Source organism: Hymenobacter sp. 5317J-9, from assembly GCF_022921075.1.
Lineage (GTDB): Bacteria > Bacteroidota > Bacteroidia > Cytophagales > Hymenobacteraceae > Hymenobacter.
In genome coordinates, this window is the sequence record NZ_CP095050.1 from 2,515,291 (window position 1) to 2,973,736 (window position 458,446).

Genomic DNA, 458,446 nt, shown 5'->3' on the forward strand with positions numbered 1-458,446 from the left:
GGCCGATTTGTAGCATCCGTATAGTTGCTGAAGGTCGGTTTTGCGTATCGGCAGCAGCGAGACGGACATCTTCGCCGCTTTCTTTTCATCAACAACGGAGAACGAAATGGCCCAACTGGGTTTGGCTTTGTCGGGAGGCGGGGCGCGTGGCATTGCGCATCTGGGCGTGCTGGCGGCGCTGGAAGAGCTGCAACTGCCGGTGGCGCAGCTGGCCGGCGTGAGCTCCGGGGCCATTGCCAGCGTGTTTTACGCCGCCGGTTTTCCGCCGCGGGAAATATTGCGGCTGCTACAGGAAACCAACGTGGTGCGGCTGACGCGGCCGGCCTTCAGCCGGTTTGGCCTGTTGAACCTCGATGCCGTGTCGCAGCTGCTGGCCCGGCACCTAGGCACCACGGCCAACTTCGAGGATTTGCGCCTGCCCATCACCCTGGTGGCCACCGATTTGATGGCGGGCGAGTCGGTGTATTTCAACTCGGGGCCCTTGCTGCCGCCGCTGCTGGCGTCGTCGGCCGTGCCGATAGTGTACCGGCCGGTGGAGTACCAGGGCCGGCAGCTGGTGGACGGCGGCCTGCTCAATAACCTGCCCGTGGAGCCGCTGCTGGGCCGGCCGGAGTTGCGCGTGGTGGGCGTCAACTGCAATCCCATCAACTCCGAAGCCCGCATTCCCAACTTTCGCCGGCTCATCGAGCGGACGCTGCACTTGGCCATCAACGCCAACACCACCAGCCGCAAAACCCAGTGTGAACTGCTGCTGGAGCCGCCCGAGCTGCGCCACTACCGCCCCCTGGGCTACAAGCGCGGCACCGAGCTGTTCGACATCGGCTACCGCTACACGCTGGCGCAGGCCGATGCGCTGGCGGAGTTGCTGCAGCAACCCTAGCCGCGGGCGTGGCGCAGCATTGTGGCCGGCTGCCCATCTTTGTACTTCAAAGCTTGGCGGCTCAGGCTATTTTTTGGGCCTGCTGCCATTTTTCACTTCTAAGTTGCCCCGCATGACCCCCCGCGAAAAATCCCCCTTCTGGTACACCATGGCCACGCTCGTTTTCAACGTGGCGGGCTGGCACTTGGGTGAGATTCACAACCCGGAAATCAAGAAGAGCATGATGATTGCGGCGCCCCACACCAGCAACTGGGACATCATTCTGGCCCGGGCAGCCTTCTACCTAATGGGCGTGCCCGTGCGCTTCACCGTGAAAAAGGAGTGGACCGACAACTGGGCCCTTGGCTGGCTGGTGAAGGCCATTGGCGGGCTGGCCGTGGACCGCAGCAAAAACAACAGCCTGGTCGACGGCATGGTGAAGCTGTTTGATGAGCGCGACGAGCTGGTTATCCTCATCACCCCGGAAGGCACGCGCGCCTACCAGCCGCGCTGGCGCAAGGGCTACTACTTCGCCGCCCTGGGCGCCCACGTGCCCATCCGACTGGGTTATTTGGACTACAAGAAAAAGGAAGCCGGCATTGGCGAGGCCGTGTGGCCCACCGGCGACTACGAAGCCGATGAAGCCAAAATCAAAGCTTTCTACCGCACCATCACCGGCCGCTTTCCGGAGAAGGGCGTGCGCTAACCGAATGGTGAACCGGGCGGTAGCCCGTACCTTTTGGCCATGGAAAAGCTGGCAACGCTGCTTTGGATACTCTTCGCCCTCGGCGCCTTCGTGTTTCGGCTGATTAAAAAAGCCCAGGAAACCACCGCCCGCGAGAAGCAGGAGCGCCCGCGCCGGCCGCAAAACGACGCGCCGGCCCTGCCCACCGCTACCTTCCAGGAAATGCTGCGGCAGATGCAGGCGCGCAACGCCGCCGAGCCCGACTCGCCCCGCCCGGTGGCAGTGCCTCCCGTACCTCAGCCGGCGGCGCCGCGCACCTTGGCCGGCCGGCCCATGCCACAGGAAGTGGCTCGTCCGGCGCGCTCGCAGGAGCGCACCACGGTGCCGCAACGCTCCTTGGAGGCGCCCGCCACGGCCCGGCCGCACAACGCGCCGGCGCCATCCCCGCAGCGCTCAACCGGCCTGTCGAAGGCTGACCGGCAACGGCCTCAACAATTCAAATCGGAACCTGCGGCTGGGTCCACAACCGATACGGTGCGCGAAATGCTGCGCCGGACCGAAGGCGTGCGCGCAGCCTTCGTGCTCAGCGAGATTTTTGCCCGCAAATACGAGTAGAGACGCGTACTCGCCTCTCGTCGTTTCCGGCCGAACACGTGCCTCTAGTCCTGGGTCAGGGCGTAGGAAACGAGGTTGGCGCCCATGCGCAGGGCGGCTTCGTGCGTGGCGGGGGAATCTTCGGGGTAGGTGCCCACGTCTTCCCAGCCGTTGCCCAGGTCGCACTCGTAGCTGTAGAAGCACACCAGGCGGCCTTTGTAGAGCAGGCCAAAACCCTGGGCGCGCTTGCCGTCGTGCTCGTGCACCTTGGGCAGGCCCTTCGGGAACTGGTATTTTTGATGGTAGACCGGGTGGGAGTAGGGCAGCTCCACAAACTCCAGTCCGGGAAACACCTTCTTCATCTCGGGCCGGATGAACTTGTCGAGGCCGTAGTTGTCGTCGATGTGCAGGAAGCCGCCGCCGGTGAGGTAACGGCGCAGGTTGCGGGCCTCAGCGGCCGTGAAGCTCACGTTGCCGTGGCCGGTCATGTGCACAAAGGGGTAGGTGAGGAGCTCGGGCGCGTCGAGCTCCACGGTGGCTTCGTCGGGCGCGATGTTGGTTTTCAGCGTCTGGTTACAGAAGCTGATGAGGTTGGGCAGCGAGGTTTTGTTGGCGTACCAGTCGCCCCCGCCGCCGTAGTGCAGCTTGGCAATGCGGAAGCTGTAAGACGAAGGGCCGGCTGCGGTGAGCGTGAGCAGTAGCGCAGCGGTGAGCAGATGTTTCAGCATGGAAGTCGAATGCAGACCAAATCGGTCTGTCCTATAAAGTAATGGCCGAATGGAAAGTTCAGGTCTTGCCGGAAGGGAAGGACCGCTGCGCGCTGGCGCTGGTTGCTGGGCGGCAAGCCGGGCCGAATCGTGAAGCGGCTGGTAATTTTAGCGCCCGTCCCCCATATGTCAGGCAAATGTCGCGTGAGAAACTGATTACGTTCCTGCAAACCCGTGGCATCATCAACGCCGCACAGGCCGTGGAGATTGCCGGGGAGTTCCGTTCCCAAACCATAGCCCGGCACGAGTTCTTGCTGCGTGAAGGCCAGGTTTCGGATGCCTATTTTTTTCTGGAACACGGCTTGTTCCGGGCCTTTGCCAACGACCCAGCCGGCAACGAAGTCACAACGGCCTTTTACCCCAGCGGGCACACCGTGCTCGAAGTTTCGTCGTTTTTTACCCGCTCGCCTTCGCAGGAAAACATTCAGGCCCTGACCGACTGCGCGGGCTGGGTCATAAATTTTGCGCAGCTCAACGCCTTGTTTCACGCCCGCCCCGAGTTTCGGGAATTTGGCCGCGCAGTGCTGGTGCAGGGCTTTGCGGCCTTGAAAAGCCGGATGCTGTCTATGATAACTACCTCGGCGGCTGAGCGCTACGAGCAGATGTTGAAACACTCGCCTGAAGTGCTGCAGTACGCCCCCGTGAAGCACATTGCTTCCTACCTGGGCGTGACCGATACTTCGCTGAGTCGGATTCGGGCCGGCGTGAAAGGGCCCGCGCAGCACTGATTTCCTGCCAATTGGCAAGTGGGCCCGGTGGCCTGCCGGGGTTCCTTTGTGAGGTAATCACCAAGCCCCACTTTGCCATGGAACACGTACCTATTACGCTCGGTATCGCATTTGCAGTCATCGCCTTACTAGCAGTGGCCATTTTCTATCGGGCCGCGCGCCATTCCCGGGCCACGCTGGCCGTGCTGGTGGCTTGGCTGGGGCTGCAAGCCTTGGTGGCGCTGAGCGGGTTCTTCGCCGTGACCAACACGGTGCCGCCGCGCGCGCTGGGCCTGGTGGCGCCACCCGTGCTGCTCATCTTGCTGCTGCTGGGCACGCCGCGCGGCCGGCACTACCTCGACCGCCTCGACCTTCGGGCGCTAACCCTGCTGCATTTGGTCAGAATACCCGTCGAACTGGTTTTATATGGGCTGTTTGTGCACAAGGCGGTGCCAGAACTCATGACCTTCTCGGGCCGAAACTGGGACATTCTTTCGGGCCTGAGCGCGCCGGCAATCTATTATTTGGTGTTTCAGAAGAAAATACTGGGCCTCAACTGGCTATTGGCTTGGAATTTCGTTTGCCTGGGCCTATTGTTCAACATTGTGGGCACTGCGCTCTTGTCGACGCCGAGCATTTTCCAGCAATTTGCCTTCGAGCAGCCAAACGTGGCCATTCTGCATTTCCCCTTCAACTGGCTGCCTTCCGTGGTGGTGCCCACGGTGCTGCTGGCGCACTTGGCGGCCATTCGGCAATTGCTGGCCATAGGAGGCCGCATTTCGCCTGCGCCTGAACGCCACCGCAGCAACTTTTAAGGCTCAAAGCAGTAAGCGCAAGCCAAGCCCCCAACTCATCTTCCCATGCATAAATCCCCGACCAGCATCTTAAAATCCGCGGCCGTGGTGCTAGCCCTGCTGGCCGCCGGCCCGGCTGTTGCGCAAACCAAAGTGGCCACCTATGCCGCCGGCAAGCCGGGCACCGACCAGTACGAAGAGCTGAGCTTCTGGGTAAAAGATGGCCAGCGGGGCGCCATTTACTACGTTCGGGGCAAAGAGCGCAGCGAACTGCCGGCCAACTACCTGCCACGAACCGGCATGGCCAATGGCTCCAGCTTTGCCATTCGGATGGCCGACGACCGCCTGCTCAACATCATTCCCAGCGGCAACGCGCTGAAGGTGGCCAGCTCGGCCAACGACGCGCCCATAACCTTCGTGTGGAAATACGAAGGGCCCGTGAATGGCGTCGGCACGTTTTGCCGCGAGTGCGCCGCCAGCCCCAAAGAAGCCATGCAGCTGCTGCGCACGTATTACCTGAAATAGGAATGTGGGCTCAACAGTGGAGCACGTCTGGGGCGCCACGTAGCGCCGGCAAGTCGCCCGCACCCCTCAACCATGACCAACGAAGAAACCGCCGTCAAGGCCACGTATTTCAGCATTGCCGGCAACACCGGGCTGGCCTTGCTCAAAGGCCTGGCTGGCTATTTTGGCAACTCCTATGCCCTGGTGGCCGATGCCATTGAGTCGACGGCCGACATCTTTTCGTCGATGCTGGTGCTGCTGGGCATCAAGTACGCCAACCGGCCCGCCGACGACAACCACCCCTACGGCCACGGCCGCATCGAGCCGCTGGTGACGTTTCTGGTGGTGGGCTTCCTGATGACTTCGGCCACGATTATTGCCTACGAAAGCATCCAGAATATCGGTACGCCGCACGCCCTGCCCAAGGCCTGGACGCTGCTGGTGCTCGGCGGCATCATTCTCTGGAAGGAATGGTCGTTTCGGACGGTGATGAAAAAGGCGGAAGCCACCAACAGCTCCTCGTTGAAAGCCGATGCCTGGCACCACCGCAGCGACGCCCTCACGTCGGTAGCGGCGTTCCTGGGCATTTCGTTTGCGCTGCTCATGGGCCCCGGCTACGAGGCCGCCGACGACTGGGCCGCCCTGCTGGCCGCCGGCCTCATTTTCTATAACAGCTACCACATTTTCCGCCCCGCCCTGGGCGAAATTCTCGATGAGCACGTGCACGACGACCTGGTGGCCGACATCCGCCGTGTAGCCCTGACCGTAGACGGCGTGCTGGGCACCGAAAAATGCTTCGTGCGCAAAGCCGGCATGCAATACCACATCGACCTGCACGCGCTGGTGAATGGCGGCATCAGCGTGCGCGAAGGCCACGAGGTGGCGCACCGGCTGAAAGACACGCTCCGCCGGGAGTTGCCGCAACTGGGCCACGTGCTCATCCACGTCGAGCCCCAGGAATAACGGATGGAAACCAGGAGCGAAGTCTCGCCTCGGTTGGGGCTCGTCATTCCTGAGATGCAGACCATAAGGCACGGGCCAGGACCAATAAAGCGCCACCGCCGCTGTGCTCAGGCGGTTCTGCTTACTATTGCAAAAGCACTCATTGCTACTGCCTTAGCCGGTTGTTACGAAGCCCAACCCCATGGAATTTAACAGCAAAAGCCTGGAGCGCACTTCGCGCCTGGTGTACTACGCCATTTCCCTTATTCTGTGCGCTTTTCTGATTCTGCTGTCCAATCAGCTCATCGGCGACCTGGATACGGCCACTGCCCGGCCCGAGCTCGACAGCTTTCTCAACGCCGCCGCCGTGGCAGGCCTGCACCGCCGCCAGGCCATCCTGCAAGCCGAGGTGGAAAGCCTGCGCGACCGAAACGCGTTGGTGGAGCGCACCATGCTCACCGCTCAGCAGAACTACGCCAACGAAAAGCAGTCGTTTGAGAACTGGGTGAAAACCCGGAAAACCCTGGGCTCGCCCGACAAAGACGCCGAAGTGGTGAGCCGGGCCACCCGGCTCGACGAGTTTTACAAAGTGGAGCAGGCGTGGCGGGCGCAGCTGGCAGCCCGGCAAGCCGCCATTGATGCCCGACTGCGCCAGCAGGAAAGGCTGGAGCTGCAGCTGAACCGTGAAAACGGCCGGGCCAGCGAGCAGTACGAGGCCGCCCGCAAGGGCTACGACCTGAAAGTATTTCTGATTCGGCTGCTGTTTGTGGGGCCGGTGCTGGGCGTGGGCATTTTCTTTTTTATCCGCTACCGGCGGCACAAGTTCTGGCCCCTGTTCATGGGGTTCACGCTGTTCTCGCTTTATGCTTTCTTCTTCGGCCTGGTGCCCTACCTGCCCAGCTACGGCGGCTACGTGCGCTCGGCGGTGGGCGTGGCGCTGTCGGTGGGGCTGGGCTACTACGCCATCAAAACCTTCCGGGCCTACCTGGAGCGCCGGCAAAAAGAATTGCAGGCCTCGAGCCAGGAGCGGGCCAAGCACGTGCAGCTGGAAGTGGCCGAGAAAGCCTTGGACAACCACTATTGCCCTTCCTGCGGCAAAGATTTCATCATCAAGAAATGGGAAACGCCGTCAAAAGCCATCGGCAACGATGCCCTGCCGCTGGTGACGGACTTTTGCCGCCACTGCGGCCTGAACCTGTTTGTTGATTGCTACAACTGCGGCCACAAAAACTTCGCCCACCTCCCATTTTGCGCGGCGTGTGGCGTCAAATCGGCGGCGAAGTCTGCGCCACAGGCCGGGCAGCCGGCTGTTAGCTAGGCGCGCACCACCTGCGCCGTGAACACGGCCGCCAGAGCCGCCGTTTCCGTGCGCAGCCGCGAGGCGCCCAGCGTGACCGACCGGATGCCCTTTGCCAGCGCCAGCGCAATTTCCTGCGGCGTGAAGTCGCCTTCCGGCCCAATAAGCACACAGCAGCCCGGGCCCGCACCGGCCACCTGCGCCAGCGCCGTGCGCTCGCCTTCTTCCAGGTGCGCAATAAAAGTGGTTTCGGGCACCACTGTCGCCACAAAAGCAGCGAAGTCGGTCAGCTCGTCCAGCTGTGGCAGCCAGGCCTGACCGCTCTGCTTGAGGGCGCTGACGGCAATTTTCTCCAGCCGCTCCAGCTTCAGCTCGCGGCGCTCGGAGCGAGCGCAGCGCAAGAAGCTGATGCGCTCGACGCCCACTTCCACGGCTTTTTCCACAAACCACTCCATTCGGTCGAGGTTTTTGGTGGGGGCCACGGCCACGTGGGTGAAATAGGGGCGGGGCGGCACGGCCTCGTGCGCGGTGATGCGCAGCTGGCAGCGCTTGGGGTTGGCCTCGGCAATTTCGGCCCGGTAGTGGCCGCCGCGGCCATCGAGCAGTTCCACGGCGTCGCCCGCACCCAGGCGCAGCACCCGCACGGCGTGTTTGCTTTCCTCCTCAGAAAGCTGGTAGGTGGCGGCAGTGGGCAGGAGGTCGGGGGCGAAGCAGGTCAGCATGGAGCAAAGTTCGGGGGCGGGAGGGTACTTTGCCGGCACTATCCATTTTTAAAGGTGATGACAACGCACGAATTCTGGCAGACAACACCGTTCAGCTACCTCATCACCTACTCATTAAACCGGGGAGCAAAATGGGAGGCTTTGTGTATGGCCGCCAAACACCAGTTTGCGGCCTTGCGCAAAGAATTGCTGACGGCTGACGCCGCACAGCTGCCAGCCATGCGGGATAACCTCAGCAGCTTAGAGCGTAACCGGGATTTGGATTTATTACCACTAACTGAATCCAGCGGCGCCTACCACATAACCGCTTCGCCAATAGCCAGAATAGCAGCTGAATCGCCTGCGGCGGCCCAGCTGGCGGCTATTCTAGCTATTCCCGTTCAACAACAGCTCCATTGGATGTGCGCGCCGGTATACCGGGACGCCCTAGCGTTCTATGACAGCCAAGACAATTTGTGCGCCGTGCTAAACATCTGTTTTGGGTGCGATAGAATGATTACCCACGAGCTGCAGGAAATATCGGCCGACACAGCAGCGTATAAGGCATTGAAACAGTATTTAATTGAATTGGGCCACGTAATTGAAGAGAAATAGCTAAACAGCAAAAGCCCCGTCGGCTGCAACCGACGGGGCTTTTTGGTGAGTGAACTACTGCGGAAACTTACGCTTCGACTGCCACGCGGGGCGCGCCGGCCATGATTTCCTCGTTGGCAAACTCGGCGTACTTCTTGAAGTTGGCCACAAACTTATCGGCCAGGTCCGAAGCCGTTTTATCGTAGGCTTCTTTGTCGGCCCAGGTGTTGCGCGGGTCCAGGATTTCGGAGGGCACGCCGGGCACGGCGCCGGGCACCATCATGCCAAAGACGGGGTGCTTCGTGAATTTCACGTCGTCGAGCTGGCCATTCAGCGCGGCCGTAATCATGGCGCGGGTGTAGGGCAGCTTCATGCGGTGGCCGGTGCCGTAGCTGCCGCCCGTCCAGCCGGTGTTGATGAGCCACACGTTGATGTCGGGGTTTTCGTCCATCTTCTGGCCCAGCATCTCAGCATATTTGGTGGGGTGCAGCGGCAGGAATACCGCACCGAAGCAGGCCGAGAACGTGGTCTGCGGCTCGGTCACGCCCATTTCGGTGCCGGCCACCTTGGCCGTGTAGCCCGACATGAACAGGTACATGGCGTGCGACTTATCGAGCTTGCTGATGGGCGGAATCACGCCAAACGCATCGGCCGTGAGGAAGAAGATGTTCTTCGGCGCGTCGGCCACGCCGGGCTCGATGGCGTTCGGGATGAAGTTGATGGGGTAGGCGGTGCGCGTGTTCTCCGTCACCGATTTGTTGGCGTAATCCACGGTATGGGTGCCGGGGATGAAGCGCGTGTTCTCCACGATGGAGCCGAAGCGGATGGCGTCGTAAATCTCGGGCTCCTTCTCCTTGCTCAGGTCAATGACCTTGGCGTAGCAGCCGCCCTCGAAGTTGAAAATGCCTTCGTCGGGCGTCCAGCCGTGCTCGTCATCGCCGATGAGGCCGCGGTTGGGGTCGGCCGAGAGGGTGGTTTTGCCGGTGCCCGAGAGGCCGAAGAAGATGGCTGTGTCGCCGTCCTTGCCCACGTTGGCCGAGCAGTGCATGCTGAGCGTGTTGTGCTCGTGGGGCAGCAGGTAGTTCAGCACGCCGAAAATGCCTTTTTTCATCTCGCCGGCGTAGCCCGTGCCGCCAATCAGAATCATCTTCTTGGTGAAGTTGATGATGGCGAAGTTGGGCTGGCGGGTGCCGTCCACGGCCGGGTCGGCCTCGAAGCCGGGGGCGCAGATGATGCTGAAATCGGGCGTCCAGGAGGTATCCGCGCCTTCTTCGGGGCGCAGGAACATGTTGTAGCAAAACAGGTTGTGCCAAGCCTGCTCGTTCACCACGCGCAGCTTGAGCTGGTAGTCGGGGTTGGCGCCGGCGTAGGCTTCGCGCACGTACAGCTCCTTGTCGGCCAGGTAGGCCACCATTTTCTGGTGCAGTTGGTCGAATTTCTCGGGGGCGAAGGGGATGTTGATGTCGCCCCACCACACGCTCTCGGCGGTGTTTTCGTCCTTCACCACAAACCGGTCTTTGGGCGAGCGGCCGGTGAACTTGCCGGTGTCGGCCATCAGGGCGCCGGTGTCGGTGAGGTGGCCCTCGCCGTTGCGCAGGGCGTGCTCCACGAGCGCAGCGGGCGTTAAATTGAGGTGAACGGTGGCGGTTTCGGTGAAGCCCAGGGGCTGCAAACGATTGTGGGCCGTGGCGGCAAGGGTGGGAGCTTGTTGCATGGCTATAAAGGGGTTAGGGGGAGGTTCTTGCGAAAGAGGATACAAAGGTAGAATTGCCAAGCCGCAGCGGACTGAAACAATTCATTTCTTTAACGGGACAAATTAAACCATGTCGCCGCTGCGCGTTACATTTGATAACCACATACGGCAAAATGAAGCCGTAGGAGGTGTAAAAATCGAACGCCCTGCTCGCGCAAGGTTTTCTTTGTCCCTGTTTTTTGTCGCGCCATGGCTACGGATATTGCCCGCTACAACGGAATCTACGGCGACCACAAAGCCCAGATTTCGCACGACTATCTGCAGAGCCAGCTCATCGTGCCCCGCCAGCGCGTCACCGACTGGGGGCTCAAGCCGCACCTGCACGAAAATCTCTTCCAATTATTCTTTCTGGAGGCCGGACGGGCTTCTTTTGGCGCTCCCGAGCCAGTGGAGCTGCGCACGCCGTGCCTGGTCATCATCCCGGCCAACACGGTGCACGGCTTCACGTTCAGCCCGCAGGTGAAAGGCCGCACCCTCACCTTATCGGAGGCCTTGCTAGACACCATCCTACAAGCCACGCCGGGCGTGCTGGTCGAGCTGAACTCGGTGCACATCCTGTCCGATTTCAACTCCGAAGTCCGCTTTGGCGACTTGCAAGACCTGGAACAGCAAATTCACGAAGAAATCAACTCCGACCTGCCCGGCAAGCAGCTGGCCCTGAACGGCTACTTCAAGCTGCTTTTTGTGAAGATTTACCGCCTGCTGCAACACAACCGCCGCCAGCAGGAGAGCCCCAATCGCGCCCTGCACTACTTCCGCGAGTTTCAAAAAGCCGTGGAGCGCACCGCGCCCTTCGAGAAAAAAATATCGGAGTTTGCCCGTGAGCTGAAGATTACGCAAGTGCACCTGAACCGCATCTGCCAGGCCGTGAAAGGCAAAACGGCCCAGCAGATAGTGCAGGCGCACACCATTCGGCGGGCGCACAACTACCTGCTCTACACGTCGCTTTCGGTGGCCGAAATTGCCTACGAGCTGCAGTTTGTCGACCCGGGGTATTTCACCCGTTTTTTCCGCAAGCAAACCGGGCTGGCGCCGGCCGCCTACCGGGCCAAAGCCTACCGGAGCGATGCCGCCAAGCCCGGCAAGGCCGAGCTGAGCGAAGGGTAGCCGGGCAATCAAGCCGCCGCCTTGCCAGGCCGGGCCAGCCCCATTAATGCCGAAACTTTCCTAGATTTACCGTGCCCGCATTGCACTACTGTTGCAATGATTGAGGTTCTGGCCTTTTCGCATCTCATTTCTCACCCCTCGTTTCCCCCTATGCAAACCATCCCCGCTCAAACCGAGCAGCCGCTCGCCGCGGAATCCACGAGCCACCCCAAGGGCCTGTACCTGCTGTTCGCCACCGAAATGTGGGAGCGGTTCAGCTACTACGGTATGCGCGCCGTGCTCGTGCTGTTCCTCACCAAGGCCATGATGATGGACAAGGCCTTCGCCTCCAAGTTCTACGGCGGCTACACCAGTTTGGTGTACCTCACGCCGCTCATCGGTGGCTTCATTTCGGACCGGTATTGGGGCAACCGGCGCTCCATCCTCACGGGCGGTTTGCTGATGGCACTGGGCCAGTTCACGCTGTTTTTCTCGGCTTCCAACTACGGCGCGGCTGAAAGCCATGCTCTCAGCCACTGGCTCCTGTACCTGGGCTTGGGCGTAATGATTGTGGGCAACGGCTTCTTCAAACCCAACATCTCGAGCATGGTGGGCTCGCTCTACGCGCCAGCCGACAAGCGCAAGGATGCGGCCTACACCATCTTCTACATGGGCATCAACCTGGGCTCGTTCATTGGCAACACCATTACCAGCCTCATCGGTGACACCGGCAACCCCGCCGATTTCCGCTGGGCTTTCCTGGCCTGCGGCATTGCCATGTTGCTGGGTACGGTCATTTTTAACTGGGGCAAGGAAAAATACCTGCACACGCCCGACGGCACCCAAGTAGGCCAGACACCCGCCATTTCGGGCGGCGTCATGGGCATTTATGCCTTGCTGCCGGTGCTGCTCGCCATTATCCTCGGCATCCTGTGGCTCGATTCGGCCAAATTCCCCACCATCGCTCCGCTGCTCGGCGTTGCCGTGCTGGGCATTGCTTTCATGATTTTCAGCGATAAATCCCTGAGTGGCGCCGATGTAAAAGGCATCATGGTGATTTTCATCGTGTCGTTCTTCGTGGTGTTCTTCTGGGCGGCGTTCGAGCAGGCGCCAGCCTCGCTCACGTTCTTCGCCGATGAGCAGATGAACCGCACCATCTTTGGCTACACGCTGCCGGCCAGTATTTTCCAGAACCTCAACGCCATCTTCGTGGTGGTGGGTGCGCCCATCATGGCCGCCGTCTGGACGGCCCTGGGCCGCCGCGGTGCCGAGCCGCCGTCCCCGCTCAAAATGGCCATCGGTCTGGCTTTGCTGGCCGCTGGCTACTTGGTGATGTGCTTCGGCGTGCACAACCTGCAGCCCGGCGTGAAGGTGAGCATGTTCTTCCTGGTGGCGCTCTACTTCCTGCACTCCGTGGGTGAGCTGTGCCTGTCGCCCATCGGACTGTCGCTGGTGAACAAGCTGGCCCCCGTGAAATTCGCTTCGCTGCTGATGGCCGTGTGGTTCCTCGCCAACGCCGCCGCCAACTACCTGGCCGGCTACATGAGCAGCCTGTACCCCGACCCGAAATCGAACGCTACGCCGGAAATTCTCGGCTACCACATCACCAACCTCTACGACTTCTTCATGGTGTTCGTGGTATCGGCCGCGGTGGCCGCTGGCATTTTGTTCCTCATCAGCGGCAAGCTGGCCAAGATGATGGACGCCCGCAACTACCCCGCGCCCGCTGCACAGGCGTAAGGCGATTCATTTTCCGCTGCTTACAGAAGCCCTCGGCGCTCCGGCGTTGGGGGCTTCTTTGTGTCCGGGAATTCTCCGGATTTCTGTTTTTTCGAAGGCCCGCCCCTGAGCCGTCCGCGGGAGGGATATAGGGAGAGTGGTATGCTGATTTATCTTGCGTAGCCTTTTAACCTACCCTTTTTCTATGAAACAATTACTATTTTTTTGCGGCCTGTGGCTGGGCACAATATCGGGACAGGCGCAAGTGCCCCACCTCTGGAACCCGGCGGCAGCCGACCCCCAATTTGAGGCCCGCAAGCTCAGGCTGAGTGCCTCGGCTACGGCCCGGGCGGCAGTGGCCGGGAGCGCCCATAAAGGAACCGCATCTACCGTGGCCCGTCCCGCTTGCTTTGAGCCCTTCGACACCACGGCCGCCGGGGGCTGGACCAGCCTGGGCCGCAACGACGACGATTCTTTCGGCCCGGTTAGCCTGGGGTGGAATTTCTCCCTGTTTGGCAATCGGTACAGCGAGGTGTACATCAACAACAACGGCAACATCACCTTCGACGCGCCATACGGTTCCTTCAATGCCCAGGGCTTTCCTTTGGCCAGGCCCATGATTGCGCCGTTTTGGGCGGACGTGGATACCCAAAACCCCGCCAGCGGTACCGTGTGGTACAAGGTGTTTCCGGACCGGCTGGTGGTGGTATGGAGCAAGGTGGGCTATTTCAATCGCAAAGCCGATAAGAAAAACACTTTCCAACTGGTCATTAAGGCCAACACGGCGCCCGGCTTTTCCGGCAACGACGTGCTCTTCGCCTACGACGACATGCAGTGGACCACCAGCGATGCCTCAAGCGGCACGGGCGGCTTCGGTGGGATTCCGGCCTCGGTGGGCGTCAACAAAGGCAATAGCGTCGACTACATCCAGACCGGAAGATTTAACCTCAGCGGCAGCCTGGCACCGAACACGTCTTTCCCGGGCAATCCCGGCGGCGTGGACTGGCTCGACGGGCTCTGCCTGGGCTACCGCGTGCGCGACGCCGGCAACGTACCGCCCGCCGTGGCCGGGTTGCCGGCTGGCAACCTGCTCACCGTGAACCAGGGGCAGACCGTGGTGCTACCGCTCCAGTTCTCGGGCCCGGAAACCGACGAGACGGTTTCCGTGTCGTCCAATTTCAACGGCGGGACGTTTTGCAACGCTTCGGTGAGCACAGCGGGCAACGGCGGCACCAACCCCACGCTGACGTTCTCAGTAACCGGCGCGCCTTGCAACGTGGGCACGCGCACCATCAATTTCACGGCCACCGACAACGGCCTGCCCGCGCCTGCGCAATCAGTTTTTGCCCTCACCGTGGTGGTGAACCCGGCCAACGGGCAATGGACCGGCGCCGCAAACACCGCTTACACCAACCCGGCGAACTGGAACAATAACACCGTGCCCGCCGCCACCGACAACGTGACCATCCCGGCCGGCGTGCCCAACATGCCCGTGCTGAGTACCAGCGCCGCCGTGGGCAGCCTGACCGTGGCCACCGGGGCCTCGCTCACGGTGGCCAGCGGCGGCGCCCTCAGCCTGAGCGGTGCCCTCACCAACAACGGCACCATCGGCGGGGCGGGCACATTGCTCACCACCGGCAGCGCCGCGCAAAGCTTTGGGGGCTCCAACGGCCTGCGCATTGCCAACCTCACGGTGGGCAGCGCGGGCGTGCAGCTTACCCGCCCGTTGGCCGTGACGCGCCTGCTGACGCTGAACGGCAACCTGGCCTCCAACGGCAACCTGACCCTGGCGGCCGACGCCAGCGGCACGGCCATGGCGGTGAACAACGACGCGGCCGCCGTGCTGGGCACCGCCACCGTGCAGTGCTACCTCGACCCCGCACTAAACCCGGGCCTGGGCTACCGCCACCTGGCCGCCCCCGTGGCCAACACCACGCTGGCCGACCTGACCACTGCCGGCTTCTCGCCGCTGGTGAATGCTGCCTATAACGGCGCCGCCAACCCTGGCCAGGTGACGCCTTTCCCCAATATTTTCTTCTACAACCAAGCTTTGGTAGCCGCTACCGGCAACGGTGCCACGGCCGATTTCGACAAGGGCTGGGTGTCGCCGGCCGCCACTACTGAGGCCATGACGCCCGGCCGGGGCTACACCGTGAACCTGGCCGCTGGCCAAACCATTGATTTTGTGGGCACCCTGGGCAACGGGGCCGTTGCCATCGGTGCCCTCGGCCGCGGCGTGTCGGCCCAGGCCGGCTGGCACTTGCTCGGCAACCCGTACCCGGCGCCCATCAACTGGACGCAGGCCTTTGCTGGGGCCTCGGGGCTCGATAATGCCGTGCACGTGTACAAATCGAGCGGGCAATACGCCGGTACCTACGCCAGCTACGTCAACGGCGTGGGCACCAACGGCGGCACTAACGTTATCGGCTTGGGGCAGGGCTTTTTTGTGCGCGCCAGCACGCCCGGTGCCACCGCCAGCCTCAACTTGAGCAATGCCGCCCGCCTCAGCACCTACACCTCGGCCGCCCCGCAGCGCGGCACCGCCGAAACCCGCCTGCTGCTCCAGCTAAGCCTGAGCGGCGCCGGGGCCACCGACCAGGCCGCCGTGTATTTTGAAACCGGCGCTACTGCGGGTTTCGATGCTGCTTTCGATGCCCCCAAGCTCACGGCCGGCCACCGCGTGCAGCTGGCCCTCGACGACGTGACCGGCCCCCTAGCCATCAGCGGCCGGCCGCTGCTCGGCAACGCGCCGCTGACGGTGCCACTGGCCGTGCGCGTGGCCCAGGCCGGCACCTATACGCTACGCGCCGACGAGCTGCTGAACCTGCCCGTCGGCGCCACCGTGCAGCTGCGCGACGCCCTGACTGGCACCGTCACGCCGCTCACGCCCCAAGTCACTTACACCTTCACCGCCGATGCCTCGCTGGCCGGGCCGCGTTTCTCGCTCATCTTCCAGGCCACCCGTGCCCTGGCCACTGCTCCGGGCCAACTCAGCGCCCAGGTGGTGGTGTTTCCCAACCCGGCCCATCAGCAACTGTGGCTGGCCGTGCCCGGCAGCTCGCAGGCCGTCAGTGTAAGATTGGTCAATGCGCTGGGCCAGCTGGTGCTGCGCCAGGAGCTGCCCGTTGCGCATGGTGCCGGTGCGCAAGCCCTGGCCGTGGGCCATGCGGCGCCCGGCGTGTACACCCTCCACGTGGCCCTGCCCGAAGGCGTGGTAACGAAGCGCGTCGTTATTGAGTAGCACGAGTTAGCGTAGCTGATGGCCCAACTCGCGCCGTGTCGCTCCGTACTTCAAACCAACAAGAAAGCCCCGCCGGCAATGCCAGCGGGGCTTTTCTATTCCTAACAGCGAGAGGCTGCCAGCGGCTTGACTTACATCATGCCGCCCATCCCACCCATGCCGCCCATGCCGCCGTCGCCGTGGCTATGGCCGCTTTCTTTGGGCTCGGGCTCGTCCGAAATCACGGCTTCGGTCGTCAGCAGAAGGCCGGCGATGGAAGCAGCGTTTTCGAGGGCCAGACGGGTCACCTTGGTGGGGTCGATGATGCCGGCGGCCACCAGGTTCTCGTACCGGTCTTCGCGGGCGTTGTAGCCAAAGTCGCCTTTGCCTTCCACCACTTTCTGTACTACTACCGAGCCTTCGCCACCGGCGTTGGCCACGATGGTGCGCAGGGGAGCTTCCAGGGCCGTGCGGATGATGTTCACCCCCGTGCGCTCGTCGGCGTTGATGGTCTCAACACCAGCCAGCGACTCCAAGGCGCGCACCAGGGCCACGCCGCCGCCGGGCACCACGCCTTCCTCAACGGCGGCGCGGGTGGCGTGCAGGGCGTCGTCCACCCGGTCTTTCTTCTCTTTCATTTCCACCTCGGTGCTGGCACCAATGTAGAGAATGGCCACACCGCCGCTCAGCTTGGCCAAGCGCTCCTGCAGCTTCTCCTTGTCGTAGTCCGACGTGGTGGTTTCCATCTGGGCCTTAATCTGGGCCACGCGGCCGCTGATGGCGTCTTTCGAGCCCTTGCCGTTCACGATGGTGGTGTTGTCCTTGTCGATGATGATTTTCTCGGCCGTGCCGAGGTACTCCAACGTCGCGTTTTCGAGCTTGTAGCCCTGCTCTTCGCTGATAACGGTACCGCCCGTGAGGGTGGCAATGTCTTCCAGCATGGCCTTGCGGCGGTCGCCGAAGCCGGGAGCCTTCACGGCGGCAATTTTCAGCGAGCCGCGCAGCTTGTTCACCACGAGGGTGGCGAGGGCTTCACCGTCCACGTCTTCCGAGATGATGACGAGGGGCTTGCCGGTTTGCAGCACTTGCTCCAACACGGGCAGCAGCTCCTTCATGGTGCTCACCTTCTTGTCGTAGATAAGGACGTAAGGATTGTCGAACTCAACCTCCATTTTCTCGGGGTTGGTCACGAAGTAGGGGGAGAGGTAGCCGCGGTCGAACTGCATGCCTTCCACCGTTTTTACTTCGGTTTCGGTGCCGCGCGCTTCTTCCACGGTGATGACGCCTTCCTTGCCCACTTTCTCCATGGCATCGGCAATCATCTTCCCGATTTCGGCGTCGTTGTTGGCCGAAATGGTGCCCACCTGGGCAATTTCCGCCGAGTTTTCAATCTTCTTCGACTGCGCCTTCAGGTTGGCCACTACGGCCAGCACGGCCTTGTCGATGCCGCGCTTCAGGTCCATGGGGTTGGCACCGGCGGCCACGTTCTTCGAGCCGGCGGTGTAGATGGCCTGGGCCAGCACGGTGGCCGTCGTGGTACCGTCGCCGGCCTGGTCGGCCGTTTTCGAAGCCACTTCTTTCACGAGCTGGGCGCCCATGTTCTCGATGGGGTCGCGCAGCTCAATTTCCTTGGCCACGGTCACGCCATCCTTGGTGATGGACGGGGCGCCGAATTTTTTGTCGATGATGACGTTGCGGCCTTTCGGGCCGAGGGTCACTTTCACGGCGTTGGCGAGTTTGTTCACGCCGGCTTGCAGGCGGGCGCGGCCCTCCACGTCAAATTGGATGTTCTTAGCCATTTCTGGGAACTGAAGTAAGTAAGGTTAATAGGTGTTTTGGAGTTTTCGCGGGCTCAGCCTGACGGCTTAGAGCACGGCGAAAATGTCCGACTCGCGCATGATGAGCAGGTCTTCGCCGTCGACGGTGATTTCGGTGCCGGCGTACTTGCCGTACAGCACCTGGTCGCCCACCTTCACCTGGGGCTTGATGAGCGAGCCGCTGTCAGCGGTTTTGCCTTCGCCTACGGCCACCACTTCACCGCGCTGGGGCTTCTCCTTGGCCGTATCGGGGATGATGATGCCAGATTTGGTTTTTTCCTCGGCGGCGGCGGCGCGAACAATGACGCGGTCGGCCAGCGGTTTCATGCTAAGTGCCATTCTGTGTGTGTTTGGGTTATGTAAGGTGGAAAATCAGAGTCTACGCCCCCTCGTCATTTCCCGTGCCAGCCCCGGAAACCTGACAAAATGGGCAGTTTTTGGGAACCCGCGTGGCAGTGCCCCGGGCAAACAGACATTGCACGAGGCAAACTTGACAAGCCTGCGCCAGCCCAATCCGGCTACAAATGACAAAGCCGGCGCCTCCCAAGGGAAGCACCGGCTTTTGCATCGGAGGCGCGAAAAGCGCGCGGAATTAGTTGGTGGTGGCCGGAGCGGAAGCCGGCGCAGCAGGCTGAACCGGAGCCGTTGCGGGGGCCGTGGTGGTACCGGCCGGAGCACCAGCGGGAGCCGGGGCGGCAGGGGCAGGAGCCGAAGGCGCGGGCAGCTTGGTTTCGAGGGCACGCTGTTGGTTCACGCTACGGGCGGGACCGGCACCGGTCGACGTGAGCATGTGCGAGCCGAGCGACAGCACCACCAGGCCAATGGCAAAGCCCCAGGTCAGTTTCTCCAGCAGGTCGCCGGTGCGCTTCACGCCCATCATGCTGGCGGCGCCGCCAGCGCTAAACTGGCTTGAAATTCCGCCGCCTTTGGGGTTTTGGGCCAATACCACCAGGGCCAGCAGGAAGCAAACGAGGAGAATGAGAACGATGAGTGCGATGTACATGTAGAGAAATAAAACAAAGAGGCGATTTACGCCGAAGGTTGCAAAGATTGGATTTGGGCCGCAAAGTACGCCATTTTTTCCGGCTGTTTCACCATCAGCTTCTCATAAATCTCAATGGCTCGGGCAGTTTTGCCCTGGCGCACAAAGATGCGGGCGAGGCTTTCGGACACCAGGTCGGGCTCGGCGCGGGTGCTGCGCACGCTCAGGTCGGCCTGCGTGGTGGGCGAGGGCGGCAGCATGGCCGGCCGTGTAAGGCGCGGCTGGCGCTTCAGGAAGTTGTTGATAAGGTCGAGCGACGAGGGCAGCGCCGGGGTCGGCGGACGGTGCGTTGCCCAATAGTCGAGTAGCAGCGGGTCGGGTTCGAAGAAGGCCCCGACGGGCGGTAGCGGCGTTGCCGGGGGCTGGCCGTCGGCCCCGGCGGGCGATGTGTTTTCGTTGGCTTCAGCCTTATCGGTCAGCAGGTTGAGCAGCTGCAGGGAAAAGCCCAGGCGACTGCTTTCGCCGTAGCCGTAGCCAACGGCCTCGTCGCCGGTGAAGGCGGCAGGGGTGAGTTCCGGGGCCTCTGGGGTAGACCTACTGCCCACCGACAGGAAGTCAGCGGGGACAGCCGGGCCACCGAGGCTCAGGGTGACGGCAGCGGCGGCCCATTCGTCTACCAGGCCCGGCAGCTCATAGGCCGGCGGGGGCGGGGGTGGCTCGGCCAGCCCGAATTCAAAGCGGGCCTCGCCTACTTCGACCGGGGGCCGAATGGCGGGAGCCTGCGCGGGCAGGTCGGGCTCTTCGGCTAGCTCGATGGGGGTTTCCATCTCCGGCGTTGGCGAGGCAGCCGGAATATCTACGCCTTCCTGGTCAACCAGTACCGGCGTCAGGTCGGCCTCAACAGCCGCAGAAGGCGTGGGGCTGGCCTCTGGCTCAGCATCCGGTTCAGGCTCGGCCAGTGCCTCCACCGGCGTCGGTGCGGGTTCCTCGCCTGCCGGAATGTCGGCAATTTGTTCAGGAACTGTCTCAGGTACCGGCTCCAGCACCGGTTCCGGTTCGCTCACCGCCGGCGCAGTTTCCGGGACCGTGATGGCAGCATCCGTGGGCTTAGCTTCGGCAGTGGATGCTTCTTCAGCAACTGGGGTGGCCGTTGGAATGGGGGTAGCTGGCGGCTCAACAACAGTTATTTCGGCAGCGGGCAGTGGCGGCGTGGCGGGAACTACGACGGGCTCGGCCGGCACTTGGGCAACGGGCGGCTCGGCGGTGACTGGCTCGGCGGTGGGCAGCGGTGCGCTGCTGGTCACCGTCTCTTCGGCGGGCGCCGCTATTTCCGGCACTGCTTCGGGCACGGGGGCCGGCTCCACTTCCTCAATCAGGCGGCGCAGCAGGGCCCGGTCGGCGGCATAGGTGGCGGCGCGGCGCAGGCGCTGGCCAGCCAGCATGGTGCCTTGGTCGTGCGCGGCTTTGGCAAGTAGCAAGTGGGCCGTCTGGCAGTACGGAAACGCCTGGGCCAGTTGCTCCAGCTCGCGCACTTCCGCCTGGCCAAGGGCCGTGGGGCGGGCAAGAACTTGCAAAAGCGTGGCGCGGGTCACGGGGCTAAACGGGCGTTATTGAGCAGAAGCGAACAGACGGATTCTTAATAAATTCGCTTTTTCGGCGGAAGAATGGGGCCGCAACATTACGTCAATTTACGCAAATGCCCACGTCCTTTCGCCACACCAAAACAGGGGCGAAATGCCTCGTATTCGGCAATTGCCTCAATCGCTGAGGCTTACCAAAGAGTGCCTGGCAGCTGCCTACCAGTTGGCCACCGATTTATTGAAAATATCGGTGATGATTTTGTCCGTCGTGCGGCGCACGGCGGTGGGGTCGTTGTTGATGGTGGCGATGTTGCGGTCGGCCGAGAAGTCGTCGAAGTTCTGAAACACCTGCTCAAAGCTCTGCTTGTCGTCTTTGGAGTTGGTGAAGCGAATCTTGACCTGAATGGTGAGGCGGTTGGAGCCGGCCTGGCTCACGCCGCCCACCTGCTGAATGGCCGCCGGCGCAAAATCGTAGGCCACGATGTTGCCGTCGAATTGCAGGTCGCCGTCGCGCGGCACCAGCTTGAGGTTGGTGTTGCGCTGGAAGTAGTCTTTCAAATCCTCGGTGAAGCGCTGCGTGAGGAACGCCGGGCCCATCGGGGCGTTGTTCTGAATGGTGGAGATGGAGATGGTGCGCACCGCCGGGTCAATGTTGGTACCATTGAACGAGTAGATGCCGCAGCCGCTAAGGCTCAATAAAGCGCTAAGGATAAATAGCTTAATGCTTGTTGCCTTATACTTGCTCCAGGTCATATTGCTTCAGTTTGCGGTAGAGCGTGCGTTCCGAGATGCCCAGGTCGTGGGCGGCATACTTGCGCTTGTTGTTGTGCTTTTTCAACGCCTTGAGAATCATCTCGCGTTCCTTCACGTCGAGGGAAAGGGTTTCCTCCTCGGTTTCGTGCGGGATGTCCTCCACGGGGGCCTCGTCGTCGTAGCCGGTGCTGGGCTCGGCGTTGTAGGCGTTGGGCGCAGGCGGCAGGAGGTATTCGGCCCCGGCACCGCCCTCAAACGCGCTGGCGCCACTGGTATTGCTAAAGAGGTGACTGTTCTGGCGCAGCAGTTCCTGGGCCTCGTGGGGGCGCTGGCCGGTGGCCAGCTCCAGCACCATCTTTTTGAGGTCCGTCATGTCGCGGCGCATGTCGAACAGGATTTTGTAGAGCAGGTCGCGCTCCGAGTAGCCGGCCGCCGCGCCTTCGGATGCGCCGGGGCCCAGCAGCATGGGCAGGCGGCTGGTTTGGTCCTGCGGCAGGTAGGGAGCCAGGCGGCGGGCATCGAGCTCGCGCTCGGTTTCCAGCACCGAAATCTGCTCGGCGATATTTTTGAGCTGGCGGATGTTGCCGGGGAAGCGGAAGCGCGTCAGCGCCTGCACGGCATCGGGCAGGAGGGTGATGGGCCGCGTGCGGTAACGCTCGGCCGAATCGGAAGCAAACTTGCGGAAAAGCAGGTAGATATCCTCGCCCCGCTCACGCAGCGGTGGAACCGTGATGGGCACCGTATTGAGGCGGTAGTACAAGTCTTCGCGGAAGGTGCCGGCCTGCACGCGGTCCAGCAAATTCACGTTGGTGGCGGCCACCACGCGCACATCGGTCTTCTGCACCTTGCTAGAACCGACGCGGATGAACTCGCCGTTCTCGAGCACGCGCAGCAGGCGGGCCTGGGTGCCGAGCGGCATCTCACCGATTTCGTCTAGGAAAATGGTGCCGCCGTTGGTGACCTCGAAGTAGCCTTTGCGCGCCTCATTGGCGCCGGTGAAGGAGCCTTTCTCGTGGCCAAACAGCTCCGAGTCGATGGTGCCTTCCGGAATGGCGCCGCAGTTGATGGCAATGAACTGCCCGTGCTTGCGCGGCGACAAGGCGTGAATAATTTTGGAAAAAGACTCCTTGCCCGACCCGCTTTCGCCGGTGATGAGCACCGTCATGTCGGTGGGCGCCACTTGGGCGGCCACCTGAATGGCGTAGTTCAGCGCCGGCGCGTTGCCGATGATGCCGAACCGGAGCTTGATGGATTGGATTTCTTGGGTGGTCAAGACGAATAGCGTTTAGGAAAGGCGGGAATACTATTGCACTCGCGGCAGGAAGCTACACCGCCTCGCCCAGGAGTGCGGCGCCAGTCGTGCTAGTCGCCAGTACGTTCACGTAGTCGCCTTTCTTGAAGTTTTGCTTTGGGAAAATGACAACCTGATTCTGGCTGTTGCGGCCGCTTAGGTGCTCGGCTGAGCGTTTGGACGGACCTTCCACCAGCACCTGGTGCACCCGGCCCACCATGCGGGCGTAGCGGGCACGGGCGTGGATTTGCTGGCGGTCGATGACTTCCTGCAGGCGGCGCTTCTTCACGTCCAACGGAATGTCGTCTTCGAGCTTGCGGGCGGCCAGCGTGCCGGGGCGCTCCGAGTAGAAGAAGTTGTAGCCCATGTCGTACTGCGCGAAGTCGATGAGGCTAAGCGTGTCTTGGTGCTCTTCCTCGGTTTCGGAGCAGAAGCCCGAAATCATATCGGTCGAGATGGCGCAGTCCTCGCCCAGAATGCGGCGGATGGCCTGCACCCGCTCCTCGTACCAGGGCCGGTCGTAGGTGCGGTTCATCAGGGCGAGCACGCGGGTGTTGCCGCTTTGGGCGGGCAAGTGGATGTACTTGCAGATGTTGTCGTGCTTCGCCATGGTGTGCAGCACCTCGTCGGTGATGTCCTTGGGGTGCGAGGTGGAGAAGCGCACGCGCAGCTCGGGGCTAATAAGGGCCACGCGCTCCAGCAACTGGGCGAAATTGACGAACTCAGTGCCGTCGGCGCTGGCCCACTTGTAGGAATCCACGTTCTGGCCCAGCAGCGTCACTTCCTTGTAGCCGGCGGCCACCAGGGCCTGGGCTTCCTGCACAATGCTGTGGGCGTCGCGGCTGCGCTCGCGGCCGCGGGTGAAGGGCACCACGCAGAACGAGCACATGTTGTCGCAGCCGCGCATGATGCTGATGAAGGCCGTGATGCCGTTCGAGTTCAAGCGCACGGGCGTGATGTCGGCGTAGGTTTCCTCGCGGCTCAGCAGCACGTTCACGCCTTTCTGGCCGCCGTCTACCTGGCTGATGAGGCCGGGCAGGTCGCGGTAGGCGTCGGGACCCACCACGAGGTCCACGATTTTCTCTTCTTCCAGAAACTTGCTTTTCAGGCGCTCGGCCATGCAGCCAAGCACACCCACGAGCATGCCGGGCTTGCGCTTCTTGTGCGAGTTAATCTGCTTGAGGCGCATGCGCACGGTCTGCTCGGCCTTCTCGCGGATGGAGCAGGTGTTGAGCAGCACCAGGTCGGCGTTGGCGAGGTCGTCGGTGGTGTCAAAGCCTTCGTCGAAGAGGATGCTCGACACGATTTCGGAGTCCGAAAAGTTCATCTGGCAGCCGTAGCTTTCGATGTAAAGCTTGCGCTGCCGGCCCGTGCGCGTGGCGGCCGTGATGCGCACCTCGCCGCTGGGCGTAGCCTCGGCGGCAGGGGCCGCAGTATCTAAAAAATCAAGAGTTAAGAGGGGCTGGGGCATAATTATAGCGCGTTTCGGCGGGGCACAAAGATACGCCTTTGCTGCGTAAAATGACAGAATGGCAGGGATTGATTGGGTTGATTGGAACAATAAAACGGTCACGCCGAGCGCAGCCGAGGCATCTCGCTAGCTTCGTTCAACAATGATGACTGCTTCGGCACCGGTCGTTCCTCCGTTGCGCTCGGCATGACGGCGTTGACAGGCATTTTTCTGCCTGCACCTTACTCTCCAATAGCTGCGCCCAGCACTTCCAGCAGGGCTTTTGCCTTCAACAGGCACTCATCGTATTCCCGTTCCGGGTCCGAGTCGTAGGTGATGGCCGAGCCGACCTCGAAGCTGAGGTAGCCGCTGTCCTGCCGGTATTGCAGCGAGCGGATGACGACGTTGAAATCGAAGTCGCCGTTGGGCCACACGTAGCCCATGCTGCCGCTGTAGAGTCCACGGCGCACATTTTCATAGTGCTCAATGAGTTGCATGGCCCGGATTTTCGGGGCGCCCGTCATCGAACCCATCGGGAAGGCGGCGCGCAACACGTCAACCAGCGTGGTGCCGGGCCGCGCGGTGGCTTCTACGGTCGAAATCATTTGCCAGAGGTGGCGGAAGGGGTAGAGGCCGAAGAGCTCGGGCACGTGCACGGTGCCGGTCTGAGCCACGCGGGCGAGGTCGTTGCGCACCAAATCCACTATCATCAGGTTTTCGGCGCGCTCCTTTTCGTCGTTCAATAAAGCGTTGCGCTGCTGCTCGTCTTCGGCCGGAGTGGCGCCGCGGCGGATGGTGCCTTTGATGGGCTGCGACAGCAGGCGTGCGCCTCGCCGGGCCACAAACCGCTCGGGCGAAGCACAAAGCAAAAACCGGTCGTGCCAGCGCACAAAACCCGCAAACGGCGCGGGCGAAACTTCCATCAGCCGCCAAAACGCATCCACGGGATTCAGGCGCACGTTCTCGGCGTAGAATTCCTGGCACAGGTTCAACTCGTATACCTCGCCGTTGAGAATGTCCGTCCGGATGGCCGTCACGGCCTGCAGGTAGTTGGCTTTGGGCAGGCGGGCCCGCATCACGGGCACCTGCGGCGCCGAAGTGGACGGTAAAGACTGGGCCAGAATCTGGTCAAGCACCCCCTCGGCGTTGCCGTGCACTTCCACCGCATCGGCTTGCCAGCACAGCCAGGTTTCGGGTGTGAAGAAATGCAGTTGCGGCCAGCCCATGCCGTCGGCGTTGCCGCTAGTCAGGGCCTCAATGTCGTTTTTGACGTCGTAGGTAACAAATCCGCACCGAAAGGCCGACGAATCATCGGCTTCCAGCGCCGCCAGGGAATCTGATGAGCGTGCCGCGGGGCTGGCTACGGCCAGAATGCGCTCAAACGGCCCTTCTGGATAAGAGGCGTCGTTGGGTTCAAAATAGGCGCAGTGCGGAAACTGCGCGGCCCAATGCAACGCCCGCTGCCGAAAATCGGTTGGCAGGTCGGCGATGGAGAGACGCAGAAGGGGAACCGCAGAAACAGACACGGGATTCGTTCAAATGATGAGCACGCCAGCAACGGCGGGGCATTATAACCGCTGGGCCGGCCAAGTGGCTGCGCTTATTGCAGTTCGCGCAGGGCCAGTGTGGCTTTGGCGTCGGTGCTGTTTTTGTACTCGTGCCAGGGGTAGCGTAGGGCTTTCTCGAAATAAAAGCGCGCCTGGGCCTTTTTACCCGCATCCTTAGCCATGTAACCCTGCTGCAGCGCGGCCTGGGGCGCAAAATAATACGGCGCCTTTGGGCCAGCCACCGTTTGGGTGCGCTCGAAGTAGTACCAGGCCGAATCGAGCCGCCCCAAGCCCTGAAAGGCGCGGGCTCGGCGGTAGGGCTCCTCGATGCGGTCGCGCCAGATGGTGTTCGGCGTCGCGCGAAAGGTGCGCAGCGTGGCCAAGGCCTGCTGGTTGTATCCGCCGTCGGTTTGCAGGCGGGCCTTGGTCAGGATGGGGTTCAGCGCCTGCGCTTCGTGATAGTAGTGCTGGGCGTAGTTGTCTTCCTCCACGTCGGTGGGTCCGGGCTCGTTGATTTGGGCGCGGTAGCGGGCCACCGCAGCCGGCGGCGCCCCGCCCAGCCACGCCGCCAGATAGAGCTTAAACGCGGCATCCTTGCGGTAGTGCACGCCCCGGTATTCCCGCAAAAACGCCAGGTTTTCGCGTTCTGAGGCGTTATAGTCGCCTTGGTACAGCAGCAGGTCGGCGGCCATGTGGCGCAGGTAGGGTATGGGTTGGTAGCCAGGGCCGGTGGGCCGGGCCCGGTAGGCCGCCAGGGCTGCTTCGCCGTGGTGCTGGCGCTTGTTGATGCTGATGAGTAGGTAAGAAAACAGCAGGTTGTCGGGCTGCTGGGCGTGCAGGCGCTCGGCCAGCCGCAAGGCTTCGTCGGGCTTTTTAAAGTAGCCTTCCCGGATAAGGCTCAGGTATATCTGACTTTCCGTTTGGAAATCGTTGGGCTGGGTGGCGGCCAGGGCCAGGTTACGAAGGCCTTCGTTCGAGTCGGCCGTCAGGCCCAGCAAGCTCAGCAGCCAATGGTAGCCCTCGGGCAGCGAGCCCACGGCAAACTGCGAAATGCCCAGCGTCTTGCGCGCCGGCAGAAAGGTCGGGTAGCGCTTCGCCACGTCCTGCATCTGGCGGTAGCCGCTGCGCAGGTGGTAGCCGCCCATCACCACGTGCTTGAACAGCAGCTGGCTCAGCCCCAGATGCAGCGTGATTTCGGCGCGGGCGTAGTCGCGCAGGGCGCTGGCTGGCTGTTTATCGAGCACCTCCAAACGGGCTTCCTGCGCCTTTTCCGATGCATCGAAGCGGCTGGGGTCTTGGCTTAGAATAAGCTCGGCAAAGTCGATGCAGTTGGCCACCAGCAGGGGCGAGGGCGACCTGGGCGCACTCGCCAGCTCGGGGCGCAGCATTTCGCGCGCGGGCCCCAGGCGCAGTTTCAGCACTTCGGTATAGGCCCGGCGGCTGGCCGGCGTGAGTTCTCCGGTAGCTGTCACGGCGGCGCTGGGCTGCTCGGGCAGCTGGCCGGGCTGGCGTGGCGCTACGAAACCAGACAGCAGCAGCCACCCGGCCGCCCAGCCCAGCGGCCGCACAAGTGCCCGGCACCCGGGTGGCGCAATGCGTAGGAAAAAGCCGGCCAACGATGCCATGGGATGGTTAACAAAAAAAGGAACGACACGCGGCCGTTCCTTTTTACGATTTCAATCAGCGAATCAGATTGATGAGATGCTTAAGCCGGAGCTTAGACAGCGCGGGCTTCCACGTCGGCCAAGATGCGGCCGCAGTGCTCGCACACAATGATTTTCTTGTGCGAGATGATGTCGGCCTGGCGCTGGGGCGGCACCGTGTTGAAGCAGCCACCGCAGGCGTCGCGGCGCACCAGCACCACGGCCAGGCCGTTGCGCACGTTGCCGCGGATGCGGGTGTAGGCCGTCAGCAGGCGGTCTTCTACCGGCTTGGTGGCCTCTTCGCGCTGGGCCATGATGGTGCGCTCTTCCTCTTCGTTCTCGCCCACGATGGTGTCGAGCTCCGATTTCTTGTTGTCGAGGTCCTTGCGGCGCTCGTCCAGCTTCGACTTGGTGCCGCTGATTTCGGCATTTTTCACGTCAATCTGGTACTGCGCCTCTTTGATTTTCTTGTCGGCAATCTGGATTTCCAGGCGCTGCAGCTCAATTTCCTTGGCAATGGCTTCGAACTCGCGGTTGTTGCGCACGTTCTGCTGCTGCTCGTCGTACTTCTTAATGAGGCTTTCGGCGTCTTTGCTGGCTTGTTTGCGGCTCTTGATGAAGTCGTTCAGACCCTGAATTTCTTCGTCGAATTTCTTCACGCGCACTTCGTAGCCCGCAATTTCGTCTTCCAAATCCCGCACTTCTTCGGGCAAATCGCCCCGCACGCGCCGGATTTCGTCGAGCTGCGAGTCGAGGTGCTGCAGGGTGAGCAGGGCTTCGAGCTTGGCGGCTACGGGAACGTCGGCGGGAGCCACGGCGGCACTTTTAGCAGTCATATTGAACGGGGTTCGTAGGGGTTTCAGCGATTAAGACCGCAAAAGTACGTCCAAATCCGGCCGTTAGCAAATCCCGAAACACCTCGCCGGTGAACTGTTCGCTCTCGAAATGGCCCACGTCGCAGAGCATGAGCCGGCCCTCTGCCCCGAAAAACTCGTGGTATTTCACGTCGCCGGTCACGTAGGCATCGGCCCCCGCCGCCCGCGCCGCGCCGATGAGAAACGCGCCCGCCCCGCCGCAAATGGCCACAGTTTTGATGGGCTGCTCAAACGCCGTGTGGCGCACCACCGGCACCAGCAGCTGCCGCTTCAGCAGCTGCCGGAATGCGGCCGGGGCCAGCGGTTCGGCCAGCTCGCCCACCAGGCCGGCACCCACGTCCTGGTGCACGTTTTCCAGCTTAATGAGCTCGTAGGCCACCTCCTCGTAGGGGTGCGCGGCCCGCAAAGCGCGCAGCACCGCCGCCTGCCGGTGCAGCGGCAGCAGCACTTCCAGCCGGCGTTCTGCCACGGTTTCGGGCTGGTTTTCAGCTCCGATGGCCGGCCGGGTGCCTTCACCGGGCGTGAACGTGCCGGTGCCCTCCGTCTGGAAGCTGCAGGCTGCATAATTGCCGACCTGGCCCGCGCCGGCGGCGTACAGCGCGGCCAGCACGCGGCCGGCCACGTCGGCCTGCTGGTCTTCGGGCCGGTTGGGTACGTAGGTGATGAGACGGGCCAGGATGCCGCTCTGCGGGGCCAAAACGCGGGTTTTTAGTAGGCCCAGCTTTTCGGCCAGCTTGTCGTTGACGCCGCCGCGCACGTTGTCGAGGTTGGTGTGGGCGGCGTAGATGGCCACGTCGTTTTTGAGCGCGGCAATGATGGTTTGCTCCACCTCATTGGCCCCGGTGAGGCGCTTGAGGGGCCGGAAAATGACCGGATGGTGGGCCACCACCACGTTGCAGCCCCGCCGCACGGCCTCGGCCACCACGGCGGGCGTGCAGTCGAGGGTGATGAGCACGCCGGTGATTGCGGCCTGCGGGTTGCCGCATTGCAGGCCGGCGTTGTCGTAGCTTTCCTGGTAGGCGAGGGGCGCGGCGGCTTCGAGCAGGCGGGCGAGGTCTTGAACGGTGGGCATTATTTGAAAAAAGAGAGGGGGAATGACGAGGAGCTGGGCGAGAGCAGTTGAGGCGTGCCCTTATTCTTCGTTAATCAAATTGCCCAGCGTGACCACGTACTTCGCCACGTTGGCGGCTTCGTCGCGGCTGCGGTACTGCATGAGGTAGCGCGGGTGGTCGAGCACGATGACTTCTTTGAACAGGGCCAGCTCCGCGTTCAGGCGCTTAAAAAAGTCGCCGTTGCGCTTGCCCAGGCTCACGGCCACGTCGCGGCGCAGGCCCAGGTCCTCTACTTGCTGGCGCAGGGAAAGCCGGATGTCCGGCCACAGGGCTTTCACGAGGGCAGGAGAGTCGTAGTAATTATAGTTGAGCCCGTTTTTCAGCAGCACAAGCGGGTAGAGCGAGCTCACGTAGAAATGCTGGTAGAACTCTGCCGGCCCGCCCATGGCCGAAATGACTTTATAGACAAATTGGGTGGAGGTTTCGGGACGGCCGCGCGGCAGGTCGTTGGCAATGCCGCAGTGCCCGGCGAGGGCCGCTGGGTCGGTGAAGGCCACGCCGGTGCGGCCCATGCCCAGCCGGCCGGGATTGATGCCAAGCAGGGCTACGCGGGGCTGGTTGTCGGCGTAAAATTTCTGGGCAAACCGGCTGAGCAGCTCTTGCACCGGCGCTTCCCGAAACGGACTCTGGGCTTCGACGCCCGCGGGCAGGGCCTGGGGCAGCGGAAACGTGGTAAGAAAGTGCAGCAAACGGTCGGCCAGCGTGGTCATGGCCCAAAAGTACGCGCCGGGTGCCGGCCAAACCCGCCGTACTTTTGAGGGCATATGGCCCGTTTGCTGGTGTTGTTGCTGCCGTTTTCCTGGCTTTATGCCGGCGTCATGGCCGTGCGCAACTGGCTGTACGACGTCGGCTGGAAGAAATCATCGGCTTTTGCGGTGCCGCTGCTGGGCGTGGGCAACCTGCGGGTGGGCGGCACGGGCAAAACGCCCCACGTCATCTGGCTGGTAGAGGAGCTGCTGCGCCAGGGCCACCGCCCGGCCATTCTCAGCCGGGGCTACGGCCGCCAAACCACCGGCCCGCGCCTGGCCGGGGCCGCCGATTCTGCCCTTACCGTTGGCGACGAGCCCTGGCAGTACTACGGGCAGTTTGCGGCGCAGGCAGTGCCCGTGGCGGTAGCCGAAAAGCGCCGCCTGGGAGTGGAGCTGTTGCTGGAAGCGCACCCCGAAACCACGGTCATCGTGCTCGACGATGCCTACCAGCACCGCGCCGTGCGCCCGGCCCTAAACGTGCTGCTCACCGAGCACGCCCGGCCCTTTTATGAGGACTACGTGCTGCCGGCGGGCCGCCTGCGCGAAAGCCGCAGCGGAGCCCGGCGCGCCGATGTGGTCATCGTCACGAAGTGCCCGGCAGACCTGAATGAGGCGGCTCAGGAGGAAATCGCACGGCGCATTGGTCGGTATGGCCGCCCGGACGTGCCCGTGCTGTTTTCAATTTACGCATATGGCCCGCCCCAACCCTTGGCTGAGGCGGGCGCTGCCGGGAAGGGCGCACCGTCTGCCCCCGCCGCCGGGCCGGCGCTGCTGCTCACGGGCATCGCGCAGCCGCAGCCGTTGCGGGAGTGGCTTGAAGGACAAGGCTATACCATTGCGCATCATGCCAATCTGCCGGACCATCACGCTTTCCAGCCAGCCGACCTCGATGCATTGCAAGCGCATTGGCAGCCGGGCTGGCCTATTTTTACCACCGAAAAGGACGCGACGCGCCTGCAGCGCCCCGAATTGTGGGCCGGCCGGCCGCCGCTGGCTGCTCACACCTATACCATTCCGGTGCAGGTGGCGTTTTTGGGCACTGGCGCCGATGAGTTGCGGACGTTGTTGCCCAGCCGAAGTGCTTAGCCCTCCTGAATTGATTTTAACCCTGCCGGGCTCCGGCGCATTTAATACCTGTTTGAAGGCCCCGCAACGAGGATTTTTGAAGAAGTGGCCCCGGCCTGTGGGCGCACTGCTGGTGCTGCTGGCGTGGCTGGCGGCGCCCGCCGCCCGCGCCCAAGTGCTCGACGATTCGACCAAGGTGGTGTATGGCCCCAAAACCACCCGTGTCATCTATGAGGCTGAAGTGCTGCGCGATTCCACCTCTGGCACGCTGCTCGATACCACGCTCACGCACTTTCCGCAAGACCGGTTTTGGACCCACGACACCACCTTTCAGCAAGACCTGGGCGCCGTGGGTACGGCCACGCGGCCGCTGCTTTATCAGCCCAACGTGCAGCTGGGCGCCCGGCTGGGCCGCAACGTGTTCGACAAATACGCCCGCGACGCCAGCAAGGTGCCGTATTACGACTCCCGCTCGCCGTATTCGTTTTTTCGCTACATCCAGTCGGGCGCCGGCGAGCAGGTGTTTGAGTTCAGCTACAGCCGCAGCCTGAAGAAAAACTTCAGCGTGGGCATTGATTACGAACGCATAGCCTCCAACAAGATTCTCGCCACCACCAGCCCGCGAGCTGGTTTGGTGGAGCATTCCAACCTGCTGTTTTTTGGCCGCTACCAAACCGAGGACGAGCGGTACCACCTGCTGTTCAACTTCAGCAACGCCCGCCACCGCGCCGCCGAGCCGGGCGGCATCTGGCCGGTGCAAACCCGCGTGCGGCGGGAAGACGGGGGCATCAACGACAGCATTCCCGGCCCGGGCAGCGAAGAAACGCCCTCCGACCTGTTCAAGTACGACCAGCAGCGCGTGTACCTCACCCAGGCGGCCAACAACGAGGACCGCGACGAATTCTACTTCACCCACACCTACCGGCTGCTGGGCCGCGGCCTCACCGTGTACCACACCTTCGACGCGAAGCGGCAGTACAACAGCTATTCCGATTTGGCCCTTCAGCGGCTCAACTCCGCCGAGAACTTTTACCCCCGCGTGCTGTACTACCCGCGGGTGCTGCGCAACACCGCGGCCATTCTCGACCGCGTGGAGTTTGCGCAGGTAGAAAACACGGCCGGGGTGCTGGGCCGCACCAAAGCGGTGGAGTACCGCCTCTACGGCCGCTACCGCACCGCCAGCCTGGTGTCGCAGGCGCTGGTCAACAATCAGGCCTTCGGCGGGGCAATCAACACCGGGCTGCGCCTGGAGCAGGCTGCGCCGCGCCGCACATTCAACGAGGTGTTTTTTGGGGGCACGGCGGCGTTCAACTACCGCACTATCTACGCCGTGGAGGCGGCGGGCGAGCTGCACCCCGTGTCCTTCGGACCCAACCAGAACGGGCCCGAATACTGGGCCCGGGCCTCGGTGCGCACCGGGCCGCTGTCGGCCGAAGCCTTGAGCACGTCGTACGCCCCTACGCTCACGCAGCAGGAGCTGGTGGGCAACAACTACGAGTGGCACCACCTGCCCGGCTCTGCCACCGAGTTCAGCAACACCAACACCACCCAGCTCACCGGCCGCCTGCGGTTTAAGCTGCCCGACCTTGGCCTGCTCAACAAGCAGCATTTTGAAGCCAGCGCCAGCCTGGTCAACATCGGCAATCTGGTGTATTACGACACCACCGCCATGCCCACCCAGGAAACCACGGCCCGCAACCTGCAGGTGCTGGCGGCCCGGCACCAGGTGCACCTGGGCCGCGTGGGTTTCGACAACCAGGCCACCTACACCCGCGGCGGCGACGTGAACGGCCTGCGCATTCCGGCCTTGGTAACCAACTCGCGGGTGTACTACGAAAGTTACATTTTCCGCCGGGCGCTGTTCAGCCAGATTGGGGCCGAAGTGTACTACCAGTCCCGCTACCGGGCCTTCGACTACAGCCCCAGCACGCAGCAGTTCTATCAGCAAAACACCTTCACCATTCGCAATTATGCCGTGGCCAACGTGTTTCTCACGGCCGACATCAGGGCGGTGTCGGTGTTTCTGAAAATGGCCTACGTGAACCAGGGCCTGCTGGGCGACGGCTATTTCACCACCCCGTACTACACCGGGTACCCGCGCCGCTTCCAGTTCGGCGTGAAATGGAATTTCTTTAACTAGAAACCAGGAAATGAAAGAGAAAACCATCCTGAAATTGAAGCTGAACACCGACCCGCGCTGGGTTGATATTGCCGAGAAAAACATCGAGGACATCCTGGTCGACCACGCCTGGTGCGAGCAAAAAGCCGCCAGCACCGGCATCAGCATGATTATCCACTACCCCGAGAAAACCCGGCTGGTGGACGAACTGACCGACTTGGTGGCCGAGGAATGGAGTCACTTCGAGCGCGTGCTGCTGGAGCTGCGCAAGCGCGGCTTCGCCCTGGGCCGCCCCCGCAAAGACGAATATGTAATGCAACTGCTGGCCCACGTGCGCAAAGGCGGCGCCCGCGAACGCCAGCTCATGGACCAGCTCCTGGTGTCGGCCCTCATCGAAGCGCGCAGCTGCGAGCGGTTCAAGCTGCTCTGGCAAAATATTGCCGACCAGGAACTAAGCAAGTTCTACTACGAACTGATGGTGTCCGAAGCCGCGCACTTTGTGAGCTACGTGGACTTGGCCAAGGAATACTGCGACCCCAAAGTGGTGGACGAGCGGCTGCAGGAACTGTTAAAAATCGAAGGCGATATCATCACCAACCTGCCCGTCCGCGACGACCGGATGCACTAAGCGCAAGGTTTCGCGAAGTGAAAAGAGGTTTCGCAAGGTTGACGTGCTGCCAACCTTGCGAAACCTCTTTTCACTTCGCGAAACCTTGCGCTATACTGCTGGCAGCACCGTCCCGCGCACCTCGCCAAACCCAATGCGCACGCCGTCCTTTTCGGCAAAGCCGCGCATAGTCACCGTGTCGCCATCGAGCAGGAATTTGCGCTCCGAGCCATCGGCCAGGGGCACGGGGCGGGTGCCGCGCCAGGCCAGTTCCAGCATTGAGCCCAGCGAGTCGGGCGTGGGGCCGGAGATGGTGCCGGAGGCGTAGAGGTCGCCGGTTTCGAGGTTACAGCCGTTGGAAGCGTGGTGGGTAAGCTGCTGGGCCATGCTCCAGTACATGAGGCCAAAATTGGTGCGGCTGATAGTGGTTTCGGGGCCGCTGGCGGGCGTGAGGGCCACTTCGAGGTGCACGTCGAAGTTGTGCGCGCCGCTTTGCTGCAGGTAGGGCAGGGGCGTGGGCTCCTGCACCGGGCCTGGCGTGCGGAAGGGCTCCAGCGCATCCAGCGTCACCACCCAGGGCGCCACGCTGCTGCCAAAGTTCTTGCCCAGGAAGGGCCCAAGCGGCACGTATTCCCAGCTTTGCAGGTCGCGGGCGCTCCAGTCATTAAAGAGGCACAGGCCAAAGATGTGCTCCTCGGCTTCGGCCAGGGGCACGGTGCTGCCCAGTTCGGTGCCGGTGCCTACCACGAAAGCCATTTCGAGCTCAAAATCAAGCTGGCGGCTGGGGCCGAAAGTGGGAGTGGCTTCGTCGGGGGCTTTGCGCTGGCCGTTGGGCCGGCGTATGTCGGTGGCAGACACCACGATGCTGCTGGTGCGGCCGTGGTAGCCAATGGGGATGTGGCGCCAGTTGGGCAGCAGGGCGTTGGCCGGGTCGCGGAACATCGTGCCCACGTTCGTGGCGTGCTCGATGCTGCTGTAGAAGTCGGTGTAGTTGTTGGGCTTCACGGGGCGCAGCATGCGCACGTCGGACTGGCGCAGCAGGCAGGCGCGCACGGCTTCCTCGTGGTCGCGCAGGCGGGGCTCGTCGTGGCGCAGCAGCTCGCTCACGCGCTGGCGCACGGCCCGCCACGCCGGCCGGCCCAGCCGCAGGAAAGCATTGAGGGAGCGGCGGCGGAATACTTTGGGTTGCGCGTCGCCCAGCTCGGTGAGGTCCTCGAAGAAGCCGTACTGGCTGGCGGCGTACAAATCGAGCACGTAGCGGCCAATGGCCACGGCCAGGCGCGTGCCCCGCTCCTCAGTTTCGAACACGCCAAAAGGCAGATTTTGAATGGGAAAATCGGAGCCGGGGGCGATGTCAATCCAGGAGCGAAGGGTGGGCGAGTTGGGCGAGGTGGCCATGAAAGAGACGGGCGGGTGAGTTGGGATTGGGAAAAGAGGGAATTAGACCAAACAGAACGTCATGCTGAGCGCAGCCGAAGCATCTCTGCCGCAATAGTAAATCACTCAGTTGAGTTACTACCACACGCGAGATGCTTCGGCTGCGCTCAGCATGACGTTCTGCTTAGTTAGTCAAACAGCTACCGCGCTTCCACCGCAGTGATTTCGGGCACGGCCTTTTTCACCGTGTCTTCCAGACCGGCGCGGGTCATGGGCGACATGGGGCAGGCGCCGCAGGCGCCCTGCCATTCCAGCTGGAGCACGCCTTCGGGCGTGATGTTGGCCACGCGCACGTTGCCGCCGTCGGTGGCCAGGTAGGGGCGCAGGGTGTCCAGAGCGGCCTCAATGCGGGGCATCAGCGGGTGGTCGAAGGTAGGGGCGGTGGTGGTTTCCACAGGCATTAGGAGTTCATCTGCACGACGGCCGTTTTGGGCGCCACGTTGTTGCGGATACTGACTTGCCGGGCCACGGCTTCGGCCAGCTCAGCAAAGCGCTGGCCCACTTCCGATTTGGGGTCGAGCACGGCGGGCTGGCCCTGGTCGCCGTTTTCGCGGATGGTTTGCACCAGCGGCAGCTGGCCCAGCAGCGGGATGTCGTGCTGCGCGGCCAAGCGCTGGCCGCCGCCTTCCCCAAAAATGAAGTACTTGTTCTCGGGCAGCTCGGCCGGCGTAAACCAGGCCATGTTTTCCACCACGCCCAGCACCGGCACGTTGATTTGGGGCTGGCGGAACATCTGCAGGCCTTTTTGGGCATCGGCCAGGGCCACTTTCTGCGGCGTGGTCACGATGACGGCGCCCGTCACGGGCACGGTTTGCACCAGCGTGAGGTGAATGTCGGAGGTGCCGGGCGGCAGGTCGAGCAGCAGGTAGTCGAGCTCGCCCCAATCCACTTCGGTGATGAACTGCTTGAGCGCCGACGAGGCCATCGGCCCGCGCCACACAATGGCGCTTTCGGCCGGCGCCAGAAAACCGATGCTCATCAGCTTCACGCCGTACTTGATGATGGGCTGGATGAGGTTTTTGCCATTGGGGCCCTGAAACACGTGCGGGGCCTCGTTCTCCACCCCAAACATGACCGGCATGCTGGGGCCCGAAATGTCCGCGTCGACCAAGCCCACTTTGGCGCCGGTGGCGGCCAGGGCCACGGCTAGGTTGGCCGTCACGGTGCTTTTGCCCACGCCGCCCTTGCCGGAGGCGATGGCAATGATATTTTTCACGCCGGGCAGCAGGTCGCCGCGGTTGTGGCGGCCGGTGGTCACGCGCGAGGTCATCGTAATCACCACGTTGGCGTCTTTGGCCACCATGGTGTGAATGGCGCGCTCGCAGGCGTCGTGAATGAGCTGCTTGAGGGGGCAGGCGGGCGTGGTGAGCACCACGGTGAAGGCGACGGTAAGGCCGTCAATCTCAATGTTCTCAATCATGTTGAGCGTCACGAGGTCCTGGCCCAGGTCGGGCTCTTCCACGTAGCTCAGGGCTTTGAGAACGGCTTCTTTGGTAATCATCATGAGGGTGGGCTAGGCGCCGGAAGGGCGGGCCGCAAAGATAACCCCGGAAGCGTCGGAGCGGTTCGGAAGATGCAAAAATGCAGGTCTAACTATCAAAAAATCTGCCTTTTCGGGTTGCGATTATTCGACATTTTTCCCACATATTTACAGGCATGCCTCTGGCAGTGATATTAAAATTTAACAATGTTTAGCTTGTTTATATGCAAAACCTCGACTCTGCGAACCGTTCACTCCTTGCCGATGCCCGGGCTTTTCCCGACGGGCAGCCCGAGGCCGAGGAGGTAGTTGTTTTCGAGCTGCTGGTGCCCGGCGCCGCCAAAGTGCCGCCCCAGCGCCAGTACCTGGAAGTGGCTTCGCTGGTGGTACTGCCCTCATCGGTAAGCAGCACCGTGCCCAGCACCATCGTCACCGATTTGCGCGTGAGCGACACCGCCCGCCGCCTCACTTGGAAAGTGACGGCCACGCTGGCGGCCCCGCCCGCCCGGGCCCGGCGCCACTAGCGGCTGAATACGCTTACTGCAAAAATTCCAGCTGGCGCGAGGCCAGCAAGCCTTCGGGCACGCTGAGCGCGCCGGTGTGCGGGTCGATGAGGCCGTTGCGCTCGTCTTCGATGTTGGTGGCCTGGGTGTACACGTCGCCCGCAATGGGGCGGGTGCGCAGCTCCTGCTTAAAGGCTTTGATGCTGTTGGTGCGGGATTCGGCGTCGGCCGGGCCGCCGTAGTCGGAAAAACCAAAACCGCCCCATTCGCTCACAATCAGCGGCACCTGCCGGCGGTAGAAGAACGGGTCGCCCACCACCAGCGGGAAAGCCGCCGTGCCGTCCATCTGGCCGCCCACCAGGCGGTCAAGTAGTTCTCGCCAGCGGGCCAGGTCGGGGGTGTAGAGGTGGGCGGTGAGGAGGTCGGACTTGAGGCGGCCGGTGTAGGAAATGTGGTGCCAGCCGTCGTTATCCACCACCAGAAACTGCGGGTAGGCAATCTGCATGAAGTGGTAGGTGTCGACGATGTACTCGCGCGTTTCGGGGTTGGTGGCGATGTCCTGAGCACCCCAGTCCTCGTTGTAAAGGCTCCAGATGATGATGCTGGGGTGGGTCTCGCTCAGTGTGACGAGGCGCAGCAGCTCGGCGCGGTGGTTTTGGCGGCTGCGCGGGGTGGAACTATGGGGGCTGGGCACTTCCACCCACAGCAGCAGGCCCAACTCATCGGCCAGGTTGTAGATGCGCGGGTCGATGCCGGCGATGTGCACACGGACCAGGTTGCAGCCCAGGGCCTTCATGGCGTGCATGTGGCGCTGCATTTCTTCCAACGTGGCCTGGCCGGGCTGGTAGAGAATGCCGTCGAGGTAAGTCGGCTGGTTGTTGAGGTAGACGTAGCGGCCGCGCGCCTCGATTTTGCGTAGCCCAAACAGCGTTTCAATCTGGGCGGCGTAGCCATCTGCGTCGATGAGCTGGGCCACCAGGCGGTAGCGGTTGGGCGCTTCGGGGCTCCAGAGCTCGGCGCCGGGCAGCTCCAGCACCATCCGCTGCTGCCACTGCCCGGATTCTAGATGCAGCGGAAAATCGGAAGCGGCCAGCGGCGCCGTGCGGTCAGTCGTGAGCGGGTCGAACACCTGCAGGCGGATGGTGTAGTCGCCCGCGTCGTGGATGCGCAGCGTCAGGTTGAAGCGCACCAGCTGGTCTTCCACCACGCTCACCACGCCCACGCGCGAGCGCAGGCGGTTGCGCTCCACGGTTTCGAGCCACACGCTGCGCACGGCGCCGGTGTACGTCTGGTACCAGATGCCGCCGCGCTTGTACACGTGCGATTCCTGCTTGCCGCGGGGCGTCTCGGCGTCCATCGTGTCCACGATGCGCACGGTAAGGCGGTTCACGAGGTGCAGGTTTTCCTCGCTCAGCTCGTAGCTGAAGGACGTGTATTCGCCGTAGTGCACGTCTTCGCCCTCAATGGTTTTCAGCAACTGGCCGTTGAGCCACACCCGGGTTTCGTAGCCGCAGGCCCCAAACGTGAGCTGAATGAGGGAGCGGGCTTGCGGCTCGGCCACTTCGGGCAGGTTGAACTCCCGCTCGTACCACACCACAATCTTGTCGTGCCAGGCGGCGCCGTCCTGTTGGCCTCGTACTTCGGCTAGGTGTGCTTCTACCGAGCCGGGCCACTGGGCCAGGTGCTCGTAGTTGTGGCCCAGGGCCCAGTCGTCGCGCAGGCCCACGTCTTCCACGTCGTGGGCAAATTTCCATTGGCCATCAAGCAGCACGTGGCTGCTCATGCGCAGCACGGCGCGGGGCAGGGGGTTGGCGAGTTCTTCAGCGGGCTCCTCTTCCGGGCGGCTGGCCGAGAGGGAATAGTTGGATGGGTTCAGGTCCTCCATGCGGGCAAGAGTAGGCGGCGCAGCATGTGTAAGCTGAGCCTGACATTCCCTTGCTAACGGACATAGCCGCCAGAATGATGCAAAAAGGCCGTCATGCTGAGCAGATGCCCTACAGCTGCACGCCCATGGCCAGCCCGGCCCCGCCGCCGGGGGCGTAGGTGGGCACTAGCAGCATTTTGTGGGCCAGCCGCTGTGGCAGCAGTTTGGTGAGCGCCGGGTAGGCGTGCCACACCGTTTCGGCCGAGAGAAAGCCGATGGCAGCACCGGCCAGCACGTCGGTGGCCCAGTGCTTGTTGCCGAGCACGCGCATGGTGCCCGTGGCGGTGGCCACGGCGTAGCCGGTCACGCTCACCCAAGGATATTGGCGGCCGTATTGCTCGTGCAGCAGGGTGGCCGTGAGAAAAGCCTGCGAGGTGTGCGACGACGGAAACGAGCTCAGGTCCTGCGCGTTGTAGGGGCGGGGTTCGGCGGTGATGCGCTTGAGCTGGTTGACCACGCCCTGGTCCAGCTCGTGCGCCACCAGGTAAATGAGGGTGAAGCCCAGCGGCGTGCGCTCGCCTTTGTGGCCGGTGGCCATCATGCCATACGCCAGGGCCAGGGGCACGTGGCGCGTGTAGTCGTCAAGGCCGTGCGCATCGAAGCCGCCGAAAACCTCCTGCGTTTCTTCCTGCAGGTCCTGCTTGGCCTTGCACAGGGTTTGGTTGAAGGTGGGTTTGTGGGCCAGCACGCCCACGCTGATGGCCACCGACGGCACGGCCACGCGCAACAGGGCTGCGCGCAGGTGCCCGGCGGGCCGGGCCGTTACCGAGTCGGGCAATGGGCGGGTGGGAGCCTGGGCGGCGGCCTGGATGCACGGCCACCCGGCCAGCAGCAAAAGCAAGCGCAACCGAATTAACATAAAAGCAGGACCTGGATGTGGATTTTAAATTTACACACGGCCGCGCCCGAAACGAAACAAAAACCGGTGAGTGGAAGGCTTTTCCCCCTGAGCAGCCGGTCTGACGCGGCTACCCGCCGGACACAAAAAAGCCTCTGCCTGATGGGGCAGAGGCTTTGGACTGCATTCGAGCGCGGCTTAGGTTTTTTGCTTCTTCTTTTTTGCCGCCGGAAACAGAATGTTGTTCAGGATGAGGCGGTAGCCGGGGGAATTGGGGTGCAGGGCCAGGTCGGTGGGTTCCTCGCCCACTAGGTGCTGGTAGTCTTCGGGGTCGTGGCCGCCGTAGAATGTCCAGGTGCCTTTACCCAGGGAGCCGTGCACGTAGCGCGCTTCGCCGGTTTGCTTGGTGTCGCCCATTATCACCACGTCGGGTTTCACGAGGCTTTTGCGGAAGGCCGTGGTCTGGCCCATGAAGCCGTGAATGGTTTTTTCGTGGTTCTGGCACAGCATGGTGGGCACGGGGTCGTACTTGGCCGAAAAGGTGAATAGCTGAAAGTAGTCGTTTTGCTCGCCCAAGCCCCGCTCGCCGGGCTGCATGTCGATGTTGGAGTACTCGTACTCAAACGGGTTGGTTTTGAGCTGGAAGTTCTGAAAGGCCAGGCAGCGGTTGAAGTTGAGCTTGGATTGGGCATTGGGGTCGGCCGGGTCGCCGTCGTACATGCTTTCCACCATGTCGATGCCCAGGCCGGCCAGGGCGATGTCGTAGCTGTCGGTGGCCGAGCACATGGCAAACAAAAAGCCACCGCCCGCAATGAATTCCTGCATTTTGGTGGCCACGGCGCCCTTCATCACGCTCACTTTGGCAAACCCATTGCGCTTGGCGGCGGCTTCGGCGTCGCGCACCTGCTGCTGGTACCAGGGGTAGTTGCGGTAGGTGGCGTAGAACTTGCCGTACTCGCCCGTGAAGTCTTCGTGGTGCAAGTGCAGCCAGTCGTATTTGGGCAGCTCGCCCTTCAGCACTTCGTCGTCGTAAATCTGGGTGTAAGGAATTTCGGCGTAGGTGAGCACCATAGTCACGGCGTCGTCCCAGGGCTGCTTGCCCTTGGGCGTGTACACCGCAATTTTGGGCACCTTCTCCAGCTTCATCACGTCCATGTTGGCGTTGGGGTCGGCTATTTCCTGCAGGATGCTGGTATATTGCGCTTCGCTGATGACCTGAAACGTGACGCCGCGCACGGCCAACTCGTTCTCGGCCGCCGAACTGGTTTCGAAGGCAAACGCGCCGCCGCGGTAGTTGAGCAGCCAGTCGACGGGCACTTCGCGCTGCAGCAGCCAGAATGCCACCCCGTAGGCCTTCAGGGCCTCTTTTTGGGTGTTATCCATGGGGATGAACACGTGGTTGGCGCGCGCGGCCAGGGGGACCGCCACGCCGGCCGCCGCCATCAGCCAAAACAGGAGAAAACGCTTGAACAGCATAAGATTTTAGCAAAAGAAACGCATGTCCGCAACGAGGTTGCGGCACCTGTGGTTCAAGTTAGGCGCCGGCCGCCGAACTTTGGCTGCGCGGGGCGCGGTCCGAAGCGTTTCTTTCCGCTTCATTTCATCCCCAGGCCCCCGCGTTGTACTTGCCATGAGCCCTTTCGAAAACGTTCGCGAAGCTTTCCGCTCCATCCGCGCCAATCTGCTGCGCACCGTCCTCACGGCCCTCATTCTCAGCATCGGGCTGTTTGCGCTGGTGGGCATTCTCACCAGCATCGACGCCATGAAAAACTCGCTGTCCGAAACCTTCGCCAGCCTGGGCGCCAACTCCTTTGAGCTGCACGCCAAGGGCTACACCAACCGCTCCCGGCGCGGCGGCGTGCAGGGCAAGCAGTACCCGCCCATCGACTTTTTGCAAGCCAAGCTCTACAAAAAAGCCATGGGCGACGAGGCCCAGGTGGGCGTGTCGGCTTTCATCTCCGGGGCTGCTGAAATGAAGGCCAACGGCATCAAAACCAACCCCAACATGCAGTTGATTGCGGGCGATGAAAACTACCTGAAAATTCAGGGCTACAACCTCACCGAAGGCCGGACTTTTTCGCAAACCGAACTCAACAGCGGCGCCAACGTGCTGATTGTGGGCGACGAAATCAAGCAGAAGCTGTTTCCCAAGCAAAGCCCCATCGGCCAGTACGTGTCGGCGCTGGGCCGGCGCTTTCTGATAGTGGGCCTGCTCGAAAAAAGCGGCGGCAGCATGGGCGGGGGCGGCGCCGACCGCCTGGCCCTGCTGCCCCTCGAAACCGGCAACCAGATGCCCCGCCAGCGCGCCCTCACCTATGATATCAAAACCGCCACCGATAAGCCGGGCACGCTGTCTTTCCTCATGGGGCAGGCCACCGGCAAGATGCGCGCCGTGCGCCACGACAAGCTGGGCCAGGAAGACAGCTTCACGGTGGAAAGCAGCGAGTCGCTGGCTTCCACGCTCGAGTCGGTGTCGGGCAAGGTGAAGGCCGGCGGCAGCGTCATGGCCTTTATCACGCTGCTCGGCGCCAGCATTGCCCTCATGAACATCATGCTGGTGTCGGTGACGGAGCGCACGCGCGAAATCGGCATCCGCAAGGCGCTGGGCGCTACCGCCGTGCAGATTCGCCAGCAGTTCCTCATCGAAGCCATTGTGATTTGCTTGCTGGGCGGCACGCTAGGCATCATTCTGGGGGTGCTGGGCGGCAACGGCGTGGCCAAGCTGGTGGGGGCCGGCTCGTTCTTCGTGCCCTGGTTCTGGATGTTCCTAGGCTTTGTCATCTGCGTGGGGGTGGGGCTTGCCTCGGGGTATTACCCCGCCAGCAAAGCCGCTGCGCTCGACCCGATAGATTCGCTGCGCTACGAGTAGGGCCGGGGCACGATGAAGAAATGGCTGTTTGGCGCGTGGCTCTGGGCCGTGGCCACACCCGGCTGGGCGCAGGCCGTGGCGAGCGCCACAAAAGCGCGCCTGGTTACGGTGACGGAAGGCCGACCGGCCAACCGATTTAAGCTGCCGCAGGTGCAACTGGCCGATGCCGCGGTGGCTGAACGCATCAACCGCCGCCTGGTGGCGCTGGTGCTGAGCGGCGATACCAACCCGAAGCTGAGCGTGCGCCAGCAGCTGCGCCAGGCCGAGCGCGCCTGTTGCTACGACGGCGAAAACGGACTTGGCTGGAACACGGCCGGGCAAGGCCTCACGGGCTGCGACTACACGGTTTTGCTCAACCAACAGGGGGTACTGTCCATCGAATATTCGCAGGAATTCACGGGCGCCTACTCGTGGGAGCAGGCCCTGCATGCCACCTTCGACCTGCGCACGGGCCGCCAGCTGGCCCTGGCCGACCTGGTGGCCGACCCGCCCGCGCAGTTGACGCGCCGCATGCACGGGGCCATCAGCCGCCGCTTGGGCGAGACCATGGCCGAGCTGCGCGATGTAGGCGACTCAACCGATTTCGAAATCGTAGCCGAAAACTTCCATTGGGATGAGACGGCGAAGCGCGTGCGGTTTCAGTCCGACCCCGGACCCGCCGAAGAAGCCCGGGCCTCTGAGCCCGATTTGGAAAGCTTTGCCCTCACGCCGACCGAATTGCGGCTGTATTACGAGCGCATGCTGCCGCACGTCCTCTTAAACTTAGAGCCCGACAATACCTACCGCTTTCCGTATGCCTGGGTTCAGCCGCGGGGCCTGCTGCTGCCAGTGGCCGCCAAAGCCCAGCCGACGAAAGCAAAATGAGCGGAAGGGAATGTTATACATTTGCGCAAACCTCATTTGTGCAACATGGTGGCCATTCCCGCTTCCGAAACCATTGACCGGCGCTTTGCTGAACTCATTCAGCAGTTTGGGCTGACCAAAAATAGCTTTGCCATCTCGCTGGGCAAAACCGCCAGCGTGGTGCAGCATCTCATCGATGGCCGCAACAAGCCCGGCTACGACCTGCTGTGCAAGGTGTTTGAAGTCTACCCAAATGTCTCAAGAGACTGGCTGCTACTGGGCCGCGGCCCCATGCTGGTGGGCGGCGAGCCCATTGCCAAGCCAGCCCCTCGGGTGGTGCCCCCCGCGACCGAAGCGCCGTTAGAGCCCATTGACCTGTCCGAGATTGAAGCGCCGGCCAGTCGCCGCGCCGGGCCCGGCGTGGCCGGCAGCCGCCTGCAGCCCGCCGAAATTGCCGCCACCCTAGCACTGGCATCGGCGGCCCAGCAGCCCGCCCGCGCCGCCGCGCCGGTTCTCAACGGGGAAGCCCAAACCAACCAGCCCACGCCGGCCGCGCCCGTAGCGCCGCCAGTTGCACCAGCCCCGCAGGTAGCGCCCACCGCGGAAGCAAGCTTTCAGCCAGCACAGCCCGTCACTGATTCCGTTGCACAGCCCAGTGTGGCGCCGCCGGCTAGCGCGGCCCCGGTACCAGTGGTCGCACCCGCCGTGAATCCGGAGGCCTACGTTGCAGCCGCGCTGCACGCTCAGCATCTGCAACACCAATTGGCTTTGGCCGAGATGCGCAACCAACACCTGCAGGAGCAGCAGCAGATGCTGCGCGAGATGCTGGCCATGGCCCGGCAGGCTATGGTCTGAACCACGGATTCATCGGATTCCACGGATTTTGTAGACGGTGGAAAACCTACTTAATCGGAGCTATTGAAAAGAAAGAAGGCCGCTCACTGAGCGGCCTTCTTTGTTGGAATTGGAACTGAATAATCGTCCGCAAAATCTGTGGCATCCGAAAAATCCGGATGAATCCGTGGTTCAGACGAGAATACCCACTTCTTCGGCTTCCATCAGCCCCAGGGCATTCATTTCGGTCAGGCGCAGCTTCTTCATCTCACCCACCAGCAGCGGGTCGTACTTGGCTGCTACGCGGATGTAGTTGGGCGTGAAGCCTTCCATGCGGCCGTCGGTCACGTCGTCTTCAAACAGCACGTCGGTTTCGAGGCCCAGGTGCTGCTCGTAGAAGAAGCGCTTTTTCTTTTCCGACAGGCTGCGCAACTGGGTGGTGCGCTCGTGGCGCACCCGGTCCTGCACGCGGCCGGGCAGGGAAGGCGCCAGCGTATCGGGCCGCTCCGAATAGGGGAACACGTGCAGGTAGCTAATGGGCAGCTCGTTTAGGAAATTATAAGTATCCAGAAAGTCGGCGTCGGTTTCACCCGGGAAGCCCACAATTACGTCGACGCCGATACAGGCGTGCGGCATCAGCTCCTTGATGCGGGCCACGCGGCCGGCGTAGAGGGCGCGGCGGTAGCGGCGGCGCATCAGGCCCAGAATCTTGTCTGAGCCGCTTTGCAGCGGAATGTGAAAGTGCGGCATGAACCGCTCCGAGGCCGCCACCGTCGTCAGAATGTCGTCGGTGAGCAGATTGGGCTCGCAGCTGCTGATGCGGAAGCGGCGGATGCCCGACACGCCATCAAGCGCCTGCACCAGCTGGGTAAAGTCTTCGCGGCGCTCGCGCTCGGGACCTTGCAGGCCGAAGTCGCCGAGGTTGACGCCGGTGAGCACGATTTCCTTCACGCCGGTTTCGGCCAGCTTCTCCACGCGCTCCACCACGCTGGCCACGCTGCCCGAGCGGCTGCCGCCCCGCGCCAGCGGAATGGTGCAAAACGAGCAAGAGTAGTCGCAGCCGTCCTGCACCTTGAGGAAGGTCCGGGTGCGGTCGCCAAACGAGTGCGCGGCCACAAACTCGGTGGCCTCCGAGATAGGAGAGGCGTGTACCGCGCCCGGCTGGCCAGCGGCGGGCTTCTGGAAATCGGCCAGAATGTCGACCAGCTGAAACTTTTCGGCCGCGCCCAGCACGGCGCTCACGCCGGGAATAGTTGCAATCTCCTGGGGCTTGAGCTGGGCGTAGCAGCCCACGATGGCCACGAAGGCCTCCGGATTGTGCTTGAGGGCCTGCTGCACCACCTTCCGGCACTTGCGGTCGGCGTGGTCCGTGACGGAGCAGGTGTTGATAACGTATAGGTCGGCCCCGGCTTCGAAAGCAATTTTCTGAAATCCCTTCTCTTCAAACTGCCGGCCGATGGCCGACGTTTCGGAGAAGTTCAGCTTGCAGCCGAGGGTATAAAAGGCAACGGATTGGGGGGTAGGCATAGCAGCGCAAAGGTACGGCCGGGGCTCAGAACGTGCCGCCGGCCGGACTTAGCGGCGCGCAAAGTCTTCGAGCGACACTTGCTCCATGGCCTGGCCCAGCTGCACCTGCGCATCCGTCACGTTCACGTCGCGCTCCCAGGTGTGTCGGCTCACGTTGTCGAACGTGACCGCTCCGACTGGCGAAACCGCACCAAAGCCGTTGTTGAACGTGTAGAAGGCAAACGGGGTGGGGTGGCTCGCCAGCAGGTTGCGGCTCCATACATAGGGAGCGGCCGGCAGCCCCAGCTGCTGCAGCAGCGTGGCCGCCACGTCGGTCTGCGAGCCGATGGTGGTGATGACTTGCCCGCGGCTTTCGGGCCGTAGGGCGCCCCCTGCCAGCAGCAGCGGAATGTGAAACTTATAGGGGCTCTGGTTGGGGGAGTGGCCAGGCAGCGGGTGGCCGTGGTCGGCTACGAGCACCAGCAGGGTGTGGGCATACCAGGGCTGCTGCCGGGCCGCGCGCAGAAATTGTCCAAGGGTGTAATCGGTGTAGTACACCGAGTTGCGAAACAGGTCCGTTTCGGACGTGCCCGGAAACTTCGTTTTCATGGGCACGTCGAAGGGCTCGTGGCTGCTCAGCGTGAAGGCCGTGACGAAAAACGGCTGCGGCTGCGTCCGCAAGTCCTGCAACATGCGGTCGAACAGCACGCCGTCGTGGGCGCCCCACTTCGAGTTCTGCTGCGAGGCGGCAAAGTCGGCCCGCTCGGTGAGGTGTTCGTAGCCGGCCGTCTGTAGGTAGCTTTTCATGTTGGCAAACGCCAGCTCGCCGCCGTAATAATAGCCGGAGTGGTAGCCAGCCGCCATCAGCGTGCGGCAGAGGTGGGGGAGGTTTTCGGTTTTGCGCGGAAACTTGATGATGCTGGTGGTGGGCTGGTTGGGGTAGCCCGAGAGCAGCGACACCAAGCCCTTCTGGCTGCGGTCGCCGGCCGCGTAGATATTATTAAACAACACGCCCGTGCGGGCCAAGCTGTCGAGGGTGGGCGTCACGCCCTTTTCGCCGCCCACGCTGCCCACCAGCTTGCCGGTAAAGCTTTCGAGGATGATGAACAACACATTGGGCCGCGGCTCCTGCAGGATGGACGCCGTCGAATCGGCGGGCACTGGCCGGCCCACTGCGGCGGGGTACAGCCCCGCCACCAGCCGCCGCGCCGTGCTATCGGGCATAAACGGGGCCAGTGGTTTTTCTTCGGCGCGCAGCACCAGCGCGCTCATCAGGTTCCAAGGTGCATTCAGGGCGGCGTGGTTGGCAAAGGGAATGCGCGAGAAATACACGTCGCTTTGGTTGACGGGAATCTGCTGGGTGCCGCCGCGCAGGGGCACCACTAGCAGCGCGGCGTAGAGCAGGCTGGCCAGCACAGCCCGGCCGCGCCCGAACCACGCGGGCAGCGGCGCCACCGGCCCCACTACTTTTTTATATAGCCACCGGCCGCCCACAAGCAGCGCCGCCAGCAGCGCCAGCAGCAGCAGCACCGGCGCGCTGCCCGCCGAGGCCGCCATTTCGCCGGGCGAGTTCAGGTATTGCAGGGGGGTGTCGTCGAGGCGGAACCCCCAGGCGCGGTACAGCTCCAGGTCGGCCACCATCAAAAAAGCGAGCAAGGCACCAATCACCGCTGAGTAGATACCTACCATGCGCCCGATGGGCAGGCGCGGCAGCAGACTGGCCCCCACAAACAGCAAAAACGGCAGCATCGAAACATATGCCGCCGCCGAGGCATCGAGCCGCAGGCCGTAGCCAAACGTGGCTAGCAGCGTGCTCATGGGCAGCTGAGCCGTCAGCGCATGCTCATATCCCAGAAAAAAAGCCCGGCCTACCCCAAAAAACAGCAGCCAGAATAGAAAGTAGCGTGGCTGAAACGAAAAGCGGTTTTTCACTGCGCAAAGATAGACTTCCCCCCGAAGCAGTCTGACATCCTCTGTAGTCTGGTGAATTTGCCGGGAAATGGCAGTTTTCCGGATTGAGGTGGCAAAATGAAGGTGCTTTTCAGCAGAAAGTCATGATTTTTGCTAATCAGCCTTTAAAATTTAGGGCTGATTAGCTGCAAAACTATTTCCTGTTTTATCTTTGCCCTGCGTAACACTTCATCACACCTGTTATTTCCGTCGGTACTTTTGCATATGGCCACCCTTCGCTTCAAAGCCCTCGAACTCGTTAACCAGCGCCGCCCCATCACGGTGGTGCCCGCCGCCGCCCGTCGTTCCGACAGCTACGGCCAGAACGTGTTCAACCTGGAGGCCATGCGCGCTACCATGCCGGGCGACTACTTCAAGAAGCTGCAGGCCGCCATCAAGCAGGGCGCTACCGTGGAGCGCAACGTAGCTGATGCTGTGGCTTCGGCCATGAAAACATGGGCCATGGCCAAGGGCGCCACGCACTACACCCACTGGTTTCAGCCCCTAACCGGCGCCACCGCCGAAAAGCACGACTCCTTCTTCGACCTGAATTCTGACGGTCGTCCGATTGAAAACTTCAAGGGCTCGGCCCTTGTGCAGCAGGAGCCCGATGCTTCGTCGTTCCCCAACGGCGGCATCCGCAACACCTTCGAGGCCCGCGGCTACACCGCCTGGGACCCCACCTCGCCCGCTTTTATCATCGAGACGGTAGGCGCCAAGACGCTGTGTATCCCCACCATTTTTGTGGCTTACACCGGCGAAGCGCTTGACTTCAAAGCCCCGCTGTTGAAGTCGCTGGCCGTGCTGGAGAAGGCCGCCGTAGAAGTTTGCCAGTACTTCGACAAAGACGTAAGCCGCGTAAACACTACGTTGGGCATCGAGCAGGAGTACTTCTTGGTCGACAAGGCCCTGTACGATGCCCGCCCCGACCTCGTGATGACCGGCCGCACCTTGTTCGGCCACACCCCGGCCAAAGGCCAACAGCTCGACGACCATTACTTCGGCTCGATTCCGGCCCGCGTGCACGGTTTCATGCTGGAGTTTGAAGAGGAAGCCAACCTGCTCGGCATTCCGCTGCGCACCCGTCACAACGAGGTGGCGCCCAACCAGTTTGAATGCGCCCCTACCTTTGAGGACGCCAACCTGGCCGTGGACCACAACCAGCTGCTGATGGACGTGATGGACCGCGTGGCCGAGCGCCACAACTTCAAAGTGCTGCTGCACGAGAAGCCTTTTGCCGGCGTGAACGGCAGCGGCAAGCACAACAACTGGGCAATGAGCACCGACACCGGCGTGAACCTGCTCGCCCCCGGCCGTCGCCCGAAGGAGAACCTGCAATTCCTGGCCTTCTTCATCACCACCATCAAGGCCGTGCACCGCCACGCCGACTTGCTGCGCGCCAGCATTGCCTCGGCCAGCAACGACCACCGCCTGGGTGCCAACGAGGCCCCGCCGGCCATCATGTCGGTATTTGTGGGCTCGATGCTGGACTCGGTGCTCGATGAGCTGGAGCGCACGGCCAAGCTGCCGCTCGACAAAGGCGACAACATTTACCTCAAGCTGGGCATCGATAAGATTCCGGCCATTTTGCTCGACAACACCGACCGCAACCGCACTTCGCCCTTTGCCTTCACCGGCAACAAATTCGAGTTGCGCGCCGTGGGCTCGTCGGCCAACTGCTCCTCGGCCATGACGGTGCTCAACACCATCGTTGCCGACCAGCTCATCGACTTCAAAGAGTCGGTGGACGCGCTGATTGACCAGGGCAAGAAAAAAGAAGTAGCCATCGTGGAGGTGCTGCGCGAGTACGTCATCTCGTCCAAAAACATTCGTTTTGAGGGCAATGGCTATTCCGACGAGTGGAAGGAGGAGGCTGCGCGCCGCGGCTTGAACAACATTGCCACGACGCCGCAGGCCCTCGACGCCTTCATTCGTGAAGACGCTGAGGAACTTTTTGCCCGCCATGGTATATTTTCGCAAGTTGAATTGCATGCCCGCCACGAGATTTTGCTCGAGGAGTACATGAAGAAAATTCAGATTGAAAGCCGCGTGTTGGGCGATTTGGCCATTAACCATATCATCCCGACCGCGTTACAGTACCAAACCAAACTCATCAACAACGTGCGCGGCCTGCGCGAACTCGGCCTCGACGATGAGCACAGCCAGGTGACCGTGGAGATGATTAAAGCCATCTCGCGCCACGTAGCCACTATTAAAACCACGGCCGACGCCATGACGGAGGCCCGTAAACAAGCCAATAAAATAGGAGACGCCCGCGAGTTAGCCGTGGCGTACTGCGAAGAAGTAAAACCGAAATTCGACCCCATTCGCCGCGCCGTAGACAAGCTCGAGCAGATGGTGGCCGACGAGGACTGGCCCCTGGTGAAGTATCGCGAACTGTTGTTCAGCCGGTAAGTCAGCTCGGGACGGAATCGGGTCCGGTGTTGGGTGGGAATTCTCGCCGCGCCCCGATTGGGAAAGAGGTACCTCCGTGGGGTGCCTTTTTTTGGAAACCCGCCGCAAACGATTGCGGGAATATCAGGACTATTTCCCAGCCTTGATTATGGCTTTTCGGGCGGTGGTGGTTGTTTTCGGCTCGCCGGTCGGGGCCGCCAGCAGGAGGGGAAGCCGGGGCGTTAGCTCGTCCGTTTCATCATCCAGCACCTCGGCGCTGCTGCCGGGGTCGGGCACCAGCATTTTCCAGGTGGCGCGGCGCAGTTCATCAAGCTTGTCCAGCGACTCGCTCACGGTGGCGTTGGCCATCAGCTTGTCGAACAGGCCGCTGCTGTGGCCCACGGCAATCAGCTTTTCAATCACGAAGGGCAGCACCCAGCCCACCACATTGGAGGCCAGGGCGCCGCGAAGGCCTAGGCGCACGAGCAGGCGCACGGTCATTTGCTCCACCAGCAGCACGCGGGCGGCGGGCAGGGCCTTGTCGGCCAGGAAGTCGGCCACCAGTTTGAGGTTGCCTTTTTCGACTTCGGCGCGCAGCACGTCCTGCACGCTGTCGAGGGCGCGGGCGGCCAGTTGGCGAAACAGGCGGCCGGTTTGCCAGGCGGCCAGGCCGGTGAAACGAGCAGCGCCCAGCAGGGCCGGCAAAAAACGGGGTTTCAACATAGTTGGGTGCGAAACGGACTCGGTTCGGAATAGTTGCTCGGGTTAGGAACGCTGGCCCGCAAATTGTGGTTAAGCCGCGCAGTAAGCAAAACGATTCGTGTAGTTGAACAACCAAGGGTTTTGGACCAGTTGGTAAAACCTCAACACTAGTTGCTTGTTAGATGAAGGCTTTGGGCCGCGTTTTTTCTTTTGTATGTCTGATTTGCTGCTGGATATAAACTTACAACAACTGCCCGACGACTATTTTGGGGGCGAATGGCAAGTGGCGAACCGGGTGCTAAACCACAACGACCCGCGCAGCCCCTTGGCGCAGGCCGTGCGCTTGGTGCTGGCCCCCGGGCAATTGGAAGCCCAACCCGTGCCACCCGGTGAGGCCCAGACGGGCCATTGGGCCGTCATGCGCGATGAAATTCTGAACCGGCCCTACCTGAGCTTCGAACTGCCCGAAGAGGCCACCCGCGCGTTGGTGACGCGCCTGCGCCGCTCGGCCGACGGCCTGCGCAGCCAGTTGAACCTGTACTTCGCGTCGGGCATGGAAATGCAACTCGACCGCGCCTGATTTCTCTTCTTTTCGAACCCAATACTTTTCGTTCGTGAGTACTTCGCCTGCTACCGATTCCACTTCTGCTTCCGCTGCCCAAGGGCTGGTGGGGCCCGAACAGTTCACGTTTCTGGCCGACATGATTCCGCAGCTGGTTTGGATTACCGACAACACCGGCTTTCATACCTATTTCAACCAGCGCTGGATTGATTTTACGGGCTACGACCTGGCCGACAGCGTGGGGCCCGACATGTGGAACAACCTGCTGCATCCCGACGACCGCGCCCGTGCCCGCGACGTGTGGGGCCACTCGCTGGCCACCGGCGACCCCTACAGCATCGAATACCGTTTTAAGGCCAAGGACGGCACTTACCGCTGGTTTCTGGGGCAGGCCCTGCCCCGCCGCGACGCCGACGGCAGCGTCATTGCCTGGTTCGGCACCTGCACCGACATTCAGGAGCAGCGCCAGATGCGCGAGCAGCTCGAGGCCGCTTATTCCGACCTCGAAGCCAAGGTAATATTCCGCACCCTGGACCTGGAGCGCGAAGTGCAGGCCCTGAAGCAGCAAGGCAAAAGCTGAGCGAAGCAGGCAGCACCTTTGTACATACCTTCAAAACGGCTCTTCGGAGCCGTTTTGCGTTATTAGCTGGGCCGCGAGCTTGCGGCCCTCTTTTCAAGCTAGTCCCGATGAATGCAATTGTGATTAAACAGCCCGGAGGTCCCGAAGTGCTGGCCTTGCAGCCCCAGCCCGCGCCGCAGCCCGCCGCGCACGAAGTGCTGGTGCGGGTGCACGCCGCCGGCGTAAACCGGCCCGATGTGCTCATGCGCCAGGGCAAGTACGCCGGCAGCGGCGACGTGAGCGGCCTAATCCCCGGCCTGGAGATTGCCGGCATCGTCGAAGCCTGCGGGACTGAGGTGAGCCGGTGGCAGCCCGGCGATGCGGTGTGTGCGTTGCTGCCCGCCGGGGGCTACGCCGAGCTTGCCGCCGTAGACGCCCGCCACTGCCTGCCCGTGCCCGCCGGCCTGAGCATGGCCGAAGCCGCCGCCCTGCCCGAAACCGTGTTCACGGTGTGGCACAACGTGTTTCAGCGGGGCCAGCTGCAGCCCGGCGAAACGCTGCTGGTGCACGGCGGCAGCAGCGGCATTGGCACCACGGCCATTCAGCTGGCCCGGGCACTGGGCAGCCACGTGGCCGTCACGGCCGGCGACGAAGCCAAGTGCAGCGCCTGCCGCGAGCTGGGTGCCGACTGGGCTATTAACTATAAAGCCGATGATTTTGAGCAGGTGCTCAACGACGAGGGCGTGGACGTGATTCTCGACATGATAGGCGGCGACTATATCGCCAAAAACCTGCGTCTGCTGAAGGACGACGGCCGCCTGGTGTTCATCAACGCCATGCAGGGCGGCAGGGGCGAGTTCAGCGCGCTGGAGGTGATGCGCCGCCGGCTGACCATCACGGGCAGCACCCTGCGGCCTCGTTCGGCCGATTTCAAAGCCGCGCTGGCCGCCGCCGTGGAGCAGCACGTGTGGCCCCTGATTGCGGCCGGTAAGTTCCGCCCCCTCATTCACCAACTGTTTCCGCTGGCCAAAGCGGCCGAAGCCCACAAGCTGATGGAAAGCAGCGCCCACATCGGCAAGATTGTGCTGGAAGTCGGCCATTGAGCGAAAAAGCCCGTTTCGCAGTATGCGAAACGGGCTTTTGCTTTTTAGAGAAAGCGCGATGCAGCTTTAAGCCCGGCGCCACTTGATGGTGCAGCCAATGGCTTTGGTGGAATTGGTGGTGGCGGGCTTGCCGGCCAGGATTTCGGCCATGGCGTTTTCCACGTATTTCGTTTTCACCAGCTTGGGGTCTTCGGAGTTGTCGTCGATGGCGCCGATGTAGGACACTACAAACTCATTGCCCTTGCGGGTGAGCACGTAGAGGTGCGGCGTGCGCGTGGCACCATAGGTCTTGGCCACCTGCTGCGACTCATCGACGAGGTAAGGAAAGGCGTATTTCTTTTTCTGCATGTCGGCGTAGGAGTCGCCGGGGGCCACGGCCGGGTCGTTGGGGTTGATGGCCACCACCGGGTAGCCTTTGGGTGCGTATGTGGTATTCAGGTCGATGATGCGGCTTTCGTAGGCTTTGGCGAAAGGGCAGGTGTTGCAGGTAAACACCACGATGTAGCCTTTGGCGGCCTTGTTGTCGGCTAGGGACACCATTTTGCCGTCGATGTTTTTCAGCCTGAAGTCGGCGGCTTTGTCGCCTACCTGGTAGCCGTCGGCCACGGGGCGGCTCACAAAGCTGCTTGCCAGCAGGGCGAAGCAGAGGGTGAGAAAAGGCAGGAGCTTTTTCATGGTCATTTTGCGGTTAAAAAGTGAGGAAATGAGAATGGCTATTTCTGGACTTTCTGCACGGCGGCGGTGAGCTCGGCCTGCGAAAGCTCGCGCTCAAATGTAAGCCGCTGCTTGCTTTTGTTGTTGAAAATGAGCGTGAAGGGCAGTGCGCCCGACCATTTGGCGTCCACCTTATCGATGAACGTATTGGGGTCCGACTCATTCAGTAGCACCACTTCCGACTTGAGCCTGCGTTGCTGCACAAACGGCTTCACTTTCTTGTCGAGCTGCGAGGCGTAGTCCATGCTTACCAGCAACACCTTCACTTTTTTGCCGGCGTTGGCGGCGCGAAGCAGCTCAAAATTGGGCAACTCCTTCACGCAGGGCGCGCACCAGGTGGCCCAGAAATTGACCACGTAAGTCGTGTCGGTGGGCCGGGCCAGCCGCTTTTGCAGCTCCGGAAACTTGATGACGGCCACTTGCTGGGCAAAGCCGGGCGCCGCGACGAAAAGAGCAGCCGCGAGAAACAGGGTTTTCAAAATCGGATGGCGTGTAATGATTTCAACGGTTGTTTGATAGACAGTAAACCCCGGGACGAAGTTGCGGCTGCCCCAGCCGCCCGGCCGGCTTTACCTTTGTGCTACGGCGCAACTTTCGCCTTCTGACCGTAGTTTTTGCTTCATGAATAAAACGTATTGCCCCAGCCTGACCGAGTACAAGCGCCGCGTGTCCCGCGTAGTCAACATCGGCGGCCTGCCCATGGGCGGCGACTTTCCCATTCGGGTGCAAAGCATGACCACCGTCGACACCATGGACACGATGGGTTCGGTGGAGCAGACGCTGCGCATGGTGGCCGCCGGCTGCGAGTACGTGCGCATCACGGCGCCCAGCATGAAGGAGGCCCAAAACCTGCTGGAAATCAAAAAGGAGTTGCGCAAGCGCGGCTGCAACGTGCCGCTCATCGCCGACATTCACTTCACGCCCAACGCGGCCGAGCTGGCCGCCCGCATCGTGGAGAAAGTGCGCGTGAACCCCGGCAATTACGCCGACAAAAAGAAATTTGAGGAAATTGAATACACCGACGCCACCTACGCGGCCGAAGTGGAGCGCATCCGCGAGCGGTTCCGGCCGCTGGTGAAAATCTGCAAGGAGCACGGCACGGCCATGCGCATTGGCACCAACCACGGCTCGCTGAGTGACCGGATTCTGAGCCGCTACGGCGACACGCCGCTCGGCATGGTGGAGTCGGCGCTGGAGTTCCTGCGCCTGTGTGAGGAAGAAAACTACTACGACGTGGTGCTGAGCATGAAGGCCAGCAACACGCAGGTGATGGTGCAGGCCTACCGCCTGCTGGTGCAAAAGCTGGACGAGGAAGGCCTGCAGCCCTACCCGCTGCACCTGGGCGTGACCGAGGCCGGCGAGGCCGAAGACGGCCGCATCAAGAGCGCCGTGGGCATCGGCACGCTGCTCGAAGACGGGCTGGGCGATACAGTGCGCGTGTCGCTGACCGAAGCGCCCGAGGCCGAAGCCCCGGTGGCCCGCATGCTCATTGACCGCTACACGGGGCGTGCCGCCACGGCCCGGCCCATCGCGCCGCTGGGAGGGGAGGTGCCGATAAACCCGTTCCAGTATTTCCGCCGGCACACGCACGAAGTGGCCAATTTCGGGGGGCAGAACGTGCCGCGCGTCATCACGAGCATAGCCCGGCTGCCCCACGTGGAATACGCGGACTTGCGCGCCGTGGGGCATCTGTACTCGCCGTTTCTGGACAAGTTTCAGATGGCCGACCACGGGGCCGACTACGTGTTCAGCGGCGAGCGGCCGGTGCCGTTTATGCTGCCCAACGGCCTGAAGGAAATCGTGACCTACTCGGCCTGGCGCGACGCCGGCAGCCGTCCGCATCACTTTCCGGTGCTAACCGCCGCCGGCTACATGGAAGAGGTGCCGCGCCACCCGCAGCTCAACTTTTTGCTCCTCAGCCTGGATGCGCTGGATGCGGCCCTTCTGCGACAGCTCCGGCAGGATACAACCGTGGTGCTAGTGTTGCACACCACCAACACGCACGCCATGCCAGAGCTGCGCCGGGCATTTTTTGAACTGATGAAGCACGACATCACCTGCCCGGTGGTCATTGCCCGCTCCTTTGCCGACCAGCCCCTGGAGCAAACCCAGCTCGATGCGGCCACCGATGTGGGCGGCCTGCTCATTGACGGCCTCGGCGACGGCGTGGTGCTGGGCGTGGAGCTGCTCAGCAACCGCTCGCACGAGGAATGGCTCGACACGGTGAGCGGCCTCAACCAGCTTTCGTTCGGCATCCTGCAGGCGGCCCGCACGCGCATGAGCAAAACCGAGTACATCAGCTGCCCCAGCTGCGGCCGCACCCTGTTCGACCTGCAGGAAACCACGGCTATGATTCGCAAGCGCACCGACCACCTCAAGGGCATCAAAATCGGCATCATGGGCTGCATCGTGAACGGCCCCGGCGAAATGGCCGACGCCGACTACGGCTACGTGGGCGTGGGCAAGGGCAAAATTTCCCTTTACCGCGGGCAGGAGGTCATCAAGAAATCGGTGCCCGAAGAAGCGGCCGTGGATGAGCTCATCGAGCTTATGCGCGAGGACGGTCGCTGGATTGAGAAGGAAGTGGTAGAGGAGCCGGTGGGGGCGTGAAAAGCGAAATTGTGTGAGCAATTAATCTGAAGAGCAGAACATATGTGCTATTGTGTGTACGTAGGAGCCAATTCAGAATTGCCATTGATTGACTGGAACGCAGCAAGCCCGTACTTCTACACCACTGAAGTTCCTGAAGATGAGAAAGCCGTCGAAAAGCATTTCTCAAAATCACATATCCGCTACATGGGTTCGTGGCAAGCATGTTCTTGCGGGTTTAATGCTGGCACGACAGACGACTTTTTTGAGAGTGCTAATTCTGCCCGAGCCCTGGTGGATTACATTCGGACCGCATTGAAATGTGAAACAAGTGTGGAATTCTATACTTGTTGGGCAGGAAACCAGTCAAGCAGGCCTGAACTCAAAGTGGGAGAAAGTATTGACAATATCAACGTTGAGCGGGATGGTTTTTCACTTGAAGAAAACGTCTTTGTCACTTTCATTCACTCAGCTGACAGGTAGCTATTTACACTTTTCCTTGCGCCGCGTGTCGATGATGTGCGCAATTTTCCAGCCGTCGGTCAGCTTCACCAGCTGGAACGAGTCGTAGCCGCAGTGGCTGAATTTGCTGCCGAGGTAAAATTCATACGGCGCCCACACGCTGGCCAGGTTGGCATCAATCAATACCCGCTCGAACTGCACCCGCTCGTCCCAAATGGCGGGGTGGGGCGTGCCCACCGCTTTCAGAAAGCCGTTGATATTTTCGGTTTCCAGCGTGGGCGGCTGGCCGGGCTTGCCGCCGATGCCGTGGAAGACGGCGCCGGGCGCCAGCGTACGGCGCACCATGGTGCTGTCGCCGCGCCGCATGCCGTCGAAAAAGGCGGTGACGGTTTGCTGCACGGCCGCGGTTTCGGACGGCGCTTTTTGGGCCTGGGCGACGAAGGCCGGCGCGGAAAATAGGGCGGCGAGCAGGAGGGAAGTAGCGCGTTTAGACATAGGGGCAAGCGGGTGTCACAGCATAGGCGGCGGGCCAACGCATAGGTTGCATTGGTGGCCGAGGCCGCTAATATTCACCTGTTTTACCTGATGAATCCGCGCTTTCGGCAAATCATTCTGGCCCTGGGGGTGTTATCTTTCCGAACCCAAACCCGCCCCGCCATGAACGGTAAAAACCTTTTCAACTTCGGTCCCGCGCTCGGTTATTTCTTCCGTGGCAACGACCCCAACCGCAAAACCAACTTCAACCTGAAGACCATGCACTTCATTAATAAGCTCAGCTTGGCGATGTTTCTGGTGTGTTTGGTGGTGATGTTGTTTCGCTACGTGCTCTAATTTCCGGCCCGCCCGATGAACATTGAAGACTTCCGCGATTACTGCCTGCTGAAAGCGGGCGTGACCGAGGAAACCCCTTTCGGCCCCGAAACCCTGGTGTTTAAAGTTGGCGGCAAAGTGTTTGCCCTCACCGACATTGACACCTTCGGCAGCATTAACCTGAAATGCGACCCCGAGCGGGCCGCAGAGCTGCGCGAGGCCCACGACTACGTGCTGCCCGGCTACCACATGAACAAGAAGCACTGGAACACGGTGCTCATCGGCACCGGCGCTCCGGAAAGCCAGCTGCGCGAGCTGATTGACCACTCGTATGACTTGGTGCGGGCTTCGCTGCCCAAAGCCGTGAAGGCAACCATAGAAATGTAAAAACGCGACACATTCTGTCCTTACCCCAAGAAAAAAGCCTCGCCGGATATCCGGCGAGGCTTTTTTCTTGGGGCTGAAGGCTTATTGGCCCACCAGAAACACGGCGTTGCCAAACATCAGCTTCCCGCCCTGCCAGAAGGCGCGGAACAGCGGGTTGTCGCCGAGGTATACCACGGAGCCGCGGCCCAGGTCCTGGGTGCCCACCACGAAGGTGTCGGTGAGCTCCTTGCGGGCTTTGGTGCCGGCGAAACCGGCCGAATAGCTGTCTTTCTTGATGACGCCCACGTTCCAGCCGCCTTTGTCGAGGAAGCGGTAGCCCAGGGGGGTGCGGATGAGGGCGAAGTAGTTGCTGCCGTAGCCAAAGGCTAGCGGGTGGGTGTTGTCGAGCTGCACGCGGTACACGCTGCCCTGCACGGCGTCTTCGGCCTCTTCGCGCTCCGAGTCGCCGTAGCGGCGCAGCAGGCGGTAGGGGTTTTGCTGGTTGGCTTTGCGCACGGCCACCGAGTCGACGGCTTTCGTTTTCAGCAGGAAATCCTTTTTGTTGGCCAAGAACCGGGCGGCGCCTTCCAGGGCAATGAGGCGGCCACCTTCGCGCACCCAGGCCTTGAGGCCGTCGAGGGCGCGGTCAGAATAAATGTCGCCGTAGTTGCCGTTGGGCAGAATCAGTACGTCGTATTTCTGCAGCGACACGCGGCTGAGGTAGTCGGCGCCCAGCACCGTGAGCGGGTAGCCGAGCTGCTGCTCAAAGAAGTGCCACACCTCGCCAAACGCGGTGGGGTCGACGCCGGGGCCGGCCACCACGGCCACGTTGGGCTGCTTCACGAAGTGCACCGTGCTGGAGCCCAGGTCGCGGCCGGTGGTGGAGAACCCCGATTTCACGGCCGTAACCACGGTTCCGGCCGAGTCGGCCTGGGCGCGCACCAGCTGGTCGAAACGGGCGCCGAGGCTTTCATTGCTGGTGCGGGTGACGATGAGCGTGCCGGGCGCGTACTGCTGGCCTTCCGACTCAAACGCCTTTTCGGCGTAGCGCACCTTCACTTTCTGCTGCAGCAGGCGGCTCAGGAAGCGAATGTCCTGCAGGCTGTTCCAGCGGGCCAGGTAGGCGTAGGGCTTGTCGGCGGTGGCGGCGCTGCCTTTTACCATGGCCTGAGCCGGCGCACTGCCCGAGGCATCGAGGCGTCCGGGCAGGGCGTAGGCCTTCAGGTTGAAGGCGTAGGGCAGGGCCCAGGAGGTGATGTCGTAGGTGAGGGAGTCTTCGAGCTGCGACTTGGGCTCGAACAGCACCTTTACCAGCGTGGACTTGGGCTGGTACATGCTGATGACCACGTCGCGGGGCTCAATTTGCACGTTGTCGGTTTTGCCGGTGGTGTAGTTGTAGCCCTTGGTTTTGCTGCGCTTGCTGGCAAAGCCGTACTGAATCTGGTTGCGGTCGAGGTACTGAGTGAAGGCGCGCAGTTGGCCGGGGTCGTTGCCGGCCGGCAGCACGTAGGTTTTGTACTGGCCCTGGGGCTTGCTCTTGGCCGTGGCGAAATAGCTCTGGAATTCGCGCAGCAGGTCGTCGTGGCGCTCGGCCGTGGCCTGAATGGTGGCGCGGCTGGCGGCGTGGTGGTGCGCGATGCGCTGGGCCAGGGTCAGGGTGTCGCCGTCGAGGCGGGCGTAGGCCAGACCGCCGGCCCCGCCGCCGCCCTGCTCATACGTCATGCCGATGGCGCCGTTGAAGCTGGGCCAGGTGTCGCCGTAGGTGGGGGCGTACAGGTCGTATACCTCGCGGGTGAAATAGAGCCAGTTGTTCTTGTCGAAGGCCACCTTGTTGTAGTCGCCGAGGATGCCCTGAAACTGGCGCTGCCAAGGCGTGATGTCGGCGTGGTAAGGCTTGGCGGCGGGCGAGAAGTAGTAGGTATTGTTGGGGCCCATCTCGTGGAAATCGGCGTGCACCGCCGGCAGCCACTGGTTGTAGAGGGCGATGCGCTGCCTGGTTTCCTGCTGGGTTTGCCAGGCCCAGTCGCGGTTCAGGTCGAAGTAGTAATGGTTGTAGCGGCCGCCGGGCCAGGGCTCGTGGTGTTCCCAGGCGTCGGGGTTGGCATTGGCCGACTGGTTGCGGACGCGGTTGTACCAGTTCACGTACCGGTCGTGGCCGTCGGGGTTGATGCACGGGTCGATGAGGACGACGGTGTTCTTCAGCCAGTCCTGCACCTGCTGGTCCTGCGGGTTGGCCAGGTCGTAGAGCACCTGCATCACGGCTTCGGAGCTCACCGCTTCGTTGCCATGCACGTTGTAGCTCAGCCAGCAAACGCCGGGCATTTGGCGCTGGGCGCTGCCACCTTCCAGCCCGGCCAGGCGCAGGTTGTTGTGGCGCACGTCTTCCAGCCGGCCAAAGTTGTCGGCGCTGGCCACCTGCACCACTTCCAGCGGGCGGTTTTCGTAGGTTTTGCCGTAGGTCACCAGCTTCATGCGGCCGGGCGAGTGCGCCACCACGTGGGCCACGTAGCGCAGCATCTCGGCGTGCGGCGTGAACTGTGCGCCAAGCTTGTAGCCGAGGAATTGGTCGGGTGTGAGCAGCGGACCAGCCGCGTCGGTGGTTTGGGCGTGGGCGGTGAAGCCGAACGTAATGGCACCAAACAATGCCAGTAACTGCCAGCAGCGTTGGGCGCGAGAAAGACGTAGGTTTAGTGGGTAAGAATTCTGTCGAGACATTGGGAATCGGGAGGGTGTTTTGTGTGCACAAGGTAGGACACAATTACCCGCCTTGTCCTTATGCAAAATCATCAAAAAAGGCCCGCTGCAATCGCAACGGGCCTTTTTGTTTAATTAGCTTAGAACGTCATGCAGAGCGCAGCGAAGCATCTCGCTAGCTGCTACTAATCCTTCACGATTGAATTACTGCCGCACGCGAGATGCTTCGCTGCGCTCTGCATGACGTTCTACTTACACCACCACGTTCACCATGCGGCCGGGCACCACAATCACCTTTTTAGCGGCTTTGCCTTCGCCGTGCTTGGACAGGAAATCGGAGGCCAGCACGGCGGTTTCAATCTCGGCGGCGGTGGCGGCGGCGGCGAACTGCATCTGCTCGCGCACTTTGCCGTTGATGGCCAGCGGGTAGGTCACGGTGTCTTCCACCAATAATTCTTCGCGGAACTCGGGGTAGCTGGCCGTGGAGATGCTTCCGGCCTCGTGGCCCAGCTCCTGCCACAGTTCCTCGGCGAGGTGCGGGGCGTAGGGCGACACCAGCAGCACCAGCGGCTCCAGGATGGCGCGCTTGTGGCACTTGAGGGCCGTGAGTTCGTTCACGGTAATCATGAACAGGCTGACGGAGGTGTTGAAGCTGAACTTCTCGATGTCTTCCTGCGCCTTCTGGATGGCGCGGTGCAGCACCTTGAGCTCGGCGGGCGTGGCGGGCTCGTCGGTGACGGCGAGGGGGCCGTCTTCGGGGTGGAAGAGGCGCCAGAACTTCTTGAGGAAGCTGCCCACGCCGCTAATGCCGTTGGTGTTCCAGGGCTTGTACTGCTCCAGCGGGCCGAGGAACATTTCGTAGAGGCGCAATGCGTCCGCGCCGTATTTGTCGATTAGAATGTTGGGGTTAACAACATTGTATTTCGACTTCGACATTTTCTCGACTTCTACTTTTGTTTGTAGAAACTGTTTGCCTGTCTCATCACGCTCCCAAGCAACTTGAGTATCTAAATTGAATTGCTCAAAACGTGCATCAGAGCGCTGTAATTCTTCGAATTTGTCTCTATAAAGACGGTCGTTAATATCAACTAATTCAACGTTGATATTCAATTCCCTAAAGTTTGCAGTAAGTGTCCGATACTCACCATTAACGTGAACATCGTCATGTGCTTCGATTGGTCGGGCTACGTGTTTAATTGGCTGACTTGATAAACCCTTGCCCGTTTCGGCGGCCATTCTTTGCTCATTGGAGATGACCATGTCAATCAGCAATTCACTAGAAATTGATTTCGGGTCTTCGCTGTACTGATTTGCGGAATCAACAGGTACCGTAATTGCTACGATTAGTTTATTCGACCGGCCCAGAATCATCCCTTGGTTAATCAGTTTCTGGAACGGCTCGTTGCTGCTGACGAGGCCCAGGTCCTTCAGGAACAGGTACCAGAAGCGGGCGTAGAGCAGGTGGCCGGTGGCGTGCTCGGCCCCGCCCATGTAGAGGTCCACGCTGCCCCAGTAGTGCTCGGCCTCCTCCGATACGAAGCGGGCTTCGTTGGTGGGGTCCATGTAGCGCAGGTAGTACCACGACGAGCCCGCCCAGCCGGGCATGGTGCTCAGCTCGTAGGGGTATTTGCCTTTGTATAGCCAATCCTGGGCGCGGCCGAGGGGCGGCTCGCCGGTTTCGGTGGGCTTGTATTCGTCGATTTCGGGCAGGACGAGGGGCAGGTCGCTTTCGGCGATGCCGTAGGCGGTGCCGTCCTTGTAGTAAATCGGAATGGGCTCGCCCCAGTAGCGCTGGCGGCCGAAAATGGCGTCGCGCTGGCGGAAATTCACCTTGCCTTTGCCCAGGCCCTTATCTTCGAGGAAGGCGATGAGCTTCTGCGTGGCCTCTTTGTAGGTGAGGCCGTTGATGATGCCGGAGTTGATGTAGCGGCCTTCCTTGGTGGGGTCGGCCTGCTGGTCGAGGCCCTGCTGGGCATCGGAAATGGCGGGGATGGGCAGGTTGAAGTGCTTGGCGAACAAGTAGTCGCGCTGGTCGCCGCTGGGCACGGCCATCACGGCGCCGGTGCCGTAGCCGGCCAGTACGTAGTCGGCCAGCCAGATGGGCACGGGCTCGTTGTTCACCGGGTTCAGGGCGTAGGCGCCGGTGAACACGCCGGACACGGCCTTCACGTCGGTCATGCGGTCGCGCTCCGAGCGGCGCTTGGTGGCGGCGATGTACTCGTCCACGGCGGCGCGCTGTTCGGGCGTGGTGAGTTCGTCCACCAGCTCATGCTCGGGAGCCAGCACCAGGAATGTGGCCCCGTAAATGGTGTCGACGCGGGTGGTGTAGACCTTGATTTGGGCGGTTTCGGAGCCCTGCACCGGGAAGGTGACTTCGGCCCCGATGCTCTTGCCAATCCAGTTGCGCTGCATCTCCTTTACGGCGTCGGGCCAGTCGAGCTGGTCGAGGCCCTGCAGGAGGCGGTCGGCGTAGGCGGTGATGCGCAGGTTCCACTGGGGCATGAGGCGGCGCTCGACGGGGAAGCCGCCGCGCTCGCTCAGGCCGTCTTTCACTTCATCGTTCGAGAGCACCGTGCCCAGGCCGGGGCACCAGTTCACGTAGGTGTCCTGCTGGTAGGCGAGGCGGTAGGGGAGCACGGCGGCCAGCTTCTGCTTTTCAGAGAACAAAGCCCACTGCCCGGCCGAGAAGCTGAGGCGGTCGCCATCGTCGCCGGCGGCGCGGATGCCCTCGCTGCCACTGGCGGCAAAGCGGGCGGTGAGATCGGTGAGGGGCTCGGCGCGGTCGGTGTCGAGGTTATACCAGGAATTGAACAGCTTGAGGAAAATCCACTGCGTCCACTTGTAGTAGCTGGGGTCGGAGGTGCGCACTTCGCGGCTCCAGTCGTAGCTGAAACCGAGGCTGCTGAGCTGCTGCACGTAGGTTTCGATGTTCTTCTCGGTGGTGAGCGCCGGGTGCTGGCCGGTCTGGATGGCGTACTGCTCGGCGGGCAGGCCGAAGGAGTCGAACCCCATGGGGTGCAGCACGTTGAAGCCGCGCAGGCGCTTGTAGCGCGTCACGATATCGGAGGCAATGTAGCCCAGCGGGTGCCCCACGTGCAGGCCCGCCCCGGAGGGGTAGGGGAACATGTCGAGCACGTAGTACTTGGGCTTGTCGGAGTGGTTCTCGGTGCGGAAAGTGCTGTGCGCTTTCCAGTGGGCCTGCCACTTCTTTTCAATTTCTTCGGGACGGTATGCGGGCATCTTGCGCGGAGTTTATTCCGGGCAAAGGTAGGACGTAGGAGAAAGTAGGGCGAAATTTGTTGTGACGTCTGCAGACGTAGCGCCTCACCCCCGGCCCCTCTCCCAAAGGAGAGGGGAGCCAGCCGACCTCGACAGGAGCAGAACCGGTGCCCCCTCTCCTTTGGGAGAGGGGGGCAGGGGGTGAGGCGCCCCGATTGCACGACGTCCTCATTTGCCCCCGAATAGCCACCCATGGCCCGCATCCCCAAAGAATTAGTTGACCACATCATCCAGACCGCCGACATCGTGGAAGTCGTCGGCGACTTCGTGCAGCTCAAGCGCAAGGGCCAGAACCTGTGGGCCCCGTGCCCCTTCCACAACGAAAAGTCCCCGTCCTTCTCCGTAAACCCGGCCAAAAGCCTCTACAAGTGTTTCGGCTGCGGCAAGGCCGGCGGCGTGGTGCAGTTTGTGATGGACGTGGAGGGCACCAGCTACGTGGAGGCCCTCAAGTACCTGGCCCGCAAGTACGCCATCGAGATTCAGGAGGAGGAAAAAACGCCTCAGCAGCAGCTGGAGCAGAACGAGCGGGACTCGCAGTTCATCGTCTCCGACTTCGCCAAAAACCACTACCACCGCCTGCTGCTCAACTCGGAGGAAGGCATGAGCATCGGCTACGGCTACCTCAAGGAGCGCGGCCTCAATCTGAGCACCATCCAGACCTTCGAGCTCGGCTACTCCCTCGATGCTTGGGACGACCTCATGAAGGCGGCTGAGGCGGCTGGGTATGACAAGAAATATCTCGAAAAAACCGGCCTCACTGTCATTCGCACCGACGACCAGGGCAAGGACACCGGCCGGCGCTACGACCGGTTTCGGGGCCGGGTGATGTTCCCGATTCACAACATCAGCGGCCGGGTGGTGGGCTTCGGGGCGCGCACGCTGAAGCGCGACGACAAGATGGCGAAATACCTCAACTCGCCCGAGTCGGAGATTTACCATAAGTCGGACGTGCTGTATGGCCTATTCCAGGCCCGGCAGGCCATTCGCACGCAGGAAGTTTGCTATCTGGTGGAAGGCTACCTCGACGTGCTTTCGCTCTATCAGGGCGGCATCAAAAACGTGGTGGCCTCGTCGGGTACCTCACTCACGGAGGGTCAGATTCGCCTGATTAAGCGGTATTCTGATAACGTGACGGTGCTGTATGACGGCGACGCGGCCGGTATCAAGGCCTCGCTGCGCGGCACGGATTTGCTGCTAGAAGGCGGCCTGAACGTGCGCGTGGTGCTGTTTCCCGACGGCGACGACCCCGACAGCTACATCCGCAAAGTGGGCGACCAGCGCTTCACCGAATACATTGAAACCAAGAGCCAGGACTTCATCAGCTTTAAAACCACGCTGGTGGCCCGCGAGGCCAGCAACGACCCGGTGAAGAAGGCCGAGGCCATCCGCGACGTACTGCACAGCATCGCCAAGGTGCCCGATGCCATCAAGCGTCAGGTGTTTTTGCAGCAGACCTCGGCTACGTTTGGTATTGATGAGCAGGTGCTCATCACCGAGTACAACAAGCTCGTCAAAACTGCTTCACAGAAAGCTCCGGGCGGCAACAGTGGCAGCGGTAACGCTGGCAACTACGGTCAGGGCGCGGGCAGCGCCAACACCGGCTTCCCACCCAGCGCCAACCCGCGCTCGACCCCGGCACCGCGCCCGATGACGGACGAGGAAGAGGCCGAAATGCTGATGTACGGCGGCCACGAAGCCACCGTGGAAATCCTGGGTGCGGGCGCCAGCTTCCAGCCCTCGTCGGCCAAAGCCGAGGCCGACGAGGACACGCCCGACATGCTGCAGGTGTGCGAGCGCGAGGTGCTGCGCCTGCTGGTGCTGTATGCCGGCCGCGAGGTGGAAGAGGAAATCAGCGTGGCAGCCTACCTCATGGGCCAGCTCGGCGAAAACCCGCTGCAGAAGCCGCTCTACGCCGAAATGTGGGAAATCTGCCGGCAGGAATTGCTGGCCGGCCGCTTCCCCGATGCCCGCCTGCTGGCTCAGAACGAGCGCGAAGACATCCGCCAGCTCATCACCGACCTCGCCACCGAGCGCTACGAAATCAGCCCCAACTGGCGCACCAAAGAAATCTACGTCTTCAACGAGGTCGACCTGCCCAAGCTGGCCTGCGACAACGCCGTGCTGCGCCTCAACAAGGTGCACGTGCAGCGCGAGCTCGACCAATGCCTCGAAAAGCTGCGCCACCCGCTGGATGACGTGGAGATGTTCGAAATTCTTGGCGACATCAAGCGCCTCAAGGAGCTCGACAACGAGCTGGCCGGCCTGCTGGGCACCGTGGTGGGCCGCACGGCGTAGTGGTTTGATGGAATTAAAACAGAACGTCATGCTGAGCGCAGTCGAAGCATCTCTACCGCAATACTAAATAATTAGTGGCGCAGTAGAGATGCTTCGACTGCGCTCAGCATGACGTTCTTTGCGCCCCCTCCAAACTGCCCATGCTTCAGCGTCTCAACATCAACCGGCTGCTCCTCGCCATTGTCCTCACCGGGCTGAGCCTGATTTTTGGCATGACGGGCTTCATGGTCATCGAGCACTACCACCCGGTTGATGCGTTTTACATGACCGTGACGACCATTGCCACGGTGGGCTTTGGCGAGATTCATCCGTTTTCGCACGCGGGGCGGCTATTTGTTTCTTTCTACATTCTTTACAACCTCGTCGTGGTGGCCTACCTCGTGTCGGTCATGTCCTCGTTTATCTTTGACGGCGAGCTGCGCAAGATTTACAACATGATTCGAACCGACCAAGAAATCAAGCGCTTTAGCGGGCACGTCATCGTGTGCGGGTTTGGGCGCAACGGGCGCCGGGCCTACCAGGAGCTGCGCGCCAACGGCGCCCGCGTGGTGGTCATCGAATCGAACCAGGAGCTGATGAAAAGCATCACCAGCGGCAGCACCGGCGAAGACTACGACGGCGACGGCCTGCCCGGCGGCGGCATTTTCACCGTGTTTGGCGATGCCACCACCGACCTCGTGCTGAAACAGGCCGGCGTGGAGCGCGCCTCGGCCCTCATCACCTCGCTGCCCAAGGACGCCGACAACGTGTTTGTGGCCCTCTCGGCCCGGGCCCTCAACCCGCGCCTGAAAATCATCGCCCGGGCTTCGCTCAAAACCTCGGAAAGCAAGCTGCTCTCGGCCGGAGCCGACTCGGTGGTGATGCCCGACGAAATCGGCGGCTCGCACATGGCCAAACTGGTGGTGCGCCCCGAGGTCATTCGCTTTCTCGACCTCATTTCCGGTCTCAGCGCCGACAAATTGCGGCTGGAGGAAATGAGCTTTGAGCAGCTGCGGCGCGATTTGCGGGGTCGCAGCATTCGCGAACTCGACGTGCGCTCCATCACCGGCGCCACCATCATTGGCATGCGCACGGCCGCCGGCTCCCTCATGGTGAGCCCGCCCGTGGACTACGTGCCCGCGCCCGGCGACGTGCTGCTGGTGCTGGGCAGCGAAGAGCAAATAGAAACCTTTGAGGTGCGCTTCCGCCAGCTGTAGAACCTTGCGGAGTTATTCCGGCGGAAGCGCGGCCTCATTCTACCTTTGCCGCCTCTATGCACATTCTGCAACTTTGTCCGCGCGTGCCATTTCCGCCTCATGACGGCGGCGCCATTGCCATGTACGACGTGGCGGCGGGCCTCGTGCGAGCCGGGCACCGCGTCACGCTGCTGGCCATCAACACGCCCAAGCACCGCCAGCCGGCCGACGCCCTGGCCCACCTGGGGCCCCATTTGCGGCTGGTACTGGTGGATGTAAATACTGATATTTCGGCATTTGGCGCGCTGAAGAACCTCCTGTTAAGCCGAAAGCCCTATAATGTGGCCCGTTTCATTGAGCGCGAGGTCTGTGACGTACTAGGCCGTTTACTAGCGAGTGAGGAATTTGACATTATCCAGTGCGAAGGGACATTTGTGGCATGGTACAATGAATGGCTTGATTACGAAGAATTGCGCCCTGAACGCACCAAAACGGTGTTGCGCGCCCACAATGTGGAGTATACCATCTGGCATATGCTGGCAAAGCGGGAGGCGAATCCACTGAAGCAATTTATGCTTCGCGTTATGGCCAACCGCCTGGAAAAATTTGAGCGAGAGTATCTGACTTATTTCGACGCCGTAGCCGCCATTACCGAAGACGACGCGCAACGTCTGAGGGCCTTGGGTTGTCCAGAGCCTGTCGTCTTCATCCCAGCCGGGGCCGACCTAGAGCGTCTGCAACCCGACCCCGGCCTTCGGGCCAAGCCGCGCACCTTGTTTATGATTGGCTCCCTCGACTGGCTGCCTAATCAGGAAGGGGTGGAGTGGCTGCTGCGCGAGGTGTGGCCCACGTTTCACGCCGAATTTCCGGACGTGGAGCTGCACCTTGCCGGGCGCAACGCCCCCGCGCACTTGCTCAACCGGAAAGCCGAAAATGTCATCATGCACGGCTTTGTGGAATCAGCCCCCGCCTTTATGCAGCAGTACGAGCTGATGTTGGTGCCCTTGCTGAGCGGTGGCGGCATGCGCGTGAAAATTGTGGAGGGCATGGCCCTGGGCAAAGCCATTTTGAGCACCTCGCTGGGCGCCGAGGGCATTGTGGCCCACAACGACGAGAACCTGCTGGTGCGCGATGGCGCGGCCGCCTGGCTCGACGCCCTGCGCGCCTGGTACCGCGGCGAAATCGACGTGCGCAGCATTGGGGCCGCGGCCGCCCGCACCGCCTCCGACGTCTACGACAACGGCCGCGTGGTGCAGCGCTTTATTGGTTTGTACGAGCGCCTGCTCCAACCCGCGCCGGCCGGCACGCCCGCCCATTCGCCGCCCGCATGAAGCTGCTTGTACTCCTCTCACGCTTCCCGTACCCCCTCGACAAGGGCGACAAGCTGCGCGCCTACCACCAATTGCGCTACCTGGCCGAGCGCCACGAAATCTGCCTGTTTGCGCTCAGCGATGAAGAGGTGACCGCCGAAGCTGACGCGGCTGTGCGGCCCCTGTGCCGGGGCGGCGTCACGGTGCACCGGCTGTATAAGCCGGGCATCGCGGCCAATATGGCGCGGGCCCTAGCCACGGGCCGGCCGCTGCAGGTCGGCTATTTCTACGATGCCCAGGCCCAACGCAAGGTTGATGAGCTGCTGCGCACCTTCCGGCCCGACCACGTGTACTGCCAGCTTATCCGCATGGCTGAGTATCTGCGTCCGCACGCCGGCCAGCTGCCGATGACGCTCGATTATATGGACGTTTTTTCGGCCGGCATGGCGCGCCGGGCCACGCAGGCGCCGCTGTGGCAGCGCCCCGTGTTCGCCCTGGAGGCCCGGCGGCTGACGGCCTACGAAGCCGAGGCTTTTGGCTGGTTCCGGCACCACACCATCATCAGCGACCAGGACCGGCAGCTTATTCAGCACCCGCGCCGCAACGAAATTGAGGTGGTACTCAACGGCATCGATGCCGATAATTTCCGGCCCATGCCGGAGGTAGCCAAGGAATACGATGTGCTGTTTTGCGGCAACATGAGCTACCACCCCAACGTGGACGCCGCCGCGTTTCTGGCCGAAGAAATTATGCCGTTGGTGCGTGCGCATCACCCTGGGGCCCGCCTGCTGGTGGCCGGCACCACGCCCGCCCCGCGGGTGCTGGCGCTGGCCTCGGCGCAGGTGGTGGTGAGCGGCTGGGTGCCCGACATCCGGGCGGCGTATGCCTCGGCGCGGGTGTTTGTGGCGCCCATGCGCGTGGGCACGGGCCTGCAAAACAAGCTGCTCGAAGCCATGGCCATGAAGCTGCCCTGCGTGACCACGCCCCTGGCCAACAACGCCCTGGGCGGCACCGACGGGCAGGAACTGCGCGTAGCCGAGGCGCCCACGGCCATTGCGGCGGCCATCACGGAGCTGCTGACCGAACCCGAAGCGGCCGCCGCGCTGGCCGGGCGCGGGCAGGCTTTTGTGAAGGCGCGCTACACCTGGGCCGGGGCCACGGCCCGGCTCGAAGTGCTGTTCGGCTAGGGCGCCGCGGTGTGGGCTAACTTTGCGGGCGCCGCCGCTGTTATGGCCCGAAATACCCCATCCCATGCTTGATACCATCGAATCCGCCATCGAAGACATTCGCGCTGGCAAAGTTGTCATCGTAGTCGACGACGAAGACCGTGAAAACGAAGGCGACTTCATTTGCGCCGCGCAATGCGCCACGCCCGAAATTATCAATTTCATGGCCACGCACGGCCGCGGCCTGGTGTGCGCCTCGCTGCCCGAGCAGCGCTGCGAAGAGCTGGGCCTCGACCTGATGGTGGGCCACAACACGGCCCTGCACGCCACGCCCTTCACCGTATCGGTGGACCTGCTGAAGAACGGCGTGACCACTGGCATCTCGGCTTCCGACCGCAGCAAGACCATTCTGGCCCTCATCGACCCCGCCACCAAGCCCGAGGAACTCGGCAAGCCCGGCCACATTTTCCCCCTTAAAGCCCGCAAGGAAGGCGTGCTGCGCCGCGCCGGCCACACCGAGGCGGCCGTGGATTTGGCCCGGCTGGCGGGCTTCGAGCCGGCCGGTGTGCTGGTTGAAATTTTGAAGGAAGACGGCGAGATGGCCCGCCTGCCCGACCTGGAAATCGTGGCTAAAAAGTGGGACCTGAAACTGGTGTCGGTGCAGGACCTCATCAAGTACCGCCTGGCCCACGAAAGCCTTATCACCCGCGAAATCTCGGTGAAGATGCCCACCGAAAACGGCGATTTCGACCTCTACGCCTTCACCCAAAACTCCAACGGTGCCAAGCACCTGGCTCTGGTAAAGGGCGACATCAGCGGCCCCGAGCCGGTGCTGGTGCGCGTGCACAGCTCCTGCGTCACCGGCGACATCTTCGGCTCGTGCCGCTGCGACTGCGGCCCGCAGTTGCACCAGGCCATGCGCCAGATTGAGCGCGAAGGCCGCGGCGTCATCGTGTATATGAACCAGGAAGGACGCGGCATTGGCCTGCTCAACAAGCTGAAGGCTTACAAGCTGCAGGAGCAAGGCCGCGACACCGTGCAGGCCAACGAGGAACTGGGCTTCAAGGGCGACGAGCGCGACTACGGCGTGGGCGCCAGCATCCTGCGCGACCTCGGCATCCGGCAGATGCGCCTGCTCACCAACAACCCCCGCAAGCGCACCGGCCTCATCGGCTACGGCCTCGAAATCGTGGAAACCCTGCCCATCGAAATCCACGCCAACCCGCACAACGAGGCGTATTTGACGACGAAGCGCGACAAAATGGGCCACGAAATCATGCGGGCCACGCCGGCCGAAAAGCCCGCCGCCTAAACAGCCGCAGCAAAGGCTGCTTCCGCTTAGTGAAAAGCCCCATTGTTCCGTCACAAGCGGGGCAATGGGGCTTTTCACTAATGGCGCTGCTCCCGTTCTGGGTGTCATTTCTCCACTGAAAAGCGGCCGGAATGCCGCTGCGCCGCGTATTGAAACTCCCAGCATTGCCTACTCCGCATTCCGACATGAGCAAACCGCGAAACCAGCCCGCTGCCCCCGAGGTTTAGGAAACGAACATCATTACGCGCCTGCGGGCCGGCGAGCCGCTGCGCAAAGACGACCCCGAGTACCCGCAGTTTGGCGCGGTGGTGGCGCGCACCATTCGGCTATGCACGCAGATGAACGCAGTTTCCGAAGACCTGGACGAGGTGCGTCGCCGTCTGGGCGAGATTATTGGAGCGGAAGTGGACGCGTCGACCACAATTTTCCCGCCCTTTCACACCAACTTCGGTCTTTTCATCCGGCTGGGCAAGAATGTGTTTATCAATCACGCCTGCTCCTTTCTGGACATCGGCGGCATCACCATCGAAGACGACGTGATGATTGGGCCGCGGGTCAACCTCACCTCAGAGAACCATCCTCTCGACCCTGCTGACCGAACCACGTTGCGGCTCCTGCCCATCGTCATCAGGCGTAATGCCTGGATAGGCGCTGGCGCAACCATTCTGCCGGGGGTGACGGTGGGCGAAAACGCGGTAGTGGCGGCCGGCGCGGTGGTCAACCGCGACGTGCCGGCTAACACCGTAGTCGGCGGCGTACCGGCTAAGGTTGTAAAAACGCTGTAAGTATTGAGTAGTGCTTGAGCCTGCTGCTGCATTCATTGAGGGGACGTTCAAGAGCTACCCCCTGCTGGCCGTAACTTGGCGCGGCGGGCGCCTATTGCCCGGCGGTTCGGGCCCGGTTGTACTCGGCAACGATGGCGGGCGTGTCGGCATGCAGGTAATGGGGTTCCTGGCGCGCCACTTTGCCGGCCAGCTCGGGGTTGTCGGCTAAGTAGGCGCTCATGAGTTCGGCAAAGTGCGCACGCGGAATTTCGGTGCAGATGCCGTCGCGGCGCACATACCAATGGTCTTTGTCCGACAGCTTGAAGTTGAGCAGCGGCACTGCCGTGTAGCCCACCATCGGCAGTGGGAGGGGCAGCGGCAGGGTCCGGGGCTCAACATACACCGCCAGCGAAATGGGGCCCTCCACCAGATGCAGCGCCAGCACGTCCGGGGCTTTACCCTTGAGCCGCATGGGTTCATACAGCCGGCCGTAGACATCTATCCGCTGGATTTCGTCCATTTTAATAGTGTGCGGGTGACGCAGCTGGGCATCGATGCTGAGCGGCGGCATGAAATAGCGGAGCTTGCCGCCGCCGTAGCCGATGCGATTGCACGGCATGTAGCCCTGGATGGTGGTGCCGTCGACGCGGGTGAGCGTGCCCATGCGGTAGCGCACGAGGCCGCTATCGTCGGGGTGGCTGGTCGTATCAGTGTCAGAAGGCGGCGGGAGCAGCTGCGCCCGCCCCGGCAGGGACGCGGCCAGCAGCAAAGCGGGCAACAGAAGCTTCATGCCCCAAGATAAGACGGACCAAAGCCATACTTATGCCGTTTTCTCGCAAAACGACTTTTAAATCATTAAAACCGACCAGGCCCAGCGGGCAGCGCGTCGCAGACGCGCTGCCCGCTGGGCCTGGTCGGCACGCGCCAAAAACGCGCCAGCGTATCGTTAAGTCATCTGGCCTTGCTGATTACACCCCGGCCAGCTGCTGCCGCAGCATGGTGAGCAGCGACTGCGCGGCGTACTCCACGTTCAGGGCGCGGCCGCGGTCCAGCACGTATTCGCGGCTGATGGTTTGGGTGGCGTCGGCGTAGGCCAGGCACACGGTCCCAACTTTCTTGGTTTCGGTGGCTCCCGTGGGGCCGGCAATGCCGCTGGTGGCCACGGCCACGTCCACGCCCAGGCGGCGACGCGCGCCCTCGGCCATTTCGCGCACGGTGGCCTCGCTCACGGCACCGTATTGGGCCAGGGTTTCGGCCTTCACGCCCAACTCCTGCTGCTTGATGTCGTTGTGATAAGCCACGATGCTGCCGCGGAAGTAGCCCGAGCTGCCCGGCACGCTGGTGAGGCGCTGGGCCACCAGGCCGCCGGTGCAGCTTTCGGCCGTGCCCACGGTGAGGCCCCTGGCCAGCAGCAATTGGCCGATGGCGGCTTCGATAGTGGTTTCCTCTTCGGCGAAAATGTACTCGCCGATGCGCTCACGCAGGGCGGGCAGCAGCGCCAGCATGCGGCCGCGCAGGTCGGGCTGGCCGTCGGCGGTGCCGGTGAGGCGCAGGCGCACGGCCCCGAAGCTGGGCAGGTAGGCCAGCTTGATGTTGGCGGGCAGGGCGTCTTCCCAGTCTTCAATTTTCTTGGCCAGGAAGCTTTCGCCCAGGCCGGCTGTCATCACCACCACGTGCTCGATGGGGGCGAGGTGAAACTGGCTTTGCAGGCGCGGCAGCACGTGGTCGGTCATCAGGCGCTTCATTTCGAAGGGCACGCCGGGCATGCTCACAAACACGGTGCCCTGGTCGTTGAACCACATGCCGGGGGCCGTGCCCACGGCGTTGTGCAGCACTTCGCAGTTGGCCGGCACCAGGGCCTGCTGGCGGTTCACGTCGAGCATAGGCCGCTGAAAACGCTGGAAAATCTCCTCCACGTGGCGCAGCGTGGGTTCGTGCATCACCAGTTCGGAGCCGAAGTAACGGGCCAGTACGTGCTTGGTGAGGTCGTCTTTGGTGGGGCCGAGGCCGCCGGTGATGAGCACCACCTGCGCCCGCTGCCGGGCCTGGTCGAGGGCGGCCACAATCTCCTCGGCGCGGTCCGATACCGACGAAATCTGCCGCACGCGCAGGCCGATTTTGCCCAGCTCCTGGCCCATGAAGGCCGAATTGGTGTCAATTACCTGCCCGTAGAGCAGCTCATCGCCAATGGTCATGATTTCGACGTTGGGCGGCGCGGCAGGGCTGGCGGAAGCAGCCAGGGAGGAGGGAAGCTGGTCGGGGGAGGGCATGGGTTTGGCGAAGAAAATAGGTTTGGCCGCAAAATTGTCTTCAATTTGCAAGCGCGTCGGTCCAAGGACAGCCATAGGGGCTTTCCGGTTTTCCCGCCGCGCTGATATTTCATGTTCACTCGCATTGCCAGTGCCTTGCTGGTTGCCGGCCTGCTGGCTTCTGCCGCCCCCGCTGCCCACGCCCAAACCACCGCCGCCAAGAAAGCGGCCGCCGCCAAAGCTGCTGCCGCCAAAACCGCCGCTGCCAAGAAAGCTGCGGCAGACAAAGCCGCCGCAGCCGCCAAAGCCGCTGCCGCCGCCAAAGCCGCCGCTGCGGCCGCCGCCACGCCGCCCCCCGCACCGCTCACGGAGGCCCAGGCCAGCGCCGGCGTCAAAGAAGCCCTCAACAAAGGCATCGTGAAGGCGGTGCAGTTTGCGTCCGAGCCCGACGGCTTTAACCTCAACGACGACATCCACATTCCCACGCCGCCCGACCTGGAAATGGTGAAGTCGACGGTGGGCCGCCTGCCGGGCATGAACACGGTGTTTACCCAGCTCGAAACCCAGCTCAACCGCGCCGCCGAAGCCGCCGCACCCAAAGCCAAAGACATTTTCCTCAACGCGCTGACCAACATCAGCATCACCGACGCGCTGACGCTGGTGACGAGCGGCTCGACCGACGCGGCCACCCAGTTCCTGCGCAAGTCCACGCAGGCGCAGCTCATCTCCGCGTTTCACCCCGACATCGAAGCCGCCATCGACCAGGTGGGCGCCGGCCGGGCCTACGCCACCATCACCGACAAATACAACAAGATTCCGCTGATGACGCCCGTCACCTTGAGCCTGGCCGACTACACCACCCAGAAGGCGGTCGATGGCCTCTTCATCCTGCTGGCCCAGGAAGAAGCCAAAATTCGCAAAAACCCCGCTGCCCGCACCTCCGATATCCTCAAGCAGGTATTCGGCCGCAAGTAAAAGTGGGACGCAAGACACTAGCCATAAGAAAGGCCCCGTGTGGAATTTCCATACGGGGCCTTTCTTATAGCTAGTGTCTTGCGACTTGTTGCCTTAATAGTCGTCGCTGTCGAAGCTGCTGCCGCGGCGGCTGCCGCGCCCGCTGCTGTAGCCTTCGTCTTCGTCGTCATCGTCGTCGGCGAAGTCATCATCGTCGTCATCGTCGAGGCTGGTGAAGCCGCCGCGGTCCGAATTTTCGGCCCGTTCTGCCTCCACAAATTCCTCTTCGGTCATGTTGGCCAGGTCCAGGGCCTCATCGTGCGACGAGCCCGTGTCCGTCCACATCAGGTAGTCAGCGTATTTGGCCGAGAGGCGGTCTTCGGAACTGCCGAGGGCAGCAGCGCCGCCTTTCTTGGCGTACGTGTCGAGGGAATCGTCGTCGTCGAGCAAGTCGTCGTCCAGGTCGTCGTCATCTATCATGGCCGGGGCGGTAAGTTGGTGAGGTGAAAAATTGCCTGAGGTGGCCGCGAAGATACGGAGCAGGCCCATTTTCAGTTGGCCCTCAGCGCTACTTTGTTGGGCAAAATAGTCGCCTCACTGTAGCCACAGCCTGTTTTGCAACCACTTATTTTCCCATACTGCTCGTCGGCAAAAGACCCGGGCAGCTCAGGTTCCACAGTTGAAATATTTGTCGTAGGCCGACTCCGGAATCAGGTTCAGCCGGCTCAGCACCTTAATGGGAAAGCGCAGGAGCTTCAGCAAGCGGTAGCTATTGGGGTAGTCGTGAAAGGTTTTGGGCGGCAGGGCCAGAATCTCCTCAAATTGGGCGCGGCTCAGGCCCAGGCGCTTGATGCAGAGCGCAATCACGTTTTCGTCTTCGATGGAGTTTACCCGCGTAATGCGGTCCAGGGCCACCTCGCGGCTCATTTGGCCCGAGCGCACCAGGGCCGAATAGTTGAACAGGCGCCGGTCGATGTTGAACTTGACGCGGTTGAGGTAATAAATCAAGCTCTGGTAGAGGTCGTCGGCGTAGTGCGCGCCGGGGCTTTTCCAGCCCAGCTCGCTTTTCAGCAGCTCGTCAACCTCCGTCCGCACATAGTCGAGGTGGTAGAGCAGGGTCACGGTTTTGATGCGCCGCACAAAAGCGTAGTAAAACATCTCCTTCAGACCCAGGTTAAAGCCCGGGTCGGCGGGCCGCCACGGGCGTAGCGGCACCGTGCCAAACTGCTTGTGCACGGCCCGCAGGTACTTGCCATCGAGGAAGTTCCAGCTCAGCGGGGCAATGCCTTCGGTGCGAAACGACTGCCCGATGACGAGGTGCTGCACGTTTTCCTTGGCCGCCACGCCATAGAGGGCAGTGGCAATGCCCAGGTCGGTACCCTCTTCCATGTCGGGCACGGAGGCCTTCAAAAAGGCAATTTTGAGGTCCTTCGACTCGCGCCAGTCGGAGGTGATGGTGCGCAGCTCCACGCCCAGGCGCTGGCAGGCGCGCACCATGTTTTCGCCGGCTATGGGGTTGCCGAAGCCGTCGTTGAAGTGCACCGCCAGCGGGCGCAGCCGCAGTTGCGTGACGCAATACCACAGGGTATAGGAGCTGTCGCGGCCCCCGCTCACGCCCAGCACGCAGTCGTAGCGGCGGCCGCGGCCGGCCCGACGCATCTCGTCGGCCAGGCGCCGCACGGTGCGCAGGCCCGCTTCGCCGTTCGGAAAGGCCTGCTCCATGCGGTCGTGCACGTCGCAGAAAGAGCAGGTACCGGTCTCGTTAAAGGTAATGCCGGGCACGGTGGTGTCCATCAGGCACCGGGTGCAGCGCCGGTGCTCATCGGCGGGGAGGGCCGAGACATAGTGTTCGGCGGGGTGTACCTGTGTAAGCAAAGGAAGAAGAGTAAAGGTGGGGGCTGCGTAAGGAAACGGGTGGGTGGCAGCTTGAAAAGCGGAGAACGAGTGAATTAGTCAAGTAGAAATAGGATAAGAGCGAGGTAATGGAGCCTAGTACGCAGAACGCTCACGGCAGTTCATCAAAGCGGTAGCCCTTGCGCTGCAACATCAGGCCAATGTCGGTGCCGCGCTCGGGGCGGTGGGGACGGGCCAGGTCGGCCACCACCAGCTGGCCGGCAAACTCGTTGAAGGCGCCCTGGGCCTGCACGCCGCGAGCGTCGACCGCCAGCGAGCAGCCCACGCTTTTTTTGCCCTCGTAGGGCCCGCCCACGATGTAGCCCACCGAGGTAGTGCTTACCACCACCACGTTGTAGAGCTTGGCGAGGATGGAAAAGGGCTTCACCCATTTTTCCTGGTATGGGTCGTGCTCTTCGGTGATGGAGTAATCCACCGTCCACGAGGCCGGCGCAATGATGAACTCGGCACCCATCCGGGCCAGCGTGTGGCCGATGGGCAGGCCGTCGAGGTAGTTGTCGGCGCACACGTTTACGCCAATTTTTCCCAGCGGCGTGTCCACCACGTTCAGCGTCTGGCCCACGGCGTAGAACGGCTGCTCCACGGCCAGTAGGTTAATCTTGTGGTACTTGACGATGATTTCGCCTTTGGGGTCTATCAGAATGGCGGCGTTGTAGTTGCGGCCGTCAGCACCGCGTTCCGTTAGGCCGGCGCACACGTAGAGGCCGTGCTCGGCCGCGGCGCGGCACAGCACGTCGCTGAACGGGCCCGGTATGGGCTGGGCTTCGTACAAGGCGCTGGGGTGCGTCCAGGCAAAATCCAAGGTTTCGGGCAGCAGCACCAGGTCGCACTGTTGGGCAGCGGCCTGGGCAATCTGCTCCACGGCCCGGGCCAGGTTACGGGCCGGTTCGCCGCCTTCCACCAGCAACTGGCCCATGCCCACCCGCACCGTGCCCAGCGCCGGGGCCGGCGGCTCGGGCGCCGGCGGCGCTATTGGTACCGATTTGCGAAAGGAGAAAAGCGCTGCCATAAGCGAGGCGGAAACAGCATTATTGATGGAAACTTAAGTAAGGTACAAAGTCATCATTAAACTTTGTTGCTCAATTTAAGTCGCCAAGCAAAGATAGAAAAGCGCAACCGGGCAGAAATTAAAGCAGTGTTAAAACCGAATATTTGATAGTCGTCTGACGTTCAGCGCGCCTTATGACTAACAGTCAGGGTGTACGACGGTCAAGTGGCGCCAGCAGGCTACCGGCGATATGCGCTCAAATGAAGTGACCTTGGGCACTGCGCATGGCGAGGCGCTCGGTGCATTGGTGGCCGGGCCGCGCGCTGCCCCCGGTTTCATTGCCTATTTTTGCTTTTCTGCTTACCGCTCAATTTCTATGTCCCTCGCCACCACCTACTCGCCCACCGACGTTGAAGCCAAATGGTACCAGCGTTGGCAGGAGCAAGGCTTTTTCAAGGCTTCGCCGAACCCCAAAAAGGTCCCTTACACCGTCGTCATTCCACCGCCAAACGTGACAGGCGTGCTCCACATGGGGCACATGCTCAACAACACGATTCAGGACGTGCTGGTGCGCCGCGCCCGCATGCAGGGCAAGGAAGCCTGCTGGGTGCCCGGCACCGACCACGCCAGCATTGCCACCGAGGCCAAAGTGGTGGCCCAGCTCAAAGAGCAGGGCATTAATAAAACTGACCTCACCCGCGAGCAATTCCTGGCCCACGCCTTCGAGTGGAAGGACAAGTACGGCGGCATCATTCTGGAGCAGCTCAAGCAGCTTGGTGCTTCGTGTGACTGGGACCGCACCCGTTTCACGATGGAGCCGGATTTGACCGAGGCCGTGCTGCGCGTATTCGTCGACCTGTATAACAAAGGCCTGATTTACCGCGGCGTGCGTATGGTGAACTGGGACCCCGAAGGCCGCACCGCCATCTCCGACGAGGAGGTGATTGCCAAGGACGTGCAGGCCAAGATGTATTACCTGAAATACGCCGTGGTAGGGCAGGAGGGCCATTTCCTGACCGTGGCTACCTCGCGCCCCGAAACCATCATGGCCGACGTGGCCGTGGCCGTGAACCCCAACGACCCGCGCTACGCTCACCTGGCCGGCGCGCAGGTGCGCATCCCGCTGCTGGGCCGCGAAATCCCGGTGATTTTCGACGAGTACGTATCGACCGATTTCGGTACCGGCGCACTGAAAGTTACGCCCGCCCACGACCTGAACGACTACGAGCTGGGCGTTAAGCACAATCTGCCCGTTATCGACATTCTGGCCGATAATGGCACGCTCAACGAGAAGGCCGTGCTCTACGTGGGGCAGGACCGGTTTGCCGTGCGCAAGCAGATTGCCAAGGACTTGCAGGAAGCCGGCTTGCTCGAAAAAATCGAGGAGTACGCCAGCATCGTGCAAACGTCGGAGCGCACCAAGGCCGTGATTGAGCCCAAGCTCTCGCTGCAGTGGTTCATGAAGATGGAGCAAATGGCCAAGCCCGCGCTCGATGTGGTGGAAAACGACACCGTGAAGCTGCACCCGCCCAAGTTCAAGAACATGTACCGGGCCTGGATGGAGAACGTGCGCGATTGGTGCATCTCGCGTCAGCTCTGGTGGGGCCAGCAGATTCCGGCCTACTACCTGCCCGATGGCACCTTCGTGGTCGCCCTCACCGCCGAGGATGCCCTGCTGAAAGCCCGCGAGCAGAGCGGCAACGCCGCCCTGCAGCTGAGCGACCTGCGTCAGGATGAGGATGTGCTCGACACTTGGTTCTCATCGTGGCTGTGGCCGATTTCGGTGTTCGACGGCTTCAAAGACCCCGACAATGCCGACATCAACTATTTCTACCCGACCAATGACCTGGTGACGGGGCCGGACATCCTGTTCTTCTGGGTGGCCCGCATGATTATGGCCGGCTTGGAATACCGCCAGGAAGTGCCGTTCAAGAACGTGTACCTCACCGGCATCGTGCGCGATTCGCAGGGGCGCAAGATGAGCAAGCAGCTCGGCAATTCACCCGACCCGCTCGACCTCATTGCCCAGTACGGCGCCGACGGCGTACGCACCGGCATGCTATTCTCGGCCCCGGCCGGCAACGACCTGCTCTACGACGTGAAGCTGGTGGAACAGGGCCGTAACTTCTCCAACAAGCTCTGGAATGCCTTTCGCCTCGTGAAAGGCTGGGAAGCCGATGCATCGCTGCCCTTTGTGAACGAGAAGGCCGTGACCTGGTTCAACGCCAAGCTGCAAGCCGCCATTGTCGAGATGGACGACCATTTCGAGAAGTTCCGGATGTCGGATGCGCTGATGACCATCTACAAGCTGGTGTGGGATGATTTCTGCGCCCAGTACCTCGAAATGGTGAAGCCGGCCTACCAGCACCCGATTGATGCCGAAACCCTGCGCCACACCACGGCCTACCTCGAAACGCTGCTCAAGCTGCTGCACCCCTTCATGCCCTTCATCACCGAAGAGCTGTGGCAAGAACTGGCCGAGCGCGGCCCCCGCGACTACGTGACCGTGGCCCCCTGGCCCCGCGCTACCGCCCCGGCCAACAGCGCCGAAACCCTGGCCAACATGGACAAGGCCCTGGCCATCGTGGCCGGCATCCGCAGCGTTCGCAACCAAAAAAACCTCGGCCCCAACAAGCCCCTCACGCTAGTGGCTAAAACCGACGAGCCCCAGCTCGTGACCGACTACGAAGGCATCATCCGCAAGCTGGGCAGCATTTCGGAGGTCAGCTTTGCCGATGCCGGCCCCGCCGCCTCGGTGAGCTTCGTGCTGGGCGGCAGCGAGTTCTTCATCCCGCTCGAAGGCCACATTGATATGGCCGCCGAGCGCGCCCGTCTCGAAAAAGAGCTGGAATACGCCCAAGGCTTCCGCGATTCGGTGCTGAAGAAGCTCGGTAACGAGAAATTCGCTCAGAACGCCAAGCCCGAAGTGCTCGAAAAGGAGCGCCAGAAACTGGCCGATGCCGAAGCCAAAATTGCCGCCTTGGAGCAAGCGCTGAAAGGATTGTAACAGAAGTTTAGATGATTAAAAAGCCGCTTCCGAATGCCGGGAGCGGCTTTTTGATTTTTGATTAACAGGCGCTCAAATCAATTTCGCGACACTTGTCGTTATATTTACGACAAGTGTCGCGAAAAGCGGCTGAGCTTCTCACGGTTTTAACCGCAGTATCATGACCCCATATGCTTTTGTTGATGTGTTAGGCGGTCCCTCCGTAGTGGGCGAGCCCATTGCCAGCGACTTGCAACTGGTAGATGTGATTCAGCGCGGGCTACAGCGCAAGGCGCTCGACCACTTGGCGCGGCGCTCGCACCTGCCGCTGCCGGTGCTGGCCGCGGCCGTCGATTTGTCGGTGCGCACGCTGCAGCGCTACACGCCCGCCCAGCGCCTCCGGGCCGATGCCACCGACCGGCTGGTGCAACTGGCCACGCTCTACGCCGAGGGTTTCGACCTGTTTGGCGAAGACAAATTCCGGCATTGGATGGAATCATCTATTCCGGCCTTGGGTGGCCGCAAGCCCGTAGAGCTCATCAACACCACCGTGGGGATTCGGATGCTGCGCGACATCATTGGGCGCATCGAGCACGGCGTTTTTGGGTAGGGGATGGAAGTATTCCGACTGGCCCGCTACGCTCGCCGCCACGACCTGAGCGGTTACGGCGCCTACCTCTACGGCGGTCGCTGGAACCTGCCCGGCCTCGCCCTGCTCTATACTGCCGAGCAGCGCGCCATGGCCCTACTCGAAACCCTCGTGCACCTGCCCGTAGAAGACCTGCCCGACGACATGTACTTGATGACGCTGGAAGTGCCCGACGACACCAGCCGCGAAACCCTCACACCCGCCGACCTGCCATCCGAATGGCAGCGCCTGTCCATGCCGCAGCCCACGGCCACCATCGGGCACGAGTGGCTGCAATCGGGTCGCAGCCTGGCGCTGCAGGTGCCTTCGGTAGTGGTGCCCCAGGAACGGAACCTGCTGCTAAACCCCGCTCACCCCGAATTTATCCGGGTGCGGCTGCTGGATGCGCAGCCGTTTCATTTCGATGAACGACTGAAAAAATAGCCTATTGCGGAATACCGCCGGGCTGCTTTTTCTGCAACGGTGCCAGTTGGTTTTGCAGCTGGAAGGTCACTTTCTGGCAATCAGCAAAGCGCTGCTCTGATGCCTGCAGGGCTTTTTGGGTAGCGTCGAGCTGTTGGTAGAGGTAGCCAATGAGGCCCAAAGCCAGTACTAAGGCGCCGAGGTAAATGATGTTTTTCATAAGTCATTAAAAAAACTGTCATCCTGAGCACAGCGAAGGACCTTACCGCGCTGGAACATCCTGGCGTGATAAGGTCCTTCGCTGTGCTCAGGATGACGAATTAGGTTGCTTAAATCGCAGTGCTCGGGTCAAACTGCTCCAGGTAGTCCGCCACCCGGCGCACGAACATGCCACCGAGCGAGCCGTCAACCACGCGGTGGTCGTAGCTGTGGCTCAGGAACATGAAGTGGCGAATGCCGATGAGGTCGCCCTGCGGCGTTTCAATCACGGCCGGCTTCTTCTTAATGGCGCCCACGGCCATGATGGCCACCTGTGGCTGCATGATGATGGGCGTGCCCATCACGTTGCCGAACGAGCCCACGTTGCTCAGCGTGTAGGTACCGCCTTCGAGGTCGGCGGGCGTGAGCTTGTTGATGCGGGCGCGATTGGCCAGGTCGTTCACCTTCTTGGTCAGGCCGTTCAGGTTGAGCTGGTCGGCGTTGTGAATCACCGGCACAATCAGGTTGCCGGAGGGCAGGGCCACGGCCACGCCAATGTTGATGTCACGCTTCTTCACGATGTAATCGCCATCCACCGACACGTTGATGTTCGGGAAATCCTGAATGGCGCGGGCCACGGCCTGAATGAAGATGGGCGTGAAGGTGAGGTTTTCGCCCTCGCGCTTCTTGTAGGCGTCCTTGTGCTTGTTGCGCCAGTTCACGATGTCCGTCACGTCGGCCTCCACGAAGCTGGTGACGTGCGGCGAAATGCGCTTCGAGTCCACCATGCGCTGCGCAATCATCTTGCGCATGCGGTCCATCTCAATCAGTTCCTGGCCGCCGCTCACGCTCGGGGCGGGCTTGGAAGCCGTGGCCGAAGCCGGAGCAGCAGGCGCGGCTTGTGGCTGCGGAGCCGAAGCAGCGGCCGGCGCAGGGGCTGCCGGAGCTGCGGCTGGGGCAGCAACAGCGCCCGTCAGCGAGGGTTTACCGGCGGCTACATAGTCGAGAATATCTTTCTTGGTCACGCGGCCTTCCTTGCCGGTGCCGGGCAGGTATTCGAGGTCGGTCATGCTCACGCCTTCTTCGCGGGCAATGCTCAGCACCAGCGGCGAAAGGAAGCGGCCGGGCTGGTGCTCGGCGCCGGCAACAGGGGCCGCGGCCGGGGCGGTAGCTTCGGGCACGTAGGGTACGGCGCTGCCGTTGCTCGATGGGGCAGGGGCCGCCTGCGGAGCGGCGGGAGTGGCAGCCGGAGCCGTTGCACCGGCACCCGCGGCATCGGTTTCTACAATGGCAATGGGCGCGCCCACGGCCACTACCTGGCCTTCCTGCACCAGAATTTCCTGTAGCACCCCGGCGTGGATGGCCGGCACTTCGGTGTCCACTTTGTCGGTGGCCACTTCCAGCACCGATTCGTCTTGCTCAATCGTGTCGCCGACTTGTTTCAGCCATTTCAGGACGGTGCCTTCCATGATGGATTCGCCCATCTTGGGCATCGTCATTTCCACTCGTGCCATAGGTAAGGAGGAGTATTTTGGTAATAGTGTGGGGTGGGAGTTTGGAGCCGCAAAGGTAGCCAGAAAGCTGAACGCCCCCGACGCGCGCGGCAACGGGGGCGTTTGGAAAAGCACGGAGCACAGCAGACGCCAGACAACCAGCCTGTATCATCACCTTTTGCGTTGAATGTCGTTCGCTTTCATCTTAAAATGACGCCGTTTCAATCGGCGCCGGATATCGCGCGGCAGCCCCCAACCCTCGGCGTAAAGCTTGAGCACTTCCGCTTCGCGGGCCGGGCTGAAGCGCCCCATCTGCAGCAAGCCCACCGCCATGGGCACACCGCCCATCACGGCGGCCGATGCCACGTCGCTGCCATTGGGTTGCGGCGGGGTATATAGCGGGCTGCCCATCGCGGTTCCTGCAGTAGCAGTGAGGCCAGTAGCCGTCCACGCCTCGCCGCTGCCCCGTTTCTCCCGAAACAGCTTGTGCACCGCAAAAACAGTGTCGCGGCCTTGGGCGAAGCCGGGTAGGGCCAAGCCCACCAGCAGGCACAGCAGGAGTAGAATGGCTTTCATGGGGCGCACAAAAAGGGTAAGCAAGATTCTGTTAAGAGCTTCGGCTACGCCTGGTGGTTGCAAATGCATCTGCGCAATCCCACCACTATTTATTCGCTGACCGAGATGTTGGGAATGCCCTGCTCGGCGAGGTCCCCGTCCGTTTCGGCCGGCGCAACCCGATACTGCGAGAAGCAGATGCTGCGGTTAGAAGCGTAGCGGTTAGTAGGGTCGCTGATAATGACCACGTGCGAAAACGTACCGAATTCCTTGCCTTCGTAGAGCAAGGTTTGCTTAATGCCGAGTTCGGGTTTGTTCACCACATCCACGTAAATGCGCCGGCCTACGCCCTTCGGCCCGGGCTTGGCATACAGCACCGTGGTTTCGATGCTGCCGGTGCAAGTGTCGGAGCAGGCAGTGAGGGCTGCCGAGGTGCCGAGCAAAAGCGCAGCGCCAAGGAGAAATGAGTTAACACGAGCCATAAATGAATGTCGTATTGGTTGTTTTCAGCTTGTTGAATCATGTGCGACGTTTGCGTCGGACAACTGCAAAAATGAAACGCCCAGCCTTCACAGGCCGGGCGTTTCAGCAAGTAAATGCCTTTGCTTAGATGACCGAGAAGTCAAACGTCTCCAGAAATTTCGTCGTGAAATTACCGGCTTTGAAATCCTGGTCGTCCATCAGCGCCAGGTGGAAGGGAATGGTCGTTTTCACGCCTTCCACCACGAACTCGCTCAGGGCGCGCTTCATTTTCACGATGCACTCCTCGCGGGTCTGGGCCACGGTGATGAGCTTGGCAATCATCGAGTCGTAGTTCGGCGGGATGGTGTATCCCGCGTACACGTGCGTATCCACGCGCACACCGTGTCCGCCGGGGATGTGCAGCGTGGTAATCTTGCCCGGGGTGGGGCGGAAGTTGTGACGCGGGTCCTCGGCGTTGATGCGGCACTCCATGGCGTGCAGCTGCGGGAAGTAGTTCTTACCCGAAATCGGAATGCCGGCCGCCACCTTAATCTGCTCCTTGATGAGGTCGTAGGCCACTACTTCCTCCGTCACGGGGTGCTCCACCTGAATGCGGGTGTTCATCTCCATGAAGTAGAAGTCGCGGTTTTTGTCCACCAGAAACTCGATGGTGCCCACGCCCTCGTAGCCAATGCTGCTGGCACCTTTAATGGCCGCTGCACCCATTTTCTCGCGCAGGGTGTCCGTCATAAACGGCGACGGCGATTCTTCCACCAGCTTCTGGTGGCGGCGCTGGATGCTGCAGTCGCGCTCCGACAAGTGGCACACGTGGCCGAACTGGTCGCCCACAATCTGGATTTCGATGTGGCGGGGTTCCTCCACAAACTTCTCCAGGTACATGCCGTCGTTGCCGAAGGCTGCCTTCGATTCGGTCCGCGCGTCGTCCCAGGCTTTCTGGAATTCTTCGTCGCTGTTGATGATGCGCATGCCACGGCCCCCGCCGCCGGCCGTGGCCTTCAGAATAACCGGATACTTGATTTTGGCGGCAATTTTCTTGCCTTGCTCTACCGAGTCCAGCAGGCCGTCGGAGCCGGGCACGCAGGGCACGCCGGCTTTTTTCATGGTATCCTTGGCCGTGGCCTTGTCGCCCATCTGGTTAATCATCTCGGGCGAGGCGCCGATGAACTTGATGCCGTTTTCGGCGCAGATGCGCGAAAATTCTGCGTTTTCGCTCAGGAAGCCGTAGCCGGGGTGAATGGCGTCGGCGTTAGTTATTTCGCAGGCCGCAATCAGGTTGGGCATGCTCAGGTAGCTGTCCTTCGACGCCGGAGGCCCGATGCACACCGCCTCATCGGCAAACTTCACGTGCAGGCTTTCCTTGTCGGCAGTCGAGTACACGGCCACCGTTTTGATGCCCATTTCCTTGCAGGTGCGGATGATGCGCAGGGCAATTTCGCCCCGGTTGGCGATGAGTATTTTCTTGAACATGTGGGTGGGATGTCAGGTGTAAAAACTGTCATCCTGAGCGGAGCGAAGGACCTTATCAAGTGAGAACGTTTTCCGCTCGTCGGTGATAAGGTCCTTCGCTCCGCTCAGGATGACAAATTGGGGCAACTATTCAATCAAAAACAGCGGCTGGTCGTATTCCACCGGCGAGGCGTTTTCCACCAGTGCCTTCACGATGCGGCCGCTTTCCTCGGCTTCAATCTCGTTGAACAGCTTCATGGCCTCGATGATGCAGATAACCTGGCCTTTCTCCACCATGTCGCCCACTTGCACAAACGCCGGCGCATCGGGGCCGCTGCTGCGGTAGAAGGTGCCAATCATGGGCGCCTTGAGGGGCTTGAAGTTGCCGCCGGCGGCTTCGGTGGGGGCGGCAGCAGCCGGAGCGGCGGCCGGGACAGCCGCGGCCGGTGCCGGAGCAGCCGCCGGAGCCGGGGCCGGCGCGTGCACAGCGGCCGGCGCGGCGCTCATCACGTGCTTGGTGTTGGGCTCACGCTGCACCGAAATCTTGAATTCTTCGGTCTCAATGTTCACCTTGTTCAGGCCCGACTTGGCGATAAAATCAAGTAGCTCTTGCAGTTCTTTGGCTTTCATGGAGGCGTCCTTTTTGGGCGAGTTTGACATTTTTAGCTGTTAGCTTATATGTTAGAGCGTCGGCCAATGGCCCGGGCCGCATGCTGGGCCCGGCCACTAGCCGACGGCTTAGAAAAAAGTCTACTTCACGCGCTCAACGTAGCTGTAGTCGCTGGTTTTGATGCGGATTTTGGTGTCCACGTCAATGAACAGCGGCACTTGGATGCGGGCGCCGGTTTCCACCGTGGCGGGCTTCAGGGTGTTGGTGGCGGTGTCGCCGCGCAGGCCGGGCTCGGTGTAAGTAACCACCAGGTCCACGGTGGTGGGCAGCTCGGCGGTGAGGGGCATCTCGGTTTCGGCGTGCATGAGGATGGTCACGTCCTGGCCTTCCTTCATCAGGTCGGCAAAGGGCACCATTTCCTCGGGCAGCACCACCTGCTCGAAGTCCTCCTTGTTCATGAAGGTGTAGCCGTAGTCGTCCTTGTACAGGAACTGGTGGGGGCGCTGCTCCACGCGAGCCGTTTCCACCTTCACACCGGCGTTGAAGGTGTTGTCGATGGTGCGGCCGGTTTTGATGTTGCGCATCTTGGTGCGCACGAAGGCGGGGCCTTTGCCGGGCTTCACGTGCTGAAACTCGGTGATGACGTGCAGCTCGTTGTTGTAGTTGAGTACGAGCCCGTTGCGAAAGTCGGCGGTTGATGCCATGGGGTTAAACTTTTAAGCAAATGGCCCGAAGCCACTGGCTTGTTGGTGGGGAATTCTATTTAGCCGAAGCCGAAGAAAGCTGTCAGCGTCCTAATTGATTTAAAAAGGGAAAGCCGTTAGCAGCTACAAAGCTAACGGCTTTCAACTACTTACCAGCGGCGACTTTGTCGCCGTCGTAGGCCCATTTGAGGTAAATGGAGCCCCAGGTGAAACCGCCCCCGAAGGCGGCCAGCACTAGGTTGTCGCCGCGGCGCAGCTGGCTTTCGTAGTCGGCCAGGCACAGCGGAATGGTGCCGTTGGTGGTGTTGCCGTAGCGGTCAATGTTCAGCATCACCTTTTCAGGCCCCACGCCCATGCGATTGGCGGTGGCATCGATGATGCGCTTGTTGGCCTGGTGCGGCACCAGCCAAGCCACGTCGTCTTTGCCGAGGTGGTTACGTTCCATCACCTGGGCGGCCACGTCGGCCATGCTCTTCACGGCAAATTTGAACACCGTGGCGCCTTCCTGATAGATGTAGTGCTCCTTGGCGTCCACGGTGGCGTGGGACGGGGGGCGGCGGCTGCCGCCGGCTTTCTGGTGCAGGTAAGCTTCGCCGCTGCCATCGGTGCGCAGCACCTGGTCGAGGATGCCAAAGCCATCGGTGCTGGGTTCAAGCAGCACGGCGGCGGCGCCGTCGCCGAAGAGGATGCAGTTGGCGCGGTCGGTGTAGTCCACGATGGACGACATCTTGTCGGCGCCCACCACAATCACTTTCTTGTGCGTACCGGCCTGAATGTACTGGGCACCGGTGGCCAGCGCAAACAGGAACGTGGAGCACGCCGCATTCATGTCGAAGCTAAACGCCTTGGTGATGCCCACGCCATTGGAAATGATGTTGGCCGTGGCCGGAAACAGCATGTCGGGCGTGGTGGTGGCGCAAATGAGCAGCTCCACCTCCTCGGGTTTCGTGCCGGTCTTCGCCAGCAGCTGCTGCACCGCTTTAATACCCATCACCGAAGCGCCTTGGTTTTCGCCCTTTAAAATGCGGCGCTCCCGAATGCCGGTGCGCGACATTATCCACTCGTCGGTGGTGTCAACCATCTTTTCAAGCTCGGCATTGGTGAGCACATAATCGGGCACATAGGCACCCACGCCGGTGATGGCAGCAGTTATCTTCATACGGGCAAAAGTAGGCGGGGCAAGCGAGAATTAGGTATGAGGGCCGAAAATGGTCCCGGCCTTCGCGGCAGGCGCAGGCGCAAAGCCGGCCGGCAGGTAAAAAAAATCCGGCCGGAGCCGGAGGTTTTTTAACCACCGCAAAGCACGGTTCAGGTTTTAAAAGTAGCCTTTATTTGGTCAACAATGCCCGAGTCGGCCATGTTGAAGCCCTGCACCAGCATGTTGCAGATGGCCAGCGGCGTGCTGCGGCCGTGCCCGATGATGGCGTTGTCGTTGATGCCCAGGATGGGCGAGCCGCCCACGGCCTCGTAGTTGAACTTGTCGAAAAACGGGTCGTGAATGTGTTTCTCTTCCATCATTTCGTAGATGGATTCGGCCATTTTTAGCAGGATGTTGCCCGTGAAGCCGTCGCACACAATCACGTCAGCCTTGTCGTTGAACATGTCGCGGCCTTCCAGGTTGCCCACAAACTGAATGTGCGGGTTCACTTTCAGGAGTTGATGCGCGGCTTGGGTGATGGGCGTGCCTTTGCCCTCTTCTTCGCCCAAGTTCACCAAACCTACTTTGGGGCTGGCAATGCCCAGCACGTACTGCGCGTACAGCGAACCCAGCTCGCCGAACTGCTCCAGCATTTCAGGCTTGCATTCGGCGTTGGCGCCCACGTCGAGCAGGATACCGAAGTTCTGCTTCAGCTTGGGAACGAAGTTGGCAATGGCCGGGCGAATAACGCCGGGCACGGCCTTCACCGTGAGCATGGCGCCCACCAGCATGGCACCGGTGTTGCCGGCCGAGCAAAACGCGTCGACCTCGCCGGCCAGCAGCATTTTGTAGCCCACGGCAATGCTGGAGTCCTGTTTTTGCTGGAAGGCCCGGGCGGGGTGTTCGCCCATGTCGATGATTTGCGATGCGGTCACAAACTCCAGGGCGGCACCGGCCGCGCCGGCGGCGTCGAGCAGGGGCCGCACGGCATCTTCCTGACCAATGAGGACGATGGTGGCCCGGCCGGCCAGCTGCTCGGCCGCCTGCAGGGCACCCGCCACGGCGGCTTGGGGGGCAAAGTCGCCGCCCATTGCGTCGAGGGCTATTTTCATGTACGAGGTGTTTGGATGGTCAGCGGAAAGAGTAGTTACCAAAAGTCCGGCCCCGCTGGCTTATAAAAAGAGCGAAGCCGGACCGTGGGGCCGCGAAGTAACAACCAAACGCGCTATTCGTCGTCGCCGGTGGCGTCGGCAGCCGGGGCTGCGGTCGTTTTCGTGTAGTTTTTGATGGCCAGCTGGCCGTTGTGGTACAGGTCGCCGTCGACCACGTAGGCCTTGTGGCGCAGGTGCAGCTCGCCCGTGTTGGGGCACAAGGTCACGGCCTTAGGGGTCAGCTTGTAGTGCGTGCGACGCTTGTCGCGAACGGCGGAAGAGGTGCGGCGCTTAGGATGAGCCATTGTAGGGGAAAATTTAGAGGATTAAGTTTTTGAGTTGAGAGTTGGGGAGCGACTCGGGGCGCTGACGGATTCAGTTCAGGTTTTTGAGCGCGGCCCAGCGCGGGTCGGCCGGCTCGTCATCATCGGGGCCCTCGTTTTCGTCGCGAGTCGTGAAGATGAGCTTGGTTTCGGCGTCGGGGTTTTCGTCCTCCTCGTTCTGGAAGCGCGGGTGCAGCTTCTTCATGGGCAGAGCCAGGCCGATGTAGTCGTAGAGGTGCTGAGCCAAGGGCAGGCTCTGGGTTTCGGGCGTGATTTGCAGCACGTTGTCGTCCAGCTCCTTATTCTCGTCGCCGAAGCGCACCAGCAACTGCTCCTGAATGTCGAGCGGCTGGTCAAACTCGTCGAGGCTGCGGTCACAAACGAGGCGTACCGTGCCGGTGATGTGGAAGTTGAGCGTGATGAGGCGCTCGGTTTTGATGAGCTCCACGTCGGCGTGCAACTGGCCTTGCTCTACCAGCGGCTCCTCAAACAAGGCAAAAAAGTCGGGACCCAGCTCGAACTCAAAGTGGTGCGTTTTCAGCGCCAGCTTGGCAAGATTGATGTCGTATTTGCTTTCTTTTTTCACGGTCGGCTGGATAGCAGGGGGCAAAAGTAGTGAAAATCCGCCTTTTTGCCAAAAAAAGCGGCCAACTTTCTCTACAACAACCCGTCCCTACGCTAGCGCGCGGAGCGGGGTTGGGCCGCTTCCCACCGCTGTTTCCAGATGTCGCAGGCCAGGTACACCGCCGCCCGAAACGACGACTCATCGGCCTGGTACTTGCCGGCCAGGCCATAGGCGGTGCCGTGGTCGGGGGAGGTGCGCACCACCGGCAGGCCCGCCGTGAAGTTCACGCCGCGCTCAAAAGCCATGAGCTTGAAGGGAATAAGGCCCTGGTCGTGGTACAGTGCCAGGGTGGCATCGAACTGCCGGAACTGCTGGGTGCCGAAATAGCCATCGGCCGGGAAGGGACCCACCACAAGGTGGCCGTCCTGGACAAACTGCTGGATAACGGGTGCCACCAAGTCGCCCTCTTCGCTGCCCAGCAGGCCGTTTTCGCCGGCGTGGGGGTTGAGGCCAAGCACGGCAATGCGGGGTTTCAGAATGCCAAAGTCCTGCTTGAGCGACTTGAGCAGCAGGTTGATTTTGGTGCGCAGCAGCTCGGCGGTGAGCTTGGCGGGCACGTCCTTCAGCGGCACGTGGCCGGTGACGGTGGCAATGCGCAGGCCGGCGTCCTCGTCCACCAGAAACATCAGGCTCTCGGGCGCCCCGAAAAAGCTGGTGAGAAACTCGGTGTGGCCGGGGTAGCGGAAATTGTCGGCCTGGGTGTTGTCTTTGCTGATGGGCGCCGTGACGAGGGCATCGAGCTTGCCGGCCTTCAGGTCGCGGCTGGCGGCCAGCAGGCTTTCGCGAGCGGCCGCGCCGGTGGCGGCTGAGGGCTGGCCGGGCGCGAGCACGAAATCTTCCTCCCAGCAGGTCACGGCGTTGAGGCGGCCGCGGGCAATGTCGGCCGCGTCGCGCAGCTGGCGCATGGTGAGGTGTTCCGCGTCGGCCGGGGTGGGGAAGTCGTCGAAGAGCGCCGTGGCGGTGCCGTAGATGACGGGCGTGCAGATTTTCAGCAGGCGCTCATCGAGCAGTGTTTTATAGATGACTTCGGGGCCGATGCCGGCGAGGTCGCCCACGGAGAAGCCTATTCTTGGTGCTTGGTGCTTGGTGCTTGGTGCTTGGTTCATCGGGCTTTGTGGCGTCAGGCAAGTTGCTGGCGGTAATGATTGATGAAGCCGTGAAGCAGCTTCTTGCAACTTGTCACCAGTAGGAATAAGGTGTCGGCGGTTTCAGTGGTTAAATAGCGGAGGTCAAGAGCAACATAAATCTGGGTTTCCAACTCGTAAAGCGAGCCCCTCGCTATGAACAGAAAATTGATTGTGTCGCGGGGAGTTTGCCGCCCACACCCTTCTGCAATATTGGAGGGAATAGAGACTGCTGCTCGGCGAAGTTGATTGGTCAGACCAAACAACTCGTCTTTTGGGGAAAACCTGGCTGGCGCTATACACTTCTGAGACAAGCTTGCGCGCAAGCTGCCACACCTCAAGGTGAGTGTAGGATTTATTCTCCTTATCCATGAATCAGAATTGCCAAGCACCATGCACTATGCACCAAGCACTCCTTGGAAAAACTCATACAGCAGGCGCACGCCCACGCCGGTGCCGCCTTTGCCGCGGTAGCTTTCGGCAGCGGTGAGGTAGGCGGGGCCGGCGATGTCTAGGTGAATCCAGGGGTAGCCTTCGATGAAGCGTTCCAGGAATTTGGCGGCTGAAATATGGCCGGCTTCGCCCTTGCCCAAGTTGCTGAGGTCGGCAATGTCGGACTTGATGTGGTCGGCGTACTCGTCCCATAGCGGAAACTCCACCAGACGCTCGTGCACGGCGTAGCCGGCTTCGGTGAGCTTGCTCATGGTGGCCGGCTCGGCGGTGCCCATCGAGGCGGAGGCTTCGGTGGCCAGGGCGCGCACGGCGGCGCCGGTGAGGGTAGCTAGGTCGATGACCAGTTCGGGGTCGTACTTCTTGGCGAAGCTGAGGGCGTCGGCCAGGAGCAGGCGGCCTTCGGCGTCGGTGTTTTTCACTTCCACCGTGAGGCCGCTGTGCATGGTGATGACGTCGCCGGGCGCGTAGGCCAGGCCGCCGGGGCGGTTGTCGGTGGCGGGCACCAGGCCGATGACGTGCAGCGGCACGTTGTTTTTGGCCAGGGCGAAGAGCGTGCCGGCCACGGCCGCGCCGCCGGCCATGTCGCACTTCATCATGTCCATGCTGTTGGGCGTGGGCTTGAGGCTGAGGCCGCCGGTGTCGAACACCACGCCTTTGCCCACCAGCACGTAAGGCTTCGCGTTTTTGGCGCCTTCGGGCTTCCATTCGAGGATGCTGAAGGTGGGCGGTTCGGGCGAGCCCAGGTTGACGGCGAGCAGGCCGCCCATGCGCAGGGCTTCGATTTTGGGCAGGTCGAGAATGTCGGTCGTGTATCCGGCCTGGTCGCCGGCTTCGGCAATGCGCTCGGCCAGCTGCACGGCGTTGAGCTTGTTGAGGGGCGCGTTGACGAGGTCGCGGGCCAGCATCACGCCCTGCAGCAGGCCGTCGAGTTCAGTGAGTTCGGCTTCGGTAGCGGCTTCGCCAACCAGGGCAACTTTGGTCAGGGAAGGAGCTTGGCGCGATTTCTCGTCGGTTTTGTAGCCTTCAAAATGGTAAGCCGTCAGGGCCAGGCCCTCGGCCAGCAGCAGGCCGGCTTTGGGGTTGCCGCTCAGGTTGTGCACAAGCACCTCGGTCACTTTTTCGGCCTTGAGCTGGGCGTGCAGGGCGTGGCCGCTACGGCGCAGGGCCTCGGCTACCTGGCCGGGTGTGGGCTTGTCGGCCAGCACCACAAAATAGTGGTGATGGCTGAAGTGGTTGAGGTGGATGAGCTTCTGGTCGTTGGCCAGGGCAGCGGCCACGTACTCTTGTGCTTCGGCGGAGAGGTCGCCGGCCGCGCCGGTGGGCAGGGCCGTGGTGCCGGCGGGCAGAATGAATACCTGGGTGGCGCGCTCCGGAGCGGATGTGGCGTGAGTGAGAACGAGGGACATGAACGGGCGAAGCTGATGGAATGCGGCCGCTAAGGTAGCCGCAGACGCCGCAACGGAATCAGTGAGGGTTCGGACGGTAAGAATTGAGCGTGCGGCGGACACTCAATTCTTCGCTGGCTGAAACGCCTGCTTTTTATGCTTTGCAGGCTGTGATTCTCTCAAAAGAACACCTTGCGCAGGGCCCACAGGCTCCAGAAAATGACCATCAGGCCCACGCCCACAAACATCCAGCGGGTGGGAATGCGGCCTGCCAGCCGGGCCGCCAGGGGGGCTGCCGCCACGCCGCCCACAATGAGCCCGGCCACAATTTGCCAGTGCGACAGGCCGCGCATGGCGAAAAACGTGAGTGCGCTGGCAAACGTGACAAAAAACTCGGTGATGCTCACCGTGCCGATGACGTAGCGCGGCGTGCGCCCGTTGGTGATGAGCGTGCTGGTAACCAGCGGCCCCCAGCCGCCCCCGCCAAACGAGTCGAGGAAGCCGCCCGCGCCGGCCAGCCAGCCGGCGTGCTTCACCTTGCGGCGCCGGTCGGCCCGGCCAAAGGCGCGGGTGAGGATGCGGACGCCCAGCACCAGCAGGTACACGGCCAGCAGCGGCTTCACCCAGGCTGCGTATGCTTCGCCGAAGCGCGAAAGCAGGTAGGCCCCGCTCACGGCCCCGGCAATGCCGGGCAACAGCAATACCCGAAACAGCTTTTTGTTGACGTTGCCGAAGCGGTAGTGGTGGTAACCCGAGGCGCCGCTGGCAAACATCTCGGCGGTGTGAATGCTGGCGCTGACCGAAGCCGGATTCAGCCCCAGCGACATTAAACTGATGGCCGACACCACGCCGTAGCCCATGCCCAGCACGCCGTCGATAAGCTGCGCCACAAAACCCACGGCCACAAACGTGTAAAACGTGCCCGATGACGTGAGCCACTCCGCTGCCTGCGACCAGGTGACGTAGTACGACAGAATATTGAGCAGAATGAACCCGGCAAACGCCACCAGCGAGCCCGTGGCCATGCGCCGCCAGTAGGCCGTGGCCGGGGCCTCATGGGCCGGGCCGAGGGCCCGCTTCGGCGCCGCCCGCAGGTTGGCGGCGGTAACGGAGGGGGCTTGGGCTTCGTCCGCCTGCGTCGGGGTGGGCAGGTAAGAGCTGCTTTTGGCCGGGGCACCGGCCTGGTGGGTGAGCAGGCCCAGCCTTTGGGCGGCAGCGCTGATGCGGCGGTCGAGTGCGGGGTCGTCGGTGGCTGCAAAAACAAGGGCGTGGCCCGGCAGGTCCGCTTCCTGGAAGGGGCGCTCCAGCAGATGCACCCCGGCGTGGTGGCTGGCCAGCTCGCGCAGCGCCGGCAGCAGGGGCGAAGCCACCACCGTGACGCCTGCGGCTGGACTGCTGCGCACGATGGCGTTGAGCACTTCAAGCGCGGCCGGCCCGCCGCCAGCCAGCAACACCCGAACGTGGTTCAAGTGCAGCAAAACCGACATCGGCGGGTGCGGCGGGGCCTCGGGGCCAGCGGCCCCAGCGGCTTGCGGCGCTGGAAGAGGATGGTCCATAAGGAAGCGATACAGCACGAGGTCGAGTGTAAATATCAACTGGAAAAGTTGTGCTGGCGAGTTGGGCCTGCTCGCCGGGCGGCGCTGCTGCTACCTTTGCGCGGCTGCCGCGCCCCAAGCCGCGGGGCGTCGCTTCGTGGTAAGACCCAAAAAACACCTTGGTCAGCACTTTCTGGCCGACCCCAACATTGCCCGCAACATTGTGGCCGCCCTGCAGCTGCCCGACGACGTGCGCGAGGTGCTGGAAATAGGCCCCGGCATGGGCGTGCTCACCCAGTACCTGCTCCAGAACCCGGGCTACCAGACAAGCGTGGTCGAGATTGATACCGAGTCGGTGGCCTACCTGAAGGAGCACTATCCGGCGCTGGGCAACCGCATTTTTGCCACCGATTTTCTGAAGCAGAACCTGAGCGAGCTGTTTCCGGGCCAGCCGCTGGCCATTATCGGCAACTTTCCTTACAACATCAGCAGCCAGATTTTCTTTGCCGTGCTCAACAACCGCCAGCAGGTGCGCGAGGTGGTGGGCATGATTCAAAAGGAAGTGGCCGAGCGCCTGGCCGAGCCGCCCGGCTCGAAAACTTACGGCATTCTGAGCGTGCTGTTGCAGGCTTTCTATAAGATTGAGTACCTGTTCACGGTGCCGCCGCATGTGTTCAACCCGCCGCCCAAGGTGGAGTCGGCCGTGGTGCGCCTCACGCGCAACGACGTTGAGCAACTGGACTGCGACGAGAAGTTGTTTTTTCGGGTGGTAAAGCAGGCCTTTCAGACCCGCCGCAAGACCTTGCGCAATGCCCTGAAACCGTTCGGCATGCCCGCCGAGGCAACGACGGATGCCATCTTCGAGCGTAGGGCCGAAACGCTGAGCGTGGCTGATTTTGTGAAGCTGACGCGGCATGTGGGCCAGCACATGGCCGGCGGCACGGCGTTGCCCGATTTGAGTCCGAGCGACATCACAGCGTAGTTTTCCTACTCATTTAATTAGCTCACACCTTAGTTTCTCTTCCGATGAAAAAAGTTTTTGTTGCCGTTAGTCTGCTGTTGTGTTCATTTACGATGGTGACTGATGGGCCGTGGTTCAGCGGTAAAATTGTGTATCACAATTCCTTCAGCACGCTGGCGGGGCAGGATATCACAGAGAAGCTGGCGCCCATGTTGGGCAGTGAAAACCTATATTATGTGAGCGGAGGCGACTACAAGGCGTACACCGAAAAGAAGCAACTGCTTGAGTTGTACACCGCCCGCGACAACAAGTTTCAATTTTTCATGAACGGTCAGGCCGTGCCCGGCATGGATGCAGCGGTCGGCACGCCGGGCGCGGTGGTGAAGGCCCTGCCCGGCAAATCCACCGTGGCTGGCTACGAATGCCAGAGCCTGCAGATTGATACCGACGGCAACTCCACGGTGTATTACTTCTCGCCCAAGGTGCGCGTGAACCCCGAGCTCTACAGCAAGCATCAGATGGGGGACTATTACACGTACCTGAAGGCCAGCCACGGCGCCTTGCCCTTGAAGTTTGTGGTAACCAATACAAAGCAAGGCTACAAAATGGTGAGCGAGGCCACTTCGGTTGAAGCCATGGCGCTGGCACCAAACGAGTTCGTGGTTGAGGCTCCGGCCCGCTAGTGCTGCCCGCTATGAGCGTTTGCCTCGTCGTCGATGAAATGCACCCCTCGCTGGCGGCCCTGCTGGAAAGCATTGGCGTGGCGATGGACTACCAGCCCCACCTCACCGCCGCCGAAGTGCCCGCCGCGCTGGCCGCCCAGCCCTATGAGGGCCTCGTGGTGCGTAGCAAGCTGCGCGTAACCGCCAGCCTGCTGGCTCACGGCCCGCACCTACGCTACGTGGCCCGCGCTGGCGCCGGCACCGACAACATCGACGAGGCCGCCATGGCCGCTGCCGGCGTCACGCTGCTCAACGCCCCCGAAGGCAACCGCGACGCCGTGGGCGAGTACGCCGTGGGCCTGTTGCTGGCGCTGCTACGCAACATTGCCCGCGCCGACCACGAAGTGCGCCAGGGCCAATGGCGCCGCGAAGCCAACCGCGGCGAGGAAATTGGTGGCAAAACCATCGGGCTGCTGGGCTACGGGCACATGGGGCGGGCGTTTGCGCGGCGTCTCAGCGGCTTTAGCTGCACGGTGCTGGCCCACGACCACAACCCCGCCGTGCAGGCCGACGCCTACGCCACGCTCGTGAGCCTGCCCGAGCTGCAGGCCCGCGCCGATGTGCTGAGCCTGCACATTCCGTATTCGGCGGCCAACCATCATTTTGTGAACGAGGCGTTGCTGAAAGGGTTCGCGAAGCCCATTTGGGTGATGAACACGGCCCGGGGCGAAGTGCTCGACCACGCCGCACTGGTGGCCGCGCTACAAGCCGGCGCCGTGCGCGGCGCGGCCCTCGACGTGCTCGACAACGAAAAGCTCAACACGCTCACCGCGGCTCAGCAGGCCACCTTCGACTTTCTCACATCGGCACCCAACGTGGTGCTTTCTCCGCATGTCGGCGGCTGGACTTTTGAGAGTTATGCCCGCATCAACGAGGTGCTGGTGGAGAAAATTCGGGCATTCCGAGCGCAGGCGTAGGAGCCAACGGTGGGGAGCTAATTGGTTTTGCGTATCTTTGCTGTGAACCTAAGAAGGGAGAACGGTTGGCAGTGCCAGCCGTTCTCCTTGCTTTTTAGCCAAACCGTCAAGCATCTACTCCTATGGCCAGCACCATCAATTATTACACCCCGGAAGGCCTGCAAAAACTGAAGGACGAGCTCCAGGACCTCAAAATCCGGGGCCGCGCCAAAGCCGCCGAGGACCTGCGCGAAGCCCGCGACAAGGGCGACCTGAGCGAGAACGCCGAATACGACGCCGCCAAGGACGCCCAGGGCTTGCTGGAGCTCAAAATTGCCAAGCTCGAAGAGGTAATTGGCAACGCCCGCGTCATCGATGAAACCAATATGGACTTCAGCAAGGTGCTCATCATGAGCAAGGTGAAGCTGAAGAACCTGAAAAACAACATGGTGTTGAACTACACCCTGGTGGCCGAAGAGGAAGCCAACTTGGCCGCCGGCAAAATCTCGGTGAAGTCGCCCATCGGCAAGGGCCTGCTGGGCAAATCGGCCGGCGACATGGCCGAAATTGTGGTGCCCGCGGGCAAGCTGCAGTTTCAGATTCTGGAAATCAGCCGGTAATTTTTGGCGCTTGGTAGATGGTGCTTAGCGCCTGACAACCTGCATTAGGGCAACTCTGCAGCAGAGTTGCCCTTTTTTTATGCATTCGCTTCGTTCCCGAAGTCGTTATTTGCGTCACCAGCGGTATCAGTGCAGCCCATCACCCAGCACCATCAACCAAGCACCAACTGTCATGCCTTCCATTTTCTCGCGCATCGTTTCCGGCGAATTGCCGGCGTATAAAGTGGCCGAAGACGGCCGCCACCTGGCGTTTCTCGACATCACGCCGCTGGTGGAGGGCCACGTGCTGGTCATTCCCAAAAAGGAAATTGACTACATCTTCGACCTGCCCGCCGACGAGTTGGCCGCCCTGCACGTGTTTGCGCAGCGCGTGGCCAAGGGCCTGGGCGCCGCCGTGCCCTGCAAGCGCGTGGGCGTGGCCGTGATTGGGCTGGAAGTGCCGCACGCGCACATCCATCTGGTGCCGCTGAATAAAGTGGGCGACATTAATTTCACCAGCCCCAAAATCAAGGTAGCCGAGGCCCGTATGCAGGAACTGGCCAGCGCCATTGCCGCCAAAGTGGAGGGCGGCAGCGGCCTGAGCGAGGCAAAAGCCGGCGCGGCCCCCGCCGCGGCCGCTGTGCCGCCGGAGCTGCAAAAGCAGGTGGCTGGTCTGCATTTCATGAGCGAGGCGGATGCCCCGCTGGAGGCCGTGGCCTACGCCGCGCCCGGCGGCGAGCTGAGCAACGCGGCGCTGCTCAAGCTGCTGGGCGAGCCCGCCGATGCCAACGTGGAAACCGTGGAGCTCACCCAATTCCTGCGCAACCACACCGCCGACGACGGTGTGCTGGGCGACGTGGCGCTGGCCAACCGCTACAAGGCCCTGCAAATGTTCCTGAAGCAGGAGCTGGACGGCGCTCAGGTTTTCCGCGTGGGCAGCGGGCCGCAGGTGCACGCCTACGCCCTGGGCCGCACGATGGATGGCACGCTGGCCGGCTTCAAAACGGTGTTGACGGAGACCTGAGCAGGGCTTTTCTTGGCATTTTGACGAATAGGGGGCAGGATATGTCTTTTTAGATAGTTGATTTATGACGTCACGCAGTGTTTTGCTGGTAACGGGTGTAGTGATGCTGAGTAGCGGGTGTGTCCCGCAGGCATTTGAGCTATCAGATTACCGAAGTCATTTGACGGCGGAAGAAAAAGCCATGCTGGCTGCCGGTAAAGCCGTGGAGAAGACACACGTGTCTTACTGGCGATTTCATCCGCAGCAGGTGTATTGGCAAGGGCCCATGCGCGTGGAGCCGGCGCCCAAAGGCAAGTACACGTTTCGGAACCACGGCCACTGGGTGCAATACGACGAGCATGGCGGGATAGTGGCCGAGTCGGATTATCGCCTCTCGACTCAGGGTAACGCCGGACACTCCCGCCTCTACTACCCTGCAGGCGTCTTGTCGGCCGATGTAGATACTTGGCCCACGGTGCTCAACGGTGATTCGGTGCTGGTGACGCGGATAGTGAACTTCCGACACGCGCAGGAAAACGACACGCTGTTCGTTGAGCGCTGGTACCGCAAGGACGGACGTTTTCTCAAGCCGTCGGTGCGGACGTTTGATTTGGCGGGCCGTCGGCCGGTGCCCAAGAATTGGAAAGGTCAGCCCTGACCAGCCTGCGGGCAAAACCGGACTTCCGCAAGCAGCGGGCATGCAACGACGGCCCCAATTCTGGGTCTGTGCGCCTAAGCAGTTGCCAATGGCTGCACCTAGACTATGAACCGGTTTTTACTCGTCGTTTTCTGCATTCTTCACGCTCCCGCAGTTTGGGCCCTGAAGCCCAGTCGGGTCTGGTTAGCCACGCCCGACTCGCTGGGCATGCGCTACCAACCCGTAGCCCTGACCACGCCCGACCACGTGCAGCTGACTGGCTGGCTGATAGAACCCGCCGTGGGCGTGACGGACCGCCACACCACCATGGTGGTGGCCTACGGTGATTTTGGCAACATGTCGAACGAGCTGTACCAGGCCCAGGCGTTGGCGGCGGACGGCTACCGGGTGTACCTGTTCGACTACCGGGGCTTTGGCCACAGCGCCGATTTTGCCATCGACACAGAGCGACTTTACTACCCGGAATTTGCGGTGGATTTGGGCACGGCCCTGGCCGATGCGCGCCGGCGGTATCCGCGCAACCGCACCGGCATCATGGCGTTTTCGATGGGCTCCATCATGGCCAGTGAGGTGGCGGCCACGGCCCCGCACTGCGATTTTCTGGTGACTGAAGGCTACGTGGCCAGCCCGCAGCGGCTGGTGGCTTACCAATTGCAAAGCCGCCGGAAAGAGGTGAGCCTGCCCGCCGAAGCCGCGGCTTATTCGCAGTACGCGCCCCGCATTCGGTGCCCGTGGCTGCTGATTGGCGGCACCGCCGACAAGCACACGCCTCTGGCCGACTCGGTGGCGGTGGTGCGCGAGGCCCCGCGGCGGAAGCGGCGCCAGGTACTGGCTTTCGAGGGCGAGCACCTGCAAGGCATGGTGGTGCTGAGCGACGCCCGTTTTGGCGGCAAGTACGTGAGCGAAGTAAGCCGCTTCCTGGCGGCTGGCAAACGGCGCTAAGCAGGCGTTTGGCCCGCCCACGTCCGACGGGGCATACCTGCGGCTTGTTGGTGCAACGTTTGGCAGGGGAGGGCGGTCAGGCAGCAAACGGAGCCATTCTCCGTTTCCTCACCCATGAAAAAACTGCTTTACCGGCTGCTCATCGGCTTCGGCCTGACTTCCTGCAACCACCAACCCGCTCCACCATTGGCTACCGACCAGGTGAACGTACTGGTGGGCAACGCGGGCTACGTGGCCGCCACCGGCCACGCGCCCACCACCGCCAGCAACGAAGACCAGCGGGTGCAGGCCCACTTGGCCTACGCCGAGCACCTGCTGCGCCAACAGCCCGCCCGCGGCCTCAGCCCCGCGCTGGCCCGGCGCCGTGCCCATCTGCTCGACCTGCTGCACCGCTACTGGGTAGCGGGCGTGTTTCCGCGCAACTACGACCATCCCGAAGGCCGGCGCCCGTGTTTCATCGACCGCAACGGCCGCCTGTGTGCCGTGGGCTACCTAGTAGCCGAAACCGCCGGCCGCCCCGCTGCGGAGCGCATCAACGAAGCGCACAAGTACGACCTGATTGCCGACATGCGCACGCCCACGCTGTCTGATTGGGTGCGCACCTCGGGCCTGACTCGCGCCGAGTGTGCCCTCATTCAGCCCACCTATGGCACCCCGCCGCCTACTGAGGGAGAAGTGAAGGCATATACCGTGGGGTCGGCCGTGTGGGGCGGCGTGAACGTGATGCTGAGCGCCGCTAATGCCAGCCAGTTCAACCGCTCAGATGTAGGCAAGGGTGCGGCCTACGCCGGCGTGCTGAGCGGCACCGGCCAGCTGCTAATCGGCGCCCTGCGGCTGCCCAACGACGTGCGAGGCATCAACTGGATAGGCGGTACCACTTACGGTACCGAGCGCACCATCTCCTATCTCAACATCGGCATGGGCACCGCCACCCTCGCCCTGAGCGCCTGGAACCTCATCAGCCACCGTAACGCCGCTACTGCGAAGACGGCCGTGGGGGTTGTGACTTTTCCCGGCCCGGTTGGCGGTAGCGGTTTGTCGCTGACGCGGCGGTTCTGAGCTATTCGGCCCGGCCGCTGTCCACGAGCTGTTGCAGGCGGGCCTGCACCGGACGGGGCAGGGCGCTGAGCAAATCCAGGCCGGTAGCGGCCTCAATCTTATCGACCGACGTCAGGTATTGCCGCCAGTCGGGATTCACGCCGTTGTCGTTGGGGGTGTCGATGGCCAGCACGCGCACGGCCGGGTCGGTGGCGAGGCGCTGGAGGTCGTTGGTGCCGTCAGGCAAAATCACCATGACCTTCCAGATGCGGGCCGGCACCGTGACGCGGCCCTGGTCGATGGTCTGGAAGAAGCCGTTGGCGCCGGTGCCGCCGCGTCCATAGCTGCCCATGATGACGTAGATTTCCTGGCCCCGCTGCACTTGCGAGCGGCCGTATTCTTCGAGGTGGGCCCAGGTTTGCTGGTTGTTGTGCGGGGCCTGGGGCACCATGTTGGTCATCAGGAAAGTGGCGGCGTTGGCGTCGAGGTCGGCGGTGCGGTCGGCGCTGGGGCAGTTGTGGCCTTTGTCGAAGCCGGAGCGGGCGTAGCTGGCGGGCGTTACCTGGTAGAACTGCCGGGGCAGGGCTGCGTCTGGGCGGAAATTGTTCTGGCGCGGCGCCTCGCCGATGTCGGACCGGTCGATGTGCCAGCTTACCCAGGTTGGGATGCCGCGGGTGGCGTTGTAGCCGATGGTGAACTCGGGGTGCACCAGCAGGTAGTTGGTGGCGTTGGCGGGGTCAGAAGTGGCGCCGCTGGGGTTTCCGAGGGCCAGGTTGCTGTCGTTGGGGTCCTGGGCCACGCCCTGGCCGGTGCCCACCGTGGGCTGCTGGGCGGGGCGGGGCTGCGGGGCTTGCGGCTGGTTGCGGTTTTCGAAATAGCCGCCTGTGACGCCGGTGCCCACCGCCGCGGCGGGGCCAGCAGCGGTTTCGAGCACGATGTCGTCGATGTCGAGCCGGTTTTTGGGCCCGCTGGTTTTGCGAATTTCCAGGCGCAGGGGCTCGTTGGCCACGCCGGCAAACACGTGCGTTTTGAGCTGGGGGCCGCTGGTGAGCACGGGCTGGCCGGTACGGGCGTAGGTGCGGCCGCCGTCGCGGCTCAGCCACAGCTCCCAGGTGCTGGGTCCGTCGCTGCCGTAGGCCGCTGCCTTGATGCTGATGCGACGCACGCCAGCCACGGCATTGAAGCGCATGGAAATGCGGCCCAGATTGCGCAGGCGCGCAGCGCGCTCCCCGGATTTGTGGTCCTGGGGGCTGCTGCCAATGAGGGCATCATCAAAGTGCCAAGGGCCAGTTGCCAGGGGCTCGTCGGCTTCGTCGTAGCTGCCTTTGCTGCCGGTTTCAAACGTTTCGGGAAAAGGGCTGGTGGCGGGCGCCTGGGCCGTTTGAGTTTGGGGCGAACGGGAACCGGAGGCCGTTTCGGCGGGCTGCTGCGAGCAGGCCAGCAAGGCGAAAAGGGCGGATAGCGACAGGTAAGCGGAGGCGTGCATGAGGCGAAGATATGGGCGTCGTCGCCAATACCGTCACGAGGCGGCAGGGATGCAAAACACCGCATCCCGATGTTGGCCGAACCTATTTGAGGCGCGCTTGCACACCAGCAAACGGGGTGGTTACGGCCGGTCAACGCCCGCACAATCCAGGTTGCGTCTTGGCTCTGACCAACATTACGAGCTGCACGACAGCGTAGCGCACCCTGGCATATCCCACGCCCAGTCCGGCCGTTTAGCAGCAAACTCCTCGAATTCGGGCTGCTCAGCGTACGGGGTTTTCAGGGATTCCATCAAACGGTTCAGGTAGGTTAGGTCGCCTTTCTCGGCGGCCTGAATGGCGTTTTGTGCCAAATAATTGCGCAGTACGTACTTCGGATTAGCTGCCAGCATACCGGTTTTGATGTGCTCTGGTGCGGCCGTTTCCTGGCGCAGGCGAGCCAGGTAGCGCGGCAGCCAGGCCAGCAGGGGCGTGTAGGCAGGGCTGGGCAGCGGGGTGTAAGCAGCGGCCGCTAGTAACTCGGTGAAACGGGCTTCTTCGACGCCGGGCTCCGCAACCAGCAGGGACGGTGCTACGTGCGACAGCTGCCGGAAGAAAATGGTCATGTCGGCGCCGGCTGCTTCCAGCGCTTTCAGCAGGTCATTAATTAGTTTTCCGTCTTCTTCCGGCGCAAGGTGGCTGAGGCCGAGTTTGTCCAGCATGAGCCGGTAGCGGGTGCCGGCCAGGGTTTCGGTGTAGCGGCCGAAGCCGGCGCGCAGGTCGTTGGGCTCGGCCACCAGCAAGGAGAGGGCTTCGGCCAGCCGCGCCAGGTTCCAGAGGGCCACCTGCGGCTGCTGGCCAAAGGCGTAGCGCCGGTAGCCGAAATCGGTGGTGTTGGGCGTCCAGCCGGGGTCGTAGGGTTCCAGCCAGCCGTAGGGGCCATAGTCGATGGTAAGGCCGAGGATGGACATGTTGTCGGTGTTCATCACGCCGTGCACGAAGCCTACGCTCATCCAGTGGGCCACCATCACGGCCGTGCGCCGGCATACTTCCTCGAACCAAGTCACGTACACGGCCGGACCGGGCTCGCCCAATTCAGGGTAATGGTGGCGGATAACGTAGTCGGCCAGGGCGCGCAGATTTTCCATCTCGCCGCTGGCGGCAAATATCTGAAAGTTGCCAAAGCGCACGAACGTGGGCGCCACCCGCGCCACAATGGCGCCGGGCTCGGGCCGCTGGTTGCCGTTGTAAAACATGTCGCGCACCACCTCGTCGCCCGTCCCCACCAGGCTCAGGGCGCGGGTGGTGGGCACGCCCAGGTAGTGCATGGCCTCGCTGCACAAAAACTCGCGCAGCGACGAGCGCAGCACGGCCCGGCCATCGGCCCGGCGCGAGTAGGGCGTGGGGCCGGCGCCCTTCAGCTGCAGCTCCCAGCGGCTGCCGTCGGTGGCCGTGAGCTCGCCCAGCGACATGGCGCGGCCGTCGCCGAGCTGCCCGGCCCAGTTGCCGAACTGGTGGCCGGCGTAGCGCGCCGCAAACGGTTTCATGGTTTCCGTAACGAGGTTGCCGGCCAGGGCGTCCACGGCCGGGCCGCGCTCGGGCGGGCGCACCAGCCCGAGAAAGTGGCCCAGGTCGTCGGACCAGGCCAGCAGGTGCGGGGCGGCCACGGGAGTGGGCGTCACCCGCGAATACGCATAGCCGGGCACCTGGCGCGAGCCCGGGTCAGGGTTGGTTTCGCCGCGCAGCTCCTCCACAAAAGAGTTGGCAAATGTGGCCTGGTCGAGGGGCTGGGAGGGCATGGGTTTCGTCGTTTAAATAAAATTACCGGGCGGGCGTCGGCACCGCCACGCCGTTGGCCTGCAGCACCTGCCCGAAGAACTGCACCTGGTAGGGCAGGGCTGTTTGCCAGTACTCCCAAGTGTGGGCGCCGGGGCGCTCGGTGTAGTCGTGCGGGGTGTGGTTGTACACCAGTCGGCGGTGCATCTCGCGGTTGATTTCGATGAGGCCGTCGTCCACGCCGCAGTCGAGGATGAGGGCCAGGCCGTTTTTGTGCATCTGGTCGGCCATGTTTATCACCGAATTGGTGCTGAAAAACGCGGGGTTTTGCTCCTCAGAACCGATGATGGGCACCAGGTTTTTGTTACGCCAGGCTATTTCGTCGGGCGTGGCCTTGCGGTTGGCGCTGCTCAGCTCCAGAGCGCCGCTCATGCTGCCGGCCGCGGCGTACAGGTCGGGGTGGCGGGCCGAGAGGTACATCGCGCCAAAGCCTCCCATGGAGAGGCCCGTGATGACGCGGCCGCGCCAGTCGCGAACGGTGCGGTAAGCCTGGTCGATGGCCGGAATGATTTCCTTGGTGAGGTAGGTTTCGAACTGGCTGTCGGCCTTCACCGGGCTGTCGAGGTAGAAGCTGAACGTTTCGCCCTCGGGGTTCACGATAATCAGGTTGTACTGGTCGGCCAGGCGGTGCAGCAGCTGCTTGTCGGGCGTCTTGCGCAGCCAGTTGTCGAAATGGCCCCAGGCGCCGTGCAGCAGGTATAGCACCGGGTAGCTGGCCTTCTTGTTTTTGGCGTAGCTAGCGGGCAGCACCACGGCCGCGCGGTAGGTTTTATGCATGGCCGCGCTGGGGATGCTCAGCGTGTCGACTTGGGCAGCGCGGGCATAGCTGGCGGTGAGCAGGAGGCAGGTGAGGAGTAAGAGGGAGCGCATGGGTGGGATGGGAAGTCAGAAATCAAAGAAAAGTTGAACGTCATGCTGAGCGAAGTCGAAGCATCTCTACCGCGCAACGCAATTATTTACTGCTGCGGTAGAGATGCTTCGACTTCGCTCAGCATGACGTACTGCTTTAAACAAGGAGACGCTACTGCTTGAACACCGGCCGAATGAGGTTCTCAAACGTGAAAATCTCGTCCCACTTTTCCTGAGTCAGCAGGCCGCGCTCGGTCACGGCGATGTCGTGCACCGACTTGCCGGTTTTGAGGGCTTCCTTGGCAATTTCGGCCGAAGCCTCGTAGCCGATGACGGGATTTAGTTGAGTCACAATGCCAATGCTGTTGCGCACGAGGCTTTCGGCGTGGGCCTTGTTGGCCGTGATGCCCACCACGCACTTGTCGCGCAGAGTGCGGCAGGCGTTAGTCATGTAGCTGATGCTGGTGAACAGGGCAAAGGAAATCACCGGCTCCATCACGTTGAGCTGCAGCTGGCCGGCTTCGGCGGCCATGGTCACCGTGAGGTCGGCCCCGATGACGTAGAACGCCGTCTGGTTCACCACTTCCGGAATCACGGGGTTCACCTTGCCCGGCATGATGCTGGAGCCCGGCTGCAGGGGCGGCAGGTTGATTTCGTTGATGCCCGTGCGCGGGCCCGAGGACAGCAGGCGCAGGTCGTTGCATATTTTGGAGAGCTTCACGGCCGTGCGCTTCAGCACGCCCGACAGCTGCACGTAGGCGCCCGTGTCGTAGGTGGCCTCAAACAGGTCGCCGGCCAGGCTCAGGTTGAGGCCCGTGATGGCGCGCAGGTGCTCGGTCACGCGCTCGGGGTAGCCGGTGGGCGCGTTGATGCGCGAGCCGATGGCGGTGGCGCCCATGTTGATTTCATCAATCAGCCGGCGCGAGTCGTCGATGCGCAACAGCTCTTCGCGCAGGTTGGTGGCGAAGGCCCGGAATTCGTCGCCCATGCTCATGGGCACGGCGTCCTGGAGCTGGGTGCGGCCCATTTTCAGAATGTCGCGGAATTCCTCGGCCTTCTGGGCGAAGGCATCGGCCAGGGCCGCCAGGGTTTCGCGGTAGCCCACCAGCTTGTTGTTGAGGGCGATGCGGAAGGCGGTGGGGTAGGCGTCGTTGGTGCTTTGCGAGCAGTTGACGTGGTTGTTCGGGTGGCAGTACTGGTACTCGCCCTTCTGGTGGCCCATCAGTTCGAGGGCCACGTTGGCAATGACTTCGTTGGCGTTCATGTTCACCGACGTGCCCGCGCCGCCCTGAATCATGTCGGTCAGAAACTGGTTGTCGAACTCGCCGGCGGCCACCCGGTCGCAGGCCGCGGCAATGGCTTCAGCAATGGGAGCGGGCAGCACGCCGAGGTCGCGGTTGGCCAGGGCGGCGCCTTTTTTTACATAAGCCAGCGCCTGCACAAACAGCGGCTCGGCGTTGATGGGAATGCCGGTGATGGCAAAATTCTCCAGCGCGCGCAGCGTTTGAATGCCGTAGTAAGCAGTGTCGGGCAGGGCGCGTTCGCCGAGGAAATCGTGTTCGATGCGGGAGGTAGTCATGCGGGAATTTTCGGTGAGGAAAGAGAAGCTTGTACGGATTGGCCGAACGGCGGGGCAAACCTACGGCGGCGGTTGGCAACGTATCGGCTTTGCAGTGTTCCTTTGGGCTGACACTTGCCATTACATTGCGGCTGAAACGGGTAGAGACGCAACATTTTGCGTCTCGTCGTGGAACGACCGGAACTGCGCCGCTCGCCTTAATAATCAAACAACATCAGCAACGACGAGACGCAAAATATTGCGTCTCTACCTTGTTCTAAACCTCGCCCATGAAACTCCGCTTCTTGCCCTTGCTGGCCTTGGCCGTTGCCAGCTGTTCCCAGTCCGATAAAACCACCGCCACGGCCGGCGCCGATGCCCGCTTCGACGCCTTTAAAAACCAATTCATTGAAGCGCTGTGGCGGCAAAACCCTGAATACGCGTCGTATCAGGGCTACCACAAGTACGACTCGCTGCTCGTCATTCCCAATGAAGCCCAGCGGCAGAGCGACGCCGCTTTTACCCAGAAATACCTCGCTGCGCTGGGCGGCTTCGGGCTCGACAGCCTCTCGCCCAATAACCAGATTGACCTGCGCCTGCTGCGCAACGAGCTGCGCGCCCTGCGATGGTACGCCGACACGCTGAAAAGCTGGCAGTGGAACCCCGCCAGCTACAACCTGGGCGCCTCGGTGGGCGACCTGCTCAACGGCCGCCACTACAAGCTGGACCGCCGCCTGCGCAACATCTCCGACAAAATCAGCCACGCCGCCGAGTACTACGCCGCGGCCCGGGCCAACATCAGCAACCCCACCAAGGAGCACACCGGGCTGGCCCTCAAGCAAAACGCCGGCGGCCTCGCGGTGTTCGGCAAAGCCCTGGCCGATTCGGTGGCGGAATCGGGCCTGAGTGCCGCCGAGAAAAAGACGATGCTGGACCGCGTGACCGCCGCCCGCACGGCCGTGCAGGGGTATATGAAATTTCTGGAAGGCGACGTGCTGCCGGCCGGCAAATTCCGCCCGTTCCGCATTGGCAAGGAGCTGTTTGAGCAGAAGTTTGCCTACGACATTCAGTCGCGCTATTCGGCCGCCGAGCTGTACCAGGAAGCCCAAAAGCACAAAGCCGCGCTGCTGCACGACATGGGCCGCCGCGCCGCGCGCCTTTTTCCCAAGTATTTCCCCGGCCAGAAAGCGCCCGCCGACACCCTGGCCCTGATTACCACCGTCATCAACCAGCTCACGCTGAAGCACGCTCCGCGCGAAGGTTTTGTGGACGCTGTGAAGCGCCAGATTCCCACGCTGGTGGCTTTCGTGAACGAGCACAAGCTGCTCACCCAGGACCCCAGCAAGCCGCTGGTGGTGCGCGAAACGCCGCTCTACATGCGCGGTAGCGGCGCGGGCGCCAGCGTGTCGGCCCCGGGCCCCTACGACAAAGGCGCTGATACCTACTACAACGTGGAGCCGATTCCGGCCGACTGGACGCCTGCTCAGGCCGAAAGCTACCTGCGCGAATACAACGACTACACCCTGCAGATTCTCAACATCCACGAAGCCATTCCGGGCCACTACACGCAACTCGTGTACGCCAACCGCTCACCTTCGCTCGTGAAAAGCATCTTCGGCAACGGCGCCATGGTGGAGGGCTGGGCCGTGTATGCCGAGCGCATGATGCTGGAAAGCGGCTACGGCAACAACTCCGACGAAATGTGGCTGCTGTGGGATAAATGGAACATGCGCTCCACGCTGAACGCCATCATCGACCACGCCATTCAGGTGGATAATATGAGCGAGAACGACGTGGTGAAGCTGCTGCGCCGCGAGGGCTTTCAGGAAGAAGCCGAGGCCCGTGGCAAATGGCTGCGCGCCACCCTCAGCCAGGTGCAGCTCAGCAGCTACTTCACGGGCTATACCGAGATTTATGCCCTGCGCGAAGAGCTGAAGCATAAGGAAGGCAAAAGCTTCGACCTGAAGCCCTTCAACGAAAACTTCCTGAGCTACGGCAGCGCTCCGGTTAAGTACATTCGGGAGCTGATGCTGCGGCCGGCCGGACCAAAGCAATAGTCCGAATACAGTGGAATTTTTCCGGCACAAGGCTTGTATAGGGCGCTAACCGCGTTTTTTAGCGAGTATTTGCTTTTCGTCATGTTTGAATTCCTACAAAAAACCGTCGTCGATACCGACGACGAAGGCCTGCGCCGCATCACCCACGAGCGGATGAAAGTGTTTGCCAAATTCACCGCCGAAGACTGCCTCACCTGCAAGCTGCTGGGCCCCGGCTTTGCCAAATTTGCCGACGATGAGGAGTACCAGGGCATCACGTTCGTGCGCCTGGCCTCCGACGAAAACCCCGTGGCCAAGCAGCTCATGAACCAGCGCGCCGCGCCCTTCTTCGTGAGCTACTGCCAGGGCCGCATTCTGGAATGCGACACCCGCGAAACCGACGCCGACGTGCGCGCCCAGCTCGACCGCTTGCGCGCCTTTATGCCGCATACGGCTTAGCCAGCGGTTTCGGTCATTTTCTATGCCCAAAGGCGGCCCACCATCTAGGCGGGCTACCTTTGGGCATGTTTTTTCTGCTCTCCAAACTCCTCGACGTTGTTTTATTGCCGGCCGTGTGGCTCCTGTTGCTGCTGCTGGCCGCCCTGGTGGCGCGGCAGCCCCGCCGCCAGCGGCAATGGCTGGTGGCTGCCACCGTGCTGGCCCTGCTTTGCACCAACAACGCCCTGGTAAACGAGGCCCTGCTGGCTTGGGAAAAGCCGCCCGTGCCGCTGGCCGCCCTGCCCGCCCACGCCGATGCCGCCGTGCTGCTCACCGGCATCACCTCCGTCGACAAATCGCCCCACGACCGGGTGTACCTCAACGCCGGCGCCGACCGCCTCACCAACGCCCTGTGGCTGTACCGGGCCGGGCGCGTGCGCCGCATCATCGTGTCGGGCGGCTCGGGCGCGCTGCAGCAGAAGGCCCATACCGAAGCCGCCGACCTCACGTCGTTGCTGCGCCTGGCCGGCGTGCCCAACGCCGACATCATTCAGGAAGACAGCAGCCGCAACACCCGCGAAAACGCCCTGTTCACCAAGCGCCTGCTGGCCCGCTACCCGGGCACCGACACGCTGATTCTGGTCACCTCGGCGTTTCATCAGCGGCGCGCGCTGGGCTGCTTCCGCAAAGTGGGCCTGCAGCCCATCAGCTTCCCAGCCGGGTTCCGCAGCTCCGACCGCAAAGGCACACCCGACTACTGGCTGGTGCCCAACGCCGGCGCGCTGGAGAATTTGAGCGTGCTGATTCACGAAATCAGCGGCTGGCTGACGTACAAAGCGCTGGGGTATATTTAGAGTCGGTTAGTTGAACTACCGTGGCTGTTGCAGAACTCGGTTCGTAGAGGGAAGATGCAAGGCAAGAAGCTGTTTCTCGACAAAGAGGTAGTTCGCTTACGGCTTAGCGAGCGGGTGCCACGTCATAACCTGTACCGCCGGTTGGCCGAGTTGGTGGAGTGGTCGTTTCTCTACGACGCGACCCGGGACCTGTACAGCCACACGGGCCAGCCTTCGTTGGACCCGGTCGTGTTTTTCAAGCTCGTGCTGGTGGGCCGGCTGGAAAACCTCGTGAGTGACCGCCGTTTAGTCGAGCACTGCGCTTTGCGGCTGGACATCCTCTTGTTTCTGGGCTACGAGGTGGACGAGGAGCTGCCCTGGCACTCGACCGTGAGCCGCACCCGTCAGCTGTTTCCGGCGTCGGTCTTCGAGCGCTTGTTCGACCACGTCTTTGCCCAGTGCGTGGCCCGCGGGCTGGTCGCCGGGGACACCCAAGCCGTCGATTCGGCGCCCGTCAAAGCCAACGCCTCGCTCGATAGCTTGTGCGAAAAGCAGGCCGCCGCGCGCACGGCGCCGGCCCACCACTTGCGCCGCGAAGCCGCCCGGCAAGCCAAGCGCCGGTCCGAGCCCGGGCCCTTGGGCGCGCAACACGAGAAGGCCCGCCTGCTCAGCAACAAAACCCACTACAGCCCCACCGACCCCGACGCGCGCATTTCCATCAAGCCCGGCAAGGCCCGGGCCCTGAATTACCTCTGCAGCCTGGCCGTGGACACGGCCCGCGGCGTCATCAGCCACGTGCAGGCCGATTACGCCGACAGCCGCGACAGCCTGCACCTGCCCCGGCTGCTCACCGGCCTGCAGCGGCGCTTGCGGGCGAACGAACTGCGGCTACGCGACTTGCTGGCCGACGCCGGCTACGCCAACGGCGCCAACTACGCCTTGCTCGAAGCCCAACAGGTCACGGCCTGATTCCCGTGTTTGGCCAGTACAAGCCCGACATCGCGGGCTTCGCCTACGACCGGGGCCGCGATGCCTACACCTGCGCGGCGGGCAAAGCGCTGCCGTTTCACCGGCTCGACGTGACGACCGACGGCAGCTGGGTCAAGCTCTACTGGGCGGCGTACAGCGACTGCCAACACTGCCCGCTCAAGCCCACGTGCGTGCCCGGGGCCAAGCGCAAACAGCTCACCAAAACCATTTACGACGCGGCCTATCGTCGGGCGTGGCAGCGCCAGCAAAGCCGCCGCGGGCACCGCCACCGGCGCCTCCGACAAAGCACCGTCGAACCCGTGTTCGGCCACTTGCTGCACCACTACGGCCTGCGCCGGATGAACGTCCGGGGCCAAGCCGGGGCCCACAAAACCATGCTGCTCACGGCCGCGGCCTACAATCTGAAAAAGCTGCTCAAGTACCGCCCGCAACGGCAGCTGAGCCTGGCCGTGGCCCTGCCACCGCCCCTGTTAGCTGCGAACGCACGCGTTTGGCGGCCCAACAGGCACCCCGAAGCACCCACGCGGGCTCTCGCGAAACGGCGACTCAGCAATAGAACTGACTGGACCGAGTTCTGCAACAGCCACGACCGTTTCTGTGAACTGCTCGTCCACCAGCGCGTCGCCCACCACGCCGCGACCAGGATCAAAACCAAGACCAATGCCCGAGCCGCCCCCGGTGTTGCAACAGCGGGAACACGGTCAAGGGCCACGCCCGGCCCGGCGGCCGTGGTTGGGCACGAGGCAACGCAGCGGAGGGCTCGGTGCACGGGGGGCCACTTGGGTCGTTTACACACTAGACGGCCGCGGCGGTCGTTGTGCTGCTTTTCTCACCTTATGGTCGCTCAAGCGCGCCCTGGAAGCCACGCAACTGTTGCCCCTCCGCCTTCTTCGGTGCCACCAACCGCCGAACCGTCCGCCCCGGTGTCACCGTCGAAGGAAGGGGGGAATAGCCCCAGCATCCGGTTTAACCAGTCCATTGCCTCACAACGCCCGAACATGAAAAAGCCCTTTCTTTCCTTGCTTGCCCTGGCCGCCTTGGCCAGCTGCTCGAAGCAAAACGACCCGCCGGCGCCGCCGACGCTGTCCCGCACCGAACTGCTGACGGCCAGCCCGTGGAAATTGACGGCTCAGCGCGAAGTCCTGACGCCGCCATCCGGCGGGGCCGCGGTCGTCACGGACTATCCGGTGGTTGCCGGCGCCCTCGTCGTGGCGTACAAGACCGATGGCACCGTGAGCGCAAATCGTCCCCTGCAACAAGGGAACCCCGTCGCGGGAGGAATTTATGCCTTGACTGACTCCACGCTCTGGACGAATGTCGGGGCCGGCAGTGGCATCGTTCGGGAGCTTACCGCGCACCGGTTGGTCTTGGTCGACAAGTGGCAAGGCCCGACGGGGCCTTCGCAACGCGCCGATGTGTACCTGCATTGATGCCCATGGGCACGCAAACAACCCAATGGCGGGCGCTGAATGCCAAATTGCACGTTCCTGCCCCTGCCCCGGTGGCCCCAGCCGCAAGCCACTCCGCAAGCCCCGAGCGAAGAAAGGAGCAAACAAACGCCCCGACCAACCGGCCGGGGCGTTTGTTATGCGGTCAAAAGGGTGCACGCAATAGCTTGCTTTTGCTGTTCGGACCGTTTCGCTGAACGCTGAAACACCTCCTTTTTCAACGTTTAGCAAAGTGTGCTTAGCGCCCAGAGCGTTTTCAGTCAGTCGGCAGCTGCCCCTTCGCTAAGGGCCGCAACTGATAGCCGACCTGCCGCTCGTAATTTGTATACTGAAGCAGCAGCCGAAAAATTTCCGTTGGGGTGGGGGGCACGTACTTTTTAAAGCTGGGGATTGGGTTGGTGTCTTCGGGGAAGCGGCACTCGGCAAATGGGTTGGCGCGGGCCACTTCGGCCTCGTGCTGCCGGAAGTAGTCGGCAAACGACACATAGAAATCGGCTGGCAGGGCCCCAATTATTTCGCGGTCGGGCGTAAACAAATAATAGCTTCCCGCCCGAAAAGGGATAGAGTCGTACGCCAAGTTCTGAAATTTGGCCGCCTGGAAACACACCTGCATCGTGTCGCTCCCCCGGATGCAGGAGAGGCTTATCAGGCGCAAGGGCACAATAAAACTTTGATTGCCTTTGATGAGGTAGACGTTGCCAAAGCGCAGGGGTTGGGCAAGTGTGGGGTCGCCCGGCGTCCGGTCGGCACTGAAGGGCTCGGCATGCACCGGCTGGCCCTTGTCAAAAAAACGCAGGGCCGCAAAGTAGTAGTTATTGCTGCGGAAGGCCACGGCTAAGGTGCGGTCTGGGCAGTCCGCGCAAGTAGTCACGGGTGCCCTGGCCATGACAACGGGGGCCAGCGTTGGGGCCGCGGGTCGGCCTGGGTGGGCGGCCGTACAGGCAGTCCCGCTCCAGGCAATCGCTACTAACACACGATACTTCATGACAAAAGATAGGCTCGTAATTCTGAACAGAGCGTGTTTAAGCCACGACCGTTTAACTGAACGACTTAAATCATCAGGTTGGGGATTAAAAAGGTGTTTTCTTGGCCGTGGTGCCGGAAAGGACCCAGCGATAGCGCGACATTTTGCCCTCAGTGTACTCCCAGACTTCGGTTAATTGCAATTGGCCGGTGCGGTTCGGTGAAAACGTCTTGACCACTGAATCGGGGAATAACCACTTGTCGATTCGCCGGGGGCCATAGGACCGTTCCTTGAACCGCAAATAAGGCCCCTCGATGGCGTACTCACCCGTTGTATGTAAGACCTTTTTTCGGGTAATGCGTTGCCGCGTGCTACTGCACTGCGCTTTCTGAGAATTGGCGCGCGTGACCATGAAATAGGTGCCGTAAGCATCGTCATCATGCTCGTACTGTGTTTTGAGGGCAATGTCGTAATAATACTGGCCCACCAAAAGGTGGCGGGCCGGCCGTGTGTGCCACGTCAGTTCCCCACCAGCGAGGGCAGCGACAAAAGCAAATGCGAAAAGCCATTTCATTGCCTTAAAGAAACGCTCTTCTCAGCAAACCTTACTATACCAAGCCGGCTAGGAAGTGTTAACAGTCGCGTAGCCACAGGACGGTTGCAGCGAGGTGAATAAAGGCCAAAAAATGCGCATCGAGTTTGTCATACCGGGTGGCCACGCGGCGAAACTGCTTGAGGCGGCTGAAAAGGCGCTCAATGGGGTGACGTTGGGCGTAACGCGCCGCGTCGTAGCCCCGCGGGTAGCGGCGCTTGCACCGGGGCGGAATCACGGCACAGGTGCCGCGGGCAGCCAGGGTGGCCACGAGCGGGTCGGAATCGTAGCCCCGGTCGGCCACGAGGTAGGCCGGGGCCAGCCCGTCGAGCAGCGGCAGCGCTTGCGGGGCGTCGTGGCGCTGGCCGGCTGTCAGGCTGCCGCGCACGAACCGGCCCCCAGCGTCGGCCACCGCGTGCAGCTTGGTGGTCAATCCGCCGCGGCTACGCCCCAGGGCTTGCGGCCCGTTTTTTTGCGTGCCCCGCTCGCGTGTTGGTGCACCCGCACGGTGGTCGAGTCGACCAGCAGCGTGTGCAGCGCGTCGTCCTCTTGCACGGCGGCCAGCACCCGGGCCCACACGCCCGAGGCGGTCCAGCGCTGGAAGCGCGTGTATGTTGTGTGCCAGTTGCCCCACGCGGCCGGCAAGGCACGCCAGCGGCAGCCGTTGCGCAACAACCACAGCACCGCTTCTACAAAACGGCGGTTGTCCTGGCCCCGGCCACCTTTCGTGCCTTCCCGACCCGGCAGCAGCGGCGCGATGCGGGCCCACTGCGCGTCTGTGAGCAAATAATCCATACCCCAAATTAATACCTACTGTTAACACTTCCTAGTTCCAGTGCCAGCAGCAGAAAGCATATTGTTGCGTGTGTCGAGTTTATAAAACCCGTCTGCGAATCAACGTTTACGAAAAGAACGGAGTAGATGAGTTTCGTAAACTCCCGAAAAAAGCGAGAATCACTCATAACGAGGTACTGCGGTAGGCAACCATTCAAGTAATAATTGCCCCTGCCTGCAGCTGCCTATTCAACTTTACGGCCCTCATCACTGGCCTCTTTGCCAATCCAAATAGATTTCTGGTTGACAAACTCTCGGATGCCCAGATACGACAGCTCCCGCCCGTAGCCAGACTTCTTTACCCCGCCAAACGGCAGCTCCGGCATCGATTTCACCAAGCCGTTCACGAACACGGCGCCACTTTCTATCTGGCGGGCCAGGTCCTCGCCCTTTTTGGCATCCCGCGTCCACACCGCCGCGCCCAGGCCGAAGCGCGAGTCGTTGGCCAGGCGCACGGCATCGGCGGCGTTTTTGGCTTCGAGAACGAGTGCTACGGGGCCGAAAAACTCTTCGGTGTAGGCGCGTTGGCCGGGTTTGATGTTTGACAGAATCATGGGGCGGAAGAGGGCGGTGCCGGGCTTGGCCTGGCCGCCGTGCAGCTCCACTTTGGCGCCCTGGGCCACCGAGTCGTTCACCTGTTCGGTGAGCTCGTCGGCGAGGTCGGCGCGGGCCATAGGGCCGTACTGGGTGGCCGGGTCGAGCGGGTCGCCGGGGCGGAAGGCCAGCAGGTGAGTTTTCAGCTGGTTGATGAAGTCCTTGAGCACGGGCTTCTCCACGATGAAGCGCTTGGCCGCGATGCAGCTCTGGCCGCTGTTTATCATGCGGCTCTGGGCGGCGGTTTTAGCGGCCAGGGCCACGTCGGCATCGGCCAGCACAATGAAGGGGTCGGAGCCGCCCAGCTCCAGCACCATTTTCTTAATGTGCTGCCCGGCAATAGCACCCACCGAAGCGCCCGCGCCCTCGCTGCCGGTGAGCGTGGCGGCGCGCACCCGGTCGTCGGCCAGCAGCTTCTCCACCAAATCTGACCCAATCAGCAAGGTGCGGAAGCAGGCCGGCGGCAGGCCCGCGTCGTGAAAAATCTGCTCCAAAGCCAGGGCGCATTGCGGCACGTTTGAGGCGTGCTTGAGCAGGCCCACGTTGCCGGCCATCAGGGCCGGGGCGGCGAAGCGCACCACCTGCCACAGTGGGAAATTCCAGGGCATGATGGCCAGCACCACGCCCAGCGGCTGGTAGCTGATGAAGCTGCGGCCGGCGTCGGTGTCGATGAGCTCATCGGCCAGGAAGCCCTCGGCGCGCTCGGCGTAGAAGTCGCAGCAGGTGGCGCACTTCTGGGCTTCGGCGCGGCCGTCGGTCACGGGCTTGCCCATTTCGAGGGCCATGAGGCGGGCCAACTCGTCCTGGCGCTCGCGCAGCAGTGCGGCGGCGCGGCGCAGCACGCCGGCCCGGTGCGCCCAGGTGGTGGCTTGCCAGGCGGACGCCGCGCGGTGGGCCTGGCCCAGAATGCGCTCGGTTTTGGCCCAGCTGAAGGCCGGGAAGCGGCGCAGGCGGCGCCCGGTGTAGGGGTTGAGGGATTCGATGGGCATGGCGAGAACTGAAGAAGGGGCGGGGGAGAATGAAGTGGCCGGCCCGCGGCGCAAATATTCGTTCAACTTACATGGGCCTAGTTCGGTTGCGTATACCGTCGGGGCCGTCTAGCGCTATTTGCGGCGCCTGCGCGTATTTTCGTGCAGTTCCGGTGGTGCCGGCTGCGGCTTCATTTTCTCACTTTCAGTCACTCTTGTGTCGGATACTCCTTTAATTTCCCTGCCACCCGCCGCCGAGGCGGAGCTCGTCCGGCGCCTGCAGGCGCGCGACGAATCGGCCATGACGTTGTTCTACGACCGATATTCGGCCGCGCTCTACGGCGTCATCTTCCGCATCGTGAAGGCCGAAGACGAGGCCGAGGACGTGCTGCAGGAAGCGCTGGTCAAAATCTGGCACGCCTTTGCCAGCTACGACCCCAGCAAGGGCCGCCTCTTCACGTGGGTGCTCAACATTTGCCGAAATCTGAGCATCGACAAAATCCGCTCCCGACAGCACCGCGTAGGTAGCAAAACTCAGGGGCTGGACGACAGCCTGACCGCGCAGCGCCAGGCCGCGCCAACGGCCTTCCGCCCCGAGCACATTGGTTTGCAGGAAATCACCCAAAAACTGGTTCCCGAACAACGCCAGATTATTGACCTGCTCTACTTCGAGGGCTTCACCCAGAGTGAAGTGGCGGAGGAACTCAACATCCCGCTGGGGACGGTGAAAACCCGCGCCCGCACTGCCATCAAAGTCCTCAGCAAACTTATTCGCTAAACCAATCGTGGAAAACATCCAAGACTATATAGAATCGGGCATTCTGGAGCAGTACGCTCTCGGAGAGCTTTCGCCGGCCGAGCAGGCCGCCGTGGAAGGCATGGCTGCCCGGCACCCGGAGGTGAGCGAGGAGTTGCAGCAGGTTCAGCTTGCCTTCGGCGTGTACGCCGAAGCTCACTCCCTCGCCCCGCCGGCCGGCATGCGCGAACGCGTGCTGAGCAACGTAATGGCCCAGATTGCCGCGCCCGCCGCTGCTGCCCCCAACGTCTCGCTGCGCGCCGACCTCGACGCCGTGGCCCAAACCGCTACGAATCCGATTGCTCCCGTGGCCGGCGACGCCGTGGTGCGGCCTTTCACGCCGGCCGCCGATGCCCCGGAGCCTTCCCGCTCCATTTGGGCCATGGCTGCTTCGGTGGCCCTGCTGCTGAGTTTGGGCGCCAACTTCCTGCTGTATTCGCGCTGGAAAGACGCCAGCTCCGACCTCGTGGCCCTGCAAAACGAGCAGGCTCGCTTTGCCACCACCACTAACGTGCTGAACCGGCAAATGGGCGACCTGCGCCAGGAAAACCAGGTGCTGCGCAACGACGAATTCCGCGCCGTGGCCCTGGCCGGCACCAAAACTGCTCCCACGGCCCACGCCCGGGTGCTGTTCAACCCCGCCACGCACAAGGTATACGTCGACGTGAAAAGCCTGCCCGCGCTGCCGGCCGGCAAGCAGTACCAACTGTGGGCCCTCGACAAGGGCAAGCCAATTGACGCCGGGGTGCTGACGCTCGCCACCGCCACCGGCGAAGGCCTGCAGGCCATGAAGGACATTGCCAGCGCCCAAACCTTTGCCATGACCGTGGAGCCCGCCGGCGGCAGCGTGAACCCCACCCTGAGCACGATGACCGTGGTTGGCAACATCTAGCGGCCGCAACTCTCAACATTCGGAAGGCAGCTAACTTGCACCCGCTAACCGCATCCTAAACGTTACCGCCCGTTAGCCAGCCCGGCCGACGGGCGGTAATTGTTTATTTGTCTCACAGGTAATATCGAGCACATGCACGGCACCATTCTTACCCTGCTCAAGCGCTACGTGCAAACGCAATACGACCACAGCACCTGGGTGAAGCTGATGGAGCTTTCGGGGCTGGAGCACGTCGAGTTCGACCACAAAACCGCGTATCCCGATGAGCACCTGTACGCCCTGGTGGGCCACGCCGCCGAGATGACGGGGCTGTCGGCCGGTGAACTGCACGAGAAGTTCGGTGAGTACCTCGTGCCGGACCTCATGTACATGTACCAGAAGCTGCTGAAGCCCGAGTGGAAAACCCTGGACATGCTGGAGCACACCGAGCACACCATGCACCGGCAGGTGCGCCAGGAGCACGCCGAAAACGCCCCGCCCGTGCTCGACGTCACCCGCATCGGCCCCGACGAGTTGTACATCGACTACGTGTCGCCGCGCCGCATGGGCGGCTTGGCCGTGGGCATTGTGCGCGGGCTGGCCGCCTACTACGACGAAGCCGACCGCATCGACGTGATGCCCACTACCACCGAGGACGGGCAGCGGGTGCGCATTCACGTGCGCCGCACCTAACGCACGCCACACCTTTTATTTTTCCCAACCCCGCCAACACATGAGCAGCTACTACAACCCCGCCGACCTCGCCAAATTTGGAAAAATCAGCGACTGGCAGCCCGAGATGGGCCGCAAATTTTTCGACTACTACGGCGAAGTCTTTAAAGAAGGCGCCCTGACCGAGCGCGAAAAGTCGCTGATTGCGCTGGCCGTGGCGCACGTGGTGCAGTGCCCGTACTGCATCGATGCCTACACCTCCGACGCGCTGCAGAAAGGCGTGGACGAGACGGAAATGATGGAGGCCGTGCACGTGGGGGCCGCCATCAAGGGCGGGGCCACGCTGGTGCACGCCACCATGATGATGAACAAAGCCAAGGAGCTTTCCATGTAAACGGGCAGTGCAGTGCTGCTGTTGTTGAACCTATGTCGTTTGCCTTCGTCGCGTCTTCCTGCCTGCTTTTGGGCGTTTTCGGCCTGAGCAGCTGCGGCTCCGATGCGGCCGGGGAGGCGCGGCCCTCGGCGGCCTACCGCCGCATGCTGCAGCTGCTCTATAAGCACACCGTGCCCACGGTGGCGCCGGCCGCGCTGGCCCGCGCCCTGGCAGGGCCCGAGGCCCCGCTGCTGCTCGATGTGCGCACGCCCGCCGAGTACGGCGTGAGCCACCTGAGCGGCGCCCAACTGGTGCCCTACGACTCGGTGGCCACGCTGGATTTTGCGGGCGTGGACCGCCGCCGCCCGGTGGTGGTGTATTGCTCGGTGGGCGCCCGCAGCGAGCGCCTGGGCGAGCGGCTGCGCAGCCTGGGTTTCGAGCACGTGAGCAACCTCTACGGCGGCCTGTTTGAGTGGGTGAACGAGGGCTATCCGGTGGTGAACGCCCAGGGACCTACGCCCAATGTGCATCCGTATTCGGGGCTATGGGGTGCTTGGCTCCGGCGCGGCCGCAAAACGTATCAGTAGTCTAATTCGCTAATATTGGGGTGGCGTAAGGCCGTAGTCTCCCGTTGTCGCGTATGCATTCGCCGGCCCCTGGGCATCGCCTTTCCGAAGGTGCCAGCAGGCAACTGCATTTGCTGTTTCCATTTTACTGTTCTCCATGCCACGCTCGCCTTTCCGGACGGCTTTGTTTTCATTACTGTTCAGCACTAGCCTGGCCGGCTGCCGTGAGCCCTCCAACGAGCAGGCGACAGGCCGCGCGCCGGTTTCGGCGCAGGCCCTGCAGGCGGTGTTGCCGCACTTCGACCAGAACTGGGCCATGCGCAAGCTGTGGGAAGACGGCCTGGCCGAAGTGGCCACCTACGACGCCGAGCGCGTGGTGTACAAAAAGCCGCGCCGCTTCGAGTACACCATGATTACGGTGAAGGAGGAATTCAACCAGCAGTTCAACGTCAAAACCGACGACTACCAGCGCCAGGACTTGTTCCCGGTGATGAAAATCAACCAGTTTTGCGCCATTCCGGCCGACCAGTACCCGTACCACTACCTGACGTCGCTGTTTTTCCGGCGCGACCAGCCCGTGGCGCTCTACAAAATGACCACCTCCTCGCAGGAGTGGTGCGGCAACACGTTCAAGTCCATCATCGACGACGGCGTGAACTTTGAAATGTGGTACCACTCGTACTGGGACGGCGAAGGCAGCAACAACCGCGACCTGCGCCGCGACGTGTTTCTGGAAGACGCCTTGCCCTACACGCTGCGGAGCCTGAAATTTGACTCGCTGCCCGCGTTCAACCTGGTGGTGATGGACCTGCAGCAAACCAACCGCGCCAAGCCGCCGGTGTACTACCAGGCCCGCCTCAGCACAGCCGACGTGCCCGCCGATAAGCAGAACCCGGCCGCCTGGCGGGTAAACATCCAGCTGGCGCCTGACAAGGAAAACACCTACCTCTTCGCCAAGGAGTACCCCAACGTGCTGCTGCGCCAAACCACCTGGGACGGCCGCACGTTGCAGCTCAAGTCGCTGCGCCGCTTTGCCTACTGGCCCAAATAGTCTCAAGTACGGGCAATGGCCAGTCCGTTGCTACGCGGGCTCTTTAGCAAGCGGGAGTAGCTACTCTGAGGGTTCCGTTGTGTGCCGCCGGGTCAGCTCCCAGGCCAGCATGGCGTACATGCCGGCGTATTCCAGCGCCACCAGCCACAGGTTTTCGGTGTAGGCGGACGTGCGATAGGCCGCATACGAAAGCACCGCCAGCCCGCCCCACACCAGCGCGAAGCGAAACTGCGTGAACACGCTAACGCCCACCAGCAGCGTGAGGTACCAGGGATGCACGGTGGTGGCCAGGGCGTAGTAAGCCGTGAGCATTAGCAGCAATGCAGAGGGCAGCGCGGCCAGCGTGGGCCGCCGCTCGCGCCAGGCCAGGGCCAGTCCCAGCAGGCCGCTGGTGAAAGCCAGCGCCGGCCCGATGACGGCAATCTGATTATAAGTCGTGAGCCAGTAGCCCACGGGCCGCAGCAGGTAATACACGCTGGCGTTGAACTCGAAGCTGCGGAAGTAGAGCTTGAGGCTGCGGGCAATGTTCTCAAACAAATCAACCGACAGAAACGGGCCGAACAGCACCGCCAGCGTGCCCAGCGCAATGGCCGCGTAGGCGGCAAAGCGCCGGACGCCCAGGCGCCGCACCAGCAACGGCAGCACCAGCAGCGGCAGAAGCTTGGTGGCCACGCCCAGCCCCAGCGCCCCGGCCGAGGCCGCCCACTTTTGCCGGCTCAGCAGCCACAGCGCCAGCAGGATGAAGCCAAAAACCACCCCTTCGAAGTGCAGGTTGCCGGTGAGCTCCACGATGACGAGCGGGTGCAGCAGGTAGTGCAGGGCGCGCCGCGGTGGCCAGCCCAGCAGCGGCAGCAAGGCCAGCAGCAGCCAGGCCGTGCCCACCTCCGCCAGCAGCACGACCACGCGCAGGCAGGCCGCAAACCCGGCTTCGGAAGTGGGAAACAGCCGCGCCGCTGCGCCAAAGGCAAACTGGCACACCGGCGGGTACACCGAGTAGTAGTGCGGCGAATTAAGCTGCCGGTACAGCTGCTGCAGCTCGGGCAGCAAGGCAGCCCGGCGGGCGGCATCGGGCACGGCGCGGCGGGCACCGTCGGCAATCAGCTCATCGGGCCGAAAGCGGAAGGGGTTCACGCCCTGGCTCACCAGCAGGCCGTCCCAGCGGAAGCGGTACACGTCGTCGGACAGGGCCGGCTGAGCCGGCAGCCACAGCAGCCGAAACGCCAGCGCCGCCGCCAGGCCCCAGCGCACCGGCAGCCGGCTGCGCAACAGCCAGGCATAGGCGCCCAGCGCCACCGCAAACAGCCCCAGCAATTGCCCGAACTGCTGGCGGGGCGTGGCGTAGGCCAGGGCCGCGTAGGCGCCGCCCGAAAGCAGCAGCGCCGCGCACTGCGAAAGCGAAGGAAACTTAGCGGGCATGGCGCACCGAATAGTAGAAAATGGCCGCGAAGCCCAAGGTCAGCAGGCTGTGAAAGGGCAACAGGCCGAAGTCATCGAAGTAAATGCCCGCCCCGAGGCCGAAGGCAAAATACGCGGCCAGCAGGCCTTCGAGGGCCACCAGCGGGCCCATGCCGCCCGTGCGATAACGCCGGCGCCGGGCCACCGGCGCCGTGCCAGCCTTGGGGGTGCGCACAAACGGCGTGCGCCGGCCCAGCCAGCCCAGTATCACGGCGCGGGCATTGTGCAGCGCCAGGCCCATCGAGACCGACAAAAACAGCAGAAAGAAGCCCGGGTAGCGCCACAGCGGCTTATCAGGGTGCGCCAGGCGCCAGGCCGAATAATAGTAGTAGATAAGCGGCGTGAAGCCCACCAGAAACACCGACGCCAGCTGAAACACCACCTTGTACTCGCGGAACTGGGCCCGCACAAACACCAGTGGCACGCTGAGCAGCGCCATGACCATGATGACGACGTACACCGAGCTGTTGAGCAGGTGAAACGAGGCCTGCAGCTTCACGCCCAGCGGCTGCGCCGAGCGCCACACGGGCCCCAGGTGCTTGTGGGCGGTCTCGGCCGCGCCCTTGGTCCAGCGGAACTGCTGCGACTTGAGGGCGTCCATCACGGCGGGCAGCTCGGCGGGGGCCACTATCTCGGGGCGGTACACGAAGCGCCAGCCGCGCAGCTGGGCGCGGTAGCTGAGGTCCAGGTCTTCGGTGAGGGTGTCGGTGTGCCAGCCGCCGGCGTCGTCGATACAACTGCGCCGCCACACGCCGCCGGTGCCGTTGAAGTTTATAAAGAAGCCCGCAAACGTGCGTCCCACTTGCTCAATCAGAAAGTGCGCATCGAGCCCGAAAGCCTGCAGGCGGGTGAGCAGCGACTCGTTTTCGTTGAGGTGGCCCCAGCGCGTTTGCACCACGCCGATGCGCTCATCCTGCAGGAAATAGGGAATTGTACGCCGCAGAAAATCAGCCTCGGGCACAAAGTCAGCGTCGAAAATGGCCACATACTCGCCGTCGGTCTCCAGCAGCCCATCGCGCAGGGCGCCGGCCTTGAAGCCTTCGCGGTTGATGCGGTGCACGTGGCTGATGCGCAGGCCGCGGGCGGCGTGGTGGGCCACACGCGCAGCTGCCAGGCCCACGGTGGCGTCGGTGGAGTCATCTAGCACCTGAATGTGCAGCAGCTCCGGCGGGTAGTCGAGGGCAGCGGTGGCGTCGATGACGCGCTCCACCACGTTTTGCTCGTTGTAGAGCGGCAGCTGCACCGTCATGCGGGCCACGCGGCCGGCACCGGCGGAGCAGGGGCGGGCCGCGTGGCATAGGCGCGCCGGGCCAGGCGCGTGAGCTGCCATTGCCCCACGCTAAATCCCAAAATAAACAGCAGGCACAGCCCGTAGAGCACCACCAGCAAAAGAGGCAGAACGGGCATCAACGGGAAAGCAACAAAGAGTGGAGTAGTCTAAAAACGTTTGTCATCCTGAGCTTGCGAAGGACCTTATCACGCCTGCGCCATTAATGAGGTTAGTGTTCAGTCGTGATAAGGTCCTTCGCAAGCTCAGGATGACAGACGTTTGCGTAATGCATTACCAATACCGGAAAATGGTCCATAGAATTTTGTAGCCGGCACCCAGCGTGCCGCGCACCGTGCCCGACACCTTGCTGGTGCCAATGCGCTTGCGGTAGCGCACGGGCACTTCCACCACCCGCAGGCCCTGGCGGAAGGCCTTCACCTGCATCTCCACCGTCCAGCCGTAGGTTTTGTCTTCCATGCCGATGGCGAGCAGGGCGGGGGCCAGCACGGCCCGGAAGGGCCCCAGGTCGGTGACGTTGCCGCGGTAGCGCAGGTTGAGCAACCGGGCCGCCAGCCAGTTGCCAAAGCGCTGCTGGGGCAGCAGGGCGCCTTTTTCGCGCTCGCCCAGGGCCCGGGAGCCTATCACGAGGTCGGCCTCGCCGCGCAGCAGCGGCGCCAGCAGGTCAGGCATTTGGTCGGGGAAATCGGAGTGGTCACCGTCGAGAAATACGACGATGTCGGGCTGCTCGGATTGGGGCTTGCCGAAGACGTAGGCCATGCCCGCCAGGCAGGCGTTGCCGTAGCCGGGGCGGGGCTCGCGCAGCACGGTGGCGCCGGCGGCCCGGGCCGCGGCGCTGGTGTCGTCGGTCGAGTTGTTGTCGACCACCACCACTTCCTGCACCAGGCCGACCGGTATTTCGGCCAGCACCAGGCCTATGGCGTTGGCTTCGTTGTGGGCCGGGATGATGACGCTGATGCGAGGTTGGGGCATGAAAGGGAGGCGCAGAAATCAGCCGCCGCCAAACAAAACAGGGCTTTTGGTGCTCTATGCACCACAAAGATGCCCCCGCGGCCGTAAAGCCGCACCGTGCCGCCACCGTGCGGCCCTTTCCCTTAGCTCCCAACCGTATGCTCCAGGTAGGACAACTTGCCCCCGATTTCACGCTCACCACCACTACCGGCGCCACCTTTCGCCTGTCCGAAAAGCGCGGCCGCCACGTGGTGCTGTACTTCTACCCCAAAGACGATACCCCCGGCTGCACCGCCGAAGCCTGCTCGTTTCGCGACCAGTACGAAGATTTCAAAGACCTCGGCGCCGAAGTGGTGGGCGTGAGCTCCGACAGCGAGGCCTCGCACCAGAAATTCACCCAGAAGCACCGCCTGCCCTTCGAACTCCTGGCCGATGCCGACGGCAAGGTGCGCAAGCTCTACGAGGTGCCCCGCGCCCTGCTGGGCCTGCTGCCCGGCCGCGTCACGTTTGTAATTGACAAGCAAGGCGTTATCCAATACATCTTCAATTCCCTCAGCGGCGCCACCGACCACGTAAGCAACGCCAGGAAAGTGCTGGAAGGACTGCCTGAGTAGGCCGCGCTTCCAACATTTTATTTGGGCTAGGCCGGGTTTTTCAAGTACCGACGAGGGTTTTGGCGTAGACGCAACTTCACCTCCTGAATTTGTGATGCCTCGTTTCCTCCTCTTTCTACTGCTGCCCCTGTTGCTGAGCGGCGCGCCGGCTTGGTCCCAAACGGCCCCGCTCAATGCCACGCTGGACGGGTATGAGTATCCGTTTGCAGTTAAAATACTGCCCTTGAAAATTGAAGGCCAGGCCCTGCGCATGGCCTACATGGACGTGCCCGCCACGGCCCGGGCCAACGGCCGCACCGTGGTGCTGCTGCACGGCAAAAATTTCTTCGGGGCCTACTGGCGCGAAACCATTCGGACATTGGCGGCGGCCGGCTTTCGCGTGGTGGTGCCCGACCAGATTGGCTTCGGCAAATCCGACAAGGCCGACATTCATTATTCCTTTCACCAACTGGCCCGCAACACGAAGCACTTGCTCGATACGCTGGGGGTGAAAAAGGCAATCGTGGTGGGCCACAGCATGGGCGGCATGCTGGCCACGCGCTTTGCCCTGCTCTATCCGGAAGCCACCGAAAAGCTGGTACTCGAAAACCCCATCGGGCTAGAGGACTACCGCGTGGGCGTGCCCTTTCAGACCGTGGACCAGGCCGAAGCCACCGAGCGGAAAAGCACCGAAGCCAGCATTCGCAAATACCACGCGACGTATTACCCCAACGGCTACCCGGCCGCCCACGACCAATGGCTGCTGCCGCTGGCGGCACAAACCACAAGCCCCGATTTTCCGAAAGTGGCGCGGGCCAACGGCCTCACTTTTGAGATGATATACCAGCAGCCGGTGAGCTACGAATTCAACCGCATTGCCGTGCCCACGCTGCTCATCATCGGCCAGGCCGACCGCACCGTGGTGGGCAAGGGCCTGATAAAAGACCCCAAAACGCTGGCTCAAATGGGCCAGTATCCGAACCTGGGTCGCCGCACCGCCGCCCAAATAAAAGGCGCGAAGCTGGTGGAGCTGCCCAACGTGGGCCACATCCCGCACCTGGAAGTATCAGCGCAGTTTCACAAAGCCTTGCTGACTTTTCTACAATAGAAGATGCTGAGCCTTAGCGGCGCGCGCCAAGGACTGGGCTGATAGGCCGATAATCTCAGGGCGACGGCTTGGGCAATAGTTGCCTGTAATTGGGGGGCGGTTAGTAGCAGTGGATATGGTCTCAGTAGTCAGTAAATGAGCGGGTATGCTTGGCTTATGCATCAGCTTGTTTGTATTTTTGCGCCGTGAAACGCGGGTTGCTAAAAGCCAATTGCTACCGCCACTACTCCGTACTCTGCCGCTATGCCCGAATTATTTATAGAGATGTTTAGGCGCGCGCAGCAGGAAAAACGCCTGCTCGGCGTGCGCACCACCCAATCGGATGGCCGCTTTTCGGTGGGCTACGTCATCAACTTCAGCGACGAGCTGATGATGATGCGCGTCATCAACCGCGACGGCATGCAAACCGGCATCCAGTCCTTCAACATCGAGGAAATCTTCCAGTTGGATTTTGATGACCGGTACATTCGCAACATCGAAATCAAGGAAGACAACCGCGACAAAGTATACGCCGGCATCAAGTCGCCGGCGTTCATAGAGCAAGAGTATCTCACCATTCCGCTGCTGTTGTCGCGTGCCCAGGAAGCCGGGCAGCTTGTGTACCTCACCTCGCAGGTGGGGGCCGATTTGTACGGCTACATCCGGCAGTACACCGAGCAGGAGCTGCTGCTCGAATGCTACACCGAATACGGCGAGCCCGACGGCCTGACCGTGCTGCGCGTCGAAAACATCCGCAGCTTCGTGTGGAGCGACGAAGACACCCGCATGATTGAGCTGCACCTCAAGCGCCGGCAGCAGCAGGGCTAAAATGGCCCAGCGCAGCTGCTAGGAAAGGATGCGCAGCGAGTCGGCATGAATCAGCGGCGAAGCCTGGTAGCGGCCCTCACGCGGGCCGTTTTCCAGATTGAGCACGCCGCGGGGGCAAGCCGTGCTGCACAGGCCGCAGCCCACGCACGCGGCCCGAATGATGGGCTCGCCGCGCTGGGCGTATTGCTTCACGTCGATGCCCATCTCGCACACGTTGGAGCAGTTGCCGCACGAGATGCACTGCCCGCCGTTGGTGCTGATGCGGAAACGGGAAAAATGCTTTTGCAGCAGGCCCAGGTAGGCCGCCATGGGGCAGCCGAAGCGGCACCACACCCGCGAGCCCATGATGGGGTAGAAGCCCACCCCAATCACGCCCGAAAACACCGAGCCGATGGCGAAGCCATACCATTTGGCCGCCACCCTGCCGGCCTCGCCCAGCAGGGTGCTGCCCGTGGCAAAATGCACCCACAGCAAGGCCGTGATGGCTACGATAAGGCCCAGAATGGGGTAGATGAGCCGGACTTCCCAGCGCCAAGCGGCGCGGCTTTTGTCGGAAAGTTGGCGGTAGGGGTCGCCGGCGGTTTCGGCCAGGCCGCCGCAGCCGCACACCCACGAGCAGTACCAGCGCTTGCCGAAGAAATAGGTGAGCACCGGCGTGGCCAGCAGCGACATCACCGCGCCCCAAAACACCATGAACACGCCCAGCCCCCCGTTTTGCAGCAGCGACGTGACAGTGCCCGGAAACAGGTAGTCGTACTTCAGCGGCCAGAAATACGAGAAGTAAAATTCGGGCTGCTGGAAAAAGAGCAGCACGCCCGGGATGAGGAAGGAAAAGCCCAGCTGAAAAAACATCACCGAGGCCGTGCGGATGAGCTGGTAGCGCGAGTGCCGGTATTTCCACAGGGCCCGGCCGCCCATGAGCAGCACGGCCAGCGTGTAGAAGGTGCCGTAGAGAAACCACTGGTCGGCAGGCCGGGCGCGCAGCCACTGGCTGAAGCCATCGAGGGCGTGCACGAGGTTGTTGAGGGGGCCGAAGTGACCGTGGCCGTCATCGCCGCTGTACCAGTACAGCACCACGTAGAAGCCCGTGAGCACCAACCCCGTCACCCAGGCCACGGCGCCGCGCCCGGTGCTGGCGCGCAGCCAGAGGTTGTCGTGCTGCACCCCGGCGGGCCGGCCGCCAAATTTCAGCCAGCTCCAGGCCAGCGTGCCGCTGCTCACCAGCGCCACCGCCAGGTAAAACCACAGCCGTTGCCGGCTGGGGTTGGCGTCGGCCAGGGCCAAGAGCAGGGCGAGCAGGCCACCTGCCACCACGGCCAGCGTGAGCTTTTCGGCTGGGGGAGCAGTGGGCAGAGGGGGCGCGATGGTCATGTTGGGGTATAAGGTTTATTAAATGGCTGTCATGCTGAGCAGAGCGAAGGACCTTCTCAGGTTCGGGTGGACTGCATTGCTGCTCATCGTTCTGGCGTGAGAAGGTCCTTCGCTCTGCTCAGGATGACAGTTATGTTGGTCGTGGCACCAGCTAGTGGCACCTTCAAGCTCCCTTCTCAATGATGGTGATGGTGATGCGGCTCATCGGGCTTGCCGAAGACGTTTTTCAGCGTGCCGAGAATGTACAAAGCCGTCCAACACACGTACAGCCAATTGAAGCCCTCGGGGGTGTGGCCCACGAAGAAGTGCAGAATCAGGTGCGCGCCGGCGCTCATCAGCAGGCCGGTGAGGGCGATGAACTGGAAGCTGTTGAGGGCCGAAGGCCGGTAAAGTTTGGAGAAGTCCACGGAAAAGCGGGGGATTAAATGTGCGAGGGCAACAGGCGTCCTAACAGACCTTTGCGCTGCTTCAGGGCCACGGGCAGCTGCGGAAATTGGCGGTTGAAGGCCGCAAGCATGGCCGGCTCGTGCTGCGGGAAAAACTCGGGGTCAAAATTAGCCGCTCCCAGGTGAGCCAGCACAGTCGTCACGGGCGCCTGCGCCAGTATCCACTGCTCGCACACGGCCTGGCGCAGGCGCAAGCCCAAGGCGTTAAACCCCAGCACGGTGTGCGGCGCAGCAACCCCGAAGTACACCCGCACCGCCGCCCGGCCCGACGGGTGTTCCCAATAGAAGCTCGCCACGCCCGGCACTGGCCCGGCGGGCGCCGCGCCGTAGGTCTGGTATTCGAGGTTGAAGAACTTGGCCGAGTTGAACCAGACGCCGCGGCGGTAGGCGGTGGGCTGCCCGCAGAGGGAGTGCGCCACGGTTTCGCCCTGCATGCGGCCCGTGTACCAGAGCTGCTCGATGGGCACCTGGCCGGCGCTGGGCCGGCGGTGCTGGGCGCAGTCGCCAGCCGCCCACACGTTGGGCACGCTGGTGCGCAGGTACTCGTCGACGAGGATGCCGCGGTCGGTTTCCACAGCCGGGTCGGTGCGGGCGAGGGTTAGGTTGGGGGTAACGCCCACGGCCAGGCCCACCCACTGACAGGGTATCTCTTCGCCGGCGCTGGTGCGTACGGCGCACACGCGCCCCTCGGTGTCGCCCAGAATTTCGGCCAGCTCGGTGCGGTAGCGTACTGGCACGTGGTTTTCCTCAAACTGCCGGTCTACCAGGTTGGCTTCCTCCGGCGGTAGCACCGAGGCCCAGTAGTGCGCGTCGCGCACCAATACCACGGGTTCGATGCCGCGGGAGTGCAGCATTTCGGCTAGTTCCACGCCGATGAGGCCGCCGCCCACCACCACGCCCCGGCTGATGCCGTGAGTGTCTCGGGCCATGGCGTCGAGGTCGGGGAGGCCGTAGAGGCCTTGCACGCCGGCCAGGTGCTGGCCGGGCCAGTCGGGGCGGCGGCTTTCGGAGCCGGTGGCCAGCAGCAGCTGGTCGTAGGCGAGGGTGGTGCCGTTGTCGAGGGTGAGGCGGTTGTCGCGGGTGCTGAGGGCGGTGGCGGTAGCGTGCACCAGGGTGAGGCGGTTTTCCTGCCAGAACCAGTCTTCGTAGGGCTTGATGTCCTGCGGGCGCAGGTGGCCCATGTACACGTACATCAGGGCAGTGCGCGAATAGTGGTGGGCGCTTTCGCCCGACACCAGCGTGATGTGCGCCTCGGGCTGCAGCCGCCGCACGGCCAGCGCGCACGACACGCCGGTGATGCCATTGCCAACAATTACCAAGTGCATGCGATGGGTGTGAGAGAGGTCAAAGGCCAAATGTAGAGCTTCTGCTGCACCCACAGCGTGGGGCTCGGCCGCGCCGGCACGGCAGTAGCGCCCCGGGGCTGGCCATCTACGCAAGGCCGCGGGCCCGTGGTTTGGCCGGGGGCGTAACGGAAAGCACCGGGCTGCGTAAGCCATTCAGCACCCAACACCTCCACCTCACTTCCCAGCCCATGATTCCCGATAATATTTCCGGCGACGGCACCGACCCCAACGAAGGCGAAAACGCCGACATCACCGAAAACAAAAACTTTGTGAAAAACGAAGAGCTGGAGCGCCAGAAGGAGTACCGGCAGGACCAGAGCAACAATAAGTCCAGCAACGACCCTTCGGCCGCCCGCAACACCGGCGCCAACGCCTACACGCAGCGTAGCAACCAGAAAGACCAGCTCGAAAACCTGCACATCGGCGGCTCCGAAACCAGCCCCCAGGGCGGCAACGACCACACCCATGCCGGCGAGCAGGCCCAGGGCCCGGGCTTCGAGGCCGAAGGCAGCTACGAGCTCGACCACAACATCCGCACCCGCGACCAGCCGTTTGGGGCGGACGCCCCCACGGGCAAGCCCACGCCGGCCGGCAACAACGAAAGCATCAGCGACGAATAACGCCGCCCGCTGCCCGCGCCAAAACGAGCCGCTTCGTGCCACCTGCCTGGGTGGGGCGGAGCGGCTTTTTGCATGCCGGCTTCGGCGGTGAATGAAAGGAGAAAAGAAAAAAGCGCGCCGATACCTTGATAACGCGGCAAAAGCTTAACTTGCCGGACATATCCGATACCAGAGTATTAGGATAATACCCATTCTCTTTCTTTTTCTTTTCCCACCTTACGCAAACCATTCGCTGCGATGAACCCGGACAATGTACCCAATGCCGAAAACGAACCTTACGACCCCAACTTTGAGGCTCAGGACGAAGAGCTGGCTTCGGGCGGCAACAACAAGCTGCTCTACATTCTGGGGGCAGTAATTCTGGCCCTTGTGGTGGGCTACATTGCCCTGCCCAAGGGCGGTGGTAGCGGCCTGGCCAGCGTGACGCCCACGTTCATGCTTGACGACGCCGCCGTGACGGCCACCGCACCCACCGCCGCCGACAGCATTGCCGCCGGCCTCAAAGCGGACCCCGCCGCCACAACCGAGGAAGAGAAAACCACCACCGAAAAGCCTGTTGCCAAAGCCACCACGGCCCCCAAAACCGTGGCGGTAGCCACTGCGGTACCTGCCGCCGCGCCCGCCGCAGCGGCTCCGGCCCCGGTAGAGGCGGCCCCGGCCCCGGCGCCCGCCGCCGAGCCGGCCGCGCCCGCGGCCCCCACCACCGTCACGGTGTCGGGCAAGATTGAGAACGAAATCGGCAAGCCCCTGGTGGGCGCCACCGTGCTGCTGCGCGGCAGCAGCAAAGGCACCAGCACCGACGCCAACGGCAACTACACGCTGGAAGTACCCGCCGGCACCGATAACACGCTGATATTCGGCTACGGCGGCTACGATGACGAGGAAGTTCGCAGCCGCGGCAACCAGCCCGTGAACGTAACGCTGACCCCACGCGCTAAATCGCGCCGCCGGTAATCGGCACCCGTCGCGCAACGCAAAAGGCCCGGACTTTTCAAGGAAAGTCCGGGCCTTTTGCTATAAACAGGAGTCAAGGACTATGCTCCGGTGTTTCCAAAGCGGCGGCCAAACAGAAAGTACACCGGCAGGCCGATGGCCATCAGGCCCAGGCCGCGGCGCGAGAACTCGGCCGTGTCGGGGGCGATGAGCAGGATGATGCAGAACGTGGTGGCCAGCAAAATGTAGAGGCCCGGCACCAGCGGGTAGCCCCAGGCGCGGTAGGGGCGGGGCGCCTCGGGGCGGGTGCGGCGCAGCACGAAAATGCCGATGATGGTGACAACGTAAAACAGAATCACCGAGAACATGACGTAGTTGAGCAGGTCGCCGTAACGGCCGCTCAGGCACAGCACGCAGGCCCAGAAGCACTGCGCCCACAACGCACGGCCCGGCACGCCGGCTCCGTTCAGCCGGGCCAGGCTATGGAAGAAAAGTCCGTCTTTCGCCATGGCAAAGTAGGCCCGGGCCCCGCTCAAGATGATGCCGTTGTTGGCGCCAAACGTGCTGAGCATGATGAGCACGGCCATCACATAGGCGCCGGCGCGGCCCAGCACCGACTCGGCTACGGCCGTGGCCACCCGGTCGTCGGTGGCGTACTGAATGCCGCGGCCGGCCAGCGTGGCGGCCTCGGGCGAGCCGTGCAGCGGCAGCACCAGCAAATACACCACGTTGATGAGGATGTAGAGCGCCGTGACGATGGCCGTGCCGATGGCCATGCTGCGCACCAGCGTGCGCTCGGGGTTCTGAATTTCTTCGCCGGCAAAGCCGATGTTGTTCCAGGAATCCGAAGAGAACAGCGAGCCCGTCATGGCCATGCCGATGGCAATGACCAGGGCGCCGCCGCTAATGGGCAGGGTGGGCGCACTCACGCCAGGGGCCGCTGAGCGGCTGGCCGACCACAAATCGGCGAAGTTGGCCGCGATGGCCTCGTGGTTGATGCCCAAGGCCACACCAAAGATGATGAGCAGGGCCAGCGCAATGAGTTTCGTGCTGCCCAGCACGTTCTGAATAAGCTTGCCCGTGCGCACGCCTTGTGCGTTCAGCGCCGTGATGCCCACGATGAGCACAATGGCCAGCAGCTGTACGGTAGAAAACGTAAAATGCCAGGAGCCGATGTTCGTTTCAAACAGTATGTTATTCACGCTGAACCACGGCCGCAGCACGCCGGTGAATTTGGCAAACGCCACGGCCACGGCCGCAATTACGCCGGTCTGAATGACGAGGAACAACGTCCAGCCATACAGGAAGGCCGTGAGGCGCCCGAAGGCTTCGCGCAGGTACACGTACTGCCCGCCCACTTTGGGGAACATGCTGGCCAGCTCGCCGTAGCTGATGGCGCCGGCCATGGTGATGAAGCCCGTGAGCAGCCACACCACCAGCAGCCAGCCCGCGCTGCCCACCTGCCGCGAAATGTCGGCCGAAACAATGAAGATGCCCGAGCCTATCATGCTGCCCGTCACGAGCATAATGGCGTCGAAAAGATTGATGGCGCGCTTAAAATGCGGCTGGTCGGGTTGAGGTTCGGTCATAAGAACAGTTTAAGGCGCCAAGGTAGCTAGTGCGGCGCAATCGCCTTGGAGAGCCCGCTGAGGCAGTGCCAGAATGTTTCTCTCATGCTATTGCACTAGTAAGGTTTATGCATACATTTGGTCAGCAAGTTTTTCTACCCAAAACAAACAGCTAATGAAAATTTTTACCCCCCCCCCGTCACTTACCAAAAAACTGCTTCTGCTAGTGTGCTGTACGATGGCCCGTTTCGCGGCGGGCCAAGCCCTGCAGCCCGACAATTTTTGCGGAACGGAGACGGCATACAACGAGGAAGAACTGCGCCAGTTGCCGTGGGCCGATAACAACCAGTACTTGGTGGATTACCTGCGGGAGCACGCCATCGACGTGCCGGCCGATTACATCGACCAAATCAAAGCGGCTTCGGACGACCCCAGCCAAGGCTACGCCCCCCGCACCCTGACGCAGGATGAGGTGTACCGAAAAGATGCCGAAGGGCGTATGTCGTCGCCCGGCATGCTGTACGTGCCCATCAAAGCGTGGATACATCAACGCTCGGATGGAAGCGGCGGACGTAGCCTCGACCAGGTACGGGATGACATCGCACAGTTGAATGCAGAATTTGCCCGCTCCAATGTGCCCATAACCTTCTATTTGAAGTGCGGCGCGGGCTACATTCCTGATTCTTATTTATATGACAGGCCCGATGCCGGAGCGCTGGATTATATGTGGCGCACTTGGTTCGACGCTTCTGCCGTGAACGTGCATTTTGTGAATGAACCGGGCACTTCTTCCTCTATCAATGGGGGAACTTGGGCAGGCATTGCCCGACTGCCCAAACCCATATTTCCGCGCTTTCTGCTCACGCTGAGCAACTTCGCATCCGCCCGCACGTTCGCGCACGAAATGGGCCATGTACTCGGGTTGCCGCACACGCACAACGCCCGCGACCAGAACAACAGCGTCCTGTACAATGGTCAATCGGGAGATTGTTATCAGGAGTCATCCAGCCGCACGCGTACCCAGGGAATTGCCTGTGTTTCAACCTGGGGTGAAAAAAAAGCTGAAGTAAACGGTGATGCTTTAATGGATACGCCTGGTGACCCAGTGCTTTCCGATAGCAGGGGTTCTTATTATGGATTCAATACGGCCACCGGCCGCTATGAATACACCGGAGGATTAAATGACCGATTCAATGGAGAACAACAAGCGGTGAAACACATTGAACTGCGCTAGCTCATGAAAACGCTCACTCATTTATCCGTCTTGTGTGCATGCCTTTTGCTCGCCATTGGCTGTGCCAAAACAACTGCCGGGCCCGACGCGGGCGGTATACCGCTGGTTCCCACAGTATGCTATGACTTAATTGACGACGCCAGCGGCCAAGCTTGGTTTGCCCGGTCCGGCGCCACGAGTCCCGATTCCGTCCAGTTTCAAGTTACTGGGCAAGACGGCATCGTCCGTATTTCTCCTGCAAAAATACTGCGAGTGAGGGGCAAGGTGTGGCTTCAAGATGACCCTAGCTTCATGGGCCAGGCGCAGCCAGTCAACAGCCCAGCTTATATCAATAATGTCTTGGTGCATCTCAACCGTCGCGACACCGATACTCTGCGCCTTGAAAGATATCCCAAAGGATATCGTAATGACTTGGAGCTGGAAGAACTGCGCTGCTACTACAACGGCCGGCTGAGTGCCAGCTTCGACTTTCGGGCCAACCCCAATCTGCGTGACAGCCTCTTCGAGCGCAGCCGCTTTGGTCTCGTGGTGCCCTTGCGTAAAGTAACCGCACGCTAAGCCATGGCAAAGATAATTCCGGGTTGCAACCGCGTTGCCGTGGCTTCGTGGTTGCTGCTATTGATGGTGACTGTGTCTGCGGCGCAGGCGCAAAATGCGGGGTGGCAGTGGGGGCGACGCTTGGGCGGGACCACCGGCAATTCGCCCAGTGGGCTATACGACATTTCGGCCCGACCGTCGGCCGACACCCAGGGCAATACCTATGTCACCGGGGGCTACGACAGCCCGGCCACTTTCAGCGGCGGCCCGGCTACGCTGCCCCACAGCGGCGAACTCGACGTGGTGATTGCCAAGTACGATTCGCTGGGGCGCTTGCGCTGGGCGCGCGGCGGCGGCGGTCGCAACTACGATGTGGGCACCGCCGTGGCCACCGACTTGCTCCAAAACGTGTTTGTGGTGGGCGTCACCGACACCGGCTTCACGTTTCCGGGCTCGGGGAAAAGCGTGGCCGGTGATGGCGGCTTTGTGGCCAAGCTCGACTCAGCCGGCACGGTGCTGTGGGCCAAGCGCATCGGCTCGCGAAACGCGGGCCTGCAGCCCAGCAGCGTGGCCACCGATGGGTTTGGCAACGCGGTGGTGCTGGCTTCGCGCGTCGACTCGCTCACCATCGGCGGCGTGCACCTGCCCCGCCCGCTCAACGGCCTCTTCGACTACGTGCTGGTGAGCTACGACCTGGGCGGTAACGTCAATTGGGTGCGGCTGATTTCTCCGCTAACCCCAGTGTCGACGAACGGCAACGTGGCGTTCGACCGCGCGGCCGTGGCCGCCGACGTGAGCGGCACCGTTTACGTGGCCGGCACGGCCGGCACGGGCACCGTGCAGGCCAGCAGCGGCGTGCAGGGCACCATCGCCGCCACATATGGGTTGTTTTTGGTCAAATACGCGCAAAACGGCACGCCGCAATGGCTGCGCGCCGCGCCGCTGGCCACGGCCGGCGGGGTGGCCGTCAACGCCTTGGGCCGTTACGTGTACGTATGCGGCGACCTCGAAACGGGCGCCCAATTCGGGAGCAGCCAGCTGACGGCTGCCAACGGCCAGGACGCTTTCGTGGCCCGGTATTCGGCTGCCGGCGCGTTTCAGTGGGTGCGCACCGGGGGCGGCACCAACGTGCCCAACGAAGGCCGGGGCGTGGCCGTTAACGCAGGGGACGAAGCCTTTTTGGCGGCCGCGGTCGGCGGGCCGGCCCGCTTTGGCAGCGCGAGCTTCACGTGGCCCTACGGCGCTTACCGCACGGTCGTGGTCAAGTACGATTCGACGGGAAGCGTGCTGTGGGCCACGGCCACAACCATCGATTCCGCGAAGCCCGTCGGCATCACCCTGAGCGGCAGCCAGGCCCCGGTGGCTTCGTTCGACACGTACCGCACGGTGGGGCTGGGCGCCGTGCCGTCCATTGTCACCGTCGGCTTATTTGACATCGGGCTGGCGCGCGCCGATTTCTGGGGCCGCGTACTGACGGCGGTGCCGGGTGCCGGGCCAAGCGCAAGCGCCTGGGGGCTATACCCCAATCCCGCCACCACGCAGGTAACGCTTGATTTTCCGCCCGGTGCGGGGCAAGCCGAGGTGCAGGTGTGCGACCTGCAGGGCCGCACTGTGTGGCGGAGGCCCGTGAATGCGCAACGCCCCATCCTTTCGGTGGCCGCGCTGCCGCCCGGCCTGTACATGGTCCTGATTCGCACCGGCGACGGCCGGCCGGTCGTTACCAAACGCCTTGTGGTTGAATAATGTTAAGTGCGGCAAGAGCGATGGCCTGGCCGGGCTTGCCGCGCTAAAACTCGCTGCGGTCGTACCAGCTGCGCATGCGCCAGGGGTCGTTGCGGTTCTTGCGCACCAGGATGAGGCGGGCCGTGCCCGAGCCCGAAAACCGCTCGTTGTCGCGCTGCTCGATGGTGAGCAGGAAGGACCGTTCCACGTTCACGAGGGTGTCGGAGGCCAGCGTGTCGGACGTGGGCAGATACTGCGTCCACTGCAAATTGGTGGAGCGGGCGGCTTTGAAGAGGCGGTAGGTGGTGTTGGCGTCCACGTCGCGGGTCCAGCTTCGGTCCACGTTGGCGGCAAAGTCGTGGTACGTGAATTTGAATTTTGGCGAGAGCAGCTGCCCATAGAGCGTGGAATCGCGCAATTGGTAGGCGGCCCGAAAGCGGTCGAAAAAGCCCCGCACCGTGACCGGGTTGCCCAGCAGCGCATTCTGGTCGGTGGGCACCTCATCCAGCGCCGGCGCAAACGGGTTGCACGCCGGCACGGTCAGCATCAGGACAATGCCCGCCTGCAGCAAAACCGGAAATGACGGGCGCAACGGCTTCATAGGCCGAAATATACGGGTTGCTGCATAAATAATCCCTGCTGGTTCGCAACGTCAGTGCGAACTGAAATATTTCTTCAAATCCGTCCAGCACAGGCCGGGCATGGTGCGCTGGTCGCGCCAGGCCACAATGCGCCACTCGTTGTTGCGGCGGCGCAGGATGAGGCGGATGTTGCCTTGCAGCAGGCCCGCGTGAAAGGCCGTGTCCTGCTGCGTGACGCGCAACTGATATAAGGCCGATATTTCCACCGAGTCGGCGGTGTAGAGCTGGTCGCGGCGGTCGGTGAGCGTCAGCGTGTTCTTAACGCCGGTGGCCGTGCGGCGGCGCAGGCTGCTGAAGTAGGTGGTTTCGTCGGGCACGCTCCAGTTGGCAAACAGGGCCGGCGAGGAGCCGGCACTGGTGGGGTCGGGCACGAAGCGGTAGGTGGGGCCGCTGAAGGTGCGCTCGTAATTGGCCACGTTCACGTTTTGCACGGCCGTAGTGAAGTTGGCCAGCAGAATGTCAATCTGGGTGGGTTGAATCCACTCGCTGCCGGTGGCCGCGGGCTCGGGCTCGCGCAGCTGAAAGCAGGCCGGCAGCGCCAGCAGCCCCAGCAGGCCGGCCCAGCGGCCGGGCGCCAACAACGACGAAAACAACTGACGGAACGGCATGAGGATGAACGGCGCTTGGTACCGAACGGAAAGATACGTCCCGATTTACGGCGCAGCCGCGGCGGCGGGCGTACTTTCGTCGCCCGTCATCCGCTACTTCCCGCATGTCCCGAAAGCTTCTGGCGCTGTATACGGCCCTCTTGCTGCTGCTGGCGCTGGCCACGTACGTCTACTACCGGCGCACCCTGGCGGCCGTGCCCGTCGACCCCTACGCCCTGGTGCCCGACGATGCCGTGCTCGTGCTCAGCACCCACGACCATCCCACGCTTGTGCGCCACCTGCAGGAAACCGAGCTGTGGGACAACCTCACGGCCGTGCGCTACTTCCAGCACGCCGCCGGCCACCTGGCCCTGGCTGACAGCCTGAGCAGCGGCAGCGCCCGGCGCCGCAACAGCCTGCTCACGCTGCTGGGCCGCAAGCTGGTCATCACCTCGCTGCACGTCACGGGCCCCGACGAGTTCGACGTGCTGTATCAGATACCGCTGGTGCGGGTGAGCGAGTACCGGCAGGTGCGCAGCCTGCTCGAAACCCTGGGTCGCGACAGTCGCTACCGCCTCAGCACCCGCGAGTACGAAGGCCAGGAGCTGACCATTCTCACGGAGCAGCGCAGCGAGTTCAGCCTCACCGTGCTCAACTATCGCAACCACCTCCTCATCAGCGCCAACGGCGGATTGGTGGAGGCCGTGGTGCGCCGCCTGGCCCACCCCGACGCGCCCACCGTGCTTGCCACGTTCAGCTCCACCGATTTGCTGAAGCTGCGCGGCGTGGACGCCACCGTGCTGGTGAACTACCGCCGGCTGCCGCAGTTCCTTGATGTGCTGTTTCGGCGCGATGCGCACGGGCAGTTCGACTTGCTGGCCGGGCTGGTGTCGCAGGGGTTCATGGGCGTGAAGCTGGCGGGCAGCCGGGCACTGCTGCAAGGGTTTTCCAACCCCGAAACCACCCACGGCAGCCTGCAGCAGCGGCTGCGGGGGCAGGCTGCCCAGCCGCTGGGCCTCACCGACATCCTGAGCACGCGCACGGCGCTGGTGCTGCACCTGGCCGCGCAGCCGGCCCGCACCTGGCCCCGAACCGCGCCGCCGGTCGACTCGCTGGGAATCAGTGCGGGCCTCGACAGCCTGCGGGCAACCCTGGGGGGCGAAATGGCGGTGGCCTACCTGGCGGCCGCCGCGCCGGGCCGCCGGCCGGGCCGGCTGGCCATGGTGCGCTGCTCGGTGCCGGCCCGCACCAGCACGTGGCTGGCCCGCCTGCGTCGGCTCAATGGCAATTCGCCGGCCTTCACGCGGGTGGGGCCCTACCAGGTGCATCCGGTGGGCTTTTCGGAAGCCGACGTGCTGGGTCCGCTGCTCGACCCGGCCCGGCCCAACGCCGTGGAGGTGGTGTCCGGCGCCGGGGTGATGATGGGCAATTACCTGGTGCTTTCCGATGAGCTGACCCTGAATGCTTACCTGGTCGATGTGGTGGCCGGGCGCACCTGGGCGCAGTCGCCGGCGCAGGTATCTTTCTTGCAGGAAACCCAGCCGCGCGCCCGCCTGAGTATTTTCGTGGACACCCGCAACAGCTGGAACGCGCTGCTGGGCGTGCTCACGGAGGAGCGCCGCGCCGGCCTGCTCCGCAACGAAGCCCTATTCAAGCGCTTCCCCCAAATGGCGTTCCAACTGGTGCCGGCCGACAACGAAGCGGCCCCCGATGCGCAATACTTCACCCAACTGCTGCTGCACCACCCCAACCTGGGGCCCGCCACCGCCCAGGCCGGGGGCGCCGCGGCCAACGGGCGCGTGCTGGCGTTTAAGCGCGGGCTAGTGGGCACGCCGGTGGCCCTGCCCGCGCTGGGCACGCGCATTCCGGCCGTGGTGGTGCAGGACTCGGCCCAGGCGCTGCACTTTGTGAGCGCCGATAACACGGTGGTGTGGTCCGACACGCTGGCCGGGCCGGCCGTGGGTATGGCCCTGCTGCCGGCCGCGGGCGGAGTGGCCGGCGGCCTGCTGCTGGGCGCCGGCCACCGCCTGCACCTGCTCGGCAACGACGGCCGTGACGTGCTGCCCTTCCCCCTGAACCTGCCCGACACCTTGCACCTCGCCGACCTGACTATGGGCCCGGGCGGCCCCGGCGAGCCGGCCCGCCTGCTGGCCCGCACGGCCGGCAACGAGCTGCGCCTGCTCGACGCCCGGGGCCGCGAGTTCCGCGGCTGGCAGCCCAAGCGGCTCGACTTTCCGCTGGCGGGGCGCCCGGCGCTGTTGAGCGCGGGCGGCCGCACCGTGGTGGTGGCCCCCCTGCAAAATGGCTACGTGTACGCCTACGACGGGCAGGGCAACCTCTTTCCTGGTTTCCCGCTGAGCCTGGGGGCCCGGCTGGCCGGCAACCTACTGGTGCAGCCCGGCACCACGCTGGCCCGCACCCGCCTCACCACCGTCAACCAGCACGGCGAGCTCATCACCTTCAACCTCAGCGGCGACGTGCTGAGCCGGCAGCGCGTGGCCACCTGGAGTCGCACCGCCCGCTTCCGCCTCGTACCCGACCTCACGGGCCGCACCTTCGTGCTGACGCGCGAAGACGGTAACCAAATCGACGTGTACCTGCCCGCCCAATCGACCCCCTTGCTCACGCAGCGCTTCGTGACCTCGGGCGAGCGGCTGGTGCAGTTTTTTGATTTCGGCAAAAACCACCGGCTGGTGGCCATCACCGAGCCCGGTCCGGCCCACGTGTTTCTCTACGATGCGCGGGGCCAGCTGCTGGGCGGCGAGCCGCTGCCCAGCACCGGCACCGGCGTGGCCCTGAGCTACGACGCCACTACCGACACCTACCAGCTGGCCCGCCTGGTGGGCCGCGAGCTGCGCCGCACCGAGTTGAAGGTGGGGCCGTGAGCAGCGGTGGGTTGACGAGTTGGCGGAGTGAATAGATTTAATTAAAAGAACGTCATGCTGAGCGCAGCCGAAGCATCTCGCGTGTGGTAGTAATTCAATCGACTGGATTTACCATTGCACGCGAGATGCTTCGGCTGCGCTCAGCATGACGTTCTTTTGCTCCCCAGCCCCCAACTTCCCATGCCTTCAACTCCCCGCACCGGCCTCGTGGTCGGCAAGTTCTGGCCGCCGCACCGGGGCCACCAGCTGCTGCTGGAAACGGCCGCGGCCCAGGTGGCTGGGCTGGTGGTATTGGTGTACGCCAACCCCGACTCGGCCGAGCACCCGGCGGCTTTGCGCGCCGGGTGGCTGCGGGCCCTGTACCGGGGCGATGAGCTGGCCGACGGGCCGCGCATTGGCTCCACGCCGCTGAGCGTTTTCGCCCTTTCGGCCAACGCCGATGGCGTGCCACCCGATGCCGCCGACGATGACACCCACCGCGAGTTTGTGCGGCTGTGGCTGGCTCGGCAGGGAATAACGGTAGACGTGGTGTTCACCAGCGAGGCCTACGGGCCGGGGTTTGCCCGGCACCTGGGAGTGCCGCACGTGGAAGTAGATGCGGCGAGAAGCCAGGTGCCGGTGTCGGGCACGCTGGTGCGCGCAAACGCTGCCGCAGCAACTCCTTACCTGCACCCGCTGGTGGCGGCGCAGCTGGGCGTGGTGCCGCCGGCTCCGGTGCCACGAGTAGTATTTCTGGGCGCCGAGAGCAGCGGCAAGAGCACGCTTTGCGAAGCACTGGCCGCGGCCTGCGGCACCGAGTGGGTGCCTGAATACGGCCGCACCCTGCACGAGCAGAAAAACGGCAACCTCGACTTCGACGACCTGCTCTACATCGCCCGGCGCCATGCCGAGCTGGAAGACGAAGCCGCCGGGCGGGCGCGAGGCGTGCTGTTCTGCGACACCAACGCGGCCACCACGGCGCTGTATTCCTACTATTATTTTCATCGTTGCGACCCCGCCCTGCAGGCCATGGCCGCCGTGTGCCGGCAGCGCTACGCGCACACCTTCGTGTGTGCGCCCACCGTGCCCTTCGAGCAGGACGGCTGGCGCGGCCCCGAGGCCCTGCGCAGCTTTCAGCACGGCGCTATTCTGATGCAGCTCGATTTCTATGGCATTCCCTACACGCTGGTTGAAGGCACCGTGGCGCAGCGCGTGGCGCAGGTGGTGGCGCAGTTAAAAATCAACTAAAAAATCATCGGTTGGTCAGCCAGCCTTTGCGGTAGAAATACACCAGTTGCACCACAATCACGCTGGCCATGATGCCGAGCACCGTGGGGTAGCCCCAGGGGCTGTAGAGTTCGGGCATGTTGCGCACCAATAGGTGGCCCTGCTCGTCGTGGCGCTGAAAATTCATGCCGTAGAGCCCCACCACGAAACTCAGCGGAATGAAAATGGTGCTGATGATGGTGAGCACCTTCATCACTTCGTTCATGCGGTTGCCCTGCTCCGACTGGTAGAGGTCGGTGAGGGAGGAGATGTTGTCGCGGTAGCTCTCGGCCAGGTCCAGGGTCTGAATGGCGTGGTCGTAGGCGTCGCGGTAGAAAATCTTAAGGTTTTCGGGCATTATCTCTTCCGGCAGGCGCAGGATTTCCGCAATCTTGTCGCGCTCCGGATATACCAGCCGGCGAAAGCGTACTACGTCCTTCTTGATGCGCAGAATGCGGTTGAGCAGGCGCTTGGGGCGCTTTTCGGAGAAAATGGCTTCTTCCAACCGCTCGATGTAGTCGCCGATGGCCGCCATGGTGGGGTAGTAGTGGTCGAGCACCACGTCGGTGAGGGCGTAGGCCAGGTAGAGGCTGGGCTGGCGGCGCAAGGTGCTGAAATTGCTGCGGATGCGCACCCGCAGCGCATCGAGGCAGTCGTCGTAGTCGTCCTGAAACGACAGCACGTAGTTGGGGCCGGTGAAGAGCGACAGCTGGTCGTCGTCGACTTCGAGATTAATGGTGAAATCGGTCATGCGCGAGACCATAAACAAGCGGTGCTCGTCGAATACCTCCACCTTGGCCCGCTGGTAGTCGTTGAGCACGTCCTCCATCTGCAGCGGGTGCAGGCCGAAGTCCTGCATCATGCGCTCCAGCAGGGGCAGGTCGTTGTAGCCGCGCACGTCTACCCAATGCTTGAGGTGGGGGTGGGTGCGCAAATAGGCCAGCAGGTCGTCGTAGCGGCCGGTGTATTCCTCTTCGCGGCAGTTTGTGTCGTCGTACGACATCAAAAAGATGCGGGGCGGCAGGGCGCCTTCGTGCACCGTGAGCGTGCCGGGGCGCTGGCCCACGTGCTGTTCGCGGGCCTGCCGGGTGGCTTCGCGGTCAGAAATGATGCCATCGGAGGGCGTGGACGGCGCGGCCGGAGCCTTGGACGGAGAGCTAAGTGGAGACATGCGGCAAAGAAATACAAATCGACGGAGCAGCTTGCGCCCCTACGCAAGGCACGCCGGCCGGGATGCCCCGGCCGGCCCGAACGCGCCCGGGAAGGCCCCGCAGCGGTGGCATGAGCCGTTCTGTGCCGTACTTTGTCGGCAGAGCCTCGAAACACACGGTTGAAAAGTACGGATTCATTGGTGGGAGAAAGCACCGCCGCGCGCGCCACGGCGGGCCTCTCGGTGTGGCTGGCGGCCGGCGGCCCCGCGCCGCCGCGGCTGCCGCTGGCGTTTGAGTCGTTTCTGTACCTCCGGCCCGAGCACCAGGCCCTGCAAGCCAGCGCCGCGCCCGTGCTCAGCTTGTATGTGGAAGACGCCGCGGCCGGCGTCAGTGTGGCCCAGCTGCACGTCAGCTTTGAAGCAGAAACCGGCACGGCGCGCAGCCCGGCGCAGGCCCCGTTTGGAGCCGTGCAGCTGGCGCCCGGCGTGGGCACGGCGGCCGTGCACCTGCTGCTGGATGCCGCCGAAGCCCACCTGACCGGCCTCGGCCTGCGCCGGCTGGCGCTGCGGGGCTATCCCTTCGCCTACGACCCCGCCGGCGCCGCCACGCTCGCCGAAGCCCTGCGGCAGCGCGGCTACCGCGTGGCCCTGGCCGAACAGAATTACCACCTCGACCCCGCCCGCGACTACGAAGCCCACCTGCACGCGTCGGAGCGCCGCCGCCTGCACAAGTGCCGCCGCCACGGCCTGCACGTGGAGCAGGAGCCGCCGTTTCTGCTGCCGGCGGCCTACGAGTTTATCCGGGCGTGCCGGCAGGAGCGGGGCCAGCACCTGTCGCTGTCGCTGGAGCGGGTGCAGGCACTATTCAAGCACTTTCCGCGCGAGCATTTCCTGTTCTCGGTGCGCCAGCCCGATGGGGAGTGGGCGGCGCTCACCGTAGCCATTCGGGTGAGCGAAACGGCCCTGTATAATTTCTACCCTGCCAGCCCCTTGCGCTGCAATGCCTTCAGCCCGGTGGTGCTGCTCAACGAAGGCCTGCACGCCTTTGCCCGCGCCAGCGCCCTCACCGTGCTCGACCTCGGCACTTCCACCCTCGACACCGGGCCCAACGCCTCGCTGCTGCGCTTCAAGCGCCACCTGGGCGGCGTGGCCGGCCTGCGCCTGAGCTGGGAAAAGGAATTGGGATGAGGAGGGGAGTAGGGACGTAAGGGAGAGGGGAGCACATTCCCCGCATCGCCAAGGAGGGGAGTGTGCCGTACTTTGTGCCGATGCCCACCCTCGTTTCCTCGGCTAAGCCGCTGCTTCGGCAGTTCATTCGGGGCTCGCTCGGCACGGGCGTGGCCGTGGCGGCCCGCGCGGCCGGCGCCCTCGTGCTCAACAAACTGTTCGCCACCTTCGCGCCCGCCGGGGGGCTCACGCTGCTGGCGCAGTTCCAGAACCTGATGGCCCTGCTCACGTCCCTGCCCAACGACGGCGTGCACGTGGGCCTGGTGAAATACCTGGCCCCGCTGCGGCCCGGCAGCCCGCGCCACCGCGCCTGGCTGGGTGCCGCGGTGGCCCTGAATGCCCTGGCGCTGCTGGGCGGCGCGGCGGTGCTGGCTGCCACGAGCCGGGCGGGCTGGAACTGGCAAACCGGGGTGGTGTTGGTGCTTGGCATCGCGCTGCTCACCGGGCAGGGCCTGCTGGGGGCCGCGCTGCTGGCGGCGGGCCGCCTACGGTCCTACATCGGGCTGGCCGTGACGTTGGCGGCACTGGGCACGGCGGCCGCTGCCGGCATGCTGCTGGCGCAGGCCCCGCTGCCGCGGGTGCTGCTGAGCTACCTGCTGGCCCAAGGCCTCACGCTGCTGCCGGCACTGTGGCTGGCGCGCCGGGCCGGCGTGCTGCCAAAGTGGCGCCCGGCCGCCCCCGTGAGCCGCACGGCCCTGCGCGGCCTGGGTCAATTTCTGCTGATGGCCGTGAGCTCCCTGCTCTTCGGCCGGGCCGTCGACTACGTGCTGCGCGACCACCTGCTGGCCACCTACGGCCCCGCCCGCACCGACTTGTGGCAGGCCGTGGCCAAGCTCTCCGACAACTATACCATGGTGTTTGGGGCCGTGATGAGCAGCGTGTTCTACCCGCGCTTAGCGGCCCTGGCGGCCCAGCCACGGCAGGCGCGGCGCTACCTGCTGAGCGTGCTGGTCCTGCTGGTCCCGCTGCTGGCCGCCGGCCTGGGGCTGCTGTTTGCCTGCCGCAGCTGGCTGCTGCCGCTGCTGTTTGCCCCGCGCCTGCTGGCCGCCCAGGAGCTGCTGGCGCCGCAGCTGCTCGGCGACTGGGCCAAGTTTCTGAGCTGGGTGTTCATCTACCAGCTCATGGCCCGGGCGCGCACGGGGCCCTACATCGCGGTGCAGGCCGCGTCGGCGGTGGTGTTTGCCGGGATGCTGGCCCTGTTGCTGCCACGGCTGGGGCTGGCGGGCGCGGTGTGGGCCCACGCGGCGCGCTACGGGCTGGTGCTGGCGGCGTGCGTAGCGGTGTATCTGCGGGGCCGGCGGGCCCGACAGTGATAAGAAAGAAGCCCAACAAAAACTCCCGGCACTGCGCAGTGTCGGGGATTTTTGCAATGATACGTGCCGCGCCCTTGCCCTTAGGCCGGCCGCGCCGGTGCTTTCTTACTGCACCACCAGACGCTTGACCAATGTTACCTCCCGGGCCAGCAGGCGCAGGCTGTACACGCCCGGGGCCAGGCCGCTCAGGCCCAGCGGCACGCCGAGCCAACGCCGCCGACGCCCACTGCTCGTACCGCACCAGCTGGCCCTGGGCGTTGCGCAGCTCGCCGCTATGGGAGGCTGGGGGCGCAGGCCCGGCAGCTGCACCGTGGCCGTGCCGCCCGCCCCGGCCGTGGTGGGAAACACGCTGAAGCTGGCTTGCAGCGCGCGCTGGGCGGCGGTGGCCAGGGCGAAAGGAAAAGCCACGGCCGTGGCCATGCAGCCCAGGTTGTTGGTGACGGTGAGGCGCACGGCCGTGCCGGCGCCGGCGGCGTAGCGGTGGGGCGGGGGCGGGGGCCCGTCGAAGGTGCTGCCGTCGCCGAAATCCCAGCGCCAGCGCACGAGCTGGGCGTAGCGCGGCCCGGCGCCGGTGAGGGCGAAGAAGCGCAGGCTGTCGCCGCCGGCGGTGGGGGCAAAGCCCAGCGCGGCCTGCGGCGGCGTCTGGCACAGGTTCGGCACGTAGGGGCGCTCGGCCAGCTGCAGGCGCATCAGGGCCAGCGTGTGGCCAAAGTCGATGCTTCCGCTAACGGTAAGCTCGCCTCGTGTGCTCAAGTCCCAATCGCCGTAGGGCTCGTCGGTGGTGGGGGGGGAGGTGAATCGCTGCCAGTTTGCGGCAGCCCCGCCCGCCCCGTTGGGCTGGTAAGCGGCCATGTACAAGTCAGTAAATACATCCAGCCGGTTAGGGGCCAGTCGTGAGCCCTGCACCAAGGCGCCCCCGCCGGCCAGAGCCAGGCAGCGGTAAAACACAAAGTTGGGCACTGCGGAACCGACCGGGGTGCGCTGCTGCCACTGCACGCGGTTCAAGCTGTCGAGTTGCAGCAGCCAGCCCTGCTGCTGTTGGCCGTTGGCCAGCCCGATGACGCCGCACGGCAGCAGGCCACCGTTGGCGCTCGGCCGCACGTCGGTGAACTGGTCGTAGTCGTTCGGCAGGCCGAAGTAGCGTGAGCCTAGCGTGTCGCCGCTGGCCGTGAGCCGCGACTGGTAGCCGGCCAGCGCACAGGAACCGTCGGGCAGGGGCACGAAACTGTTAAAGACAGAATAAGCCCGCCCGAGGGTGCGGTGCCAAACCACTGACCCGGTGGAATCGAGGCGCGACACGATGGCCAACGGCGTACTGCTAGACCCGGGGAAAACCGTTACATGAGAACGCAGGGCCCCGCCATCGGGCAGAGCAAGCAGCTTGTGGTAACCCTAGTACTGGTATGGGTAAGTACGCAACCAAACGCGGGTGGGCTGGGCTGAGGCTGAGTAGAATCCTGTGAGCGAAGCCAGGAAAGAAATAGCAAATAGTAGTCGTGTTTTCATTTGTTGAGAATTGCGCTGGCAAGTGCCTGACCGGCGACGAATAAGCTGTAGAGCAAGCGAGTCGCAAAAACCGTGCTTAGGACTTGGTTACCCCAAAAACAACTGCTATGGAAACGCCAGGAGCCGCGTTTCCAGTGTGTGTGACTTGCGGAAACGGGCGCTGCTATTTTGCTTCCTTGTCCAACCAGGCAGCGTTTCGAACGCATTTCATGGCTTCATTTGCGGCCTCCATGTCCGAACCTCACCTTACGTCTTTTGCCGCGCTGCCCCTCGTCACCGTCGTGGCGCTGTGCCACAATCACGCCCCCTTCCTGCGCGAAGCCCTGGATTCCATTCTCGCCCAAACCTACCCGAACCTGGAAGTGTGGCTCGTGGACGACGCCAGCACCGACGGCAGCTCCGCCATCTTGCGCGAATATGCCGCCCGGCAACCCGGCTGGCACCTGCTGCTGCTGCCCGAAAACGTGGGCAACTGCCGCGCCTTCAACCAGGCTTTCCGCCCAAGCCAAGGCGAGTTTGTGATAGACTTTGCCACCGACGACGTGCTGCTGCCCGAACGCATTGCGCAGCAGGTGCAGGTGTTTCTGGCCGCCGACCCCAGCGTGGGCATGGTCTATTCCAACGCTGAATTGATTGACGAGCAAAGCCAGCCGCTGGGCCTGCACCACCGGCCCGACGGCGCCGGCGGGCTGCGGCCCCGCCCCGCCAGCGGCTGGGTGCTGGCCGACGTGCTGGCCCGCTACTTCATCAGCACGCCCACCATGCTCATGCGGCGCGCCTGCCTGGAGGCGCTGGGCGGCTACGACGAAACCCTGGCCTACGAGGACTTCGATTTCTGGGTGCGGGCCAGCCGCGACTGGCAGTTTGTGTACCTCGACGCCGTGACCACCCGCAAGCGCAAGCACCCGCGCAGCATGAGCGCCAAAGCCTACCAGGCCCACGACCCCTACCTGGCGTCCACCATTCGGGTGTGCGAGAAGGCGCTGGTCCTGGTGCGTACGCCCGCGGAGCGCGCCGCGCTGGCCACGCGCCTGCGCTGGGAACTGCGCCAGGCCGCCCGCCGGCGTCGCCACACCGAAGTGGGCGCGCTGTATGCGCTGCTGCGGCAGGTGGCGCGCCCCGGCCTGCCGGAATGGGGGCTGGCCCGGTGGAGCCGGCTTTTTGCGCCAAAAGCAAGCTAAGTTTGTTCGCCGCCAGCCCACACCCCATGTCCCTGCCCAACGACTTTGCTGCTTCCGATGCCGTACCCCCGCGACTACACCTCGACGGCCAGGTGCTTTTGCCCGGGGTAGAAGGAACTGCGGCCGCGGCCGGCGACAACACCGTGCTGCTGGCCACCGACGTCGACCTGAGCGCGCAGGCGGCGTGGGCCGCCGCGGGCTTTGTGGTAGTGCCCGGCCTGGCACCGGCTCAGCAAGCCCAATTGCAGGCTGGCCTGGCCGAGCTCTTGCGCGAGGCCCTGCGCCACGCGGGCTGCGACGTGGCGTCGGACTTCGACATCAGCCAGTACCACCGCGCCATCGGCGATGACCCTGCCCGCCACCTGGCCGTCATTGCCCAAACCAAGGCCTACGAGATGGCTCAGCTGCCCGTGGCGCCCGCGCTGCTCGAAGCGCTGGTGAGCCAGGCGTGCGGCCAGCCCGTGCGGGCTCACAACCCCAATGTGCAGGAGGCGGTGTTTCACCTGCGCATTGTGCGGCCGCACCACGCCGACCAGAACCCGCTGCACCGCGACGCCTGGCTGCCGCGCTATCGCCACGCGCTCAACATTTATCTGCCGGTGGCGGGCAGCACGGCGCAGTCGGCGCTGGCGCTGGTGCCGGGCAGCCACCACTGGCCCGAGAGCGCCGTCGAACGCACGGCCGGGGGCGCCATCTACTACGGCGTGCCCTACACGGTGCCCGGCGTGCTGCGCCCGGCCCGGCCATTAGAGCTGATTCGGCCCAACCCCGGCCCCGACGAGGTGCTGGTGTTTTCGCCCTACCTGCTGCACGGCGGTGCCGCCAACCTCAACCCCGACGCCACCCGCGTGTCGCTCGAAATGCGGTTCTGGCGCGCCTGATGGTGGCCCGCTTTGTTTCTTAGCGGCCTCGTTTGCCTTTGCCGCCGTGCCAAATTCCTCCCGCTTTGCCATTTTCCTGCGCGTGCTGTTGCTGCCCGTGGGGCTGATTGCGGCCACCGTAGCCGGCCTGGGCAGTTACTTCGAGGCCAACGACGACCTGGCGCTGGCCTGGCTTTTCTCCGGCGTCACCGCAACCGGGCCGGTGGCCTCGGTGCCGCTGTATTTTCATGGCTATGGGCACGCGCTGGCGGCGGCCTACGCGGCGCTGCCCGCGGTGCCGTGGTTTGGGCTGCTGCTGGGGCTGGGGCTGAGCGCGGCCACCGTGCTGGTGTTTGCCGTGCTTGACAAGCTGCTGCGAAGGTGGTGGCCGGGGCCGGTGGTGGTGATGCTGCTGGTCGTGTTTTTCGGACTGGCCTGGCTGGAGCACTGGCTGTGGTTCAGCTACGTGCGGGTGGGGCTGCTGCTGGCGGGCGCGGGCGTGCTGTATGCGGCCCAGCGGCCGGGGCGGCGGGGGCCCCTGCTGCTGGGGCTTGCGGCGCTGCTGGCCGCGTGGCTGATGCGGCCCAGCCTGGGCGTGATGGGCCTGGCCGCCGCCGCGCCGGGCGCCCTGTGGCTGGCCGGCAGCTGGCGCCGGGCGCTGCCCACGCTGGCGGGCGGGGCACTGCTGCTGGCCATGGCCACTGCCCTGGCCGCTTTCCTGCAAACGCCCGAGCAGGCCCACACCCAGGCCCGCGACCGGTATTTTGCCCAGATTCTGGATTTCGACCAGCTCAGGCCTCAGCCCCGTACACCCGCCGACAGCCTGGGCACGGAAGCCGTCAACCTCTGGATGATGGGCGACTCGACCCTGGTGAACGAAGCGCTGTGCCGGCGAGCTTACGTTTTCAATGCCCGCGATTTCTACGGGCGCGAGGTGCCGGCCAAGCTGCGTCTGCGGGCCGCGCTGCTGCTGCGCGACTATTTTCCGCTGCTGCTGGGGCTGGCGGCTACCGCTTTGGCCACGGCCCGGCGCCGGCCCAGGGGCGAGGTTCTGTTCTGGCTGGTGCAGGCCGCTTTTGGGGGCGGCCTCATTTTTCTGGCGGGCGTGCTCAAACTGCCCCCGCGGCTGGAGCTGCCCCTGCTGATTTTCTGGCTGCTGGCCAACGCGGCGTTTGTGCTGAGGCCCCCGGAAAGCGACCGTGATATTGCAGCCGCAGGCCGTAGTGCGCTGCCGATTTTTTCGGCAAAGTGGAAGCGAGCCGGGGCCGTGCTGGTGCTGGCCGTGCTGCTGCTCTACGGCGCCAAAACCTGGCACCGCCACCAGGTGCTAAGCGCCGAGCGCCGCCGCCACGAAATTGCCCTGAGCGAGCTACGCCACCAGGGCGCAGGCGCGGTGCGCATCCTGGCGGGCACCAATGATTTTTTGAAAAGCCTCTCGCCGTTTCGCCCGTATTCGGTGGGGCCGGGCCCCGTGCTGCAGCTCAGCGGCTGGCCTTCGCACGATGCCTCGCAGGCCCGCCTGCGCCGGGCCCTCAGCGGCACCGCCGACCAAACCGAGTGCCTGCGCCGCCTGGCCCGGCTGCCCGGCTATAGCGCCCCGCCACGCGTCCTTTGGGTGCTCACGCCCGAAACTGCGCGCTGGCTCAGCCGCCGCTTGGCCCTCCGGGGCGAGCGAATGCTGCTGTACCCCGAAGGCCCGCCCTTGGCTCACGACACGGCCATATCGGCGCGCGTCTATCACCTCCAGCAGTGGCCGGAACATTGATTTTGGCCGTAAAAACGCCTTTTTGTGGCGGTTTTACGGAGCCAATGCCATAATCTTATACCCGGGCCCCTACGCTTGGGGCAGACCTTTGTTGCGCGAAAAGCGTTTCTTTCACCACCCCCTCACGCTTTTCGCCTTTTCTTATGCAAACCTCCATTTCGATTACCCGCGGCGAAGTCCTTCAGCAGATGGAAGGCTACCTCAAGGAAAACATGAGCACCTTCCTCAAAAGCGTGGAAGACAGCTGGCAGCCCGCCGACTACCTGCCCGATTCGCGCCGCGACACGTTTTTTGACGAAGTAAAAGAGCTGCGCGAAAAAGCCGGCGGCCTGAGCTACGACCTGCTGGCCGTGCTCATCGGCGACACCATCACCGAAGAAGCCCTGCCCAACTACGAGGCCTGGTTCCACGAACTCGACAACATCAACCGCGACCGCAACAACGGCTGGGCTGAGTGGATTCGGGGCTGGACGGCCGAGGAAAACCGCCACGGCGACCTCCTGAACCGCTACCTCTACCTCTCGGGCCGCGTGAACATGCGCGAGTTTGAGGTGAGCACCCAGTACCTCATCAACGACGCCTTCGACCTGGGCACGGCCAACGACCCGTACCGCGCCTTCGTGTACACGAGCTACCAGGAGCAGGCCACCAACATTTCGCACCGCCGCGTGGGCCAGCTGGCTCGCAAAGCCGGCGACGACCAGCTGTCCAAAATCTGCGGCATGATTGCCGGCGACGAAACCCGCCACGCCCGCGTGTACAAGGCCTTCGTGAGCAAGATTTTTGAGCTGGACCCCTCCGAAATGATGCTGGCTTTCGAGGACATGATGCGTAAGAAGATTGTGATGCCGGCCCACTACATGCGCGAAATGGGCGTGGAAATGGGCAAAACCTTCGGCCACTTCACTGACGCCGCCCAGCGCCTGGGCGTGTACACGAGCAACGACTATACCGACATCCTGGACTCGCTCATCACGGACTGGAAAATTGAGCACATCGGCGGCCTGACCGGCGAAGCCGAAAAAGCCCGCGACTACATCATGGCCCTTCCCAACCGCCTGCGCCGCGTGGCCGACCGCATGCCCGTGCCCAAGCTGGAGTACAAGTTCAAGTGGATTGACTAAGCGCTAATCCCAGCCAGCGTAAGCCAAAAGCCTGCCCTTGACTCCAAAGGCAGGCTTTTTGGCTTATGCTGCTTCGTGGATTCTGATGGTCTGCGCTGCCTCCCAACCTAGCAGGGCGGCTTTGCGCGTGGCGCCCCAGCGGTACTGGCCAAATTCTCCTGTGCCGCGGATGACGCGGTGGCAGGGGATGAGGTAGCCCACCGGATTGGCCCCGATGGCGGTGCCGGCCGCGCGCACGGCCGCGCCATTTTCGGCTGCCGCGGCCAGCTGCGAGTAGGTGCGCAACTGGCCTTCGGGAATGCGCAGCAGCGACTCCCAGATTTTGAGCTGAAACGCGGTTCCTTTCAGGTGCAGGTGTAGCCGGTCGGTGGGGGAGAAAGTGCGGGCAAAAAACCGCGCCACCTGGGCGTGGACAGCGGTTTCGGCTGGCGTGAGCAAGGCGTTGGGCCATTCCTGCCGGAGCTCAGCCAGTGCCGCTTGCTCGTCATCGACAAACACCAGCTTGCAGATGCCTTTGGCCGTGGATGCCACCAGGTAAGTCCCGAACGGACTCTCGCCGAAGCTGTACTGAATGGCCAGCGCGGCGCCGCCGTGGCGGTACTCACCGGGCGTCATGGCTTCCAGCGTCACGAACAGGTCGTGCAGGCGGCCGGTGCCGGAGAGGCCGGTTTCGTAAGCCGCTTCAGCTACTGAGGCCTGCTGGCGCAGCAGCTGCTTGGCGTGGTCGAGGCTGAGGTATTGCAGGAATTTCTTGGGCGACACGCCGGCCCATTCCTGAAACTTGCGCTGGAAGTGAAACGGGCTCCAGCGGGCGCGCTCGGCGGCTTCTTCCAGGCTGGGCTGGGTCTGAAAATTTGCTTGGAGGAAGGACAGCGCGGCGGCGATGCGTTGGTAGTCAGTCATGATGTTCGGGGCACTGATTGACTACAAAACTCGCGTTTAAACGGAAAGGAGTACACCCGGTTCTTGCGCTTTTTGAGAAACGCATAGAACGGTCATGCTGAGCGCCGCCGAAGCAGCTCTACCTCACGTATGATTTAGTTGCGCGGTAGAGATGCTTCGGCGGCGCTCAGCATAACCGTTTGACGGGTGTAAGCGTTACTTCTCCACGCGCACGCCTTTCCAGAACGCCACGCGGCCTTTGATTTCCTTGGCGGCGTCTTTGGGCTCGGGGTAGTACCAGGCGGCGTCTTTGTTTTTCTCGCCGTTCACGTTCAGCGAATAGTAGCTGGCGCGGCCTTTCCAGGGGCAGGTGGTTTGGGCAATGCTGTCCTCAAAAAACTCTTTTTTGATGGCGTCGGCGGGGAAATAGTGGTTGTTTTCAACCACAACGGTGTCGTCGCTTTCGGCGATAACCGTGTTGTTCCAAATGGCTTTCATGAATGGGCTGTGGCGCGAAGCTCCAGCTTCGCGTATCATTGAACGGAGAGGCGTAGGCAAATTGCGCGGCCGAAACGCGAAGCTGGAGCTTCGCGCTACCGCTGATTGAACATTGCCCGCGCTGCCGTTGTTTTCCAAGCCTATCCTGAAAGAAGAATTTATATGGCCGTTGGCTTCCGCTTCCGCGATTTTGTGCCCGAAGACCAGCCCGAAAAGGGCTTTGAGTCGTTGTTTAAGCTGTTTATGCAGCTCGTGACCATCACCTCCGGCGACGTGGGCGAGGCCCTGTCCTGGCTCAACGAGCTGGACAAGCAGTACGGCCTCACCGACGACAACTACGGCGTGGGCAACTTCATTGATGACCTGAAGAAAAAGGGTTACATCGATGAGAACGAGCAGGAAAAGGGCGAATTCAAGATTACGCCCAAAACCGAGCAGGGCATCCGCAAATCAGCTTTGGAGGAGATTTTCGGCAAGCTGAAAAAAAGTAGCACCGGCAACCACCGCACCCCCCACACCGGGCAGGGCGACGAGCAAAGCACCGACCTGCGCGAGTTCCGCTTCGGCGACTCGCTGGAGCAGATTCAGATGTCGGAGTCCATCCGCAACGCCCAGCTCAACCACGGCATGGAAGGCGACAACTTCATGCTGACCGAGGGCGACCTGGAGGTGCGCGAAAACGAGCACAAGTCCCAAACCAGCACGGTGCTGATGATTGACATCTCGCATTCGATGATACTCTACGGCGAGGACCGCATCACGCCGGCCAAAAAGGTGGCCATGGCCCTGGCCGAACTGGTGAAGCAAAAGTACCCCAAAGATTTCCTCGACGTCATCGTGTTCGGCAACGACGCTTGGAAGATTGAGGTGAAAGACCTACCGTATCTGCAAGTTGGCCCCTACCACACCAACACCGTGGCCGGCCTGGAGTTGGCCATGGACCTGCTGCGCAAGCGCAAAACGCCCAACAAGCAGATTTTCATGATTACCGACGGCAAGCCCACCTGCCTGAAAGAAGGCAACGGCTACTATAAAAACGCTTTCGGCCTCGACCGCAAAGTGGTGAACAAGACGCTGAACCTGGCCGCCGCCGCCCGTCGCGTCAAGATTCCCATCACCACCTTCATGATTACCTCCGACCCGTACCTGCAGAAGTTCGTGAAGGAATTTACGGAGGTGAACCAGGGCAAGGCGTATTATTCGGGCCTGAAAGGACTGGGGCACCTGGTGTTCGAAGACTACAGGAAAAACCGCCGCAAGACGCTGTAACCATCTGTCATGCTGACGAAGGAAGCATCTTATCACGGCCGCCTTTTTCAGCTCACTTAATGCAAACGGCGCGGACGTGATAAGGTCCTTCGCGCTGCCCAAGATGCCACTTCAACCAATTTCATGGCTAACAATCAGCTTCCAACTAACCATTTCGCACACATTACCACTCTCGGCCAACTGAAAAAGTCGGCCTACAAATCCCGCTCGGTGAAAGCCGAGCTGCGGGAAAACCTCATCCGCAAGCTGCGCGTGAAGGAGGACGTTTTCCCCGGCATCTTCGGCTACGACGAAACCGTGATTCCGGAGCTGCAGCGCGCCATTCTGGCCGGGCACCACATCAACCTGCTGGGCCTGCGCGGCCAGGCCAAAACCCGCATTGCGCGCCTGCTCATCAACCTGCTCGACGACTACATGCCCGTGGTGGCCGGCTCCGAGCTGAACGACGACCCGCTGCAGCCGCTGTCGGTATTCGCCAAAAACCTCATTGCCGAAAAAGGCGACGACACCCCCGTGGCCTGGGTGCACCGCGACGAGCGCTACACTGAGAAGCTGGCCACGCCCGACGTGAGCGTGGCCGACCTCATCGGCGACGCCGACCCCATCAAAGCCGCCACGCTGAAGCTGCCGTACTCCGACGAGCGAGTGATTCACTTCGGCCTGATTCCGCGGGCCCACCGCGGCATTTTCGTCATTAACGAATTGCCCGATCTGCAGGCGCGCATCCAGGTGTCGCTGTTCAATATTTTGCAGGAAGGCGACATCCAGATTCGCGGTTTCAAGGTGCGGCTGCCGCTCGATATCCAGTTCGTGTTCACGGCCAACCCGGAGGACTATACCAACCGGGGCTCAATCGTGACGCCGCTTAAGGACCGGATTGACGCCCAGATTATCACGCACTACCCGAAATCCATCGAAATCGGCAAGCGCATCACCAAGCAGGAAGCCCGCATCAAAGACGAGCAGAAGGGCATGGTGACGAGCAACGAAGTCATTCACGACTTGGTGGAGCAGGTGGCCGTCGAGGCCCGCGGCTCTGAGTTCGTGGACGCCAAGTCGGGCGTATCGGCCCGCCTCACCATCTCGGCCTACGAGCAGGTGATTGCGGGCGCCGAGCGTCGGGCGCTGGTGAACGGCGAAAGCAACACCTACGTGCGCCTGGGCGACTTCATTTCGGCCGTGCCCGCCGTGACGGGCAAGGTGGAGCTGGTGTATGAGGGCGAGCAGGAGGGCGCGGGCATCGTGGCCGAGAAGCTGATGGGCAAGGCCATCCGCACGCTGTTCCTGAACTACTTCCCCGACCCCGACAAGAGCAAAAAGCTCAAGAACCGCCCCTCGCCCTACAAAACGGTGCAGGAGTGGTTCGGCAACGGCCACACCCTGGACCTGCTGCACGACGCCAGCACCGAGGACTACCGTAAGGCGCTCGACCAGGTGCCCGGCCTGCGCGACATCGTGACCGAACTGCACCCCAACGAGACGCCCGAGCACACCTACTTCCTGATGGAGTTCCTGCTGCACGGTCTCAGCGAGCACAGTCTGATTTCGCGCAACCGCCTCACCTCGGGCGCGCAGTTCAAGGACCTGCTGTCGTCGATGTTCACCATGCCCAGCTTCGGGGATGATGACGACGAGGACGAAGAAGAGGAGAAGCCGCGCCGCCGGCGCTAGCCGCGGTGGCGGGGTGCTGTCCGGCAATTCCGCTCCCCAAAAGCTGGCCCGCACCAGCAGCCAAAGGCCCGCGCTCCCATAGGGGCGCGGGCCTTTTTGCGTGTCGATGTTGGGACTTTACTTGCCTGCCGTTTCTTCCTTGGTCACTCGTTCGTGGTAGGCTGCGAACAGAAACTCCAGTCGCTCTTGCTCGGTGGCAAAGGGCTCGGGGCGGAAGCACCGCTCCACGGCCGCATCGAGGTGGGCCACGGCGGCCGCCAGCTCCGGCGTAAGGTCGTCGTGCCAATACCCATGCACGGGGATTTGGGCGGCGTGCGACTTGGGCGCCGCGTGCACGGCGGCCACGGCGGCTTCTACGGCGGCTACCTGCCCAGGGGTGGGGGCCAAGGGAAAGGGGAAATGATAGTAGGTAAGGGCGCCGTCGTTGCGGTAGCCATACTTCCAGGTGTCGCACAGCTGGCGCACCCAGGCGCCAAACATGGCCGAGATAATCAGCCCGAACAGGTAAGGGGTGGCCGGAGCAATGTATTCGACGCCGCTCGCAGCCATCATACCTGGAGCCAGTAAGGCTGCCGCCAAATGCTCTACCTCGGGGCGAATGCCCGGGGCCAGGGCAATGAAACCGGTGGCCACCGGCGCTTCGTCTTCCGACCAGTCGTAAGTCGATGCATCGGCCGTTCCGAAGGCCAAGGAGCTGTCCTGCCGGTACGCATGCACGGCATCGCGCATCTTGCGCAGCCGCGGCAGCTCCGGCCAAGCGTGGGCGGGCACTTCGGCCAGCCGCACGCACCACAGCCGCCTGGGGTCGCGGTAAAAGATGGACGACAGGAACGGGTGGACGTAAGACGCCGCGGCCGGCTCCCGGGCCAGTAGCGCGTGCCGTTGGTCTTCCGACAGCATGGTGTGCCCTCCATCGAATGGCGAGCTGCCTTCGGCAAGCCGCGGCACCGGGGCCAGGGGCCCGGTTCGGGGGGCAAACCAGGCATCGGGAGCAGCCAGCAGGTAGTGATTGATGTGGGGCACCAGTTGCAGGCGGGGTTCGCTCAGCGGGGTGTCGTAGGCAAACAGCTGCCGGGGCTGGCCCGTGGCCTTGCCCAGGCCCACCACCACGTTGCTGCCAGTGGCATGCCCACCGGGCAGCGCTTTCCAGGCAAACGGCCGGTGGGCAAACAAGAGGCTGAGGTCATAGTCCTGCAGCAACTCTTGCCATTCCGCGGCGCGGTTGGGGCCCTGCATGTCGTTTTTAAAAAGTATGAAAGCAGCGCGCACATGCAGCGCGTGCTGCATATACTTGGCTATCTGCTGCAAATTGCTGCCGCCCACATAGCGCGGCTCCGCCGAAGTGAGGCGGTCGGGGTGCCAGTATTTCGGGCTGACATCGCCGCTGTTCAGAAAATTGCTCAGGATAAAATCGACACCCGGAAACGTTGTTTCCCACCCCGCCGTGAGCTCAAAGCGGCACAGGATATGCGCAGCCTCCGCCACCGGCCGGCGCACAGACGGCTGCCCCAGGGCGGCCGCAAACTGCTGGTTCAGCTGGTGGTCTGCCAGCCAGAGGGCCAGCGCAGCCACCCGGGCCGGGAAGGTTTCGAGCGCCAGGCCGGCGCACTGGCTCAGCTTCACCCGCGGCACTGCTTCCGGGCGCGGCTTCCCTTCGGGTGCTTTGCCGCCGCGTGCCTGTACCACGGCCAGCTCCAGCAGGCGCAGCTCACGGTAAGCCACCACCAGCACGTTGCCGCCGCTGCAGGCGGGGTCGAACAGCTTGATGGTGCTGAGGCGCTGATGCAGGGCCTCCAGGCGGGCCGCGTCGTGGCCGGCCTGGGCCAGTTGCTGGTGCAGCTCGTCCAGAAACAACGGCCCGATGATTTTGAAAATGTGTACGTCGGGCGTGTAGCGCGCATCAAGCCATTGCCGCTTGTTGGGGTCATCCACGGCCAGAAACAGGGAGCCAAAAACGGTGGGGGAAATGCGCTCCCAGGCGCAGCGCGTGCAGGCCAGCAGCTGCTCGCGCAGCTCGGTCGTGAAGGCCGGCAGCGGCAGCGCTTCGCCAAACAGCGCTTCGCCCAGGTAGGGCAGCGTGGCCAGCCAGGGCGGTAGCTGGGCCGGGCGCTGAGCCACCGGATGGCTCAGCACCTGGAATAGCTCTTGCAGCCGCGCGGCGGTGTCGGCGCCGTCGGGGCGGGTGTGCGCTTCCAGCAGGTGCCGAAACTGATTTTTCTCGAAAATGCCGTTGTCTTCGGCAAAACAGCAGAAGGCCACGCGCACCAGCAGCTCTTCGAAGGCCCGGTCCTGGGCGGGTACTTCGCCGAAGCCCGTGGCGCGCAAGCCATCGTGCAGCTGCCCGAGCCGCTCAGCGGCTTCAAAGCTGGCAGGGTCGTCGGGCAGGTAGGGTGGAGTCGGGAACGGGAGGGGCATGGCGATGAAGGTAGGCAAAACGGGTTGAGGTTGCGCAAGTCTCTGGGCTGCCTTGTGCATCGGCTGTGCGCTGCTCGGTTGTTTCCGGCTGCTGCTTCCCCGACCATTGTGGCCGCAGTTGCGTACCAAGCCCAAAACCCACGCCCATGCTTCCCCGCACCCAAGCCCGTCCGCCTGCCACCTTCGACGCCGATGAGCGCCTGCGCTGGGTCGAGCGCATTGCCCGGCTCATGGACAGCCAGTTTGCGCTGCCCGGCACCCGCTTCCGCTTTGGCCTCGACCCGCTGCTGGGCCTGTTGCCCATAGTCGGCGACTTATCGACCACCGTGGTATCGGTGGCTTTGCTCCTGACCATGTTTCGGCACGGGGCCAGTGGGGCGCTGGTGGTGCGCATGGCCCTTAATATCCTCATCGATACGGTAGTGGGCGGCATTCCCATCCTCGGCAACCTGTTCGACTTTGCCTACAAAAGCAACGAGCGCAACGTGGCCCTGCTGCGCGCCCACTACGCCGAAGGCCGCCACACCGGCAGCGGCAAGGGTCTGGTGCTGCTCCTGCTGCTTTTCCTGGCTGCGGTAGTGGCGCTGGTGGGGTGGGGTAGCTACGAGCTGCTGCGCTGGGGCTGGCATTTCTTCAATCAATAGCCCCCTGCGACGTGGGATTCCCGATAAAAGTAAAAAGGCTGACCTTCTGGGTCAGCCTTTTGGGGTTGTAGAAAGAGCGGAAGCTTCTTGCCGCTACTGCCAGGTGTCGTTGCGCACCTGGCTGGTGCCGGTGGGCGTGAACACACGGTTCGAGCCGCCTTCGTAGAGCACGTTGCCGGCGGCGTCCTTGCGGATGTACTTGAATTGCACCGAGGTACCGCTGGTCAGGTTGATGGTGCCTTTCCACACGGGGTAAGCCGCACCGCTGAGCTTGATGGCGTTGGCCGTGTTCCAGGCGCCCAGTTGGGCGGTGCTGCCCAGCACGTACACGTCCTGGCCGGTCACGGTGTTGCTATACGTCACGTTAAACTGCACGGCCGTGGTGCCGGTGGCGGGCGGCGTGGTGGTGCCGCCGGGTACCCACACGGCATAGGAGCGGGCCCCCACCGGGAACACGGCGTAGCCGCTGGCGTTGGTGGTGATGCTGCCGGCGTTGTTGCCGGTGGCGTCGGTGAGCGTGGCGTTGGCGAAGGGCGTGGTGATGCCCTTGCTGGCGGCCGTGCTACCATCGTTCAGCAGCAGCAGCAGCCCTTTGTGGCTGGCGTCGCCGGCCCGCGAGTAGGCGTACACGTTGGTGTCGTTCACGCTGGTGTATTCGTTGGCCGCCCCGTAGGCATTGGCTTTGCGAATGGCGATGAGCTTCTTAATCTGCGCGCCCAGGCCGTACTCGTAAAAGTCGCGGTAGAATACGCAGGGGTAGCCCTTTTCGCGGGTCAGGATGTAGGCGTAGGCCAGCATCTTCAGGTTCACCACCGGTGAGTACAGGGCGCCGCCCTGCTGGTCGGTGTCGTGGTTGTCCACGAAGGAAACCGACAGCGGCCCGTTGGCCTCCGTGAAGCCGGCAAATTGTAGCCCGCGCATGTCCCAGGCACCGTTGCCGTTGCTCATGTCCTGAAACGTGTAGTGCAGCGGCACGTCGAACAGGCTGGTGCGGCCTCCGGTGGCGGCAGCGTAGTTGTTCAGGTCGGTCAGGTTGCGGAACCAGGCCTCGCTCACGGCGAAGCGGCCGCTGGTGCCCTTCACCGCATCCAGCCACTGGTTCACAAAGGGCGTGTACATGTGCTTGGTGGCGTCCAGCCGGTAGCCGTCCAGCCCGAGCTTGGTCGTAATCCAGTTGCCCCAGCCAATGGTTTCGTTCACGTTGGCCGCGTTGTTGTTGTACTGAATTTCGGAGCCCAGCAGGTTGTCGTAGGCATCACCGTTGGCGTAGGGCTGAAAGTCGTAGGCTTTCCACTGGTACCAGCCGTTGTTGGGCGCCTGCTGCGTGGCGGTGAAGTTCTGCCAGTGCCACTGGTAGCTGCTGTAGGTGTTGCCCCGGCCGGGGTAGGTGAAGCTCGTGTACACGTTGTACTGGCCGTTGGCCAGCTCCTGCGCATCGGCCGAGGTGAAGTGGTTCATCACCATGTCCTCGTATACCTGCACGCCCTGCCCGTGCAACGCCCCGATGGCGCTTTGCAGTTGGGCCAAGGTGCCGTAGCGCGTGGCCACGGTGCCTTTCTGGTTGAATTCGCCCAGGTCGTACCGGTCATACACGCCGTAGCCCACGTCCAGCGCGCCCGAGCCCTTATAAGCCGGCGGCAGCCACACGGCCGTGATGCCGGCCTGGCTCAGCTCGGTGGCTTTGCTGCCCAGGTTCTGCCACCAGGTGCCGGCAGGGGTCGTGGTGGGGACGTCCCAGTAGAAGCCCTGCATCATCACCCCGTTGGCCACGGTGGCGTTGGCGGTGGTAGGGGCCACGGCGACGGGTAGGCCGGCGTTGGGCTGGGTGGCCTCTTTGGCGCAGCCGGCAAGCAGCAGACTGGCGGCGAAGGAGATGCGGGTGACCCCGCGCAAGAAGTTTGTCATAAAGTGGTGGGAATGGTGAATGTTGGCCTCCAAGGTAGAGCGCCCTTCCCAAGCCACTGACGTGCAGAATTCTGGCTTTTTCAATATTGACAAAAGCCAGTGCAAACGATTGCATGATTACTATTTTGCGCCTCGCCGTATTGTTGCCAATTATGATTTTAGCAAAATCAAATGCAAAATATTTTCAGTATGCCAAGCATTCGCAACTAATGCTGTGTATAGTTGTAGTTTTATTGCCAGAACAAATTGTACGGAGAGCCCGGCGGCAATGAGCGGCAGCGGGTTAGCGCGCGGCGTCTACCCGGCCCGGTCCCAGCCAGCGCGCCACGGGGTAGCGGTTGTGGCCGGGCTCGTGGTAAGCCGAGTTCAGGTACACCCATTCCAGCTGGGCGGGGCCGTTGGCGGCAAAGGCGGGGTTGTCCTTCTTGAGTTTCTCCAGGCGCTCGCGCAAGGGCGCATCGCGGCGCAGCAGGTCGGCGGCCAAGTCTTCAAACACGTAGTCGGAGAAATGCTCTTTTTGTTGCAGCACGCTGTCGAAGAAGCCCCAGGCAAAGAAGGAGTCGGTGGCCTGCGGCTCCAGGGTTTCCATCAGGTAGCGCACCGGCGCGGCGTCGTTGAGGTACACCACAACGTCGCCGGCGTGGAAAGTAGCGGTTTCGGCCACCTTGCGAAGCTGTACCTGGCTGTGCACATAGTGGCCTTCGAAGGGCCGTGGCGTGGTTTTGAAATCCTCAAAATAGTACGTTTCTACCGGCACGGTCACGTCCTGGGTCAGGGGCTCGGGCAGGACACCGTTGCGGCGCAGAATGTCCAGCACTTCGCCCCAGGCTCTTGGGATGAGGTAGGCGGTGGGCCGGGTAGCCGACGCCGTGGGCTTGAACGTGTTGAAATACTTCACGGGCCGCGTGAAGGGCGCCGTGCGGTCGTAGTACAGCCGGGGCTGGCCGCTCACGTCGCTGGGCTTCGTCTTGCCCTCGTAGCCCCGGAACTGCACCGTTTCGTGCTGGCTGTCGTCGAGGATCCAGGCCAGCGGAAATAGTGTTTGGGCGGCCATGTCGGCCGCCGCCTTGGCGCGGGCGGCGGCCAGGGCATCGGCCTGCTGGCCCACGGTTTCGAGCATGGTTTTCAGGAAGTCGTACGTGGAATGCACCCGCGGCGCGAAGGCCTTGAGCATGTGCGTCTCGGGCATGAAGCCGATGGTGTTGAACAAAGCCGCATAGCCCGTAGAGTAGCGCGGGCTTTCCAGAAACGCCTGCAGGCCGCTCTCGGGCGTTTTGCCTTCAAAGTCCACGTAGGGCGTCATGGGCCACTTTTTCTGCTCCATGCCCTTGTAGAGCGCGGGCAGCAGCTGGCCCTGCAGGTAGCTGCCCAACGCCGGAGCCAGCTTGCTGTGCTGGGTGGCAATGAGCGTCATAGTATACTGATAGTCGGCGCCGTTGGAGGTGTGGGTTTCCACAAACACATCGGGCTGCCATTTTTGAAACAGGGCAGCAAACGAGCAGGCGTTGCGCGACTCCTGCTTGATGTAGTCGCGGTTCAAATCCAGGTGCCGGGCGTTGCCCCGGAAACCGTAAGCCGCCGGCCCGTTCTGGTTCACGCGGGTGGTGGAGTTGCGGTTCAGCATCCCGTCAATGTTGTAGACGGGCACGATGACGACCGTCACGTTGCCCAGCAGCTTCTGCAGCGACTTCTGCTGCATCAGGTCGCGGGCCAGCATCATGCTGGCGTCGATGCCTTCGGGCTCGCCGGGGTGAATGCCGTTCTGAATGAACAGGATGCGCCGGTTTTTGCGGCGGGTGCTGGCCGGGTCGGCGTCGCCGTCGGGGCTCAGCACCACTTCGTGCAGCGGCAGGCCGGCATCGGTGGGGCCGGCTTCGGCCAGGTGCAGGTGCTGTGGGTAGGCGGCGGCCAGCTTCTGGTAATAGGCCACGCATTCGGCGTAGGTGGCGGTGGTGTTGCCGGCGGGGTCGTTTTCGAACGGCGTGCGCCAGGCGGCCGGCGGAGTGGGGGCGAGGGACATCAGCGAAGCAAGGAGAATGGCAAACATGGCCGCAAATTCACTCTAAAACCCGAACCACGCCCCACGGCCGCCGTACCTTTGGCCACATCCCCATCAGCTGCCTTATGTCCGACGCCCCCACTCGCCCCCTCATTCTGGTTTCCAACGACGACGGTATCACCGCCCCCGGCATTCGCCACCTCGTCGAAATCGTCCAAGCCCTCGGGGCCGAGGTTGTGGTGGTAGCCCCCGATGCGCCGCAGTCGGGCATGGGCCACGCTATTACCATCGGCCACGCCCTGCGCCTCACCAAAAACCCGGTGTTCGGCCCCGACGTGGAAGCCTACGAGTGCTCCGGCACCCCGGCCGACTGCGTGAAAATTGCCAAGCACTACGTGCTGAAAGACCGCACGCCCGACCTCGTGGTGTCCGGCATTAACCACGGCTCCAATGCTTCCGTGAACGTGCTGTATTCCGGCACCATGTCGGCCGCTATTGAGGCCGCCATCGAGGGCCTGCCCGCCGTGGGCTTTTCGCTGTGCGAGTACGGTCCCAACGCTGACTTTTCGCACGTGGCCGACTGGGTGACGCAAGTGTGCCGCCACGCCCTCACCAACGGCATCCCCGTGGGCACGGCTCTGAACGTGAACATTCCCAAGAAGTCTGATACGCCCATTGCCGGCTTGCGCCTGGCCCGCCAGGCCCGCGCCAAGTGGCAGGAGGAGTTTGACCGCCGCCTCGACCCCTACCAGCGGCCGTATTACTGGCTCATCGGCTCGTTCATCAACCTCGACCACGGCACCGACACCGACGAGTGGGCGCTGGCGCGCAATTACGTTTCGGTGGTGCCCTGCCAATTCGACCTCACGGCCGCGCACGGCCTGGCCCACCTCAGCCAGCGCTGGCAGCTGCCCCTGCCCGAAGCCAACGAGGCAACGTCGGCGCCCCAACCCATTGCGGCCGAGGACTACGGCGTGGCCGCACCCGAATAGCCGCCGGGCTTTCAGGAGCCGGCGTGGCGGCGGGCAGTGCCTTTGGTGGCCGGCAGTGGCCGTACCAGCTTGGTGGGCATGGGCGCGTGGGCTGATTTGCGCACCACTACCGGGTGCGCCGTGGCTGTGGCCGACGTGCCGGCGCCCAGCCGATGCACGGCCACAAGTTCGACCGTCACGGCAATGGCCACCACCAGCAGCAGGCCCGAAATCAGGAGTTTCAGCAAGATATGCACGGGGAATTCCATAACTCCCCGAAGTTACTTGCACCCCTATGAAGGGGGCATGAACCCGGCCGTGGGTCCCGCTTCGGGCCCAAATTCCAGCACAAAAGCGGTGCCCCGACCCAGCTCCGACTCGGCCCGGAGCGTGGCCCCGTGAAAGCCGGCAATGGTTTTGGCAATGGGCAAGCCCAGCCCGTAGCCCTCGGGCGAGCCCGGCGCGTTGGCGTGGAATCGCCGAAACCGGTCAAACAGGTAGGGAAGGTGGTCGGGGGCAATGCCCGGGCCGGTGTCTTCCACGCGCAGGGTGTAGCTGCCCTGCGGCCCGGGCCGGCCCAGCACCCGGATGTGGCCGCCCTCGCGGTTGTACTTGATGGCGTTCGAGAGCAGGTTGCGAATGAGCGTGTGCATCAGGCTGGCGTTGGCCCGCGGGCGCACGTCGTTGCCGGTCATGTCCACTTCCAGGGTAATGTCGCGCTGCTGCCGGCGGTCGTCCAGCTCCTCGGCCACGTCGGCCACGGCGGCGCCCAGGGCCACGGCCTCTTCGCGCAGGTATTGCTCGTTTTCGATGTTGGCGATGAGCAGTAGGGTGCGCACGGTGTTGCGTAAACGGTAGAGCGTGCGCTGCGATTCCACTATCTGCTGGGCATGCACTTCGGGCAGCGAAGGGTCCTGCAGCATGTTCTCGAAGCGCGACTGCAGGATGCTGGCCGGGGTGAGCAGCTCGTGGCTCACGTTGCTCATAAACTCCCGCTCCTTGGCAAAAGCCGACTGCACCTGCCGCATCAGCGAGTTCAACCGGTCATCGAGCCGGCGGAAGTCAGTGGTGTCAGTTTCAACGGGTTCAAAATTAAAATCTGACGGCTGCCGAATGCCCCGCAGCTTGCGCACAATGAGCTCGCGCAGGGGCGCCAGCAGGTAGTGCGCCACCGCGGCATCGGACACCACCGTGAGCAGTGTGGCTGCAATGAGCACCCACAAGGCCAGCTGCCGCAGCGTGGCCGTGAGCAGTTCTACGGTTTCAAGCGAGGACCCGATTTCAAGGCGAAACGCCCGCCGGGCGGCCCCGCCGGGCGGCCGGGCAAAGCTCAGGATGCGGAAGTCTTCCACCTGCTCATCCACCTGCCGGGGCTCTTCAAAAATGCGCTCGGGGGGCAGCGGCGCGCCGGTCGGCAGCGGCGTCACGGTGATGTATTCCTGCTTGAAGATGTTGTAGTCGGCGTAGGTTTCGGCGCGCTCGCCCCGCTCAAACGCCACCAGGCCGTCGCGGGCGATGAGGGCCAGCACCCGCCGCTGCTGGTCGCGCAGGCGGTAGTCGGTGTGGGCCACGGCCACGCGCTGCACAATGGGCGGAATCACCAGCACCCCCAGCAGCACCAGCAGCAGCTTGGAAACGGCATTCGAGATGGCCAGCTTGGCTTCGAGGCGCATGCGGTGGCGGGTTGGTGGGGAAGTGGATTGGCGGAATAAACGGACAAAAAAACGTCATGCTGAGCGCAGCCGAAGCATCTCGCGTGCAATAGTAAATCCTGACGTTTGGATTACTATCACAAGCGAGATGCTTCGGCTGCGCTCAGCATGACGTTTTTCTTGAGAAAAAGCCGCCGCCTACTCCGCCGCGCGGTAGCCGATGCCGCGCACCGTTTCGAGGAAGTCGGATGGGCCGAACTGGGCCAGCTTCTTGCGCACGTTTTTGATGTGCACGTCGATGTAGTTGGAATCGGAGTCATCTTCCAGCACGTTGCCCCACAGGTGCTCGCCCAGCTGCAGGCGCGTGAGCACCCGGCCGCGGTGCAGCAGCAGGTAGTGCAGCAGGTCAAACTCTTTTTTGGTGAGGGGCACTTCCTGGCCGCCGTGGCGCACCAGGCGGGCGTTGGGGTCCATGCTAAAGCCGTTGCCGAAATTGATTTCGGGGCGCTTGAGGTTGAATTTGCGGCGCGTGATGGCCTGCATGCGGCTGGTGAGCTCCAGCAGCGAGAAGGGCTTGGGCAGGTAGTCGTCGGCCCCGAGGTCGAGGCCACGAATGCGGTCATCGAGGGCGCCGCGGGCGGTGAGGATGATGAAAGAGGCCTCCTGGTTTTCGTTGAGGCGGGCTTCCTTGAGCAGGTCGAGGCCGTCGCCGCCGGGCAGGCCCAGGTCGAGGAGCACGAAGTCGTAGCTGCTCACGTACAGCTTTTCGGACGCTTCGGCGTAGGTGTAGGCCGAATCGACCAAATACTGGGCCTGAAGGAGAAATTGACGCATTTCCTGGTGCAGGCTTTTTTCGTCTTCGATGAGCAGGACGTGCATGGCGGGGGGCGGGTAAGGGTCGGAATGAAGTTAACGGGTGCAACATACGCCACGGCGGCCTGAAGGCCACATGAAGCAAATTTGTGGTCCGGCAGAAAACCATTCGGGTTTGTGGTGTAATTTGCTCGGGCAACCCGAAGCCCATTCTTCCCCCATGACTGCACGTTTTCCCTTCCGCCTTCTTTTTCTGCTTGCTGTACTGGCCGGCCTGGCCAGCCGCCCCGTGGCCGCCCAAACCAAAGCCGCGCCCAAAACCAAAGCAAAACCCATCGTGACGACGATTTACATCGTGCGCCACGCCGAAAAAGATTCTACCTCGAACCCCGCCGACCCCGCGCTGTCGGCCGTGGGCCAGGTGCGGGCCCAGGCCCTGCGTCAAACGCTGGAGCGCCGCCACCCCGCCGCGCTTTTCACCACCAACACCGTGCGCACCCGCGCCACCCTGGCCCCGCTGGCCGCCGCCACCAAGCTGGAGCCCAAGGAGTACGACCCGCGCCGGGGTCGCGACCTCGCCGACCTCATTCTCAAGGATTATGCTGGCAAGTCGGTCGTCATCGTGGGCCATTCCAACAACGTGCTGTCACTCATCGATGACTTTGGGGCCGTGCCGCCGGTCGACGAAATTGCCGACAACGAGTACGACTACCTGTTCACGGTGCGCGTGGCCGACGGCGTGTCGCCCACGGCCGAAGTGCGCGGCTACGGCGCCGAGCGCAAGCCCGCCGGCAAGCTGAAAGCCGCGCCGGCCGCCATGGCTCCCATGAAATAAATCTTCTTTTTCTGGCCCCATTGTCGGCCACCCGCGCGGGCTCACTCGGCCGCGGCGCGGGTGGCCGACGTACTTTCGCGTTTGCCTGGCGGTCTTCGCCGGGTTCACCTGGTTATTGCCCCATGCCCAGCTTCGTTCTCAAAACTTTCTTGTGCGCCAGCGCTGCCCTGGTGCTCAGCACCCCGGCTACCCACGCGCAGCTTCGCAAAAAAAGCCGCCCCGCCCCGGTGGCCGCCGCCAGACCAGACCGCACCGACTCGGTGGCGCTGCGCAAAATCTTCGACGAAGCCCTGCTGCGCGGCGAGAGCTACGAAAACCTGCGCTACCTCACCGGCAACATCGGCCCGCGCCTGTCGGGCTCGCCGCAGGCCCAGATGGCCGTGGACTGGGGCAAGGCCACCATGGAAAAAGCCGGCTTCGACCGCGTGTACCTGCAGGAGGTGATGGTGCCGCACTGGGTGCGCGGCGGCAAGGAGAAGGGCGAAATCGTGGGCAACAAAGGCAAGGAAATCAAGGTGCCGGTGTGCGCGCTGGGCGGCTCGGTGGGCACCGGTGGCAAGCTTAAGGCCGGCGTGGTGGAGGTGCACAGCTTCGAGGAGCTGAAAAAGCTGCCCGACGAGGCCGTGAAAGGCAAGTTCGTGTTCTACAACCGGCCATTTGATGACGCGCTGATTGAGCCGGGCCAGGCCTACGGGCGCGCCGGCGACCAGCGCCGCAGCGGCGCCATCGAGGCCGCCCGGCGCGGCGCGGTGGGCGCGCTGGTGCGCTCCCTCACCAGCGCCCGCGACGACAACCCGCACACGGGCACCATGCAGTACGACCCGGCCGTGCCCAAAGTGCCCGGCGCTGCCCTCAGCACCAACGCCGCCGACCAGCTCAGCCAGCTGCTGAAGGCCAACCCCGAGCTGCAGTTTGAGCTGGAAATGGAATGTATCACGCTGCCCGACGAGAAAAGCTACAACGTGGTGGGCGAAATCCGGGGCAGCAAGTTTCCGCAGGAAATCATCACCGTGGGCGGCCACCTCGACTCCTGGGACCTGGCCCAGGGCGCCCACGACGACGGCACCGGCTGCGTGCAAAGCATCGAGGCGCTGCGCCTGCTGCGCGCCGCCGGCTACAAGCCCGAGCGCACCGTGCGGGCCGTGCTGTTTATGAACGAAGAAAACGGCACCCGCGGCGGCAACGAGTACGCTCGCCTGGCCGCCCAGAACAAGGAAACGCACGTGGCCGCCATCGAGTCGGACGGCGGCGGATTCACGCCGCGCGGCTTCGGTCTGGAATCGGACGCCGCCACCCTGGCCAAAGTAGCCAGCTGGGCGCCGCTGCTCAAGCCATACAACGTGGACGACATCACCGCCGGCCACGGCGGCACCGACATCGAGCCCCTGAAAGCTGCCGTGCAGCCGAAGGCCCTCATCGGCTACAAATGCGACTCGCAGCGCTACTTCGACATTCACCACACGGCCGCCGATACCTTCGACAAGGTGAACCGCCGCGAGCTGGAGCTTGGCAGCGCCAGCATGGCCTCGCTGATTTACCTGCTGAGCAAATACGGGCTGTAGCCAGCTGCCAACAACCCGCAACCAAACTAGCCGGCGGATGAGTTAGGAGGGAGCAAACGTGTGTACCCAACTGTGAACAAAAGGTCTTTTACGAAGCTGCGGCGAGGCCTCTGCGTGGGCGTGCTGCTGCTGCCGGCGCTGGTTCGGCCCGCGGCCGGGCAGGGGAGAAGCGCCGAGCCAACGGCCCGCTACTGGGTGACGCTGCGCGACAAAACCGGGGCGCGCTTCGCCCCAAATCAATATTTTTCGGTCGAAGCGCAGGCCCGCCGCGCCCGCCAGCACCTGCCCGCCTACGACGCTACCGACCTGCCCGTGCGCCCCGATTACGTGGCCGCCGTGGCCGCGCACGTCGATACCGTGACGCTGGTGAGCCGCTGGTTCAATGCCGTGGCGTGCCGGGCCACGCCGGCGCAGGCGCAGGCCCTGGCGGCGCTGCCCGGCGTGCGGGCCGTGGTGCCCTGGCCCTTGCGGGAGGCGCAGGCTGCCCGATTTTCGAGGGTGAAGCCATCTGAGTCTCCAGTCCTAAGCCCGCGGCCACCCAAGCCGCTGTCGGCCAACGACTACCTGCTGGCCCGGCGCCAAATCGCTCACCTCGACGGCCCGGCACTGCGCGCCGCCGGGCTGGATGGGCGCGGCATGCGCATTGCGGTGTTTGATGTGGGCTTTCGGGGGCTGCCCGAGCACCCGGCGTTTCAGCAACTGGTGGCCGACAAGCGCATTGTGGCCACCCACGACTTTTTGCGCAACGCCGACAACGTGTTTTTGGGCGGCAGCCACGGCACCGAGGTAATGGGCTGCCTGGCCGGCCGCCTGCCCGGCCGACCCGACGGCTCGGCCGGCCCCGCCCTGGGCTTGGCCCCGGCCGCCGACTACCTGCTGGCCCGCACTGAGCAGCTGCACCGCGAGCGCTACGCCGAAGAAGAAGCCTGGCTGGCCGCCGTGGAGTGGGCCGACCGCCTCGGGGCCGACATCATCAACTCGTCGCTGGCTTACACCGAGCAGCGCTATTTCCCCGAGCACATGGACGGCCGCCGCAGCCTGATAGCGCGGGCCGCCAATCTGGCCGCCCGCAAAGGCATGCTGGTGGTGAGCGCCGCCGGCAACGACGGCGACAACGACTGGGTGCGCATTGGCACGCCGGCCGATGCCGACTCGGTGCTGGCCGTGGGCGGGCTCGACCCGGAAACCGGCCTGCACGTCGATTTCAGCTCCTATGGTCCCACCGCCGACCGCCGTCCCAAGCCCAACGTGGCCGCCTTCGGCATCGTGCTCACTACCACCACCGACGAATACGAGCGGCTGGAAGGTACCTCGTTTTCGGCGCCGCTGATGGCGGGGTTTGCGGCCTGTGTGTGGCAGCAGCAGCGCCAGCTCACGGCCATGCAGCTGTTTCGGGGGCTGGAGCAGGCGGCGGAGCTGTACCCGTATTTCGATTATGCCCACGGCTTCGGCCGGCCGCGATTGGCGCGCTTTGGGCAGGGCCAGGGCACGCCGTCAGCTGCGCCCACCTTCGATTTTGTGCCGCACGACAGCCTGGTGGCCGTGGTCATCAGGCCCGATGCGGCCGTGCGCCCGGCCGAAGTGCTGCCCCTCATAGCCGACCAAAACGGTGCGGTGCTGGCCGCCGAGCTGCTGGGCGAAGAAAAGGCCCCGGCCGATGGCAACACGCCCCGCGTGGGCCGCGAGCAACCCGTGCCCGGCAGCAGCCCGCCGCTGGCGCCCCTGCCCGAGCCCAATTACCCGGCCTACCTGTACTGGAACCTGGCCGACCGCCGCGGCGTGCTGCACCGCTACGAAACCCGCGCCGTGACCCAGCGCCTGGTGCTGCAGGTGCCGCGCCGGCTGCTGCGCGGCGGCGAAGCGCTAAGGGTGCACTTCAAAGGCTACACCGGAAGCTATTCAGAATGAGTGAGGCAATGGCATCCTACTTTCAACACGAGGCCGACGCTCCCGGGCGCCGGGTGAGGCTGGCGCTGCTGACGGGCTTGCTACTGGTCCTGCTGGCCCGGCCCGAGGCGCGGGCCCAGCAGGTGCTGGTGCAAGCCAACGTCGCCGACGATACCATCAAAACCATTTTCGGGCCCAACCGGCGGTATTTCGCGCACGGTTATTTCGCCTATGGGCTGCTGGCGGGCGGCGCAGGCACGCCATTGCGCTACGGGCTGGGCTCGGCCGAGTTGCGGGCCGGGGGGCGCTTCAAGGTGCGCTTCTCCCAAAGCCTGGCCCTGAATTTCGACCTCGGCTACGCCTACCAGCACCTTGACTTAGACCAGAAGCCCGGCAAAACCGTGCCCACGCCCACGCTGCACCGCAGCGAAAGCCTGGGCCTGCACCAGATATATGCCGAAACCAGCCTGCGCCTCAACGCCGGGCGGCGCGGCAACTCGGTGGGCCGCTACCTCGACCTGCTGGCGGGCGGCGGCTGGGTGGCTGGCACGAGCCACACCACCGAGGACGAGCCCGGTCCCGGCATTGGCTCGGTCGAAACCACCGAGCGGGGCTTGCCTTATATGCGCCGCTGGACCGGCACCGTGGGCGCCCGTCTGGGCATCGACCGCTACGCTTTCGTGGCGCGGCGCCGCTTCACGCCCGCGTTTGCGCCGGCCTACGCCGCCTGGCCCGAGCTGTCCCGCTGGGTGCTGGGCCTGGAAATCGGCCTGTTCTAGCCCGGAAGCGTGGCCCGCTAAATCCCCGGGCTGGCGTTTATCGTAAAAAAACGCGACAGCCGCGTTGCGGCAGGTGGCGCGTATAGTCATAGCGCCATTTTCCTCCCTTACCTTCGTGCGTCCGGCCACTTTGCGCGCCGGTATTTCTACATGAAAACTCACTCCTTCAAAGCCGCGGCCGTGTTAGCGCTGGCTGCGGGTCTCGTTCAACTTTCTTCCTGCGTCAGCACCGAGCGGGAAGTGAGCACCTCTTCTGCCGACCCGCGCACCACCTACACGCCGCCGCCCGCCGGCTCCCGTGTGCGCGTCAACAACAAAACCGTGCTCAACACGGTGAGCACCACCCACGCCTTCTCGAACCCCGCCGCGCCCGATAATTTCATCTTGCAGCTGCGCGGGCCCCGCGTGATTACGGCCCAGGCCCACCTCATCGTGACCAACAGCAAGGGCGACACCCTGCGCCACGAAGTGCTGCCGGCCCGCGCCCTGCTTAGCGAAAAATCCCTGGCCGACCCGCAGGCCGCCAGCGTGCGCGACCAGGAAATTGCCATTTTGCAGGGCATGAACAACTTTTTTGCCGACGGCCACTTCATTCAGCCGGCCATATCGCCCGGGGCGGAGCAGCCGGCTGAGATGGACACCAAAACCTGGGCCGCCCTGCGCGAAGACCCCGCCACCGTGGGTTTCGACTTCGTGGGGGCCGGCGGCGCCGAGCACCGCATTGCCTTTGCCCGCAAGCTGGGCAAGGCCGTCATCATCAGTCAGTAACTCCGGCTGACAAAGGCCTGCTTTCCTGAATACTCATCATTTCTCTGTTGCTTTTCCCATGAAGTTCTTCCTGTCATTTGTTGCCGTTTTAGTCGCCATTCTGGTCTTCATTCGGTTTGTGCCTTCGGCCCCCATCAACCCCGTGCTGCCCGTGGAGCAGGGCCAGGAAGAAGTGAACGGCCACAATGCTGAAGTGCCCAAGGGTTCGGGTGAGGAGGAAGAAGGCGAAGAAGGCCACAGCAGTACGAGCATTGCGCCCGTGGCCCCCGGCCAGACCTACGGCGCCGCCATCAGCCCCGAAGGCGCCCTGCCCATGACCGCCCTGAACACCGCGCTTGGCGCCAGCGACTCGGCCCAGGTGAAACTGGTGGGCAAGGCTTCGGCCGTGTGCCAGGCCAAAGGCTGCTGGATGACCCTGCCCACCGCCGACGGCAAGCAGATGCGCGTGCGCTTTAAGGATTACGCCTTTTTCGTGCCCAAAGACCTGAGCGGCCACGAGGTGGTGGTGAGCGGTTGGGCCCACCGCAGCACGGTGCCCAAATCAGAGCTGCAGCACTACGCCAAAGACGCTGGCAAGTCGGATAAAGAAGTGGCGGCCATCACGCAGGACGAGCAGCAGCTCACTTTTATGGCCGACGGGGTGCGCGTGCTGAACTAGCATTACCCGCTGAGCTTGAAAGCAGTAGAAAGGCCACCCGCTGAGGTGGCCTTTTTCGTGTCTTAACGCATATTGAAGCGCTGGCGTAGCTTGCGCTACCAGAATTCAACGACTTTTTTTGCCCCGGCTGGCGCCCCATTCATGCCCGATACCCCCGACGTTCAGCAACGCATCCTGGCCCTTACCGAGCGCCTGCACCACCTCAATCACCAATACTACCAAAACGACACGTCCGAGGTGTCGGACCAGGAATTCGACCAGCTGCTGGCCGAGCTGCAGCAGCTCGAAGCCGCGCATCCCGACCTGGCCCAGCCCAACTCGCCCACCCGGCGGGTGGGCGGCACCATCACCAAGCAATTTCCGACGGCGGCGCACCGCTACCCCATGCTCAGCCTGGGCAATACCTACTCCGAAGACGACCTGCGCGAGTTCGACGAGCGGGTGCAAAAGGGGCTAGAAGGCGCGCCCTACAGCTACGTATGCGAGCTGAAGATTGACGGCGTGGCCATGAGCCTGCGCTACGAGCACGGCCAGCTCACGCAGGGCGTGACGCGCGGCGACGGCACCCGCGGCGACGTGGTAACGCCCAACGTGCGCACCATCAAAACCCTGCCGCTGGCCCTGCGCCCCGGCCCCGACCAGCCCCAGGATTTCGAAGTGCGGGGCGAGGTGTTCATGCCGCTGCCCGTGTTTGCGGAGTTGAATGCCGAGCGCGAGCAAAACGGCGAAGCCCTGCTGGCCAACCCCCGCAATGCCGCCAGTGGCACCCTCAAGCTGCAGGATTCCAGCCAGGTGGCGGCCCGCAAGCTGCGCTTCTACGCCTACGCTTTGCTCACGCCGGGCCGTCATTTCAGCAGCCACAGCGCCGCTCTTGATGCGCTGACGCGTTACGGGCTGCCCGTGTCGGACACCTGGCGGCGGGCTTCCACCATTGACGAAGTGCTCGATTTTGTGCACCACTGGGCCAAAAAGCGCTTTGAGCTGCCCGTGGCCACTGATGGCATCGTAATCAAAGTAGACAACCTGCGCCAGCAGGACCAGCTGGGCTACACGGCCAAGAGCCCGCGCTGGGCCATTGCCTACAAGTACCCGGCCGAGGCCGCCCGCACCCGCCTCAACGAAGTGATTTACAACGTGGGCCGCACCGGCGCCGTGACGCCCGTGGCCATGCTCACGCCCGTGCCGCTGGCCGGCACCGTGGTGAAGCGCGCCACCCTGCACAACGCCAACCAGATTGAGCTGCTCGACCTGCGCCTCGGCGATACCGTGTACGTGGAGAAAGGTGGCGAAATCATCCCCAAAATTACGGGCGTTGACCTCTCGGCCCGGCCCGCAGAGGCTGTTCCCATCCAGTACCCCACCGAGTGCCCGGCCTGTGGCACGCCGCTGGTGCGGCCCGAGGGCGAGGCGCATTTCCGTTGCCCCAACGAACGGGGCTGCGGTCCGCAGCTCAAGGCGCGGCTGGAGCACTATGTGTCGCGCAAGGCGCTGAACATCGACGGCCTGGGTGCCGAGACGGTGGGCCGCTTCTTCGAGCTGGGCATGGTGAAAACGGTGGCCGACATCTACGACCTGCCGGCCCGCCGCGCCGAGCTGGTGACGCTGGAACGCCTCGGCCAGAAAAGCATCGACAACCTCATTACTGGCATCGAGGCCAGCAAGCAGGTGCCATTTCCGCGCGTATTGTTTGGCCTGGGCATCCGCTACGTGGGCGAAACCGTGGCCCAGAAGCTGGCCGCGCACTACCGCAGCATCGACGCCATGATGGCCGCCTCGGCCGAAGAAATGGCCGCCGTGCCCGAAGTGGGCGGCGTGATTGCCGCGCAGGCGGCGCATTGGTTTCAGCAGCCCGAAAACCGCGAACTGGTTGAGCGCCTGCGCACCGCCGGCGTGCAACTGGCCGTGACCGGCGAGGCGCCCGTGCCGGCGTCGGACCGGCTGGCGGGCCTCACCTTCGTGATTTCCGGCGTGTTTGAAAACCACAGCCGCGACGAGCTGCAGCAGCTCATCATCTCCAACGGCGGCAAAATCACGGGCTCCATCAGCAAGAAGCTGAGCTACCTGGTGGCCGGCGACAACATGGGGCCCGCCAAGCGCGAGAAGGCGCTGGGCTTCAAAGTGCCCATCATTTCGGAAAGCGAGTTGATGGCGCTGCTGCCCAACCCGGACGAGGCCCCGGCCGCTGATGAAGCCGTTAATGCCCCGGCTGCTTCGGGACCGGGCGTGCAAGGGTCGCTGTTTTGATGCCGATTAGTTACACAAAAAAGGCCCGTACAGAAGCTGTATGGGCCTTTTTTGTGCGACGGGTTTTAGTGGATTGAATGCGCAAACCAGAAAAGCAAACCGGCCAGCAGCACCGTCAGCAGCGCAAAAATGATGATGACAAGTCTGTCATTGAGCCGGCCTAGAGCCATTCGAACGCCGGTTACCAGCGAGGCTTCCAGCAGGAAAAATGGCAGCGGTATCAGCGGACCGGGCACGATGAAGTAGGTGTTGTGCATCTGAATTTCCAGCGAAGGCCGCAACAGCTGCTTGAACCCGAGCAACCAAGCCATAAAAAAGAAGGAGAACCCCCAGTAAGCCAGCAACCAGGCTAACTCCACGGCGATTCTCCTTCCCACAGGCTGAGGTGGCTTGGCCACTTAGAAGCTCTGCACGATGTTGTTGCGCAGCGTCTTGGGCGACCAGTAGCCGCTGGCGATGATGCGGCGGATAGTAAACAGCGGGTCGTTTTGGTCGCGTTTCTCGGCCAGCGAGAAGGCGGCCACGAAGCCGCGCTTCTTCAGCTCCGGGAAAGCCTGCGGGTTCCAGAGGCCGAAGGGGTAGGCGAAGTAGTTGATTTTTTTGCCCGTGATTTCTTCCAGGGTTTTGGTGGGCTTGTCGATTTGGGTTTCCCAGTCTTTGCCCTGGTACTTCTTCACGTTGTGGTGGTCCCAAGTGTGCGAACCGATGACGTTGCCCTCGTCGGAGAGCTGCTTCACCATGGCTTTGGTCATGTAGTGGGGGCGGCCCAGGCTCACGGTCATCACGAAGTACATGGCTTTGTAGCCGTACTGCTCCAGCGTGGGCCGGGCAATGGTAAACTGGTCGAGGTCGGTGTCATCAAACGTGAGCATGATGGGCTTGCTCGGCAGCTTGGCGCCGGTGGTCATGTAGGCGTAGAGCTGGTCGGGCGAGACGGTGTGGTAGCCCGAGTCGGCCAGCATCTTAATCTGGGCCTTGAACTGCGCGATGGGTACGATGTAGTCCTTGGCGCCTTTGGAGTCGCGGGCCGTCCAGTCCCGAATCTGGTGGTAGCACAGGATGGGCACCTGCGGCCGGGCCAGGATGGCGGCGGCGTTGCCGGCGCTGGCGGCTGGAATGGTGGCGGGGTCGGGGGCCGGCACGGCGTTGGCCTCATCGGCGGCCGTGGCTTTGGTGCCCGAAGTTTCGGCGGCGGCCGGGTCGGCGGCCTCTACAGTGGCGGAGCTGGTGGCGGTTTCGCCGGTGGTGGCAACTTTGGAGTCGCAGGCTGCCAGCGACAGCGCCGCGAGCAGGAGGGAAGCAGAAGGAAATTTCATGGCAACGGGGCCGCGTCGCACGCGTCCGCCCGGCGGGGGCGGCAGTAAAACGAGAGCAGTCGCCGGCAATGGCGAGCCGGGCGCGTGCGACGCGCCCCTACCTTTGTACAAAACTACTTCTCAATGCCCGGCATGACCAACACAAATTCCCGCCTTCCGCTCTTTCACGGCACGGGCGTGGCCCTTATCACTCCGTTCACCCCCGATTTTGCCGTGGACTACGCCGGTTGGCGCCGCCTGCTCGATTTCTGCATCGAGGGCGGGGTCGACTACCTCGTGGTGAACGGCACCACCGGCGAGTCGCCCACCACCACGGCCGACGAAAAAACCGAGCTCCTGCGCATCGCCAAAGAGCATGTGGCCGGCCGCGTGCCACTGGTCTACGGCATCGGCAGCAACGATACGGCCGCCGCCGTGGAAGCCCTGCGCACCACCGCCCTCGACGGCATCGCCGCCGTGCTTTCGGCCAGCCCGGCCTACAACAAGCCCAGCCAGGCCGGCCTGGTGGCGCACTACCACCGCCTGGCCGACGCCAGCCCCGTGCCCATCATCCTGTACAACGTGCCCGGCCGCACGGCGTCCAACATCACCGCCGAAACCACGCTGCGCCTCGCGCATCACCCCAACATCATCGGCATCAAAGAAGCCAGCGGCCTAATGGAGCAATGCCTGACTATAGCCGCACGCAAGCCCAAGGATTTCCTGCTGCTGTCCGGCGACGACATGCTGACGCCCGCCCTCATTGCCTGCGGCGGCGAAGGCATTATCTCCGTGCTGGCCAATGCTTTCCCCAAGCGTTTTGCCGACATGACCCGCGCCGCTCTGGCCGGCGACTTCGCCGCCGCCCGCGAAGGCCTGTTCCGCCTGCTGCCCCTCAACCCGCTCATGTATGAGGAAAGCAACCCGGTAGGCGTGAAAGCCGCCTTGGAAGCGCTGGGCGTGTGCGGAGCCGCCGTGCGCCTCCCTTTGCTTGAAGCCACCGAGGGCCTGAAAGAGCGGATTCGGAAGGAACTGTAGGTCTTCAGTCTGTCATTGCGAGGCTGTAGGCCGTGGCAATCCTTCCTCCCTGAGCGACCAGCCTTGAGATATGATAGACTTAACGAAAAGCCCCGGCTCCATTCAGAGCCGGGGCTTTTCGCATCTAAGGGTGTCTGGTTTTAACAGGACGGATTGCTTCGTCGTGCCTCCTTGCAATGACAACTGAGAGTTACCAGCCGCTGGCCAGTACGTCGGCCACGTGGAGGCACTTGAGCGGCAATTTCTCCCGCTTGATGTAGGATTCCAGGTGCATCAGGCAGCTCACGTCAGTGCTCACAATATAGTCGGCGCCGGTGTCGAGGGCGTGTTCCACTTTCTGTTGGGCCATGGCCACCGAAATGGCCTCAAACTTCACCGCAAACGTGCCGCCGAAGCCGCAGCAGGTGGTGGTTTCGGCCATTTCGATGCGCTCCAGGCCGGCCACGCCGTCGAGCAGCTGTCGCGGCTGCGGCCGGATGCCGCACTCGCGCAGGGCCGAGCAGGAGTCGTGGTAGGTGTATTTGCCGGCCAGCCGCGCACCGGGAATGGCGATGATGCCCAGCACATCTACCAAAAACTCGGTGAGCTCGTGGGTGCGGCGCTGCACGGCGGCACAGGCCGGCTGCTGGGCATTGCCGGCGAATAGCTCATTGTAGCTGTTGCGCACCATGCCCACGCACGACGCCGAGGGACTGACAATGAACCGCTGCGGGTCCGGCGCCGGCGCGGCAAAATCGTGCAGGAATTTTTGGGCCACGGCCCGGCTTTGGTCCTGGTAGCCGGCATTGTAGGCCGGCTGGCCGCAGCAGGTTTGGTCCGGGTTGTAGTTGACCTGCACGCCCACGCGTTCCAGCACTTTCACCATGTTTTGGGCAGTGGCCGGGTACAGCTGGTCGACGAAGCAGGGAATGAAGATGTCGGCGGTAATGGACATGGCCGGGTCTTGTCTTAATGAAACGCAAACACGCCGGTTGCGGCTTCCCGGGCCCGGGCAAACGCCGCCAAATCCAGTCCGGAATCCACGCCGCGCTCCGCCAGAAAGGCCAGCAGGTTCTCGGTTGCCATGTTGCCGGTCAGCTCGTCGGCGGCCATGGGGCAGCCGCCGATGCCGCCGATGGCCCCATCGAAGCGACGGCAGCCGGCGTTGTAGGCAGCCGTCACTTTTTCGCGCCAGGTGCTGGGCGTGGTGTGCAGGTGCGCTCCAAACTCAATGGCCGGAAACGCCGGGATAAGGGCCGAAAACAAGGGTGCAATAGTAGCCGCGTTGGAAGCCCCAACGGTATCGGACAGCGCCACGATGGGCACGCCCAGGTCCGCCAGCTTCTGAGTAAACTCCGTCACAATTTCCGGGCTCCAGGCATCGCCGTAGGGGTTGCCGAAGCCCATTGACAGGTAAGCCACCAGCTGCTTGCCGGTGCGCTCGCACAGGTTGTGCATGGCGGCCACGTCGGCCAGCGCCTGTTCGGTGTTCTGGTTGGTGTTGCGTCGCTGGAAGGTTTCGGAAACCGACAGCGGGAAGCCCAGGTAGGCAATTTCGGGGTATTGGGCCGCGGTTTCGGCGCCGCGTTGGTTGGCCACAATGGCCAGCAGCTTGGTTTGGGTGTTGCTCAAATCGAGCCCGGCCAGCACCTCGGCCGTGTCGCGCAGCTGCGGAATGGCTTTGGGCGACACAAACGAGCCAAAGTCCAGTGTATCAAACCCAACCTGCAGCAGGGCGTTTAGATAAGCGGTTTTAGTGGCAGTGGGAATGAAATCGGGGAGGCCCTGCATGGCGTCGCGCGGGCATTCAATGAGCTTCATTGGCGGGGTGAAGAAGGCAGGAATAGGGGCGTAAAGGTAGTAGCCCGTACGTGCCGTGGCCGGGCCGCAGACCGAACTACCACCGGGTGCCCGGTGTTTGGGGGAATGCTATTCAAGATGGATGAAGTAACTCCGCCGCCGCACCGGCTGCTCGGTGGGTTTTTGTGGCCTGTATTGTTCGCCGGAGTGCTGGCGTTGGCGGGCTGTAGCAAGCAGCAGACCCTGCAGGCGCTGTTTCAGAAAGCCACGCCGCACGAGGCCTACGCCCGGCAGCTTCACCAGGCCGGCCTCGACGGGCGCCCGGCCGGCCGCACCTGGCTGGCCGCGGCCGACAAAGCCCTGCGCGACTCGCTGGTGGTAACGCTGCCCTTTGCCGAAACCGGCTACTTCCGCCCCGAGCGGCCCCTGGCCGCCAGCTACCGCTACGCCGTGCGTGTCGGCGAGCAGGTGCACGTAAGCCTGACACTGGCCCCCGGTGCCGGCGCTCGCGTCTTTCTCGATGCCTTTGAGGTAGAGCCGGGCCGAATGCCCCTGCCCGTTGCCAGCGCCGATACCATGGTACTCGACTTCCGCTACCGGGCCGAAAACGACGCCCAGCACCTGCTGCGCCTGCAGCCCGAGCTGCTGGCCGCCGGCCGCTACACCCTGAAAGTAAGCCGCGAGCCCAGCCTGAGCGTATTTCCGGTGCAGGGCAAAACCGACAAGGCCGTGGCCAGCTTCTGGGGTTCGGACAGGGATGGGGGCGCTCGCCGGCACGAGGGCATCGACATTATGGCGCCGCGGGGCACCGCGGCTGTGGCCGCCGTGGCCGGCTACGTCACGCGCACCGGCGAAACCCCGCTGGGGGGCCGCGTGGTCTGGCTCACCGATGCCGCGCACAACGAGCACCTCTATTACGCTCACCTCGATAAGCAGCTGGTGAGCCCGGGCCAGCACGTGCAGCCCGGCGACACCCTTGGCTTGGTGGGCAACACGGGCAACGCCCGCACCACGGTGCCGCACCTGCACTTCGGCATCTACCGCGGCGGCCGCGGGGCCGTTGACCCTTTTCCCTTCGTGCGGCACACCGAAAGCCCGGCTCCAGCCACTGTGGGCCCCGACCGCCGCAGTGAGTTTGTGCGCCTGCGCAATGCAGCTTGGCTGCAGCCGACCGCGGCCGTCAGCAACGGAGGAAGCCGCTCCAGAACCCGGCTTAGCACGCAGGAGCCGCTGCTGGTGGTGGGCCAGCAGGGCCCGGCCTTGCGGGTACTCACGGCCGGCGGCCATGTTGGCTACGTGCCGGCCAAGGCAGTGGTGAGCGCCAAAGATGCTCCCCTGCGGCGCCTGAATTTGGCCGACGACAAGGAATTGCTGACCGGCCCGGCAAGCGGTGCGCCGGCTATTGGGGTACTGGTCGCGCATGCCTCCGTGGCGGTGCTGGGTTCTTCCAAGGATTATAGCCTGGTGCGCGGGCCTCAGAATGAGATTGGCTGGATTGTTCTATAAATAATTGAAAACCAAATAATGCTACTTGGTTTGCTAATGCTTCGATAGAACTTTGGAATAGCTCAGCTTGCCGTTCTTGTCGTAGTACTCTGTCTTCACCACGCCCACCGCGGGGTCGTAGTAGTCGACCTGCCGACCGGCACTTTTTAGGATGAGGTCGGCGCGGGCGGCGGTGGCCAGCTCACGCTGGCTTTCCACCGCGAAGCATTGGAAGGTGCCGGCGGGCACGGTAACGGGAGCTGGGGCCGCAGTCACCTTGCGGTCGCGCACGGTGGTGCTCACCTTGGCAATGGCCACCGAAGGGCTGCTCACCTGTATCACTACACCGCCCTTGGGCAGGCTGCTGCCCACGGTGGGGCTGTTGGGCCAGGCCACCGGGGTGCCGGAGTAGCTCTTGAGGCGCTCCCGAAACGACTTCAACCCGTCGTAATTGATTTCGGCCAGACCATCGGTATAGGTAGTGTCGCGGCGGCAGAGAATGGAAACGTCCTGCTGCTGTTGCACGTGGTTGGACAGGTCGTAGAGGCCGCTCTTCAGGCGTACAGTGGTGCTTACCACCGGTTTCTTCTTCTTAATGGTTGAATCAGTACTGATTTTCAGCACGCGGTACCGCCAGATTGCGGTGGGCTTACCTTTGGCATCGAGCAGCTGATATTCAAGGTTCTGCCCCTCGTGCAACCCGAAGGGGTAGGCACAGGAAACGGCGGAAACCTTCTGGAAGGATAGCAGCGACAAATCGGCTGACGCAGGTGCCAGGAGGCTGTCGTGGGAAGGTTGGGCCGGGCCCGGAACGGCCAACAGGTTGAAAAGCAGGCAGGCTACGATGCGAGTGGGGCCGGAAAGAAGGTGGTTCATTGCAAAAGAGTTAGTCGGGTGAAAGTAGACAGCCGCGTTCAATTGGGAGTGGGCCGCGTACGGCAACCCGATTTGGCGCGTTGCGTTAGCAGAAGCAGGACCGTACTTTGCGGCCCCTCCGCGTCCGCACGGCGGGCCCATACTGCTACACCCCTCATTCCACAATCATGCCCGAAAACACTTCTTCTAACTGGGCCGACATGGCCGCTTCCTTGCTTGGCAAGCTGTCGGGCGGCGTCGAGCTCAGCTGCGCCTTCGAACAAATGGAACTCCAGGTGCCTAATCCCCAGAACCCCAACGCCCCCGCGGCCACCTGGAAGCTGAACGGCTCGTTGCGCATTCGCACGCGCGGCGAGCAGCCCTCGGGCAGCGCTCCCCAATTGCCGGCCAGTACTTCCCAGCCCGGTGCCTAGCGCCCTCGAAATCGACGCCCAGCTCGTCATTACCTGGAACGGGCACCCGCTGCAGCTGGCCGCAGCGGGCACCTACCTCATTCTCAACATCCCCAGCCAACAGGTGCTCGACCAACTCACGGCCGGCCCGCCCAAAGCGCCGGGCGCCCCCAAAGCCCCCAAACCGCCGGGACCCGACCCGCTGCAGCAACTCAACGACCTGGCCCGGCAGCTGGGCTGGGTGCTCGACCTGCGCGTGGGTGGCAAAACCTACGTCACGTTTGGCGTGCAGCGCAGCCCCAAAATCACGCTGAACGCCGTGCTGGGCAAGATTGGCTCCTTCTTCAAATAGCGCGGTTTCAGGAGGCTAAATTCGGGCTTTTTGCAACTAATTTTTTCCCGGTTAGTTTGGAGAGTGTACCCCCTGGCCCGCCTTCATGAGCTCCGAACCAAACCCCAAAAACCGGGTAGATGCCCGCCGGCGGCCCTCGCCGTTTGGGCGCATCGAACGCATGCCGCCCCTGATGATGGCGCTATACCTGGCGCTGCTGGCCATCAGCGTCATGTTTGTGGTGCTGGTGGCGGCCTACGCTGCGGCGCGGCTGCAAAACGGCGTGCCCACGGGCCTGCATCCGCTGCCCCGCTACTTTTCACTCAGCACCATTGTGCTGGTGCTGAGTAGCTACACCATAGCGCAGGCGCCGCGGCTCTACGCGCAGGACGACCTGGCCAGCCTGGGCCGCTGCCTGGGCGCCACATTGCTGCTGGGCTGCGTGTTTGCGGGCTTGCAGGTGCTGGGCTGGCGCGAGTTGCTGGCCCACGGCGTGCCGTTTGGAGGCCCGGGCAGCAAGAGCAGCGGGCAGTTTATTTATCTGATTTCGGCCCTGCACGTGGCCCACTTGCTGGGCGGCATGCTGTTTCTGCTGGCTTTTTTGCTGCGCGTGCTGCACAACGGGCGCGACGCGGTGCGCACACTGGTCTTCATCCGCAACCCATATTACCGGCGCCAGCTGCAACTGCTGGGCACATACTGGCACTTCATCGATGTGCTGTGGGTGCTGCTCTTTGCGGTATTCCTATTCCTCTACTAAGCCGGCTGCTACGTTAGGGAATGACTTCGAGCCAACCCCGGAAGCGGCGGCCGTCGGTGTAGGTGATGTAATAGTAGTAGACGCCCGCGCTGCCCTGGCCGGGCCAACGGAATTCCCGGTCGGCCGACTCGAACACCTGCTGGCCCCATCGCGAAAAAATCTTGACGCCGATGAACTGCGAATCGCAGAAGTTGGGCGGCAGCTCAGGCAGGCGAAACTCGTCGTTTTGCCGGTCGTTGTTAGGCGTGATGACATTGTAGAGCTTCACGGCCACCGTGTCGGGGCTGAGGACCCGCAGGCGCACGCGTTGCTGCTGCGGCAGCGGCCGGCAGGTCGCATCAATTAGCTGAAACGTCACCACCAGGTCGCGGTGCAGGTTGGCGGCCGCGCAGCTCACATCCCAGCGAAAGGTGCCCGTGGCCACGCCGCTGCCATTTTGCGCCTCGAAGCGCATGCCGGCATTGCTCAAATCGAAGCCTTCCTTGCCTTCCAGGGTGTTGCCGGTGGCTATCAGGGTGAGGCCGTCGCGGTCAGGGTCTACGCCCGAGAAGTGCGCCGTGTATTGCTGGCCCAACGGCAGCTCTATCAGCGGCAGGTCTTCACCGGGCTTGGCAGCGGGCAGGTCGGAGGTGAGGGTGGGCGCCCGGTTGCCGTACTGTACCACAAACGGCACGCTGAGCGTCATGGCCTGGCGGCCGTTGCAGGGCTGGGTGGCCGCCGCAAACTGAAACGTAAACACGGAGTCGGGCCCCACGGCCCGGCAGTCGACGCGCCAGGTAAAGCGCCCGCGCTGCTCCCGTCCCGAAGTGCCCTGCGAGAGCGTGGCGCCCAAGCCGGTAGGGCTGAAGCCGGCACCGGTCATTTCCAGCTGCACGGGGTCGTTGTCGGGGTCGGTGCCGGTGAGGTCGAAGCTTACCAAATCGCCGATGTGCACCCTAATGGGCCGTGTGGGGCTGGCCGTAGTGGTGAGCAGGGGCGGCGAGTTGGGCGGCGGCACCGCCGTAAACGCCACGCGCACGGTGTCGCGCTTGGGCAGGCTGCAGCCGTCGTCGCCCACCACCACATCCAGCAGGTACACCTTGCCCTGCGAGTTCATGCATTCCGGGAAGCACAGCGTAGCCGTGAGCGTGTCGGGCGAGCCAGGGCTGCGTACGGCTCCACTTGAAGCAGTGGAAAAGCTGGGCAGCAGGCCCGTAAAATTGACCGGGCTGAGCGAGAGCGTAAGACGGGAGTTGGGGTCGGGGTCGGTGAAGCGCAGGCGCACGCACCGGTTGCCGCCCGGCACTAGGTGCAGCGTGTCGCGCCCCGGCCGATACGGTGTCGGGTTGCTGGGCGTCGGAAACAGCACCAGATTGGGTTTGGTATTGGGCGAGCAGTTCAGCACCATGAGCTGAAAGTCGCGGCGCGACTCCCCGATTTTTTCGCCCTTGCGGTACTCGGAGCACCGCACCCCAAACACGAACAGGCCCAGGTCGGTGGGCCGCACGGTGAGGCGGCCGGTGGCCCGGTTGATGCTCAGCGTAGGGCGTCCCGGAATCTGGTTGAGGGTGCTCAGGCCGCCGCTCCAGGCAATGGGGGCGTAGGGTGCAGGCTCGGCCGAAGCCGGTTTGGGCGTATTGGTGTTGGAGTGGCCGTTGAGCGGCGTCACCAGGTCGTACACTAGCGAGTCGCCATCGGCATCCTGACCACCGAAATCGTAGTAAAACAGCTCATTGCGGCAGGCATAGTCGGCCAAAGGCGGGAAGATGCGCGGCGTGGAGTCGTAGAACGGCTGGCCGCGGCGCACCACGGCCGGAAACTCCAGGTAGAAGGTTTGGGCCGCGTTGCCGGGTGCCACTATGTTGCTGATGCTGTTGTTGCGGCAGCAGCGCTCCACGGCCACGTAGTAGCCCTGCACGCTGCTGTAAGTGCCCGGCGGCAGCGTGATAACCTTGCTGTACACCAGCCGGCGGGTGCTGAGCGTGGGCTTGGCACAGGCCGGGTTGGTGTAGTTGACGAAGGTGTTGCTGGTGAGGGGCAGCACCACGTTGCCCATGCGCTGGTTGGTGGCTTTTTCAAAGATGCTGGCGGTCAGGTCGGCGTCGAGGGCGCTGGCGCTGCCGTTGGCCGCATCAAAATACAGGTTGAGCAGCAGCGTGTAGGTTTCGCCGCTATTATGCACCAGCTCCATTTCGCCGCCCACGATGTGCGTGGCCTGCGCCGGCCGGGCCATCCCCAAAAACCCACACAGCAGCACAACAAGCAGCCGCGCCGCGCCCGGCAGACGAAGGGGGATGGACATGGGTAGCGGAAAAAGCGTAGAAAATCCTGAATTAAGCCGAAATATACGCCCGGGCCGGTCAACTTCCGATGCGCCGGCGCGTTTGCCAACGAGCTGAACCGCCGTACCTTGTCCCGCGCATAGCCCCGCTCAGCTACAGCCTCTTTCTCATATTGTTGCCATTCAATTTCTTATATGCAACGTTTCTTCTACGCTTTTCTTGCCTCCTGTTTTATGGGGGCAGCGGCCCCGCTGGCGGCCCAAACCCCGCCCGCCGCGGCGCTGACCAGCATGCTTCCCCGGCCCGACCAGGATGCTGGCTTGCTGTGCGCCAAAGCGCACGTAAACGCTGCCGCGCGCACAGCTACGGCGTCGGTGCGGCACCGCGCCAAAATGGAGCGCTACGACGTGAAGTATTACAAGCTCGACCTGGCCATGGAAAACTTTTCGCTGAACGTGGCCGGCTCAGTGTGGATGCGCGTGCAGGTGCGAGGCTCCCAGGCCCTCGACTCCTTGGCCTTTGAGCTGTACCAAGCGCCGGCCGGCTCGCCCGCGGGCTCGGCCACGCTGCTCATCGATTCGGTGGTGGTGAATGGCCGGCGCTCGCCTGGCATCCGCCGCAGCGGCAACGACGCCACCGCCGCGCTGGTGCAGCCGGCCGCCGTGGGCACCCTGGCCGACGCCCGGATTTATTACCACGGCACGGCGCCCAGCGGCAACTCGGCCGCCATTGGCAACGGCCTGAGCACGACCAGCACGGTGCACTTCGAAACCAATTCCAGCTCCACCACTTTTCCCTACAACGTCACGTGGTCGTTGTCGGAGCCGTTTTCGGCCCACGAGTGGTTTCCGTGCAAGCAGGTGCTCACCGACAAAGCCGACTCGTCCGACGTGTGGGTGACCACCTCGCTGCCCAATAAAGTGGGTTCCAACGGTGTGCTGAACCGCACCGTGACGCTGCCCAACAACAAGGTGCGCTACGAGTGGAAGTCGCGCATCCCCATCGACTACTACCTGATTTCGGTGTCGGTGGCGCCCTATGTAGAATACGTTACCACGGCGCATCCCGCTGGCGGGCCGGCCATTCCCATCATCAACTACGTCTACAACCAAAGCTACCTCAACTTCTGGCAGTCAGACATCAATCGCACGGCCGGCTTCATCGAAAACTACTCGTCGCTGGTGGGGCTTTATCCTTTTGCCAACGAGAAGTACGGTCATACCACGGTGCCCATTTACGGCGGCATGGAGCACCAGACCATGACTTCGCAGGATGGCTTCGAGTTCACCCTCACGGCCCACGAGCTGTTTCACCAGTGGTTTGGCGACAACGTGACCTGCGCCAGCTGGGAAGACATCTGGCTGAACGAAAGCTTTGCCTCCTACGGCGAGTACCTGTCTTTACAGGCTTTTGGGCAGCCCGGCGATGCGCGCGGCTGGATGAACAACGCGCACTTCTACGCGCAGTCTTCGACGGGTACGATTTACGTCCCTGACACCACCAACGTCGGCCGTATTTTCGACTACTACCTGACTTATAAAAAGGGCGCCGGCGTGGTGCACATGCTCCGCTACCTGCTGAATGACGACGCCAAGTTTTTCCGGGCGCTGCGCACCTATCAGAGCCAGTTCCGCGGCTCGACGGCCCGCACGGCCGACCTGCAGCGCATTTTTGAGGCCGAGGCCGGGCGCCCGCTGGGGTATTTCTTTCAACAGTGGTTTCGGGGCCGTGGCTACCCCACCTTCAACGGGCGCTGGAACCAGGGCGGCACCAATTTCGTGCTGCGCGTGACCGAAACGGCTTCCGTGCCGGGCACCACGCCCTTTTTCGAAACCGACGTCGACTACCGCCTCACCTTCGCCAACGGCACTACCCAAACCGTCCGCCTGCACCAGGCCAACCCCACCGAAACCTACCTGCTCACCGTGAACAGCACCGTAACGAGCGTAGCCGTCGACCCCGACCAGTGGATAATGGACTTGCCGGGCTCGTCGGCCGTGCGCGACAATACCTTGCTTGCCGCACGTGCGGGCGCCCAGGCGCCGGTGCTGGCCGTTTTCCCCAACCCGTGCCGCGACGAGCTGCAGCTGCCCGGTGCGCCGGCTGCCGCGGCCCAGGTGCTCGACGCCACGGGCCGCGTGGTGCTGCGCGCGCGCATCCTGGCCGGCCAGCCCCGGCTCGACACCCGCACCTTACTTCCGGGCCTTTACCAGCTGCGTCTGCTGGGTAGCAATGGCGAACTACTGGGGCAGGGCCGTTTTGTGCGGGAATAATCGATTTGGTTATCAATAAAAAAGGACGACGGCCACCAAGGCCGTCGTCCTTTTTTATGTATTAGCCGCCGCTAAAATGTGTCGTGGTATTCCGCAACGCGGGCCTGCGTGGCCGGGTCGGGCATGGGGGCATCGAGCAGGCTTTTCAGCAGCTCCTCAAACGAGCACGCCGGCGTGAAGCAGGGTTCGAGCAGGGCGTTGGTGGCCAGGCGAATGAAGAAGGGTTCGCCGTCGAGGGCCACCAGGTCGATGGTGATAAGACCGAAGCGCTGGTTGCAGTGGCCGGTGGTGGGGCAGTCGGTGGGGTTGGGCTTGAAAAGCTGCTTGAGGGTGGTTTCGGTGTGGCCGGCCTGCTGCTGCACGCCACGGTCGGCGCAGGCGCGGTGGTAGCCCAGGGCCAGCACCCGCTCGCCGAGGTGCTCGTAGAAATGCCGAAAGTTGCCCGGCCCAATGCTGTCGTCGAAGAACAGCAGCACGCCCTGACGGCCGCTTTCTCGCAGCGGCTCCACGCGCAAGCCGCGGCTGCCGCCTGCACCGCCTTTGTGCAGGTGGTAGGCCTTGTAGTACGGCCCGAGCCAGTTCAGAAACACGCGCTGCTCCACCCAGCGGGCGTGCCGCGCCGCCTGGCCCGGCGAGAGCTTCACCGAGCGCCACGGGGCGTGCGTGGTGGCCTGCGGCCGAAATAATTTCTGGAGAAAATCGAACAAGAGCTTAGGCGTTAATGGAGTCGAAACACCGGCTGGGGCAAATAGTTTAGCGCGCTTGGGCGGGCAAAGGGCCGGTTTGGGCGCCTGCGGCGCCGGTTTGGTCCGGCGCTTGCCGATATCGTGCCACATGCAAAAGCCGGCCCCCGAGCGGGAGCCGGCTTTGCGAGGCGTCCGGCGCTGGCGCGCGGCCGTGGCTTACTTCACGCGGGTCCAGGTCTGCGACTTGCCGATGAGCGAGAAGCCGATGTAGCCCTTCACTTCCATGGTGTTGGCGTTTTCCATCTTCATGTAGCACGAGTAGGTCTTGCCGCTTTCGGGGTCGTAGATTTTGCCGTCGTCCCACTTGTTGTCGTCGTCGTACTTGAAGCCCTGCATGAACACCAGGCCCAGGCGTGGGCGGTTGCGCAGCTTGGGGTCGGGGTTTTGGGAGTCGGTTTTGGGTTTGCCGGTGGCTGGGTCGTTGGGCACGGTCAGGGTCACGATTTTGCCGCACAGCTTGTCGCCGCACTTGTAAATCTCGAACGTGGCTTTTTTCTCCGCATTCGTCCAGATGCCCAGCGGCGACATGGTTTGGGCAGAGGCCATACGGGCGACGCCCAGCACGAGAGCAACGAGCAGGAGCAGTGTTTTTTTCATTGTTGAAAAGAGCAAGAGGTGGGTTTGAAGAGAAAAGGTAGTCAAAAAAAATCCGGAGGGCCCGCCGGCAGCGTTTCCCACGTTAAGGCAAGTTTACGGCCAAGTTCTGAAAGCCCAGCCGCTAACCATAAAATTAAGGTCGAGGCTAAAATAAATAGCACTGTTAATCAGGCCTAAAGCACCGCCAGGGCCCGATTTCTGCAAAATTTAGCCGGCAAATTTTGAACCTTACCGCCCGCTATTAACTTTACCGCTCAGTAGTGAGTGCTACGGCCTTGCTCAAGCAGCCCTAAGGTGCTGGGCCGCGCGAGCAAGTGTTATGTCGAACGTAAAGAAAGGAGGTACAAAATGTCTAGTAGTCCCAACCAAATCCTGCCAAGCCTGTCGAATGTCGTACGCTTCACCGCAGTACGCGCCTAACAACAGCTTCGTGGGGTAGCTCCTAAGGCTGCCCACATTCGGCCAGGTCTTATCTTGAAAGACGCCGGAACTGTACCCCAGTTTCGCCGCTTGGTAAGATTTGAAGGATTAGATGCCCGGTTTGTCCAGTCGCCCTTTAGTGGGACGGCAGAGGCAGGCCGGGCATCGCTGCGTTTGGGCCGGTGGGCAGCTTGTGCCGGTAGGCCTATTTTCGGACGCTTGACGTTGCCGACGCTTTGCGCTTGCTAGCGGGCACTGCCTTCTTTGGGACAGGCACTTTTTTAATCACCGGTTTTTTGCTGGCCGGGTGCGCCACGGGATTGAGGGCCAGCGTTTTGGGCAAGGCCGGCGCAGGTGCGGGCGCTACGGCTACCTGGCGCGCTGGGAGCGCCGCTATGGGCGCTTTGGCAGTTGGTTTGGTCGGGGCGGGCCGGGTGGCGGCCAGGTTTGGCTGGCCCAGCACACGGCGCACCTGCATGAAGCGCCGCTCGTAGTCGGAATTCTCTACCTGGCTGACTTTCACGAAGGGCTCGCGGCGCGAGGAGGAGGCGTGCACAAAACGCAAGGGCGTTTCGCCGCGCCGCGAGATGACAATGCCCGCGTGGCCGGGTGTGGTGCTCGGGTTAGCGGTGCCCGTAAACACCACAATGTCGCCGGGCTGGGCTTCAGCGCGGGGCACGGGCCGGCCCACGTCGATGAGCAGGGCGGTGGAGTGCGGCACGGCCACGCCAAAGCGCGCAAACGTGTACATGATGAACCCCGAGCAGTCGAATCCCGTGAGCGGCGACACGCCGGCATACACGTAAGGCGTGCCGCGCTGGGCCAGGCCAAAAGCCACTACGCTGTCGGCGGTAGCGGCCAGGGCCGGGGCAGACGGCTCGCGGAGGCCCGCAAATGAGGAGGTGGGGGGAGTCATAGCGGGCCTGCCTTCGGTCGGGGCCGCCGAAGTATGGGGCCCGGGCGCGCGATTCAGCCGGGGCAGCACCAACGCCATGGCTGCAATCAGCCCCACAAAAACCAGCCAGATAATGCGCATATGCTGCTCTTCAAGAAATGCTAAGGGAAAAATAAGTGCTGCCGTGGAGCCTAACGGCGCGACCCGCCCGTAGGTTGAACGGTTTTGACCGGCGTACGTTTGTGCTTGTCTTTCCCATCAAACATCATACATGCCCAGAAATTCAACCTTGATGCTTTGCCAGGCCGCTGCGGCCCTGCTGCTGGCCGGGCCCGTCCTGGCCACCACGCCGCCCGCGGCCGTGGTGCCCACCCTTCGCTACAGCCTTTCTATGCCCGCTCCGCAGACGCACTACTTTGAAGTGAAGATGGAGCTGGGCGGCTTCCCGGCCGAATACACCGACGTGAAAATGCCGGTGTGGGCGCCGGGCTCGTACCTGGTGCGCGAGTATTCCAAAAACGTGGAGGGCTTTCAGGCCCGCACGGCCGGCGGGCAGGCCCTGGCCGTGGAGAAGCTCAACAAAAACACCTGGCGAGTGCGTCACCCCAAGCAGGCCAACTTCCAGGTGAGCTACCGGGTGTACGCTTTCGAACTGTCGGTTCGGACGTCTTTCATTGACGCCGACCACGGCTACCTCAACGGCAGCAGCGTGTTTATGTACCCCGCCGACAACAAGATGCTGGGCAGCACCGTGACCGTGCAGCCCGCCTCCGGCTGGACGCAGGTGAGCACGGCCCTGCGCCCCGGCCCGGGCAAGTTCACCTACAAAGCCGCGAGCTACGACGAACTGGCTGATTCGCCTATGGAAATTGGCACGCACAAAGTGCTGGAATTTACTGCCAACGGCACGCCGCACCAGGTGGCCATGTACGGCACTTACCAGGCCGATGACGCCAAAATAGTGGCCGACATGAAGAAGGTGTGCGAAGAGGCGCACCGCGTGGTGGGCCAGAACCCGCTGGACCACTACCTGTTCATCGTGCACAACCTGGAGCGCGGCGGCGGCGGCCTGGAGCACTTGTACTCCACCACGCTGGAGGTGGGCCGCACCGTGTACGGCACCGATGCCGGCATGAAGTCTTTCCTGGGGCTGGTGGCGCACGAGTACTTCCACCTCTGGAACGTGAAGCGCATCCGGCCCAAAGCGCTGGGACCCTTCAACTACGACGAGGAAAATTACACCAACATGCTGTGGGTGAGTGAGGGCATGACGGAATATTATTCCAAGCAAATCCTGGAGCGGGCCGGCGTGCTTTCCCGCGAGGAGTACTTGGGCCGGCTGGCCAATGCCATCGGGGAGGTGGAAAACACGCCCGGCAACCGCATTCAGTCGGCCGCCGAATCGAGCTTTGATGCCTGGATTAAGTACTACCGCCCCAACGAGAACGCCAACAATACCCAAATCAGCTACTACTCCAAGGGCGACCTGATTGGTACTTGGCTCGACCTGAACATTGCCGAAGCCACCAAGGGCCAGAAGCATCTCGACGACGTTTTCCGGTTGCTCTACGACACCTATTACAAGAAGGCCGGCCGGGGCTTCACCGACCAGGAGTATCAGGATGCCGTGGCCACGGTGGCCGGCCGCCGCTTCGATGACTTCTTCAAAAACAGCGTGTACGGCACCAAGCCGATTGACTACGCCACGGCCCTCGGCTACGCCGGCCTCGCGCTCAGCAAGGCACCCCTCACCACCACCGGCACGCTGGGCGCCAATTTCTCCAACCGCTCGGGCAAGCTGCTCGTGACCAGCGTGGTGCGCGACGGCGCCGCTTGGAACACCGGCCTGAACGTGAACGACGAAATCCTGCTCATCAACGGCGCCGCACCCAGCGAAGAAACCGTGAAGTCGCTGGTAAACGGTTCGGTGGGCAACGAAGTGGCCCTGCAGGTGCGCCGCGACGGCCTGCCGCGCGAGTTGAAAATCAAGATGCTGGCCAACCCGGACGTGAAGTACCAGATTCAGCCGGTAGCCAGCCCCACCGAGGCACAGCAAAAAGTGCTGGCCAAGTGGCTGGGCAAATAGCACCTAACTTACCCTAAGCGGTTTGCACAGCCACACATTCCACCCAACCCTTTTTGGCCGGGCCGCCGTCGGCGGGCTCTAGCAGGTAGAAGTAAACTCCGCCCGGGCTGTCGGCGCCCCAGTCGTTTTGATAGTTGGGGCTGTGGTACACGCGCTGGCCCCAGCGGGAATAGACCGTGATGGCCCACGGACCGCGCGCGGGCTCATTGATGACAAAAAATTCGTTTTGTGAGTCGTGGTTGGGGGTAATGATGTTCGGTAGGAGGCGGTCGGTGGGCGCGCCGGCCGTGCCGCCGCTGTTCTGATTCAGGCGAATGCTGACGTTGCTGTCGTTGCTATTGGCCGCCAGGATGTCCAAGTCGCCGTCGCCGTCCACGTCGGCCACAGCCACGCCCTGCGTGGCCCGCCCCACACTCACGCTCTGGCCCGCGCTGAAGCCGCCGCTGCCGTTGTTGAGCCCGAGCAGCACGCTGCCAGGGCCTCCGCCGTTGGCGTTCGATGCGAGGACGTCCAGGTCGCCATCGCCGTCCACGTCGCCCGTGGTCACACTGAAAGCGCCGTAGCCATTCGAATTGTTGTTGAGTAAGTCCTGCCCGCCGCCAAAAATGCCGCCGCCGTTATTCAAGCGAATGCTGATGGCACCGGCGGCGCTGGGGCTGCACGTTATCAGGTCCAGGTCGCCGTCGCCATCCACGTCGGCCACGGCCAGCCCGAAAGGGTTGACGCCCACGCTCACCACCGAGCCCGCACTGAAGGTGCCGCGGCCATCATTGAGCCCAACGCTCACAGTGCTGGCGTTACTGTTGGCAACGAGAAAGTCCAGGTCACCGTCGGCGTCTACGTCGCCCACTACCACGTTGTGCGGGTTGCTGCCTACGGCCATGTTCTGGCTACCGCTAAAGCCGCCTTGCCCATCATTGAATCGAATGCTCACGCTGTTGGTGCGGCCGTTGGCCGTTAGCAGGTCCAGGTCGCCATCGCCGTCCACGTCGCCCAATGCTGCGCCATAGCACCCATTATTGACGGGCACGCTTTGGCTGCCGCTGAACACGCCCTGGCCGTTGTTGAAGCGCACGCTCACCGAGTTGCCGGCGTCGTCGCTGTAGTCGGGGGCCAGCAGGTCTAAGTCCCCGTCGCTGTCCACGTCGCCGAGCGCACGTTGCCGTTCACGCTCACGTCCCGGCCGGGGCCGAAGGTGCCGCGGCCGTCGTTCAGGCGCACGCTGATGGGGCCACGAAAGTTGGCGGTGACGAAATCCAGGTCGCCGTCGCCGTCCACGTCGCCCGCAACTACGGTGATGGGTTGAAACCCGGCCGCCGGGTCAGACCCTTTCACGAAGGAGCCGTTGCCGCCGCTCACCGCCGCCGTGAACTGGCCCACCCGTGGCTGCGCCAGCACGCCGCTGCTGCTGCGGGCATCCTGCGTCAGGGTGTAGCTCACGGTTTCGCCCGGTGAGAAAGGGTAAAGGCCGGGCGTGAAGCGCAGCGTGTTGCCGCTCACAACTGCCGCAGCGCCCTGTGCGCGTTGGCCGCCCCGGACGCCGCTAAACACTTTCAGCGCCCCGGCCGATGTGCTCAACAGCGGCTGATTGAAGGTCACCGTAACCGGGCCCGAAGGCGAGGCGGCGCGCGAATTAGGAGCTGGCACCACCGACGTAATAGTGGGCAACTGCGCCGACGCTGCCAATGGCACCAGCAGGATGCAGGCCGGCAGTAATTGGCAGCTAAAAGAGTAGAAACGAAGCACGGGCAACGGAAAGGGGGAAAATAAATGGTCAAACAAAAGCCCCACGCAAGGTGCGCGGGGCTCTTGTTTACCAGTCAACGGTGGTGCTCACAACTTATTTCAACGACTGATGGCTACTTGATTCGTTTCAAAGCCACCTCGCGCACCGGCGCAATTACCAGCGGCACCTTCTCCACTTTCACCGAAGAAGTGTCGAGGCCAAAATACTGGTCTTCAGAAGCAATGAACTGGCGAATGTAGAAGTAGGCCTGCATCACGAGCTTCTCGAGGGTGGGGAAGTCGTTCTCGATGCTCAGGAATTTCTCCAGCACCACGAAGCGGAAATCGCCGGTGACGTGCTGCTTGCTCAGCGACTCGTAGCGCGAAGTGATGTCCACTTCCTTGTTGCGCACCAGGTCCTCAATCACCTTGCGGAAATACAGGTTGATGCGCTGCTGCACCCGGAAGCCCAGGCGGAAGTTGATGCGGAACACGTCGTCCTTGGCTACTTCCGTCACCTTATACTCCATGGTGTAGGGCTCGTCGGTCGTATCGACGTGGATAAACCAATAAATGTCAGCGCGTTTGGGGCGCTTCTGGAAGATGGAATAGATGATTTTCTGCTCAATCTCGGAGCTGCGCTCGGCCGAGGTGAGGAACACTAGGTGGGTGGAGTACTTCGGGATGGAGTCGTCGTCGCTGAGCTGCTTGAGGGCGTCTACGTACGGCTCCAGGCGCACAAACTCGGTGAGGCGGCGCTTGATGTAGTACGCTTTGAGCCACACGTACATCACGCCCATGAGCGTGCCGCCAATGGCCAGCGATACCCAGCCGCCATGCGGAAACTTAATCATGTTGGCAATCAGGAACGAGCCCTCGATGAGCCCGTACACCACCGCAAACAGCACAATCAGGGGCAAAGCCACCTTCTTCATGCGCAGCCACAAGCACAGCAAAATGGTGGTCATCAGCATGGTGAGCGTGATGGCCAGGCCATAGGCCGCTTCCATGTTGGTCGACTCCTGAAAGTAGAGCACCACTCCGATGCAGCCCAGCAGCAGCAGGCGGTTCATGCTGGGCACGAAGAGCTGGCCCTTCACGTCGGTGGGGTAGTTGAGCTTCACCTTGGGCCACATATTCAGGCGAATGGCCTCGGCCACCAGCGTAAACGAGCCCGTGATGAGGGCCTGCGACGCAATGATGGCCGCAATGGTGGCGATGCTAATGCCAATGAGCAGAAACCACTGCGGCATAAGGGCATAGAAGGGGTTGCGGCCGTTCAGCTTCTCGCCCAGGTGGCCCAGCAGCCAGGCGCCCTGCCCCAGGTAGTTGAGCAGCAGCGTGCTCTTCACAAAAGTCCAGCTGATGCGGATGTTACCCTTGCCGCAGTGGCCCAGGTCCGAGTACAGCGCCTCGGCCCCCGTAGTGCACAAAAAAACCGAACCCAGCAGCCAGAAACCGCTGGGGTAGCGCACCAGCAAATCGTAAGCGTAATAGGGATTGAAAGCCTTCAGGATGATAGGGTTCTGCACAATCCAGAGCACGCCCAGTACGCCCAGCATGCTGAACCACAACAGCATAATGGGCCCGAATGCCTTGCCCACTATCTGGGTGCCAAAGCTTTGCAGCAGAAACAGCCCCGCGATGATGCCGATAACGATGTATACAACAATGGTTTGAGTGAGCTGCGGAAAGACGTTCTTCAAGCCTTCCACCGCCGATGACACCGAAATGGGCGGCGTAATTACGCCGTCGGCCAGCAGGGCCGAGCCGCCGATGATGGCCACCGCCGACAGCCACGCCCCGCGCCGCCGCACCAAGGCGTAGAGCGAAAAAATGCCGCCTTCACCGTTGTTGTCCGCGTTCAGCGTGAGCAGCACGTACTTGATGGTGGTTTGCAGCGTGAGCGTCCAGATGACGCAGGAAATGGCCCCGAGCACCAGGTGCTCGTCAATCTGGTCGGGCACGATGGCGCCCTTGAGGATGGACGACATCACATAAAGCGGGGAGGTACCAATGTCGCCGTAAATGATGCCCAGGGCAATGAGGAGCCCCGCCCCCGAAATGGCGTTGTGTGAGTTTTTGGAATCCATAATACTGATAACGAGTTGCCGTGGCCGTTGGCCTCCAACTGAATTCGGCGCGCGAAGGTAGCAGGCACACCGCTGCCGTGCGCCTACCACTGGCCAATACTATTCGGTTACTGGCTGGTGCTTAAAGGATTATTGTTTCCATAATCTGCTCCTTCAGCGTCGGCCTGTGCGGCCAGGGCGGCCTGCCGGCGGGCTTCGTCGGCGGCAGCGAGCAGGGCCGCGGCTTCGCGGGCCGCGTGGTCGTGCAGCCGGAAGATTCGGCGGTTGGTTTCGGCCACGAAGCGCTGCCAAGGGGGTGTTTCGCCGGGCAGCGCGAAGTTTACCGCCTCGCGGCCCAGGCGGTGCAGGCGCAGGCGGTTGGTGCCCCGGTGGCCATAGGCCAGCAGCAGCGCCGTGAGGGCCATGCCCAGCATGGCCGGGCCGGTGTGCAGCCAGTTTTGCAGGAAGGCTATCATCACCGCGGCCAGGCCCAGCCCGCCCAGCAGGTACCACAATATCCACTTCACGGGGGCCACTTCGGCGCGCTCCAACTCGCGCAGCAAAAACTCCTGCCCCCGCACGGTGAGGGTGCTATCGGTGAGGCTGGCGCGGCCGTCGTCGCTCACCAGCGGCGGGAGCGGAGGCAGCGGCGCTGGCATGGGGAAGAACTCGGGCGCCGGCGGGGCATAAGCCAAGCCAGAGGCCGGGGCATCGGGGGGCGCAGTCAGCAAAGCGGCCCCGGAAGGTTGTTCCGGGGCCACGGGGGCTGGTCAGCGGGTGGCTGGGCTTCGAGGTCGTTCATGGGCTCAGAAACAGCCGGTTGGGTGCTGGTGGGCCGGTGCCACACGGGCACGGCCGTGGTGGTCGGGGCAACGCCGGTGGCCGGCTTCGCCCCGACGTTCCCTCAGTTGTTCACTTTCAGTAGTTCCACGTCGAAAATCAGGGCCGTGTCACCGGGAATGTCGCGGCCCGCGCCACGCTTGCCGTAGGCCAATTCGGAGGGGATGTAAAGGCGGTACTTCGAGCCTTCGCCCATCAGCTGCAGGGCTTCGGTCCAGCCGGCAATCACGCCGTTCACGGGGAAGGTGGCGGGCTGGCCGCGCTGGTAGCTGCTGTCGAACACCTTGCCGTTGATGAGGGTGCCGTGGTAGTGCGTGGTCACCGACGAGCGCAGGGTGGGCTTTTTGCCGGTGCCTTCGGTCAGCACTTCGTATTGCAGGCCGCTGGGCAGGGTGTGCACGCCGGGCTTCTGGGCGTTTTCGGCGAGGAAGGCTTCGCCTTCGGCTTTGTTGTTGTTCATGGCGTTGGGGTCTTGGTTGTCGTCATCTTCTTCGGCGCCGCCCATCTGCTCCTGCAGCTGCTGCATGGCGGCCTGCATCTGCTCCTGGGTGAGGCGGCTGGGAAGGCCCTGCAAGCCTTCCTTGAGGGCGCCGGCCAGGGTGTCAATGTCCAGGTCGAGGCCCTGCTGGGCGAAGTTGCGGGCCAGGTCGCGGCCAATGATGTAGCTCACCTGAGCCTGGTGGGAATCGAGATTCATAGACGGGTAAAAAGGGAAATGGGGCAGCAAACAATCCGGGTTGGAGCCGGCGCTGCCGGTGAAAGAATAGCTGAACGGGTTACGCCGTTCGGGGGCCAAAGTTCCAAAAGCCGGGCCGAAGCTCCGGCGTCGGTCGCATTGGCCGACTGTGTAACAAAAAAGCCCGGCAATCGGGCCGGGCTTTTTCTATAATATGGGGCAGTACGCGGCCATGCGGCGGCAAATGGCCCTTAGCAGTAGTGCTGGTGGTCGTCGTCGCCGTCAAAGAAGAACGTCAGGTCCAGGTCGGCCAGTTTGGCAGCCAGGTAGCTGACGCCGCCCAACAGCAGCAGCGAGGAAAAGGATAGGGCAGTGGTCTTTTTCATAATGGTTAGGCCGGAGCAGGCCGGTATTGTTTTACTGGTGCAAAGATACGCACAACGACGTAAAATGTTATGCATGCAGCATAAAATAGGGCCAATGTCACGAAAAGGAATGGAAAAGAGACATTTTCAAATGCTTTCTGTGCCACGATACCGCACTTTTGCCCAGTCACTCTAACTGCATTATACTCATGGAGCTTCGCATTGAGAACTTGTCTAAGACCTACGCCAACGGCGTGCGCGCCCTGCACAACGTCACGCTCACCATTCCCAACGGCATGTTTGGCCTGCTGGGTCCCAACGGCGCCGGCAAGAGCAGCCTGATGCGCACCATTGCCACGCTGCAGGAGCCCGACAGCGGCAGCATCCGGCTCGGCAACATCGACGTGCTGCGGGAGAAAGACGCGGTGCGCCGGGTGCTGGGCTACCTGCCCCAGGAATTTGGGGTGTACCCCAACGTGAGCGCCGAAGTGCTGCTTGACTATTTCGCCGGGCTGAAAGGCCTGCGCGACGCCGCCGAGCGCAAGGCCGCGGTGGAGAACCTGTTGCAGCAAACCAACCTGTGGACCATGCGCAAGAAAGCCGTGGGCGGCTACTCGGGCGGCATGAAGCAGCGCTTCGGCATTGCGGTGGCGCTGCTGGGCGCGCCGCAGCTCATCATCGTCGACGAGCCCACGGCCGGCCTCGACCCCACCGAGCGCAACCGCTTCCTGGACTTGCTGAGCGAGATAGGGGAGAACGTGGTGGTGATACTCAGCACGCACATCGTGGACGACGTGACGGAGCTGTGCCCGAACATGGCCATCATTGCCGGCGGAGAAGTGGTGGCCACCGGCTCGCCTAACGACGTGATTGGCGAAATCCGGGGCAAGGTGTACCGCACCAAAACCGAGAAAGCCGCGCTGGCCCAGCTGCGCAACGAATACGAGGTGATTTCCTCGAAGCTGGTGGCCGGGCAGCCCATCGTGCGGGTGTTCAGCGAGGTGCCCATCAACGGGCAGTTTCAGCCGGCGGAGGCCACCCTGGAAGACGTGTACTTCCACCGCCTAGCGCGGCGGCAGCCGCAGCCGGTATCGGCATAATGTTCATTTAAAGGCATAAGGGCCATGTTTTTCCATACGCTCCGCTTCGAGCTGCGCTACCGTTTCGCGCAGCCCACCACGTACCTCTACTTTGGGGTGTTTGCGCTGTTTGCGTTTTTGTCGCAAACCGTGGACGATTTCGGGTTCAACTCCAGCCCGAAGGTGCATGTGAATGCCCCCGACGCGCTGGCCAATCTGTATTTCATCTCCTCCATTTTTGGCATGTTCATCACGGCCGCGCTGCTGGGCACGCCCGTGTACCGCGACGACAAGGAGCAAATGACCGGGCTCCTTTATACCACGCCCTTGCCCAAGCCCGCCTACCTGGGCGGGCGCTTCCTGGGCTCGCTGCTGGCCATGTGGTTCATCACCTGCGGCACCACGGTGGGGGCCTGGCTGGGCATGCTGGCGCCGTGGGTAGATGCCAGCAAGCTGGGCCCCGTGCCGGGGCTGGGGCTGCTGGCCCCGCTGCTGGCCGCCGGCTGGGTGAACGTGCTGTTTGCGGGAAGCTTGTTCTTTGCGGCTTACCTGCTGCTGCGTTCGCCCCTGGTGGTGTATCTGGGTGGCATAGTGCTGTTTGTGGGTTATCAGCTTTCGCTGCAGTTCAGCGAGCGGGTGACCAGCGACCGCCTGTTTGCCATGCTCGACCCGTTCGGATTCGTGGCCAAAAACCTCGACGTGAAGTACTGGACCATTGCGGAGCGAAACACCCAAGTGGCCAATTATCTGGGTGGATATCTGATTGAGAACCGGCTGCTGTGGTCCGGGGTGGGGCTGGCGGTGCTGCTGCTGTCGTGCGTGTTGTTTCGGCTGGCGCTGCCGCGCACCCGTGCGGGCAAGGCGGCGGCCGAGTCAATTCCGGCACTGGCTGCCAGCGCGGGTTTGCGGCGCACGGAACCGGCTTTTGGCCACGGCCTGAGCGGCTGGCAGGTCTGGCGACTGGTGCGGGTGCAGGCCCTGAACGTGCTGCAGGCGTGGCCCTTCCGGGTGCTGGCCGTGCTGGGCACTATATACGTGTTGTTCAATTTCTACTGGACCTATCACGACCCCATCCGCGGTACTTCGCTGCCCGTAACGTACCAGGTACTGAACCTGATAAACGAAAACTTTACGCTCTACTTGCTCATCATCATCACCATCTACGCCGGCGAGTTGGTGTGGCGCGAGCGTGATACCCGCTTGCAGGGCGTGTTCGATGCGTTGCCTTTCGCCACCTGGGTGCCGTTTGTGAGCAAGCTGCTGGCGTTGGTGCTGGTGGCGGCCGTGCTCACGGCGGTGCAATCGGTGGTAGGGCTGGCCGTGCAAGCCTACCTCGACGCGAGCCTGATTGAGCCGGTGCTATACCTGAAAAACTTTGTGCTGCAGTTGGCTACCGTGGCTGTGCTAAGCGCCCTCGCCCTGGTGGTGCAAACGGTGGCGAACCAGAAATACGTGGGCCACGCCCTGATGCTGGTGTACTACGCCGTGGTGTTTTTGCTGGCCGATGCACTGGGGCTGCACCACGTGCTGCTGAAGTTTGGGGCACCGGTGGCCTACACCTATTCCGACATGAACGGCTACGGCCACCTGGTAGCGCCACTGCTGTTCATCAACCTCTATTACCTGGCCGGGGCGGCGCTGCTGGCGTTGCTGGCCAGCCTGCTGTGGGTGCGCGGCAACGATACCGGCGCCCGCACCCGCCTGCGCCTGGCGGCCCAGCGCCTGCGGGCGCCGGGGCTGCGGCCGGCGTTGCTGGTAGTCGGCCTCGCGGTGCTCACGGCCGGTGGTTGGGTATTTTACAACGCCAACGTGGTGAACGAGTTTGTCACGCCGCGCGGGCTCGAAGCGCGCCAGGCCCGCACCGAGCGCACATACAAGAAGTATGAAAACCTGGCCCAGCCCAAAATCGTGGCCCTGGCCCTGCAGGCCGACCTGTTTCCATCGGCCCGGCCCCGCGGCTACCGGCTGCGCGGCCGCTACACGCTGCTCAACCAAACCCCGCGGTCCCTCGACACGCTGTTTGTGAACTACGACCCCAGCCGCAGCATTCGGGCCAGGCTCACGCCCGGCCGTCCGGCCAAGTTGCTGCTGGATGACCCGGTGGCCGGCATCCGCCTGTACCGCCTGGCCCAGCCGCTGGCGCCCGGCGACTCGCTTGACCTGGCGTATGAGGAAGACTACCGCGCCCGCGGTTTCACGTCCCGCATCAAGGGTTCGGGCGTGTTCGACTGGGCTTCCATTTCGCCCGAAGACCGCCTCACTGCCAACGGTACGTTTCTGGACGTGAGCAGCCTGCGGATTGGCTACCAGCCCGGCGGGGAGATGGAAGAAGACGAAGCCCGCAAACGCCAAGGCCTCGCTCCCAAAGCCCGCGCCCTGCGCCTCACTGACCCCCGCGGCCGGCAAAGGGCCCAGTTTGCCCGCGATGCCGACCGGGTGCGCTACTCTGCCACCCTCAGCACCGATGCCGACCAGGTAGCGGCCACCGCGGGCAACCTCGAACGCGAATGGACCCAGGGCGGCCGGCGCTACTTCCAGTACCGCATGGACCAGACCATTTGGCCCATTGTGAGCATTTTGTCGGCCCGCTACCAGACCTACAAAACACAGTGGCAAAACCCGGCCGGCGGGGCGCCCGTGGCCATAGAGATTTATTACGACCCCCACCATGGCGCCAACGTGCGCCGCATGGCCCAGGCCCTGCAAGACGGCTTGGGGTACTACACCAAGGCGTTTGGGCCGTACCAGTACCGCCACATCCGGTTGCTGGAGTTTCCGCGCTACAAGTCGTTTGCGCAGAGCTACGCCAACACCATTCAGTTCTCGGAAAGCGCCGGGTTTATCCGCGACCTGCGCGACCACAACGCGCCGGACATGACCTACTTCATCACCAGCCACGAGCTGGGCCACCAGTGGTGGGGCCACCAGATAGTGGGCGCCGACGTGCAGGGCGCCAGCGTGCTGGTGGAGTCACTGGCCGAATATTCGGCCATCATGAACGCCAAGCATGCCTTCACGCCCAACCAGATGCAGCAGTTCATGCGCGGCGAGCTGAATAACTACTTGAGCGGCCGCCGCGCCGAGCGCAAGAAGGAACTGCCCCTGCTGCTGGTAGAAAACCAGCCGTACATCCACTATTATAAGGGCGGTATGGTGTTTTACGCCTTGCAGGACTACCTGGGCGAGGACAAGCTGAACGGCGCCTTGCGCGAGTTTCTGGCCGCCAACCACCAGGCCGGGCCGCCGTACGCCACCTCGGCCGACTTGCTGGGCTACATCCGCCGGGCCACGCCCGATTCCTTGCAGTACGTGCTGCACGATATGTTTGAGACCATCACGCTCTACAAAAACGAGCTGAAAGACGCCCAGTACACCCGCCGGCCCGATGGTCGCTACGACGTGGTCCTGACCATAAAAGCAGAGAAAGTCCGCGCCGACAGCCTCGGCAACGAAACGCCGACCAAGCTGGCCGACTACGTAGACGTGGGCATTTTCGGCCCCGACCAGGCCCCCGGCGAAAGCTGGGACGTGCGCGGCAAAGCCCTGCTGGTGAAGAAAGTGAAGCTCACCAAGCCCGAAGAAACGCTGCACTTTGTGGTGAACGAGAAACCCGCCAAGGGCGGCATCGACCCATACCAAAAGCTCATTGACCGGTTCTATTACGACAATGTGAAGCCATTAGAGGAAGCAAAAGCCGGCTCTAAGGCAGTGGCGGTGAAGTAGCAGGAAAGGCCTATCGTCAGAATCAAAAAGGACGTCGTGCTGAGCGCAGCCGAAGCATCTCGCGTGGGGTAGTATTCTAATCGAAAAGGGTTAGTACTGCACGCGAGACGCTTCGGCTGCGCTCAGCATGACGTCCTTTCCTGCTTACTCGTCCTCAATTCCAAAATCGGCTACCTCGCGCACCTCGCCTGCGGCCAAGTCGCCCAGCCAGATGCTGCCCACCCGCACGCGCACCAGCCGCAGCGTGGGGAAGCCCACGGCCGCCGTCATTTTGCGCACCTGCCGGTATTTGCCTTCGGTGAGGGTGATGGACACCCAGCTGGTGGGCCCGTGCCGGTCGTCGCGGATTTTGCGGGTGCGCGGCGCGAAGGCCGGGGCGGGGTCGAGGCGGCGGGCGGCGCAGGGGCTGGTGCGGTAGCGCACGTTGTGGATGCCGATTTCGACGCCGGTGCGCAGCTGCCCAAGGGCGGCCTCGTCAATCAGGCCGTCGACTTGGGCATAGTATTCCTTTTCAATTTTCTTGCTACGCACTTGCTCGCTCGTGCGGCCGTCGGTGGTGAGCAGGAGCAGGCCTTCGCTGTCTTCGTCGAGGCGGCCAATGGCCATGATGCCCTCCGGAAAATCATGAAACTCGCCCAGCTTCTTCTTTTTGGCCTCGCCCACAAACTGGCTCAGGTAGCCGTAGGGCTTGTGAATGAGAAAGTGGCGGTGCGACATAGCGGAACAAGGCCCTCAGCCTAGCGGGCGGGGTTTTCGGTGAGTACCAGCAGCGAATAGCCGCCCAGCAGCTTGCTGCACAGCCGCGGGCTGAGGGCGTAGAGCGCCCGCCGCAGCAGGTGCGTGAGTCGTTCCTTGGCCGACCAATGCTTATAGCGCGGCTCGGTGTACATTTTGTCGAGCACCCGGAAGCCGTAGTCGGCCAGCACGCTCAGGATGAAGTCTTCGGTGAAATTGTGGATGTGCCCCACCCGCGCCTTCGATTCGATGAGCATCTGCTCGCGCAGCAGCGACCACAAGCTCAGGTCGAGCGGGATGTGGAACACCGTGTGGCGGCCCGACCCGCCGATGCCTTCCAGAAACTGAAAGTAGTTGGGCAGGTGCTCGATGACGTCGATAACTAAGAGCAGGTCGAACGGCTCGGCCACGCCGGTGCTGGTGAGGTCGCGCAGCTCGAAGCCGATGCGGTCGGTTTGCTTGCCGCTCGCCAGGGCCAGAGCATCGGCCGAGATGTCGAAGCCGGTGAAGCGGCTGTTGGGGAGCTGCGTGGCCAGCTGCACCAGCACCTCGCCGCTGCCGCAGCCCACTTCTCCAACCGTTTTCGTGGGCACGGCGTTGCGGCGCAGCAGCCGCAGGATTCGTTCCGCTTTAAACGGGGCGTCTTCCTCGTGCCAAGTGGGGTTGTTGGCCAGGTAAGTGTGGTCGTTGTAAATATCCTGCATGGCGCAGCGCGGAAGGAAAACAGGAGGCAGTAGCCTGCAAACTTAATATGGCCGCGCCGGCTGGCATTGTCAGCTCTCCGCAAACACACGCTACCTTTTGCTCCCGGCGGCCTGCTGCTCGGCTTTTATCTTCTGGGCAACCTCCACCATGGGGGCCACCCAGATTTCCTTTTCGTGGGCCTTGAGGTAGCGCAGCAACTGCCGGTGCGCGGGCAACGACACATTCAGCGAGTGCCCGCCGCCCACGCCGTGAAACAGAAACACCAGCAGCGTATGCGAGGCCTGGGCCTGTTTCACGAGGTCGATGAGGTACTGGCCGTTCTGTCCGTTGATGGAGTAGGCATCCACATTGTCGAGCGCTACCTGGGCGGCCGGCTTCAGGCCGGGCGACACGCCCCGAGCGGCCACGAAGTCGTTTTTCAGCTGCTCGTAAAAGAACACGCCGCCAATCTGGCGGTCGCCGCAGGGGTAGGCGAAGGTGCGCGTGGTTTTGCCGTCGATGGCCGTGAGCAGGGTGTTGTTGGCGCGCACCTCGTCTACGGCGCGGCCTACGGTGTATTTGCTCAGGTCGTGGTCGGGCGTCACGAAGCTGCGGCCCGGCAGGCTGCCGTCGCAGGGATGAAACAGGGCGTGGTTGCCCAGCTCGTGGCCCCGCTTGGCGGCCTGGCGCCATTCGGGCAGGCGGCGCACCACCACCGGCGACGAGCCGATGAGGTAGAACGTGCCCCGGAATTTGGCCGAATCCAGCGCCGGCACCACGTTGTCGAGGTCCACGTCGATGGCGTCGTCGTAGGTCAGCACCACGGCGCACTGCTTGTTGTTCCAGGTAGGGCTGGTGGTTTGGGCCCGCAGCTTTGCGGGCACGGCCAGTGCCAAGAGCCCCAGGGCTAGCGCAATCGTATCGATAGGTTTCATCATAAGACAGAAATGGCCGAAAGCATAGGTGCTATCGGCCATTCACTTGCAAGTTTAGCACCTGCGGCTTCTTTATCGAACTACCGGCCTCGAAATGCCGCGCGGTTATTTCATTTCTTCCACTTCCACGCGGCGGTTGCGGGCGTCGGGCGACGGATACAGGGGCTTCGAGTCGCCGTAGCCCACCGTGCCGATGCGCTCGGGGGCAATGCCGGCTTTTACCAGATGGGCCTTCACGGCCTCGGCGCGCTGCTCCGAGAGCACTTGGTTTTTCTCGGGTTCGCCCACGCGGTCGGCGTGGCCCAGCACGCGCACTTTCACGGTGGGCCGGGCCCTGAGCTCGGCGGCCAATTGCTCCAGGGCCGGGCCCGACTCGGGCAGCAGCTCCGGCTTGCCCACCCGAAACAGCACCGTGGGCAGCACCACGGGCTTGTCGGTGAGCAGGGGCGCGGGGGCGGGGCGGGCCGTGTCCGGCGGCGCAACCACGGGCGCGGGCGCGGTGGCAGGCGGTGTCGGCGCAGGCGTTTTGGGCGGCTTGCCCGTTACGGCAATGGTGATGGGCACCACCGCGCTTTGGCTGGTAGGATAGTAGCCCTGCGTGAGGTAGAAGGTGGTGGTTTTGTTGAGCTTGGTGCGGAAGGTGTTGCCCGTGTTCACGGGCTGCTTCAGCTCCGCGTCGGCGTACCAGAGCAGGTTGCGGCCCGAGACGCGGATGCTGCTCTCGACGCCGGCCGGCACCGTGGCCGCCGATTTCAGCTTGACGCGGTAGAGCGTGAGGGTGCCCACGTCGCAGGTGCCGGTGGGGCGATAGGTGGCGTGGCCGGTCAGCTTCTCCAGCGCCGCGTCGTAGGTGAAGGTGATGGAGCCGTCGCACCAGTAGCTGAGGGGCGAGCGGCCGGTTTCGTTCAGCTTGTCGCCGTGCTCGAGCTTGAGGCCGGCGGCGGTGCGCGTGCCCTTCATTTCGAAGGTGACCGAAACCGCCGGGTTGTCGCCCACCTCCTGGTACAGCACGCCGAATACGGCGCTGCCCTTGCTGTTTTGCAGCCGCAACAGCGCCGGCCAGTACTTGCCCGCCTCTCCGGTTTCGGATTCTACGCCCTGCCATACGCCCGTCAGGGATTGGGCTTGCAGCGGGCCCGCCACAAGCAGCGCGCCGATGCCATACCAAATGCTGCGTTTCATGGGCGCGAAAATAGGCCCCTGCAAGGATTTTCCGAAGCCTGCCCGCTACTTGCCGGCCCCGAACTGCTTGTTGACTTTCTTCAGCAGCATGCCCACAATGCCCTTATAATAGTAGAGGTAGTTCTCGTTGAACTCCTCGAACACGTACACGCTGTTGTTGTCCAGATTCAGCACGTACAGGTCCGACAGGCGCACATCGGAGCTTTTGCCACCGGAGGCATTCACGTCAATGTCGTGCCGGGAAAGGTCGTAGAACCGGTTGAAGCCGTCGAAAAACAGCTCGTAGCGGTAGCCCCGGGTTCGGTAGTATTGGGCCGAGTCCTGCGTGGTGATGCGGTGTTTGTAGGGGTATTTCTGGGCGGCGGCCAGCAGCTGCTCGTTGGCGGCTTCAAACTTGTCGTTGTGCGTTTTGCGGTAGCGAAACACCTGCGCGGGCACGTTCTCGGGCCGTTTGGGCGGCACATCGGCCGCCGTGTAGCGGATGAACAGCAGGCCCGCCGTCGGCAAGTCTGCCGGCAGCTCGCCCCTGAAAATGCGGTAGTTGGCAACCGTGCGCGTGATGGTGGTATCCAGCGGCGCCGCGGTTTGCGCCCGGGCCGGGGTCGGGAGCCCGGACGCAAACAGCAGCAGCGTGGCCGGCAGAAATTTCTTCATCAAAGAATAAAACAGCCCGCCGAAATGCCGACGAGGGGGCCAAAAGTAAGCAGGCCACCCCAATGGCCGCTTAGCCCAGGTACGCCATGTCTTCGGCGCTGAGCTGGATTTCGGCGGCCTTCAAATTTTCCCGCAGGTGCGCCAACGACGAGGTGCCCGGAATGGGCAGAATCCAAGGCGAGCGGTGCAGCAGCCAGGCAATGTTGACCTGGGCTTCGGTGGCGCCGTACTTCTGCGCGATTTCGGCAATCTTGTTGCCGGCTTTGGGCAGGCCGTGAATCAGCGAGAAGAAGGGGATGAGCGGAATGCCGTGCCGCTCGCAGAGGTCCAGCACTTCTTCGCCGCCGGGGTTGGTGCCGTGGGGCAGCTGCACGGTGGTGCGTTGGGCGTAGCTGTACATGTTTTCGACGGTGGCAATGGGCCCCAGCTGCAGGCCGGCTTCCAGCTCTTCGCGGGTCACGTTGCTCAAACCCACGTGCAGGATTTTGCCCTCGCGCTGCATGTCGAACATGGCGCCCAGCTGCTCGGCCAGCGGCACGGGGCCGTGGCCCATCAGCCGCAAGTGCACCAGCTGAATCTGCTCCTGGCCCAGCGTGCGCAGGTTGTTGTCGATGCTGGTGCGCAGGTTTTCGGGCGTGTTGAAGGGCACCCAGCTTTTGTCGGGCCGGCGGGTGGCGCCCACCTTGGTGCAGATGACCAGGCCGGTTGGGTAGGGGTGCAGGGCCTCCCGAATGAGGCGGTTGGTGACGTCCTCGCCGTAGTAGTCGGCCGTGTCGAGGAAGTTGACGCCGCTGGCCACGGCGGTTTTCAGGATTTCCAGCGCCTCGGGGCGGTTGGCGGGCTCGCCCCAGATGTCGGGGCCGGTGAGGCGCATGGTGCCGTAGCCAAGGCGCGAAACCGTGAGCGGATGGGCGGAGTGGGGGGCAATGGTGATGGTCATGCCCGTGCAGACGCTCAAGCCGCGGTTTTGTTTTGAAATGGGTGGCAAAGAAGGCAGCTTAGCCTGCATATCTGTCTACTCGCCCCCAACGGCCGCCGGTGGGCGGGCCGTGGTGAGAGTGGCCCCCGCGCTGGCTGCCACAATAAACACCACCGCCAGCCATTGCCCCGCCGTGAGGCGCTCGCCTAGCAACAGCCAGCCCGAGACGGCCGCGGCCACCGGCTCCAGACTCATCAAAATGCTGAACGTGCGCGTGGGCAGCGTGCGCAGGGCCTGCATTTCGAGGGTGAAGGGCAGCACGCTGGAAAACACGGCCAGCAAGGCCCCCAGCAGCAGCATGTGCGGCGTAAACGCCCACAGGCTGCCGCTGGCCACCCCAAACGGCAGCACCGGCAAGGTGGCAAACAGCATGCCCACGGCCACGGCCTGCGCCCCCGGCAGCACCGCGGCCGTGCGCTGGCCCAGCACAATGTAGACGGTCCAGCACCCGCCCGCCGCCAGCGCAAAGCCCATTCCCAGCAGGTCGACGCCCGAGCCGCTCCACGGGGCTATGAGGGCAATGCCGGCTGCAGCCAGCACGGCCCACACCACATCTACCCAGCGCCGCGCCCCGGCCAGGGCCAAACCCAGCGGGCCCACAAATTCCAGCGTCACGGCCAGGCCCAGCGCCACCCGCGCCAGCGCGCAGTAAAACAGAAAGTTCATGGCGCCCAGCGCCAGCCCATACGGCACCACGGCCCGCCACTGTGCGGCACGCAGCCGCCCCAGCCGCGGCCGCACCACCGCCAGCAGCACCAGCGCCGACAGCCCGATGCGCGCGCTGGCCGTGCCCGCCGCGCCAAGCACCGGAAACAAGCCCTTGGCAATGGCCGCCCCGCCCTGCACGCTGATGATGGAAAGCAGCACAGCCGGCACGGCGGGCAATGATAAACGAGAGGAAACAGCCATGAGAAATACGAAAGCAGGCGCTAGCCCAGCCGCTCCTGAAACGCCTGCAGAAACAACCCCACGTGGTAGCCATCGGCCAGGCCGTGGTGCACGTTGATGGACACCGGCATCAGCGTGGCCGCGCCTTCGGTGTACGTTTGACCCACCGAAATTTTGGGGCAGCTGTCGGGGTGCGAAAAGCTGCGGGCGTGCGTGAGGCCGGTGAAGCGCACCCACGGGATGGCCGAGAAATGGATGACGTCGGGCCGGGCGGTTTGCTCGCCCAAGCGCAGGCCCTGGCTGGCTTGCACAGCCGCAATTTCGGCGTTGGCCGCGGGTAGAAAATCCGCCAGCTCGTCGTGGTGCTCAATGAAGGAGAAGGCAAACGTGTGGTCGGGCCGGCCGATGGTGGCCGATGCGTGAATGTGGTCGTAGCAGTACACCTGTCCGTCCTCTACGCGGTAGCGAAAGGCTTCTACCTGGTTTACGGCGTGCATGGCAGCGTGCAGGTAGTACAGAAAAAAGGGCACCCCTAGCCGCTTGGCTTCGGCCAACGCGCGGGTGCAGTCGACGGTGGCGACAAGGCCGAAAAACGGCTCCTCAAACGCGGAGAAGAAGGCGAAATGCTCGCGCCGGTTCCAGCCGGCCTGGTCAATCAGGTGTTTCATGCGCCGGCAAAGGTCGGCGAAACTTGCCGGGCTGCGCGCCTGAAACACCCCGTAAGCAACGTCCGGAAGTCGGTTTTGGGGGATAGCCCTTAGTCAACCCGAATAACCACTTTGCCCTTGGCCCGCCCGGTTTCCAGGTATGCCAGGGCCTCTTTCGTCTCCGCAAACGGAAACACCCGGTCAATCACCGGCCGGACAATGCCCGCATCCACCAGCGCGGCCAGCTCGCGCAGCTGCTCGCCGTTGGGGTGCATAAACATGAAGGAGTAGCTCGCTAGATGCTTTTTGGCTTGGCGCCGAACCCCAAAGCTGAGCAGGCCCATCACCTGCTGCAGCAGCCAGCCCATGCCCTGGTCTTTGGCAAATTGTGGGTCGGGCGGCCCGGCCACCGATATGACCTTACCTCCGGCTTTCAGCACCCCAAACGACTTATTCAACGCCTCGCCGCCGAGGGTGTCCAGCACCAGGTCGTAGTCGTGCAGCTCGTTTTCAAACGCCGTTTTTTTGTAGTCGATGACCACGTCGGCCCCCAGCTTTTTCACCCACTCCACGTTGGGCGTGCTGGTGGTGGTGGCCACGAAGGCCCCGAAGTGCTTGGCCAGCTGAATGGCCACCGTGCCCACGCCGCCCGAGCCGGCATGGATGAGCACCCGTTGCCCGGCGTGCAGCTTACCAAGGTCGAGCAGGGCCTGCCAGGCCGTGAGGGCCACCAGGGGCAGGGCCGCGGCTTCTTCCATGCTGCTGCTGGCGGGCTTGGGCGCCACGGCGGCCTCGCTCACGGCCACGTACTCGGCAAAAGCCCCCATGCGGTTCGTGTCGACGCGGGCGTACACCTCATCGCCGGGCTTGAAGCGCGTCACGCCCGTCCCAACCCGGGCCACCACGCCGGCCGCGTCATACCCCAGAATCTGGGGAAAGCGCAACGGCATCACCTGCTTGAGCTTGCCGTCTCGGATTTTTAAATCCACCGGGTTGACGCTGCTGGCGCGCGCCTCAATCAGCACGTCGTTCGCATTCAGCGTTGGCTCCGGCACCTCGGTCGCGTGTATTTCCTGGTTGCTGCCGTAGCGCGTTAGTACAAAGGCCTTCATGGTGCGGGGGCTAAGGATGATGCGCAGCGGGCGGCCGCCCGACGTGGCGGCGCAAGGTAGGGCAGAAGTATGGACGACGCTGCCAAACAGGGGTTTACCCTATTCAACGGTTGGCTGGATGTGCTGCTTGCTTTTTTTGAATACCGGCATCTTGGCTTTGCCCTTGGCGCGGCCTTTTTTGAAGGTGATGGTCCAGATGCTGTCGTAGTCGTCGTCGGGCCATTCCAGGGGGCCGGCGATGCCCAGCGCCTCGGCAATTCTGACAATGTTGTGGTGCTCCCACACCAGCAGCACCGTGCCGCGGTGGCGCCGCAGCTCCTTCGCCAGGCCTTTCACTTCATCGGGCGCGTAGTCGCTGTTGATGGTCAGGTTGTGCTGCACGGCGTAGGGCAGCACGGTTTGCATCATGCGCACGCGGGTGGTTTCCTCCTTGTCGGTGCCAATGCGCGGCACGTAGGTGAAGTTAGGCGGCTGGGGCATCAGGTTGTTCAGCACCTCGGGCAGGGCCAGCGCACGCTCCAGGCCTTCGGCCGAAAGGTTGTCGCCCTCGGTGGGCTTTTCGCCGTGCCGAATGATGACAATCCGGAGCAAGGGACCTTTGGGACGCGGCGGGGCTTTGGGATGCACCGGATTGAGATGATACAGCAGAAACAGCTTGGCTCTATCTAATTCGGTGAAATGGGTAATCATAGTGTTTAGGCGGAAATGGGAAACCGGGCACCAGCAACGGCGGCCTGCTGCCGCGCACGCTGCGGCATACTAGCCCAACGGTAGCAGGGTTACAACCCTGCCCGCCCCCAAGCGCACCCACTGCTTACTGAAGTGACAGGAGAGGCCTGACCAGCCCAGAAACCGTCAGGCCACTGATTCCCGCATCAAATCCGCCAATCCGCCCCAAATCATGATTTGGGATGGGTCATCCGATGATTTGAGCCCCAACGCCGAACACTGTGCTTCACCTTTGTCGGGTTCTCACCCGCTCCCTGGGCATGGTCCCGGCGGCGCACTTCCCCCATTTTATGCGACATCTTTTCCGCCCCCTCGTCCTGCCCAATTGGTGGCAGGACGCCCTGCTCGCCTTGCCACGCATCGTGTGTGGCTACCTATTGGCCTCCAACTTTGGTGCTGCCAAATTCGGCCTGCCCTGGTCGCCGCCCGACAACAACCTGGGCTTGTTCGAAGTGGCCTTCTGGTTTCCGCAGGACGTGGCGGCCTACGGGGGCATCTTCGCCATGTTTCCCAATTTCTTTGCCTGGATGGGGGCCTTCAGCGAAGCCATCGGCGGGATGCTGCTGGTGCTGGGGCTGCTCACGCGCCCGGCCGCTTTTCTGGTGAGCTGCACCATGCTGGTGGCCATGTTCATGCAGCAGTTTCAGGAAGGGCTGTGGAACATGCTGCCGGCCATGGGCTTCCTCTGGGCGGCCCTGCCGGCGCTGGTGCTGGGTTCGGGCCGCTTCGGGCTCGATTATCTGCTCACGAAATCGGGAGGGCTGCGCCCGCGGCCCGGCTTGGTGGCGCTGGCCCTGGCGGCGTTACTGCTGCCTGGCTGCGTGCAACAGGCCCACGACAAAACCGTGGTGTACTTACTCGATGTGAGCGGCCACCCCGACGTGCAGCAGGTAGGCGTGCGGGGCCGCGACAAACCCCTGAGCTGGGACTACGACCTGCAGCTTACGCCCATCAAAAAAGACAGTCTATACCGCGCCGTCGTCACCACCCACACCGGATACAAAGTCACGGAGGTAAAATTTACCATCAACGGCGACTATGAGCTGAAAGGAAAAGAAAATCGCCGCATCGAGTTCGGCTCCGCTGACACCGCCGTGTATCGTGCGCGCTTCGATGTGATGGTCCCATAGAGAAGCAAACGGCCGGGTAGTAGAACTTTTCAGGCAGTCTTTGACGGCCCGGCCGCTTCAGCCACATCATGCCCGCGCCCCCGCCGCCGCTTGCCGTGCATGGAGAGGCGGGAGAAGCTGTTGCAGAAGCTCCAAGCGCGCCCGCCCCCGTGCCCTTGGCGCCGCTTAGTGCCGCAGGGAAGCACAGGGTGTCTTACCTCAGCCGCCCCCGCGCCCCCGCCGCCTCTAGAGTGGCAGGGGAAGCAGGCGACGTTGTGGCAGAAACTCTGCCGCCCCCTGCGCCCGCCCCCAGCGCCCGCCCCCGTGCCCCCGGCGCCGCTTAGCGCCGCTGAGGAAGCTGGGAGTGTCTTGGGTTACTATTCAAATTTCAAAAACTTCTTGCCATTCCATCTGAATAAAGAAGGAGAAACTTGGTATGAACCTGAGTCATAAGATTGCTGAGCTTCGGCTTTCAGCCATTTGAGGTTAGCCTTGTCTTTACTCCCAGTAACGAGCAACATATCTCGATTTGGAATTGCAACAACTATGTCTCCTTTCACCTCAAAATTATTTTGTGACCAAATGAAGTTTAGTAAAATCAAACTTGCTTCATAGTCGCCACCGGCTGTTACCATATATCTTCCGTTATTCCCTGTTTTTTCAATATTGGGCAGCTTTCTTTCCAAGTTAGTCAGTGCTATTTCCTGCGCCGAATCCTGACTGATATTTAGCTTTTGGAAATTCTCCTGAGTAAAGTAGTGAATGCCGTGCTCCTTGTCTTCTGCAAAAACGATTAGTAATTTATCGTTGTATTGCTGATAAACAACAGTAGGTTTTATAGAGTCACTAGCTTCTACTAATTGGCCAATATCGTTTAGGAAACTAGTGGGTTTAATCACAGGAATGATGTTATTAACATCTACGGCTTCGCTTTCTTGATATAGCTCATGAGCTGTCTGTGAGAACTTCTTTAAGACTTGTTCAATAGAATCAGGTTCTAAAATATATTCTCGATACGCGTTGTCAGGAAAATGCCTATAATCTTTTCCTTTATACTTTGCTGTAATTCCTAAATCAGGAGAAAGACTGTAGATGACTCCTGGATTGTCCTTTTTAAGAACCAATAAATATTCTTCCGCAAACTCCTTTTCTGTCAGCATTTCTTTTTTGTGAGTGCATGCACTGAGAATTAATGAAGCAGCAAGTATCCAGTATTTCATGGGTATCAAGTACAAAGAAAAACGGGCTGCTAGTTGTAGCAGCCCGTTTTAATTAATCAGAAAAGCTAAAGCCCTACATATTCCGCCGGTACTGTCCGCCGACTTCAAACAGCGCGTTCGTAATCTGGCCGAGCGAGCAGAATTTCACCGTTTCCATCAGCTCCTCGAACAGGTTTTCGTTGCGCACGGCCACTTGTTGCAGGCGCTTGAGGCGGGTTTCGGTCTGGTCGGCGTTGCGGGCGTGCAGGATGTGGAGCATCTCGATTTGGTACTGCTTTTCCTCCTCCGTGGCCCGGATGACCTCGGCCGGCACCACCGTGGGCGAGCCCTTCGACGAGAGGAAGGTATTCACCCCGATGATGGGGTACTCGCCGGTGTGCTTCAGCATCTCGTAGTGCATGCTTTCCTCCTGGATTTTGCCGCGCTGGTACATGGTTTCCATGGCCCCGAGCACGCCGCCGCGCTCCGTGATGCGGTCGAATTCGAGCAGCACGGCCTCTTCCACCAGGTCGGTCAGCTCCTCGATGATGAAGGAGCCTTGCAGCGGATTTTCGTTCTTGGCCAGCCCCAGCTCGCGGTTGATGATGAGCTGAATGGCCATGGCCCGGCGCACCGATTCCTCGGTGGGCGTGGTGATGGCCTCGTCGTAGGCGTTGGTGTGCAGGGAGTTGCAGTTGTCGTAGATGGCGTAGAGCGCCTGCAACGTAGTGCGGATGTCGTTGAAGTCGATTTCCTGAGCGTGCAGGCTGCGGCCCGAGGTCTGGATGTGGTACTTCAGCATCTGGCTGCGGGCGTCGGCGCCGTACTTCAGCTTCATGGCCTTGGCCCAGATGCGGCGCGCCACCCGCCCAATCACGGCGTACTCGGGGTCGATGCCGTTGGAGAAGAAGAAGCTCAGGTTCGGCGCGAAGTCGTTCACGCTCATGCCCCGGCTCACGTAGTACTCCACAAACGTGAAGCCGTTGCTCAGCGTCAGGGCCAGCTGCGTAATCGGGTTGGCGCCCGCCTCGGCAATGTGGTAGCCCGAAATTGACACCGAGTAGAAATTCCGCACCGCGTGCCGGATGAAGTATTCCTGCACGTCGCCCATCAGGCGCAGCGCAAACTCGGTGCTGAAAATGCAGGTGTTCTGGGCCTGGTCTTCCTTTAGAATGTCGGCCTGCACGGTGCCGCGCACCTGCGTCAGGGTCTTGGCCTTGATGGTGGCGTACACGTCGGCGGGCAGCACGTCCTCGCCCGTCACGCCGAGCAGGAGCAGGCCCAGGCCGTCGTTGCCGGCCGGCAGTTCGCCCTGGTAGCGGGGGCGGGCCACGTTTTTGGCCTTGTAAAGCTGGTCGATTTTGGCTTCCACCTCCGCTTCCAGCCCCTGCTCCTTAATGTAGAGCTCGCACTGCTGGTCGATGGCCGCGTTCATGAAAAACGCCGCCAGCGTGGCCGCCGGCCCGTTGATGGTCATCGACACCGACGTGCTGGGGTTGGCCAGGTTGAAGCCCGAGTACAGCTTCTTGGCATCGTCGAGGCAGCAGATGCTCACGCCCGCGTTGCCGATTTTGCCATAGATATCGGGCCGGTGGTCGGGGTCCTCGCCGTAGAGCGTCACCGAGTCAAACGCCGTGCTCAACCGCTTGGCCGGCAGGCCCATGCTCACGTAGTGGAAGCGGCGGTTGGTGCGCTCCGGCCCGCCCTCACCGGCAAACATGCGGGTGGGGTCTTCGCCCTCGCGCTTGAAGGGGAACACGCCCGCCGTGTAGGGAAACTCGCCGGGGAAATTCTCCTGCATGGCCCAGCGCAGCCGGTCGCCCCAGCCCGAGTAGCGCGGCACCGCCACCTTCGGAATGTCGTTGCCCGACAGCGACTTGGTGTGCGTCTTCACCCGGATTTCCTTGCCGCGCACCGAGTACACGTACTCCGGGTTGCGGTAGTTTTGCAGCGTATTTTCCCAGTTTTCCAGGATGGCCTGGCTGTCGGCATCGAGGCGGCGGAGCTGGGTTTGCTTGTTCTTCTCGAACTCGCCCACCATGCTGTCGCTGCTTTTTTTCTCGTCGCGGTAATGCTCTTCGAGCTTGGCAAACGCCCCGGCTACTTCCGCAATCTGGGCCTGCTCGCGCACGCGCTGGTCGTAGGCGCGGTTGGTTTCGGCAATCTCGGAGAGGTAGCGGGTGCGGTGCGGCGGGATGATGTAAATCTTCTCCGAATCCTCGGCGCTGGTTTCCAGGTGCGAGGCGAAGGTGGCCCCGGTTTTAGTTTCCAGCATCTTCAGCACCGCCCGGTACAGCCGGTTCATGCCCGGGTCGTTGAACTGCGAGGCGATGGTGCCGAACACCGGCATCTGGTCCGTGGGCGTGTCCCAGAGGCCGTGGTTGCGCTGGTACTGCTTGCGCACGTCGCGCAGGGCGTCCAATGCCCCGCGCTTGTCAAACTTGTTCAGTGCAATCACATCGGCAAAGTCGAGCATGTCGATTTTCTCCAGTTGCGTGGCCGCGCCGTACTCGGGCGTCATCACGTACAGGCTGGCGTCGGAATGCTCAATGATTTCGGTGTCGGACTGGCCGATGCCCGACGTCTCCAGAATAATCAAATCGTAGCTGGCGGCGCGCACCACATCCACGGCGTCCTGCACGTAGCGCGACAAGGCCAAGTTGCTCTGGCGCGTAGCCAGGCTGCGCATGTACACCCGCGGCGAGTTGATGGCATTCATCCGAATCCGGTCGCCAAGCAGCGCACCGCCCGTCTTGCGCTTGCTGGGGTCGACGGAAATAATGGCAATGGTCTTGTCCGGAAAGTCCAGCAAAAACCGCCGCACCAGTTCATCCACTAAGCTGGATTTGCCCGCGCCGCCCGTGCCCGTGATGCCGAGAATGGGAGCGTTGCTCCGGTCCGACGGCGCAGCCGTCCGACCGGTCGAAGGGCGCGCCGCCTCAGCCATCTCAACGTCCTCGTTCAACGGCGACCGGTCGGACGGCTGCGCCGTCGGACCGGCTAGCGCCACCAGACCCAGCTGCGACTTCACCCGCTCAAACTCCTCGGGGAAGTTCTCTGCGGCCGAAATCAAACGGCCGATGCTGCGGGCGTCCTTCTCTTTCACGTGGCCCGCCTCGCCGTTCAGGTTCTCGCCCGTCGGGAAATCCGCACTCTCCAGCAAGTCGTTAATCATGCCCTGCAGGCCCATGGCGCGGCCATCATCCGGCGAGTAGATGCGGGTGATGCCGTAGCCCATCAACTCGGCAATCTCGGTGGGCAGAATCACGCCGCCGCCGCCGCCGAAGATTTTAATGTGGCCCGCGCCGCGCTCCTTCAGCAGGTCGTGCATGTACTTGAAGTACTCGTTGTGCCCGCCCTGGTAGCTGGTGATGGCAATGGCCTGCGCATCTTCCTGAATGGCGCAGTCCACAATTTCCTGCACCGAGCGGTTGTGCCCGAGGTGAATAACCTCCGCGCCGCTGCTCTGAATAATGCGGCGCATGATGTTAATGGTCGCATCGTGGCCATCAAATAAAGCGGCGGCCGTGACGATGCGAACGTGGTTCTTCGGTTTGTAGGGCGCGGTGGGAGCGGGGTGCATAGTTGGGGAGTAGCGCGGACTTTTAGTCCGCGACCGTAAGGATGGAAAACGTGGGCGAAGGTACGAAAAACGCCCCGGCGGGGTGGCCGGAGCGTGGGGCTGTACAACGGGGGCGGTACTTAATCGGAGGACGGCTTGCCAAGTACTGATGGGTTCAGTACGTCTTCTAAATTTCCCTGCTGCAATAAATCAGCAATGGTCACTTCGATGCACTCACGAGTCAGCGCTTTCACAAACAAGTCCGGCGGTTTCTGATAAGTGCCCTGCAGATTCTCGCCGCTTTGGACATCCAGTGCTACAGCTGTTGCCAAAAAAGCATAGGTCCAGACATTGATTCCATAGTGGCGGCCATCGGGTAAATCGACAATGACATTGCATGCCTCATTCTCTCTGTCCCACTCGCCGCCCGTTACAAACGAATCGGTTTCCGGGACCCATCTGCTCGAATAATCAACGTGCTCAAATTCTAGCCAAAGCTTAAAATCGTGCATGGGTTCTTAACCTTAACGTCCGATGAAAGTAAAAACGCCCCAGCATTTCGGCCGGGGCGTTTCAGAATTAAACTACGAAAGCTTGTTACTGCCCCTGAATAGCGTCCACACCGGCCTGGGCCACGGCGTGGTCGTCTTCCACGGTGCTGCCCGACACGCCAATGGCGCCAATCACGCGGTTGCCGGAGTCCATAATCGGGATGCCGCCGGGGAAGCTGATGAGGCCGCCGTTGGAATGCTCAATGTTGTAGAGCGGGCCGCCGGGCTGGGCCAGCTTGCCGATTTCGCCGGTGGGCATGTCGAAGAAGCGGGCCGTTTTGGCTTTCTTAATCGAAATGTCAAGCGAGCCCAGCCAGGCGTCGTCCATGCGGGCGAAGGCGGTGAGGTTGGCGCCGGCGTCGACCACGGCGATGTTCATTTTGACCCCCATGTCGAGGGCTTTCTGGTGCGCGGCCTTTATGGCGGCCTGGGCTTGTTCGAGGGTAATACCCATGGTAACGAATGGAATGAAGGTGGTTTGGCACGTAGAGGCGTTGTCTGCCCCTGCTTCCCAACCACCGCTGGCCCGGAATGTTACCATTAGCCGATTTTCCCTTTTGCTTACTGGATGGGCACCGGCGGGCTCAGGGCCAGGCGCCAGACCACGGCACTCAGCACCGCCAGCAACACGAGTCCCCAGGCCGTGTGCGAAGGCTGAGCGCGCTTCACGGTGGAGTCGAAGGGGTCGTTGACGCAGCCCAGAATGAGCGGGAATATCAGCAGGCCCATCATCAGCAGGTGCAGGGCCTCGTGCATAGAAAAATACGGCAGCTTGGTGAGTCCAATGAACACGCCGCCGCCCATCCAGGGCCACATCAGCGTGTTGAGAACCATGCGCTTGCGGTTGGCAAACTTCATCACGGTGTGCGAGTCGTGGGCCTGCAGAAAGGCCACCGAACCCAGGTGGCCCAGGCCAAGCTGAATGAGGCCCGCCACCAGCGCCACCACCACATCAGCGGCATTGCCCATGCGCAGCAGCCAGTCGGTGACGTACCAGGAGCCTTCCTGGCGCAGCGAATCGGCCAGCAGGGCCCCGAAAATGGCGTTGCAGGCATGAAACGCCACCCACAACAGCAGCAGCTTAAACAGCCCGGGCTGGGCGCGTTCGCGTTTCCAATACCACCAAAACGCCGCTACTCCGATAAAAAAACACACCAGCGGCCCTATGCCGTACACGCCCAGCACGGCCAGCTGCCACCACTCGCGGTCGGCTAGGGTGTAGACAATGCGGCTGGGGTCCCACAGCCCGCGGATGTGGAGCAGTCGCGACATGGCCACTTTGCTGCCCTCGTGCGCCGCCCACACCCCGTAGTAGGCCAGCACGTAGATGGCGGTGCTGTTGAGCGCGGCAATGAGGAACTTTTGCCGCGGATTTTCGGCAGAAACAGGGGGCAGCGTAGCGGTTTCCGGTTGCATAGGCGACTGGCAATAACTGTTTATTAGCAGGTAATCGACAAAACTACGGCGCTAGGGGCACTTATACTACCCGGTCGTTTGAGCCCTCCGGGGCCGCCAACTGGCTTTTGCGCCCCATGTTTCGTACCTTCGTGCTCTGAAAAACCGCCCTCTGTGAAGAATATCCGCAATTTTTGCATCATTGCCCACATCGACCACGGCAAAAGCACCCTGGCCGACCGCCTGCTGGAGTTCACCAGCACCGTGGCCAAGCGCGACATGCAGGCCCAACTGCTCGACAACATGGACCTCGAGCGTGAGCGCGGCATCACCATCAAGAGCCACGCCATTCAGATGCAGTACCCCTACAAAGGGGAAACCTACACGCTGAACTTGATTGACACGCCCGGCCACGTCGACTTTAGCTACGAAGTGAGCCGCAGCATCGCCGCCTGCGAAGGCGCACTCCTGATTGTGGACGCTTCGCAGGGTATTGAAGCCCAGACGATTTCCAATCTCTACCTCGCCATCGGGGCCGACTTGGAAATCATTCCCGTGCTCAACAAAATCGACCTCCCGCACGCCATGCCGGAGGAAGTGACCGACGAAATCGTGGACCTCATCGGCTGCAAGCCCGACGATATCATTCATGCCTCCGGCAAGGCCGGCATCGGCATCGAAAACATCCTGAACGCCATCTGCGAGCGGGTGCCGGCGCCGAAAGGCGACCCCGAAGGCCCCCTGCAGGCCCTGATTTTTGACTCGGTATTCAATTCCTACCGGGGCATCGAAGTCCTGTTTCGCATCAAGAACGGCACCATGAAAAAGGGCGACAAGCTCCGCTTTATGGCTACCGGTAAGGAGTACGGCGCCGACGAAATCGGTATTCTTGGCCTCAACCAAGAGCCGCGCCAGGAAATCAGCGCCGGCAACGTGGGCTACCTCATCTCGGGCATTAAGGAAGCCCGCGAGGTGAAGGTGGGCGACACCATCACGCACGTGCACCGGCCCACGCCCGAAGCCATCCAGGGCTTTGCCGACGTGAAACCGATGGTATTCGCCGGCATCTACCCGGTTGATACCACCGAGTACGAAGAGCTGCGCTCCAGCATGGAAAAGCTGCAGCTCAACGACGCCTCGCTGGTGTGGGAGCCCGAAACCTCCGTGGCCCTGGGCTTCGGTTTCCGCTGCGGCTTCCTGGGCATGCTGCACATGGAAATCGTGCAGGAGCGCCTCGAGCGTGAGTTCAACATGACGGTTATCACCACCGTGCCGAGCGTGCAGTTCCACGCCACCGGCACCAAGGACCAGATGCTGACCATCAACGCGCCGAGCGAGATGCCCGAACCGAACCTGATTAAGCACATTGAGGAGCCATACATCAAAGCCCAGATTATTACGGCTTCGGAGTACGTCGGCCCCATCATCACGCTGTGCATGGACAAGCGCGGCATCATCAAAGGCCAGAGCTACCTCACTTCGGAGCGGGTAGAAATGAGCTTTGAGCTGCCGCTGTCCGAAATCGTGTTCGACTTTTTCGACAAGCTTAAGTCCATCAGCCGCGGTTACGCCTCGCTCGACTACGAGCTGATTGGCTTCCGCGAATCGGACATGGTGAAGCTCGACGTGATGCTGAACGGCGAGAAGGTCGACGCCCTGTCGGCCATCGTGCACCGCTCTAAGAGCTACGAGTGGGGCAAGCGCCTCTGCGAGAAGCTCCGCGAGCTGCTGCCCCGCCAGATGTTCGACATCGCCATTCAGGCTTCGATTGGGCAAAAAATCATTGCCCGCGAAACCGTGAAGGCCCTGCGCAAAAACGTAATTGCCAAGTGCTACGGCGGCGACATCTCGCGCAAGCGCAAGCTGCTCGAAAAGCAGAAAGAAGGCAAGAAGCGGATGCGCTCGGTGGGTTCCGTCGAAATCCCGCAGGAAGCCTTCCTGGCAGTGTTGAAAATCGATTGATTTGAAAAAAGCGGCTTTCGGGCCGCTTTTTTGTTTTATCATCTTGAGCGCAGCGAAGGACCTTATCACGGCTGCATTCTCGGGATGTTATGTAATTGAGCGGCGCGGACGTGGTAAGGTCCTTCGCTGCGCTCAGGATGACAAGTATCCAATGACCTCAACCACCACTTCCAACCTCATCGACGGCAAGCAAACCGCCGAGGACATCAAAGCCGAAATCGCCACCGAAGTAGCTGCCCTGAAAGCGGCCGGCAAGAAGGTGCCCCACCTCGCAGCCATTCTGGTGGGCCACGACGGCGGCTCCGAAACCTACGTGCGCAACAAAGTGCTGGCCTGCGAGCGGGTCGGGTTCGCGTCCACGCTGCTGCGCTACGAAGACGACATCACCGAGGCTGAGCTGCTGGCCAAAGTGAACGAGCTGAACCACGACCCCGAGATTGACGGCTTCATTGTGCAGCTGCCGCTGCCCAAGCACATCGACCCGGAGAAGGTCATTGAAGCCATCCGACCCGAGAAGGACGTCGACGGTTTTCACCCCATGAACATCGGCCGCATGGTGGCTGGCCTGCCGGCGCTGCTGCCCGCCACGCCCTCTGGCATCGTGGAGCTGCTGGCCCGTCAGGGCATCAAAACCAGCGGCAAGCACTGCGTGGTTATTGGCCGTTCCAACATTGTAGGTACGCCGGTTAGCATATTGCTAGCTAAGAATTTAGATACAGCCAACTGCACCGTTACTTTATGCCACTCGCGGACGCAGAACCTGGCGGAGATTTGCCGCACGGCCGACATCGTAGTGGCCGCCATTGGCCGCCCGGAGTTTGTGACCGGCGATATGGTGCGGCCCGGCGCCGTGGTTATTGACGTGGGTACTACCCGCGTGGCCGATGCCAGCAAGAAGAGCGGCTACGTGCTGAAAGGCGATGTGAACTTTGCCGAGGTGGCGCCCCTGGCGTCGGCCATCACGCCCGTGCCCGGTGGCGTCGGTCCCATGACCATCGCCATGCTTCTGCTCAACACCTTGCGCGCCGCCAAGGGCGAAATATACCCGCGCCAGGCCGGCTGATTTTTTGGAATATTTGGTTATAGTGGGCCGAACCTGTACTTTTAAAGTCCGGCCTTGGAACAGTGCGTCCCATTGCCAGCGTTAAGGCTGCTTGGCATCCTGACGCCTGCATTACCATGATACCCGTGACTTTACTTTCTTCTGAAATAATTGCACCTATCGGCGAGAACGCCGTGGCCACCGGCAGCGCGCTCCTGCCCGTGATGGAGCAATTCTATACCATCCAGGGCGAGGGCTACAACACCGGCCGGGCTGCCTACTTCATCCGCTTGGGCGGCTGCGACGTGGGCTGCCACTGGTGCGACGTGAAAGAGTCGTGGGATGCCAATGCCCACCCGCGACAGTCGGTGGCGCAGCTGGTTGACGCCGTATTGGAATACCCCGGCCGCAACGTCGTCATTACCGGCGGCGAGCCCCTCATGCACGACCTCGGCCCGCTCACGGCCGCCCTGCAGGCAGCCGGCTGCCGCACTTGGATAGAAACCTCCGGTGCGCACCCGCTGTCCGGCACCTGGGACTGGGTGTGCGTGTCGCCCAAAAAATTCAAGTCCCCGCTGCCGGAAGTGCTGGCAGCCGCCCACGAGCTGAAAGTGGTGGTGTTTAACGGCACCGATTTTGCCTGGGCCGAAGAGCACGCCGCGCTGGTGCCCGGCACCGCCCGCTTATACTTACAGCCCGAATGGAGCCGTGCCGCCCGCATGACCCCCGAGCTGGTAGAGTATGTGAAGCAACATCCGCAATGGCAGGTGTCGCTCCAAACCCATAAGTATCTTGACATTCCATAGCGTACCCTATGCGTCGCAAAAAAGTGTTGGGGGCATTGCGCCTCGCAGTGATGTGGGCGTTTTGCCTGGGCTCGGCCGATGTAGCGTCGGCCCAGATTATGCCCAAGGTGCAAACGCCCACCAATACGAAGGCGCGGGCCTTACTGGAAAAGGCGCAGCAGCAAACCAAGGAACGGGACTTTGTGAAGGCCGTGGAAACCCTTAACCAGCTCAACGAGAAGTTCCCCTCGTTTGGGGAGGCCTTTCTGCTGAAGGGCTCCTTGCTGAAAGCCATGGGCGACAACCGCAGCGCTTTTGCAGCTTACCGCAATGGTCTGGCCAAGGTGGCGCCCGATGCCTCGCACGCTTCTGAGTACCAGCTGCTGGGCGACCTGGCCCTGAGCTACGGCGACTACCAAACCGGCCTCGACGCGTACAAGCAGCTGATGAAGGTGGCGCCCAAGACGCAGAAAAACCTCGCCAAGTCGCAGCGCCAGCTGCTCACCTGCGAGTTTGCGCTCGAAGCCATGAAGCACCCACAGGGCGAAGCACCGGTGGCGCTGCCCTCGCCGCTGAACAGCTTTAAGTTTCAGTACTTCCCGGCCCTGACGGCCGATAACCGCTTCCTGCTCTTTACGGGTCGCCCGGCGGCCAGCAGCGGCGAGGACCTGTATGTGAGCCGCCAGAACAAGGACGGCTCGATGGGGGCGCCGGTGCCCATTTCGCCGGCCATCAACTCCAGCTACAACGAAGGGGCCGGCTCGATTTCGGGTGACGGCAAAACCCTCGTGTTTGCTTCCTGCGACCGTCCCAAGGCCATTGGCAATTGCGACTTGTACATCTCGCGCCGCACCGGTAACAACTGGAGCGCGCCCGTGAACCTGGGCACCAACGTGAACTCCACGGAGTGGGATTCGCAGCCTTCGCTTTCGGCCGACGGCCGCACCTTATACTTCACGTCGACGCGCCGCGGCGGGCAGGGCCAGGAAGACATCTACGTGACCACGCTGCAGCCCGACGGCAACTGGAGCATGGCCCAGAACCTGGGCACGCCCGTGAACACCGCCGGTAAGGACATGGCCCCGTTCATCCACGCCAGCGGTACGACACTTTATTATGTAACCGATGGCTTGGTGGGCATGGGCGGGCTCGACGTGTTCCGGTGCGAGAAAAGCGTGGCCGGCGCCTGGAGCGAGCCCCGCAACCTGGGCTACCCGCTCAATACGTTCGAAAACGAGGCCTCGCTGTTCATCACTTCCGACAACCAAAAAGGCTTTTGCTCGCGCAGCCGCGCCTCGGAAGAACCTTCTGGCGGTTACCGGCTGGCGCGGGAGCGGCCCGTGGAGCTGTTCAGCTTTGCGGTGCCCGCACCGGTGAAGGCGCGCGAAACCAGCACCTACACGCAGGGCCGGGTATTCGATGCCAACACCAAAAAGCCGCTCAAGGCCGAGGTCAAGCTCTACGACCTCGACACCGATGTGCTGACCCAGTTCGTAACCTCCGACCCGGAATACGGCGACTACACCGTGGTGCTCAACGAAGGCCACCACTACGCCATGTACGCCGCGGCCGACAAGTACCTGCTCAAAAGCCTCAGCTTCGACTATTCCAACCAGCATTCCTTCAACCCGCTCACACTGGACATCTACTTGGAGCCCGTGCGGGCCGGCCGCACCGTGGTGCTGAACAACCTGTTTTTCGACACCAATAAGTACGAGCTTAAGCCCCAGTCGCGCACCGAGCTCAACCGCCTCATCGAGTTTCTGCGCCAGTACCGCGACGTGCAAATCGAGGTTTCGGGCTACACCGACAACGTAGGCACGCCCGAGTCGAACCTGCAGCTCTCGCAGCGCCGGTCGCAGTCGGTGGTCGACTACCTGTCCGGCCACGGCATTCCGCTCACGCGCCTGCGTTCCAAAGGCTACGGCGAAGGCCATCCGCTGGCGCCGAACGATACGGAGGCGCACCGGCAGCTCAATCGGCGCATCGAATTGCACATTCTGTGAGGTTCGCGCCGGGTATGGGTCGCAGTTAAAGCGTTACTCAACAGCCGCTGTTTTACTTAAAGCAAGGCTTTAAAGAAGTGAAAATTTAATAGCATTCGCGCTTAAAAAAATATGGCTCGCCCGATGGCGAGCTTTTTTTTTGCCTCACTGCGAAGTTTTTAAATTTGTTATTACATAATTATAAATCAGGCATTTATAATGATTGACAAAAATTCGACAATTAAAAAAGTGCCAAAAAAATGTTTTTCGGTGCAAGCGAAAATTCTCATTACGTTTGGTCAGGTCAATCGAGGAAGGTTGGCTGTTCACCCATTCTCCTAACCCATTTCCCATGAAAAATCTTTTCCTGGCAACCTGCCTCACGGCTGGCCTGTATGGCGGCCCGGCCGCTGCCGCCGGCCCCGGCGATGGCTCGTACTCGCAGGCCATGATGACGCGGGCTACCACGCTCACCCGTGCTCTGGCCCGGCACATTCATTTCAACGAGGCCCAGTACCTCGCGGTGAAGCAGCTGCACCTGAACATGCTCACCGAACGCCGCGACCTGGAGATTCTGCTCAACGGCGCCAGCGCCGAGGAGCGCGACACGCGCCTGGCCGAAGCCCAGCAACGCTACGAGTTTGAGCTGTCCAACCTGCTGCAGCCCCAGCAGCTGGTGGCGTACCAGTCGCTGCGCAACAACTTCACCGCGCACCGCATCAAGTAAGCTTTTGGCTACAGCCCCGCTGCGATGGGTAGCGGGGCTGCGGCCCCGCGCCCTATGAAATACTTTGAATACCGATTGCTGGACACCGTGAGCGGATTCTTCAGCGGCATCGATTACCAGGAGCTCACCAATCACCTGAACGCCCTGGGGCGGGAAGGGTGGGAGGTGGTCGCGGTAGTGGACACCATCTTTACCTCGCACCAAACCCGCGGACTGCTCGTTACCCTTAAGCGCGAAATAATGGCTTAGCGCAAGCCCTTTGTAGACATTCGAACGCAAAAAGCAGAGGCCTGAAACGAATTCGTTTCAGGCCTCTGCTTTTTAGGGGAATCCGAAAGCCGTTAGGCGCGGGCGTCGATGGCGACGTAATCGCGTTCCAGCTCGCCGGTGTAAATCTGACGCGGGCGGCCGATGGGCTCTTTGTTCTCGCGCATCTCTTTCCACTGGGCAATCCAGCCAGGCAGGCGGCCCAAGGCAAACATCACCGTGAACATCTCGGTGGGGATGCCCAAGGCTTTGTAGATGATGCCCGAGTAGAAGTCCACGTTCGGGTAGAGCTTGCGCTCGATGAAGTACGAGTCGGTAAGGGCGGCTTGCTCCAATTCCTGCGCGATTTTCAGCAGCGGGCTGTCTTGCAGGCCGAGAGCTTGCAGCACTTCGTCGGCGGCCTTTTTGATGATGGTGGCGCGAGGGTCGAAGTTCTTGTACACGCGGTGACCGAAGCCCATGAGGCGGAACGAGTCGTTCTTGTCCTTGGCCTTGGCAATGAACTTGCTGGTGTCGCCGCCGTCGGCTTCAATGGCTTCCAGCATCTCAATCACCTCTTGGTTGGCGCCGCCGTGGAGCGGGCCCCACAGTGCGTTGATGCCTGCCGAAACCGAGCCGTAGAGGCTGGCGTTGGCCGAGCCTACGAGGCGCACGGTGCTGGTGGAGCAGTTTTGCTCGTGGTCGGCGTGCAGGATGAGGAGCTTGTTCAGGGCGCTTACCACCACGGGGTTGATTTCATACTTCTCGGTGGGGAAGCTGAACATCATGTAGAGAAAGTTGGCGCAATAGTCCATGTCGTTGCGCGGGTAGTTCAACGGATGGCCCATGTTGTTTTTGTAGGTCCAGGCCGCGATGGTCGGCATCTTCGCCAGCAGGCGAATGATGTTGAGCTCCATCTCCTCGGGGCTGAGGTCGGGCGACACGCTCTGCGGATAGAAGCCGGTGAGGGCGCAGATGAGCGACGACAGGATGGCCATGGGGTGCGTGGCCGAGGGGAAACCGTCGAAAATCTTGCGCATGTCCTCGTGCACCAAGGTGTGCTTGGTGATTTGGCCGCTGAAGTTGTCCAGCTCGGCCTTGGTGGGCAGGGCGCCATAAATCAGCAGGTAGGCTACTTCGAGGAAGCTCGACTTCTCAGCCAACTGCTCGATAGGGTAGCCGCGGTAGCGCAGAATGCCTTCTTCGCCGTCGAGGAAAGTGATGGCGCTTTTGGTGGCGCCGGTGTTTTTGTAGCCCGAGTCGAGGGTTACGTAGCCAGTCTGGTCGCGCAGCTTGCCGATGTCAAACGCCTTTTCGTGTTCGGTGCCTTCGATGACGGGCAACGTAATGGACTTGCCGTCGAGGATGAGTTCAGCAGATTCTGCCATGGGCGGGAGGAATGGGGAAATAATACGGTGCGAAACTAAGGCATACGCCGTAAGCCGGGAAATTTTGGGGCCTTACGCCGCGCCTTCACTACAACAGAAAGCCACGGAGTGTTTCTAAAATGCCCGTAAAAAAGCCCTGAGAGCCGATGGCAACGATTGCGAAGATTTCGCCCTGCCCGCAGTTAAAACGATATTAAGCCGGGCCTTACTTGCCGATGCAGAACTGCGTGAAGATGCTGGTGAGCAAATCTTCGGATGAAATTTCGCCGGTAATCTCGCCCAGCGCGGCCAGGGCGTGGCGCAAATCGGCCGCCAGCAGCTCGGTGCCGCGGCCGGTATCGAGGCCAACCTGCACGGCGGCCAGGTGGTTAGCAGCAGCTTCGAGGGCGCGGGCGTGGCGCACGTTGGTCACAATGGTGGCCGAAGCCGTGTTTTCCAGCGCCGAGCCGCGTACTTGGCGCACCAGCGCCTCGTGCAGCGCCTCCAGGCCCTGGCCTTGCCCGGCCGCCAAGAACACCAGCGGTGTTTCCGGGCCTGCCGCGTCAGGAATCCGAAACCCGGAGGCGAAGGCAGCTTGGGCACCGGGCGCAGCCAGGTCGGTTTTGTTGCCCACGGCCATTACCGGCAGGTCGAGCCCTTGGGTAAGTTCCCTGATTTCAACCTGTACTTCCTCGGGATGCATCTGGGTCAGGTCGAACAAGTAGAGCAGCAGCGCGGCTTTGCTGACCCGTTCGCGGGTGCGGGCCACGCCAATGGCCTCCACTTCGTCGGCCGTATCGTCGCGCAGGCCGGCAGTGTCCACGAAGCGAAACCGCAGGCCATCGATGCTGACCTCGTCCTCGATGAAGTCGCGCGTGGTGCCCGGAATGGCCGACACAATGGCGCGCTCCTCGCGCAGCAAAGCGTTGAGCAGCGTTGACTTGCCAGCATTAGGCCGCCCGGCAATCACGGCGGTGATGCCGTTTTTGATGACGTTGCCCAATTCAAACGAACGCAGCAGGCCGGCCACTACGCCGCGCACTTCATTCAGCAAGTGGGCCAGGCCGGTGCGGTCGGCAAACTCCACATCTTCTTCGCCAAAATCCAGCTCCAGCTCCAGCAGCGCGGCGAACTTGATGAGCCGGCCCCGTAGGTCACGCAGCTCCTGCGAGAAACCTCCGCGCAGTTGATTGAGGGCCACGCGGTGGCTCAGGGCCGAGTCGGCGGCGATGAGGTCGGCCACGGCTTCGGCCTGGGCCAGGTCCATGGCCCCGTTCAGGAAGGCGCGCTTGGTGAACTCGCCGGCTTCGGCCAGCCGGGCGCCGTGGCGCAGGAGCAAAGCCAGCACCTGGCGCACCACGTAGTCGGAGCCGTGGCAGCTGATTTCGACCACGTCTTCGCGGGTGAAGGAGCGGGGCGTCCGGTACAGCGCCACCACCACTTCGTCGATGATGTCGCCGGATTCGGGGTCGCGCAGGGTGCCGTAGTGCAAGGTGTGCCCCGCGGCATTGGCCAGGTTTTTCTTAGAAAACACAGACGCAGTGGTGGCCACGGCAGCCGGGCCCGATAGGCGCACAACGGCCAGCGCGCCCGCGCCCGGTGGCGTGGACAAAGCCACAATGGTATCGGAAAACAGAGCTTGGGCCACGACAGGTTTCGGTTACGCCGTTACAAACAAATTACGGCTGACTTCGGCTGAGATAAGCGCCGTTCGTTCGCGGTTGATGCGGATTTCAAAGGAGTTATCAAACGCCACCTTATCCAACACTTCAACCAGCGCGCCGAGCTGCAGGCCCACCTTGTCGAGGTATTGCAGGAAGGGCGCGGAAGTGTTTTTAACGGCCGCCAGGGTGCCGCGCTCGCTGGCCGAGAGGTCGGCCAGCAGCCGGTGGGCGGGGCGGCGCATGGCCCCGTCTTCGGCCGGAATGGGGTCGCCGTGCGGGTCGAGGGCGGGGTGGCCCAGGAAGGCGTCGAGGCGGCGCATGAGCAGGGGCGACTGCACGTGTTCCAGCTCTTCGGCCACTTCGTGCACCTCGTCCCAATTGAAGCCCAGCTGCTGCACCAGAAATACCTCCCACAGCCGGTGCTTGCGGATGGTGAGCAGGGCCAGGCGCTGGCCCTCGGCGGTGAGTTGCACGCCGCGGTACTTTTCGTAGTTCAGCAGGCCCTTGTCGGCCAAGCGGCGTAGCATGTCGGTCACCGAGGCGGCGCGGGTGTCCAGCGCGGCCGCAATGCGGTTGGTGCTCACGCCCGTGGTGTCGGGTTCGGCCTCGGCCAGCTTGAAAATGGCTTTGAGGTAGTTTTCTTCTGTCTGGCTTGGCATGCAATACAAAGAACGTCCTGCTGAGCGCAGTCGAAGCATCTCCACCGCGTAAGTAATTATTTACGCTCTCGGTGGAGATGCTTCGACTGCGCTCAGCAGGACAGGCTTCCTACCATTTAATCAGCGCCGAGGCCCAGGTGAAGCCGCTGCCGAAAGCGGCGAGACACACCAGGTCGCCGCGCTTGATTTTGCCTTCCTGCACGGCTTCGCTCAGGGCGAGGGGCACGGAAGCGGCGGTGGTGTTGCCGTAGCGCTGGATGTTGCTGAACACCTTGTCGTCGGTCAGGCCCATTTTCTGCTGCACGTACTGCGTGATGCGCAGGTTGGCCTGGTGCGGAATCAGCATGTCCACGTCCTGCGGCTGGTAGCCGTTCTGGTCCAGCGCTTCCTTGATGACCTGCGGGAAGCGCACCACGGCGTGCTTGAACACGTTCTGGCCGTTCATGAACGGGTAGAGGTCCTGCTCGTTTTCCATCATCCGCTGGTTGCGGTTGTCGCGGTTCGAGCTGGGCTCTTTCACGATGAGCTCCTCGGCAAACTCGCCCTGCGAGTGCAGATGCGTGCTCAGAATGCCCTGGCCTTCCTCGGTGCTGGGCCGCAGCACCACGGCGCCGGCGCCATCACCAAAAATAACGGCCACGCCGCGCCCGTTGGGCGACTTATCGAGGCCGGAGGAGTGGATTTCGGAGCCCACCACCAGCACCGTGTCGTACATGCCGGTACGAATGAACTGGTCGGCCACCGAAAGGGCGTACACGAAGCCCGAGCACTGGTTGCGCACGTCGAGCGCGGGGCAGTTGTTGGTGATGCCGAGCTCGCGTTGCAGCAGCACGCCCGAGCCGGGGAAGAAATAATCGGGCGAGAGCGTGGCAAATACTATCATCTGCACGTCATTGGCTTCCACGCCGGCCATTTCCAGGGCTTTGCGCGAGGCGTTGGCGGCCATGTTGGCGGTGGTGTCGGTGCCTTCTTCAAACCAGCGACGCTCCTGAATGCCGGTCCGTTCCTGAATCCAAGCGTCGGAGGTGTTCATCATGGGCTCCAGCTCGGCGTTTTTCACGACGCGGCTCGGAACGTAGTGGCCGACTCCGGCGATGTAAGAATGACGTAGCGTTGCCATAAACAGGGTAAGTAGGGGTGGGAATACTGCGGAGAAGCGCGAAAGAGAGAAGAACCTGACTAATAACCAAGCCGCTCAGTTGACGCAAAATGGGCGCAAAGGTGGCAGGTTAAACGAGAGAATCCAGCAAAAGCCACAATTTTTTGCCTTCGCCGGCCCATAGCGCCTCCGCCGGAATGCCGTCTGGGTAGAAATTGGTCGCTTTCAGCCGAGCCACCAGCGCCGCCGCATCCACGGGGTGAGAGAAGTCGAGCGGCAGCCCCGCCCCGTGCTTTTGCAGCAACTCCAGCCACAGCGGATTGGGCGCTGAGAGCACCGGCAGGCCGTGGGCCAGGTACTCAAACAGCTTGGTGGGGCGGCACCGTTCGGTGCTGGTGTGGGGGCGGTACGGCAGCAGGCCAAGGTGACTACGACCGATTTCGGCTACGATGTCGGCGTGGGGCACGGGCTCCGGGCCGCCCACTAGGCTGAGCCAGTCCGCATTCGCGGCCACCTTTTCCTGAAGCCGTTGCAGCAGCAGGGGCTGCTGGCAAAAGCCGATAATGGTGAGCTGCACCCCGCCCGGCCAGGCGGGGCGCAACGCCTCGGCCAGCGCAATGGCTTCCCACACGCCATTGAGTTCGGAAATGGTGCCCGAATACAGCAGCCGCAGGGGCTGGGTGGGAGGCGGCAGGGAAACGGGCTGAGTCGGCAACGCTTCTTCGGCAGTGGGCTGGTATTTATTTTCGAGCACCACCACCCGGCCGGCCGGCAGTGCGGCCAGGAAGGGCAGCTCATCGGCGTAGCTGGCTTCGGCCAAGAGTACGCCGGCCGCCCGGCTGGCGGCCCAGCCTTCGACCCGGCGCAAGCCAGCCGCCAGCACGCGCTTGGCAAGGCCGCGGTACACGTGTTGGGTGGAAACGTTGAGCGCGTAGTTTTCGCGGATGTCGTAGAGGAATTTCCGGCCCGAGCCCAAGCGCTGCCACAGCAGCGTGAGCGGCAGCAGCTCCGGCGCGTGCACAATGACCAGGTCCGGCTTCAGCACCCGCAGCAGGCGCCAATAGCGGCCCTGCGCCCGCAGCCGGGTCATGCTGAGGCGTGAGCCCCAGAATATACCGTGCGCCACCAGGCGGGGAAAGTAGTTTTGCACCCAGTAAGGCTCCAAGCCATCGAAGCTGCTGCGGCCGGCTACGAATACCTGGGAGGTGGGCCGCTCCAATAGCGTGTGCGCAAACTTGCCTAGCATGCGGGTGTCGTCTACCGGCTTTAGCACTGAGGCCAGCAGCACCACGAAGGAAGACGGAAAAGAGGCAGACACGGCTCAAAGATGCTGGATTTGCCAGGAGCATACAAACGGCCGTGCGTAGCGCTAAAGCCAAGGAAGCTTGTTTTCAGAGCCGGTCTATTCATTAGAGTCTTATTTTAGTACCACCGTGCGCTGGTCGGCCACGAGCACCGTGAACACGCCCAGGCCGCCCTGCACCGTGCTGCGAATACGGGCCGGCTGCGCGAAGGGGTTGCCGTTGGCCGAAACGGCCCCACGCACGCTCTGCTGGAAGTTGTAGTAGTCGGCGTCCATGTGAAAGAGGGTGGCCGTCATGGTGTCGCCGGGCGTGAAGCGGTAGGTGGTGGGGGCGGTATAGGTCTGGCCGTCGAACAGCTGGTCCGTCACCAGGTAGTCGCCCTCCGAGTCGTTGAGGTCACGCTGGTTGGTGAGCAGCAGGCGGTAATAGTCGGCGGAGCCAGCCGGGTCGGTCCACCGGGTGATGAAGTTGGTGCGCCGTTCGGGACCAGTTACGCCGTTGGAGGCGTAGCGCACAGTGTCAATCGGCACGAAGCTGGGCACGCCGGCGGTGCCCGTCACGTGGTGCCCGCGCGTGTCACTGACATCGAGCCCGAAGCGCTGCCCCGGCTGCGCGGCCAACGGCGCCGTGCCGATGTGCGTGAAAATCTTGCGCGTCACCGGGTCGATGCCCGGCGCGAACCGCAGCGGCACCGACTGCCCGCCCGGCAGCGTGAGCCGCACCACCACATCGACCGGCAGCTGGATGGTGATGCCGTTGATGCCCAGCCCCAGCGTGGGCACGGCGGCGGTGGGCAGCGTGATGGTAGGCTGTCCGGTGCCATCGGCCTTCGAGGGCAGGTAGGTGCCCGACTCCACCACCGTGAGGTGGGGCACCTCGCCGGCCTTCAAATAGCACTCCACCACCAACTCGGGCGTGTAGGCGGGCAGCACCACGTCCACCTCGTTTTCGAGGTTGCAGCCGGTGGCCAGCAGCAGGGAGCCGCCGAGAGTGAATTTATTGAGTATTTGCTTGATTGACATAATGATACTTGAGGACGATTTCAAAACGTCATGCAGAGCGCAGCGAAGCATCTTTACCGCAGCAGTAATTATTTACTTCCGAGGTAAAGATGCTTCGCTGCGCTCTGCATGACGTTTTGGGAGAGTCCATCACGCTAGAATTTAAAATTGTAAGTGACCGATGGGATGATGGGAAACAGCGACACCTGCTGCGCCGTGAAGCCGTCGATGAGGTCGGTGTTGGGGTTGCGCGAGATTTCGAAGTACACGAAGTAGGCGTTGCGCCGGTCGTATGCGTTGTAGATGCTGAAAGTGAGGTCGCGTTCGGTGCCGAAGCGTACGGGGCGCAGCTTCCACACCACGCCCAGGTCGAGGCGGTGGTAGGGGATGAGGCGGTAGGTGTTGCGGTCGGGGTACACGGGCACGGCCAGAATCTCGCCGCCCGGCACGTTTTGCAGCGGGAAGCGGCCGGCTGGCAGCGTGGTGGGCGCGCTGCTGGTGTACACGAAGCTGGCCGTGAGGCTCAGGCGGGTGTTGAGCTGGTGCAGCACCACCACGTTCAGGTTGTGGCGGCGGTCGTAGCTGGGGTAGTAGTCGCGCCCGTCGTTGATGCCCGTGGTGCCGCGCTGGGGCGGGAAGCGCCGCCAGCTCCAGGCCAGAGTGTAGCCTATCCAGCCGGTGGTTTTGCCTTTTTGCTTTTCCAGGTACAGCTCGTTGCCGTAGCTCCAGCCCTTGCCGAACAGAAATTCCTGGTCGAGGTTGGGGTTGGCGAAAATCTGGGCGCCGTCGCGGAAATCAACCTGGTTTTGCGCCCACTTGTAGTACACCTCATCGGTCAGCAAAAACTTGCCGCCGAACAGCAGCCAGCTCACGCCCGTGCTCACCTGCTGCGAGCGCTGCGGCTTCACGCTCAGCCGCGAGGGGTACCAGATGTCCGTCGGCAGCGAGGCGCCCGTGTTGCTGGCCAGGTGGGCGTACTGGTACATCAGGGCGTAGTTGGCTTTCAGCGAAAGCTTGCTGTTGAAGGCGTAGCGCGCCGCCAGCCGCGGCTCCAGCCCGCCATACAGCTGCCCCGCGTCGCTGCTGAAGCCGCTCAGGCGCAGTCCCACCTCGGCCTGCAGCTTGTCGCTCACCTTCCAGTTGTCGCTGGCGTAGAGGCCGCCCTCCAGCGCGGGGTAGCTGATGTCGTCATCCACGTTGAGCGAGTTGTCGGCCGTTTCGACCTGCAGCCGGCCTACCCCGAAGGTGTGGTGCGTGAAGCTGGCTCCGAAGCGCAGCTTGTGTGCGGGATTCAGGTCGTAGTCGAAATTGACCCGGGCGTTGTAGTCCCGAATGGTTGAGGTCAGTCCAAACGAAGCCACGTCGACCTGGCTGCCCAGTGAGTAGCGGTAACTCGTCAGGCCCACCTGGGTGTTGGCCGTGAGGCGGGGCGAAAACGTGTGCTGCCAGCGCAGCGTGCCCAGCGTATTGCCCCATGAAAAATTGGCCTGCAGGTTGCCAAACGAGTTGAAGCCGAACACGTCGCGCCCCAGGTAGCCGGTGGCAAACACTTGGTCCTTCTCGCCCAGCGTGTAGTTGGCTTTGGCGTTGAAGTCCTGAAAATAATAGTCGGGAATGGGCCGGTAGCCCTCCGTGCCGGCATTGGCCCGGTTGATGGCGCGCGTGAACACGTCGAAGTAAGTGCGCCGCGCGCTCACGATGAACGAGCCCTTGGCCGGCTGGCCGTCTTCGCGTTTGCCCAGCGGACCTTCCAGACTCAGGCGCGAGGCAATGAGCCCGATGCCGCCGGTCACGGTGAACTTCTCGCGGCTGCCCTCGCGCAGCCGAACGTCAATCACCGACGAGAGCCGCCCGCCAAACTGCGCCGGAAAGCCCGACTTGTACAAATCCACGCTCTGCACCGCGTCGGAGTTGAACACCGAAAACAGCCCGAACAAGTGGTTGGGATTATAGATAAGGGCGTTGTCGAGCAGTACCAGGTTTTGGTCCGAGGAGCCGCCGCGCACGAACAGGCCGCTGCTGCCCTCGCCGCCGCTCTGCACGCCGGGCTTAAGCTGTAGGGTTTTCAGAATGTCCACCTCGCCAAACAACGCCGGCAGCAGCTTGGCCTCGCGGATGCTGAGGTGCTCCACGCCCATCTGCGTGGTCACGAGCTTTTCCTCCAGCGTTTGCTGGCCCTGCACCACCACCTCGGTCAGCTCATTGGCGTTGGGCGTCAGCGTCAGGTCGCGCTGCTGGTTGCGGGCTAGGTTCACCCGAAACGTCTGGGGCAGATAGCCCACGAATGATACCAGCACCTCCTGCGGCCCCGCCGGCACATCGAGGCGGTAGCGGCCGTTTTCGTCGGTGGCCGTGCCCAGGCCCAGGGTCGGCACGGCCACGGTAGCGCCCGGCAGGGCCGACCCGTCGGTACCGCGCACCAGCCCGCTGAGCACGTGCCGCGCCTGCGCCCAGCCCAGCTGCGGCGCCAGCAACCCCAGCAAGAGTATGATGGCCGCGGCCCGGTAGCTGGTGCGAATCCTTGTTGGCATATGCTTCTTTGGCCTGCTGGTTTTCGTGGCTGATGAACGGTCGCTGGCCCTGGTGCGTCCGCCACTTCACTGTCTTTACCGCCCACGGCGGCGACAATGCTTCGCTTCTTCATGCGTTCTTCATGTTGATAAACGCGCAGCCTCCTTGAAAGTTAACTGGTAGGGCAGAACGACGCACAAGCGAGGCATGGCCCCGCTTGTGCGTTGCATGAAACTGGCGGCTCATCCCGGCCCCGGGGTGCGCTCAATCCTCACCTCTAGGCCGAATACTTCATTGCCGCGCACCCGCCATAGTCCCGGTGTCCGCTGGTAGCCCGCTGGAATGCTAATTTTGCAGCTTCTCAAGCGGCCAACGTATCACCCGGCCCATCCATTTCGTCAAATGTCCGACCTCCAATCACTCATCGAAGCCGCCTGGGCCGACCGCGCCCTGCTCCAAACCCCCGAAACCAAAGCCGCCATCGAGCACGTCATCGAAGAGCTCGACAAGGGCCGCCTGCGCGTGGCCGAACCTCCGCAAGACCGCGCCAACGAGTGGCAAGTGAACGACTGGGTGAAGAAAGCCGTCATCCTCTACTTCCCCATCCGCCAGATGAGCACCCAGGAAGTGGGGCCCTTTGAATACCACGACAAGATGCTGCTCAAAACCGACTACGCCGGCCAGCAGGTGCGCGTGGTGCCGCCCGCCGTGGCCCGCTACGGCGCCTACCTGGCCCCCGGCGTCATCCTCATGCCCAGCTACACCAACATCGGCGCCTACGTGGGCGAGGGCACCATGGTCGACACCTGGGCCACCGTGGGCAGCTGCGCCCAAATTGGCAAAGGCGTGCACCTGAGCGGCGGCGTGGGCATCGGCGGCGTGCTCGAGCCCGTGCAGGCGGCCCCCGTCATCATCGAAGACGGCGCCTTCATCGGCTCGCGTAGCATCCTGGTCGAAGGCTGCCGCATCGGCGCTGAGGCCGTGATTGGCGCGGGCGTCACCATCACCGGCAGCACCAAAATCATCGACGTGACCGGTGCCGAGCCCAAGGAATACAAAGGCTACGTGCCGCCGCGCTCGGTCGTCATTCCCGGCTCCATCGCCAAGCAGTTTCCGGCCGGCGAATACCAGGTGCCCTGCGCCCTCATCATCGGCCAGCGCAAGCCCAGCACGGACTTGAAAACCTCGCTGAATGATGCGCTGCGAGATTTCGGCGTGAGCGTGTAGGCCCCATTGCCCATACCAGCCACAAAAAAGACCCGCGGATGTCCGCGGGTCTTTTTTGTGGCCAAGAAAGATGAGTTGCTATATTCCGGGATTTAACTGAGATATTGCGTGAGTACAAGCTGTGAGGCGTCAGGTCATCACAGCGTTGCACTGTACAAGCGCACGCTCTCATCTACTTTTTTCTGCCATGGCCGACCAAGACTTTCCCGAAGACCCCACGCTAGCATCGTCCTTCGACCCGCACAATCTAGATAAATCAGTCATTGCCCTGCCGCTGCTGCTCAAGCTCGCCGCCGACGACAACGCCAGGACTTGGTACCGCGAATTACGCGCCCTCGTGGGCGAGGAGCCAGATAAGTGGGAGGCCTTCCTAAAAAAAGCAGTACGCTTTAATGAGGTGTTCGACACGGTTGATGAAAGAGACCTTCACTTTTCATTTCCGTGGCGATTTCTGCCAAAAAGTGTTTATGCCTTTTGGATTTCTCTCAACAGGCAGGCGCGGCACGATTGGCTGCTCTGGTTCAGGGCCCTGCTGAATTCGCCCACAAAAACGTGGGAGAGCGAGACGTTTGCCGTCATCATCGACTTAAACCTGCAACACCCCGAAGGCCGCAAAGGCGCCCGGGACTGGGTGGTGAAGGCTCTCAATGACTTGGTGCCAAACCTGGGCACAGAGGCCGATGAAAACGCGAAAAACCAATACGTGCAGCAGTATCTGTTTGTGCGCTTGAAAGGCGATGACATCCGCCGCCTGGTGCGCCAGGATGCGCACAATGCGGCCCTCCTGGCGGTGCCGGCCGGCGTGAGCGCGCGCGCCATCTACCGCATCTGGCCCGATTTCCCCATCAACGCGCTGGTGAATAAGTCCATCTCGACGGTGAAGGCCGACGCCGCCCAGGTGTCGTACGCCGCCTCGGGGCAGGGCATTGTGTGGGCCGTGCTCGATTCCGGCATCAACGAGCACGAGCATTTCACGAAGCACGAAAACCTGAAGCTGCTGGCCCCGCTCGAACACCGCGACTTCACCAACTCGCCCACCAGTACCGGCCCGCTCTCCGACGGCCTCGGGCACGGCACGCACGTGGCAGGCATCATTGCCGGCGAAATGAGCGCGCCCACCGCCGACCCGCCCGAGTACCTGCGGGCGTTTTCGCGCGAGCGTGACGGCATGGGCGACGTCGACTACGTGCAGCAGAAAATACCCCACATCAGCGGCATTGCGCCCAAGTGCAAGCTCATGAGCCTGAAGGTGATGGACGACAAGGGCCAGGGCGAAGCCAGCAACCTCATCGCCGCCATTGCCCTGATTCAGGAGCTGAACGGCCACGGCCGCAACCTGCTCATTCAGGGCGTCAACATGAGCGTGGGCTACCCGTTTGAGCCCGAGTGGTTTGCCTGCGGCCAAAGCCCGCTGTGCGTGGAGGTGAACCGCCTGGTGCGCTCGGGCGTGGTGGTGGTGGTGGCCGCCGGCAACACCGGCTACGGCGTGGCCCAAAGCAAATTCAACGGCCAGATATCAGCCGGCATGTCGCTCACCATCAACGACCCGGGCAATGCCGACCTGGCCATCACGGTGGGGGCCACGCACCGCGACATGCCCCACGTTTACGGCGTGTCCTACTTCTCCTCGAAAGGCCCCACCGGCGACGGCCGCCTCAAGCCCGACCTTGTGGCACCCGGCGAAAAAATCATCTCCTGCGCGGCGGGTACCAAAAAGCAGGAAATGGAGAGCAAAGTCAAGCAGGATTGCCATTACCTCGAGCAAAGCGGCACCAGCATGGCGGCCCCGCACGTGTCGGGAGCGGTGGCGGCTTTCCTCTCCATCCGCCGCGAATTCATTGGCTATCCCGAAAAAGTAAAGGGCTTATTCCTGGAGTCGGCCACCGACCTCAAGCGCGAGCGGTATTTCCAGGGCGCCGGCCTCGTCGACCTCATGCGGGCCATCCAGTCCGTGTAACCGCCTGTTTTTACGCTTTTCTCTCACCTTTTCTCTGTTGATGATGACTACGCTGCACGAGTTTCCGTTCTTTCCCATCAATTTCAATAAGAAGGGCGAGGTCGTCGCTCCGACTGAAGTGGCCGAATTGCTTGCCCATTTATCGGCCACGCCCGTGACCGATTTGCTGGTGCTCTCGCACGGCTGGAACAACGACACGGACGAGGCCCATGCCCTATACGACGGCCTGCTGGGGTTTTTGCGGCGTTTTGCGCCAGTGGGCCGCACGTTTGCCGTGCTGGGCGTGCAGTGGCCATCTAAAAAGTTTGCCGACAGCGACCTGATTCCGGGAGGGGCCGCCAGCGGGGCGTCGCAGGTGGCCGATGCGGAGCTGCTCGCCCAGCTTGAGCTGCTCCGCGGGGCTTTCGATGCCAACGGGGCAGACGCTGCGTTAGACGAAGCCAAAAGCCTGGTCCCTTTGCTGGAAGACAAGCAAACGGCCCGCACGCGCTTTGCCGACCTGCTGAAAAGTGTGCTGGCCGGCGTTGAAACGGCCACCACCCAGGACATCGACGGATTAGAGCACGTGCAGGGTGCGCCCAGCAGCTCGCTCGTGGAAAAGCTGGGCCAACCCGACCTCTTAACAACTGCACCGGCCGCGGCCGAAGGCACCCCCGCGCTGGGGCACGTGGCGGGCCTGGGCGACATTTTCAGCGACATAAAAGCCGGCGCGCGCAATTTGCTCAACTTCACCACCTACTATCAGATGAAAGAGCGGGCAGGCCTGGTAGGCAGCACCGGGTTGCGCGGGGTGCTCGCCAGCATCAAGCAGGTTCACCCGGCGCTGAAGCTGCATTTGGTGGGCCACAGTTTTGGCGGGCGGCTGGTGACGGCCGCCATCAGCGGGCAAGACCAGTTTGAGGCGGCTTCACTGAGCCTGCTCCAGGCGGCATTTTCGCACTACGGCTTTTCGGACAGCTACGACGACAGCCACAAGCCCGGCTTCTTCCGGCCGTTGCTTACCTCACGGCGCGTTACCGGCCCCGTGCTGGCCACCCACACTGCCGCCGACTTTGCCGTGGGCCGCATGTACCCGCTGGCCTCGCGTCTGGCCGGCCAAGTGGCGGCCGACCTGGGCGGCCCCACGGACACGTACGGCGGCATCGGCCGCAACGGCGCCCAGAAAACCCCCGAGGCCACCACCGGCACGCTGTTGCGCGTTCCCGGCACCTACGCCTTTGCGCCAGGCCGTATCCACAACCTCAATGCCGATGGCATCATTGGCAACCATTCCGACATAAGCCGGGAGGAGGTTGCCGCCGCCATCATGCAGGCGGTTGCCACCACTTGAGTTCGTATGAATCTCCACACAAAAACGAGGTGCCACGCAAGCGGCACCTCGTTTTTGTGTGGGCAAAAAGGATTGAATTACACCCCCGCCTTCAGCTTGTCGCCAAACAGTGCCTTCACCTTGTCCACTTTGGGGCGGGCCACAAACTGGCAGTAGGGCTCGTGGCCGTGCAGGTTGAAGTAGTTCTGGTGGTAGTCCTCGGCCGGGTAGAAGGCCGGGGCGGGCAGAATCTCCGTCACCACGGGGTTGGGGAAGGCCTGGTTGTCGTTGAGCTTTTTCTTATACTCCTCGGCCAGCTGCTTCTGCTCGTCGTTGTGGTAGTAGATGCCCGAGCGATACTGCGTGCCCACGTCGTTGCCCTGACGGTTGAGGGTGGTGGGGTCGTGGGTTTTCCAGAAAATCTCGAGCAGCTCCTTATAGCTGATAACGGCCGGGTCGAAAGTGATGTCAATGACTTCGTTGTGCCCCGTGAGGCCGCTGCACACTTCCTTGTAAGTAGGGTTGGCAATGCGGCCGCCGGTATAGCCCGAAACCACTTTTTCAACCCCTTTCAGGTTCTGAAAAACGGCCTCGACGCACCAGAAGCAGCCGGCGCCAAATGTTGCATGTTGCATGGATAGGATGTTGATTCGTTGTGTTTAGTAACAACGCGGTAGACGCGGCAGAGGTTTATTCCTTACAAGAGCGGTAATGAAAGAACGTCATGCTGAGCGCCGTCGAGGCATCTCTACCGCAATATGATTACTGCTGCGGTAGAGATGCTTCGACGGCGCTCAGCATGACGTTCTGAGACTGCCTACAAGCTGGCCTTACTTCCGGAACCGCTCGGCTACCACTAGCTCCTTCGAGCCGGCCGTGTGCTGGTAAAAGCCTTCGCCCGACTTCACGCCCAGCCGGCCGGCCATCACCATGTTCACCAGCAGGGGGCAGGGGGCGTATTTGGGGTTACCCAAGCCTTCGTGCAACACCCGCAGAATGGCCAGGCACACGTCCAGGCCAATAAAATCAGCCAGCTGCAGCGGGCCCATGGGGTGGGCCATGCCCAGCTTCATCACCGTGTCGATTTCCTCCACGCCGGCCACGCCCTCAAACAGCGTGATGATGGCCTCGTTTATCATCGGCATCAGAATGCGGTTGGCCACGAAACCGGGGTAGTCATTCACTTCGGTGGGGGTTTTGCCCAACTGGCGCGACAGGTCCATCACTTTCTGCGTCACGGCGTCGGAGGTGGCGTAGCCGCGAATCACCTCCACCAGCTTCATCACCGGCACGGGGTTCATGAAGTGCATGCCAATCACCTGCTGCGGCCGCTTGGTGACGGCCGCAATTTTAGTAATGGAAATCGACGACGTATTGGAGGCCAGAATGGCTTTGGCGGGCGCATGCTGGTCGAGGTCGCGGAAGATTTGCAGCTTGAGGTCCACGTTTTCGGTGGCGGCTTCTACCACCAACTCGGCGGTGGCCACGCCCTCGGCCAGCGAGGTGAAGGTGCGCAGGCGACCCAGGGTGGCGGTTTTGTCGTCTTCGCTCAGCGTGGCCTTGGCCACCTGGCGGTCGAGGTTTTTGGTGATGGTGCCCAGGGCCCGGTCGAGTGCCGGCTGGCTGATGTCGATGAGCGAAACAGCAAAGCCGTGCTGCGCAAAAACGTGGGCAATGCCATTGCCCATGGTGCCGGAGCCAATAACGGCGACGTTCATATAGAAGCGGAAAAAGAGTGGGTGGGAGTGCTGAAACCGGGCAAATGCCCGATGGTTGCAAAGCTACGCTGCCATTAGCATCTGCCATTTTTGTTTGCATCCAGCTAAATATTTTTTCAATTATTATATCCTTTTCAAAACACCCCCGTACAAGGCCACATAGTTGTTTCTTTCACCTCCTTCACACACTCTCTAGCCATGGGCAACCTCCTGTATATCATCGCCGTCATCCTCATCATCATTTGGGCCGTTAGCTACTTCGGTGGCTTCTACACGGGCGGCATCATCCACACCCTGTTGGTCATTGCCATCATCGCAGTGCTCCTGCGCGTTATCAGCGGCCGAAGCGCCGTCTAACGCACCCCGCCTGGGTTAACTTTAAAAACACAAAAAAGCCGTGCTGGCAACAGCACGGCTTTTTTGTGTTTTACAGCAAGCAAACGGCCTTTATTTGCCGATGTTGAACAACAGGCTAAAGCGCACTACCAACCCGGGGTAGAGCGAGTAAATGCTGCTGTCGAAATTGTAGAGGCCCACAATGTCGAACGCGGCCTTATCGCTGAATTGGGTGCGGTAGCCGACGCCGGCCAGGGGCGTGCTCACGGTTTTGTTAATCTTCGATAGGTAGCCGAAACCGTCCTCGCCCAGCAGTTGGGCGTTGGTCACTTCGTATTCGGCGTGCAAAAAGAACTCCCGGTACACGATGAATTGGGCAAAGGCCTTCACGCCCAGGCTGCTGGTCGAAATGCTGGACGCCCCCGCCGCGGTAATGGCGTAGCCGTCGGGCACGGAGTAGCTGCTGTAGGCGTAGGAAATGCCCGGGCCCACTGCCAGGCGGTTGGTGAGGCGGAAGCCCAGCGCCGGGGCCGCGCTGATGTTGAACTGCGACAGCTGGTTGTAAGACGAAAAGCCCAGCCCGAAGTTGGTGTAGATGAACTTGCGCGTCGGGGGCTCGTCTTCGGCGCCGCCGGCTTTGGTGGCCTTGCGGTTGGGGAAGTCAAGCCCCGAAGGCGCGTCGGGAGAGGGTTGCGGCGCGGGGTACGTGCCGGCGGGCTCCTGAACCGGGGCCGGAGCGGGCTCGGTAGTGGGCGCCGGCACCGGCTCCACGGGACGTGGCTGCGTGGCGGGTGGGCCGGGCGGCGCCGAGTTCAGCACGGGCTTTTCCTGCGCCTGGGCGCGGTGGGCGGGCAGCAGGCCGGCAACCCCGGCAAGCAGCAGCAACGGAAGCAGATGGCGTTTCATGGAAAAAAAATGAGGAATGTGAAATGAAGAACGAGGAATTTTAGCCTGGGAATTCTGCATTCCGCATTCTTCATTCCTCAGTAGGCAACGCAGCGCGTTAGGCCAACTGGTACATCTTCTGACGCTGCGCTTTCAGCGTTTCGTCGGCCAGGTATTCTTCGTAGTTCATGCGGCGGTCGATGATGCCGTCCGGCGTCAACTCAATGATGCGGTTGGCCACGGTATCGATGAACTGCAAGTCGTGCGAGGCGAAGATGAGCGAGCCGGTGAATTCTTTCAGGCCGTTATTTAGCGCCTGAATGCTTTCCAAATCCAAATGGTTCGTCGGGTCGTCGAGCACCAGCACGTTGCCGCTTTCTAGCATCATTTTGCTAAGCATGCAGCGCACTTTCTCGCCACCGCTCAGCACGTTGGGCTTCTTTTGGCTCTCCTCGCCCGAAAACAGCATGCGGCCCAGCCAGCCGCGCACGAAGCTCTCGTCCTTCTCCACCGAGTACTGGCGCAGCCAGTCCACGAGGTTCATGTTGTCGGCCTGAAAGAAAGCGCTGTTTTCCTTAGGGAAGTAGCTGGGCGTAATGGTGGTTCCCCACTTGTAGTCGCCCTTGTCGGCCTTGGTTTCGCCAAAAATGATGTCGAACAGCAGGGAGGCGGCGCGGTCGTCGCGGCCCACAATGGCCACCTTGTCGCCCTTGTCGAGCGTAAACGACACGTTTTTGAGCACCGGAATGCCATCCACCGATTTGCTCACGCCCTCCACGCTCAGGAGTTGGTTGCCGGCTTCGCGCTCGGGCTTGAAGGCGATGTAGGGATAGCGGCGCGAGGAGGGTTTAATTTCCTCCAACGTCAGCTTTTGCAGCAGCTTCTGGCGGCTGGTGGCTTGCTTCGACTTGGAGGCGTTGGCCGAGAAGCGGCGCACAAACTCTTCGAGTTCCTTGCGCTTGTCTTCGGTTTTCTTGTTCACGTCCTGGCGCTGGCGCAGGGCCAGTTGGCTGCTCTCGTACCAGAACGAGTAGTTGCCGGGGTACATCGTGATTTTCGAGAAATCGAGGTCGGCCATGTAATTACACACGGCATCGAGGAAGTGGCGGTCGTGGCTCACCACAATCACCGTGTTCTCGAAGTTGTCGAGGAAGTTTTCGAGCCAGAGCACGCTCTCGGCGTCGAGGTTGTTGGTCGGTTCGTCGAGCAGCAGCACGTCGGGGTTGCCAAACAGGGCCTGAGCCAGCAGCACGCGCACTTTTTCGCTGGCGCCGAGGTCCGACATCAGGCTGTAGTGCTTGTCTTCGGTGATGCCCAGGCCGGAGAGCAGCTCGGCGGCCTGGTAGTCGGCGTCCCAGCCGTTCATGTCAGCAAACTCGCCTTCGAGCACGCCCAGGCGCTCGCCGTCGGCGTCGGTGGCGGTGCCGGCATCGTACTTGGCGTAGAGGGCATCTTTCTCCTTCATCACCTCGGCCAAGCGCTGGTGGCCCTGAATCACGGTTTGCAGCACCACCTGGTCGTCGTAGGCGAACTGGTTCTGCTTCAGCACGGCCAAGCGCTGGCCGGCGGGCATCTCCACCGAGCCGGTGTTGGGCTCAATCTCGCCCGAAAGGATTTTCAGAAACGTCGACTTGCCCGCGCCGTTGGCCCCGATGAGGCCGTACACGTTGCCCGGCAAAAACTTGACGGTGACATCTTCAAACAGCACGCGCTTCCCGTAGCGCAGGCTCACATTGGTGGTGGAAATCATTCAATCAGAAAATAGTAGCTCACAAAATGGGCGGCGCAACGCGCAGCAGGCCCCAAAATTACGCAACAGGACGCGGGCCCGAATCCAGGGCCCGCAAGTAGTTGGCGGCCTCCGCGAAAATAACTCCCCAACCCTGCAAATAGTGCCCGCGCAACGTGCTGGCTGCCGAGTGCGTGCAACGGCGAAAACCTCTTGGGCACCATGATAGTATAAATTACCAGCGAACCGGCGCAACCGGCTTTTTCTCACCCTTAAACGTTCCAACCGGCCATGGCTGACAACCAACTGACTTCCGAATCTAATGGCCTGCGCATGGGCATCCTCACGGCTGTGGTGCTGGTGGCCTACACCGGCATCGCGGCGCTGGCAGGCTTCCTCGACAACATTGAGGCAGGCACCCTCGACATTCTCATTCTGGCCGCCGGCGTGGTGCTGGCCATCAAGCGCCTCAAACGAAGCTGCGGCAACCGGCTTTCTTACTTCTCGGGCTTTAGCACGGGCATCATCACGGCCCTGGTCGCTTCGGTCATGCTGGGCGCCTTTTTCTGGCTGTTGGGCGGCATCAGCCAAGGCGCTGTTGAGCGCATTCAGGCCCGCGACTTGTTTGGCGCCGACCTGGGCGTGCTCATCGGCGGCCTCGGTATTATTCTGCTAGGCACCATGACGGGCGTTATCACGTCGCTGGTGGCCATGCAGTATTACAAGAGCCCTGACCATCAGCCAATAGCGAGTCTGGATTAAGGCTTGTACTTTTCAAATAGCATGTTGAAAGAGCCTCTTATGAGGTTCTTTTTTTGGTATAATTCTAATACGGCAAAATATGCCTTATAATAAAAGTTAGATAAAACAGAAACTAAACATTATCTTTCGGACGTTGTCGAAAAAGCCTACCCTTTTTCAGGTCAAAAGATTGTTTGTTATGTCTAAGTTCTTCCTATTTGGTCTTGCTTTTTTGCTTGCCTGCTCGTCGTTTACGGCTCATGCGCAAATGGCTGACCGTTTGAGTGAGCACCCGTCATTTGGCAAGGCTGCAACCAAGGATGCTGAAGCCATTACCCGTGAGATGGCCAACCGCCTGCGTCTCAACGAGGGGCAGGTGCTGCGCCTGCTGCCCATCAATCGCACCAAGCTCGTGGGCCTCAACAGCATCAACCGCGAGTATAAGAACGACGAAGCCACCCGTGCCGCCAAAGCGGCCGAGCTCGAAGCCCAATACGAGCAGGAGTGCAGTCGCATTCTCACGCCTTCGCAGCTGAGCCAGCTGCAGCAAAGCAACGGCCAGCCCGCCCAGGCGCCCGCCACTTCGGGCAACGGCTTAGGATAAATAGCCCATCCAGCATTCACACATAGAAAAGGCCCTCAGTTTGCGCTGCGGGCCTTTTTTATGTGTGAATGCTAAGGCTCGGAAGGCGAGAGCGGGTCGGCGAGGACTTCGGTGACCGTGCCCAGCGGGCCAAACCGCAGGCTGATGCACGGGGCCCCGGAGCGGGCGTGTCGGCCTTCGCATTGCGTGCCGGGCTCCAGGTAGTAGTAATACACCTTTTCGGTGCCGGCGCGCAGTTCCTCCTCGTCGGGCTGGCCCAGTAGGGCGGTCACGTCGTTGGCGCGGGCTTCGTAGAGCTGCTCTTTTTGGCGCAGCAGCACCGGCACCGCGGCGCGGCGCTGGTCGCGGCAGGCGTACGGGTCGGCGCGCCAGGCGGCGCTGTCGAAGCCGGGCAGCTCCGGCAAGGCATGGCCGCAGCCGCTGAGCCACAGGGTGCCCGCACTCAACAAAATTGCACCGCGTCGATAGGCTGTCGGCCACATAAAATTTAACATTAGCAGGAAAAGCGTTGCAAATGTGGCGCTAAGTTCGGAAAATAGCCTAAGTCAAGCACTAAATTTGGCACGAAAGTGTAGTGAGCTTTCGGTTAAGTAATTGAACAATCATTAGGTTTAGTGTCGATGCGTTTTCGTGTAGCCATTTTTGGTTTGGTAGCGGGGGTACTGCTGCCGGCTTTTGGAGGGGAAGCGCAAACGGTGCCGACTACGGCCTTGGCCAAACTTCCCGCGCCGGCGCAACGCGCCTACTATCAGACGGCTTTTGAGCAGCAGGCGGCGCAGCTTTACGCCAAACTGGGCCTGAGCAGCACGGGCCTGCCGCTCACGGTTTTTCGCGAAGGGCTGGTGGGCTACTACAACCTGCGGCCCGCGGGCAAACGCGCCAGCGCCCCGCCCGTGCTCACGCTCATCGATTTCAGCCGTTCCAGCCAGCAAAAGCGCCTGTGGGTCATCGACGTGGAAAAGGCCAAGGTGCTGTTTCATACGCTGGTGGCGCATGGCAAAGCCAGCGGCGCCGATGTGCCCCTGGCGTTTTCGGACCGCAACGGCTCCGAGATGAGCAGCCTCGGCTTCTACCGCACGGCGCCCACCACCTACACGGGCAAGCACGGGCTGTCGCTGAAAATCAAAGGCCTGGACCCCGGCTTCAACACCAACGCCGAAAGCCGGGCGGTGGTGGTGCACGGCGCCGAGTACGTGTGCGAAGACTTTGTGAAGGCCCACGGCCGCCTGGGCCGCAGCCAGGGCTGCCCGGCCCTGCCCGTGGCCGAAACGGCCGCCATCGTGAAAACCATCAAGGGGGGCAGTGTGCTGTATCTGCATGGCCCGGCCCGGGCCGGCTACCGCTCGCGCTGGCTCAACCTCGATACGGCCGTGGCGGCGTTTGCGGGTATTCATAAGGTGGGCTGAGGCCCTTGGCCGCTGCGGCAGAATAACCAGAACGGAAAGGGTGCGTTAAAAGCGCATCGGGCCGGGCCCGATGCCGGCTGCCTGTGGCCGGACTCCTCTTTTACCCACCCTTTTCTTTACTTCCATGCGACTCAATTTCCGCTTCATCATTGCCATCATCGTGGCGGCGGTCTCTCTTTTTGGCTACTACTTCAACACGTCGAAAAACGAGGTGACCGGCGAAACCCAGCACGTGAACATGAGCGCCGAGCAGGAAATAGCCCTGGGCCTGCAAGCCGCGCCCGAAATGGCCGCCCAATACGGCGGCGAAAGCCCCGACGCCCGCGCCACGGCCGCCGTGCAGCAAGTGGGCCAGAAAATCATTGCCAGCACCAAAGCCGGGCAGACGCCCTACAAGTTTCAGTTTCACTTGCTGGCCGATGACCAGACCATTAATGCGTTTGCGCTGCCCGGCGGGCAGGTGTTCATCACGCAGGGCCTGCTGAAAAACCTGACCTCGGAAGCGCAGCTGGCCGGCGTGCTGGCCCACGAAATCGGCCATGTGGTGGGGCGCCACTCGGCCGCCCAGGTGGCCAAGTCGAACCTGACCCAGGGCCTGGCCGGCGCGGCCACCATTGCCTCGTATGACCCCAACAGCCCCGGCAGCTCGGTGGCCAAGGCCGCCGTGGCCGCCGCCATTGCCAAGGTCATCAGCCTGCGCTTCGGGCGCAACGACGAGTTGGAGGCCGACAAGCTGGCCGTGGACTTTACGCCCCAGGCCGGCTACGACCCCCGCGCCATGATTCAGGTGATGAAGATGCTGGAGCAGCAGGGCGGCCGCAGCTCCACGCCGGAATTTCTGAGCACGCACCCCGACCCGGGCAACCGCATCGGGGAGCTGCAAAAGGAAATCGCGGCGGAGTTTCCGCAAGGCGTGCCGGCGGGGCTGAAGGAGTAGTCTGAACCACGGATTCGTGCGGATTTTTCGGATTCCGCGGATTTTGTGGACGGCACGTATGCCGGCAACCAGACGGTGCCCAACAATAACAATCAATCCAACAACAAATAGATAAAAAGGCCGCTCATTGAGCGGCCTTTTTGTTGCAGGCTATGCCGGGATAATCGTCTGCAAAAGCCGCGGAATTCGAAAAATCCGCACAAATGCGTGGTTCAGAAATTGGGCGGCGTCAGGTTCTTGAAATGGCCATTCAGGCGCACCCGCTCTTTTAGGCGCTCGGTTTCGAGCACGATGGGCAGGATGGTGTCGAGGTGCTCGCGCACCATTTCCTGGCGCTCCAGCTCGCTGGTGGTGGCCAGCAGCTGGTATTCCTGCTCGGTGCTGAAGCCGATGTGGTGGGCCACGTCGAAGATGCTGTAGTCGGGGGCAAGCTCCAGCAGCAGTTTGCGCAAGCCCAATGCTTCGTAGAGCTGGCGCACCTGCACCGTGATGATTTCGCGCAGCACGGGGTCGGCCTCGTGGTCCTGCACCACGTCTTCGACCAAGCCGCCGGCGTAGAGCTTGCCCGGCGCCTGACGGTAAAATTTGTTGATGCGAAACACCCCTTCAGCCTTGGTCCGGATGTCGAGCTCGCCGCTGGAATAGGTTTGCTCCACGCTCACGAGGCGCATTTCGGTTCCAAGCTCGCTGAGCGAATTGTCGAGGTAGGGCGGAATGCCGAAGGTGGTGTTTTGCTCGATGCACTCGCGCACCAGCTGGCGGTAGCGGGGCTCGAAGATGTGCAGGTTGAGTTTCTCACCCGGAAAAACCACCAGATTGAGCGGGAAAAGCGGCAGCAGGCGGGCCATGAGCGAAGGACGGGTAAGAAGGAAGGTGAGCAGTAGCGTAACAGCCAATGCCCGGTATTGGGTTTGGCCCGTCGGCCAAAGCAGGGCGCGGATTGCCCGAAAGGTAGGCGGCAAAGCCGAAACCGCGATTGGGAAGCTACTTTTGCGCCGATGTCGTCCGAAGCGTTGATTCCCGATTTGTCGTTGTTGTTGAAGAAAGCCGGGCGCCTGCTGCTACAGGTGGTGGCCGCGTTGTTTCTGGCCTCGGTGGCCTGGGTGCTGATGTACCGCTGGGTGGCCCCGCCCGCCACCTGGCTCATGCTGGACCGCCGGGCGCACGCGCCGGTGGGGCTGGGTTACTACGGCATTCAGCCCGAGCCGCGCCACATCAACTACCAGTTTCGCACCCTTGATGAGGTGGCGCCGGCCGTGCCGCTGGCCCTGGTGGCGGCCGAGGACCAGCGCTTTCTCCTTCACCACGGCTTCGACTTTGATGCGCTGACCAAGGCCGCGAAGCGCAATTGGAACGGCGACGGCACCCACATCGTGGGCGGCAGCACCATCTCGCAGCAGGTGGCCAAAAACGTGTTTTTGTGGCACGGGCGCAGCTACGTACGCAAAGCCGCCGAAGCCTATTTCACGGTGCTGATTGAGTTTTTGTGGAACAAGCGGCGCATCATGGAGATGTATCTGAGCGTGGCCGAGATGGGCGACTGCACCTTTGGGGTGGAGGCGGCCAGCCAGCGCTACTTTGGCAAGCCGGCCAGCCGCGTGACTACGGCCGAAGCCGCCCTGCTGGCCGGCGTGCTGCCCAATCCCCTGCGCTTTCGGGCTTCCAACCCCGGCCCGGTGGCGCGGGCCAAGCAGCAGCGCGTGATGCGAAATATGCGCCGCCTGGGCGGCGTCACCTACGTCAATACCCTGCTCAACAAATAGCCATGACGCCGATGTTGCCTGCTTTGAAATGGCTGCGCCTGACCGGCGCGGCCCTCGCCCTGAGTGGCTGCGCAACTACGGCGCCCGCGGCCCTTATGCCGCAGCGCAGCGTGGAAGCCCAGCAGGCCATTCGGGAAGTGCTCACCACCCAGGCCGCGGCCTGGAACCGCGGGGACATTCCGGGCTTTATGCAGGGCTACTGGAAGTCGGACTCGCTGGTGTTCATCGGCCGCAAGGGGCCCACGTATGGCTGGCAGCCCACGCTGGACAACTACGTGAAAAATTACCCCAATGCCGCGGCCATGGGCCAGCTCGATTTTAGCGGGCTGCGCATTACGCTGCTGGCGCCCACGGCGGCGCAGGTGGTGGGGCAGTGGCACCTGGCCCGGCCGGTGGCCGGCGACGTGGGCGGGTACTTCCTGCTGGTGCTGCGGCAGGTGGACGGGCAGTGGAAGGTGGTGGCCGACCATACGAATAGCGCGCAGTAGGGGCGGGGGCGTGGGCCGTAGTCGAAAAAGACCGTCAAGCTGAGCGCAGTCGACGCATCTCGCGGGTGGTATTAAACCCTATCGATTGGGCTACTGCCGCACGCGAGATGCTTCGCTGCGCTCTGCATGACGGCCTTACATGCTCGCTTGCCGAATTGGCGCTTAGGCGGGCTTGACGGGGGCGGCGCTGGTGGCGGAGCCGGGGCGGTCGATGGTTTGGCGGGCGGCTACTACGCGGTTGTAGAAGTCGGGGGCGCGGCGCTCGTACTTGCGGAGCTGGCGCATGAGGCGGTCCTGGAGCAGAGTGCCCAGCTCGGCGAACTCGGTGCGGAGGCTGGCGCGGGCGGTTTTGCCGTCGATGATGGCGGTGCGGGGCTGGGTTTTGAGGTCGTTGAAGGCGGCGAGGGCGTCTTGCAACTCCTGGGTGCGGGCGGGGGTGAGGTCGTAGTCGGCTTTGAGGGTGGCTTTGTGGGCGGCGTCCTGGGTGGCCTGGTAGAGGGCGGTGGCGGCGTCGGTGAGGCGGGAGCCGCGCAGCTTCTCGAAGTCGCTCTGGCTGTAGTCGGCGAGGGCTTGCAGGCTGGGGTTGCGCTGCTCGGTGGCGTAGCTGAAGACGTCGCCGGCGATTTCGGCGGCTACCTGGGCCAGGTGGGTGCGGGCCTGCTCTTTGCTGCTGGGCTGGCCGGCGGTGCTAATGGCGGCGCTACGCTGCACCTGCTGACGCAGGGGCGCGAGGTCGGCAATGATGGTTTGCAGGCGGGCCACCACGGCTTGCAGGGCCTTTTCGGAGGCGTAGGGGGTGGCATCGTGGGTGAGGGCGGCCACGAGGGTTTCGGCGGCGGTGAGGCGGTTGTCTTGTTTGGCGGTGAGCATGGCGGGTAGGAAATAAGGTGAGACTTGGACGCGAAGCTTTGAGGCGGCAGCCCGGGACCCTGCGGCCGGGGCGCGGGGCGTTGCGGCGGGGGCGCGGCACCTTGCGGCGCAGGCGCGGGCCGTTGGGGCGGGAGCGAAAGAGGCTGGGGCGGGGGCGCGGGCCGGTGTGGCGGGGGCGCGGGCGGGTGAGGCGAGGTAGAAGCTGGGTGAGGCGGAAAGGTGGACGCTAGTTAAATAAAGGTATTGGAATAGTGAAGTGACAGGTAATAAAAAAAAGCCCCGCCGTGGGGCGGGGCTTAGATTGGGACGCAGGATGTGGAGCAATTAGTTATCCCTACCGGTTAGGCGTCGGGAGCCGGGTGGGCGGCGTCCCACTCGCGCATGAGGCGTTCGGTGCCTTGCAGGGCGGCGAGCAGGCGCTGGTAGTGGCGGCCTTCCTCGAAGGTGAGGGTGCGGCCCTGGCGGTCTTTTAGCCATTTCTGGGCGGGCTGGTAGCCGCCGATGGGCAGAGCCCACACGTCGGGGGCCACGGGCTCGACGTAGAGGCTGGCGTTGAGGTAGACGCGCTGAGTGGCGGCGTCGTAGCGGGGCTTCTCGACCAGGGTGGGGCCATCACCGCCGAAGCGGGTGGGGAGGGGCGCCGGCAGGGCCGCCGGGCGCAGCAGGTGCAGCTCGCGCAGCTGATGGCCGAAGGCAACGACGGCGCGAAACTCCCCGGCCGAGGCGGGCAGGGGCACACGGGGGAAGTCGATGCGCAGCAGCTCGTGGTAGCGGCGGCGGTAGGCGGGCTGGTGCAGGATGCCGTAGACGTAGTCGAGCACGTCTTCGGGGGCGAAGGTGTCGGGGGTGGCTTCGGTTTCGGGCACGAAGCGCAGGCCGGTGGCCGTGGCCAGCCGCGCCACGGCCTCGAGCTTGAGGTTGGGGCGGCGCTGGGCGGGGGCGTAGAGGTCGGCGCTGTCGGGGTAGAGGTAGAGGGGGAAGACAGTGTTGTATTCTCTCGTTTGCAATGAAATGGCATTGCCATCTATTGCCGTTTCAGTTACCATAATGTGCTGAAACGAGGGCATTGAAAGTTGGCGCGTAGTTATCAGGCCAAGATTTTCATTGTTGAAATGACGCATCGTTTCATAGCGAGGATATGCGACAAGCCCTTTTGATTGGTTGTCAAGAATGGTCCATCTATGGTCAAAAGGCCGGTATAAAACTCTTGTTGGATTGAAGTCGATGGATGTGTTTTTACAATGTTGGGCTGCCCATTCAATCTTCCAATCTCTACCATCCGCTGGCAACTGATATTTTTCTCTTACTTCTTCAGTGCCCAAACTTGCGAAATCATCTATCACAAGTTTCAAAGCATCTTTTGATTCTCTAATTGTAGTGCCGTCACGTTTAGTCTGAATTCCACTTGAGTTAGCGTTGAATATTTCACCCAATCCAATGAAGCCACTATAATCTTGGGTAAACTCATTGTCATTAGGTGTAAAAAAATAATTCGGTTCGATAGGATTGAGTGTGTTCCAGGCAGTTTTTGAGAGACTAATCTTTTCTAGCTCCTCATATTTAACAGTCCGTTTCCCATATGAATCAAGATGCTTTACAGTAGCTAAATCCTTTGAACCTGCTGGCGATTTTGACAGGATGAAGATGGAAACGCCCTGCTGAATGTCGAACACATTTTCATCCTTGCTGCCATCGGGCGCAGTGTCCTTTCTCTTTACATCGCCGTGCAGGTTGTAGATGTAGATATAATCAAACGTTTCGAGCAGGTGCTTCCGCATATTGCGGTGCGTCAGCCCATCTAGGAAAGAGTTATTTGTGATGAAGCCGATAACACCCTGCCCGTTCTTCTCAATAAAATGTTCGGCGTAGCGGATGAATTTGATGTAGTCGTCATCCAGATTGATTTTCCGCTCGTTCAGGCCGCGCTTGTAGTCCTGAATCAGGTTTAGAATCCATTCGCCCTTGTTGGTGCTGCTGCTGCTGTACGGCGGGTTGCCCAGCACGACCATGACGGGGGCGTCGCGCTTGATGGTGTTGGCGAGGTTGGATTCGTCGGAGAGCCAGGAGGCGAACAGGGTGTGGGTGTCGGGGTGCGACTCTTCGAGGGCGTTGGTGAGGTACACGCTCAGGCGGGGCGGGGTGGGCTGCTGGCTTTTGTAGCCGAGCTGCCCGAGCAGCAGGCCGAGCTTGAGGTGGCACATGGCGTAGGAGGCCATCATAATCTCGAAGCCGTGCAGGCGCGGAATGAGGTGCTGCTCGACGTACTGGTTCCAGAAACCCGCGCCGCCGCCCAGGCTGGCGTGAATATGGCGCACCACTTCGGCCAGGAAGGTGCCGGTGCCGGTGGCGGGGTCGAGCACCTGCACGCGGGCCACTTCCTTTTTGGCCTTCACCGATTTGCCGGTGGCCTTGCCGTACTTAATTTCGGGCACCAGGATGTCGACGGTGGTTTTGGCGGTGTCGGCCAGGCCCTCGGCGAGGCCGAAGTCGCGGCGCAGCACCTCATCCACGGCCCGCACGATGAAGCGCACCACGGGCTGTGGGGTGTAGTACACGCCCCGGCTCTTTTTGAGGGCTGGGTTGTAGCGGCCGAGGAAGGTTTCGTAGAAATACAGAAACGGGTCGGTCATCTGGGTGCTCTGGCCGAAGCCCTGGAGCAAGGCGGCCACGTCGGCGGCCCGGAAGAGCTCGGCCAGGGCATCGACAATCCAGACCACGCGCTCGTCGAGGTCGGTGCCGGCCACGTAGCTGAAGAGCTTGCGCAGGAAGGGGTTGGAGGCGGGCACCAGCGTGAGGGCTTCCTGGCGCGAGAAGGTGTCGGGGGTGGCGTCGTGCAGGCGGGCGGCAAAGAGGCCGTAAGCAATGGTCTGGGCGTAGATGTCGGCGAACTGCGCTTCGGTCAGGTCGTGGATGAGCATCTGCTTGAAAGCCTCGTACTGGCTTTCGAGCGAACCGGCGGTGGCGGTGGTGAGGCCCGAGGGGCTCACCGTCACTTCGGGGTGGGTGAGGGCCTGCAGCAGCACGTATTGGAGCAGGCGGGCCTTGTCGGCCATGAGCTGGGCAAGGGTTTCGGCCGAGCTGATGCGCTGGCCCTTGGCGGCCGTGAACACCTGCAGCATTTCGGCAAAGGCGGCGTAGTCCTGCGGGCGGGCCTTCACGGGTTGGCCCTTGGTATAGTCGCCGATGCGGACTTCCATCACCTTTTCGCCGCGCTGCCAGAGCTGCCAATGCAGGTAGTCGGTGATGAGCAGGTTGTCGAGCGAGCGGCGGTAGCGGCCAAACTGCTCCTGGTGCCTAGAGTCGTCGATGTTTTCGGGTAGGTCTTTAGCTTCAATGTAGCCGATGGCCACGCCGTCGCGCTGCACCAGAAAATCGGGGGCGCCGCAGGCCTGGCGGCGCGGCTCGTTGGTGACGGCCAACTCGGGGTAGCGGCGCTTGAACAGGGCTTCGACGGCGGCGCGGTAGCTGTGCTCGGTGGCTTTGCCAGTGGCCTCGGTAGCGGCAATGGAAAGGAGGTATTCTTTCATGTAGTGTGTTTTAAGACCGGCAATATAGGTCTCTAAACTCCCTCAATGAGGCTACAACACCAGCCCTAGCACCGCCGCGTGGGCCGCGGCCGTGGCATAGTCGGCCGCCAGCAGCATGGGCACATCCTCACGGCCCAATTCCTCAATAATCGGCCCGACGAGGGCGGCGCGTTCCGGCACCTGCACGTCGCGGATGTAGATGGCGCGAATGCGGCCGGGGTGGCGGCGCACTACTTCACGGTAGATGCGTGCGTCTTCCTGGCCGCTGTCGCCGCAGAGCACGAAGGGCAGGGCGGGGTAAGTGGTGAGGATGTCGTCGATTTCGTGCAGCTTGTGGGCAAAGTGGATGGCGGCCGAGCCCGTGACGCCAGCCGGCACGGGGGCCTTGGGGCGGGCTATGCTGAGGTCGCGCAGCAGGAGCGGGCCGGCGGGGATTTCGTGCAGCTTCAGGAACTCGGCCAGCAGGTCGTAGAGGTTCCAGGGGCTGCTGCTCACGTAGAAGAAAGGGTTGTCGGGGCGGTTGCTACGGCCGAGCTGCAGCCGGCGGTAGAACTCGGCCACGCCTTCGAAAGGCTGTTTGGATTGGGCGTTGCTGAAAAGCACGCGCCCCAACATCTTCACGATGTTGGTGGCACTGGTCTCGAACACGGTGTCGTCGAGGTCGGAAATCACGCCGAACTCGGCGCCGGGCGGCGGCACCAGCACATGGGCGTTGGTGGCAATGGCCTTGGTGGGCAGCTTTAGAAAGGCCGGCAGCCGGGCCACGCGCACCGGCACGGGGTACCAGAGGAAATCATCGGGGGCGGGCAGGGCCTGCGGCTCGATGACGAGGGTGAAGTAGCCTTCGTCATCGGTGCTCACGAGGTGCTGGCTGCCGTCGGGCAGCTCGGCCACGAGGTCAGCCGCGGCCACTTCGCGGCTGTTGAAGCGGCGCACCATGCTGCGGAAATTGCGCCAGGGCGAGTCGGTGGCGGTGGCGGCGGTCAGGCCGGGGTCGGCCAGCAGGCGGCCTTTGATGTAGAACTTGGCAGCGGTGCCGTAGCTGCGGTAGGCGTCGATTTGCAGGGGGCGCAGCCAGCCGCGCCGCGCCGAAAAACGGGTGTAGAGGTGGTCGGTCCACTCCGAGAGGTTGGACAGGGCATTGGGCAGCTTCATGGGGCAAACCTACGGATGAGCGGCTGTAGCGTGGACGCTGTGAGTCCGCGCAGACCGAAATGGTAAGAACGTTCGCCCAAGCGCGGACTCGCAGCGTCCACGCTACAAACAGCCGCGCCGGACACTTTTGCGTAGAAGCTGAACCTTGAATTCCCGTTCTCTTCTCCGCTTTATGTCCACCGCCACTGCTGCCAATCCCAAAACCCGTAAAAAAACCCTGCTGCCGCAAGACGAGGCGCACATTGTGTACAAAGACCCCGCCCGGCAGGCCGAGATGGCCGGTTTGCGCTATGCCACCGACCAAGGCAAGGGCATCAGCCGCAAGCCGACGCGGGCCGGGCATTTCGCTTACTACGATGCCAAGGGCGAGAAAATAACCGACGAAAAAACGCTAACCCGCATCAATGGCTTCGTAATTCCACCGGCCTGGACCGACGTGTGGATATCACCCTCGGCCAACACCCACCTGCAGGTGACGGGCCACGACAACCTGGGCCGCAAGCAGTACCGCTACCACGCGGCCTGGGACGCCATGCGCAGCCTCACCAAGTTTTCGCGCCTGCGCACCTTCGGCGAAAAGTTGGGCCCGCTGCGCGAGCAGCTCCGCAAAGACCTGAAGCGTCCCGACCTCGACCGCGAGAAAGTGGTGGCCCTCGTGCTCACGCTCATGGACCAGTCGTTTATCCGCGTCGGCAATAAGGAATACGCCAAGAAAAACGGCAAAACCAAGCCCAGCTACGGCCTGAGCACGTTGCAGGACAAGCACGTGGCCATCGACGGCGCCGACGTGCGGTTCAACTTTGTGGGCAAAAAGGGAGTGGCGCACGACGTGACCCTGCACGACGCCCGCCTGGCCCGCCTGGTGCGCAAGTGCAAGGAGATTCCCGGCCAGCACCTGTTTCAGTACTATTCGGCCGATGGGCAGCGGCACGCGCTGGAATCGGGCGACGTGAACGAGTACCTGCAACGCCACACCGGGCTGGCGCTTTCCGCCAAGGACTTCCGCACCTGGGGCGGCACCGTGAAAATGGTGGAATGCCTCGAAGCCGTGCTGCGCGAAGAACCCGAACTGGCCCCCGAAAAGGTGATAAAAAAGGCCGTGAAGGAAGTGGCCACCGGCCTCGGCAATACGCCCACGGTGTGCTCCAAATACTACATTCACCCGCAGGTGGTGGAGCTGTTCAAGTCGGGCCAGCTCATTGAATACCTGCGCAAGCACGACGCCGACCCCATGGCCGGCGACCTGTTCTCGCCCACCGAGCGGCTGGTGCTGAAAATGCTGGACCAGGCCTAATTGGTGGCCGGCTATTCCTCGGCGGGCTGGTCGTAAGCGTGCTTGGCCGGGGCGCTGCCCTGGGCAAAGCGCAGGCCGCGGGCACCTTTCGCGGCGCGCAGCTCGTCGGTGCCCGGGCCGCCGTATAGGCGGATTTTGGGTAGGGAAGTGAACGAAGAGCCGTGTTCCTCCACCACAAAAACGTCGTCGCCGCCCAATCCTTCGAGCTGAATCTGCTTCGTTTCGGCGCGCAGAAAAGTGCGCTGGTAGAGCCGGCTAGCTGCCTGGCCCTGCGTGCCGGCTTCATATACTGCTACCATGGTTGAGTCGGCGTAGCGATGAATTTCGAACCGCTCGGCCTGGGCCGTGCCGCCAATGGTGGGGCGGCGCGCCAGCCGCAGGTACCAGCGGTCGGCCAGGGCGGGGAGCTGGGCGCGTCGGCTTTGAAGGGCAGCCGTGATGCGCGGGCCTTCCAAAGCATAGGCCGAGGCGGGTAGGCGGCGTAGGGCGCGGGCGACCAGTGTATCGGGCAGGCGCTGTTGCAGAGCCAGGGCAGCGGCCCGAAACTGGGCCCGCGAAAGCTGATTCAGACCCCGCTCGTCGAGGTATTCCCCGTTGGAAAGCAGGTTTTCCTCGTTGGGAAATCGGGCCGAAAACGTGGTCCAGTGGCGCACGGCTACGTGCCCGATAAGCCAGCCCAGCACGCCATCGTCGAGGCGGTAAAACACCATGTCGCGGTCCTTGGGCAGGGGCGCAATCTGCGTGCTGCCGCCGGCCGAAGTGGCCAGCCAGTTCCATTGCCCGGGGTGCCGGTCCCAGTCGCCCAGCCAGGCATCGAGCAATCGCGCCCGCAGCAGCGCCGGCTGGTCGAGGCGCTGAGCCGGGTTCGTAAACACTTTTTCAAAAGCCTCCTTGCTGCCCAGAATATCGACTTTTTTGCTCTCTGCCACGGGCGAGGAATTTTTTTCTTCCAAATAAGCCAGCTGGCCACGGAAGAGCCGCAGCGAGTCGCCCTGAAACGAAGGGTCGTCGGGCCGCACATAAAACAGGCGCGGGGAGGTGTGCGGCACGCCCGCCGCCGCGGCCAGGGGCGGCACCGTGAGGGCGGCATAAGGATTGGTCGAAGACACGTTGTCGCGCAGCACGTTCACCAGAAAAGTCTTGCGCAGCAGCTTGGGGGTGGCCCGGCTGGGGTCTTTGTCCACCGTGCGCAGCACATAGGCGCGGCCATCGGGGGCCAGCAGGTTGAGGCTGGTGCTGTTGAAGCCCCCGCCCACCTTGCCCGGCCGAAGGCGGTTTTGGGCAAGCTGCAGCACGGGCACCGTGACGGGCGCCGCCCAGGTGGCCCGGTGGTGGCGGCCCACCAGAGCGCCGTAGAGGCGGCCGTGGCGGGCGTATTGGCGGCCCGCCGTGACGCCCCGCACACTGTCGGCGGTGGCGGGCAGGGGCTGCGTCCGCACGGCATCGGGGCGGGCGTCGGGCTGAAAGAAGTTCTGGCGGGCGCAGCCGCCAAGCAGGCCGCTCAGCGTTCCAAAAACCAACAGGACTACGGGTAAGCGGGGCAATATCAAGGGTAAGATTGGCAAGACGGTCGAGCCTTGAACGAAGGCCTCCCGTAAATGGCTGGTGGGAAAGTGGCCCGCGCGGCTAGTCGTCGTTCAGGCGCTCGTAGGCGCGGTAGCTTTTGCGGGGCAGGCTGGGGCGGCGGCCATTGGCGGCCGTCATGTCGGAATCTTCATCGAACAGGTGCAGGCGCCGGGCGCTGCCGCTCAGCAGCAGGCGGTCGTGCCCGGCGCCGCCGTAGAGGCGCAGCGGCATGGGCCGGGCCGTGCTCACCGTCGAAACTTCAAACACATCGTCGCCGCCCAGCGCGTCGAGGCTCAGCTCGTGGGTTTCGCAGGCGTAGTACGTGCGCTGGAAACGCAGGGAATCGCCCGCGTTGTGGCGGGCCAGGGCGGCCGAAAACACGCGCACGGTGGTTGAGTCCGGGAAGCGCTGCACCACAAACCGCTCGGCCTGGGCCGTGCCGCCCAGCGTGGGCGCGTGGGCCAGGGTGAGGTAAAAAGCATCGGCGGCGGCGGGCAGGGCGGTGCGGCGGGCCTTTAGGTAGGACGTCAGCCGCGGGCCTTCGAGGGCAAACACGGCCGGCGGCAACCGGTGCATAGCCCGCTCAAGGAGTGTATCGGGCAGGCGGCGCTGCAAATCGGTGGCCATGCGCCGGAAATCGGCTCGGGTGAGGGCATAAAGGCCCCGCTCGTCAATGAACCGGGACTGCTTCACCAACCCCGGCACGTAGCCGTAGCTGGCCTTAAAGGTGTGGAACTGCGGCGCGATGAACCGGCGCGCGGCCAGCCACGGCACCAGGCCGTCATCAAACCGAAAGTACACCTGGTCGCGGTCTTTGGGTATGGGCTTGTAGCGCACCCGGCCGCCGCGCACCCGGTATGCGGCCCATTCCCATTGGCCTTCGTGCCGGTCCCAGTCGCCAATCAGCAGGTCGAGGAGGCGTGCCCGCAGAAAGGCGGGCTGGTCGATGGTGTGCGAAGGGTGCTCATACACTTTTTTCAGCATCGATTCGCCGCCCAGAAAGTCGGTGGCGCCGGCTAGGTCGGGCGTGCGCGAGGCCAGCACTTCGTACTTCTCTTCCAACAGGGCCAGCTTGCCCCGGAAACGCTCCGAGCCTTCGCCCAGGCCGGTTTCGTCGGGCCGCACGTACACCAGGCGGGGGCGGGCGTGGGGCACCCCGGCGGCGGCGGCCAGCGGCGGCACCGTGAGGGCGGCATAGGGATTGGCAGCCGAGGTGGCGTCGCGCACAGCGTTTAGCAAAAACGTGTTGCGCAGCACCTTGGGCAAGGTTTTGCTGGGCTCTTTTTCGAGGGCGCGCAGGGCAAATTCTCGTTTTTGCGGGCCTTCCAGCGTCATGCTGATGCTTTGGTAGCCGCCGCCCATCTTGCTGGGCCGCAGGCCGCCGGGCACGGCCGTGGCCAGGTCAAGCACCGGCGCCGTGACGGGGGCAGCCCACACGTCGCGGTAGTGGCGGCCCCAAAACCAATAGTAAGTGGGCCAGTGCTGGCTGTAGTGCCGACCCGCGGCGGCCTGCACCGAGTCGGCGCCCGGGGGCAGGGGGGCCGTGCTGCCCGCGCCCACGCGGGCGTCGGGCTGGAAGTAGTCGCGCCGGGCGCAGCCGGCTTCGCCCAAGCCCAGTAGGGCCAGCAGGCAGGCGGCGGCAGTAGGGAAGGGGCGCAAGAAAGAAAAAGGCATCCAGGAAAAAAGGCAGGAAGTATGCGCCTTTAACGCAACCGCGCGGCAAAAGTCGGCCCGTGGTGGTCAGGAGCACAACCGTAGCGCCGGGGTTTGCAGTATACACGGGCTCACATTTGCTCATTCGACCCGCCCAGCGGCGCAGCGGCCCTGAAAAAAATGCCACGTTTGTTTCGGATGTCTCGCGAAGGGCTGCTACGGGTATGGGGCACGGCGGCGGGCGCCGCCGCGGCCGTGGGCCTGGGGCTGGCCGGCTGCTCGCACACGGCGCCGCCCGGCAGCGCCCTAGCTCAGTGGGCGCCCGATTCTGCCACCGTGAAGCTGGCCGCGGGCCCGCAGTATGCCCGCGGGCCGGTGTGGCGGTTTTTCTGGGGAGCGCACTACCGCAGCCTGTGGGCCACGCCCGTCACGGTGCCCGTTATTCGGCTGGCGCGGGCCGAGCTCGACAGCCTGACGCCCATGCGGGCCGGCGGTAGCTACCAGAGCCGCACCCTGCGCCTGCGCACCGCCGCCGGGCACCAGCTGGTGCTGCGCTCCGTGGACAAGGACATGAGCAGGGCCCTGCCCGCCGGCTGGATGCGCAACTGGCTCAGCGGCCTCATGCGCGACCAAACCAGTGTGTCGCAGCCCTACGGCGCCTACGTGGCCGCGCCCCTGGCCGAAGCCGCCGGCGTGTACCACGCCAACCCGCGCCTGGTGTACGTGGCCAATGACCCCGCTCTGGGCAAGTTTCAGCCCGGCTACGCCAACGCCCTGTACCTGCTGGAAGAGCGGGCCGAGGGCGACCAGGAGCACCAGGCCAGCTTCGGCGGCTCGCGAGCCATCTTCAACTCGCGCCGCATGCTGGCGGCCCTGCGCCACAGTCCCAGCTACCAGCCCGATGCCCGCGCCTACCTGCGCGCCCGCCTGCTCGACATCTGGCTCGGCGACTGGAGCCGGCGCGAGGACCAGTGGCGTTGGGCCAGCTTTCTGGAAGGGGGCGGGGTGGTGTTCCGGCCCATTCCGCGCGACCGGGACCAAGCTTTTTTTCGGTTCGATGACGGGGTGCTGACGCGGCTGCTGTCGTGGTTTTTGCCCAAGTTTCAGAGTTTTCACGCCACCATCAAGCCTGGTAGCGTGGAGGGCCTCACCCGCACCGCCCGCGCCCTCGACCGTACCCTGCTGAGCACGCTGACCGCCGAGGACTTTCGGCAGGAAGCCGATTCGCTGCAGCGGCGCCTTAGCGATGGCGCCATTGCGCGGGCCCTCACGGCCGGCCCCGGGAAACGCAGGCGGTGATTGCCGAGCAGTTGGGACCGGCGCTGCGGGCGCGCCGGGCGCAGCTGCCGGCCGTGGCCCGCCGCTACTTTGAGCTGCTGGCCGAAGAAGCCTGGGTGCCGGGCACCGACCGCGCCGAGCGGTTTGAGCTGACCGGCGCCGGACCGGGCCAGCTGCGGCTGCGCGTGCTGGCCATGCGCCAAGCGCGGCCCGACAGCCTGATTTCGGAGCGGGTATACACGCAGCAGGATACCAAAAAGCTGAGCCTGTACGGCCTAGCCGGCAACGACATCTTCACCATTGACGCTACGGCCGCGCCCGGCATGGCCGTGGCCCTCTATCCTGGCGAAGGTCAGGACCAGGTACTGCTGCCAACTGCTGCAAAGGCAGAAGCCGCCAAGCCGCTCGTGCTGTGGTACGGCCAACCGGGCAGCGCCGCCCCCCACCTACCGGGCCTGACCGAGGAAAAGGACCCCGAGCCCTGGCTCAGCGCCACGGCCGCCGGGTGGCTGCGCCGCTACAATCTACAGGACTAAACACGGCTGAAAAGCCCGGCCATGGGGTCGGCCCCGTCCAGCGTGCCCACGCTGCTCAGCACCCGGAAACGGGCAAACAGCTCCTCGCCATACCATCGTTCGCGCCGCGTGAGCTGGATGACTTCGCGGTGCCGGGCGTCGCGGTAGGCGTATTCCTGCATGGCCCGGGCCGATTCCCAAACACTGAACGTGGCCTGCCGCACCACCGGCAGCTCGCCCAAGCCAATGGCGGCCCGCACGCCCACCGCGCCGGCCAGCGCGGCACTGGTGGGCTCCACAAACTGCCAGAACCGCCGCGCCTTGGCCCAGCGGATGCTGGCGCGCGTGAGCACGGCCACCGGCGCCTCGGGCTGAGCCGGGAGCATATCGGTCTCGTAGTCGAAGGGGCGTTGGCCGTCCCACAATCCCTGTGCTTTCAGAGGAGACAATTGCAGGGTCCATAGTTCGGCGCTGCGCTGCCGGTAAGCGGCCCAGAGCGGATGCTGCGCGAAAAAGGCTTCGGCCGCCGCGGCATCGTCCCACACGGCCATAAAGCCGTAACGGTCCAGGTTGGGCCAGAAGCCGAAGCCGTTGCGGGCGCCGCTGCCCAGCAGCTTAAAAAAGCGCAGGCCCGCCACCTTGGCCAGCAGCCGCGGTGAGGTGCCCATTTGGGCCAGGCCCCAGCGCCGGCGGCCGGGCTGAAGCGTGAAAACGGTGAGCGTAGTAAGCGGCATGCAACGAGTAAAGCCAAGTAAACGCCGCGCGGCAACGGCCCCGTGGCGCTGAGACAACAAAAAAAGGCCGGAATTGCTTCCGGCCTTTCTTACAACAATGAGCTTGTGGCCTGACTACACCCGCACCTGGGCGTGCTGGTTCACGTCGTCGTCTTTGCTGGGCTCGCCGGTCACCACGGCGCGCACGTAGGCGTAGGCCTGCACCAGCAGGCTGCTGGGCGAGTCCCAGTACTCGCCCTTGTCGATGGTCACTTTCAGGATGGTGATGCTGGGGTCGTCTTTGCCTTTGGGAAACCAGCCGCGCATGGGCTCGCTCCACAGCTCGTCAATTTTGGCCTGGTCGCGGTAGGCGTTGGCGCGGCCCGAAACGGAGGCGTACACGTTGCTGCTCGGGTCAGAATAGCTCACGTTCACCTGGCTGTCTTTTTTCACTTCAAACACCTTGGCCGAATTGCCATCGGTGAGGAAATACAACGCCTGGTCTTGGCCGGGCTTGATGGTGGCCATGGGGCGGCTGTGCAGGCTGCCGTGCTCGTCGGTGGTGGTGAGCATGGCCATGCGCACTTCCTTGATTTTATCGAACAGCTGGGTCAGGTCGTGGGTTACGGGCGACTTATCGGACATGGGAAGGGGAGTGGAAATGGTGAAAGAACCGGCCGGCGGGTTTGGGCCAGCGGCCGATGGGCTTACGGCAGCCGGGCGGGCGGGGTTGAACAAAAGCCCGGTTGTGCCCTTACCTTCCGGCCCGCAATGAACTTTCTGGCCCACCTGTTTCTCTCCGGCCCGCCAGCGGCCCCCGACTACGCCGACCTGCTGGTGGGCAACTTCATCGCCGATTCCGTGCCCGGCCGCCAGCTCGAACACTATCCCGCCGCCGTGCAGGCTGGCATCCGCCTGCACCGGGCCATCGACACCTTCACCGACCAGCACGCCGTGGTGCGCCGCAGCACCCAACGCCTGCGCGAGGCCGGCCACGGCAAATACGCCGGCGTCATTTCCGACGTGTTTCTGGACCATTTCCTGGCCCGTGGCTTTGAGGACTTTTCGGCCGAAGCCCTGCCCGACTTTGCCCAGCGGGTGTACGCCCTGCTCACGGCCCGCCAGGCCGAGATGCCGCCCCGCGTGCAGCACTTCCTGCCCTACATGACCGAGCACAACTCGCTGCTGGGTTACACGCAGGTGGAGGGCATCCGCCGCGCCCTTGGCGGCCTGAGCCGCCGGGCCAGCGCCGGCTCGGGCATGGAAACGGCCGCCGCGGAGCTGGAGCGGAACTACACGGCGTATGAGGAGGACTTCAGGGAGTTCTTCCCGCAGCTCCAGCAGCGGGTAGCGGCGTTTATCGGCACGGTGTAGAGTCGCGACACTTCGCGTCTTTGGGTCCGCGCCGTTTGATTCAATTGTTCAGGCATTTTCGTGCAATGCCGAGACGCGAAGTGTCGCGTCTTTACAACCGCAAAAAGCCCCGGCACTGTGCAGTGCCGGGGCTTTTTCGTTTCAGGGCTGGTCGTTGCGGTCGCAATTACCGCCGGGGGCTTGCCTAGTGCTGGTGGCCGCCTTCGCCGTGCACGTGGCCGTGGGCCAGCTCTTCGGCGGTGGCGTCGCGCACGTCCTGCACCTTGCCGGCGAAGTGCATCACCATGCCGGCCAGGGGGTGGTTGAAGTCCATTTTCACGCCCGTGTCGCCGATGCTCACCACTTTGGCCTGCATGTGGTTGCCTTCGTTATCGGCCATGGGCAGGAAGTTGCCGGGCTGCAGCATTTCCTCGTCCAGTTTGCCGTCGATGAGGAACACCTCCTTGGGGATTTCCACCAGGGCCTGCTCGTCGTAGTCGCCGTAGGCCTGGTCGGGGGTGAGGCTGAACTGAAATTCGTCGCCGGCGTTTTTGCCATCGAGCTGCGACTCAAATTCCTCGGGCAGGCCGCTGTGGCCGAAAAGGAATACCATGGGCGAGTCGGCCTCGGCCGATTCCACCAATACTTTTTCCTGGTTTTCGTCGGTCACGCTGAGGTCGTAGGTGATGGTGACGACTTTGTTGTCGCTGATTGCGGCCATAGAAGTGCGGGCCGGGCATGCCGGCCGGGGAGTGGGTGGTAAGATAAATTTACGGGCAAGATAAGTACGCAAAAACGGGCGGCGCAGCCAACGCGCGGCCGGGATGTTGCAGCTGACCGGACTAAGCGGGCCGTAACCTCGTCCTGCTGGCTGCGTTAAGTCGGCAAGTAGCGGCGGCTGTGCCCTGAGCGTCACCCCGTACTTTTTCCTCCTTTCCTATTCTTTTCTGAGTGTATGCGCAACCTGATTCCGGTGCTGCTGAGCGGCGCCCTGCTGGCCAGCTGCCAGTCCAATGACCCCAAAACCGAACGCGAGGCCGTGAACAAAGAGGCCGTGGTGAAATCCGAGGCGGACAGCGCGGCGGGTTCCGCGGCTGCAGTGCCCAGCATTGGCAGCCCCAAGCTGCTCTTCACCCTCGACGACGCCCACAACACCCCCGACGGCTTGGCGCTGGCGCCCAACGGCCACCTCATTTTGTCGGTGCCCAACCTGGCCGACAACAGCCAGCCTGCCTCGCTAATGGAGATTGTGAACGACTCGCTGCGGCCCTTTGCCACCAACCTGCCCGTGGAGCCCACCACCAAAAAAGCCGCGCCCATGGACCTGGCCTTCGGGCCCGATGGCAACCTGTACTACGCCGAAAACCAGTACGAAAACAGCAAGGATTTCAAATCGCGCCTGATGAAGGTGCAGATTCAACACGGCAAGCCCGGCGCCATCACCACCGTGGTCGACAATTTTGCCCTGGCCAATGCCGTGGTGTGGAAGGGCAACACGATTTACGTGACCGACAGCCAATGGGACATGCCCGAAAACGACAAGGGCAGCGCCGTGCTGCGCTTCACCCTGGCCGAGCTGAATAAGGGCGTGGTGCACCTGAAGCCCAAAACCAAGGACCCGCACGTGCTGGCCACCTTCAGCACCAACGTGAATGAAACCGGCGTGGACAACGGCGCCGACGGTCTGGACTACGACAGCAAAGGCAATTTCTACACCGGTTCCTTCGGCGACGGGCGCCTCTACAAAATGACGCTGGCCGCCGACGGCAGCCTCGCCAAGCAGGAAATCCTGACGCTGAAAGGCAAGCAGATTCCCTGCGTCGACGGCCTCATCATCGACCGGACGACGGATAAAATGTACCTCTGCAACTCGCGCGAAAACGCCATCGAAGTAGTGGACCTGCGCAACGGCAACGCCGTGACCACGCTGGCCCAAAACGGCGACACCGACGGCAGCGGCGGCCTCCTCGACCAGCCCGCCGAAGTACTGCTCAAAGGCAAGCGCCTCTACATTTCCGACTTCGACAAGCCGGAAAAGAAATTCGTGAACTCGAAATCAGACGCCCCGCACACCATGTCGGTGATTGATTTGCCGTAGGCGGTATGGCGTCCTGCGAGTGTCAGCGCTTATTTGCAGAACTTAGCCAACCATTCGTCTGCATCTCTGGAACCCAGCGCTTTCACGTGCTGCCAATCGGTACAGGCATTTTGCAGTTGGCTGCTTTCCTTGTAACAAATGGCCCGGTGGTAATAAGCCTCAATATCATACGGATTGAGCTGCACGCAGGCAGATAAATACACGATGGCCGCCGCGTATTCTCCCTGCTTTTGCAGCTTGACGCCCATGTTGTATTTGCTGTCATAATCCATCATTGAGGCAAAAGTGAAATACCGAAACCTGAATTCTTTTTCCACGGCCACCGCTTGGCCATCCAGAACGGCCGGCTGCCACAACCCGTCGGTTTTTTGAACGGCTTTTACAAACTGCCGGTCAAACACCGGGTTTCGGCCCTTGTGAATTTGGATGGTATCGAGCTTGCCTGAAGGCAGCACCACAAAGCTGGCCACGAAAAAGCCGTTGTCCTTCGACGTTTCCTGAAACACCGGCATGTTGGTGCGCAGGAATTCGTCGAATGATGAATTCGCCAAAAGCTCCGGCTTTATTTTTTCGCTTTCCTTATAAACGAGCCTGCCTCGCCGGTAAATAGCCGTTTCCCGCTCAGCAGGCAAGTTATTTTGGTATAGCTGCTCCCGCATAAACGTATATCGGATGGCTGGTTCTTCAAAGCCAACTCTGGCTTCTTCGAGCAAGACCAGCCGTACGCTGTCGATGGCTTCGATGACGTAGGTGTTGATGCCGAAGAGCAGGGATTTGCCCTTAACCGCATAGGTCATGGCAAACCCCTTGTCCCTAAAATCGGCACTTTTAAAGCCCTTGCCCTTTTTGTAAAAGCTGAAGCGTAGATAGGCCTGTTTAGAGCGCAGCGTAATTGGCAACTCGGCGCCCGATTTTGCCTCTAAATGCGTTTTTACCCACGCCCCAAGTAGTAGTTGCTGAGTGGTTTGGCCTCGGGTGGTAGTGCCACTTACAAAAGCAAGAAGTAGAATAAAGCAGGCGTAGTAAATAGAATTTCTCATGCACAGTGCCGTTTTCGAATTCTGCGGCAGAGCAAATTAGTTAGGCAGGGCTTATAGAAGTCAGAAATAAAAGAACTTTCGACGCCTTTTGTCAGCCCGGTCCGCCGCAGAAGCATTCTTGCCGGACTGAGCTGATGGAAGGATTAGTCCTGCAACTCCCAGGCCGTGCGATAGCCGCCAATCTGCTCCACGTACTCAATCAGCGCCTTGAAAAAAGGGTGGGCGCTGAGCGTCGAAGAGTCGCCGACGAGCAGGAGTTTTTTGCGTGCCCGCGTCATGCCCACGTTCATGCGGCGGATGTCGGAGAGGAAGCCGATTTCGCCGTGATTGTTGCTGCGGGTGAGGGTGATGGCGATGATGTCGCGCTCCTGGCCCTGAAACGAATCCACGGTGCCCACGCTGAGCTGGCGGTGCTGCATGAAGCCGCTGAGCTCGTCGTTTTCCTCGATGGCGTCCTTCAAGTAGTTGATTTGGGCGCGGTAGGGGGCAATGACGCCAATGCTAAGCGGGTCTTCCTCATGGTCGGCGGGGTCGTAGGGCTCCAGCAGCTGGGCGAGGCGCTTGAGGAGCAAGTCAGCTTCTTCGGGGTTGGCGGTGGAGCGGCTTTCGGGGATGGTGATTTCCTGGAAGCCGAAGCCGGCCGTGTCGAGGAACTCCACGGGCAGGTCGGGGGCGAAGCGCAGGTCGTAGGCGTCGAGGCCGGCGTGGGCCACGCTTTCGTAGGCTTCGAGGCGGCCGTCGTAGAACTGGTCGGAGCTGAACTGCATGATTTGCTCGTGCATGCGGTACTGCACCGTGAGCATGCGGGCCGTGGTGGGCTGGCGCTTAATGGCTTTCTCGAACAGCGTTTCGCGCAAGGCGCCGGCCTTTTCGCTCTTCACGGTGGGCGGCAGCTGATGATGGTCACCGGCCAGAATCACGCGGTTGCCCTTCGAAATCGGAATCCAGCAGCCCGGCTCCAGGGCCTGGGCGGCCTCGTCGATGAACACCGTTTCGTAGGTGAGATGGCGGATGTTGCGGTTGCTGGCGCCCACCAGCGTACACGTTATCACCTGCACCGATTCGAGCAAGTCCTCGGTGATGTAGCGCTCCAAATCGTCGGCCTGCTGAAACAGCATGCGCGCTTCCTCCTTGAGCTGGCGGCGGTGCTGCTGCTCCTCGTAGCCGAAGTTGCGCACGTATTTGCTGGCGGTTTCGCGGTACTGGTCGGCCGTCTGGCGCATCGAGCGCATCTCGTTGTAGCTCTTGTGGTTCATCACCTGGGCATCGAGGGTATGCTCCAGCAGCAGGTCCGACACCCGCGAGGGGTTGCCCATGCGAATGACGTTCACGCCGCGCTCGGCCAGCTTTTCGGTGAGCAAATCGACGGCCGTGTTGCTCGGCGCGCACACCAGCACGCGCCGCTCGCGCCGGATGGTTTCCAGAATGGCCTGCACCAGGGTGGTGGTTTTGCCGGTGCCGGGCGGGCCGTGGATGATGGCCACGTCCTTGGCCGCTAGCACGTGGCGCACGGCGGACAGCTGGGAGTCGTTCAGCGGGCTGGGATAAAACAGGTCGGCGGTTTTCTCCTCGCGGAAACGCGCTTCTTTGGCGCCCAGCAGGATGTCGCGCAGCTCAGCCAGGCGGTCGCCATAGGCGCCCATCACCTTGCCCAGGGCATAGTCCATCTCGCGGTAGCTCACCTCGTCGAAGGTGAGGTCGATGCCCATTTTATGGCCTTCGGTCACCCAATCGGGCAGGTCTTCCTTGGTAGTGGCGAGCAGCAGTTTGTTGCGCCGCACGCTAGTAATCACGCCACTCAGGGTGGGCCGGTCGGTGGCCGAGCGGCCGGGCACGTTGCCAAACAGCGAGGCATTTTTGCCCACCTGAAACAGGTGCAGGCCCTGCTGGCCGGCGGGCCGTTCCAGCTCCAGCACGACTTTGCCGCCGAAGCCAATTTCTTCCTGCGAAATGGTGACCGGGTACCAGGTGAGGCCGCGCTGCTGCCGCTCGGCAATGCTGGCCTTGGCATTTTTGATTTTGAATTGCTCCAGGTCTTCCAGCTGCTCCAGCTTCATGAGGGCTTGCACCTGGCGCAGCTCTTTTTCGATGGCGTAGGGGTCGACGGGGGCGAAAGTGGGGATGGTATCGGACAAAAGAATGCGGGTTGGGTTCGTTGCTAATGACAACAACGAAACGGCAAGAAATGGTCGGTTAATGGTGGCCCTTTGGAAACCAGATTCCTCTTACGGCGCAATTACCCATATTGGGCAATACATGGTTGGCGTCGAGGGTACGAATGTCGACGTAGCTGATGCTTTTGGACAGTTGCCACTGGTTCGAAGCCGGTACTGCATCGTGCAAAATGGCCAATGCATCTTCGTGGGTCCAGGCAGTTATGCCGAAACGTCGAGGAAAACTCGGTTGCGTTGGCGTCGCAAATTCAATCCAAAATCGAAATGGTCTCATCAGGTTCTAAACCATGCTTCACGTGCCGTCAGCAGAAAGCAAAGGTCGTTGGCGTTAGGTAAACTGCATTAATCGAAACAACCTCCCGCAATAATGCTGGGTTAGCCGGCCATTGTTTGGTCGCAGGCAAGCAAGTGAGGCAGTCGTTATAACTGTCAACCAGTCGCAAATCGGCTACTGTATGGTTTCCTGCGTAGGAACAAGGCATACACCTCAACTTAAATCGGTAGCCAACGGGTGGCGCAGGAGTGTGCCTGTTGGCTTCGCGATTGCCTTTTGCTGCTGTTTATGAATGAGATAATTGAAATTCGCCACCTGCTCAAATCCGACTACGAAGCCCTGAAAGCCGCCATGCTGCTGGCCTACCCGCGCATGCAGAGCTACTGGCCGCGCAAACAGGTCGAGTTGCTCGTCGATTTGTTTCCGGAAGGCCAGTTTGTGCTGACGGTGAACGACGAGATTGTGGCCGCCGCACTGGCCCTGATTGTGAAGCACGACCAATTTGCCGCGGCGCACACGTACCAGGATGTGACGGGCAACTACACCTTTCGCACCCACAGCGCCACCGGCGACACCCTCTACGGCATCGAAGTATTCGTGGTGCCGGCCATGCGGGGCCGCCGGCTGGCCCGCCGCCTCTACGATGCCCGCAAGGAGCTCTGCGAGCGGCTCAACCTGCGCGCCGTTGCCTTCGGGGCGCGCATTCCGGGCTACCACGCCTACATGGATTCCCTCACCCCCAAGCAGTACGTGCAGAAGGTGAAAGACCGCGAAATCGTGGATGCCTCGCTGAATTTTCAGCTGGCCAACGACTTCCATCCGGTGCGGGTGCTGAAGGGCTACCTGCCCGGCGACGCCGCCTCGGGCGACTACGCCCTGCTGATGGAGTGGGACAACATGCTCTATGACACCAGCCCCGTGCCGGCCGTGGCCCAGAAAACCCAGGTGCGCCTGGGCCTGGTGCAGTGGCAGATGCGCCTCTACGAGGGCTTTGATGACATGTTCCAACAAGTGGAATACTTCGTGGATGCGCTGGCGGCCTACCGCGCTGACTTCGCCCTGTTTCCCGAGCTTTTCCACGGCCCGCTGATGGCCGAGGCCAACGAGCTGTCCGAAATCGACGCCATTCGCAAGCTGAGCCAGTTTTCGGACGAAATCCTGGCCCGCTTCACGCAGCTGGCCGTGAAGTACCACATCAACATCATCACCGGCTCGATGCCCGTGCTGGAAGCCGATGGCACCCTGCAGAACGTGGGCTACCTCTGCCGCCGCAACGGCTCGACGGAGCGCTACGAGAAAATCCACGTCACGCCCAACGAGGCCAAGTACTGGGCCCTGCGCGGCGGCACCCGCCTGCAAACCTTCGATACCGACTGCGGGCCCATCGGCGTGCTGATTTGCTACGACGCCGAATTTCCGGAGCTGGCGCGCCTGCTGGCCGACCAGGGCATGAACATCCTGTTCATACCCTTCCTCACCGACACGCAGACGGCTTACTCACGGGTGCGGCACTGCGCGCAGGCCCGCGCCATCGAAAACGAGTGCTACGTGGCCATGGCCGGCTCGGTGGGCAACCTGCCCCGCGTCAAAAACATGGACATTCAGTACGCGCAGTCGGCCGTGCTCACGCCCTGCGACTTCGCCTTCCCCAACACTGGCGTGAAGAGCGAAGCCACCCCAAACACCGAAATGATTCTGGTAACGGACGTCGACCTGAGCATTCTCGATAAGCTGCGCCACAGCGGCAGCGTGCAGAACCTGCGCAACCGCCGCCACGACGTGTATTCCCTAAGTGCCGCTGAGCTCATGCCCAAGCACTAAAAAGTTTCCGCTTGCCTGAACCTATCGTTAGGTTCCGCTGCTGAGCCATTCGGCCAGCCATAGGCCGCCCGCCACCAGGGCCACGCCCACGGCGACCACCACAACCGTCGCCACGCCGATGGCCACCACCCACACCAGGCCCGGCACCTTCTCCATCCTGTCACCGGCTTCAAAGAAACGCATGGGGCAAAGCTACCCCAACCCGCCGCCTGAAAAGGGTGAACGAGAAATTTTGACCGTTTGGATATCTAAACAAACGTCATGCTGAGCGCAGTCGAAGCATCTCTACCGTGAGACTAAAATTATTTTCTTGCGCGGTAGAGATGCTTCGACTGCGCTCAGCATGACGTTATAGAGCCATTTTTAGTAAAACCCAAACGAGTTTTAAGACGCAGGCTACGGGACGGCCTCTGCGCGGGTGCTTTAAGCCACCTCCAGCTTCTGTCCCTGAATGGCTTTGGCCATGAGCTCCGGAAACTTGGCCGGCGTGCAGGCGAAACTGGGGATGCCCAGGGCGCCCATTTTCTCGGCCGCGCCGCGGTCAAAGCTGGGGGCGCCGTCGTCGCTCAGGGCCAGCAGCACCACCACCGTTACGCCGGCTGCTTTGAAAGCGGCGGCGCGCTTTATCATCTCGGCCTCGCCGGCGCCCTCATACAAGTCGCTGATTAGGATGAGAATGGTGTCGGTGGGGCGGGTGATGAGCTGCTCGCAGTAGCGCAGCGCCTGGGGCGTGTCGTTGCCGCCGCCCAGCTGCACGCCAAACAGGATGTCCACCGGGTCGTGGAGGTTTTGGGTGAGGTCCACCACGGCCGTATCGTACACCACCATGTGAGTTTTCACGGCCTTCAGCGACGCCAGCACTGCCCCAAATATGCCCGCGTACACCACCGACGTAGCCATCGAGCCGCTTTGGTCCACGCAGAGCACGATTTCCTTCAGCGCCTGCCCGCGCCGCCCAAAACCCACCAGCCGCTCCGTAATGATGGTTTTGTGGGCGGCCTGGTAGTGTTTCAAGTTGGCCTTGATGGTGGCGCCCCAGTCGATTTCGTGGTAGCGCGGGCGTGGGTTGCGCACGGCCCGGCTCAGGGCGCCCTGCACGGCCTGGCGAAGCGGGTTGCTGAGCTTCTTTTCCAGCTCGCGCACCACGTTGGTGATGACCTCGCGGGCCGTGGCTTTGGCCTTCTGCGGCATTACTCGGCTCAAAGACATGAGGGTGGCCACCAAATGCACGTCGGCCTGCACCGTGCGCATGATTTCCGGCTCCAGCAGCAGCTGGTTGAGGCCCAGGCGCGTCATGGCGTCCTGCTGCATCACGGCTACCACTTCGGTGGGAAAGTACTCCCGAATGTCGCCCAGCCAGCGGCTCACGCGCGGCGCCGAGGCACCCATGCCGACCCTGCGGTTATCCTTGTCTCCGTCGTAGAGGGCGGTGAGCACGTCGTCCATGCGGCCGTAGTCGGGCGGCATCGGCACGGCGTTTTCGGCGTCGGCGGCGCTGCCGAGCACGAGTTTCCAGCGGGTAGGAGTGGTGGGCATTAGCGTAGATAAATGAATTGTAGAGTGTCATGCTGAGCGCAGCCGAAGCATGACCGTTCGGGAACCCTATTCAACGTAAAAAAATCAACTCCCCAGCAGTTCCCGCAGCCCCGGCAGCACGCGCGTCCCGCGCTCCCAGTCAAAAGCAATTTCCATCGCTGCGGCGGGCGTGGCGGCGTCCATGTTCGCGATTTCCAGAATCTTGCGCCGCTCGGGCAGCGAAAAGTCGGTGAAGGCGCGACGTAGCAGGGGCACGATTTCGCGGAAGGTTTCTTCGTTCAGCTCACCCAGCCAGCCATCAAGTAAGTCAAACAATTCGCGGTGGTAGATGAGCAGCAGGCCCGAGCCGCGCAGGAAGCCTTCAGTCCAGGCCGTGGCGTAGCTGGTGGGCTGGGCGGGGGCCAGGGCCAGGCCGAGGGCGGTAGCCGTGGCACTGGCATCGGCTTGCTGGGCATCGAAGAGCAGGCGGGCTGCCGTGCCGGCCAGCAGGCCATTGGTGGCGGCGTTGCGCTGCGCAGCGGCCAAGGCGGCGTACCAGTCGGCCTCGTGCGTGTCGTTTTGCAGCAATCGAATGGCTTGGTGGGTGGCTTCGATGCGTCCCAAAAGGAGTTTGGCGGCATCGTAATCAATGCCCGCGCAGGCGGCAGGAAGACCGATGCAGAGGCGCGGTACTAGCTGCTGCACTACCTGGGCCACCTGCTGGGTGTCAGTGCGGCGCACGTTGCCGTAGCGCAACACCTGGGCCAGCGGGGGCAGGGCGGCCAGCAGGTGGGTCACGTCGCGGGTGTCGGCCCCGATGGTTTCGAGCCGGGCCACCAGCGCCGGAATAGCTGGGCCCAGGTCGGCGCGCAGGGCGTCTTCCAGCAGCTTGCTCACGGCTTCGAGGCTGGTGGCTTCGGCGGCGCGGACGGTGGCGCGAGCGGCGGCGGCGGCGAGCACGGTATTGCCCCAGCGGCCGGCCTCAATCACAGCCAGGGCCATTTCGGGCTCCCATTCCAGCGTCCACATTTCGTGGAAGGTGCCGCTTTTGCCGGCCACTTCCTCCGGCTCGCCCCAGTTGATGTCGAGCAGGCGTAGGCGGTGCAGCAGGTGGCTGCGGTCGAGCTGGGCGGGCTGGCGCAGGTCGAGGTCGAGCGGCTTGGCAATGGCTTCGGGCTTGAGGCGCAGGGTTTTTTGCTGCTGGGCCAGGTCCTGCTGCAAGGGCGTGGCGGGCAAACCGGCGGGCACCTCGCCCAGCTTCACGCCAATCACCAATTCCTTGTGCACCAGCGCCAGCGGCTCGGTGTATCCCCCGCCCAGAATGGCCACGGCGGCTTCCTGCAGCTCGTCGATGCCCGGCAGCGTCAGCCCGCGCACGGCGGCCAGCGCCGCGGCCAGCCGCACGCCCTCAATGGCATGGGCTGAGGAGGCTTCTACGTCCTGCCCGCGCAGCAGGCGCGTGGCCTGCACCATCCAGTGCGTCAGCACTTCGGCGCGCGGCTGGGCAAACAGCAACTCGTACCAGGCCGGCGAGAGCACGCCCGCCCCGTAACCCGAGCTGAAGGAAAGCCGCTCGTAGGTCCACGGAATCCAGGTGGTTTCGGTGGTGACTTTTTTCAGGCCTTTCAGGCGGGCTTTGTCTTCCTTTTTGAACAGCTCGGCCCGCAGCACCGGCGCGTGCCAGGCCCCGCACACCACCGCCACGCGCGGGTAGCCCTGAGCCAGCGTGGCGCGCAGCGTTTCGCGCATAAATGCCTCACGAAGCAAGGTTTCTTCGGTTTCGGGGCGGTGTAGCTCTTCGCGCAGAGCCGTCATCAAATCCAGCACCACGGCGAAGGTGTCGGCATTGCCGGGGGCGTGTTCGAGGTGGGTTTCCCACCACTGCTCAGAGTCGGTGTAGCCGGCCAGGCGGGCGATGTAGGCGACGGGGTCAACCTCCGCGTCCACTTCACCCTCTGACCCCCTCTCCAAAAGAGAGGGGGAACCAGTTTTGCGTTCTTCCGCTTTGTCGGGCGAATCGTCCTCATGAGCCGGTTCCCCCTCTTTTTTGGAGAGGGGGTCAGGGGGTGAGGTGGACGCGGAGGGCGGCAGGTCCGCCACTGCTTCCCGCATCCCAAACCGCAACGCCATCGGCAAATCCATACACCGCACATGCGCCTCGTTCTGAAAGCACCACTGCACCGCCTGCCACTCCGGCGAAAACTCGGCAAACGGTAGAAAGGAAGCCTGCCCTTGCTGTTTAGGGTTGTAAACCAGCAGTGCAACGGGCGGAACCAACTCCGGATGCGTGGCCATGGCTAGGGCTGCTTCAGCATCGGCGGGGCACTCCAGCAGCACAACATCGGGCCGGAAAGCTTCGAGGGCGGCCACGAGGCTGGCAGCGCTGCCGGGGCCGTGGTGGCGAATGCCGAACAGGCGGAGGTCGGTGGGCATGGCAGAACGGGGTTGTTGGGTAGGGCTACAAATGAACAATGTTCGTTCCGACCCGTCCCACGCCTTACTGGAATTTTTCGGCAATTAACTCCATGTTCATGATAGCACCGGCCTTGCCCCCGGCAGCCACAGCGGCCGAGACTGCCCGAAACGGCGTGGTGGCGTCGCCGGCCGCGAACAAGCCAGGCACGCCAGTGCGCTGCATATCATCGACCTGCACATGTCCCATTTCCGTGAAGGCGCAGCCCAATTGCCGGGCCAGGGTACCGGCCTGCTCAAACGGCACCCGGGCAAACACCGCATCGAGCGGATGGGCGGTGCCATCGGCCAGCTGCATGGCCCGTAATTGGCCCTGCGTATGAGCAATGCCGGCGAGTGGCGTTTCCACCACAGCGATGCCGTGGCGGACCAGCGCCTGCTGCTGGGCAGGGTTGAGCGTGGCGGGGCCATCGGTGAAGAGGGTGAGCCGGGGCGACCAGTTGTGAATCAGGCGGACAAATTCGAAGCCCATATCGCCGTTGCCGATAACGCCTAGGCGCTGGTCGCCCACCTCGTAGCCGTGGCAGTAGGGGCAGTGCAGCACCGAAATACCCCAGCACTCGGCAAAGCCGGGCAGGGCGGGCAGCAGGTCGATTACGCCGGTGGCAAGCAGTAGCTTAGGCGCCGTATAGCTGGCCCCAGTCGCCGTTCCAACTTCGAAGCAGCCCGCAACGGCGGTGGCGGTCACGGCCTCCTCGGCCCGCAGCTCGACGGTGGGGTATTGCAGCGTCTGGGCTAGGGCCTGGGCGCGCAGGGCGGCCGGCGTGGCCCCGTCCTGGGTGAGGAAGTTGTGGGAGTGGGGCGTCTGGCGGTTGCAGGGCCGGCCGGTGTCGAGAAGAAGCACGCGGCGGCGGGAGCGGCCCAGTGCCATCGCGGCCGAAAGGCCGGCGTAGCTGCCGCCAATAATAATTGCGTTGAAATCAGGCATTAGTAAGGAAGAAAGCAGGCGTGCGACGAGCGGGCCATTGTGACGGACGCAAGCTGGTTGCTTCCCTTACAGCTTTAGCAATTCGTTGTTAATGCTACTCCACCACCTCCCGGCACGCCCGATACAAATCCTTCCAGCCCTCGCGCTCCTTCGCCACCGTTTCTAAATATTCGAGCCAGACGACGCGGTCGGGGGTGGGGTCTTTGATGACGGCGCCGGTGAGGCCAGCGGCCAGGTCGTGGGCGCGCAGGGTACCGTCGCCGAAGTAAGCGGCCAGGGCCAGGCCGGAGTTCATCACGGAAATGGCCTCGCCGGTGCTCAGGGTGCCGCTGGGCGACTTGAGCTTGGTTTTGCCGTTGTCGGTCACGCCCTGGCGCAGCTCGCGGAAGATGGTGACGAGGCGGCTGATTTGCTCCAGCGCGGGGGCTTCGACGGGCAGCTGAAGGGCCTGGCCCTGTTTGGCCACCCGGGTTTGCACGATGTGCACTTCCTCGGCCAGGGTGGCGGGCAGGGGCAGCACCACGGCGTTGAAGCGGCGGCGCAGGGCACTGCTCAGCTCGTTCACGCCGCGGTCCCGGTCGTTGGCCGTGGCGATGACGTTGAAGCCCTGCCGGGCCTGGATTTCGGTGCTCAGCTCGGGGATGGGCAGCACCTTTTCAGAGAGCATCGTGAGCAGGGTGTCCTGCACGTCGGAGGGGATGCGGGTCAGCTCTTCGATGCGGACGAGCTGGCCGGTTTCCATGCCTTTGTAGAGCGGGCTGGGCACGAGGGCGCTCATGGAAGGGCCCTCGGCGAGCAGGCGGGCGTAGTTCCAGGAGTAGCGGAGGCTGTCTTCGGCGGTGCCGGCGGTGCCCTGCACCAGCAGGTTGGTATGCCCGCTGATGGCGGCCGTAAGGTGCTCGCTCACCCAGCTTTTGGCCGTGCCGGGTACGCCGAGCAGCAGCAGGGCGCGGTCGGTGGCCAGGGTGGCGACGGCAATTTCCATCAGCCGCCGCTGGCCGATATACTTGGGCTCGATTTCAAAACCGTTATCGAGCTTGCCGCCCAGCAAATACGTCACCACGGCCCATGGCGAGAGGTGCCAGCCGGGCGGCTTGGGGCGGCTTTGGTCGAGGGCTTTGAGGGCAGCCAGCTCTTCGGCGTAGAGGTCTTCGGCGTGGGGGCGGAGCAGGGTAGGCGTCATTTTATCTAGGGTATGAGGGTAGGAGAGTGTGTGGGGCGGAGTTAAAGGCACGTCATGCAGAGCGCAGCGAAGCATCTTGCCCGCCACCACTAATTCTGACGATTGGTTTACTTGCTGCGGGCGAGATGCTTCGCTGCGCTCTGCATGACGTGCTTGATAATCATTCAAAATCACTCATTCAGCGAAGATTCCAAATCGGCCTGGAAGCGCAGGGTATCGACAAACGTATGGAGCTGGGGCTGAAATACCGAGTGCACCTGCTCGATGGCTTCGACCTGCTGAATGGCCCAGGCGGCATCGGCGGGCGCGAGGCTGGGAGCCACGGTTTGGGGCAGCAGCCAGGCCAGTTGCCGGAGGTTGTAGGGCGGGGCGTTGTGCTCGTAGAGCACGGCCGTTTTGGTGAGCTTACGGGCAATGGTTTCGAGCACGGCGGCGCTGAGGGCGCGGGGCCAGGGCGCGGGCACGAAGCTCAGGCCCAAGGCCCAATCGTCGTGTTGGCGGCGCACCCGTTCGATGGTGGGCGCGAGCAGAAGCGTGCGTTGCTCGGCAGTGGGCAGCAGGGCGGCCAGCAGGCCCCAGTCGATGCCCCGGGCGCAGTTGGCTTTTTCCAGCGCGGGCAATTCTTCCTGCCACAGCTTAAGAAAGGCGCTGGCGAAGGCGGTATCGCGATGCAGCAGGGTGCTGTGGGCCCAGCTGGGCAGCAACGGCAGCGCCCACTCGGAAGCCAGCGCGGCGGCAAGCAGCTCGCCGGGCGTGAGGTCCAAGTGCGCAGTCCAGCGGCTGGGTGGCAGCAGGCCCACCAGGTTGCCGAGGCGGCCCGCGGCCGGGCCCAGCGTGGTTTGCAGGCCCACGGTGGTACTGATGCGGTATTCGAAGCGCCCGGTGATTTCCTCAATGCCATCGAGCAGCCAAGATTTGTCCCAGGCCGTGGGCAGGATGATGTCGAGCGCGGGCTTGCCCAGGCCCAGCAGCTTGCGCCGGGCCCTGATGAGCGGCGCGGCGCGAGCCCAAAGCCGTTCGGTAAGGGCCGCGCCGGGAATCTGAGCCAGCAACTCCGCGGCCCGGCGGCGCACCTCCTGGCCCCGCGCTTTCAGCAGGGCTTCGAGCGTGGGCTCGGCGTCGGGGTGCAGGTGGTGGGCGAGGATGTCGAGCAGGGCTTCCTGCATTTTGGCGGGCTCGGCGGGCAGCGCAGCTAGAAGCAGGGCCCGCGCCTCATCTGGGGCCTGGGTGAAATGCTGGGTGAGCCAGGCCAGCCGCTGCGGCGTCGTACCGGTTTCCCAAGTGCTGATGCCGGTTTCGACCTGGCCGGTAGCGGCCACTTTATCGGCCAGCTTAACCCATTCAGGGTTCAGCGAGGCCAGCCAGTGGCCGCGTGCGCCGAGCACCGGCCCCAGGACGGCGCGGGTTTCGGTGGAGCGGGTGGCGTGGCGCAGCAGCGGCACCAGTAGGGCAGGGGGCACCAGTAAGTCGCGGCCGGCCAGACGGGTGAGGTAGTCGGGGAGCAATTCCAGATGCAGCGAGTTCACGAGCATCTGATGCAAGTGGTCGGTGCCTTTGGGGCCGACTACGGGCAGCAGTTCGGGCGGTGCCGGCGCGAGTTCCGGCTCCGGGGCAATGGCGGGCTGGTAGCCAGCCTTGCGCATCAACGCCAGCGTGCCGGCCGCTTGCAGCAGCAACTGCTCAGTAGAAGCCGCTGTGGTTGTGTTGCCGAAGCTGGGCGGAGTTTCGCCGCTCTGGCGGGTGCCAAGCAGCGCAATGCGGAGAAGCTGCGGCCCTGAGACCTCACCCTCTGCCCCCTCTCCGCCGGAGTGGGGGCACCGGACTTGCTCCCAATAAGTTCCGCCGCAGAATTGTCCTCATGCATTAGGGTTCCATCCGTCTTGGATGGGGAGGCAGAAATTGAGCTTGCCCAACTACTCAGCGGCCGGAAAGCCTGGCCATCCCATTCGCCAAACAGCGTCAGTGGCGGCCCGCCGCTCGCGGCCAGCAGCTGCCAGGGTGCGTTTTCGTCGGTAAATCTCAGTGGCAGCGTGCCTGCATCGGCGTCATCGTGCAACATCCAGCTGCCATCGGGTAGCGGCATGGGGCGCACCTGGGCCAGCATGGCAGGCCACTCGCGCAGCCAGGGCTGGCGGGCGAGGGCAGTGGCGTAATCATCCAGCAACTTACCGATGGACTGGCCCGCAGGCACCGCACTGACAGGTACCGTTCCATCGAATTTGACCTGTACCGGCGCCGCCCGCAACGGCAGTAAGCCGGGGTAGAAAGTCAGTTCACCCAGGTAGGCGCCGTGCGGCATAAAGGGCGTGTTGAATGGCTGCCCGCCGAATGCAAACTCCAGCACCAAGGCCGTGCGGCCGGAATCGCGCCCGCGCAGCCAGGTGCGGCGGGCCGTTAGCCGGTCTTCTTCCCAGCGGAACTGGCCCAGCACCCGCCAGGCGTCGGCTACCGGCTCGGTATTGACCAGCAGGTCCTCTTTTTTTAGATTGACGCCGACTTGCTGGAGAACTTCGGCGCGGGCGTCGGGGCCGAGGTTGGGGAGGTTGAGAAAGGCCCGGGCCAGCAGGAATAGCTCGCCGAGGCGGCCCAGCAGGCGGGCGGGCCAGTCGGCATGGGCGTGGCGCAGCGTGGCCAGCTCGCGCACGGTGGCGGCCAGGCCGGGCAGCTGGTTGTCGACCAATCGGGCGGCCTGGCTTTCCCAGAAATTATTCGGCTGCTTGTCGAGCGTGGCCAGGCCGGCGCGCATCAGGTCTTCGAGCCAGGCCACGAGGTCTTCGGCCCCGGCGCTCATGCGGGCCAGGCGCTTGGGGTCGACGGCCGGAGCCGACTGCGTTTGCAGCGCCGTTTCGGCAGCCTCGTCCGCCGCCGGTGCATTTTCGGAAAGCGCCGCGTCAGCTTCTGATGCTCCTGCCAGTCGCTCAGTTGCGGCGGCCGCTTTGGCGGCTGGCTTCTCAGCTTTTTTCTCTTGGGTTTGCTGGCGCTTCTCCAGCCATTCACCAAGCCAGGCGGGCGGAGTGCTGGCGCCGAAAAGCTCTGGCTGGCGAGCCATGAGCAGCAACAGGCCCGCGCCGTGCTTGCAGGGAAAAACCCGGCTGGGGCAGCTGCATTTGAAGGCTGGCTCCGTGAGGTCGATGCCGGTGCGGTAGGGCTTGCTGCCGCTGCCGGCGCAGTCGCCCCAGGCGGCCGTGTCGGTGCGGCCCAGGTTGGACCATTTGGCGGGTTTCAGCAGCTCCTGGCCTCTTTTTAGCGTGTCGGGGTCGGTGATGAGGGCGTGGGCCTGCGCTTCGGAGTAGGTAATCATGCGGGGCGGGGTAGGGCCCAAAAGTATGCAGCGCACGCGCTAGCTCGGGTAACTTGCGACAACGCATTTCGCCCTTCCCCAGGGTAGCGCAGGAGCGGCCGGCTACGCGAAAAAGTCGTCCGGGTCGGCTTGGCTCAGGTACTGGCGCAGCTGGGTGAGCGAGCCAAAATACGGCAGCACGCACGCCAGAAACTGCTCGGCAATGGCCGCGTTGCTGGCATAAGCCACGAAAGCAGTGCCGCTTTCGGTGAACTCCAGCTCCTCAAGCAGCGCCGGGCAGTGCTCTTCCACAATGGTTTCGAGGTGCTCGGCCCACGAAGCGGGCGTGCCACCGAAGCCAAAGTGCTGAAACAGGGCATAATAGTCCTCGAGCCCGCCCACATCGGCAAAAACCAGCATTTCGTACTCGGGAGAGATGGGCGGCGGGGCAGGAGCAAGCTGAAACGGAAACGTGGTCGACATGCGGCGAAGGTACAGCGGGCCCCGTAGCGTAGCCCCTGCAAGTCCGCGCAGCGCCCATATTCTGTAATGCGCGGACTCGTCGCGTCCGCGCTACAGCGGTTTACTTGCTCCAGGTGCGCACGTAGCGCTCCTGCGGGTCGTAGCGCCGGGCCTGCTGGGCCACGTCGAAGGCGGTGTCGCGCACGTCGGTGCCGGTGCCGGCGATGTACTTCCAGTTGCCCCAGTTCGAGGCCGCGTCGTGGTCGATAAGCTGGTGCTCGAACCAGGCCGCGCCCCAGCGCCAGTCCTGGTGCAGGTCGTGAATGAGGTAGCTGGCCACGTTCTGCCGGCCGCGGTTGCTCATGAAGCCGGTGGCGGCCAGCTCGCGCATGTTGGCATCCACAAAGGCATTGCCGGTGCGCCCGGCAGCCCAGTCATCAAACACGGTTTTATCGGGCTGAATGGGCTTGGGCACCTGCCCGCGCAGGCCGCGCCAGCGGAAAAAGTCGGGCCCCGCCTTGTGGGCCAGCAGGCGAAAATAGTCGCGCCACAACAGTTCCAGCCGCAGTTGCAGGGCCCCTTTGCTGCGGGCGCCGTGGGCGGCGTCGTACCCATCAATAGCCGCCCAAATCTGGCGGGCCGAAAGGCTGCCGTTGGCCAGCCAGGGCGAAAACTTCGTGCTGAAGGCCTCGCCCAGCATCTGGTTGCGGGTGTCGTCGTAGCGGCCAATGAGGTGGCGCTCCACGGCGTAGTCGTGCAGGCGGGCTAGGCCGGCGGTTTCGCCCCCGCCCAGCGCCGGCAGGGCCGAGCGGCGGTCGGCCACCGGAAGCACCGGCTGCGGCAGACCCAGCTGCGCCGTTAGCTCTGCGGCCGTGGGCAGCGGCGCGGGCCCAAAACCGGCTGGCAGCGGCGGCAGCTGGCGCGGCGGGGGCAGTGGCGGGCGCACCGTCATCTTCGAAAATACCTCAAACCGAAACTTGCTGAACGAAACCGGCAGCTGGTGCAGCGGAATGGGCAGGTCGGCGGGGTGCAGCAGCGTGAGGGTTTCGAAGCAGCGCAGCGGCACCTGCGGGCCCAGCGCCGCCGCCACGGCATCTTCGGCTTCCTCTTCCTCGGTGGTGTGCTCGGCGCTGGCGTGCACGGCCGCCGCGCCCAGCTGGCGGGCCAGCGCGGGCAAGGCCTCCTCGGGCCGGCCCACCATGAAGTGGATGCCGGAGCCCAGCGTTGCGTAGCGCCGCTGCAAGTCGGCTAGGGCTTCGAGGAGAAAAGGCAGGCGGTGGGGGCCGGTACGCGGCAGGCCCAGGTAGGCGTCGGGTCCGTGGGCCACGGGGTCGAAGCAATACACGGGCAGCAGCGCGGTGGTAGTGGCGGGCAGCGCGGCCAGGGCTTCGTTGTCGTGCAGGCGCAGGTCGTTGCGCAGCCAGTAGAGGACGGTCATGCGGGGTATGAAAACGGGTCGCTAGCTTAACAGACGGGGGCCGTTTTCTTCCCGGCTACTTCTTGGCTTTTGGCAATCGGCGCCGCCGCAAGGCCACCACCAGCCCCACGCACACCGCCGACAGCCCGGCAATAAGGGCATCGCGCACAAAATGGCCCTGTTTGGCCTCGGTCACCTCGGCTTCGAGGTCGCGCTGCTTGGCCACGTGCTGCCGTTCGCGCTGGCGCAGGTTTTCGGCCTCGTTTTCCAGTTCGGAGAGGCGTTGCGACGTTACGTTGCGGTCGCCGCGGCTGGTGTTTTGCAACTGCGTGGTGGTGGCCGCCAGGCGCACCGAAGTGGTTTTGGCCTCCTGGGCGGTGCGATTGAGCACGTCCACAATCTGCTGGTCTTTGTCGACGATGCCCTGCAAGGCATCCACCACTTCCTGCAGGTCTTTCTTGGAAGGCTTGTTGCCGAACAGGCTGTGGCGCTGGGCGCTGGCCTCGGCGTAGCGGCGCGTGAGGACGGCGCGCTCGCGCAGCAGGCCGGCCAGGGGGCTGTCGGGGTTCATGGCCGCAGGTGCGCTATCCTGGGCAAACACGGCGGCCACGGGCGCCACAGCCAGCCCCACAAGCAACGTCAAAGTGACCAAAAACCGGTTTTTGGTAAGCTGGGGCGTAATTTCGGGCTTTGCTAGCAAGGGAAAAGGGAAAGCAACCATCATCAACTTATTGGGCATGAGTAATAAAACGTGGGTTTGGCTGGGCGTATTGGGACTGTGGGCCGGCGGGTGCAGCAGCACCCGCAAGGCCCCGCCTTTGTACGGTGGTACGACAACCCTGCCCGCCGGGGCTAACGAAACCGGCAGCGCGGTAGTGCTGCCCTTCGTGGTGCGGGAGGTCAGCGACGACGAAACGTACGGCTATTCCGAAAAGAACCCCATCCGCGTGGGCGGTGGCCGCTCGGCCGGGGTACGTAACCAACTGCGCTACTTAAACGCCCTGAAAGGCCCGCAGGGCCAGGCCGTTACTTACGAGCGCAAGGCCAGCTGCTGCCCGTTCCGCACGCGCCGCGGCGTGGTCGATAACTCCGCCCTGCTCGATGTGTACGCCGTGACCTGGACCGGCAACGCCACCCCCGTCACGCTTTACCTGAACATGTACCGCGGCGGCAAGCTGCTGGCCCCGCGCGGCTTCACGGGCGCCCGGTAGCCGGTCCCGGCCCGCCGGTTTGGGCTGAAAAAGCGTTACTTTTAACAGTCCGGCCCTCGATTTCTGCTTTTATGTCTGCCCCGTACTACGCGCTTCTTGCGGCGCTGGCCTCTGCCCCGGCCGCTCTGCCCGCCGACCAATTACCGCAGCTGCGCAAGCTGCTGGAAAAAGTGCTGCGCGACGAGTGCAAAAGCCAGAACACGCCCTTCGTCGACCTGAGCCAGGCCATCGGGCAGGTGAGCTACCAACGCGGGCTGCCCGCTGCTCTGCGCAGCCAGCTGCAGGCCCTGCGCCTGGCCGCCAACCTGGTGCTGCACGAAAGCTACGCCGGCACGCCCACCGAAGTGGCTGCCGGTTTTGCCGCCCTGGCTGCGCTGGTGCTGCACCTCACCGGCGAAGTGTATGAGGGCCCGCGCCTGCCTGAAATCCCGGAATCTGGCCCGGAGATGCCCGCCTTGCCGCCCGTCGGTTCCGTCGGGTTTGTACCCGCCGAAAGTGCCCAGCCCGGCGCCACGTGGCGCGTCATCGTGCTGCACGTAGATGAGCCGCGCCACGAAATGACCGTCGAAATGGCTACGCCGACCGACGGCTGCCCCGCCGCGCCCTTTCAGCTGCTGCTGCCGGAAGCCTACGAAAACCTGTATGCGCTGGCGGCGGCGCTGCACCCCACGCTGCACCTAATCGGGCCGGTGTTGCAGCCCGATTGCCGGGTGTGCCCGCGGCGCGTGGTGCTGGAGCCCGATTACCTCGTCAGCGTGACCACCATTGCCGAGTGCGCCCAGGCCACGGCCACCATTCCGGAGTGGGCGCTGATGAACGCCTTTCTGCCCGACGATACTTCTCGCCCGCTGGTGGTCGGAAACCTGGTGAACCTGCTGCTGGACGAAGAAGTGAGCCACGCGGCCCAGCAGGCGGAAATCGCGGCGTTGGCTGATGCCGACACTGTTTTGGCTGCCGGCCCTGCCGTTGGCTCGGGCCGCTTTGTTGAAGAGTTTGACCTGGAAAAGTTCTTTAAGCAGCGCTTATTTCGCGCCGCGCCGCTGGCCATCAGCACGCTGCCGGAATTTCAGACGCGCACCGGCGTGCCCGAGCTGCTCAACGACCTGCGCCGCCACCACCGCACCCTGCGCGAAACGAGGGTGCAGGGCTTTGTGGCCCAAAGCCGCACCGGCTACCAGCAGGAACCTCTGCGCCTGGCCGACTGCTTTCTGGAACCCACCTTCCTCTCGGCCACATACGGCCTGCAAGGCCGCCTCGACCTGCTGCACGAAAGCGCCACCGGCTACGACCTGGTAGAGCTGAAAAGCTCTACGAAAGTGCCCCACGCCGAGCCCTGGAGCAACCACGCCGCCCAGGCCCAGCTCTACCGCCTGCTGCTCGAATCGGTGTTTGGGGCCGATGGCGAGACGGCCGGCCGGGGCCGCACCAGCATCTTGTATTCCAACGCGGCCAGCGGCCAGCCCGCCGTGCGCCGCGTCGACCAGAACCAGGAACTGATTGACCGCCTACTCTCGGCCCGAAACCAGCTGGTGGGCATCGAGCTGCAGCTGGCCCGCGCCACCGGCCCGGTGCAAACGGCCCGCTTGCTGGCACCCGTGCTCCACCCCAATCTCGCGGCGCTGCCCCCATTTGGCAAAGCCAAAGCCGAAAAAGTGGCCAACGCCTGGGCCGCCGCCGAACGGGTGGAGCGCGCCTATTGCCTGGAGCTGGCCCGCTTCACCGCCCGCGAAATGCGCTTGACGCTGCTCGGCGACGAGGCCCGGCCCGGTGATGCGGGCGGCCAGGCCGGCCTATGGCGCCTGCCGCAGGCCCGCAAATTCCAGAATTTCAGCCTGCTCGATGACCTGGTGCTGCTGGAAGACAACAGCAACGCCCCCGACGACGCCCGCGACGGCCTGGGCCCTCACCTCATTTTTCAGCGCCCTGCCGAAGGCCGCGAGGTAAATTTCCGGGCCGGCGACACGCTGATACTCTACCCCCGCCGGCGTCAGGCTCGCGAAGAAGCCGCGGCTGACCCCGATAACAAAACACTGACGGTGCTCGATGCCCAGGTGGTGAAAGTGGTGCTGGCCGAGGACCTCAGCGCCGATGGCCGCGTGGTGCTGAGCGTGCGCAACCGCCGCATGGCGCCGCGCTATCTTCAGGGCCACTCGCACTGGGCCCTCGAGCCCGATACCTACGACACCTTCCGGCGTGAGTGGGCGGGCTTGTCGGCCTTCCTGAGTTTGGCGCCGGAGCGCCGCAAGCGTCTGCTGGGCCGCACTGGCCCCCGCGAGCCCGAGGAATGGAGCCCCGGCGCGCCCCCGGCTACCTCTGCCAAAGAAGTGGTGGCCCGGGCCCTGGCGGCCCCCGACTGGTTTGTGCTGTGCGGCCCGCCTGGCACCGGCAAAACCCGCGCGGTGCTGCGCGAGCTGGCCGTGAACTTGTACCAGGAACATAAGCAAGTGCTGCTGGCCGCCTACACCAACCGCGCCGTAGACGAAATCTGTGAGCAGCTGGTCGACGCCGGCTTGCCGTTCATTCGGGTGGGCTCGCGGCTGGGCACGGCACCGGCTTATCGGCCTTACCTGCTCGACAACATGCTGCGCGACTGCACCAGCCGCCAGATGGTGCGCGGGCGCCTCACCACCTGCCCGTTCTACGTGGGCACGGTGGCCAGCCTGCTGGGCAAGCCCGAGCTGTTCATGTTGAAGCAGTTCGACCTGGCCGTGGTCGACGAAGCCAGCCAGGTGCTGGAGTCGCCCATGCTGGCCCTGCTGGCCAAGGTGCCCAAGTTCATCCTCATCGGCGACCACCGCCAGCTGCCGGCCGTGGTGGCCCAGGAGCCCGAAGCCAGCGCCGTAGCCCCCGAGGTAGCCAAGCTGCTGCGCGACGAGCTGGGCCTCACCAACCTGCGCAATTCCTATTTCGAGCGCCTGTTCCGGCGCGCCGAGGCCCACTGGCCACACGCCCACGGCACCCTGGCCGACCAGTACCGCATGCACCAGGAGCTGGCCGTGCTCGTGAATGAAGACTTTTACGAAAACCAGCTGCGCTGCCCGCTGCCCTGGCAGGAGGCCCCGCTCAATCGCGCTCACTGGCCTGCGCCGGCCGATGCGTTTGCGGCTTCGCTACGGGCGCAGCGCGTGGTGTTTGTGCCCACTGAGCGCCTGCCGGAGGATTTGTCGATGAAGGAATCGGCGCAGGAGGCCGACTTGGCGGGACGGGCCGCCGCCTACGTGGCCCAGGGCTACGGGGCCGATTTCAACCCCGAAACCACGCTGGGCATCATCGCCAGCTACCGCAACCAGGCGGCCCGCATTCGGGTGCGGCTGGCTCAACTGGCCCTGGAGCTCGACCTGCCGGGCCTGACGCAGGTCAGCGTCGACACCGTGGAGCGCTACCAGGGCAGCCAGCGCGAGGTCATCATCGTGAGCTTCTGCTGCCACCACGAGCACCAGCTCGAACTCATGGTGTCGCCCGACGAGAGCGGGCAGGTCGACCGCAAGCTGAACGTGGCACTCACGCGGGCCCGTCAGCAGCTGGTGTTGCTCGGCAACGAGGCTGTACTGAAACGGGCGCCGCACCACGCGGCCCTGTTGGCCCGGGTGCGGCGCCCGCTCTAGGAGTCAGGCCCCTAGGGGCGCTTATTGCACGTCCACCAGCTCCACTTCGAAGCGCAGGACGGAGTTGGAAGGGATGGTGGGCGGCACGCCGCGCACCCCATAGGCCAGCGCCGACGGAATGATGAGCTGGGCCTTTTCGCCCTTGCGCATCAGCGCGATGCCGGCATCGAAGCCCAGAATCACTTGCCCGCTGCCAATTACAAACTGAATCGGAACGTTGTTGTGCTGCGAAGAAGCATCGAACACGGTGCCCGTGGCGTCCAGCAGGTGGCCGGTGTAGAGCACCGACACGGTTTTGCCAGTGGCGGCGGGCGTCCCGCTGGGGTTGGCCAGCACGGGCTGGTAATACAGGCCGGAAGCTTGTTTCTGAGCCGTGGTAATGTTGTTGTCGGTCAGATATTTCTTGATGAGGTTGTCTTCCACCACGGCGTTGTCCACCACTTCCACCTCGAAGCGAAGCACGGAGTTGGCTGGGATGTTGCCCACGGCGCGGTTGCCGTAGGCCAGGGCCGAGGGAATGAGCAGCTCGGCCTTGTCGCCGATGTGCATCAGGGCCACGCCTTCGTCAAAGCCGGCAATAATCTGGCCGCTGCCCACGGTGAAGGAAAGGGGCACGTTGTTGTGCTGCGAGGAAGCGTCGAACACGGTGCCGGCGGCGTCGAGCAGGTGGCCCGTGTAGATGACCGACACCGTGGTGCCGGCTTTCACCTGCACCGCCGAGGCGTTGGTTTGCACCGGCAGGAAGTAGAGGCCTGAGGTTTGCTTCTTAGCCGTGCTGATGTTGTGGTCGGCCAGGTATTTCTTGATGAGGTCGTCGTCGATGCCGCTGTAATCCTTCACTTCCGGCTCGTCTTTCTTGCACGAAGTGGCGAAAAAGCTCGCCGCTGCCAAAAGGGTAAGAAAGAACAAACGGGACAAAACTGCTGAATAGGGAATTTTCATGGACCGGTTTTTTACTGGTAAAAATAGTCACGCGCACAGCACATCCGCTGCGGCGGCCAAGTACAGAACCCGAAATCCCCCGTAAAATTCCCGGCCTAGGCCGCCCGCTGCCGGGAATCAGCTCCCGGGGCGTGATGAAACGGACAGCTGCCGCGCTTCACCGGCACGGCGGCTTCGGCCGGCTGCGCGTCCAGCGCCAGTATGCGGGCCCGATAGGCGGCGGGCAGCATGGCGCTCTTGGCCCACTGGCTTAAGGAGAGCTGGCGCGTTGCCCGGTACAGCCCCAGCGCGGGCTGCAGCCACTGGCCGTCGGGCAATGCCAGCCATGTGCGCACGCTGGCCGGCACCACCATGCCCTGCACGCCCCGCAGCAACTGGAAGCGCGCCCAACCGAGGTGGCGCTCATACTGGCGGTACAAATCCTCGGTGTAGGAGCTCAGGAGCAGGTTATCGGTCAGGTGCTGCTCCCGCGCCACCAGCCACGTTGCGTAGGAAGTGGGCAAATTGGGGATGCCCATGCGCCGGCCCACGCGGCAGAACACGTCCACAATTTCTTCGCGCTCCTCGGCCCTGAGCGGCCGTTCCAGCACCTCAAAGGCTCGCATAGAATAGGCCACGAGCATAAACAGCACGTCGCGGTAGGCCCAGTCGGGGATGGCGTAGCCGCGCTTGGCCTCCACGGCGCCGTGAATGGCGGCAATGGTGTCAATGGCTTTTTCGGCCCCGGCCTGCTCGGCAAATACGATGCGCCGGGCGTAGTCGACGGTGGAAAATAGCCGGTCCAGCGGGTCGGCGGGCAGCCGGCCGGTGAAGTACAGCCAGTCCACGGCCTTGTTGAGGGCAAACTCGGCGGCGGCACCGGCGAAGATAAACAGCACCGTATCGGCCGAGCCCCAGATGCGGCGGACGATGGACGTGGGAGCAACGAAATATCTCATGTTGTTCAAAAGAACTTTGAAATGCAAAGTTAGGCTTCTTTTTCAGATTCTAATCAAGAAGTAGAGCTAATAATTCGAAGCGTGAGGCTGGAGTTCGTGTAGAGACGCGACACTTCGCGTCCCCATGATGAACGAAAACCACCCGAAAACACCTTGGAGGCGCAGACGCCGAAACGCGAAGTGTCGCGTCACTACACCTCGTTTTTCCGTCTCGGTCTTTCTAATTGGGCGAACCGCTGCCGACTGCCACGTCGGCGGGGGCTAGCGCTGTGGCCGCGGGCCGCTTGTAGAAATACAGAATCAGCAGCGGCAGCAGTGTCAGCTCGGCCACCACGCCAAACAGCAGCGTGAGGCCGATGAGCAGGCCCACGTAGAACGTGCCGTCGAACTTGGAGAAGAGCAACGTCGAAAAGCCGCCCACCAGAATCAGCGACGTGGTGATGACGGCTTTGCCGGCCAGCAGGTAGGTGCGGCGCACGGCCTTGAAGATGTCCGGCTCCTTGCCCAGCGTGAGGCGCAGCTTGCTGATGAAGTGAATGGTGTCGTCGACAGCGATGCCGAAGGCGATGGTGAAGATGATGCTGGTGCTCACTTTCATGTTCACGCCGGCCAGGCCCATCACGCCGGCCACGATGATGATGGGCAGCAGGTTGGGAATGAGCACCACCACCGTCATGCGCACCGAGCGGAACAGAAACAGCACGATGAGCGTGACCATGGCCACGTCGATGGCCATGCCCTGAATCATGTTCAGGGTCAGGTTTTCGTTGTTTTTGTCGATGAGGTTGGACGAGCCCGTGAGGCGGGTGCGCAGCACCGTGCTGTCGACGGTGGCGCGCAGGTGCCGGCGCAGCGCGTCGTTCAGCGCATCGGCCCGGATGCTGCCCACGTCGGACATGCGCCCCGTGAGGCGGCCCGCCGAGCCATCGGGCAGGGCCAGGGCGCTGAATTCAGCCTTCTTCCGGAACTGCTTCAGCTTGCTGCGCAGCTGCTTTAGCTCCGTGGTGTCGGCGGGCAGGCGGTAGGCTTCCAGGCCGCCGCCGTTCAGGGCTTTGCGGACGGACTTGACCAGAGTGACCGGCGAGGCGGCAAAGCGTAGGCCGTACGTATGCTTCAAGTACGCTTCGATGCGCTCGGTTTGCCGCAGCACGTCAAGGTCGTAGATGTCGCGGCCGGGCGCCGGCTTCAGCTCCAGCTCGAAGGGCCGCACGCCGGCAAACTGCCGGTCGAAAAAGGCAAAATCCTGCCGCACGGGGTCGCTTTTCGACAGGTCATCGAGCAGCGAGGAGTTGATGCGCACCCGCGTGCTCAGGCCAATGGCGGCGGCCAGCACCAGCCCGCTGATGGTGAAAATGAGGCGGCGGCGCAGCAATACGGTGCGGAACATTCGGCCCAGCACGCCGTCCCAGCTGTGGCCCTGGCGGCGGGGCTCGCGCAGCTGGGGCTTGCTAAGCAGCACCAGCATGGCCGGCAGCAGCGTGAAGCTGAGCACAAACGCCAGGATGACGGCAATGCCCGTGAACAGCCCAAAATTGTGAATGGGCTTAATGGTGCTGGTCATCAGCGTGAAAAAGCCCAGGCTGGTGGTGAGCGCCGACAGCCCCGACCCGAAGCCCGACTCCTTTATGGTGACGCGCAAGGCGTCCTTCTTGCTGGCGCCGTAGCCCAGCTCGCTCACGTAGCGGCTGATAATGTGGATGGTGTCGGACATGCCCACCACAAAGAGCATGAGCGGCAGCAGCGCCGTCATCAAATCAATGGTAACCCCAAAAGCCGCCATGATGCCCAGCCCCCACAAAATGGCCCCCAGCACCACCACCAGCGGCAGCACCACCCCCCACCACGTGCGAAACGTGAGCCACAGCAGCCCCGTGACCAGCAACACTGACAAGGACATAAACACCACCAGCTCCCACTTCAGCCTGTCCACAAACACCGACTGCGCCACGATGCGGCCCGCGAAATGCACCCGCGCTTCGGGAATGTGAAGGCGGGCCATGCCCGTGCGCAGGGCCGCAAAAAGCGAGTCGCCGGGCGGTTTCTCAAGGTCGGGCGTGAGCTGCAGCACCAGCGTCACGGCCCGGGCGTCGGGGCTGAACACGTTGCCCACCAGGCCGGGTGTGCGGTAGATGAGGGTGGAGTCGTCGGCCCGGCGGGCAGGCTCGTCGGGGTGCAGGTAGGGCAGGCTGAACACGCCCAGGCCCTCCACCACGGTATTGGCTAGGGTGGTGGGGGAGGTGACGCTGCGCACCGAGGGCTGGCGCCGGGCCAGCTGCGTGAGCGAGTCGACCTGCCGCAAAAAGCCGGGGTCGAACACGGTGCGGCCGGCGGGGGCTTCCAGGCCCAGCAGCAGGTAGTCGTTGTCGTTGCCGAAGCGCTGGGTGTAGCCCTGGTAGTAGTCCAGGTCGGGGTCGCCGGCGGGGTAGAAGTCGTTGAAATTGTAATTGAAACGGAGCTGGGCGACGAAAAACCCGCTCAACACAGTGAGCAGGCCCAGCACGAGCAGGGTGAGGTGGGCGAGGCGGCGAAGAGACATGAAGGGCACTGGCAGGCGCGGGGCCTGCCTCAACGGTTCAGCAACGGGCTTCCCGCCGGCGGACAGGCTCCGGGCGGGGTATTGCAACTATCAGCAACGCCCTGGTTTCGGCAATTGTTTCGGGGGGGGGCACCGGAGGGGCGCCACAGGGGCACGTTCGCGGCAGCCCCCGCCCCGGCCGTATTACTTTTTTTACAAGGACTACTAATTATAGCAGCAGGGCGCTTTTCTGTGCGAAAGCAGTCCGTCCCGGGCGCATCTTTGTGGTTGACTTTCCCGATAAATTTTGGTTTCCCTGATGAAAAAGGCTCTGCTCCTTGCCGCTGCTTTCTACTGTTTCCTGGCCTCGGCCCAGGCCCAAACGCCCAGCCACGACCTAACCAAGGCCGTGCTGAAAAACAACGCGGCCGCCGCCGAAACCCTGCTCGGCGCCGGCGCCAACCCCAACGCACCCATCGAAGTGGTGCCCGGCTTCCCCACTACCTACCTCATCACGGCGGCTTCCAACAACAGCCTCGACCTGGTGAAGCTGTTGCTCAAACACAAGGCCCAGGTGAACCAGCCCGACGCCTTCAAGGCCACCGCGCTGATGGCCGCGGCCGGCAAAGGCAACAAGGCCATGGTGGAGCTGCTGCTGGCCAGCGGCGCCGATGCCCGCGCCAAAGACGACGACGGCAAAGACGCCCTGGCTCTGGCTCGCGAAAGCGGCAACGCCGAAGTGGTGGCTTTGCTGCAACAAAAGCTGAAATGACTGGCTCCGACTAGCGCCGCTGCCGTGTATATTAGGGCCTGCTAAGCACTTGTTTTCCCTCTCACCCCTCCACTTCAACAGTTATTATCATGAAAAAGTCTCTGCTCGCCCTCGCCTTGTTTGCCTTCGCCGGCTCCACCGCTTTCGCGCACGACGGCCACGACAAAGACGGCAAAAAAGGCAAGAAAGCTGCCTGCACCACCGAAATGAAAGCCAGCTGCACCAAAGACATGAAAGGCAGCATGGCCGGCGGCCACTCGTGCTGCATGAAAGGTGGCAAAACCGCTGCCGTGAAAACCGAAACCAAGACGACGGTAGCCGTTAAATAATCTTTGCCAACGGCTTGAGCCGCTGCTTGAGAAACAAAAAGCCGCTTCGTTTTCGAAGCGGCTTTTTTTGTGTTGTAAAAGACCTATTTGGTGATGCCTTGTGGGTAATACACACTGGTTGCTTTTAAAAGGTCCATTCCGCTTTTCTCATAAACGAGAGTGAGATTGGTATTAAAAGCTGGGGCAATAATGGCAAATTGCCAACCGTGGTCGATGGCTGGAAACTGCTGAACTGACTTGACTTGAAATTGATACCAGCCAGGAGTTTCCTCTGTCAGACGTAATATCTCGCCATTCCCATGATGAATGTCAAGGCATATTAAGTCTGTGGTCATTAAATCCATCTTATACCCGAACATTGCCCGAATATCCTGCCAATCAATTGATGTTGAAGCATCGTGAAGGGTTACCGTGAAGCCTGAATCCGAGAAAGCAAAAACTCCAAGATTCTTAAACTGTGCCTCAAAGTTTAGCTTCCGGTTTTGGTCATTCTGCGTTGCAGGTTGAATCTGCATTCCGACAAGTAGCCACGTCATAATCACAACCGTTGCTACAAATCCACACGCAAAAAGTAGCCAATTCTCATTCCAATAGCAATTAACTGTAGTCGCCAAGCACGCCACTGTCAGTAATAGAACCAGTGTCCTCTGAAACCGCCGATTATTCCACATGCTCATGGGGGTTGCTCTACCAGTCTGATACTTGCTTAGAAAAGTAAGTCTGTTTGACCTACTCTTGAATACGCTTCAAAGGTAGCCTGAGTGCCCTCTGGAATCTGGCGCGTCAATATTACCGCACTATTTTTACCCATCTTTTGCTCAGCCAACCATGCGCCAATACCAAGCCCTGCTCCGCCACATCCTCGACACCGGCACCGTGAAAACCGACCGCACCGGCACCGGCACCGTTTCCATCTTCGGCCCGCAGATGCGGTTCGACTTGGCCGAAGGCTTCCCGCTGGTGACTACCAAGAAGGTGCACCTGAAGAGCATCATCCACGAGCTGCTGTGGTTCCTCCAGGGCGACACCAACATTGCCTACCTCAAGGAGCACGGCGTAAAAATCTGGGACGAGTGGGCCGATGCCAACGGCGACCTCGGCCCCGTGTACGGCCACCAGTGGCGCTCCTGGCCCGACGGCCGCGGCGGCCACATCGACCAGATTGCGCAGATTATTCAGCAGCTCAACACCCAGCCTGACTCGCGTCGCATCCTCGTGTCGGCCTGGAACGTGGCCGAGCTGCCCGACATGAAATTGCAGCCCTGCCACGCCCTGTTTCAGTTCTACGTGGCCGATGGCAAGCTCTCGTGCCAACTCTACCAACGCTCGGCCGACGTGTTTCTGGGCGTGCCGTTCAACATTGCCAGCTACGCGCTGCTCACCCTCATGGTGGCCCAGGTAGTGGGCCTGCAGCCCGGCGAATTCATCTGGACTGGCGGCGACACGCACCTCTATTCCAACCACCTGGAGCAGGCCCGCCTGCAGCTGGAGCGTGAGCCGCGCCCACTGCCCCAGATGCGCATCAACCCCGCGGTGAAGGACATTTTTGGCTTCCGCTACGAGGACTTTGAATTGGTGAATTACAACCCCTGGCCGGCCATAAAGGCGCCGGTAGCCGTATAAGGCGCGGCCTATCGGCGCCGAGAGGCGAGCCCGGCAGGCCACTAAATCAAGGATTAGTGATGCACCGCTGGGGTTTGCGTTTTTTGTTGCTGGGGCTGGGATTGGGGCTGGCTTATGAGGGGGGCGCGCAAGCGGGTGGCCAGCACCCTCCGCGTGCGAAAAACCGGAATGCCGCTTCCCGCACGGTGGCTGCGGCATTGCCCGCCGGCGCCATGCCCTTGCTGACGCGCTTCTGGCAGCTGACCGACTCGACGGAACGCACCGACGCCGCCGACGTTTTCACCCAATACGTCGAGCATTTTATCAGCTACCCGGCCCTGGCACGCCAAGCCGGGCTGGGGGGCGCTATTTACGCCCGGCTCACGGTGCAGCCCGATGGCCGCGTGGGCAGCATTTCCATCACGCGGCGCGATTTAAGCACCGCCTCGCCGCCCATCAAGGCGGTAATGGCGCTCGATGCCGAATTGCAGCGGGTGGCGTGGCAGCTGCGCTTTAAGCCCGCTGTGCCCAGTATCGATAGCACTTCGTTGCGGCCCATTGCCCGGGCCGATACCGTGACCAATATCGTTGCCGAGGGCGATAGCACCGAAACCGTGACCGTTATTCAGGTCGAAGACCACGACGGCCCGACCTTTCTGGCCGATACCGTCACCATTTCATATCGGTTTGTGCCGCAGTAAGGAAAGGGGGCAAGGAAGGGGAAAAAGTTGCCGTGCCAACGCGGCGCACCACCCGAATGGCCGCAACATTCGCGGTGAAGACTGCATCAGCGGCCAGTAGCGCTTCCTGTCGGAACAATCCTTCGTAGCAATCGACTCCCGCCGCGCGCGCCGTCCGCAGCAGCTGTGCCCGGCGCACGCCGGCCACGCAGCCGCTGGCCAGCGCGGGCGTGAACAGGGCTCCGTCTTTCATCCAGAAAATGGCCGCGGCGCCCGCTTCGGCTACGTGCCCGGCCGCATCACACAGCAGTATTTCGTCGAGCCCGCGCCGCTGCCGTTCGTGGGCGGCGCGCACGTAGAGCCACGCCTGCGGGCCTTTGCAAAAACTCAGGGGAGAAGGAATGGAATGGGATTCCTGCGCAAAATCGGCTTTGTCGATGGCCGTATCGTCGGGCACGAAGGCTTCAGCGGTGGCCAGCCATTCGGTGACGTCGGTGGTGGGCGTGTAGCGGCCGCCGCCCGCGCGCCACAGCTGCAGGCGCAACCGCGCCGCCGGCAGCTGATTGGCCACTGCCAGGCGGGCCAGGGTGGCTTCCAATACTTCTGGAGTGGCTAATGCGGCGGGCAGCGTGAGGTAGAGCGCGGCAGCCGCCTGCTGCATGCGGGCGTGGTGGTCCGGAGCAAGGCGCAGGCGACCGTGGACGTAAACCAGGGTTTCGAAAAAACCGTCGCCAAAAGCCAGCCCGCGGTTGGGCAGGGGCAGGGTGGCGGCGGGCAGCAGGGCATTATTCAGCAGTACCATGGGCCAAAGCTAACGGCGCACCACGCGGTAGGGCACCCGCACTTGGAAAGTGGTGTCGCGGCCGTTTTGATTGAAACGGATGGTTCCCGTCCAGGTAGCAGGGCCGGGCCGCCGCGCGGCCACCAATCGCACGCGCCCAATCATGTCGGCGCCCACCGGAATCAGCTGGCCATTGCAGCGCATCTGTAAGCCAGCCGGTCGCGGTTTTAATACCTTGCTCCAAATCAAACGCGCTCGGTATAGTTCGCCCGGCGCTACCATATTGGACTCGGCCGAAGCAAGCGCGACTTGCCCTTCTGCCATACGTGAGGCCCCTATTTGGGCGGCTAGGTGGCGCAGTGCAATAGCTTCGGCGGTGCGTACCTCGCTTTCTAATTCGGCGAGTGTGGCCATAGCCACTGCCAGCGTTTGCCCTTCAAATGTTGGTGCTTTGAGCCGCTGGGTAGTGTGGGGATGCAATTTGCGCAACGTGTCAGTTAGCGCGGCAAGCTGCTGGCGCAGGTTAAGGTACGCAGGGTGCTGGCTGCCTAGCTGCTGGGCTACGGCTTCGGTTTCGTTGGCGTGCGATAAGTTGAGCAGTACGCCAGGGTTGTGGGTGGCCAGTAACAGCTTTTCGGTGTGAGCTCGCAAAGTATGCACCAGCGAGTCGGCGCGAATATTCAAATTTTCAGCCTCAGCCAACACAGCCAATTCTGCTGGCTTGTTTTGATTTTTTTGCACTGCGGCGTGGATGCTTTTTACGGTGCCTTCGGCAGCTTGCTCCGCATCGGCATTTTCGCTCAGAAGCAGGTCACTCATCTCCAGTAGCTGGGCATTCAGCTGGCGCTGGGCACGATGCTGGCGGTATAAAGTGTTCCCAACAGCCCCACTTAGCGCCAGCAGAAGCAGCAGGTACACAGCGTGGCGTTTCATCGGGAACGGGGTTTTACGATGTAATAGGGAACATCGAGCTGAATGGTAGTATCAGAGGGGTAATTCCGAAGTCGAATGAGGCCCCGCCACTGGGCTCGCACCGTGTCGGGTCGGCCGGGCCGCAGCGGCGGTACCCGAAACGCCACCGTGCCCTGCCCATCATAGCCCACGGCAATGGCCCGACCGTCGACGCTCATCTTGGGATTGGCGTTGGCAGCGGCGTGCGTCAGGAAAAGCTTGGCCTCGTACACGCCACCCGGCGCCACGGTGTTGGAAACGGCCACCGCCATGGCGCCTATTTTGTCGAAAAAAATTGCGCAGGACCCCACTTTCTGAGCCTGCTGCTGCAAGGCGGCACTTGCCAGCCGGTGCGTGGCGGCTTCGAGGCGCGCTAGGCTGCCGAGTGCGGCAGCCAGGGGCGCGCCGTCGCGGTATAGCCAGGTTGTTTCAGGCAGCGGCGACGTTGCGGGCGCCAAGGCCGGGACACTGGGAACGTAGGCCTGAATGAAAGACGAATATCGGTTGAGCGCCTGCCCAAGCTTCGTGGCGCGGTCGGCCGGAACAGCCGTGGCCGCCTGCGGGTGCTTCAACATGCCGCGCGCCGATTCGTGCGATTCGGCGCGCAACGCTTGCTGCCACTGGCGCAGGGTGTCGGCCAGCGAGCGGCTGCGGTTAAGAATCTGCTCACTTTGGGAGAGCACCACCACATCGCGGGCCTGAAAGCGGTTGCGCGCCACATAGTAGGCGATGCCGCGGACGGTTGAGGCGTTGGCTTTAGCCCGTTGCGCGCTGTAAGCGGCCAGTCGGCCATCGAGAGCTGCGATTTCAGTGAGCACGGCCGCCTGCTGAACGTTTCCGAGATGAAATCTCCACGCTGCCACGCCTAGCCCGACGAGGGCAGCAAACAGCGTTAATGCGGACGTCTTTTTCATGCCTGGCAAGCAGTTTTGGCGTTTTGCAACACTACACCAACGCAAACTTCTTCCCCGGCATTGCCCGCACCACGCCCCTAAACTCCAACCCCAACAGCAGCGAAGCCACGGCATAAATGGCCAGTTGTGCTTGCCAGGCAATGTCGTCCATGTGCAGCTCACGGCCCGGCGCGGCGGCCAGCACGGTGATGACGGCAAATTCCTCGGCCGTAAAATCATCGGCCGAGTAGGAGGGAGTCGCCTTGAATTTGCCCGACTGGTGCAGGGCCGCGTCCCAATTCAGGAGCTGTTCCAGGTCCAGCGGCTCGGTGTACATAGCGGCTTTGTTGGTTTTGATGAGGGCATTGCAGCCTTCCGACGCGGCCGAGCCCAGGTTGCCGGGCACGGCCAGCACGTCCCGGTCGTAGCTTAGGGCCAGCTCGGCGGTGATGAGGGCGCCGCCCTTGCTGGCCGCTTCCACCACCACGGTGCCGTCGCTCAGCCCGGCAATGATGCGGTTGCGGGCCGGAAAGTTGTAGCGGTCGGGCGGTGTGCCAAACGGAAACTCGGTGAGTAGGCCGCCCTGCTCGCGCATTTTGTCGGCCGTTTTTTGGTGGGTGTGCGGGTAGATACGGTCCAGGCCGGTGGCCATCACACCCACGGTTTCGAGGCCTTCCTGCAGGGCCGCGCGGTGGGCAATGATGTCGATGCCGTAGGCCAGGCCGCTCACCACCAGCGGCCGGTGCGGCACCAGCCCGGCCACGATGCGCTCGGTTTGCTCGCGGCCGTAGTCGGTGTTTTTGCGGGTGCCCACCAGGGCCACGGCTTTGGGGGCGTTCAAATCGGCCGTGCCCTGATAGTAGAGGATGGCCGGCGCGTCCGGAATCAGCTTGAGGCGGCTGGGAAAGCGCTTGCTCGTGTAAAATAAAATGTCGACGCCGTCTTTTTCGGCCTTTTTCAAGTCGGCTTCGGCCTTGCGGAAGGCGACTTCACGCTCCGCGCCCGTGAGGGCTTTTACGGTGGCCTCGCCCACGCCGGGAATGCGGCGCAGCTTGCCAGGCGGCATCATCAATACATTTTTGGCCGAGCCGCCGTAGCTCATCAGCTGCCGCGTGAGCTGGGGCCCGATGCCAGGTAGGAGGGTGAGGGCCAGCTCGTGGAAGAGGGCTTCGTAGTTGGTAGAGGCGGGCATAAAGGACTATTCAGCAGCGTCGGGTTCGGCTTTCCCGGCCGCATCCACTTCCTTCTTCAAGCTCATCAGAAACGCGCGCACCTTTTCCAGGCTCTGCACCACGTCAATCTTCTCTTTGAGTTGCGGGCCCTTCTGCTTGAGCATGTCGCGCGCGCCGGGGATGGTGTAGCCGCGCTCCTTCACCAGGTGGTAAATGGTGCGGAATACTTCAATGTCCTGCGGTGTGTAGAGGCGGTTGCCCTTTTTGCTGCGGCGCGGGCGCAGCTCCTCAAACTCGGTTTCCCAGAAGCGCACCAGCGACTCGGCCACCTTGAATTGGGCGGCTACCTCGCCAATCGTAAAGTACTGTTTCTCGATGCTGCGCTCCTTATACGGCATATGGCTACCTTTGCAAATACTCCGAAAAGTAGCCTAAAATTCGCAGCCATGCGCAGTTGCGGGCTTATTTGGCGGAGATAATCCAACGGTATCTCCTCATTCGCCAACGTTCGGTTGGCGCCCTGCTTCATGTCACTCCCCACCGCGTCCGCTGTTCGCCAGCAGTTTCTTGATTTCTTCGCCAGCAAAGGCCATCACATTGTGCCCTCGGCCCCCATTGTGGTGAAAGACGACCCCACGCTGCTGTTCATCAACAGCGGCATGGCCCCGTTCAAAGACTATTTCCTGGGCAACAAGCCCGCGCCCTACAAGCGCATTGCCGATACCCAGAAGTGCCTGCGCGTGAGCGGCAAGCATAACGACCTGGAGGAAGTAGGCTATGATACCTACCACCACACCATGTTCGAGATGCTGGGCAACTGGAGCTTTGGCGACTACTTCAAGAAGGACGCCATTGCCTGGGCCTGGGAACTGCTGACAGAGGTGTACAAGCTGGAAAAAGACCGGCTTTACGTCACCTATTTCGAGGGCGACGAGAAGGACGGTACCGCCGCCGACTCCGAAACCCAGGACCTGTGGCGCCAATACACCACCGACGACCGGATTTTGCCCGGCAATAAGAAAGACAACTTCTGGGAGATGGGCGATACTGGTCCGTGTGGCCCGTGCACCGAAATACACATCGACCTGCGCTCCGAGGAGGAGCGCGCTGCCAAGCCCGGCCGTGAGCTGGTGAACGCCGACCACCCGCAGGTAGTGGAAATCTGGAACAACGTGTTCATGGAATTCCAGCGCCTAGCGGACAAGTCCCTCATCAAGCTGCCCGAGCAGAGCGTGGACACCGGCATGGGCTTCGAGCGCCTGATGATGGCCGTGTCGGGCGTGAAGTCGAACTACGACACCGACGTGTTTCAGCCGCTCATCCGCTTCATTGCCCAGGAGGTGGGCCTGGAGTACCACGGCACCGCGCCCGCTAGCGTGAACGACCAGCCGGCCACCGAGAACGAGAAGACGGACATCGCCATCCGCGTCATCGCCGACCACATCCGCACCATCGCCTTCACCATCGCCGACGGCCAGCTGCCCAGCAACGTGAAGGCCGGCTACGTCATCCGCCGCATCCTGCGCCGGGCCGTGCGCTACGCGTTTTCGAGCCTGAACCAGAAGCAGCCTTTCCTCTACAAGCTGGTGCCCGTGCTGGCAGACCAGATGGCCGGCATTTTCCCTGAGCTGAAAGCCCAGGTGCCCTTCGTGCAGCGCGTGATTGAGGAAGAGGAAATTGCCTTTCTGAAAACGCTGGAAACCGGCCTGCGCCGCCTTGATGCATTGGAAGAAAACGCCCGCGCCAACGGCGGCGTCATCGACGGCAAAACGGCCTTTGAATTGTCCGACACCTTCGGCTTCCCGCTCGACCTCACCGCCCTCATCGCCCGCGAAAAGGGCCTGAGCGTAGACGAAGAGGGCTTCAAAAAGGAGCTGGAGCAGCAAAAAAACCGCAGCCGCAACGCCCAGGAAACCGAGCAGAGCGACTGGGTGACCGTGACTGAAACGGATGCCCCGAACGTGTTTGTGGGCTACGACCAGGACGAGGCCGCGGCCCGCCTGCTGCGCTACCGCAAAATCGACAAGAAGGGCAAAACCGAATACCAGCTGGTGTTCAACCAAACCCCGTTCTACGCCGAAAGCGGCGGCCAGATTGGCGACACCGGCTACCTGGAATCGACCCTGAGCAAGGTGCGCGTAATCGACACCAAGAAGGAAAACGACCTCATCATCCACACCACGCTGGATTTGCCGCAGGATTTGGAGGCCGAGTTCCTGGCCCGGCCCGATGCCGCCCGGCGTGCCCAGATTCGCAATAACCACACGGCTACTCACTTGCTGCAGGCCGCCCTGCGCACCGTGCTGGGCAGCCACGTGCAGCAAAAAGGCTCCCTCGTGAACGAGCAGCTGCTGCGCTTCGACTTTTCGCACTTCACCAAAGTGACCGACGAGCAGCTGCGCGAGATTGAAACCCTCGTGAACGAGCGCATCCGCCAGCAAATTCCGCTGGATGAGCGCCGCAACGTGCCCATTGCCGAGGCCAAGAACCTGGGCGCCATGGCCCTGTTCGGCGAGAAGTATGGCGACTTTGTGCGTGTTATCACTTTCGATAAGGACTACTCGGTGGAGCTTTGCGGCGGCTTGCACGTGGCCAATACCGGCAGCATCGGCTACTTCAAAATCACGGCGGAAAGCGCCGTGGGCGCGGGTGTGCGCCGCATCGAGGCCGTGACGGCCGGCGCGGCCGAAGCTTACGTGGACCAGCAGCTCGACCTGCTGGCGCAAGTGAAGCAAGCTTTGGGCAACCCGCAGCACCTGCTCACCGCGCTGGAAAAGCAGGGCGATGAAATGGCCAGCTTACGCAAGCAGCTGGACCAACTCACGCAGCAGCAGCTGGCCGCCCAGCGCCGCCACTTGCTCACCCAGATTCGTCAATTGCCCAATGGCTTGCACTTCGCAGCCGCAGCCGTACACGCCGGCTCGGCCGATTCGCTAAAAACGCTGGCGTTTGAGGTGCGCCAAGCCGCGCCCGCGCCGCTTGTACTAGTGCTTGGGGCCGCTATTGATGGCAAGCCCCAACTGGCCGTGATGCTGGACGATGAAACAGCCAAAGCCGGCAAGCTCAACGCCAGCACGCTGGTGCGCGAGCTGGCCAAGGAAATCCAGGGCGGTGGGGGCGGACAGCCGTTCTTCGCCACGGCCGGCGGCAAGAACGCGGCCGGGCTGGGCGCGGCTATTGCGAAGGCCGAAGCTGTCGTTTCGGCGGCATTGTAGGCATGTTGCAGAATGATTGTGTGGCCGGTTTGGCAGCCTGTTGAAGTGCACGCTTTAGCTTCGCCAAACCGGCTATATTATTTTTAGCTATCGCCGGTTTCTATGCTGTTTTGTCTACCAATCAACGCCTTGCGTTTTTCCTGCTTGCTGGCGCTTGCTACATGCTTTTTTGCGCTGGTTTGCCCGGCGGTGGCTCAGCAGAGTCCCGTGGATGCTGTAGCCAAGACGGCGACTGTGCCCGCGACCAAAACGTTGTACTTTGATGCTCAGGGCCGGCAAATTGCCTCGGCTGAAGGCGCGGACCACCGCGAGGACGTCATATACCGCGACAGCGTGGGCGGCACGGTGCGGGTCTATTATCCGTCGGGAAAGTTGCGCCGCGTAGTTCCCTACGTGCATTTCGCCTATGGCATCAAATACGGTTCTGAAACGAGTTTTTACGAAACCGGCGAGCTTAAAAGCCGTTGCGACTACAAGGGAGAAGGGCCCGTGGGCTACTACCAGCAGTACTACCGCAGTGGCAACGTGCGTTACCGCACCCCCTTAGGCAAAGACTTGCCGAAAGATGCTAAAGGAGGCGCCTTTGGTCCCGATGGCCAAGCGCTTACCGATGCCTATAGCAAGGAGCATTTGAAAATGCCGACCATGCGCGGCGGCGGCGGCAGTGCCGCCATTGTGCAGGCCGTGCAACTGGCCGTGCGCTACCCCGTGGAGGCACTGCGCTCGCAAATCACGGGCAAGGTATTCGTCGGTTTTATGGTCGATGACTGCGGGTTTGTCCGCGACGTTCGCATTGTGAAATCGCCCTCGCCCGTGTTCAACGCCACGGTAATGGCAGCCGTGGCGTCGCTCGGGCGCCTGACGCCGGGTGAGTATGACGGCGAGACGGCGGACCTTTTCTTCACCGTGCCCATCACGTTTACCATCCGCTAAACCGCCATGCCTTTCGTGGGCAAAAAGGCCATTCTATTCGAATTTTCTACCGAATTCCGATGCTCATCCGATTCCTGTTGGTTGCGGGCCTTGCCAGCGCCGTTACTTCCGCCCGGGCCCAGACCGCCCCGGAGCCGCCCACCGCTCCGCCCACCGAAACCAAATATTACGACGCCAACCGCCACGTGCTGCCAACCGAAGTGGGGGCCGTGGAAAAGCGCGTAACGACCTACCGCGACACGCTGAGCGCCACCGTGCGCACGTATTACCTGCCTTCGGGCAAGGCCAAGCTGTTTGCTCCCTATGCTGATATGCGCCACGCCCTGCGGCACGGCACCGTGAGCGAGTTTTACGAGAGCGGGCAGCTGCGCTTTCAGGCCACCTACGTGGCCGGCAAGCTGGTGGGGGATTTACTGACGTATTACCCCGATGGCATCCTCAAGCGGCGCCAGCACCACCAACCTAACGAGGCCGACCCGACCGTAACAGGCGAATGCTTTGGGCCCGACGGCAAGCCGGTGCCATTTTTCCCCTACGAGCAAATGCCGGTGTACCCCGAAGGCGCCGGCGACAAAGCCGCCGTGGCCCGGGCCGTGCAAATGAATACCAAATACCCGTCGCTGGCCTTGCGCTACCAGGTCTCGGGGGTGGTGAAAGTGAAGTTTGTGGTGGACCGCACCGGGCAGGTCACGAGCGTGGAGCCCGTGCCCCCGGCCGAAAACGCCGTGCCGGCCAAGCTGGCCCGCGCCTATCAGGCCCTGCAGGATGCAGCCTCCGACGCCGTCCGGCAACTCAAGCCCTTCGTGCCCGGCAAGCAGGACGGCGAACCGGTGGCCGTGTCTTTCACCGTGCCGGTCACTTTCCGCATGCAGTAAAGAGGGGGAGGTTCGGACCACAAAAGGCCGTCAGCGCATTATAATCAGTCGCCAATCCTTTTTTTGCGAGATACCGCTGGCCGCCACGCACCCTGAATTCCGTTGCCGTCGTACCTTACGGGTGCACCGGGCAGCGCGGGCAGCGCGGGCAGCGCGGGCAGCGCGCACGGCCCCGGCGACATTTTGCACCCACACATCAGCATCATCGTGAAAGCTTCATTGCTTTGTTTGGTTGGTTTGCTGGGGATAATTCCCCTGGTCGGGCATGCCCAGGTAGCGGAGGCAGCGCCCGAAGACCTGCCCGCGCCGGTAACTCCGCAAGCTGCGCCATATGTGCCGCCGCAGGAGCCCGCCTTCTTTTACACCGCCGACTTTACGCCTACCACTCCGGACGACTCTGCTGCCTACTGCGCCGAAACCATTTTTCGCGACAGTCTGAGCGGGGTCACGAAAGTGTATTATCCCTCAGGTCGCCTCATGCAGTACCTGCCGTATGCGGACGTGCGCCGCCGCATTCTGTATGGCACCGCCACCACCTGGTACGAGGACGGCGGAATGAAAACCAAGGAAGACTATGTGCGCGGCCTGCGCCACGGCGAGCTGCTGACGTACTACCCCGACGGCGCCCCGCGGCGGCGCGACCAGTACGTGAACGGCAAGTGCGGCGTGGGCTCCTGCTACGCGCCCAACGGCACCCTGCTGCCCTATTTTGCCTACGAGCAGTTGCCGCTGTACCCCGGCGGCGGCGAGCAGCTGGTGAAAGAGCTGAGCCGTGCCATTAAGCTCAACAAGGAAGAAACCGCCGCCATGTACCGCCTCAACCAGCGCGTGATGTGGTACCAGGGCAACTGGCGCCGCGAGGTGAAGGTGGAGCTGGCCGTGGCCCCCAGCGGCCGCGTCACCGACGCCCGCGTGGTGCAAGCCACCGACGAGTTTCTGAAAACCGCCGCCCTGCGGGCCGTGCCGCAACTCAAGCGGCAGTTTTTGCCCGGACGGCGCGACGGGCAGCCCACGGCCAGCCTGCTCACCGTGCCCATTTATTACGACGTGATGACGAACCGGCAGGTGCCGGGCCGGGATATGTATCCGCCGCGGCGACGATACTATTAGCAGGGGAGGCGGGGCCGTCAGCCGGGCCGTTGGTGCCCGGTTGGTGCCCGGCGTTGCCGCAGCCGTTACCTTTAAGGCCTGATAGCCTTAAGTACCCCGCTTTTTTTGATATGGACGAAGCCACCCTTGCCAAGTACCAACCCGTCATCGGCCTCGAAGTGCACGCTCAGCTGCTCACGCACAGCAAGATGTACTCATCGGACGAGAATGAGTACGGCGTTGCGCCCAACACCAATTTGTCGGTCATCACCCTCGGCCACCCCGGCACCTTGCCCAGGGTGAACCGCACGGCCGTGGAGTTTGCCATGAAAATGGGCCTGGCCACCAACTGCCAGATTCGGCGCGACAACCTGTTTGCCCGCAAAAACTATTTTTACCCCGACCTGCCCAAGGGCTACCAGATTACGCAGGACAAAACCCCGATTTGCTACGAAGGGCACGTCGACATTCGGCTGGGTGACGGCAGCACCAAGTCCATCGGCATCACCCGCATCCACATGGAGGAAGACGCGGGCAAAAGCATGCACCTGGCCGGCGAAACCGAAACCCTGGTCGACCTGAACCGCGCCGGCGTGCCGCTCATTGAGATTGTGAGCGAGCCCGACATCCGGACCGGCGAAGAAGCCTATGCTTACCTGATGGAAATCAAGAAGCTGGTGGAGTACCTCGGCATCTGCGACGGCAACATGGAAGAAGGCTCGCTGCGCTGCGATGCCAACATTTCGGTGATGCTGAAAGGCGCCGAGAAGTTCGGCATGAAGGTGGAAGTGAAGAACATGAACTCCTTCCGCAACGTGCAGCGCGCCATTGCCTACGAGATTGAGCGCCAGATTTCCATCATCGAAGCCGGAGAGGAAGTGGACAGCGAAACCCGCGGCTTCGACGCGGCCAGCGGCACCACCAACGGCCAGCGCAGCAAGGAAACCCTCAACGACTACCGCTACTTCCCCGAGCCCGACCTGCCGCCCCTGGTGATTTCGGACGAGTGGCTGCACCGCGTGGCCGCCGAGCTGCCAGCCCTGCCGCAGCAGCTCTACTCGCGCTTCACCGGCGAGCTGGGCCTAAGCGACTACGACGCCTCGGTGCTCATCGACCAGAAAGACGTGGCCCTGTTCTTCGACGAGCTGGCCCGCCTCACGCCTAATGCCAAAGCCGCCGCCAACTGGGTGATGGGCCCGGTGAAAAGCTACCTCAACGAGCGCGCCCTCACCATGGCCGACTTCCCCCTCGAGGCCGCCCAGCTCGCCGGCATCATCGAGCTGATTGACGCAGGCAAGCTGAACTACTCGGTGGCCAGCAAGCAGCTGTTTCCGCACCTGCTGGAGCACCCCACCGCCAATGCCACCGGCGCCGCCGAGAGCCTGGGCCTGTTGCAGAAAGCCGACACCGGTGAGCTGGAAAGCCTTGTGGCCCAGGTGCTGGCCGCCAACCCGGCCAAAGTAGCCGAGTACCGCGCCGGCAAAAAGTCGCTCACCGGCATGTTCATGGGCGAGCTCATGAAGCTGACTGGCGGCAAAGCCGACCCGAAGCTCGCCAACCAGTTTCTGCGCACTGCGCTGGATGGGTAGATAGTGGGTTTGCGGATTGGTAGGTTTATGGGCTGGTACATAAAACTCACCAGCCCGCCATTCCAGCTCATGGAACAATAATATTTCGGCCTCGCGTTGGCTAATTTTACGCACAAGCTCATGCTGCATCCTATGATAAAATCAGTGTTTATTGCCGCCACCGTGCTGGGCCTGGCCAATGCCTGCCAGAACGCCGAGGCTGCCGACGGCTACGAAGTGTCGGGCCAGCTCAAAAATGCCCCTGCGGGCACGGTGCTGCATTTGTCGGAGCTGACCTCCAACCAGTTTGTGGAGAAAGGCCAAGCTAAAACCGATGCTTCGGGCAACTTCACACTGAAAGGCACGGCCCTCACGCCCGGCATCTTCCAGCTTAAGCTCGACGACGCCAACCAGGTGCTGCTGCTGCTCGACAACAAAACGCACGTGCAGCTGAGCGGCGACGCCAAAAGCCTGCCCATGTCCTACACCGTGAAAGGCAGCAAAGACGCCGAACTGCTGCGCCAGCTAACGCAGGTGATGCAGGGCAGCCGCGGCGAAATGGAAAGCCTGGGCCAGCGCTACAACGCCGCCGGTCAGGCCGGCAAAACCGACGAGATGAAAGCGGTTGAAGGCCAGTACATGGCCCTGCAGTCGCGCAACTCGGCTAAAATCAAGGGCCTCATTCGGCGCAACGCGGGTTCGGTGGCGAGCGGCTTTGCCGTGGGCGCGTTCCTAAACCCAGAAGAGGAGTTTGCCTTTGCCGACTCCGTGGCGGGCGTGCAACGCAAGGCCAACCCCAATTCGCCGTTCACCAAAGAGCTCACCGCCCGCCTGGAGCCCTTGCGCGCCACCGCCGCCGGCACCCAGGCTCCGGAAATCAACCTGCCCACGCCCCAGGGCGGCAAGCTGGCCCTGAGCAGCCTGCGCGGCAAGTATGTGCTGATTGACTTCTGGGCCAGCTGGTGCGGCCCCTGCCGCCAGGAAAACCCCAACGTGGTGAAGGCTTATAACCAGTTCAAGGACAAAGGCTTCACCATTTACTCGGTGTCGCTGGACCAGGACAAAACCAAGTGGGAGAAAGCCATTGCCGCCGACGGCCTCACCTGGAATCACGTGTCGGACCTGGCGGGCTGGAACAGCGTGGCCGGCGCGGCCTACGGCGTAAAAGCCATCCCGCAGTCGTTTCTGATTGACCCTCAGGGCAAAATCATCGCCAAAAACCTGCGCGGCGAAGCCCTAGCCGCTAAGCTGGCCGAGGTGCTGAAAGTGAAAGCCAGCGTGAATTAACTTCTCGGGCTTACGGCTCAGCCGTCCGAATAGAAGCCTAATAAAAAAGCCTCCCCAACTGTGGGGAGGCTTTTTTATTAGGCAAACATGCGCTGCAGGCCTGGCCAAAGCCGTTTTTTCAGGCTCACGTCGTATTCGACCAGCTCTACCGTGGCCGAGGCGAGATAGGCCAGGTTGAGGCTGGGGAAGAGCACGGGCTCGTAAATCTGCGTGTTGCGAATGGTGGTGTCGAGCAGGTTTTTGCCGAAGGCGATGATGTGCGTGGCGGCCAGCTCGCGGCGCAGGTTGGCCAGCGCCACCGGCAGCTCCGATTCCACGTTCACGAGCACCACGTCGGCCATCACCATGTTCAGGGCCTGCAACATCTTGTTGAGAAATACGTTGCGGTGCAGCTTTACAAACTGCTCCGGTGGCAGACGGAACAGCATCACCACGCCCTGGGCGTTGTCGCCCAGCGTGGAGAAGGGCGTGAGCATCACGGGCGGCACGTTGGCGGGCGCGGGTGCCGGAGCCACCGGCAGTTCCGGCTCGGGCAACGCTGCGCCGGCCAGGCGGCCCGCGAGCTGTACCTGGCTTGCCGTGGGGATGGACTTGGGCAGGCCCGGCCGTGCCGCCGGCTTGTCCAGCGGGTTGGCCGGTTCGGGGCGGTTGGATGGAACCGGCGCGGCATTAACAGGTGCAGCCGGCATTATTGGCGCGGCCGGTGGCACGGGCGCAGCCGCCTCGGCGGGCACGTAGAGCGTGACGTCGGTGTAGAAATTTTGCAGGAAAGCCAGCTTTTCGGCAGACATGGCAAAGGGCGCTTAGGTGAGGCTGCGAAAATACGGAGCCGCGCGGCTAGTTATTCGATGGCAAACAGGGCTTTCAGCTCCTTGGCTTCGCCGGGCTGCATGCGGCCGGCCAGCACCAGGCGCAGCTGGCGGCGGCGCAGGGCGCCGTCGTAGAGGCGAATTTCCTCCTCGGTTTCGGGCACGGCTTCGGGCACGTCGATGGGGCGGCCGGTCTGGTCCACGGCCACGAAGGTGAAGAAGGCCTCGTTGGTTTTCATTTTGGTGCCGCTGGGAATGTCCTCGGCCCACACGTCGATGTGCACTTCCATGCTGGAGCTGAAGGCCCGTGTGACCTGAGCCTGCAGCGTCACCACGTTGCCCAGCCGGATGCTGTCGCGAAACGACACGTTGTCGACCGACGCCGTGACCACGATGCGGTTGGAATGCTTCTGGGCCGAGATGGCGGCGGCAATGTCCATGAGGTGCATCATGCGGCCCCCCATTAGGTTGTTGAGGGTGTTGGTGTCGTTGGGCAGCACCAGCTCGGTCATGATGACGAAGGAGTCGGCGACGGGTTTTTGCTTGCGCATGGTAAGGACTTGGTAAGCGGATGAGCGGGCGGCGGCTCCAGGGCGCGCCGTTGGTGCCGCAAAGGTACGGCCGCCCGCAGCCCGGTCCTGAACCAAAAAAGCCGCTGCTGATTTCAGCAACGGCTTTTTGATATTTGACAACTGCCCAGGCGTTATTCCACCGTCAGCTTCGAGCTGAACGACTCGCCGTTGAGCTGAATACGCACCACGTACACGCCCGCCCGCAGGGCCGAGCCGGCCCCGGGCAGCGCAATGTGCTGCGCGCCCGCACCGTACGTTTTGGTAGGCAGGCTCAGCACCTCGCGGCCCAGCAGGTCGGTGAGGGCAATGCGCACTTCGGTGCTGGCGGTTAGGGTGAGGTGCACCGCGGTTTCGTTGGTGAGCGGGTTGGGGTACACGCCGATGCCGCGGCTGGCCAGCGCGCTGGATTGGCTGGCCAGCGGACCCGACACGCGCAGGTAGTCGAAAAAGAAGTTGTTGCCCGCGCTGGTGCCGTTCACCATCTGGAAGCGGACTTTAACGCCCCCGCCCTGAAACTGCGCTGGCACGGGCACCGTCAGCGTTTGCCAGTCGCGGGCCGCGGCGGGCGCAAACCCGTCTACCGGCCCGCGGCCTTGCGTGTTCAGCGCCGCGGCGTCAAACACCGTTGGCACGGTCCAGGTGGCGCCGCAGTCATTGCTGAACGATACCCGGAGCTGAATGTCATCGGTGAGGGTGCGCAGGGCGTAGGCCCGGGCAAAGCTCAGCGTGGCGTTGCCGGGCACCGCCGCCAGGTTAATGTTGGGCGTGATGAGCGTGGTGATGGTGCCGGCCGGATACGTGCGGTTGGTCACCACCAGGTAGGCTGTACCGTCGGCAGGCGTGGCCAGGGTCTGGCGGCGCCACACAAATGAGGCCGAGGGAGCCCCCGCACTCGACGTGCCCGCGGTTTCATAGTTGCGCAGGCTGGGCGTGGGAAACAGCGTAGGGAAGTTTGGGTCTTCAAACGACTCGGCAAATGGCGCCGTCTCGCCCCCCGTGGGCCCTTCCACCTTGATGAGGCTGGTCGCGGTGCTGCTGCCCACGGCGTTGCTCACGGTTTCGGTCACGGTGTAGATGCCGGCCGTGGGGTAAGTTACGGTCACGGTGGGGCCGCTGCCCCGGTTGGGAGTACCGCCCGGCATAGCCCAGGTGTAGTTCACGGTGCCACCGGCGGCGGTGAAGTTGGAGGAGTAGTCGCGCAGCACCACCGGCGTGTTCACGCATACGCTGGTGCCCGTGCCGGGCGCCGGACCAAACGCAGCAATGGGCGCGCAGGTGGATGGCACGAAACCGTCGTTGGTGCCCGTGGCCGCCAGGTTAGCGGCCGAAACCAGCACCGGGCGGTTGGCGGCCAGCACGGCGCGCATCAGCGCCCGCTGGCCCTGCGTGAACATGACGGCGCAGGAGGCATAGTCCATGTAGTTCTGCACGTTGGCAATCGGGCCGCAGGGCGCATAGCTCAGGTTGCAGTTGAAGGTGCCGTCAGTGGGCGGCGTGTCGGCCACGTTGTCGGTGCCGGTGCAATTGCCAGTGCCAGGGTCGTTGGTGCTGCCCCAGGGGTGGGCGAGGCCAAAGTAGTGGCCGATTTCGTGGGTGGCGCCGCGCAGCAGCGCTCGCGAGGGATTGCTGGTGCCCTGGTTGCCGAAGTAGTCGTTCCGGACCACGAAGCCATCTCGGGGATTGGTGGGCTGGTTGGGCGGCGACACGTAGCCGACCGTGAAACCGCCGGCCGTGGACACGCCGATGCTGCCCACTACCCAGATATTGAGGTACTTGCTTTGGTCCCAAACCCCCACGGCCTGCACGGCGCCGTTCTGCGGGTCATTGGTCAGGTTGGGGAGGTAGTGCCGGGTGATGCCGGTGGTGCAGTTGCCGTTGGGGTCTTTTTTGGCCAGCCGAAACTGGAATCCTACCGAAGCCGCAATGGGCCGAAACAGCGGAATGATGGACGCCGTGTCGGGGTTCAGCTTTTGGTAGTCGAGGTTGAGCTGGTCGATGGCGCTTTGCACCTGAGCGTCGCTGATGTTGTCGGTGCCGCCGGCGTGAATCACGTGCACCACCACCGGAATGGTCACGTCAGGAGTAGCGGTGGGGCCGGCAGCCGTGCGCAGCTGAGCCCGACTGGTGGCTTCCAGACTGCGGTAAAAGGCGGCCTGGGCTTCGCGGGCGCCAGGGTGTTCCGCAAAGTAACGTTCTTGTTCGGCCGTGGTGCCGCACCAGTTTGGGGAGCGTTGTTCCTGCGCGTTTTGCGCCCGAACACCGGTGCTGAGCAAGGCCAAAGCCACGCCCAACACCCGGGAGTAAAGTTTGATTGACATAGGAAAAAGAGAGAGGGGTGGTGGAAACAAAATACAGAAGGCCAGCCAAGGGCGTAGCTGGCCTTCTTATCTACTTGCCTAAGTCCTGGCACTGCAGGGCAACCAGGTAGCAGTCAGTTGGTCAGGTCAGGGAATTATCACTTTGGAAGTCCAACGCGCCGAGGGGGTGCGCAGTTCAACCAGATACACGCCCGGGGCTGGGCGGGTTGCGCCATTCGTGAGCAAAGGCAGACTTTGGGCTCCCACGCGCCCATCGGCATACACCACCGGCTGCACTGCGCGGCCCAGCAAATCGGTCAGGCGCAACTCCACTGCGCCGGGCGCCGCCAGGGTAAATTCCACCGCGGTTTCGGCCGTGAGGGGGTTGGGGAACACCCGCAGCACGCCGGTGGTGGCCGCGGCGCGGCTGGCCAGCGGCGTAGCCAGGCCGATGCCCACGTTGTCGAGGTAGAGGTTGTTGCCGCCGTTGCTCACCATCTGGAAGCGCAGCTGGAAACGGCTGGTGAGGTAGGTGGCCGGAATGGGCACACTCAGGCGCTGCCAGTCCGACGCGGCAGTGGGGGTGAAGCCGAACACGCGCAGCGTGTCGCGGGTGTTGAGGTCGGGGCCGAAGAAGTTGCGCTGGGTTTGCCAGGTATGGCCGCAGTCGGTGCTGAACTGCACGCTCAGGTACTCGTTCACCACGGTGGGGCGCAGGGCGTAGGCGCGGTCGAAAGTGAGCACGGGCGGGTTGGCCGCCGTGAAACCGCTCAGGTTGATGTTGGGCGAAGTAAGGCGGGTTAGGGTACCGGCCGGAATCAGCGAGCTACGCACGGCCACGCAAGCCGTGCCGTCGCTCACCTGCAGGGCGCCCGGCGAGGCGCTCTGGCGCATCCAGCGGGCTGCGCCGGACGTCGACGTGGACGACGTTGACCAGTTGCGCAGGTCGGTGCCCGCGAAGTTGGCAGGGAAGTTGGCGTTTTCGAACGACTCTGCCACTGGCGCAATCAGGCCAGCGTTGCCGCCGATTACCTGCATCAGGCCGGTGCGGGTGGTGGTGCCGCTCACGCCATTGGCCGTGATGGTCAGCGTCACGTCGTAGAGGCCGCCCGTGGGGTAGGTCACGGCCGGGTTGCGCTGGTTGGACGTGCTGGGCTGCCCGCCCGGAAACTGCCAGGCGTAAGTGGTGCTCGGCGCGTTCAGGTCGGCGTTGTAGGAAAAGTCCTGAAACGACACCGTGCTGCCCTCGCAGATAACGGTGGCGGCTGGCAGGAAAGCCACCGTAGGGGCGCAGCCGGGCGATACAAAGCCGTCGTTGGTGCCAGTGGCCAGCAGGTTGGCCGGCGTGGTGAGGCGCTGGCGGCAGCTCAGCTGCAACGAAGCGCGCATCACGGCCCGCTGCCCGAGGGTGAACATGCGGGTGCACGACGAGTAGTCCATGTAGTTCTGCACGTTGGCCAGCAGGGGTTGGCCGGTGGCGGGGTCGGTGCAGGGCGAAAAGCTCAGGTTGCAGCCGCCCGAGATGCCCGTGGTGTTGGGCGTGTCGGCCACGCCGTCGTCGATGCCGCAGTTGGAGGCCAGGCCCGGCGTGTTGCTGCCGCCCCAGGTGTGCGGCAACCCAAAGTAGTGCCCAATTTCGTGGGTGAGCGAGCGAATGGCCAGGTTGCTGCCGCCTGAGGTGCCGATGCTGCCAAACTGCGCGTTGCGAATCACAATGCCGTCCACGGAGCCGCCCGAGCAAGGCAGGTAGGCGTAGCCGCCGGCGCCGTTGGCGCTCACGCACACCCACACGTTGAGGTAGCGGGTCTGGTCCCACACTATCAGGCTTTTTACCCGGTCGTCGCCGATGTTGGTATCAGTCGAGTACGTCCGCGTGATGCCGGTGGTGCAGTTGCCGTTGGGGTCCTTTTTGGCCAGCCGGAACTGAAAGCCCACGTTGGCGTAGCGCGGCCGGAAAAACGGAATGACATCGGCCGTGTCGCGGTTGGTTTTGCTGAAATCCTCGTTGATAACGCGCACGGCGTCGTTCACCTGCGCGTCGGTGATGTTGCTGCTGCCGCCGGTGTGTATGATGTGCATCACCACCGGCACCGTCACGTCGGGCGTGGCCAGCAGGCGGGCCTGGGCCGCCGCGGGCCTGGCCGCCACCTGCCGCAGAAAGCTTTGGTACTCGGCCGCCGCGCCGGGCTGGCGGGCAAAAGCCGCCTGCTGGGCGCTGTCGAAGGCGCAGCGGAAGCCGGTTTTGTGCTCGGGGTAGCGGCGGGTGAGGCCGGCGGGGGTTTGGGCGGTGGCCGAATGGCCCAGGGCCAGGGCCGCGCCCACGCCCAGCATCCAGCGCCGGGCAATGCGTAACTGTTTCAGCATGCTTGTGAAAAGAGGGTGGAAGAGGAGCAAAAGCGGCGCCGGGGCTGCGAAACCGGGTGTAGCACAGGCCCGCGACGGCCGCCATTGCCGAGCAAGTTACGGCCGACCGGCCGGCCGCTTCGCTCACCCGATGGGCTTAGGAGGTTCGCCAGCCGCTGGCCCCGAGCAGCGGCACGAAGCGAAACTCCTCAAATTCTTCGCGCACGAAGCTTTCGGGGCCTTCGCGCGTCACGCGCACCATGCGCTGCGTCTGGTTGTCGCCCACGGGTATCACCAGCCGGCCCCCAATCTGGAGCTGGCGCAGCAGGGCAGGGGGCAGCCCCGGCGCCCCGGCCGTCACCAAGATGCCGTCGAAGGGCGCGCGGGCGGGCAAGCCCACCGAGCCGTCGCCGCAATACAAATTAGCCCCGCCGGCCCCCAGCGCGGCCAGGCGCAGCCGGGTGCGGGCATACAGCTTTTCATTGAATTCGATGCTGTCGACGTGGGGCGTGAGCTGCAGCAGCACGGCGCACTGGTAGCCCGAGCCGGTGCCCACTTCCAGCACGCGGTGGCCGGGCTGCACGCCCAGCAGCTGCGTCTGAAAGGCCACGGTGTAGGGCTGCGAGATGGTCTGCCCTTCGCCAATGGGAAAGGCCTTGTCCTGGTAGGCATGGGCCTCAAAGGCGGGCTCGAAGAACAGGTGGCGCGGCACCGCCGAGATGGCCGCCAGCACCCGCTCGTCGTGGATGCCGCGCTGGCGCAGCTCGCGGGCGAGCGCACGCCGCTGGCCCTGGTGGCGGTAAGTGTCCGGAAGCGGTGTAATGGCGAGAGCTGGTTGGGTGGTGGTCGAAAAAAAGGCCGCGGCGCCGCCAAGTGTCAGCGAACGGCCCTGCACCGGCAAATGGGCAGTGGCCCTACCTTTGCGCGGCGCAGTTTTTGTTCTCAGGCCGCTAAAATACTACTTCGCCCGCCGTTTTGCAGCTCATCCGCCGATTTCAATACATCAAACTCGTCGCCGCCGATTTCGGCGCGGCCCTGCTGGCATGGATGTGCTTCTACCTCGTACGCAAATACTTGCTGAACGAGCTGACGGGTTACCGCTTCACCGAAGGGGCCCTGTTCGACCTCACCGGCTCGGCCATTTTCATCGCCGTGTTCTGGACCTTCCTCTACACGCTGGTGGGCGAGTACCGCGACATCTACCGCAAGTCACGCCTGGGCGAAATCATCCGCTTGGCGCGGGTGTCGCTGCTGGGGGCGGTGGTCATTTTCTTCACGCTGTTGCTCGACGACCAGGGCGTGGTGAACTACCGGGCCTACTACAAAACGTTTTCGGCCTACTACCTGCTGCATTTCTTCATCACGGGCATTTTGCGCACCATTGCCGTGAGCAGCGTGCAGCGCCAGATTCGCAAAGGACGCATTTCCTTTCCCACCTTGCTGGTGGGCTCCAATGCGTTGGCTATGAGCACATTTCACGAGTTGGCGCGAACCAGCAAGCATTTGGGCCTGCGGCTGGTGGGCTTTGCGCCCGTCGGCGACACCATCGACCCCGGCCTAGCCGCCGAACTGCCCGCGCGGGGTTCCTATCAGCGCCTGCCGGCCCTGGTGCGGGCCCTCAAGATTGAGCAAATCGTCATTGCCATCGAGCCCAGCGAGCACCGCCTCATTCAGGACATTCTCACGCTGCTCGACGGCACTCCGGCCCGGGTGAGCATCCTGCCCGACTTGTACCAGATGCTGCTGGGCTCGGTGAAGGTGAACCACTTATTTGGCACGCCGCTCATCGAAATCAAGCAGGATTTGCTGCCGCTGTGGCAGGTGCTGCTCAAGCGCATCATCGACGTGGTGGGTTCAGCTCTGTTTTTGGTGCTGGCCAGTTGGGTGTATGCTTTCACGGCCCTCATGGTGAAGCTGTCGTCGCCGGGCCCGGTGTTTTACCGGCAGGAGCGGATTGGGCGCAACGGCCACCCATTCCGCATCATCAAGTTCCGGTCGATGTTTGTTGATGCCGAAAAGGCCGGCCCCGCCCTCAGCTCTGACCACGACCCGCGCATCACCAAGTGGGGCCGCTTCATGCGCAAGGTGCGCCTCGACGAGCTGCCCCAGTTCTGGAACGTGCTGAAGGGCGACATGAGCATCGTGGGCCCCCGCCCCGAGCGCCAGTTTTTCATCGACCAGATTGTGAAAATTGCGCCGCACTACCGCCACCTGCACCGCGTGCGCCCCGGCCTCACGTCGCTGGGCCAGGTGAAATACGGCTACGCCGAAACCGTGGCCCAGATGGTGGAACGCCTCAAGTTCGACATTCTCTACATCGAGAACATGAGCCTGGCCATGGATTTCCGGGTGTTGCTCTACACGTTGAAAATCATCATCGAGGGGCGGGGAAAATAAGTCTTCCCGGCAAGCCCGTGGGCAGCCACGGGCAGGGTGCTGGCAGCAGCAAACTTGTGGGTATCTTCCGGCCGCAAAGCCTTCTTTAACCACGGCTGCCTTTCTGCCTTCATGAGAAAAATTCTACCGCTGCTGCCGCTGCTTGTGGCCAGTCTGGGTGCCCTTGCTCAACGCCCCGCCCCGCCGCCCGCTCCGCAAACCCGCCTGTTGGTGCGCCTCCAGGACCACCTCCGCGACGAGCTGCGGCTCGAAGCCGGTGCCGCCCGGCCCGCCGCCGAGCTCTTCGACCGCGTCAACCGCCAGCATCGGGCCGAACAGGTGACGGCCCTCAATCCCGGCAAACACGCGGCTTCCGCTCCGGCCATGTACCTCATTGCCCTGCCCACCGGCACCGATGCCCGGCAAGCACAGCTGGACTATGAGCAAACCGGCCTGTTTCGCTACGTGGAGCTGGATGCCGTGGGCGAGGGCGGCGGCGCGCAGGGCGTGGTGCCCAACGACTTTTACTACGGCCGGCAGTGGTACCTGAAAAACAACGGCACCTTTGGGCAGTCGCCCGCTACCGCCGGGGCCGACATCAAGATGGAGGACGCCTGGACCATCACCAAGGGCGATTCGTCGGTGACGGTGGCCATCATCGACAGCGGCATCAAGCTCGACCACCCGGAGTTTGCCGGGCGCATCTGGCGCAACCGCCGGGAAATTGCCGGCAACGGCCTCGACGATGACGGCAACGGCTACGTGGATGACGTGAAGGGCTGGAGCTTCGTGACCAGCACCAACAACGTCACCGACGACCTAGGCCACGGCACCAACGTGGCCGGCATCATCGGCGCCACGGGCAACAACATCGGCTACGCGGGCGTGAACTGGGCCTGCAAGCTGATGGTGCTGAAGGGGCTTACGGCCCAAAACACCGGATTCTATTCCTGGTGGACGAGCGGGATTTATTACGCCGTCGACAACGGCGCGCGGGTCATCAACATGTCGTTGGGCGGCACCGGCACCTCGCAGGCCATGCAGGACGCCATCAGCTACGCCACCCAGCGCGGCGTGGTGGTGGTGGCCTGCATGATGAACACCAACACCAACGTGCCCTACTACCCGGCCGCCCTGACGGGCGTAATAAGCGTGGGCGCTACCAACCCCAACGACACCCGCGCCAACCCGTTTTCGTGGTCGGCCACGAGCGGCAGCAACTACGGCCCGCATATTTCGGTGGTGGCGCCGGGCAACTACATCTACGGCCTCGACTACCAATCGAATACCAATTACAATACCTATTGGGGCGGCACTTCGCAGGCCACGCCGCAGGTGGTGGGCCTGGCCTCACTGCTGCTCACGCTGCGCCCCAGCCTCACGCCCGCCCAGGTAAAATCCATCGTCGAGAGCACCGCCGACGACCGGGTGGGCGGCCAGACGGAGGACGTGCCGGGTTGGGACCCGTACTTTGGGTATGGCCGCATCAATGCCCCGCGGGCCCTGGCCAGCGTGGTGACGGCCGCCCGGCCGGGCGCGGCGGCGGCGGCCAGCTTTCAGCTGTTTCCCAATCCTTCCCGCGGAGAGGCCACACTGCAGCTGCTCGATGCGCGATTGCTGCGCCAGCCGGTACAGATTTTCAATGCCCTGGGCCAGCTGGTAAGTCAGCAAACGCTGAGCGGCCTGACCCAGCAGCTGGTGCTGCCGGCCGCGGCGGGCACCTATTGGGTGGCCGTGGCGGGCACTGGCGGTGGCCAGCGCCTGGTGGTGGAATAGGCCCGACGGCAGCCGGCACCCGTGGGCCGCCGGCTGCGGGCGCGGGGCCGTACCTTTGCACCTGCCGGCCGGAACCTTTCAAGCTCCGGGTGAATTGCACCACACATATGAATACCGAAGTAAAAGGAAGGGTACTCGTCGCCATGAGCGGCGGAATTGACTCGAGCGTGGCCGCTGTGCTGCTGCATGAGCAAGGCTACGAAGTGGTCGGGATGACCATGAAAACCTGGGATTACGCCAGCGCCGGCGGCTCCAAGAAAGAAACCGGCTGCTGCTCCCTCGACAGCATCAACGACGCCCGCGACATTGCCGTGACGCTGGGCTTCCCGCACTACATCATCGACATTCGCGACGAATTCGGTGATTTTGTGATTGATAACTTCACTGACGAATACCTCGCGGGCCGCACGCCCAATCCCTGCGTGCTCTGCAACACGCACATCAAGTGGGACGCCCTGCTGCGCCGCGCCGACCAGCTCGGCTGCCAGTTCATTGCCACCGGCCACTACGCCAACATCCGGAAAGACGCCGAAACCGGCCGCTTCGTGGTGAGCAAGGGCCTCGACGAAAACAAGGACCAAAGCTATGCCCTGTGGGGCGTGAGCCAGGAGAGCCTGAGCCGCACGCTGTTCCCGCTGGGCGGCATGCGCAAAACCGAAATTTATGACGAGGCCCGTCGGCGCGGGTTCACCGAGCTGGTGAACAAGCCCGAGAGCTACGAAATCTGCTTTATCCCCGACAATGACTACCGGGGTTTCCTGCGCCGCCGCGTGCCGGGCCTGGAAGTCCGCGTGGCCGGCGGCAACTTCGTGACCAAAAACGGCCGCGTCATCGGCAAGCACGAGGGGTATCCGTTCTACACCATTGGGCAGCGCAAGGGGCTGGGCGTGGCGCTGGGCTACCCGGCGTTTGTGCTCGAAATCCGGCCCGATACCAACGAAGTGGTGCTGGGCAACTACGACGAGCTAGCCAGCACGGCCACCGTGGTGGGCAAGCCCAACATGGGAAAGGAGGCCAGTTTGGCGGGCCGCGGACTGGTGCCGGCCATCGTGAAAGTGCGCTACAACCACGACGGCGCCCCCGCATTTCTGGAAGAAGTGGACGGCAAAATCCGCGTCTATTTCGAAGAGCCCGTGCACGCCATCACGCCCGGGCAGGCCGCCGTGTTCTACGATGGGCAAGACGTGCTGGGCGGTGGCTGGATAGAGCGCCACGTAATTGGCGAAATCCCCTTACCTTTTGCCGCGCCGGCCGAAGCCGGCCGCTAACTCCTCATTCCTCTTGTCTATCGGTTTTCGTATGCACAACAAGCTTGTTTTTCTTTCTGGCGCCGCCCGTTTCCTGGTGCTTTCCGGCGTGGGGCTGACGCTGACCGCCGGCCTGGCCGGCTGCAAAAACGAGGTAGACGTGGCGCCGCAAACCGATACGGCTTACTACCCCGTGGCCGTGGGCAACTCCTGGACCTACGCCGTGGCCGACACCACTTGGAGCGAGGCCCGGTTTGTGAACCCGGTGGTGGTGCCGAGCGTGGCCACGGTAAGCGCCTTCAAGCTGCGGGAAACCATCACAGAAACCTTCACGGATGCTGCGGGCCGGAAAGCCTACCGGCTGGTGCGAGCCAAGATGGTGCCGCCGTCCACGGCCTGGGTCGACGACAGCGTGTTCGTGCTGACCGCGAATGAGCAGTTTGTGGCCCTGAGCCGCAACAACGTGCGCACCGTGGAGCTGGTGTTTCCGGTGAAGGAAGAGGGCACCTGGAACCTGAACGCCTTCAACAACAGCGCCCAGGACACCGTCACGAACCAAACCCGGCAGTACCTACGGGCGGGGCAGCCGTACTCCACCGGTGGCGGCACCACGGGCTTGCCCTCGAAGGCGTACAGCACGACGGTTACCACCAACAACACCGGCACGGCCGCCGAAAACAGCCTCATCAAGCGCAGCGGCTACCAGCAGGTCTTTGCCAAAGGCGTGGGTCCTGTGCTGCGGCGGCGCTTTTCGATGAATTTTTTCAATTACCCCGACCCGAACAACACCAGTGTGCAGATTTACGTGGCCGGCTCCTACTTTGCCGCCAAAACCCGCCACGAAACATTGATTGACTACGTGGTGAAATAATTGTTTTCCTGGTTACTCTCATTGCCTCAGCTCATTTCTATGGTGCTTTCGACACGTCAATGGTTTGGTTTTGCGCTGCTGGCCGGGGCGCTTGAGCTGCTGGCTGCGGCTCCTGCTGCGGCGCAGGGCACGGTGCGCCGCCACCTGGTGTACTTCCGCGACAAGGCCGGTACGCCCTACACCGTGGCCCAGCCGCAGGCATTTCTGTCGGCCCGCGCCATTGCCCGTCGCACCCGGCAAGGCATTGCCGTGCTGCCCCGCGACCTGCCCGTGAACCCGGCCTACGTGACGCAGGTGAAGAACCTGACCGGCAGCCCGCAGGTGGTGTACACCTCGCGCTGGTTCAACGCGGCCGTGGTGGCCTGCGACTCTGCCACCCTGGCCCGCATCACGGCGCTGCCCATTGTGCGCAGCGCTGCCACGCTCAACCGCAATCAACAGACGTTTTCGCCCGCGGCGGCTCCCGGGCAGGTGCCGCCAGTGGCGGCGCGCGGCACGCTGGCCACGCGCGCCCAGTACGGCCCGGCCTACCAGCAGGACCGGCAGATTGGCGCCACGGCCATGCACGACGCCGGCTTCCGCGGCGAAGGCATGCACATCGCCGTGTTCGATGCCGGTTTCCCGGGCGTGAATCAGATTCCGGCCATGCAGCCGCTGTTCCAGGAAAACCGGTTAGTGGCTACGCGCAACTTCGTCGACGGCGGCAAGAATGTGTACCTGCGCAACAGCCACGGCACCAACTGCGTGTCGGCCATTGCGGCCAATCAGGCCGGTTTTTACATCGGCACGGCCCCCAAGGCCACGTTCCACCTGTGCATCACCGAAGACGTGAACTCGGAGCACCCCATTGAGGAGGCCAACTGGCTGGCCGCCGCCGAGTACGCCGACTCGGCCGGGGTCGACGTCATCAGCTCCTCGCTGGGCTACACCACGTTCGACGCCCCCTCGCGCTCCTACACCTACGCCGACATGAACGGCCGCACGGCCCTCAGCTCGCGGGCGGCCACGGTGGCGGCCCGGGTGGGCATGGTGGTGGTGAGCGCCGCCGGCAACGAGGGCAACAACTTCTGGCGCTACATCTCGGCCCCGGCCGATGCCGACTCCATCATCTCGGTGGCCGCCGTCGATTCTATGGGAAATAAGGCCGGGTTCAGCTCCTTCGGGCCTTCGGCCGACGGACGCATCAAGCCCACGCTGGCGGCTATGGGGCAGGCGGCGGCGGTGCTTGCGCCCAGCGGTACTGCTTTCCGTGGCAACGGCACGTCCTACGCCTGCCCGGTGCTGGCGGGCATGGTGGCCGGTTTCTGGCAGGCCAACCCCACGCTCACCGCGCAGCAGGTGATTGCGGCCCTGCGCAGCACCGCCTCGCAGGCCAACAACCCCGACAATAACCTCGGCTACGGCATACCGAACTTTGTGACGGCCTACAACGCCTTGCATCCCACAGCACCGCTGGCCACCGCCGCTGGCAGCGCCCCAGCCGAAACCTTGGGCCTTTTTCCCAACCCGGCCGGCGAGGGTGCCCTGACGCTGGTGCTTCCCCAGGACCTGCGTGGCCAGCCCCTGAAGTTGCGCGTGCTCGATGCCCGCGGCGCGGTGGTGGCCCAGCAGCAGCTCGGCGCCAGCAGCAGCCGCGAGGTATCGGTGAACCTGGGGCGCCTGGCCAAGGGCGCCTACACCTGCGAAGTAAGCGCCGGGACCACCCGCCGCACCGTGAAATTTGTGCAGCAGTAAGCTCACGTTTAGAAGATAAAAAAAGGCCCGCGTGCGGGCCTTTTTTTATGGACTTTAGCCATGATATCCGCTTGTTTTTGAGGCTGATATTTTGTAATTTTAAAGCATCAATTCACCCCGTTTTATTGCAGTAGAATGTTGCAGATGATGATTACCAAGCGCATCGGGCGCCGTCAATTTCACTTCACCGTGCAGGGCAGCAACCTGCACGAAACCGTGGCGGAATACGACCGGCTGAGCTTTCCCGATGTAGCGGCCTGTGGCCTGTGCGGCTCCGATAATCTGGACCTGACCAGCCGGGTAGCGCAGGGCAAATACAAGTACACTTCCATCAAATGCCTCGCGTGCCGCGCCGACCTCACGTTTGGCAAAAACAAGGACGACGACCAGAGCTACTTCCTGCGCCGCAAAGAAACTGGCGAGCTGGACTGGAAAGCGCTGGACAAAGTGGAGAAGTAAAATCCTTTTGACCGCCCGGCGGTTTTACCATGCAGAACGGCATTCCGGTCCCCGGGTGCCGTTCTTTGCGTTTTAACCGGCCTGTGTGTGGTTTTCGGTTGCATTCAGTGCAGCAGAATACCACACACAGGTCGGCCCCATCACCGTCATCTTGCCATTCATGTTTACCGGAATTATCGAAGCCCTGGGCACCATCGTTGCCGTTGAAAACCAGGGCAGCAACTGCCATTTCACCGTCAGTTCGCCCTTTGCGGCGGAGCTTAAGATTGACCAGAGCGTGGCCCACGACGGCGTGTGCCTAACCGTGGTGGCCGTGGACGCGGCCGCCGGCACGCACGTGGTCACGGCCATCGACGAGACGCTGCGCGTGACCAACCTGGGCCAGTGGGAGCCCGGCCGCCACGTCAACCTGGAGCGCTGCCTCGCAGCCACGGGCCGTTTCGATGGGCACATTGTGCAGGGGCACGTCGACGCCACTGCCACTTGCCTGAGCGTGGAAGACCAGCAGGGCTCCTGGCTGTTTCGCTTCGGGCACGAGCCGGGCCCCGGCCGACTCACCGTCAACAAAGGCTCCATCTGCGTGAACGGCACCAGCCTGACTTGCTTTGATAGTACCGACGACGGCTTCACGGTGGCCATCATCCCGTACACCTACGAGCACACCGGCTTCCACCAGCTGCGGCCCGGCGACACGGTGAACCTGGAATTCGACATTGTGGGCAAGTACGTGGCCAAGCTCCTGGGCCGAACCACCTGACAACTTGCGCGAAAGGCTGCGCGTAGGAAGGGTTCAACCTTTCCACGTAAATCCTTTCCATCATGTCGAAGCGCGAATTAATCGAGCCCAACGAGGGCGACAAACGCTACATCCGTCGGGACAAAGACGGCCAGATTGACCATTCGGTTGAGCTGCACAAGTCCCTGTCTCAGGACGACCAGCACAACTCGAAAAAAACCAGTAAGCCCGGCCAGGGCGACCGCGGCGACGGCCACACCGGCAATCGCAAGCCCGCCCAATAGTCACTGCAAAACAAAGCCCGCCGAGTACTTAGCGGGCTTTTTGCATGAGCGGCTGGGCCGCCGTGGGGCTAGGGTCAGGGGCCGGGTCTGCAGCGCTGAAAAAGTGCTGGGCCTGCTTCAGAGCCTGGGCGTCGTCCTGGATGTCGTTGGGGCGCGAGCCGGTGCCGTAGAGCAGCCCGCCCCAATTCATGGCCATGTATCGGGCCGTGAGGATGAGGGTTTCTTCCAACGGCTTGGTTTCGGCCCGGTCGCCGCTGCTCACCACGATAAACCACAGCGTTTTGCCCCGCATTTCTTCCCGAAAGTTAAGGTGGGGCGTGCGCAGCCAGGCGCTCCAGTAGTCGAGGTAATGCTTGGCGTGCACGGGCAGGCTATACCAGTACAGCGGCGCCACCAGCACCAGGTCAGTGGCGTCGAGGGTGGCGTCGAGCAGGAGTTGGGCGTTGCCGGTGGGCGCGGGGTAGGGCGTGTGGTGGCGTAGGTCGACGAAATAAGGCAGCGGGTGGTCCTGCAGGTGAATCCAGCGTTGCTGGGCGCTGGACGGCAGCGAATTGGCGGCACAATAAGCCAATTGCTCGGTATTGCCCATGCGGCGGGTGCTCGAAAGCAAAAATAGAAATCGGCGCGCCGGACTGCTCATATTCAACGATTCTTACGCTTTTTCAGGCCAACGCTTGAATTGCCAATGCTGAAACCCCAACGCGGCGGCCCAGCCCAGCAACCCCCCAATAATAGCCCCGCCCAGTACATCGGTAGGGTAATGGGCGCCAAGATACATACGGCTATACGATAGTAAAATAGCCCATAAAAATATGGCTATTTTTAAGCTGCGAAATCTTCCATTAGGCAGCGAAACCGCTATAAATACGGCCAGCGCCGTGGAGTTGGCGGCGTGCGACGAGAGAAAGCCAAACTGTCCGCCGCAGCCATCGGGCAGGTGCAGCTGCAGGAAAATGGCCGCATCGTGGCAGGGGCGGGGCCGCCCAAAATACGGCTTGAAGAGCCGGCTCGTGATGCTATCGGCCAGGGCCACGGCTGCCACCACCAGCGGCAGCAGCACCGCCGCCCGCCAGCGGAAATGGTAGATGAGCCAGCCAATGAGTACGGCATACACCGGAAACCACACCGTACGGTCGGAGGCCAGCACCATCACCCGGTCCAACCACGGCGCGTGGGCGTGGTTGATGGCCAGCAGCCAAGTGCGGTCAAGGGTTTTGATGGCCTCAAGCATCGGCCAGCCAGTCTACGCCCTTGCGGAGCCAGCCCAGGGTGGTGGCTTCGGGCGAGCCGGCGGCGGGTGGGGCGGGGTTATAAGCCCAGCCGGTGCGCGGGGGCAGGCTCATGAGGATGCTTTCGGTGCGGCCGCCGGTTTCGAGACCGAAGCGGGTGCCGCGGTCAAAGGCCAGGTTGAATTCGGCGTAGCGGGCGCGGCGCAGGGTTTGCCAGGCTTCTTCGCGCTCGCCGTAGGGCAGCGGGTGGTTTTCGGCCATCAGTTTGGCGTAGAAGGGACCGAACAGCTCGGCCACGTCGCGCATGAAGGCAAACAGCTCCTCGGCCGTGCCGTCGCGGCCCACGGTGAGGCGGTCGTAGAAAATGCCGCCCACGCCGCGCGTTTCCTGGCGGTGGGGCAGGAAAAAGTAGTCGTCGGCCCAGCGGGTGAACTTGGGGTAATAGGCCGGATTGTGGCGGTCGCACACCGCCCGCAGCCGCGCGTGGAAGCGGCGGGCCTGGGTCTCGTCCACGTAAATAGGCGTCAGGTCGATGCCGCCGCCAAACCAGGCCTCGCCGTTGCCGGCCTCGAAGTAGCGCACGTTCATGTGGATGATGGGCACCCGGGGGCTGCGCGGGTGCAGCACCACGCTCACGCCGGTGGCGTAAAAATGCTGGTCGGGCATGTGCAGCTGCCGGGCGGCGGCCTCGCTCATCTCGCCCCACACCGCCGAAAAACCCACGCCGCCTTTTTCCAGCACGCGGCCGTGTTCCAGCACTTTGGAGCGGCCGCCGCCGCCGCCTTCGCGCTGCCAGGCATCTGTGAGGAAGTGGGCGGGGCCGGCGTCGGCCGTTTCGAGCTGCTGGCACAGGCGTAGCTGAAAATCAGCCAGCCAGGCTTCGATTTCGGGACGGATGGTGGGCGAGGAGGTCGGATTCACGAAAGAAACGGGAAGGTTGACCCGGGTGAGGCCATCAAATCAACTGCCAAAACAGACAGCGCGGGCCGAAAAAGCGGGTTCGGGGCCGGGCGCAAAGATACGGACGGAGGCCGGGCGTACTTTTGTGGCCTCACCCGCCTCCTGCCCTGATGTCTGAATTCGCAGTTCCCACCGCTTCCGATACCACCGACCTTTCGAATACCCGCGTGGCAAGTGCCGCGGCTGCCGCGGCAGCGGCATTTTCGGCCAGCAGCGAAGCCCCGGCCCCGGCCGTGGACCGCTACTTACTGCGCCGCGCCTACCGCCTGATGCACACCGCGGCCGCCATGGCCGACCTCTACGAAGAGCAAAAAGCCATTTCGGCCCGCTACGTGCACGCCACCGCCCGCGGCCACGAAGCCGTGCAGCTGGCCGCCGCCTTCCTGCTCACCGAAACCGACTTTGCCGCGCCCTATTACCGCGACGACGCCCTGCTGCTGGGCCTGGGCCTGCGTCCTTTCGAACTGATGCTGCAGCTCATGGCCAAAGCCGGCGACCCGTTCAGCGGTGGGCGCACGTACTACTCGCACCCCTCGCTGCGGCGGGCCGGCGTGCCGGTCATTCCGCACCAGAGCTCGGCCACGGGCATGCAGGCCATTCCGGCCACGGGCGTGGCGCACGCCATCAAGTACTTCGAGTCGCTGACGGCGGAAGCGTTGACGGGAGCCACCGAGGCAGTGAAGCAGAACCGCGAAAGCCTCGTGGCCAACCGCTCGTTGAGCTTGTGCTCGATTGGTGACGGGGCCATGACCGAGGGCGAGGTGTCGGAGGCGCTGCAAATGGCTATTCTGCACCAATTGCCCATTATTTATCTGGTGCAGGATAATGACTGGGGCATTTCGGCCACCGGCCGCGAGATGCGCGCCATGAATGCCTACGAGTTTGCGGCAGGCTTCCCCGGCCTGCGCCGCATGCAGGTGGACGGCGCCGATTTTGGCTCGTCCTACGCCGGTCTCACCGAGGCGTTTGCCCACGTGCGGGCCCGGCGCGGGCCAGTGCTGGTGCACGCCAAATGCCCGCTGCTGGGCCACCACACCAGCGGCGTGCGGCGCGAATGGTACCGCCACGACCTGGCCAATCATCAAACCCAGGACCCGCTGCCGCGCCTGCACCAGCAGCTACTGGCGGGCGGCTTTGCCGAGGCGGAGCTGGAAGAGCTGCGCGACGAAGCCCGCGCCACCGTGCAGGCCGACTGGGCCGAAGCGCTGGCGGCGCCCAACCCGGACCCGGCCACCTTTGCCGACCACGAGTTTGCGCCGCCCGCCGTGACGGCCGAGGCCGGCGAGCGCAGCCCCGCGGGCGCCGAGAAAGCCCTGATGGTGGATGCCGCCCTGCACGCCGTCGACGACATTTTGCGGGAGTTTCCGGAGGCCTTGTTCTACGGGCAGGACGTGGGCGGCGAGCTGGGCGGCGTGTTTCGCGAGGCTGCGCTGCTGGCCAAGAAATACGGCGACGGCCGCGTGTTCAACACGCCCATTCAGGAGGCTTACATTGTGGGCAGCACGGCCGGCATGGCCGCCGTGGGCGCCCGGCCCATTGTGGAAATTCAGTTTGCCGACTACATCTGGCCCTCGCTGAACCAGCTGGTGGAAGAGCTGTCGAAATCCTGCTACCTCACCATGGGCAAGTTTCCGATTCCGGCGCTCATCCGTGTCCCCATTGGCGCTTATGGTGGGGGCGGGCCCTACCATTCGGGTTCCATCGAGAGCACGCTGCTCACCATTCGGGGCATCAAAGTGGTGTATCCGAGCAACGCGGCCGACATGAAGGGCCTGATGCGCGCCAGCTACCTCGACCCCAACCCCGTGGTGATGCTGGAGCATAAAGGCCTGTACTGGAGCAAAGTATCGGGCACCGAAGAAGCTAAAACTGTGGAGCCCGCCGCCGGCTACGTCATTCCGTTGGGCCTGGCCGCCATCGCGCAGGCTGCTGACGCCGAGAAGCTGCGCCGCGGCGAAACCGCCCTGGTCGTGACCTATGGCATGGGCGTGCACTGGGCCAAAACCGCCAGTCGCGAGTATCCCGGCCAAATCGAAATCCTGGACCTACGCACCCTCAATCCGCTTGACTTCGACGCCGTGACGGCCGCCACCCGCCGCCACGGCAAGGTGCTGGTGCTGACCGAAGAGCCCTTGCTCAACAGCTTTGCCGAAAGCCTGGCCGGGCGCATTCAGCGCCACTGCTTCGAAGCCCTGGACGCGCCCGTGTTCACCCTCGGCGCAGCCAACCTGCCCGCCATCGCACTCAACGTGGAACTGGAACGCCAGATGCTGCCCAGCGCCGAGAAAGTTGCCACGGCCATTGCCGAGCTGCTGGCCTACTAGTCAATGAATCTTCCCGAAGCAACAAAGCCCCGGTACTGCACAGTGCCGGGGCTTTTCCTTATTAAGTTGGAACCGGGGCACAAACCTGATTGAGCCTGCTTCGTCGTGCTAACCGCCGGGTATTTGGCCACCGGGCTTAGAATGGATAACCAATGCCCAGGTTGAAGGCAATGGGGTTGGCGCTTTTGTTGAAATTGCGCAGCGCCCAGGTTTGCCCCGCGGGAGCGGTGGGGTCGTAAATCTTGGTGGCCAGGTCGAGACGTAGGATGAGGAAAGTGAAATCGAAGCGGATGCCGATGCCGGTATCCAGGGCTAGCTGGCGGTAGAATTTATTGAGCTGGAACTGGGCATTTTCTCGGATGTACTCGTCGGAATTTTCCTTGCGCTGCTCCTGCAGGCCCCACACGTTGCCAAAGTCCGTGAATACGGCCCCTTTCACGAAGCCATAGATGGGAAAGCGGTACTCGGCGCTGCCTTCGAGCAGCAGCTCGCCGGGCTGCTCGGTGAGGTAGTCGCGAGTGCCGTTAGAGAGGCGGGGCGTATAGCCGCCCGGGCCCAGGCGGCGCGGCTGCCAGGCCCGCAGGCTGGTGGAGCCGCCCGCAAAAAACGATTTGTCGTAGGGCACCACGTATTCGCCATCGGTTTTACTGAGGGCATGCACCGCCCCGCCGTTGAGGCGCCACACAAAATAGGTTTGGGGCGACAGGCGGTAATAGCGACGGTAATCGATGCTGATGCGGGCAAAATCGTACACGTTCAGCTCGGTTGCGGCAAACAGCTGCTTGCGGTAGAGCCCGCGGGTAAGGCCACCCAATTCGGCAAAAAGTCGCAGGTAGTAGGAGTCGCGCGTCTGGTTAAAATCGTTGGAGTTGTACAGCGAGGTGAAGCTGAAGCTGGGCTCAATCTGCTTGTTAAACGACCGGTACAACGACGAGCCTTCCGTCACCTTGAGGCGCTGCAAGCGCACGTTGAAGGAGTCGCTCACAAACGGCGTGTTCACCAGCGTCATTATCACCGGCGAAAACACGTACTGGTGAAACGCCGACCGCTGCCAGATGTAGTCCAGCGCAAACTCGAAGTTGGAACGCGTGTATTCGGGCCGGTCCACGTAGGTTTCCGACAGCGTGAAGCGCGTTTTGGGGTTGTATTCGGTCAGGAAGTGGTTGGTGCGGAAGGGCACCAGAAACTGCGGCAAAATGAGCGAGGCCGTGGCGCCCAGCTGCCGCGTAAACACCGACTGCGGCGCCGTGCCGCTGCCTTCGGCAATACGCACCAGCTGGCCTTCCAGGCCCGCGCGCACGCCAAATTCCAGCACCTCGGCCCCGCCAAACGGATTGCGGGTTTTCAGGCGCACATTCAGGAAGGGACCCGTTTTATTGGCCACGAAAGTGGCCCCAAACTCGTCGTTGATGGCGTATTTGGGCGCCGGCGAGGCATTTATCACCGCCACCAGTTCGCCGGTGCTGGGGTGCAGGCCGGCGCTGTCGGCGGCGGGCGGGTCGGCCACTTTGCGGTAGTTCACCGTGCTGAAGCGGAACATGTCCAGGTTGGAGAGCAGGCGCTGGGTTTGCTGGGTGCGCAGCAGGCTGTAGTTCTGGCCGGGCCGCACCAGCACCTTGCGGGCCAGCAGGCTGGTGCTGAACTGCTGTTCGTAGGCCGCAAAGCGGATGGAGTCGGTCACGGTGGTGTCGGTGCGCAGGCCCAGGCTGGGGCGCACGCGCAGGGCACCCACGGTGCCGGCCCGGCGCAGGGTGTCGCCGGTGGCGTTGCGCAGGGTGCGGCCCACGCCGGCATCGGTCACGAAGCGCACCTGCCGCACCCGGTACACGCGGTGGCCCTGGCCGGGGCCGGGATTGGCAATGAGCGTGCGCAGGCGCACCGTGAACTTCTCGTAGCTCGTGTCGGCTTCTAGGGTGATGTATTGCTGGCGGAAATCAAAGTAGCCGGCATTTTTGAGCAGGGTTTCGAGCCGGGTGCGCTCCAGGCCAATCTGCTCCTCGTTGAACCGCTCGTTTTCGTGCAGCAGCGTGGCGCCCTGGCCCTGGCGCACCACGGCCGCCACGCCCGAATCGGGAATGCTGGGCGGCTGCAGGCGGTAGAGGAACGGCTGGTTTTCGGTGATGTTGTACGTCACCGTGACCCGCCGGTAACGCTTGCGGGCGTCCAGCGAGTCAGAATTGCCCTTGTGAAACACGCCCAACGCGCGCAGCAGTATGCCGCGCTGGTAGCGGGCCGTGTCGGTGGCCGTGACTTTGGCCCGGAAAAAGCCCTGCGAGTGCAGAAACGTGGTCATCTGCTCCACGCTGCGGCGGGTCAGGGCCGTGTCGTACACCACGGGCGCCTCGCCCAGGCGCATGATGGCGTTGCCCTTGTCGAGCGCCAATTGCTTGCGGTTCACCTTGCGTTCGCGGCGGGCCAGCAGCTTGCCCAGCTCGGCCGAGTCGGTGCCGGCGGCTTTCATGCGGGCCGCGTAAGTGGTCTGAATCTCGTGCAGCTTGTTTTTAATGCGTACCGAGTCGTAGAAGTTGTAGCCCAGCTGGTAGATGGCCAGCTTGGGCGGAAACCGGGTGTTGGGTTTTTGCTGGGCCAGGGACTTCAGCCGTTCTTTGTCGGCCTGCTCCACGCCTTTCACCTCCACGCGGCTCAGCAGGCGCTGGCCCGGCCGCAACAACTTAAATGGCGAACAGGCCACCAGTAGGGCCAGCAGCAACGGCCCCAGTCTGCGCCCGGCCCGTAGCTTTGAAGAATAGGTCGACAACAATGGTTTCAAAAGCACTAGGCAAATACGTGCAGTCGCTGCACCAAAAAAAGTACCGGCAACGCCACGGCGCGTTTCTGGTGGAAGGAGGCAAAAGCGTGTTGGAGCTGCTAAGTTCCGACCTGGAAACTGAACACTTGCTGGCCACCGCCGAATTTGCCTCCCAAAACCGTGCCCTGCTGCCGGCCCGGCTGCTCACCGTGGTGAGCGAAAACGAGCTTACCCAGCTCGGTACGCTGGCCAACAACACCACCGCCCTGGCCGTGGCCCGCCTGCCGGCGGAGGCACCGCTGCCTCCAACGCTGCCCGCGGACGCTTTGTTGCTGGCCCTCGACGAAGTGCGCGACCCCGGCAACCTCGGCACCTTGCTGCGCCTGGCCGACTGGTACGGCCTGCCGGGCGTGGTGCTCAGCCCCGGCTGCGCCGACGCCTACGCCCCCAAAACCGTGGCCGCCACCATGGGCGCCTTTGCCCGCGTGCCCGTGTGGGAGCGCGACCTGGCCGCCTGGCTGCCCACGCTGCCGCCCGAAGTCGGCATCTTCGGCGCCGACCTGGCCGGCGACAACGTGCACCGCCTCGCCCTACAGCCCGCCGGCGTACTCGTGATGGGCTCCGAGTCGCACGGCCTTACGCCAAGCGTGGCGGCGGCCCTCACGCGCCGCCTGCACATCCCACGCGGCGCCGGCGGGCAGGCCGAAAGCCTCAACGTGGCCATTTCGGCTGCCATTCTGCTCGATAATTTTTTTCGGGGCGAATAGGGTTTAACGCTGGTCATCCAGAGCGCAGCGAAGAAATTTATCCGGTCAAAGTTGCTCATGGACAAATTTGAAGGGGACCTTCGCCGCATTCAGAATGACCGTAAAAAAGCGCCTCCGATAATTAATCAGAGGCGCTTTCAAAGAATCAGCCAAGGCGTTGACTAGAAGCCCAGCACGTTCAGGCCCACGGTGAGCAGATGCGTTTTGGGCCCCTGGCCTTCCTTAAACAGCTCGTTCATGTTGTACTTGGCGAAGAGCTGCAGGGCGTGGAAGCCGATTTCGCCCTGCAAGCCGTACGTCCAGGGAGTGAGGTTGAGGGTGCCGCTGATTTTGTCCTCGCTGTTGTAGTCGGTGCCGGCCAAGCGGTATTCGGTTTTGATGTTGCTGGTGAGGCGGGTGCCGCCGAAACCGCCAATGCCGGCCGAAAGCGTGGTTCTGTCTTCTTTGTTCTTCAGCTTCAGCCGCAGCATCACGGGCAGGTTCAGGGTGCCCACGTAAAGGGTGGCCTGTTGAATCTGCTTGGCATCGGGCGCCGTTTCCACGAAGGTGCGGTTGCCGTTCTGCACCCACTGGTCGTTGCCCGTCAGCCGGATGTAGTTCCCACTGAACTCGGGCCCGATGGTAAAGGCCAGCTTCGATTTCTTAGTGTAGTGCAGCGGCTGCACGTAAAAGAGGCCAAAGTTGATGTAAGTAGAGCGCCAGTTGTTGTAGGAAGGCACTTGCAGGCTGGCCGTCGAAGATGAGTTAACCAAAGTGGTCAGGCCGATGTCGAAGCCCAACTCCACGCTGGCGCTGCGGCGGCGCTTTTCCCGCTTCAGCGAATCTTCCCGGGCGTTGGCCGTCGCATTACCGTCGGTACCGATGCTGAAGGAATTATGGCCGTCGCCGTCCTTGGTGGTAACGATGCCGAACTTCTTGTTCAGGAAAACCTGAGTTTTGGTGGGGCCTTTCTCGCCGTCGGTGCCGGGTTTGTGCGCCGTGATGCGGATTTCTTCGGGCAGGTTCTGGCCGGGCTGGTCCTTATCGGGGTAGAAGCGCATCGTCACCTGGTTGGTGGTGCCGGCCTTGGCCGCCGCCTCAGCCTGGGTGATGTACGTGGCCAGGCGGGTCGTGAGCGAGTCGAGGTGGTAGTTTTTGAGCTGGCGCAGCTGGGCCGCGTCGCGCACCGTCAGGGTGAGAGTGGCCCGGTTGGGCAGGCGCATCACAATGGTGTCCTGCACCGTGGCGGGGGCCACCAGGCGGGCGGCACGGGCCTCGTTCAGGCCCGCCGCGAGGGCAGAAAGCAGCAGAAAAGAGGGGAGAAAAGCGCGTTGCATGATTTCCGAAAGAGAAGAGGTGGATTACAATTGAATGGATTTGCTGACGGTGCGGCCCGCCACGGTGGCCCGAACGGTCACGTTGTCGGGCAGGCCGGCCACTTCGGCCAGGCTCACCCGCTCGCCCCGCACCAGGTGGCCGGCCTGTTGCAGCAGGCGGCCGCCCAGGCGGCGCCGCTCGCCGGCTACCTCGCTCGAAGCCACGGCCGAGGTGGTGACCTGGGCCAGTCGCGACGCCGGTGCGGAGCCGGTGCGCACGTCCACCGTTATCAGCTCGGTGGCGCCCACGGGGACGATTTCCGGCGTGGCAGTGGGGGTGGTTTGCGCGGCCACTACCGGGGCCGTTGCCGGGGCGTTGCCCAACTCGTCAGCTGGGGTGGCCGGGGCCGGCTGGGGAGCGGGGCGGGTAGCTGCGCGGGCCACGAGGGGGGCTTGTTCGGTGGCTGCGTCCAGCCGTCGGGCAGTGCCTTTCAGGTGGCGGGGCAGCTGCTCGGAAGCTGGCTGGCCGGCCTTTGATGCGGTAGATGCGATGTCGGAAGAGCGGGTTGCCCGGAGGGTTGCATTTTTCTGCGCGGATTCAGCTAAAATGTTTTTCGACGTTTCAGCCGGCGTCGTGGCAGCAATGGAAGCGGCATTTTTGCCCGTTTCTGCCACGCCTGCGCCCTGCGGCAAGCCTGCCGTAGCAGCCTGTACTTGGGGAGAAGCTACCGACCCGGTCGATTGCTGCGACGCAATGGTGCCGGTTTTCGTGCTGCCTGCGGGCGAACCCAGCCACAGCTTCGTGCCCCCGGCTACTAGCAGCAGCGCCAGCGCGGCGGCAATGGCCATGGGCCACCACGCGGCGGCGCGGCGCTTGCGGGGCCGCAGGTGCTCGTCTTCGAGGCGCTCCCACAGCTCCCGCCGGGGCGGGGTGGCGTGGGCGCTCAGCCGTTGCTGAAACAGCTGGTCGAGGCGTGCGTCGGGTGCCGGGGCGGCGGGTTCGGCGGGTTCGGCGGGGGCAGCGGCCTGCAGGCGGGACCACAGGTCGTCGGCCGGCGGCGTGGCGTGGCCGTCGAGCTTCTCGCGGAATAAGTCGTCGATATCTTCGGGAAACATAGGTCGGTCTAATTACTGGCGATGGCAGAAAACTGAACCCGCCGCTGCAGCATGGCGCGGGCCTTGCTCAGCTGCGATTTGCTGGTGCCTTCGCTGATGCCCAGCAGCTCGGCAATCTCCTGGTGGCCGTAGCCTTCCAGGGCGTACAGGTTGAACACGGTGCGGTAGCCCGTGGGCAGGGTGGTGAGCAGCTCCATCAGGTCCTCGGCCTGCAGCTGCGTGTCGGCGGTAGCGGCGGTGGTGGCCAGGTTTTCGGGTTGGGCAAAATCCTCGAATGACACCGTCATCATCTCGCGCTGGCGCAGCTGCATCAGCGCCTCGTTTACCATGATGCGGCGCACCCAGCCCTCAAAGCTGCCCTCGAACCGGTAGGTGGGCAGGGCCCGAAACATCTTGGCAAAACCGAGGATGAGGGCTTCCTCGGCGTCTTCGCGGCGCTTGAGGTAGCGGCGGCACACGGTGAGCATGAGGCCGGCCAGCCGGTCGTAGAGCTGGCGCTGGGCCCGGTGCTCGCCGCGCACGCAGGCAGCGATGAGTTCGGCTTCGTTCACGGTAAGGGTGGGCAAAACGCAGAAAGGATGGTGAGTTAGGGCGGCAGATGCCGAAAGGCGGGCCAGGGTTGCCCGGCTCGGTAAAAATATTGTGCCCGCTCCGGCCGCACCGCTACAGGTCGCCCAGGCGCCGGCCCTGCTGCCGGCCCAGGCGCGGGTGCTTGGCCTGGCCCACCACCTGCGCGGCATAAATGCCGTGATGGCCCGAAAGCAGGTAAGCCACCACGCAGCTGATGCCCAGGTATACGCCCGCCTTCGCCCCGAACAGCTCCAGCCCCATGAGGGTGCAGGCCAGCGGGGTATTGGCCGCGCCCGCAAACACGCCCACAAAACCCATGGCCGCCAACAGTGCCACCGGCAGCGGCAGCACCACGGCCAGCGCGCTGCCCAGCGCCGCGCCAATGAAAAACAGCGGCGTCACCTCGCCGCCCTTGAAGCCGCAGCCCAGCGTGAGGGCGGTCAGGGCCAGCTTCAGGGCCCAATCGGTCGGCGGCAGAGGATGTTGGAACGCCTCTACGATAACCGGAATGCCCAGACCGCTGAAGCGGCCCGTGCCCAGGCCCCACATCAGCAGCCCCACCATGGCGCCGCCCACCACGGGCCGCAGCGGCGGAAAAGGGATTGCCGAAAACCAGTGGCCCACCGCGTGCGTGAGGACGGCAAACAGCCGCGCCACCAGGCCGCACAACGCGCCCACCAGCAGCGCGCTGCCCAGCCCCAGCGGCGTGAGCGCCAAGGCCGGCAATTCGGGGTAGGGCGTATGGCCCACGCCCCAGGCCCGCGTCACGGCATCGGCCACCACGGCTGCCAGAAAGCTTGGCAGCAGCGCCTCGTACCGAATGGAGCCCAGCAAAAAAACTTCGAGCCCAAACACCGCGCCCGCCAGCGGTGTGCCAAATACCGACGCAAAGCCGGCGCTCATGCCCGCCACCAGCAGCAGGCGCCGGTCGCGTGGGCGCAGCCAGCGGCCCAGCTGGTCGGCCAGGGTGCCGCCCATCTGCACGGCCGTGCCCTCGCGGCCCGCCGAGCCGCCCACCAGGTGGGTGAGCAGCGTGCCACCCAGCACCAGCGGCACCATGCGCAGCGGCAGCGTCTGGCTGGGCCGATGAATCTCATCCAGAATAAGATTGTTGCCGCGCACTGCCCGGTCACCATAATAATGGTATGCCAGCCCAATTGCCAGGCCGGCCACGGGCAGCAGTGCCAGCATCCAGGCGTGGGCCTCGCGCCAGCGCGTCACCCAGTCCAGCGCCACCAGAAAGCCGGCCGAAGCCGTGCCTGCCAGGGCGCCCACCACCGCACTAATCAGCAGCCAACGCAGCAACAAAAGGGCGGCCGAAGCGGTGCCGTGCGAACGTACCCGGGCGGATACGAAATGAGGGAGGGAAAAGCGAATCGGCACGGAGCGAACGAAAAGATGAGCTGGTCGGCGCGGCCTGCGGGGCCGTCCGTTCGGTAGGAATCATCAGCGCGGAGCGGGGGCTCCGGCGGTTCGCGGTGGAAATCCATCACCGTTGGCAGGCGCGGCAAATATAGCGCAAAGCGGGTTTTGGGCTTTGGGCAGCGATATTTCCGGCCCCGCCTTCGGTTATTTGCACGGCCATCGCCTGTTGGCTCATTCTTGTTTTTTCATGGAACTGCTCACGGTCACCAACATCAGCCTGACGGAACAGGGAAATGAAGTGTTGCGCCACATCACTTTCTCGCTGGCGTCTCACCGCAAGCTGGCCCTGGCCGGCGAATCCGGCACCGGCAAAAGCACTTTGCTGCAAATCATCGCCGGCCTCACGCAGCCCAGCACCGGCGAAGTGCGCGTGCAGGGCGAGCGGGTGCGCGGGCCCGTCGAAACGCTGGTACCGGGGCACCCCGGCGTGGCGTATCTGTCGCAAAAATCTGACCTGCCGCACTCGTTGCGCGTGGAGCAGGTGCTGCGCTACGCCAACAAGCAGCCGGCCGCCGAAGCGCAGGCCCTGTTTGCCCTGTGCCGCATCGACCATCTGCTGGCGCGCCGCACCGACCAACTCTCGGGCGGCGAGCAGCAGCGCGTGGCCCTGGCCCGCCTGCTGCTGGGGGCGCCGCGGCTGCTGCTGCTCGATGAGCCTTTCTCCAACCTCGACCGGGTGCATAAGCGCACACTGCAGGGCATCATCGAGGAACTGGGGCCGCGCCTGGGCATTACCTGCCTGCTGGTGTCGCACGACGCGGCCGACACCCTGCCGTGGGCCGATGAAATACTGGTGCTGCAGCGCGGCGAAATCGTTCAGCGCGGCATGCCGGCAGAAGTGTATCACCGGCCCGTGAATGAATACACGGCGGCGCTTTTTGGTGATTACAACCTGCTGCGCGGAGCGGCCCGGCAGGCGCTCAGCCCGGCTCTGAAATCACGCCGAAGCTCAACTCACAAAGCGTTGCTGGTGCGGCCCGAAAGTTTTGTTCTCTCCTGCGAACCCGGCGTGGGCCTAGCGGGCGTGGTGCGGGCGGTGCGGTTTTACGGCAGCTACTATGAGGTGGAAGTAGCACTGGCAGAGGATTCGGTGCGCGTGCGCCAGCGCCAGGCCAACGTGTCGCCCGGCGATGAAGTCAGCCTCTCGTTGTTGGAAGGCAGCGGATGGCCTATTGGCTAGCCTGGTTTTAGAGCAAACGAAGTGCTGCAACAGCTTTCAGCAACTGTGCCGCCGGCTCAACAGCCTTGCGCGGGGCGGTTCTGTATACAACAGCTTTGGTTTGCACCAAAAAGCAAAAGCACCAACCCGATGAGGCGCTGGTGCTTTTCTTTCTAAACTGTAAGGGGGCGAAGTTGCCAGTTTGTGCTTTTAATACTGCCCGATGGACAGCAGCACCAGCGTGCAGGCCTCTTCGGTCTGGATGCCCCGCTGCTGGGCCAGGCGTTCCAGCTCGGGGTTTTCGGTGCCGGGGTTGAAGAGGATGCGTTTGGGCTGCAGGTCGAGGATGTAGTCGTACCAAGCAGGCTGGTTTTGCGGGCCCACGTAGAGCGTCACGGTGTCGATGTCTTTTTCCTGCGGGCGGTCGGTGTGAATGGTCAAGCCGGCCACTTCGCCTTTGCGAATGCCAACCGGCACCACTTCGTGGCCGTGTTGCTTGAGCATGTGCATGGCCCGAAACGAATAGCGCTGCGGGTTGTCGGAAGCGCCGAGAACGAGGGTCTTTTTCATGGATGAAAAGATGCTGGATGAAGAAATGTCACCGGGCCGTTTTACGCTTCACTATAAACAGCAAGGACGCCAAGCCAGGTGAGTGTCCGGTGCCCGGGCTCCCGAAAGGCGGCCCGGGCTCGGCTAATACCTTCTACGACAAAACTGCCAAAACCGCTTCGGCGCACCGCTCGCCGTCCATGGCCGCCGATACAATGCCGCCCGCGTAGCCTGCGCCCTCGCCGCACGGGAATAGTCCCGCCACCTCCGGGTGCTGCAGCGTGGCCGGGTCGCGCGGAATGCGAATGGGAGCGGAGGTGCGGCTTTCCACGCCCACAATCTGCGCGGCGTTGGTGGCGTAGCCCGGAATTTTGCGGCCGAAGTCCTGAAAGCCCTGGCGCAGGCGTTCGGCTAGGTTGGGGCCCAGCACGTCGTCCATGCGCACCGAGACGAGGCCGGGCTGGTACGACGTTTCGAGCAGGCTGCCCGATGTTTTCCGCTTGAGGAAGTCGCCCAGCAGCTGGGCTGGGGCCTGCTGCGTGCCGCCGGCCGCTGCGCACGCCCGTTGCTCCAGCGCCTGCTGAAAGCGCAGGCCCGCCAGCGGGCCGTGCTGGCGCAGGTCGAGGTCGGCCAGCTCCACCGCGGCCACAATGCCGGAGTTGGCAAAGCGGGAGTCGCGGCGGCTCGGCGACATGCCGTTCACCACCACTTCGCCCTGGGCCGTGGCCGCCGGCACAATGAACCCGCCCGGGCACATGCAGAACGAAAACACGCCGCGCTGCTCGCCCTTCACCTCGGTTTGGTGCACCAAAGAGTACGACGCGGCCGGCAGCAGGCCGCGGTCGGTGCGGCGGTACTGGGCCTGGTCTATCAGCGCTTGGGGGTGCTCCACGCGCACGCCCATGGCAAAGGGTTTGGCTTCGATGAGCACGCCTCGTTGGTGCAGCAGCTCGTAGATGTCGCGGGCCGAGTGGCCCGTGGCCAGAATGGTGGCTTCCGCTTCCAGGTTTTCGCCCGAGGCCGCGACGACGCCGCGCAGCCGATTGCGGTCGAGCAGCAGGTCGGTCACGCGCGTTTCGAAGCGCACTTCGCCGCCGGCCTCGATAATGGCTTCGCGCAGGGCCTGCACCACGGCCGGCAGTTTGTTGGTGCCGATGTGCGGGTGGGCATCTACCAAAATGTCGGGCGTGGCGCCGTGCTGCACCAAGCGCCGCAGCACGCGGCCCACGTCGCCGCGCTTGGTGGCGCGCGTGTACAGCTTACCATCGGAGTAAGTGCCGGCGCCGCCTTCGCCAAAACAATAATTGGAATCCGGATTTACCAGCTGCTCCTTGTTGATGGCCGCCAGGTCGCGGCGCCGCGTGCGCACGTCGAGGCCGCGCTCCAGCACGATGGGCTTCAAGCCCAACTCCAAGCAGCGCAGTGCTGCGAACAACCCTGCCGGCCCCGCGCCTACTATTAAAACTCGCGGCGAATTGGTTATAACATTTGGATAAAAAAACCACGGGCCGAACAAATCCTTAGGCGGAGTATTTGTGTAAACGTCAGCGCGCAGCCTGACTTGTGCCTGGCGTCCTCGTGCATCAATGGAACGCCGTTTTAGGTGCACAAAATCAGCTTCGCCAGTTTGCAAGCCCGCGTGGTTCAGAATAGCTTCGTAACGGGCAAACTCATCAAATGCTACCTCAGGGTTGAGTAATAGCTCGACTTCTTTCTTTGACATTTGTATAAGAAAGGTATTTATCCTTTTGAGTAATAATTGGTTGGCCAAAGCCGATGCAAAGGTACACACCATTGCAAGGCAGGCTTGACTTTGTAGCCCGCCGGCCAAAATGGGCGTCATTAACATGCTGAGAGGCGTTTCATTCCAACTGCTTTAAAAACCCAATGCGAAGCATGTTTTGCTATGGACTTTCGTTAGTTTGCCGCATGGCTGAATCAACTCGTGCTTCCACGGCTTTGCGCTTTCGCTCCATTATTAGTGGCTCCATCGGCAACCTGGTTGAGTGGTACGACTGGTATGCTTACTCCGCGTTCGCCCTCTACTTCGCCCCAATTTTCTTTCCGAACGGCGACGCCACGGCCAAGCTGCTAAACACGGCCGCCATTTTTGCGGTGGGCTTTCTCATGCGCCCCATTGGGGCCTGGCTGCTGGGGGCGTATGCCGACCGGCACGGGCGACGGGCTGCATTGCTCCTGTCGGTGCAGCTCATGGCCGGCGGCTCGCTGCTGATTGCGGCCACGCCCGGCCACGCGCGCATTGGGGTGGCGGCGCCGGCGTTGCTGCTGTTGGCCCGGCTGGTGCAAGGCATTAGCGTGGGCGGCGAATACGGCACCTCGGCCACCTACTTGAGCGAGATGGCCGGGGTGCGGCACCGCGGCTTCTGGTCCAGCTTTCAATACCTCACGCTCATGGGCGGGCAGCTGCTGGCGCTCTTGGTGCAGCTGGGCTTGCAGCAGCTGCTCACCCCGGCCCAGATGGGCGAGTGGGGCTGGCGGGTGCCGTTTGTGATTGGGGCGCTGGCGGCGCTGGGAGCCCTGTACCTGCGCACGCACATGAGCGAAACTGCCGCTTTTGAGCAGCACCGAGAGGCCGCCAGCGCCGGCGAGGCGTCGGGCGCCCGAGCCTCGGTGCCCAGCCAGCTGCGGGTGTTGGCCCAACACCCCAAAGCAGTGCTCACGGTTGTGGGCCTCACGCTCGGCGGCACCCTGGCGTTCTACACCTATACCACTTACGCTCAGAAATTCCTGGTGAATACGTCGGGCTTCAGCAAGGAAGCGGCCACCATGATTTCGTTTGGCGTGATGGCCGTGGCGCTGTTGTTTCAGCCGCTGCTGGGCGCCATTTCCGACAAGGTGGGGCGCCGGCCCGTGCTGCTGATGTTCGGCATCGGGGCCACGCTGGGCACGGTACCGCTGCTGCGCCTGCTGGCCGGCACGCACGATGCCTGGGTGGCCGCGGGCTTGCTCATTTCGGCGCTGTTTGTGGTGAGCGGCTACACGTCCATCAGCGCCGTGGTGAAAGCCGAGCTGTTCCCAACCGAAATCCGCGCCTTGGGCGTGGGGCTGCCGTTTGCGTTGACCGTGGCCATTTTTGGCGGCACCGCCGAATACGTGGCCTTATTTGCCAAGCAGCGCGGGGTAGAGGAGTGGTTTTACTGGTACGTGACGGCCTGCGCGCTGCTGTCGCTGGTGGTGTATTGGCGCATGAGCGAAACCCAGGCCGAAAACGGCCACATGGTGGACTAAGGCCGAGTATAGGCGCTATTCGTCCGCGGCCGGCGGCTGCGCGCTACCGGCAAAACCGTTGGCGAGCTTGCCCAGGTCGACGTGCGAGCGTGCGGTGTTGGTATATACTTCGATTAGCATGGCCGAAAGAGCCTTTGCCACCTCGGGCCCGCCACGGGCCATGGTGCCCGAGATGACGCCGTAGTAAAACGTGGCGAGGGCGTCGCCGTCCCACATGCCGCGCAGGTTGTCGTGAAGCGCGCGCGCCTGTTCGAGGGAGGTGTCGATGATTTTCTGGTCGGATTCGGTCATGGGGCGGTGCGCGGCGCGCAATGGATGCCCTTAGGTACGGGCGGCCCCGCCGCAGGTTGGAGCCAGCCGCCTGGGCAGGCGCCTAAACGCAGCAATGGCCGGCAATGCCCGCAACCGAAGCTTCGGTTGGGCATTGCCGGCCATTTTACCAGAGGCTTAAAAAGCTAGAGCGCGCCTACGCCTTCTTCGAGCACGCTTTCCACCCAGCCTTTGCCCCAGTCTTCGAGCTCCTGGGCGCTCCAGAGTTGGGGGTAGAAAATGCGGCGCTGGAATTTGGGGGGAGGTAGTTGCGCCAGTTGGTGCCGCCGGTGGCGGCCACATCGATGGGGTTGCGGTGCAGGTAGCGCACCGCCGATTTGAAGTGCATCAATGGCCAGTTCACGTTCACGCTCACGTCGAGCTGGCGCATGGCGCGCAGCAGGCGGGGGTGGTGACGGTCTTCCTCGGGCAGGCGCTGCACCACGGCCCACACGTTGCGGTCGTGGTAGGCGGCGGCGTGGCGCACGAGGTCGGCGGTGTACTTGCGCTCAAATTCTATCAGCGTGAGGGCCTTGGCGCCGCTGGCCTCGATTGTGGCCCCGGCTTTCCAGTAGATGCAGCCCAGCAGCTGGTCGAAATCGTGGGCCGAAGCCTCGCCCAGCGTTTGGCGCTTCACCTGGTCGGTCAGGTTTTCGAGGGCCGTGCTGGCAATCTCAATCATGCGGTACTGCACGCTCTGGAAGCCCGAGGCCGGCATGAGGGCCATGCGGAAGTCGAGAAACTGCTGCTTGTCCATGCCGTCGACCATCACATCAAACGAGTCGATGAGGTTTTCGAAGTAGCGGTTGATGCGGCCCAGGCGCAGCACTACTTCGCCCAGTGTGGGGGCCTGCAGGTTGCCGATTTGCTCGTACTCGCAGAGGCAGAGCTTGAAATACAGCTCCGAAATCTGGTGGTACATGATAAAAATCCGCTCATCGGGCAGGTTGGTGAGCGGGCGCTGAAGGGAGAGTAAAGTGTCTAGCTCGATATAATCCCAGTAGTTGATGTATTTGGCGTGGTAAAGGCCTTCGAGGTAGGCGGCCAGGTCCTGGCCGTCGGGAACGTATTTATCCTGCAGCCGTCGGAGCTGAGCCAGCACGGCTGGGGAAAATTCGTCCGGGGTGGGAACGTCGGACATAAAAAAAGAGGGGTAATGATGGGAGGGAATTGCCTGGGTGGAGGCAGGGCAAATATCGACAAAATACTGAGGTTGCAAGCCACCGATTTAGGCGGCGTGCCGAACATTTGGCTACGGTGGCGGTTAGGCCGCGTTTGGGGCGGCTGTTTTGGCGGGAGCGCGGCGCTGGCCGCGGCGGCGAAAGGAGGGCGCGGCGGTAGATTTGGGCCCCATCCGCTACTTTTAAGCCCCCAACCGTAGCGCGCGGCGCAACTACATGGCCGAGAAATCCAGCATTTTTGATATGATTGGTCCCGTGATGATTGGGCCCAGCTCGTCGCACACGGCTGGCGTGGTGCGCATTGCGCGCGCCGCCATTCGCATTCTGGGCGCCGTGCCCACCGAGGCCGTCATCACGTTCTACAACTCGTTTGCCCGCACCTACGAGGGCCACGGCTCCGACCGCGCCATTGTGGCGGGCCTGCTGGGCTACGCACCCGACGACACGCGCATCCGCACGGCGTTCGACCACGCCGCGGCCGCTGGCCTGCGCTACACCTTTCAGAGCGTGGGCAATGCCTCCACCATGCACCCCAACACCATCAAGCTGAACCTGCTGGACGGCGCCACCGGCCACCGCGTGGAAGTGGTGGGCCAGAGCCGCGGCGGCGGGGTCATTCGCATTGTGGAAGTCGACGGCTTTCCGGCCGATTTTTCGGGCGCGCTGCACACGCTCATCATTGATGCCCACGACGTGCCGGGCTCCATTGCTTTCATCGCCTCGGTCATTGCCCACGACCAATGCAACATCGCCACCATGTTTGTGAGCCGCAAGGGGCGCAACGACGCGGCCCGTCAGTTCATTGAGATGGACAGCCCCATCAAAGAAATCACGCTGCAGTACCTGCGCCAGCTGAGCTGGGTGCAGCGCATCACCTACATTCCCACGCTGGAATAGACCGGCCGGGTAATAAAAATGGCACCTTGCCGATTACAACACTGCTACTTCCGACTAAAACACTTTTCTGCAAAATGAAACGACTGACCCTTCCCGCTTCGATGAAGCACGGGCTGCTGGCCGGTTTGGCAGGCGCGCTGGCGCTGGCGCCGGCCGCCCGGGCCCAACAAACGCCGGCCGTGCCGGGTGCGCCGCCCGCGGCAGCGCCCAGTGGCACGGCCCAGGCACTGCCCACGGGCCCCTGGTCGCTGCAAAGCGCCGTGGACTACGCCCTGGCCCACAACCTGAACGTGCGCCTGAGCGAGCTGCAGGCCCAGAACAATCAGCAGATACTGCGCCAGAGCCGCGCCGCGCTGCTGCCCTCGGCCAACCTGAGCGGCTCGCAGTCGTGGCAGTACGGCACCAGCGTGAACCCGCTCACCTTCGAGTTTCAAAGCAACACCGTGCGGGCCAACAACCTGGCCGGCATTGCTCAGGTCACGCTGTTTCAGGGCTTCCAGCTGCGCAACACCATCAAGCGCAACGACCTGGACTACAAAGCCAGCCTGGCCGACATCGAAAAGGCCCGCAATGATTTGAGTCTGAACGTGGCGTCGGCGTTTTTGCAGCTGGTGCTGGCCCAGGAGCTGGTGCGCGCCAACCAAACGCGCGTGGAAAGCGACCAGGCCCAGATTACGCGCAGCAAAATTCTGCTCAAGGCCGGCAGCATTCCCGAAAGCACCTTGCTCGACAGCCAGTCGCAGCTGGCCACCGACGAGCTGAACGTGGTGACGGCCCAGAACCAAGCCGACCTGGCCCGCCTGTCGTTGCTGCAGCTCATGAACATCGACCCGGCCAACGCGGCCGGGTTCGCCATCGAAGTGCCCCAGCTGCCCGACCCCGACGAGGAGGGCGCCCTGGCCCTGGATTTAAACGCGACGTACCAAACCGCCGCCGGCCGGCTCCCCGAAATCAGGGCGGCTGAGCTCCGGGTGCAAAGCGCCCGCCGGGGCACCGACCTGGCCCGCGGCGGCTACTACCCGCGCCTGGCCCTCACGGGACAGGTGTTTACGGGCTATTCGTCGGTGCGCACGGTCACGTCGGTGAGCAACGACTCGACGGCCCGCCGCACCACTTTTTACGTGAACAACGGCGGCGTGCAGACCCCGCTCACCGTCACCACGTACCAGCGCAACATCCTGAGTCTGCCGCAGGGATTCTGGGACCAGCTGAACCAAAACCTGGGCCAGCAAATCCAGTTCCAGCTCAACGTGCCCATTCTGAACGGCCTGCAGGTGCGCACCGGCGTGCAGCGCGCCATCATCAACGAGAAGGCCCAGTCGGTACGCGCCGAGCAGGCCCGCCTCACCCTGCGCCAGAGCATCGAGCAGGCCTACGCCGACGCCCGCGCCGCCCAGCTGCAGTACGCCGCGGCCAAGCGGCAGGTGGCCGCCCTCACGCTCACGCAGCGCAACTCGGAAATCCGTTTCAACAACGGCCTGCTCAATGGCACGGAGTTCAACATCGCCAAAAACAACCTGACGTTTGCCGAGTCGAACCGCATTCAGGCCAAGTACAGCTACATCTTCCGGCGCAAGGTGCTCGATTTCTATCAGGGCAAGCCGTTGACGCTGTAACCGAGCCGGGCGAGGGCGGCCTGGTGGCGGCCCGCGTCCGGCCTTTTCGCCACACCTTCTGCAAACTGAATACCTACTTACTGAACAGATTACGCCTTCATGAAAAACAACCGATTACTCTACATTCTGCTCGGCATCATCGTGGTGGGCCTGGTGGGCTACACCGTGGCCAAGAAAAAAGGCTGGGTGGGCAAGACCGGCGGCGTGGAAGTACTGGTGGCCAAAGCCGGCCCCGCCAACATTGTGGAGAAAGTGAGCGCCTCGGGCAAGGTGCAGCCCGAAACCGAAGTGAAAATCTCGCCCGACGTGTCGGGCGAAATCATCGAGCTCTACGTGCAGGAAGGCGATTCCGTGCGCAAAGGGCAGCTGCTGCTCCGCATCCGGCCCGATAACTACCAGGCCCTGGTGAACGTGCAAAGCGCCCAGGTGGGCACGCAGCGCGCCAACGTGGGGCAGGCCCAGGCCCGCCTGCAGCAGCTGCTGGCTTCGGCCAAGCAAACCGAGCTCACCTACCGCCGCAACGCCTCGCTGTACAAGCAAAAAGTTATTTCGCAGGCCGACTACGAAGCCAGCCAGGCGGCCTACAATGCCTCGCAGGAAGAAATAAACAGCGCCCGGCAACAGATTCGGGCGTCGCAGAGCACCGTGAGTGCGGCGTCGGCCTCGCTGGAAGAAGCCCGCAAAAACCTCAACAAAACCACCATCTACGCGCCGGTAAGCGGTACGGTGAGCAAGCTCAACGTGAAGAAAGGCGAGCGCGTGGTGGGCACCACCCAAATGGCCGGCACCGAAATCATGCGCATTGCCAACCTCAACAACATGGAGGTGCGCGTGAACGTGAACGAAAACGACGTGAACAACGTGAACCTCGGCGACTCGGTGGAAGTGGAGGTGGACGCCTACAGCAACAAGGACGAGAAATTCCGCGGCCTGGTCACCAACATTGCCAACACCGCCAAAGACGCCCTCACGGCCGAAGCCGTGACCGAGTTTGAGGTGCGCATTCGCCTGCTGCCCGAAAGCTACAAACACCTGCTGCGCACCGTGCGCGGCCAAACCATCGTGCCTTTCCGCCCGGGCATGACGGCTTCGGTGGACATCATCACCGACCGCAAAAGCAACGTGCTGAGCGTGCCCCTGGCCGCCGTGACCACTCGGTCGGACTCGTCGGCGCTGAAGAAGAACGAGAAGATTGCGGGCCGCGGCAACGGCGCGGCCATGGCCGCCGACGAAAAAGCCGGTCCCAAGCCCGAAATTCAGGAGGTGGTATTTGTGGTGCGCGACGGCAAAGCCGTAATGACGCCCGTGAAAACCGGCATCAGCGACTTCCAGAACATCGAAATTCTGAGCGGCGTGAAAGCCGGCGACCAGGTAGTGAGCGGACCCTTCCGCGCCGTGGCCAAAACCCTTAAAGACAAGGCCACGGTGGACATCAAAGACGAAAAGTCCCTCAACAAAGAAGCCCTGAAAGACGATTCGGACGAAGGCAAATAAGCCGGGTCCGGGGCCGATTGGCCGCCGAAAACCTAATGCAGAGCCAACGCGAAGCATCTTTACTGCTGAAGTAATGCAATTACTGCTGCGGGCAAGATGCTTCGCGTTTGTTTGACGTGGCGTCCTGACGTTCCAACTACTACCTTCAATTCCCACCCACTTGGAAAAAATCGCCATGCTCGGCGGCGGCTCCTGGGCCACCGCCCTCACCAAAATCCTCAGCGAAAACGGCGCCCGCCTCGACTGGTGGCTGCGCTCGAAGGACGACGTGCAGCACCTGCTGCGCACCCGCCACAACCCCCGCTACCTCTCGGCCGTGCAGTTCGACCTGAACCGCGTGTATCCGACCACCGACCTGGAAGAAGCCATTGAGGAAGCTGACTGGTTGGTGCTGGCCGTGCCCGCTGCCTTTGTGCAGCCGGTGCTCGACAAGCTGGACCGCGACGCCCTCAAGCACAAGCGCGTGATTTCGGCCATCAAGGGCATGATTCCGAGCAAAAACCAGCTCGTGACCGACTACGTAGCCGAGCGGTTTCGGCTGGGCCGGCACCAGTTGGGCGTGATAGCCGGGCCCTGCCACGCCGAGGAAGTGGCCCTGGAAAAGCAGAGCTACCTCACCATTGGCTCGCCCGACGCGGGGCTGGCGCTGGAGTTTTGCGAGCTGCTGCGGAACCGTTTCGTGAGCGCGCACCCGGCCGCCGACCTCGACGGCATTGAGTACTGCGCGGTGATGAAAAACATTATTGCCCTCACCGGCGGCATAGCGCACGGCCTGGGCTATGGCGACAATTTTCTGGCCGTGCTGGTGAGCAACGCGGTGCAGGAAATTCGACGCTTTCTGCAGGCCATTAACCCGCAACCGCGTGATTTGTCGGCTTCGGCCTACCTCGGCGACTTGCTGGTGACGGCGTATTCGCAGTTTTCGCGCAACCGCACCTTCGGCAGCATGGTGGGCCGGGGCTATTCCGTAAAATCCGCCCAGCTGGAAATGAACATGGTGGCCGAGGGCTACTACGCCGTCAAGTCCATTCACGAGCTTAACAAGAAGCTAAAGGTGAACATGCCCATCACCGAAGCCGCTTTCAACATCCTCTACGAGCGCATCGCGCCGGCCGTGGAGCTGGAGATTCTGAAAGAGAAGCTGCGCTAACCTCATATGAACTGGTTGCCTCTTGCGCTGCTGACCGCCCTGTGCCTGGCGCTCTACAATTTCTTCATCAAGCTGGCGTCGAACCATCTGCCACCGGCGTTGGGAGCCGTGGTGCTACAGTTGGTAGCGGCCGCCCTGGGCGCGGCGTGGCTGCTGAAGCTAAAGCTGGACGGCCAGCCGCTGGCCGTGTCGGGTAAGGGGCTCGGGCTGGCGGCACTGGCGGGCTTGGGCGTGGGCCTAGCCGAAATCCTCACGTTTGTGGTGTTTCAGCGGGGCGTGTCGTCGTCGGTGGGCACGCCCGTGATAGTGGGCGGCTCGGTGCTGCTTACGGCGCTACTCGGGCTGGCCGTGCTGCGCGAAAGCCTGGCCCTGCCCCAGGCCCTGGGTTTGGTGCTGGTGGTGGTGGGCATCGCGCTGCTGGCGCGGGGCTAGGCGCGTTGCCTACAAATCTTCATTGAGATACCAATAGGGGGGCAGCCCGGCGGGCGCAGGTCCGGTAACGGGCACGCGATAAATCTCCACTTCGGTGTTGCGAAAAGCCGGCGCGAAGCTGAACCGGGGCTGAAAATACCCCCGCTTGTTGGGGAAAGCCACAACGTAGGGATAGGCGCGCCCGGGTACGGGGCGGCCGTCGAGCTGCCAGGGCTGGCCGGGCAGCTCCGACCGGAAATAGAGGCGCAGGAAAATGCTGTGCGTGGGCTCGGGCACCAGCACGGGCCCACGGGGCTGCTGCGCCAACCAGGCATAGGCGGCGTGGTAGTCGGCATTGTGCTGCTGCGGGATGCGATTGTCGCGCCACAGGCTGATGAACTGGTAGCCCGTCCAGGCCAGGGCGGCCACGGCCAGCGCTGGACGCAGGGCTTTCCACTGCCGCGGCTGCCGCAGCAGCCATTCCACCACCATGGCCAGCACAACGAAGAAAAATAGCCCTTTGTAGAGCAAGGTGCGGCCCGGCGCAAACACGCGTTGAGCAATCAGCACAACGTAGGGAACAGCGCAAAACCAGAAAGCGGCCGGCGCCAGACCTGCCCACCAGGCGGTTTGCGCGGACGGTAGCTGGCCTTGCCAGGCCCGTCGGAGCAGCACGATGGCCGTGGCGCCGCCCAAAACGGTGAGCACGGCGCCGGCCTTTATCTGGCCCACCAGAAACCCCTCCGTTTGCCACAAGTATGCCGGCAGGCCCGCCACAAACTCGGCGAAGGGCCGCGGCGCCACAAAGCCATTACCGAAAAAGATGGCCGGCCCCGAGACAAACAGCACCGGCGCATACAAAAGCAGGGTTGCCGCTACCGTCGTGGTTCCCACAACCACCAAGCGCAGCAGGTCGGCCCGGGCTTTTTCGCGCAGAAAGCTCAGGCCCAGCCACGAGTAAGCCGAGGCCATGACCACGGCAAACGTGGGCACGGCATAGGTGCCGCAAATGCCGCTTACCAGTAGCAGTGCCCAAGCGGCGCGGGGTGCCCGGGTTTTGGCGGCTAATGCCAGCGTGACAAAAAACATGACTACAGCACAGCCCGTGAGCAGCCAATAGCCTCGCCCCACCGAGGAATGATATATGCTCAGTTTGGAGAGGCTAAAGAGCAGCACCGCCATTAATGCCGGGCGAAATGCCAGCCGGCGGTGGAGCAACCCCACGAACATCAGCACCGTGACGGCCGTGGTGGTGAGCAGCACCGGCAGCCGCATGGTCCACCAGAAGCTCGGACTTGCTTGGTAGAAAAGCCAGCTGAGCACATTCGACAGCACGTGGTTGTTGGGCAGCGGATAGTAGCTGGCCGTGGCAAACAGGCCCTGGCTGACGAAGAGGGTGTACGAGGCCGCATCGTCGTATTCGGGCGTGACGGAGGCCAGGCTGAGGTATGCGCGCAACCCGGTGAGGGCGGTCAGTCCCCACAGAGCCCAGCGTTTTTGGCGCGGGGTCAACGCATGCGCCGTCTGCCAAAGCGCGCCAGTGGCGGCCCGCAAGCTCAGCCACAGGGCGCGAAGCTCTCGCCGGACGGCGGGCAGCGCCGCCAGCAGCCCGGCACTCGCGCCACAACCGGCTGCCAGTGCCGCCAGCCACTGCCAGGCCTGCGTCAGCTCCCGGGCCGAAAATGGCCGGGTGCGCCAGGTATAAAAGGGGAAAATGGCATCCAGCTGCCGGGCCGCCTGCCAGGTAGTGTGGTGCAGCACCATGGCGGCAAAACCAGCACATATACCCAGCAATGCCAGCCCGCACAGCAAAAAAAACGATGACGCGGGGGCCTCGGCATCGGTAGAGACGGACGCGGGCGCATGGGAATAGGTAGGAGCGGGGGAATCGGGCAACATGTCAGTTTGTAAGGGGAGCGTGCACCGTGCGTGGCTTATTTTGCTGAAGGCAGGCGGTAGATGAAAACCATTTCATCGGAGTAGCCGGGCTGCAGGGGTAGGCTTTTAGCCCATTCGGGCAGCGAGTTGGGCTGGTCTTTGCCCCACACCACGTAGCGCATTGGGCCACGGGGCGCATAGTGCAGTGGGAGGGACCGATGTTCAAGCAGGCCCAGGTGATAAAACAGCAGGCCGTGGTAAGACGCGCCCACAAACACCGGCCCGGCCGGCTGCCGGCTAAGCCAGGTGTACGCCCGGGCCACCTCCTGTGCCCGCGCCCGGCTGCGAAGCAACACCGGCACCTGCGCTACGATGGCCATCAGCTTCACCGCAAAAATTACCATGATTGCCCCGGTGGCTACCAAGCTAAGCCAGCGACGTGCCTGTTGGCGCCAGGCCCAGTCGGCGGCCAGCGCCAGCAGCACGTACAAAAAATAGGTGGTGAACAGCAACACGCGCGCCGGGATGTAAAACTGCCTGGCCAGCATCAGGGGCACCGGCACCAGTACCAGCGCCCAGCACAGCCCCGCCAGCCACCGGGCTCGGGGTCCAACCTCGGCGCGGGCCAGTACCGCCGGCGTGCCCAGCGTCAGCGCCGCCCACAGCAGCAGCGCGCCGCGGGGCGGGCCATACAGTAGCCCCGCCGCCTCGTACAGGTAGGCTTTGCTCGAAATGAGAAAGGCTGCCAGGGAGTGTGCTTGCAAGTAGCGGTTGGCCAGTAAGCGCGTCCAGCCCGAAATGCAGCCCACCGGAAAGTACAGCAGCGCCGTGAGCAGGCCAATGGTGAGAAACGCCGCGCCGGTTTGGGTAATGAGCTCCCGCTGCGAGGCAGCTGCACGAGCGGATGCCACCAGCAAGCCGGCCGCCAGCGCCAGCAGGGGCAACGCAAACGTCGGCACGGTATACAAGCCGGCGGTGCTGCCAAGAATGAACGTGGCCCAGGCCAGGCGTCGGCAACCGCCCTGCGTGACCAGGCAGTACACGGCAAAAAAAGCGGCCAGCAGGCAGGTAAGCTGCAAAAAATAGCCCCGGCCGGAGGCTGCATACGTGAGGCTTACCGTGCTCAGCCCGAACAAAGCCGTGGCCAGTGTGGCCACCCGAAACCCGCGATAATGCGTGAGCAAGAGGTAGCCCATGCCCGTGCCAAGCGTGGCCGCCAGCAGCGAAGGCAGCCGCATAATCAGGCGCGCCTGGCCTGGCAGCAGCAGCTTTAGCGGCCAGCACAGCAGGTTGTAGAATAGGTGGTTGTTGGGGATGGGGTAGAAGCTGGTGATGGCCACGGGCCCCTGGTGCACAAAAGCATCGTACGAAACCAGCTCATCGGGGCTCAGCGAATCAGTAAGCAGCCAACCCAGTTGCAGGCCCAGCAAACCCAGTAGCACCGCCGCGCCCAATGCCCTTTGCGCCCTTGGCAGCTGCGTTATGGTGCATCTCAGCGCCTGGTAGGCATGTCCGGCTTCCTGTTTCAGGTACCGTCCTTCTGCCCGAAATGCAGCCTTGCGAAGCATGAGTACACTAGCTGTCGCACTGCCGGCTATCACCGTCCAAATACCGCCGCGCAGCAGTCCCAATGCCCCGTCCGAAGCCGGCACCGCGAGGTATTGCGGGCCGTCCGGGTAATACTCAAAATATGCGACCTGCCCAAGGTGCGCTACCGCAGCCGATGCACCAAACCCATATATCAGCGCCAGTAGGGCACTTATCGCCAGTGCACCCAGTGCGGCTACCAGCAGAATCAGGCGCATGCGGCGGCAGGGTTAAAGATGGGCAGGCGCCAGCACGGGCAGCGCGCCCAACGCCTCCAGCTCCGCCCACACCCGGTGCACGGGCAGCCCCATCACGTTAAAATATGACCCTTCCAGCCGCGTCACGCCCACCATGCCTATCCAGTCCTGGGCGCCGTAGGCCCCGGCCTTGTCGAAGGGGCGGGCCGTGGCGATGTAATGGGCAATTTCGGCCGAACTCAGCGAACGGAAGTGCACCGTGGTCTGGTCAGAGAATACCACCTCACGGCCGTCGCCGCAGCGCAGGCACACGCCCGTAAACACGTCGTGGGCGCGCCCTTGCAAGCGGGTGAGCATGGCCGTGGCCTCGGCCACGTCGGCGGGTTTGTTGAGCACGTCATCGTCGAGACACACAATGGTGTCGGCGGTGAGCACCACTTCGTCGGGCGCCAGGCCGGCCACGTAGGCCGACGCTTTCCGAGCAGCCAGAAACTCGGCCACCTCGGCGCGCCGCAGGTGGGGCGGAAAATCCTCGTCCACGTCCACCAGGCGCACTTCATAGGGCAGGCCCAGGTCGGAGAGGAGTTGGCGGCGGCGGGGCGAGTTGGAGGCTAAAATCAGTTTCACGAGGGCAGGAGCGGGGTGTGGAAATAGTCGGCAAACTCGTTGCCAGCTTCTTCGTCGGCGATGCTGCTAAACAGGAAGCCACCGATGGTTTTGGGGTAAAAGAACGTCGATTTGGGGGGCATCACGGCGCCGGAATGGCACACCGCTTCCACCTCGGCCATGCTCACCTCGTTCACAATGAAGGCCGCCTGGGCCTCCCCGCGGTCCACGCGCTGCAGGCATTCGGCAAAGCTGCGCACGTAGGCCACGCCCGGCCAGGCCCGCTGGGCATCGGGCCCGACAATGCCCAGCACCCGTTCAAATACAAAAAAGTGCAGCACCGTCAGGTCCAGGGCTTTCACCTCCTCGGTGGTGGGCCAATTGAGCTGGGCGTGCACTTCGGGCTTGAGGCGGAGCTTATAGGCCTGCCCACCCGCATACAGGCCAAAGGCCCACGGCTTGCCGGCAATGATTTCGGGCAGGTCGTTGGCGTCTTCCTTGGGTGTCACCACGAAGTATTCCGCCAGCTTCGGCAGCAGGTCCGCTACCGCTTCGCCCGAGGGCACCGCCAGCAGCAGCCGGTGCGTGGGCAGAATGCGCAGGTCGTCGGCGGCCGAATTGGTGAGGTACATCAGGTGGTAGTTCCAGGGCTCCCGGCCGGTGGCCTCGCCAGCGGCGGCCAGTTCCCGGGCCTGCCGATACGCCAGGGAGCCTTCGTAGCGGTGGTGGCCATCGGCCAGAATCACCTGCCGGCTGGCCAGCACCTGCTGAAAGCGCCGGATGATGGCCGCATCCTGAATTACGGCCAGCACGTCGCGCGCGCCCTGGTAGTCTTCCTCGGTCTCGTAGAGCGGCGAGCGCATGGCCTCGTCCAGGTAGGTTTCCAGCTCGTAGTCCTCGTCGCGGTACAGGCCGTGGGTGGCGCTGGTTTGAAATTCGGTGCGCGCCAGCAGTTCGGCCCGGTCGTTCACCGAGGCCGGCAGGGTGTTTTCGTGCCGCAGCACCACGCCCTCGTCCCAGTCGTAGGCCCGGATGTGGCACATGAAGCCTTTGCGGCAATATTCCCGCGTGCTGCCCGGCAGCCGGAAGTACTGGTAGTAGGCATATATGCCGGGCAGCTGGTCCTGCCGCAGCACGCCCGTGGCTTTCCATTCCTGCAGGCGCAATGCCGCGGCCGCGGCGGCATCGTCGCCGCGCGGCACCGAGAGGTGAATCGAGTTCAGCGGGTTGCGGTACAATGCCTCGCGCTGTTTCGGCGACACCACGTCGAACAGCGGCGAAACAAAGTCATCGATGTGGGCGCTCAGCGTTGGATTGTAGCGCCAACCACGCAGGGGTTGAATTTCGGCCAAGACTAGTTGAATGTGGAATGAGGAATAAAAAACGAGGATTTGCTCGAATCAGGACCGAATAAAATTCTTCGCCCTCATGCTGCATTCCTCATCGACCTCACGGGGCCAGGCGGCTGCGCTGCCAGCTGCCGCCGGTCACCTCATACACGATGCGGTCGTGCAGGCGGCTTGGTCGTCCCTGCCAAAACTCGATGCGCTGGGGTCGAAGGATGTAGCCGCCCCAGTGCGGCGGGCGTGGCAACGGGTTCTGGTCGTGAAACCGGTCGGATACTTCTGCTTCGCGGGCTTCGAGTTCCTCGCGGCTGCCGATGACCTGGCTTTGGGGCGAGGCCCAGGCGCCCACCTGACTACTGCGTGGGCGGCTCTGGAAATACTCGGTTGACATGGACTCGGGTGCCTTTTCGATGCGGCCTTCCACGCGCACCTGCCGCTCCAGCCCGGGCCAGAAAAAATTGATGGCCGCCAGCGGGTGGCTTTCCAGCTCGTGACCCTTGCGCGAATCGTAGTTGGTGTAAAACAGAAAGCCGGCGTTTTCGGGCAGGCCCTTCAGCAGCACCACCCGCGACGAGGGCTGACCGTTGGTGCCCACGGTACTCAGGGTGAGGGCGGTGGGCTCGTCTACCTGCGCCGCCAAGGCCTCGTCCAGCCACACGCGGAACTGCGCCACGGCATCGGGCAGCACATCGGCTTCGGACAGGGTGCGTTGGGCGTAGGTTTTGCGCAGGTCAGCTAGCTGTGGGTCTATCATGGCGTTTTTTACTTTGGGCCGCCCTTGGGTGGGCAGCCGGCGTGGGCATTACGTACAAGCCCAAAAGGAACATTTTTGGCCAAGCTACAGTCTTGTTTAACCCATGGGGCCGGGGCAAGGCGCTGCAAGTTACGACTGACTCCAAAGGCCGGCGTGCTGCCGTTCCGCTTTCGTTATCATCCCGCACGGCGGCCCCATGAGCCTGTAGTGGCGCCCGGGCCCGTTTACCCTCTGAAATTTTATGCGTCCCGGAACCCTGCTCATCTCCCAGCCCTTTCTGGGCGACCCCAATTTTGAGCGCAGCGTGGTATTGCTGTGCCGCGACGAGGCCGAAGATGGCTCCTTCGGCCTTGTGCTGAACCGCCAAACCAACCTGACGCTGGCCGATGTACTCGACCTGCCGGCGGAGGCAGCCTCGGCGGCGGGCGCTCTCCCCATTTACGTAGGCGGCCCCGTGGAGCCCAATACCTTGCACTACCTGCACCGGCGCGCCGACCTCCCCGGGGCCATCGATTTGGGTCAGGACGTGTACTGGAGCGGCGACTTTGAGCTGCTGCTGGGCCTGCTCGCCAGCGGCGTGGTGCCGGCCGACGACGTGCGCCTCTTTGCGGGCTATTCGGGCTGGTCGGCGGGCCAGCTTGCTGCCGAAATGCAGGGCGGTAGTTGGATACGGCATCCCGCAAGCGCCGGGAAAGTGTTTACTTTGGCATCTGATGCCTTTTGGCGAGACATTTTGCGGGAAAAAGGCGGCCGCTACAAGGTGCTGTCCAACTATCCCGTCGACCCTCGCCTGAACTAATGGGTTGCTGAAGCCCTAAATTTGTTTTATTCCACTCTTTTTTTGCGCGCTGCTCTGGCCTCCGTCGCGGGGCTGGCTTTTACGAAGTTCTATGGCTGCTGAAGAAAACCCCACTGCCCCGCAAGCCGGCGGCGCCGACGCGTCGGCCGAAGACCGGATGACCATTTTGCAACGCCGCCTGGCCGAGATTCAGGGCCGCGCTGCCAGCACGGAAACTCCCACACCCGGCACGAGCCAGACCGAGCTGCCTGCTCAAGGCACGCCCGCCTTGCCCGAAAGTGAGCCCGCTGGTGCCGGCACCGCCGAAGCGGCCCCGGAAGCACCGGCAGCGCCCGCCCCCGGCAGCGCCCCAGCCCCCGGCACGCCCGAAGCGGCCGCAGCCGCTGAAACCGCGACCCACGTGCCCGACTCCGTAACGCCGGATGGCCACGACATGTCGGCACCGCAGGCCCGCGCGGTGGCCCACTACGGTGCCGAAATGGCCGCCACAGCCGAGGCGCCGGTGGCAACGCCTGAGCCCGAAGCCTTGCCGGCCCAGGAGCAGATTGCCAGCGCCACGCCGGCACCCATTGCCGACCCCGAAACCAGCCTCAGCGGCACCGGAGAAGCAGCTTCAGTTGAAGACGCGGCCCTGGCGCCCACTGTGGCCCTGCACGCCGCCGAAGATTTGGAATCGGCTCCCGAGGGGGTGGCGCATCTTACTACGTCGGAAGAAACCCCGCTGAACGCGGCTCCGGCCGACGTGGCCGCCATTGAGGCTGGTCAGGAACCCACGGGGGACGCCGGCACCGCCGAAGGTGGCGAAGCAGAAGCGGCCGAGCTGGCCGTGCCTGACTTCACTTCGCTCGATTTGCCCGCGCAGGCTGCTTATCTGGTTGGCCTGATTCGCCGGCCCGATGCCCGCCGCCACCGCAAGCAGATTCAGGACCTCACGCGCCAGTACGAGGCCAACGTGGGCCTGGCCCGCAGCGCCGCCCGGCAAAAGTTTGCTGAAGGGGGTGAAGGCGCCGAAGCTTTTGCCTTCCAGCAGCCCGAAGGCCATCAGGAGCTGAACAAGGCGTTGCAGGAGTTCCGCGAAAACCGCGCGAAAGACGCCAGAGCCGAAGACGCCAGCCGCGCCGACAACCTCGTGAAAAAACGCCAGCTGCTCGACCAGCTGCGTGGGCTGGTGGAAGCCGCCGAAACGAAGGACAGCTCTGCCAAGCTGAAGGCCTTGCAGGCCGAGTGGAAAGCCACTGGCGCTGTACCGCAGTCTGACAGCCAGAGCATCTGGGACACCTACCACGGTCTGCTCGACATTTATTACAGCAAGCAGGGCCAGTTCCTGCAGATGAAGGACCTGGACCGCCGCCGCAACTTGGAAGCCAAGGAAGCCCTCATTAAGCGCGCCGAGGCCCTGGCTCAGGCCCCCGGCATCAACAAGGCCTTGGACGAGCTGACCAAGCTGCACGAGGACTGGAAAAACATCGGTCCTGTGCCTAACGACCAGCGCGAACCGCTGTGGCAGCGTTTCATTGCTGCTTCCGACGTGCTGCATCAGCGCCGCAAGGAGTTCGTAGACCAGCGCTCCACTCAGGAAAAAGCCAACCTCGTGGTAAAGCAGGCCCTGCTGGAGCGCGTGCTGCCCTTCGCCACCTTCGAGACTGACCGCGTGAACCTGTGGCGCTCGAAAACCGACGAGTTGCAGGAAATCAAAGCCGAATGGGAAGCCGCCGGCCTCGTGCCCCGCGCCCAAGCCGACGCGCTGAACAAACAGTATTGGGCTGCTTACAAAGCTTTCTTCAACCGTAAAAACGACTTTTTTAAGTCCCTCGACAACGAGAAGTCGGCCAACGTGAAAGCCAAGCAGGCGCTCATCGACCAGGCCGAGGAGGCCCAGAACAACCCCGACCACGACGCCGCCCGCCAGGTCATCATCCGCGTGCAGAAGGAGTGGAAAGACGTGGGCCGCGTGCCCGACAAGCTGGCCGACAAGCTATGGCACCGCTTCCGCGCCGCCTGCGACGCCGTGTTTGAGCGTCCGAAGCAGGAAGCCCGCCAGCGCGAGGAGAAAGTGCAGCAGGCATCAGTTGAGCAAACCGCCCATCTCGACAAGATTGCCGAGCAGGTGAACACCCTCACTGCCGACAGTCCCGGCTCGCTGGAAGGCTTCCGCGAAATCTTGACCGGCTGGGCCACCGAATTCGACCCCACTGATGACCAGCCCACCCGCGGCACCGCCGACCGCAGCGAAGAGCAACTGCTTAGCCTACTGGGCAAGTACCTCGACCACGTGCCCGGCCTTAGCTACGAAGACCGCACAAACTTGCTATTCCAGACCGAAGTGGCCCGCCTCAAAGCGCGTCCGCACGCCCAGCAGCAGCTTACCCGTAAGGAAATGGCCCTTCGCAAGGAAATCAACGAGCTGGAAAATGATGCGGCCACCCTGCAAACCAACCTCGATTTCTTTGCTCGCTCGAAAAACGCGAACCAGCTCCGCGAGGAGTACCAGGGCCGTATCGCCGAAGGGCAGAAGCGCATCGAAGCCCTCAAAAAACAGCTGAAGATGATTCGCAGCTAAGGCCCGTATCACACCTCAGTAAATCAAAAAGGCCCGCCGAGATTTTTGGCGGGCCTTTTTTTGTGAAATAGTCAGGTTTTGGCTGGCATAAGTGTGGCACCCGGCGTACTTTTGTGCCACCAAACAGCCGCCTTAGCTCAGTTGGTAGAGCTTCTGACTTGTAATCAGAGGGTCGTTGGTTCGAGTCCGACAGGCGGCTCACAGGCAAAAGCCCGGCAAACTTCTTCTCCTGGAAGAGCGTTTGCCGGGCTTTTCTTTGCTTGAGGAGAGCCTTATTTTGGGCGCCACGTCACGCTCAGGCCCATGCCGCCTGAGGGGCTCCAGAGCGGCACGGCGCTCACCTCGCGCCCGATGGGCTTGCGGCCCCAGCGGTTGCGGTGGCTCAGGTAAGCCAGGTGAGCGGAGAGGATGCCCACGCCTGCGCCGGCCACCACGTCGCTCTGCCAGTGCTTGTCGTTAATCATGCGCAGGGCGGCCACGCTCGTGGCAATGGTGTAGGCCCCGATGCCGTACCACTGGCTTTTGTCCCTGAACTCGGTGTGCACGATGCTGGCCGCCAGAAACGCCTGCGCCGTGTGCCCTGATGGAAACGACAGGTTATTGGATTGGTCGGGGCGTTCTATTGCGGTGAGGGTTTTCATCACGTACACGGTAGACAGCATGATGGCCTCGCTTTTGAGCACAATAAGCGCTAGGTTCACCCGGTCATCGCGCGAGTCGACGCCCGCGAGCAATACGCCTCCAATTTCTAGATAAGGAGCCCATTGCAGGTAGTCGTCGACGTGGGTGCGGTAGCTCCCAAACACGCGCCGAATGTCGTTGTGGGCGTCATACGAGCTGTAAAAGCCATGGCCGTTGATGGTGCTAGCGCCGTAGCCGATGAGCACTGCCGGCACAATGGCCGCTCGAAAGCCCTTGCTTTTCAGGAAGGGCTTTTTGCCCTGCGAAACGCCGCCGGGGTTTTCGTATTTGTGGGTGGTGTCGGCGGGAGCCGTTTGTGGGGTTTGAGCCAGGGCGTGCTCAGGCAGCGCGCCCAAGGGCAGGAAAAAAGCCACGGCCAGTAGCTTTCGAAACAGTGGGGTCATAGCAATACAGGTTTCTCAGCGCGAAGTAAACAGGGGAGGGCCGGCGATTTTTATTTTTTGCAGTTGGGCCAAGCCGTGGGAGGGTGGGCAGAGCCCGTTCCAGTACTTTTGCCGGACCGGAAAACTCGGCAAGCGGCTTGCGCAACGAAGCTGGACCGCTCGCAACTTGACTTACTTTTCGAATGGATTTAATTACCAAAACTGCCGCTTTTGTGGAGGAGAAATTTGCCGGTGAGGGCAGTGGGCACGATTGGGCGCATATCCGCCGCGTCTGGCTGATGGCGCGCCACCTGGCCCGGGAATCGCCGGCAGCCAATGCCGAGGTTACCGAACTGGCCGCGTTGTTACACGACATTGCCGACTGGAAGTTCCACGGTGGCGACTACGAGGCTGGCCCCCGTGCGGCCCGGGAATGGCTGCTGGGCCAGGGCGCCGACGAGGCCCTGATTGCGCGCGTCGAAACCATTATTCGGGAAGTGTCCTTTAAGGGGCTGGGCGTAGCTACGCCGGTGTCGTCTATTGAGGCGGCGCTAGTACAGGATGCCGACCGGCTCGATGCCATTGGCGCCGTGGGCATTGCGCGGGCATTTGCCTACGGCGGCCACAAAGGCCGCGCCCTGCACGACCCCGCCGTAGCGCCCGTGGCGCACGACAGCTTTGCCAGCTACCAGCAGAACACTGCGCCCACGCTCAATCACTTCTACGAAAAACTGCTACATCTCAAGGACCGCATGCACACCGTCGCTGGCAAAGCCGTGGCCGAGCAGCGCCACGCTTACATGGAAGGTTTTGTGGCCCAGTTTTTGGCCGAATGGGACGGCAAAGTCTGATATAGCAGGGAGTCCTGTCGCTAAACTCGGGGCCGCCGCTCGCCCCATCCGCTACCTTTGTGCCATGAAGTTGCTGCTCCGTTTGTTTCCGTGTTTGTTGCTGCTGTTGGCCGTGGGCTGCCGCACGTGCCCCATCGAGTCCTGCCACACCCGCAAGGTGCACCTGCACAGCGGCGTGAAGTACCACGGCCAACCGTTCTGGAAGATGCAGAACCCCGCAATCGGGCAGAAAATCAAGACGTATAATCCCAAGGGCGGGAAGAATCCGCAGGACAAGAGCAAGACGTTGAAATAGTCCTACTCGATGTCCCTAAAAAGGCCACAGCGCTTGCCGTTGTGGCCTTTTTGTCGTATCTTCGCGTGCGTATAAAGAACCATTCACCCTGCGGCTAAAAAGTACCTTTTAGGGGTATTTATTTGGTCGCCTATCAACCCCCTCAATGGCGGAAGGCGAAAAAATCATTCCGATAAACATCGAAGACGAGATGCGGGGCGCCTACATCGACTATTCGATGTCGGTCATCATCTCCCGGGCCTTGCCCGACGTTCGAGACGGCCTGAAGCCCGTGCACCGGCGCGTGCTCTACGGCATGAGCGAGCTGGGCGTGGGCTACAACAAATCCTACAAAAAATCGGCCCGTATCGTGGGCGAAGTGCTGGGCAAATACCACCCGCACGGCGACACCAGCGTGTACGACACCATGGTGCGCATGGCCCAGGATTGGAGCCTGCGCTACCCGCTGGTAGACGGCCAGGGTAACTTCGGTTCCGTCGACGGTGACTCGCCGGCCGCCATGCGTTATACTGAGGCCCGCCTCAAGCGCATTGCCGATGAAATGCTGGGCGACCTCGACAAAGACACCGTCGACTTCCAGCCCAACTTCGACGATTCCCTCGAAGAGCCCAGCGTGCTGCCCGCCAAGTTCCCGAACCTGCTGGTGAACGGTACCTCGGGCATTGCCGTGGGCATGGCCACCAACATGGCTCCGCACAACCTCACGGAGGTTGTGAACGGCATCATTGCCTACCTCGATAACCCGGACATCACCGTGGACGAGCTGATGCAGTACGTGACGGCCCCGGACTTCCCCACGGGCGGCATCATTTACGGCTATGAGGGCGTGAAGCAGGCATTCCACACCGGCCGCGGCCGCGTGGTGATGCGGGCCAAAGCCACCTTCGAAACCACGAAAACCGGCAAAGAGCAAATCGTCGTCACCGAGATTCCCTACATGGTGAACAAGGCGTCGATGATTGAGAAAACCGCCGCCCTCATCAACGAAAAGAAGATTGAGGGCATTTCGGATATGCGCGACGAATCGGACCGCGACGGCATGCGCATCGTCTACGACCTGAAGCGCGACGCCATGCCCAGCGTGGTGCTCAACAACCTTTTCAAGTATACGCAGCTGCAAAGCTCGTTTGGCGTCAACAACGTGTGCCTGGTGAAGGGCCGCCCGATGACGCTCAACCTGCAGCAACTCATTCACTACTTCGTCGAACACCGCGCCGAAATCATCATTCGCCGCACCAAGTACGAGCTGGCTGAAGCGCAGAAGCGCGCCCACATCCTGGAGGGCCTGCTTATTGCGCTCGACCACCTGGACGAGGTCATCGCCCTCATCCGCGGCTCGCGCGACCCTGAAGTAGCCCGTGGCCAACTCATTGAGCGCTTTGCCCTGAGTGAAGTGCAGGCCCGCGCCATTCTTGACATGCGCCTGCAGCGCCTTACTGGTCTGGAGCGCGACAAGATTGTGGCCGAGTACAACGAGCTGATGAAGCTCATCGATTACCTGAAGTCGGTGCTGGAATCGGAGGTTTTGCAGCGCGGTATCATCAAAACCGAGCTCGAAGACATCCGGGAGCGGTATGGCGACGCCCGCCGCACGGAAATTAACTACCAGGGCGGGGACTTCTCGACCGAGGACATGATTGCCGATGAGGCGATGGTGATTACCATCAGCCGCGAAGGCTACATCAAGCGCACCAACCTGGATGAGTACCGCGCCCAGGGCCGTGGCGGCGCCGGCTCGCGCGGGGCCATCTCGAAGAAGGACGATTTCACCGAGCACTTGTTTGTGGCCACTACGCACGAGTATCTGCTGTTCTTCACCGAGCTGGGCCGGGTGTTCTGGCTGAAGGTATACGAAGTGCCAGAAGGAGGGAAGGCCACCAAAGGCCTGCCCATCCAGAACCTCATCGAGATTCCGCGGGAAGACAAGGTGCGCTCCGTGCTCAACGTGCGTGGCCTGAAAGACCCCGATTACCTCGAAAATACTTTCCTGATGTTCTGCACCGAGCAGGGCACCGTGAAGAAGACGCCGCTCGAGGCCTATTCGCGTCCCCGCACGGCGGGCATCAACGCCATCACCATCAACGAAGGCGACCGCATTCTCGACGTGCAGTTGCTCACGCCCAACGCGGAAGTTATTCTGGCATCGCGTACCGGCCGGGCTGTGCGTTTCAACGAGAGCGAAGCCCGCTCCATGGGCCGCTCGGCTGCCGGCGTGCGGGGCATTCGCCTCGAAGACGTGCCCGGCAACCGCGTAGTGGGCATGGTGTGCGTGGCTGACCCCACGCAGGAACTGCTGGTGGTGAGCGAAAACGGCTTTGGCAAGCGCAGCCAGCTCGAAGAATACCGCGTGACCAAGCGGGGTGGCAAAGGCGTGCGCGCCATGAAACTCACCGAAAAGACCGGTAATCTGGTGGCCATCAAAGACGTGAACGACGGCGATGACCTGATGATTATTAACAAGTCAGGCATTACAATTCGATTGCGGATGAGCGACCTGCGGACCATTGGTCGGGCAACCCAAGGCGTGCGTCTCATCAAGATTAGCGCTAATGACGAAATTTCTTCGGTGGCTAAAGTTGAAGCCGAAGAAAAGGAAGAAGAAGCCTCCAGTACTGCAGTGCTCGTGGGCGCCGATGGGGCCGTAGGTGCTGACGGTGCTCTGCCAAGCGCTAGCGTTCTGATTGCGGACGCTGATGAAGCAGACGATGTGGAGGACGATGAAGAACTGGACGACGAAGGCGACGATGAAGAAGAATCGGATGACGATTCGGAAGAAGAAGCCGATTTGGCATAATTGCTGAATAGGAGCGAGGCGGTCCATTTGGGCCGCCTCCTTTATTTTTGGCGAACTCAAGGCCCGCTGCGTTCGTTTCGGCTGCGTTGCTGGTTTATCATTTACCTTTTTCCATTTTCCGCCCCGGTTGTAGTAGAAGTTCTCATGCAGGCTTCACCGGCACCACAACGGGCACATTCCCAACATTTATGAAGAAGACTTTTTTGACCTTCGCAATTGGCGCTTCGCTGTCGGCTGGCGTGCCCGTTGTGGTTTCCGCGCAAACGTCGGCCGTGACCAATGCGATTCTCAATCAGCGCTCCGGATTGCTCGACAAGGCTCGCGTGGAAATCGATAAGGCCATTGCGAACGAAAAAACGAGTGGCAAGGCCAAAACCTGGTACACGCGTGGCGAAATCTATCAGGGCATGCTCGAAAGCCCGATTTATGGCAAGCAGTTGCAGCCCGGCGAAGGCTTGCAGAAAGCGGTTGAGTCGTACAACAAGACGATTGAGCTCGATTCCAAAACCGGCGAGTTTGGCAAACAGGCAGTGGCGAAAATGGACAACCTATACGGTTACGCCTTTAACGATGCCGTGAACAGCTACAACGCAAAGGAGTACGACAAGGCCATTGCTAACTACAAGCTGGCTTCGCAACTGAAGCCCCAGGACACCACGGCAGTGTTGTATTCGGCCTATGCCTATGAGGCTAAGCAGGATTACGCCGGTGCTAAAGCCAGCTACAACCAGTTGTTGGGCATGAATTACAAGTCGGTTTCCCTGTATACCCGCTTGTTGCAAATGGCTAAAACCCAGAAAGACGAAGCTGAAGCGGCTAAAGTGTTGCAGCAGGCCCTAGCAGCGTACCCGAACAACAAGACCTTCATGTTGGAAGACCTGAACATGTCGTTGGCATCGGGTAAGGGTGGCGACGCTATTGAGAAAATTAACAAGTCAATCATTGCCGACCCGGGCAACGCTAACTTGTATGCTGTGCGCGGCTCACTATATGACCAGCAAAAGAAGTCCGAACTCGCCCAGGCTGACTATAAAAAAGCAGTTGAGTTAGACCCGAATAATTTTGATGCCTTGTTTAACCTCGGGGTTTACAATTTCAACAAAGGCATTGACATGGTAAATAAGGCCCGCAAAATGGACCTCAAGACGTACAATGCGTCGGGCAAGAAACTGGAAGCTGACGGCAAGAAAATCGTTGAGCTTTCAATTCCTTACTTTGAAAAGGCTATGCAGGTTCAGCCTAATGAGCGGGCAGTTATCTCTTCTTTGCAGAAGGCTTATGCTAACACTGGACGCACCGCTGATGCCCAGAAATTAAGCGCAAAGCTTGATTCAATGGGTAAGTAGGGTATGGGTTTGATAATTAAGGCCAGTACGTTAATGTGCTGGCCTTAATTGGAACCAATAACTTAACATAATATAAATTATAAGACATAATATGGTTTCAATCTAGATGAGGTTAGTAGCTATATTCCATGGCCAGAAAGCTTCTATTGAAGCCCCTGTTTTGAGTTGTTGCTGAATTATAATATTGTCGGTCATTCGCCAACTATTGTTGTAGTCACAGCTATTGTTGTAGGCAGTAATTCTCGTGGGTCTTATTTGGGCATCTGGATTTAGAGCAGACAGATTTAACACTTATTTAGGTCAACGGTCGACTTTGCTTGGGTTATGATGCTCAGTCCGAATGCTTATTAGATACTGACTTTGGTTTTAATTATGACTAATGTTTGTCGTGTCAAATGTCTTGGATTGAACGTCCGCACATTCAAGCTGCTCACCTTTGAGTTTTAGTCCTTGCCATTAGGTATAATTTCTTGAGTGGCGGAGATGTCTTTGTCTATCATATTAGGGCAACTGCGTTTGCCGTAACAGCTCCTATCCTATGATGCTTCTAATATAATCGCCAAAAATGGAATCAAACACGTTGGTTTAGTAAAAAAAAGTTTAAAAATATTTAGCAATATGTACTTTATTATACTACATTGAGAGTCTACTAGTGTAGTATTAAACTTCATGTATAAAAAGAATACAAGTGAACTAGATTTCATCTCAGAAACTTTCGACTCTTAGTTTCAAAATTAGGCGAAGTATAAAAGATTATATATGTTTTCAGTTTTTCTAATGAAAGTACAACATAAGCTACTACTTTTACTGTATAGCACTAACACTAATTACTCCTCCCCCACGCTTCCTGTTATTTTTGCAAATATGGTTAACCAGACCAAAGTCAAGGCACATAAAAGTACAAAAAATTAAATCTGTTTAAACTTTTTTATACTTTGAATCTTTTTTTGTAAACACTTAGTACTGTTCTTAAAAACCCTGCTTTATAAATAATACCGAATGCCAAAACTTATAGACTACCCAAGAACATCCTACGCCGGCGCATGGGAACTAGCAGAAGTTGTTGATGATACGGGAGGCAAATGTGCCATCGAGACTGCTGCAAAAAAACTGAACCGTAAGGTGAGCGGCTCGTTCAAGGCCATCATTGGGTCTGCGGTCAAATTTGGACTTATGACCAGTAAGCGGGAGTTGCTAAGCACAACTACGCTATTCAAGCGCATCAAACATGCTTACGATAAGAAAGAAGAACTTCTCTTCCACCGAGAAGCTTTCCTGACTCCACCGCTATTTACCCAGCTGTGCCGCAAGTTCCGTTCGCGGGAGCTTCCTGTACAAATGCTGGACGTGATGCTGATTCGTGAATTCGGGGTCGAAGAAATCAATGCGCAAGGGGTTGCCAAAGCCTTCGTGGAGGGCTGCCGCATGGTGGGGTTGCTGGATGAACATAATATGGTGGCTGACATCGACGCGCTGGCTGCGCAACAGCCGCCACGACGCACCTTAGCGAATCCTGCACCAACACAGAACTCCTTTCGTCCGAGTGACCCAAATGAAGACGAGCCGCAACCAGACAACAAAAATTCAAATCGTGCAAACGAAGAGACAGCTTCGTTGACTCTGCCGTTTCAACAAACAAACCCATCTGAGCCCTCAGTGACCTTTAGGGCTTCCGAACCGGCTTCATCTCAGCAAGACGCCATTGCCAGCTTATTTGGTCTATTGCCAGCAATACCGGAAAACGGCCCGGTAACTTCAGTAGCGCCAAACTATTCGTCACAAACCTCAGCAGCGGTTGACGAAGAAGCAATATCGCATACCGAAACCTCTAAAGCATCAGTATTCACCAAAATGCCCGCAGCCAACACTACCGAGTATCAGTTGCAAATAAGTGGTCCTGGCGTAAATAGTCTCCTGTCAATAGTAGAGGAAGAAGACGTTACCATTGCCATCGCACTGCTTGAAAAAATTCGCCGCCAGTTGCGTAATAAATAACCGAACCGCCTGCCGGGCCACAAAGGAATGGTCTGGCGGGCGGTTTGGTTATTTTAGGTTAATTACTGCTCCTTAACGGCCAGTCAAATGGCGAGTGCTGGGCGTACGGTGACGTTCTTGGAGCACGGCCAGCACTTCATTGAACGAAACGCCGGTGGCCACCAACAGGACAACCAAGTGATACAACAAGTCGGCAACTTCGCCTTTTAGCGTTTCGTGCTGGCCTCCCACCGCGTCGATAACGGTTTCTACCGCCTCCTCTCCTACTTTCTGGGCGATTTTGGCAATTCCTTTTTGGAAAAGCTGCACGGTATACGAGTCCGGTGTGCGCTCCGGAAACTGCTTCCGCTCGCTCACCAACCGCTCAAGCTCCGCTAAAAAGCCGATGTTGGCTACAGGGGCGTGTAACTGCTGTGGCTGTTCGAAGCAGCTGGTGGTGCCGCGGTGGCAGGTCGGACCGGCCGGTATCACCCGTATCAATACAGTATCGGCGTCGCAATCGATATGGGTACTGATAACGGCGAGGAAATTACCGCTCGTCTCCCCTTTCGTCCACAACCGGTTTTTGGAGCGGGAAAAGAAGGTTACCCGCCCTTCGGCCTGCGTGCGCGCCCACGCTTCTTCATTCACGTAGCCCAACATCAACACCTGCCCGGTGTCGGCATCCTGAATCACGGCCGGAGCCAGTCCCGTAACCGGGTCAAAACGCAAAGTGGTGGGCGTTGGCTGGGAAATGTCCATGGTTACGGATTTGTGCAATTAAAGAAAAGGCAACTTGGCAGTATTACAAACAAGCGTCGGTTACAGCCGCACAGGAATGCCCGCTTGGTGCAAATAGCTTTTCAGCGAAGGCAGCGAAGTTTCGTTGAAGTGAAAGATGCTGGCGGCCAAGGCTGCATCGGCCCCACCGCTTTGGAATACCGCGGTAAAGTCGCTGGCCTGGCCGGCTCCGCCGGAAGCAATGACGGGCACAGGCACGGCATTGCTCACGGCACGGGTAATGTCCAGGGCAAACCCAGCTTTGGTGCCATCGTGGCTCATGGAGGTGAGCAATAACTCGCCGGCGCCCAGATTGGCGGCTTCCCGACACCAATTCACTGCTTCCCATCCGGTGGCCGTGGTGCCGGCACGCGTCATTACCTGCCACTGCTCGTCGACGAGCCGGGCATCTACCGCCACCACCACACACTGCGAGCCAAACCGCCGCGCCAGCTCCGAAATGAACACCGGCCGGGCCAGCGCCGCCGAATTGATGGAAACTTTGTCAGCTCCGCTCAGCAGCAGGGCCTCCACATCGGCCACACTGCTGATGCCGCCGCCCACGGTGAAGGGAATATCGAGTACCCGCGCCACTTCCCGCACGAGCTCAGTCAGAGGCTGCCGCCGCTGGTTGGTGGCCGTAATATCAAGAAACACCAACTCGTCGGCGCCTTCACGGGCATAGCGAGCAGCCAACGCCACGGGGTCGCCGGCATCGCGCAACCCTTCGAATTGGATGCCTTTTACGGTGCGCCCATCGCGCACGTCAAGGCAAGGAATCAGGCGCTTCTTAATCATGAGCGTGTTAAAAGTTGTTTAGCCGAAAATGACACCCCTAATGGTTATAAAAAACGGCGTAAATCGGCCAGGGCAATGGTGCCCTCGTACAGCGCTTTGCCAATGATGGCCCCGTGCATGCCGGCTTCGGCCAACTGCTCTATATCCGCAACCGTGGTGACGCCGCCGCTGGCGATGAAGCGAGCCTGCGGGAACTCCTGCAGCAGCGACTGGTAGCAGTGCAGCGAAGGTCCCTGCAACAAGCCGTCCTTGCTCACATCGGTGCAGATGAAGGTGCGACCACCGGCCTGCAGGTAATCGGCAATAAATTCGGAGAGCGTAAGCGTCGCCTTGTCGGCCCACGCATTTATCATGATGTGCTGGTCCTTAAAGTCGGCCCCCAGGAAGATGGTTTCGGCGCTGTGGCTGCTTATCCAGGCTTTCACCGTGGCGGGCTCGCGCACGGCCAGGCTGCCGGCGGTTACGTGCGAAGCCCCGGCCTCCAGCACCTGCGCCAAGGCCTCTTCGGTCTGAATGCCCCCGCCAGCGTCAATATCGAGGCTGGTGGCATTGGCAATGGCTTCCAGCACGGCCAGGTTTATGGGACGGCCCGCCCGGGCACCGTCGAGGTCCACCAAATGCAGGCGACGCAAGCCGGCATCGGCAAAACGCTGGGCCATGGTCACCGGGTCGGCATCGTATGTGGTTTGGTGCGCAAAATCACCGGCGCTGAGGCGCACGCAGCGGCCGTTCAACAAATCAATAGCGGGTATGATTTCCAAGGGATGCGGAGAGTACAATGAAGCTAAAGCTCCAGAAAGTTGGACAAAATGCGAGTGCCTACGGCGCCGCTTTTTTCGGTGTGGAACTGCACTCCGTAGAAATTAGCGTGCTGCACGGCCGCGCTAAAAGGCGCGGGGTGTGTGGATTGTGCAATGGTATACGCGCCCACCGGTGCGTAATAACTGTGCACGAAGTAGACGTGGTCCTGCTCGGTAAGCCCCGCAAACAGGGGGCTTTGCAACGCCTGCAGGTTGTTCCAGCCCATGTGCGGCACTTTGTGCGGCCCCTCGGGAATGAAACGGAGCACGTTGAACGGCAACAGGCCCAACATGGCGGTGTCGTTTTCTTCGCTGTGCTGGCCCAGCAATTGCATGCCGAGGCAGATGCCCAGAAAAGGTTGGCGCAAGGTGGGCAACACTTGGTCGAGGCCGGCCTCCCGCAATGCAGCCATGGCCGATGCGGCCTCCCCTTCGCCCGGAAATAGCACCTTATCGGCTTTGCGCAGCACCTCGGGGTCGGACGTGAGCGTGGGCACCGCGCCCAACCGCTCCAGGGCAAACAATACGGACTGCACGTTGCCGCCTTTATAATCAACTACCGCTATTTCCATAAGCAACGACTAGCGCCATTTGGGCAATAATCTACCCAAATCACATTTGTGTAAATTCTATAAAATCCCTTTGGTGCTCGGAATGCTTACGGATTCATCGCGCTGCAAAGCCATTTTTATTGCCTTTGCTACGGCTTTGAAAATGGCTTCAATCTTGTGATGCTCGTTGTCGCCTTTGCAGGAGATGTTAAGCGTAGCACGGGCGTTGTCAGTAAACGACTTAAAGAAGTGGAAGAACAATTCCGTGGGCAGGTCCCCTACCCGTTCCCGGCGAAATTCGGCCTCCCACACCAGCCACGGGCGGCCGGAAAAGTCGATGGCGGCTTGGGCCAGCGCTTCATCCATGGGCAGTAAGAAGCCATAGCGGGCGAGGCCGCGCTTATCGCCAAGAGCCTGTGAAAAGGCTGTGCCAAGCGCCAGGGCAGTGTCCTCCACGGTATGGTGCTCGTCGATATGCAAATCACCGTTTACACTTATGGATAAGTCAACACCGCTATGCCGACCCAGCTGTTCGAGCATGTGGTCAAAGAAACCCAGCCCGGTTTTGATGTTGGTTTGGCCACTGCCGTCCAGATTCAGCTTAACTGAAATCTGCGTCTCATTGGTATTACGCTCGATGACGGCGACACGGGCAGGGTAGCGCAGGAAATGGTAAATGGTTTCCCAGCTGGTGGTGGTGAGAGCGGCGCGTACGTCCGGCGTTTCGGAAAGCAAGATGGCCTGGCTTCCGAGGTTGGCAGCCAGCTCTACATCCGTCATGCGGTCGCCGATGACGAAGGAATTGGCCAGGTCATAGCCGTTGGCTGGGTCGAGGTACTGGGTGAGCATCGCTGTGCCGGGCTTGCGCGTGGGCAGGCCTTCGTGCGGAAAACTGCGGTCGACGTGCTCGGCAACAAAACGCACGCCTTCACCGGCCAGAATTTCCTGCATCAACCGATGCGGTGGCCAGAACGTGTCCTCCGGAAAACTGTCGGTGCCGAGACCGTCCTGGTTGGTCACCAGCACAAGCTCGTACTCGGGCAGCTCACGGGCAATGCGCGCCAGGGCGCTGATGCAGCCAGGCAGGAAGGCAAATTTTTCGAGGCTGTCGACCTGCTGGCTGGGCTGCGGCTCAATCAGAATGGTGCCGTCTCGGTCAATAAACAGGGCCTTTTTCACTGGGGTTGGGATATCAATATGGAGGAAAGCGCGGGCGCAAGGGGCTTAGTGCGCGGCCAGGGTGGCCGGTTGTCCGGCCTGTATTTCGGCGAGAGCTTGCAGAAGTCGGGCGTTTTCGCTGGCGGTGCCCACGGTGAGGCGTAGGCAGTTGAAGCAACCGGGCTGGGTGGTGCGGTTGCGCACCACAATGCCGCGGGCACGCAGCTGGTCATAAATAGCCGTGGCATCGGAGGTGAAGCGAACCAGCAGGAAATTGGCATCCGACGGGAAAACGTGTTCCACCAGCGCCAGGCTTGGCAACTGCTCGGCCAGATAAGCGCGCTCTTTCAGCAACTCAGCCTGCATGGCCTCCAGCCGGGGCGCAGCGGCCAGCGCGGCCAGTGCATGCTGCTGGGTGGCAGCGGAGATGTTGTAGGGCGGCTTTATTTTGTTTAGGTAGGCAATTAAAGCCGGCGCGGCGTAGGCCACTCCCAACCGCAAACCGGCAAGGCCCCAGGCTTTGGAGAACGTCTGGAGCACAACCAGGCGCGGAAATTCGGCCAGGCGCGTGGTCCAGCTCGGTGCCGACGAAAAATCGGCATAGGCTTCATCGACGATTACCAACCCGGGAAATGCCCGCAAAATGCGCTCCAAGGCATCCTGATGCAGCAGATTGCCGGTGGGGTTATTCGGCGAACACAGAAACACCATTTTCGCCTTCGAGCGGGCCAGCATTTCGACGGACGATTCCGGCAGCTGAAAGTCGGGCGTCAGCGGCAGGCGCTCCACGCGCACATCGTTGAGGTTGGCCGCGACTTCGTACATGCCGTAGGTGGGCGGACACACCACAATGGCGTCCTGCCCCGGCATGCAGGTGAGGCGCACCAGCAGGTCGATGGCTTCGTCGGAGCCGTTGCCCAGGAAAATATTGTCCGGCTGTACGCCTTTCAGGTGGGCCAGGTCGGCCTTGATGGCGCGCTGGTGCGGGTCGGGGTAGCGGTTAAATTTGTCCGGGCCCACCGAGCCCAGGCTGTTTTCGTTGGCATCCAGCATCACGGGCGCCATGCCTTCAAACTCATCGCGGGCCGAGGAATAGGGCTGCATCCGCTCGACGTTGGGCCGAATCAGGCCCGCGTAAGGGTTGGCGGAAGCGGGCACGGCACCGGTTTCATCAGCGGCTATCGAAGTCAGCCGCAGGGAAACGGCGCGGGCGTGGGCCGCCAGGCCTTCGGCTTCGGCCATGGTTTCCACCACCGGCCCCAGGGCCTTTAAGCCTTGGGCCGAAAGCCGCTGGAACGTGATTTTCTTAACAAAAGAATCGAGCGACACCCCACTGTATTGGCGGGCATAGCCGCTGGTGGGCAACGTGTGGTTGGTACCCGAAGCATAGTCTCCCACCGCTTCGGGCGTGAGATGGCCCAGAAACACCGAGCCGGCGTTGGTGACCTGGCTGGCCAGCGCGTCGGCGTTGTCGGTAGCCAGAATGAGGTGCTCGGGTGCGTAGCGGTTGGAAAAAGCCAGCATGGCCTGGTCGTCGGGCAGCAGCACGGCCCGGCTATTTTCCAGCGCCTGCGCCGCCACGTCGCGCCGGGGTAAGGTGGCCAGCTGTCGTTCTACTTCGGCCTGCACACGCACGATGATTTCGACGCTGCTGCTGAGCAGTACCACCTGCGAATCGGGCCCGTGCTCAGCTTGCGACAATAAGTCGGCCGCGACGAACACCGGATTGGCGTTCGCGTCGGCAATGACTAACACCTCGGAGGGACCGGCCGGCATGTCGATGGCCACGCCGTACTCGGCAGCGGCCAACTGTTTGGCGGCCGTCACATACCGGTTACCCGGACCGAAAATCTTATCGACTGCGGGCACCGAGGCAGTGCCTAGCGCCATGGCGGCCACGGCCTGGGCACCGCCAGCTTTCACTACCGTATTGATGCCAAGCAACTGCGCGACATACAGAATAACCGGGCTGATGGAGCCGTCGGGTTGGGGCGGGGTGCAGACCACCACTTCAGGGCAGCCGGCCAGCCGGGCCGGCACGCCCAGCATGAGCAAGGTGCTGAACAGCGGAGCTGAGCCGCCCGGCACATATAGCCCCACCCGCTGCACGGGCACCGCGCGACGCGAGCAGCTCACGCCGGGCATGGTTTCCAGGCGCAGTTCCGGCTCACGCTGAGCGGAGTGAAAGGCTTCAATGTTGGCCTTGGCCTGGCGAATGGCGGCCTGCAGCTCGGCCGGAACCTGCGCGGCAGCGGCCGCAAACTCAGCCGGCGAAACCAGCAGGTCCGTCAGCTCGGCTTTATCAAGCTCGGACGCCAGGGCCAGCAGCGCGGCGTCGCCGTCGGCTTGCACGCTCTGAAAAATGGCGCGCACGCGCTCGGCTACCTGCGGCGCTTCGGCAGCGGCCGGGCGCTGCAGCAGCGCGTCCCAGGTGCCGGAGTCGGGATAGGAATAGACTTGCATGGCGGCTAGGCTATCATTTTTTCGATGGGCAGCACCAGAATGCCTTCGGCGCCCACGGACTTCAGCTGGCTGGTGATGTGCCAGAACTCGTCTTCCTGCACCACCGACTGCACCGACACCCAACCGGGCTCGGCAAGCGGCGTGACCGTGGGCGACTTAATGCCGGGCAGCAGGCGCCGAACTTCCTCCAGCGCGCTGAGGGGCGCATTCAACAAAATATACTTGCTGCGCTTGGCGCGGCGCACGGCCTGCATGCGGAAACGCAGCTGCTCCAACAACTCCGTTTGCTCCGGGCTGAGGTTGGGCTGGGCGATGAGCACGGCCTCGGAGCGAAACACGGTTTCGACTTCGCGCAGGCCGTTGCCGAGCAAGGTAGAGCCGCTGCTCACAATGTCGCAGATGGCCTCGGCCAGACCGATGCTGGGCGCGATTTCCACCGAGCCGCTGATGGTGTGCAGGTTGGCCTGCACCCCCTGCCCGGCCAGGTAGCGGCCGAGGATGTTGGGGTACGAGGTGGCGATGTTCTTGCCCTGCAGGGCGGCCACAGAAGCGTATGCATCGGCGCGGGGCACGGCCAGGCTGAGGCGGCACTTGCTGAAGCCCAGCGTTTCAACTTCGAGGTCGGGAAAGCCGGCTTCGACCAACACGTTCTGGCCCACGATGCCGAGGTCGGCCACGCCGTCCTGCACGTAGCCGGGAATGTCGTCGTCGCGCAAAAACAGGATTTCGAGCGGGAAGTTGGTGGCTTCGGTCTTGAGTTTATACGAGCTGCTGATGAAGCTGATGCCGCATTCACGGATGAGCGCGAGGGAGTCCTCGCTCAGGCGGCCGGACTTTTGAATGGCTAAACGTAGCATGAAGGAAGGGGGCGGGCGGTGCCGGCAAGGGGCACGTCGTGGTTCTTACTCCGGCACAACCGGTTTGGATGCAGAACCTCCCGAAAAATGAAGAAAAAGCCCGGTGCTGGCTCGCCCCGGTGCGCGGTGGCGGAGGCACGGGCGGCCGGTGCTAGCCTAGCACCCGGCGCACAGCCCGGCCCCCCACAGATGGTGGTGATGGCCGTGTACCCCTACAGCTGCGCCAACCGCCACAGCGGTGAGCGAAGAGATGAAGAAAGGGGCGTTCGTGGCATTCATTGTGGGCGCAAAGGTAAGGCTATTTGCCAAACTGGCAAGCATTAGCAACTCTTAGCTCACAATTCCGCACTCTTCGGGCTCAAAAGCTGCCAAGTAGACAACGCATTACAGCCTACGCGGAGCGCCAATTAAAAGCGCGCCACGACGCGCAGGTTCACTAGGCGCTGCGAAAGGTAGCTGGGCACGGAGTAAGTTACGCCGTTCACGTCCTGCAGGTAGTTGTAGCCGGCCACGTTGTTGGCCGCAAACACGTTCAGAATTTCCAGGCCCAGCCACAGGCTTTCAAAATCGTAGAAATGGGCCTTGGGAGCGTTGTTATTTTTCAGGCCCACCACTTTGGAGAAACCCAAATCAACGCGGCGGTAAATGGTGGTCAGGGCATCGGTGCCGCGCAAATCGGGCTGGTTGGGCGGGCTGAACGGCAGGCCCGTGCCCAGCACGAGGTTCACGTAGCCGCGCACGGAGGGATTGTTGGGCAAATGGTCCTGGAAAAAAACGCCCAGGTTTAGGCGCTGGTCCTGGGGGCGGCGGATGTAGCCTTTGGGCTCCCGGCCAATTTTCTTGCCGTTGGCATCCACCACATTGGCCGAGTCGCCGGCCACGTTCTCCCGCGTGGTGAGCACGCCGAGGCTAAACCACGACTCGGCGCCGCGCACAAACTCCCCGCTCAGGCGGGCGTCGAAGCCGGCGGCGTAGGCGCGGGCGCTGTTTTTGGCAAAATAGCGCAGCCGCACGTTGTCGATGTCGTAGGGCACCACGTCGGTTAGATACTTGTAGTACGCCTCGCCCGTGAACTTAAACGGCCGCCCAAACTGCTGAAACGTGATTTCCTTGCCCACAATGAAGTGGTACGACTTCTGAGCCCGCAATTCGGGGTTGAGGTAAGCCTGCTGCACGCCCTGGGCAATGGTGGTCTGGTCGCGCAGCTCGCGGTAAAATGGCGGCTGGTAGTACACGCCCACGGCCGCCTTAAAGGAACGATTGGGATGCAGGCGGCTGATTTGCGAGTACTGCACCCGCGGGCTCACCACCAGTTGGCCGTTGGTGGTCCAGTAATGCACGCGGGCCCCATAAGTGAGCGTGCGCAGCGTGTCAAGGCTCCAGGTGTCCTGCACGAAGCCCTGCGAGCGGGTGCTGAGCAGGCTCAGGTCGGAGCGCAGACGGAGGCGGCGCGCGTCGGGCACGTAGTCGGCCGAGTCGGCAAAGCTGTACTCGTCCAGGGTGTCGCTGATTTTCTCGCGGCCGATTTTGGCGCCCCAGCGCACCGTGTGATTGGGGGCCGCGTTCCAGCGACCTCGGGTTTCAGTCGTAAAAATCTGGGCATCGAGGAAGTTGCGGGAATGCTTGAACTGCGAGCCGATGTCGCGCTGCCGCACGGCCTGGTTGAACTCCGGCGACTTGGGGTCGCGGTTGATGGCGGCAAAGGTGTAGGCGGCCTCCACGTCCCGCAGCTCGGACTCGCGCGAAAACAAAGCCGAGCCCAACAGCTCCATTTGCAGGCGCGAAGAGAAGTCGTGCTTCAGGTTGAGCCCACTCTGGTACGTGTCGAACTGCATGCGCTCCCGGCCGTCATAGGCGATGAACACCCGCGTCAACTGGTTCGGACCGGTAGAAAAAGTAGCCTCCCCGGTTTCGGGCGAAAAGCGGTAGTCGTTGTGCGCCACCACCCCGAGCAGGCCCAGCGAGGTGCGCTGCATGTCGTCTTTCTTGCCCAAGCCGATGGTAACCAGTGCCTGCGCATCGTAAAACGTGGGGTTGTAGCCGCCCTGCGACTGCTTGAGCGACCGCAGCACGTACTGCGCGTTTTTGTAGCGCACGCCCGCCAGATAGCTCACGCGGCCGTTGGCGGAGCGCGCCTCGGCGTGGGCCGCGCCGCCCACCAGGCTGGCGGTGAGCGAGGCGGCAAATTTTTCCGGCGTTTTGTAGTCCACGCTCAGCACCGAGGCCAGCTTGTCGCCGTACTTGGGCTGCCAGCCGCCGCTGCTGAACTCCACCTGTTTCACTAGGTCGGGGTTGATGAAGCTCAAGCCCTCCTGCTGGGCCGAGGTCACCAGAAACGGCCGGTAAATCTCGAAGCCGTTGACGTACACCAGGTTTTCGTCGTAATTGCCCCCACGCACGCTATAGGTGCTGCTCAGCTCGCTGTTGGAAACGACACCCGGCAGCGTTTTCAGAATGGCGTTAAAATCGCCAAACGGCGAAGGCAAGTCCTTGGCCTGCCGCGGGTCGATGTGCGTGATACTGACCTGTTCGCGGGTATCGGCCTGCTCCGAGCGCGCGGTCACTTTCACGGCGCTCAGGGCCTTGGTGTCGAGCCGCATGGTCAGCGTGAGGGGCTTGGCGGCGTCGGCCGGCAGGCGCAAGGGGATGCGCAAGGGCAGATAGCCCAGCCGGCGCACCACCAAAAAGGTATTCTGCCCGCCTTCGCGCACGCGCACCGTCAGCGTGAAATTGCCCTCGGGCGTGGTATTGGCGCCACCCGGCAAGCCCTCCACTCCCACCGCCGCCAGCTCCAGCGGCTGGCCGCTGGCGTCGCGCAGCGTGCCGGTCAGCGTTACGGAGGTGGCCGCCGGCGCGGGCGTAGCGGCCGGCGTTTGCCCCGAGGCCATTGGGCTTGCCACCACTATCAACATCACCCCGCAAGCCGAAGCCCGGGCCACCAAGGCGCGGCGAAATTTCCTCATGAATGAACGGCGGGAGTAGAAACGGAGGGCATGGACTGGGAAACGCACGGCAGCACCCGCTATTGTTTACGGCGGCCGCCCTCGGCCTCATCCGCCAGCACCAGGCCATTCAAATGCTCGCGCAGGTTGGCCAGGGCCGCCACCGGGCCGCCGTGCGCGCTGAATACAAAATTGCCGGCCACCAGCACATCGGCGCCGGCTTCCACCAGCGGGCCGGCGTTGGAGATATTCACACCGCCGTCCACTTCAATCAGGGCTTCCGAACCGCAATCCACCAGCAATTCCTTCAGCATGGCCACCTTTTTCAGGGTGTTCGGAATGAAGGCCTGCCCGCCAAAGCCGGGGTTCACCGACATCACCAGCACCACGTCGAGGTCGGCGGCGATGTCTTCCAGCAGCGCCACGGGCGTGTGCGGGTTCAGGGCCACACCGGCGCGGCAGCCCAGCTGCTTGATTTGCTGCACCACGCGGTGCAGGTGCGGGCAAGCCTCGTAGTGCACCGTGATGCCGGCCGCGCCGGCGTCGCGAAACGCAGCCAGGTAGTGCTGGGGCTCTTCTATCATCAAATGCACGTCGATGGGCTGCTTGGCGTAGCGGGCCACGGCCTGCAGCACCGGCAAACCAAAAGAGATGTTGGGCACAAAACGGCCGTCCATCACATCGAAGTGCAGCCAGTCGGCGGCGCTGGACGCCAGCCGCTCGGTTTCGGCTTGCAGGTTGGCCAAATCGGCAGCCAGAAAGGACGGAGCCAGCAACGGGGCTCGGCGGGAAGAGTTCATGGTGGCGAAGATACAGCCGCCCGGCGCTCCCCTGACAAGGCGGGGCGCCGGGCGGCCCCTACTTTTGCGGCCTGCAATCCGTTTGACCTCACCCGGCCCGGCTGCCTTTGGGCGCCGGGCCACCACCGCTGTTTCCCTTGGCTCACCTCGTTCCCCTCCTCATTCGCGGCATCAACAACCTGTCCGACGCGCGATATTGCGCCGGCATGGGCGCCGACAAGCTCACCTTCGTGCTCGACCCCTCACTGCCCGGCGCGCTCGACACCCGCGCCGTGAAAGAACTGGCCGGCTGGGTGGCTGGCGTGGAGCTGATAGGAGAATTTGACCAGCTGAGCGCGGCCGAAATCAATGCTGTGGCCGCCGACTGCGCCCTCGACGCCGTACTGCTCCGCCGCCCGCGCATCGAAGCCGAGCTGGCCGAAATTGCCCCGCCCGTGTACGTGGAGCTGCCCGCCGGCGCCACCGGGCAGGCCACTGATTTCTCCGCTGCGCCTATTGGTTGGGTGATTGAGCTGGAAGCAGCAGGCCAAACGCTAGATACTTCTACCCTACGCGAAATCGCGCAGCAACGGCCCTTGTGGCTGGGTCCGGGCCTCAACCCGACCCTTGCCCACGACCTGGCCACGCACCTCCCGCTGGCTGGCCTCAGCTTCCCGTCGGGCGATGAAGTGAAGCCCGGCCTGCGCGACTTCGACCAATTGGAAGCCGTGTTTGAGGCGCTGGAGCAGGACTAGCTCAGCCGGAACTGCACGTACTTGATGGGCACGCCCACGGCCCGGTACTTGCCCTCAAAATTGGTTTGGATGGCCTGGGCTTCGGTGAACTCTGCCCCCGTCTCGGCATACAGGTCGCGGGTGAAGCGCTCAACCTGCGCGCCCGGCCGGGCCGCCAGGGTTTCTAGCGTGTATTCAAACAGGCCCTCATTGTCGGTTTTTAGGTGCAGCAAGCCGTTGGGCGCCAACAGTTGCTGGTAGAGGTCGAGGAAGCGCGGCGAGGTGAGGCGGCGCTTGATGTCGCGGTCACGCGGCCGCGGGTCCGGAAACGTAATCCAGATTTCGGCCAGCTCGCCGGCGCCAAACTGGGCAGCCAGCGCTTCGGCCCGCATGCGCACAAAGCCCACGTTGGTCAGGCCCATTTCGGCGGCGCGGGTGCTGCCCCGCCAGATGCGTTCCCCTTTGATATCAAGGCCCAGAAAATTGCGCTCGGGGTAGCGTTGCGCCAGGCCCACGGTGTATTCGCCTTTGCCACAGCCTACTTCCAGCGTGAGTGGGTGCGGCGCCGCAAAGAAATCGGTGCGCCAGCGGCCGCCCAGCTGCTCGTATTCCGGCTTGCCCGGCTCAATGATGTCTGGACGGGTGGCGTTGTCGTTGAAACGCTGCAGTTTAACGCGAGGCAAATCGTAAGAATTAAGTAGTTAAAAATCAGTCGGCGTAAAGCTCATCCACTTCCCCCACCACAAACGTGCTTCCGCCGATGAACACCACGTCGTCGGGCCTGGCGGCCTGGCGGGCCACGGCCACGGCCGCCCGCACCGATTCATAAGCCTCGCCCTTCAGGCCCAGCGCCGCGGCTTGCTGCTGCAGCTCGGCCGCCGGGAGCGCCCGCGGAATGCTGGCGGCACAAAAGTAGTAGGTGGCCTCCGGCGGTAGCAGAGCCAGCATGCCGGCCACGTCCTTGTCGTTTACGGTGCCAATGACGAGGTGCAGCGCCCGGTGCGGCACACGCTGCAGCTGGGCCATTACCATGCGCAAACCAGCCGTATTGTGGCCCGTGTCGCACACCACCAGCGGGCGGTGGCCAATGATGCTCCAGCGGCCGCGCAGGCCGGTGAGCTGCGTTACCTGGCGCAGGCCGGTGCGCACGGCGGCTTCGGTGATGCGAAAGCCCAGGGCCCGCAGCTCGTCGAGCGTGGCCAACACGCCGGGCACGTTGTATTGCTGGTAGTCGCCGGGCAGGCCCAGCTCGGCATTGGGCAGGTAGGGGCGCCCGTGCTGCGTCACGTGGAGGGGGCGCAGGCCGGTTTCGGGAGAGGTTTCACCGGCAAAAGTGGCCTGGTAAATCTGGTCGGCCACCACCAGGTGCGCAAGGTGGGCTGCGGCCGTGCGCTTAAACACCGCCGCTACCTCGGGCTGCGTCTGGCTGATGACCACGGGCACGCCCTGCTTGATGATGCCCGCTTTTTCGGCCGCAATTTCCGGCAGGGTGTTGCCTAACAATGCCTGGTGGTCGAAACTGATGTTGGTAATCAGCGAAACCAGCGGCGTGATAATGTTCGTCGAATCCAAGCGTCCGCCCAGGCCGACTTCAATGATGGCGATGTCGACGCGCAGCTCGGCGAAGTAGGCAAAGGCCAGCGCCACGCACATCTCAAAAAACGACGGCTGCACCTGGTCAAACAACGGCCGCCATTTCGCCACCCACTGCACCAAGTAATCCGGGTCCAGTTCCTTTCCATTCACCCGAATGCGTTCCGTGAACTCGCGCAAGTGGGGCGAAGTGTACAAGCCGACCTTATAGCCGGCCGCCTGCAACACCGCGGCCAGCAGGTGCGAGCTACTCCCCTTGCCGTTGGTGCCGGCCACGTGCACGCTCCGGAATTTTCGCTCCGGGTTGCCCAATGCTTCCGCCATAGCCAGCGTGTTGCCCAGCCCCTTTTTGATGCCGGCAGCCCCTACCCGCTGGAACATGGGCAGCCGCTCGTAGAGGTAAGTCAGCGTTTCAGAATACGTCATGGTTGCGCCTGGAAGGCCCTAAAATTACGAGGCATTCACAGCTCGTCAACAAAAAGCCCCGTCACCGGGCTGGAAACGGGGCTTTCACGTCTGTGAAATCTGATTACAACCGCTTCTCTTACTTAAACCGGTAAGTGATGAAGCCGGTGGCACCGCCCGAGCCGGAATTGGTGCGGCGGAACGTAGCGTTCAGCAGCGCATCGCGCACCAGTCGCTCTTGCGTCGGCGAAACGTTGCCCGACACTTTGGTCACGCTTTCAACGTCGCCGTCCTCCGAAATCTTAATTTTAAAGCGAATCATGCCCGGGTTATCGTCCACCGATTCGGGGCGGGGCGTGCTGTCGAAGGCCCAGCCGCTCATTTCCAGGCCGCCGCTACCGGGGCTGCTGCCGCTGCCGCCGCGGCCCGGGGCTCCGTATAGCGCCTTGGCGTCGAGCGAGCCGTTGGGGTCGCCCTGGTCGCCCACGGTGCCGGGGCGGTCACCGTTGTTGTTACCGGTGGGCGTGTTGCTGCTGCCGTTCACGCCATTGCCGTCGCCGGTGGCGCTGCCTTTGGGCGAAAACGTGACGGCCACCTGCCGCTTGGGCTTGGGGGCCACTTTCACTTCTTCCTTGGGCGGTGCGGGCTTCTCCACGGGGGCTTCCGAAACCGGGCTTTCCTCAGCCTCGCTGGTGATGATTTTTTCCTGCGAAGGCGGCGTGGGGTCGGGTGTGGCCGCGACCGCGGGCCGGGGCTGCGGGTCGGGGCTGGCCTGGGGCGGGCGGCTGTCTTCGCGGTTGGGCGAGTTGTTGGCCGTGGCCATGGTTTGCACGTCGCCGGAACCGGCGGGGTCGAGGCCGTAGTTCAGTTCCACGCCATCGCCGCCGCCCAGGGGCTGCAGCGGCGGGTTGGGCCCCTGAAACACCATGAATATGAACAGCAGCAACAGCACCCCGTGCACCACCAGGGTGCCAATCAGCCCTTCGCGGCGGTGCGGTTCTTGATAATCAATAGCCATGGGATTGATACGCTAATCAGTCAAAAAACGGCCTATTTAGCGGCCGCCTGCTGGGCCTGGGTGGCCATTACCATTTTCAGCTTCAGGCGGTTGCCAATCTCCAGAATGTCAACCAGCTTCTGAACGTTCAACGAATTATCAACGCGGAGCACCACCGTCGGCTGCTCCTGGGTGGGTGCAGTGCCCACCAAGGCCACCAGCTCCGACTCAACGGCCGTGGGGTTCACCGGCTTTTTGTTCACGTAATACACGCCGGCCGCATCCACCGAAATGGTGATGGGCTGCTTCATCACCTGCTTACTCGATTTCGCATTAGGCAGCAGCAGCTTGATAACGTTGGGATTTACCAGCGTGGAGGCAATCAGAAAAAACAACATCAGGAAAAACATGATGTCGTTCATGGCCCCGGTTTCGACGTGCGAAGTGAGGCGGTGGCGGCGGGAAAGGTTCATCGCTGATGCATAAATAGGCTGATGTGCAAATGTGCTGAAGGCTGCAGGAATCGCAGCACATCAGCACATTAAACAACTAGCAAATCAATTAATTATCCTGGAGAATGTCCATGAATTCGATGGCCGAGTTCTCCATGCGGAACACCATGCGCTCCACCAGAATGCTCAGCCAATGGTAGCCCACGTGGGCAATGATGCCGACGATGAGGCCCGTGGCCGACGTCACCAGCTTCACATACAAGCCGTCGGCTACCTGCGGGATGCCAAACTCTTTGGTGGCGGCAATGGAGTAGAAAATCTTGATTACCCCGATGATGGTGCCCACGAAGCCAATCATGGGCGCAATGCCGGCGATGATGCCCAGGATGCTGATGTTCTTTTCGAGGCGCGCAATCTCAATCTTGCCCACGTTTTCCACGCTGGTTTCAATTTCCTTCAGCGGCAGGCCGATGCGGCGCAGGCCCTTTTCGACCATGCGAGCCAGCGGCGAGGCGGTCTGAGCGCACAGCAGCTTGGCGCCGGCCAGGTCGCCCTTCACCATGAGCGAGCGAATGCCATTCATGAACGTGTCGGGGTCGCCGGCGGCGCGGCGGATGGTGAAGTAGCGCTCGATGATGATGTAAACCGAGAGAATGGAAAGCGCCACCAACGGAACCATAATCCAGCCGCCGCGCAGCAGCAGGTCGATAACCGGGACGCTGGTGCTGGCAATGGGCGCAGCAGTATTAACAGTATCGGCAGCGGTGGGAACCACTTGCAGGAAGAATGCGGACATGAAGGGGATTAAAATTTCAACGTATTGTAATCGCAGTGCGTGCTCACGCGCAGGCGCTGGGCTTCGCGCTGGGCCGAAGCAAGGTCGGCGTAGTCGCCGGCCGTGAGCCGGAACAGGCGACTGCCAAAGGGCGGCAAAATGATGCGGGCATTGTGTCCGTTGCGGGCCAGGGTTTTGCGCCCCTTCTCGGCATTGGCCAAGCTACCGTAGGCACCGGCGATGACGTAATAACGGCCCGTCCGGTTTTTAATTGTCACGGATTTGACGTCCGCCGGCGCTTTGGCCTTGGGTGCCGCGGGCGCGGTGGTTGGCTTGGCCGTTTCCACTGCGGGCATCGCCACGGGTTTAGCGGGCGTGGCAGGCTCGGCAACCGGAACAACCACCGCCGTTTCGGGGGAAGAAGTCTTGATTGCTGTGGCGGGCAGCGTCGTTATGGGCGGCGCCTCAGCCGCGATAACTGCAGCAGTTTCGGGGGCATTCAGGGGCGTGAGCCCCTCCGTGGACGGCTCGGAGCTGGCGAAGGTGCGCTGGCCCAGCGTGGCCTGCTGGGTCTCGGCCAAGGACGCGCTACCCGTCGCGCGCTGCTGCGCCCATTCCAGCTTGGGCAATTGGTTCTGCCACTTGGCCGAAACCATGTTCCGGTTCACCAGGAACTGATAGTTGGCTAGGAAAAGCAGCCCCGCCGCCAAGGCAATGATGCTGGCCGGCAGCAGCCGCGCCGTGCGCGTGCGCCGCTTGGAGGCCCCGCGCAGGGCCGGTTGCGGGCGCTTGCTGCGGGCATCGTTGGCACGCACCGGGCGCGCCACCAGCTCGGGCAGCCCGTAGGCCGAGGCCAATAGGTTATCTGAGCCCGTGTATTCGAAAGCGAGGCCGCGGCCAGCGGCCCGGCGGAAAATGCCGATGCCCGGCAGCTCGGTGCGGTTGGTCTCGTCCAGTTCCTGCTTGAGGCCAGCTACGGCGGCGCGCACGGTTTCGCGCGCTTGCGCTATGCTCATACCGAGGTGCTGGCTCAGGGCATCGACGAGCAAGCCGTCGTTGCGGGTCAAGGCCTGGTTGAAGGCCACCAGCTTGGTGGGCGGGCCCAGGGCCTGGCGGCCGGGCTGGACCCGGGCCGGCGAAGCATCGGCCACCAATCCTCCAAAATCCGGAATAATCACGCAGTCGTGGTCGCGGAGCAAAGGACGGATGTGGTCGGCTAAATGCATTGTATTGAATGGAAGTTATGGGTTAACAGTCGCACACCAGCACCTTACAGCTCATTGCGTTAACCGCAAGACACCTGTCAGCTTTAGGGTCGAGTCTGCCAACTCAGAAAGTGTAGCCCGCGCCGCCAATGACGTTGATGCCCTTTACCGGATAGGCGTAAAAGCGCTGGTATTGGCGGTTTGCGAGGTTATTACCCATTACAAAGATGGATATTTTTGGCGTAATGCGGTAATCGGCGCGCAGGTTTAGGTCGATAATGGGGTCGGTGGCCCGGTAAAAATCGGGCACGCGGGCGGCACCCGCCACGGTAGCCGGGCGGTAGCTGATGCCGTAGCTGGCGGAAAAGAAGTAACCCTCGACGCCTATCATCAGCTTCTCAAACACGTTGTAGGTGCCAAAAACCGAGGCCTGGTACTCGGGCCGGTGAAACGGCTGGGGTAGGTTTTTGAGGGCGTATTTGTTGTAATCCATCCGGGTGCCGAGGCGGAATTTTTCGGCGGCGTTGTAGAGCAGCTCGCCGTGCAGGTTGAGCACGCCGGTGGCGTTCTGGTCGTACACGAGGTCGAAGCGGCTGGGGTCAACGGGGTTGTTGAGGTAAAAATACAAGTTGCGGTCGCGGGCGTAGGTGGCGCGGGCGTTGAACTCCAGCCCCCGGGCCGGCGTGGAGGTAAAACCAGCGTAGATGGTGGGCCCGCGATGGGTGTCGGCCACGTTCAGGCCGCGGTTCAGCCAAGGGTTTTCGGTGGTCAGGTCGTAGCGGGTCACGCGCTGCAGCGAACCGCCCAGGCCCGCATACACCATAAACTTCTCGGGCTCGATGGTGTAGCCCAGCCGTACGGCCGGGTAAATCACCGCCTTGCTCACGCTGGTGGCCGTGTCGGATGAGTAGCCCAGCGTGGCACCCACCGAGAAGGCAATGTTGTTGCGCATGAACTCGTAGGCCGGCGTGGCCTGCACGAAAGTGCGCGTGCGGGTAACCTGCTCGGCGGCCACATTGGGCTTGGCCGGGGCCAGGTCTTTTTCAGCGATGAAGGAGGCTTCGCCGTTCAGCGTGATGCGGCTCGACTCGCCGAGGGCGTAGCCCAGCTTGGCGTTCAGGCGCACGTCGTTTTCATTGGCCGAAAAAATGTCGCTCCAGTAGCGGTAGCCCAGGCTGGCGTCGTACTGCAGCACCTGCTCGGGGTCGCGGTTGTGGGCGTAGCCTTTCACGGCAAAGCGGTTGAACACCTGCTTGATGTCGCCGGCTTCGGGGGTGGCCACGGGCGTACCGTTGGCGGCCTTGTCGTAACCGTAGAAGTTGTAGCGTTCGCGGCCCAGGTCCAGGTTGGCGCCGAAGGCGGCAGTGCCGCGGTACAGCTCGCCCATGAGGTGCGCGCTGGTTTCGGCCACGCTGGAGTTTTTCCCGTCCACGGGGCCGTTCAGGGAGTTGACGTGCTTGATGTCGAGGCCGTAGGCGTGGTCGGTGTTGCGGGTGCTGTGGAAATAGCCGCGGCCGTAGAACGTGCCGTAGTTGCCGATGCCCACTTTCACCAGGTTGCCGGTGAGCGGCGTGGGCTCCTCGGCCCGAATGGTCAGCACCTTCACCGAAGGATTCAGGCGGTCCGCCGGCAGGCGAAAGTCGGGAAAGGTGTAGGTGACTTTGCGCTCGGTCTGGGGCGGCGCCGGCAGCGCGATTTTGGAGAAGTTGCGCGTGGCCTCGGGCAGCTGGTTCACCCGCTCCTTCACGATTTCAATTTCGGCCTCTTCAATCTTGCCCGTGGTTTTGCCCTTGGTGGGCTGGGCCATGGCGGCCGGCGCCGCAGCCCCCACCAGCACGACGGCCAGGGCCAAGCCTGCGCCCCGGCGCGCTTTCGACGACGTATTTTTAGTTGACAAACGCTTCATCAGCAATCAATTATTCAGTGAGTAAATGCGCCGGGTTAGCGCTGGGTGGCCGTGTCGGCCGGGGCGGTGGTATTGCCGCGCAGGTTGGTGCGGGGCACGGCGGTTTTGCCCTTTGTTGGGGCGGGCGTGGTGGCCGGCTTGCCGATGGGCGCGGGCGTCTTGGCCGGTGCTTTGGCCGGGGTTTTCGGCGCAGGTTTGGGCTCGGCGGGCTCTTCGGGCTGGTCGGCGCCCAGGGTTTTGAGGCGCTGCTTGGCGGCCTCCACCACTTCGGCCACCGGGAAATTGTTGTCGATGAGCGAGTTCAAAGTGCCCCGGGCCTGGAAATTGTCGCCTTCGGCCGCGTACACATCGGCCACCAGCAGGAACGCCCGGCCCTGCCACAGCGCGTAACTGCTGTAGTTGGCGTTCACCTTGAGGGCGGCGGCAATGGCGTCCTCGTTTTTCTTCTGCTTAAACAGCGTCTGGGCCAGGAAATACTGGGCTTCGGCGCCGTTCACGTCGTTGGGTGCGGCCGTGACGGCGGCAGCCAGCTCGGTCGCGGCCTGGTCGTAGTTCTCGGCGCGGTAGCTGGCCTTGCCCAGGTAGAGCAGGGCGGCATTGGTGGCGTTGGCGGTGGCGCCGGCCTGGGCGCGCAGCTCTTCGGCCACGCGGCGGGTGCCGGCGTAATCGCCCGCTTCGTAGAGGCTGCGCATCTGGCCCAGCGTTGCGTTGGCCACCTCGCGGCGGTTGGTGCTGGCGCCGCGCAGGCGCTCGTAGTATTTGGCGGCCTCGGCGTAGTTCTTGTTCTCAAACTCGAGGTCGGCGAGGCGGCCCACGGCGCGGTTCAGGAACTCGCTCTTGCCTTCGGTCACCACGTCGCGCAGGCGGGCAATGCCTTGCTGCCGGTCGCCGGTTTTCACGTAGGAATCGGCCAGGAAGAAGCGGGCATCGGGCCCCAGGGCCGACTGCGGGTACTGCTTCAAGTACGACTCCAGGCGCAGAATGGCGGGCTTGTATTTCTCAGCCAGATACAGCGACTTCGCCGCTTCAAACTCCACGCTCTCGGTGGCCTTGCTGTCGGGGTTTTGAATCTTGAATGAGGCCAGCACAGCGTCGAACTCCTCCGTACGGCCCAGGGCCGTCAGGCTTTCCTGCAGACTATAGATGGCCTGCGACGCGGCTTCGCTGCGCGGGTAGTCCGTCAGCACTTTCTGAAAATCGGCCACGGCTTTTTCCTGCTGCTGCAGGTTGGCGTAGGCCACGCCGCGCTTTTGCAGGGCCTGCGGCATGAGCGGGCTATTGGGCCGGTTGGCAATCAGCCGGGTGAAGCCATCCACCGCTGGCTGGTATTCACCGGCCTCAAACGACAGCTGCGCCTGCTGGAACACCGCTTCCTCGGCGTAGCGCGAGTTGGGGCTGGTTTTTAGCAGAGCTGCGAGGGTCGTGTTGGCTTCGTCGCGCCGGCCCATCAGGCCCAGCGTGCGGCCTTTCTGGTAGTAAGCGTAGTCCTTGTCGGCGGCGTTGGCATTGATGACCTTGTCGTACAAAGCCAGCGCCTGCTGGTAGCTTTTCGCCACATAGTAGGTGTCGGCGAGGCGTAGCGTGGCATCGTAGTAGTTCGGGTCCGAAGGCTTGGCGTCGTTGTCGCTCACAAACGCCTGGAACTGCGGCCGGGCGCGGTCGTACTGCTTGGTGTTGTAGTAGGCATAGCCCAGGCCATAGCGAGCTTTTTGCTCGAAATCGGCCTCCTCGGGGCTCACGCCGCCCTGCCGGGCCGAGCGGGCCGCCGCCACGTAGGCCGTAATGGCGTCTTGGTACTGCTGGCCCACGCTGAAAATCTCGCCCCGCAACACCTGGGCCGCGGCCCGCAATGCATCATCAGCCGGGTATTTCAGCGACTTGTCCAGCAGCGGCAGCGCCTCCGAGTAGTTGCCGTTGTTGTAGAGCGTGGCGGCCTGGGAGTAGGCCACGCGCTGGTAAGTGGCATCAAGCTTGGCGCTGCGGTCTTCCAGGCCATCCAGGTAGGTGAGCGCCTGGTTGTAGTCGGTCGAGGCCAGGAAGCTGGTACTCAGCAGGTCGTCGACGATGGGCTGGTTTTTAGAACGCGGAAACTTTTTGCGAAAATCGCGCAGCACGGCAATGGTTTCGGGTAGATTGCCCTGCTCGTACTGCACCTGGCCCAGCTTGAGCGTGGCATTTTCGGCAATGCCTTTGTCAAACGTCGACTGCCGCGCGGCCTCAAAAGCCGTTACCGCCTGCGGCTTCTGGTTGGTCTGAATGTAGCTCAGGCCCAGGTGGTAGGCGGCGTTCTGGCCCAACGAGTCGCGGCGTACGGCCACGTTGCGCAGGTTGGCAATGGCGCCCTTGAAGTCGCCCATCTTGTAGTTGGCGAAACCGATTTTGTACTGCAGCGCCGGCTCAATCTTGCCCTTGTGAATGGCCGCGTACTTATCGAAGTTTTCGGCCGCTTCCTTGTACTGGCCTTTTTGGTAGTACGCGTCGCCCAGCAACAGCTGGATTTCGTCGGAGTTCTGCGGCGGCGGCGTGTTTTGCAGCGCCTTGGTGGCGTAGCCTATCAGGCCGTCGAAGTTCCCTTCGCGGTAGTAAATCTGCGTCATCACGGCCGGCACCACGGGCTGATAGGCATCGTTCTGCTCGGCCACGGCCAGGTCGGTGCGGGCGGCGGCGTAGTCGCCGGCGCGGTAGGCCAGGTAGCCCGCGTAGTACGAGCTGGCGTACTTGTACTGGCTTTGCACCTGCTTGTTGCGGTCAAAAAGCAAGCGGGCCTTTTCGTAATCTTTTTGCTCGAAATAGCTGTAGGCCAGCTTAAAATCGGACTCCGCGCGCTGGTCGTTGCTGAGGTTATCGGGCGCCACTTTCTGGAAGTAGCGGATGGCCGCCTCGTAATTTTTCTGGTCGAAATAGAACCTGCCCAACTCGAAATAGGCCGCCGCGGCGCGCGGGTGCGCCGGGTGCTGGGCCGCAAAATCGAGGATGAGACCTTCGGCGTCGGGGTGTGACAGGTAAAGGCCGCTCACCGCCACGTAGTACTCGGCGTCGGCGGTGCGGTCGCGGGCCGCGGCGCCGCCCTGGCTGGCGTGCACCGGCTCGATGGCCAGGTACTGCCGAAATGCTTCCTGCGCGGCCCCGTACTGGCCGCGGTCAAACAGCTCCAACCCTTCCTGAAAATGCCGCTCGTCGGACGCAAAAACCTGGGATTGCTGGGCCTGGGCCGCCAGCGGGGCCGCCGCGCTCAGGGCGGCGGCTAGCGCCAGCCGGGGAAATAGCTTCATGTAATTACCTTGCGTGGAGGGGCCGCATCGGGCCCGGGAACTGGCCAAAAGTAGCGATAAATGCCCGTAGGTTGCCCCGCCAACGGCGAAATCAAGGGTTTCATTGCCCATCGGGCCCGTGCGTAGCAGGGTTTGCCCCCAAGCTCATCCACACCTCTTGCGGGCAGCAAGCGTATACCAAAGATGCCCACGCAATGCCCGCCACCTATGAAAACCTTACTTCTCGCCCTCCTGCTGGGCCTTTCCGCCTGTGCTTCCGAACTGGTGCAGAACGTCGAGCAAGAGCCTAACGTCGATTTCCGGGCCTTCAAGACCTTTAACTTCCTAGACGTGACCGCCCGCAACGATGCAGCCTTTCAAGGGCCCGGCAATGGCATCGAAACCCTGAAACAAGCCATCAGCCGCGAAATGCAGCGGCGCGGCTACCAGCCATCGGCCCGCCCCGACCTATGGGTTAACGTCGGCGTGGTAACCAAGGACAAGGTGCAAACCCGCGAAACCACTCTGCGCGACGCCCCGCTTTACATTGGGCAGCGCAACTACCATTGGCAAAGCCAGAACGTAGCGGTAGGCCGCTACGAAGAAGGCACTGCCACGGTGGAAATAGTGGATGCAGCGCGCAAGGAACTCATCTGGCAGGGCTCGGTGCAAAGCGTCCTTTCCCCCAAAGCCGACAAGCTCGCCAAGCGAATTGATGAGGCCGTGACTGCCCTGTTTGACCGATATCCGGTTGCACCTACCCAGTAACTTCAGCGGCTCATCCTCAACGCAGAATAGAAAGAAAAGCCCCGTCAGCATCAGCTGACGGGGCTTTTCTTTCTATTCTGCTGCTGTTTTATTGCTTCGGAGCAATGCCGGGCACATTGAGGTTGCCGTTTTTGTAGCGCTTGTAGAGGTAGGCCGCTCCGGCGGCCAGCAGGGCGCCGCCCACCAGCTTGCGTGAGGGCGATGCGCCGACGCGGCTGCCATCGTCGTTGGTGCGGCCGCTAAAACCGCCAAAAAGACCGGAAATCATGCCGCCGAGAGTATTGCTGGGTTGGTTGCTCATGAGTGAAATCAGATTTGAGGTGAATGTCTGATTTCTACGCAAGCAGCCCGCCTCGCGTTACCCCAGCACGCCGGCCGGCACCGCGTGCAGAATCAGCCACACCAGCTCGCGCAGGATTTCGGCGTCGTCCATCGAGCCGCTTTCGATGCCCTTGCTCTGGGCATCGGCCCGCCGGATGTCGTGAATGATGCCCACCACCCGCTCTGCCGGGTAGGCGCGCAGGGCCTGCTGGTATTCCTTCTGGGCAAAGCTGTTCATGATGCCCAGGCTTTTGTATACGCCATCGGGCGGGTTGGCGCCCGACTGATGCAGCACCAGCAGCTTGGTAAAGAAATTGAACAGCAGCGTAAGGTTCGGAATCAGCGGGTTGGCTTTGGGGTTGGCGGCGAAATAGCCCAGAATGCGGTTTGCCTTGAGCACGTCGCGCTGCACCAGGGCTTTTTGCAACTCAAAAATGTTGTAGTCCTTGCTGATGCCCACCAGCCGCTGCACCAGCTCCTCGTCGATGGGTTGATTGGGCTTGAGGTTGAGTGCCAGCTTGTCGACTTCATTGGCCAAGCGTCCCAAATCAGCCCCAATGTACTCGGCCAGCATGGCCGTGGCCTGCCCCGTAATTTGCAGATTACGCGCCCTCACGTTGGCCGTGAGCCATTGTGGTACTTGGCTGTCGTAGAGCTTTTTGCTGGTCATCAGCACGGCCGGCGACTCTTTGCCCGCGAGCAGCTTGCCCAGCTTTTTGCGGCTGTCCAGGGTCTTATGCTTGTAGCAAAACACCAGCACGGTGCTGGGCAGCGGGTTTTTCAGATATGCCTCCAGAAAAGGCCAGCTCCGCTCCTGCTCCAGGTCGGCCACTGTCTGGGCTTCCTTCACGATGACGACGCTGCGCTCGGCCATCATGGGAAAGCGCTTGGCCTGGCCCAGAATGCCGGTTACGTCCACGTCCTTGCCGTACACCACCACCTGGTTGAAGCTGCGCTCGTGCTCGGCCAGCGCCGTTTTCTCAATCAAATCGGCCACCACATCGATGTAATACGGCTCCTCGCCCTGCAAAAAATACACGGGCTGAAACTGCCGTTGCTGCAGTTGCTTCAGTATCGCGTCGGCTTCGAGTATCAAGTGGTAAATGCGTAAGTGGGTAAATGAGATGAAGTGAATGCTCTGCAAGCACTGACTTCATCTCTGGCAAAGGTAAAGCCACCTAGTACCTTTGCGAACGAGTGCGCAACGACGCAAAATCAGGCAGGAGCTTCCATCAGCGAAGCCCCACCTTACTCATTTACTCAATTTACTCACTTACCAATTGGATTTCATCCCTGAACTGACCTGGCGCGGCATGTTTCACGATGCCATGCCCGGTACCGCCGAGCACCTGGCCACGAATGCCCCCATCACCGGCTACATCGGTTTCGACCCCACCGCCGCTTCGCTGCACATCGGCAACCTGGCCACCATCATGCTGCTGGTGCACCTGCAGCGCGCCGGCCACCGCCCCGTGGCCCTGGTGGGCGGCGCCACCGGCATGATTGGCGACCCCAGCGGCAAGTCGGCCGAGCGCAACCTGCTCGACGAAACCACCCTGCGCCGCAACCAGGCCGGCATTCAGGCCCAGCTCGAGAAGTTTCTGGACTTCTCCGAAGGCCCCACCGGCGCGCTGGTGGTGAACAACTACGATTGGTTTAAGGACTTCGGCTTTTTGCAATTTCTGCGCGAGGTGGGCAAACACCTCACCGTGAATTATATGATGGCCAAGGACTCGGTGAAGCGCCGCATTGGCGGCGGCGAGGACGGCGACAGCATCGGCATCAGCTATACCGAATTCAGCTACCAGCTGCTGCAGGGCTACGACTTCGTGCACCTCAACAAAGCGCTGGGCGTCACGCTGCAAATGGGCGCCAGCGACCAGTGGGGCAACATCACCACCGGCACCGAGCTCATTCGACGCATCGCCAACGCCGAAGGCACCGAGGCCAAAGCCTACGCCCTCACCGGCCAGCTCATCACCAAAGCCGACGGCACCAAGTACGGCAAGTCGGAAACCGGCACCGTGTGGCTCGACCCGGCTCTCACCACGCCTTACCAGTTCTACCAGTTTTTTCTACGCGCCGAAGACGCCGACGCCCCGCGCCTCATCCGCGTGTTCACGCTGCTGAGCCAGCAAGAGATTGAAGCCCTCGAAGCCGAGCACGCCCAAAACCCCGGCCTGAAAACCTTGCAGAAAGCCCTGGCCAAAGACGTCACCATCCGCGTGCACTCCGAAGCCGCTTATGAGGCCGCCGTGGCGGCGTCCGAAGTGCTGTTTGGCAAAGGTGGCGACCTCAGCTCCCTCGCCGAAGCCACGCTGCTCGATGCCTTTGCCGGCCTGCCGCACTTGCGCGTGCCCCGCGCTGCTGCGCCCGACCTCAACGTGGCCGTGCTCCTGAGCGACGCCACCGACAAGCAGATTCTGTCCTCCCGCGGCGAAGCCCGCAAGCTTATCCAATCCAACGGCTTGAGCATCAACGGCACCAAGCTCACATCCCCCGACGCCCTGGTAGCCGAACTGCCCCGGCTGCACGATAAGTACTTTGTGGTGAAGAAGGGCAAAAAGGACTACTTCCTTGTCGAACTGGTGTAGAATAACGGTCAGCCGGCGCTCCGCCGGTGCTTGGCTCGGCACCCATACGCCACAAAAAAAGGCCCCGCCAATCGGCGGGGCCTTTTTCGTTATCTACGTATTCGCCGAATCCGACGAATTCGTGATTACTTCTTCTTGGCAGGAGCTGCTTTCTTAGCAGCAGCGGGGGCAGCCTTTTTGGCGGCGGGAGCAGCCTTCTTGGCACCACCGGCAGCGGGCGCTTTGGTAGCGCCGGCAGCAGCGTTCTTGGTGTTCTGCACCTCGGTGCGGAACGCCTGAGCCATCGTCTTCAGCTCCTGCATGCCTTTGCGCACGCGGGTGCCAGCGGCAGCGTTCTGCTTGTCGTAGAATTTCGAGAAATCGTCTTCCAGCGACATTACGAGGTCCTTCAATTTACCAAAGTTGTTCATTGGGGTTTGGGGTTTGGGGGTGAAAAATGAGCGTTATAAGCGGTTAAGCCGGCCCTAATATACAGGGATTTCAAATGCAAGCAAGTTTTTCACTTTTTTTTCAAAACCCCCTTCCCGGCTTTCAGAGGCCGATTTTTTGAAAAAAAACCTTGATTCCAGCAAGTAGCGCTAAACCCCTTAGCTTAGAATAGTACTAAAACAAAAGCGCCGGCCTCCCTCGCGGGAAGCCGGCGCCAAGTGCCTTGGCGGGCTATTTTAGGCGGTTTGCGTGGCGGCGGGGGCTTTGCTGTACAGGCCCTTATCGAGCTTGGTGGCCACGGCCTCAAACGCCGCAATCGTTTCCTGCACGTCTTGCAAAGTGTGCACCGCCGTGGGAATGAGGCGGAGCATAATTACGCCCTTGGGCACCACCGGATACACCACAATAGAGCAGAAAATGCCGTGATTCTCACGCAAATCGAAGGTTAGGGCCGTGGCGTCGGGGATTTCGCCGTTGAGGAACACGGGCGTTACCGGCGACTCGGTGGTGCCGATGTTGAAGCCTTTTTCCTTCAGGCCGCTTTGCAGGGCGCGCACCACGGTCCAGAGGTTTTCGCGGTATTCGGGGTGGTTGCGAATCAGCTCCAGGCGCTTCAGGGCGCCAATTACGAGAGGCATGGGCAGCGATTTGGCGAAAATCTGGCTGCGCATATTGTAACGCAAATATTCAATAACGCTTTCCGGCCCGGCCACGAACGCGCCGATGCTGGCCATGCTCTTGGCGAAGGTGTAAAAAATTAAGTCTACGCCCTCTATGCAGCCCAAATGTTCGGCCGTGCCGGCGCCCGTGGGACCTAGCGTGCCAAAACCATGAGCATCGTCGACGAAGATGCGGAAGTCGTATTTTTTCTTCAGCTCGACGATTTCGCGCAGCTTGCCCAGGTTGCCCGACATGCCGAACATGCCCTCGGTAATGACGAGAATGCCGCCGCCGGTTTCGTCGGTCAGACGCTTGGCGCGCTCCAGTTGCTTTTCGAGGTTGGCGATGTCGTTGTGCGGGAACACGAAGCGCTTGCCCTGGTGCAGGCGCACGCCGTCGATGATGCAGGCGTGCGACTCGGCGTCGTACACAATGGCATCGTGGCGGCTCACCAGCGCGTCGATGATGCTCACCACGCCCTGGTAGCCGAAGTTGAGCAGCAGCGCGCTGGGCTTCTGCACGAAGTCGGCCAGTTCATTCTCTAGTTGCTCGTGCAGGGTCGAGTTGCCGCTCATGATGCGGGCACCCATGGGGTAGGCCATGCCGTAGTCGGTGGCACCTTCGCGGTCGGCCTGGCGCACTTCGGGGTGGTTGGCGAGGCCCAGGTAGTTGTTGAGGCTCCAGGTCAGCACTTCTTTGCCCCGGAACATCATGCGCGGCTTGATTTCGCCTTCGAGCTTGGGGAACGTGAAATAGCCGTGGGCGTAGTGCGAGTGCGAGCCAAGCGGGCCGCGGTTCGCCGAAATCCGGTCGAAAATATCCACTGAAAAAACGGGAATGAGGTGAAGTAAAGGGCGGTAAGCAGGCGAAAGGGCTATTTTGCAAAAACCCAATACCTGCCTAATCACAAAGGTAACCCCGGGCCGCCGTTGTACATAATTTGGGCTTAATAACGGTTTGGCAGGGCCGATGTTTGAGGAGGGCCCGCGCTTAGCCCGTTTCTTTGTGGCCTAAATCCGTCCCGCCCGCTTTTACTTATGAAGAAAATCTCCAAGCTGCTTGTCGCCAACCGCGGCGAAATTGCCCTCCGTGTGCTCCGTTCCGCCAAGGAAATGGGCATTGCCACCGTGGCCATCTATTCCGAAGCCGACCGCAACGCTTTGCACGTGCGCTACGCCGACGAAGCCGTGTGCGTGGGCCCGCCCGCCTCGAAAGACAGTTACCTGCGCGGCGACAAGATTCTGGAAGTGTGCCGGGAACTGGGCGTCGACGCCATTCACCCCGGCTACGGCTTCCTCTCGGAGAACGCCGGCTTTGCGCGGGCAGTAAAAGAGGCCGGGCTGATTTTCGTCGGACCCAGCCCGGAGGCCATGGAAATCATGGGCGACAAGCTCTCGGCCAAGCAGGCGGTGCAAGCCTATAACATCCCGCTGGTGCCGGGCACGGCCGAGGCTATTTCCGACGTGGCCGCCGCCAAGCGCATTGCCGAGGAAGTGGGCTTTCCCATCCTCATCAAAGCCTCGGCCGGCGGTGGCGGCAAGGGCATGCGCATCGTGAACGGCGTGGAGGAGTTTGAGGAGCAGATGCAGCTGGCCATCAACGAGGCCGTGTCGGCGTTTGGCGACGGGGCGGTGTTTATTGAGAAGTTCGTGACCGGGCCGCGCCACATCGAAATCCAGGTGCTGGGTGATGAGCACGGCAACATTGTGCACCTGTTCGAGCGCGAGTGCAGCATTCAGCGCCGGCACCAGAAGGTGATTGAGGAAGCACCTTCGTCGGTGCTCACGCCCGAGCTGCGCGCCGAAATGGGCCGCTGCGCCGTCGACGTGGCCCGCGCCTGCAACTACGCTGGCGCCGGTACCGTGGAGTTTCTGCTCGACGACAAGCGCAACTTCTATTTCCTGGAGATGAATACCCGCCTGCAGGTAGAACACCCCGTGACGGAGCAAATCACCGGCCTCGACCTGGTGAAGGAGCAAATCCGCGTGGCCGAGGGCTACCCGCTGCCCTTCGCGCAGGACGACCTCACCATCACCGGCCACGCCCTGGAGCTGCGCGTGTACGCCGAAGACCCGCAAAACAACTTCCTGCCCGACATCGGAACCCTGAGCACCTACGTGCGCCCTCAGGGCCCCGGCGTGCGCGTCGATGACGGCTTCGAGCAAGGCATGGACATCCCGATTTACTACGACCCGATGATTGCCAAGCTGGTCACCTTCGGGGCCAACCGCGCCGAGGCCATTGCCCGCATGCTTCGCGCCATTGAGGAGTATAAAATCACGGGCATCGAAACCACGCTGGCGTTTGGCACTTACGTGCTGACGCACCCCGCGTTTGTGAGCGGTGATTTCGACACCAACTTCATCAAGGACCATTTCACGCCCGCCACCCTCGCTCCCACGGCCCCGGACGAGGCTACGGCCAAAGTGGCCGCCGCACTCGGCGCCATGCTGCTAGAAACGAAGAAGCCCAAAGCGGCAGCCGCGACTGGCGAAACGGCTGGCGCGGAGGCATCAGGCTGGCGGAAGAACCGGCTGGGGGTACGGTAGATGTTAGTATAAAAAAAGACCGGCAAGCCGGTCTTTTTTTATACCTCCTGCTTAATCCGTGGGTCAAACGCGAAATCCTCCCAGCCCACAATCTTCACCTGCGCAAAATCCGGATGGATGGTGTTGAGCACGTAGTTGTGCTCGTGGGCGATGATGGAGGACGGCACCCGCAACACGGCCGCCTGCTGGCGGCGGTACCAGTCGTCACCCAAGGGCTGGCAGCGGGCGTAGTGGCGCGGCAGCTGCCACTCGTCCGGCATCTGTTCCAGCGTTAGCTCTTCGATAGCGAGGGCATCGGGCACTTCGATGCGGATGACTTTGAAAAGGCTGTTGAGGCCCTCGCCGCTGCGGTGCACCACGTTTTCGAGGCAGGCCAGGGCGCGGCTGCCGGCGGCATAGATGACCAACTGGCCGCGCAGGTTCCAGCGGCCGGGGTTGCCGGAGGCCACGAGCTCGCCGGCGTATTTGGCCAGGCAGATGCGGTAGATTTCCACTCTACGCCAAGTCGCCGTGGGCAATCCGGTCGACTTCGTCGGCCACCAGGTCGATACCGCCGCTGGTTTCGAGCAGGGCCAGCGGCGGCTGGTTGTCGAGGCCGTAGGCGGGCTTATCGAGCCAGCGGCGAAAGGCCGGGAGCGCGCCGAACACTTCTTCGCCCTGGTGAGCCAGGGCCAGCAGCTTGAGAACTTGCTCGCTGGCGGCGGGGCCGAGGCGCTTTTTGCCTTCGCGGTAGGCGCGCAGGGTTTTGGTGGTGGTGTGCAGCAGGCCGGCCAGCTCGTCGGCGCTGAGCTTGAGGAGGGCCGCTACGTCGAAGGCGATTTTGGCGGGCACGCCGGTCCGGGCTTCCATCACAAGGGCGAAGGAATCGGCCACGGTGGCTTGCAGACCCCGCAGGGCGGGCGAATACACGGCGGGCGGGGTGGCGGCGGCTGTCATAAGGATGTAAGATGGTTTCTTACCCAAATATGGGAAATATTTCCCTCTCAACGCAGAAATATTTCCTTTGGTTGCGAAGGAGTGTACCGGCTGGGCGGCGCACTCCTGGCAGCACACAACCCGCTCCTACCCCCAAAATACGAATTCGCCGCGATTACTCAGTACCTGATGTTTACCGGCAGGCCCGCGGCGCGTATTAAGTCTACCGTATTTTCATCGCTTCCCCAATGGTTTTCCAGAAACAGCTGCGGCTGCCGGCCATGCGCCGGGGCTTCCACCTCATCACCGAATACGTGCTGCAGGAGCTGCCCGAGCTGACGCGAGTGCGGGCCGGCCTGCTGCACGTATTCATCCAGCACACCTCGGCCAGCCTGTGCCTGAACGAAAACGCCGACCCCACGGTGCGCCACGATTTCGAGCAGTTTTTCAACCGCATGGCCCCCGAAAATGCGCCCTATTTTCGGCACACGTCGGAAGGCCCCGACGACATGCCCGCCCACCTGAAAGCCGCGCTGCTGGGCAGCAGCGTGAGCCTCCCGGTCACAAACGGGCGGCTGGCCCTGGGCACCTGGCAGGGCATCTACCTGGGCGAGCACCGCGAGCACGGCGACCGCCGCTCGCTGCTGCTCACGCTAATGGGTGAGTGACGCGGCAAGCGCGGAGCTAGCATGGATGCAAAATCTCAGACAAAAAACCGGCCCGGCTGCGCTTGCAGCCGGGCCGGTTTTTTGTCACCAAAGCCACATGAGCGGTACCGAAAGCACAGGTGCACTACAGCAAGTCGCCCACTTCGCGCACGCCCACCGGGCGTGCCACCGTGAAACCCTCGCCGAACTCGACCCCGATGATGTGGCCAAACTCTCGCGCCCGCGCTTCCATAAACCGGCCAAAGGCTTGGCTGGAGAGGTAGGTCTGCGGCGCATCCAAATCCGGATTAAAAAACTGCGTTTTGAAGGCTTGAATAGCCTCCCACTTCTTTTCCCAATACGGCGTGATGTCGACCACAAAGGCCAGCGGCAGCTGGCGGTCCTGAATGTAGTGGTACACATTTTTGGGGCGCCAGGCTTCCTGGGGCTGGCCGTCGTCGCCCAGGGTTTCAATCATGCGCAGGCCGGCCAGGAAACAAGCATCAATGGCCAACTGAGCGGCGCGGCCGTGGTCGGGGTGACGGTCCGAGATGGCGTTGGCCAGCACCACATCGGGCCGGTAGCGCCGAATGGCGGCGATGAGCGGCAGCTGGTGCTCCCGGTCGTTGCGGAAGAAGCCATCGGGCATCCCCAGGTTCTCGCGGATGTCGATGCCGAGAATTTTGTTGGAAGCGGCAGCCTCTTCGGCCCGGGTGGCCGGTGTGCCGCGCGTGCCCAGCTCGCCCCGGGTGAAGTCCACGATGCCCACTTTTTTGCCAGCGGCCATGCCGGCCAGCAGTGTGCCGGTGCAGGACATTTCAACGTCGTCGGGGTGGGCGCCGAGGGCCAGGATATCGAGTTTCATGGGGTGGAAATATGAATGTTGAAATAGCACGTCATGCCGAGCGCAGCCGAAGCATCTCGCGTGTGGAAGCAATTATTTATTCTTGCATGCGGGATGTTTCGGCTGCGCTCAGCATGACGTGCTGTTTTTCTTTCGGCGAACGTTACTTAATCCGCAGCTTCTTGCCCGGCTGCAGGGTTTTCACGCCGGGGTTCAGCTTGCGCAGGGTGCTTACGCGCACGCCGTAGCGTTCGGCCACTTCCGAGAGCGTATCGCCCGAGCGCACTTTATGCGTCACCGTCTGGCGGGCCCGCGAGGGCGAGCCGCTGCTCCGGCTGCCGCTGCTGCGGTGCCCCAGCGCCCGGCTGTAGTAGTTGAAGAGCGCCGAGGTGATGGTGAAATTGTCCTTCCGCAGCTTGTAGCCGGGGAAATCGTACATCAGCACCGGGTTGATGGGGTTGCCCTGGTAGCGCACCTCAAAGTGCAGGTGCGAGCCCGTGCTGCGCCCCGTGCTACCGCCGTAGCCGATGAGCTGGCCGGCCTTCACGAAGGTGCCCACGGTCACGAGGGCTTTGCTGAGGTGGCCGTACACGGTTTCGAGGCCGTTGTAGTGCCGCACCAGAATGTAGTTGCCGTAGCCGCCGCCGTCCCAGGCCTGAATGCGCACCACGCCGTCGAACACGGATTTCACCGAGTCGCCGGTTTCCAAGTCCAGGTCCATGCCGTAGTGCCAGCGGTAGCCCCGGAAGGCAAAACCCGAGGTGATGGGCGTGCTCACGAGGGGCATTTTGGCGTAGCGCTGCCGGGGCGGGTCGGTGAGGCGCAGCTTCAGCGAGTCGCGGTAGCTGCGGCCGTCCACGCGGTAGGGGTTCACGCGGTGGGTATCCCAAATGGAATAATAGCCCGCCACTTTCACCCACGAGGAATCGATGAGCACTTCTTCCGACATCTCCACGATTTCCGTCCCGCCCTCGTTCAGCGTCGTGGTGTCTTCGCTCACGATGCTGAGCTTCTTGGCCGGGTTGAAATAGATGGACTTGGCCGCGTCGGAGTTCTCGTCCGGAATTTCTTCCGTCTCGATAACCGTGGTGGTATCGGGCCGCACGTAGCGCATCTTGGGCGTCTTGATGCGGAAAAAGTCGGATTTGCCGGATGTGCTGCCGGCTTTGGCCTTGGTGCGCGGCGGCTTGCGGCGCTGCGCCTGTGCCGGGCTCAGCCCCGCCAGGCACAGCAGGAGGCCCAGCAGCAGCAGTGCTGGGCGCCAGTACGTTATTTTCAGGAAAGTCAAAAGCGAACAGAAAAAGGCCGCAGGCGTCATCGCAAAGGATTGCGCCGCAGTGCCGTTTGGTCTAAACAATACGTGTTAGAAAAAACGAACCACAAAGCTCGTCTTTTCTAACACGTCTTCATAAACTCCGCAAGGCAAAATTTAGTGTATGCCCACGGCCGTCAGGTAGCGCTCGGCGTCGAGGGCGGCCATGCAGCCCGAGCCAGCAGCCGTCACGGCCTGGCGGTAGGTGTAGTCCTGCACGTCGCCGCAGGCAAATACGCCGTCCACGTTGGTTTTGCTGGTGCCGGGAATGGTTTTCAGGTAGCCCTGCTCGTCGTGGTGCAGGTAGGGCTGGAAAATCTTGGAGTTGGGCTCGTGGCCAATGGCCACGAAGAAACCGGTCAGCGGAATCTCTTTGGTTTCGTGCGTCAGCAGGTTCTTCACCCGGACGCCTTCCACGCTGTGCTCGCCCAGAATCTCATCCGTCACCGTGTCGAACAGCACCTCAATCTTGGGGTTATCCAGCACGCGCTTCTGCATGATTTTCGAAGCCTTCATTTCACCTTTGCGCACTATCATGGTCACCTTGCTGGCAAGGTTGGCCAGGTAGGTAGCCTCTTCGGCCGCCGTGTCGCCGGCGCCCACAATGGCCACCTCCTGCCCGCGGTAGAAAAAGCCGTCGCACACGGCGCAGGCCGAAACCCCCGAGCCGTTCAGCTTGGCTTCCGACGGCAGCCCGAGCCATTTGGCCGAAGCGCCCGTGGCGATAATCACGGCGTCGGCCGTCAGCTCAATGGTTTCGTCGATGGTCACCTTGCGGGGCGTCACCGAGAAGTCAACCGCCGTGGCGATGCCGTAGCGGATATCGGTACCGAAGCGGGCAGCCTGCTTTTTCAGGTCCTCCATCATCTCCGGGCCCATAATGCCGTCCGGATAGCCCGGAAAGTTCTCCACGTCGTTGGTAATGGTCAGCTGGCCACCGGGTTGCAGGCCCATGTACATAACCGGCGCCATGTTGGCGCGCGCCGCATAGATGGCAGCCGTATAACCGGCCGGGCCGGAGCCGATAATCAGGCATTTGATGTGTTCAGACATTGTGCAGTAGCGCGGAGTATTGCTCCGCGTATCGATGAACAAAAAATGGTGTTGGCTAACGGTGCCACCGGAGGGCGAAGCAACATGGATTGCCGCACCGTCCGGTAGACGCGAAACCGCGCAAAGCCGTACAAAAAACCCCAACCTTACAGTCGGGGTTTTTCATTCTGCAAAACTAATTGATTAGCCGAGATACGGCTTCAGCGCCTTCGAGCGCGACGTGTGACGCAGGCGGCGAATGGCCTTCTCCTTAATCTGACGCACCCGCTCGCGGGTCAGGTTAAACTTCTCGCCGATTTCCTCCAGCGTCAAAGCAGCTTCGCCGTTCAGCCCGAAATACAGCGTAATCACGTCGGCCTCGCGCTTGGTGAGCGTGCTCAGGGCGCGCTGCACTTCCTTGCGGAGCGAGTCGTTCATCAGGGCCATGTCCGGCGACTCTTCGTCCTCGTTTTCGAGCACGTCGAGCAGACGGTTTTCCTCGCCCTGCACAAACGGCGCATCCACCGACACGTGGCGACCCGAAATTTTCAGGGTGTCCACCACTTCCGAAGTGGTCAGCTCCAGTACTTCGGCAATTTCCTCCGGCGAGGGCTCGCGCTCGAACTTCTGCTCCAGTTCCGAGAAGGACTTGCTGATTTTGTTCAGCGAACCCACGCGGTTCAGAGGCAAACGCACGATGCGGCTCTGCTCGGCCAGGGCCTGCAGGATGGACTGGCGAATCCACCACACGGCGTAGGAAATGAATTTAAAGCCGCGGGTTTCATCAAAGCGTTTGGCCGCTTTGATAAGGCCGAGGTTGCCCTCGTTGATGAGGTCGCCCAGCGAAAGGCCTTGGTTCTGGTATTGCTTGGCTACCGACACTACGAAGCGCAGGTTGGCCTTGGTCAGCTTCTCGAGCGCCTGCTGGTCCCCGTCGCGGATGCGCTGGGCCAGCGTCACCTCTTCGTCGGGCGTGAGCAAATCAACCTTGCCAATCTCCTGGAGGTACTTGTCCAGCGACTGGCTTTCGCGGTTGGTAATCTGCTTACTAATTTTTAGCTGTCTCATGGGACTAGGTAAGAACGATAATCTGATGGGGTTATACGTAAGAAAAAGCCGCCCGGCCAGTCCCTAAGTCAGAGGAAGCCAACAGACTCCCCCTGACATTAGTTCGGCACCGGGGCAGTTGGCTAGGCTTTCGCCTCGCCGTTGCTGGCGGCGGCAGCCTCCGGCTTCGGCAGCAACACCTTGCGCGAGAGCCGGTATTTGCCCGTTTTCTTGTCGATTTCCACCAGTTTCACGTCAATGTCCTGCCCCACTTCGAGCAGGCCTTCCAGCGTCTGAATCCGCTCGTGCGTCACTTCAGAGATGTGCAACAGGCCGTCTTTGCCCGGCATAATCTCCACGAAAGCGCCGTAGGGCTGAATGCTGCGCACTTTGCCCTTGTACACCTCGCCCACTTCGGGCTGCGCCGCGATGGCGCGGATGCGGTCGATGGCGCCCTGCATGTCTTCCTGGTTGGAAGCGTAGATGCTTACGTGGCCCTTCTCGTCCTTCTCCTCAATAATCACCGTGGCGTTGGTGTCCTTCTGAATCTGCTGAATCACCTTGCCGCCCGGCCCGATTACCGCACCGATAAACTCTTTGTCGATGAGCATCTTGTGCGAACGCGGGGTGTGAGGCTTCAGCTCCGGCGCCGGGGCCGAAATCGTCTTGGCCATCTCGCCCAGAATGTGCAGGCGGCCCTCACGCGCTTGGTGCAGCGCGGCGGTCAGAATCTCGTTGCTCAGGCCCTGGATTTTGATGTCCATCTGGCAGGCGCAAATGCCTTTTTCCGTACCTGTCACTTTGAAGTCCATGTCGCCGAGGTGGTCCTCGTCGCCGAGAATGTCACTCAACACCGCGTACTCACCGGTTTCCTTGTCCTGCACCAGACCCATGGCGATACCCGCTACGGCGGCACGAACCTTTACACCAGCGTCCATCAGCGCCAGCGAGCCGGCGCAAACGGTGGCCATCGAGCTCGAGCCGTTCGACTCCAGGATGTCCGACACGATGCGGATGGTGTAGGGGTTTTCTTCTTCCGAAGGCAGCACCTGCTTCAGCGAGCGCATGGCCAGGTTGCCGTGGCCGATTTCGCGGCGGCCGGCACCGCGGTTGGGCTTCACCTCACCGGTCGAGTAGCCGGGGAAGTTGTAGTGCAGCATGAACTTCGAGAAGCCCTTGGTGAGGGGCTGGTCGATGATTTGCTCGTCGAGCTTGGTGCCAAGCGTGGCCGTGGTCAGGCTCTGGGTTTCACCGCGCGTGAAAATGGCCGAGCCGTGCGCGCCGGGCAGGTAGTTGATTTCCGACCAGATGGGGCGGATTTCGGTGAGCTGGCGGCCGTCGAGGCGCACCCGTTCTTTCACCATCATGTCGCGGATGGCCTTCTTCTCGGCCGAGCCATAGTAGCGGCTGAACATCTTCATGTCCAGCTCGGGCTGCTCAGCAATCAACTGCTCCAGGAAGGCCTTTTTCACCAGCGAGAAACCTTCCTTGCGGCCAGCCTTGCTGGTGTTGCCGCTGCGCGCCACGTCGTAGGCACCCTGGTACACGGCGTCGAGAATGCGCTTTTTCAACTCTTCGTTCTCCTCGTACTTGGGGTACTCGCGGGTGGGCGAGTCGGCGTTGCGGCCCACGGCGGCGGCCAGGTCAAGCTGCAGCTGCACCTGGGCTTTGATGGCTTCGTGGCCGAAGGCAATGGCCGCTACCATTTCTTCCTCGCTCACTTCGTGCATCTCGCCTTCCACCATGGCCACCGAGTCGCCGGTGGCACCCACGATGAGGTCCATGTCGGCGCGGGCCAGGTCCGAAGTCTTGGGGTTAATCTGGAACTGACCGTCGATGCGCGCCACGCGCACTTCCGAAATCGGGCCGGCAAACGGAATGTCCGAAATAGCCAGGGCAGCCGAAGCGGCCAAGGCGGCCAAGGCGTCGGGCTGCACTTCTTTATCGGCCGAGATGAGGTTAATCATCACCTGCACCTCGTAATGGTAGTCTTTGGGGAACATCGGCCGCAGGATGCGGTCGACGAGGCGGCAAATCAGGATTTCGTAGTCGCTCAGGCGGCCTTCGCGGCGCTGGAACGAGCCGGGAATCTTGCCGGCCGAGCCGAATTTTTCTTGGTAATCCACCGACAGCGGCAGGAAGTCAACGCCTTCGCGCTGGCTCGGGGCCGACACCACCGTGGCCAGCAGCATGGTGTCGCCGAGGCGCACCACTACAGCGCCGTCGGCGAATTTGGCCAGCCGGCCGGTTTCGATGGAAATGACGCGGCCGTCGGGCAGCGCCAGGGATTTGGTAATGGCTTGGGGTTGGGACATCAGCGGGGTTTGCTTGGAAAAGCGACAGCGGGCGAGCAGCCAAAAACGAGCACCGCCAGCGGCGTTCGTTACTCAGGGTATTTTACAGCAACAAGGCGCCGAAGAAAAACAGTGCCCGGGGCGGCCTCGGTGCCAAACCGACCCGAACAAAAAAAGAGTAGGGAACCTTCGTTGGAAGGCTCCCTACTCTCAGACTCTGGACTTACTTGCGGATGCCCAGCTCCTTGATGATGGCGCGGTAGCGGTTGATTTCGCGGTGCTGCAGGTAATCCAGCATGCTGCGGCGCTTACCTACCAGCTTCAGCAGACCGAGGCGGGTGCTGTGGTCCTTCTTGTTCACCTTGAGGTGCTCGGTCAGGTGGGTGATGCGGTGGGTGAAGAGAGCGATTTGCGACTCGGCCGAACCGGTATCGGTTTTCGATTTCTGCAGGCTGTTCTTTTCGAAGATAGCCTGTTTGGCTTCAGTGGTTAAAATCATCGGTTGATAGGTGTTACCCCGTCTTAGATTTTAGAATGAGAAATGAATTTTGGTTACCCCACACATTGGGGTGCCGCAAAGGTACGCAATTTTAAAACAGAATAAAAGCGCGTCTTCGGCTTTTTAAGCCCGGCCGTACCCCTGTCTCTGGCTAGCTCACCAGCTCTTCTTCCAGCTCCGTGATTTTGCGCAGCGCCGGGATGCCCACGCGCTGCGGCAGGCGGCGCCAGAAGTCCAGCTCCAGCAGGCCGGAGTCGTTGTAAGCCTGATACAGGAAGAACAACCCCACTGGCAGCAGCACCAGGTTCGAGAGCCACATGCCGATGCCCACGGGCATCACAAACTCCCGACCGTACTTCTCGCCCATGATGCTGAGCACGTAGTACACGATGAAAAACAGAATGGAAATGAGAATGGGCACGCCCAGACCGCCTTTCTTGATGATGGAACCCAGCGGGGCACCAATCATGAACATCAGCAGCACGGCCACCGACTGCGTGTATTTGCGGTACACCTCGATGCGGAAAAGCGCCGAGTTACGGGCGAACTCGTCCAGCCGCTCTGCCGTCGAGTTAGCGTACGATTGCAGGTTGCGGGCCCGGTTGAGGGCTTGCTGAATGATGGGCGCAGTAGTGGCCGGCAGCTTGGCCGCGGGCACCTGCAGGCCTTCCACCTTGCGGCTGGCGGCCCGCCCGGTGGTGTCGAAACGAATGTAGGCGTAGTAGCTGTTCATCTGCCGGGGCAGCATTTGCTCTTCGGTGCGCAATTTTTTCTGCACCGAGTCGGTGGCGTAGTGCAGCTGCGGGATGTTGAGCATCATCCGGTTTTGCTTGAACAGGTCCTCCTTGGTGCGGTTCATGCCGAAGGAAGCCAGCGAAAACGTAACCATGTTATGGTCGAAAGCCTGGCGCACGAAACTGGCCCCGGCGCGGTCCTGGGCATCGGGCTGCTCCACGTAGTTGTGGCCGTGAAACAGCTCCAGCCCTAGGTAGCCGCCGTTGAAGCGCGTGAACATGCGGCCCGAGTCGGCCAGCATCACCGTGGCGTTACCCGACTTCTGGGTGTGGTCGTATATCATGACGCCGTGCAGCTGGTCGCCATTTTCGCCGGTTTTCTTGTCCACCTTGATGGTGTAGCCGGGAATGCCGTTGTAGAAAACCCCCTCCCGGATGTCCAGCGCCAGCTTTTGCTGGCGCACGTCCCACAGCAGGCTGTAGGCTTTCAGGTTGGCGCGCGGCACAATGGTTTCATTGAACCAGAACGCCCCCACGGCCAGGCCCAGCGTAAGCAGTAGCACCGGCCGCAAAATACGCGTGAGCGCAATGCCCGACGCCTTGATGGCCGTCAGTTCATGGTGCTCGCCCAGGTTGCCGTACGTCATCAGCGACGAAAGCAGCACCGCCAGCGGCAGCGACACGGGCACAATCAGCACGCTGAAGTAAAACAGCAGCTGCAGCAGCACACCCGTGCCCAGGTCCTTGCCGATGATGTCGTCGAGGTATTTGAGCAGCGTGTGCGTGAGCAGAATGAACTGCACCACCGCAAACGTGAGCAGAAAAGGCCCGGCAAAGGCCTTCAGAATGAGTTTGTCGAGCTTCTTGAGCATAGAACGCGGCGCCGAGCAGAAAGGTCAGCTCAGTCCAAAACGACGAAGAAAGCGAAAAAGTACCGGCCAGTGCTTAAAATGCCGCCGCGGCTACCCTCCTACCTGCTCGCGCAGCTTGCCCACCAGACCTTCCCACATTTCATGCTGCTCGTCGGCGTCTTGGGCCAGCGAATAATCCACTACGCGTAGATATACTTCATCCGTTACTTGCGAAGAGTCGAGGGTAAATTCCAGAAAATTGGCATCAGGCACAGACTGACGGTGCTCGTCAAGAAAAATGAAGCGCACGGCCCGGTTCAGGCGCTGGCCCGTAATCTCGGCGAAGTGGTTGTCATTATCCCAGATAAAATTGAGGCGTTGCCCCTCCACGTAGCGCACGTCGTCGCAAAACCACTGCGAAAGACCCGATGCCGTAGCCAAATATGGAAAAAGAATTTTGGGAGAAGCGTTGATGGGAAATTCCACCACGAAGCGCGTTTTGGACTGAATATCAGGCGAAGCCATAGAAGGAAAAACGAGGGCGCCCGAATGACAACCGGCGTGAACCGGCGGAGCGCAGGATAAATACTATGTTTTTAGCCCCAAACCTTGCTTCGGGGCTGATTGGCGCGTTACCTTTGCACCCACAAAAAACCCGGCGGGGTAGCTCAGTTGGTTAGAGCACAGGATTCATAACCCTGAGGTCACGAGTTCAACTCTCGTCCCCGCTACTTCAAAAACCGTTTTGGCCGTGTGCCGAAGCGGTTTTTTTGGTTTAAGCCGGTTGGCGGTTGGAGTGCCGCCGGGTTGCCAGCGACGCCCCTATCGGCTTTCGCCTGACCAATGCCCGGAAACCGGGTTGCAAGGGCCCAAAACAAGAAAACGCTGAACCCGGGGTTCAACGTTTTCTTGATGGATAACGCCCGGAAGGGGTTACTTCGCTTTTTCCACGATGCCTTTGAAGGCCTCGGGGTGGTTGAGGGCCAGGTCGGCCAGCACTTTGCGATTGAGCTCGATGCCGGCTTTCTTCAGGCCGCCCATCAGCTGCGAATACGACAGGCCGTGCTCACGAGCACCGGCGTTGATGCGCTGAATCCAGAGGGCACGGAACTCGCGCTTCTTTACTTTACGGTCGCGGTAAGCATAGAGAAGGCCTTTTTCAACGGCGTTCTTGGCTACGGTCCACACGTTTTTGCGACGGCCGTAGTAGCCTTTCGCCAAACGCATGATTTTCTTACGGCGGTGGCGCGAGGCCACGTGGTTGACACTTCTTGGCATAACCTGGGGAGTTTTTGGCAGCCGGCGACGGGGTTAAGGTCTTAGAGCCGGAAGCCTGGTGAAATTTTAATGACAGACTAGAAATTCAGCATCTGGCGCACGCGGCTCATGTCGGCGCTGCTCACGAGGCCGGCGTGGGTCAGGCCGCGCTTCTGCTTCGTGGTTTTCTTGGTCAGAATGTGCGATTTGAAGGCGTGCTTCCGCTTCACCTTGCCCGTTCCGGTGAGCGAAAAACGCTTCTTGGCACCGGATTTCGTCTTTAATTTCGGCATTGTAGTGGTTATTGGAGGGTTGGTTGTTGATTGTTGATTGCTCACTGACCAGGGGTCGGGAAGCCATCCGCAACCGGGTAAAATCTATTCAGCTTCGGGGGAAGCCGGAGCTGCTTCGGCCGCTTCCGCGGGCTTAGCAGCTTTCTTTTCGGGTTTGGCGGCGTCGGCCGGGGTGGCGGGCTTGGCGGCGGGTTTCACTACAGCGGCCGCTTTGGGCGCCAGGTAGAGGAACATGCGCTTGCCTTCAAGCTTGGGCAACTGCTCTACTTTGGCCAAGTCCTCAAGGGCCTGCGCAAACTTGAGCAGCAGGATTTCGCCGCGCTCCTTGAACACGATGCTGCGGCCTACAAAGTGCACGTAGCTCTTGATTTTCGCGCCTTCGCGCAAAAACTCCTGGGCGTGCTTCACCTTGAAGGCGAAGTCGTGCTCGTCGGTGTTGGGGCCGAAACGAATTTCCTTGAGGACGACCTTGGTCTGCTTGGCCTTCAGCTCGCGGGTCTTCTTCTTCTGCTCGTACTTGAATTTCGAGTAGTCGATGACGCGGCAAACGGGCGGCGTGGCGGTAGGGGAAATCTCAACGAGGTCGAGGTTCTGGTCCTGCGCCATCTTGCGGGCCTGGTCGATGGAATACACGCCTTGCTCCACGTTGTCGCCAACAAGGCGCACTTCGCGGGCCGTGATTTTCTGGTTGATTTTGAACGGCTCTTCCACCTGCTGGCGGGGCACGTACCGACGATTCGGAGCTGCTATGGTTTGGTCCTCCTGCTAAAAAAGTGGCGGGGAATGAGATTCTGGGCGGTTTCGGCCGGGTAAGGCCTGGCAATCAGGGGGCAAATATCGGCATTTTTAATTGGAAAGGCAACTACCGCCACCAATCTATTTGTGGGTAGACACAAAAAAAGAACGTCATGCTGAGCGAAGTCGCAGCATGACGTTCTTTTTTGAGTCGGGCAATGCCTTACATTACTTCAGCCATCTGGCCTTGCACACTTTTAACAAACGCTTCCAGCGGCATCGAGCCTAGGTCGCCTTCGCCATGCTTGCGCACGCTGATGATATTGTCCTGCGCTTCCTTCTCTCCTACCACCAACAGATAAGGAATTTTGCCCATTTCGGCATCACGGATTTTGCGGCCGATGCGCTCGTCGCGGCCGTCTACGGTGCCGCGCAGGTCGTGCTGCTCCAGCTGTGCCTTCACCTGGTAGGCGTAGTCGCTGTACTTATCCGAAATGGGCAGCACGATGAACTGCTCAGGCGTGAGCCAGAGCGGAAAGTTGCCGCCGCAGTGCTCGATGAGCACGGCCACAAAACGCTCTAGCGAGCCGAACGGGGCGCGGTGAATCATCACCGGGCGCTGCTTGGAGTTGTCGGCGGCAGTGTACTCAAGGTCGAAACGCTCGGGCAGGTTGTAGTCAACTTGAATGGTGCCCAACTGCCAGCGGCGGCCAATGGCGTCGCGCACCATAAAATCGAGCTTGGGGCCGTAGAAGGCGGCTTCGCCGTACTCGGTGACGGTGTTCAGGCCTTTTTCGAGGGCGGCTTCCTGGATGGCGCTTTCGGCCTTTTCCCAGTTTTCGTCGGAGCCGATATACTTGGTTTTGTTCTCGGGGTCGCGCAGCGAAATCTGGGCGGTGAAGTCGGGGAAATCGAGGGCCTTGAGCACGTACAGCACGATGTCAATCACCTTCATGAACTCTTCCTTCACCTGGTCGGGACGGCAGAAAATGTGGGCGTCGTCCTGCGTAAAGCCACGCACGCGGGTGAGGCCGTGCAGTTCGCCCGACTGCTCGTAGCGGTACACGGTGCCGAACTCGGCGAGGCGCACGGGCAGGTCGCGGTAGCTGCGGGGCTCGGTTTTATAGATTTCGCAGTGGTGCGGGCAGTTCATCGGCTTGAGGAAGAATTCCTCGCCGGGGTTGGGCGTTTTGATGGGCTGAAACGAGTCGGCGCCGTACTTCTCGTAGTGGCCGCTGGTCACGTACAGCTCCTTGGCGCCGATGTGCGGTGTTACGACAGGCGAATAGCCGGCTTTCACCTGGGCGCGCCGCAGGAACTGCTCGAGACGCTCGCGCAGGGCGGTGCCTTTGGGCAGCCACAGCGGCAGCCCCGCGCCTACTTTCTCGGAGAAAGCGAACAGCTTCAGCTCTTTGCCGAGCTTGCGATGGTCGCGGCGCTTGGCTTCTTCGAGGCGTTCGAGGTACTCGGCGAGGTCCTTGGCTTTGGGGAAGGTGATGCCGTAAAGGCGCGTGAGCTGCTTGTTCTTCTCATCGCCGCGCCAGTAGGCGCCGGCCACGTTCATCAGCTTGGCAGCCTTGATGGTGCCGGTGTCGGGGATGTGCGGGCCGCGGCAGAGGTCGGTGAAGCCGCCCTGCGTGTAGAAGGTGATGTTGCCGTCTTCGAGGTTTTCGAGCAGCTCCAGCTTGTAAGGGTCCTGCTTCTCGGTGAAGTAGGCAATGGCGTCGGCCTTCGAGACCTCCTTGCGGATGTACTGGCTTTTGTTTTTGGCCAGCTCGAGCATCTTTTTCTCGATTTCGGGGAAGTCTTCGCTGCTGATGCTACGGCCTTCGCCGAGGTCGACGTCGTAGTAGAACCCGTTCTCAATGGCCGGGCCGATGGCCAGCTTCACGCCAGGGTATAGCGCTTCGAGCGCTTCGGCCATGAGGTGGGCCGAGGAGTGCCAGTAGGTGGATTTGCCGGCGGTGTCATTCCAGGTGAGGATGCTGACCTGCGCATTATCGGGCAAGGGGCGGTGCAGGTCGCGCACTTCGCCGTTAACCGTCACGGCCAAGGCGTTGCGGGCCAAACCTTCGGAAATGCTGGCGGCCAGGTCGTAGCCGCTGGCGCCGTCGGCGAGCTCGCGCTGCGAGCCGTCGGGGAGGATGATGTTGAGCATAATCGGTGGCCCGCGGTGAGCGCAAAGCCGACGCAAGTTACAGCCAGCCGCCGGAGAAACGAAGCCACAAAGGTCCGAATCCTCATTTTCAAGGGCTCTGGCCTGCCTCTGCGGCACACATCCTGCCACGAAGGTGGAGGCAACAGCCCCCAATCATGAAAGCCGGCCCAGGGCTACATGCCCGGGCCTCGGGGCGCCAAGGCTTCTATTGGTGCAGGCCGAAGCCGTGGCGCGGCCGGACGGCGGTAGTAGTAGCGCGGGCCGGAACGCAGGCTGTCGGGCAAAGAAGCCTGCACCTGTTCGTTCGTTTTCCAGACTTTAAAAGTCCAGTGGGCGTTGCCGGGGTTTTCGGCCACCAGCTGGCGGTATTGGGCCAGGGCTTCGGGCAAACGGTTTTGCGATTCGAGGGCTTCGGCTAGCAGGGCGCGGGCTTCGGGCAGGCGCGGGTTGCGGCGCAAGGCCCGCACAAGGTGCTGGATGACGGCTTTGGGCTGGCGGGCTTTGGCCGCGGCGAGGCCCAGGCGGTAGTCGGCGCGGTACACGGTGGTGTCGAGAGCCAGCGCCCGGCGGTAGTACCATAGGGCGCTGTCGGGGCGGCCCTGCAGCTCCAGCTGTCGGCCGTAGTCGTAGCGCAGCAGGCCCGACGTGGTGTCGAGGCGCATGCCCAGGGCGGCGTAGCGGGCGGCATCGGCCGGGATGCGCCAGGCATTGAGCAGAAAGGCCAACTGGTGCAGGATTTCGGTTTCGTGCGGGTCCCGCGCCAGGGCATCCTGCAGGTATTGCACGGCGGTGGAAGTATCGGCGGTGGCGGCGTAGGCCAGGCCTTTGTAGAAAAGCGCCGCAGGCTGGTCGGGGTCGAGGCGCAGGGTGCGGTCGAGGTTGTCGAGGGCCGCGGCATAGTTGCGGGCCGCGAGGTGGGTTTCGCCCACCAGCAAGGGAAGTTCGGGGCCGCCAAAACCGTGCTCGGCGGCCTGCCGGGCGGCGGCGAGGGCCGCTTTTAGCTGCCCAATGGCCCGAAAAGCCCGAGCCTGCAGGAAGTACAGGTTGCCGTCGGTGTCGTCAATCTCAAGAGCCGCAGCGATGTCGGACAAAGCCGCCCGCGGCTGCCCGGCGGCCAAGCGCAACGTAGCCCGCTTGGCCAGCAGGGCCACATTGCGGGGCGCGCGCGCAATGGCGCCGTTGAGCTCATCGGCTTGCACGCGGGGCCCGCTTTGCACCGTGGCCAGATTGACCAAAGTATCGGGCCTTTCGGCGGGCCCAGTTTGGCAGGCCGCCGCGAGCGTCAGCGCCGGCAGCAACGTCCGCGGCGAAAACCGGAAGCACGGCATAATGGGAAGCACGGGGGCAGGTGAAAAGAAGAGCAAAACTGCTTCCGACAAAAATACAAACAGCAAGTTGGGGCTAGCGCCCGGCAGCGGCTCTCTTCGGCGCCGGCGCCTCCTTTTTACCGGCTGAATCGGCTGGCGGCGACACTTTTTCGGGAGCAGGAACCGGAGCCGACGCGGGGGGTGACTTTTCCGAATGCCGGGCATCAGCACGAATCAGGGGCGGCAGCATTTTGCGGCACAGGCGGCTGATTACGAGGTCGTCGCTGGTAATGGGAGAAATTTTATCGGCCTCCTGCAGTACTTCAATGGCCCGGCGGCGGCGCCCCTGGTAGCGGCACATGCGGGCCAGGTCGTAGCAGAACTGCAGGTTTTGGGGGGCCATGGCATGGGCTTTTTCCAGGTGCTCGATGGCCTCGCGGCTGTCGCCGCCCTCGGGCACGCCGCCCAACACCAACTTACTGTAGAGGCGTTCGAGCAGGTTGTAGTGCGCCACGCGGTATTGCCAGCGGCCCAGCAGCTGCCAGGCTTCGGGCAAGTCGGGACGGCGCTCAGTGGCTAGGTACACGTGTGAGCGGAGGTCGCGAAACGCGGCCAAACGTGCCCCGGCGCTGTACAGCGTGGCCTGATTGAACAGAGCCAGGGCTTCGGCGTAGTTGCTTTCGCCGCCTTCGGGCCGCAGCAGCATGGCGCGGTCGGCGTACTGCCGGGCGGCGTTGAAATAGGCCGATTTGCGGGTTTCGTCGGAGTAGCGGTTGCCGATGCGCACGCTGAGTACCGCTGACTGCCACAGCGCTAAATAATGCGTGGGCACGGTGCTCAGAATTTCCTGGTACACGGCCAGGGCTTCCGATTCCTTGAACTGATTGACCAGACTGGCGGCCTGAAACAGCTTGGCCCGAACGGCAGGCGGGTCGGGTACCGTCGCGGGGGCCAAAACGCGGGCTACCACCACCCGGCGCTTGGCCGGCTGCGCCCGGGCCGGGCCGGACATCAGCGCCCCCATGAGCAGAGCGGGCAGCCACCAATGTTGTTTAAGCCACTTCACCAGAAAAGCCAGGAACGTGTAATCAGATTTGCGCAAAGAACGGCACGGTGCGCCCAGGGTTAACACACACCGGCTTTTTGTTGAGGGTTCCCTGATGAACCCGGCATCAAAACACTCAATACAAGACCCACCGTAAACCCAAAGGCCGGGCCCGAACATTCCGGACCCGGCCTTTAAGGCACATAAGGCACAACGTGGATGCGCTGCTAGCGAACTTAGAATAGCCCCAGCTGCGCCTTGGGCCGCTTCAGCAGCTCACGGGCCTGGGCCACTTCGGCGTCGGTAACATCGACGGGGCCGGTGGGTTCGGCGCGGGACGCTTCGGTGGCCGCGGCAGAGTCAGTGGTTTTGGGCGCAGCAGCGCGCTTTTTGGCCACTTCGCGGCGCTGGGGCTCGGGGCCTTCGTCGGTGAGCAAGGCCACGCCGTGCACCTTGAAGTAGTTGAGCTTGTTGCCCATGGCCTTCCAGCCTTTCACGTCGATGAATTCGTGCAGGCTGATTTCTTCGGTTTCCTTATCGGCTTTCTTGTCTTTCTGCACCTTCACTTCCACCACCGGCTCGGGGTTGGCCGTCACGGCCAGCAGTTTCGAACCTTTGGTTTCGGAAATGAACGTAAAGCGTTTGCTCAGCGTGCTGGTTTCAATCTTGAACCGTTTGACGTAGTGCACCTTGGTTTCGCCGTCCATATACACCACCGATAGCGCCACTTCGGGCTCGAACTTGCGCAGCAGCACAATGTTGGGCACGTCGTAGTGAATGGCCGGGTCGGGCGGCGTGAGTTCGTAGCTGCCATCTTTGAATACCACCAGCACCGTATTGTCGGTGTCGAAGGTGCCCAAGTAGCGGCCGTGACCGGCCGTATTAAGGCGGCCCACTACGCTATCGAAGAACATTTCGCGGCCGCCGAGCGTGGAGTCGCCCAGGGCTTTCTGGGTGATTTTCTTGATGGGCTGCTTGGTCACGATGTTGCCCATCGAGCCCTTGCCCTTGATGGCGAGGTCAGCGAAGTCGAAGTCAAACTGCTTCACCCGCGCCGGCGCCTTATCAGAAAGCTGTATGCTTACGATTTCAGACTCGGAGTTGGGGTTGGCTGTGAGGTAGAGAGTTTTGGTGCCCTTGGTGCCCTTGGTGAGGTCGTACACTTTGTCGCGCGTGATGCCCGACACCAGGAAGCGCTTGGCGAACGAGATACCCGAGGCGCCGTCGAGGTACACCATGTTGTACACCAGGCGGTCATCGTTCTTATTGTACACGCCCACGTGCAGGATATCCTTGCCCACGAAGGTCTTTTCGGCGATTTTGCTAACTGTGAACGTGCCGTCGCGCCGAATAGCAATGATGTCGTCCAGGTCGGAACAGTCGCAGATGGTGACGGCGTTTTCGTCCTTTTTCAGGCCGTAGCCCACAAAACCGTCGGCGTAGTTCACGTACAGCTTCTGGTTGGCCACGGCCACTTTCTGGGCCGTCACCACATCAAACGTGCGGAGCTGGGTTTTGCGCTCGCGGCCCGCGCCGTACTTCTTCAGCAGGCCCTTAAAGTAGTTGATGGCGTAGCGCGTGAGGTTCGCCAGGTGGTCGGCCACCTCAGCCATTTCGGCTTCCAGCTTCTGAATGTACTCATCGGCCTTGAAGCCGTCGAATTTGGAAATGCGCTTGATGCGAATTTCGGTCAGGCGCGTCAGGTCGTCTTCCGTGATGGCGCGGCGCAGCAGGATGCGGGTGTCGTCGGCCCGGGCCTTCTCCCCTTCCACGCGCACAAATTTCTTCAGGCCCTTGTCAATCGTTTCGAGGATTTCCTCCCAGGTTTCGCACTCCTCAATCTTGCGGTAGATGCGGTTTTCGATAAAAATCTTCTCCAGCGAAGCGTTGTGCCATTTCTCCCACAGCTCATCCTGACGGATTTCCAGCTCGCGCTCCAGCAGCCGCACCGTGGCCTTAGTGCTTTGGCGCAGCACGTCTTCAACACCCACAAAGCGGGGCTTCTCGTCGATGATGACGCAGGTGTTGGGCGAGATGCTGATTTCGCAGTCTGTGAAGGCGTACAGCGCATCCATGGTCAGGTCAGGGCTCACGCCCGTGGGCAGCTGCACCTGGATTTCCACGTCGGCGGCCGTATTGTCGACCACCTTCTTAATCTTGATTTTGTTGGCCTCGCTGGCCTTCACGATGCTTTCCATCAGCGCCGTGGTGGTGGTGCCGTAGGGAATGTCGCGAATGACGAGCATGGTCTTGTCGACCTTCTCGATGGTGGCGCGCAGGCGGATTTTGCTGCCGCGCATGCCCGAGTTGTAGTTGCTCACATCGCAGAGGCCGCCGGTCGAAAAGTCCGGAAACAGCTGCACGTCGTGGCCCCGCAGCACTTCAATGCTGGCCTCACACAACTCGCGGAAGTTGTGGGGCATAATCTTGGTGCTCAGGCCCACGGCAATGCCCTCCACGCCCTGCGCCAGCAGCAACGGGAATTTTACGGGCAGCGTGGTGGGCTCGCGCTTGCGGCCGTCGTAGCTGAGCTGCCACTCGGTGGTGTCGGGGTTGAACACCACATCAAGGGCAAACTTGCTCAGGCGCGCCTCGATGTAGCGGGGCGCGGCGGCGCCGTCGCCGGTGCGCACGTCGCCCCAGTTGCCTTGGGTTTCGATGAGCAGGTCTTTCTGGCCCAGGTTCACCATGGCGTCGCCGATGCTGGCGTCGCCGTGTGGGTGGTACTGCATGGTTTGCCCAATGACGTTGGCCACTTTGTTGAAACGGCCGTCGTCCATCTCTTTCATGGCGTGCAGAATGCGGCGCTGCACGGGCTTGAGACCGTCTTCAATGGCGGGCACGGCGCGCTCCAGAATCACATAGGAGGCATAGTCCAGAAACCAGTTCTGGTACATGCCTCGCACCGTGGCCACGTCGTGGATGGTTTCGCCGGGGGCAAACTTGGGCTCTTCCTCGGTTTCGGGCTCGGTGATGAGCGGGGCCTCCACCTCGGGCGAGAGTTGGCCAAACAGGTCGGCGGCGCCGGGCGCGTCCGTTGCCTCGGCGTCGGAAGCCAAACCGGCCTCATCAGCAGGAAGCTCAGGCACTGCAGCATCGGCTGCGGCGGCCGGCGAGAAGGCGGCCAGGTCAAAATCGACCGAATCGCCGGGCTGCAGAAATTGTGGGTCGAGCGGGTCAGAATCAGGAGTATCGAGAGATGCCACGAGGTAAGCGAAAGAAGTCGGCGAACTGCCGTCAAAAGTACCAGAATCAGCGCGGAGCGCAACTATTACTAAGCAAGGAAGGCGGCCAAAAGTTCCCAATAATTTTAGCCGCCGCTCTAAAACACCGCCAAACGCAGTGCAGCACAAAATCCCCTATTCAACCCAAATTACAGAAGTTAATCGACAACAAACAAGCTAAAATAAATAGCCAAACCAGGATACCTTAGTTTAGAACAGAACTCTCACCGCACACTCAAACGGGCACACACGAAAAAAGCCCGCGCCAAAGGTGCGGGCTTTTCCGTGGAATTTGCCGACTAGTCTACCCCTAGTCGACGGTTCAAACGTACGCATTTTTTTTTCTATACACCAAATTTGGCACGTTTTTTTTCCAATATGAGGAGCCTGGCATTCTCAGATGTGGAACCGGGCGCAACGCTCTTTATCGAACGATTTCTACCCAACCTTTCGTCTCGATGCCGCAATTGGGCTGACGAATCAGGTAGTGGTATACTCCAGCCGGCAAGTCGCTGCCCGTCCATTCGCTGCGGTAGGTCTTGGTTTCGTACACCAAGCGGCCCCACCGGTTAAAAATCTTCAGTTCGGGCGTTCCGTACGAGGCCGGCACTTTGAAGTATGCATTTTTATCATCGCCGTTAGCCGTGAGGATGTTAGGAATGTTAAAGGTCTTGCTCAGCTTCACGTTGAATTCCACTACGGCCGGGCACAACAGGCCCTGGTCGATTTCGACGCGGTAGCGGCCGGGCGACGTCACGGAAATGCTTGGGGTGCGAGCGCCGGTGTTCCAGTTGTAGGCACGGCCGGACACGAAGGGCGTAAGGCGGGCCGGGTCGAGCACTAGCAGCTGGCCGCAATCGAGGGAGTCGACCACGGTGCGCACAGGCCGCGGCACGGCGTTGCCAATGGTGTATTCGATGGTGGTGGGGCAAGCCTGGCCAAGCTGCTGCACCTGCACGCTGTACCGGCCAGCGGCAGTAACGGTCAGGGTGGGCGACTGGGTGCCGTTGTTCCAGGTGAAGGCGCTTCCCAGCACCGGCGGCGACAAGCGGGCCGGGTCGAGCACCAGCTGCTTGCTGCAGCCCAGGGTATCGAGCACGGCGCGGGCCGGGGTGGGCGCCGCCACCACTACCTGCAGGCTGAGGCTGGCCGTGGCCGGCCCGCACGAAGTGGCGGTATTGCGGCGCGTGGCCACCAAACGGGCCGTGTAGGTGCCCGCCGTGGTGTACGTGTGCTGCGGCGCTTTGGCGGTGTCCAGCGGCGAGCCGTCGCCGAAGTCCCAGCTATAGGTATTGGAGCCGTTGGTGATGTTGACGAACTGCAGCGCATAAGGCGCGCAGCCCGCGGGGGGCGACTGCACCACCAGCTGCAGAGCCGAGGTGGCCGACGGCGCCAGGTCAAACTTGAACGCAGCCCCGTCGTTCGAAGTGGTCAGGCCGGCCGAGTAAGCACCTGGCGTGGTGCCAAAAGCTTTGCCGGTGTTGCAGGTAATGTGGTACATCGTGCCGGCGCGGGTGATGTAGTTGGACGCCGCGTAATGGAGGTGGGTGGCAAACGAAGGTCCCTGGCTGGTGTTCAGCTCGCCGATGTACGTGCCGTAGAGCAGCGACGTGGCGTTCTCGCCCAGCACGCACAGGTACAGGCTGCGGGCCTGCTGCGAGTAGGCATCGGGCGTGCGCGGGCAGCCGGGGTTGGCCAGGGCACCGGCGTAGGCGCTGAAATACAGGCGTCCGCAGTTGTCGCGGCCGAAGCCGGTGAGCACGTTGCAGCTGCTCAACGCCTGAAAGCCGACCACCGAAATCTGAGTCGCAAAGAGCGTGCTGCTCAGGGCCGGGTTTAGGCCGTGCACGAAGATGCCGGTGGTGCCCGAGACGTATGCGCCGTAGGCGCTGCCGGTGCGCAGGTAGGTGCCCTCGCTGGCGCCGCCCACCAGCACGTTGCCGTTGGCATCGAAATCGAGAAAACGGGCCACGTCGTTGCTGGTGGTGCCCAGGAAAGTACCGTTGAGGCGGGTGCCGGTGCTGCTGAAGCGCAGCACAAAGCCGTCGTTGCTGTTAAAGCTGGAGCTGCTGCCCGGGGCAGTTGCCAGCAGGCCGCCCGCGCCAACCGGGAAATTGGTGCTCTGGGTGGCGCCGCACACGTACACATCGCCATTGGGGGCCACTTTTACGTCGTGGCCACGCTCGGCGCTGCTGCCGCCCAGGTAAGTCGACCACCGCAGGGCCGTCAGCGTGGGCGACAACCGGGTGAGGACCCCATCGGCGCCGCCCCCGGAGTTGTTCTGGAAGGCGTTGGCGCGCGGGTAGTCGTTGGAGAAACTGGTGCTGGTCACCAACACGTCACCCGTGGTGGGGTCGGTGGTGATGCTGCCGGGAATGAGCGACGTGGAGGCCGCCTCGTCGCTGCTGCCGCCCAGGAACGTGGACGCCAGAATACTCGTGCCGGTGGCGTTGATGCGCGTCACCACGAGGTCGCGGCCGTTGCCGCCGTTGTTGAGGGTGCGGTCGTAGGCGCCGTTGGTGGTGGGATAATCAGTGGAAATGGTGGAGCCCAGCACCAGCAGCTCACCGGCCGCGTTGATGTCGAAATCGAGCGGGTAATCATCGACGTTTGCAAACGTGCTCGTGCCGCCGCCGCCCAAGTAGGTGGCATAAATGAGGCTGTTGCCCGTGGCCGACAGTTTAGAGATGCCGATGTTACCGTAGGCAAACGTCGACTTGATGGCGCCCAGCGTGACGGGATAGCCGCTGCCGAGCACGTAGCCGCCGGTGTACATATTGCCCTGCGCATCGGCCACGGTGGTGTTGGCCGACTCACCGCCCGGCGAGCCGGAGTACGTCGAAAACACCAGCACGGGGTCGATGACCAGGCGCTGGGCCGGGTTGTACTCCTTGCCCAGTGCAAACGTGACCTCGTGGCCGCGCAGCACGAAGCGGCAAGGCACGGCCCGCCGCTGGCCGCTGGCCGACAGCTGCCAAGCCACGGGGGCCTGCTCGCGCACATCGCCCACGCTGGTGCGCAACTGCAGGTGGCCTTCGGGCGTGATGCTCAGGCCGTCGAGGCCGTCGTAGCGAAGGCGAATGGCAGCTGGGCGGGCGCCCGGGGCCAACTCAAAGTCATACTCCAGCTGGCCGCTGCCCTGCTGGTGCCAGCGCAGGTCCACGCCGGGATACACGGCCCGGTAGCGCACATCGGCAAACAGCGGCACGGCCGAGGCCCAATGGGAAGGGTCATTGCCGAGAAAATAGTTGCGGTAGGCCACCTGCTTCTTTTCGCCGGCCACGGCCGGAGCGGCCGCCGCACCCACCATCGTCACGCGAAAGGCGTGGCTGGCCACCGGCTTGCGCTCGGCCAGCGCAGCATCGGCGTGCGTCAGACCGGGATACAGGTGGTAGGTGAAGGCGTTGTTTTCGAGGTAGAGGCGGCCGTCGGGAATGTCGACGGCGTACTTCACCCGGCGTTCCCATTGGCCTTTGTTGGCCACGAAGGGTAGCGTGGCCGTGGGTCCCTCGGCGAGTGCCGCGCCGGCACTCCCTAGCAGGGGTAGTAGAAGAACAACCTGTTTGGTAAATGTGGTCATTTAAGAAAGGAATAAAAATTTTTCAAAGTTACCTGCTTCGGGTTAGTAACGCGTCAATAATCGAACCATTGCAGTCAATTTCGAGAAATTATTTTCACCCAAAAGCTCGTCATATTTGAGCATTAAAAAAGCCCCCGGCGAGTGCCGGGGGCTTGACCGTTTGGGTCCCGCTACGGTTGCACGGGTTATGCTTCGGCCGGCACTTCGGCGGCGGGCAGCACGTCGCTGGTGATGAGGTCTTTTTCGAGGCGCAGGTTGTCGATGATGAATTCCTGGCGGGCGGGCGTATTCTTGCCCATGTAATAGGTCAGCACCTGCTGGATGCTGCGGTCGGACTGCAGAATCACCGGCTCCAGCTTGATGTTTTCGCCGATGAACTTGCCGAATTCATCCGGCGAAATCTCACCCAGGCCTTTGAAGCGCGTGATTTCGGGATTGCGGCCCAGCTTTTTGATAGCGGCCTGCTTTTCCTGCTCGTTATAGCAGTAGATGGTTTCCTTCTTGTTGCGCACTCGGAACAGCGGCGTTTCGAGGATGAACACGTGGCCGTTGCGCACCAGGTCGGGGAAAAACTGCAGGAAGAACGTGAGCAGCAGCAGGCGAATGTGCATGCCGTCCACGTCGGCATCGGTGGCCACCACCACGCGGTTGTAGCGCAGGTGCTCAATGCCTTCCTCGATGTTGAGGGCGTGCTGCAACAGGTTCAGCTCCTCGTTCTCGTACACAATCTTCTTCTTGAGCCCAAAGCAGTTCAGCGGCTTGCCGCGCAAGCTGAACACGGCCTCCAGTTCCACGTTGCGGCTCTTGGTGATGGAGCCCGATGCGGAGTCGCCCTCGGTGATAAACAGCGTAGTAAGCAACTCCTTTTCAGCACCGTCCTTGGCGTTTTCGCCCAGGTGGAAGCGGCAGTCGCGCAGCTTGCGGTTATGCAGGTTGGCCTTTTTCGCGCGCTGGTTGGCCAGCTTTTTTACGCCGGCCATGTCCTTGCGCTCCCGCTCGCTCTGCTCGATGCGCTTGCGCAGGGCCTCGGCCACGGCGGGGTTCTTGTGCAGGTAGTTGTCGAGGTTGTCCTTAACAAAATCGACGATGAAGCCGCGCACCGTGGGACCGTCCTCGCCCATGTTCACCGAGCCGAGCTTGGTTTTGGTCTGGCTCTCAAACACCGGCTCCTGCACGCGCACCGAGATGGCCGCAATAATGCTGGCCCGGATGTCGGAAGCGTCGTAGTCCTTCTTGTAGAACTCGCGCACTGCCTTCACCACCGCCTCGCGGAAGGCCGCTAAGTGCGTGCCGCCCTGCGTCGTGTACTGCCCGTTCACGAAGGAATAGTACTCTTCGCCGTAGTCGTTGCCGTGCGTCATGGCCATCTCAATATCCGGCCCTTTCAGGTGGATGATGGGGTAGCGCAGGCTCTCCACGTCGGCCTTGCGGGCCAGCAGGTCGAGCAGGCCGTTTTCGGAATAGTACTTCTGGCCATTGAAATTGATGGTCAGGCCCGCGTTCAGGTAAACGTAGTTCCAGATTTGATTTTCGAGGTACTCCGGGATGAAGCGGTAGTTCTTGAAAATCGTGTCGTCGGGCTGAAACACCACCAGCGTGCCGTTGCGCTGGCTGGTTTTTTGGGGCTTGGGGTCGCTCACGAGCTTGCCCTGGGCAAACTCGGCCGCTTTCATCGTGCCTTCGCGCACGCTTTGCACCAGGAAGTAACCGCTCAGGGCGTTCACGGCCTTGGTGCCTACGCCGTTGAGGCCCACCGACTTCTGGAACACCTTGGAGTCGTATTTGCCGCCGGTGTTGATTTTGCTCACCACGTCCACCACCTTGCCCAGCGGAATGCCGCGGCCGTAGTCGCGCACCTGCACGCGGGAATCCGAAATCTTGATGTCGATGGTGCGGCCGTGGCCCATCACGTGCTCGTCGATGCAGTTGTCAACGACTTCCTTCACCAATACGTAGATGCCGTCGTCGTAAGCTGAACCGTCGCCGAGCTTGCCGATGTACATGCCGGGGCGCAGGCGGATGTGCTCGCGCCAGTCCAGCGAGCGGATGCTGTCTTCGTTGTAGCCGTGGTCGGGCGCTTTGGCGGATGCTTGCGGGGCTTCGGTAAGTAGTTCGTCGTTCATTGGGGCAACTGTTCGCCGGTTTTCGGGTAAAATAACGCAGAAATAAGCGGGAGGGCAAGAATTATTGCCAGCCCGCTTAGCAACCAACCGCTAATTTAATTAGTTCGCCACGGCGCTGGCCCGGCCCGGGCCACGCATTTTTTTCATTTCCAAGCGCTCACCTTGCTCCTCACCTGCCCTGCCGGGCCATTTCTATGTTTCCTCCTCTAATCAGCCGCGGCACGCCCCGCCCCCACGCCACCCAACATTCGGCCGCCCCCACCGAGGCCAAGCTGGCGCCCGTGGTTCACTACACGTTTCTGCTCATCGGGCTGTCGCTGCTGGTGTTCGTGCTGCACAAGCTCGACGGCATTTTGCTGCCACTGTTTTTTTCGGCGCTGCTGTCCACGCTGCTGCTGCCGCTGGTGGCGCGGCTGGAGGCGCGGCGCTGGCCGCGGGTGCTGGCCATTCTGGTGGCCATTCTGCTGCTGGTGGGCGGCATTGTGGGCCTCATCATTCTGTTCGGGTCGCAGATTATGGATTTGAAAGCCGAGCTGCCCCTCATTCAGCAGAAGCTGGTGGTGATGTTTGACCAGGGCCAGCAGTGGCTGCACGACAAATTTGGCATGCGCGTGATGAGCAAAGACGAACTCATCGACTCGTCCCTGAGCTCGGCCAAAAAATCGGCGGGCGGTTTTTTGGGCAGCACGCTGAGCACCACCGCCGGCGTGCTGAGCGTGCTCACGCTGATTCCGATTTACATCTTCTGCTTCCTGTATTACCGCGACCACATGCGGCAGTTCATGTTCCGGTTTGTGGCGCCCGACAAGCGCACCGGCGTGCTGCATACCATGGACAGCATCCAGACCGTGGTGCAGGCCTACATCTCGGGCCTGCTCACGGTGATTGTGATTGTGGCCGTGCTCAACGCCATCGGCCTGCTGCTGCTCAACGTGAAGTTCGCCATCTTCTTTGCCATTTTCGCCTCGGTGCTGGCCGTCATTCCCTACATCGGCATCATGGTGGGCGCCACCATTCCGGCCCTGATTACGCTGGTCGAAACCGGGAGCACGGGCAAGGCAGCGGCCGTGGTGGGCGTGTTTGTATTTGTGCAGTTTCTGGAAGGCAACTTTATCACGCCCATGATTACCGGCTCGAAAGTGAGCATCAACCCCATGGCGGCCATCATTGCCCTTATTCTGGGCGGCGAGCTGTGGGGCACGCCGGGCATGATTCTGAGCATTCCGCTCACGGCCGTGCTCAAAGTGGTGTTCGATGCCAACAAAACCACGGAGCCCTGGGGCTTCCTGCTAGGCGACGTGACCGATGGCGAGGAAACCAAGAAAGACAAGTCGGACGACAAGCCCGGCTTTATGGCCAAGGCCTGGCACATGATTAAACGCATGTAGCAGCGGCCCGCCGAATTCCGTTTAAGTGAGCAGTTATCAATAATGACTATCGACTGATAAATGATAACTGCTCACTGACAACTATAAAAAAGGCCGCCCTATGAGGCGGCCTTTTTTCATGCAACCTTCTGCCGGGCTAAGTTTGTTAGCTTTCCTACCGACCACCTTCCGCGCCGCGCTTTGTACGCCATCATCGACCTTGAAACCACCGGCGGGCAGCCCACCCAGGACCGCATCACCGAAATCGCCATCTACATCCACGACGGCGAAAAAATCGTGGACGAGTACGCCACCCTGCTCAACCCCGGCCGGGCCATTCCGCCGTTTATCACGCAGCTCACCGGCATCACCAACGACATGGTGAGCGACGCGCCCAAGTTCCACGAAGTGGCCAAGAAAGTGGTGGAAATGACCGAAGGCTGCGTGTTTGTGGCCCACAACGTGCGGTTCGACTACTCGTTTCTGAAAAAGGAATTTGCCGACCTCGGCTACAACTACTCGCGCAAAACGCTGTGCACCGTGCGCCTCTCGCGCAGCCTGATTCCGGGGCAGCCGAGCTATAGCCTAGGCAAGCTTTGCCAGAATATCGGCATTCCGCTGCAGGACCGGCACCGCGCGGCCGGCGATGCCCACGCCACGGCCCTTCTCTTCGGCAAGCTGCTAAAGATTACCAACGAAAGCGAAGACCTGCCCCACGGCACCAACACCAGCCACACCCTGGCCCGCGTGGATGCCCTGGCCCCCGCCGGGCGCCGGCCCGACGGCACCAAAGCCCCCAAGCCCAAGCGCGTAGCCGCCATGCAGGAGGCCATTCGCACGGCGCTGCTACCGCCGCTGGTGTCGCCGGAGTTGGTGGCCAGCCTGCCGCAGGCCACGGGCGTGTACTACTTCCACAACGAAGCCGGCGAGGTGATTTACGTGGGCAAAAGCATCAACATCTACAAGCGCATCCAGCAGCATTTTGCCATTGATGTCAAGTCACGCAAGAGCCTGGAATTCAAGAATTCCATTGCCGACATTACCTGGGAGCTAACGGGCTCCGAGCTGGTGGCGCTGCTGTATGAGTCGCACCTGATTAAGCAAATGAAGCCGGCCTACAACCGGGCGCAGCGGCGTTCGGTGTTTCCGGCGGGCATTTACCTGCGCACCGATGAGCAGGGCTACAAGCGCCTGGCCTACGGCCGTGCCGACGCTCGCAACGCCGAAATCCCCATCATTGCGCTGGGCAATCAGTACAAGGCGCAGGGCTTTCTGTACCACAAAGTGGCCAAATACAACCTGTGCCAGAAGCTGTGCGGCCTCTACAAAACCACTGGCCCCTGTTTCGACTACCAGGTGCACCGCTGCCAGGGGGCCTGCGTGGGCCAGGAGCCGCCCGAGACGTACAACCAGCGCGTGGACGAGGCCATTGACAGCATCAGCTACGAGCATGAAAGCTTCGTGGTGATTGGGCCCGGCCGCACGGAATTGGAGAAAAGCATCGTGCTGGTGGAAAACGGGCGCTACCGCGGCTTTGCCTTTGTCGATGAAACGTTTACGGCCCGCAAGCTGGCCGATTTCCGCGACGTAATTCAGCCGTATACCGACAACAAGGACATTCAGCAGATTATCCGGCAGCACCTGCGCACGAAGCGCAAGGGCGAGAAAGTGAAGGTTTTTGGATGATTCGGGTGAATGATGGGAAGTTTTTTACATTTACGAATGTAAATGTTTCTTCTTTTCTCCTCTCCGCCCATGAAAATACAACTATTCGCTTGTGCCGCCAGCTTTTTGCTGCTGGCAGCCGCGCCCGCGCAGGCGCAAATGGGCGGCACCTGGACCATTTGCCCGGCCTGCACCAATGCTCAAAACTTTTCCACCTTTGGCGCAGCCGTGCAGGCGTTGAATGCGGCGGGCGTGGCGCCAGGAGGAGTTACGTTCAACGTGCTGCCCGGGGCGGTGTTTGACGAAGTTGTCCCGGCCATCACGGCAAGCGGCACGGCAGCAGGGCCCGTTATTTTTCAGAAAGGCGGTTCGGCCGGGCTCAATCCTAAAATTCAGGGCACAGGTACCGGCGCTGCCGACGCTGCCCTGACACTGGACGGGGCCGACTACGTGCAGTTTAACGGCATCGACGTGGAAGACAAGGCGGCCAACACCACGGCCGTGCAGCAGCTCGAAAACGGCTTCCTGCTGCAAAACGGCGCCACCAACAACACTTTCCTCAATGCAACCGTGACCCTCAACCGGGCCAATACCAACCGCACCAACGGCGTGGCTATGCTGAACGGCGGCAACAACAACAACCATTTCTACGGCCTCACGGTACAGAATTGCTCCTACGGCTACGACCTGGAAGGCACCACCACCCTGAATGACGACGGCACGGAAATCGGGCCGAATCCGGGGCCGGCTACCATGCCGAGCCGCGTGCTCAGCGTGGGCGTGCCGCCCGTGGGCACACCAGGCGGAATTGCTTTTAGCACCTACGGCATTTACTTAAAATCGCAAACCAACGCCAAGGTGTTTGGCACCGAAGTGAGCGGCGTGACGGGCACCTCCTCGGTGTACGGCATCTATTCTACGGGTACCACCAACAGTGTGGACGTGACGGACTGCCGCGTGCACGGCCTGAGCAGCAGCGGCACCACCGGCATTGCCATGGGCCTGTATGTGAACAGCGGCGCCACTCACCGCTTCCTGCGCAACCGCGCCTACGACATCGACGCCCCCGGCACCAGCGGCTTTGCAGCCGGCTTCGACATCACGGCGGGTACCACGAACTACCTGGCTAACAACATGGTGTACGATATTCGGGCCGCGACTAGCAACGCGGGCACGTCGGTGCGGGCGTTCAGCTTCCGGGGCGGCAACAACTACGCCTACCACAACACGGTGGTCGTGAGTTACGCGGCCACCAACCCCGCCAACAAGAGCGGGGCGCTCTACATGTCGGGCTCGCCGACGGTGGACTTGCGCAACAACATCTTCGTGAACCTGGTGAGCGGTTTGGCCACGGGCAGCGGCGGAATCGGCGCGGCATTCTTCAAGAACAACACCGTTCTGAGCAGCATTGCGGCGGGCTCGAACAACAACATCTATTACGCCGGCCCGCCGACGACCGAAAAGCTGATTTTCTACGGCGCGGCCGTGGGCACCAATCCCGTGGCCCTCGACCAAACCCTGGCTCAGTACCAGGCCCGCGTGGCCACGGTGGAACAGGCTTCCCTCACGGAGCTGCCGCCCTTCATCAATGCCACCTCCGACCCGCACCTGCAGCCCGGCCAGCCCACCCGCGCCGAGGGCGGCGGCACTCCTCTGGCTGCTACGCCCCTGCCCATTGCGAACGACATTGACGCCGATACCCGCAACCCGTTGCGGCCGGACATTGGCGCCGACGAGGGCACGTTTTTGCCGCTGGCCAGCCGCACAGGCATCATTGCCGACATCGAACTGCAAGTGGCACCGAACCCAGTCGGGCAAGGCGCCGCACCAACCTTCCACCTAACCGGACCGGCGCGCACGCTTACCCTTTCCGTTGTTGACGCCTTGGGTCGGCAAGTTGTGGCTCCGAAAATGCTGCGTCACGCAGCGGGTGCCGAGTCGCTTTCGCTGCCACGCAACCTGGCTTCGGGGCTTTACATCGTGAGGCTGCTGGAGCCGACTACCGGCAACTCCGTCAGCCGCCAGCTCGTTGTGGAGTAAGAAATGATTGACCAAGAGCAAAGGAAAAGGCCGCCTGAGAGCTTCTCAGGCGGCCTTTTCCTTTGCTCACTTGCGGGCTACTTCTTGCCTGCCAGAATCTCATCCACTACTAGCGGGTCGAGCAGCGTAGTAACGTCGCCGAGGTTGCCGGTTTCGCCCTCAGCTACCTTGCGCAGAATGCGGCGCATGATTTTGCCGGAGCGGGTTTTGGGCAGGCCCGAAACCAGCTGAATTTTGTCGGGCTTGGCGATGCGGCCAATCTGGGCCACCACGGCTTCGATAATGCTGGCCTCGGTGCGCTGGATGTCGATGTCGGTGGTGGGCACGCCGTTCTGGCAAATGACGTAGGCGTAAATGCCCTGGCCCTTCACGTCGTGTGGGTAGCCCACCACGGCGCTTTCCACCACAAACTCGCTTTCGTTGATGGCGTTTTCGATTTCGGCCGTGCCGAAGCGGTGGCCGCTCACGTTGATGACGTCATCGACGCGGCCGATGATGCGGTAGAGGCCGTTTTCGTCGCGCCGGGCGCCGTCGCCGGTGAAATAATAGCTGGGATAAGGCTGGAAGTACGTCTGGCGGGCGCGCTCGTGGTCGCCCCAGGTAGTGCGAATAATGCCCGGCCAGCTGCCTTTGATGGCGAGGTATCCTTCCTGGTCGTTGCCCTCGATTTCGGTGCCGTCCTGGTTGAGCAACACCGGCTGCACGCCCGGCAGCGGCAGACCGGCACGGGCCGGCACGCTGGGTGTGATGCCCGCCATGGCCGAAATCATGATGCCGCCGGTTTCGGTTTGCCACCACGTGTCCACGATGGGGCAGCGGCCCTTGCCCACGTGCTGGTGGTACCAGTGCCAAGCCTCCTCGTTGATGGGCTCGCCCACTGAGCCCAGAATGCGCAGGCTATGCAGCGAATACGCCAAAACGTGGTCAATGGGCGCGCCCATGAGCGAGCGAATGGCCGTGGGCGCGGTATAGAAAATGGTGACGTGGTGCTTGTCAATCACCTCCCAGAAGCGGCCCGGCGACGGAAACGTTGGCACGCCCTCAAACAGCAGCGTGGTGCCACCGGCCAGCAGCGGCCCATACAGCCCGTAGGTGTGGCCCGTGACCCAGCCAATGTCAGCCGTGCACCAATACACGTCATTTTCTTCCACCTGAAACACGTTGCGGAACGTGTAGTCGGCCCACACCATGTAGCCGGCCTGGGTGTGCACCACGCCCTTGGGCTTGCCGGTGCTGCCGCTGGTGTAGAGGATGAACAGCGGGTCTTCGGCCGCCATTTCCACGGGCGCGCAGTCTTTGGCCACGTCCTTTACCTCGTCGTGGTACCACACGTCGCGGCCGTCCTGCCACTGCACGGGCCAGCCGGTGTGCTCCACCACGATGACGCGGCGCACGCCCGGGCAGCTTTGCAGGGCTTCGTCCACCACGCCCTTCACCGGGATTTGCTTGGCGCCGCGGTTCAGGCCGTCGGCGGTGAGGACGAAGGCCGCGTCGGCGTCGTTGATGCGGTCGGCAATGGCCGTGGCCGAGAAGCCGGCAAACACCACCGAATGCACCGCTCCGATGCGGGCGCAGGCCATCACGGCCACGGCCAGCTGCGGAATCATGGGCAGGTAGAGCACCACCCGGTCGCCTTTCTGCACGCCGTTTTTCAGCAGCACGTTGGCAAACTGGCACACTTGCTCGTGCAGCTCGCGGTAGGTGAGGCGCAGGTGGCGGGTTTTGGGGTCGTTGGGCTCGAAGATGATGGCCAGCTTGTTGGCGCGGGTGGCCAGGTGGCGGTCCAAGCAGTTTTCGGTGATGTTGAGCGTGGCGCCATCAAACCAGGTGCTGGTGCCGGCCGGCGAAAACTCGCCGCCGCGCACGGTGTCCCACTTTTTGCGCCAGGTGAAGGGCTCGGCCGCTTCCGCCCAAAAAGCGTCGGGGTCCTGGATGGAACGCTGGTAATCGGCGTGGTATTCTTCGAGAGAGCGAGTGCGCGTGGCGGACATGGACAAGGCTGGGGGTTGGTCGTAAAGGTATCGGGCTGTAAAAACCCGTAAGGAATGCGCAAGAATAACGGGTAAACCCGCTTTTCTAAACAGTAGCCGTGTTTTCGAAGGCCAGGCCGATGCTGCGCCGCCCCAGACCGGCGCGAATTTCTTCCAGAATCAGCGGGTCATCGATGGTGGCGGGCAGGGCGAAATCCTCGCCATCGGCCAACTGGCGCAGGGTTTTGCGCAGGATTTTGCCGGAGCGGGTTTTGGGCAGGCGCTTCACGGCCACCGCCTGCCGGAAGCAGGCCACGGCGCCGATGCGGGCCCGCACGGCGGCCACCAGCTCCTGCTCCAGCGCCTCCTCTCCTATCGTTTGGCCGTCTTTCAGCACCACCAGACCCACGGGAATCTGGCCTTTCAGCGCATCGGCAATGCCCAGCACGGCACATTCGGCCACGGCCGGATGGGCCGCTAGGATTTCCTCGATTTCACCGGTACTCAGGCGGTGCCCGGCCACATTGATGACGTCATCGACGCGGCCCATGATGTAGGTGTAGCCTTCCGTGTCGCGGTAGCCGCCGTCGCCGCTGAAGTAGTAGCCAGGGAAAGGCTCCAGGTAAGCCAGGTAGCGCTCGGTGTCGTTCCAGAGCGTGGGGAAGCAGCCGGGCGGCAACGGCAGCTTCACGGCTACCAGACCGGTGGTGCCGGCGGGCTGGGGCTGGCCGGCCTCGTCGAGGATGTGGACGTCATAGCCGGGCACGGGGTGGCCGGCGCTGCCGGCGCGCGGCGGCGGCATGCCTTCCAGCCCGGCCAGGGTAGCCAGCATGGGCCAGCCGCTCTCGGTTTGCCACCAGTGGTCGATGACGGGCACGCCCAGCACCTGCCGGGCCCAGTCGAAGGTGGCGGGGTCGCAGCGCTCGCCGGCCAGAAAGAGGTGGCGCAGGCTGCTGAGGTCGTATTGGCGGGCCAGCGCACCGGTTGGGTCTTCCTTTTTGATGGCCCGAATGGCGGTGGGCGCCGTGAACATCACGCTGGCCCGGTGCTGGCTCACGAGGCGCCAGAACGTGCCCGCATCGGGCGTGCGCACGGGCTTGCCCTCAAACAACACCGTGGTGGCGCCTCGCAGCAGCGGCCCATACACGATGTAGGAATGGCCCACCGCCCAGCCGATGTCGGACCCGGTGAAAATGACTTCGCCCGGGGCCAAATCGTAGATGGCTTCCATGCTGAAGCGCAGGGCCACGGCGTGGCCGCCGTGGTCGCGCACCACGCCCTTAGGCCGGCCGGTGGTGCCACTGGTATACAGAATGTAGAGCGGGTGCGTGGCGGGCACGGCAACCGCGGGCGCGGGCGCGGCGCGCAGCAACGTTTCAAAATCTACATCCAATTCAGGCTGCAGCTCGGCCTTCACAAACGCGCGTTGGCACACCACCACATGGGCGGGCCGGTGCGTGGCTTTGGCCAGGGCTTCGTCTACCAGCGGCTTGTAGGGTATGATGCGGTCGAATTCCATGCCGCCCGAAGCACAAACAATGACCTTGGGCCGGGCGTCGTCAATTCGCACGGCCAGCTCGTGCGGCGCGAAGCCGCCGAACACCACCGAGTGAATGGCCCCGAGGCGGGCGCAGGCGAGCATGGCCACCACCGCCTCGGGCATGTTGGGCATGTAGATGATGACCCGGTCGCCCATTTCCACGCCCAAATCGCGCAGGCCGCCGGCGAAGCGGGCCGTCAGGTCCAGCAGCTCGGCGTAGGTGTAGGTGCGCAGGGTGTGGGTTACGGGCGAGTCGTAAATCAGGGCCGGCTGGTCGGCGCGGCCGTGCTGCACGTGGTAATCAAGGCAGAGAGCAGCGGTGTTCAGCTCCCCATCCGCGAACCAGCGGAAATGGCCGTTTTCGTCCTGGCTGAGCACTTGTCGGGGCACTTTGTGCCAGTGCAGGTGGGCGGCCTGGCAGGCCCAGAAACCCGCCGGGTCGGCGAGGCTAGCGGCGTGGGCGGCGGCGTAGGAACAGGCTCGTTTCATGGCGGGTGGGAATGGGATGAGTGAGGCAGGGCGCGGCCCCAATTTAACGAAAAACCCGCCGGGCGCACGGGCCGGCGGGTTGTTAATTTCAAGTTGCAAGCGGCTGCTATTCCATGATGCGCACGTTGCGCGAATCCTTCATCAGCGCCGAACCGATGCCCCAGCACAGCGCTGCAACGACCACCGGATAAATAAGGCCCGACAGTGCCGCGTGCTCTTTAAGAAAAGTGCCCTCGGGCTGGGCTTTTGCCCACACCGCAATCCAGGTAGCCACCAGCGGCACGAAGCCGCCAAAGATGCCATTGCCAATGTGGTAGGGCACCGACAGCGAGGTGTAGCGCACTTTGGTGGGGAACAGCTCGACTAGGTAGGCCGCAATGGGCCCGTACACCATGGTCACGAACAAGACCAGGCAGAAGGTGAGCACTGTCATCATCACCAGATTGGGGCTCAGGGCTTTTTGCACGGCGGCCACGGCCTGGCCGGCGGCGTCCACAGCAGCGGGCGTTACTTCGGTGAGGGGGCCAGCGTAGGCCTTCAGGCCATAAAAAAGCGGCACCGTGAACAGCGCGGCGCACAGCATCCCCGTCATGATGATGCGCTTGCGCCCAATGCGGTCGGAAAGCGAGCCGAAGTAGATGAACAGCGGCGTGGCCAACACCATGCTGGCCACCAGCACGATGCTGGCGTCAATGAGGTCCAGTTTCAGGGCGTTTTGCATAAAGGAATAGGCGTAGAACTGGCTGGTGTAGAACACCACGCCCTGGCCCATGGTGGCCCCAAACAGCGCAATGAGCACCAGGCGGCGGTTCACCGGGTTCAGAAAGGAGTCGCGCAGGGGGCTGGTGCTGGTTTTGCCCTCGGCCTTGGCTTTGGCAAACAGCGGCGACTCGTGCAGCTGCTTGCGGATGTAGTAGGAAGCCACAATGAGCACGCCCGAGAGCAGGAACGGAATGCGCCAGCCCCAGGTCTTAAAGTCGGCATCGGGCATGGCTTTTTTGGTGAGCACAATGACGAGAATGCTCAGGATGAGTCCGGCCGTGGCCGTAATCTGAATGTAGCTGGTGAAGTAGCCGCGGCGGTTGTCGGGGGCGTATTCGGCCACGTAGGTGGCGGCGCCGCCGTATTCGCCGCCCAGGGCCAGGCCCTGAAACAGGCGCAGCACCAACACGATGGCCGGCGCCACCCACCCGATTCGGTCGTAGCTGGGCACCAGGCCGGTGGCCACGGTGGCCCCGCCCATCATCAGCAGCGTCACCAGAAAGGTGTATTTGCGCCCTATCATGTCGCCGATGCGGCCAAACACCACGGCCCCGAACGGCCGCACAATGAAGCCCACCCCAAACACCGCCAGCGCCCCCAGCAAGGTTTCCTCCGGTTTGCCCTTCGAGCCAAACAGCACCGGCCCAATAATGGCGGCCAATGAGCCAAAAATGTAGAAATCGTACCACTCGATGACCGTGCCGACCGACGACGCGGTGATGACCTTCCAGATGGTCTTTTCGTCGACGCTATTGTTGTCGTGCGCTACCGGGGCATCCGCTGCGTCGAGCGAGATGGGTAAACCTTGTTCCATGTACCTGCGAGCTTGAGGGGTTGAAATCAAAACCGGCCGGTAACATACAACCCAATGACGAGCGGAAACAAAGAGATAGGTGCAATTAAGCGGTAACGGCCCGCGCCGGCCCGACGCGTCCGTTACTATTCTCCGTTGGCCAGAACGGTGGCAAAAAGCGCATCCACCGCCAGCGCCAAGCGGCGCATATCCAGCCGGGCCACGGTGTCGGAGGCTTCGTGGTAGCTGCGGTTGCGGTAAAAGGCCGTGTCGGTGAGCAGCACCGCCGGGTAATCGAATTTCCAGTAGTTGAGGTGGTCGGAAAAATCGATGCCCGGCAGCCAGGCCGGGGCTTTGAAGCGCTTCACCGGCAGCGTTGCGGCGGCCCGGTAGTGCCGCGCAAAGCGCCGGCCAAAGCGGCCGTTGCCGAATTTCTGGGCCACCGTGACGTAATTGCCCCGGCTGCCATAGATGAAACGCAGCGGCCAGATGGGGTAGTGCTGCGAGCCCCGGCGGTCATCAAAATAGCCCAGCATTTCGAGGGCCACCATGCCGCGCACCGGCACACCGGCCGCTTTCAGCGAGGCTGCGTGCACGTAGCTGCCCATCTGTTGGGTTCGAAAAAACGGCGGCTCTTCCAAAGTATAGGCCACCAAATCGATGCGGTAGGACAAGCTTGGCTGCTGGCCCAGCAGACGGGCCAGCTCCAAGACGGCCGCCACGCCGGTGCCGTTGTCGTCGGCGCCGGGCTGGTCGCCGCACACGTCGTAGTGCGCTCCGATGATGAGCCGAGGGCCATCGAGCGGCCCGAACGAGCCCAGCACGTTGCGGTAAGTCCGGCCCTGCACCGCGTAGGGCTGGTCGGCCACGGAATGCGCGCCGCTGGCCTGTAGCGAGTGCTGGATGCGGGCGGCAACCAAGTCCAGCACGGCCGGGTGGGCGTGGTTGCGCGGAGCGCCAGTGCTGGTCAGCATCAGCAGGTGCTGGCGCAGCCGGGCGGTATCGGCTGGTGGAAGTGGAAAGTCGCGGGCTGCGCTCGGGAAAACCGCCAGCCAGAACCCGACCAGCACGCTGATGAAAAACACGTTCATGCAGCCAAGCTAGTTAGCTTTGACCAACCAAGCCGGCTTGGCTCTACAGCATTTCTCATGGCCTCCACTCCCCCTGTTTTCCACTCCCTCACCCCTTCCGACCTCAAGCCCAGCGAATGGCACCCGTTCATGGTGGGGGCGGTGGCCCCGCGCCCGGTAGCCTTCGCCAGCACCGTCGATGCCGAGGGCCGCGTGAATCTGAGCCCCTACAGCTTCTTCAACGCCTTCAGCGCCAACCCGCCCATCCTCGTGTTTTCGCCCGCCAACCGGGTGCGCGACAACACCCAAAAGCACACCCTGCAAAACGTGCGCGAGGTGCCCGAAGTCGTCATCAACATCTGCGATTACGCGCTGGTGGAGCAGATGTCGCTGGCCAGCACCGAGTACGAAAAGGGCGTAAATGAATTCACCAAAGCCGGCCTGACCGAGCTGGCCTCCGAGCACGTGCGTCCGCCCCGCGTGGCCGAAGCGCCCGCCGCATTTGAGTGCGTGGTGGAACAAATCATCGAGCTGGGCCAAAACAACGGCGCCGGCAACCTCATCATTTGCCGGGTGGTGCGCGCTCATTTCCGCCAGGACATCCTCCTGCCCGACGCCACCGGCATCGACCCGTTTAAGCTGGACGCCGTGGCCCGCCTCGGCGGCGACTGGTACTGCCGGGCCAGCGGCGCCAGCCTCTTCGAGGTGCCCAAACCCAACCGCCACATCGGCATCGGCATCGACCAGCTGCCCGAGCACCTGCGCACCTCCGACGTGCTGACCGGCAACGAGTTGGGCCGCCTCGCCAACATCGAGCGCGACGCCCTGCCCACGCCCGAGCAAGTGGAAGCATTTAAAACCGAGCCGATGGTGGCCTACCTACTGAACACGTACCACAACGACGGGTCTGAGCTTAAGAAACAGCTGCTGCAACTTGGCCGGCAGTTTCTGGCAGAAGGACGGCTAGTAGAAGCGTGGAAGGTGCTCCTTTCGCAAAGCGAAAGCGCGGGCATCGGCTAGCCGATGGCCTTTCGGACCCAGGGTTGGTATACTTTTTCCAGAAAGCAGGCACCGCCGAATGTGAGCAGCAGAAACACGCCCAGGCGCACACTGTAGGTGAAGGCCGACCCCGAAAACGCGCCAAAGGACAGGAGCAGGCAGAGCAACGGAAAGTGGAGAATCTACAATCCGTAAGAAATGCTGCCCAACGGCACCAACCCTTTAATCACCCGCTTGGAAAACTGCTCCAGGCGGGCCGAAAACAGGAAGAATACGATGGAAAGCAGGTAAAAAAGCGCCGTAAAAAACAAGGCGACGGGAAGGCGTCCGTCCGCTGCTTTCAGGTAATGCCACCAGCTCAGGGCCGGCAGCACCGTCATCAACGCAATAATGGCTTTCCTGAATTTCAGCCTGAGGGCCGCAAAAATGGCTACCATGACGGCGCAATATGGCAAGAAGGCTAAATCCCGAAAGACCAGATACGCTTCCTGGCCCGGCGGCGCAATGGTCAGGTCTGTCTTGAGCAGGAAAAGCTGCGCGCGGTGCAGCATGGCCGGCGGAGAATCCAGCACGCCCAGCGTCAGAAACAGAAAGACGATGCCCACCATGGAAGCATAAGAAGCCGCGCTTTCGTCGGGCCGCGAATACGTTGCCATTGCCAACCCAGCCAGCCAGAACGTGAAGCCGAAGGCGTAAGTCGGCACCAAGCCCATGGCGAAACCCGGAAAGAAACACGCCGCCACGGTTCCCAGCAGTGCCATGCCAACGGCCAGCATTACCGGATTTACCCTGAAATACGACACGGGCACGAACAACAAATAGAACACCACCTCATACGTGAGGGACCACGAAGGGGCAATGGCATGAAGCACCGGTTTCCCCAGCCCCTGGGTCAGAGTCAGGTGGCTGTATATGACGGCAAGAGAGGGGCTTTGGACGAGCACCAAAAAAACAAAAACAATACAGACCAGATATATGGGGTAAATTCTAACGAACCGCTTTTTCAAATATAGCAGAATGGTGTCTTTTTGCAACGGCACCGCGTGCGCCTTCCCAATTACATAGCCCGAAAGGATGAAAAACAGCAACACGCTCAAATGGCCCGGCGCTTCATACGCCCAGATGCCGCTCGTGTGGTATGCCGGGTCCAGCGTATTAAACGGATTGAACGCGTGCGATAAAACAACGATGATGGCCGCTATGCCCCGCAAGGCTTCGAGGTCAAAATTGAATTGACTTTTTGCCGGAGCAGCAGCTTGCAGGAAATAACGGAGGCGCGGTGGACCGGAAACAGCGTCTGGTGCCGTGATATAATTCGTGCTACTCATGTATTCCATCCATTGTTGCAAACAGAACCGAATCCAGACGCGTTGGCCTGTTCCGCATTTTAATGGGTGATTGTGGTGCCGGCATGGCACATTGGGCACTCGCCCACACATGCAGGCCGGGGCCGACACGCCGGAATTAATTCCGCACCGCAATCAGCAGCCCCAACTCCTTGTACCGCATATTGAATTTCTTCGCAATCATCGCATTGGTGAGCGAGCCGCGGTAGATGTAGACGCCGCTGCGGAAATGCTCGTTCGTGAACAGCACCTCGTTGATGCCGCCGTGCTGGCTGATTTCCTGCAGGATGGGCGTAAAGATGTTGCTCAGCGCGTTGGTGGCGGTGCGGGGCACGCGCGAGGCAATGTTGGGCACGCAGTAGTGCACCACGTCGTATTTGCGGAAAACGGGGCTGCTGTGGCTGGTCATCTCGCTGGTTTCGAAACAGCCGCCCTGGTCGATGCTCACGTCGATGATGACCGAACCCGACGACATGGTGGCTACCATCTCCTCAGGCACCATGAAAGGAATGCGGCCGTCCTCGACTGCCAGCGCGCCGATGACGACGTCGGCCCGGCGGATTTGCTGGCTGAGCGCGAACGTGTCCAGCGTGCTGGTGTAGAGCTGCATGCCCAAGTTGTGCTTGAGGCGGCGCAGCTTGTAGAGGTGGTTGTCGAACACCTTCACCTCGGCCCCGAGGCCGGTGGCGGCGCGGGCGGCGTACTCGGCCACCGTGCCGGCCCCCAGAATGACCACCTGCGACGGCGGCACGCCCGTGATGCCCCCAGAATGATGCCCTTGCCCTCGTTGGAACGGGCCAGGTACTCAGCCGCAATCAGCATCACCGTCGAGCCCGCGATTTCGCTCATGGCCCGCACCACGGGGCGGGCGCCGCTGGGGTCTTTCATCAGTTCGAAGCCGATGGCGTTGATTTTCTTGCGCGAGAGCGCCGCGATGTATTCCTGGGTCATCGAGCCCATTTGCAGGGCCGAAATCAGGGTTTGGCCGGGGTGCAGCAGCTCAATTTCTTCGAGCGTGGGCGGGGCCACTTTTAGCAGCACGTCGGCCTTGTACACTTCCTCGGCGGAGTAGGCAATCTGGGCGCCGGCCTCGGAGTAGGCGTGGTCGGCGTATTTGCTGGGCTCGCCGGCGCCGGCTTCCATCACCACTTCGTGGCCGGCGCTCACCAGGTGCTGCACGGCTTCGGGCGTGAGGCCGAGGCGGTTTTCCTGCAGCGAGGTTTCGCGGGGCAGGCCGATGAAGAGCTTGCGCTTCCGGGTTTCCACGGCCAGCATCGATTCCTGGGTGAAATAGGCGCGGCTGGTGGCCAAGGACTCAAAACCGGATGGTAGCTGCTCGGGCATAGGTTCAGGAAGCAAGTATCAATTTCCAGGCATCAGGCTACGCCGGCCAAATAATGGTCCAGCCAGCTGGGCAATGGCAAAATAATTGATGCGGCGGAGAGGTTACGGGATAAGGTGCAGGTGGATTTCGCGGGCTTCGGGGCCCAGTACGTCAATGCGGACTTCAAGCCGGGGCGTGGGCAAAAGCGCTTCGACCCGGGCGGGCCACTCCACCAAGCAAAGATACCCCGAATCGAGGTACTCCGCGGCCCCCATCTGTTCCGCTTCGCGCACGGATTCGATGCGGTAGAAATCGAAATGGTACACGGGGCGTTCCCGGGCGTCGCGGTACTCGTTGACCAGCGAAAACGTGGGGCTGCTCACGTCGTCGGCCACGCCCATAGCGGCGGCCAGCGCGCTGATGAGCGTGGTTTTGCCGGCGCCCATCTCGCCCTCGAATGCCACCACGGAACAGTGCGTGGCCACGATGGCCGCGTGCACCCGGCGCGCTGCCGCCGGCAGCTCATCTCTAGAAGAAACGACAATGGTTGAGGGAAGCATGACGCAAAAATACCGGCTGAGCCGCAGCAGCGCGCATTCGCTTTGGATAAATGCCGCCAAACCTGCAACTTTATGTTTTGCGGTCTAGCCTAACATCAACAAGCCAAAGAACCTACGCCTTCTTTTGCCTTTGTTGCGGCCAGGCAGCACTTGCCTTTCCTCTACCCCCGTGCGCGTTTTTACTTTTTTGCCGTTCCGGTGGCGGGGCGGGCCGATTGAGGTCATTGCCAGCTGGGCCGGGCTGCTCCTGCTGGCATCCCAGCCCGGCGCGGCCCAGGCCCAGGCCGGAGTGCGGGGCACGGTAGCGGCCGGGGCGGCGGGCGCGGTTTCCTTTGCCACCATTGCCCTGCACCGCGCCGCCGACTCAGTTGTGGTCAAATCGGAGTTTAGCGACGAGCGGGGAGGATTTTTGCTGGAAGGCAGGGCGGGCGGGCGCTACCTGGTTTCGGCCAGTCAGGTGGGCTACCGCCGCGTGTGGAGCGCGTCGTTTACTCTGCCGCCGGGGGGCCTGGAGCTGCCCGCTCTGCAGCTGCAAATCAGCGAGGCCGCAGCCCTGGCCGGGGTAACGGTGCAGGCGCGCCAGCCCTTGTTTGAACACCACCCCGACCGCACCGTGGTGCACGTGGCCGACAGTCCCCTATCGGCCGGCGCCACGGCCCTCGACGTGCTGGGCCGCTCGCCGGGCGTGGTGGTGAACGAGGCCATCGCCCTGCGGGGCCGCCAGGGCCTGCTGCTGTTGGTGGATGGCAAGCGCCTGCCCCTGTCGGGCGTCGACCTGGCCGAATACCTGCGCGCCCTGCCCGCCGAGCAGCTCCAGACCATTGAGCTCATCACCAACCCGCCCGCCGAGTACGACGCGCAGGGCGGGGCCGGCGTCATCGCCATCACCCTCAAAAAAGACCTGCGCCTGGGCACCAACGGCACGGCCAATGCCAGCTACGGCCGGGGCGAATACGGCAAGCTGACTGCGGGCCTCACCCTAAACCACCGCAGCAAAAACGCCAACCTGTACGGCTCCTACAGCTACGCCAACCGCAACGACTTTGCCCGGCAGGAATTCTACCGTCAATACGCGGCTTTGGCGGGGCTGCCGGCTGCCAGCAGCGAAGTGCTGGGCAAACGCATGCTCTACCTGCGCTCGCACAGCGCCAAAGTGGGCGCCGACCTCAGCCTCACGCCCCGCACGCTGCTGGGCGTGGGCCTCACCGGGCTGCTCAGCAACACCAGCACCAACAACGACACGCAGACGCGGCTGTACGACGAAGGGGGCGCGCCGGCGCTCTGGTACCGCTCGGTGGCGGCGCAGGAAATAATGCGCCCCAACGGCAGCGCCAACCTCAACCTGCGGAATGCTTTTGCCGACTCGGCATCGGCCGCCAGCCTCACGGCCGATGCCGACTACGCGCACTACCGCACCACCCGCGCCCTCGACCTGCGCACCAGCTTTCTGGAGCCAACATTTGCGCCGGCCCTGCTCACGGGCGAGCAGCGCAGCGACCTGGCCATTGGGGCCCTGAAGCTGGACTACAGCCGCCCCCTGCCCCGCCGCAGTCGCCTCGACCTGGGCGGCAAAAGCACGCGGGTGACCTCCACCAGCGCGGTGGCTTTTCTCGAGAACGGCCTCTTTGCGCCCTCGATATCGAGCGCCTTCGACTATTACGAAAACGTGAACGCCGGCTACGCCAGCCTGCGCGGCGGCCGCGGCAAGACCAGCCTGCAGGCCGGCCTGCGCGCCGAGCAAACCACCATTCGCACCACCCTCGCGGGCGAGGGCATGCGCGAGCGCCAGTACCTGCAGCTATTTCCCACGGCCTCGGTGCAGGTGCAGCTGGCCGCGCAGCACGCGCTGGCGCTGGCCGCCGGCCGGCGCATCGACCGGCCCAACTACGCCCAGCTAAACCCACTGCGGGCCTACGTCGACGCGGTGTCGTACCGGTCGGGCAACCCCTACCTGGTGGCCCAAACCAGCTACAACGTGGACCTGACGCATACCTACCGTCAGAAGTACAGCACGGCCCTTACCTACGCTCACACCCGTCTGCCCATTGTGACAGTGGTGCAGCCCGCGCCCGACGGTAGCCGCCAGGTGGTGAGCCGCGAAGTGAACCTGACCAGCCAGGATTACCTGGCCTTCACCCTGACCGCGCCCGTGGAACCCACCAAATGGTGGACGCTCTACGCCAACGCTGTTTTCTACGTGTCGCGCTTTCGCGGCGAGTTGGCCGGCACGCTGCTCGACCGACAGCAACCGGCCTGCCAACTCACGGCCAACAACACGTTCAGTTTGCCCCACGGCTGGTCGGGTGAACTGAACGGCTCATTTCAATCGGGCGAAATCTGGGGCTTCGAGCGCGCCCGGCCCCGTGGGCAGCTGCTGCTGGGCCTGCAGCGCAGCTTCTGGGCCAAGCAGGGCACCCTGCGGCTGAACGTGTCGGACGTGCTTTACACGTCCGTTTTGCGCTCTACGTCGGTGTACACGTCTTTTTCCGAAAGCTTTGTGACCCGACAGGACACGCGCGTGGCCACGGCGGCTTTCACCTACCGCTTCGGCAACGGCAAAGTGGCCGCTGCCCGCAAGCGTGCCGCCGGCGCCGAGGACGAATTGCGGCGGGCGGCCGGGCAATGATGCCGCAGGCGTCGTTTACCTTCGCGGCCAGCGCGGCTTATATCCGGCCGCCTCTTTCCCATGCAAGTATCCAAGATGGCCGCCGGCCTGAGCGGCTCCGAAATCATTCGCATTGGCAACCAGGTAAGTGAGCAGGTGCGCCAGGGCGCCAACATCTGCAACCTGACCATCGGCGACTTCGACCCGAAGATTTTCCCCATCCCGGCCGGGCTGAACGAGGGCATCACCCAAGCCTACCAGGGCGGGCTGACCAACTACCCGCCCGCCGCCGGCATCAACGAGCTGCGCCAGTCGGTATCGGATTTTTTGAAAACCCGCCAGGGCCTGGAGTACGGCCCCAACGACATCCTGATTGCCGGGGGCTCGCGCCCGCTCATCTACGCCACCTATCGCACCCTCGTCGACGCCGGCGACCGGGTCATTTTCCCGCTGCCCAGCTGGAACAACAATCACTACTGCCACCTCACCGGCGCCACGCCCGTGGCCGTGCCCACCCGCGCCGAAAACAACTTCATGCCCACGGCCGCCGACCTGGCCCCGCACCTGCCCGGCGCCACCCTGCTGGCCCTGTGCTCGCCGCTGAACCCCACCGGCACGGTGTTCACCAAAGCCGGCCTGGAAGAAATCTGCGACCTGGTGATTGCCGAAAACAAGCTCCGCGGCGCCGATGAAAAGCCGCTTTACATTCTTTACGACCAGATTTACTGGCTGCTCACCTTCGGCAGCACCGAGCACCACGACCCCGTGAGCCTGCGCCCCGAGCTGCGCGACTACGTCATTTACATCGATGGCATTTCCAAGTGCTTTGCCGCCACCGGCGTGCGCGTGGGCTACAGCTTCGGCCCCACGGCCATCATCGAGAAGATGAAATCCATTCTGGGCCACGTGGGCGCCTGGGCTCCCAAGGCAGAGCAGGTAGCCACGGCCCATTTCATGCCCGAAACCGAAGCGGTGGACGCTTTCCTGGCCGGCATGAAAACCAACCTGCAAGGTTCGCTGCAAGCCTTGTTTGACGGCTTAAAGCAATTGCAAGCGGCCGGCTACCCCGTCGATGCCGTGGCCCCGGCCGGCGCCATCTACCTCACCATCAAAATCGACGTGCTGGGCAAAACCGCGCCCGATGGTACCGTGCTAAAAACCACGGCCGAACTCACGTCCTACCTGATTTCGGAAGCCAAGCTAGCGCTGGTGCCCTTCAGCGCCTTTGGTTCGCCGGCCTCAGAGCCGTGGTTCCGGGCTTCGGTGGGCGCCGAAACTATTGATTCCATTGTGGCGGCGCTGCCGCGGCTGCGGGCGGCGCTGGATGGGCTGAAGTAGTTCTCTACTTTTTGGTTACTCCGTATGCAAAATGAATACGGGCAGCATCAGCTTTACGTGCTGTTTCTGGCACAGCTTCACCCATTTTCATTCAACGCTATGGTTTTCAAACAAACCGGACTGTGCGCCCTTGTTGTAGTCATGCTGGCTTCCACAGGTAAAAGTGCCCATGCTCAATCACCGGATTCCACCCTACGTGGGCAACCTGCTAGCCTGAGCACCGGTGCGGCCGAACCAGCCAAACAGCCCCTCACCATTCGAATTGCCTGCGGCAGGTCGATTCCGGCCAGCCAGAGCCCGTTGTTTGTGGTGGATGGAACGGTGTATGCGGAACAGGAATTCCAGTCAATTAATCCGAATAACATCGACAAAATCGAAGTTCTACGGGGCGCTGCTGCCACCGCGTTGTATGGCTCAAGGGCAAGCAACGGAGTCATCCTGGTAACGATGAAGCACCGACCGAAGAAGCCTATCTATCGCCCACAAGACAAAACAGGCCGCCCCGAATAGGGCGGCCTGTTTTACGTTTAACGCTTCGGAAATTACCCCTTTGGCGTCAGCGTCACGTACGGGATGATGCACTCTTCCAGCGAGATGCCGCCGTGCTGGAAGGTGTCCTTGTAGTAGTTCACGTAGTAGTTGTAGTTGTTCGGGTAGGCGAAGAAGTAGTCGCCGATGGTGAACACATACGCCGTGCTCACGTTTTCGCGCGGCAGGAAAATGCTTTCCGGCTTGCGCACCACGTACACGTCGCGCGAGTCGTCGAAGCCCAGGTTTTTGCCGTGCTTGTAGCGCAGGTTGGTGTTGGTGTTTCGGTCGCCCACAATTTTGTAGGGACGCTTGCAGCGGATGGTGCCGTGGTCAGTGGTGATGATGAGCTTGCCTTTTTTCTCGGCAATCTGCTGCATCATCTCATACAGCGGCGAGTGCAGGAACCACGAGCGGGTGATGCTGCGGTAGGCCGACTCGTCGGCGGCCAGCTCGCGAATCATGGCCATGTCGGTGCGGGCGTGCGAGAGCATGTCCACGAAGTTGTACACGATGACGTTGCACTTATAGTTGTTGTGCAGGTTGCTCATCTTGCCCAGCAAGTCCTTGCCGGCTTGCAGGTTGGTCACCTTGTTGTAGCTGTACTTGGCCTTCTGGTTGTTCTTCTGGAAATTGATTTCCATGAACTCGGCCTCGTGCAGGTTTTTACCTTCGTCGTCGTCATCGGTCACCCACAGATTGGGGTATTTTTTCTGGATTTCGCCCGGCATCATGCCCGAGAAAATGGCGTTGCGCGCGTAGGCCGTGGTGGTGGGCAGAATGGCGTAGTACATCTCCTCGCTGTCCACCGTGAAGAATTCGGTGATGATGGGCTCCAGCACCTTCCACTGGTCGTAGCGCAGGTTGTCAATCAGCACGAAGTACACGGGCGTGTCGCCGGTGGCCTTCAGCGTCGGAAATACCCGCTCCTTGAACAGCTGGTGCGACATGAGCGGGGCGTCTTTGTCGTCGCCGTTCACCCAGTCCTCGTAGCTCTCCGTGATGAAGCGGCCGAAGTAGGTGTTGGCCTCGTCCTTCTGCATGTTGAAGACTTCGGCCATGCTCTTGCCTTCGGTCTCGTTGATTTCGAGCTCCCAATACACCAGCTTCTTATACACTTCGGCCCACTCCGAGGGCGAAAGGCGGTCGGAGAGCTGCATGCCGAGCTGGCGGAAATCGCGCTGGTAGCCCGAATTGGTGGCTTCGCTGATGAGGCGCTTGTTGTCGAGCACCTTTTTTACCGACAGCAGAATCTGGCTCGGATTGACGGGCTTAATCAGATAATCGGCGATTTTGGCGCCAATGGCCGACTCCATGATGTGCTCTTCCTCGCTCTTGGTAATCATCACCACGGGCACAGTGGGCCGAATGGCTTTGATTTCGGTGAGGGTTTGCAGGCCGGTGAGGCCGGGCATGTTCTCATCCAGAAACACGAGGTCGTAGCTCTTTTCCTGAATTTCCTCGATGGCGTCGGCGCCGCTGTTGACGGGCGTTACGTCGTAGCCTTTCTCCTTGAGAAACAGCAGATGCGGCTTGAGCAAGTCGATTTCATCGTCGGCCCAGAGAATGGTGGTTTGTTGCATAGTAAGGACTTGGGGTCTTGGGGACTTCGCGTACGCTGACCTTCGGTTGGGGTAATGGTTTCAGTAGGTAACGTAAGCCGGCCCGAATAGATATAGCGAAACGACGCTACGGGTTGCAACCGCGTTTGGGGCGGAGTGTTGAGCTTGCCCAAACGACGGGGCGTAGTTTCGCGTTCAGTCATGGACGGACCGCGCCTGCAAATGTTGCCGGTTTATCGGCAGCAGCGCCGCAACTTCGCTTTCCGGTTTCGGCCCGTCATTCCGCTCCCGCTCCCCCTGTGAACAAAAAGAAAATCTTCAACGACCCCGTCTACGGCTTCGTCACCATCCCCACGGAGTTCCTGTTCGACCTCATTGAGCACCGTTACTTTCAGCGGCTGCGGCGCATTCAGCAGCTTGGGCTCACGGGGTTTGTGTATCCGGGGGCGCTGCACACGCGCTTTCACCACGCGCTGGGCGCCATGCACCTGATGAGTTTGGCCCTGCGCACGCTCAAAGACAAGGGCGTGAAGATTTCGGCGGCCGAGGGCGAGGCCGCCATGGCCGCCATTCTGCTGCATGACGTGGGCCACGGCCCCCTCTCCCACGCCCTCGAAACGGCCATTTTTCAGGATGTGCCGCACGAGCAGCTGTCGCTGTTCCTGATGCAGCGGCTCAACGCCGAGTTTCACGGCAAGCTGGGGCTGGCCATTTCGATGTTTGACGGCACCTACGGCCGGCCGTTTTTTCACCAGCTGGTGAGCAGCCAACTCGACATGGACCGCCTCGATTACCTCAACCGCGACTCCTTTTATACCGGCGTGGAAGAAGGCCGCCCCGGCGCCGACCGCCTCATCAAGATGCTGCGCGTGCACGACGAGCGGCTGGTGCTGGAAGAAAAAGCCGTGTATTCGGTCGAAAACTTCCTCGTGAGCCGCCGCCTGATGTACTGGCAGGTGTACCTCCACAAAACCGTGACCTCGGCCGAACAGATGGTTATTCGGGTGGTGCAGCGCGCCCGCGACCTGGCCCGCCAGGGCGTGGAGGTGCCCGCCAACAGTTGCCTGGGCTACTTCCTGGGCCGCGCCGTGAGCTTGGCCGAGTTTGAGAAGGACGACAAAATCCTCAACCACTTCGTGGAGCTCGACGACTACGACATCTGGTCGGCCATCAAGTCCTGGGCCAGCCACTCCGACACCGTGCTCAGCTACCTGGCCAAAAGCATTCTGCACCGCAACCTGCTCAAAATTGTACTGGCGCCTGAGCCTTTCGACGAGGAGTTCCGCCTCGGCATCCGCGAGTTGATTGAGGAGAAATTCAACCTTCCACCCGAGGAAGCGGCCCTGCTGATGATATCGGGCCGCCTGAGCAACAGCGCCTACAACGCCGAAAGCCAGGAGCCCATCGAAATCCTGACCAAAAAAGGCGACGTGGTGAACGTGATGGAAGCCTCCGACCTGCCCAATATCCGCGCGCTCAGCCAACGGGTGGAGAAGTTCTACATCTGCTACCCGAAGGAAATCGTGTAGAATTTGGTGCTTGGTTTTTGGTGCTTGGCGCCTGGCTGCCAGTATTTCAACAGGCTTGGGCATTCGTTCGCGGCCAGCCGGGCACCAAGCACCAAGCACCAAGCACTATTTTTGCCGCCTATGGAATTTACCGTTCAGCAAATTGCCGAAGTCCTCGGCGGCACCGTGGAAGGCGACGCTTCCCAGCGCATTTCCAGCCTGGCCAAGATTGAAGAAGCCCAGGCCGGCTCGCTCACCTTCCTTTCCAACGCCAAATACGAGCCTTTTTTATATGAAACCGGTGCTTCGGCCGTCATCGTCGGCCAGAGTCAGGAGCTGCGGCAAGCTGTGAAAAGCACGCTGATACGGGTTGAAAACCCCTACACAGCCTTCAGCCAATTGCTGGAATTTTATGCGCAGGCCACCCGCACCGGCAAACGCGGCGTCGAAGAGCCTTCGTTCATCGGCAAAAGCTCGAAAATTGGCGCGGGGCACTACCGGGGCGCCTTTTCCTACATCGGCGAGCAGTGTAAGCTGGGGGAGAACGTGCTGGTGTTTCCGCACGCCTACATCGGCGACCGGGTTACGATTGGCGAGGGCAGCGTCATCCACGCGGGGGCCAAAATCTACCCCGATACCGTTATCGGCAAGTTTTGCGTCATCAAAGCCGGCGCCGTGGTGGGCTCCGATGGGTTTGGCTTCGCGCCGCAGCCCGACGGCTCCTATAAGGCCATTCCGCAAATCGGCAATGTGGTGCTGGAAGACTACGTGAGCATCGGCGCCAATGCCACCGTCGACTGCGCCACCCTGGGCTCCACCCTCATTCGCACGGGCAGTAAAATCGACAACCTCGTGCAGCTGGCTCACAACGTGGAGATTGGCCGCCACACCGTCATCGCGGCCCAAACCGGCATCGCCGGCTCGGCCAAAATCGGCGACCAGTGCGTGCTGGCCGGGCAGGTGGGCATGGCTGGCCACGTCACGCTGGCCAACAAAACCACCGTCACGGCCCAATCCGGCATCGGCAAAAACGTGAAGCAGGAAGGCACCATCCTGCAGGGCTCCACGGCCTTCGACTTCAAGCAAAACCAGCGCGCCCAAATCGTATTCCGCCGCCTGCCCGAGCTTGAGCAGCGCGTGGCAGAGCTGGAAAAGGCAAAAAACGCGACGGAAAAGCCCTAGCTTTGCAGCTTCTTAGTGCCTGGTGCTTGGTGCTCGGTGCTTGGCAGCCTGACGTTGTTGTCTTTCTGCCTTAGCACCAAGCGCCAAGCACTAGGCACCAAGCACCAAACCAGAATGAACGACAAGCAACACACCATACAGGCGCCCGTGACGGTGCGCGGCATCGGACTGCACACCGGCGTGGAAGCCACCATGACGTTTTGCCCCGCGCCGGTGGGCCACGGCTACAAATTTCAGCGGGTTGACATGCCCGGGCAGCCCATCGTGGACGCCGACGTCGACAACGTGGTCGACCTGAGCCGCGGCACCACCATCGAGCAGAACGGCGCCCGCGTCAACACCGTGGAGCACACGCTGGCCGCCCTGGTGGGCCTGCAGCTCGACAACGTGCTCATTCAACTCTCCGGCCCCGAGCCGCCCATCATGGACGGGTCGTCGGCCGAGTTCATCAAGGCCATCGAAACCGTGGGGTTGCAGGAGCAAAACGCGCTGCGCAACTACTACGAGATTCCCGAGAGCATCCGCTACGTTGACAACGCCCGAGGCGTCGAGATTGCGGCCCTGCCCCTGGCCGACTACCGCCTCACGGTGATGGTGGACTACAATTCGCCGGTGCTGGGCTCGCAACACGCTACGCTGGCCGACATCAACCAGTTTGGCGACGAAATTGCCTCCTCGCGCACCTTCTGCTTTTTGCACGAGCTGGAAATGCTCTACAAGAACAACTTAATTCGCGGCGGCGATTTGAGCAACGCCATCGTGGTGGTGGACCGCGTGGTGAGCGACGACGAGCTGACCGACCTGGCCAAAATGCTGGGCAAACCCCGCGTGTCGGTGAAGAAAGAGGGCATTTTGAACAACGTGGACCTGCGCCACAAAAACGAACCCGCGCGCCACAAGCTGCTCGACCTCGTGGGCGACCTCGCCCTGGTGGGCCGCCCGCTGAAAGGCCAGATTCTGGCCGCCCGCCCCGGCCACGCGGCCAACGTGGCCTTCGCCAAGCGCATCAAGAAGAAGATGCTGGAGGCCCGCAGCAACCCCGTGCCGGTGTACGACCTCAACCGCGAGCCGGTGATGGACATCAACCGCATCATGCAGGTGCTGCCTCACCGCTACCCGTTCATGATGATTGACAAGGTCATTCACCTCGACGACCAGGTGGTGACGGCCGTGAAAAACGTGTCCATCAACGAGCCCTTTTTCCAGGGCCACTTCCCCGGCAACCCGGTGATGCCCGGCGTGCTGCAGATTGAGGGCCTGGCCCAGACCGGCGGCATTCTGGTGATGAACACCGTGCCCGACCCCGAAAACTACTGGCAGTATTTCCTGGGCATCGAAAACGCCCGCTTCCGCAAGAAGGTGCTGCCCGGCGACACCATCATCTACCACTGCCAGCTGCTGGCGCCCATCAAGCGCGGCATCGCCAAAATGCGCGGCCAGGCCTTTGTGAATGGCAAAGTGGTGTGCGAAGCCGAAATGAGCGCCGCCATCGTCCGCAAAGACGCTTAGTTTGAATTAATAATGGGGAAAAGACAATGAAGAATTAGCTCTACTTAACAGTCGCCCAATTCTACGTTCTTCCTTCCTCATTCTTCAGTAACATACAGAATGCTTTCTCCCCTCGCCTATATCCATCCCGATGCTCGCCTTGCGCCGGGCGTAACCGTTGAACCGTTTACGACCATTGCGGCCGATGTGGAGATTGGCGAGGGCACCTGGATTGGGCCCAACGTGACCATCATGAGCGGGGCCCGCATCGGGGCGCACTGCCAGGTGTTTCCGGGCGCCGTGATTGGGGCCGTGCCCCAGGATTTGAAGTTTGCCGGCGAGCAAACCACTGCCGTGATTGGCGACCACACCGTCATTCGGGAGTGCGTGACCGTAAACCGCGGCACCGTGGACCGCGGCGAAACCCGCGTGGGCAGCCACTGCCTGCTGATGGCCTACGTGCACATTGCCCACGACTGCGTCATCGGCCACCACTGCATTCTGGCCAACACCGTGCAGGTGGCGGGCCACGTCGAAATCGGCGATTACGCCATTGTGGGCGGCTCTTCGGCCGTGCACCAGTTCGTGAAAATCGGAGCGCACGCCATGATTTCGGGCGGCTCCTTGGTACGCAAAGACGTGCCGCCATACGTGAAAGCGGGCCGCGAGCCCCTGTCCTACGCCGGCGCCAACTCGGTGGGCCTGCGCCGCCGCGGCTTCTCCGAAGAGTCCATCAACCAGGTGCAGCAACTGTACCGCACGCTATTTCTGGGCGGGCTCAACAACAACGACGCCCTGGCTCAGATTGAGCGCGAGCTGCCCGCCACGCCCGAGCGCGAAACGGCGGTTGGCTTCGTGCGCGCGGCCACGCGCGGCATCATCAAAGGCCCCAAGCGCGGCCGGGCCGACGGCAGCGAAGCCGAGTAACCTTTTCTGTGGTCCTTTGCTAATCACCGCCACCGGCCTGGGCAAGCGCTTTCAGCGCGACTGGATATTTCGGGGGCTGACGCGCACCTTCCGGCCGGGCAGCGCCACGGCCGTGCTAGGGCCCAATGGCGCCGGCAAAAGCACCCTGCTGAACACGATTTCGGGCCAACTTCTGCCCACACAGGGCGAGCTGACTTATGAGCTTGCCGGCCGGAAGGTGGCCGTGGAGGAGGTGCCGCAGCACCTGGCCTACGCCGCCCCCTACCTGGAGTTGCTGGAGGAGCTCACGTTACTGGAGCTGCTGCGGTTTCACACCAGTTTCAAGCCCCTGCGGCCTGGCATGACTCCAGATAAGCTCATCGACGTAATGTACCTGGAAAACGCACGTCAGCAGCTAGTACGCGAGTTTTCGTCGGGCATGAAGCAGCGGCTGAAGCTGGGGCTGGCGCTGTACGCCGCCGCGCCCCTGCTCCTACTCGACGAGCCCACCACCAACCTCGACGCCACCGGCGTGGCCTGGTACCAGGAACATGTGCAGGCCACCCGCGCCGGCCGCACCTTGCTGCTCAGCTCCAACGTGCCGGCAGAGTACGCGTTTTGCGACGAGCAATTGTTGGTTACAGATTTCCAGAAGCGCTAAGGCCGCGTGTCTGATGCCAAGCTAGCTCCAGCCAGCCGCACGGCCAGTTGTTCAATGTCAGCCCGCCGAGCCAACACGGCCAGCCACTCGTCTGGAATAGCAGCTTCTCCGTAGGCCAGCCCCGCGAGGCCACCAGCTACAGCGCCGGTGGTGTCGGTGTCGTCGCCGAGGTTCACGGCGGCCAGCACCGTGGCGGCGTAGGTATCGTGCCGCAACAGGCACCAGAGGGCTGCTTCGAGGGTGTGGACGACGTAGCCGGTGGCCTTGACGTCTTCTTCGCCAAGCCCGGGTAGGCTTCCGTCAAGAAAAGCCCCATATTTCGGCCATTCGTAAAACACCGGGCCCTTAGCATGGCCCTGGAGCCAGGAATAAGCACTTTGCCGCGCTTCATCGTATGCGCTTGCCAACGACTGCCCACGTAACAAACAACGCGCCACCAGCAAATACAGAAAGCAGCCCAACGTGGAGCGCGGGTGGCCGTGCGTGACGCTGGCCACGTTTTCGGTGAGCATCCAGGCGGCGTTAAAATCCAGGTTTTCGGCCCGCCAGACGTCATGAAAGGCCAGCGGCAGAATGCGCATGAGCGCACCATTGCCGTTGTCAAATTCGGAGTTTGGGCCGGCTTTGGAGGGCTCTACGCCGCGTTGCAGGCGGTCGATGGCGGCGCGGGTGGCGTTGCCGACATCGAAGGTTTCGCCGTGGGCGGTCCAGTAAGACTGATATAGCCAGTTAATGCTGCGCCGGGCAAAGTCGGCCAAATCGGGCGCGCTGTGGCAGCCGCCGGGCAAAGCCAGGGTTTCGGCCAGGCAGAAAGTAAGCGAAGAGTCGTCGGACCAGGTGCCAGCAGGCTGATGGTGAGTGCCATAGGCGCGCATGCCGACTACGGGGTCCTTCTGGCGGGCGGCGCGGGGTGCAAATTCGACGGGCACCCCTAGGGCATCGCCTACAGCCAGACCCAGCAAGGCGGCACGGGCTTGAGTGGAAAGGGTTGCAGTTGACATGGTCGGCATGGAAAGGACGAAGAATGCGCGAAGCTACTACCGCGCACTGGTCAGCTCAGCCGTGAGCAGCACCGCGCAGCCGGGCCACAAGCGCTGCTGCCGCAGCTTGCCAAAACCGGCCTGCCGCAGGGCGTGGCGCAGCTGCCCCGGGTCGGAGCCGCGCCGGAGGTAGCCGGCCAGCGCGGCGTGCACCGCAGCGGCCGGGCACAGGCGCTGCACCAGCGGTATGAGAAGGGCCAGGTAGGCGTGCAACAGGCGCCGCAGCCAGCCCCGCGTGGGCAGCACCACTTCGAGCAAAGCGAGTTGGCCGCCGGGTTGCAGCAGTCGCGCCGCCTCGTGGGCCAGCGCGGGGTAAGCGGCCGGGGCCAGGGTTTTCAGGCCAAATGTGCTGGTGACGAGGTGTGCCTGGCCCGCGGGCAAGCCGGTGGCCAGCGCATCGGCGGGGTGCAGCGCCAGCCGGGAGCCGGCCGCGTGCCGGCTGGCCCGGGCCAGCATCGCAGCCGAAAAATCGACTGCCGTGAGGTGCAGGCTGCACCCGAGGCAGCGGCGCAGGGCGGGCCACAGGTCGGCCCCACCGGCCATCAGGTCGACCACCTGTACCGGCTGGTTTTCGGCCGGCAGGTGCAAGGCATCCACCAGTTGTTGTCGCCAACGGCCCAGCATGCCTCCCGACAGCCAAGGCGCAAATCCGTAGGTGGGCGCCATGGCATCGAACAGCGCCTGCACCCGGGCCGGGGCATATGCGGGGTCGCCGGTTGTGAGCGGGGCTATGCCGATGGTGGGGGCGCATGGCATTTCCAGAAACTTATTCATGGGCGCGGCTTGCCTCGGCCTGGGCTTTTAGCGTGGCCAGCACCTGGCCGTGCATGGTGTCGAGCAGGTAGTCACTCCACAGTTGCCAGTAGAACTGCGGGCCGATGGAATGGCGGTACACCGTGCGGGCTTCGAGCAGGGTGCGCCCGCCCGGCAGGGGCCGCAGCCGGAACGTGCCGCTGTCGACCCGGAAAAACCCGTGCAGGTGCGGCGCGTGCACGCTGGGATATGGGCTAAGCTCGCGCATGGGCGCGGGCATGCTGGGCGGCGGCACGGCAAACGTGAGGCTGCGGCCGGGCTCCCACCCCACCACCGGCAGCTGGGCCCGGCCCTGAGAGTAGCGACACACCAGGGTGCGGCGGCCGGTGGCCGAATCGAGCGCGAACGCCGTGCGCGTGGGGTACACCACGCCCGCCCGAAACCAGTTGTTGGCAGCCGGGTAGGTCACGGGGCGCATCAGCACGGCCCACACGGCGGCTGGCGGCGCATTCACCACCTGCTGCGTTATCACACGCCGCGGCAGCACCGGGGCCGGGTGGCGCACTTCGTATTCCTGCGCGGCCGGGTACAGCAGCACCACCGCGGCCAGCACGGGCAGGGGCCGGCGCGGGCCGCGCATTTCCACCACCGCCTGCCCCAGCAACCCGCCAACCAGCGACAGCACCAGGGCAAAAGGCAGCGCCATCAGTACGCAGATGATGCCTTCGCCCCCCGACGAAATGAGCAGCAGCATGGAAGCCAGCACGGCCATAATGGCCACTACCGCCCACGAAACCGACCACACGCCACCCGTCCGCTCGGGCTGCTTCCGCCGATACAGCAGCACCGCCACGAAGCTGCAAATGGTGGGCGACAGGCAGAACAGCGTAGCCCCGTAGGACTCGTAGTGCTGCAACGACAGCAGCATGAGCAGGGCGCCCAGCGCCCCGGCCGCTAGGGCCGTAACGACAATAGCCAGAAAGGCAGAAGTCCAGGCGCTTTCCGGTTCATCATCAGCGGGTTGATTGGAAAAATCGTCACCGACTGGTGCAGGATGCCCCTGCTCGAGTTGTGGCGTGGAGGCCGCCGGGGCGTTGCCGGTGGGGTTGGGTTCGGTGGGCTCGGGTTGATTCTCGGACGGCAGCATGGGGATAAAACCTGAAAGAGTAAACAAAACGGCCAAGCCGACCGCCGGGCGGGTAGCTACATAAATAGCTTCAGAAAGGTGTTCCAGAACCAGCTTTTCTCGGCCTGCATGAGCCGCGTGAGCAGTTTATCCGACACGGTGGCCAGCTGCTGGATTTCGGTAAGCGTGGCGTGGAAAGCCCGGTACTCGGCATCGGCGGGGTCGCCGGGCAGGGCGGCCAGCTGGTCGAGACTGCGCTTCATCTGGTCGAGTTCGCGACGCTTGCGCGCCCGGATAATGCAGCGCGTCACCTGGAGCATGTCCTTTTCGGCCACGAAATATTCACGGCGCTCGCCGGGCCGCAGCTCCTTGTATACCAGGCCCCAATCGAGCAGCTCGCGCACCGTCATGCTGGCGTTGCCGCGCGAGATGGTGAGCTGCTCCATGATGTCTTCGGTGCTGAGGGCGGCCGGGCTCACCAGCAGCAGGGCGTGCACCTGGGCCAGGGTTTTGCTCACGCCCCAGTTGGTACCTGATACACCCCAGAGGTGAATAAACTGGGCGCGGGCTTCGGCCAGCGGCGTTGTTGGATTTGAAGGTCTATTAATTTCTTGTGGCATTTTATTTTTCTAATGCGGAATCAGCAACATCATGTAAAACCCAACGGGCAGTATCCAAGGCAATATGCTAATTATCAGCTTTGAATGGAAATCGATTTGGGAAGCCCATATAAGCGCAATCCCAAGCAGAACAATTGGAAAAGTGAAGAATAGAAAATAGGGATTTATACAGAGCACTCCGCCGCCAAAGGCCAACCACATGCCCCAAACGTGCTTCCTGTTTTTCTTTTCGGCTTGCCTAGTCATTGTATTTTAATAGGCTAGCAAATCGGCCACCGCAGCCTCACAGGTAGGGTATTCAAACCGAAAGCCCAACTCCAATAGCCGCTGCGGGTACACTTTGCGGCTTTTCAGAATTAATTCGGTTTCAGTGCGCAGCACGAAGGCGCCGATTTCGAGCAGCCAGCGCGGCTGGGGCAGGCGCAGCCAGGGCCGCAGCTCCCGGCAAAGCAGGGCCATGAAGTCGCGGTTGGTGAGCGGCTGCGGGGCGCACAGGTTGAAGGCCCCGGCCGCCGTGGGCTCGTGCAGGAGGAAGTCCACGGCCCGGCAGAAGTCAACTATGTGCAGCCAGCTCATCCACTGCCGGCCATCGCCCTGCGGCGAGCCCAGCCCCCGCCGGGCCAGCCGCGCCATCACCGGGAATGCGCCGCCATCGGGGCCCAGCACAATGGCCGTGCGCAGCGCCGCTTTGCGCGTATCGGGCGCCGGACAGGCCGCAAACGCCGCTTCCCAGGCCCGCGCCACTTCCACCGAAAAGCCTTCGCCGATGCGGCCCGCTGCCTCGGTATTGGCCAGGTGCGCGCCGGTGGTGTCGGCGTAAATAGTGGCGGTGGAGGAATTGAGCCACACCCGCGGCGGCACGGTGCAGGCGGCCACGGCCGCGCCTAGCACATGCGTGCTATCGACGCGGCTGGCAATGATTTCGCGCTTGTTGGCAGCCGTATAGCGGCAGTCCACGATGCGGCCTGCGAGGTTTATCAGGGCGTCGGCCCCGTCCAGCTCGGCGGTCCAGTCGCCGAGGGTACGGCCATCCCAGCGCACGTGGTCAGAACCGTGTGCCGAGCCCCGGCCCAGCACGACTACCCGGTAGCCCCGCTCCCGGAAATATTCGGCCAAATGACGGCCCAAAAAACCATTCCCTCCGGCAATCACCAGTTTCGGCTGTGGCATATGCGGCGGCCCGGTAGCTGGCGCCGCGCCAGGACGTTCCGGCCGCGCTTGCATCAGGCCAGGCAAATGTATCATAAGTTTCAATAATTATTGAAACTTATGATACATTTATTTCATGCACTCACTTTTTCTAGAGCTTTGCTGTATGGCAATCCTGAAACACTCTGTGCGCCAATGCTACTTTAGCCACCGCGTTTATATAGCCTTTTTTCCTAACCCATGCACAAAGGACGACTCGAAGCTTTCAGCGATGGCGTGCTGGCCATCATCCTCACCATCATGGTGCTGGAAATCAGGGTGCCGCACGGGGCCGATTTCGCGGCCCTACGTCCGCTGCTGCCGGTGGCGCTCAGCTACCTGCTGAGCTTTATCTACATCGGCATCTATTGGAACAACCACCACATGATGCTGGCCAGCACGAGCCGGGTATCGGGCGGCATTCTGTGGGCGAATCTGCACCTGCTGTTCTGGCTGTCGCTGGTGCCCTTCGCCACGGGCTGGATGGGCGAAAACCACTTTGCCCCCGCCACGCTGGCCGTGTATGGCATCATGTTGCTCATGTCCGGCGTGGCCTACTGGATTCTGCAGAGCCGCATTATCGCCCTCGAAGGGCCAAATTCGACGCTGGCCCGCGCCGTCGGGCGCGACTACAAGGGCCTCTCGTCGCCGCCGCTCTACGTGGCGGGCATCGCGGCCAGCTTCTGGCAGCCGTGGGTGGCGGGCGGCATCTACGTGGCCGTGGCGCTGATGTGGCTCATCCCCGACCAGCGCATTGAGCGCACGCTGGTGGATAAGGCTGACGGAAAACACGTTGGGTAGCGGCGGCGGCTTCGCGGACTTATCGGGAGATGCAGGAGCGATGGCGGGCGCTGAAGCTAATTTGACACGTATCTTGAAAACAAATCCAAAACAATTTACTACAAATCATCGATGGAGAGTTTAAGAGTTGAATACATTGTTCTCATAGAAACAAAGAACTCCTTTTGCAACAGTGTAAAATCATTCAACAATCTTTTGTCATCCAATGATGATATTAAGATTGAAAAAGGGAATGTAATAAAATTTAAAGACCTGACTCTGTCGTACGAGGTACAAACTGGTGAAGTAAATGACAAGGAACAGCGGTTCTTTCACACCAAATTCGTATGCAAAGAGATAAATAAAATTGAAGAGTATTCGACGTTTCTTAGATCAGTCAGGGACATATTCTTCAAAATCACAGGAAAGCAACCTGTTTCACTATGGGACGATATTAGTCTTTACTATGCTACAAAAGCCTATCCAATGATTCACGAGATAGAGAACCTTATGAGAAAATTTCTCACAAAGTTCTCTATCACTAAACTTGAAAGCAATTGGATTGACAAGAATATACCAGAGGAAGTAAAGACATCTGTCAAGAGCAATTCTTCAAATAATGATGCCAATTATTTATACCAAACGGATTTTATACAGCTAATCAATTTCCTATCTGGAAAAATAAAAACTTCAAGTGTGTCTGGCTTGCTCGATATCATTAAGGGCACAAACAATGTATCAGAACTTAATCTCGACGAGTTAAAATCTTTTATCCCAACAAACAACTGGGATAGGTACTTCTCTAGTATAGTAGAGTTCGAATGGGACTATTTAGAAAAAAGATGGAGAAAGCTCTATGATTTACGATGCAAAGTTGCGCATAACAACTTCTTAAATAAGAAAGATTATGACGATGTGCTGAGATATTTCGGTGAGCTAAAGCCAAAGTTGCAAACTGCATTGGACAAAATGGACGAGGTGAAAGTATCGGATGAAGACCAAGAAGAACTA

Annotated in this window: 394 protein-coding genes, 2 tRNA genes, 3 pseudogenes and 1 riboswitch (2 of these 400 running past the window's edge); of the genes and pseudogenes, 173 read left to right on the forward strand and 226 right to left on the reverse strand. The window is 62.5% G+C overall.

Annotated features, from left to right (window positions below):
• The 4 genes from MUN81_RS10570 to MUN81_RS10585 all read left to right on the forward strand — a co-directional run.
• Window positions 1-13, forward strand: partial view of an MBL fold metallo-hydrolase gene (locus MUN81_RS10570; RefSeq protein ID WP_245117261.1) — the final stretch only. The gene continues 836 nt to the left of window position 1, outside the view; only the last 13 of its 849 coding nucleotides appear in the window; its start codon lies beyond the left edge, outside the window; it ends in the stop codon at window positions 11-13.
• A gap of 93 nt (window positions 14-106) precedes the next feature.
• The gene (locus tag MUN81_RS10575; protein ID WP_245117262.1) at window positions 107-880 is read left to right on the forward strand and encodes a patatin-like phospholipase family protein; all 774 of its coding nucleotides are present in this window, start codon (window positions 107-109) and stop codon (window positions 878-880) included.
• Between the two features lie 148 nt (window positions 881-1,028).
• Window positions 1,029-1,565 carry a 1-acyl-sn-glycerol-3-phosphate acyltransferase gene (locus tag MUN81_RS10580; RefSeq protein ID WP_245117263.1) on the forward strand — a complete coding sequence of 179 codons (537 nt, stop codon included), beginning with the start codon at window positions 1,029-1,031 and terminating at the stop codon, window positions 1,563-1,565.
• A gap of 39 nt (window positions 1,566-1,604) precedes the next feature.
• Window positions 1,605-2,159, forward strand: a complete 555-nt coding sequence (locus tag MUN81_RS10585; protein WP_245117264.1) for a hypothetical protein — start codon at window positions 1,605-1,607, stop codon at window positions 2,157-2,159.
• Between the two features lie 44 nt (window positions 2,160-2,203).
• Here MUN81_RS10585 and MUN81_RS10590 read toward each other — a convergent pair whose 3' ends face one another.
• Complete coding sequence (locus MUN81_RS10590) at window positions 2,204-2,866, reverse strand: DUF4159 domain-containing protein (RefSeq protein ID WP_245117265.1); 663 nt, start codon at window positions 2,864-2,866, stop codon at window positions 2,204-2,206.
• Between the two features lie 176 nt (window positions 2,867-3,042).
• On the opposite strand from MUN81_RS10590, the gene MUN81_RS10595 reads away from it, so the two are divergent.
• The 5 genes from MUN81_RS10595 to MUN81_RS10615 all read left to right on the forward strand — a co-directional run bounded on the left by MUN81_RS10595 (window position 3,043) and on the right by MUN81_RS10615 (window position 7,170).
• Entirely contained in the window at window positions 3,043-3,633 is a 591-nt protein-coding gene (locus MUN81_RS10595; protein WP_245117266.1) for a Crp/Fnr family transcriptional regulator, read from the forward strand.
• A gap of 77 nt (window positions 3,634-3,710) precedes the next feature.
• Complete coding sequence (locus MUN81_RS10600) at window positions 3,711-4,427, forward strand: hypothetical protein (RefSeq protein WP_245117267.1); 717 nt, start codon at window positions 3,711-3,713, stop codon at window positions 4,425-4,427.
• Between the two features lie 45 nt (window positions 4,428-4,472).
• The gene (locus MUN81_RS10605) at window positions 4,473-4,931 is read left to right on the forward strand and encodes a hypothetical protein (RefSeq protein ID WP_245117268.1); all 459 of its coding nucleotides are present in this window, start codon (window positions 4,473-4,475) and stop codon (window positions 4,929-4,931) included.
• 72 nt (window positions 4,932-5,003) lie between these two features.
• On the forward strand, window positions 5,004-5,873 hold the full coding sequence (locus MUN81_RS10610; protein WP_245117269.1) for a cation diffusion facilitator family transporter: 870 nt from the start codon (window positions 5,004-5,006) through the stop codon (window positions 5,871-5,873).
• A gap of 181 nt (window positions 5,874-6,054) precedes the next feature.
• Window positions 6,055-7,170 carry a zinc ribbon domain-containing protein gene (locus MUN81_RS10615; RefSeq protein WP_245117270.1) on the forward strand — a complete coding sequence of 372 codons (1,116 nt, stop codon included), beginning with the start codon at window positions 6,055-6,057 and terminating at the stop codon, window positions 7,168-7,170.
• Here the strand turns inward: MUN81_RS10615 and MUN81_RS10620 are convergent.
• Window positions 7,167-7,871 (reverse strand): 16S rRNA (uracil(1498)-N(3))-methyltransferase, encoded by a 705-nt coding sequence (locus MUN81_RS10620; RefSeq protein WP_245117271.1) that lies wholly within the window; start codon window positions 7,869-7,871, stop codon window positions 7,167-7,169. The genes MUN81_RS10615 and MUN81_RS10620 overlap by 4 nt on opposite strands.
• A gap of 57 nt (window positions 7,872-7,928) precedes the next feature.
• On the opposite strand from MUN81_RS10620, the gene MUN81_RS10625 reads away from it, so the two are divergent.
• Window positions 7,929-8,465: a hypothetical protein gene (locus tag MUN81_RS10625; protein WP_245117272.1), complete on the forward strand. Its 537-nt coding sequence runs from the start codon at window positions 7,929-7,931 to the stop codon at window positions 8,463-8,465.
• A gap of 67 nt (window positions 8,466-8,532) precedes the next feature.
• Here the strand turns inward: MUN81_RS10625 and pckA are convergent, their stop codons facing one another.
• Window positions 8,533-10,158 (reverse strand): phosphoenolpyruvate carboxykinase (ATP), encoded by a 1,626-nt coding sequence (pckA, locus tag MUN81_RS10630; protein ID WP_245117273.1) that lies wholly within the window; start codon window positions 10,156-10,158, stop codon window positions 8,533-8,535.
• Window positions 10,159-10,386: 228 nt separating this feature from the next.
• On the opposite strand from pckA, the gene MUN81_RS10635 reads away from it, so the two are divergent.
• The 3 genes from MUN81_RS10635 (at window position 10,387) to MUN81_RS10645 (ending at window position 16,243) form a co-directional block, all read left to right on the forward strand.
• Window positions 10,387-11,304, forward strand: a complete 918-nt coding sequence (locus MUN81_RS10635) for a helix-turn-helix transcriptional regulator (RefSeq protein ID WP_245117274.1) — start codon at window positions 10,387-10,389, stop codon at window positions 11,302-11,304.
• A gap of 150 nt (window positions 11,305-11,454) precedes the next feature.
• Window positions 11,455-13,023 carry a peptide MFS transporter gene (locus MUN81_RS10640; protein ID WP_245117275.1) on the forward strand — a complete coding sequence of 523 codons (1,569 nt, stop codon included), beginning with the start codon at window positions 11,455-11,457 and terminating at the stop codon, window positions 13,021-13,023.
• Between the two features lie 184 nt (window positions 13,024-13,207).
• Window positions 13,208-16,243: a nidogen-like domain-containing protein gene (locus MUN81_RS10645; protein ID WP_245117276.1), complete on the forward strand. Its 3,036-nt coding sequence runs from the start codon at window positions 13,208-13,210 to the stop codon at window positions 16,241-16,243.
• A 131-nt stretch (window positions 16,244-16,374) separates the two neighbouring features.
• Here the strand turns inward: MUN81_RS10645 and groL are convergent, their stop codons facing one another.
• From groL to MUN81_RS10705, 12 genes are all read right to left on the reverse strand, one after another.
• Window positions 16,375-18,021 (reverse strand): chaperonin GroEL, encoded by a 1,647-nt coding sequence (groL, locus tag MUN81_RS10650; protein WP_245117277.1) that lies wholly within the window; start codon window positions 18,019-18,021, stop codon window positions 16,375-16,377.
• 66 nt (window positions 18,022-18,087) lie between these two features.
• Window positions 18,088-18,378 (reverse strand): co-chaperone GroES, encoded by a 291-nt coding sequence (gene groES, locus MUN81_RS10655; RefSeq protein ID WP_068195400.1) that lies wholly within the window; start codon window positions 18,376-18,378, stop codon window positions 18,088-18,090.
• A gap of 253 nt (window positions 18,379-18,631) precedes the next feature.
• Window positions 18,632-19,042, reverse strand: a complete 411-nt coding sequence (secG, locus tag MUN81_RS10660; protein ID WP_245117278.1) for a preprotein translocase subunit SecG — start codon at window positions 19,040-19,042, stop codon at window positions 18,632-18,634.
• A gap of 26 nt (window positions 19,043-19,068) precedes the next feature.
• Window positions 19,069-20,595 carry a hypothetical protein gene (locus MUN81_RS10665; protein ID WP_245117279.1) on the reverse strand — a complete coding sequence of 509 codons (1,527 nt, stop codon included), beginning with the start codon at window positions 20,593-20,595 and terminating at the stop codon, window positions 19,069-19,071.
• Between the two features lie 222 nt (window positions 20,596-20,817).
• Window positions 20,818-21,297 carry an LptE family protein gene (locus MUN81_RS10670; protein ID WP_245117280.1) on the reverse strand — a complete coding sequence of 160 codons (480 nt, stop codon included), beginning with the start codon at window positions 21,295-21,297 and terminating at the stop codon, window positions 20,818-20,820.
• Window positions 21,298-21,334: 37 nt separating this feature from the next.
• Window positions 21,335-22,627 (reverse strand): sigma-54 dependent transcriptional regulator, encoded by a 1,293-nt coding sequence (locus MUN81_RS10675; RefSeq protein ID WP_245117281.1) that lies wholly within the window; start codon window positions 22,625-22,627, stop codon window positions 21,335-21,337.
• 52 nt (window positions 22,628-22,679) lie between these two features.
• Window positions 22,680-24,116 (reverse strand): tRNA (N6-isopentenyl adenosine(37)-C2)-methylthiotransferase MiaB, encoded by a 1,437-nt coding sequence (gene miaB / locus MUN81_RS10680; RefSeq protein WP_245117282.1) that lies wholly within the window; start codon window positions 24,114-24,116, stop codon window positions 22,680-22,682.
• A gap of 221 nt (window positions 24,117-24,337) precedes the next feature.
• Window positions 24,338-25,621 (reverse strand): aminodeoxychorismate synthase component I, encoded by a 1,284-nt coding sequence (gene pabB / locus MUN81_RS10685; protein WP_245117283.1) that lies wholly within the window; start codon window positions 25,619-25,621, stop codon window positions 24,338-24,340.
• A gap of 74 nt (window positions 25,622-25,695) precedes the next feature.
• Window positions 25,696-27,267: a DUF3808 domain-containing protein gene (locus tag MUN81_RS10690; protein ID WP_245117284.1), complete on the reverse strand. Its 1,572-nt coding sequence runs from the start codon at window positions 27,265-27,267 to the stop codon at window positions 25,696-25,698.
• 92 nt (window positions 27,268-27,359) lie between these two features.
• Window positions 27,360-28,121 carry a C4-type zinc ribbon domain-containing protein gene (locus MUN81_RS10695; RefSeq protein WP_190922211.1) on the reverse strand — a complete coding sequence of 254 codons (762 nt, stop codon included), beginning with the start codon at window positions 28,119-28,121 and terminating at the stop codon, window positions 27,360-27,362.
• Complete coding sequence (locus MUN81_RS10700) at window positions 28,111-29,232, reverse strand: Nif3-like dinuclear metal center hexameric protein (RefSeq protein WP_245117285.1); 1,122 nt, start codon at window positions 29,230-29,232, stop codon at window positions 28,111-28,113. Before MUN81_RS10700 ends, MUN81_RS10695 begins: the two co-directional genes overlap by 11 nt.
• Window positions 29,233-29,292: 60 nt before the next feature.
• A complete protein-coding gene (locus MUN81_RS10705) occupies window positions 29,293-29,982 on the reverse strand; it encodes a uracil-DNA glycosylase family protein (RefSeq protein ID WP_245117286.1) in 690 nt (229 codons plus the stop codon).
• Window positions 29,983-30,036: 54 nt separating this feature from the next.
• On the opposite strand from MUN81_RS10705, the gene lpxK reads away from it, so the two are divergent.
• The 3 genes from lpxK (at window position 30,037) to MUN81_RS10720 (ending at window position 33,833) form a co-directional block, all read left to right on the forward strand.
• On the forward strand, window positions 30,037-31,107 hold the full coding sequence (lpxK, locus tag MUN81_RS10710; protein WP_245117287.1) for a tetraacyldisaccharide 4'-kinase: 1,071 nt from the start codon (window positions 30,037-30,039) through the stop codon (window positions 31,105-31,107).
• A 76-nt stretch (window positions 31,108-31,183) separates the two neighbouring features.
• Window positions 31,184-33,226 carry a putative porin gene (locus MUN81_RS10715; RefSeq protein WP_245117288.1) on the forward strand — a complete coding sequence of 681 codons (2,043 nt, stop codon included), beginning with the start codon at window positions 31,184-31,186 and terminating at the stop codon, window positions 33,224-33,226.
• 10 nt (window positions 33,227-33,236) lie between these two features.
• The gene (locus tag MUN81_RS10720; RefSeq protein WP_245117289.1) at window positions 33,237-33,833 is read left to right on the forward strand and encodes a tRNA-(ms[2]io[6]A)-hydroxylase; all 597 of its coding nucleotides are present in this window, start codon (window positions 33,237-33,239) and stop codon (window positions 33,831-33,833) included.
• Between the two features lie 90 nt (window positions 33,834-33,923).
• On the opposite strand, the gene fahA is transcribed toward MUN81_RS10720, so the two are convergent.
• The 3 genes from fahA to MUN81_RS10735 all read right to left on the reverse strand — a co-directional run bounded on the left by fahA (window position 33,924) and on the right by MUN81_RS10735 (window position 36,753).
• Window positions 33,924-35,210 carry a fumarylacetoacetase gene (gene fahA, locus MUN81_RS10725; protein WP_245117290.1) on the reverse strand — a complete coding sequence of 429 codons (1,287 nt, stop codon included), beginning with the start codon at window positions 35,208-35,210 and terminating at the stop codon, window positions 33,924-33,926.
• 179 nt (window positions 35,211-35,389) lie between these two features.
• Complete coding sequence (locus MUN81_RS10730; RefSeq protein ID WP_348533175.1) at window positions 35,390-35,605, reverse strand: NifU family protein; 216 nt, start codon at window positions 35,603-35,605, stop codon at window positions 35,390-35,392.
• A 44-nt stretch (window positions 35,606-35,649) separates the two neighbouring features.
• Window positions 35,650-36,753 carry an Mrp/NBP35 family ATP-binding protein gene (locus MUN81_RS10735; protein WP_198976947.1) on the reverse strand — a complete coding sequence of 368 codons (1,104 nt, stop codon included), beginning with the start codon at window positions 36,751-36,753 and terminating at the stop codon, window positions 35,650-35,652.
• A 200-nt stretch (window positions 36,754-36,953) separates the two neighbouring features.
• On the opposite strand from MUN81_RS10735, the gene MUN81_RS10740 reads away from it, so the two are divergent.
• Window positions 36,954-37,253, forward strand: coding sequence for a hypothetical protein (locus tag MUN81_RS10740; RefSeq protein ID WP_245117292.1), 300 nt, complete (start codon window positions 36,954-36,956; stop codon window positions 37,251-37,253).
• A 13-nt stretch (window positions 37,254-37,266) separates the two neighbouring features.
• On the opposite strand, the gene MUN81_RS10745 is transcribed toward MUN81_RS10740, so the two are convergent.
• From MUN81_RS10745 to MUN81_RS10755, 3 genes are all read right to left on the reverse strand, one after another.
• Window positions 37,267-39,117: a glycoside hydrolase family 2 TIM barrel-domain containing protein gene (locus MUN81_RS10745; protein WP_245117293.1), complete on the reverse strand. Its 1,851-nt coding sequence runs from the start codon at window positions 39,115-39,117 to the stop codon at window positions 37,267-37,269.
• A gap of 109 nt (window positions 39,118-39,226) precedes the next feature.
• A complete protein-coding gene (locus tag MUN81_RS10750; RefSeq protein WP_245117294.1) occupies window positions 39,227-40,015 on the reverse strand; it encodes a phosphatase PAP2 family protein in 789 nt (262 codons plus the stop codon).
• Between the two features lie 177 nt (window positions 40,016-40,192).
• Window positions 40,193-41,437, reverse strand: a complete 1,245-nt coding sequence (locus MUN81_RS10755) for an asparagine synthetase B (RefSeq protein WP_245117378.1) — start codon at window positions 41,435-41,437, stop codon at window positions 40,193-40,195.
• Between the two features lie 187 nt (window positions 41,438-41,624).
• On the opposite strand from MUN81_RS10755, the gene MUN81_RS10760 reads away from it, so the two are divergent.
• Genes MUN81_RS10760 through MUN81_RS10770 form a run of 3 tightly spaced genes read left to right on the forward strand, consistent with a single transcriptional unit; the run spans window position 41,625 to window position 44,561 of the window.
• A complete protein-coding gene (locus MUN81_RS10760) occupies window positions 41,625-42,863 on the forward strand; it encodes an ABC transporter permease (protein WP_245117295.1) in 1,239 nt (412 codons plus the stop codon).
• Between the two features lie 12 nt (window positions 42,864-42,875).
• Window positions 42,876-43,727 (forward strand): hypothetical protein, encoded by an 852-nt coding sequence (locus MUN81_RS10765; RefSeq protein ID WP_245117296.1) that lies wholly within the window; start codon window positions 42,876-42,878, stop codon window positions 43,725-43,727.
• Between the two features lie 21 nt (window positions 43,728-43,748).
• Window positions 43,749-44,561, forward strand: a complete 813-nt coding sequence (locus MUN81_RS10770; RefSeq protein ID WP_245117297.1) for a hypothetical protein — start codon at window positions 43,749-43,751, stop codon at window positions 44,559-44,561.
• Between the two features lie 171 nt (window positions 44,562-44,732).
• Here the strand turns inward: MUN81_RS10770 and mtaB are convergent, their stop codons facing one another.
• Together mtaB and MUN81_RS10780 are read right to left on the reverse strand one after the other, a co-directional pair.
• The gene (mtaB, locus tag MUN81_RS10775) at window positions 44,733-46,067 is read right to left on the reverse strand and encodes a tRNA (N(6)-L-threonylcarbamoyladenosine(37)-C(2))-methylthiotransferase MtaB (RefSeq protein ID WP_245117298.1); all 1,335 of its coding nucleotides are present in this window, start codon (window positions 46,065-46,067) and stop codon (window positions 44,733-44,735) included.
• 48 nt (window positions 46,068-46,115) lie between these two features.
• Window positions 46,116-47,978, reverse strand: coding sequence for an LTA synthase family protein (locus MUN81_RS10780; RefSeq protein ID WP_245117299.1), 1,863 nt, complete (start codon window positions 47,976-47,978; stop codon window positions 46,116-46,118).
• A 243-nt stretch (window positions 47,979-48,221) separates the two neighbouring features.
• On the opposite strand from MUN81_RS10780, the gene MUN81_RS10785 reads away from it, so the two are divergent.
• Window positions 48,222-50,411, forward strand: coding sequence for a glutamine synthetase III (locus tag MUN81_RS10785; protein ID WP_245117300.1), 2,190 nt, complete (start codon window positions 48,222-48,224; stop codon window positions 50,409-50,411).
• A 129-nt stretch (window positions 50,412-50,540) separates the two neighbouring features.
• Here the strand turns inward: MUN81_RS10785 and MUN81_RS10790 are convergent, their stop codons facing one another.
• Complete coding sequence (locus MUN81_RS10790) at window positions 50,541-51,113, reverse strand: hypothetical protein (protein WP_245117301.1); 573 nt, start codon at window positions 51,111-51,113, stop codon at window positions 50,541-50,543.
• A gap of 193 nt (window positions 51,114-51,306) precedes the next feature.
• On the opposite strand from MUN81_RS10790, the gene MUN81_RS10795 reads away from it, so the two are divergent.
• The 3 genes from MUN81_RS10795 to MUN81_RS10805 all read left to right on the forward strand — a co-directional run bounded on the left by MUN81_RS10795 (window position 51,307) and on the right by MUN81_RS10805 (window position 53,316).
• Window positions 51,307-51,672 carry a hypothetical protein gene (locus MUN81_RS10795; RefSeq protein ID WP_245117302.1) on the forward strand — a complete coding sequence of 122 codons (366 nt, stop codon included), beginning with the start codon at window positions 51,307-51,309 and terminating at the stop codon, window positions 51,670-51,672.
• Between the two features lie 34 nt (window positions 51,673-51,706).
• Complete coding sequence (locus tag MUN81_RS10800; protein ID WP_245117303.1) at window positions 51,707-52,234, forward strand: PAS domain-containing protein; 528 nt, start codon at window positions 51,707-51,709, stop codon at window positions 52,232-52,234.
• A gap of 107 nt (window positions 52,235-52,341) precedes the next feature.
• The gene (locus MUN81_RS10805) at window positions 52,342-53,316 is read left to right on the forward strand and encodes an NAD(P)H-quinone oxidoreductase (RefSeq protein ID WP_245117304.1); all 975 of its coding nucleotides are present in this window, start codon (window positions 52,342-52,344) and stop codon (window positions 53,314-53,316) included.
• A gap of 66 nt (window positions 53,317-53,382) precedes the next feature.
• Here the strand turns inward: MUN81_RS10805 and MUN81_RS10810 are convergent, their stop codons facing one another.
• Both MUN81_RS10810 and MUN81_RS10815 read right to left on the reverse strand, forming a co-directional pair.
• On the reverse strand, window positions 53,383-53,991 hold the full coding sequence (locus MUN81_RS10810; RefSeq protein ID WP_245117305.1) for a thioredoxin family protein: 609 nt from the start codon (window positions 53,989-53,991) through the stop codon (window positions 53,383-53,385).
• Window positions 53,992-54,029: 38 nt separating this feature from the next.
• Window positions 54,030-54,509 (reverse strand): TlpA disulfide reductase family protein, encoded by a 480-nt coding sequence (locus tag MUN81_RS10815; RefSeq protein ID WP_245117306.1) that lies wholly within the window; start codon window positions 54,507-54,509, stop codon window positions 54,030-54,032.
• Between the two features lie 142 nt (window positions 54,510-54,651).
• Between MUN81_RS10815 and ispG the strand changes: the two genes are divergently transcribed.
• Together ispG and MUN81_RS10825 are read left to right on the forward strand one after the other, a co-directional pair.
• Entirely contained in the window at window positions 54,652-56,640 is a 1,989-nt protein-coding gene (gene ispG / locus MUN81_RS10820) for a (E)-4-hydroxy-3-methylbut-2-enyl-diphosphate synthase (RefSeq protein WP_245117307.1), read from the forward strand.
• Between the two features lie 84 nt (window positions 56,641-56,724).
• Entirely contained in the window at window positions 56,725-57,102 is a 378-nt protein-coding gene (locus MUN81_RS10825) for a hypothetical protein (protein WP_245117308.1), read from the forward strand.
• Here the strand turns inward: MUN81_RS10825 and MUN81_RS10830 are convergent, their stop codons facing one another.
• Window positions 57,103-57,576, reverse strand: a complete 474-nt coding sequence (locus tag MUN81_RS10830) for a nuclear transport factor 2 family protein (protein ID WP_245117309.1) — start codon at window positions 57,574-57,576, stop codon at window positions 57,103-57,105.
• Window positions 57,577-57,666: 90 nt separating this feature from the next.
• Between MUN81_RS10830 and MUN81_RS10835 the strand changes: the two genes are divergently transcribed.
• Window positions 57,667-57,912: a DUF6728 family protein gene (locus MUN81_RS10835; protein ID WP_245117454.1), complete on the forward strand. Its 246-nt coding sequence runs from the start codon at window positions 57,667-57,669 to the stop codon at window positions 57,910-57,912.
• A 15-nt stretch (window positions 57,913-57,927) separates the two neighbouring features.
• Window positions 57,928-58,278, forward strand: a complete 351-nt coding sequence (locus tag MUN81_RS10840; RefSeq protein ID WP_245117310.1) for an MmcQ/YjbR family DNA-binding protein — start codon at window positions 57,928-57,930, stop codon at window positions 58,276-58,278.
• An 81-nt stretch (window positions 58,279-58,359) separates the two neighbouring features.
• On the opposite strand, the gene MUN81_RS10845 is transcribed toward MUN81_RS10840, so the two are convergent.
• Entirely contained in the window at window positions 58,360-60,900 is a 2,541-nt protein-coding gene (locus MUN81_RS10845; RefSeq protein WP_245117311.1) for a M14 family metallopeptidase, read from the reverse strand.
• 303 nt (window positions 60,901-61,203) lie between these two features.
• Window positions 61,204-64,191, reverse strand: a complete 2,988-nt coding sequence (locus MUN81_RS10850; protein WP_245117312.1) for a class I tRNA ligase family protein — start codon at window positions 64,189-64,191, stop codon at window positions 61,204-61,206.
• A 231-nt stretch (window positions 64,192-64,422) separates the two neighbouring features.
• Between MUN81_RS10850 and dnaG the strand changes: the two genes are divergently transcribed.
• From dnaG to MUN81_RS10880, 6 genes are all read left to right on the forward strand, one after another.
• Complete coding sequence (gene dnaG / locus MUN81_RS10855; protein WP_245117313.1) at window positions 64,423-66,525, forward strand: DNA primase; 2,103 nt, start codon at window positions 64,423-64,425, stop codon at window positions 66,523-66,525.
• Between the two features lie 140 nt (window positions 66,526-66,665).
• A complete protein-coding gene (locus tag MUN81_RS10860) occupies window positions 66,666-67,721 on the forward strand; it encodes a potassium channel protein (protein WP_245117314.1) in 1,056 nt (351 codons plus the stop codon).
• A gap of 56 nt (window positions 67,722-67,777) precedes the next feature.
• A complete protein-coding gene (locus tag MUN81_RS10865) occupies window positions 67,778-69,031 on the forward strand; it encodes a glycosyltransferase family 4 protein (protein WP_245117315.1) in 1,254 nt (417 codons plus the stop codon).
• Window positions 69,028-70,197 (forward strand): glycosyltransferase, encoded by a 1,170-nt coding sequence (locus MUN81_RS10870; protein ID WP_245117316.1) that lies wholly within the window; start codon window positions 69,028-69,030, stop codon window positions 70,195-70,197. Before MUN81_RS10865 ends, MUN81_RS10870 begins: the two co-directional genes overlap by 4 nt.
• 64 nt (window positions 70,198-70,261) lie before the next feature.
• The gene (locus MUN81_RS10875) at window positions 70,262-71,488 is read left to right on the forward strand and encodes a bifunctional 3,4-dihydroxy-2-butanone-4-phosphate synthase/GTP cyclohydrolase II (protein WP_245117317.1); all 1,227 of its coding nucleotides are present in this window, start codon (window positions 70,262-70,264) and stop codon (window positions 71,486-71,488) included.
• Window positions 71,489-71,826: 338 nt separating this feature from the next.
• A complete protein-coding gene (locus MUN81_RS10880; protein ID WP_348533171.1) occupies window positions 71,827-72,273 on the forward strand; it encodes a DapH/DapD/GlmU-related protein in 447 nt (148 codons plus the stop codon).
• A gap of 91 nt (window positions 72,274-72,364) precedes the next feature.
• Here MUN81_RS10880 and MUN81_RS10885 read toward each other — a convergent pair whose 3' ends face one another.
• A complete protein-coding gene (locus MUN81_RS10885; RefSeq protein ID WP_245117318.1) occupies window positions 72,365-73,042 on the reverse strand; it encodes a hypothetical protein in 678 nt (225 codons plus the stop codon).
• 178 nt (window positions 73,043-73,220) lie between these two features.
• Window positions 73,221-74,522, reverse strand: a complete 1,302-nt coding sequence (locus tag MUN81_RS10890) for a competence/damage-inducible protein A (protein WP_245117319.1) — start codon at window positions 74,520-74,522, stop codon at window positions 73,221-73,223.
• 111 nt (window positions 74,523-74,633) lie between these two features.
• On the opposite strand from MUN81_RS10890, the gene MUN81_RS10895 reads away from it, so the two are divergent.
• Complete coding sequence (locus MUN81_RS10895; RefSeq protein WP_245117320.1) at window positions 74,634-75,476, forward strand: DUF4197 domain-containing protein; 843 nt, start codon at window positions 74,634-74,636, stop codon at window positions 75,474-75,476.
• Window positions 75,477-75,569: 93 nt separating this feature from the next.
• Here MUN81_RS10895 and MUN81_RS10900 read toward each other — a convergent pair whose 3' ends face one another.
• From MUN81_RS10900 to MUN81_RS10910, 3 genes are all read right to left on the reverse strand, one after another.
• On the reverse strand, window positions 75,570-75,935 hold the full coding sequence (locus tag MUN81_RS10900) for a hypothetical protein (RefSeq protein WP_245117321.1): 366 nt from the start codon (window positions 75,933-75,935) through the stop codon (window positions 75,570-75,572).
• Between the two features lie 186 nt (window positions 75,936-76,121).
• A complete protein-coding gene (locus MUN81_RS10905; protein WP_245117322.1) occupies window positions 76,122-77,330 on the reverse strand; it encodes an N-acetyl sugar amidotransferase in 1,209 nt (402 codons plus the stop codon).
• A 130-nt stretch (window positions 77,331-77,460) separates the two neighbouring features.
• Complete coding sequence (locus tag MUN81_RS10910) at window positions 77,461-78,378, reverse strand: carbon-nitrogen hydrolase family protein (protein WP_245117323.1); 918 nt, start codon at window positions 78,376-78,378, stop codon at window positions 77,461-77,463.
• Between the two features lie 355 nt (window positions 78,379-78,733).
• Here MUN81_RS10910 and MUN81_RS10915 point away from each other — a divergent pair, with 355 nt between their 5' ends.
• The 3 genes from MUN81_RS10915 to MUN81_RS10925 all read left to right on the forward strand — a co-directional run bounded on the left by MUN81_RS10915 (window position 78,734) and on the right by MUN81_RS10925 (window position 82,415).
• A complete protein-coding gene (locus MUN81_RS10915; protein WP_245117324.1) occupies window positions 78,734-81,364 on the forward strand; it encodes a valine--tRNA ligase in 2,631 nt (876 codons plus the stop codon).
• 160 nt (window positions 81,365-81,524) lie between these two features.
• Complete coding sequence (locus MUN81_RS10920; protein WP_245117325.1) at window positions 81,525-81,953, forward strand: antitoxin Xre/MbcA/ParS toxin-binding domain-containing protein; 429 nt, start codon at window positions 81,525-81,527, stop codon at window positions 81,951-81,953.
• 3 nt (window positions 81,954-81,956) lie between these two features.
• Window positions 81,957-82,415 (forward strand): RES family NAD+ phosphorylase, encoded by a 459-nt coding sequence (locus MUN81_RS10925; RefSeq protein ID WP_245117326.1) that lies wholly within the window; start codon window positions 81,957-81,959, stop codon window positions 82,413-82,415.
• A 1-nt stretch (window position 82,416) separates the two neighbouring features.
• Here the strand turns inward: MUN81_RS10925 and MUN81_RS10930 are convergent, their stop codons facing one another.
• The 15 genes from MUN81_RS10930 to MUN81_RS11000 form a co-directional block, all read right to left on the reverse strand.
• Window positions 82,417-82,614 carry a hypothetical protein gene (locus MUN81_RS10930; protein ID WP_190922255.1) on the reverse strand — a complete coding sequence of 66 codons (198 nt, stop codon included), beginning with the start codon at window positions 82,612-82,614 and terminating at the stop codon, window positions 82,417-82,419.
• A 109-nt stretch (window positions 82,615-82,723) separates the two neighbouring features.
• Window positions 82,724-84,106: a dihydrolipoamide acetyltransferase family protein gene (locus MUN81_RS10935; protein ID WP_245117327.1), complete on the reverse strand. Its 1,383-nt coding sequence runs from the start codon at window positions 84,104-84,106 to the stop codon at window positions 82,724-82,726.
• A gap of 150 nt (window positions 84,107-84,256) precedes the next feature.
• Entirely contained in the window at window positions 84,257-84,661 is a 405-nt protein-coding gene (locus MUN81_RS10940; protein ID WP_245117328.1) for a hypothetical protein, read from the reverse strand.
• Window positions 84,662-84,750: 89 nt separating this feature from the next.
• Complete coding sequence (locus MUN81_RS10945) at window positions 84,751-85,122, reverse strand: hypothetical protein (RefSeq protein WP_245117329.1); 372 nt, start codon at window positions 85,120-85,122, stop codon at window positions 84,751-84,753.
• 124 nt (window positions 85,123-85,246) lie between these two features.
• Entirely contained in the window at window positions 85,247-86,590 is a 1,344-nt protein-coding gene (accC, locus tag MUN81_RS10950; protein WP_245117330.1) for an acetyl-CoA carboxylase biotin carboxylase subunit, read from the reverse strand.
• Between the two features lie 126 nt (window positions 86,591-86,716).
• Window positions 86,717-87,199: an acetyl-CoA carboxylase biotin carboxyl carrier protein gene (accB, locus tag MUN81_RS10955; protein ID WP_245117331.1), complete on the reverse strand. Its 483-nt coding sequence runs from the start codon at window positions 87,197-87,199 to the stop codon at window positions 86,717-86,719.
• A gap of 120 nt (window positions 87,200-87,319) precedes the next feature.
• On the reverse strand, window positions 87,320-87,883 hold the full coding sequence (gene efp, locus MUN81_RS10960) for an elongation factor P (protein ID WP_190922262.1): 564 nt from the start codon (window positions 87,881-87,883) through the stop codon (window positions 87,320-87,322).
• Window positions 87,884-88,028: 145 nt separating this feature from the next.
• Window positions 88,029-89,042 (reverse strand): beta-ketoacyl-ACP synthase III, encoded by a 1,014-nt coding sequence (locus MUN81_RS10965; protein WP_245117332.1) that lies wholly within the window; start codon window positions 89,040-89,042, stop codon window positions 88,029-88,031.
• Window positions 89,043-89,191: 149 nt separating this feature from the next.
• On the reverse strand, window positions 89,192-90,133 hold the full coding sequence (plsX, locus tag MUN81_RS10970) for a phosphate acyltransferase PlsX (RefSeq protein WP_245117333.1): 942 nt from the start codon (window positions 90,131-90,133) through the stop codon (window positions 89,192-89,194).
• A gap of 113 nt (window positions 90,134-90,246) precedes the next feature.
• Window positions 90,247-90,477 (reverse strand): 50S ribosomal protein L32, encoded by a 231-nt coding sequence (rpmF, locus tag MUN81_RS10975; RefSeq protein ID WP_190922265.1) that lies wholly within the window; start codon window positions 90,475-90,477, stop codon window positions 90,247-90,249.
• Window positions 90,478-90,547: 70 nt separating this feature from the next.
• A complete protein-coding gene (locus MUN81_RS10980) occupies window positions 90,548-91,081 on the reverse strand; it encodes a DUF177 domain-containing protein (RefSeq protein WP_245117334.1) in 534 nt (177 codons plus the stop codon).
• Window positions 91,082-91,173: 92 nt separating this feature from the next.
• A complete protein-coding gene (pdxA, locus tag MUN81_RS10985) occupies window positions 91,174-92,226 on the reverse strand; it encodes a 4-hydroxythreonine-4-phosphate dehydrogenase PdxA (protein WP_245117335.1) in 1,053 nt (350 codons plus the stop codon).
• 14 nt (window positions 92,227-92,240) lie between these two features.
• Complete coding sequence (locus tag MUN81_RS10990) at window positions 92,241-92,639, reverse strand: four helix bundle protein (protein ID WP_245117336.1); 399 nt, start codon at window positions 92,637-92,639, stop codon at window positions 92,241-92,243.
• A 3-nt stretch (window positions 92,640-92,642) separates the two neighbouring features.
• Entirely contained in the window at window positions 92,643-94,103 is a 1,461-nt protein-coding gene (locus MUN81_RS10995; protein WP_245117337.1) for a leucyl aminopeptidase, read from the reverse strand.
• A gap of 158 nt (window positions 94,104-94,261) precedes the next feature.
• Window positions 94,262-95,638, reverse strand: coding sequence for a TSUP family transporter (locus tag MUN81_RS11000; protein WP_245117338.1), 1,377 nt, complete (start codon window positions 95,636-95,638; stop codon window positions 94,262-94,264).
• Window positions 95,639-95,774: 136 nt separating this feature from the next.
• Here MUN81_RS11000 and rsmA point away from each other — a divergent pair, with 136 nt between their 5' ends.
• The 8 genes from rsmA to MUN81_RS11045 all read left to right on the forward strand — a co-directional run bounded on the left by rsmA (window position 95,775) and on the right by MUN81_RS11045 (window position 102,457).
• Window positions 95,775-96,599, forward strand: coding sequence for a 16S rRNA (adenine(1518)-N(6)/adenine(1519)-N(6))-dimethyltransferase RsmA (gene rsmA, locus MUN81_RS11005; RefSeq protein ID WP_245117339.1), 825 nt, complete (start codon window positions 95,775-95,777; stop codon window positions 96,597-96,599).
• Window positions 96,600-96,643: 44 nt separating this feature from the next.
• A complete protein-coding gene (locus MUN81_RS11010) occupies window positions 96,644-97,261 on the forward strand; it encodes a DUF4412 domain-containing protein (RefSeq protein WP_245117340.1) in 618 nt (205 codons plus the stop codon).
• A gap of 11 nt (window positions 97,262-97,272) precedes the next feature.
• Window positions 97,273-98,217, forward strand: a complete 945-nt coding sequence (locus tag MUN81_RS11015; protein WP_245117341.1) for an NAD(P)-dependent oxidoreductase — start codon at window positions 97,273-97,275, stop codon at window positions 98,215-98,217.
• A 122-nt stretch (window positions 98,218-98,339) separates the two neighbouring features.
• The gene (greA, locus tag MUN81_RS11020) at window positions 98,340-98,816 is read left to right on the forward strand and encodes a transcription elongation factor GreA (RefSeq protein ID WP_245117342.1); all 477 of its coding nucleotides are present in this window, start codon (window positions 98,340-98,342) and stop codon (window positions 98,814-98,816) included.
• A gap of 172 nt (window positions 98,817-98,988) precedes the next feature.
• Window positions 98,989-99,819, forward strand: a complete 831-nt coding sequence (locus MUN81_RS22810; protein ID WP_348533172.1) for a nuclease A inhibitor family protein — start codon at window positions 98,989-98,991, stop codon at window positions 99,817-99,819.
• Between the two features lie 160 nt (window positions 99,820-99,979).
• The gene (locus tag MUN81_RS11035) at window positions 99,980-100,456 is read left to right on the forward strand and encodes a hypothetical protein (protein ID WP_245117343.1); all 477 of its coding nucleotides are present in this window, start codon (window positions 99,980-99,982) and stop codon (window positions 100,454-100,456) included.
• Window positions 100,457-100,663: 207 nt separating this feature from the next.
• Window positions 100,664-101,398 carry an alpha/beta fold hydrolase gene (locus MUN81_RS11040; RefSeq protein ID WP_245117344.1) on the forward strand — a complete coding sequence of 245 codons (735 nt, stop codon included), beginning with the start codon at window positions 100,664-100,666 and terminating at the stop codon, window positions 101,396-101,398.
• A gap of 114 nt (window positions 101,399-101,512) precedes the next feature.
• Window positions 101,513-102,457, forward strand: coding sequence for a hypothetical protein (locus MUN81_RS11045; protein WP_245117345.1), 945 nt, complete (start codon window positions 101,513-101,515; stop codon window positions 102,455-102,457).
• A gap of 1 nt (window position 102,458) precedes the next feature.
• On the opposite strand, the gene MUN81_RS11050 is transcribed toward MUN81_RS11045, so the two are convergent.
• From MUN81_RS11050 to aspA, 4 genes are all read right to left on the reverse strand, one after another.
• Complete coding sequence (locus MUN81_RS11050; RefSeq protein ID WP_245117346.1) at window positions 102,459-103,922, reverse strand: DNA/RNA non-specific endonuclease; 1,464 nt, start codon at window positions 103,920-103,922, stop codon at window positions 102,459-102,461.
• A 174-nt stretch (window positions 103,923-104,096) separates the two neighbouring features.
• On the reverse strand, window positions 104,097-105,698 hold the full coding sequence (locus MUN81_RS11055) for a protein adenylyltransferase SelO (protein WP_245117347.1): 1,602 nt from the start codon (window positions 105,696-105,698) through the stop codon (window positions 104,097-104,099).
• Between the two features lie 22 nt (window positions 105,699-105,720).
• Window positions 105,721-106,605, reverse strand: a complete 885-nt coding sequence (locus MUN81_RS11060; RefSeq protein ID WP_245117348.1) for an alpha/beta hydrolase family protein — start codon at window positions 106,603-106,605, stop codon at window positions 105,721-105,723.
• A 151-nt stretch (window positions 106,606-106,756) separates the two neighbouring features.
• Window positions 106,757-108,163 carry an aspartate ammonia-lyase gene (aspA, locus tag MUN81_RS11065; RefSeq protein ID WP_245117349.1) on the reverse strand — a complete coding sequence of 469 codons (1,407 nt, stop codon included), beginning with the start codon at window positions 108,161-108,163 and terminating at the stop codon, window positions 106,757-106,759.
• A 269-nt stretch (window positions 108,164-108,432) separates the two neighbouring features.
• Here aspA and MUN81_RS11070 point away from each other — a divergent pair, with 269 nt between their 5' ends.
• The 5 genes from MUN81_RS11070 to MUN81_RS11090 all read left to right on the forward strand — a co-directional run bounded on the left by MUN81_RS11070 (window position 108,433) and on the right by MUN81_RS11090 (window position 113,869).
• Window positions 108,433-110,199, forward strand: coding sequence for a DUF885 domain-containing protein (locus MUN81_RS11070; RefSeq protein WP_245117350.1), 1,767 nt, complete (start codon window positions 108,433-108,435; stop codon window positions 110,197-110,199).
• Between the two features lie 81 nt (window positions 110,200-110,280).
• Entirely contained in the window at window positions 110,281-110,637 is a 357-nt protein-coding gene (locus MUN81_RS11075; protein WP_245117351.1) for a thioredoxin family protein, read from the forward strand.
• Between the two features lie 65 nt (window positions 110,638-110,702).
• On the forward strand, window positions 110,703-111,470 hold the full coding sequence (locus tag MUN81_RS11080; protein ID WP_245117352.1) for a YdcF family protein: 768 nt from the start codon (window positions 110,703-110,705) through the stop codon (window positions 111,468-111,470).
• 54 nt (window positions 111,471-111,524) lie between these two features.
• Window positions 111,525-112,418 (forward strand): transposase, encoded by an 894-nt coding sequence (locus MUN81_RS11085; protein ID WP_245117353.1) that lies wholly within the window; start codon window positions 111,525-111,527, stop codon window positions 112,416-112,418.
• A gap of 5 nt (window positions 112,419-112,423) precedes the next feature.
• Entirely contained in the window at window positions 112,424-113,869 is a 1,446-nt protein-coding gene (locus MUN81_RS11090; protein ID WP_245117354.1) for a transposase, read from the forward strand.
• A gap of 274 nt (window positions 113,870-114,143) precedes the next feature.
• Here the strand turns inward: MUN81_RS11090 and MUN81_RS11095 are convergent, their stop codons facing one another.
• The 4 genes from MUN81_RS11095 to MUN81_RS11110 form a co-directional block, all read right to left on the reverse strand.
• The gene (locus MUN81_RS11095; protein ID WP_245117355.1) at window positions 114,144-114,719 is read right to left on the reverse strand and encodes a hypothetical protein; all 576 of its coding nucleotides are present in this window, start codon (window positions 114,717-114,719) and stop codon (window positions 114,144-114,146) included.
• Window positions 114,720-114,957: 238 nt separating this feature from the next.
• Window positions 114,958-115,425: a hypothetical protein gene (locus tag MUN81_RS11100; protein ID WP_245110379.1), complete on the reverse strand. Its 468-nt coding sequence runs from the start codon at window positions 115,423-115,425 to the stop codon at window positions 114,958-114,960.
• Between the two features lie 58 nt (window positions 115,426-115,483).
• Window positions 115,484-116,238, reverse strand: a protein-coding gene (locus MUN81_RS11105) for an IS5 family transposase (RefSeq protein WP_245110381.1) whose coding sequence is annotated in 2 segments (ribosomal slippage) — window positions 115,484-115,908 and window positions 115,908-116,238 — 756 coding nt in all. Because the reading frame shifts where the segments join, the coding sequence is not laid out codon by codon here.
• Window positions 116,239-116,462: 224 nt separating this feature from the next.
• Window positions 116,463-117,860, reverse strand: a complete 1,398-nt coding sequence (locus MUN81_RS11110) for an NAD-dependent succinate-semialdehyde dehydrogenase (RefSeq protein ID WP_245110382.1) — start codon at window positions 117,858-117,860, stop codon at window positions 116,463-116,465.
• A gap of 196 nt (window positions 117,861-118,056) precedes the next feature.
• Between MUN81_RS11110 and MUN81_RS11115 the strand changes: the two genes are divergently transcribed.
• The 6 genes from MUN81_RS11115 to MUN81_RS11140 all read left to right on the forward strand — a co-directional run bounded on the left by MUN81_RS11115 (window position 118,057) and on the right by MUN81_RS11140 (window position 122,168).
• Complete coding sequence (locus MUN81_RS11115; protein ID WP_245110384.1) at window positions 118,057-118,617, forward strand: sigma-70 family RNA polymerase sigma factor; 561 nt, start codon at window positions 118,057-118,059, stop codon at window positions 118,615-118,617.
• Window positions 118,618-118,624: 7 nt separating this feature from the next.
• On the forward strand, window positions 118,625-119,527 hold the full coding sequence (locus MUN81_RS11120; RefSeq protein WP_245110386.1) for an anti-sigma factor: 903 nt from the start codon (window positions 118,625-118,627) through the stop codon (window positions 119,525-119,527).
• A 132-nt stretch (window positions 119,528-119,659) separates the two neighbouring features.
• A complete protein-coding gene (locus tag MUN81_RS11125) occupies window positions 119,660-120,199 on the forward strand; it encodes a heme NO-binding domain-containing protein (protein ID WP_245110388.1) in 540 nt (179 codons plus the stop codon).
• Between the two features lie 40 nt (window positions 120,200-120,239).
• Window positions 120,240-120,572, forward strand: coding sequence for an arsenosugar biosynthesis-associated peroxidase-like protein (locus MUN81_RS11130; RefSeq protein ID WP_245110389.1), 333 nt, complete (start codon window positions 120,240-120,242; stop codon window positions 120,570-120,572).
• A 32-nt stretch (window positions 120,573-120,604) separates the two neighbouring features.
• Complete coding sequence (locus tag MUN81_RS11135) at window positions 120,605-121,138, forward strand: rhodanese-like domain-containing protein (RefSeq protein WP_245110391.1); 534 nt, start codon at window positions 120,605-120,607, stop codon at window positions 121,136-121,138.
• Between the two features lie 136 nt (window positions 121,139-121,274).
• A complete protein-coding gene (locus MUN81_RS11140) occupies window positions 121,275-122,168 on the forward strand; it encodes a hypothetical protein (RefSeq protein ID WP_245110393.1) in 894 nt (297 codons plus the stop codon).
• A 60-nt stretch (window positions 122,169-122,228) separates the two neighbouring features.
• Here MUN81_RS11140 and MUN81_RS11145 read toward each other — a convergent pair whose 3' ends face one another.
• The 4 genes from MUN81_RS11145 to MUN81_RS11160 all read right to left on the reverse strand — a co-directional run bounded on the left by MUN81_RS11145 (window position 122,229) and on the right by MUN81_RS11160 (window position 125,883).
• Entirely contained in the window at window positions 122,229-123,584 is a 1,356-nt protein-coding gene (locus MUN81_RS11145; RefSeq protein WP_245110395.1) for a glycosyltransferase 87 family protein, read from the reverse strand.
• Window positions 123,574-124,872 (reverse strand): glycosyltransferase, encoded by a 1,299-nt coding sequence (locus MUN81_RS11150; RefSeq protein WP_245110396.1) that lies wholly within the window; start codon window positions 124,870-124,872, stop codon window positions 123,574-123,576. The genes MUN81_RS11145 and MUN81_RS11150 overlap by 11 nt, the downstream gene beginning before the upstream one ends.
• Window positions 124,869-125,030 carry a hypothetical protein gene (locus MUN81_RS11155; RefSeq protein WP_245110398.1) on the reverse strand — a complete coding sequence of 54 codons (162 nt, stop codon included), beginning with the start codon at window positions 125,028-125,030 and terminating at the stop codon, window positions 124,869-124,871. The genes MUN81_RS11150 and MUN81_RS11155 overlap by 4 nt, the downstream gene beginning before the upstream one ends.
• A gap of 154 nt (window positions 125,031-125,184) precedes the next feature.
• The gene (locus MUN81_RS11160; RefSeq protein WP_245110400.1) at window positions 125,185-125,883 is read right to left on the reverse strand and encodes a glycosyltransferase family 2 protein; all 699 of its coding nucleotides are present in this window, start codon (window positions 125,881-125,883) and stop codon (window positions 125,185-125,187) included.
• Window positions 125,884-126,020: 137 nt separating this feature from the next.
• Between MUN81_RS11160 and MUN81_RS11165 the strand changes: the two genes are divergently transcribed.
• The 3 genes from MUN81_RS11165 (at window position 126,021) to MUN81_RS11175 (ending at window position 128,370) form a co-directional block, all read left to right on the forward strand.
• Window positions 126,021-126,476: a peroxiredoxin gene (locus MUN81_RS11165; protein WP_245110401.1), complete on the forward strand. Its 456-nt coding sequence runs from the start codon at window positions 126,021-126,023 to the stop codon at window positions 126,474-126,476.
• A 94-nt stretch (window positions 126,477-126,570) separates the two neighbouring features.
• Window positions 126,571-127,563 (forward strand): alpha/beta hydrolase, encoded by a 993-nt coding sequence (locus MUN81_RS11170; protein ID WP_245110402.1) that lies wholly within the window; start codon window positions 126,571-126,573, stop codon window positions 127,561-127,563.
• 243 nt (window positions 127,564-127,806) lie between these two features.
• Window positions 127,807-128,370: a hypothetical protein gene (locus MUN81_RS11175; protein WP_245110404.1), complete on the forward strand. Its 564-nt coding sequence runs from the start codon at window positions 127,807-127,809 to the stop codon at window positions 128,368-128,370.
• Between the two features lie 18 nt (window positions 128,371-128,388).
• Here MUN81_RS11175 and MUN81_RS11180 read toward each other — a convergent pair whose 3' ends face one another.
• The 3 genes from MUN81_RS11180 to MUN81_RS11190 all read right to left on the reverse strand — a co-directional run bounded on the left by MUN81_RS11180 (window position 128,389) and on the right by MUN81_RS11190 (window position 131,512).
• Window positions 128,389-129,741 (reverse strand): 4Fe-4S dicluster domain-containing protein, encoded by a 1,353-nt coding sequence (locus tag MUN81_RS11180; RefSeq protein ID WP_245110406.1) that lies wholly within the window; start codon window positions 129,739-129,741, stop codon window positions 128,389-128,391.
• A gap of 176 nt (window positions 129,742-129,917) precedes the next feature.
• The gene (locus MUN81_RS11185; protein WP_245110408.1) at window positions 129,918-130,148 is read right to left on the reverse strand and encodes a hypothetical protein; all 231 of its coding nucleotides are present in this window, start codon (window positions 130,146-130,148) and stop codon (window positions 129,918-129,920) included.
• A 14-nt stretch (window positions 130,149-130,162) separates the two neighbouring features.
• The gene (locus MUN81_RS11190) at window positions 130,163-131,512 is read right to left on the reverse strand and encodes an FAD-dependent oxidoreductase (RefSeq protein WP_245110409.1); all 1,350 of its coding nucleotides are present in this window, start codon (window positions 131,510-131,512) and stop codon (window positions 130,163-130,165) included.
• Window positions 131,513-131,721: 209 nt separating this feature from the next.
• Between MUN81_RS11190 and MUN81_RS11195 the strand changes: the two genes are divergently transcribed.
• Window positions 131,722-132,153: a hypothetical protein gene (locus MUN81_RS11195; protein ID WP_245110411.1), complete on the forward strand. Its 432-nt coding sequence runs from the start codon at window positions 131,722-131,724 to the stop codon at window positions 132,151-132,153.
• Window positions 132,154-132,390: 237 nt separating this feature from the next.
• Complete coding sequence (locus tag MUN81_RS22695; RefSeq protein ID WP_280638182.1) at window positions 132,391-133,107, forward strand: carboxypeptidase-like regulatory domain-containing protein; 717 nt, start codon at window positions 132,391-132,393, stop codon at window positions 133,105-133,107.
• Window positions 133,108-133,187: 80 nt separating this feature from the next.
• Here the strand turns inward: MUN81_RS22695 and MUN81_RS11205 are convergent, their stop codons facing one another.
• Window positions 133,188-134,675, reverse strand: a complete 1,488-nt coding sequence (locus tag MUN81_RS11205; RefSeq protein ID WP_245110412.1) for an amino acid permease — start codon at window positions 134,673-134,675, stop codon at window positions 133,188-133,190.
• 154 nt (window positions 134,676-134,829) lie between these two features.
• Here MUN81_RS11205 and MUN81_RS11210 point away from each other — a divergent pair, with 154 nt between their 5' ends.
• The 3 genes from MUN81_RS11210 to MUN81_RS11220 all read left to right on the forward strand — a co-directional run bounded on the left by MUN81_RS11210 (window position 134,830) and on the right by MUN81_RS11220 (window position 138,168).
• Window positions 134,830-135,888: a hypothetical protein gene (locus MUN81_RS11210; protein WP_245110414.1), complete on the forward strand. Its 1,059-nt coding sequence runs from the start codon at window positions 134,830-134,832 to the stop codon at window positions 135,886-135,888.
• Window positions 135,889-135,891: 3 nt separating this feature from the next.
• Entirely contained in the window at window positions 135,892-136,446 is a 555-nt protein-coding gene (locus tag MUN81_RS11215) for a hypothetical protein (RefSeq protein WP_245110416.1), read from the forward strand.
• A gap of 63 nt (window positions 136,447-136,509) precedes the next feature.
• The gene (locus tag MUN81_RS11220) at window positions 136,510-138,168 is read left to right on the forward strand and encodes a T9SS type A sorting domain-containing protein (protein ID WP_245110417.1); all 1,659 of its coding nucleotides are present in this window, start codon (window positions 136,510-136,512) and stop codon (window positions 138,166-138,168) included.
• 43 nt (window positions 138,169-138,211) lie between these two features.
• On the opposite strand, the gene MUN81_RS11225 is transcribed toward MUN81_RS11220, so the two are convergent.
• Window positions 138,212-138,748, reverse strand: a complete 537-nt coding sequence (locus MUN81_RS11225; protein WP_245110419.1) for a hypothetical protein — start codon at window positions 138,746-138,748, stop codon at window positions 138,212-138,214.
• Between the two features lie 51 nt (window positions 138,749-138,799).
• Window positions 138,800-139,396, reverse strand: a complete 597-nt coding sequence (locus tag MUN81_RS11230; protein WP_245110420.1) for a hypothetical protein — start codon at window positions 139,394-139,396, stop codon at window positions 138,800-138,802.
• A 104-nt stretch (window positions 139,397-139,500) separates the two neighbouring features.
• On the opposite strand from MUN81_RS11230, the gene MUN81_RS11235 reads away from it, so the two are divergent.
• Complete coding sequence (locus tag MUN81_RS11235) at window positions 139,501-142,260, forward strand: hypothetical protein (RefSeq protein WP_245110422.1); 2,760 nt, start codon at window positions 139,501-139,503, stop codon at window positions 142,258-142,260.
• Between the two features lie 180 nt (window positions 142,261-142,440).
• A complete protein-coding gene (locus tag MUN81_RS11240; protein WP_245110424.1) occupies window positions 142,441-143,487 on the forward strand; it encodes an AAA family ATPase in 1,047 nt (348 codons plus the stop codon).
• Window positions 143,488-143,491: 4 nt separating this feature from the next.
• Here the strand turns inward: MUN81_RS11240 and corA are convergent, their stop codons facing one another.
• Window positions 143,492-144,676, reverse strand: a complete 1,185-nt coding sequence (corA, locus tag MUN81_RS11245; RefSeq protein ID WP_245110426.1) for a magnesium/cobalt transporter CorA — start codon at window positions 144,674-144,676, stop codon at window positions 143,492-143,494.
• Between the two features lie 180 nt (window positions 144,677-144,856).
• Here corA and MUN81_RS11250 point away from each other — a divergent pair, with 180 nt between their 5' ends.
• Entirely contained in the window at window positions 144,857-145,843 is a 987-nt protein-coding gene (locus tag MUN81_RS11250) for a hypothetical protein (RefSeq protein ID WP_245110427.1), read from the forward strand.
• 80 nt (window positions 145,844-145,923) lie between these two features.
• Entirely contained in the window at window positions 145,924-147,195 is a 1,272-nt protein-coding gene (locus MUN81_RS11255; RefSeq protein WP_245110429.1) for a hypothetical protein, read from the forward strand.
• Between the two features lie 105 nt (window positions 147,196-147,300).
• Here MUN81_RS11255 and MUN81_RS11260 read toward each other — a convergent pair whose 3' ends face one another.
• Window positions 147,301-148,416 (reverse strand): PKD domain-containing protein, encoded by a 1,116-nt coding sequence (locus MUN81_RS11260; protein ID WP_245110431.1) that lies wholly within the window; start codon window positions 148,414-148,416, stop codon window positions 147,301-147,303.
• 515 nt (window positions 148,417-148,931) lie between these two features.
• Here MUN81_RS11260 and MUN81_RS11265 point away from each other — a divergent pair.
• The 4 genes from MUN81_RS11265 to MUN81_RS11280 all read left to right on the forward strand — a co-directional run bounded on the left by MUN81_RS11265 (window position 148,932) and on the right by MUN81_RS11280 (window position 153,631).
• Window positions 148,932-149,882: a glycosyltransferase gene (locus MUN81_RS11265; protein ID WP_245110433.1), complete on the forward strand. Its 951-nt coding sequence runs from the start codon at window positions 148,932-148,934 to the stop codon at window positions 149,880-149,882.
• Between the two features lie 26 nt (window positions 149,883-149,908).
• Window positions 149,909-150,763, forward strand: a complete 855-nt coding sequence (locus MUN81_RS11270; RefSeq protein ID WP_245110435.1) for a phytanoyl-CoA dioxygenase family protein — start codon at window positions 149,909-149,911, stop codon at window positions 150,761-150,763.
• A 46-nt stretch (window positions 150,764-150,809) separates the two neighbouring features.
• The gene (locus tag MUN81_RS11275; RefSeq protein WP_245110437.1) at window positions 150,810-152,507 is read left to right on the forward strand and encodes a hypothetical protein; all 1,698 of its coding nucleotides are present in this window, start codon (window positions 150,810-150,812) and stop codon (window positions 152,505-152,507) included.
• A 143-nt stretch (window positions 152,508-152,650) separates the two neighbouring features.
• Complete coding sequence (locus MUN81_RS11280) at window positions 152,651-153,631, forward strand: acyl-ACP desaturase (protein WP_245110438.1); 981 nt, start codon at window positions 152,651-152,653, stop codon at window positions 153,629-153,631.
• A 63-nt stretch (window positions 153,632-153,694) separates the two neighbouring features.
• Here MUN81_RS11280 and MUN81_RS11285 read toward each other — a convergent pair whose 3' ends face one another.
• Together MUN81_RS11285 and MUN81_RS11290 are read right to left on the reverse strand one after the other, a co-directional pair.
• Entirely contained in the window at window positions 153,695-154,534 is an 840-nt protein-coding gene (locus MUN81_RS11285; RefSeq protein WP_245110440.1) for a methylated-DNA--[protein]-cysteine S-methyltransferase, read from the reverse strand.
• Between the two features lie 195 nt (window positions 154,535-154,729).
• The gene (locus tag MUN81_RS11290; RefSeq protein WP_245110442.1) at window positions 154,730-155,011 is read right to left on the reverse strand and encodes a DUF427 domain-containing protein; all 282 of its coding nucleotides are present in this window, start codon (window positions 155,009-155,011) and stop codon (window positions 154,730-154,732) included.
• Between the two features lie 162 nt (window positions 155,012-155,173).
• Between MUN81_RS11290 and MUN81_RS11295 the strand changes: the two genes are divergently transcribed.
• Both MUN81_RS11295 and MUN81_RS11300 read left to right on the forward strand, forming a co-directional pair.
• Window positions 155,174-156,280 carry a VWA domain-containing protein gene (locus tag MUN81_RS11295; protein ID WP_245110444.1) on the forward strand — a complete coding sequence of 369 codons (1,107 nt, stop codon included), beginning with the start codon at window positions 155,174-155,176 and terminating at the stop codon, window positions 156,278-156,280.
• 123 nt (window positions 156,281-156,403) lie between these two features.
• Window positions 156,404-157,951 (forward strand): sigma 54-interacting transcriptional regulator, encoded by a 1,548-nt coding sequence (locus MUN81_RS11300; protein ID WP_245110445.1) that lies wholly within the window; start codon window positions 156,404-156,406, stop codon window positions 157,949-157,951.
• A 117-nt stretch (window positions 157,952-158,068) separates the two neighbouring features.
• Here the strand turns inward: MUN81_RS11300 and MUN81_RS11305 are convergent, their stop codons facing one another.
• Complete coding sequence (locus MUN81_RS11305) at window positions 158,069-160,366, reverse strand: DNA methyltransferase (protein WP_245110447.1); 2,298 nt, start codon at window positions 160,364-160,366, stop codon at window positions 158,069-158,071.
• Between the two features lie 146 nt (window positions 160,367-160,512).
• On the opposite strand from MUN81_RS11305, the gene MUN81_RS11310 reads away from it, so the two are divergent.
• Entirely contained in the window at window positions 160,513-161,010 is a 498-nt protein-coding gene (locus MUN81_RS11310; protein WP_245110448.1) for a DUF4112 domain-containing protein, read from the forward strand.
• A gap of 93 nt (window positions 161,011-161,103) precedes the next feature.
• Here MUN81_RS11310 and MUN81_RS11315 read toward each other — a convergent pair whose 3' ends face one another.
• Both MUN81_RS11315 and MUN81_RS11320 read right to left on the reverse strand, forming a co-directional pair.
• Entirely contained in the window at window positions 161,104-162,915 is a 1,812-nt protein-coding gene (locus MUN81_RS11315; RefSeq protein ID WP_245110450.1) for an alpha-amylase domain-containing protein, read from the reverse strand.
• 283 nt (window positions 162,916-163,198) lie between these two features.
• Window positions 163,199-164,935, reverse strand: a complete 1,737-nt coding sequence (locus tag MUN81_RS11320; protein WP_245110452.1) for a M14 family metallopeptidase — start codon at window positions 164,933-164,935, stop codon at window positions 163,199-163,201.
• Window positions 164,936-165,039: 104 nt separating this feature from the next.
• Here MUN81_RS11320 and surE point away from each other — a divergent pair, with 104 nt between their 5' ends.
• On the forward strand, window positions 165,040-165,906 hold the full coding sequence (gene surE, locus MUN81_RS11325) for a 5'/3'-nucleotidase SurE (RefSeq protein WP_245110454.1): 867 nt from the start codon (window positions 165,040-165,042) through the stop codon (window positions 165,904-165,906).
• Between the two features lie 11 nt (window positions 165,907-165,917).
• Here the strand turns inward: surE and MUN81_RS11330 are convergent, their stop codons facing one another.
• The 3 genes from MUN81_RS11330 to MUN81_RS11340 form a co-directional block, all read right to left on the reverse strand.
• Window positions 165,918-166,133 (reverse strand): hypothetical protein, encoded by a 216-nt coding sequence (locus tag MUN81_RS11330; protein WP_245110456.1) that lies wholly within the window; start codon window positions 166,131-166,133, stop codon window positions 165,918-165,920.
• Window positions 166,134-166,178: 45 nt separating this feature from the next.
• Window positions 166,179-167,558 carry a HAMP domain-containing sensor histidine kinase gene (locus MUN81_RS11335; RefSeq protein ID WP_245110457.1) on the reverse strand — a complete coding sequence of 460 codons (1,380 nt, stop codon included), beginning with the start codon at window positions 167,556-167,558 and terminating at the stop codon, window positions 166,179-166,181.
• Window positions 167,559-167,735: 177 nt separating this feature from the next.
• Window positions 167,736-168,416 carry a response regulator transcription factor gene (locus MUN81_RS11340; protein ID WP_245110459.1) on the reverse strand — a complete coding sequence of 227 codons (681 nt, stop codon included), beginning with the start codon at window positions 168,414-168,416 and terminating at the stop codon, window positions 167,736-167,738.
• A gap of 154 nt (window positions 168,417-168,570) precedes the next feature.
• On the opposite strand from MUN81_RS11340, the gene MUN81_RS11345 reads away from it, so the two are divergent.
• The 7 genes from MUN81_RS11345 to ligA all read left to right on the forward strand — a co-directional run bounded on the left by MUN81_RS11345 (window position 168,571) and on the right by ligA (window position 177,083).
• Complete coding sequence (locus MUN81_RS11345; RefSeq protein ID WP_245110461.1) at window positions 168,571-169,185, forward strand: phosphoglycerate mutase family protein; 615 nt, start codon at window positions 168,571-168,573, stop codon at window positions 169,183-169,185.
• A 122-nt stretch (window positions 169,186-169,307) separates the two neighbouring features.
• Window positions 169,308-170,747, forward strand: a complete 1,440-nt coding sequence (locus tag MUN81_RS11350) for a M20/M25/M40 family metallo-hydrolase (protein ID WP_245110462.1) — start codon at window positions 169,308-169,310, stop codon at window positions 170,745-170,747.
• A gap of 72 nt (window positions 170,748-170,819) precedes the next feature.
• A complete protein-coding gene (locus MUN81_RS11355) occupies window positions 170,820-172,655 on the forward strand; it encodes a S8 family serine peptidase (protein ID WP_245110463.1) in 1,836 nt (611 codons plus the stop codon).
• An 8-nt stretch (window positions 172,656-172,663) separates the two neighbouring features.
• A complete protein-coding gene (locus MUN81_RS11360) occupies window positions 172,664-173,413 on the forward strand; it encodes a hypothetical protein (RefSeq protein ID WP_245110465.1) in 750 nt (249 codons plus the stop codon).
• 150 nt (window positions 173,414-173,563) lie between these two features.
• The gene (locus MUN81_RS11365) at window positions 173,564-174,181 is read left to right on the forward strand and encodes a hypothetical protein (protein ID WP_245110466.1); all 618 of its coding nucleotides are present in this window, start codon (window positions 173,564-173,566) and stop codon (window positions 174,179-174,181) included.
• A 58-nt stretch (window positions 174,182-174,239) separates the two neighbouring features.
• Entirely contained in the window at window positions 174,240-174,839 is a 600-nt protein-coding gene (locus tag MUN81_RS11370; RefSeq protein ID WP_245110468.1) for a DUF4920 domain-containing protein, read from the forward strand.
• Between the two features lie 141 nt (window positions 174,840-174,980).
• Entirely contained in the window at window positions 174,981-177,083 is a 2,103-nt protein-coding gene (gene ligA, locus MUN81_RS11375) for an NAD-dependent DNA ligase LigA (protein ID WP_245110470.1), read from the forward strand.
• Window positions 177,084-177,148: 65 nt separating this feature from the next.
• Here ligA and MUN81_RS11380 read toward each other — a convergent pair whose 3' ends face one another.
• Entirely contained in the window at window positions 177,149-177,481 is a 333-nt protein-coding gene (locus MUN81_RS11380; protein ID WP_245110471.1) for a hypothetical protein, read from the reverse strand.
• Entirely contained in the window at window positions 177,482-178,399 is a 918-nt protein-coding gene (locus tag MUN81_RS11385) for a polysaccharide deacetylase family protein (RefSeq protein ID WP_245110473.1), read from the reverse strand. It abuts the gene before it with no gap.
• A gap of 132 nt (window positions 178,400-178,531) precedes the next feature.
• On the opposite strand from MUN81_RS11385, the gene dapA reads away from it, so the two are divergent.
• On the forward strand, window positions 178,532-179,416 hold the full coding sequence (gene dapA, locus MUN81_RS11390) for a 4-hydroxy-tetrahydrodipicolinate synthase (protein ID WP_245110475.1): 885 nt from the start codon (window positions 178,532-178,534) through the stop codon (window positions 179,414-179,416).
• A gap of 190 nt (window positions 179,417-179,606) precedes the next feature.
• Here dapA and MUN81_RS11395 read toward each other — a convergent pair whose 3' ends face one another.
• Window positions 179,607-180,350 carry a (Fe-S)-binding protein gene (locus MUN81_RS11395; RefSeq protein ID WP_245110477.1) on the reverse strand — a complete coding sequence of 248 codons (744 nt, stop codon included), beginning with the start codon at window positions 180,348-180,350 and terminating at the stop codon, window positions 179,607-179,609.
• Window positions 180,351-180,364: 14 nt separating this feature from the next.
• A complete protein-coding gene (locus MUN81_RS11400) occupies window positions 180,365-181,216 on the reverse strand; it encodes a hydroxymethylglutaryl-CoA lyase (protein WP_245110479.1) in 852 nt (283 codons plus the stop codon).
• A 117-nt stretch (window positions 181,217-181,333) separates the two neighbouring features.
• Here MUN81_RS11400 and MUN81_RS11405 point away from each other — a divergent pair, with 117 nt between their 5' ends.
• A complete protein-coding gene (locus MUN81_RS11405; RefSeq protein ID WP_245110480.1) occupies window positions 181,334-182,701 on the forward strand; it encodes a M23 family metallopeptidase in 1,368 nt (455 codons plus the stop codon).
• A 33-nt stretch (window positions 182,702-182,734) separates the two neighbouring features.
• On the opposite strand, the gene MUN81_RS11410 is transcribed toward MUN81_RS11405, so the two are convergent.
• Window positions 182,735-183,556, reverse strand: a complete 822-nt coding sequence (locus MUN81_RS11410; protein ID WP_245110481.1) for a hypothetical protein — start codon at window positions 183,554-183,556, stop codon at window positions 182,735-182,737.
• A 167-nt stretch (window positions 183,557-183,723) separates the two neighbouring features.
• Here MUN81_RS11410 and MUN81_RS11415 point away from each other — a divergent pair, with 167 nt between their 5' ends.
• The 3 genes from MUN81_RS11415 to MUN81_RS11425 all read left to right on the forward strand — a co-directional run bounded on the left by MUN81_RS11415 (window position 183,724) and on the right by MUN81_RS11425 (window position 185,039).
• The gene (locus MUN81_RS11415) at window positions 183,724-183,969 is read left to right on the forward strand and encodes a hypothetical protein (RefSeq protein WP_245110483.1); all 246 of its coding nucleotides are present in this window, start codon (window positions 183,724-183,726) and stop codon (window positions 183,967-183,969) included.
• Window positions 183,962-184,300: a hypothetical protein gene (locus MUN81_RS11420; protein ID WP_245110485.1), complete on the forward strand. Its 339-nt coding sequence runs from the start codon at window positions 183,962-183,964 to the stop codon at window positions 184,298-184,300. The genes MUN81_RS11415 and MUN81_RS11420 overlap by 8 nt, the downstream gene beginning before the upstream one ends.
• An 85-nt stretch (window positions 184,301-184,385) precedes the next feature.
• Window positions 184,386-185,039 (forward strand): cytochrome c oxidase subunit III, encoded by a 654-nt coding sequence (locus tag MUN81_RS11425; protein ID WP_245110487.1) that lies wholly within the window; start codon window positions 184,386-184,388, stop codon window positions 185,037-185,039.
• 13 nt (window positions 185,040-185,052) lie between these two features.
• Here MUN81_RS11425 and MUN81_RS11430 read toward each other — a convergent pair whose 3' ends face one another.
• Window positions 185,053-187,320: a gliding motility-associated C-terminal domain-containing protein gene (locus MUN81_RS11430; protein ID WP_245110488.1), complete on the reverse strand. Its 2,268-nt coding sequence runs from the start codon at window positions 187,318-187,320 to the stop codon at window positions 185,053-185,055.
• Window positions 187,321-187,494: 174 nt separating this feature from the next.
• On the opposite strand from MUN81_RS11430, the gene MUN81_RS11435 reads away from it, so the two are divergent.
• Entirely contained in the window at window positions 187,495-189,573 is a 2,079-nt protein-coding gene (locus MUN81_RS11435; RefSeq protein ID WP_245110490.1) for a M1 family metallopeptidase, read from the forward strand.
• A 71-nt stretch (window positions 189,574-189,644) separates the two neighbouring features.
• Here MUN81_RS11435 and MUN81_RS11440 read toward each other — a convergent pair whose 3' ends face one another.
• The 3 genes from MUN81_RS11440 to MUN81_RS11450 all read right to left on the reverse strand — a co-directional run bounded on the left by MUN81_RS11440 (window position 189,645) and on the right by MUN81_RS11450 (window position 192,252).
• Window positions 189,645-190,280: a hypothetical protein gene (locus MUN81_RS11440; protein WP_245110492.1), complete on the reverse strand. Its 636-nt coding sequence runs from the start codon at window positions 190,278-190,280 to the stop codon at window positions 189,645-189,647.
• 195 nt (window positions 190,281-190,475) lie between these two features.
• On the reverse strand, window positions 190,476-190,916 hold the full coding sequence (locus MUN81_RS11445; RefSeq protein WP_198976822.1) for a DUF2147 domain-containing protein: 441 nt from the start codon (window positions 190,914-190,916) through the stop codon (window positions 190,476-190,478).
• Window positions 190,917-191,541: 625 nt separating this feature from the next.
• Window positions 191,542-192,252 carry a C40 family peptidase gene (locus tag MUN81_RS11450; protein WP_245110494.1) on the reverse strand — a complete coding sequence of 237 codons (711 nt, stop codon included), beginning with the start codon at window positions 192,250-192,252 and terminating at the stop codon, window positions 191,542-191,544.
• Window positions 192,253-192,502: 250 nt separating this feature from the next.
• Between MUN81_RS11450 and MUN81_RS11455 the strand changes: the two genes are divergently transcribed.
• Window positions 192,503-194,317: a PDZ domain-containing protein gene (locus MUN81_RS11455; RefSeq protein ID WP_245110496.1), complete on the forward strand. Its 1,815-nt coding sequence runs from the start codon at window positions 192,503-192,505 to the stop codon at window positions 194,315-194,317.
• A gap of 13 nt (window positions 194,318-194,330) precedes the next feature.
• On the opposite strand, the gene MUN81_RS11460 is transcribed toward MUN81_RS11455, so the two are convergent.
• From MUN81_RS11460 to MUN81_RS22700, 6 genes are all read right to left on the reverse strand, one after another.
• Window positions 194,331-195,461 (reverse strand): FG-GAP-like repeat-containing protein, encoded by a 1,131-nt coding sequence (locus MUN81_RS11460; protein WP_245110497.1) that lies wholly within the window; start codon window positions 195,459-195,461, stop codon window positions 194,331-194,333.
• Window positions 195,440-196,063: an Ig-like domain-containing protein gene (locus MUN81_RS11465; RefSeq protein ID WP_245110499.1), complete on the reverse strand. Its 624-nt coding sequence runs from the start codon at window positions 196,061-196,063 to the stop codon at window positions 195,440-195,442. The genes MUN81_RS11460 and MUN81_RS11465 overlap by 22 nt, the downstream gene beginning before the upstream one ends.
• 113 nt (window positions 196,064-196,176) lie before the next feature.
• A complete protein-coding gene (locus tag MUN81_RS11470) occupies window positions 196,177-198,135 on the reverse strand; it encodes a KUP/HAK/KT family potassium transporter (RefSeq protein WP_245110500.1) in 1,959 nt (652 codons plus the stop codon).
• Between the two features lie 107 nt (window positions 198,136-198,242).
• On the reverse strand, window positions 198,243-198,845 hold the full coding sequence (locus tag MUN81_RS11475; RefSeq protein WP_245110502.1) for a hypothetical protein: 603 nt from the start codon (window positions 198,843-198,845) through the stop codon (window positions 198,243-198,245).
• A 173-nt stretch (window positions 198,846-199,018) separates the two neighbouring features.
• Entirely contained in the window at window positions 199,019-199,651 is a 633-nt protein-coding gene (locus MUN81_RS11480) for an FKBP-type peptidyl-prolyl cis-trans isomerase (RefSeq protein WP_245110504.1), read from the reverse strand.
• A gap of 230 nt (window positions 199,652-199,881) precedes the next feature.
• A complete protein-coding gene (locus tag MUN81_RS22700) occupies window positions 199,882-200,016 on the reverse strand; it encodes a hypothetical protein (protein WP_280638183.1) in 135 nt (44 codons plus the stop codon).
• A gap of 188 nt (window positions 200,017-200,204) precedes the next feature.
• Here MUN81_RS22700 and MUN81_RS11485 point away from each other — a divergent pair, with 188 nt between their 5' ends.
• Window positions 200,205-201,095 (forward strand): ABC transporter ATP-binding protein, encoded by an 891-nt coding sequence (locus MUN81_RS11485; protein WP_245110505.1) that lies wholly within the window; start codon window positions 200,205-200,207, stop codon window positions 201,093-201,095.
• A gap of 24 nt (window positions 201,096-201,119) precedes the next feature.
• A complete protein-coding gene (locus MUN81_RS11490; protein ID WP_245110507.1) occupies window positions 201,120-204,797 on the forward strand; it encodes a M1 family aminopeptidase in 3,678 nt (1,225 codons plus the stop codon).
• Between the two features lie 144 nt (window positions 204,798-204,941).
• Here MUN81_RS11490 and MUN81_RS11495 read toward each other — a convergent pair whose 3' ends face one another.
• The 10 genes from MUN81_RS11495 to MUN81_RS11550 all read right to left on the reverse strand — a co-directional run bounded on the left by MUN81_RS11495 (window position 204,942) and on the right by MUN81_RS11550 (window position 213,303).
• On the reverse strand, window positions 204,942-205,514 hold the full coding sequence (locus MUN81_RS11495; protein WP_245110509.1) for a pseudouridine synthase: 573 nt from the start codon (window positions 205,512-205,514) through the stop codon (window positions 204,942-204,944).
• Between the two features lie 20 nt (window positions 205,515-205,534).
• Entirely contained in the window at window positions 205,535-206,236 is a 702-nt protein-coding gene (locus tag MUN81_RS11500) for a class I SAM-dependent methyltransferase (RefSeq protein ID WP_245110510.1), read from the reverse strand.
• A 90-nt stretch (window positions 206,237-206,326) separates the two neighbouring features.
• The gene (locus tag MUN81_RS11505) at window positions 206,327-207,154 is read right to left on the reverse strand and encodes a polysaccharide deacetylase family protein (RefSeq protein WP_245110512.1); all 828 of its coding nucleotides are present in this window, start codon (window positions 207,152-207,154) and stop codon (window positions 206,327-206,329) included.
• A 102-nt stretch (window positions 207,155-207,256) separates the two neighbouring features.
• Window positions 207,257-208,333, reverse strand: coding sequence for an OmpA family protein (locus tag MUN81_RS11510; protein ID WP_245110514.1), 1,077 nt, complete (start codon window positions 208,331-208,333; stop codon window positions 207,257-207,259).
• A gap of 45 nt (window positions 208,334-208,378) precedes the next feature.
• Window positions 208,379-208,987: a hypothetical protein gene (locus MUN81_RS11515; protein ID WP_245110515.1), complete on the reverse strand. Its 609-nt coding sequence runs from the start codon at window positions 208,985-208,987 to the stop codon at window positions 208,379-208,381.
• 70 nt (window positions 208,988-209,057) lie between these two features.
• A complete protein-coding gene (locus MUN81_RS11520; protein ID WP_245110517.1) occupies window positions 209,058-209,927 on the reverse strand; it encodes an aldo/keto reductase in 870 nt (289 codons plus the stop codon).
• 75 nt (window positions 209,928-210,002) lie between these two features.
• On the reverse strand, window positions 210,003-210,875 hold the full coding sequence (locus MUN81_RS11525) for an EamA family transporter (protein ID WP_245110519.1): 873 nt from the start codon (window positions 210,873-210,875) through the stop codon (window positions 210,003-210,005).
• A 20-nt stretch (window positions 210,876-210,895) separates the two neighbouring features.
• Entirely contained in the window at window positions 210,896-211,522 is a 627-nt protein-coding gene (locus MUN81_RS11530; RefSeq protein WP_245110520.1) for a chloramphenicol acetyltransferase, read from the reverse strand.
• 89 nt (window positions 211,523-211,611) lie between these two features.
• Window positions 211,612-212,613: an NADP-dependent oxidoreductase gene (locus tag MUN81_RS22705; protein ID WP_280638184.1), complete on the reverse strand. Its 1,002-nt coding sequence runs from the start codon at window positions 212,611-212,613 to the stop codon at window positions 211,612-211,614.
• 99 nt (window positions 212,614-212,712) lie between these two features.
• Window positions 212,713-213,303, reverse strand: coding sequence for a histidine phosphatase family protein (locus MUN81_RS11550; protein ID WP_245110522.1), 591 nt, complete (start codon window positions 213,301-213,303; stop codon window positions 212,713-212,715).
• A 329-nt stretch (window positions 213,304-213,632) separates the two neighbouring features.
• Between MUN81_RS11550 and MUN81_RS11555 the strand changes: the two genes are divergently transcribed.
• Entirely contained in the window at window positions 213,633-214,472 is an 840-nt protein-coding gene (locus tag MUN81_RS11555; protein WP_245110524.1) for a DoxX family membrane protein, read from the forward strand.
• 356 nt (window positions 214,473-214,828) lie between these two features.
• Here MUN81_RS11555 and MUN81_RS11560 read toward each other — a convergent pair whose 3' ends face one another.
• The 5 genes from MUN81_RS11560 to MUN81_RS11580 form a co-directional block, all read right to left on the reverse strand.
• Entirely contained in the window at window positions 214,829-215,671 is an 843-nt protein-coding gene (locus MUN81_RS11560; protein WP_245110527.1) for a DUF1444 family protein, read from the reverse strand.
• A gap of 73 nt (window positions 215,672-215,744) precedes the next feature.
• Window positions 215,745-219,233 (reverse strand): methylmalonyl-CoA mutase family protein, encoded by a 3,489-nt coding sequence (locus MUN81_RS11565; protein WP_245110529.1) that lies wholly within the window; start codon window positions 219,231-219,233, stop codon window positions 215,745-215,747.
• A 119-nt stretch (window positions 219,234-219,352) separates the two neighbouring features.
• Window positions 219,353-219,724 (reverse strand): hypothetical protein, encoded by a 372-nt coding sequence (locus MUN81_RS11570; RefSeq protein WP_245110531.1) that lies wholly within the window; start codon window positions 219,722-219,724, stop codon window positions 219,353-219,355.
• 85 nt (window positions 219,725-219,809) lie between these two features.
• Window positions 219,810-220,217 (reverse strand): heme-binding protein, encoded by a 408-nt coding sequence (locus MUN81_RS11575; protein ID WP_245110533.1) that lies wholly within the window; start codon window positions 220,215-220,217, stop codon window positions 219,810-219,812.
• Window positions 220,218-220,324: 107 nt separating this feature from the next.
• On the reverse strand, window positions 220,325-221,179 hold the full coding sequence (locus MUN81_RS11580; RefSeq protein WP_245110535.1) for a hypothetical protein: 855 nt from the start codon (window positions 221,177-221,179) through the stop codon (window positions 220,325-220,327).
• A 153-nt stretch (window positions 221,180-221,332) separates the two neighbouring features.
• On the opposite strand from MUN81_RS11580, the gene lepA reads away from it, so the two are divergent.
• The 6 genes from lepA to MUN81_RS11610 all read left to right on the forward strand — a co-directional run bounded on the left by lepA (window position 221,333) and on the right by MUN81_RS11610 (window position 227,908).
• A complete protein-coding gene (lepA, locus tag MUN81_RS11585) occupies window positions 221,333-223,120 on the forward strand; it encodes a translation elongation factor 4 (protein ID WP_245110536.1) in 1,788 nt (595 codons plus the stop codon).
• A gap of 151 nt (window positions 223,121-223,271) precedes the next feature.
• Window positions 223,272-224,183 (forward strand): bifunctional methylenetetrahydrofolate dehydrogenase/methenyltetrahydrofolate cyclohydrolase FolD, encoded by a 912-nt coding sequence (folD, locus tag MUN81_RS11590; protein WP_245110537.1) that lies wholly within the window; start codon window positions 223,272-223,274, stop codon window positions 224,181-224,183.
• A gap of 203 nt (window positions 224,184-224,386) precedes the next feature.
• The gene (locus tag MUN81_RS11595) at window positions 224,387-224,968 is read left to right on the forward strand and encodes a 7-carboxy-7-deazaguanine synthase QueE (protein ID WP_245117383.1); all 582 of its coding nucleotides are present in this window, start codon (window positions 224,387-224,389) and stop codon (window positions 224,966-224,968) included.
• Window positions 224,969-224,976: 8 nt separating this feature from the next.
• The gene (locus MUN81_RS11600) at window positions 224,977-226,953 is read left to right on the forward strand and encodes an OmpA family protein (protein WP_245110539.1); all 1,977 of its coding nucleotides are present in this window, start codon (window positions 224,977-224,979) and stop codon (window positions 226,951-226,953) included.
• Window positions 226,954-227,284: 331 nt separating this feature from the next.
• Entirely contained in the window at window positions 227,285-227,659 is a 375-nt protein-coding gene (locus tag MUN81_RS11605; RefSeq protein ID WP_245110541.1) for a hypothetical protein, read from the forward strand.
• A gap of 54 nt (window positions 227,660-227,713) precedes the next feature.
• Window positions 227,714-227,908 carry a DUF4177 domain-containing protein gene (locus MUN81_RS11610; RefSeq protein ID WP_245110542.1) on the forward strand — a complete coding sequence of 65 codons (195 nt, stop codon included), beginning with the start codon at window positions 227,714-227,716 and terminating at the stop codon, window positions 227,906-227,908.
• Window positions 227,909-228,000: 92 nt separating this feature from the next.
• Here MUN81_RS11610 and MUN81_RS11615 read toward each other — a convergent pair whose 3' ends face one another.
• From MUN81_RS11615 to MUN81_RS11645, 7 genes are all read right to left on the reverse strand, one after another.
• Window positions 228,001-229,293, reverse strand: coding sequence for a citrate synthase (locus tag MUN81_RS11615; protein WP_245110544.1), 1,293 nt, complete (start codon window positions 229,291-229,293; stop codon window positions 228,001-228,003).
• Between the two features lie 205 nt (window positions 229,294-229,498).
• Window positions 229,499-230,920, reverse strand: coding sequence for a tRNA uridine-5-carboxymethylaminomethyl(34) synthesis GTPase MnmE (gene mnmE, locus MUN81_RS11620; protein WP_245110546.1), 1,422 nt, complete (start codon window positions 230,918-230,920; stop codon window positions 229,499-229,501).
• A 12-nt stretch (window positions 230,921-230,932) separates the two neighbouring features.
• Complete coding sequence (locus tag MUN81_RS11625) at window positions 230,933-231,595, reverse strand: metal-dependent transcriptional regulator (RefSeq protein WP_245110548.1); 663 nt, start codon at window positions 231,593-231,595, stop codon at window positions 230,933-230,935.
• 109 nt (window positions 231,596-231,704) lie between these two features.
• Window positions 231,705-232,715 (reverse strand): beta-ketoacyl-ACP synthase III, encoded by a 1,011-nt coding sequence (locus tag MUN81_RS11630; protein WP_245110550.1) that lies wholly within the window; start codon window positions 232,713-232,715, stop codon window positions 231,705-231,707.
• 109 nt (window positions 232,716-232,824) lie between these two features.
• On the reverse strand, window positions 232,825-234,012 hold the full coding sequence (locus MUN81_RS11635) for a glycosyltransferase (protein WP_245110552.1): 1,188 nt from the start codon (window positions 234,010-234,012) through the stop codon (window positions 232,825-232,827).
• Window positions 234,013-234,111: 99 nt separating this feature from the next.
• Window positions 234,112-235,020 carry a DUF4249 domain-containing protein gene (locus tag MUN81_RS11640; protein ID WP_245110554.1) on the reverse strand — a complete coding sequence of 303 codons (909 nt, stop codon included), beginning with the start codon at window positions 235,018-235,020 and terminating at the stop codon, window positions 234,112-234,114.
• Between the two features lie 134 nt (window positions 235,021-235,154).
• Window positions 235,155-237,530: a TonB-dependent receptor gene (locus tag MUN81_RS11645; protein WP_245110556.1), complete on the reverse strand. Its 2,376-nt coding sequence runs from the start codon at window positions 237,528-237,530 to the stop codon at window positions 235,155-235,157.
• Between the two features lie 382 nt (window positions 237,531-237,912).
• Between MUN81_RS11645 and MUN81_RS11650 the strand changes: the two genes are divergently transcribed.
• The 3 genes from MUN81_RS11650 to MUN81_RS11660 all read left to right on the forward strand — a co-directional run bounded on the left by MUN81_RS11650 (window position 237,913) and on the right by MUN81_RS11660 (window position 242,024).
• Window positions 237,913-238,737 (forward strand): 2,3,4,5-tetrahydropyridine-2,6-dicarboxylate N-succinyltransferase, encoded by an 825-nt coding sequence (locus MUN81_RS11650; protein WP_245110558.1) that lies wholly within the window; start codon window positions 237,913-237,915, stop codon window positions 238,735-238,737.
• Between the two features lie 187 nt (window positions 238,738-238,924).
• Complete coding sequence (locus tag MUN81_RS11655; RefSeq protein ID WP_245110559.1) at window positions 238,925-240,694, forward strand: S8 family peptidase; 1,770 nt, start codon at window positions 238,925-238,927, stop codon at window positions 240,692-240,694.
• Window positions 240,695-240,734: 40 nt separating this feature from the next.
• The gene (locus MUN81_RS11660; RefSeq protein ID WP_245110561.1) at window positions 240,735-242,024 is read left to right on the forward strand and encodes a hypothetical protein; all 1,290 of its coding nucleotides are present in this window, start codon (window positions 240,735-240,737) and stop codon (window positions 242,022-242,024) included.
• A gap of 77 nt (window positions 242,025-242,101) precedes the next feature.
• On the opposite strand, the gene msrA is transcribed toward MUN81_RS11660, so the two are convergent.
• Complete coding sequence (msrA, locus tag MUN81_RS11665) at window positions 242,102-242,638, reverse strand: peptide-methionine (S)-S-oxide reductase MsrA (protein WP_245110563.1); 537 nt, start codon at window positions 242,636-242,638, stop codon at window positions 242,102-242,104.
• Window positions 242,639-242,833: 195 nt separating this feature from the next.
• Entirely contained in the window at window positions 242,834-243,721 is an 888-nt protein-coding gene (locus MUN81_RS11670; RefSeq protein WP_245110565.1) for a 3-hydroxybutyryl-CoA dehydrogenase, read from the reverse strand.
• A gap of 198 nt (window positions 243,722-243,919) precedes the next feature.
• Between MUN81_RS11670 and MUN81_RS11675 the strand changes: the two genes are divergently transcribed.
• Window positions 243,920-244,078, forward strand: coding sequence for a lmo0937 family membrane protein (locus MUN81_RS11675; RefSeq protein WP_245110567.1), 159 nt, complete (start codon window positions 243,920-243,922; stop codon window positions 244,076-244,078).
• Window positions 244,079-244,168: 90 nt separating this feature from the next.
• Here MUN81_RS11675 and MUN81_RS22710 read toward each other — a convergent pair whose 3' ends face one another.
• Together MUN81_RS22710 and MUN81_RS11685 are read right to left on the reverse strand one after the other, a co-directional pair.
• Window positions 244,169-244,963 (reverse strand): hypothetical protein, encoded by a 795-nt coding sequence (locus tag MUN81_RS22710; protein WP_280638185.1) that lies wholly within the window; start codon window positions 244,961-244,963, stop codon window positions 244,169-244,171.
• 97 nt (window positions 244,964-245,060) lie between these two features.
• Window positions 245,061-246,692 (reverse strand): ATP-binding cassette domain-containing protein, encoded by a 1,632-nt coding sequence (locus MUN81_RS11685; protein ID WP_245110569.1) that lies wholly within the window; start codon window positions 246,690-246,692, stop codon window positions 245,061-245,063.
• Between the two features lie 270 nt (window positions 246,693-246,962).
• Between MUN81_RS11685 and MUN81_RS11690 the strand changes: the two genes are divergently transcribed.
• Window positions 246,963-247,433: a DUF4199 domain-containing protein gene (locus MUN81_RS11690; protein WP_245110570.1), complete on the forward strand. Its 471-nt coding sequence runs from the start codon at window positions 246,963-246,965 to the stop codon at window positions 247,431-247,433.
• 247 nt (window positions 247,434-247,680) lie between these two features.
• Entirely contained in the window at window positions 247,681-248,016 is a 336-nt protein-coding gene (locus MUN81_RS11695) for a hypothetical protein (protein ID WP_245110572.1), read from the forward strand.
• Window positions 248,017-248,087: 71 nt separating this feature from the next.
• Here the strand turns inward: MUN81_RS11695 and MUN81_RS11700 are convergent, their stop codons facing one another.
• A complete protein-coding gene (locus tag MUN81_RS11700) occupies window positions 248,088-248,462 on the reverse strand; it encodes a hypothetical protein (RefSeq protein WP_245110574.1) in 375 nt (124 codons plus the stop codon).
• Window positions 248,463-248,726: 264 nt separating this feature from the next.
• Between MUN81_RS11700 and MUN81_RS11705 the strand changes: the two genes are divergently transcribed.
• Together MUN81_RS11705 and MUN81_RS11710 are read left to right on the forward strand one after the other, a co-directional pair.
• Window positions 248,727-249,422: a murein L,D-transpeptidase catalytic domain family protein gene (locus tag MUN81_RS11705; RefSeq protein WP_245110576.1), complete on the forward strand. Its 696-nt coding sequence runs from the start codon at window positions 248,727-248,729 to the stop codon at window positions 249,420-249,422.
• 124 nt (window positions 249,423-249,546) lie between these two features.
• Window positions 249,547-250,359 (forward strand): M48 family metalloprotease, encoded by an 813-nt coding sequence (locus MUN81_RS11710; protein ID WP_245110578.1) that lies wholly within the window; start codon window positions 249,547-249,549, stop codon window positions 250,357-250,359.
• A 212-nt stretch (window positions 250,360-250,571) separates the two neighbouring features.
• Here MUN81_RS11710 and MUN81_RS11715 read toward each other — a convergent pair whose 3' ends face one another.
• Window positions 250,572-251,255, reverse strand: a complete 684-nt coding sequence (locus MUN81_RS11715; protein ID WP_245110579.1) for an LON peptidase substrate-binding domain-containing protein — start codon at window positions 251,253-251,255, stop codon at window positions 250,572-250,574.
• Window positions 251,256-251,357: 102 nt separating this feature from the next.
• Between MUN81_RS11715 and mtgA the strand changes: the two genes are divergently transcribed.
• Complete coding sequence (gene mtgA, locus MUN81_RS11720; RefSeq protein WP_245110581.1) at window positions 251,358-252,122, forward strand: monofunctional biosynthetic peptidoglycan transglycosylase; 765 nt, start codon at window positions 251,358-251,360, stop codon at window positions 252,120-252,122.
• Window positions 252,123-252,133: 11 nt separating this feature from the next.
• Window positions 252,134-252,610, forward strand: a complete 477-nt coding sequence (locus tag MUN81_RS11725; RefSeq protein ID WP_245110583.1) for a nuclear transport factor 2 family protein — start codon at window positions 252,134-252,136, stop codon at window positions 252,608-252,610.
• 162 nt (window positions 252,611-252,772) lie between these two features.
• On the opposite strand, the gene MUN81_RS11730 is transcribed toward MUN81_RS11725, so the two are convergent.
• From MUN81_RS11730 to MUN81_RS11740, 3 genes are all read right to left on the reverse strand, one after another.
• Window positions 252,773-253,480 carry a hypothetical protein gene (locus MUN81_RS11730; RefSeq protein WP_245110584.1) on the reverse strand — a complete coding sequence of 236 codons (708 nt, stop codon included), beginning with the start codon at window positions 253,478-253,480 and terminating at the stop codon, window positions 252,773-252,775.
• Window positions 253,481-253,821: 341 nt separating this feature from the next.
• Window positions 253,822-257,007 carry a type ISP restriction/modification enzyme gene (locus MUN81_RS11735; protein WP_245110586.1) on the reverse strand — a complete coding sequence of 1,062 codons (3,186 nt, stop codon included), beginning with the start codon at window positions 257,005-257,007 and terminating at the stop codon, window positions 253,822-253,824.
• A gap of 51 nt (window positions 257,008-257,058) precedes the next feature.
• Window positions 257,059-258,162, reverse strand: a complete 1,104-nt coding sequence (locus tag MUN81_RS11740; protein WP_245110588.1) for a phosphatase domain-containing protein — start codon at window positions 258,160-258,162, stop codon at window positions 257,059-257,061.
• Between the two features lie 172 nt (window positions 258,163-258,334).
• On the opposite strand from MUN81_RS11740, the gene MUN81_RS11745 reads away from it, so the two are divergent.
• Complete coding sequence (locus MUN81_RS11745) at window positions 258,335-259,456, forward strand: DNA topoisomerase IB (RefSeq protein ID WP_245110590.1); 1,122 nt, start codon at window positions 258,335-258,337, stop codon at window positions 259,454-259,456.
• An 11-nt stretch (window positions 259,457-259,467) separates the two neighbouring features.
• Here the strand turns inward: MUN81_RS11745 and MUN81_RS11750 are convergent, their stop codons facing one another.
• Window positions 259,468-261,000: a hypothetical protein gene (locus tag MUN81_RS11750; protein ID WP_245110592.1), complete on the reverse strand. Its 1,533-nt coding sequence runs from the start codon at window positions 260,998-261,000 to the stop codon at window positions 259,468-259,470.
• Window positions 261,001-261,082: 82 nt separating this feature from the next.
• Window positions 261,083-262,696, reverse strand: a complete 1,614-nt coding sequence (locus MUN81_RS11755) for a hypothetical protein (RefSeq protein WP_245110593.1) — start codon at window positions 262,694-262,696, stop codon at window positions 261,083-261,085.
• Between the two features lie 177 nt (window positions 262,697-262,873).
• Here MUN81_RS11755 and MUN81_RS11760 point away from each other — a divergent pair, with 177 nt between their 5' ends.
• Together MUN81_RS11760 and MUN81_RS11765 are read left to right on the forward strand one after the other, a co-directional pair.
• Window positions 262,874-263,974: a hypothetical protein gene (locus MUN81_RS11760; protein ID WP_245110595.1), complete on the forward strand. Its 1,101-nt coding sequence runs from the start codon at window positions 262,874-262,876 to the stop codon at window positions 263,972-263,974.
• Window positions 263,975-263,985: 11 nt separating this feature from the next.
• On the forward strand, window positions 263,986-264,489 hold the full coding sequence (locus MUN81_RS11765; protein WP_245110596.1) for a hypothetical protein: 504 nt from the start codon (window positions 263,986-263,988) through the stop codon (window positions 264,487-264,489).
• Here the strand turns inward: MUN81_RS11765 and MUN81_RS11770 are convergent.
• Both MUN81_RS11770 and MUN81_RS11775 read right to left on the reverse strand, forming a co-directional pair.
• On the reverse strand, window positions 264,486-265,202 hold the full coding sequence (locus MUN81_RS11770; RefSeq protein WP_245110598.1) for a spheroidene monooxygenase: 717 nt from the start codon (window positions 265,200-265,202) through the stop codon (window positions 264,486-264,488). The genes MUN81_RS11765 and MUN81_RS11770 overlap by 4 nt on opposite strands.
• Window positions 265,203-265,316: 114 nt before the next feature.
• A complete protein-coding gene (locus MUN81_RS11775; protein WP_245110601.1) occupies window positions 265,317-265,826 on the reverse strand; it encodes a pyridoxamine 5'-phosphate oxidase family protein in 510 nt (169 codons plus the stop codon).
• Window positions 265,827-265,952: 126 nt separating this feature from the next.
• Between MUN81_RS11775 and MUN81_RS11780 the strand changes: the two genes are divergently transcribed.
• Window positions 265,953-266,555: an acyl carrier protein phosphodiesterase gene (locus tag MUN81_RS11780; protein WP_245110603.1), complete on the forward strand. Its 603-nt coding sequence runs from the start codon at window positions 265,953-265,955 to the stop codon at window positions 266,553-266,555.
• 184 nt (window positions 266,556-266,739) lie between these two features.
• Here MUN81_RS11780 and MUN81_RS11785 read toward each other — a convergent pair whose 3' ends face one another.
• Complete coding sequence (locus tag MUN81_RS11785) at window positions 266,740-267,255, reverse strand: FKBP-type peptidyl-prolyl cis-trans isomerase (RefSeq protein ID WP_245110605.1); 516 nt, start codon at window positions 267,253-267,255, stop codon at window positions 266,740-266,742.
• A 234-nt stretch (window positions 267,256-267,489) separates the two neighbouring features.
• Between MUN81_RS11785 and MUN81_RS11790 the strand changes: the two genes are divergently transcribed.
• A complete protein-coding gene (locus tag MUN81_RS11790; protein WP_245110607.1) occupies window positions 267,490-268,632 on the forward strand; it encodes a hypothetical protein in 1,143 nt (380 codons plus the stop codon).
• Between the two features lie 29 nt (window positions 268,633-268,661).
• Here MUN81_RS11790 and MUN81_RS11795 read toward each other — a convergent pair whose 3' ends face one another.
• Together MUN81_RS11795 and MUN81_RS11800 are read right to left on the reverse strand one after the other, a co-directional pair.
• Window positions 268,662-269,672, reverse strand: a complete 1,011-nt coding sequence (locus MUN81_RS11795) for an energy transducer TonB (RefSeq protein WP_245110608.1) — start codon at window positions 269,670-269,672, stop codon at window positions 268,662-268,664.
• 143 nt (window positions 269,673-269,815) lie between these two features.
• Window positions 269,816-271,807, reverse strand: coding sequence for an AAA domain-containing protein (locus MUN81_RS11800; protein WP_245110610.1), 1,992 nt, complete (start codon window positions 271,805-271,807; stop codon window positions 269,816-269,818).
• Between the two features lie 601 nt (window positions 271,808-272,408).
• Between MUN81_RS11800 and MUN81_RS11805 the strand changes: the two genes are divergently transcribed.
• On the forward strand, window positions 272,409-273,941 hold the full coding sequence (locus tag MUN81_RS11805; RefSeq protein ID WP_245110612.1) for a carbon-nitrogen hydrolase family protein: 1,533 nt from the start codon (window positions 272,409-272,411) through the stop codon (window positions 273,939-273,941).
• A gap of 27 nt (window positions 273,942-273,968) precedes the next feature.
• Here MUN81_RS11805 and MUN81_RS22715 read toward each other — a convergent pair whose 3' ends face one another.
• From MUN81_RS22715 to MUN81_RS11850, 10 genes are all read right to left on the reverse strand, one after another.
• Complete coding sequence (locus tag MUN81_RS22715; RefSeq protein ID WP_280638186.1) at window positions 273,969-274,097, reverse strand: hypothetical protein; 129 nt, start codon at window positions 274,095-274,097, stop codon at window positions 273,969-273,971.
• A 267-nt stretch (window positions 274,098-274,364) separates the two neighbouring features.
• Entirely contained in the window at window positions 274,365-275,477 is a 1,113-nt protein-coding gene (locus MUN81_RS11810) for a VWA domain-containing protein (protein WP_245110613.1), read from the reverse strand.
• A gap of 84 nt (window positions 275,478-275,561) precedes the next feature.
• Complete coding sequence (locus MUN81_RS11815; RefSeq protein ID WP_245110615.1) at window positions 275,562-277,889, reverse strand: DUF5682 family protein; 2,328 nt, start codon at window positions 277,887-277,889, stop codon at window positions 275,562-275,564.
• A gap of 64 nt (window positions 277,890-277,953) precedes the next feature.
• On the reverse strand, window positions 277,954-278,856 hold the full coding sequence (locus MUN81_RS11820) for an NAD(P)/FAD-dependent oxidoreductase (RefSeq protein ID WP_245110617.1): 903 nt from the start codon (window positions 278,854-278,856) through the stop codon (window positions 277,954-277,956).
• 94 nt (window positions 278,857-278,950) lie between these two features.
• Window positions 278,951-280,039: an AAA family ATPase gene (locus tag MUN81_RS11825; protein ID WP_245110618.1), complete on the reverse strand. Its 1,089-nt coding sequence runs from the start codon at window positions 280,037-280,039 to the stop codon at window positions 278,951-278,953.
• Between the two features lie 170 nt (window positions 280,040-280,209).
• The gene (locus tag MUN81_RS11830) at window positions 280,210-281,715 is read right to left on the reverse strand and encodes a DUF5691 domain-containing protein (RefSeq protein WP_245110620.1); all 1,506 of its coding nucleotides are present in this window, start codon (window positions 281,713-281,715) and stop codon (window positions 280,210-280,212) included.
• A complete protein-coding gene (locus tag MUN81_RS11835; protein WP_245110621.1) occupies window positions 281,682-283,340 on the reverse strand; it encodes a hypothetical protein in 1,659 nt (552 codons plus the stop codon). The genes MUN81_RS11830 and MUN81_RS11835 overlap by 34 nt, the downstream gene beginning before the upstream one ends.
• Window positions 283,341-283,442: 102 nt before the next feature.
• Window positions 283,443-283,802 carry a hypothetical protein gene (locus MUN81_RS11840; RefSeq protein ID WP_245110623.1) on the reverse strand — a complete coding sequence of 120 codons (360 nt, stop codon included), beginning with the start codon at window positions 283,800-283,802 and terminating at the stop codon, window positions 283,443-283,445.
• Window positions 283,803-283,902: 100 nt separating this feature from the next.
• Complete coding sequence (locus MUN81_RS11845) at window positions 283,903-285,219, reverse strand: DASH family cryptochrome (protein ID WP_245110625.1); 1,317 nt, start codon at window positions 285,217-285,219, stop codon at window positions 283,903-283,905.
• A gap of 55 nt (window positions 285,220-285,274) precedes the next feature.
• The gene (locus MUN81_RS11850; protein ID WP_245110627.1) at window positions 285,275-285,898 is read right to left on the reverse strand and encodes a hypothetical protein; all 624 of its coding nucleotides are present in this window, start codon (window positions 285,896-285,898) and stop codon (window positions 285,275-285,277) included.
• Between the two features lie 37 nt (window positions 285,899-285,935).
• Here MUN81_RS11850 and MUN81_RS11855 point away from each other — a divergent pair, with 37 nt between their 5' ends.
• On the forward strand, window positions 285,936-286,409 hold the full coding sequence (locus tag MUN81_RS11855; RefSeq protein ID WP_245110629.1) for a hypothetical protein: 474 nt from the start codon (window positions 285,936-285,938) through the stop codon (window positions 286,407-286,409).
• Window positions 286,410-286,480: 71 nt separating this feature from the next.
• Entirely contained in the window at window positions 286,481-290,014 is a 3,534-nt protein-coding gene (locus tag MUN81_RS11860) for an AAA domain-containing protein (protein ID WP_245110631.1), read from the forward strand.
• Window positions 290,015-290,035: 21 nt separating this feature from the next.
• On the opposite strand, the gene MUN81_RS11865 is transcribed toward MUN81_RS11860, so the two are convergent.
• From MUN81_RS11865 to MUN81_RS11875, 3 genes are all read right to left on the reverse strand, one after another.
• Window positions 290,036-290,905, reverse strand: a complete 870-nt coding sequence (locus tag MUN81_RS11865; protein ID WP_245110632.1) for an FKBP-type peptidyl-prolyl cis-trans isomerase — start codon at window positions 290,903-290,905, stop codon at window positions 290,036-290,038.
• A gap of 146 nt (window positions 290,906-291,051) precedes the next feature.
• A complete protein-coding gene (locus MUN81_RS11870; RefSeq protein ID WP_245110634.1) occupies window positions 291,052-291,894 on the reverse strand; it encodes an oxygenase MpaB family protein in 843 nt (280 codons plus the stop codon).
• Between the two features lie 220 nt (window positions 291,895-292,114).
• On the reverse strand, window positions 292,115-294,430 hold the full coding sequence (locus MUN81_RS11875) for an MMPL family transporter (protein ID WP_245110636.1): 2,316 nt from the start codon (window positions 294,428-294,430) through the stop codon (window positions 292,115-292,117).
• Window positions 294,431-294,728: 298 nt separating this feature from the next.
• Here MUN81_RS11875 and MUN81_RS11880 point away from each other — a divergent pair, with 298 nt between their 5' ends.
• Complete coding sequence (locus tag MUN81_RS11880) at window positions 294,729-295,181, forward strand: ankyrin repeat domain-containing protein (RefSeq protein ID WP_245110638.1); 453 nt, start codon at window positions 294,729-294,731, stop codon at window positions 295,179-295,181.
• An 89-nt stretch (window positions 295,182-295,270) separates the two neighbouring features.
• Window positions 295,271-295,510: a hypothetical protein gene (locus MUN81_RS11885; protein ID WP_245110639.1), complete on the forward strand. Its 240-nt coding sequence runs from the start codon at window positions 295,271-295,273 to the stop codon at window positions 295,508-295,510.
• An 83-nt stretch (window positions 295,511-295,593) separates the two neighbouring features.
• On the opposite strand, the gene MUN81_RS11890 is transcribed toward MUN81_RS11885, so the two are convergent.
• Window positions 295,594-296,025, reverse strand: coding sequence for a hypothetical protein (locus MUN81_RS11890; RefSeq protein WP_245110641.1), 432 nt, complete (start codon window positions 296,023-296,025; stop codon window positions 295,594-295,596).
• 313 nt (window positions 296,026-296,338) lie between these two features.
• Between MUN81_RS11890 and MUN81_RS11895 the strand changes: the two genes are divergently transcribed.
• Entirely contained in the window at window positions 296,339-297,133 is a 795-nt protein-coding gene (locus tag MUN81_RS11895) for a thymidylate synthase (RefSeq protein ID WP_245110642.1), read from the forward strand.
• A 212-nt stretch (window positions 297,134-297,345) separates the two neighbouring features.
• Entirely contained in the window at window positions 297,346-297,813 is a 468-nt protein-coding gene (locus MUN81_RS11900; RefSeq protein ID WP_245110644.1) for an energy transducer TonB, read from the forward strand.
• Here MUN81_RS11900 and MUN81_RS11905 read toward each other — a convergent pair.
• The 5 genes from MUN81_RS11905 to MUN81_RS11925 all read right to left on the reverse strand — a co-directional run bounded on the left by MUN81_RS11905 (window position 297,782) and on the right by MUN81_RS11925 (window position 301,987).
• Window positions 297,782-298,594 (reverse strand): aminotransferase class IV, encoded by an 813-nt coding sequence (locus tag MUN81_RS11905; RefSeq protein ID WP_245110646.1) that lies wholly within the window; start codon window positions 298,592-298,594, stop codon window positions 297,782-297,784. The genes MUN81_RS11900 and MUN81_RS11905 overlap by 32 nt on opposite strands.
• A 9-nt stretch (window positions 298,595-298,603) precedes the next feature.
• The gene (locus MUN81_RS11910; protein WP_245110648.1) at window positions 298,604-299,506 is read right to left on the reverse strand and encodes a hypothetical protein; all 903 of its coding nucleotides are present in this window, start codon (window positions 299,504-299,506) and stop codon (window positions 298,604-298,606) included.
• Entirely contained in the window at window positions 299,503-300,342 is an 840-nt protein-coding gene (locus MUN81_RS11915) for a hypothetical protein (protein ID WP_245110650.1), read from the reverse strand. The genes MUN81_RS11910 and MUN81_RS11915 overlap by 4 nt, the downstream gene beginning before the upstream one ends.
• A gap of 127 nt (window positions 300,343-300,469) precedes the next feature.
• Window positions 300,470-301,609, reverse strand: coding sequence for a DNA-processing protein DprA (gene dprA / locus MUN81_RS11920; RefSeq protein ID WP_245110652.1), 1,140 nt, complete (start codon window positions 301,607-301,609; stop codon window positions 300,470-300,472).
• Between the two features lie 6 nt (window positions 301,610-301,615).
• Window positions 301,616-301,987 carry a MerR family transcriptional regulator gene (locus MUN81_RS11925; protein WP_245110654.1) on the reverse strand — a complete coding sequence of 124 codons (372 nt, stop codon included), beginning with the start codon at window positions 301,985-301,987 and terminating at the stop codon, window positions 301,616-301,618.
• A 129-nt stretch (window positions 301,988-302,116) separates the two neighbouring features.
• On the opposite strand from MUN81_RS11925, the gene alaS reads away from it, so the two are divergent.
• The 6 genes from alaS to MUN81_RS11955 all read left to right on the forward strand — a co-directional run bounded on the left by alaS (window position 302,117) and on the right by MUN81_RS11955 (window position 310,556).
• A complete protein-coding gene (gene alaS / locus MUN81_RS11930; protein ID WP_245110656.1) occupies window positions 302,117-304,804 on the forward strand; it encodes an alanine--tRNA ligase in 2,688 nt (895 codons plus the stop codon).
• A 102-nt stretch (window positions 304,805-304,906) separates the two neighbouring features.
• Window positions 304,907-305,737: an energy transducer TonB gene (locus MUN81_RS11935; RefSeq protein WP_245110658.1), complete on the forward strand. Its 831-nt coding sequence runs from the start codon at window positions 304,907-304,909 to the stop codon at window positions 305,735-305,737.
• Window positions 305,738-305,796: 59 nt separating this feature from the next.
• A complete protein-coding gene (locus tag MUN81_RS11940) occupies window positions 305,797-306,612 on the forward strand; it encodes an energy transducer TonB (RefSeq protein ID WP_245110660.1) in 816 nt (271 codons plus the stop codon).
• A gap of 102 nt (window positions 306,613-306,714) precedes the next feature.
• Entirely contained in the window at window positions 306,715-307,722 is a 1,008-nt protein-coding gene (locus tag MUN81_RS11945; RefSeq protein ID WP_245110661.1) for an energy transducer TonB, read from the forward strand.
• Between the two features lie 110 nt (window positions 307,723-307,832).
• Window positions 307,833-309,290 (forward strand): Asp-tRNA(Asn)/Glu-tRNA(Gln) amidotransferase subunit GatB, encoded by a 1,458-nt coding sequence (gatB, locus tag MUN81_RS11950; protein ID WP_245110663.1) that lies wholly within the window; start codon window positions 307,833-307,835, stop codon window positions 309,288-309,290.
• Window positions 309,291-309,410: 120 nt separating this feature from the next.
• Window positions 309,411-310,556, forward strand: a complete 1,146-nt coding sequence (locus MUN81_RS11955; protein WP_245110665.1) for a TlpA disulfide reductase family protein — start codon at window positions 309,411-309,413, stop codon at window positions 310,554-310,556.
• 77 nt (window positions 310,557-310,633) lie between these two features.
• On the opposite strand, the gene MUN81_RS11960 is transcribed toward MUN81_RS11955, so the two are convergent.
• From MUN81_RS11960 to MUN81_RS11980, 5 genes are all read right to left on the reverse strand, one after another.
• Complete coding sequence (locus MUN81_RS11960; RefSeq protein ID WP_245110666.1) at window positions 310,634-311,347, reverse strand: hypothetical protein; 714 nt, start codon at window positions 311,345-311,347, stop codon at window positions 310,634-310,636.
• Window positions 311,348-311,397: 50 nt separating this feature from the next.
• Window positions 311,398-311,916: an acyl-CoA thioesterase gene (locus MUN81_RS11965; protein WP_245110668.1), complete on the reverse strand. Its 519-nt coding sequence runs from the start codon at window positions 311,914-311,916 to the stop codon at window positions 311,398-311,400.
• A 152-nt stretch (window positions 311,917-312,068) separates the two neighbouring features.
• Entirely contained in the window at window positions 312,069-314,255 is a 2,187-nt protein-coding gene (locus tag MUN81_RS11970; protein ID WP_245110670.1) for a M43 family zinc metalloprotease, read from the reverse strand.
• A 126-nt stretch (window positions 314,256-314,381) separates the two neighbouring features.
• A complete protein-coding gene (locus MUN81_RS11975) occupies window positions 314,382-316,598 on the reverse strand; it encodes a M43 family zinc metalloprotease (protein ID WP_245110672.1) in 2,217 nt (738 codons plus the stop codon).
• Window positions 316,599-316,734: 136 nt separating this feature from the next.
• Window positions 316,735-317,400 (reverse strand): protein-L-isoaspartate(D-aspartate) O-methyltransferase, encoded by a 666-nt coding sequence (locus MUN81_RS11980; protein ID WP_245117384.1) that lies wholly within the window; start codon window positions 317,398-317,400, stop codon window positions 316,735-316,737.
• 152 nt (window positions 317,401-317,552) lie between these two features.
• On the opposite strand from MUN81_RS11980, the gene MUN81_RS11985 reads away from it, so the two are divergent.
• The 8 genes from MUN81_RS11985 to MUN81_RS12020 all read left to right on the forward strand — a co-directional run bounded on the left by MUN81_RS11985 (window position 317,553) and on the right by MUN81_RS12020 (window position 326,060).
• Entirely contained in the window at window positions 317,553-318,974 is a 1,422-nt protein-coding gene (locus tag MUN81_RS11985; protein ID WP_245110673.1) for a sugar transferase, read from the forward strand.
• Window positions 318,975-319,085: 111 nt separating this feature from the next.
• Complete coding sequence (locus tag MUN81_RS11990; protein ID WP_245110675.1) at window positions 319,086-320,729, forward strand: S8 family serine peptidase; 1,644 nt, start codon at window positions 319,086-319,088, stop codon at window positions 320,727-320,729.
• Between the two features lie 107 nt (window positions 320,730-320,836).
• Window positions 320,837-321,997 carry a tRNA 2-thiouridine(34) synthase MnmA gene (gene mnmA / locus MUN81_RS11995; protein WP_245110677.1) on the forward strand — a complete coding sequence of 387 codons (1,161 nt, stop codon included), beginning with the start codon at window positions 320,837-320,839 and terminating at the stop codon, window positions 321,995-321,997.
• 31 nt (window positions 321,998-322,028) lie between these two features.
• Window positions 322,029-322,847: a hypothetical protein gene (locus MUN81_RS12000; RefSeq protein WP_245110679.1), complete on the forward strand. Its 819-nt coding sequence runs from the start codon at window positions 322,029-322,031 to the stop codon at window positions 322,845-322,847.
• A gap of 39 nt (window positions 322,848-322,886) precedes the next feature.
• Window positions 322,887-324,581 carry a S8 family serine peptidase gene (locus MUN81_RS12005; RefSeq protein ID WP_245110681.1) on the forward strand — a complete coding sequence of 565 codons (1,695 nt, stop codon included), beginning with the start codon at window positions 322,887-322,889 and terminating at the stop codon, window positions 324,579-324,581.
• 135 nt (window positions 324,582-324,716) lie between these two features.
• The gene (locus tag MUN81_RS12010; protein ID WP_245110683.1) at window positions 324,717-325,040 is read left to right on the forward strand and encodes a hypothetical protein; all 324 of its coding nucleotides are present in this window, start codon (window positions 324,717-324,719) and stop codon (window positions 325,038-325,040) included.
• Window positions 325,041-325,200: 160 nt separating this feature from the next.
• The gene (locus tag MUN81_RS12015; RefSeq protein WP_245110685.1) at window positions 325,201-325,797 is read left to right on the forward strand and encodes a riboflavin synthase; all 597 of its coding nucleotides are present in this window, start codon (window positions 325,201-325,203) and stop codon (window positions 325,795-325,797) included.
• 62 nt (window positions 325,798-325,859) lie between these two features.
• Complete coding sequence (locus MUN81_RS12020; RefSeq protein ID WP_245110686.1) at window positions 325,860-326,060, forward strand: hypothetical protein; 201 nt, start codon at window positions 325,860-325,862, stop codon at window positions 326,058-326,060.
• Window positions 326,061-326,088: 28 nt separating this feature from the next.
• Here the strand turns inward: MUN81_RS12020 and MUN81_RS12025 are convergent, their stop codons facing one another.
• The 3 genes from MUN81_RS12025 to hemF are packed head-to-tail and all read right to left on the reverse strand — an operon-like array spanning window position 326,089 to window position 328,210.
• Window positions 326,089-326,670, reverse strand: coding sequence for an NAD(P)H-dependent oxidoreductase (locus MUN81_RS12025; RefSeq protein WP_245110688.1), 582 nt, complete (start codon window positions 326,668-326,670; stop codon window positions 326,089-326,091).
• Window positions 326,671-326,712: 42 nt separating this feature from the next.
• Window positions 326,713-327,291: a phosphatase PAP2 family protein gene (locus tag MUN81_RS12030; RefSeq protein ID WP_245110690.1), complete on the reverse strand. Its 579-nt coding sequence runs from the start codon at window positions 327,289-327,291 to the stop codon at window positions 326,713-326,715.
• Window positions 327,284-328,210: an oxygen-dependent coproporphyrinogen oxidase gene (gene hemF, locus MUN81_RS12035; RefSeq protein ID WP_245110691.1), complete on the reverse strand. Its 927-nt coding sequence runs from the start codon at window positions 328,208-328,210 to the stop codon at window positions 327,284-327,286. Before hemF ends, MUN81_RS12030 begins: the two co-directional genes overlap by 8 nt.
• A 149-nt stretch (window positions 328,211-328,359) precedes the next feature.
• On the opposite strand from hemF, the gene MUN81_RS12040 reads away from it, so the two are divergent.
• Window positions 328,360-330,573, forward strand: a complete 2,214-nt coding sequence (locus MUN81_RS12040; protein ID WP_245110693.1) for a thiamine pyrophosphate-dependent enzyme — start codon at window positions 328,360-328,362, stop codon at window positions 330,571-330,573.
• 136 nt (window positions 330,574-330,709) lie between these two features.
• Here MUN81_RS12040 and MUN81_RS12045 read toward each other — a convergent pair whose 3' ends face one another.
• On the reverse strand, window positions 330,710-333,343 hold the full coding sequence (locus tag MUN81_RS12045; protein WP_245110694.1) for a BamA/TamA family outer membrane protein: 2,634 nt from the start codon (window positions 333,341-333,343) through the stop codon (window positions 330,710-330,712).
• Between MUN81_RS12045 and MUN81_RS12050 the strand changes: the two genes are divergently transcribed.
• The gene (locus MUN81_RS12050) at window positions 333,334-334,089 is read left to right on the forward strand and encodes an RNA methyltransferase (RefSeq protein WP_245110696.1); all 756 of its coding nucleotides are present in this window, start codon (window positions 333,334-333,336) and stop codon (window positions 334,087-334,089) included. The two genes, MUN81_RS12045 and MUN81_RS12050, sit on opposite strands and share 10 nt — an antisense overlap.
• A 161-nt stretch (window positions 334,090-334,250) precedes the next feature.
• Here MUN81_RS12050 and MUN81_RS12055 read toward each other — a convergent pair whose 3' ends face one another.
• The 4 genes from MUN81_RS12055 to MUN81_RS12070 form a co-directional block, all read right to left on the reverse strand.
• Window positions 334,251-335,405 (reverse strand): PorT family protein, encoded by a 1,155-nt coding sequence (locus tag MUN81_RS12055; RefSeq protein WP_245110698.1) that lies wholly within the window; start codon window positions 335,403-335,405, stop codon window positions 334,251-334,253.
• A gap of 24 nt (window positions 335,406-335,429) precedes the next feature.
• Window positions 335,430-336,500 (reverse strand): hypothetical protein, encoded by a 1,071-nt coding sequence (locus MUN81_RS12060; protein WP_245110700.1) that lies wholly within the window; start codon window positions 336,498-336,500, stop codon window positions 335,430-335,432.
• Window positions 336,501-336,508: 8 nt separating this feature from the next.
• On the reverse strand, window positions 336,509-337,066 hold the full coding sequence (locus MUN81_RS12065; protein WP_223827447.1) for a sigma-70 family RNA polymerase sigma factor: 558 nt from the start codon (window positions 337,064-337,066) through the stop codon (window positions 336,509-336,511).
• A 97-nt stretch (window positions 337,067-337,163) separates the two neighbouring features.
• Complete coding sequence (locus MUN81_RS12070; RefSeq protein ID WP_245110701.1) at window positions 337,164-338,375, reverse strand: chloride channel protein; 1,212 nt, start codon at window positions 338,373-338,375, stop codon at window positions 337,164-337,166.
• 125 nt (window positions 338,376-338,500) lie between these two features.
• A riboswitch (Fluoride riboswitch) is annotated at window positions 338,501-338,573 on the reverse strand.
• A gap of 109 nt (window positions 338,574-338,682) precedes the next feature.
• Here MUN81_RS12070 and MUN81_RS12075 point away from each other — a divergent pair.
• On the forward strand, window positions 338,683-339,675 hold the full coding sequence (locus MUN81_RS12075; RefSeq protein WP_245110703.1) for an ABC transporter ATP-binding protein: 993 nt from the start codon (window positions 338,683-338,685) through the stop codon (window positions 339,673-339,675).
• A gap of 189 nt (window positions 339,676-339,864) precedes the next feature.
• On the opposite strand, the gene MUN81_RS12080 is transcribed toward MUN81_RS12075, so the two are convergent.
• Together MUN81_RS12080 and MUN81_RS12085 are read right to left on the reverse strand one after the other, a co-directional pair.
• Window positions 339,865-340,224, reverse strand: a complete 360-nt coding sequence (locus tag MUN81_RS12080) for a CoA-binding protein (protein ID WP_245110705.1) — start codon at window positions 340,222-340,224, stop codon at window positions 339,865-339,867.
• Window positions 340,225-340,357: 133 nt separating this feature from the next.
• Window positions 340,358-341,926, reverse strand: coding sequence for an FAD-dependent oxidoreductase (locus MUN81_RS12085; RefSeq protein ID WP_245110707.1), 1,569 nt, complete (start codon window positions 341,924-341,926; stop codon window positions 340,358-340,360).
• Between the two features lie 206 nt (window positions 341,927-342,132).
• Here MUN81_RS12085 and MUN81_RS12090 point away from each other — a divergent pair, with 206 nt between their 5' ends.
• On the forward strand, window positions 342,133-343,452 hold the full coding sequence (locus MUN81_RS12090) for an MFS transporter (RefSeq protein WP_245110708.1): 1,320 nt from the start codon (window positions 342,133-342,135) through the stop codon (window positions 343,450-343,452).
• A 15-nt stretch (window positions 343,453-343,467) separates the two neighbouring features.
• Here the strand turns inward: MUN81_RS12090 and MUN81_RS12095 are convergent, their stop codons facing one another.
• Complete coding sequence (locus MUN81_RS12095; protein ID WP_245110710.1) at window positions 343,468-343,743, reverse strand: hypothetical protein; 276 nt, start codon at window positions 343,741-343,743, stop codon at window positions 343,468-343,470.
• 175 nt (window positions 343,744-343,918) lie between these two features.
• Window positions 343,919-344,902, reverse strand: coding sequence for a tryptophan 2,3-dioxygenase family protein (locus MUN81_RS12100; protein ID WP_348533134.1), 984 nt, complete (start codon window positions 344,900-344,902; stop codon window positions 343,919-343,921).
• Between the two features lie 256 nt (window positions 344,903-345,158).
• Between MUN81_RS12100 and sdaAB the strand changes: the two genes are divergently transcribed.
• From sdaAB to MUN81_RS12125, 5 genes are all read left to right on the forward strand, one after another.
• A complete protein-coding gene (gene sdaAB, locus MUN81_RS12105; protein WP_245110711.1) occupies window positions 345,159-345,839 on the forward strand; it encodes an L-serine ammonia-lyase, iron-sulfur-dependent subunit beta in 681 nt (226 codons plus the stop codon).
• Between the two features lie 74 nt (window positions 345,840-345,913).
• Complete coding sequence (locus MUN81_RS12110) at window positions 345,914-347,455, forward strand: TolC family protein (protein ID WP_245110713.1); 1,542 nt, start codon at window positions 345,914-345,916, stop codon at window positions 347,453-347,455.
• Between the two features lie 99 nt (window positions 347,456-347,554).
• Window positions 347,555-348,949 carry an efflux RND transporter periplasmic adaptor subunit gene (locus tag MUN81_RS12115; protein ID WP_245110714.1) on the forward strand — a complete coding sequence of 465 codons (1,395 nt, stop codon included), beginning with the start codon at window positions 347,555-347,557 and terminating at the stop codon, window positions 348,947-348,949.
• Between the two features lie 160 nt (window positions 348,950-349,109).
• Window positions 349,110-350,099 carry an NAD(P)H-dependent glycerol-3-phosphate dehydrogenase gene (locus tag MUN81_RS12120; RefSeq protein WP_245110716.1) on the forward strand — a complete coding sequence of 330 codons (990 nt, stop codon included), beginning with the start codon at window positions 349,110-349,112 and terminating at the stop codon, window positions 350,097-350,099.
• A 6-nt stretch (window positions 350,100-350,105) separates the two neighbouring features.
• Window positions 350,106-350,531, forward strand: a complete 426-nt coding sequence (locus MUN81_RS12125) for an EamA family transporter (protein WP_245110717.1) — start codon at window positions 350,106-350,108, stop codon at window positions 350,529-350,531.
• Window positions 350,532-350,540: 9 nt separating this feature from the next.
• Here the strand turns inward: MUN81_RS12125 and MUN81_RS12130 are convergent, their stop codons facing one another.
• The 5 genes from MUN81_RS12130 to pdxH all read right to left on the reverse strand — a co-directional run bounded on the left by MUN81_RS12130 (window position 350,541) and on the right by pdxH (window position 356,878).
• On the reverse strand, window positions 350,541-352,409 hold the full coding sequence (locus MUN81_RS12130; RefSeq protein ID WP_245110719.1) for a hypothetical protein: 1,869 nt from the start codon (window positions 352,407-352,409) through the stop codon (window positions 350,541-350,543).
• Window positions 352,410-352,444: 35 nt separating this feature from the next.
• Window positions 352,445-354,193 (reverse strand): hypothetical protein, encoded by a 1,749-nt coding sequence (locus tag MUN81_RS12135; protein WP_245110721.1) that lies wholly within the window; start codon window positions 354,191-354,193, stop codon window positions 352,445-352,447.
• A gap of 12 nt (window positions 354,194-354,205) precedes the next feature.
• On the reverse strand, window positions 354,206-354,799 hold the full coding sequence (locus MUN81_RS12140) for a Maf family nucleotide pyrophosphatase (RefSeq protein ID WP_245110722.1): 594 nt from the start codon (window positions 354,797-354,799) through the stop codon (window positions 354,206-354,208).
• The gene (locus MUN81_RS12145) at window positions 354,796-356,130 is read right to left on the reverse strand and encodes a DUF1015 family protein (RefSeq protein ID WP_245110724.1); all 1,335 of its coding nucleotides are present in this window, start codon (window positions 356,128-356,130) and stop codon (window positions 354,796-354,798) included. Before MUN81_RS12145 ends, MUN81_RS12140 begins: the two co-directional genes overlap by 4 nt.
• A 97-nt stretch (window positions 356,131-356,227) precedes the next feature.
• Entirely contained in the window at window positions 356,228-356,878 is a 651-nt protein-coding gene (pdxH, locus tag MUN81_RS12150) for a pyridoxamine 5'-phosphate oxidase (protein WP_245110727.1), read from the reverse strand.
• A gap of 241 nt (window positions 356,879-357,119) precedes the next feature.
• Here pdxH and MUN81_RS12155 point away from each other — a divergent pair, with 241 nt between their 5' ends.
• The 3 genes from MUN81_RS12155 (at window position 357,120) to MUN81_RS12165 (ending at window position 360,436) form a co-directional block, all read left to right on the forward strand.
• A complete protein-coding gene (locus tag MUN81_RS12155; RefSeq protein WP_245110729.1) occupies window positions 357,120-357,677 on the forward strand; it encodes a YqgE/AlgH family protein in 558 nt (185 codons plus the stop codon).
• A gap of 91 nt (window positions 357,678-357,768) precedes the next feature.
• Window positions 357,769-360,237, forward strand: coding sequence for a DUF349 domain-containing protein (locus MUN81_RS12160; protein ID WP_245110730.1), 2,469 nt, complete (start codon window positions 357,769-357,771; stop codon window positions 360,235-360,237).
• A gap of 126 nt (window positions 360,238-360,363) precedes the next feature.
• Window positions 360,364-360,436 (forward strand) — tRNA-Thr (locus tag MUN81_RS12165).
• 73 nt (window positions 360,437-360,509) lie between these two features.
• Here MUN81_RS12165 and MUN81_RS12170 read toward each other — a convergent pair.
• Window positions 360,510-361,322 (reverse strand): phosphatase PAP2 family protein, encoded by an 813-nt coding sequence (locus tag MUN81_RS12170; protein WP_245110732.1) that lies wholly within the window; start codon window positions 361,320-361,322, stop codon window positions 360,510-360,512.
• A gap of 182 nt (window positions 361,323-361,504) precedes the next feature.
• Between MUN81_RS12170 and MUN81_RS12175 the strand changes: the two genes are divergently transcribed.
• From MUN81_RS12175 to MUN81_RS12195, 5 genes are all read left to right on the forward strand, one after another.
• Window positions 361,505-362,152 carry an HD domain-containing protein gene (locus MUN81_RS12175; protein WP_245110734.1) on the forward strand — a complete coding sequence of 216 codons (648 nt, stop codon included), beginning with the start codon at window positions 361,505-361,507 and terminating at the stop codon, window positions 362,150-362,152.
• A gap of 64 nt (window positions 362,153-362,216) precedes the next feature.
• Window positions 362,217-362,447 carry a hypothetical protein gene (locus MUN81_RS12180; protein ID WP_245110736.1) on the forward strand — a complete coding sequence of 77 codons (231 nt, stop codon included), beginning with the start codon at window positions 362,217-362,219 and terminating at the stop codon, window positions 362,445-362,447.
• A 145-nt stretch (window positions 362,448-362,592) separates the two neighbouring features.
• Window positions 362,593-365,241: a DNA gyrase subunit A gene (gene gyrA, locus MUN81_RS12185; protein ID WP_245110738.1), complete on the forward strand. Its 2,649-nt coding sequence runs from the start codon at window positions 362,593-362,595 to the stop codon at window positions 365,239-365,241.
• Window positions 365,242-365,429: 188 nt separating this feature from the next.
• Window positions 365,430-366,587, forward strand: a complete 1,158-nt coding sequence (locus MUN81_RS12190; RefSeq protein ID WP_245110739.1) for a tetratricopeptide repeat protein — start codon at window positions 365,430-365,432, stop codon at window positions 366,585-366,587.
• 999 nt (window positions 366,588-367,586) lie between these two features.
• Window positions 367,587-368,582 (forward strand): hypothetical protein, encoded by a 996-nt coding sequence (locus tag MUN81_RS12195; RefSeq protein WP_245110741.1) that lies wholly within the window; start codon window positions 367,587-367,589, stop codon window positions 368,580-368,582.
• Between the two features lie 72 nt (window positions 368,583-368,654).
• On the opposite strand, the gene hisIE is transcribed toward MUN81_RS12195, so the two are convergent.
• The 9 genes from hisIE to rpe form a co-directional block, all read right to left on the reverse strand.
• Window positions 368,655-369,323, reverse strand: a complete 669-nt coding sequence (hisIE, locus tag MUN81_RS12200; protein WP_245110743.1) for a bifunctional phosphoribosyl-AMP cyclohydrolase/phosphoribosyl-ATP diphosphatase HisIE — start codon at window positions 369,321-369,323, stop codon at window positions 368,655-368,657.
• A 60-nt stretch (window positions 369,324-369,383) separates the two neighbouring features.
• Window positions 369,384-370,139 (reverse strand): imidazole glycerol phosphate synthase subunit HisF, encoded by a 756-nt coding sequence (gene hisF / locus MUN81_RS12205; RefSeq protein ID WP_245110745.1) that lies wholly within the window; start codon window positions 370,137-370,139, stop codon window positions 369,384-369,386.
• A gap of 44 nt (window positions 370,140-370,183) precedes the next feature.
• On the reverse strand, window positions 370,184-370,900 hold the full coding sequence (locus MUN81_RS12210; protein ID WP_245110746.1) for a 1-(5-phosphoribosyl)-5-[(5-phosphoribosylamino)methylideneamino] imidazole-4-carboxamide isomerase: 717 nt from the start codon (window positions 370,898-370,900) through the stop codon (window positions 370,184-370,186).
• Between the two features lie 23 nt (window positions 370,901-370,923).
• Window positions 370,924-371,511, reverse strand: a complete 588-nt coding sequence (hisH, locus tag MUN81_RS12215; protein ID WP_245110748.1) for an imidazole glycerol phosphate synthase subunit HisH — start codon at window positions 371,509-371,511, stop codon at window positions 370,924-370,926.
• A gap of 57 nt (window positions 371,512-371,568) precedes the next feature.
• The gene (gene hisB, locus MUN81_RS12220) at window positions 371,569-372,669 is read right to left on the reverse strand and encodes a bifunctional histidinol-phosphatase/imidazoleglycerol-phosphate dehydratase HisB (protein ID WP_245110750.1); all 1,101 of its coding nucleotides are present in this window, start codon (window positions 372,667-372,669) and stop codon (window positions 371,569-371,571) included.
• A 45-nt stretch (window positions 372,670-372,714) separates the two neighbouring features.
• Window positions 372,715-375,111: a histidinol dehydrogenase gene (hisD, locus tag MUN81_RS22815; RefSeq protein ID WP_348533135.1), complete on the reverse strand. Its 2,397-nt coding sequence runs from the start codon at window positions 375,109-375,111 to the stop codon at window positions 372,715-372,717.
• A 5-nt stretch (window positions 375,112-375,116) separates the two neighbouring features.
• A complete protein-coding gene (gene hisG / locus MUN81_RS12235) occupies window positions 375,117-375,968 on the reverse strand; it encodes an ATP phosphoribosyltransferase (RefSeq protein ID WP_245110752.1) in 852 nt (283 codons plus the stop codon).
• 407 nt (window positions 375,969-376,375) lie between these two features.
• On the reverse strand, window positions 376,376-378,931 hold the full coding sequence (locus MUN81_RS12240) for a TonB-dependent receptor plug domain-containing protein (protein ID WP_245110754.1): 2,556 nt from the start codon (window positions 378,929-378,931) through the stop codon (window positions 376,376-376,378).
• 59 nt (window positions 378,932-378,990) lie between these two features.
• The gene (gene rpe, locus MUN81_RS12245) at window positions 378,991-379,710 is read right to left on the reverse strand and encodes a ribulose-phosphate 3-epimerase (protein ID WP_245110755.1); all 720 of its coding nucleotides are present in this window, start codon (window positions 379,708-379,710) and stop codon (window positions 378,991-378,993) included.
• Between the two features lie 137 nt (window positions 379,711-379,847).
• Here rpe and MUN81_RS12250 point away from each other — a divergent pair, with 137 nt between their 5' ends.
• The gene (locus MUN81_RS12250; RefSeq protein WP_245110757.1) at window positions 379,848-380,444 is read left to right on the forward strand and encodes a hypothetical protein; all 597 of its coding nucleotides are present in this window, start codon (window positions 379,848-379,850) and stop codon (window positions 380,442-380,444) included.
• On the opposite strand, the gene trmB is transcribed toward MUN81_RS12250, so the two are convergent.
• From trmB to MUN81_RS12290, 8 genes are all read right to left on the reverse strand, one after another.
• Window positions 380,441-381,106 carry a tRNA (guanosine(46)-N7)-methyltransferase TrmB gene (gene trmB / locus MUN81_RS12255; RefSeq protein WP_245110758.1) on the reverse strand — a complete coding sequence of 222 codons (666 nt, stop codon included), beginning with the start codon at window positions 381,104-381,106 and terminating at the stop codon, window positions 380,441-380,443. The two genes, MUN81_RS12250 and trmB, sit on opposite strands and share 4 nt — an antisense overlap.
• Window positions 381,107-381,131: 25 nt before the next feature.
• A complete protein-coding gene (locus MUN81_RS12260; RefSeq protein ID WP_245110759.1) occupies window positions 381,132-382,442 on the reverse strand; it encodes a folylpolyglutamate synthase/dihydrofolate synthase family protein in 1,311 nt (436 codons plus the stop codon).
• A 118-nt stretch (window positions 382,443-382,560) separates the two neighbouring features.
• The gene (locus tag MUN81_RS12265) at window positions 382,561-383,439 is read right to left on the reverse strand and encodes a hypothetical protein (RefSeq protein ID WP_245110760.1); all 879 of its coding nucleotides are present in this window, start codon (window positions 383,437-383,439) and stop codon (window positions 382,561-382,563) included.
• 32 nt (window positions 383,440-383,471) lie between these two features.
• Complete coding sequence (locus tag MUN81_RS12270; protein WP_245110762.1) at window positions 383,472-383,891, reverse strand: biopolymer transporter ExbD; 420 nt, start codon at window positions 383,889-383,891, stop codon at window positions 383,472-383,474.
• A gap of 88 nt (window positions 383,892-383,979) precedes the next feature.
• Window positions 383,980-384,666, reverse strand: a complete 687-nt coding sequence (locus MUN81_RS12275; protein WP_245110764.1) for a MotA/TolQ/ExbB proton channel family protein — start codon at window positions 384,664-384,666, stop codon at window positions 383,980-383,982.
• Window positions 384,667-384,674: 8 nt separating this feature from the next.
• Window positions 384,675-385,871 (reverse strand): SPOR domain-containing protein, encoded by a 1,197-nt coding sequence (locus MUN81_RS12280; protein WP_245110766.1) that lies wholly within the window; start codon window positions 385,869-385,871, stop codon window positions 384,675-384,677.
• Window positions 385,872-385,974: 103 nt separating this feature from the next.
• Entirely contained in the window at window positions 385,975-387,747 is a 1,773-nt protein-coding gene (locus MUN81_RS12285) for a TonB-dependent receptor (protein ID WP_245110768.1), read from the reverse strand.
• A 44-nt stretch (window positions 387,748-387,791) separates the two neighbouring features.
• A complete protein-coding gene (locus MUN81_RS12290; RefSeq protein WP_245110770.1) occupies window positions 387,792-391,028 on the reverse strand; it encodes a tetratricopeptide repeat protein in 3,237 nt (1,078 codons plus the stop codon).
• Between the two features lie 207 nt (window positions 391,029-391,235).
• Here MUN81_RS12290 and MUN81_RS12295 point away from each other — a divergent pair, with 207 nt between their 5' ends.
• Entirely contained in the window at window positions 391,236-391,775 is a 540-nt protein-coding gene (locus MUN81_RS12295; RefSeq protein ID WP_245110772.1) for a DUF4136 domain-containing protein, read from the forward strand.
• An 88-nt stretch (window positions 391,776-391,863) separates the two neighbouring features.
• On the opposite strand, the gene MUN81_RS12300 is transcribed toward MUN81_RS12295, so the two are convergent.
• Both MUN81_RS12300 and holA read right to left on the reverse strand, forming a co-directional pair.
• Window positions 391,864-392,076, reverse strand: coding sequence for a hypothetical protein (locus MUN81_RS12300; protein WP_245110773.1), 213 nt, complete (start codon window positions 392,074-392,076; stop codon window positions 391,864-391,866).
• A 57-nt stretch (window positions 392,077-392,133) separates the two neighbouring features.
• A complete protein-coding gene (holA, locus tag MUN81_RS12305; RefSeq protein WP_245110775.1) occupies window positions 392,134-393,192 on the reverse strand; it encodes a DNA polymerase III subunit delta in 1,059 nt (352 codons plus the stop codon).
• 184 nt (window positions 393,193-393,376) lie between these two features.
• Between holA and tyrS the strand changes: the two genes are divergently transcribed.
• Entirely contained in the window at window positions 393,377-394,690 is a 1,314-nt protein-coding gene (gene tyrS, locus MUN81_RS12310) for a tyrosine--tRNA ligase (protein ID WP_245110776.1), read from the forward strand.
• A gap of 239 nt (window positions 394,691-394,929) precedes the next feature.
• Here tyrS and MUN81_RS22820 read toward each other — a convergent pair.
• Window positions 394,930-395,100 (reverse strand): annotated as a pseudogene (locus MUN81_RS22820) (histone H1); the annotation flags it as partial.
• Between the two features lie 255 nt (window positions 395,101-395,355).
• A complete protein-coding gene (locus MUN81_RS12320) occupies window positions 395,356-396,603 on the reverse strand; it encodes a pyridoxal phosphate-dependent aminotransferase family protein (RefSeq protein WP_245110780.1) in 1,248 nt (415 codons plus the stop codon).
• Window positions 396,604-396,816: 213 nt separating this feature from the next.
• Here MUN81_RS12320 and accC (MUN81_RS12325) point away from each other — a divergent pair, with 213 nt between their 5' ends.
• Window positions 396,817-398,328 carry an acetyl-CoA carboxylase biotin carboxylase subunit gene (accC, locus tag MUN81_RS12325; RefSeq protein ID WP_245110782.1) on the forward strand — a complete coding sequence of 504 codons (1,512 nt, stop codon included), beginning with the start codon at window positions 396,817-396,819 and terminating at the stop codon, window positions 398,326-398,328.
• Between the two features lie 38 nt (window positions 398,329-398,366).
• On the opposite strand, the gene MUN81_RS12330 is transcribed toward accC (MUN81_RS12325), so the two are convergent.
• Both MUN81_RS12330 and MUN81_RS12335 read right to left on the reverse strand, forming a co-directional pair.
• Complete coding sequence (locus tag MUN81_RS12330; RefSeq protein WP_245110783.1) at window positions 398,367-398,822, reverse strand: RES family NAD+ phosphorylase; 456 nt, start codon at window positions 398,820-398,822, stop codon at window positions 398,367-398,369.
• A 1-nt stretch (window position 398,823) separates the two neighbouring features.
• A complete protein-coding gene (locus MUN81_RS12335) occupies window positions 398,824-399,264 on the reverse strand; it encodes an antitoxin Xre/MbcA/ParS toxin-binding domain-containing protein (RefSeq protein WP_245110785.1) in 441 nt (146 codons plus the stop codon).
• A gap of 227 nt (window positions 399,265-399,491) precedes the next feature.
• Between MUN81_RS12335 and MUN81_RS12340 the strand changes: the two genes are divergently transcribed.
• On the forward strand, window positions 399,492-399,911 hold the full coding sequence (locus MUN81_RS12340) for a secondary thiamine-phosphate synthase enzyme YjbQ (protein WP_245110787.1): 420 nt from the start codon (window positions 399,492-399,494) through the stop codon (window positions 399,909-399,911).
• A gap of 124 nt (window positions 399,912-400,035) precedes the next feature.
• Here the strand turns inward: MUN81_RS12340 and bshB1 are convergent, their stop codons facing one another.
• From bshB1 to MUN81_RS12380, 8 genes are all read right to left on the reverse strand, one after another.
• A complete protein-coding gene (bshB1, locus tag MUN81_RS12345; protein ID WP_245110788.1) occupies window positions 400,036-400,755 on the reverse strand; it encodes a bacillithiol biosynthesis deacetylase BshB1 in 720 nt (239 codons plus the stop codon).
• A 142-nt stretch (window positions 400,756-400,897) separates the two neighbouring features.
• Window positions 400,898-402,022: a M23 family metallopeptidase gene (locus MUN81_RS12350; RefSeq protein WP_245110790.1), complete on the reverse strand. Its 1,125-nt coding sequence runs from the start codon at window positions 402,020-402,022 to the stop codon at window positions 400,898-400,900.
• A gap of 141 nt (window positions 402,023-402,163) precedes the next feature.
• Window positions 402,164-403,099, reverse strand: a complete 936-nt coding sequence (gene trxB, locus MUN81_RS12355) for a thioredoxin-disulfide reductase (protein ID WP_245110792.1) — start codon at window positions 403,097-403,099, stop codon at window positions 402,164-402,166.
• Window positions 403,100-403,282: 183 nt separating this feature from the next.
• Window positions 403,283-404,146 (reverse strand): sigma-70 family RNA polymerase sigma factor, encoded by an 864-nt coding sequence (locus MUN81_RS12360; protein WP_035566352.1) that lies wholly within the window; start codon window positions 404,144-404,146, stop codon window positions 403,283-403,285.
• A gap of 122 nt (window positions 404,147-404,268) precedes the next feature.
• Window positions 404,269-406,440 carry a polyribonucleotide nucleotidyltransferase gene (pnp, locus tag MUN81_RS12365; protein WP_245110794.1) on the reverse strand — a complete coding sequence of 724 codons (2,172 nt, stop codon included), beginning with the start codon at window positions 406,438-406,440 and terminating at the stop codon, window positions 404,269-404,271.
• Window positions 406,441-406,642: 202 nt separating this feature from the next.
• Window positions 406,643-406,918: a 30S ribosomal protein S15 gene (rpsO, locus tag MUN81_RS12370; RefSeq protein ID WP_196291764.1), complete on the reverse strand. Its 276-nt coding sequence runs from the start codon at window positions 406,916-406,918 to the stop codon at window positions 406,643-406,645.
• Between the two features lie 151 nt (window positions 406,919-407,069).
• On the reverse strand, window positions 407,070-408,524 hold the full coding sequence (locus MUN81_RS12375; protein WP_245110795.1) for an LptF/LptG family permease: 1,455 nt from the start codon (window positions 408,522-408,524) through the stop codon (window positions 407,070-407,072).
• Between the two features lie 90 nt (window positions 408,525-408,614).
• Complete coding sequence (locus MUN81_RS12380; protein WP_245110797.1) at window positions 408,615-409,028, reverse strand: START-like domain-containing protein; 414 nt, start codon at window positions 409,026-409,028, stop codon at window positions 408,615-408,617.
• 132 nt (window positions 409,029-409,160) lie between these two features.
• On the opposite strand from MUN81_RS12380, the gene MUN81_RS12385 reads away from it, so the two are divergent.
• Window positions 409,161-409,234 (forward strand) — tRNA-Met (locus tag MUN81_RS12385).
• A gap of 202 nt (window positions 409,235-409,436) precedes the next feature.
• Here the strand turns inward: MUN81_RS12385 and rplT are convergent.
• The 9 genes and pseudogenes from rplT to MUN81_RS12430 form a co-directional block, all read right to left on the reverse strand.
• Complete coding sequence (gene rplT / locus MUN81_RS12390) at window positions 409,437-409,781, reverse strand: 50S ribosomal protein L20 (RefSeq protein WP_168672944.1); 345 nt, start codon at window positions 409,779-409,781, stop codon at window positions 409,437-409,439.
• Window positions 409,782-409,858: 77 nt separating this feature from the next.
• The gene (gene rpmI, locus MUN81_RS12395) at window positions 409,859-410,053 is read right to left on the reverse strand and encodes a 50S ribosomal protein L35 (RefSeq protein ID WP_245110799.1); all 195 of its coding nucleotides are present in this window, start codon (window positions 410,051-410,053) and stop codon (window positions 409,859-409,861) included.
• A 207-nt stretch (window positions 410,054-410,260) separates the two neighbouring features.
• A pseudogene (gene infC / locus MUN81_RS12400) lies at window positions 410,261-410,764 on the reverse strand (translation initiation factor IF-3); the annotation flags it as partial.
• Window positions 410,765-411,011: 247 nt separating this feature from the next.
• Window positions 411,012-412,946 (reverse strand): threonine--tRNA ligase, encoded by a 1,935-nt coding sequence (thrS, locus tag MUN81_RS12405; RefSeq protein WP_245110800.1) that lies wholly within the window; start codon window positions 412,944-412,946, stop codon window positions 411,012-411,014.
• Between the two features lie 173 nt (window positions 412,947-413,119).
• Window positions 413,120-414,286 (reverse strand): tetratricopeptide repeat protein, encoded by a 1,167-nt coding sequence (locus MUN81_RS12410; protein WP_245110802.1) that lies wholly within the window; start codon window positions 414,284-414,286, stop codon window positions 413,120-413,122.
• Window positions 414,287-414,347: 61 nt separating this feature from the next.
• Window positions 414,348-415,355 (reverse strand): tetratricopeptide repeat protein, encoded by a 1,008-nt coding sequence (locus tag MUN81_RS12415; RefSeq protein WP_245110803.1) that lies wholly within the window; start codon window positions 415,353-415,355, stop codon window positions 414,348-414,350.
• 179 nt (window positions 415,356-415,534) lie between these two features.
• Entirely contained in the window at window positions 415,535-418,222 is a 2,688-nt protein-coding gene (locus MUN81_RS12420; RefSeq protein WP_245117387.1) for a DNA gyrase/topoisomerase IV subunit A, read from the reverse strand.
• A gap of 724 nt (window positions 418,223-418,946) precedes the next feature.
• On the reverse strand, window positions 418,947-422,102 hold the full coding sequence (locus MUN81_RS12425; RefSeq protein WP_245110805.1) for a gliding motility-associated C-terminal domain-containing protein: 3,156 nt from the start codon (window positions 422,100-422,102) through the stop codon (window positions 418,947-418,949).
• 185 nt (window positions 422,103-422,287) lie between these two features.
• A complete protein-coding gene (locus MUN81_RS12430) occupies window positions 422,288-424,225 on the reverse strand; it encodes a DNA topoisomerase IV subunit B (RefSeq protein WP_245110807.1) in 1,938 nt (645 codons plus the stop codon).
• Between the two features lie 194 nt (window positions 424,226-424,419).
• On the opposite strand from MUN81_RS12430, the gene MUN81_RS12435 reads away from it, so the two are divergent.
• The 3 genes from MUN81_RS12435 to MUN81_RS12445 all read left to right on the forward strand — a co-directional run bounded on the left by MUN81_RS12435 (window position 424,420) and on the right by MUN81_RS12445 (window position 429,297).
• Window positions 424,420-425,613 carry an AI-2E family transporter gene (locus tag MUN81_RS12435; protein ID WP_245110809.1) on the forward strand — a complete coding sequence of 398 codons (1,194 nt, stop codon included), beginning with the start codon at window positions 424,420-424,422 and terminating at the stop codon, window positions 425,611-425,613.
• Between the two features lie 180 nt (window positions 425,614-425,793).
• Window positions 425,794-427,278: an exonuclease domain-containing protein gene (locus MUN81_RS12440; RefSeq protein WP_245110811.1), complete on the forward strand. Its 1,485-nt coding sequence runs from the start codon at window positions 425,794-425,796 to the stop codon at window positions 427,276-427,278.
• Window positions 427,279-427,347: 69 nt separating this feature from the next.
• The gene (locus tag MUN81_RS12445) at window positions 427,348-429,297 is read left to right on the forward strand and encodes a T9SS type A sorting domain-containing protein (protein ID WP_245110812.1); all 1,950 of its coding nucleotides are present in this window, start codon (window positions 427,348-427,350) and stop codon (window positions 429,295-429,297) included.
• 77 nt (window positions 429,298-429,374) lie between these two features.
• On the opposite strand, the gene acs is transcribed toward MUN81_RS12445, so the two are convergent.
• The 4 genes from acs to MUN81_RS12465 form a co-directional block, all read right to left on the reverse strand.
• Complete coding sequence (acs, locus tag MUN81_RS12450) at window positions 429,375-431,288, reverse strand: acetate--CoA ligase (RefSeq protein WP_245110814.1); 1,914 nt, start codon at window positions 431,286-431,288, stop codon at window positions 429,375-429,377.
• A gap of 85 nt (window positions 431,289-431,373) precedes the next feature.
• The gene (locus MUN81_RS12455; protein ID WP_245110816.1) at window positions 431,374-433,296 is read right to left on the reverse strand and encodes an AMP-binding protein; all 1,923 of its coding nucleotides are present in this window, start codon (window positions 433,294-433,296) and stop codon (window positions 431,374-431,376) included.
• A gap of 106 nt (window positions 433,297-433,402) precedes the next feature.
• Window positions 433,403-434,872 carry an MFS transporter gene (locus MUN81_RS12460; protein WP_245110818.1) on the reverse strand — a complete coding sequence of 490 codons (1,470 nt, stop codon included), beginning with the start codon at window positions 434,870-434,872 and terminating at the stop codon, window positions 433,403-433,405.
• A 125-nt stretch (window positions 434,873-434,997) separates the two neighbouring features.
• Window positions 434,998-435,942 (reverse strand): M28 family peptidase, encoded by a 945-nt coding sequence (locus tag MUN81_RS12465; RefSeq protein ID WP_245110820.1) that lies wholly within the window; start codon window positions 435,940-435,942, stop codon window positions 434,998-435,000.
• Window positions 435,943-435,999: 57 nt separating this feature from the next.
• On the opposite strand from MUN81_RS12465, the gene MUN81_RS12470 reads away from it, so the two are divergent.
• A complete protein-coding gene (locus tag MUN81_RS12470) occupies window positions 436,000-436,941 on the forward strand; it encodes a flavin reductase family protein (protein WP_245110822.1) in 942 nt (313 codons plus the stop codon).
• Here the strand turns inward: MUN81_RS12470 and MUN81_RS12475 are convergent.
• The 4 genes and pseudogenes from MUN81_RS12475 to tsaE all read right to left on the reverse strand — a co-directional run bounded on the left by MUN81_RS12475 (window position 436,938) and on the right by tsaE (window position 440,150).
• Window positions 436,938-437,087 carry a hypothetical protein gene (locus MUN81_RS12475; RefSeq protein WP_245110824.1) on the reverse strand — a complete coding sequence of 50 codons (150 nt, stop codon included), beginning with the start codon at window positions 437,085-437,087 and terminating at the stop codon, window positions 436,938-436,940. The genes MUN81_RS12470 and MUN81_RS12475 overlap by 4 nt on opposite strands.
• 15 nt (window positions 437,088-437,102) lie before the next feature.
• On the reverse strand, window positions 437,103-438,269 hold the full coding sequence (locus MUN81_RS12480) for an acyltransferase (RefSeq protein ID WP_245110826.1): 1,167 nt from the start codon (window positions 438,267-438,269) through the stop codon (window positions 437,103-437,105).
• A gap of 115 nt (window positions 438,270-438,384) precedes the next feature.
• Window positions 438,385-439,610 (reverse strand): annotated as a pseudogene (locus MUN81_RS12485) (alanine dehydrogenase).
• Between the two features lie 102 nt (window positions 439,611-439,712).
• The gene (tsaE, locus tag MUN81_RS12490; protein WP_245110827.1) at window positions 439,713-440,150 is read right to left on the reverse strand and encodes a tRNA (adenosine(37)-N6)-threonylcarbamoyltransferase complex ATPase subunit type 1 TsaE; all 438 of its coding nucleotides are present in this window, start codon (window positions 440,148-440,150) and stop codon (window positions 439,713-439,715) included.
• Window positions 440,151-440,319: 169 nt separating this feature from the next.
• Here tsaE and MUN81_RS12495 point away from each other — a divergent pair, with 169 nt between their 5' ends.
• The 3 genes from MUN81_RS12495 to MUN81_RS12505 are packed head-to-tail and all read left to right on the forward strand — an operon-like array spanning window position 440,320 to window position 444,603.
• Window positions 440,320-442,776 (forward strand): outer membrane beta-barrel family protein, encoded by a 2,457-nt coding sequence (locus tag MUN81_RS12495; protein WP_245110829.1) that lies wholly within the window; start codon window positions 440,320-440,322, stop codon window positions 442,774-442,776.
• Window positions 442,777-442,836: 60 nt separating this feature from the next.
• Window positions 442,837-444,093: an aminotransferase class I/II-fold pyridoxal phosphate-dependent enzyme gene (locus MUN81_RS12500; protein WP_245110831.1), complete on the forward strand. Its 1,257-nt coding sequence runs from the start codon at window positions 442,837-442,839 to the stop codon at window positions 444,091-444,093.
• Window positions 444,094-444,117: 24 nt separating this feature from the next.
• Entirely contained in the window at window positions 444,118-444,603 is a 486-nt protein-coding gene (locus MUN81_RS12505) for a TonB-dependent receptor plug domain-containing protein (protein WP_245110833.1), read from the forward strand.
• A 32-nt stretch (window positions 444,604-444,635) separates the two neighbouring features.
• Here the strand turns inward: MUN81_RS12505 and MUN81_RS12510 are convergent, their stop codons facing one another.
• A complete protein-coding gene (locus tag MUN81_RS12510; protein ID WP_245110834.1) occupies window positions 444,636-446,204 on the reverse strand; it encodes a PglZ domain-containing protein in 1,569 nt (522 codons plus the stop codon).
• 278 nt (window positions 446,205-446,482) lie between these two features.
• Between MUN81_RS12510 and MUN81_RS12515 the strand changes: the two genes are divergently transcribed.
• The 5 genes from MUN81_RS12515 (at window position 446,483) to MUN81_RS12535 (ending at window position 451,928) form a co-directional block, all read left to right on the forward strand.
• Window positions 446,483-447,712 (forward strand): HD domain-containing protein, encoded by a 1,230-nt coding sequence (locus MUN81_RS12515; protein WP_245110836.1) that lies wholly within the window; start codon window positions 446,483-446,485, stop codon window positions 447,710-447,712.
• A 120-nt stretch (window positions 447,713-447,832) separates the two neighbouring features.
• Window positions 447,833-448,873, forward strand: coding sequence for a UDP-3-O-(3-hydroxymyristoyl)glucosamine N-acyltransferase (gene lpxD, locus MUN81_RS12520; RefSeq protein ID WP_245110838.1), 1,041 nt, complete (start codon window positions 447,833-447,835; stop codon window positions 448,871-448,873).
• A 114-nt stretch (window positions 448,874-448,987) separates the two neighbouring features.
• Window positions 448,988-450,382 carry a bifunctional UDP-3-O-[3-hydroxymyristoyl] N-acetylglucosamine deacetylase/3-hydroxyacyl-ACP dehydratase gene (locus MUN81_RS12525; protein WP_245110839.1) on the forward strand — a complete coding sequence of 465 codons (1,395 nt, stop codon included), beginning with the start codon at window positions 448,988-448,990 and terminating at the stop codon, window positions 450,380-450,382.
• A 99-nt stretch (window positions 450,383-450,481) separates the two neighbouring features.
• Window positions 450,482-451,288, forward strand: a complete 807-nt coding sequence (lpxA, locus tag MUN81_RS12530; RefSeq protein ID WP_245110841.1) for an acyl-ACP--UDP-N-acetylglucosamine O-acyltransferase — start codon at window positions 450,482-450,484, stop codon at window positions 451,286-451,288.
• A gap of 16 nt (window positions 451,289-451,304) precedes the next feature.
• A complete protein-coding gene (locus MUN81_RS12535) occupies window positions 451,305-451,928 on the forward strand; it encodes an ATP-binding cassette domain-containing protein (RefSeq protein WP_245110842.1) in 624 nt (207 codons plus the stop codon).
• Here MUN81_RS12535 and MUN81_RS12540 read toward each other — a convergent pair.
• The 5 genes from MUN81_RS12540 to MUN81_RS12560 form a co-directional block, all read right to left on the reverse strand.
• Window positions 451,925-452,929, reverse strand: coding sequence for an ADP-ribosylglycohydrolase family protein (locus MUN81_RS12540; RefSeq protein ID WP_245110844.1), 1,005 nt, complete (start codon window positions 452,927-452,929; stop codon window positions 451,925-451,927). The two genes, MUN81_RS12535 and MUN81_RS12540, sit on opposite strands and share 4 nt — an antisense overlap.
• Before the next feature lie 36 nt (window positions 452,930-452,965).
• Window positions 452,966-453,742, reverse strand: a complete 777-nt coding sequence (locus MUN81_RS12545) for a class I SAM-dependent methyltransferase (protein WP_245110846.1) — start codon at window positions 453,740-453,742, stop codon at window positions 452,966-452,968.
• A complete protein-coding gene (locus MUN81_RS12550; RefSeq protein ID WP_245110848.1) occupies window positions 453,735-454,868 on the reverse strand; it encodes an SRPBCC family protein in 1,134 nt (377 codons plus the stop codon). The genes MUN81_RS12545 and MUN81_RS12550 overlap by 8 nt, the downstream gene beginning before the upstream one ends.
• A 56-nt stretch (window positions 454,869-454,924) precedes the next feature.
• Entirely contained in the window at window positions 454,925-455,467 is a 543-nt protein-coding gene (locus MUN81_RS12555) for a MarR family transcriptional regulator (RefSeq protein ID WP_245110849.1), read from the reverse strand.
• Between the two features lie 252 nt (window positions 455,468-455,719).
• On the reverse strand, window positions 455,720-456,691 hold the full coding sequence (locus tag MUN81_RS12560; RefSeq protein ID WP_348533176.1) for a TIGR01777 family oxidoreductase: 972 nt from the start codon (window positions 456,689-456,691) through the stop codon (window positions 455,720-455,722).
• A 165-nt stretch (window positions 456,692-456,856) separates the two neighbouring features.
• On the opposite strand from MUN81_RS12560, the gene MUN81_RS12565 reads away from it, so the two are divergent.
• Window positions 456,857-457,456 carry a TMEM175 family protein gene (locus tag MUN81_RS12565; RefSeq protein WP_245110853.1) on the forward strand — a complete coding sequence of 200 codons (600 nt, stop codon included), beginning with the start codon at window positions 456,857-456,859 and terminating at the stop codon, window positions 457,454-457,456.
• 195 nt (window positions 457,457-457,651) lie between these two features.
• Window positions 457,652-458,446, forward strand: partial view of a HEPN domain-containing protein gene (locus MUN81_RS12570; protein ID WP_245110855.1) — the 5' portion only. It continues 354 nt past the right edge of the window; 795 of the gene's 1,149 nt are visible here — the first part of the coding sequence; the start codon lies at window positions 457,652-457,654; its stop codon lies off the right edge, out of view.

Bases quoted from the DNA above. Each gene is read 5' to 3' on its own strand.
- MUN81_RS10575 (WP_245117262.1), top strand. From the start codon at position 107: ATGGCCCAACTGGGTTTGGCTTTGTCGGGAGGCGGGGCGCGTGGCATT.
- MUN81_RS10580 (WP_245117263.1), top strand. From the start codon at position 1,029: ATGGCCACGCTCGTTTTCAACGTGGCGGGCTGGCACTTGGGTGAGATT.
- MUN81_RS10585 (WP_245117264.1), top strand. From the start codon at position 1,605: ATGGAAAAGCTGGCAACGCTGCTTTGGATACTCTTCGCCCTCGGCGCC.
- MUN81_RS10590 (WP_245117265.1), bottom strand. From the start codon at position 2,866: ATGCTGAAACATCTGCTCACCGCTGCGCTACTGCTCACGCTCACCGCA.
- MUN81_RS10595 (WP_245117266.1), top strand. From the start codon at position 3,043: ATGTCGCGTGAGAAACTGATTACGTTCCTGCAAACCCGTGGCATCATC.
- MUN81_RS10600 (WP_245117267.1), top strand. From the start codon at position 3,711: ATGGAACACGTACCTATTACGCTCGGTATCGCATTTGCAGTCATCGCC.
- MUN81_RS10605 (WP_245117268.1), top strand. From the start codon at position 4,473: ATGCATAAATCCCCGACCAGCATCTTAAAATCCGCGGCCGTGGTGCTA.
- MUN81_RS10610 (WP_245117269.1), top strand. From the start codon at position 5,004: ATGACCAACGAAGAAACCGCCGTCAAGGCCACGTATTTCAGCATTGCC.
- MUN81_RS10615 (WP_245117270.1), top strand. From the start codon at position 6,055: ATGGAATTTAACAGCAAAAGCCTGGAGCGCACTTCGCGCCTGGTGTAC.
- MUN81_RS10620 (WP_245117271.1), bottom strand. From the start codon at position 7,871: ATGCTGACCTGCTTCGCCCCCGACCTCCTGCCCACTGCCGCCACCTAC.
- MUN81_RS10625 (WP_245117272.1), top strand. From the start codon at position 7,929: ATGACAACGCACGAATTCTGGCAGACAACACCGTTCAGCTACCTCATC.
- pckA (WP_245117273.1), bottom strand. From the start codon at position 10,158: ATGCAACAAGCTCCCACCCTTGCCGCCACGGCCCACAATCGTTTGCAG.
- MUN81_RS10635 (WP_245117274.1), top strand. From the start codon at position 10,387: ATGGCTACGGATATTGCCCGCTACAACGGAATCTACGGCGACCACAAA.
- MUN81_RS10640 (WP_245117275.1), top strand. From the start codon at position 11,455: ATGCAAACCATCCCCGCTCAAACCGAGCAGCCGCTCGCCGCGGAATCC.
- MUN81_RS10645 (WP_245117276.1), top strand. From the start codon at position 13,208: ATGAAACAATTACTATTTTTTTGCGGCCTGTGGCTGGGCACAATATCG.
- groL (WP_245117277.1), bottom strand. From the start codon at position 18,021: ATGGCTAAGAACATCCAATTTGACGTGGAGGGCCGCGCCCGCCTGCAA.
- groES (WP_068195400.1), bottom strand. From the start codon at position 18,378: ATGGCACTTAGCATGAAACCGCTGGCCGACCGCGTCATTGTTCGCGCC.
- secG (WP_245117278.1), bottom strand. From the start codon at position 19,042: ATGTACATCGCACTCATCGTTCTCATTCTCCTCGTTTGCTTCCTGCTG.
- miaB (WP_245117282.1), bottom strand. From the start codon at position 24,116: ATGCCCCAGCCCCTCTTAACTCTTGATTTTTTAGATACTGCGGCCCCT.
- MUN81_RS10690 (WP_245117284.1), bottom strand. From the start codon at position 27,267: ATGGCATCGTTGGCCGGCTTTTTCCTACGCATTGCGCCACCCGGGTGC.
- MUN81_RS10695 (WP_190922211.1), bottom strand. From the start codon at position 28,121: ATGACTGCTAAAAGTGCCGCCGTGGCTCCCGCCGACGTTCCCGTAGCC.
- MUN81_RS10700 (WP_245117285.1), bottom strand. From the start codon at position 29,232: ATGCCCACCGTTCAAGACCTCGCCCGCCTGCTCGAAGCCGCCGCGCCC.
- MUN81_RS10705 (WP_245117286.1), bottom strand. From the start codon at position 29,982: ATGACCACGCTGGCCGACCGTTTGCTGCACTTTCTTACCACGTTTCCG.
- lpxK (WP_245117287.1), top strand. From the start codon at position 30,037: ATGGCCCGTTTGCTGGTGTTGTTGCTGCCGTTTTCCTGGCTTTATGCC.
- MUN81_RS10720 (WP_245117289.1), top strand. From the start codon at position 33,237: ATGAAAGAGAAAACCATCCTGAAATTGAAGCTGAACACCGACCCGCGC.
- fahA (WP_245117290.1), bottom strand. From the start codon at position 35,210: ATGGCCACCTCGCCCAACTCGCCCACCCTTCGCTCCTGGATTGACATC.
- MUN81_RS10730 (WP_348533175.1), bottom strand. From the start codon at position 35,605: ATGCCCCGCATTGAGGCCGCTCTGGACACCCTGCGCCCCTACCTGGCC.
- MUN81_RS10735 (WP_198976947.1), bottom strand. From the start codon at position 36,753: ATGATGATTACCAAAGAAGCCGTTCTCAAAGCCCTGAGCTACGTGGAA.
- MUN81_RS10740 (WP_245117292.1), top strand. From the start codon at position 36,954: ATGCAAAACCTCGACTCTGCGAACCGTTCACTCCTTGCCGATGCCCGG.
- MUN81_RS10745 (WP_245117293.1), bottom strand. From the start codon at position 39,117: ATGGAGGACCTGAACCCATCCAACTATTCCCTCTCGGCCAGCCGCCCG.
- MUN81_RS10750 (WP_245117294.1), bottom strand. From the start codon at position 40,015: ATGTTAATTCGGTTGCGCTTGCTTTTGCTGCTGGCCGGGTGGCCGTGC.
- MUN81_RS10755 (WP_245117378.1), bottom strand. From the start codon at position 41,437: ATGGCGGCGGCCGGCGTGGCGGTCCCCCTGGCCGCGCGCGCCAACCAC.
- MUN81_RS10760 (WP_245117295.1), top strand. From the start codon at position 41,625: ATGAGCCCTTTCGAAAACGTTCGCGAAGCTTTCCGCTCCATCCGCGCC.
- MUN81_RS10765 (WP_245117296.1), top strand. From the start codon at position 42,876: ATGAAGAAATGGCTGTTTGGCGCGTGGCTCTGGGCCGTGGCCACACCC.
- mtaB (WP_245117298.1), bottom strand. From the start codon at position 46,067: ATGCCTACCCCCCAATCCGTTGCCTTTTATACCCTCGGCTGCAAGCTG.
- MUN81_RS10785 (WP_245117300.1), top strand. From the start codon at position 48,222: ATGGCCACCCTTCGCTTCAAAGCCCTCGAACTCGTTAACCAGCGCCGC.
- MUN81_RS10790 (WP_245117301.1), bottom strand. From the start codon at position 51,113: ATGTTGAAACCCCGTTTTTTGCCGGCCCTGCTGGGCGCTGCTCGTTTC.
- MUN81_RS10795 (WP_245117302.1), top strand. From the start codon at position 51,307: ATGTCTGATTTGCTGCTGGATATAAACTTACAACAACTGCCCGACGAC.
- MUN81_RS10805 (WP_245117304.1), top strand. From the start codon at position 52,342: ATGAATGCAATTGTGATTAAACAGCCCGGAGGTCCCGAAGTGCTGGCC.
- MUN81_RS10810 (WP_245117305.1), bottom strand. From the start codon at position 53,991: ATGAAAAAGCTCCTGCCTTTTCTCACCCTCTGCTTCGCCCTGCTGGCA.
- ispG (WP_245117307.1), top strand. From the start codon at position 54,652: ATGAATAAAACGTATTGCCCCAGCCTGACCGAGTACAAGCGCCGCGTG.
- MUN81_RS10830 (WP_245117309.1), bottom strand. From the start codon at position 57,576: ATGTCTAAACGCGCTACTTCCCTCCTGCTCGCCGCCCTATTTTCCGCG.
- MUN81_RS10835 (WP_245117454.1), top strand. From the start codon at position 57,667: ATGAATCCGCGCTTTCGGCAAATCATTCTGGCCCTGGGGGTGTTATCT.
- MUN81_RS10840 (WP_245117310.1), top strand. From the start codon at position 57,928: ATGAACATTGAAGACTTCCGCGATTACTGCCTGCTGAAAGCGGGCGTG.
- MUN81_RS10850 (WP_245117312.1), bottom strand. From the start codon at position 64,191: ATGCCCGCATACCGTCCCGAAGAAATTGAAAAGAAGTGGCAGGCCCAC.
- dnaG (WP_245117313.1), top strand. From the start codon at position 64,423: ATGGCCCGCATCCCCAAAGAATTAGTTGACCACATCATCCAGACCGCC.
- MUN81_RS10860 (WP_245117314.1), top strand. From the start codon at position 66,666: ATGCTTCAGCGTCTCAACATCAACCGGCTGCTCCTCGCCATTGTCCTC.
- MUN81_RS10865 (WP_245117315.1), top strand. From the start codon at position 67,778: ATGCACATTCTGCAACTTTGTCCGCGCGTGCCATTTCCGCCTCATGAC.
- MUN81_RS10870 (WP_245117316.1), top strand. From the start codon at position 69,028: ATGAAGCTGCTTGTACTCCTCTCACGCTTCCCGTACCCCCTCGACAAG.
- MUN81_RS10875 (WP_245117317.1), top strand. From the start codon at position 70,262: ATGCTTGATACCATCGAATCCGCCATCGAAGACATTCGCGCTGGCAAA.
- MUN81_RS10880 (WP_348533171.1), top strand. From the start codon at position 71,827: ATGAACGCAGTTTCCGAAGACCTGGACGAGGTGCGTCGCCGTCTGGGC.
- MUN81_RS10885 (WP_245117318.1), bottom strand. From the start codon at position 73,042: ATGAAGCTTCTGTTGCCCGCTTTGCTGCTGGCCGCGTCCCTGCCGGGG.
- MUN81_RS10890 (WP_245117319.1), bottom strand. From the start codon at position 74,522: ATGCCCTCCCCCGACCAGCTTCCCTCCTCCCTGGCTGCTTCCGCCAGC.
- MUN81_RS10895 (WP_245117320.1), top strand. From the start codon at position 74,634: ATGTTCACTCGCATTGCCAGTGCCTTGCTGGTTGCCGGCCTGCTGGCT.
- MUN81_RS10900 (WP_245117321.1), bottom strand. From the start codon at position 75,935: ATGATAGATGACGACGACCTGGACGACGACTTGCTCGACGACGACGAT.
- MUN81_RS10910 (WP_245117323.1), bottom strand. From the start codon at position 78,378: ATGGCAGCGCTTTTCTCCTTTCGCAAATCGGTACCAATAGCGCCGCCG.
- MUN81_RS10915 (WP_245117324.1), top strand. From the start codon at position 78,734: ATGTCCCTCGCCACCACCTACTCGCCCACCGACGTTGAAGCCAAATGG.
- MUN81_RS10920 (WP_245117325.1), top strand. From the start codon at position 81,525: ATGACCCCATATGCTTTTGTTGATGTGTTAGGCGGTCCCTCCGTAGTG.
- MUN81_RS10925 (WP_245117326.1), top strand. From the start codon at position 81,957: ATGGAAGTATTCCGACTGGCCCGCTACGCTCGCCGCCACGACCTGAGC.
- MUN81_RS10930 (WP_190922255.1), bottom strand. From the start codon at position 82,614: ATGAAAAACATCATTTACCTCGGCGCCTTAGTACTGGCTTTGGGCCTC.
- MUN81_RS10935 (WP_245117327.1), bottom strand. From the start codon at position 84,106: ATGGCACGAGTGGAAATGACGATGCCCAAGATGGGCGAATCCATCATG.
- MUN81_RS10940 (WP_245117328.1), bottom strand. From the start codon at position 84,661: ATGAAAGCCATTCTACTCCTGCTGTGCCTGCTGGTGGGCTTGGCCCTA.
- MUN81_RS10945 (WP_245117329.1), bottom strand. From the start codon at position 85,122: ATGGCTCGTGTTAACTCATTTCTCCTTGGCGCTGCGCTTTTGCTCGGC.
- accC (WP_245117330.1), bottom strand. From the start codon at position 86,590: ATGTTCAAGAAAATACTCATCGCCAACCGGGGCGAAATTGCCCTGCGC.
- accB (WP_245117331.1), bottom strand. From the start codon at position 87,199: ATGAAAGCCAAAGAACTGCAAGAGCTACTTGATTTTATCGCCAAGTCG.
- efp (WP_190922262.1), bottom strand. From the start codon at position 87,883: ATGGCATCAACCGCCGACTTTCGCAACGGGCTCGTACTCAACTACAAC.
- MUN81_RS10965 (WP_245117332.1), bottom strand. From the start codon at position 89,042: ATGAAGATAACTGCTGCCATCACCGGCGTGGGTGCCTATGTGCCCGAT.
- plsX (WP_245117333.1), bottom strand. From the start codon at position 90,133: ATGAAAATAGCCCTCGACGCAATGGGCGGCGACTTTGCCCCCCAAGCC.
- rpmF (WP_190922265.1), bottom strand. From the start codon at position 90,477: ATGGCTCATCCTAAGCGCCGCACCTCTTCCGCCGTTCGCGACAAGCGT.
- pdxA (WP_245117335.1), bottom strand. From the start codon at position 92,226: ATGAACCAAGCACCAAGCACCAAGCACCAAGCACCAAGAATAGGCTTC.
- MUN81_RS10990 (WP_245117336.1), bottom strand. From the start codon at position 92,639: ATGGTGCTTGGCAATTCTGATTCATGGATAAGGAGAATAAATCCTACA.
- MUN81_RS10995 (WP_245117337.1), bottom strand. From the start codon at position 94,103: ATGTCCCTCGTTCTCACTCACGCCACATCCGCTCCGGAGCGCGCCACC.
- MUN81_RS11000 (WP_245117338.1), bottom strand. From the start codon at position 95,638: ATGGACCATCCTCTTCCAGCGCCGCAAGCCGCTGGGGCCGCTGGCCCC.
- MUN81_RS11010 (WP_245117340.1), top strand. From the start codon at position 96,644: ATGAAAAAAGTTTTTGTTGCCGTTAGTCTGCTGTTGTGTTCATTTACG.
- MUN81_RS11015 (WP_245117341.1), top strand. From the start codon at position 97,273: ATGAGCGTTTGCCTCGTCGTCGATGAAATGCACCCCTCGCTGGCGGCC.
- greA (WP_245117342.1), top strand. From the start codon at position 98,340: ATGGCCAGCACCATCAATTATTACACCCCGGAAGGCCTGCAAAAACTG.
- MUN81_RS22810 (WP_348533172.1), top strand. From the start codon at position 98,989: ATGCCTTCCATTTTCTCGCGCATCGTTTCCGGCGAATTGCCGGCGTAT.
- MUN81_RS11040 (WP_245117344.1), top strand. From the start codon at position 100,664: ATGCGCTACCAACCCGTAGCCCTGACCACGCCCGACCACGTGCAGCTG.
- MUN81_RS11045 (WP_245117345.1), top strand. From the start codon at position 101,513: ATGAAAAAACTGCTTTACCGGCTGCTCATCGGCTTCGGCCTGACTTCC.
- MUN81_RS11050 (WP_245117346.1), bottom strand. From the start codon at position 103,922: ATGCACGCCTCCGCTTACCTGTCGCTATCCGCCCTTTTCGCCTTGCTG.
- MUN81_RS11055 (WP_245117347.1), bottom strand. From the start codon at position 105,698: ATGCCCTCCCAGCCCCTCGACCAGGCCACATTTGCCAACTCTTTTGTG.
- MUN81_RS11060 (WP_245117348.1), bottom strand. From the start codon at position 106,605: ATGCGCTCCCTCTTACTCCTCACCTGCCTCCTGCTCACCGCCAGCTAT.
- aspA (WP_245117349.1), bottom strand. From the start codon at position 108,163: ATGACTACCTCCCGCATCGAACACGATTTCCTCGGCGAACGCGCCCTG.
- MUN81_RS11070 (WP_245117350.1), top strand. From the start codon at position 108,433: ATGAAACTCCGCTTCTTGCCCTTGCTGGCCTTGGCCGTTGCCAGCTGT.
- MUN81_RS11075 (WP_245117351.1), top strand. From the start codon at position 110,281: ATGTTTGAATTCCTACAAAAAACCGTCGTCGATACCGACGACGAAGGC.
- MUN81_RS11080 (WP_245117352.1), top strand. From the start codon at position 110,703: ATGTTTTTTCTGCTCTCCAAACTCCTCGACGTTGTTTTATTGCCGGCC.
- MUN81_RS11085 (WP_245117353.1), top strand. From the start codon at position 111,525: ATGCAAGGCAAGAAGCTGTTTCTCGACAAAGAGGTAGTTCGCTTACGG.
- MUN81_RS11100 (WP_245110379.1), bottom strand. From the start codon at position 115,425: ATGAAATGGCTTTTCGCATTTGCTTTTGTCGCTGCCCTCGCTGGTGGG.
- MUN81_RS11110 (WP_245110382.1), bottom strand. From the start codon at position 117,860: ATGCCCATCGAATCCCTCAACCCCTACACCGGGCGCCGCCTGCGCCGC.
- MUN81_RS11125 (WP_245110388.1), top strand. From the start codon at position 119,660: ATGCACGGCACCATTCTTACCCTGCTCAAGCGCTACGTGCAAACGCAA.
- MUN81_RS11130 (WP_245110389.1), top strand. From the start codon at position 120,240: ATGAGCAGCTACTACAACCCCGCCGACCTCGCCAAATTTGGAAAAATC.
- MUN81_RS11135 (WP_245110391.1), top strand. From the start codon at position 120,605: ATGTCGTTTGCCTTCGTCGCGTCTTCCTGCCTGCTTTTGGGCGTTTTC.
- MUN81_RS11140 (WP_245110393.1), top strand. From the start codon at position 121,275: ATGCCACGCTCGCCTTTCCGGACGGCTTTGTTTTCATTACTGTTCAGC.
- MUN81_RS11145 (WP_245110395.1), bottom strand. From the start codon at position 123,584: ATGCCCGCTAAGTTTCCTTCGCTTTCGCAGTGCGCGGCGCTGCTGCTT.
- MUN81_RS11150 (WP_245110396.1), bottom strand. From the start codon at position 124,872: ATGACGGTGCAGCTGCCGCTCTACAACGAGCAAAACGTGGTGGAGCGC.
- MUN81_RS11155 (WP_245110398.1), bottom strand. From the start codon at position 125,030: ATGCCCGTTCTGCCTCTTTTGCTGGTGGTGCTCTACGGGCTGTGCCTG.
- MUN81_RS11160 (WP_245110400.1), bottom strand. From the start codon at position 125,883: ATGCCCCAACCTCGCATCAGCGTCATCATCCCGGCCCACAACGAAGCC.
- MUN81_RS11165 (WP_245110401.1), top strand. From the start codon at position 126,021: ATGCTCCAGGTAGGACAACTTGCCCCCGATTTCACGCTCACCACCACT.
- MUN81_RS11170 (WP_245110402.1), top strand. From the start codon at position 126,571: ATGCCTCGTTTCCTCCTCTTTCTACTGCTGCCCCTGTTGCTGAGCGGC.
- MUN81_RS11175 (WP_245110404.1), top strand. From the start codon at position 127,807: ATGCCCGAATTATTTATAGAGATGTTTAGGCGCGCGCAGCAGGAAAAA.
- MUN81_RS11180 (WP_245110406.1), bottom strand. From the start codon at position 129,741: ATGACCATCGCGCCCCCTCTGCCCACTGCTCCCCCAGCCGAAAAGCTC.
- MUN81_RS11190 (WP_245110409.1), bottom strand. From the start codon at position 131,512: ATGCACTTGGTAATTGTTGGCAATGGCATCACCGGCGTGTCGTGCGCG.
- MUN81_RS11195 (WP_245110411.1), top strand. From the start codon at position 131,722: ATGATTCCCGATAATATTTCCGGCGACGGCACCGACCCCAACGAAGGC.
- MUN81_RS22695 (WP_280638182.1), top strand. From the start codon at position 132,391: ATGAACCCGGACAATGTACCCAATGCCGAAAACGAACCTTACGACCCC.
- MUN81_RS11205 (WP_245110412.1), bottom strand. From the start codon at position 134,675: ATGACCGAACCTCAACCCGACCAGCCGCATTTTAAGCGCGCCATCAAT.
- MUN81_RS11210 (WP_245110414.1), top strand. From the start codon at position 134,830: ATGAAAATTTTTACCCCCCCCCCGTCACTTACCAAAAAACTGCTTCTG.
- MUN81_RS11215 (WP_245110416.1), top strand. From the start codon at position 135,892: ATGAAAACGCTCACTCATTTATCCGTCTTGTGTGCATGCCTTTTGCTC.
- MUN81_RS11220 (WP_245110417.1), top strand. From the start codon at position 136,510: ATGGTGACTGTGTCTGCGGCGCAGGCGCAAAATGCGGGGTGGCAGTGG.
- MUN81_RS11225 (WP_245110419.1), bottom strand. From the start codon at position 138,748: ATGAAGCCGTTGCGCCCGTCATTTCCGGTTTTGCTGCAGGCGGGCATT.
- MUN81_RS11230 (WP_245110420.1), bottom strand. From the start codon at position 139,396: ATGCCGTTCCGTCAGTTGTTTTCGTCGTTGTTGGCGCCCGGCCGCTGG.
- MUN81_RS11235 (WP_245110422.1), top strand. From the start codon at position 139,501: ATGTCCCGAAAGCTTCTGGCGCTGTATACGGCCCTCTTGCTGCTGCTG.
- MUN81_RS11240 (WP_245110424.1), top strand. From the start codon at position 142,441: ATGCCTTCAACTCCCCGCACCGGCCTCGTGGTCGGCAAGTTCTGGCCG.
- corA (WP_245110426.1), bottom strand. From the start codon at position 144,676: ATGTCTCCACTTAGCTCTCCGTCCAAGGCTCCGGCCGCGCCGTCCACG.
- MUN81_RS11255 (WP_245110429.1), top strand. From the start codon at position 145,924: ATGCCCACCCTCGTTTCCTCGGCTAAGCCGCTGCTTCGGCAGTTCATT.
- MUN81_RS11265 (WP_245110433.1), top strand. From the start codon at position 148,932: ATGTCCGAACCTCACCTTACGTCTTTTGCCGCGCTGCCCCTCGTCACC.
- MUN81_RS11270 (WP_245110435.1), top strand. From the start codon at position 149,909: ATGTCCCTGCCCAACGACTTTGCTGCTTCCGATGCCGTACCCCCGCGA.
- MUN81_RS11280 (WP_245110438.1), top strand. From the start codon at position 152,651: ATGCAAACCTCCATTTCGATTACCCGCGGCGAAGTCCTTCAGCAGATG.
- MUN81_RS11285 (WP_245110440.1), bottom strand. From the start codon at position 154,534: ATGACTGACTACCAACGCATCGCCGCCGCGCTGTCCTTCCTCCAAGCA.
- MUN81_RS11290 (WP_245110442.1), bottom strand. From the start codon at position 155,011: ATGAAAGCCATTTGGAACAACACGGTTATCGCCGAAAGCGACGACACC.
- MUN81_RS11295 (WP_245110444.1), top strand. From the start codon at position 155,174: ATGGCCGTTGGCTTCCGCTTCCGCGATTTTGTGCCCGAAGACCAGCCC.
- MUN81_RS11300 (WP_245110445.1), top strand. From the start codon at position 156,404: ATGGCTAACAATCAGCTTCCAACTAACCATTTCGCACACATTACCACT.
- MUN81_RS11305 (WP_245110447.1), bottom strand. From the start codon at position 160,366: ATGCCCCTCCCGTTCCCGACTCCACCCTACCTGCCCGACGACCCTGCC.
- MUN81_RS11310 (WP_245110448.1), top strand. From the start codon at position 160,513: ATGCTTCCCCGCACCCAAGCCCGTCCGCCTGCCACCTTCGACGCCGAT.
- MUN81_RS11315 (WP_245110450.1), bottom strand. From the start codon at position 162,915: ATGACAAACTTCTTGCGCGGGGTCACCCGCATCTCCTTCGCCGCCAGT.
- MUN81_RS11320 (WP_245110452.1), bottom strand. From the start codon at position 164,935: ATGTCCCTCGCCCCCACTCCGCCGGCCGCCTGGCGCACGCCGTTCGAA.
- surE (WP_245110454.1), top strand. From the start codon at position 165,040: ATGTCCGACGCCCCCACTCGCCCCCTCATTCTGGTTTCCAACGACGAC.
- MUN81_RS11335 (WP_245110457.1), bottom strand. From the start codon at position 167,558: ATGCGCCTCGAAGCCAAGCTGGCCATCTCGAATGCCGTTTCCAAGCTG.
- MUN81_RS11340 (WP_245110459.1), bottom strand. From the start codon at position 168,416: ATGCACGTCCTGCTCATCGAAGACGAAAAAAGCCTGCACCAGGAAATG.
- MUN81_RS11345 (WP_245110461.1), top strand. From the start codon at position 168,571: ATGACTGCACGTTTTCCCTTCCGCCTTCTTTTTCTGCTTGCTGTACTG.
- MUN81_RS11350 (WP_245110462.1), top strand. From the start codon at position 169,308: ATGCCCAGCTTCGTTCTCAAAACTTTCTTGTGCGCCAGCGCTGCCCTG.
- MUN81_RS11360 (WP_245110465.1), top strand. From the start codon at position 172,664: ATGGCATCCTACTTTCAACACGAGGCCGACGCTCCCGGGCGCCGGGTG.
- MUN81_RS11365 (WP_245110466.1), top strand. From the start codon at position 173,564: ATGAAAACTCACTCCTTCAAAGCCGCGGCCGTGTTAGCGCTGGCTGCG.
- MUN81_RS11370 (WP_245110468.1), top strand. From the start codon at position 174,240: ATGAAGTTCTTCCTGTCATTTGTTGCCGTTTTAGTCGCCATTCTGGTC.
- ligA (WP_245110470.1), top strand. From the start codon at position 174,981: ATGCCCGATACCCCCGACGTTCAGCAACGCATCCTGGCCCTTACCGAG.
- MUN81_RS11385 (WP_245110473.1), bottom strand. From the start codon at position 178,399: ATGAAATTTCCTTCTGCTTCCCTCCTGCTCGCGGCGCTGTCGCTGGCA.
- dapA (WP_245110475.1), top strand. From the start codon at position 178,532: ATGACCAACACAAATTCCCGCCTTCCGCTCTTTCACGGCACGGGCGTG.
- MUN81_RS11395 (WP_245110477.1), bottom strand. From the start codon at position 180,350: ATGTCCATTACCGCCGACATCTTCATTCCCTGCTTCGTCGACCAGCTG.
- MUN81_RS11400 (WP_245110479.1), bottom strand. From the start codon at position 181,216: ATGAAGCTCATTGAATGCCCGCGCGACGCCATGCAGGGCCTCCCCGAT.
- MUN81_RS11405 (WP_245110480.1), top strand. From the start codon at position 181,334: ATGGATGAAGTAACTCCGCCGCCGCACCGGCTGCTCGGTGGGTTTTTG.
- MUN81_RS11410 (WP_245110481.1), bottom strand. From the start codon at position 183,556: ATGAACCACCTTCTTTCCGGCCCCACTCGCATCGTAGCCTGCCTGCTT.
- MUN81_RS11415 (WP_245110483.1), top strand. From the start codon at position 183,724: ATGCCCGAAAACACTTCTTCTAACTGGGCCGACATGGCCGCTTCCTTG.
- MUN81_RS11425 (WP_245110487.1), top strand. From the start codon at position 184,386: ATGAGCTCCGAACCAAACCCCAAAAACCGGGTAGATGCCCGCCGGCGG.
- MUN81_RS11430 (WP_245110488.1), bottom strand. From the start codon at position 187,320: ATGTCCATCCCCCTTCGTCTGCCGGGCGCGGCGCGGCTGCTTGTTGTG.
- MUN81_RS11435 (WP_245110490.1), top strand. From the start codon at position 187,495: ATGCAACGTTTCTTCTACGCTTTTCTTGCCTCCTGTTTTATGGGGGCA.
- MUN81_RS11445 (WP_198976822.1), bottom strand. From the start codon at position 190,916: ATGAAAAAAACACTGCTCCTGCTCGTTGCTCTCGTGCTGGGCGTCGCC.
- MUN81_RS11450 (WP_245110494.1), bottom strand. From the start codon at position 192,252: ATGACTCCCCCCACCTCCTCATTTGCGGGCCTCCGCGAGCCGTCTGCC.
- MUN81_RS11455 (WP_245110496.1), top strand. From the start codon at position 192,503: ATGCCCAGAAATTCAACCTTGATGCTTTGCCAGGCCGCTGCGGCCCTG.
- MUN81_RS11470 (WP_245110500.1), bottom strand. From the start codon at position 198,135: ATGGATTCCAAAAACTCACACAACGCCATTTCGGGGGCGGGGCTCCTC.
- MUN81_RS11480 (WP_245110504.1), bottom strand. From the start codon at position 199,651: ATGAATCTCGATTCCCACCAGGCTCAGGTGAGCTACATCATTGGCCGC.
- MUN81_RS22700 (WP_280638183.1), bottom strand. From the start codon at position 200,016: ATGAAAAAGACCACTGCCCTATCCTTTTCCTCGCTGCTGCTGTTGGGC.
- MUN81_RS11485 (WP_245110505.1), top strand. From the start codon at position 200,205: ATGGAGCTTCGCATTGAGAACTTGTCTAAGACCTACGCCAACGGCGTG.
- MUN81_RS11490 (WP_245110507.1), top strand. From the start codon at position 201,120: ATGTTTTTCCATACGCTCCGCTTCGAGCTGCGCTACCGTTTCGCGCAG.
- MUN81_RS11495 (WP_245110509.1), bottom strand. From the start codon at position 205,514: ATGTCGCACCGCCACTTTCTCATTCACAAGCCCTACGGCTACCTGAGC.
- MUN81_RS11500 (WP_245110510.1), bottom strand. From the start codon at position 206,236: ATGCAGGATATTTACAACGACCACACTTACCTGGCCAACAACCCCACT.
- MUN81_RS11505 (WP_245110512.1), bottom strand. From the start codon at position 207,154: ATGATGAAACCTATCGATACGATTGCGCTAGCCCTGGGGCTCTTGGCA.
- MUN81_RS11510 (WP_245110514.1), bottom strand. From the start codon at position 208,333: ATGAAACGCAGCATTTGGTATGGCATCGGCGCGCTGCTTGTGGCGGGC.
- MUN81_RS11515 (WP_245110515.1), bottom strand. From the start codon at position 208,987: ATGAAGAAATTTCTGCCGGCCACGCTGCTGCTGTTTGCGTCCGGGCTC.
- MUN81_RS11520 (WP_245110517.1), bottom strand. From the start codon at position 209,927: ATGACCATCACCATTGCCCCCCACTCCGCCCATCCGCTCACGGTTTCG.
- MUN81_RS11525 (WP_245110519.1), bottom strand. From the start codon at position 210,875: ATGGCTGTTTCCTCTCGTTTATCATTGCCCGCCGTGCCGGCTGTGCTG.
- MUN81_RS11530 (WP_245110520.1), bottom strand. From the start codon at position 211,522: ATGAAACACCTGATTGACCAGGCCGGCTGGAACCGGCGCGAGCATTTC.
- MUN81_RS22705 (WP_280638184.1), bottom strand. From the start codon at position 212,613: ATGAAGGCCTTTGTACTAACGCGCTACGGCAGCAACCAGGAAATACAC.
- MUN81_RS11550 (WP_245110522.1), bottom strand. From the start codon at position 213,303: ATGATTACCCATTTCACCGAATTAGATAGAGCCAAGCTGTTTCTGCTG.
- MUN81_RS11555 (WP_245110524.1), top strand. From the start codon at position 213,633: ATGCGACATCTTTTCCGCCCCCTCGTCCTGCCCAATTGGTGGCAGGAC.
- MUN81_RS11560 (WP_245110527.1), bottom strand. From the start codon at position 215,671: ATGAAATACTGGATACTTGCTGCTTCATTAATTCTCAGTGCATGCACT.
- MUN81_RS11565 (WP_245110529.1), bottom strand. From the start codon at position 219,233: ATGCACCCCGCTCCCACCGCGCCCTACAAACCGAAGAACCACGTTCGC.
- MUN81_RS11570 (WP_245110531.1), bottom strand. From the start codon at position 219,724: ATGCACGATTTTAAGCTTTGGCTAGAATTTGAGCACGTTGATTATTCG.
- MUN81_RS11575 (WP_245110533.1), bottom strand. From the start codon at position 220,217: ATGGGTATTACCCTCGAACAAGCCCAGGCCGCCATAAAGGCCGCGCAC.
- MUN81_RS11580 (WP_245110535.1), bottom strand. From the start codon at position 221,179: ATGCAACCGGAAACCGCTACGCTGCCCCCTGTTTCTGCCGAAAATCCG.
- folD (WP_245110537.1), top strand. From the start codon at position 223,272: ATGACCTCAACCACCACTTCCAACCTCATCGACGGCAAGCAAACCGCC.
- MUN81_RS11595 (WP_245117383.1), top strand. From the start codon at position 224,387: ATGGAGCAATTCTATACCATCCAGGGCGAGGGCTACAACACCGGCCGG.
- MUN81_RS11600 (WP_245110539.1), top strand. From the start codon at position 224,977: ATGCGTCGCAAAAAAGTGTTGGGGGCATTGCGCCTCGCAGTGATGTGG.
- MUN81_RS11605 (WP_245110541.1), top strand. From the start codon at position 227,285: ATGAAAAATCTTTTCCTGGCAACCTGCCTCACGGCTGGCCTGTATGGC.
- MUN81_RS11610 (WP_245110542.1), top strand. From the start codon at position 227,714: ATGAAATACTTTGAATACCGATTGCTGGACACCGTGAGCGGATTCTTC.
- MUN81_RS11615 (WP_245110544.1), bottom strand. From the start codon at position 229,293: ATGGCAGAATCTGCTGAACTCATCCTCGACGGCAAGTCCATTACGTTG.
- MUN81_RS11625 (WP_245110548.1), bottom strand. From the start codon at position 231,595: ATGCCAAGCCAGACAGAAGAAAACTACCTCAAAGCCATTTTCAAGCTG.
- MUN81_RS11630 (WP_245110550.1), bottom strand. From the start codon at position 232,715: ATGGCAACGCTACGTCATTCTTACATCGCCGGAGTCGGCCACTACGTT.
- MUN81_RS11640 (WP_245110554.1), bottom strand. From the start codon at position 235,020: ATGTCAATCAAGCAAATACTCAATAAATTCACTCTCGGCGGCTCCCTG.
- MUN81_RS11645 (WP_245110556.1), bottom strand. From the start codon at position 237,530: ATGCCAACAAGGATTCGCACCAGCTACCGGGCCGCGGCCATCATACTC.
- MUN81_RS11650 (WP_245110558.1), top strand. From the start codon at position 237,913: ATGTCCGACCTCCAATCACTCATCGAAGCCGCCTGGGCCGACCGCGCC.
- MUN81_RS11655 (WP_245110559.1), top strand. From the start codon at position 238,925: ATGGCCGACCAAGACTTTCCCGAAGACCCCACGCTAGCATCGTCCTTC.
- MUN81_RS11660 (WP_245110561.1), top strand. From the start codon at position 240,735: ATGATGACTACGCTGCACGAGTTTCCGTTCTTTCCCATCAATTTCAAT.
- msrA (WP_245110563.1), bottom strand. From the start codon at position 242,638: ATGCAACATGCAACATTTGGCGCCGGCTGCTTCTGGTGCGTCGAGGCC.
- MUN81_RS11670 (WP_245110565.1), bottom strand. From the start codon at position 243,721: ATGAACGTCGCCGTTATTGGCTCCGGCACCATGGGCAATGGCATTGCC.
- MUN81_RS11675 (WP_245110567.1), top strand. From the start codon at position 243,920: ATGGGCAACCTCCTGTATATCATCGCCGTCATCCTCATCATCATTTGG.
- MUN81_RS22710 (WP_280638185.1), bottom strand. From the start codon at position 244,963: ATGAAACGCCATCTGCTTCCGTTGCTGCTGCTTGCCGGGGTTGCCGGC.
- MUN81_RS11685 (WP_245110569.1), bottom strand. From the start codon at position 246,692: ATGATTTCCACCACCAATGTGAGCCTGCGCTACGGGAAGCGCGTGCTG.
- MUN81_RS11690 (WP_245110570.1), top strand. From the start codon at position 246,963: ATGGCTGACAACCAACTGACTTCCGAATCTAATGGCCTGCGCATGGGC.
- MUN81_RS11695 (WP_245110572.1), top strand. From the start codon at position 247,681: ATGGCTGACCGTTTGAGTGAGCACCCGTCATTTGGCAAGGCTGCAACC.
- MUN81_RS11710 (WP_245110578.1), top strand. From the start codon at position 249,547: ATGCGACTCAATTTCCGCTTCATCATTGCCATCATCGTGGCGGCGGTC.
- mtgA (WP_245110581.1), top strand. From the start codon at position 251,358: ATGTCGTCCGAAGCGTTGATTCCCGATTTGTCGTTGTTGTTGAAGAAA.
- MUN81_RS11725 (WP_245110583.1), top strand. From the start codon at position 252,134: ATGTTGCCTGCTTTGAAATGGCTGCGCCTGACCGGCGCGGCCCTCGCC.
- MUN81_RS11730 (WP_245110584.1), bottom strand. From the start codon at position 253,480: ATGCTCACCGCCAAACAAGACAACCGCCTCACCGCCGCCGAAACCCTC.
- MUN81_RS11735 (WP_245110586.1), bottom strand. From the start codon at position 257,007: ATGAAAGAATACCTCCTTTCCATTGCCGCTACCGAGGCCACTGGCAAA.
- MUN81_RS11740 (WP_245110588.1), bottom strand. From the start codon at position 258,162: ATGAAGCTGCCCAATGCCCTGTCCAACCTCTCGGAGTGGACCGACCAC.
- MUN81_RS11745 (WP_245110590.1), top strand. From the start codon at position 258,335: ATGTCCACCGCCACTGCTGCCAATCCCAAAACCCGTAAAAAAACCCTG.
- MUN81_RS11755 (WP_245110593.1), bottom strand. From the start codon at position 262,696: ATGCCTTTTTCTTTCTTGCGCCCCTTCCCTACTGCCGCCGCCTGCCTG.
- MUN81_RS11760 (WP_245110595.1), top strand. From the start codon at position 262,874: ATGTCTCGCGAAGGGCTGCTACGGGTATGGGGCACGGCGGCGGGCGCC.
- MUN81_RS11770 (WP_245110598.1), bottom strand. From the start codon at position 265,202: ATGCCGCTTACTACGCTCACCGTTTTCACGCTTCAGCCCGGCCGCCGG.
- MUN81_RS11775 (WP_245110601.1), bottom strand. From the start codon at position 265,826: ATGTCCGATAAGTCGCCCGTAACCCACGACCTGACCCAGCTGTTCGAT.
- MUN81_RS11780 (WP_245110603.1), top strand. From the start codon at position 265,953: ATGAACTTTCTGGCCCACCTGTTTCTCTCCGGCCCGCCAGCGGCCCCC.
- MUN81_RS11785 (WP_245110605.1), bottom strand. From the start codon at position 267,255: ATGGCCGCAATCAGCGACAACAAAGTCGTCACCATCACCTACGACCTC.
- MUN81_RS11790 (WP_245110607.1), top strand. From the start codon at position 267,490: ATGCGCAACCTGATTCCGGTGCTGCTGAGCGGCGCCCTGCTGGCCAGC.
- MUN81_RS11795 (WP_245110608.1), bottom strand. From the start codon at position 269,672: ATGAGAAATTCTATTTACTACGCCTGCTTTATTCTACTTCTTGCTTTT.
- MUN81_RS11805 (WP_245110612.1), top strand. From the start codon at position 272,409: ATGAATGAGATAATTGAAATTCGCCACCTGCTCAAATCCGACTACGAA.
- MUN81_RS22715 (WP_280638186.1), bottom strand. From the start codon at position 274,097: ATGGAGAAGGTGCCGGGCCTGGTGTGGGTGGTGGCCATCGGCGTGGCG.
- MUN81_RS11810 (WP_245110613.1), bottom strand. From the start codon at position 275,477: ATGCCCACCACTCCTACCCGCTGGAAACTCGTGCTCGGCAGCGCCGCC.
- MUN81_RS11815 (WP_245110615.1), bottom strand. From the start codon at position 277,889: ATGCCCACCGACCTCCGCCTGTTCGGCATTCGCCACCACGGCCCCGGC.
- MUN81_RS11820 (WP_245110617.1), bottom strand. From the start codon at position 278,856: ATGCCTGATTTCAACGCAATTATTATTGGCGGCAGCTACGCCGGCCTT.
- MUN81_RS11825 (WP_245110618.1), bottom strand. From the start codon at position 280,039: ATGACGCCTACCCTGCTCCGCCCCCACGCCGAAGACCTCTACGCCGAA.
- MUN81_RS11835 (WP_245110621.1), bottom strand. From the start codon at position 283,340: ATGATTACCTACTCCGAAGCGCAGGCCCACGCCCTCATCACCGACCCC.
- MUN81_RS11840 (WP_245110623.1), bottom strand. From the start codon at position 283,802: ATGTCGACCACGTTTCCGTTTCAGCTTGCTCCTGCCCCGCCGCCCATC.
- MUN81_RS11845 (WP_245110625.1), bottom strand. From the start codon at position 285,219: ATGACCGTCCTCTACTGGCTGCGCAACGACCTGCGCCTGCACGACAAC.
- MUN81_RS11855 (WP_245110629.1), top strand. From the start codon at position 285,936: ATGAGTAATAAAACGTGGGTTTGGCTGGGCGTATTGGGACTGTGGGCC.
- MUN81_RS11860 (WP_245110631.1), top strand. From the start codon at position 286,481: ATGTCTGCCCCGTACTACGCGCTTCTTGCGGCGCTGGCCTCTGCCCCG.
- MUN81_RS11870 (WP_245110634.1), bottom strand. From the start codon at position 291,894: ATGAGATATTTCGTTGCTCCCACGTCCATCGTCCGCCGCATCTGGGGC.
- MUN81_RS11875 (WP_245110636.1), bottom strand. From the start codon at position 294,430: ATGTCTCTTCGCCGCCTCGCCCACCTCACCCTGCTCGTGCTGGGCCTG.
- MUN81_RS11880 (WP_245110638.1), top strand. From the start codon at position 294,729: ATGAAAAAGGCTCTGCTCCTTGCCGCTGCTTTCTACTGTTTCCTGGCC.
- MUN81_RS11885 (WP_245110639.1), top strand. From the start codon at position 295,271: ATGAAAAAGTCTCTGCTCGCCCTCGCCTTGTTTGCCTTCGCCGGCTCC.
- MUN81_RS11890 (WP_245110641.1), bottom strand. From the start codon at position 296,025: ATGCAGATTCAACCTGCAACGCAGAATGACCAAAACCGGAAGCTAAAC.
- MUN81_RS11895 (WP_245110642.1), top strand. From the start codon at position 296,339: ATGCGCCAATACCAAGCCCTGCTCCGCCACATCCTCGACACCGGCACC.
- MUN81_RS11900 (WP_245110644.1), top strand. From the start codon at position 297,346: ATGCCCTTGCTGACGCGCTTCTGGCAGCTGACCGACTCGACGGAACGC.
- MUN81_RS11905 (WP_245110646.1), bottom strand. From the start codon at position 298,594: ATGGTACTGCTGAATAATGCCCTGCTGCCCGCCGCCACCCTGCCCCTG.
- MUN81_RS11910 (WP_245110648.1), bottom strand. From the start codon at position 299,506: ATGAAACGCCACGCTGTGTACCTGCTGCTTCTGCTGGCGCTAAGTGGG.
- dprA (WP_245110652.1), bottom strand. From the start codon at position 301,609: ATGCCCGCCTCTACCAACTACGAAGCCCTCTTCCACGAGCTGGCCCTC.
- MUN81_RS11925 (WP_245110654.1), bottom strand. From the start codon at position 301,987: ATGCCGTATAAGGAGCGCAGCATCGAGAAACAGTACTTTACGATTGGC.
- alaS (WP_245110656.1), top strand. From the start codon at position 302,117: ATGTCACTCCCCACCGCGTCCGCTGTTCGCCAGCAGTTTCTTGATTTC.
- MUN81_RS11935 (WP_245110658.1), top strand. From the start codon at position 304,907: ATGCTGTTTTGTCTACCAATCAACGCCTTGCGTTTTTCCTGCTTGCTG.
- MUN81_RS11940 (WP_245110660.1), top strand. From the start codon at position 305,797: ATGCTCATCCGATTCCTGTTGGTTGCGGGCCTTGCCAGCGCCGTTACT.
- gatB (WP_245110663.1), top strand. From the start codon at position 307,833: ATGGACGAAGCCACCCTTGCCAAGTACCAACCCGTCATCGGCCTCGAA.
- MUN81_RS11955 (WP_245110665.1), top strand. From the start codon at position 309,411: ATGCTGCATCCTATGATAAAATCAGTGTTTATTGCCGCCACCGTGCTG.
- MUN81_RS11960 (WP_245110666.1), bottom strand. From the start codon at position 311,347: ATGTCTGCCGAAAAGCTGGCTTTCCTGCAAAATTTCTACACCGACGTC.
- MUN81_RS11965 (WP_245110668.1), bottom strand. From the start codon at position 311,916: ATGCGCAAGCAAAAACCCGTCGCCGACTCCTTCGTCATCATGACCGAG.
- MUN81_RS11970 (WP_245110670.1), bottom strand. From the start codon at position 314,255: ATGTCAATCAAACTTTACTCCCGGGTGTTGGGCGTGGCTTTGGCCTTG.
- MUN81_RS11975 (WP_245110672.1), bottom strand. From the start codon at position 316,598: ATGCTGAAACAGTTACGCATTGCCCGGCGCTGGATGCTGGGCGTGGGC.
- MUN81_RS11990 (WP_245110675.1), top strand. From the start codon at position 319,086: ATGAGAAAAATTCTACCGCTGCTGCCGCTGCTTGTGGCCAGTCTGGGT.
- mnmA (WP_245110677.1), top strand. From the start codon at position 320,837: ATGAATACCGAAGTAAAAGGAAGGGTACTCGTCGCCATGAGCGGCGGA.
- MUN81_RS12000 (WP_245110679.1), top strand. From the start codon at position 322,029: ATGCACAACAAGCTTGTTTTTCTTTCTGGCGCCGCCCGTTTCCTGGTG.
- MUN81_RS12005 (WP_245110681.1), top strand. From the start codon at position 322,887: ATGGTGCTTTCGACACGTCAATGGTTTGGTTTTGCGCTGCTGGCCGGG.
- MUN81_RS12010 (WP_245110683.1), top strand. From the start codon at position 324,717: ATGTTGCAGATGATGATTACCAAGCGCATCGGGCGCCGTCAATTTCAC.
- MUN81_RS12015 (WP_245110685.1), top strand. From the start codon at position 325,201: ATGTTTACCGGAATTATCGAAGCCCTGGGCACCATCGTTGCCGTTGAA.
- MUN81_RS12020 (WP_245110686.1), top strand. From the start codon at position 325,860: ATGTCGAAGCGCGAATTAATCGAGCCCAACGAGGGCGACAAACGCTAC.
- MUN81_RS12030 (WP_245110690.1), bottom strand. From the start codon at position 327,291: ATGCTTGAGGCCATCAAAACCCTTGACCGCACTTGGCTGCTGGCCATC.
- MUN81_RS12040 (WP_245110693.1), top strand. From the start codon at position 328,360: ATGTCTGAATTCGCAGTTCCCACCGCTTCCGATACCACCGACCTTTCG.
- MUN81_RS12050 (WP_245110696.1), top strand. From the start codon at position 333,334: ATGGTTTCAAAAGCACTAGGCAAATACGTGCAGTCGCTGCACCAAAAA.
- MUN81_RS12055 (WP_245110698.1), bottom strand. From the start codon at position 335,405: ATGCAACGCGCTTTTCTCCCCTCTTTTCTGCTGCTTTCTGCCCTCGCG.
- MUN81_RS12060 (WP_245110700.1), bottom strand. From the start codon at position 336,500: ATGTTTCCCGAAGATATCGACGACTTATTCCGCGAGAAGCTCGACGGC.
- MUN81_RS12075 (WP_245110703.1), top strand. From the start codon at position 338,683: ATGGAACTGCTCACGGTCACCAACATCAGCCTGACGGAACAGGGAAAT.
- MUN81_RS12080 (WP_245110705.1), bottom strand. From the start codon at position 340,224: ATGAAAAAGACCCTCGTTCTCGGCGCTTCCGACAACCCGCAGCGCTAT.
- MUN81_RS12085 (WP_245110707.1), bottom strand. From the start codon at position 341,926: ATGTCAAAGAAAGAAGTCGAGCTATTACTCAACCCTGAGGTAGCATTT.
- MUN81_RS12090 (WP_245110708.1), top strand. From the start codon at position 342,133: ATGGCTGAATCAACTCGTGCTTCCACGGCTTTGCGCTTTCGCTCCATT.
- MUN81_RS12095 (WP_245110710.1), bottom strand. From the start codon at position 343,743: ATGACCGAATCCGACCAGAAAATCATCGACACCTCCCTCGAACAGGCG.
- MUN81_RS12100 (WP_348533134.1), bottom strand. From the start codon at position 344,902: ATGTCCGACGTTCCCACCCCGGACGAATTTTCCCCAGCCGTGCTGGCT.
- sdaAB (WP_245110711.1), top strand. From the start codon at position 345,159: ATGGCCGAGAAATCCAGCATTTTTGATATGATTGGTCCCGTGATGATT.
- MUN81_RS12110 (WP_245110713.1), top strand. From the start codon at position 345,914: ATGAAACGACTGACCCTTCCCGCTTCGATGAAGCACGGGCTGCTGGCC.
- MUN81_RS12115 (WP_245110714.1), top strand. From the start codon at position 347,555: ATGAAAAACAACCGATTACTCTACATTCTGCTCGGCATCATCGTGGTG.
- MUN81_RS12125 (WP_245110717.1), top strand. From the start codon at position 350,106: ATGAACTGGTTGCCTCTTGCGCTGCTGACCGCCCTGTGCCTGGCGCTC.
- MUN81_RS12130 (WP_245110719.1), bottom strand. From the start codon at position 352,409: ATGTTGCCCGATTCCCCCGCTCCTACCTATTCCCATGCGCCCGCGTCC.
- MUN81_RS12135 (WP_245110721.1), bottom strand. From the start codon at position 354,193: ATGCGCCTGATTCTGCTGGTAGCCGCACTGGGTGCACTGGCGATAAGT.
- pdxH (WP_245110727.1), bottom strand. From the start codon at position 356,878: ATGATAGACCCACAGCTAGCTGACCTGCGCAAAACCTACGCCCAACGC.
- MUN81_RS12155 (WP_245110729.1), top strand. From the start codon at position 357,120: ATGCGTCCCGGAACCCTGCTCATCTCCCAGCCCTTTCTGGGCGACCCC.
- MUN81_RS12160 (WP_245110730.1), top strand. From the start codon at position 357,769: ATGGCTGCTGAAGAAAACCCCACTGCCCCGCAAGCCGGCGGCGCCGAC.
- MUN81_RS12170 (WP_245110732.1), bottom strand. From the start codon at position 361,322: ATGACCCCACTGTTTCGAAAGCTACTGGCCGTGGCTTTTTTCCTGCCC.
- MUN81_RS12175 (WP_245110734.1), top strand. From the start codon at position 361,505: ATGGATTTAATTACCAAAACTGCCGCTTTTGTGGAGGAGAAATTTGCC.
- MUN81_RS12180 (WP_245110736.1), top strand. From the start codon at position 362,217: ATGAAGTTGCTGCTCCGTTTGTTTCCGTGTTTGTTGCTGCTGTTGGCC.
- gyrA (WP_245110738.1), top strand. From the start codon at position 362,593: ATGGCGGAAGGCGAAAAAATCATTCCGATAAACATCGAAGACGAGATG.
- MUN81_RS12190 (WP_245110739.1), top strand. From the start codon at position 365,430: ATGAAGAAGACTTTTTTGACCTTCGCAATTGGCGCTTCGCTGTCGGCT.
- MUN81_RS12195 (WP_245110741.1), top strand. From the start codon at position 367,587: ATGCCAAAACTTATAGACTACCCAAGAACATCCTACGCCGGCGCATGG.
- hisIE (WP_245110743.1), bottom strand. From the start codon at position 369,323: ATGGACATTTCCCAGCCAACGCCCACCACTTTGCGTTTTGACCCGGTT.
- hisF (WP_245110745.1), bottom strand. From the start codon at position 370,139: ATGATTAAGAAGCGCCTGATTCCTTGCCTTGACGTGCGCGATGGGCGC.
- hisH (WP_245110748.1), bottom strand. From the start codon at position 371,511: ATGGAAATAGCGGTAGTTGATTATAAAGGCGGCAACGTGCAGTCCGTA.
- hisD (WP_348533135.1), bottom strand. From the start codon at position 375,111: ATGCAAGTCTATTCCTATCCCGACTCCGGCACCTGGGACGCGCTGCTG.
- hisG (WP_245110752.1), bottom strand. From the start codon at position 375,968: ATGCTACGTTTAGCCATTCAAAAGTCCGGCCGCCTGAGCGAGGACTCC.
- MUN81_RS12240 (WP_245110754.1), bottom strand. From the start codon at position 378,931: ATGAGGAAATTTCGCCGCGCCTTGGTGGCCCGGGCTTCGGCTTGCGGG.
- rpe (WP_245110755.1), bottom strand. From the start codon at position 379,710: ATGAACTCTTCCCGCCGAGCCCCGTTGCTGGCTCCGTCCTTTCTGGCT.
- MUN81_RS12260 (WP_245110759.1), bottom strand. From the start codon at position 382,442: ATGACGTATTCTGAAACGCTGACTTACCTCTACGAGCGGCTGCCCATG.
- MUN81_RS12265 (WP_245110760.1), bottom strand. From the start codon at position 383,439: ATGGCTATTGATTATCAAGAACCGCACCGCCGCGAAGGGCTGATTGGC.
- MUN81_RS12270 (WP_245110762.1), bottom strand. From the start codon at position 383,891: ATGAACCTTTCCCGCCGCCACCGCCTCACTTCGCACGTCGAAACCGGG.
- MUN81_RS12275 (WP_245110764.1), bottom strand. From the start codon at position 384,666: ATGTCCGCATTCTTCCTGCAAGTGGTTCCCACCGCTGCCGATACTGTT.
- MUN81_RS12280 (WP_245110766.1), bottom strand. From the start codon at position 385,871: ATGCATTTAGCCGACCACATCCGTCCTTTGCTCCGCGACCACGACTGC.
- MUN81_RS12290 (WP_245110770.1), bottom strand. From the start codon at position 391,028: ATGAAGCTATTTCCCCGGCTGGCGCTAGCCGCCGCCCTGAGCGCGGCG.
- MUN81_RS12295 (WP_245110772.1), top strand. From the start codon at position 391,236: ATGAAAACCTTACTTCTCGCCCTCCTGCTGGGCCTTTCCGCCTGTGCT.
- MUN81_RS12300 (WP_245110773.1), bottom strand. From the start codon at position 392,076: ATGAGCAACCAACCCAGCAATACTCTCGGCGGCATGATTTCCGGTCTT.
- accC (WP_245110782.1), top strand. From the start codon at position 396,817: ATGAAGAAAATCTCCAAGCTGCTTGTCGCCAACCGCGGCGAAATTGCC.
- MUN81_RS12335 (WP_245110785.1), bottom strand. From the start codon at position 399,264: ATGACAGCCGCCGCCACCCCGCCCGCCGTGTATTCGCCCGCCCTGCGG.
- MUN81_RS12340 (WP_245110787.1), top strand. From the start codon at position 399,492: ATGGTTTTCCAGAAACAGCTGCGGCTGCCGGCCATGCGCCGGGGCTTC.
- bshB1 (WP_245110788.1), bottom strand. From the start codon at position 400,755: ATGAAACTCGATATCCTGGCCCTCGGCGCCCACCCCGACGACGTTGAA.
- trxB (WP_245110792.1), bottom strand. From the start codon at position 403,099: ATGTCTGAACACATCAAATGCCTGATTATCGGCTCCGGCCCGGCCGGT.
- MUN81_RS12360 (WP_035566352.1), bottom strand. From the start codon at position 404,146: ATGAGACAGCTAAAAATTAGTAAGCAGATTACCAACCGCGAAAGCCAG.
- pnp (WP_245110794.1), bottom strand. From the start codon at position 406,440: ATGTCCCAACCCCAAGCCATTACCAAATCCCTGGCGCTGCCCGACGGC.
- rpsO (WP_196291764.1), bottom strand. From the start codon at position 406,918: ATGATTTTAACCACTGAAGCCAAACAGGCTATCTTCGAAAAGAACAGC.
- MUN81_RS12375 (WP_245110795.1), bottom strand. From the start codon at position 408,524: ATGCTCAAGAAGCTCGACAAACTCATTCTGAAGGCCTTTGCCGGGCCT.
- MUN81_RS12380 (WP_245110797.1), bottom strand. From the start codon at position 409,028: ATGGCTTCGCCTGATATTCAGTCCAAAACGCGCTTCGTGGTGGAATTT.
- rplT (WP_168672944.1), bottom strand. From the start codon at position 409,781: ATGCCAAGAAGTGTCAACCACGTGGCCTCGCGCCACCGCCGTAAGAAA.
- rpmI (WP_245110799.1), bottom strand. From the start codon at position 410,053: ATGCCGAAATTAAAGACGAAATCCGGTGCCAAGAAGCGTTTTTCGCTC.
- thrS (WP_245110800.1), bottom strand. From the start codon at position 412,946: ATGCTCAACATCATCCTCCCCGACGGCTCGCAGCGCGAGCTCGCCGAC.
- MUN81_RS12425 (WP_245110805.1), bottom strand. From the start codon at position 422,102: ATGACCACATTTACCAAACAGGTTGTTCTTCTACTACCCCTGCTAGGG.
- MUN81_RS12430 (WP_245110807.1), bottom strand. From the start codon at position 424,225: ATGAACGACGAACTACTTACCGAAGCCCCGCAAGCATCCGCCAAAGCG.
- MUN81_RS12435 (WP_245110809.1), top strand. From the start codon at position 424,420: ATGTTTCCTCCTCTAATCAGCCGCGGCACGCCCCGCCCCCACGCCACC.
- MUN81_RS12445 (WP_245110812.1), top strand. From the start codon at position 427,348: ATGAAAATACAACTATTCGCTTGTGCCGCCAGCTTTTTGCTGCTGGCA.
- acs (WP_245110814.1), bottom strand. From the start codon at position 431,288: ATGTCCGCCACGCGCACTCGCTCTCTCGAAGAATACCACGCCGATTAC.
- MUN81_RS12455 (WP_245110816.1), bottom strand. From the start codon at position 433,296: ATGAAACGAGCCTGTTCCTACGCCGCCGCCCACGCCGCTAGCCTCGCC.
- MUN81_RS12460 (WP_245110818.1), bottom strand. From the start codon at position 434,872: ATGGAACAAGGTTTACCCATCTCGCTCGACGCAGCGGATGCCCCGGTA.
- MUN81_RS12465 (WP_245110820.1), bottom strand. From the start codon at position 435,942: ATGAACGTGTTTTTCATCAGCGTGCTGGTCGGGTTCTGGCTGGCGGTT.
- MUN81_RS12470 (WP_245110822.1), top strand. From the start codon at position 436,000: ATGGCCTCCACTCCCCCTGTTTTCCACTCCCTCACCCCTTCCGACCTC.
- tsaE (WP_245110827.1), bottom strand. From the start codon at position 440,150: ATGCTTCCCTCAACCATTGTCGTTTCTTCTAGAGATGAGCTGCCGGCG.
- MUN81_RS12500 (WP_245110831.1), top strand. From the start codon at position 442,837: ATGCAAGTATCCAAGATGGCCGCCGGCCTGAGCGGCTCCGAAATCATT.
- MUN81_RS12505 (WP_245110833.1), top strand. From the start codon at position 444,118: ATGCAAAATGAATACGGGCAGCATCAGCTTTACGTGCTGTTTCTGGCA.
- MUN81_RS12510 (WP_245110834.1), bottom strand. From the start codon at position 446,204: ATGCAACAAACCACCATTCTCTGGGCCGACGATGAAATCGACTTGCTC.
- lpxD (WP_245110838.1), top strand. From the start codon at position 447,833: ATGGAATTTACCGTTCAGCAAATTGCCGAAGTCCTCGGCGGCACCGTG.
- MUN81_RS12525 (WP_245110839.1), top strand. From the start codon at position 448,988: ATGAACGACAAGCAACACACCATACAGGCGCCCGTGACGGTGCGCGGC.
- lpxA (WP_245110841.1), top strand. From the start codon at position 450,482: ATGCTTTCTCCCCTCGCCTATATCCATCCCGATGCTCGCCTTGCGCCG.
- MUN81_RS12540 (WP_245110844.1), bottom strand. From the start codon at position 452,929: ATGTCAACTGCAACCCTTTCCACTCAAGCCCGTGCCGCCTTGCTGGGT.
- MUN81_RS12545 (WP_245110846.1), bottom strand. From the start codon at position 453,742: ATGAATAAGTTTCTGGAAATGCCATGCGCCCCCACCATCGGCATAGCC.
- MUN81_RS12550 (WP_245110848.1), bottom strand. From the start codon at position 454,868: ATGCTGCCGTCCGAGAATCAACCCGAGCCCACCGAACCCAACCCCACC.
- MUN81_RS12555 (WP_245110849.1), bottom strand. From the start codon at position 455,467: ATGCCACAAGAAATTAATAGACCTTCAAATCCAACAACGCCGCTGGCC.
- MUN81_RS12560 (WP_348533176.1), bottom strand. From the start codon at position 456,691: ATGCAAGCGCGGCCGGAACGTCCTGGCGCGGCGCCAGCTACCGGGCCG.
- MUN81_RS12565 (WP_245110853.1), top strand. From the start codon at position 456,857: ATGCACAAAGGACGACTCGAAGCTTTCAGCGATGGCGTGCTGGCCATC.